The following is a 461,373-nucleotide window of genomic DNA, read 5'->3' as shown; positions in this document are numbered from 1 at the left end:
CGGCGCTCAGCTTGCGCTCCACGGGGGCATCGCTGTCGGCCAGCTTTTGCAGCAGGTCGGGGCTGATGGTGAGCAGGTCGCAGCCGGCCAGTTCGAGGATTTGCGAGGTGTTGCGGAAGCTCGCGCCCATCACCTCGGTCTTGTAGCCGAACTTGCGGTAGTAGTTGTAGATGCGCCGGACCGACTGCACGCCCGGGTCTTCCGCGCCCATGTAATCGATGCCCGTCGATTTCTTGTACCAGTCGTAGATGCGGCCGACGAAGGGCGAAATGAGCTGCGCGCCCGCTTCGGCGCAGGCGATGGCCTGCGCCAGCGAGAACAGCAGGGTCATGTTGCAGCGGATGCCTTCCTTTTCCAGGATGGCGGCGGCGCGGATGCCTTCCCAGGTGGAGGCGATCTTGATCAGCACGCGCTCACGTGGAATGCCGGCGTTCGAATACAGGGCGATCAGGTCGCGGCCCTTGGCCACCGTGCCATCCGTGTCGAACGACAGGCGCGCATCGACTTCGGTGGAGACGCGGCCGGGGATGATTTGCAGGATTTCCTCGCCAAACGCGATCAGCAGGCGGTCGATGATTTCGGCGTTGGAGGCATTCGGATGGTCGCGCACGGCCTTTTCCAGCAGCGGCTTGTATTCATCCTTCTGCACGGCCTTCAGGATCAGCGACGGATTCGTCGTCGCGTCGCGCGGCGTGTAGGCCTGGATCGATTGGAAGTCGCCGGTGTCGGCCACTACGGTAGTAAATTGCTTCAGTTGTTCGAGTTGGTTCATGGCTGCACGGGAAAGAGTGAATGGGCTTGCCGGAGTATTGTACCGAATGCGGGACGGTGGCGGCGCTTTTAACCCAAGGGCTAAAGTGCCGGGGTCGGACCCTCAGGGTCCGACCCCAGTTGTGGCTTTTGGGGTAAAGCAGGCGGTATCCGTGGCGGGAGGGAATGCTTGTCTTGAACCCCAAAATTGAGAGCCGGGGTCAGACCCGGCGGGTCTGACCCCGGATTTCTGCTACCTAGCCAATAAAAGAATCGAACTGCATGTCGAATTCCTGCAAGGCCTTCTGTGCATTCTGCATCTTCTTGCGGAATTCAGGCCCGCGCTGCAGGGCCAGGCCCACGGCCAGCACGTCGATCACCACCAGGTAGGCCAGGCGCGCGGAAATCGGGGTGTAGGGGTCGGTGTTGAAGACCAGGTCGATCGGGATCAGCACCGTCGCCAGGTCGGCCAGCGGCGTGCCCGATGGGGCCAGCACGACGACGTCGGCGCCGCCGCGGCGCGCCAGTTTTACGGAGCGCACCAGGGCGGGACTGTTGCCGCGCTGCGAGATGGCCACCAGGCAGTCGCCGCCGCGCAGCAGGGCCGCCGCGATGCTGTGGATGTTTGGATCACTGTAGGCCACCGTCGGCACGCCCGAGCGGAAGAACTTGTGCTGCGCATCGGCCGCCACGATACCGGAGGTGCCCTGGCCATAGAATTCAATCTTGCTGGCGCGCGACAGGATGTCGAGCGCGCGCTGGATCGCTTCCGGGTTCAGGTTGTTGCGCAGGTCGAGCAGGGTGTTGATCGAGCGGCTGCAAATCTTGTTGACCAGGTCGGCCGCCAGGTCGTCCTGCGCCGGCTGCTCGTTCGCGCCCGGCATGGCCAGGGCCAGGCCCTGCGCCAGTTTCAGCTTGAATTCATGCCAGCCGTCATAGCCCAGGGTGCGGCAAAAGCGCACCACGGTCGGTTCCGACACCTGCGCGCTTTTCGCCAGCGCCGTGATGTTCTGGCTGACCGTCTGGTTCGGCTGGTCAAGCACGGCCAGCGCGACCTTCTTCTCCGACTTGGAGAGCGAATCGAGCTGGGTGCGGATGGAGTCAAGCAGCATTAAATTAGTCTTCTGTTTTCGGGAAGCGGTGAAGCAGGGAATTCGCGGAGCAAAGCTCTGCGCCTGCGTAACGGCCTGCCCATGCATGGGCAGGCTCCTTGCCTTGCTAGCTTAGTCCTCTGGCAAGGCTTCTTCACGCCACTGCAAGCCATCGCGGCCGATCAGGGCGCTGGCCGCGGCCGGGCCCCAGGTGCCGGCCGTATACGGAATCGGCGCGCTGTCGTTCTGTTCCCAGTTGTCGAGAATCGGCTCGACCCATTCCCAGGCCGCTTCCAGTTCGTCGCCGCGCATGAACAGGGTCAGCTGGCCGCGCAAGACGTCAAGCAGCAGGCGCTCGTAGGCGTCCATGCGCGGCGTCTTGAACGATTCGCGGAAATCGAGTTCCAGTTCCGCCGGTTTCAAGCGCATGCCGTCGCCGGGGGTTTTCGCCATCAGGTTCATGCGCAAGCCTTCGTCCGGCTGCAAACGGATCACCAGGCAATTCGGCTGGAAGCTCGACGTGGGCTGGTTGAAGATCGAGTGCGGGATCTGCTTGAAGCGCACGACGATTTCGGCCAGGCTGTCGGCCATGCGCTTGCCTGTGCGCAGGTAGAATGGCACGCCGGCCCAGCGCCAGGTGTCGATTTCCGCTTTCAGCGCAACGAAGGTTTCGGTGCGCGAATGTTCCGGGGCGTCCGGCTCGTCGCGGTAGCTCGGCACGGTGGCGCCATCGACGTGGCCGGCGCGATACTGGCCGCGCACGATGTTTTGCGCCAGGGTGGTGGGCGTGAATTTTTTCAGAGAGCGCAACACTTGCAGCTTTTCATCGCGCACGGCGTCCGGCGCGATCGAGGTCGGCGGTTCCATGGCGACGATGCACAGCAGTTGCAGCAAGTGGTTCTGCAGCATGTCGCGCAGCGCGCCCGAGGTGTCGTAGTAACCCATGCGGTTGCCCACGCCCAGCTTTTCCGCGATGGTGATCTGCACGTCGGAAATCCATTCGCGGCGCCACAGCGGTTCGAACAGGATATTGCCGAAGCGCAGGGCCAGCAAGTTCTGCACGGTTTCCTTGCCCAGGTAATGGTCGATACGGTAGATCTGCGATTCCTGGAAGACCTTGCCTACTTCGGCATTGATCTGCTTGGCGCTGGCCAGGTCGCGGCCCAGCGGCTTTTCCAGCACCACGCGCGAATTCGGCGTGACCAGGCCATTGTCTTCCAGGTTGTCGCAGATCAAGGCAAACAAGTGCGGCGGCGTGGCCAGGTAGTACACGCGGGTCAGCTCGGCATCGCCGCGCAGCGCTTCGACCAGCGGCCCGTACGTGGCCGCATCGCTGGCGTTGAGCGACACATACACGATGCGCGCGCAGAATTTGCTCCAGGTGGCGGCATTCAGGGTGCTGGCCTTGATGTGGGGACGCGAGTTGGTCTCTACCATCTTCAGGAAGGCATCCTGGCCGCTGTCCTGGCGGCCCACACAGATGATGCGCGCCGTCGGCGGCAAATCGTTCGCGACGTCGCGCGCATACATTGCAGGCAGCAACTTGCGCATTGCTAAATCGCCGCTGCCGCCAAACAGGACCAGGTCAAAATCGGTAAGTGCCATAAGTGAGTGTCGTCGCAAAAGTAAAAGAGCCGGAGCGGGGAGGAGGCCGACCGGAAGTGCCAGTCTGTCGTTACTATATTCCGTGGTGTAAATTTACTACGTAGAACAGGCAATTGCAAGAAATTTTACTACATTCCATGCATTGGCGTCGCCATTTTGCCCGGTATGCTGGCAGGCGGCGCTGGCAGGGCCATTATATGCCGTTCGCTGGCGCAGGTGCGCCGTCACGCCTGGCGCAGGGCTTTTCAAAGCAACCATGGTTGCCAGGGAAATTTTCGGTTCTCTCCGTCATCATTTGCGCTGTAGCAACAAGCTAATCAAGAAATGCTGTCAGGATCGCCGATTGCAGCGTAAAGTAGCTTTAAGGAAAGTAAAAAAACGTATAATTCCAGCTGAAATCGATAGCAACTATTGGTTGTACTGCACTGCACCGTTAGCGCCGGCCATGCCCCGAACCCGCCATCCGACGTCTGTGCGACGTGCAGTCCGCACTGTTCGCAGCATCACGGGTAGGCAGACTTAACTTTACAAGACGGCTTAAGGGGACACAATGAATTCAATGCAGCAAGATGTCGATGAACGCACCAGCCTGACAGGCAATAACAAATTCGAACTGTTCCTGTTCAAGCTGGGCACCAGCGATCACTCGACCAGCCGCGAACTGTTCGGCATCAATGTGTTCAAGGTACGTGAAATCATGGAAATGCCGGTCATTACGGCGGTGGCCGGGTCGCACCCGCACATGCTGGGCGTGGTCAATATCCGTGGCCAGATCGTGCCCGTGATCGACTTGCCGATGGCCGTCGGTTGCAAGAGCAGCGGCTTGAAGATCCTGATGGTGACCGAATTTGCCCGCTCGACACAGGCGTTTGCCGTGGAAGAGGTCGATGAGATCGTGCGCCTGGAATGGAATCAGGTGCTGTCGGCCGAATCGAGCGTCGGTGGCGGCCTCGTCACCAGCATCGCGCGCCTCGATGGCGACACGGACAAGACGCGCCTGGCGCAAGTGCTCGACGTGGAGCAAATCCTGCGCGACGTGCTGCCGTCGGGCGACCCGGACGTGGACAAGAACAGTATCGGCCCGCAAGTGCGCTTGCCTGCCGGCGCCGTGATCCTCGCGGCCGACGATTCCTCGCTGGCCCGTTCGCTGATCGAGAAGGGCCTCGAAGCGATGGGCGTGCCCTTCATCATGACCAAGACGGGCAAGGAAGCGTGGGAACGCCTGCAGGCGATCTCCACCCAGGCGGCGACCGAAGGCAAGACGGCGAAAGACAAGGTCGCGCTGGTGCTGACCGACCTGGAAATGCCGGAAATGGATGGCTTTACCTTGACGCGCAACATCAAGAACGATGGCCGCTTCGCCAACATCCCCGTGGTGATCCACTCGTCGCTGACGGGCTCGACCAACGAAGACCACGTCAAGGGCGTGGGCGCCGATGGTTATGTGGCCAAGTTTGTGGCAGCGGAACTGGCTGACACCATTCGCAAAGTGCTGGCCCGTTAAAGCGCGCTGACACCGCCGCACGCCGCCTGGCGTGCGGCTCCTGGTGAATTTTAAGTATTCCCTCGCGGCAATGTATTGCCACAATTCACGTATAATGCGCTCCCTGGATCCGTGGGGCCGCACGCTCGTACTTTGCTGTGCCACCCTTCGTCCTCCTGCGCAGGCCGTCTTTCACGCCGCCTGGCGCACCACTGGCTTGCGGGCCGCCCCTGTCGTTGCGGCCCAGCACCTGCCGCTTGTCCTGATAAATCCTGTTCGTACCGGAATGGCGCCCGCCTGGCGCTTTTTACGCGTGGACAGATATTAATGAAGAGTTAATTATGTATCTATCTCCCTTGCGGGCCGTCGCCGTGCGCGCGGACCGCGCCATGCTGGTCGTCCTATGGCTGCTGGCCCTGGTGTCGGCTGGCATGGCGAACTGGTACGGCACCTGGCATCTCGTTGCCAAGGTGGCTTTGCCGGTCGCCTTGCTGCCGACCCTGCTTTTTCTCGCCCGGCCCGGCAGCCTGGCCACGCGCTGCGTCAATGCCGTCGCCATCATGCTGATGGCCGCCTTGCATATCGAACAAGGTGCAGGCTTGACAGAGTTGCATTTCGGCATTTTCGTCTATCTGGCGCTGCTGGTGCTGTATCGCGACTGGCGCCCCGTGATCGTGGCCGCAGCGACGATCGCCGCGCACCACTTGCTGTTTTTTTATTTGCAGCAAGCAAGTTATGGCGTGATGTGTTTTAGTACGCCTGGCCTGGGCATCGTTTTCCTGCACGCCATGTTCGTCGTGGTCGAGTCGGCGGCGTTGTGTTATGTGGCCGTGACCTTGCGCGCCAGCACACGCCAGGGGCAGGAACTGGAACAAATGGTGTTGGCCCTGGGCGCACATGTGGGGCAGATGGATTTGCGGCCACCGCAGCGGGCACCCCGTAATGCGCTGGGGCAATCGCTGGCGGCCATGCTGGCGACCATGCGCGGCACGCTTGCCGGCGTGCGCGATGGCACCGATAGCATCGCGGCAGCGAGCGCCGGGATCGCCATGCATAACGCTGCGCTGGCGCGCCGTACGGAGCGCCAGGCCAGCGATGTCGAGCGTACGGTGCGCGCGATGCAGGCGCTGACGGACGCGGTGCGGCGCGGTGCAGGCCATGTGGGACAGGCCGATGCGCTGGCGTCACGCATGTCGGCCGAGGCGGGGCAGGGCGGTGGTGCCATGCGCGAGGTGCAGGCCAGCATGGGCCGCATCGAGGCGTCGTCGAAGAAAATAGTCGATATCATCGGCGTGATCGATGCGATTGCCTTCCAGACGAATATCCTGGCCTTGAACGCGGCAGTGGAAGCTGCGCGTGCAGGCGAACAGGGGCGAGGCTTCGCCGTCGTCGCAGCCGAGGTGCGCGGGCTGGCGCAGCGCTCGGCCGGCGCTGCGCGTGAAATCAAGGCATTGATCGGCAATACGGTGGAGACGGTGGAGCTGGGCAGCGGCCTGGTGGAGCGTGCTGGCGCCACCATTTTGCAAGTGGTCGATAGCGTACAACATGTGACGGCCATCATGGGCCAGCTGCGCACGGCATCGGATGAACAGGCGCGTGACATTCACGCCATCAACGAAGTGGTGGCCGCGTTTGATGCCAGCACGCAAGAAAATGCCCAGTTGGTGCAGGAAAACGCGGCCGCGTCGGCCGCCATGCAGCGTCAGGCGCAGCAGCTTGCCGCGCTGGTGCTGGCCTTCCGATTGTAAATGCTCAAGCCTGGTACGGCGTTTCCGGCTGGCCCGCCACGTCCACGCGCACGGACAGCACGTGGCCACTCAACGGGTGGTCGGCGAGTTCGCCGGCGGAACGGTTGTGGCTGGCGCTGGTGATGTACAGGGTGCGCAGGTCGGGGCCGCCAAACGTCAGCATGGTGGGGCAGCGCACGGGCACGGTAATTTCACCGAGCAGATGGCCATCGGGGGCGAAGCGTAAAATCTTGCCGCCTTCAAACATGGCCGACCAGTAATTGCCTTCGCTGTCGACGGCCGCGCCATCCGGGCGTCCGCCGTAATCAAACGCTTTCTTGTCCGTGGAAAAACGCTGGAATGGTTGCGGCGCGGAAATGGTTCCCGTGGCCGCGTCGAAGTCGAAGCGGTCGATGCGGTGCGTGGTGGTATCTGCGTGGTACATTGTGCGCTTGTCGGGGGAAAAGCCCAGGCCGTTCGACACCGTCATGCCACCCGACCAGACCTTGCGGACATTGCCCTTTTCCAGCACGAACATTTCCGCCGCATCGGCGTTGCGCGGCTCGAAAATCGTGCCGACCCAGAAGCGGCCTGCCGGGTCGACCTTGCCATCGTTGAAGCGCGTGGTGGCCATGTCGAACGGTGCCGGGGCGATTTCCGCCAGGCTGCCCGTCTTCGTGTCGAGGTGGGCAAAGCCGCTGCGCAAGGCCACGATCAGGCCGCCGCCCGCATTGATGGCCAGCGCCGACGGTTCCGTCGGCATGCTCCATTGGTCATGCTTGCCGCTGGCCGGGTGCAAACGGTGCACGGCGCGGCCATCGATGTCGACCCAGTACAGGGCCGCTTCCTTGCCATGCCATAGCGGGCATTCGCCCACTTGCATGGGCTTGTCGCTGACTACTTTGATTTCGTAAATATTCATAAACCTCAATTAAATTAATACGCCGCTTTGGCGGCTTTCGCCAGGGCAATCAAGCCATTGGTCGAACTGTCGTGGTGGTCGGGACGGGCTTCGCCCGTCAGTTCGGCCTGGATTTTCTTCGCCAGCACCTTGCCCAGTTCCACGCCCCACTGATCAAAACTGTTGACGTTCCACAAGACGCCCTGCACGAAGGTCTTGTGTTCGTACAGCGCGATCAGGGCGCCCAGGGTGGTCGGGGTCAGCTGGTCCATCAAAATGGTGTTGCTGGGGCGGTTGCCGGGGAAGGTCTTGTGCGGTACCAGCGCTTCGATCTCGCTTTCCGGCAAGCCTTGCGCCTGCAAATCAAGGCGCACTTCCTCGCCCGTCTTGCCCGTCATGAAGGCTTCCGACTGGGCAAAGCAGTTCGCCAGCAGGGCGTCGTGGTGGCCCGGCAAATCGTGCGTGGCGCGCAGGGCGGCGATGAAGTCGATGGGAGTAATATCGCTACCCTGGTGCAGCAGCTGGAAATACGCATGCTGCGCATTCGTGCCGCAATCGCCCCAGATGACGGGGCCGGTCGGCACGTCGACGGGCGCGCCGTCCTTGGTGACGCGCTTGCCGTTGCTTTCCATGTCCAGCTGTTGCAAGTAGGCGGCAAAGCGGCTCAAGTCCTGGTGGTATGGCGCGATGGAAACGGAGCCGCAGTCGAGGAACTGGCGGTTCCAGAAGCCGACCATGGCCAGCACCACGGGCATGTTCTGTTCCAGCGGGGCCTGGCGGAAATGCTGGTCCATCGCATGCGCGCCGGCGAGGAAATCGCTGAAGTATTCAAAACCCACGGACAGGGCCACGGCCAGGCCGATCGACGACCAGACGGAATAGCGGCCGCCGACCCAGTCCCAGAATGGGAACATATTGTCCGGCGAAATGCCGAAGTCGACGATCGCTTGCGTGTTGGTCGAAACGGCCACAAAATGTTGCGCCAGGTCCTTTTCTTCGCCTTCGAGCAGGAACCAGGCGCGCGCCGTATTGGCGTTGAGCATGGTTTCGGCCGTAACAAAAGTTTTCGAGGCTACGATGAACAGCGTGGTTTCCGGATCGACCCTGGACAGGGTCGCTTCCATGTCGTGCCCATCGACGTTGGACACAAAATGCATTTCCAGGCCCGGGTTGGCATACGAGCGCAGCGCCAGGCACGCCATCTTCGGGCCCAGGTCCGAGCCGCCGATACCGATGTTGACGATGTCGCAAATCGGCTTGCCCGTGTAGCCGAGCCAGCTGCCGTTGCGTACCTTGTCCGTAAATGCCTTGACGCGTTGCAGCACATCTTGCACGTCGGCATCGATATCCTGGCCATCGACCACCAGCTTCGTGCCGCGAGGCGCGCGCAAGGCGGTATGCAGAACGGCCCGATGTTCGGTAAGATTGATTTTCTCGCCTGTAAACATGGCTTCGCGCTGCGCTTCCACGCCGCGTTCGCGTGCCAGGTCCATCAGCAGCGTCATGGCGGTGGCGTCGACACGGTTCTTCGAGTAATCGAGCAGCAAGCCGGCCGCATCGACCGTCATCGTCGAGAAACGTGCGGGGTCAAGAGCGAACAGCTGGCGCAGATGCACTTCGCGCAGGCTGGCGCTGTGCGCTTGCAGGGACTGGAAACTGGCGGTGGCGGTGATGGCAGGAGTAGGTGCTGGCTGGCGCATGGCGGTCGGCTTGGGTGCTTGTCTCGGTTGAAGGGAGCGCGGTGCGTTCGGCGTGGCGAACAGCGGATCCGGCGTTGGTATGAGAATAATACATCACAAAAACGTAATTTCACTACAGTTTGTGACGTGAAGCCGATTTTGTTGTGTTTTTTTTAGCGATTGCAGCAGCCACATATAAGGGATCTGTTGGCAGCTGCGGATACGCGATATTGGCTGGGCTGGCTTTGATGCGCCGCAATTTGTCGCTTATTTCTGTTGTTGGCCCATGCAAGAGTGCTTCTTCTTCACCATTTTGTAGTAAAATTTCACGAAATACTCATTTTTAAGGAAATCCATATGGCGCTGCATCCAGTAGTCGAATCCGTAACAGCGCGCATCATCGCGCGCAGCCGGCCATCGCGCGGCGCCTACCTGGCGCATCTGGATGCGGCCCGCATCCAGGGCGTGCAGCGCGGCGCCCTGTCGTGCACCAACCTGGCGCACGGCTTTGCCGCCTTTCCCGTCAACGACAAGCTGTCGCTGAAAGAATACAAGAAGCCGTCCGTGGCCATCGTTTCCTCGTACAACGACATGCTGTCGGCGCACCAGCCGTTTGAAGGCTTCCCGCAGATCATCAAGCAAGCCGTGCGCGAAGTGGGTGCCGTCGCCCAGTTCGCCGGCGGCGTGCCTGCCATGTGTGATGGCGTGACGCAAGGCCAGCCAGGTATGGAATTGTCGCTGTTCTCGCGCGACACCATCGCCATGTCGACGGCCGTGGCGCTGTCGCACAATATGTTCGATGCGGCCCTGTATCTGGGCGTGTGCGACAAGATCGTGCCGGGCCTGTTGATCGGCGCGCTGCACTTCGGCCACTTGCCCGCCGTCTTCGTGCCGGCCGGTCCGATGACGTCGGGCCTGTCGAACCAGGACAAAGCCAAGGTGCGCCAGCTGTATGCACAAGGCAAGGCCACGCGCGAAGACTTGCTCGAAGGCGAGTCGAAAGCCTACCATGGTGCCGGCACCTGTACCTTCTACGGTACCGCGAACAGCAACCAGATGCTGATGGAAGTGATGGGCCTGCACTTGCCGGGCGCCGCCTTCATCACGCCGAACACCCCGCTGCGCGATGCACTGACAAAAGCTGCCGCCCAGCGCGCTGCCGGCATCACGGCGCAAAGCGCCAATTACTTGCCAGTCGGCCATATCGTCGACGAGAAATGTATCGTCAACGCCGTCGTGGGCTTGCTGGCCACGGGCGGTTCGACCAACCACACCTTGCACCTGGTGGCGATCGCCAAGGCGGCCGGCATCGTCATCGACTGGAACGATTTCAATGAACTGTCGGCCATCGTGCCGATGCTCACGCGCATCTACCCGAACGGCGACGCCGACGTGAACCATTTTCACGCGGCCGGCGGCACCGGTTACCTGATCCGCGAACTGCTCGATGCGGGCTTGCTGCACGAGGACGTCAACACCATCCTGGGCCACGGCTTGCGCGCGCACTGCATGGAACCGTTCCTCGGCGAAGACGGCAAGGTCTTCTGGAAAGATGCACCGGCCGCCAGCGCTGACGAAAACGTGCTGCGCCCGGCGTCGAACCCGTTCGCGCCGGACGGCGGCATGGTCCTCGTCGCAGGCAACCTGGGCCGCGCCGTGATGAAGGTCTCGGCCGTCAAGCCGCAGCACCGCACGGTCGAAGCACCGGCCCTGGTGTTCAATTCGCAGGAAGCGTTCATGGCCGCCTACAAGGCTGGCACCCTGGACCGCGACTTCGTCGCCGTGCTGCGCTTCCAGGGCCCGCGCGCCAACGGCATGCCGGAACTGCATGCGCTGACGCCCGCGCTGGCCAACCTGCAGGATGCGGGCCGCCACGTGGCGCTGGTGACCGATGGCCGCATGTCGGGCGCGTCGGGCAAGGTGCCGGCTGCCATCCACGTCTCGCCTGAAATCCTCGCCGGCGGCCCGCTGGGCCTGGTGCGCGACGGCGACATCATCCGTCTCGACGCGTTTACCGGCGTCCTGGAGGCGCTGGTGCCGGCCGACGTCTGGCATGCGCGTGCGCTGGTCACGGCCGACCTGTCGCCGAACCACGTCGGCATGGGCCGCGAGCTGTTTTCCATGTTCCGTTCCACCGTCAGCGCGGCGGAAGAGGGTGCCACCACCTTCGGCCTGCCGTCGCCGATTCCCACCACCGTCGCCTTGCACGACGCCGACAATGTCGGTGATACCGTACCGGGTTCCGATGAAGACTTTTTGGCTAGGAAATAAGAGATGACCATGACACTACTGGAAATTATGCGTACTTCGAGCGTGATCCCCGTGATTGCGATCGACGATCCTGAACATGCCGTACCGCTGGCGCGCGCGCTGGTGGCGGGCGGCATCCGCGTGCTGGAAGTAACCCTGCGCACCAAACACGGCCTGGAAGCGATTCGCGCCATGTCGGAAGTGCCGGGCGCCATCGTCGGCGTCGGCACGCTCACCCGTCCCGAGGAATTCGCCCAGGCGCGCGATGCGGGCGCCGTGTTTGGCGTCTCGCCAGGCTTGACGTCGGCCCTGGTGGCGGCGGCGAAAAGCAGCGGCTTGCCCTTGCTGCCGGGCGTGATGACGCCAGGCGAAGTGATGGCGGCGCGTGAAAACGGCTTCCAGCAGCTGAAACTGTTCCCGGCCGTACCGGCCGGCGGCATCGGCATGCTCAACGCGATTTACGGCCCGCTGCCGGACATCACCTTCTGCCCCACGGGCGGCATCTCGCAAGAGACGGCGTCGCAGTTCCTGGCGCTGAAAAACGTCGCCTGCGTGGGCGGCTCGTGGCTGACGCCGAAAGACGCGATCGCGGCCGGCAACTGGGACCGCATCACGGAAATCGCCAAGGCGGCCAGCGGTTTACGGTCGGCGTAAGCGGTACCGGCGCGGCAGGCTTTTATGCCTGCCGCGCTTTCTTCCATACTCATTATGCGCGTCTTGCGCCGCCCCCTCACCATCGGCGAAACCGCCATGGCCCGCAGCGTCTTCCAGGGCGCCATCGACTACGCGCGCGTGCGCGTCGTGCGCGGCTCCTTTTTACCGTTCGGCTTGCAGGACCAGAACACGGCGATGACGCCGCGCGGCAGCCTGCACTTCATGCCGGCCCAGTACCGCGACGATTTTTCCCGCGAAGGCCACGGCGGCAAGCTGTTCTTCATCCATGAAATGGTGCACGTGTGGCAGTACCAGCTCGGCTACAGCGTGCTGCTGCATGGCGTGCTGCTGGCACTGTGTGGCGGCTACATCGGGCAGCGCGCCTACCGCTACGATGCGCAGGCGGGCGGTATCCTGTCCGACTTCAACATGGAGCAGCAGGGCGACCTCATCGCCCACTACTTCGGCGCGCGCCAGCTGGGCATTCCCGCCTACGTGGCGCAACTGCCGCAACTGCAGGAGATCCTGCAAAGCTTCCTGCTCGACCCTGCCGACCGCCGCCTGCTGCCGCGCTAATTTTATTTCCCCTGCTCATTTCGAGCGCACCTGATTTACCCGCATTCAGACCTTGACTTTCGTCTTGGTATTACCTAAATTAAATTATACAAAGAACAATTTATTTGACTTTATTGCAACTTCGGCGCGAGACCGAGAGCAACCTGTCCAAGCGAGTAAATCATGCAGACTAAAAACAGCTGTAGGGGAAAGTTGTGCCTGAAAAAAATGCCGCGCGGCGCGGCCTTGGTGGAGTTTGCCATGATCGCCCCTGTCCTCTTTTTTCTCATCGCCATGATCATGGAACTGGGGGTCATGTTCTGGGTCAACCTGACAATGCAATACGCGGTGCGCGAAGGGGCGCGCTATTCCATCACGGGACAAAACAACCTCGACCCCGCCACGGCGAACAAGCAGCGTTACGAAGCGGTATTGCAAAGAATCAAGGATAGTTCGCTGGGACTGTATGGCATGGTCAGTCCCGTCATCGTCGTCAATGGCGTGTCGCAAACGCCATCGGCGTACAACAACAATATGTTTGGCGCCGCCGGCGACATCGTTGTCTTGCAGGTGAACTGCACCTGGCCTGTCGTCACGCCCGCCTGGCGCTTGATGGCGCTGCTCAACCCCAGCCACCAGACCAGTGCCGGCTCGCGCAGCCAATACACATTCAGCGTGGCTGCCACCATGCGTAACGAGGCCTTCTGATGAACGCGCGCAAACTGCCAATCCGGCGCCAGAAGGGTGTGGCGGCCGTGGAATTCGCTCTCGTACTGCCACTCTTGCTGATGCTGGCCGTTCCCGTGTTCGACCTGGCGCGCATCGTGCAAGGCGACATGATCCTGACCAATCTGAGCCGCGAAGGCGCCAACCTGGCGTCGCGCTCCTCGCAAGACCCCCAGACCATCATGACGGCCCTGGCCATGACGACGCCGCCGCTGGACATGGCCACCAATGGCAGCATGTACATCAGCAAGATCATGGGCAATGGCCCTGGCAAGTCGAACGTCATACTGGAACACTACCGCTGGACGAAGGGGGCGCAGCAGCCGAGCCGGGTATGGACTTGCAACAGCTGGGCCACGGATGGCAGCGGCAAGTGCAGCAACATCCCCAGCGCCGGCTCGGCCATCAATGACGCCATGAGCAACCAGCTCGCTGATGGCGAAGTGATTTATGTCGTGGAAGGGTTGTACCGCTCGACCATTCTGTTTGCAGGCATGAACCTGGGCTTCGGCGCCAAAACGCCGCAGCTCAGCGGCAACCTGTACGCCAAAACCATCTTCTGACATGCGGACGCCATCATCCGCTACCTGGAGGGCATCATGAAAAAACGTAATACGCCTGGAAAACAGGCCAAGGGACAGGTTCTGATTGTCGTGGCATTGTCGCTTGTCGTACTGATAGGCACCGTGGGCCTGGCCATCGATTCGGGCCTGGGTTTCATTGTCCGCTCCAAGCTCAACTCTGCCGTCGATGCGGCCAGCATCGCCGCTGCCCGTTCCGTCACACAGGGCGTGGGCGAGGCTGCGCAACGGGCCAGCGCGCAGGCTGCCGCGCGCAAATTCTTTGCCGCAAATTTCCCCGCCGGCTATCTGGGTGCCACGCCCAGCTTTCCCGATCCGACCATCACGTTTGACGCGGGCAAGGTCACAGTCGACGCGTCGGCCACGGCATCGGTGCCGGTGACCCTGATGCGGGTGTTGGGCTTCAATTTTCTCAATGTCAGCGCAGCGGCGCAAACCATCCGCAAGGACCTGGACCTGGCGTTTGTGATGGATACCTCGGGTTCGATGGCGTCCGTGGGTCCGACCGTGATCAGCAGTGCGAAATTGTTCCTGACCAAATTTAACAAGGACCTCGATCGAATGGCCCTGATTCATTTTTCGTATGGCGCGGTAGTCGACAATACAATACGTACCAGCTCACGCGGCTTCGCCCTGAACGATACGGATGCGCCGACCGGCTCGGCGGACGGCAAGGGCATGAATACCCACATCGGCAAATACGTTTTTGACGGCTTGACCAATTCCGCCGAAGGCATGTGGAATGGGCGCAACCAGCTCAACAGCATTCCCCTGGCCCAGCGTTCCAGCCTGCGCGTCATCGTGTTTTTTTCCGACGGCACGCCGAATACCTTTTCTTCCGTTTTTACCTTCAAAAAACCTGCTGATTGCACCACGCCCGGCTCGCTGATCACGAACGATGCTGCCACCGGCACGCCGGCTGGCTTGTGGCTGATCAACATGCAGAGTTCGACGGCGGCGGGGAAGTGCTACCAGGGAAGCAATATCGTCAAAAACCTCGATGCTGCCGCTTTGCCAAAATGGTACAACGCGCACAATCTGGCCGACCAGGAGTTCGCCATTTATCCGGGCACCACGCTGCGGCCCGTGACCAACGATACCAGTACCAATGCCAAGACCTGGGTCAATGTCAACAATGCTTCGCGCAACCTGCTCGAAGCGATGGCCGCCAAGGCACGCTCGGAAGGCATGTATGTATTTACGCTGGGCCTGGGAACGCAGTTGACCACCGTCAATGGCCCCGTCGCTGGCGACACGGGCGAGAGTATTCTCAAGTGCATGGCCAACACGACCGATGCGCCATCGCGTTGCGCCACGCCGACGCAGCCGGTGGGCATCTATTGCCACGCCGCCAATGCCACCGCGCTCAAACCGTGCTTCGAGAAGCTCGCTTCGGCCATCTTGCGCATCAGCATGTAGGTGCTCGCCAGGCAGGCAACAGGGCCGGACACGCAGTCCGGCCTTTTTTTGGTTCATCGCACTTTGCCGGGGCCGGCAGGCGCCTTCACCGCATCAAGCACGCGCCTGCGAAGCAAGTGCGCGTAGTTGGCGCCATACGGCCAAGCCGGACATGCTGTTTGGGCTCGCCAGCGCAGCACTGGCCAGGCATGCGGTGCTGCGGCAGGGCAGGCTGCGAGAACGGGTAGGGAGGGACGCGATGCTGGCGGGGAAGGTATTGCTCCCGGCGGTGTCTGCTGCCGGGAGTCGCAGGGAATGCTCGTCTTAATTGCCGCCAGCCATGCCTGGCAGCAGGATGCGGTAGATTTGCAGGAACGCTGGCCCCATTAGTACCACCAGCAGCGAGGGGAAAATGAAGAAGATCAGGGGAAACAGCAGTTTCAGGGCGATTTTCGCGGCTTGCTCTTCGGCCAGCTGGCGCCGTTTGGTGCGCAGCTGATCGGACTGCACGCGCAGCGAGGCGGCGATGCTGGTGCCGAAGCGTTCGGCCTGGATCAGCATGGACACCAGGGCTTCGACATCCTCGACGCCCGTGCGCAGGCCCAGGTTGCGCAAGGCGCGCTCCTTGGAATTGCCAGCGCGCAGTTCGAGTGTCAGCAAATGCAGTTCCTCGGCCAGCACCACGCATTTCAGGCTGATCTCGGCCGCTACCCGCGCCAGTGCCGCATCCATGGCCAGGCCCGCCTCCACGCAGACGGTCATCAGGTCGAGTGCGTCGGGAAAGGTTTCAAAGATCTCGCGCTGGCGCAGGCGGATGCGCCGGTTCAGCCAGAGATTGGGCAGGTAGTAGCCGAGGCCGGCCGCCAACAGCAGCCACAGCAGCAAATTGATGCCGTCGTCATGTACCCCGGCCAGGCTCAGCCCGAGGAACAGCAGCACGGGCAGGGCGATGGCCAGGCCCGTTTTGGCGCCGAAGTACAGCAGGGGCGCCGACGGATGGCGCAGGCCCGCATGCATGAAGCGCAGGCGTATCCTGGACGTTTCCCAGCCGTCTTCCGGCAAGGACAGGCGGGCCAGCGGTCCGCTGAACTTGACGAAGTGCGCCAGCCATTGGCGCGCACTGCCTGGTTCGCTGGTACCCACACTGTCGAGGCGCTGGCGTAGCGGGTCGGGTATGGCCAATAGCAGCACGAACATGGCGCCGGCGAAGACGGCGATGAAGAGCAAGCCCAGAAATCCTATTTGCACGGTAGTCATGATGTTTTCTCCCTCGACACTACACCCGGATGTGGATGATCTTGCGCATGATGAGGATGCCGACCAGCATCAGCATCGCAGCACAGGCCAGCATTTTTTGTCCACCGGGATCGTCGTACAGCACGGCCAGGAAAGTCGGATTGCTCAGGTGGATCACGGCCGCCGCAGCGAATGGCAGCAGCGACAGTATCCAGGCCGACAGGCGCGCCTCGGCCGACAGCACGCGCACCTGGCCCAGCAGTTTCATGCGGTCGCGGATAATGTGGCTGATGCTCTCAAGCAGCTCTGCCAGGTTGCCGCCCGTCTCGCGCTGTATCAGTACGGCAATGACAAAATAACGCATGTCGGTGCTGGGCACGCGGGTGGCCAGGTTCATCAGGGCATCCGGCATGGCGATGCCGAAATTGACTTCGTCGAAGGCGATGCGAAATTCCTCGGCCAGCGGCGCGGTCATTTCATCGCCGACCATTTTCAGTGCCGTGGGAAAGGCATGGCCGGCGCGCAGTGCGCGGCTCATCAGGTCGAGCGCGTCGGGCAGCTGCATGCCGATGCGCAGCAAACGGCGCGCCTTGGCCCGCTCGATGTAGTACAGGGGCAGCAGGGCGCAGGCGGCCGCCACCAGCAGGCGCAGCAGCCAGTGCAGGTTGATGAAGCTGATGGCCACCAGGGCGACGAGGAAGGTCAGCAGCACCAGCATGGCCCACTGGGCCACGCTCCATTTCAGGCCCGACTGCTCCAGCAGGCGGTCCAGGGCATGCACGCGCGGCACCTCCAGCAGCAATTTCTGCAGCGCCGGCGTTTCACTGAGGAGGCGCTGCTTGATCATGGTGGTGTTTTGCTCGCCCGCGTGGGCGCCGGCCGACAGCACCCGCAGCCGATGCGCCACCCGCTCCGATTCGGGGCCGCGCGCATTGTTCCAGCTGTGATACAGGCCCGTAATGAACAGCACCACGGCGAGGAAGATCAGCGCGCCGAAGACGTAATAGCTATAGTCCATGGCCCTTCTCCTTAGTGGTATTGGCGGCTGGGATCGAACAGGCTTTCCGGCACGACGACACCGAAGGCGCGCAGGCGGTCGAGGAACTGCGGCCGCACGCCGCTGGCCTGGAAGTGTCCGCTGACGGTGCCGTCCTGGGCAATGCCGGTCTGGCGAAAGGTGAAAATTTCCTGCATGGTGATAATTTCGCCTTCCATGCCGGTGATCTCCTGGATCGACACCACCTTGCGCTTGCCATCGGTCAGGCGCGCCACCTGCACCACCACGCCGATGGCGGCGCTGATCTGCTGGCGCATGGCCTTGCCCGGTAACATCGAGGCCGCCATGCTGATCATGTTTTCCAGCCGCGTCAGCGCGTCGCGCGGGGTATTGGCGTGAATGGTGGCCATCGAGCCTTCGTGGCCCGTGTTCATCGCCTGCAGCATGTCGAGCGCTTCGGCGCCGCGCACCTCGCCAAGGATGATGCGGTCGGGCCGCATGCGCAGCGCATTGCGCACCAGCGCGCGCTGCGTCACCTCGCCCTTGCCCTCGATATTGGCCGGCCGCGTTTCCAGGCGCACCACGTGCGGTTGCTGCATCTGCAGTTCGGCCGCATCTTCGATGGTGACGATGCGCTCGCTCGTGCTGATGAAGCCGGAAATCGCGTTGAGCATGGTGGTCTTGCCGCTGCCAGTACCGCCCGAGATCAGAATATTGACCTTGGCCTTGCCCAGGCCTTGCAGTATCTGCGCCATTTCCGTCGTCAGGCTGTGCCGTTCCACCAGGTCGGCCATGCGCAGCGGCTGGGCCGAGAAGCGCCGTATCGACATCACCGGGCCATCGATGGCCAGCGGCGGGATGATGGCGTTGACGCGCGAGCCATCGGGCAGGCGCGCATCGACCATGGGGCTCGATTCGTCGATGCGCCGGCCCACGCGCGAGACGATCTTGTCGATGATTTTCAGCAGGTGGGCATCGTCGGTGAAGCGAATATGGCTCAGTTCCAACTGGCCATGCCGCTCGACATACACCTGGCGGTAGGTATTGACGAGTATGTCGGAAATTTCCGGATCGGCCAGCAGCGGTTCGAGCGGGCCGAAGCCCAGCACTTCATCCTGGATGTCGCGCACCAGCGTGCGCCGCTCGATGTCGTTGACGACGACATTGTCTTCATCGAGCAGGCGTCCGACGAGGGTTTTCAGGTCCTCGCGTATCTGCTCCTGCGACAGGCGCTGCATGCCCTCCAGGTCGATCCTGTCGAGCAGGGCCTGGTGCACATGCTGCTTGAGTTCGTGGTAGGCGGGATTGTCGGCGCTGCCAGCGCGGGTGGCGCCGAACGGCGCGTAGCCATTCGGCGCGGCGGCGCTGCCGAGGCGTTCACGCAGGCTGGGATGGCCGCCATGGATATCGGTACTCATGCTGTTTCCCCTCGAAGGTGAATGGGCCGGCTACGCTGGAACAGGCGCGAAAACAGGCCCGCCGGGGCGGGCGCGCGCCTGCCCGACAGCTTGCTGGCACACTCCTGCAGCGACTTCGACAGCGGGCTGCCCGGCGCCAGCTTCAACACCGGCACGCCCTGGTTGACCGAAGCGGCCGCTGCCGCGTAGTGATTCGCGATGGTATGGAAGATGCGCTGGCCATACGCCGCCTCCAGGTCGCGCAGGCGGATTTCATCGTCGCCTGCGTAGCGGTTCAGGATCAGGTGAATCTTGCTTGCCGGATACTCCAGTGACTGGAACGCCTGCAGCAGGCGCTTGCCATCGCGGATGTAGGGCAGCGTTGCCTGCATGACGGGACAGATCATGTCGGCATGGTCCAGCGCGCGCACGCTGATGGCATCGAGGCCGCGGCCCAGATCGAGCACGATGAAATCGTACTCGCTGCGCGCCAGGTGCAGCAGTTGGTCGATGTGTTCCGGCTTCACGTCGCTGGAATGGGCCGGATCTTCGGGCGCGGCCAGGATGCTGAAATTGGGCGTCACCTGCACCATGCTGGCTGCCAGGAAGGACGCGTCGAGGCGGTGGATTTGCTGCGCCACGTGCGACAGGGTCGCCGTCGGCTTCTGGTCAGAGACAAACAGCGCCGCATCGCCGAACTGCAGGTTCAGGTCGAACAGTGCCACGCGCTGATTGTCCAGCGAGAGGGCATAGGCCAGGTTGGCGGCGATGAAAGTGGCGCCGCTGCCGCCCTTGCACGAGGCAAAGGCGATCACCTTGCCATTGCGCTGCACGTGCCGCGCGCTCTTGTCCTCGAGACGCTGCAGCGCCGCATTCAGGGCCGCGCCGCTGTCGGCTTGTGGCAGCACTTCGCGCACGCCGGCGCGCATGGCCTTCAGCAGGAAGTCGCTGCCCTGGTGCTGGCATTGCAGGATGATGGCCATGCCTTGCTGGCGGCTGGCCAGGCGCTCGATGCGCGCCAGGTCGGCATCGTCGATGACGGGTTGCGCCAGCAGCAGCACGTCGGGCGCCGCCATTTCGGCCGTGCCGGCAAGCCGCTCCAGGCTGCCGACGGCGCTGTCGATATCGTCGCCGGCATGGCGCTCGCGCAGCAGCGCCGCCATCCCGGCCAGTTGTTGTTCGTTACTGGAGATAATGAAGATTTTCACGGCGGGCTCCGGCTGTGGATGGGATCAAAGGGCGGGGCGGCAGTGTCAGCGTTTGCTGACGCCGATCGTCAGTACGTCGGGCAGCGGTTCGGGCGCGCTGAACGACTTCTGATACAGCTTGTAGCCGCTGATGGCGCTCCTGCCATCGAGACCGAGCACGGGATTGGTATTGCTGGCCGCATCGGGATACAGGATCTGCTGTTGCTTGAGCAGGGTCACCGCCTCGCCGAAATGGCTGTCGAGTACGGGAGTGGTCGTGGCGGCACAGCCAGCCAGCGAGCCTATTGCGGCTGCGCACAACAGGCAGCGGGGCAGGGTGCGTGTGAAGGGAAAGGTTTTCATGGGGCGCTCCTATTTGAGATCATCGATGATGCTGGCCGATGGCGTGGCCGCATCGGCCTTGGGCACGGCGCGGTATTGCGGCAGGTCGTCGTTGCTCAGCGCCGGCGTGGCAACCGGCATGGCCACGGGCATGTCGGGCGGCACGGGGGCCGCCATGGCTGCCTGCGGTGGCATGGAAGCAGGCGCTGGCAGCGGCGCTGGCACGGGCATCGGCTGCGGCTGCGGTGCTGGCGCCCGGCCTTCCATTTTTCCCTGCAGGAAGACGTCGCCGCGCGTCGGCTGTATGTACTCGTCGGTGGGCAGTTTGTAGTCGGCCGGCAATGGCTTGACCAGATGCGGCGTGATGATGAAGACCAGTTCCGAGCGGTCGGTCTGGAAATCCGTGCTGCGGAACAGTGCGCCCAGTACGGGCACTTCACCCAGGCCTGGCAAGGCCTTGATATTGCTGGTGACATTGTTCTTGATCAAGCCGCCGATGGCGAAGCTCTGGCCGTCGAACAGTTGTACCGTGGTGGTGGCGCGCCGCGTGGTAAACGAGGGCAGAATGGCTGTCGTCGAGATGCCCGTAGCGGTGATGCCGATGCCTTCCTTGTTCAGGTCGGACACTTCCGGCGACACTTTCAGGTTGATGCGCCCCCCTTCGAGCACGGTGGGGGTAAATTTGACGGCCACGCCAAACTCTTTTTCTTCCAGCGTGATCGTGGGCGTGCCGCCGTTATTGGTCTGGCTGACGGGAATGAAAATCTTGCCGCCAGCCAGGAAACTGGCTTCCTGGCCGCTGATGGCCATGATGTTCGGCTCGGCCAGCACCTTGATCAGGCCATCGCGTTTTTGCGCGTCAAGATTGAAAAAGTTGTTCTTGCTGGCGCCGCTCAAGCCGCTGGGATTATTGCTCAACAGGCTGGACAGCAGCGAATACGACCAGCTGCCGATGGTCTTGTTGATGCCCAGGCTGGCGCCCAGCTGGTCGACCAGGGTTTTCGATACCTCCGCCACTTTGACTTCCAGCATCACTTGCTGCGGCGCGGCGATGGACATCAGGTTGATCACGCGCGGCGAGGGAGCTGGTCCGCCCGAGGGGTCGGCGGCGCCTCCAGCGGCGGGCGCTGGCGCTGCGCCGCCGCCCGCCGCTGCGGCCGTGCCGGTGGCAGGACGCGAACCGCGCTGGGCATAGGCGTTCGCCAGCGACATCGCCTGGTCAGCCTTGACGGTATCGCTGACCATGCCCGACAGGATCAGCGTGTCGCCAGCGACCGTCACATGCAAGTCTTTCTCGTTCGGCAGCAATGCGCTCAGGCGCGCCTGCAGCAGGCTGCTGTCGATGCTGACGGACAGGTCGATGATGCTGGCCTCGTTGCTGCGGTTCCAGATGATCAGGTTGGTGGTGCCGACGGATTTGCCCAGCAGATAGACATCGGTGGTATTGAGCAGGATCACATCGGCGATGCGCGGATCTCCCACCGAGACGCGGGCGACGGGAAACGGCAGGTGCATCAGGGTCGATTTGCCTTCGGCCAGGGCCATGTTCCGGCTGACGTCGCTGTGGCTGCCGGCCGAGTCCGGCTTGGCTTGCGGCGCAGTGGCTGTGGCAGAGGGGCCAGCCATCTGCGGCTTGGCGCCCGGCGGCGTCGGCGACAGGCCGGCCGAAGCCGCTGGTGGCGCCGGGGCGGCCACTTCGCCATAGGCGGCCGGAATCAGGGCGCCGATGGCGGCGATGGCGAGGGCCATGCGCAGGATGCGGCTCCCGTTTGCTGTGCTCAGTTTGCTCATGGTGCTCATGGCATGCTCCTCGTGGTGCGGATCGGGCAGGAATCCGCGTTGTTCAGAATTGTTGGGAACTGCGTTCCAGCCCCTTGATGACATCGACTTGTGGCCCGACCGGTCCTTGCACCACGCGGTGGCGTACGACAGGGCGTGGTGCTGGCGCCGGTACCTGGGCGGCGACCTTGGTGTCGAGCAGGCTGGTCTTGGTGGCGCCTTCAGTGTTGACGGGCTTGTCTTCGATCTGGTTGCGCAGCACCAGCGAGAGCGTGCCTACGCTGCGTGCCAGGTCGAGCTTTTCTGCCTGGTCCGGCGTCAATTCCAGGGTCACGGCATTGACCACCTTGGGCTTGGTGTCGTCGCGGCTCGATTCCTGTGCGATCGCCAGCACGAGGATGCGTTCGAGGACGATCTTCGAAATGCTGGGATCGCGTCCGCTGGCATTCTTGGCCAGCTCGTCCTGGGTGTTGACGAGAATGTCGACATAGTTGCCGGGCAGGGCAAAGCCGGCCACGCCTACCACGTCATTGACGCGCACGGTCATGGCGCGCTTGCCTTCGCCGACCACGGCCGACAGGCCGCCCTGGGTGCCGGGGGGCGCCAGCTTGCTCTCCATGATCGGTTCGCCGTGCTGGATGCTGGTGCGCGTGACGCGCGCGTCGAGCAGTTTCGGATCGTTGAAGGCGCCCGGCGGCAGCGCGTTGGCGGGCCAGTCGACCATGCGCACCATTTCAGGCGCGATGCGCGCGCCCAGGCTGATGTCGAGTAGCGCAACGGCTACCTTGTTGGTATTGCCCGAAGCCTGGGCATTGATCCAGCGCGCGGCCACGATGACCGCCACGAACGCCAGGATGACCGCAAAGGCCATCATCGTCAGAGCGCGTGCGTTTCTCATTTTGATACTCCTTTATGCAGGACCGAAGCCGATCCGTTCTGTATGCCGGCGGAGCCGTCGGCGGCGCCGAAATAGTTGTTCCAGGCCCAGTGCAGCGCATCGGCTTCCAGGCGTGCCGGACGGCCCTCGTAGCACGCCACGTCGCACAGCTGGGACAGGATGTCGCGTGGATAGCAGGCCAGCAGCGGCCGCGCATGCTGGCCATGCAGTTGCAGCAGGTAGTGGTAGCTGGCGTGGTTGAAGAGCATGCCGAATTGTTCGCAGGTGTGGCGGAATACGGTTTCGTAGTGGTAGCCGCTCAGTTCGCCGATATGGATCTTGTAGCCGATGCGGCGCAGGAAGGAGTCGTCGGCCAGCTGCTGCGGCGCCAGGTTCGAGGAAAACACCACGATGACGTCGAAGGGCACGGGAAACTTGTAGCCCGTGTGCAGCGACAGGTAATCGACGCGGCGCGACATCGGCACGATCCAGCGGTTCATCAGTTCCACGGGCGAGCAGCGCTGGCGGCCCAGGTCGTCGATGATGAAGATGCCGTTGTTGGCTTTCAGGTGCAGCGGCGCCTGGTACAGGCGGGCGCCCTGGTCGAATTGCAGGTCCAGCATGTCGAGCGTCAGTTCGCCGCCGGTCAGCACGGTGGGGCGCAGGGCACGCACCCAGCGCGGGTCGGCTGGCGGCGCGGCGTCGCTGGCCAGCGTGTGCAGCATGGGGTCGAGGAAGGGCAGCACTTCGCCATCGACCATGACCGCATGCGGCAGGGCGATGGTGCCGCTGAGCAAGCCATGCAGGCGCTCGGCCAGGTAGGTCTTGCCGCTGCCGGCGGGACCGTGCAGCAGCAGCGCCCGGCCCGAGTTCATGGCCGCGCCCAGCTGGTCGAGTACGGCAGCGCTGGCCACCACGGTGTGAAACTGCTGCAGCACGGTTTCGCGCGTGACTTGCATGCGGGCCACGCTTTGCGCCAGCACCTGCGCGCTGTAGTCGGCCAGCGTGACCGGTGCGGGGCCGCTGTAGGCATTGCGCCGCAAATAGTCGGCGGCGCGCTGGCGTCCCTGGTCGCCCAGGTGATACTGCTGGTCGGCGTCGGTGCCGCTGTAGCCGGTGCGCTGTACCTCGCACAGTTTTTCGGCGCGCATGAAAGTCAGCAGCGGTTCGAGCACGCCGGCGCCCAGCTTCACGTGCGCCGACAGGGCCGGCAAGCTGATCTGGCCGCGCAGGAACATGACTTTCACCAGCAGTTCCACCAGGAACAAAAAGGGCAGGCCGGTCTCGGCCACATTGCGCGGCGCGCGCATCGCTGCCGGCGTGATGCTGCCGTTGGCGGGTTCTTCTGGATAGGTATCGGGCATGACGGCTCCTTGTTGCGGGTCGATCTGGGCTGGCGATCAGAAAATGAAAGGCAGCAAGCGGTATTTCACCTGGCGCATGTAGGCGCGGTAGCGCACGTCGGCAGCCAGGAAGCGCTCTTCGCGCAGCAGGCGCGCCAGTAGCAGCGACAGCGTCGCGACGTAGACGAGAAGATTCGCTGTCGAGGTATTGGCCAGCACGTAGCCGCTCATGGAAATCAGGTAGCTGGCGTACAGCGGGTGGCGTATCACGCGGTAGACGCCGCGGGTCTTGATGCTGCGCTGGGCAGCCACCAGGCCGAAGCTGCGGTTCAGTGACAGCAGGCCCGTGAGCAGCAAGGCGCTGCCCGGCAGCAGCAGGTAGCGTGCGTCGGCCCAGAGCGCCATGTCGGAAGGACTGAAGAAGAAAGGCGCAAAGGTGGCGCTGATGGCCAGCAGCCAGTCGCGCATGTCGGTCGAGACGCTGTCCGGTGCCGTGCGGATCAGGAAAAACAGGGCCGAGACGGTTTCCGTCATGCAGAACAGCAAATAGCTCCAGTCACGGGTGTGAAGGTAAGCGAGCACGTGGGCATAGGCAAACACGGCCCAGATGCCCGCCATGAAGGCGTTGCCGAGCAGGCTGGCGTGCCGCGAGTGGCGCAGGGTGCTGATGGCGTTCATGATGGCGTCCCGTTCTGGTTGCGGTCATGGATATGCGCTGTTCAGCGCAAGTTCCACAGGTGGTTGTACGTCAGGAAAATTTGCAGGCCCGTGCCGCTGGCGATGGCAAAGGCGTAGGCCAGCTTGCCGGTGGCGGCGGGCGGCTCGGCCACGGTAGCTGGACCGCCTGCGAGGCTTTGCAGCAGCGTGCCGAGCAGCATGTAGTAGGCGTTTTTCAGCACCTGGCGCAAACGGCGTCCCAGCAGGGCGGCAGTGATGGCCAGCACGCCGCCAGCGAGCAAGGTCAGCAGCACCGCTTCGAGCACGGCAAGCGGCCCCAGGAAGGCGCCGCACATGGCCATCAGCTTGACGTCGCCGGCACCCAGGGCGCGCAGCAGATACATGGGCAGCAGCAGGGCCAGCCCGGCAGCGGCGCCGGCCAGCGACTGCAGCAGGCCCAGGCCGCCAAACGGTGGCTGGAACAGGCCGGCGCCGGCCGGCAGCATGCTGTTCAGGAGCACGCCGCCCACCGTGCCCCACAGCACCAGGCGATTCGGGATGCGCCGCGTGCGCAGGTCATGCCACAGGGCAGCACCCAACAGGCCGGCCAGCAAGGCCAGGCTCAGCAGCGAGGTCAGGGCGGAACTCATGACAGCAGCCCTCCCTTGCTCATGCATGGCGCCGCAGCGCCCGCTGTGCTGAGGGAGACGCTGCCGGTGCGCAGCATGCGGCCCACCGCATGCCAGACCAGTCCCGCGCCGGCCGCGCCGGCATAGCCGTCGAGCGCGTAGTGCCAGCCCAGGTGCACGGAACCGAGCATGATCAGCATGGCGAAAACGCTGAAGGCGAGGCCGGCGCTGCGGCTGACGCGCCAGCCCAGCAGGGCCATCAGCACGGCGGTGGCGACATGCATGCTGGGCATGGCCGAGATGCCCAGTTCGCTCGAAGCACCCCTGCTCTGGTAGTCTTGCCACAGCATGTCTTGCACCGACAAGGCCCAGATGGGGAAGTGATGGTTGGCTTCGTGCAGATAGGCCATCAGTGGGGCGTACGGGTCGCTGTCGTGCAAGTGGCCGTAGTAGCAGGGGCCGACGGAGGAAAACAGCATGGCCGCGATGCTGCCCAGGATGATCCAGGAGAGGACAAAACTGAGCAGGAACTGCATGCGCAGCAGCGGGCGGCGCGTGTCTTGCGCCAGCCAGTAGAGCGTGGCATAGAACAGGAAGAACCACAGGTGGTAGCTGACGTTCAGCAGGCCCGTCATCCATGGATTGCCCAGCAGCGGTTGCAGCCATGCCCATGGCGCGGTGCCGCCATGCAGGGCGATATCCCAGGCGGACAGGCGGCTGTCCCAGGTGTAGGGATGCAAGCGGGGAATGGCCGCCTTGAAGGCGGTGAAGCTGGCGGCAAAGATGGGAATGAGCAGCAACACGGGCAGCGCCTGCAGCAGGCGTTCCCTGCTCAGGTAGCGGCGCAGCACGTGATACAGGTAATGGCACAGGCGATCTGGGCGCAGCGCGAGCATCACATACAGGCTGTAGCCACATAGCGCAAACACGGCGCACAGCAGCGAAATGAGGAGAAAGCCCCAAAGTATCAGCACGCTGTCGCGCAGCATGGAGAGGCTGCCAAGGAGCAATGTGACCGCGGCGGCATAGCCAAGCACGATCAGGCATAGGAGGCGATGGCTGTGCAGGGCGTTCATGATAGCGCCAGGTTGATCTGGTCCCTGATATGGCCGTACATGAGCAGCACCTGGTCGCCGACCAGGCTGATGCTGGCCACCACGGCCACTGCCAGCAGGCTGGCCAGCAGCGCGTATTCGATCGCGGTGACGGCTGAATCTTCATGCAGGCAGGAGAACAGGCGGTTCATGGCATACCTCGGAAACGGGACAATGACCAATCGCCGGGCCGCACAGGGCCAGCCCGGCTTGTGGTCTGTTACGCGGCGGGAACCAGGGCAGTAGCGACCTTGTTGAAGATGATGTTCAGGTTCGTGCCGATGAGCTTGACGGCAACAATGATCACGACAGCGATCAAGGCGGCGATCAGGCCATATTCAATGGCGGTCACGCCATCTTCTTCGCGGATAAAGTTTTTGATGAGGTTCATGACAACTCCTGGTGGTTGAGGAACTACGGTGAGTGAAACGGCATTGCTGTCTTGCAGGGGTATTTCCGCGAAACGCTGCCTTACGGGCTTACTCCCAGTGCCAGCAGCCCGATGATGCAGATCACGGCCAGCAGTGCGGCGACCAGGGCATAGCGGTAGAAGGCGGCCTTTTCCTTGCCCTGCAAATAGGCGGATAGTGATGCAGGAAGAAACTTGGCTAGGCGCATGCCGTGCTCCGTATCGTGGTGGACCGTGGCGTGTGATATGCACTCCGGTAACACCAATATAGAAGTGGGCAGCTTGATCTACATCAGAAGAACCTCCCTTTCCGGCAGGGAGGATATGCTCGATTTTTTCGGGACAATTGTCATGGCTGGGCTTGGCACGCGCAGGCGCACGCGCAGGCCGAACGCATGCCTGGCGCTACGCTGGCAAAGCGGGCGCCCTGTGAGGGGATGCGGCTGCGGGAACGGGAATCAGCTGGCGGGCGGCAATTCGCCCAGTTGATGCTTGGTGGCGTAGGCGTACAGTTCCAGGCGGTTGTACACGCCCAGCTTGCGGTAGATCGACGTCAGGTGGTTGCGCAAGGTGTGTTCCGAGATGAACAGCTGGTCCGCCAGCAGCTTGGCTGGCGTGCCGCTGCCGTGCACCAGCGCGGCGATGATCTTTCTTTCCTTCAATGTCAGGCTGGCCACGGCGATGGCGTGCGCCGATGCGCCGCCCGGCTGCGTCAGCTGGGTCATCATGCGCCCCAGCATGGCTTGCTCCAGCCACAGTTCGCCGTGGTAGACCTTTTCGATGGCCTTGAGCACCATCTCGGCCGGCGCATCCTTGCTGATGATCCCGCGCGCGCCTTTGAGGATGGCCTGGTCCAGCGTGGCCTGGTCGTGGCTGGCCGTCAGCACCAGCACGCGCGTGCTGCCGCACTGCGCCAGCGCGGGCAGGATGGCCAGCGAACTGACGCCGCCCAGGTCCAGGTCCAGCACGATGACATCGGGTTCCAGCGCCAGCGCCTGTGCCAGCGCTGCTGCGCTGTCGGACGCCGTGGCGACCACGCGCATGCCCGAGTGTTCGCCGCCGATCAGCCGTTCCAGGCCCCACAGCATGGTCTTGTGGTCGTCGACCAGCATGACGCGGATGCTGCTGTGGGGGTGGACGTCGGGCAGGTGCAGGCGTTCATTCATGTCGGTCATATCGGGATCTCGATCTGCACGGAAGTGTGGCCCAGGCGGCTGTGGGTGACGCGGGCGCTGCCACCGAGGGCAGCGGCGCGCTCGGCCAGCGAGTCGGGCAGGAAATCGGGCACGTGCGCGGCCGCGCATTCATTGTCGATGCTGATGTGCAGCGCGCCCTGTACACAGGTCAGCTTGACGGCGCCGTGGCGCGCCGAGGTATGCTTGCGGATATTGCTCATGCCCTCGTTGACGATCTGGAACACCTCGGCCGCCAGGCGGTCGTTGATATGCAGGTCGCCCTCGATATGCAGGGTGATGTCGATGCCATAGAATTCGTGAATCTGTGCCGCCTGACGCCGTAGCGCGACCAGCAGTTCCGGCTCGCTTTGCACCTGGCCGTTCTTGAACGTGCGCGCGTAGCTGCGCAGGTCGGTGATCACCTGGCCCGACATGATGATCAGTTTTTCCAGTTCGGGCAGCAGCGGATTGCCCGGCGTGGCTTCATTGCGCAGGGCGGCCAGGCCGTGGCGCAAGCCGATATACGGCTGCACGGCCGTGTCATGCAGGTCGCGCGCGATCTTTTCGCGCTCGCGCGAGGCTGCCTGCGATGCCAGGCGGTCGAGCAGATCGATGTTTTCAATGACGGGAAACGCCTGCGCGCCGATATGGCTGAGGAAAAGGGCGTCGGTCTTGCTCATGCTGGTGGCGCAGACGATAAAGATGCGCCCCTTGCCATTGCGCAAGGGCAGCGGCGCGCTGATGAAGGCGTGCGCTTCGAGCAGTTCGGCCAGGCGGGCGGCTGCCGCGTCGTCATGCCGCAGCCAGCGCCCGCTGTGGGGATCGAGCATGCGCGCGCCGCCTGTCCACGGCAGCCAGGCGCTGACGGGCTGGTTGTACAGCGCGATCTTATCGTGCGCGAAAGCGAGCAGGGGACTGGCCGCATCGTCGCTGAGGAGCGAGCTGGTGTGCACGATGCCCGTTGCCGTATGCAGTACGCTGCGCAGCGACCAGACGCGTGTGCCCTTGTCCTGCATGACCAGCAGGCAACTGCGGCCGTTGAAATAACTGCGGGTTTTTTCCAGCACCGAGCCAATGGTCTGGTCGACGCCGAAGCGCGGATTGGACAGCTGGCTGACATCGCGCAGCAGCGCCAGGTGGCTGCGCTGCGTGATGGCCGAGCCGCCCCAGTAGGCGATCATGTAGCCGAGCGCCAGCAGGAAAGTGGCGCGCAGCAGCAGGCGCGACAGTTCCGCATCCGTTTCGCCAAACAGGGCGGTGGCGGCGAACAGGCCGGCCGAAGCGAGGGTGATGCGCGCGCCTTCTTCGAAGCCGCGCTGGAATGACGAGGTCAGGATGGCAAAGAAGAAAAACAGGAAAAACAGGTTGTTGTGGTTGCTGCTGGAGAATACGATCAGTGCATACCAGGCCACGTCCAGCCAGTAGAGCAGAATATCTTCCGGCAAACTCAGGCCCAGGACGGCCAGCACATATAGCAGCAGGCTGTGCAGGGTATACGCGGAAAAGATCAGCCAGGTGATCTTGCTCAGCCTGCCGGCGCTTTCGGGGTCGATGAACAGGGTCAGCAAGGTAGCGCTCGACAGCAGCAGGCGCATGCCATTCACCATGGTCGTATCCATGCCAGCACCCGGCAAGCCGGATTTGAAGGGAGGATCGAGATTCACAAGCGCTCCTGGCCGTGTCCCGCATGGGCTGGCCATGCGCATGGATAGATACCAAAGATAAATTTTTGTTGTTGTTGCTGCAATCAATTACGAGTCTACGCACACGCCGTAAAGATGTCTACTGGAATCCTTTGCCGGGTGTTGTATTTCCTACAATGGCTGTACCATCACACGGTTGCGCCCGGCGCCCTTGGCCAGGTACAGGGCCCGGTCGGCGGCGCCGATCAGAGCGGAGATGGCCACTTGCTGCTGCGGGTGCTGCGTGGCGATGCCGATGCTGACCGTGATGTGCTTGACCGCATTGTCCGTCTTGGCATGCGCAATGCGCAGTTCGGCCACCCGTTCGCGGATCGCCTCGGCCATGCGCAGCGCCTGCGCGGCGTCCGTGTCGGGCAAGATGGCGGCAAATTCCTCGCCGCCATAGCGTGCCAGCAGGTCGGTAGGGCGCTGCAGCATGGCGGCCAGTTCGGCTGCCACGCGGATCAGGCAATCGTCGCCCTGCTGGTGCCCGTAATGGTCGTTGTAATCCTTGAAATGGTCAATATCGATCATCAGCAGCGACAGGGGGCTGCCCGTGCGCATGGCGCGCCGCATTTCCTTCTCGATCGCCACGTCAAAGTGGCGGCGGTTGGCAATGCCCGTCAAGCCGTCGGAAAACGTTTGCGAGCGCAAGACCATGGTCTGTTCGCGCAGCAGCTTTTCGCGGCCCACGGCGATGCTGACATCATTGATCTGGATCAGGCAGTGGCGCGGCGAAGCGGGTAAATTGATCGGCGTGACGGCGATCGCTTGCTGCATGCGTTCCTGGCCTTCCGTCGTGCCAGCGGCCACGCCATGCGTGTACAGGGCAAATGGCGCCTTGTGCAGCGTTTGCGACAATAGCGACTGGAAATTGTCGCGCAGGGCCTGGGTGATGGCTGAATCGATGCGCTTGTGCCGCAGTTCCGGATAGACGGCGAAGAAGTCCTGCCCCAGCACGGCGTCGGCCCGGCACGCCGAGTGGCGCGCCATCCAGTGGTTCCACAGCACGATGCGGTGCTGCTCGTCGAGCACGATGGCGCCCAGGTTGACGGCGCCGAGTATGCTTTCGAGCAGGGCGAGTCGGTGTAAGGCATCCGGCATGATCGTCACGCCTGTCCCAGAACCTTGGCCAGATAGTGGCTGACCTGCTGTTTCAGGTCGTGCAAGGCGGACAGGTCGAGCACGAAGGCGACATAGCCGTGGATCTGGTGCTTGGACAGCACGAAGTCGATATGCAGCATCAGCACGACGGCTTCGTCATCGCGGCCGCCGAACGAGGACAGGATTTCCGCGCTGGTGCCCACGTGGTACAGGGGCAGCGAGCCATGCAGTTCGCTGTCGAACAGGTTGGCCAGGGTGCCCACGCAGGAGTTCAGGATGATGTTGCCGATTTCGCTCATCGCCTCCTGTTCCATCTCCGTCAGTTCCTGCAGCGGCATGGCATCGCCCACCATCAGGCGCACGATTTCCAGGCTCTTGTCTTCCGGGAACATCAGGATGGCTTCGGTGGCGAAGGCGCCATCGTAATGCTGGCTGACGCCGCAGATGCGTTCGCCATCCTTCTTGCTGCCCAGCAGGGCGGCCGCGTCGGCACGGTTCAGGAACGTGATCGACGGCACCGACATGGTCACTTCTTCATTGACGATCTCGCTCATCGAGGCGGCCGCATGGCCCACCCCGATGTTGAATATCTCTACCAGGGCGTCGTTTTCGAGTTCGGAGAGATTGATCATGCTCACAGTCCCAGTGATTCGATCAGCTGATGGATGCGCGTTTCCGTGATCGGTTTTTCCATGAAGCCGACGCCGAGCTCGCTGGCGCGGTTGCGGATGGCGTTTTGCACATTCGCCGTGACGAGAATGATGTGTGTTTGCGGACACAGTGTGCGCAATTGTTCCGCCGCCGCCACGCCGCCCATGCCGGGCATGTTGACATCCAGTAATATCAGCACAGGGCTGATTGTCTTGACTTTTTCCAGGGCTTCTTCACCCGTCGCCGCCTCAATCACTTGCCAGTCGGCATGTTTGCTGAGGATGAACTGATGTGACATCAAACGTGAAACCCGGCTGTCATCGACAACAAGTACCTGTTTACTGTGATTCATGTGCTATTCCTGAAACGTCATATCGGTCGATCATTCCATTTTCGCATATTTTAAAGGCCATAGAGAGTAATTGAGTGGGGAATTGCTCTATGGCAAGGTTTTCCCGTTTAGCTGTTGTATCGCGTCGCAGCGTCAGTCATCACGGCCGGCAAGCCGGGCTGGCAATCCGTTAAAATAGCGCTATTCCCCACTTTAGCCTGAATGTCATGACCCAAGACGAATTGAAGCAAGCCGTAGCCCGCGCCGCCATTGATTATGTGGTTGACGGTGAAATCATCGGTGTCGGCACCGGTTCCACCGCCAATTTTTTCATCGATGAACTGGCCAAGATCAAGCACCGCATCAAAGGCACGGTCGCGTCGTCCGAAGCGACGGCCGCGCGCCTGGCAGGCCATGGCATTGCCGTCTTCGACCTCAACGACGTCGAGTCGATCGCCGTCTACATCGACGGCGCCGATGAAATCACGGCCAGCGGCGCCATGATCAAGGGCGGCGGCGCGGCATTGACGCGTGAAAAGATCGTCGCCTCGGTCTCGAAGCAGTTTGTCTGTATCGCCGACGGCTCCAAGCTGGTCGATACCCTGGGCGCCTTCCCGTTGCCGGTGGAAGTGGTGCCGATGGCGCGCGCCGCCGTTTCGCGCCAACTGGCCGCGCTGGGCGGCACGCCCCGCTTGCGCCTGAAAGCGGGCAGCACGGAAGCCTTCATTACCGACAACGGTGGCGAAATCATCGACGTGCTGGGCTTGCAGATCGCCGATCCGGTGGCGCTGGAACAGCAGATCAACCAGATCGTCGGCGTCATCGCCGTCGGCCTGTTCGCCGTGCGCGGCGCGAATGTTTGCCTGCTGGGCATGCCGGAAGGCGTGCGTACGCTGGCCTACTAAGGTGATAGCCGGCGTTCGCCGGCGTTGGCACCTGTCTTACACGGCGGCCCCTTGCGGGCCGCTTGTCATGTGTGCCTGGCGGTACACGCTCACGGTGCGCAGCAAGCCCCCGAGGAAGATGCCGCTGAAACCACCGTAGGCGAGGCAGACGGGCACGCTGAAGCCGCTCGCATGGGCAGTCGTGGGCGCGATGGACAGGGTCACGGCGACCGCATATTTCATGCAAAAAATACTCATCATCAGGATCAACGGCAGCCAGCTGCCGGGGCGCTGCACGCTGCCCCGCTGGGGAATGGCCACTATCTTGCGCGTATCGGCCAGCGTCCAGGCCAGCGCCGCACCGGCCAAGGCGCCGGCGGCCCAGGCGAACGGCGCGCTGCCGGCCAAGCCGAAGCTGCCGTACACGCCGCTCAGCGACAGGGCCAGCATGACCAGGGGAATGATGCACAGCTTGCGCAAAGTCACTTCGCGTGCGCGGCTGGCCAGCACGCCCCGGTACACGAGAAAGCCCAGGATGGCCCAGACGTAGAGGGGGGTGTGGCTGAAGATGTGCTGCAACATGGTGTCCGCCTAGGTGTGAGGTTGTCGATGGACGTACTGTGCCTGCAAGCGGCGCGAGCGGCGAGCAGTGTGCGACGAAACGGGGAAGAGGTGCCGCGAAACGGCGGGGCAGGGCGTGAAACGCAGGTGAAACTGCCCGTGACGCGGCGGCCACGGGCGGGAATGCTTGAAACTTACTCGGTAGGGGGCACGTAACCCATGGCCGCATCGGCGCCATCGCCGAAGAAATGCTTTTCCATCTGCGTGGCCAGGTATTTGCGGGCGCGCGCGTCGGCCAGGTTCAAACGGTTTTCATTGACCAGCATGGTCTGGTGCTTGAGCCAGGCAGCCCACGCTTCTTTCGATACCGATTCGTAAATCTTCTTGCCCAGTTCGCCCGGGTACGGTGGGAAATCCAGTCCTTCGGCTTCCTTGTTGAGTTTGATGCAGTGGATCGTGCGGGCCATCTGTGCTCCTGAATCAGTGTAGAGATAAAGCGTGATTATAAGGTACTTTGCGCCTGCCCTCGCGGGGCCGTCGCGGCCCGGCCACGCGCCGTTTGCCACGCCCTTGCGCTGGATCAAATTTGATCTGCGCCGTCCTAGCTAGTAAGATGCCTTATCGCGCCAGCCGCTGGCTGCGCCTCGTCCAAGCAAGTAGTAGCAATTAACCAATATGGAATCCGTATGACCTCAGTGAAAGTCCATGGCATCGACGTCAGCAATACCGGCAGCTTCGTGCTGTTTGGCGGCATCAACGTGCTCGAATCGCGCGATCTCGCCATGCGCGCCTGCGAAGAATATGTGCGCGTGACGCAAAAACTGGGCATTCCCTATGTGTTCAAGGCCAGCTTCGACAAGGCCAACCGTTCATCGATCCATTCCTATCGCGGCCCGGGCCTGGAAGAAGGCATGCGCATCTTCCAGGATGTGAAGGCGGCGTTCGGCGTGCCCGTGATTACCGACGTGCATGAGCCATGGCAGGCGCAGCAGGTGGCCGAAGTGGTCGACGTGCTGCAGCTGCCCGCCTTCCTGGCGCGCCAGACGGACCTCGTCGTGGCCCTGGCAAAAACCGGTAAAGTCATCAACATCAAGAAGCCGCAATTTTTGAGCCCTGGCCAGATGGCCAATATCGTCGAAAAATTCAAGGAAGCGGGCAACGATCAATTGATCCTGTGCGACCGTGGCACGTGCCTCGGCTACGACAACCTGGTGGTCGACATGCTGGGTTTTGGCGTGATGAAGAAAACCTGCGACGACTTGCCGATCATCTTCGACGTCACGCACGCGCTGCAGCAGCGCGACCCCGGTGGCGCCGCGTCGGGCGGCCGCCGCCAGCAAGTGGCGGACCTGGCCCGCGCCGGCCTGGCCGTCGGCATCGCCGGCCTGTTCCTGGAAGCCCATCCTGACCCGGACAACGCCCGCTGCGACGGCCCCAGCGCCTTGCCGCTGGATCAGCTGGAACCATTCCTGGCGCAATTGAAGGCGCTCGATGACCTGGTCAAATCGTTTGCGCCGCTGAATATCAAGTAATGATGTGTAGTAAAGAAAAAGCCCGGCATGCCGGGCTTTTTCAGTTTTAGAGTGTCTTGATCAACACTTGGGATTTGCGCTGCCAGTTATACATATGCTGGCGGTCCTTCGGCAAATCGTCGACGGTGGCCGGCACGAAGCCGCGTTTCTTGAACCAGTGCGAGGTGCGCGTGGTCAGCACGAACAGCTTGTTCAGGCCGGCGGCACGGGCGCGGTTTTCCATGTGTTTCAGGATACGCTCGCCATCGCCCTGGGCTTGCACTTCCGGGTTGACCGTCAGGCATGCCATTTCCGCCATCTTCTGTGCGGGGAACGGGTACAGGGCGGCGCAGCCGAAGATCACGCCATCATGCTCGATGACGGAGAAATAATCGATCTCGCGTTCGATCAGTTCGCGGCCCCGCTTGACTAAAGTGCCGTCTGCTTCCAGCGGTTCGATCAGTTTGATGATGCCGCCCACGTCTTCGATGGTGGCCTGGCGCAGGCTTTCCAGGTTTTCATGGCTGATCATGGTGCCCACGCCATCATGGGTGAACAATTCCAGCAGGGCCGAGCCATCCATCGAGAACGGCACGATGTGCGAGCGCTCGACGCCGTTGTGGCAAGCCTTGACGCAATGTTTCAGGTAAAACGCCGTGGCGTCCGGCAAGAAACCGGCCATCAGCACGGCTTCGGCCTGGTGCGACGACAGTTCGCGGATTTCCACGCCCGTGGCGTCTTCCATCATCGGCGTTTCCGTGATGAAAATCAGTTTGTCCGCATGCAGGGCGATGGCGGCGCTGCAAGCCACGTCTTCCATGGTCAGATTGAACGCTTCGCCCGTGGGCGAGAAGCCCAGCGGCGACAGCAGCACCAGGCCGTCCGAACCGAGGATGGAATGGATGGTTTCGGCGTCGACCTTGCGCGTGATGCCCGTCAGTTCCAGGTCCACGCCATCGATCACGCCCAGCGGGCGCGCCGTGATGAAGTTGCCGGAAATGATACGGATGGCCGCATGCGACATGGGCGTGTTCGGCAAGCCCTGGCTGAACGCGGCCTCGATATCGAGGCGCAGCTCGCCGGCAGCTTCCTTCGCGCATTCCAGCGCGGCGATGTCCGTGATGCGTACGCCGTTGTGGAAGCGGCCTTCGACGTTGCGCAAGGCCAGTTGTTCCGCCACCTGCGGCCGCGAGCCGTAGACGACGGTGACATTGATGTCCAGCGCATGCAGCAGGGACAAATCATGGGCCAGCACCTGCAGCGCCCCGGCGCTGACGAGTTCACCGGGGAAGGCGACCACGAAGGTCTTGCCGCGAAAGGCGTGGATGTAGGGCGCGACGGAGCGCAGCCATTGGACGAATTGGGTAGGGTTTTCCATTAAGCGCATTATAATTCGCTGCGCGATGTGCGCGCTTAAAATACCTGTAAAAAAACAATGTCTTCAGCCAGCAATAAGTCTTCCCCTTCTTCCACCGTTGCAAATGTGCCCGCCAGCGCGGATATTGCCACGCCTGCCGCTACGCCTGCGCAGGGCCGCCAGCGCCCGCCCGTGAGCCAGCAAAGGCCGCAGCCGCCGCGCACGGACCAACAGAAACAGCAACAGCAGCAGCGCGCGCCGCGTCCGCCGCGCGAGGGGCAGGAAAGCCGCGAAAGCCGTGATGCAGCGCGCGCCGCGCGCGAGGCGGAAAAGGCTTTCCGCAATCCGCTGCCACCGATTACGTATCCGGAAGACTTGCCCGTCTCGGGCCGGCGCGCCGAAATCGCCAAGGCCCTGATGGAAAACCAGGTGATCATCGTCTCGGGCGAGACGGGTTCCGGCAAGACGACGCAGTTGCCGAAGATTTGCCTGGAACTGGGACGTGGCCAGAAGGGCATGATCGGCCACACGCAGCCGCGGCGTATCGCCGCTTCCTCGACGGCCAAGCGCATCGCGCAGGAACTCGGTACGCCGCTGGGCGAAACGGTGGGCTTCAAGGTGCGCTTTACCGACACCCTGAGCCGTGGCGCCTCCGTCAAGCTGATGACGGACGGTATCCTGCTGGCCGAGACGCAGACCGACCCGCTGTTGAAAAATTACGACACCATCATCATCGATGAAGCGCACGAACGCAGCCTGAACATCGATTTCCTGCTCGGTTATCTGAAACAGCTGCTGCCGCGCCGGCCCGATTTGAAAATCATCATCACCTCGGCCACCATCGATGCGGAACGCTTCTCGCGCCATTTCGGCACACCGGGAAAACCCGCGCCCGTGATCGAAGTGTCGGGCCGTCTGTACCAGGTGGAAGTGCGCTACCGTCCCGTGGAGCGCGAACAGGTGGCCATGCCCGGTTCGGGTGCGAACGCCGGATCGGGAGCAGACCGGCCGGGCCAGCGCACGGCCGCTGCGCGCGAAAAGCGCGACCTGATGGATGCCGTCGTCGATGGCGTGGAAGAGCTGTGCCGCATCGGCTCGGGCGACGTGCTGGTGTTCTTGCCGGGCGAGCGCGAAATTCGCGACTGCGCCGAAGCGCTGCGCAAGCACCATCCGCCGCACGTGGAAATCTTGCCGCTGTTCGCCCGTTTGTCGGCCGAGGAGCAGGAGCGGGTCTTCAAGACCAGCAATGCGCGCCGCATCGTGCTGGCCACCAACGTGGCGGAAACCTCGCTGACCGTGCCCGGCATCCGCTACGTGGTCGACGCGGGCCTGGCGCGCGTGAAACGCTACAGTTATCGCAACAAGGTGGAGCAGCTGCAGGTCGAGCCGATCGCCCAGTCGGCCGCCAACCAGCGCGCCGGGCGTTGCGGCCGCGTGGCCGATGGCGTCTGCATCCGCCTGTACGAAGAGCAGGATTATTTGCTGCGGCCCAAATTCACGGAGCCGGAAATCCTGCGCTCTTCGCTGGCGGCCGTCATCCTGCGCATGAAATCCCTGCACCTGACGGACGTGGAAACCTTCCCCTTCATCGAGCCGCCGCTGGCGCGCGCGGTGGCCGACGGTTATCAATTGCTGCAGGAACTGGGCGCCGTCGATGAAGTCAATCAACTCACGCCGCTGGGCAACAAGCTGGCCAAGCTGCCGCTCGACCCGCGCGTGGGCCGCATGATTTTGGCCGCGCTCGATAACGCGTGTCTGACGGAAGTGCTGATCGTCGCCGCGGCCCTGTCCGTGCAAGACCCGCGCGACCGGCCGATGGAGCACCAGCAGGCGGCCGACGAGGCGCACAAGAAGTTTGCCGATGAGAAGTCGGAATTTTTGAGCTACCTGAAAATCTGGCGCTGGTTCGAGTCCGCCATCGAGCACAAGAAAACCAACCGCCAGCTGCAGGACAATTGCCGCACGAATTTCCTGTCGCAGATGCGCTTGCGCGAATGGCGCGACGTGCATTCGCAGTTGCTGACCATCGTCAAGGAGCAGGGCTGGCGATTGAATGAGGCACCGGCCACCTATGACAACCTGCACATGGCTTTGCTGACCGGCTTGCTGGGCAATATCGGCTTCAAGGGCGAAGACGAGCCGGGTGCCGGGTATCTGGGCGCGCGCGGCATCAAGTTCCATATCTGGCCCGGTTCCTCGCTGCTGAAAAAGCCGGGCAAGTGGATCATGGCGGCCGAACTGGTCGACACCACGCGATTGTATGCGCGCTGCGTGGCGCAGATCCAGCCCGAGTGGCTGGAAAAAGTCGGCGAACATTTGCTGAAAAAATCGTGGGGCGAGCCGCGCTGGGAAAAACGTTCGGCGCAAGTGACGGCTTCGGAACGCGCGACCTTGTATGGCCTGGTGGTGTACAGCCAGCGCCGCATCAATTACGGCAATTTCAACTTGCCGGAAGCGCGAGAGATTTTTCATCCGCGACGCCCTCGTCGGCGGCGACTTCGACACGCGCGCGCCGTTTTTTGCGCACAACCACAAGCTGATCAAGGACATTGAAAACCTCGAACACAAATCGCGCCGCCTGGACGTGCTGGTCGACGATGAATTGATCGCCGCCTTCTATGACCAGCTGCTGCCGGCGGACGTGTGCAATGGCGCCGGTTTCGAGAAGTGGCACAAGGAAGCCACGCGCGAGAACCCGAAGCTGCTGTATCTGAACCGCGAAGAGCTGATGCGCCACGAGGCGGCCGGCGTGACCACCGACTTGTTCCCGAAAACCATGTCCGTGACGGGCCTGGAAATGGGCCTGACGTATCACTTCGAGCCGGGCAGCGTGCGCGATGGTGTAACCTTGTCCGTGCCGCTGTATGCGCTGAACCAGTTGCCGCGCGAGCGCTGCGAATGGCTGGTGCCGGGCATGCTGAAGGAAAAAGTGCATCTGCTATTGAAATCCTTGCCGCAAAAGCTGCGCCGCCACTGCGTGCCGCTGCCTGATTATGCGGCCAAGTTCTGCGAGCGCGTGCATGAAGCGGGCGTGTTTGGCCGCGGTGATCTGATCGACGCCATCATCCTCGACATCCGCACGCAAATTACCATCAACGTGCTGACGACGGACTTCAAGCCGGAAACCCTGCCTGCCCATCACTTCATGAATTTCAAGGTGATCGACGAGCATGGCCGCCAGCTGGACATGGGCCGCAACCTGGCCACCCTGCAGGCGGAATTCGGCGGCCAGGCGCGCCAGAGTTTCCAGAAGCTGGCCGAAGTGTCGGGCGTGTCGGGCACGGGCACGCCCGGTGCCAAGGTGGCGGGCGCGCAAGTGGCGTCGCGGCTGCAGGCACAGAGCGCTACAGTGGTAGCAGGCAAGGGCGCGTCCGCCGCTGCCGCGCCGGTACCGCCGAATGCCACCGTCTCGCAGCACATGGGCTTGACGGCCTGGACCTTTGGTGAATTGCCGGAGCTGCTCGAAATCGTGCAGGGCAAGCTGACCCTGATCGGCTTCCCCGCGCTGGTCGACAAGGGCACGCATTGCGATCTGGAAGTGTTTGACGACCCGACCGTGGCCGCGCGCACGCACAAGGTCGGTTTGCGCCGCCTGTTCGCGTTGCAAATGAAGGAGCAGATCAAATACGTCGAGAAAAGCATCCCTGGCCTACAACAGATGGGCATGCAGTTCATGGCCCTGGGGTCGCAGGAAGAGTTGCGCGAGCAAATCATCAACAAGGCGCTCGACATCGCTTGCCTGCAAGATCCACTGCCGCTGGACGCCGCCTCGTTCGCCAAGCGCCAGGCGGAAGGCAAGTCGCGCCTGGTCTTGCTGGTCAATGAAATCGCCCGTTTGCTGTCGCAAGTGCTGACGGAATTCCACGGTTTGCCCAAGCGCCTGCAGAATATACCCGCAGCGGCGGCCACCGATATCCAGGCGCAGCTGCAAGGACTCGTGCATAAACGCTTCCTGACGGAAAACGAGTACACGCAGCTGGCGCACTTCCCCCGTTATCTGAAAGCGATCAATGTGCGCCTGGAAAAACTGCGCGCCGACCCCGCGCGCGACACCAAGCTGATGGCCGAATGGCAATCGGCGGCCGCGCCGTATTTGCGTCAGGCCAAGGATCGCCAGGCCGGCAAGAATACGGACCCGAAACTGGTCGAGTTCCGCTGGATGCTGGAAGAGCTGCGCGTATCGCTGTTTGCGCAGGAGTTGCGGACGCCGATGCCTGTTTCTGCTAAAAGGTTACAGAAAGTATGGGAGTCCATGCAGCGGTAGGTTCACCCCCAAGCAAAGACTGGGGTCGTACCCTCAGGGTACGACCCCGGCCCTTGCCTGTCGGGTTTGTCTGCCTGGTCCCTTAACTACGCTCGTCGCGCCCATCATCGCTGAGCGATGAGCGCGAGTCGCCCTGGCTGCTGCCCGTGCCGGCGCGGCTGCCGCTCATGGAGGTGCCGGACATGCTGCCGTCGCTGCCCGATTGCAAGCTGGCGCCACCGCGCAGGTCGCTGCTGGACTGCATGCGGCCCGCTGCCATGACACCGCTGCCGTAGCGCGTGCCGCTGCCATAGAACGCGTCCATCTGCTGGTTCCACGCATCGCTGCCCATGTCGGGCCAGTTGTTCTTGTCGAAACCGGGTGCGTCTTTCAGCTGGTTTTTTTCCACGTTGAGCAAGAAGCGCTTGTTGACGGGGTCCAGGGTCAGGCGTTCCCAGGGCACGGCAAACAGCTTGTCGCCCATGCCCAGAATGCCGCCGAACGACAGCACGGCATAGGCGATCTGGCCCGTGCGCATGTCGAGCATGATTTCCTTGATGTCGCCCAGTTCCTCGTCGCTGTGATTGTAGACATCGTCGCCGAGCAGGGTGTCGGCCCCCATCAGGGCCGGCCCCGGGCCGTCTTGGTTGCGGTACATGCCCAGGATGTCGCGGTCCAGATAGCTCATGGTGTTTTCTCCTCGTGTGAAGTGCTGATCGAACATCCAGAGTAAGCATACGCACCAGGTCGCGCTTGATCTGCCTCAATGGTGCCCAGGGCACTTCTTAAGAGCGCAAGCGCACAGAGCGCGTGGCCAATTGCGGTACTCTATGCTCTCAACCGGGGAGGCCGTACATGCTGATGACGCAACGACGCAATGGGATGGGCAAGCGCCAGGCGCCACGGCAACGCGCAGGCAGGCGTCCATGGTGAAGCCCGCTACCAAGTGGTTGCGCGGCTTGCTGCGCGCCGGCAAGGTGCAGCAGCGCACGGCGACCAAACTGGCCAAGGTGCTGTTCGGGCCCGTGCCGGCCAAGCCCACGCCTAAACCTAAACCCAAACCCCGCAGCAAGAGCGTGGCCAAGCCCAGGCCGACGCCGCGCGCCAGGCCCGCCAGCGACGCCGTGCCCGCGCTGGCGCCGTTTGCCACGCCCCTGTCGCCGCCGCGCGTGCGCAAGCGAACGGCGCCTCCGCCGGGCAAGTGGCTGGCCGCCCACTATGCGCCGTTGCCGGAGCTGGGGAAGTTGCCGGGCCGGCGCCTGGCGTATTTCCTGTACCTGCCCGAGAAGGCGCCCAGCGTCGCCATGCGCAGCCGGGGCCGGCCGCTGCTGGTGATGCTGCATGGCTGCGAGCAGAGCGCCACGCAGTTTGCCGAAGGCACGCGCATGAACCGCCTGGCCGAACGCAAGGGCTATGCCGTGCTGTATCCGCAGCAATCGCTGCGTTCGCATGCGCGCCGCTGCTGGAAGTGGTACGACAAGCTGACGCAGGAGGGTGGCGGCGACGTGCGCCTGATCGTCGGCGCCATCGAGCAAGTGGCGGCCCGCTACGCGATCGACCGCGCGCGCATCTATATCTGCGGCATTTCCGCCGGCGCCGGCATGGCGCATATCGTGGCCCTGAACCATCCCCATCTGTTTGCCGCGCTGGGCCTGCATTCGGGACCCGTGTTTGGCGCCGGGCATAACCTGATCGGCGCGCTGGGCGTGATGCAGCATGGCGCTGCCGCCCGTGCCGACGTGGCCATCGATGAAGTGCTGGCGCGCCAGCCCGCGTTTCCCCGCCTGCCGACCATCCTGCTGCAAGGGCTGGCCGACAAGGTGGTGCGGCCCATTAACCAGACGCAGCTGGTACGCCAGAGCGTGCGCGTGAACCGCCTGCCAGCCGATACCTTGGTGACGGCGCAGCGCCTGCCGGGCGGCGCGGCGGGCGGGCGCAATCCGGCCCATGCGTACGCGCTGCACGATTATCAGGTGGGCCAGGAGGTGCTGCTGCGCGTGGCGCAGGTCGAGCACCTTGAACACGCGTGGAGCGGCGGCGACGCCAGCCTGCCGTTCAATGACAAGGCCAAGCCCGACGCCAGCAAGATGCTGCTCGATTTCTTCGCCAGCCACCGCCGCCGCTAAGCCAGCCTGCCGCGCGTCGCAACGGCGCGGCAGGCACTGGTACGCATCGCTACTGCCTTCCCCCATCGCCGGCCGTGCCCTCCTGGGCCCCGGCAGCGCCTGCCGTGCTGCCCTCGATTTTTCAAGTGGTATTGCTGCGGTATTTAAAATTCACAAAAAAAGGCGATAAAAATCCTAACTGGTATACAATTGGTACACGTTTTCAGTGTAATCCGTGTCCGCCGTCCCATGCCCCGACGGCCGGCATGCACTGACGGCAGCCACCCACGTTACGGAACGCACCATGTCCATCCAGTCCAGGCAGTTGCTGTGGTTTTTTGCGTTTTTCCTCGTCTTTGAACTGAATATCTATCTGTCGAACGACATGATCATGCCGGCCATGCTGGGCATCGTCGGCGAGTTCCAGGCGGAGGCAAAATTCGTCCCCTTGTCCCTGAGCCTGTATCTGCTGGGCGGCAGTTCGCTGCAGATTTTCCTCGGTCCCCTGGCCGACACCATCGGCAAGCGCAAGCTGGTGCTGACCGGCAATACCTTGTTCTTGCTGGCCACCTTGGCCGTGCCATTTGCCACTTCCATCGAGCAATTTCTCACTGCGCGCTTCATCCAGGGCATGGGTTGCTGCTTCATTTTCGTCGGCTATGCCATGATCCATGAACTGTTCGACGACATGGCTGCCGTCAAGCTCAGCAGCATTCTGTCGAGCACCACCATCCTCGCGCCCCTGGCCGGCCCCATCCTCGGCAGCGCCATCATCAGCCGGCTCGACTGGCGCTACGTGTTTTTCCTCTCCGGCCTGCTGGCGTTGCTGTCTCTGCTGGGCCTGTTCAAGAGCATGCCGCGCACGGTGCCGACCGTCACGCGCCTGGACCTGGCCGCCATCGTGCGCAGCTATGCCGCCATTTTCAGCAACGGGCGCTTCATGTTCGGCATGTTCACGGCCGGGCTGGCCACCGTGCCCCTGACGGCCTGGATCGGTTTTTCGCCCCTCTTCGTGCTGCACGAGATGGGCGCCTCCTACGCCACGTATATCGCGCTGCAATGCGTGATTTTGTCCGGTTTTGTGTTCAGCAGCATCGCCATCCAGCGCCTGCGCCAGGATTTCCCCCTCGTCCATCTGCTGCGCCTGGGCGGACTGATCGCGGCGGCCGGCATGCTGGGCGCGGGCCTGGGGCGCCATCACGTGGATGTATTTGCCGCTTGCATGTTTGTCTATTCCATCGGCTTCGGCCTGTTCAACGGCGCCCTGATCCGCAGCGCGCTCACGGCCAGCAAGGAATCGATGACATTGACGACGGCCGCCATGAGCTTGCTGTATTGCATTTATCTGTCCGCCTGGCTGCAGCTGTACAACGTGCTGTGCCAGCGCTTCGGCTATGCGCTGGAAACGTATGCGCTACTGAATATCCCCGTCATCGTGGTCATCGCCGCCTGCCTGCTGCTGTTTACGCGGGGCATGGCGGGGCGCGGGGAAGGCGCGGTGCGGCTGGCCCGGCACTGATGGCGCCACGCTGCGCATGTTCCCGCCCTTGTTTTACCTCCTGCGACGTTGATTGACACTCTCCTGTGGAAAATGGTGCGCCCATGAAAATAGATGACCTGGCTTCAAAACACGATCAAGTAAAGATTTTCAGCCTGGAATACGAGTTCCGTATCCACCGGCTGAAACTCGATTACATCACCCTGGCCGATGTCCGGCCGGCCGGCAGCGACCTGGAACAACTGGCCGCGGAGCACCAGGCGGGCATCGCCGCCCTGCGCAGCTTTGTCGCCGGAAATTTTACGTATTTCAATGCGGCAAGCTGTTCCTCGCTGAGCTGCATTCCCACGCGCGCGCTGGGCGACGACGAGCGCTACCTGCACCGCATCTGGATGGGCGGGCCCTTGCCGGCCATCGCCTGTGAAGCGATTGGGCAGTGGGGCGCGGCGCTCGACGAGGTGCGGCACAACGGCGGCGCGCCGTATGTCTCCATCCTGTGGGTCTGGGATGCGCAGCAGCTGCGCCATGACGCGCGCTTCAGCCCCACGGGCGGTGCCGGGCGCTACACGATAGGCCGCTACGCCATCGGCGGCACGACGCTACACATCAACTCGCTGCGCGCGCTGGCGCTGGACTTTGCGCCGGCCCGCTTCGATATCCTCGATACCCTGCATGCGCAGCGCTACTTCGCCACCCTGTCCGATTATTTCCGCATCCTCATCATGTGCGAATACGGCGGCATGTACATGGATGTCGACACGATTCCGCACAATCCGGCGACGATTTTCCTGATGCAGCCGGAAGTACCCGATTATTTCCAGCGCAACGCTGATGACAGCGAAGAGCGCCGGCATGTCAGCTGGATGAATCTGTTTCTCGATGAAACGGGCATGCTGATCGCCAAGAAGAACGACGCCGCGCTGCGTGTGATCCAGCGCAATGTGAACCTCGCGTATGCGGGTATCGATGGGGAAATTCCCCGTTCCTGCCCGCAATTCGAAGCGCAGCTGTTCGGCCAGTTCTATGCCGAATGGAAGAAAAACCTGGGCGTGACCCTGCTCAGCCATGCCGAGTTTTACCAGCGCTATTGCGTGCTGTATGACGGCAGCAAGGAAGCGGTGGCGGGCGGCATCCGCGGCATGCGCTTGCTGGACGATATCATTACCGAGATACACATCCCCTTGAGCGACGAGGAGCGGCGCGCGTATGCGCGCTGCGTGGCGCGGCTCGATGAACTCGACTGGCAACTCGACGATCCTTTGCGCCTGCCCGACATCGTCGATGTATTCGACATCGAGGAAGTGCCGCGCATGGCGTATGCGGCCCAGCTGCGGGCGGACATCGAGCATTTTCACTATTACTCGGTGCTGTCGAACGACCCGCAGCTGGACCGCGTGAATGTCGTCTTTTGCCGCTACCTGCTGGCCCACCGTTCACAGCATATTGCCGCCGGCGCTTTCTGGCGACCCACCGTGGGCCGCCACGGCAGCCGCATGCCGGCCATCGGCGATGCGGCCCCGCCAAGTGATGAGGCGCAGGCGGGCTTGCTGTCGCATGCGCCGCTCAAGCTGGTGGCGGGTGAACTGCTGGGCGACGAGGTGAAGAACCGCATGGCCAAATTGCTGTTTGCCACCAGCTACCTCGAATACTGTTCTTTTGGAAATAAACTCAATCTGCAGTTCGTCGAGCTGCAGCGGCGGCAAAACATCGACCCGTATCTGGCGCACATTCACGGCTTGCATGACGAGGATGGGCGCTTCATCGGCTTTTTCACGGCCGCGACGATGGATGAGTTCCAGGCCTGCGGCGCCGTTTCATATTACCGCGACGACATGAAGGCGCTCGACGATGCGTATGACGCCTTCGTGCTCGCGCATGCGCGCGCCGACGACTGTTTCGTCAGCAGCCTGGCCATCGACGAGAAATACCGGGGCCAGGGCTTGTTCAGGCAAATGTTCCATGAAATACGCGACCTGGCCAGCCGCAAGGGCTGTGCGCGCATCACGCTGACGGTGTGGGAAAAGAGCGAAGCGCTGCACGTGTATCTGCACAAGGGGTTTCGCAGCGTGGGCACGTTCGACTATGCCTACAGCCTGTTCTATGACCGGCTGCATTTTCTCGTGTACGAAGGCGATTAAAGCGGCGGCCAGGGTGGCCGCCGCATTGCGGTGACTACAACGCCAGGAAGGCCAGGGCCGCCACGGCCGTCGGCAGCAGGGCGCCGGCCAGCAGGCCGACGGCGCCGATCGATTCATCCTTGAAGCCGCGGCGCAGCAGGGATACGCCGGCCGGATTCGGCGCATTGGCGATGACGGTCAGGCCGCCACCGGCCACGGCGCCAGCCACCAGCATGTACTTTGCTTCGTCCGTCATGCCGACGATCAGCGAACCGAGGTAAGTCAGGGCCGCATTGTCGGTAATGGCCGTCAAGCCCAGGGCGCCGAAGAACAGGGCTAGCGGTTCCAGGCTGGAGACGATGGGTTGCAGCCACCATTGCTGCATGCCGCCCAGTACCACCAGGCCGCCCAGGAAGAAGCCGACCAGCAAGCCTTCCTTGAGGATCAGCGGGCTTTGATAACGCTCATACGCTTGTACGAAGCCGAGGAAGAACAGGAACAGGCCGAAGAACAGCACGGGATGGTGCGCCAGGGCCACCACGCCGGCCAGTACGATCATGTGCACGAGGCTGACGGCCAGCGGCACTTTCGGCGCTTCTACTTCGCCGGCTTTCGGCTTGATATCGGAGGTGTTGCTGTGCAGGTATTTGCGCAGCAAGATGCTCACGCCCGTGGCGTTGACCAGCACGGCGATGGCGGCTTTCCAGCCGAAATGGCTGGCCATGTAGGCGCTGTCCCAGTTCCACGTGGTGGCCACCATCAGCACGGGCGGGGCCGCGTACGAAGTCAGGGTGCCGCCGATGGAAACGTTGACGAACAGCACGCCCAGCGCGCCATATTTCAGCCATTCGGGGATGCCCGGACGGAAGATTTGCGGCGCCAGCATCAGCGCGGCCAGGGTCATGGCGGCCGGTTCCGTGATCATCGAGCCCGTCAGGGGCACGAGCGCCAGTCCCAGCCAGACGAGGGCCAGTTCCGTGCGCAGCGGCATCACGCGCGCCACGCCCTTGAGCAGGCGCTGCACGGCGTCGAGCACGGGGCGCGAGGCGGCCACCACCATGACGACAAAGACGAACAGCGGTTCCGTGTACTGGCGCGATTCGGCATACTCGATGGCCGCCTCGCCGCCCGAGACAAAGGCCATGATGATGATCAGTATGAAGGCCCAGAAGCCGAACACGACTTCCACTTCGCCCAGCAAATGCAGCAAGCCCGCATGGCGGGGGTGGCGCTGCGACAATGTTTCAAACGACTTGGCGGCGAAGGTGTGGATGAGCGCAAGGCCGAAGACGATGGCGCTGATGAGTTGGATGGTAGTCAAATGCATTTCCTTATGGACGGAGGAAGCCGACTGGTACTTTGCCAGACGGTAAGGAGAGTGCTTATGGTACAGCAATCGATGCCAGAAACGGGGTTTTTCGGACATGGCGGAGCGGCCCCGGGCACGCTATCCGACAGATAATCCTTGCCAAAAGCGGGACTGGATAGTACTGTATATGCATACAGTATTTATCTCTCTATCTAATGATGCAACATTCACAATTGATGGCCTCGCCGGAAGCCTTGCACCCGTCTTTATGGCGCGCATCGCAGCTGGGGCAGGGCGCCACGCGCTGCCTGGACACGGGCTTTGCCGCCCTGTCGGCGCAGCTGCCCGGCGGCGGCTGGCCCAGCGGCAGCCTCATCGATCTGCTGGTGCAGCAGCCGGGCAGCGGCGAATTGCGGCTGCTGGCGCCCGCGCTGGCGCAGCTGCCGGGCTTGCCCATCGTGCTGCTGCAGCCACCGCATCCGCCGCAGGCGCTGGCCCTGGCCGCGCAGGGTCTGGCGCCGTCGCAACTGCTGTGGCTCAAAAGCGCCGGCAGCAAGGATGCCTTGTGGGCAGCGGAAAACATCTTGCGCAGCGGCAGTTGCGGCGCCTTGCTGTTCTGGCAGTCGCACGTGCGCGCCGACAGCCTGCGCCGGCTGCACCTGGCCGCGCAAGGCGGCAACACCCTGTTCTGCATGCTGCGCCCCTTGCACGGCGCGCAGGATGCGTCGCCGGCGCCGCTGCGCCTGTCCGTGCGCCCGGCCGCCGGCGGCATCGAGATCGGCTTCATCAAGCGCCGGGGGCCGCAGCGCGACGCGCCCCTGTTCCTGCCCCTGCAACCTCCTTCATTATTGCGACGCCATGCGACTCTGGATCGGCCTGTGCCTGCCCCGGCTTCCGCTCGAAGTGTTTTGCCCGCGCTGGTCGGCTGACCAGCTGGGCGTGGTGCTGGAGCAGGAGCAAGTGATGGCCCTGTCGCCGCTGGCGCGGGCGGCCGGCGTCAAGCCGGGCATGCGCCGTGGCGGCGTGCTGATGCTGGCGCCGCAGGCGCGCCTGCACGAACGCTCGCCCGAACTGGAAGCGCAGGCCCTGCAAGCGGTGGCGCTGGCGCTGCTGCAATACTCGCCGCTGGTGGCGCAGGGCGAGGAAGCGACCCTGCTGGTCGACGCGGGCGCCAGCCTGCGCCTGTTCGGCGGCGTGCGCGCCCTGTGCCGGCAGATTGCGGCCAGCTTGCGCGCGCTGGGCTATACGGCCCAGCTGTCGTGTGCGCCCACGGCGCGCGGCGCCTGGCTGCTGGCGCGCGCCGGCACGCGCCGGGGCCGGACCTTGAGCATGGCCAGTCTGGTGCGCCGCCTCGACGGCCTGCCGTGCGCCTTGCTGCCGCCCGCACGCCCCTGGCTCGATTGGTTCGAGGGCATCGGCTGCCGCACCCTGGGGCAGCTGCGCCACTTGCCCCGGCCCGGCTTGCAGCGCCGTTGCGGCGCCGCCGTGCTGGAGATGCTCGACGACGCGCATGGCCACAGCACGGAACTGTTCGTCTGGCTCGAAGCGCCGCCCACGTTTCGCGCCAGCCTGGAATTGTTCGACCGCGTCGAGCACGCGGACGCGCTGCTGTTCGGCGCGCGCCGCCTGCTGCAGCAAATGACGGGCTGGCTGTGCGCGCGGCAATTTGCCGTCGAGCGCATACAGCTGCTGCTGGCGCACGAGCGGGGCAGGGTGGCGCGCGCGCCCACCGTCATCGACCTGGCGCTGGGCGAGGCCGTCTGGCGCGACGAGCACCTGGTACGTTTGCTCAAGGAGCGCCTGGCGCAGCTGGTGCTGGACGCCCCCGTGATCGGCCTGACCCTGGAAGCGCTGCAGGTGCAGCCGATGGCGCCGCCCAGCGAGAGCCTGTTTCCCGAGCCGGGCGGCACGCCGCAGGAGCGCCAGCGCTTGCTGGAATTGCTGGTGGCGCGCCTGGGCACCGAGAATGTCTTGCAGGCAGTGCCGCGCGCCGATTACCGGCCCGAAGCGGCCAACCAGTGGCTGCCGCTGCCGGCCAAGCCCGTTTCAAGAAGCGCGCTGCCGGACTTGCCGCCCGGCTTGCCCGGCATGCCCCGTCCCGGCTGGCTGCTGGCCCAGCCCATCGCCCTGTTGATGCGCGAGCACCGGCCCTTCTATGGCTCGCCCTTGAAAATGGTGTCTGTCGCCGAGCGCATCGAGGCGGGCTGGTGGGGCCAGTCGCAGGCGCGCGATTATTTTATTGCGGAAGGACGCGACCATGCCCATTACTGGGTCTACCGCGAACGCATCGCCGGCAGCGCAGAAGACGCCGCGCCGCGCTGGTTTTTGCATGGCTTGTTTGGCTGAATGTGCTGTCCTGCTGAAACGGCCATGCTTGGCTATACTTGCTTTCTTGCTTTCTTGCTTGCGCTGCGTCAACCACTTGAATAAGGATTTCCATGTCCCAACTTTCCGACTTCCCCATCACCGAAAAATGGCCTGCACTGCATCCCGAGCGCCTGCAGCTGTATTCGCTGCCCACGCCGAACGGCATCAAGGTCTCGATCCTGCTGGAAGAGCTGGGCCTGGCGTACGAGCCGCACCTGGTCAGCTTCGAGCAGAACGAGCAGCTGTCGCCCGCCTTCCTGTCGCTCAATCCGAACAACAAGATTCCCGCCATCCTCGACCCGGACGGTCCCGGCGGCCAGCCGCTGGCGCTGTTCGAGTCGGGCGCCATCCTGCTGTACTTGGCGGAAAAGACGGGCAAGTTCCTGCCGCAGGACGCGGGCCTGCGCTATGAAACAATACAATGGCTGATGTTCCAGATGGGCGGTATCGGCCCCATGTTTGGCCAGGTGGGCTTCTTCCATAAATTCGCCGGCAAGGACTACGCAGACAAGCGTCCGCTCGAGCGCTATCTCGGCGAGGCCAGGCGCCTGCTGGGCGTGCTCGAGCAGCGCCTGCAGGGCCGCGACTGGATCATGGGTAGCCAGTACACGATTGCCGACATCGCCATCTTCCCGTGGGTGCGCTGCCTGGTGGGTTTCTATGGTGCCGGCGACCTAGTCGGTTTTAGTAACTTCCCCAACGTGCAGCGTGCGCTGGACGCTTTCCTGGCCAGGCCTGCCGTCATCAAGGGCGTCGACATCCCATCGCGTGGCTAAAACAGCTGTGGCCTGACGGCGCTACAATGCGCCATCGGCCGCGCTGCGCGGCAGCTTTGATCTGAGACAATGAAATCCACCCGGCAAGATTTTCCCGGCGCGCACGGCCATGTGCTGGCGGCGCGCCTCGACGCGCCCGACGGCGCCATCCGCGCCTACGCGCTGTTCGCCCACTGTTTTACCTGCGGCAAGGACGTGCTGGCCGCGCGGCGCATCGCGCAAGGCTTGACGCAACACGGCATCGCCGTGCTGCGCTTCGACTTCACGGGACTCGGTGCCAGCGAGGGCGAGTTTGCCGCCACGAATTTCTCGTCGAACGTGGACGACCTGCTGGCTGCCGCCGATTTTCTGCGGGCAAAACATGCTGCGCCGCAATTGCTGATCGGCCACAGCCTGGGCGGCGCCGCCGTGCTGGCCGCTGCCGCGCAAGTGCCGGAAGCGACCGCCGTGGTGACCCTGGCCGCGCCCAGCACGCCCGCGTATGTCACGCGCATGTTCAGCGCGCACCTGGAGCAAATCGCCGCCGAGGGCGAGGCGCTGGTGCAGCTGGAAGGGCGGCCATTTCGCATCCGCCAGCAATTCGTCGACGACGCGGGCAGCCACAGCCTGAAGGCTCACATCGCCGGCCTGCGCCGCGCCCTGCTGGTGATGCACGCGCCGAACGACACGACGGTGAGCCTGTCGAACGCGATGGATATCTTTACGGCCGCGAAGCACCCGAAAAGTTTTGTTTCGCTCGACGATGCCGACCATTTATTGACGGGGCGCGATGACGCAGCGTATGTCGCCAATGTGATTGCCGCCTGGAGCGCGCGCTACCTCTTCTAAATTCTTACCCATGAAAAACGCCGCGGCAGCAGAAGCTGGCGCGGCGCAGATGGTGTTGATAGCTTGAAAGATCAGTCTTCGTCAAACTCGGCCGAAAGATCCTTCCAGCCTTTACTGATGGCAAAGGCGGAAAATTCCTCGGGCGCTTCCAGGACGATCAGTTTCTTGTCTTGCAAGCCCAGGTCGCCATGGCCGAAGTCGGGGCCCACGTAGCCGAGGCTGCGCAAGCGGGCCAGGATGTGGCCGACCAGGGTCTTGTCCTTGCAGGCGCCCGCTTCGAGCGGAGCGGCGAAATCGACGTAGACGTCGATGATGCCGTAGCCTTCGTCGAAGATGCGGATGGCCTTGATGTCGTGGGCACGGCCGGAGCCGTCGGTGGCCTTGAAGGGGCCGCTGAGCTGGATGTCGGTGTCATTATTCATGCCGCCAGCATACACCAAAAACGGCCTTGCGTCGTGCGGCGCTCAGGAGCCGAGCAGGATGAAACCGGCCCAGTAGAAAGGATGGCCGCGCGTCTCGCCGCTGCCGCCGGCGGAGTCGAGCGGCGTCAGGCCCCGCGTCGCCGTGACGGCGTGCCGGGCGGCGCGGATCTGCCGCAACTGCGCCTGGCGCAAGGCTTGCGGCTTACCCTTGCCTTGCGCCAGCGCCGCATAAAAATCGCCCATCAGGGTGGCCGTCGACTGGTCCGACACGCGCCACAAACTGGCCAGCACATTGCGCGCGCCGCGCTGGCGGGCCAGCCAGGCCAGCCCTTCCAGTTCGCGTCCCGTGGCATCGGTGCCGGCCGGCACGGCCGTTTCGCAGGCCGACAGGGTGAGCAGGTCCAGGCCGGCGAAGCGGTAGCCGTCCTGCGCCAGTTCCGCCAGGCTGAGTTTGCCGCCATCGCCCAGCAACAGGTAGGAGTCCGCGCCCATGCCCGAGCGCAGCACGAAATGGCTGGCGATATGGACGCTGCTGTTGGCGGGCAGCGCGCGCTGCAGCGCCGCGCCGGTGAAGTCGCCATCGAGGTAGATCTGGCTGGGGATGCGCGCAGCATGTCCGATCGCCTGCACGGCGCGCAGTTCGCGCTGCACGAAGGGCAGCGCCGGCAGTTCGCCGCTGGCGCGTGTCTGGCCGAACAGGGCAAGCGATGGCGCGCGGCGCGGCGCTGCTTGTGCGCCGGCCTGTTCATCGCCGCTGGCATGCAGCGAGACGGGCAGCCGTTCGACCAGCCAGCGGCGCCCGTCATGCAGCATGGCGAACGGCAGGTAGCGCAAGACGCCGCCCAGCGATAGCGACAGCGAGGTGGCGCCGTCCAGTTCCCGGCTGGCCGGCGCCAGCAGCAGCGTATACAGCGCCTGCGCATCGGCGCGCGCGTCCTGTCCCGGGTCTTGCGCGCTGCGGCGCAGGCGGGCGATGCGCTGCGCCAGCGCGCGCTCGTCGATGGCCACGTCGTGGATGGTGCTGCCGCTCCGTCCGCCGCGCTGCGCGACGATGCGCAGGCGCGTGTCGGTAACCAGATAAGTCAGGTGCAGCACGCCCCGCTTGAGCGGTGCGGCCCGCGCCATGCCAGCCTTGCCGGCCGGCGCGGGCGTGGCTACACTGCCGGCCGGCAGCGCCGCCAGCGCCTCGGTGGCGCCATCGAGCAGCAGCGCCATGGCGTCGTTTGCCCGCCGCCATGCGTCGTCGGCTTGCGCCACGCCCTGCGCCTGGCGTTCGCGCGCAGCGGCCAGCGCCTGGGCGCCTGCGCGCAGGGCGGCGGCGCGCGTTTCGAACTGGCGCTGCCATTCGCCCTCGGCGCCCGTGTAGCCGAGGCGCGTGGCGCGCGGATCGGGGGCGCTGCGCACCAGGCTGTGGAATTCGTCCTCGCGTACCATGGCCAGCACGGTTTCCGCTTCGTGGATGCGGCGCTGGTCGAGCAGCCGGTCCGCCAGCTGGCCGTAGGCGGCGCGTTTTTGCCGCACAAAGCCCTGCCGCAGCGGCACCGGCAGGCTGGCCGCGCCGGCGCGCGTGGCTTGCAGCGCATTGACCGCCTGTTTGCCGAGGAAAATGCCGGCCGCGTCCGGTTCCAGCGCGCCCAGCTGCGCCGCCGCCCGCGCTTCGAGCATGCTCTGTTCAGTCGCCATGCCGATGGCCAGTGCGCGTGCCGACTGCGACCGCGCCGTGGCGGCATCGCCCGCGCGCGCATTGAGTCCGGCCGCGTCCAGCAAGGCCTGTGCATGGGCGGGATGGGCCGCGCCGCGCGTGGCGGCCAGCTGCTGCGCCATGGCGCCCGCCTCGCGCGCCAGCGCCTGCAGTTCGGCCGCGCCGATGCCGGCGTGCTCCGCGCGCGCCAGCAGGTGCGCCTGGCGCACCGTGTCGAGCATGCCGGCCGTGGCGGGAGGCGTTTGCAGCAGCCGCGCCTCCAGGTCGGCCAGTGCCGTTTCCGCCTCGTCCTGGAGTCCCAGCGCGGCCTGTGCCTGCGCCGCCAGCAGCAGCGCATCGGCTTCGTCGGCCGGCAGCGCCTGGCCGCCGGACATGGCCAGCCGCGCCGCCGCCTGCGCCGCTTCCAGCGCCTGCTGGTACTGCCCCAATGCCATGCGCGCGCTGCCATGCGCGAGCTGGTGCGCGGCGCAGGTGGCGGCGGCCGCGCCATACACGGCGCGGCAATGCTCGAGCGCGGCGGCGGCGGCCACTTCCGCTCGGCCCAGCTGATTGTCCGCCAGTGCCGTCAGCGCCACGTCCTGCCAGGCGCTGACGGTGTTGGCATGGCGGTCGCCGAACAGGGTGCGGCGGATGCGCAGGCCGTCCTCGGCTTCCTGCCATGCCTTGCCGCTTTCGCCCAGGCGCAGGTGGATGCCGCTCAGGCGGTTCAGGGCCACGCTGGCCTGCATCGAGTCGGCCCCCGAGCGCTGCACCGCCATGGCCAGCGCGCGCTGGGCGAACGCCAGCGCCTGGCGGTCGTTGCCGCTCAGGGTGTACCAGTTGGCCATGTCGGTCACGCTGGTTTGCGTCTCGGTGCGGTTGTCGCCGAAGGCCGCCAGGCGTATCCGGTAGGCGCGCTCCAGGTAGCCGTAGGCTTCTTCCATGCGGCCCATGCGCAGCAGCAGCACGCCCACGTCGCGCATGCCCCACGCATGGTCGGTGCTGTCCTCGCCCGAGGTGCGGGCCCACGTTTCCATGGCTTGCCGCGCATACGGCAGGCCGCGCGCATATTCCTTGGTCTGCAGCGCCACGCCGGACAGGTTGGACAGGCTGGTGCCATACGATACCGTGTCCTTGCCGATCAGGCGGGCTTTCGCCGCCAGCGCGATGTCGCCCCATTGCCAGGCCAGATCGAAGCGGCTCCACTGGCGGTACAGGTACATCAGTTCACTCGGGTAGTACATGCTTTCGCGTCCGGGATCGCCGTCGTCCAGCGCCTGGCGGATGGCCCAGCCTTCCAGCAAGGCCTGTTCGCTCTCGGCGTAGCGGTTGAGCATGTGCAGGCTCTGGCCCACGCCCAGCAGGCCGGTGGCGATGCCGGCCCGGTCGTCCGCCGCGCGGCAGGCGGCCACGCTGCGCTGGAACAGGGGCAGCGAGACGGCCGGCTGTTCCTTCTCGTTGGCATCGTTCGCCTGCGCCAGCCATGGCGCGATGACGGCCTGGCAGGTACCGGCCGATGCCGTTTGCGGCAAGGCCGATACGGCCAGCAGCAGGCCCAGGACGAGGCGCCTCATTGGACGGAGCGCCAGGACAGCCGGGCCACCTGTGCCTGGTCGGGGTTGCCCGCTTCCGCCACGGGGACGGCAGCGTCGGCCGCGCCGCGCGTGGCTGGCAGGGCCGGCAACGCTTCGATGATGGCGAAGCGGCGCGGCAGGGTGCCATTTGCCGCCGGTGCCGCCACCAGCGCCAGCCATTCCACGCCATAGTGGGGGCCGCTGACGACGAAGCTGCGCTCGAAGCGGCTGATGCCGGCGCCGATGGCGGGCGGCATGCGGTTGCTGTCGCCGTCGAGGGCCGGATAGATGCGCGTGGCGGGGCCGTCCAGCGGCAAGTGCGCCAGGCCCAGGTCGACGGAAGCGGCGCTGCGGTTTTCCACGCTGAGGCGGATGCGCGTGCCGGCCGGCAGCACGCCGAGGTCGCCATCGGCGAAGGCCAGCTGGCGCGGCGCCTTGCCCGGCAGGGTCAGTTCGATGCGCGCGTCGAGCAGGGGCGGGCCAGGCGTGGCGGGCAGCGCCAGCAGGGCGGCGAGACGGCCCGGGCGTATCGATCCCGCAGGCAGCGGCGCGGGCGTGCGGCTGGCCCAGCCCGCTGCGGCGCCTGCACTGTCCGGTAACAGCGTCAGCCGCGTTTCTCCCCAGCCGACCGTGGCGGCGCGCCAGTGCGCGCCAGCCTGCCGGAACAGGTCGCCCTCGCGTATGCCGTCGAGCAGACCATACGGCACATGCCAGCCCTGCGCATTGCGCTGCACGGGCCACAGCGGCGCAGGGCCGCTACCGCCGCCCTGCCACAGCGGTGCATCGAGCGCCCCCGCATACACGGGCGAAGGCCAGGCCGAGCGGGGCAGCTGGTAAGCCTGCAATGCGCTCTTGTATTGCTGCGTGGCGGCGCCGGCCCACATGGCATAGGTTTGTGGCTGGTGCTGCAAGGCGGCGATGACGGCCCGGGTAAACAAGCCCGCTGCCAGACCCGGCGTGGCGGGCGTGGCGGCTTCCGGCGTGCGCTGCTGGGCTTCGGCGGCGAAAAAGGCGACATGACGGGGCCGCGCCTGCGGTTCGTCTGGTGGCGTGCCCTTGCCAGGGGCCGGGCGCCAGCCGATGTCGCTCGCCGCCAGCCCCCGCCACGCCAGGCCGTCGCCGCTGCGCGTGCCGGCCGCCGCATGGCAGGTATCGAATATAGCCACGACCTGTGTCTGCCGCACGGCAAACGCATCGATGGCGCGCCCCAGTTCGCTGCTGCCGACGCCGCCATCGAGCTGCCGCCCCTGGTGGCTGACCTGGCTGTCGCGCGTCAACAAGCGCGTGCGCCGTCCTTGCGGCGCGGCTGCCTGGCCCGGATAGACGGGCAGCAGCACGCTGTGGCCCGACCAGTACAGCAGCAGGACATCGTCCTTGCCCAGCGTCTTTTCCAGCTGCGCCAGGCGCGCCAGGATGGCCGCGCGCGTGGGCGCCTGGCTGGCGCCCGCATCATCGGCCAGGCGGTAGATATGTTCATCGGCGAAACCCTGTTGCCGCAACGCCGCGCGCATGGCGTTCACGTCGGCCGTGGGACCGGCCAGCCAGCTGCTGCGCGGCATGGCGGGCAAGGTACCCACGCCGATCAGCAGCGCGTGGCGTTCGCCGGCCAGCGCCGCGCCGCTCAGCAGGTAACTCAGCAGGTAACTCAGCAGGTAGCTCAGCAGTAGTGAGCGCCCCCAGCGCCGCCTGTTTTTCATGGCGTCCCTGGCCCGCTGGCGAGCGATGCCGCCGCCACCACGCCACTGGCCCGCAGGCTTTGCAGGGCCGCCTGCGGGTCGGCCGCATCGAGCAGATAGCCGTGGTCAGGCAGGGGACCGGCGACGATGCCTGCCTGTGCCTGCTCCAGCGCTGCAGCGACCTGGGCCATGCTGGCGGTTGGCAGGAATTGCACGCGCAGGCTGGCCGGCGGCGCCACTGCACCTGGCACGCTGCGCCAGCGCAGTTGATCCGCCGGGGCAGCTTGCTGCCACAGCAGCCACGCCTGTCCTATGCACAGGCTGGCCAGTGCCGTGATGGCCACTGGCGCCAGTGCAGGCAGCGCCAGGCGCTGGTAGCAGCGGCGCCAGAAGCCGGGGCGTTCGAGGCGGCGATGCAGTTGCGCCAGGCCGGCGGCGGGATCCATGCTGGCCGCTTCGGCCTCGATGGCGGTGCGGATCTCGCCCAGCCAGCCGGCATCGGCGGCCCAGTCCGGATCGTGTTCCAGCCTGGCGGCGATGCGGCTGGCCACGTCTGCGGGGGCATGGCCATTCAGATAGTCGGGCAGCATCTCGCGCAGCGCCTGTTCCTGAGGATCGATGGACTCAGCCATGGCGGCCGCCTTCCTGGGCAAACCAGCGCTGTATGCACTGGCGTAAGTTGATGCGGCCATGAAACAAGCGCGTCTTGACGGTGCCTTCCGGTGCTTGTTGAATATGGGCAATATCGGCCACCGACAGGTCGTCGATCGCCCACAGGGTCAGGCTTTCGCGCTGCATCGGGTTGCGCAGACGCAGCAGGCATTTCAGCACGGCATGGCGCCGTTGCAGACTTTCCCGCGCCACCTGTGGCCCCGGATCGTGTTCCGCCAGTTCCTGCTGCGCCTGCTCCTCGCTATCGCTGTCGAGCGGCACTTCGCGTGCCAGGCGCTTGCCATGGCGGCGGATCTGGTCGATGGCCTTGTTGCGGGCCAGGGTCAGCAGCCAGGTGCCGAACGCCACCCGGCCGTCGTAGCGCATGGGCGCACGCCAGATAGCGTGGAACACGTCCACCGTGACTTCGTCGGCGACCGCGTGCACATCGAGCCCCGAGCCCGATAGCTGCAGGCGCGCAAACACGCGCACGCGCGGCGACCAGGCGCGATACAGGGCGTCCAGCGCGCGCTGGTCGCCCGACGCCATGGCAGCGAGCAGTTCGGCGGGATTGACAGGCAATGCGCTCATGGTGGCGGGGCAGGGGCAGGTTGAATGGGGGCGGCAGGCAATTGCGTCGTGGCAATTATAGCATCGGGGAAATAGTGCAGTATTGGTAAGGGCGAGGCCTGCAAAGGCGTGGGCGCAGCGGCGGGCGCAATGTCATTGCAAAAAGATTGAACCGGATGGCGGCGCGCTGCGAACAAGAGCATGAAGGGCCGCATTGCAGCTGGTCCGCCAAACCGAAAAGGACAGTCCCATCATGAGAAAACGCGGCAAGACCTTGCGCGATGCCAGCAGGGGTGGGGAGCCAGCCCATGCATGAAAATATGCTCTCCGGCAACGTCGCCATGCAGCGCCTGACGCCAGCCGAGCGGCTGGTGGCGGCCATGGCCATGCGCGGCACGCCCTACAAATCCATCGCCCGCGCGCTCGACAAGTCGCCCGCCACCGTGCGCAACCAGCTGCATATGATTTACCGCAAGCTCGGCGTGAGCAACCGGACGGCGCTGTCCTGCGCCTTGCGCACTGACGACTAGCCTCAAGAATATTTTCGGCACTGGGGCAAAAATCGTCTTTTTCAAGGCCTTGAAGGCCGCTTGATCGTCCTTAGATTGGTAGCAAGCGGATGCTCATGGTGAGGTCCGCCCCTCTTATCGCTTCATTTGAAAAGGATATTTATCATGCGTACTTTTGACCTTGCTCCCCTGTATCGTTCCGCCATTGGCTTTGACCGCCTGGCACAACTGCTCAACGAACAGCGCGCCGATGCACAGCCGAGCTATCCGCCGTACAACATCGAACTGGTATCGGAAGATAAATACCGCATCGTGATGGCATTGGCCGGCTTTTCGCGCGAAGAGATCGATATCATCACCGAACGCGACTCGCTGCATGTCACGGGCCGCAAGCAGAAAGATGGCGTCGAGCGCACGTTCTTGCACCGCGGCATCGCTGCCCGCGATTTCGAACAGCGTTTCCAGCTGGCCAACCATGTGAAGGTCACGGGCGCCACGTTTGAAAACGGCATGCTGACCATCGACCTGGTGCGTGAAGTGCCGGAAGCGCTGAAACCGCGCAAGATCGAGATCGGCACCGGCGGCGATACCGTCAGCGTGCTGGAACAGCGCCAGGCAGCCTGATCTGAGCTGAGCTGACCCCGGCGCCTCTCGGGCGCCCGGGCAGCCAGGAGGGTACCCTCCGATGCAGTAAAATACTGGCCGGTTGATCCGGCCAGTGTCACGTCCAGGCCCTGTATGCCCCTCCATAGCCCGCCATGCGGCGCGCCAGATTAAGCGATGCTTAAAGGCGCCAACGCTTGTTTCCAAATGGAAAAATGTTAAGCACCGCCTAAGACTCGTGGCCCACTATTGCATACATCAAAATCTCATTGAATGAGGAGCAATTCATGGAACAGCAAACGAATACCGCATCGCTGAAAATCAAACGCACCGTAGCCGCGCTGGCCGCGATCGGTGTGCTGGGCGCCGGTGGCGCCATGGTCATGCATCAGAACAATGCCGGCGCGAATACTGCCGCCGCCGCCGCCCCCGTGGCTGCCGCCGTCACGCCTGCCGCCAGCGCGCCGCTGGTGGCCTTGCCCGACTTTAGCCAGATCGCCGCGCGCAACAGCCCGGCCGTCGTCAACATCAGCGTCACGGGCAGCACCAAGGTGGCCTACGACCCCTCGGCCCAGGCCGGCAACGACGACTTCGGCAACGACCCGTTCTTCGAATTCTTCCGCCGCTTCCAGGGGCCGCAAGGCGGCCAGCGCGGTGGCCGCGACGTGCCCACGCACGGCCTCGGTTCCGGCTTCATCGTCAGCCCGGACGGCATCATCATGACGAATGCCCACGTGGTGCGCGATGCGCGCGAAGTGACCGTCAAGTTGAACGACCGCCGCGAATTCCGCGCCAAGGTGCTGGGCACCGATCCGAAGACCGATATCGCCGTGCTGAAGATCGACGCCAATAACTTGCCCATCGTGCCGCTCGGCCATTCGAGCGACCTGAAAGTGGGCGAGTGGGTGCTGGCCATCGGTTCGCCGTATGGTTTCGACAGCACCGTGACGGCGGGCGTGGTCAGCGCCAAGGGCCGTTCCCTGCCTGACGACAGCAATGTGCCGTTCATCCAGACGGACGTGGCGGTGAACCCCGGCAACTCGGGCGGTCCGCTGTTCAATACACGGGGTGAAGTGGTCGGCATCAATTCGCAGATCTACAGCCAGACGGGCGGCTTCCAGGGCCTGTCGTTCGCCATCCCGATCGACCTGGCCGGCCGCATCAAGGACCAGATCGTCGCCACGGGCAAGGCCAGCCATGCCAAGCTGGGCGTGACGGTGCAGGAAGTCAACCAGGGCTTTGCCGACTCGTTCAAGCTGGCCACGCCGGAAGGCGCGCTGGTCGCCAACGTGGAGCGGGGCAGCCCGGCCGACAAGGCGGGCCTGAAATCGGGCGACGTGGTGCGCAAGGTGAATGGCCAGCGCATCATCGCCTCGGCCGACTTGCCGGCCCTGGTGGGTACGTCCTTGCCAGGCGACAAGATCAGCCTCGATGTCTGGCGTGACGGCAAGATCGTCAGCCTGACGGCAACCCTGGGCAATGCGGCCGACAAGGTGGCCGAAGTGGCGAAGAGCGACGGCGCGGCCGGCAAGGTACAGCTGGGCCTGGCCCTGCGTCCGTTACAATCGGATGAAAAACGCGAAGCGGGCATCAGTGCCGGCCTGCTGGTGGAAGACGCCGGCGGCGCGGCGGCGAATGCCGGTGTGCTGCCGGGCGACGTGTTATTGTCGGTGAATGGCCGTCCCGTCAACACGGTCGAGCAGGTGCGCGACGTGGTGGAAAAATCCGCCAAGTCGGTGGCCTTGCTGATACAGCGCGGCCCCGACAAGATTTTTATTCCCGTGCGTTTGGGTTAATGAAAGAAACAAACCCAAGGGCAAATACTGGGGTCGAACCCTCAGGGTTCGACCCCGGCCTTTCGCCTTTGGGGTGAAAAATTGAACAAGGAGCAACCATGCGCTTATTGCTGGTAGAAGACGACACGATGATCGGCGAGGTGGTGCTCGATTTGCTGCGCGCCGAGCATTACGCGGTGGACTGGGTCAAGGACGGCGACATGGCCGATACGGCCCTGCAGACGCAAACCTATGACCTGGTGCTGCTGGACCTGGGCTTGCCGCGCAAGGATGGCCTCGACGTGCTGCGCTCGATGCGTTTGCGCAAGCTCGATACCCCGGTGCTGGTGGCCACGGCGCGCGACGCCGTCGAGCAGCGCATCGCCGGCCTCGATGCGGGCGCCGACGATTACGTCTTGAAGCCGTATGACCTCGACGAATTGCTGGCGCGCATACGTGCCCTGCTGCGGCGCGCCTCGGGCCGTCCGGAACCGATCTTCGAGCACCAGGGCGTGTCCATCAATCCGCTGACGCGCGAAGTGATCGCCGAGGGCCATCCCGTCAACCTGTCGGCGCGCGAATGGGCCGTGCTGGAAGCCTTGATCGCGCGTCCCGGCATCGTGCTGTCGCGCGCGCAGCTGGAAGAAAAACTGTACAGCTGGAAGGATGAAGTCAACAGCAATGCCGTGGAAGTGTATATCCACGGCTTGCGCAAGAAGCTGGGCAGCGACTTGATCCAGAATGTGCGCGGCCTCGGCTACATGGTGCCCAAGGCATGAGGATGAAGGTCACGGTGACGCACTCGCTGCGCGGCCGCCTGCTGTGGTTTTTGCTGGCGGCCATCATCATGGCGGCCCTGGCGCAGGCATCGATCGCCTACCGCAGCGCACTGTATGACGCCGACCAGATCTTCGACTATCACATGCAGCAGATGGCCCTGTCGCTGCGCTCCGGCGCGCCGCTGGCCAACCATGCGCAAGCCTTGCCGGCCGACCCCGTCAACAACGACATGGTGGTGCAGGTGTGGACGCCGGACGGCGTGCAGGTGTTCCGCTCGATCACGCGCGCGGAACTGCCGCAGCGCGCCGTGCTGGGCTTTTCGAATGTGAAGGCCAACGGCACCACTTACCGCATCTTCTCCGTGCAAACCAGTTCCCAGACCGTGCAGATCGCGCAGGACATGGCCGTGCGCAAGCGCATGGCCGGCAGCCTGGCGCTGCGCACGGTGGGCCCCATTGCGCTGATGGCGCCTATCCTGATGCTGGTGGTCTGGTGGGTCGTCAGCGGTTCGCTGGCGCCCGTCTCGCGCGTACGCAAGCAGGTGGCGGCGCGCCAGGCCGATGATTTATCTCCCGTCTCGGAAGCTGGCTTGCCCGACGAAGTGCGCCCCCTGGTGCATGAATTGAATTTGCTGTTCGGGCGCGTCAAAACGGCGTTCGACGCGCAGCAGCATTTCGTCGCCGACGCCGCGCATGAATTGCGCACGCCGCTGGCGGCCCTGAAACTGCAGGTACTCAGCCTGGAGCGGGCCGAATCGGAAGAAAAACGCAGCCTGGCCATTTCCCGCGTGAGCGCCGGCATCGAGCGGGCCACACGCCTGGTCGAGCAGCTGCTGGTGCTGGCGCGCCAGGAGGCGAGCGCCGCCAGCGGCGACCAGCTGCAGGCGGTGGACTTGAACGACGTCGTCAAGCGGGCGCTGGGCGACATGGCCGGCATCGCGCAGGCGCGCAAGATCGACCTGGGCCTGCACCACATGGACCCGGCCAAGGTGGCGGGGCAGGCCGATGCGCTCAACATCATGCTGCGCAACCTGGTCGACAACGCCATCAAATACACGCCGCAGGGCGGCACGGTCGATATCGACCTGCGCGCCAGCCCCGTCGGCGTGACCTTGTCCGTGGAAGACAACGGCCCCGGCATCCCGCCCGAGGAGCGCGAACGCGTCTTCAGCCGCTTCTACCGCGTGCCCGGCACGGACGCCAACGGCAGCGGCCTGGGACTGGCCATCATCAAGGCCATCGCCGAGCGCCATGGCGCGCGCCTGGTGCTGGACAAGTCCGAGCGTCTGGGCGGCCTGTGCGTGCGCGTGGAATTCCCGCAAGCGGAGAAAAGAGCGTTTTGATCATGATCTTTGGCCTGTTGCATTGACGCGCGCGCCGTGGCCCTATATTGTCTGCGAAACAAGCAGAACCAGACCACGGAGCGCACATGCAGAGAATCGGATTTTCAGGAACCCTCGACCCCATCACCAACGGCCATATGTGGGTGATCGGCGAAGCGCGTTCGCTTGCCGACGAGGTGATCGTCTTCCTGTCGCAAAACCCCGCCAAGAAGCCGCAATTCCCGGCCGAAGACCGCAAGCGCATCATCGAGCAGAGCGCGTGCGAGTGCGGCTGGGACAATGTGCAAGTGGTCATCGTCAAGGGCGACTACACGGCGCGTGCGGCGAAAAAGCATGGCTGCGACTACCTGATCCGCGGCATCCGCACGACGGCCGATTTCGACTATGAAAACCTGATCCAGCAAACCAATGTGGACGTGCTGCAGGGCGCCAAGACGATTTTCGTCATGCCGCCGCGCGACCTCGGTTCCGTCAGCTCCAGCTTCGTCAAGGCGCTGGAAGGACCGGTGGGCTGGAACTGGACCATGAAAAAATTCGTCCCCGGCCCGGCCTACCACGCGTGGATACTCGACTGCCTGCGCAAGGAGTGGGAAGCGCTGTGGCATTACGCCACCGCTTCGGCAGCCGACGTCGCGCTGGCGGATCACTGGTTCGCGCACCTGACGGGACCGCAGGCGTATGGCGGCACGGAGCGCCACTATCACAACCTCGACCACCTGGTGCACGGCTTGTCCGAAATCCGCGTGTGGGCCGACAATACCTATGCGCCCAAACGCGACAGCGCGCTGGTCAAGAAGGCCTTCTGGTTCCATGACGCCGTCTACAGCCATGACGACGAGGCCCTGTATTCCAGCGAAGAGGCGAGCGCCCAGCTGTGGCTGGCCAGTGGCCTCGATGCGGGCGACAACCTCGATGTGGCGCAGTTGATACGCGCCACCGACCATTTCCAGGGACCGGGCATCAGCCACGCGCTGAAGGACGCCATGCTCAGCGCCGACCTGGCCATCCTGGGACAGGATGAAGAGGTATATCACGCCTACACGCAAGCCATCGGCCTGGAATATGCGCATGTGGACCCCGTGCGCTTCAAGCAGCAGCGGGGCCTGGCGCTGCAGCACCTGTGCGCCAAGGCGCAGGCTGGCCAGCTGTTTGGCGATGCGTATTTCGCCGACCAGTACAACGCGCGGGCGATTGAAAACATGCAGAAGGAGATCGCGGCGCTGACAAGCGGCTGACTCTCGTCAGCCGCTTGTCAGCAGCCCGGGCTTGCCGCCCTAGCGGGCTTGCCGCCCTAGTGGGCGGCAACCTTGGCGCGCGCCGCGTGCAGCTTCTTGAAGCTGTCGATCAGGCGCTGGTGCCGGTCCAGGCCTTCCAGTCGCATGCTGGTCGGGGTCAGGCCGAAGAAGCGCACGCTGCCGTCCACCGAGCCCAGCACCGCGTCCATGCGGGCGTCGCCAAACATGCGGCGGAAATTGACGACGTAATCGTCCAGCTCCAGCGCGTCATCGAGTTCCACTTCCAGCACCACGTTCAAGGCTTGATAGAACAGTTTGCGTTCGAGCGTGTTGTCGTTGTACTGCAAGAAGGTTTCCACCAGCTCTTTCGCTTCCTCGAACTGCTGCAGAACCAGCTGAATCAGCAGCTTCAATTCCAGGGTCGTCAGCTGGCCCCACACCGTGTTTTCGTCAAACTCGATGCCGATCAGGGTGGCGATGTCGCCGTACTCGTCAAGCTCGCTGTTTTCCAGGCGCTCGAGCAAGTCTTCCAGGCTGGCATCGTCCAGCGTATGCAGGTTCAGGATGTCGGCGCGGAACAGCAGCGCCTTGTTGGTGTTGTCCCAGATTAAATCTTCGACCGGATACACTTCCGAATAACCGGGCACGAGGATGCGGCAGGCGGTGGCGCCCAGCTGGTCGTACTCGGCCGTGTAGACTTCCTTGCCCATCCCGGCGAGGATGCCGAACAGGGTTGCCGCCTCCTCGGCATTCGAGTTCTCGCCGTGGCCGGAAAAATCCCACTCGACAAAATCGTAATCGGCTTTCGCGCTGAAGAAGCGCCACGAGACGATGCCGCTCGAATCGATAAAGTGTTCGACGAAGTTATTCGGCTCGGTGACGGCTTCGCTGGCAAACGTCGGCTGCGGCAAGTCGTTCAAGCCTTCGAAGCTGCGGCCCTGCAGCAATTCCGTCAGGCTGCGCTCGAGCGCCACTTCCAGGCTCGGGTGCGCGCCGAACGAGGCAAACACGCCGCCCGTGCGCGGGTTCATCAGGGTGACGCACATCACCGGGTACACGCCGCCCAGCGACGCATCTTTGACCAGTACGGGAAAGCCTTGCTCTTCCAGGCCCCGGATGCCTGCCAGAATACCCGGGTATTTCGCCAGCACGTCCTGCGGCACGTCGGGCAGGGCGATTTCGCCTTCGAGGATTTCGCGCTTCACGGCCCGCTCAAAAATTTCCGACAGACATTGCACCTGCGCTTCGACCAGGGTATTGCCGGCGCTCATGCCATTGCTGACGTACAGATTTTCGATCAGGTTCGATGGGAAATACACGACCTCGCCATCGGACTGGCGCACATACGGCAGCGAGCAGATGCCGCGCTCGGCATTGCCGGAGTTGGTGTCGACCAGGTGCGAGCCGCGCAGCTCGCCATCGGGGTTGTAGATATCGAGGCAATACTCGTCGAGAATCTCCTTCGGCAGCGCATCCTTGCGGCCCGGCTTGAACCAGCGCTCGTTCGGGTAATGCACAAAATCCGCGTTGGCGATGTCTTCGCCCCAGAACGATCCGGCGTAGAAATGGTTGTTGCTGAGGCGCTCGATATACTCGCCCAGGGCCGACGCCAGCGCGCTTTCCTTGGTCGCACCCTTGCCGTTGGTAAAGCACATGGGCGAATGCGCGTCGCGGATATGCAGCGACCACACGTTCGGGATGATGTTGCGCCACGAGGCGATTTCAATCTTGATGCCCAGGCCCGCCAGCAGGCCCGACATATTCGCGATGGTCTGTTCCAGCGGCAAATCCTTGCCTACGATATAGGTGCTGGCTTCGCCGGTCGGATTGAGCATCAGCAAGGATTGCGCATCGGCGTCCAGGTTCGCGACTTCTTCAATGACGAATTCTGGCCCCGCTTGCACCACTTTTTTCACCGTGCAACGGTCGATCGAGCGCAGGATGCCCTGGCGGTCCTTGGCCGAGATATCGGCCGGCAACTCGACCTGGATCTTGAAAATCTGCTGGTAACGGTTTTCCGGATCGACGATATTGTTTTGCGACAGGCGGATATTTTCAGTGGAAATATTGCGCGTATCGCAATACAACTTCACGAAGTATGCCGCGCAGAGTGCCGATGATGCCAAAAAGTAATCGAACGGGCCAGGCGCCGAACCGTCGCCCTTGTAGCGGATGGGCTGGTCGGCGATGACGGTAAAATCGTCGAACTTGGCTTCGAGACGCAGCTTGTCGAGAAAGTTGACTTTAATTTCCATGAGGTAATCCAATACTGTGCTTATGAGTTAGGCGCTATTATCCGTGCTTTCTGCCGCAGGGCAAACATTGTTCACTGCGGCTGTGCTGGCTGAGCAATCCCATTGCGAAGGTAAGCGTTATCAACCAGAGAAGGAAAGAAGGTCGTCCCCATGCAAATTTCCATGAATGATGTGATCGCTGAGCAAGAAGTGATTGATCTCTACAAGGCCAATCACTGGTCGTCCGCAGAAAAACCAAAAGAATTGATGGCCGCGCTGCGCAATTCCCACAGCCTGGTGACGGCCCGCGCAGATGGCAAATTGATTGGCATCGGCAATGCCATTTCCGATGGCTATCTGGTTGTCTATTTTCCACATATGCTGGTCGATCCACTGGCGCAAGGGCAAGGCGTGGGAAGGAGGATGATGGCGGCCATGCTGGAAAAATACGCGGGGTTTCACCAGCAAATGCTGACAGCGGACGGCAAGGCCATCGCGTTCTACGAATCCGTGGGCTTCGTGCGCGCAGGGAAAACAGAACCCATGTGGATCTATGCAGGCGATGAGCATTGAATGGTGATGCCGACATGAAAAACAGCGGCTGCCCATGCTGGCGCAGCCGCTGTTTTTATGCCAAGAGTCCGTTCAGATCAGAACTTCACCCACAAGCGGCCAAAGTAGGATGCGCCGTTCAGGCCGAACTGTACGCTGTCGTACTTGAAGCCGTTGTCCGTTTCGTCCGCGTTTTGCGTGGTGGGCTTGACGTTGAAGATGTTGTTGCCGCCAAAGGTTAGCTTGGTGTTCTTGTTGATGCTGTAGGTGAAGCTCAGGTCGGCCGAGGTCTTGGCCGCATAGCGGGCGTTGGGCACGCCCTTGGCCGTGCCGCTGAAGGTGCCCAGGGTTTGCGGGCCAAAATAGATGATGCGCAAGTCCGATTCCAGCTTGCCCGTGATGTAGTCGAAGCCCAGGGTGGCTTTCGAACGGGGGCCGCCCTGTTCGATGAACAGGCGTTCGCGCTCGGACAGCAAGACATCCTCGAAGCCCGTCAGCGAGGCGGGCGTCTTGACTTTCGTCACTTCCGTCTTGCTCAGGTTCAAGGCCAGGAAGGTGTTCAGGCGGTTGCCGGCCAGTTCACCCTTGTGCGAGGCCGTCAGGTCCAGTCCGCGCGTGCGCGTGTCGACGGAATTGACGAAAAATTGCGCTTCCGTCACGCCCAGCTGGGCCAGGCGCGCCCCCAGATCCGGGTAATTGCCGGCATTGAAGCGGCCCGACAGCACGATGCGGTCCTTGATCTTGATGTTGTACAGGTCGGCTGTGACGGAAATGGCTTGCGTCGGCGTCCAGGTGGTGCCGAACGTAAAGCTGGTGGATTTTTCCTCTTTCAACTTGGGAATGCCGGCCGCATTGGCGACGGCGCCGCCATTTGGCGCCAGCACCACGTCGGTGGCCACGCCGCCGACGAAGTCGGTGAAGGTGGACGAGAAATACACTTGCTGCAACGACGGCGCGCGGAAACCCGTGCTGGCCGAGCCGCGCAGCAGCACGTTCGGCGCCACTTTATAGCTGGCGGCCAGCTTGCCCGTCACGGTGGCACCGAAGTCGCTGAATTTTTCATAGCGCAAAGCCGCCTGGGTTTTCAGGCGCTCCGTCCAGTCCAGTTCCACGTCGCCATACGCGGCGATGCTGTGGCGTTTAGCTTTCGTCACATCGCTGGGCTGGAAGCCGGGAAAGCCCTGGCTGCGGCCATTGCCGCCTACGCCCACGCCGTCGACGTCGCTGTAGGAGCCCGGTTCGCCGGCCATGATCTTGTATTCCTCGCTGCGGTATTCGGCGCCGAAGGCCACGTTCATGCCGCGCATCACCGTGTCGTAATAGCGGCTGAAATCGGCGTTGCTGGTCAGTTGCTGGAACGAGAAGCCACCCGCGTCAAAGCTGCTGGCGCTGACGCCCTTGCCGCCGTTCATCAGGTCGAGATTGGCGATCGAGGCGTTCAGGGTATGGCTGACGTCGTAGCGCATCTTGTTGTAGCCATAGGTTTGCGAAAAGTCCGCGTGCCATTCGCCGATCTGGCTGCGGTGGCCGACGGTGGCGTACTGGTCGTCGATCTTGCCGTTAATGAAAGGCACGAAACCATCGGGGTACATGGCGGCCGAATTGCGCGCAGGGATGTCTTTGCTGCCGATGCCGTCGCGGCCAAACGCGGCGCTCGAGGCGTCGCGCGTCTGCGCGCCGGCCGTGAAGTACAGCTTGCCCGTGCCGCTGGTGGCGTAGTCGCCATTGACGTACAGGGTTTTGTTCTTGGATTTGGTGTCGCCGATGATGCGCATGCTGTCCGCATCGGCCCGGTTCGAGCGGCCCCGGTCCAGGTATTCGCCGGTAATCGCAAGGGTGCCCTTGTCGCCCAGCGCGATGCCGCAATAGGCCGAGGTCATGTAATTCTTGCCGTCGCCTGCCGAATACTGGCTGTAGCCGGCCACGGCTTCGCAACCGAGGCTTTTCTTGAGTTCGATGTCGATCACGCCGGCGATGGCGTCCGAGCCGTACTGGGCGGCGGCGCCGTCGCGCAGCACTTGCACGTTCTTGATCGCCAGCAAGGGAATCGCATTCATGTCCGTGCCCGTATTGCCGCGGTTGCGCGCGCCGAACAGGTTGACCAGGGCCGTCGTATGGCGCCGCTTGCCGTTCACCAGCACCAGCGTCTGGTCGGAGCCGAGGCCGCGCAGGGCGGCCGAATCGACCAGGTCGGCTCCGTCGGCGCCCGACTGGCGCGTGGAATTGAACGAGGGAGAAATGTATTGCAGCGACTGCGCCAGGTCAAATTGGCCGCCTTGCTCGGCGACCCTGGAAATCGGGATGATATCGACCGGCACCATGGTGTCGGTGGCGGAGCTGGCGACCCGGCGCGAGCCGACCACGCTGACCGTTTGCACGGGACCGTCCGTGGCTCCCGCTTCCGTGCTCTGGGCCATGGCGGCGGGACTGAATGCGGCCAGGGCGGCGCTGCCGTACAGGCTGATGAGGATGGCTTTACGCAAGGTGGTGAGGGTCGGCACGCAGTATCTCCAAGTGGTATTGTGACTTGATTCTAGTGCCATCATTTCAGCATTCACCAGCGATACTTTGTTTTGTTATTACAAATTGCTTGTAACTGTTGTTTCCTGGTTGATTATCTTTTGGCCACCGCCCGGCTTGCTTTATGCTGGTGCAGCATGCCCCATTCAGGTGCTGCGTTGCACCATGCCGCCCACCCAGATTGCCTGCGCGCTGTATTGCACCTCGATCAGACACGGTTGCTGCGTCACGTGGCCCTGATGCAGGCGCAGCGACTGTTGTCGGTGCGCTGCCAGCGCGCCTGCCGCCACGCCTGTGGCGCTGTCTTCCAGCGCCGGGTCGAGGTGGTTGAAGTTGCGCCCTTCAAACTCGTTTTCGCCCGTGCGGCAATACGCATAGCAGCCATTGACCTGATGCAAGGTACTCCAGTCGGCGATCAGTTCCAGGTTCGGCCGCAACGCGCGCAGGGTGGTACGGTCGGCCACTTCCAGCAGCAGCTTCGGGCTGCCGACCGAGGCGATGACGGGCGGCGACAGCAAGTGCATATGCTGGCCCATGAGTTCCGACGGGATATATTTTTCCAGCATGACGGCCGGCGCCGGCTGCGGCGCCAGGCCGATGAATAGATCGGCTGCGCGGCGCACCAACTGCAAGGCTTGTCCGCGCATGGCCGTCGTCACCGTCAAGGTTGCCGGGTCGCCGGGCACCGTCAGCAGCACATGCGCGGCCGCCAAAGTGGCATGCAGGCACAGGGGGCTGCGCGTGTGTGGATAAAAATAGTCGAGCACGATGGCGCCGTCCGCTTGCCGGTCGATGAAGACGCAGGCGCTCACTTGCCGTTCGCGGGCGAATTGCTGGCGCGCCGTTTCGCTGCCGTGGTCGTTTTCCACGACCAGCGCCGCATTGCCGCCATCAGGTGCGGCGCCGAAACATTGTAATAAGTGGACGATCATGGCGGTCGATGCGAAAGGTAAAACACCAGCATAAACGATAAGCCCGATTCCAGATAAGTATAATAGACTGTGTTTATATACAGTATTGAGGTGGATCATGTGGGGTGCAGTCTTACCCGAGTATGCTGAGTTGTACTGCCTGAGTAACTTCAGCTTCCTGCATGGAGCTTCGCATGCGGAAGAGCTGGTGGCGCGCTCTGTCCAGCTCGGTTACAAGGCGTTGGCCATCACCGACGAGTGCTCGCTGGCCGGCGTCGTGCGCGCCCATGCGGTGGCCAAGCGGGCCGGCTTTCCCCTGATTATCGGCGCGCATTTTCACTTGACGCGGGCCGACGGCGGCGCGGCTTTGTCCCTGCTGGCGCTGGTGCGCGATATCGATGGTTACGGCAACTTGTCGGAACTGATCACCATGGCGCGCACGCGGGCGGCCAAGGGGCGCTATCTGCTGACGCTTGATGATTTCAGCGCGCCATCGGCGCAGTTTGCCCATTTGCAGGGGCTGCCCGGCTGCCTGATGATCTTGCTGCCCAGCTATCCGGCCCAGCCGGAAACCGTGCGCGCGCAGGGAGAGTGGATGGCGTCCACCTTTGGCAGCGAGCGCAGCTGGATCGGCCTGAATTTGTTGCAGCGGGCGCAGGATGACGCCCACCGCAGCGGCGTGCAGGACGCCGCGCAGGCGCTGGGCTTGCCCGTGGTGGCCGTCGGCCATGTGTGCATGCATGTGCGCTCGCGCAAACCTTTGCTCGACACCCTGTGCGCGATACGCGTGGGTAAACCCGTGGGCGAGTGCGGCTATGCGCTGGCGCAAAATGCGGAGCAGCATCTGCGCGCGCGCCTGCGCCTGGCCAATGTGTATCCGCCGCAAGCGCTGGCGGAAACCGTGCGCATCGCCAAGCTGTGCACATTTTCCCTCGACAGCTTGCGTTATGACTATCCCGACGAGCTGGTGCCGCACGGCCACACGCCGGCGACCTATTTGCGCGAGGAAACCTATGCGGGCGCGCGCATGCGCTTTCCATTGGGTATTCCCGCCAACGTACAGCAGCAGATCGAGCAGGAGCTGGAACTGATCGCCGAGCTGTCGTATGAAGCGTACTTTTTGACCGTGTATGACATCGTGCGCTTTGCGCGCGCGCAAAACATCCTGTGCCAGGGGCGGGGCTCGGCCGCCAATTCGGCCGTCTGCTATTGCCTGCACATCACGGAAGTGGACCCCGCGCGCGGCAATTGTCTGGTCGGGCGTTTCATGTCGCGCGAGCGCAACGAGCCGCCCGACATCGACGTCGATTTCGAACACCAGCGGCGCGAAGAGGTCATTCAATATATCTATAGCAAATATGGCCGCGAGCGGGCCGCATTGGCAGCCGTGGTGATCAGTTACCGGCCGAAGAGCGCCTTGCGCGACAGCGGCCGGGCGCTGGGGATCGACCTGGCCATCGTGGAAAAGGTGGCCAAGGCGCATCGCTGGTTCGACGGCAAGCACGATCTGCTGGAGCGCCTGGCCGAATGCGGGCTCGACCCGGAGGCAGAACTGTCGCAGCAGTGGGCCAGCCTGGCGCAGCAGTTGCTGGGTTTCCCCCGCCACCTGTCGCAGCATCCGGGCGGCTTTGTCATCGCTCAGGGAAAATTGTCGCGCCTGGTGCCGATTGAAAACGCCAGCATGGCCGAGCGCAGCGTCATCGAGTGGGACAAGAATGACCTTGAGGAGCTGGGCTTGATGAAGGTTGACGTGCTGGCGCTGGGCATGTTGTCGGCCTTGCGCCGCGCGCTGGAACTGGTGAGTGTGCGGCGCGGCGAGGAATTTCGTTTGCAGGATATTCCCGCCGAAGACTGCGCCACCTACGACATGATGTGCCAGGCCGACACCATCGGCGTATTCCAGATCGAGTCGCGCGCGCAGATGAGCATGCTGCCGCGCCTGCGTCCGCGCCAATTCTATGACCTCGTCATCGAAGTGGCGCTGGTGCGTCCCGGCCCCATCCAGGGCGGCATGGTGCATCCCTACTTGCAGCGGCGCCAGAAAAAGGAGCCGGTCGACTATCCGAAGGGCCTGGAAAAGGCGCTGGGGCGCACCTTGGGCATCCCGATCTTCCAGGAGCAAGTGATGCAGGTGGCCATCATCGCCGCCGATTTCACGCCCGGCGAAGCGGATCAGTTGCGGCGCGCCATGGCGGCCTGGAAACGCAAGGGCGGCATGAACAATTACCATGACCGCATCGTCGATGCCATGGTCGACAATGGCTATGAGAAAGGTTTTGCCGAGGCCATCTTCAGCCAGATCGAAGGCTTTGGCGAATATGGTTTTCCCGAGTCGCACGCGGCCAGTTTCGCCCTGCTGACGTATGCCAGTTCCTGGCTGAAATGCCATGAACCGGCCGCTTTTCTGTGCGCCTTGCTCAATAGTCAGCCCATGGGCTTTTACAGCCCGTCGCAACTGGTGCAGGATGGTCGCCGGCATGGCGTGCAAGTGCTGCCCGTCGATGTGGCCGTCAGCGGCTGGGAGGCGGGACTGGAGGGTGATGCACCGGCTGTGCGCCTGGGCTTGAACAGCCTGTTCGGCATGCGCGCCGAGGCCGCCCTGCGTATCGAGGATGCGCGCGCCATCGCCGCCTTTGTCGACGTGGCCGACCTGGCGCGGCGCGGCGGCCTGGACCGCCATGATTTGCAGGTGCTCGCTGCCGGCAATGCGCTGCACGCGCTGGCGGGCCACCGGCGCGCAGCGTTGTGGCAGGCGGCCGGCGCCGTGCCCGACAAGGATTTGCTGCGCGCCACCACGCAAGAGGAAGACTTGCCCGTGCTGGCGGCACCCACGGAAGGCGAGAGCATCGTCAGCGATTACCGTTCGCAAGGCCTGACCCTGGGCCGCCACCCGCTGGCGCTGCTGCGCGCACAGTTGCTGGAGCAGCGCTTTCTGCCCGCATCCGCGCTGGACAGCTACACGCATGGCCAGCTGGCGCGCGCCTGCGGCATCGTCACCGTGCGCCAGCGGCCGGGCACGGCCAAGGGCGTGATCTTCATGACACTGGAAGACGAGACGGGCACCGTCAACGTCATCGTCTGGCCGGACCTGGTGGAAAGCCAGCGGCGCGAAGTGCTGAGCGCGCCGCTGCTGGGCGTGTACGGCGTGTGGCAAAGGGAGGGCATCGTGCGCAACCTGGTGGCCAAGCGCCTGGTCGATATGTCGCATTTGCTGGGGCGCTTGCGGACCAGCAGCCGCGATTTTTGTTGAAACCTTGATGCTCGTGGAGTGTGAATAGATACAAGCTTGCATTTTGTTAAGGCTCGCTGCAAGCCGGTGATTAAGCTGGAGTCACCCATTCATCCACTTCCAGGAGCCGTGCATGCACGCCATTTCCCGCTACTGCCACCTTGTCCTGATCTGCCTTTCTTGCAATATGGCGCTTGCCGCCGCGCCCGATTTCACCAGCGCGGCAGGCATGGCGCGCAGCTGCGCCGGCAACTTGCAGGCGCAGCCGGCCGCCACGCCACAGGCGCAGCAAGCCTGGGTACTCTGCCGCGACATTGCCACCGCTAAACGATTGCTGCGCCTGGCCGACCATTATCGGCCGCAGCAGCAAGGACAATTATCGCTGCAGCAGCTGGATCAGGAAGGCTTGCGCGTCGCCTTTGCCGCCTTGCGCGATGAAGTGCGCACGACGCGGCGCGTGCTGGAGAAAATCGTGTTGCGTAGCAAGGACGACGGCTTGCTGCTGGTGCCCGCCACCTGGGGCAGCGACTTGAATGGCGACGGTACGCTGACGCCGGAAGAGCAGTATCTGTTTGCCATTCCCAAGCGGCCGGTGGCCGGCACGCCGGACGGGGAAGACAGCGGTGCGGACAGGCGAACGCAGCAATATTACCAGCGGCATTACCAGCTGGAAGCGCGCTTTCGCGTCGACCAGAGCGATGTGCAGTGGCTGCTCGGCTATCATTATTTTCTGGAAGCCTCCGCCGAGCTGAGTGCGGCATTCGACAACGGGCCCGGCACGCTGGCGTTGCGCGTGCGCGATCCAGCCGCATTGCGGCGCGCCCATGGTTTGCTGCTGGCGGGTGTGAACAGCAGCGAAAAACTGCGCCAACTGGTGCTGGCGGAAACGGATGACGAGGAAGAGTGGATTGCCCATCCGGGCCAACGCAGCAGTGTTTTCCCCGAAACCTTGAGCGAACGGGACTTCGATGCCTGGAAAACGCTGCTCGGGCATATTCTGCCGGTGCTGGAAGGCAAACAGCTGCTGGCCGCGCCTGCCAATGCCAGCCTGTTCGAATCGCTCTTCAGCAGCATTTGCGTGGACAAGCAAGGCTTGAATGTCGCCAGCCTGTTTCGCCGTCAGCGCAACGAAGTGCTGGTGCCGGAAAGCGGGCCGGTCAGGCTGGCCGGCTGTCAGCCCATCACGGCACGCCACCCCGTGTCGCCTTTGCTGCGCTACCTTTCAGGACCAGTGCAGAGAGGCATGGAGCATGCGCCCACAGGCATGGCCATGCTGCGTAAATTGTTTTGGGTAAATTGATCTGTTGAATGGAAGCGCTGAATTGCCGGGCAATGGCGGGATATGGCAAAATTACTGGATGAATCAACCCTTGCCCACCATCACCCTGCGTCCCGCCCTGGTCGCCGACGCGCCCGCCATCGTTGCGCTGATCGACGACCTGATGCCCTTTCTGACCCTGCACCCCGATGGCGCGGGGGCGGAAAAGTTCATCGAACATTGCCGCCAGCCCGCCATCGAGCAGTATCTGTCGCTGCCCAATTACGCCTACCAGCTCGCGCATATCGATGGCGAACTGGCCGGCGTAGTGGCCATGCGCGACAATACGCATCTGTTCCACATGTTCGTGCCGCGCGCGCTGCACCGGCGCGGCATGGCGCGCCGTTTGTGGCAGGCTGCCCGCGATGCGTCGCTGGCCAGGGGCGGCGTGACGGCATTTACCGTCAACTCCTCGGCCTACGCCTTGCCCCTGTATGAAAGCCTGGGCTTTGTCGCCACGGGACCGAAGGTGGAGACGGGCGGCATCGCGTTTGTGCCGATGCGCATGGAATTGACGGCCTGATTACCAGCGCACGATCTTGCCTGGATTCATGATGTTCTTCGGGTCCAGCGCGTGTTTCACGGCGCGCATGGTGTCGATGGCGCCGACGCCATGCTCTTCCACCAGGAAAGCCATCTTGTGCATGCCCACGCCGTGTTCGCCCGTACAGGTGCCGTCCATGCCGATGGCGCGCGTGACCATGTCGCTGTTGACCTTTTCCGCGCGGGCGATGTCGGCCGGGTCATCGGGATCGACCAGCATCTGCACGTGGAAATTGCCGTCGCCCACATGGCCGATGATGGCGTAGACCAGGCCTTGCGCCTCGCAATCGGCCTTGGTGGCGAGGATGCATTCGGCCAGGCGCGAAATGGGCACGCAGCAATCGGTGGAAATGGCGCGGCTGCCGGGACGCATCTGCAGCAGGGCGAAATACGCGTTGTGGCGCGCGGCCCACAGGCGCGAGCGGTCTTCGGGGCGGCTGGCCCATTCGAAATCGCTGGCGCCGTGTTCCGCCGTGATGGCTTGCACCAGCTGCGCCTGCTCGGCCACGCTGGCCGGCGTGCCATGGAATTCAAACAGCAGCAGCGGTTTCTCTGGCAACGCCATCTTGTCGTAGGCGTTGATGGCTTTGACGCCGTTTTCATCGAGAAACTCGACCCGTGCCACAGGAATACCCATCTGGATGGTCTGGATCACGGCGCTGACGGCTTCGCCCGTGCCGGGGAATGAGCACACGGCGGCCGAGATCGCTTCCGGCAGCGGGTACAGTTTCACCGTCACTTCCGTGATGATGCCCAGGGTACCTTCGCTACCGACAAACAAGCGCGTCAGGTCGTAGCCGGCCGACGATTTTTTCGCCCTGGTTCCCGTCTTGATGATGCGGCCATCGGCCGTCACCACCGTCAGGGCCAGCACGTTTTCGCGCATGGTGCCGTAGCGCACGGCGTTCGTGCCCGAGGCGCGCGTGGCCGCCATGCCGCCCAGTGACGCATTGGCGCCCGGGTCGATGGGGAAGAACAGGCCCGTGTCGCGGATTTCCTCGTTGAGTTGCTTGCGCGTCACACCCGCCTGCACGGTGGCCGTCAAGTCGTCAGCATGCACTGCTACCATCTGGTTCATTTGCGACAGATCAATCGTCACGCCGCCATGCAGGGCCAGCACATGGCCTTCGAGCGAGGTGCCGCTGCCATAGGCGATGACGGGTACGTCGTGTGCGCTGCACAGCTTCACGGCGGCCGCCACTTCCTCGGTGGAATGGGCGAAGATGACGGCATCGGGCAGCATGGGTGGATAGCTCGACTCGTCGCGGCCATGGTGTGCGCGCATGGCTTGCGTCATGGAAAAGCGGTCGGCAAAGATCAGGGAAAGTACGGCAGCAAGAGAGTCTGGCAGCGGTTTTTTCAGTACCGCCAACTGGTCAGTTTGATTCACGCGAGTCCTCCGTTTTTTTTATTCTACTCCGCGCCCGGGGATTTCACCGTAGCAGCATATTGATTTTTTGCCAGTTGTAAAAAAATCCGCAAGGTTTGCCGTGCACTGGTTGTAAATGAGAATCATTTCTATTAAAATGCCCGCCAGTAGTTATTTTGCAATGCGTGCTCAGACCCGAAAGGCCATGCCCATGAAGTTCCCCCTGTCCCTCGCCGCCGTCCTGCCCGCCTGCGTGCTGGCGCTGAGTGCCTGCAGCAGCGTCGCACCAGCCACTGGCACGGCCGCCACCACGACCGCCGCGCCCGCTACTGCGCAAGACGTGCGCCAACTGGGCGAGATCGTCGACCTGCGCAGCGGCCAGCGCCTGAGCGCCGATCAATTGCTGGCCCAGCTGGCCGCCGCGCCGCGCGTGATCGTCGGCGAGCAGCATGACCAGCTCAGCCATCACCGGATCGAGCAATGGCTGCTGCAGCAATTGCAAGGCCAGCGTCCGCAAGGCAGCGTGCTGCTGGAAATGCTGAATCCGGACCAGCAAGCCAAGGTGGACAAGGTCAAGCCGTGGCTGCAGACGGACCCCGTCGTACGTCCCGAACACGTGGCCGAACTGCTGGCCTGGCAAGCGAGCTGGAAGTGGGCGCAATATGGCGACCTGGTCATGACCGTGATGCGCGCGCCGTATCCCGTCTGGTCGGCCAACCTGGACCGCAGCGAGATCAAGCAACTGTTCATCGACCAGCCAGCCGTGCAGGGCAAGCATTCCAACCTGGCCAACGATGGCAAGGTGCATGAAAAACTGAAAGACATCATCCGCGTCATGCATGACAACCAGATCGACGCGCCGCGCCTGGCCGCCATGCTGTCGGTGCAGCAGCAGCGCGACCGCCGCATGGCCGAGCGTCTGCTGGCCGCGCCCGCGCCGGCCGTGCTGATCGCCGGCGCCTACCATGCGCACAAGGACCTGGGCGTTCCGCTGCACGTGCAGGACTTGACGGGCGGCCCCGCGCCGCTGGTGCTGGTGCTGGCCCAGCAGGGCGCCACGGTGCTGGCGCCACAGGCGGACTTCGTGTGGTTCACGCCGGCAATGCCTGCCGTTGCCAGCGCTAAATAATTCATTGCATCTCCGCCGGGCATTCAGCCCGGCACTCTTCCCCAGCAAGCTTCTTAGCAGCAGCCAGGTAGTCCGTCCGATTTTTTTTACCTGTTGAAGCTTCCATGCGTATTTCCTGTATCAAAGCCGCTGCCGGCGGCGTGTTTCTTTTCATCTTTCAATCCGGCGCACAAGCGTCCGCCTTGCCGCACGACATGTCGCCGCTGGGCATGTTTTTTGCCGCCGACCTGGTGGTAAAAAGCGTGCTCATCGGCCTGTTGATCGCCGCGCTGGCCACCTGGGTGGTCTTGCTGGTGAAAGGCGCCAGCTTGCTGCAAGCGCGGCGCGCAGCGGCGCTGGCCGTCGCCATGCTGAAGACGGCCACGTCCTTGCCGGACGCTGCCGCAAAGAGCGGGGCGTCTGTGCTGGCGCAACAGCTGCTCGATGATGTGCAGCAGGAACTGAGCTTGTCGCACGCGTATGCACCGGCGGCGGCCCTGAAAGAGCGGGCCGGCTTTCGCCAGGAGCAGTGGATCGCCCACCAGGTGCGCGCCATGACGCAAGGCATCGGTCTGCTGGCCAGCATCGGCGCCGTGGCACCCTTCGTCGGCCTGTTCGGCACCGTGTGGGGCATCATGAACAGTTTTATCGGCATCGCCGTCAGCCAGAGCACGAATTTGGCGACAGTCGCGCCGGGCATCGCGGAAGCCTTGCTGGCGACGGCCCTGGGGCTGGTGGCGGCAATTCCCGCCGTCGTCATTTATAACGTGCTCAGTCGCGGCATCAACCAGTACAAGGCGCAGCTGCGCGCCGCTTCCGCGCAAGTGCTGCTGATGCTGAGCCGCGACCTCGACACGCGCAAGCAGGCCTGAGCCATGGCATCCCTGTTTCCGTCACCGGACGACGACACGGCCGACATGCCGGAATTGAGCGAGATCAATGTCACGCCCTTCATCGACGTGATGCTGGTGCTGTTGATCATCTTCATGGTGGTCTCGCCGCTGGCCACCGTCGACCTGAAGATCGACTTGCCGGCCGCCACGGCCAAGCCCGAGCCGCGTCCCGACAAGCCGCTGTTCGTTTCCCTGAAAGCCGATCACAGCCTGTATCTGGGGGAATCGCCCGTGGCGCGCGAGCAACTGGGCCGCCTGCTCGATGCCGAAACGGGCGGCGACCGCCAGCGCACGCTGTTTTTCCAGGCCGACAAGCAAGCCGCGTATGAAGACGTGCTGGGCGTGATGGATGCCCTGCGCCAGGCCGGCTACCTGAAAGTGGGCCTGGTAGGCCGGGAGGGGGGCGGGTGAATCCGCGTCCGATATTCAGTTGGGGCATCGCCACGTCGCTGGTGGTGACCACGGCGCTGGCCCTGCTGTTGTGGGCGGCCTGGCGGCCCGTCAGCGTCGCGCCCGCCAATCCGGCCGCCAGCGTGATGCTGGTGTTTGCCGCGCAAGCGATGTCGCCGGAGACGCAACAGGCGGCAGCAGCAGGGGCGCGCCAGTCGGCCGCCTCCAGCGCCGCCCGGCCACCGAAGAGCACGACACGGCACGAGGCGCTGCCCGTGCTGGCGCGCGCCGCCGCGCCGCAGATCGTCGCGGCGGAAAAAGAGGCGAAGGCAGAAACCGCTCCGTCGCCAGATCCCGGCAAGGATGCCGCCAAGGAAGCGTCCTTGCCCGCGCAGGCCAGCAGCAGTGCCACACCGGCGCCAAGCCCCGTACGCGGTCCGCAGGCGGCGCCGTTCGACAGCGACACGCCGCCCGCCAGCGCGGCGCCGGCCAGCTGGCAAAGCCGCGTGCTCGGCCACCTGGCGCATTTCAAGCGCTATCCCGGTGATGCGCGCCAGCGCAAGCGGGCCGGTGCCGCCTGGGTGCGCTTCCAGGTGGACGGCGACGGCAAGCTGCTGGCCAGCGAACTGGTCACCTCGTCGGGCACGGTGCTGCTCGACCGCGAAGCGCTGCAAGTGCTTGAGCGCGCGCAACCGTTGCCGGCGCCACCGGCCAGCGTATTGCGCCAGGGCACAGTGACGGTGACCTTGCCCGTGTCGTTCAAGCTCGATGCCGAGAGCGGCCACGGTGCCAGCTGAATTTTTTCAATCACATAACAAATCGAGGGTGTATGCATATCAAGACAATGACGCAGGCCGTGGGCGTTTGCCTGGCCTTGCTGGCGCAGCAGGCATGGGCGCAACAGGCACAAGACAGTGGCAAGGTGGAATTTTCGCCGCTGAATGTATCGGGCGAGGCTGTTTCGGCCGAGCAGCAGGCGCTGGAAAAACCGGGTGCCGTCAGCGCGCGCGGCGCGGACACGCGCTTGCAGCCGGTCGACCAGATCGTGCGCAGCATGCCGGGCACGTTTACCCAGATCGACCCGGCGCAGGGCGCCGTCAGCGTCAATATTCGCGGCTTGTCGGGTCTGGGGCGCGTGAACATGATGGTCGATGGCGTGAGCCAGAATTACTATGGCAGCGCGCCCTCGTCCGTGTCGCACGGCGGCGTGCCCAGCAGCCAGTTCGGCGCCCTGATCGACCCGAATTTCATCATCGGCGTGGATGTGTCGCGCGGCAATGTCGTCGGCGGTGACGGAGTCAATGCGCTGGCCGGCAGCAGCAACTTTCGCACCATCGGCGTCGATGATGTCGTCTTCGCCGGTGAAAAAACCGGGGCGCGCACGAAGATGTCGACAGGAAATAATGGCGTGGGGCGCAGCGCCATGCTGGCCGTGGCCATGAAAAACCCGGCCTTCGATGGCGGCAGCGTGGGCTTCATGGCCGCCACCAGCGCGAGTGTGATCGGCAACAACTACAAGAATGCCAAGGGCGTCAACAGCGAGGAATTCGGTTTCGGCTACAACCGCTATTACAAGCAAAAGCCCAAGTCGCAACTGCTCAAGCTGGACCTCAAATTGAGCGACTTCCACGCGCTGGAACTGTCGGCGCGCGACTACCGCAGCACCTTTACGCGCCGCGACATCCACAGCGATGACTACTACGTCAAATATCACTACACGCCGTTTTCGGAGTTAATCGACCTCAATGTGGTGGCCAGCAGCAGCCGTGGCAACCAGAAATACATGCCCGAGGCGCTGACCAATTTTATCAACACGAATGCGGCCAACCGCGCCGACGCTGTCGATATCAATAACACCAGCAGCTTCAGGCTGGCCGGTGGCGATGCGCTGGTGACCGTTGGCGGCAAGCTGATGCACAATAAGTACAGCAAGCACGTGGAAAGCCTGGTCGATGACCCGGACAACCCGGACGCGAACCAGCAATCGATTGAAAACAATACGTTCGGGCCCGAGGGCGTGCAAAAGATCAGCAGCCTGTATGCGGGCTTGCAGTACAACCGTGGCATTGTGCAGGTCAATGCAGGCCTCAACACCACGCACTTTGATTTGACCGGCTACAAGCCCGCTTGCGACGAACGGGTGAAATGTTTCCCGCAAGGGGCGAGCAATATCGCTCTCAAGGAGCATGGCATCAATCCATCGCTGCTCGTGTCCGCGCAAGTGACGCCATGGTTCCAGCCGTTTGCCAGCGCCGAGCGCACCATGCGCGGGCCGAATCCGCAGGAAGTATTCTTTTCCAACGATGGCGGTGCTTCCATGAACCCCTTCCTGAGAGGGGAGAAGGCGACGACTTACCAGTTGGGCTTCAATTCCAGCCTGCATGGCTTGCTGAGCAAGAATGACCTGCTGAACTTCAAGGCCCTGTATTTCAAGAGCAAGATCGACGGCTATATCACCAGCCAGTCCTTCCTTGTGTGCGACAGCGGCCGCAAGTGCAATATCGCGGAAGTGCTGGCCAATGACTGGCAGAATGTGGATGAATACGTGACCAACATGTATATCTACATCAACTCGGCCACGCCCGTGTATTCGCGCGGCTGGGAACTGGAAGCGCAATATCAGCTGGGGCCGGCGTATGCGCGCCTGTCGTACACGCGCGAAACGACGCGCCAGCCCACCTCGATCGCCAGCGCCTGGTTCGGCGCGGCCGACATCAGCGAGCTGCCCAGCGTGTACTACAACCTCGACGTGGGCACGCGCCTGCTGGACAATAAACTGGAAGTGGGCGCCATCCTCAAGCACACGGGCTCGAACCGCCGCCTGTCGCCCGACAATGAAGCCGATGAAGCGACGGGCGAAGTGCTCAAGGCCGACAATCCGAAGATTCCGGCCGTGATCGACCTGTATGCGAGTTACCAGGTGTCGAAAAACCTGTTCCTGCGCCTGTCGGTGCAGAACGCCATGAACAAGGATTTCTCGGAAGCGCTGAACCGGCTGAACTCGATGCCGTCGCAGTCGCAGGACAACACGCCGCTGAGCACGGCGCGGGGCAGGACGTATGTGGCGGGGCTGGAGTACCGGTTCTAGTCAAACCCAAGTGCAAATACTGGGGTCGTACCCTGAGGGTACGACCCCGGCCCTGCGCTTGGGGTGAATTAATACTCGCGTGGTGTCGTTCCGTAGTAGCTGTGGATGGACTGGGCCCACGTGGTATCGGCCATGTTCGGCCAGTTGTCCGTATCGAAGCCGGGTGCGTTTTCGATGCGTTCCTTGTCGACGTTGAGCGTGAAGCGCTTGTTGACGGTGTCGAGCAGCAGCGCTTCCCAGGGTACGGCGAACAGCTTTTCGCCGATGGTGAAGACACCGCCGTGCGACATGACGGCGTAGGCGATCTTGCCGCTACGCATGTCGATCATGATTTCCTTGATTTCGCCCAGGTGTTCATCCTTGGCGTTGTGCACATGGTCGCCGATCAGGGTGTCGGCACCCATCAGTTCAGGGCCGGGACCTTTGTGGCCGCGGTTGACATACATGCCGTAGGCGTCGCGTTCTTCGTAGCTCATGATGGACCTCCGTTGAAAAATCCCAGTCTGCCGCCAGGGCGCGGCAGGGTCTGTTCGCTCGCCCACACAAAGTATGGAATTGAAAATATATTAATTATTACTATTGAGTAATTTTGTTGTGCGTAGACCGCAGGAGCGGGGGTGATCGTCGACATTTGGCGCAAATTTCCACGTGTGGAGAGCGCCGCAGGCGGGCTTTAGTGTATAATTTCAATTTCCCGCACGTGCCGTTCGGCACCATCTGCAATGACCAAATTTGTCTTCGTCACTGGTGGCGTTGTGTCCTCCCTTGGAAAAGGGATTGCCGCCGCCTCCCTCGCCGCGATCCTCGAATCGCGCGGCCTTAAAGTCACCATGCTCAAGCTCGACCCGTATATCAACGTCGATCCTGGCACGATGAGCCCTATGCAACACGGTGAAGTATTCGTCACCGATGACGGGGCCGAAACCGACCTCGACCTCGGTCACTACGAGCGCTTCATCTCCACCCGCATGAAAAAGGTGAATAACTTCACCACTGGCCAGATCTATGAATCGGTGATCCGCAAGGAACGCCGGGGCGAATATCTGGGCAAGACCGTGCAGGTGATTCCGCATATCACCAATGAAATCCAGGATTACATCCGCCGTGGCGCCGAAGGCTACGACGTGGCCCTGTGCGAAATCGGCGGCACCGTCGGCGATATCGAATCGCTGCCCTTCCTGGAAGCGGCACGTCAGCTGAGCCTGCGCGCCGGCCGCAAGAACACGGCCTTCGTCCACCTGACCCTGGTGCCTTACATCGCCTCGGCCGGTGAACTGAAGACCAAGCCGACGCAGCACTCGGTGCAAAAACTGCGCGAAATCGGCATCATGCCGAACGCGCTGCTGTGCCGCGCCGACCGCGCCATCCCGGAAGACGAGCGCGCGAAAATCTCGCTGTTCTCGAATATCGAAGAGCATGCCGTCATTTCCGTGTGGGACGTCGACACCATCTACAAAGTGCCGCAAATGCTGCACGACCAGGGCCTCGACAAGATCATCTGCGAAGCGCTGGACCTCGATCCGGCACCGGCCGACCTGTCGATCTGGAGCAAGCTGATCTACACGATGGAGCACCCGAAGGCGGAAGTGACCGTCGGCATGGTCGGCAAGTATGTCGAGCTGACCGAGTCGTACAAGTCGCTGATCGAAGCGTTGCGCCACGCCGGCATCCACACGGAAAGCCGCGTCAACATCGAGTACATCGATTCGGAAGAAATCGAAACGACCGGTTGCGAGAACCTGGCCAAGTACGATGCCATCCTGGTACCGGGCGGCTTCGGCAAGCGCGGCGTGGAAGGCAAGATCAAGGCGGCCCAGTTCGCCCGTGAACACAAGATCCCTTACCTGGGCATCTGCCTGGGCATGCAAGTGGCCCTGATCGAATACGCGCGCAACAAGGCAGGCATGCCGAACGCGAATTCGACCGAGTTCGACCTTGATACGGATCAACCTGTCGTTGCACTGATCAATGAGTGGCAAAACCACGATGGTAAAGTCGAGTTGCGCGATGAAAACTCGGACCTGGGCGGTACCATGCGCCTGGGCGCGCAGACCTGCGCCGTCAATCCGGGCACCCTGGCTGCCGAGATCTACGGCAGCGTGGTGACCGAGCGTCACCGTCATCGCTACGAAGCCAACAATCATTACCTGGCCCGTGTCGAAGCGGCTGGCATGATCGTCTCGGCCCGCACGCCGAGCGAAGATTTGTGCGAAATCATGGAATTGCCACGCACGGGTGAAAATTCCCACCCATGGTATATGGGCGTGCAATACCATCCCGAGTTCAAGTCGACGCCACGCACTGGCCATCCGTTGTTTACCTCGTTCATCAAGGCAGCGCTGGCGCACAAAGAAGCCAACGCCGCTGCGCAATAACGCGGTCGATTGCGACAGTATTACCCGTAAGACAGCTCCCGGCCAGATGGTTCCCGCCGGGAGTTTCTTTGCCCCCTTTGTGCAATTGCGCATCAGAACGCAGTGTGCAGCCCCCTGTTACGCTTAACTTTGGAGAATGACATGAGTGCTATTGTTGATATTATCGGTCGCGAAATCCTGGACTCGCGCGGTAACCCGACCGTCGAATGCGATGTGTTGCTGGAATCGGGCGTGATGGGCCGTGCGGCCGTACCGTCGGGTGCCTCGACCGGTTCGCGCGAAGCCGTGGAATTGCGCGATGGCGACGCCAAGCGCTACTTCGGCAAGGGCGTGCTGCAAGCATGCGAAAACATCAACACCGAAATCTCCGAAGCCATCATGGGCCTGGACGCCAATGAACAGGCTTTCCTGGACCGTACCCTGATCGACCTGGACGGCACGGAAAACAAATCGCGCCTGGGCGCCAACGCCATCCTGGCCGTTTCCATGGCCGTCGCCAAGGCTGCCGCCGAAGAAGCGGGCTTGCCGCTGTACCGCTATTTCGGCGGTTCGGGCGCCATGCAGATGCCAGTGCCGATGATGAACGTCATCAACGGCGGCGCGCACGCCGACAACAACCTGGACATCCAGGAATTCATGATCATTCCCGTGGGCGCCCCGTCGTTCAAGGAAGCCGTCCGCTACGGCGCGGAAGTGTTCCACACGCTGAAAAAGATCCTGCACAAAAAGGGTCTGAACACCAACGTGGGCGACGAAGGCGGTTTCGCGCCATCGCTGGCCAACCATGAAGAAGCCATCAAGCTGATCATCCAGGCCATCGAAGAAGCGGGCTACGAGCCAGGCACGCAGATCGCCATCGGCCTCGATTGCGCCGCGTCCGAGTTCTACAAGAACGGCAAGTACGAAATGGCAGGCGAAGGCCTGAGCCTGACGGCTACCGAGTTCACCAACCTGCTGGCGACCTGGTGCGACAAGTACCCGATCATCTCGATCGAAGACGCGATGCACGAAGGCGACTGGGACGGCTGGGCGATCCTGACGGCAGAACTGGGCAAGAAAGTGCAACTGGTCGGCGACGACCTGTATGTCACCAACACCAAGATCCTGAAAGAAGGCATCCAGAAGGGCATCGCCAACTCGATCCTGATCAAGATCAACCAGATCGGCACCCTGACGGAAACCTTCGCCGCCATCGAAATGGCCAAGCGCGCCGGCTACACGGCCGTCATTTCGCACCGCTCGGGCGAAACGGAAGACTCGACCATCGCCGATATCGCCGTTGCTACCAACGCCCTGCAGATCAAGACCGGCTCGATGTCGCGTTCGGACCGCATGGCCAAGTACAACCAGCTGCTGCGTATCGAGGAAGACCTGGGCGACATCGCCAGCTACCCTGGCCGCGATGCGTTCTATAATCTGAAGTAAGCTGATGTAAAACCCACTGGCCGGCCGGAGAGATCCGGCCGGTTTGTTAACTGAATGCCCCATGCGCCTGATTACGCTCGCCCTGGCAGCCCTGCTGCTGCTGATCCAATTTCCCCTCTGGCTGGGCAAAGGCGGCTGGCTGCGTGTTGCCGACATGGAAGCCCAAGTGGCGCTGGCCAACAAGAAGAATGTGGAATTGAAGGCGAGAAACGCCAAGCTCGAATCCGAAGTGCGCGACCTGAAAGATGGTACCGGCGCCGTCGAGGAGCGTGCCCGCTATGAGCTGGGCATGGTCAAACAGAATGAGATTTTCGTGCAGATCGTGCGCAAGGAACAAACCCCGCCACTGCTGGAAACACCGGTGGACGCTGCTGCGCCACATTAAGATAGTACGACTTCCCGCTTGCCAGCCTGGACCGATTGCCAGGCTGACCTGTCACATTGCTACCCTGTATTTGCTACCCTGTACTTGCTACTCTGCACTGCTGCACACGATTGCCTTGCTGCTTGCTGCTTGCTGATCAGAAACGGGCTTTGCCGGTCGAGATCAGGTAAAAATGGATGCTGGTAACCACGATGGCCACGCTCACCAGTACGGTTTCGAGAAATATCATATAAAAATCCTTTCAGTGTTTGGTTGGCTTAAAAAACGTCCAGGGCCAGGCGCCAAGCCGAAGACAGTACGAACGTACGGCGAGGCGCAGGCAACGCCGCCCTGGGCGTTTTTTATCCGCGCGACGCCAGGAAGCGCAGTTCCGAGGCCAGATTCGGCATCAGGTGCTCGTAACGGGCCGCTTCCGAGTTCAGCAGGGCGATATCGCGCTTGCTTGGGCGCACATAGCGCTGTTCTTCGGCGCTGCTGGTGCTGGTGGCGATGACTTCCTTCTGTGCCAGTTCGCTGTACGGCTTGGAAGCGAGCAGGGCGCCCAGGAAGGCGCGCGTGGCGCGGCCCAGGTTGCTGAAGTAGTTGTCGTTGTCGTTGCTGTAGGTGTTGGTAAAAGTGGACATATGCCCTCCATGAATGGTCTGTTGTTGCATTGCACAATAATGGAGTTTGCGATATGCGTCCAATTTCAAATTCCAATTTCAGAAATTCAAGAAACGCATAATAAGGGCGTAGCTGCCGGCCACGCCTTGAAATTAAAATTGTTACGAAATGTTTATCCGGCGGCGATGCGTCCCAGGCCCGGATCGTCGCTGAAAAAACCGTCCAGTCCCGTTGCGATGTAGCGCCGCATTTCCGCCACGGATCCCGCTTCGTTGCGCGCGTTCTCACCATTGCCATCACGGAAGTCGGCCGCCAGGAAACGGTTTTCCGGGCGGAAGGTCCACGTGTGCAACAGCAAGCCCGCCTGGTGCGCATCGTCGACAATGGAGGTGGGCTTGGCCAGGCGCTGATCGGCGCCCAGCGCGATGATTGCTCGCGTGGGCGGCGCCACCACGTCCGCGTAGGCGGCGATGTCGCGCAAGCCGGCCGGTGTGGTCATTTGTCCAAACGTTAACTTTCCACCCGCCTTGACGACATCCATGGGGCGCACCTCGCCGCCCACCACCAGCTGCATCAGGCGCACGTTGGCGCGCCGTCCCAGCTTCTCGCGCAAGTACTTCAGATTGGCCACTTCGAAGGACTGGATTTCGATCGGCGCGCGGCGCGTGTATTCGTGCGCCAGCATGGTCGACAGGAAACGGTCTTCCAGCGCCAGGCCCGCATCGCGGAAATACGTCGAGCTTTTCAGCTCGGGCACGAGGCCGATGATGCGCCCGCTGGCGGCTGATTGCGCTGCAACAAAATCGATGATTTCTTCCCAGGTGGGGATCTGGAATTGGCCATCGTACAAGGTGTTGCCGGTGCGCACTTTCGGCAGCCGTTCGATGGCGCGCAGGGTTTTCAATTCCGCCAGGGTGAAGTCGTCGACGAACCAGCCTTCGTGCCATTCGCCGTCGACCAGCTTCTTGCCGCGCCGGCTGGCAAATTCAGGCCGGCGGGCCACGTCGGTGGTGTCGATCAGATTGCTTTCATGGCGCGCCACGAGGATGCCGTCGCGCGTGGCGACCAGGTCCGGCTCGACGTAATCGGCGCCGTCGGCGATGGCCTTGGCATACGACGCCAGCGTATGCTCGGGGCGCAGGGCGCTGGCGCCCCGGTGGGCGAACACCAGTGGACGCGCCGGTTTTGCTTCCAGCAGGCCGGCGGCAAAGCCGGGCGCGGCGACCAGGGCCAGGCCCCCGACGGCCGCCTGCACGAAGCTACGGCGCGAAAAGTGCCGTTGCGGGAGGATAGGCGTGCGCATCAGAAGTCCGCCGTCAGGGTCAAAAAGCCCTGGCGCGGGGCGATCGGGAAGGTGTTGTACGTCTTGTCGGCCGCGCCCACCACCACGTTCAGCGAACCTTCGCGGTTGGCCAGGTTGCTGACGTTCACGCGCCAGCGCGGGTTTTTCAGCCAGCTGGCCATGGCTGGCAGCTTGCCCGACACGCCCAGACCCATCAGGAAATAGCTGGGCACGGACAAATCGTTGGTGTACGTCGCGTAGCGCTTGCCCACATAGTCACCCGTCAGTTGCACTTCGATATCGCCAAACGTAGCCGAAGCCACGAACTTGTTCAGCCATTCCGGCGAGCCCGGCACGTTCTTGCCGGCTGTCAATACCAGCGCGGCGCCATTGTTGTAGTTGTCCGCGTATTGCGAGCGGTTGTACGACAGGGCATTGTAGAACGAGAAATTGTTGCCAAAGTGCACGGTGCCGGCGATGTCGATGCCGTCCGTGCGCACGCTGCCCACGTTGGCCAGCACGGGGTTGCCGCCAATGATGGAGGAAATCACGGGCGTGGGGCTGATCTGCAGCAAACGGTTGCTGAAATCGACGTGGTACACATTGACCTGGCCATCGATGGAAGTGATGGGGCCCAGGTTCAATGGGTGGCTGCCGCGCACGCCCACTTCATACGTGAGGGCCGTTTCCGGCTTGGCGTCGCGCTTGAACAGGTCGAACGCGGCCTGGCTCGACAAGCTCCATGGCGAGGCGCCTCCGCCGCCATAGGTGACGAACTGACGCATGTTTTTCTGGATATTGAAGTACAGCTGGTCTTGCGGCGTGAAGTCCCAGCGCGCGCCCACTTGCGGCAGGAACCATTTTTTCGTGTTGATGGTGCCGACCGGCAAGGCCGTCGAACCGCCCGAGATGGCGCCCAGGGCCGGTTGCACGGGGAATTGGCCGTCGGCAAACTGCAGGCTGGACTTGAAGCCCGCCTGCAGGGCGATATCGGGGCGGATGCGCCATTCATCCTGCAAGTGCAGCTGCACCACCTTGTTGTCGATCTCGCTGCCGTACTGCGTGATCAATGGATTGCTGGGGCGGTCGTACGGCGAGGTCGGGTTGTTGACGTCCAGCGCATACCAGCGGCGGTAGGCGGACGAGCGGTTCTGTTCCAGCCACAGGCCCGCTTCCAGCTGGTGATTGCCGATTTCCTTGCGCAGGGTGGAAAGGAAGCCGCCGCGCTTGATGTCGTATTCCGTCGTGCGCACGGCGTAGCCCGAGTTGCCGAACACCTGTTTCAAGTTCTGTTTCGGGTAGTACACGCTGAACAGGCCAGGCAAGCCGGCCACGCCGATGGGGCCGGCCACCACGCCCGCGCCGTCATCCTTGTGGTAATACACCTGGTTAGCCCACGTCATGCCTTCGGACAAGTTGGCGTCGAACTTGGCGTAGGCCAGGTAATCGGTGCGCTGCGCATCGCTGTAGTAATTGCGGTAATTGTTGCCGTCCGCAGCCGGCGTGGCGCCCGTCGGCGACAGGTAGTTCAGGGCCGCCTTGAAGTCCGGGTACAGGAAGGGGCGCGTGTACGGCGCGCTCGTCTCGCCCTTCACGTGCACGGTGCTGTCTTCGTTCGGCTCGATCTTGTCCGAGTAATTGAAGAACAGGGTCAGCTTGCCCGCCTCGCTGCGGTTGACGTATTTGGCATTGAACTGGTCGCCGCCCTGGCGCGCATCGAAGTCCCAGGCGCGCGCTTCGTGGTGCAGGATGGAAAAGTAGGCGCTGCTGCCGTCGCCGAAGGCGCCCGTGTCGTAGCGGGCAAACGTGCGCGAGGTGCGGTGGCTGCCCACTGTTTGCTGCACGCTGGCGCCTTGCGTGGCCAGCGGGTCGCTGGAATAGGTTTCGATGGTGCCGCCCAGGTTGCTGGTCGAGGCCGTCGCCAGGTCGCCCGCGCCCGACGACAGCACGACGCTGCGCACGTTTTCGCTGATCACGGCGCGCTGCGGCGACAGGCCGTTGTAGTTGCCGTACTGCTGGTCGCCGAGCGGCACGCCATCCATGGTGTAGCCGAGTTGCTGGCCGGAAAAGCCATGCACGAACAGCGACAGGTTCTGTTCGTTGTTGCCCCATGGATCGGCCGTCTGGAAGCTGACGCCAGGCAGGGTTTGCAGGGCTTTCAGGGGATTCGTGCCGGGCAGGATTTTCTGGATTTCATTCTTGCTCAGGGCGACCGAAGAACGCGTCTTGCGCGAGGAAATCTCCACGGTGGTCATCGGTGCGTTGTCATCAACGGGCGCTGCCATCTCGGTGGCGGCGGACGCCACGGCGGCGGCGACGGCCGTTTGCGCCAGCGCCGGCAGGGAGAGGCCTGCGGCGCACGCGCCCAGCAAAACATGAAAGGAATGGCGGCGCAGGGCCAGCGTCAAGTGGGTGGTCATCATCAGCCTGTGGAAAGTAGTGTGGTTAATACAAGCTGCGCAGCGTAACGGCGGCGCGTTACGGGCTGATGACGGACTGATGACGGAACGATGACAGTGGAAACAATGGCGCCGCCTGAGGGGCGGCGCGAGGAATATTACAATTAGTTAATGCTGGCGGCTGGCGGAATCAGTACTTCGGCCGGCGCATCCGTGATGAACAGCTGCGCGCAATCGACTTTGTCGAATGTATAGTGCTGGCCGCAGAAATCGCAGTTCACGCCCACTTGTCCCACTTCGTCCAGAGTGCCGTTGACTTCTTCCTCGCCCAGCATCTTGAGCATATTGCCGACTTTTTCGCGCGTGCAGCTGCAATGGAAGCTCGGGTGCAGCGGCTCGAAGACGCGGATGGTTTCTTCCCAGAACAAGCGCTGCATCAGGGTCTCGATGTCGGTGGCGAGGATTTCTTCCTCTTTCAGGGTCGACGCCAGCATCACGGCGCGGTGCCATGTGTCCAGTGCAACTTCTTCCGAGACGGGTGTCGCTTCGGCCTTGCCGCCATGGTGGGGCAGCTTTTGCAGCAGCAGGCCGCGCGAGACGCTGTCGTCCGTGGCCAGCCACAGACGCGTATCGAGCTGTTCCGAGCGCAACATGTAGTTTTCGATCACGGTCGCCATGTCGTCGCCGTCGAGCGGCACGATGCCCTGGTACGGTTGCTGGCCCGGCACCTTGTCGGCCGGGTCCAGGGTGATGATGAAGCGGCCCTTGCCCGTGGCGTTGAGCAATTGCGGTACGCTGGCGACGTCGGGGATGGTGGCGTCCGGGTCCAGCTTGGCCGTGGCGCGCAAGCGCAGGTCGGAATCGCACTCGACGACCATCAGGCGCACGGGACCGTCACCGTGGATTTGCATGATGATGGAGCCGTTGAATTTCAGGTTGGCCGACAGCAGGGCGGCGGCAGCCACCATTTCGCCCAGCACTTTTTTCACGGCCGTCGGATAGGCGTGGCGCGATACCACTTCCTGCCAGGTGTGGGAAACGTCGATGAACTGGCCGCGCACGGCAGCATTGTCGAAAATAAATTTTTGCAGGGTATCCTGGCCGCTAACGGCTGCGCTGACTGCGCCGGTGGTTTCAGTCGTCATTCTCTTATCCAATCTTCTTGAGTTGCGTATTAAATAGCTGGCCGCGTTGCACATAGTTCACGGCGTTGCCTTGTAGCTTGGTGATATCGTCTGCCGTCAAGGGCCGCACGGCTTTTGCCGGCGAGCCGATGATCAGCATATTGTCGGGAAATTCCTTGCCTTCCGTGACCAGGGCGCCCGCGCCGACCAGGCACCCTTTGCCGATCTTCGCGCCGTTCAGGATCACGGCCTGGATGCCGATCAGGGCGCCATCGCCAATCGTGCACCCATGCAACATGGCCTGGTGGCCGATGGTCACGTTCTGGCCGATGTCCAGCGGGTAGCCCGGGTCCGTGTGCAGTACGGCGCCTTCCTGCACATTGCTGTTGGCGCCCACGGTGATGCGTTCATTGTCGCCGCGAATCGTCGCGCCGAACCATACGGACGTGTTCGCTTCCAGGGTCACCTTGCCGATCACGTTGGCCGTGTCGGCAACAAAAGCGGAAGCGTCAATCTGTGGCGCATCGGCGCCCAATTGGTAGAGTGTCATCGTTAGCCTGTGGCGGTGGTGGAAGCGCCGGGCTGGGCCGGACGCTGAAGTTTTACTGTGTTGTGTACGCTATTTTACGCTGTTGCAGGACAAGTCCTGGCGCCCGGCGCTAATCCGGTATAATAATCGAACGGTCGTACTTTTATGCGCACCCTATCTACAGACACAGCATGTGGCGCCATCCGCGCCACTTTCAAGGCAGGCAATCAGATGAAACCCATGAAACTTTCCCGTTCCGAATTCATCAACATCCGCGGCGCCCGCACCCATGTGCGCCACTGGGGCCGCGAAGGCGCGCCCATCCTGTTCATGGTGCACGGCTGGATGGACGTGGCCGCCTCGTTCCAGTTCGTCGTTGACGAATTGCAAGGCGACTGGCACGTGATCGCACCCGACTGGCGCGGCTTTGGCCTGAGCGATTACACGCAATCGGACACTTACTGGTTCCCCGACTACCTGGCCGACCTGGACGCCATGCTGCTGCACTATGCGCCGGATGCCCCCGTCAATCTGCTCGGCCACAGCATGGGCGCCAACGTGGCCGGCCTGTACGCGGGCGTGCGGCCCGAGCGCATCAGCCGTTTCATCAACCTGGAAGGCTTCGGCATGATGGCGAGCAAGCCGGAGCAGGCGCCGGGCCGCTACGCCAAGTGGCTAGCTGAATTGCGCGAGCCGCCCGCGATGCGCAGCTATCCGAGCCAGCAGGCCGTGGCCGAGCGCCTGCAAAAGACCAATCCGCGCCTGCCCGACGCGCGCGCCGCCTTCCTGGCCGAGCACTGGTCGGCGCAGAACGAGGCGGGCGAGTGGGACATCCTGGGCGACCCGCAGCACAAGCGTGTCAATCCCATCCTGTACCAGGTGGAAGAAGTGATGGCGTGCTGGCGCCGCATCACGGCACCCGTGCTGTGGGTGGAAGCCGATGATACGAATATGTGGCAATGGATGGGGCCGAAGGAAGAGGCGCGCATTGAAATCGACCGGCGTTTGGCCTGCATCAAGGATGTGCGCTGCGAGATGATGGCCGACGCGGGCCACATGCTGCACCATGACCAGCCGGCGGAGCTGGCGCGCCTGGTGGAAGCCTTTTTGGCCTGATGTGTGTCGGGAACGCCGCAGCACGATTTGGCAAGCAGCGTACAATGAAAACTTCTTCCATGCTGAGCCCGTGCAGGGTATTGTTTTCACATGCTTAAAGTCGACCTGCATTGTCATTCGAATATTTCCGACGGCGTGCTCGCGCCCGCCGCCGTGGCTGCGTACGCGCGCAACGCCGGCGTCGATGTATGGGCGCTGACGGACCACGATGAAGTGTCCGGCGTCGCCGCCGCGCGCACGGCCGCGCTGGACCTGGGCATGCGTTTCGTGGCCGGCGTGGAAATTTCCATCACCTGGGCCGGCCAGACCGTGCACATCGTGGGCTTGCAAGTCGATGAAAACAATCCGGGCCTGGTGCAGGGCTTGCACCAGACACGCTCCGGGCGCGACGCGCGCGGCCGCGAAATCGCCCGCCAGCTGGACCTGGCCGGCATTCCCGACGCCTATGAAGGGGCTTTGAAATTTGTCGGCAACCCGGATCTGATGTCGCGCACGCACTTTGCCCGCTACATCGTGGAAACGGGGAAATGCGCGAACATCCCTGACGTGTTCAAGAAATACCTGTCGGAAGGCAAGCCGGGCTACGTCGAGCACCGCTGGGCCACCCTGGCCGAGGCCGTGGGCTGGATACGCGGCGCGGGCGGCGTGGCCGTCATCGCCCATCCGGGCCGCTACCGCTTCAGCGACATGGCGCAAGGCGTGCTGTTCGATGAATTCAAGCAACTCGGCGGCGTGGCCATCGAAGTCGTCACGGGCAGTCACAGTCCGGACCAGTATCCGGAATACGCGCAGCTGGCCAACGCCTACGGCTTCCTCGCCTCGCGCGGCACGGATTTCCATGCGCCAGGCGAGTCGCGCGTGGATTTTGCCAAGCTGCCGCCGCTGCCCACCAACGTCACGCCCATCTGGCACGACTGGTTTTAGCTGACAGCCAGGCAAATCTGCTGCGCGGCGCGCTTTGCGGCCGGCGATGCTCACCGTACTTCAGTACGGTTGCGCTTCTCGGCCACAAATCACTGCCGCTCGCGACGATTTTCCTGGCTGCCGATGCGCCGCCGTGTTGCCAGAGCTGCTTGAAATCTGCGTTAGCGTACATATCTTTTTGTTATTCTTGTTATACATAGTCATCTGGAGCCATCGCCCATGAAACGTATTGTCCTTTTTATTGCCACCAACCTGGCCGTGATGCTGGTGCTGTCGCTCGTCCTCAGCTTGTTGGGCGTGGGCAATCCGGCGCGGGGCAGCACCCTGAACCTGGGCAGCCTGCTGGTGTTTTCGCTGGTGGTGGGTTTTACAGGGTCGATCTTTTCCCTGTTGATCAGCAAACCGATGGCCAAGTGGAGCACGGGCGCGCGCGTCATCGACAACCCCACCTCGTCGACCGAGTTGTGGCTGGTCAATACCGTGCGCGCCTTGTCCGAGCGGGCCGGCATCGGCATGCCGGAGGTGGCCGTGTACGAAGGCGACGCGAATGCGTTTGCCACGGGCGCCTTCAAAAATTCGGCGCTGGTGGCCGTCTCGACCGGCTTGCTGCAGAGCATGAACCGCGATGAAGTCGAAGCCGTGCTGGGCCACGAGATCGCCCACGTCGCCAATGGCGACATGGTGACCTTGACCCTGATCCAGGGCGTGGTGAATACCTTTGTCGTCTTCATGGCCCGCGTGGTGGGTTTCTTTGTCGACAATGTGCTGCTGAAAAATAACAACCGCGAAGGCGGCGGACGCGGCATCGGTTACTTTGTGACCGTGATGGTGTGCGAAGTCATCTTCGGCTTGCTCGCTTCCATCATCGTGGCCTGGTTCTCGCGCCAGCGCGAATTTCGCGCCGATGCCGGTTCGGCCAAGCTGCTGGGCAGCCCCACGCCGATGATGCATGCGCTGGCCCGCCTGGGCGGCGTGCCGCCGGGCGAACTGCCCCAATCGATGCAGGCGCTGGGCATCAGCGGCGGCAATGGCGGCTGGGGCGCGCTGTTCGCCACCCATCCACCGATCGAGCAACGCATCGCTGCCCTGCGCGGCGTGCAATAATGATAACTAATGCCAATAACTAAGAATACGTAGACCATGAGTCAATTTTTCCAGATTCACCCCGAGAATCCGCAATTGCGCCTGATCAAGCAGGCGGCGCAGATCATCCAGTCCGGCGGCGTGGTGGCCTTGCCCACCGATTCCTGCTACGCGCTGGTGTGCCAGCTCGACGACAAGGGCGCCGTCGAGCGCCTGCGCCGCATCCGTGGCGTGGATGAAAAGCATCATCTGACCCTGCTGTGCCGCGACTTGAGCGAACTGGGCTTGTATGCCCGCGTGGACAACCGCCAGTTCCGCCTGCTCAAGGCGGGCACGCCGGGCGCCTATACCTTCATCCTGGAGGCGACCAAGGAAGTGCCGCGCCGCCTCAGCCATCCTTCGCGCAAGACCATCGGCCTGCGCGTGCCGCAGCACCGCATCGTGCAAAGCCTGCTGGAAGAACTGGGCCAGCCCCTGCTGGGTGCGACCCTGACCCTGCCTGGCGACGAAGACAGCCTGACGGATGCCGACACGATCCGCGAACGGCTGGAAAAGCTGGTCGACCTGATCATCGATGGCGGCGTTTGCGCACATGGCCCCAGCACCGTGATCGACCTGACGGGAGCGGAGCCGGAAGTGGTGCGCGTGGGACGCGGCGACCCGGCCGTGCTGGGTTTGTAGTCGCTGGCGCAGGGCGCGGGATTTACCTATCTTTAATGGCAACATAAGAAAGTGCCTGGGACGCCTCTGGTAGAATCGCGGTCATGAGCGATTTCAATACGATAGTCCAGACCATTGCGGTGTACCTGGTGCCGGTGCTGTTTGCCATTTCCCTGCACGAGGCGGCGCACGGCTACGCCGCCCGCTATTTCGGCGACCCCACGGCCTCGAACGAGGGCAGGCTGAGCCTCAATCCCATTCGGCATATCGATCCTTTCGGCACGATATTGCTGCCCTTGATACTGTATTTCACGATCCAGGTACCGTTTGGCTATGCCAAGCCGGTACCCGTCGATTTCAGCCGCCTGCGCAATCCGAAGAAGCAGATGGCGTGGGTGGCGTTTGCCGGTCCTGGCGCCAATTTCGTCATGGGCTTTGGCTGGATGATCGCCTTTGTCGTCCTGAGTGTCCTGCCGCCGACGGAAATGGGCATGTTTTTCCGCAAGATGGCCGGCGCCGGCGTCAGCGTGAATGCGGCCATGTTTGTCTTTAACCTGATTCCCGTGCCACCGCTCGATGGCGGGCGCATCATGACGGGTTTGTTGCCGATGCAACTGGCACGCCCTTACGCCAGCATCGAGCGCTACAGCCTGTATGTCTTCGGCGCCCTGGTGCTGCTGATGTACACGGGTATCTTGAACCGCGCCCTGCTGGCGGCGATCGAATTTGTCATTGGCATTTTTGTCACCCTGGTCACGCCCCTGACGGCTGTCTTGACTTGATGCCGCGCAAGCTGATGCACGCAATTAACTGATGGAAGTACCGATGCAAGTAACTGAACCAACAATAGAAACTGAAGCGATTTCGGGCTGGCTGCGCCGCTGGGCGCCCCTGATCCCGGGCGGCGAAGTGCTGGACCTGGCCTGTGGTGCCGGCCGCCATGCGCGCCACCTGGTCAGCCTGGGCCACCCCGTGATCGCGCTCGACCACGACCCGGAAATGCTGGAAAAGGCGGCCGGCACGGGCATCACCACCTCGCTGGTGGACCTGGAGGCGCCCGGTGCCGTATGGCCGTTCGCGCCCGGCCGCTTTGCCGGCATCGTCGTCACCAATTATCTGCACCGGCCCTTGCTCGAAGCAATGGTGGCCAGCCTGGCGCCCGATGGCGTGTTGCTGTATGAAACCTTTGCCGAGGGTAACGAGCAGTTCGGCAAGCCGTCGAATCCGAAATTCCTGCTGAAGGAAGGCGAAATGCTGACCTGGGCGGTGCAGCACGGCTTGCGTGTGGTAGCGTACGAGGATGGGCGCGTGGAACAGCCAAAAGCTGCTCTGGTGCAACGAATTTGTGCCGTCCGGCCGGATTTTCCACGGTTGGCAGCCTTGCTGCCGACGTTTTGAGCGGCCATACTATGTCAGAATGCACCACAGGCGCGGGCTATCCGCTACAATCGTTGTTTTATTTATCGGCGCTATAAACTTACTATGATCAAGGGCAGCATTGTAGCAATCGTCACCCCGATGCACGCTGACGGCAGTCTGGACTTTCCAGGTCTGCGCAAGCTGATCGACTGGCATATCGCCGAGGGTACGGACAGCATCGTCATCGTTGGCACCACGGGCGAATCGGCAACAGTGAGCGTGGAAGAACACTGCGAACTGATCAAGTTGACCGTCGAACATGCCAAGGGACGCATTCCTATCATCGCCGGTGCCGGAGGCAACTCCACGGCCGAGGCCATCAAACTGACGCGCTATGCGAAAGAAGCGGGCGCCGATGCTGTCTTGCAAGTGGTGCCGTACTACAACCGTCCTACCCAGGAAGGCATGTACCAGCACTTCAAGGCCATCGCCGAAGCCGTCGACATTCCCGTCATCCTGTACAACGTGCCTGGCCGCACCGTTGCCGACATGAGCAACGAAACCATCGTGCGCCTGTCCGCCATCCCGAATATTGTCGGTGTGAAAGATGCGACTGGCAATATCGGCCGTGGCATCGACCTGCTGCGCCTGGTGCCAGCCGACTTCGCCGTGTACTCGGGCGATGATCCGACGGCCATGGCGCTGATGTTCTGCGGCGGCCACGGCAACATCTCCGTGACGGCCAACGTGGCGCCGCGCGCCATGCACGAGCTGTGCGTCGCAGCCATGGCGGGCGAGCGTGCCACGGCCATCGCCATCAATAACAAAGTTTTCCCCCTGCACCAGAAATTGTTTGTCGAGCCCAACCCGGTGCCCGTCAAATGGGCGCTGGCCGAAATGGGCATGATGCCAGCCGGCATACGCTTGCCACTGGTGCCGCTGGCTGAAAATTGCCATGCCACCGTGCGCGATGCCTTGCGCGACGCTGGCATCCTGTCTTAAGCCGAACTTCAAGCCCGGGCTTGACCAGTCCGGACCTTCCCTGATTCCAGCTGCTACTTAGCTTCTTATCCAGTTACGACATGACTAATTGCAAGAAAACCAAACCGGCGCCTGCCACCATCGCCGTCCGCGGCATCGTCATCGGCGCCGTCGCAGCCAGCCTCGCGGGCTGCGGCATGATCAGTTCGGTAGTCGGCGGCGACAAGGTCGACTACAAGTCGGTCAAGAAAGCCAGCACCCTGGACGTGCCGCCTGACCTGACGCAATTGCAGCAGGACAACCGCTACTCCCTGCCGGATGCGAAGAATGGCGTGGCCACGGCTTCCGGCTACAACGCGCAGCGCAACGCCACGGCCGGTACGCCCGTCATCGTGGGCGCCGATGGCGTGGTGGGCGTCGTGCCTGTCACGGCAGGTGGCGTGAAGGTCGAGCGTGCGGGCAACCAGCGCTGGCTGGTCGTCAAGCAGTCGCCTGAAGTGCTGTGGCCGCAGCTCAAGCAATTCTGGGAAGATTCGGGCTTTACCGTCGCCATCGACCAGCCGACGGCTGGCATCATGGAAACCGAATGGAACGAAAACCGCGCCAAGCTGCCGCAGGACTTTATCCGCAACACCATCGGCAAGGCCTTCGATTCGATGTACTCGACGGGCGAGAAAGACAAGTTCCGCACCCGCGTGGAACGCCTGGCCGACGGTTCGACCGAGATCTACATCAGCCACCGTGGCGTGGAAGAGGTCGTTACGGGCCGCGACAAGGAAACGACTACCTGGACCGCGCGTCCCAACGATCCGGGCCTGGAAGCGCAATTCCTGGCCAAGTTGATGACGCGCCTGGGCGCGGCCAGCGACGATGCGCAGGCGAAGACGGCCGTCGACGCCGCCATTGTGCAGCCGCAGCACGCCAAGCTGGTGGGCCAAGCCGCCACGCCGGCGCGCGCCATCGAAGTCGATGAAGGTTTCGACCGCGCCTGGCGCCGTGTCGGCCTGGCCCTGGACCGCGTCGGCTTCACGGTCGAAGACCGCGACCGCACGCAAGGCACGTATTTCGTGCGTTACGTCGATCCGGATGTCGTCAAGAAAGATGGTTTCTTCTCGAAACTGTTCAGCTGGGGCTCGTCGTCCGACAAGGACAAGGAAGCGCAGCGCTACCGCGTCCTGGTCAAGGCCGGCAATGGCGCGACCAGCCTGGTCAGCATCCTCAGCAACGAAGGCCAGCCAGATACCTCGCCAGTGGCAGAGAAGATCCTGGGCCTGTTGAACGAGCAGTTGAAATAAGTGGTGTGGCAGCGGCAGGTTTGAAAACCTGCTGCGCATAAAAAAGGCTGGCCCGGTGCAAATCGGGTCAGCCTTTTTTATTGCCTGCGTCCCGCGTTATATCTTGCGGACAAAACGCCGGACGCAAAAAAGCCGGCCCGAAGGCCGGCTTTCTCTAGTGCAAGGTGCTAAATTACTTAGCAGCCGATGCAGCAGCCGAAGCAGCCGAAGCAGCGTCGGTAGCGGCCGAAGCGGCAGCCGAAGCAGCAGCAGCAGCGTCGGTAGCGGCCGAAGCAGCAGCGTCAGCAGCAGCAGCTGGAGCAGCTTCAACTACTGGTGCTGCTGCTGGGGTTTCAACTACTGGTGCTGGTGCAGGAGCTTCTTCTTTTTTGCTGCAAGCAGCCAGAGCAACAACCATCAGGGAGGCGATCAGCAGGGATTTTTTCATTTGTTTTCCTTAATTATTTCAAAAAATAAATCAATATTGTTGCGATGAATAATTACCGGTAATTATCGCTCGTTAGGTCGTCTTCGAAGGCTTTTCGTACCAGGTGGTGCCTGCCAGACAACGGAAACTTCCTAACCGAATATTATAGCGATTTTTGGTGCGTCGCAATAGGAGCAAGAGGCAAATTCGCAACTATTTTGTGATATCGCAATATTTGCCGAAGCAAATTGCAAGCAAGTGTAAGCGATTTGCGAAAGCACGACAAAACGATATAAAAATAATATGTTTCATTGCGCTGGCGCAGAGGCTGTCTTTTCACCTGCTGTCATACCACTTTGCTACGCCGCACCCATTCAAGCCAGTTCGATCCAGCCATCCTGATACCAGGTATATAAGGCATCCATCACGTCATCGGAAGCCTGGGCCACGGCAGCGCCATCGAGCGCGCGTTCGTTGGCCAGGGTTTCCAGGGCCGTTTTATCGGCCTTGCCAATGGCAAACGATTCGCCATTGATGAAGACATTCTTGCCACGATACAGCATCAGCGTCTTGCGCGACAACACGACGCCCTTTTTCTGTGCGGCGTCCGCGAAACGGCCCACCGTCAGCGGCTTGGACAGCGGCGTGAAAAACACATTGTGTTTCGGTTCCGACAGGTGTTCGCCCAGGAAAATGGTCACGTCTTCTTCCGTGAAGCGCACCTTGTTGATTTCTTCCGTGATGGTGCTGAGCATTTCACGGGGGATTTCCGCCGGCTTGCCCGACGCTTTCAAGTCGGGATCGCTGTAGATGCCCGGCAAGTCGATCGAGTCGGCCATGAATTGCAGGAAAGCTTCGCCCAGTTCCTGGAACGTGGGTGAGCGGAAGCCGATCGAATACGTCTGGCAATCGCCGATGGCCACGCCGTCGTGCGCGTAGTGGGGCGGCAGGTACAGCATGTCGCCCGGTTCCAGCGTGAATTCTTCGTTGGGCGTGAAGTTGCTGAGGATTTTCAGCGGCAAGCCGTCGATCAGGCTCAGGTCCTTCTGCGCGCCGATGCGCCAGTGGCGCTTGCCCTGGCCTTGCAGCAGGAACACGTCGTAGGAATCGAAATGCGGGCCCACGCCGCCGCCATCGGTGGCGAAGCTGACCATCAGGTCGTCCAGACGCGCGTCCGGCAGGAAACGGAACTGGCGCAGCAGGGCGTCGGCCTTGGCGCTGTGCAGATTGGCGCCCTGCACCAGCAGGGTCCATTCCTTCTGTTTCAGCGAGGGCAGGCTGGTCAACGGACCTTGCTGCATGTTCCAGTGGCCATCCACATGGCTGACCAGGCGCGATTCGACGTGGTCGAGGGTGGCCAGTTCGGCCAGGGCCTTGATATCGAACAGGGCCTTGAAGCCAGGCACGGCTTGACGGATCAACAAGGGCTTTTTATGCCAGTAGTCGCGCAGGAATTGCGCCGGCGTGATATCGCCGAGGAGAGTTAATTTTTTCATGCGCCCATTATAACAACCGGAAATGCAGGAATGCGCCTGTCGTTGGCGGCGTGAAGGTATAATTTGCCAGCTTATACAATGAAAGGAAGCATAATGAAGATTGCCAAAAATACGGTCGTGACTGTCAACTACAAACTGTCAGACGCGCAAGACAATCTGATCGAAGACGGCCGTCAGCCGATGGTCTACCTGCACGGTGATTATGAAAACACCCTGCCGAAGATCGAAGAAGAGCTCGATGGCAAGGAAGTTGGCTATTCCAACACGATCCAGATCGAACCGGATGATGCTTTCGGTGAATACGATCCAGCCCTGGTGAAGGTCGAGCCGCGCAATCGCCTGCCTGAGCCGCTGGAAGTGGGCATGCAGTTCGAAGGCATGCCGGAAAGCGATTCGCCGGACGAAGAAGCGATGATCTTCACGGTGACCGATATCGCTGACGACAAAGTCGTGCTGGACGGCAACCATCCACTGGCCGGCATCGCGCTGCGCTTCTCGCTGACCGTCGCTGACGTGCGCGAAGCCACCGACGAAGAAATCGCCCATGGCCACGTGCATGGCGCACACGGCCATGACCATGGCGATGAAGAAGAAGATGGTGACGAAGGCGATCATTTCCGCACCCACCCGATCCACTAATCTGGGGCGCCTGACCAAACCTACTGCGCGCAGCGGGGCGCGGCCGGCGATGCTCACCGTACTCTAGTACGGTTGCGCTTCTCGGCCACGCCGCGCAGCTGCTCGCTACGGTTTTGTCAGGCGCCGTGACGCTGGTGGATTGGATAGATAAAGGCTGGCTTTGCGTCGGCCTTTATCTATTGCGGCGCACGTTTATCTGCGCACAGTCGACGCCTTAACCCGCGCTTGCGCCGATGGCCGCGTGGCCCGTTGACGCACCTCAAAGAATGGCGTTTTGCTTGGCCGTACGGCGATGGCGGACCAGTCGTTGTCGATGCTGACGTGGCCCAGGTTGCCTTTCCAGCTGATTTTCGGCCCGCCAGCCCTGGCCGCGGCCTTTTTACTCTTGCCCTCCTTGCCGTCCTTGCCGTCCGCATCGCCAGCGTGCTGCGTATCGACCAATAACACCTTGCCGCTGAATTTCTTTGCCAGGGTACGGATCTGCTTGCGCGGTCCGGCAAAGCCATCCTGTTTCGAACTGAAGCTGGGCAGCAGTGAGTTGTCGTCTTCGTCCAGTACGCCCACATCGCCATCGGAAAACAGCACGATGCCGTCGAGTTTCTTGCGCTGTGCCATGGCGAACAGGCGCTGCAGCCAGGAGCGGTTAGCCACCAGGCGGTCTTCGAATTCGCTGTTGCGTCCCGCTTCTGGCAGGAAATGGTTGTTATTCGCGGGCAGGTTGACTGTCGCAAACAGCACGCCACCGTATTCCCAGTGGGCGTTTTCCGCATAGCTGCGGAACTTCGCCGTCGAGGACAGCCGCGACAGGGTCAGCTTGCGCTGGCCCAGGCTCTGGTCGTCGGAAAAATACACGTCGCGCAAGCGGTTCAGGCGCTCGATGGCGTTGACCCTGCCGCGCGAATTGCGGCAGTTGGCCCAGTCGCTGGCCGACAGCGAGACGATCAGCGGCGGCCCGCTGGCGTCCAGCACCTCCTTGCGCTGGCTGTACAGCTTGTCGCTGCAGGACTCGCTGGCGGCCTTGATGCCGGTAGCCACCACGAACGAAGCATTGAAGGCGCTGGTTTCCGCGATGGCCTTTTTTAACGGGCCATCGTCCGGCCCCGCGTTGAAGGAATGGCCCAGCACGGCAAACTCGAAGCCGGCCTGGTCGCTTGGTGCGGCCAGCGCCACTTGCCATGGCAGGCTGGCGGCCAGCAAGCCGACAGCCAGCAGGCGCAGACGTAGGCTAGCCATGCTGCGCCGGATGGTCATGCGGCGGCCAGCCGTTTCAACTGATACAACTGCTCCAGCGCGTCGCGCGGCGTGAGCGCATCGGGATCTAGGTCGGCGATGGCGTCGAGCAAGGCCTGCTGCGCCGCATTCAGCGCGGCCAGCGGCGCCGCTTCCTCTTCTTCCTCTTGCGCATACGGATCGGCGGAGGGCAGCGAGAACAGGTCGCGCTGCGGTGTGGCGTCCAGCGCCTGCGCTTCCAGGCGCGCCAGGTGCTTGCGCGCGGCCTTGATCACCGGTTGCGGCACGCCCGCCAGTTGCGCCACCTGCAAGCCATAGCTTTGCGAGGCGGGACCGGCTTGCACGGCGTGCAGGAAGACGATGCTGTCCTTGTGTTCGACGGCGGACAGATGCACGTTGGCGGCGCTCGGGTGGCTGTCCGGCAGTTGCGTCAGCTCAAAGTAGTGCGTGGCGAACAAGGTGAAGCTGCGGCTGCTGTCGATCAGATGGCGCGCGATGGCCCACGCCAGGGCCAGGCCGTCGAAGGTCGAGGTGCCGCGGCCCACTTCATCCATCAGCACCAGCGAATGCTCGGTGGCGCCGTTCAGGATGGCGGCCGATTCCGTCATTTCCACCATGAAGGTCGAGCGTCCGCCCGCCAGGTCGTCGGTGGCGCCGATGCGCGTGAAGATGCGGTCGATGGGGCCGATGGTGGCGGACGCGGCCGGCACGTAGCTGCCCACGTAAGCCAGCAGGGTGATGAGCGCCACCTGGCGCATGAAGGTCGATTTACCACCCATGTTCGGACCGGTAATCAAGAGCAGCCGGCGCTCGTTGACGAGGCGGCAATCGTTGGCGATGAAGCGTTCGATCTGATTTTCCACCACCGGGTGGCGGCCTTCGATGATGTTGATGCACGGCTCGTCGACCAGTTGCGGCGCGGCCCAGTTGTGCTGCTGCGCGTGTTCCGTCAGCGCGTTCAGGGTGTCGAGCTGGGCCAGGCCCTGCGAAATCGTCTGCAGGGTGCCGATGTGCGGCGCCAGTTCGGCCAGCAGCAGCTCGTACAGCAGCTTTTCGCGCACCAGGGCCTTGTCCTGCGCCGACAGGGCCTTGTCTTCGAATACTTTGAGTTCGGGCGTGATGTAGCGTTCGGCGTTTTTCAGGGTCTGGCGGCGGCGGTAGTCGTCCGGCACCTTGTCCGTCTGGCCGTGCGTGACTTCAATATAGAAGCCGTGCACCTTGTTGTATTCGACGCGCAGGTTGGCGATGCCCGTGCGTGCGCGTTCGCGCGTTTCCAGGTCGAGCAGGAACTGGCCCGCGTTTTCCGACAGCGCGCGCAGTTCATCGAGTTCGGCGTCAAAACCGGTGGCGAAGACGCCGCCGTCGCGCACCATGGCAGCCGGTTCCTGCGCCACGGCGCGCACCAGCAATTCCAGGCAGGCGGTTGGTGTCGCCAGGGCCGCGTGGATGGCGGCCAGCAAACCGCTTTCGCCGCCCTGGCCGCATTGTTCACCCCTATAACAACGCACAACGTCGCCGCGCAGGGCCGGCAGTTGCAGCAAGCCGTCGCGCAGGGCGGCCAGGTCGCGTGGACGCGCCGACAGCAGGGCGATGCGCGTGGTGATGCGTTCGATATCGGGCACTTGCGCCAGCGTGGCGGCCAAGGGCGCCGCCGCTTCGCTTTGCGCCAGCGCGGCGATGGCTTCATGGCGCGCGCGCGCCACGTTCTGGTCGCGCCGCGCATGGTGCAGCCAGTGGCGCAGCATGCGCGAACCCATGGCGGTGCGGCAATGATCCAGCAGGGAAAACAAGGTTGGCGATTCCTGGCCGCGGATGGTTTCCGTCAACTCCAGGTTGCGCCGCGTGGCCGCGTCCAGGCCGATGAATTCGCTTTCCGTTTCCGTCGTCAGGGAGCGCACGTGCTGCAAGCCGCGACCCTGCGTCGATTGCGCATAGCGCAGCAGGGCGCCGGCCGCGCCGAACGCGGCGCCGAGGCCATCGGCGCCAAAACCCGTCAGGGTCGCCACGCCCAGCTGGTCGAGCAGGGCCTTGTGGCCGCCGACCACGTCAAAATGCCAGTCCGGCACGCGGTTGATGTGCGTGCCCGCGTAGTCGTCGAACAGGTTGCCATTGTCGCCGCTCAAGATTTCGGCCGGCACGATGCGCTCCAGCTCCTGCTGCAAGCGCGCCGCCACGGTGCCGCTGTCGCCGGAAAACTCCATCAGTTTCAAGGCACCGCTGGCCAGCGACAGCCAGGCCAGGCCCGTGGTGACCGTCTTGCGCTGCGTGATGCTGCACATGGCCAGCAGCGGGCGCTCGGCCTTCTCTGGCAGCAAGTCCGCATCCGTCAGAGTGCCCGGCGTGACCACGCGCATGACCTTGCGTTCAACAGGCCCCTTGCTGGTGGCCGGATCGCCGATCTGTTCGCAAATGGCCACCGACTCGCCCAGCTTGACCAGCTTGGCCAGATAGCCATCGAGCGAATGAAACGGCACGCCGCACATTTTAATGGGGTTGCCGCTGGCTACGCCGCGCGCCGTCAGGGTAATGCCCAGCAGGCGCGAGGCTTTTTCCGCATCCTCGAAAAACAGCTCGTAGAAATCGCCCATGCGGTAGAAGACCAACATCGTCGGATGGTTTTCCTTGATGCCTAAATACTGCTGCATCATCGGTGTGAGCTTTTCAGCCGAATTTTTCTTTGCCGCGGCGGCGTTGATTTCTTTTGGGACGGTGGTCATGTGTTCTTTGTCGTTGGTCCGGCGGCAGGAAAACGCGTGCCTGCCGGGCTGTGGGTGGTGCTGTGTGCGTTCAAGGCTGCGCCAGGGGGCAGAGCTTGGGTTCAAGGCCGTCATTTTACCGCTTTCGGCAGGCGGGGCGGCGTATTGCGTGTGGATGGGGGGGGGGCTGCCGCGCCGACAGGCGGCACGGCGTGAATATATCTGTTTGAAGCGAAGGGCAGGAATCGCAATGTCAAACGATGACAAGGGCAGTCATTCCGTCATGGTCACAGGCATGGGCATTGATCCCCCTGTTTATAGATGACCGGAATTAATTTGGTCCGGTATCGCCACCGATGGAGCCCTCCGGTAACAGTCCGCCAGAGACTTCCTCGATTTCGTTGATGTTTAATTCTTGCATAGTTGTCACCTCATGATTAAGACTTGCGAAATTGCAAACCTAATCCATCGTAAAACAATTCTTGCTGCATGCCAAGAGTTAAGCGGCTGTCTGCGTTTCCTGCATCACATCCTGCACGATTTTTCCCTGCTGGAGCACCACCACCCTTTGCGCCATGGCGATGGTTTCCGGGCGGTGCGCGACGATCACGCGCGTGAGCTGGATTTTCCGGATCGCCGCGTTCACGGCCTGTTCGTTGTGCGTATCGAGGTGGCTGGTCGCTTCGTCGAGTACCAGCAGTTTCGGGTTTTTATACAAGGCGCGCGCCAGCAGGATGCGCTGTTTTTGCCCGCCGGACAGGCCGCTGCCGATGTCGCCCACCAGGGTGTTGAAGCCCATCGGCATGGCGGCGATTTCCCCATGCACGGCCGCCAGGTGCGCGCAGGCTTGCACCTGCTGGTAATTGGGGGAAGGGGCAAAGAAGCTGATGTTGTCGGCGATCGAGCCTGCAAACAGCGTATCTTCCTGCATGACCGTGCCCAGCAATTGCCGGTAGTTCGTCAAGCCAAGGCTGCCCAGCTTGATGCCGCCGATGAGGATTTCGCCTTCCGTCGGTTCCAGCAAGCCCAGCAGCAGCTTCATGAGGGTCGTCTTGCCGCAGCCGGACGGGCCCGTGACGGCGATGCACTGGCCAGCGGGAATGTGCAAATTGAGGCCGCTCAATACATTCGGTTCGCTGGCGGCGTAGCGGAAGGTGAGGTTGCGGATCTCGATCGATGGCGAGATATCGTCCATGTCGACCTCGACGTCGCTGCCGTCTTCTTCCGCGTCGGTCAGGACGATGTCAGCCACGCGCTCGCCATGCAGGCGCAGCATGCGCAGCTCGAACAATTTGTCGATCAGGCTGGCCATGCGCTGGCTGAACTGGTCCTTGTAGCTGATGAAGGCGAACAGCATGCCCACCGAAAATCGGTTGTCCAGCACGGCCAGCGCGGCCATCCAGATGACGATCACCCGTTCGGCGCTGAAGAGCAAAGTATTGGCCGTCTGATAGGACACCGATAGCTTGGCGATGCGCAGGTCGGCATTGAACTGGTCGGCCAGCGCGTTGGTCCAGTTGGCGCGGCGCTCCGCCGCACGATCAAAGAGACGGATGCTCTGGATGCCGCGCACGGATTCCAGGAAATGCGTCTGCTGTTTTGCCGCGTGGATGATCTGTTCGGCCGTCGCCTCGCGCATGGCCTTGAACAGGGCCCAGCGCAGCAAGACATACAGCAGCACGGCGATGCAGGCCACGCCCGCCAGCAGCGGGCTGTAGACCAGCATCATGCCCAGGGTGGCCAGCACCAGCACACCGTCGATGGCGCCTTCGACGAATTGCGTCGTCAGGCTGCGCTGCATGGTCTGGATGGAATTGAAGCGCGAGACGATGTCGCCCGTGTGGCGCTTCTCGAAATACGGCAGCGGTAGTTTCAATAAGTGAGCGAAGGCATTGCCCAGCCATTGCAAGTTCAGGTTAGTGGCCAGCACCGTGGTGATCCAGGAACGCACTGCGCCGATGGCCGTCTGCACCAGCACCAGCAGCAAAAAACCGCAGCCGAGCACGGTGATCAGGTCGCGGTCGGCGGCCAGCAGCGCCTCGTCGACCAGCCACTGCATGTAGAACGGCGCCACCAGCGCGCACACCTGCAAGGCCAGGCCCAGCACCAGCAATTGCAGCAAGCCGCGTTTCAAGCCCACCACGCGCCCCATCAGCGACAGCAGGGAAAACTGCTGCTTTTCCTCGGCCTTCTTGAACTCGGCGGTCGGCGTCAGCTCCAGCGCCACGCCCGTAAAGTGTTTCGCCACTTCCGCCAGCGGCAGGCGGCGCTCGCCCACGGCCGGGTCGTGAATCACGGCATGGTTGCCGGAGACGGACTTGAGCACGACAAAATGGTTCAAGTCCCAGTGCAGAATGGCGGGCAGCTTCAGCTCGGGCAAATGCTGCATGTCGAGTTTCAAGGGCCGCGTATGCAGGGCCAGGCCCTGTGCCATCGCCATCAGCCCTTTTAAAGTCACGCCTTTCAATGACACGGAAAAGCGCCGGCGCATGCTGGAAATATCGGTCTGATGGCCCCAGTAGCTGGCCACCATCGACAGACAGGCCAGGCCGCATTCGGCCGCTTCCGTTTGCAGCAGGACGGGCAGGCGCTTGCTGCGCCAGAAGGACATGTGGGTGAGATCAGGGAGGTGCATGAGTATTGTGGAAGATCAATATGGGGCTTACAGGCGCCCGGAAATGCTGAACAGGGGTTCGAGCACCCATTCATACAGGCGCCGCTGTTCCAGCAGCACGCTGGCGTCGACCAGCATGCCCGACTTCAGGGGCAGGGTTTCACCATACGCCTGCACGCTCTGGCGCTGCAAGGTCAAACGGATACGGTACAGGGGTTCGCCATTCGTGCCGCTGACGGCGCCCGGCACCGCCAGCTCTTCCGGCCGCAGTGAGGTGCTGGCCACTTCGCGCACCAGCGCCGGATACTGGCCGAATTTCTGGTATGGATAGGCCTGGTAGCGCAACAGCACCGTCATGCCCGGCTTAATGAAGCCGACCGAGCGCGATGGTGCATAGATTTCCGCCTCCAGCTGGGCGCCAGCCGGTAGCACGGAGGCAAGCACGCTGTTGGCGGCCACGGTCTGCCCCAGCTCGGTGGTGATGGCCGTGACCATGCCATCCTGCGCCGCGCGCACGAGGATTTCGCGGCGCGCCTCGTTTTCGGTGAGTTCCTGCTCGATCTCCGTTGCGTTGCGCTGCAAGTCTTGCGTATCGCGCTGCGCCTGCACCTGCAAGTCGCGCACATCCGCTTGCGTGGTGGCCAGGTCGCGCTGGTTGGCCGACTTGATGCGCTGCAATTCCCCCAGGCGCTGGTGCTGGTCCAGCAGCTCGGCCTGCTTGTCCTGCAGTTGGGCGGACGAGATGTAATGGGTGGCGTGCAGGTCGCTATAGCGTTTATAGGACTGCTCGGCCAGCGTGATGCGGCGCTGCTGCAGCACGATCTGGTCGCCCATGCGGGCGATCTCGGCCGCCAGGTCGCTGGCACGGCGCTGGCCGGCCGCCATGCGCTGGCGCGATTGCAGGCGCGACTGCTGCAATTCCGCGTCATAGCTGTCGCGCCGGCTTTTCAGTAAATCCGAGACGACTTGCTGGGGGGCACCCGCATTGGCGCTGCTGCGCTCGCCCGACAGCACGAACAGCACCTCGCCCGCGCGCACCGCCTGTCCCTCCTTGACGTGCACCCCGGCGATGACGCCCGCCTGGCCCGGCATGACGCGAATCACGCCGCTGGTCGGCAGCAGCACGCCCTGCGATTGCGCCTTGCGCGTGGTGCTGAAGAAGATGAAGAAAGCGACGATGGCCAGCGCAATGGCCAGGAACAGCCAGGTCAGGAACAGATGGCTGACGGGCCGCGCCAGCAATACGGTGCCGTATTGTTTATTGCCCAGATGCTCGATGGCTTGCTGGCGGAACAGGGGTTGGACGGGCGGTGCGGGGCTGGTGGCGGCAGCAGGGACGCTGGGTTGATCACGCAAGATGATGGACTTTTCAGGTAATGAGGGCTGTAATAACGTCAGCCGTGGTATTGGCAGGCTTGCAGTTCGCCAGCGCAGTTATCTGCCCGAGCATGGGACTGCAGAGCGTATGGCTTGGGCCTCAGCCTTACCAGCTGGTGTTGCCGCCAACAGAGCTTTCCGGCAGCAGGCCGCCTGCCACTGCGTCGATTTCGTTCCCGTTTAATTCTTGCATGGTCTACTCATTGGTAATATCATAAGATTTACGTTTTTAAAACAAAAACATCGTAAAGCAATTGTTGAAAAAAGCATAGATTTATTGTGGCAGGTGCCGGTGCAAGAGAGGCCTTCCAATCGCTGCTGCCGTAGATCGTCATGACTGCCAGGCGATAAAAACAGGAGCCACGCCGGTGAATGCCGGAGCGGCTCTGAATGGGGCGCAGCTTAAGGCCGCAAGGTACGGCCTTGCCGGTATTAATTTACCAGTTGATGTCCCCGCCGATCGAGCCTTCAGGCATGTTTCCGCCGGATACTACTTCGATTTCGTGTGTGTTTAATTCTTGCATGTTGTTTTCTCACTGACGAAGTTGCTTTTCATGTGGAGTGATGCGTATAACAAGTCGCTTGCATGCTGGATAATATCAGCTCCAATCCGACGATCCGCCAACTGAGGATTCTGGCATGTTTCCGCCGGAGATTACTTGGATTTCTTCAAAGTTTAATTCCTGCATATCTTCCTTTCCATTTCTTAGGTGAATTTGCGAAATTAAAACCTATATTTGTCGTAAGGCCGCATTTGTATGGGGCCAATATTAGGTAGACAGGTTTTTAGTTCGTGTCAGAGCTACCGCCCACTGAAGCTTCAGGATCAAACGAGAATACGCGTAACTCGGGCAACGCCTGCTCACCACGTAAAATGCGAACGGTCAGCACAAGTGATAATTCCCAGCGGCCTTTGGTATGGCCTACATCAAGTGTGTGTTTCCACTCTTGTCTGATGCGGCGCAGGTCTGGTAGCTCAGGGTCTTGCGGCAGCAGATGGGACTCGAAGTCCAGTTGTAGCGGATAGGTTGCACCGATTGCTTGTAGGAAAGGCGATGGTGGCGAGTAACGCGTGGGTACATCCGGACCGATTTGGGTTAGCTGAGGCAGGCTGATAAGGCAGCAATCGACGATCTGGAACGAGGTGAAGCCGCTTTTTTGGGAACCGCAGCAATTGGCTTCGAAGTAGACATGCTGACCTTGATGGAAGTGCACGCCTCCCATGTATTCGCCGTGGCGCGGGTCGGCGCTGCCGTCGCATGAGGTAAATGCATAGTCGAGCTGGTTGGTGGTTTGGTCTGCATCAAAATGTACAGATAATTTCATCCAAGGTTTTTCGTACGTCATTTTTTTTGATTTCTTTCTATATCGATAAGTAATTTTTGGTAGCGAACATCTCGCCGTAGTGCTAACAGATCGGGGGCCGATTCGACCAGATTTATAGGGTAGCCCCATTGGACCGCATGTATTAGAGCTGCCAGTGCTTCACTGCGTTTACCAATCAATTCATAAGTCAGTGCCGCCCTAAAGTGAATGTCAGGCAATTTTGGTGCCAAAGTTACGGCTTCTTTCACTTGAGTTAGCGCATCCTCTTTGGCTCCAGCATAGGCCGAGTACAAAGCCATGCGGGACTTGAGCGTTGGATCCTTCGGCGCCCGTTGTAACATGGTTTTAAGTAGGGTGATCGCACGTCGGTATGAGTCTCGCGACGATTCAGCTTGTAACGGAACCCAACGCTGGGCATCGGCGAGGTTTGCCCAAAGTAAGTAATGTCCCGGACTACCTTTATTTTCTGAAACGGCATTTTCAAATGCTTGTACAGCGCCCAGATAATTTCCCTTGTTAAACAAGGCATTACCTAAGTTGGTATAGAGTTCCCAGTCAGGATGTATTTGCAATCCCTGCTGTAATACTTGAAGTGCTTCATCTGCACGATCTAGACGTTCCAGCACAGCACTCAGCTGAGCATAGGCTCTGGCGGATTGCGGGTCCATTTGTATACTTTTTCGGAATAGCTGTTCGGCTTCCGCGTACTTGCCTTGTTTGTAATACATTGTCCCCAATAGAGAATTGAAGAGCCGATCCTTAGGATAGTGCGAAATTGCCTTTTCAATAACTTCCTTGGCTGCGTCAAATTTTTGAGCATAGACAAGCAAGCGTGCTTTGCCATATATCCCCAACGGGTTAGTGGGATCTAGGTTCAGTGCCGTCGTGACTTCTTGTAGAGCTTCAATTCGCTTGCCTTTGAATTCCAAGGCCCAAGCATGCGCCACATGAGACATCGCTAGTTGATCGTCTGCTTCTAACGCTTGTTTTGCAGTAACCTCTGCACGCTGTAGCCAAGTATCGTCACGATCTCCACTGATATAACGCAAGCTATAGGCAATAGATAAGCCCGCAGCGGCGGCCGCACTGCCGGGATTATGTGTGAGCACAGTGCTGAAATGCTCAATCGCCTGCGCCTGGCTCGTATCGCGATCAAACACCCGCAACGCCTCCATCCCCGCCGCCATGCTGGCCATTTCCGAATACGGCACAGGCGCCTTTTCGCCCGTGATGAACGATTTGACGACAGGCACCATATTCGGCAACTGCCATCCCGCCAGCACCGCCAGCAGCGCGACGCCCGCGCCCCATTTCAGGGTGCGCTTGCGTGGCAGGGGAAGGCGGATGGAAACGGCGGCGGGCGGTTCTTCTTCCGTAGTCTTGTTCTCAGCCAGGGGCGTGGCCAAGGTGAGCGGTTCGCCGCGCTGCGCCCCTAGCGCCTCGCGCACGTCACGCATGGTGCGTGGCCGTTCGGCCGGGTCGTGCGCCGTCATCGCGCGCACGAGGGCGTTGATGGTGGGCGGCACCGTTTCGGGCAGGTCCGGCCAGGCTTCCGTCGCCTGCATGTGGGCGGCGGCAAGGGCCAGGCCGTGCAGGTGGGCGAAGTGGCGCTGGCCGGCCAGCATTTCGTACAGCATGGCGCCCAGCGCGTAGACGTCGCCGCGCGTGTCGGGCAGGCGGCCCATCAGGCGCTCGGGCGCCATGTAGGCGATGGTGCCCTGCAAGTCGCACAGGGTGGTCGTTTGCGTCGCTTGCGGGTCGATGTGGCGCGCCAGACCGAAGTCGAGGATGCGCACCTTGCCATCTGCTTCCAGCATCAGGTTCGACGGTTTCAGGTCGCCATGCACGAGGTCCATCGCGTGCGCTTCGTCCATGGCGTCGGCGATCTGGTAGGCGATGTCGAGTGCCGCCTGCAGGTCAGCCTTGCCGCTGTGCATGAATTGCCCCAGCGTCTGGCCTTCGACCAGTTCCATGACGATGGACTGGCCCGTGCCCTGGCCCTCGATGGCGAAGATGCGCACGAAGGCGGCATGGCGCAGCGAGGCGGCCAGGCGCGCTTCATTGATGAGTTTTTCCGGATGCAGCACGTCGGCTTGCGGTTTCAGCCGCTTCAGAGCCACGCTTCGGCACAGCTTGGCATCCCAGGCTTCGAATACATGGCCGAAACCGCCTTCGCCCAGCAAGCGGCGCACTTCATAGTGCCCGCTGATCGTGTCGTCTTGCAGTGGGGTCTGACGCAGGGAGTCGAGCAGTTCCATATACCTTGGCTTCAGAGTGCATCAGCGTGGACGTCAAGCATCGAAAAGGGTCAATGCGATGCTTGAGTGCCCAAGATGATTGATTTTGAGTAACTCCCTGATTTAAAACGATTGTTTCGAATAAGTCAATTAATATTGGCAAAGAGTGAACGAAAATTGCTGTGCCAGCGCCGGGATGGCATTCCTTGTGATGCATGCAATCTTGTTCAAACTCAATTTTCCTATTCCATGCTTCCTCAATAATGCAGACGAGGCTGTACCGGCATGTGCCGATCAGGCGAAGGAGGCTGGCATGGATGAGTTGCTGCAGTATTACGAGCGCGAACTGGGTACCTTGCATGCGCACAATCAGGCGTTTGCCCGGCGCTATCCGGCCATCGCCAGCGCGCTGGGCATCGTGGGCAGTGACCTGGGCACCACCGACGATCCGCACCTGGCGCGCATGCTGCAGGCATTTGCCATGTTCAATGCGCGCACGGCCAAGCGGCTGGCTGATGGCTTCGGCAGCTTCAGTGAAACCTTGCTGGAAGTCAATTTCCCCCATTATTTGCGCCCGTTTCCTGCCTGCGCCATTGCCCGCATCGATAACGACCTTGCGGCAGTGAGCGAGCTGGCCGTGATCCCGCGCGGCACGCTCATGCATGCAGCGGAGCATCAGGGTGTTGCCTGCAAGTTCACCACCGCCTACGATGTCGCCGTGGCGCCGCTGCGCCTGTCCGAGGTGCGCTTCCAGTCCATCGTGGCGGCGCCGCCCGCAGTGCGCATGCCACCGGATCTGGGGGCGGCGATCAGCATCACGCTCGAAGCGACGGGTGCCACGTCCACGCTGGACGGGCTGCCGCTGCCGGCGCTGCGCCTGTTCCTCGACGGCGAGCCTTCCTTTTGCGCCACCTTGCGCGACAGCCTGTTCCTGCGTGCGCGTTGTGCCTATGTGGAAGTCGATGGCGTATGGCATGCGCTGGACGCAGTGCCCTTGCATCCGGTCGGCTTTGCTGCCGAGGATGCCTTGATGCCGGCCATGGCCGCCTCGCATCCCGCTTACCGCCTGCTGGGCGAATGGTTTGCCTTTCCGGATAAATTCAATTTCGTCGACCTGGACCTGGCTGCGCTATGCGCGCAGTTGCCGCCGGGCTGCCGGCGCTGCACCGTGCACCTGCTGCTGGCCGACGTGCAGGCCGATGCGGATATCGCGCGCATCTTGCGGCCCCTGTCCGCCAGGCATCTGGTGACGGGATGCACGCCCGTCGTCAACCTGTTTCGCCAGGCGGCCAATCCCATTCGCCTGACGCACGCGAGCGCCGAGCATGTGCTGCTGCCATCGGTGCGGCAGGCGCATTGCTACGATATTTACAGCGTCGATAGCGTGCAGGTGCTCAGTGAAACGCAGAGCGGTGGCGCACTCGATGCGTTTCACCCGTTCTATTCGATGCGCCATGGCGAAGCGGGCGGGCGCCAAGGGCGCTACTGGGTGACGCGGCGCGACGAAGACATGGCGCTGAGCAATCCCGGCTACGACATGCGCATCGCCTTTGTCGACGGCGCCATGCAGCCGCTGCACGACGCCACGCAAACGGTGTCCATCGTGCTGACCTGCAGCAACCGCGATTTGCCAAGCCGCCTGATGTTCGGCAATGCCGCGGGCGACCTGCACCATGATGGCGTGGCCAGCGCCTTGCCGGTGCGCCTGCTGCGCAAACCCGGCGCGCCGTGCCGCTTCCCTGCGGGTGCGGCGTCGCACTGGCGGTTGATCGCGCAATTGTCCCTGAACCATCAGTCGCTGAATGAACAGGGCTTGCCGCTCTTTAAGCAAATACTCGAGTTGTACAACTTGCCCGGTTCGGCCAGCGCCGCGCGCCAGATCGCGGGCTTGACGGGACTGCGCCAGCGCGCCGCCAGTACCTGGCTGCAGGACGAGGCGGGCGGCAGCCTCGTCTTCGGCATCGACGTCCTGCTGTCCGTCGACGAAGAAGCCTTTGTCGGCAGCGGCTTGCATGCCTTTGCCCAGGTGATCGAACGCTTTCTCGGGCTGTATGTGCACCTGGCCTCATTTACCCGCCTGATCGTCTTGTCGCAGAAGACTGGAAAGGAGTTGCTGTGCTGCCTGCCACGCAATGGAAACCAGACGCTGGTGTAGTCGCGCGCCTGCTGGCCGATCCGTCCGGCACGGGCTTCTTTCCGGCGGTGCGCCTGCTGTCTGCCTGGCTGATGCAGCAGGGCATTTCGCAGGAGCAGGTGTTTGAGGATTACCTGCGCCTGCATGGCAGTGCATCGCTGTCGTTTGCGCCGGGCGAAATCGAACAGCTGTGGCTGGAGCAGGGAGCAGATGGCGAGACGCAGGTGCATGTGCAGGCGGCCATGCTGGGTTTTTTAGGCGTGCATGGCAGCTTGCCGCTGCATTACACGGAAACGCTCGCCCGCCACGAGCGGCAAACGGGCGATGGTGGTCCCCGCGCCTGGCTCGACACGCTCTCTCACCGCGCGCTGATCCTGTTTTATCAGGCTTGGGCCCGCTACCGCATCGAATGCCAGCAGGATGCCGACGGCGGCGATTTCCTGCCCTTGCAACTGGCGCTGGCGGGCGCCTGGCCTGCCGAGGTGGCCAAGCTGGCGGATGGCTTGCCAGCGCATGTGCTGGCCCATTACGCGGCCTTGTTGCGGCATCGGCCCGTGGCGGCCGACGTGATGCAGGCGCTGCTGGCCGAGTATTTCGGCGTACCCGTGCGCATACAGCGTTTTGTGGGCGCCTGGTTCCGGCGCGCGCCGCAGGAGCGCACTTTGCTGGCCACCGCGCATGCCGGGCTGGGGCAAGGCGCCATGCTGGGCGAGCGCTGCCGGCGCGCCGACTTGCGCGTGCGCCTGGTGCTTGGGCCGCTGGCGCGCCATGTCTATGAGGATTTCTTGCCTGGACGCCCCGGTGCGCTGGCCCTGCGTCAGATGCTGGGCCTGTTTGGCTTGCCTGGCATGAGTTTTGAAATACGCCTGGTGCTGCGCCGGGAAGATGTGCGCACCTGCGTGCTGGGCATGGGCGCCTGCCTGGCGGAGGATGCCTTTTTGGCCGACAAGTTGCCGGCCCGTGAGCGTGACGACATGCATTACGACATTCGATTCGATGGTTCCGCCTGAGACCGCCTTATTGATGGACCCCGCTGACTGTTGGAAGGAAGAAAACCATGGAAGACTACACGCAATGGCTGGCCGTGGACAAGGCCTTGACTGCAGGCAATCGCGCCTTGCGGCTGCGCCTCGCTTACCCGGAAGGCATCAATGAGGATGTCTTGCTGCCGCAGCGCATCAGCGGCAGCGAGGCCATCTGCGGCGGGATTGAGTACCGCATCCTGTGCGTGGCCACCGAGGCGCAGCTGCCGCTGAAACAGTTCATCGCCGTGCCGGCCGAATTGCAAATAGTGACCGATCAGGGGCAGCTGCGCAGGGTCTGCGGCATCGTCGCCGAAGCGAGTGCGGGGCAAAGCGATGGTGGCCTGGCGACCTATCAACTGGTGCTGCGCGATGGTCTGGCCTTGATGGAAAAACGTATCAATACGCGGGTTTTTCGCAACAAACACGAATTGCAGATCGTGCAGCTCCTGTTTGAGGAGTGGCTGCAGGGCAATAGCGTGCTCGCCGCCAGCCTGGATCTCGCCATCGATGCGGCGCTGGCGGCGCGCAGCTTGCCCATGCGCGAATTCACGATGCAGCATAATGAATCCGATGCCGCCTTTATCCGCCGCCTGCTCAGGCGCCGCGGCATCGCCTGGTGTTTCCAGGCGGGAGCGCCCGCCAGCGCGAACGCCGCGCACGTGCCCGTGCATACTCTGCTGCTGTTCGACGACGCCAGCCGCCTGGCGCAAAACGCGGCCGGCACGGTGCGCTATCACCGCGATGACGCCACCGAAGAGCGAGACACGGTCACGGCCTGGAATGCCGTGCGTCGCTTGCAGCCCGGAAAGTCGGAGCGCTACAGCTGGGATGACGGCCACCCGCACAGCCCGCAATTCATGCGCACCCAAGCGGGCAGCAAGGCGGACCAGGGCGGTAACGGCAATCGCCTGGCGGCCAGCCTGGACGACTACATCGTGGAAATGCCGCTGGCCGGCGCCAGCAACGACGACCATCGCCAACTGGGGCAGTTGGCGATGGCGCGCCACGACCTGGAGACCAAGTGTTTTCAGGGCGAAAGCTGCGTGCGCGATTTCTGTGTGGGTCAATGGTTCAGTCTGCAAGGACATGCGGAGATCGACACGCACCCGGCGTCCGAGCGCCAGTTCGTGCTCACGGCCGTGAGCGTGTTGGCCAGCAACAACTTGCCGAAAGGTCTGGATGCGCGCATAGAGCGTTTGTTCGCGCACAGCGGCTGGCAGGCGGACGCGGGCCTGGCGCAGGTTGCTGCTGCCGAGCCCGCGTCGATCTTGCGCTATCGCAATCGTTTTACCTGCGTGCGGCGCGGCGTTGACATCGTGCCCGGCTTCGACCCGCGCAGCGACTTGCCGGTGGTGCGCCTGCAAAGCGCGCTGGTCGTCGGGCCTGCCGGCGAAGAAGTGCATTGCGATGCGCTGGGGCGCGTCAATGTGCGTTTTGTTGCGACGCGCGCGCCGGACCACGTGCATGCCAACGGTTCCGGCGCTTCCGATACGGAGCGCGACTCGGCCTGGGTGCGCGTGGCATCGAGCTGGACCGGCAATGGCCCGGGCAGCGGCAAACAATGCGGCACTTTGAGCTTGCCGCGCATCGGCGCGGAAGTGCTGATCGATTTTCTCGGCGGCGACCCGGACCGGCCCGTCATCGTCGGCCAGCTGTACAACGCCGTGGGCGTGCCGCCGGGCCTGAGCAGCCGCGGCGCCTTGCCGGGCAACCGTTATCTGTCCGGCATGCGCAGCCGCGAAGTGCGCGGTGGGCGCGGCAACCAGCTGTGCTTTGACGACACGCCGTCGCAGATCAGCGCGCAACTGGCCAGCGACCAGGCGGTCACGCAATTGAACCTCGGCTATCTGACCGAACCGCGCAGCGACGGCGCAGGGCGGCAGCGCGGCGACGGCTTTGAATTGCGCAGCGACGCCAGCGGCAGCGTGCGCACGGCCCGTTCGCTGCTGATTTCGGCCTGGAAACAGCTGGGCGCCAGCGGCAAGCAACTCGATGGCAGCGAGCATGCCGCCGTGATGAAAGAATGCCTGGAATTGTTTAGCTCCCTGGGCGAATTTGCCGCCCAGCATCAGGCGCTGGCGCTGGACGCGGCCGGCAGCAAGGCGCTGGGGGCCGCGATTGCCGCCGACCAGGCCGTCGTCAGCATCACGGCGCCCGAGGGCCTGGCGCTGAGTACCCCCCAAACCATCAGCGGCAACGCGGGCGCGAATATCGACCTGGTGGCCCAGCAGCATCTGCAACTGAGCGCGGCCCAGCGCTGCAACGTCAACGCGGGCAAGGGCATTTCCCTGTTCGCGCACCAGGACGGCATCGTGCAGGTGGCCCATTTTGGCAAGTTCTTGCTGCAAAGCCAGCACGATCTTCTGCAGGCGGACGCCGCCAAGGAAATCCGCCTGACAGCCGGCACGCGGCTGGTCGGCGTGGCGCAGGACGAAATCACCTTCATGACGGCGGGCGGCGCCTACCTGAAACTGTCGGGCGGCGCGGTGGAACTGGGCGGACCCGGCGCGCTGACGGTGAAGACCGATGGCCACCACTGGAACGGCCCGGCCAGCATGAAAGGCGAGCTGCCCACCTTCGGCGAGGGCGAACTGGGCCGCGTGCCGCGCTTGCTGCGTCCCACCGATGGCTTGCCCGTCGAAGGCGTGGAAGTGCACATCGAGCGCGAAGGCGACAGTCCCTTGACGGGCGTCAGCGGCGCCGACGGGCGCGGGCCGAAGGTGGCGACCGATCACCTGCAGCGGCTGAAGGGATTTTTCTTCCGCCGCCGTTCCTGAACCCCCGTCACTGGAGAGCACACCATGCTGTTCGACCCCCATCCACCGCTGTGCGACGACCCCACAATCGACATCCTCGGCCAGTTTTCCTGCAACGCCAATTTTCAGAGCAGCGACCGGGACACGCTGCAGCAACTGCCGCTGCCCGGCATCGTGATCTTCGTGCACGGCGTCAATTCCGATGGCGAGTGGTACGCGGCAGCCGAAGAGGGACTGTGCAAGGGCCTGAACGAGCGCCTCAAGCGCAACTGCGAGCACATCATGCATCACGGCGTGGAAGGCGGCGAACTGAAGGCTGTCAATTATGGCGCCGAGATCACGGCCGAAGGCTTTCTCAACCCGGAAATGTCGGCCGATACCTTGATCCGCGATGCGGGCACTTTTTCTCCCGTGATCCGCTTTCGCTGGGGCTACAAGGCTTCGGGCGAGGAACTGCAGAAATACGGCAAGGGCATCTACCTGAATGAAGAAGACTACTGGGGCGGCGGGCCGTTTGCCAATGGCTGCAGTGCGCTGGCCGACTTGTGGAAGGATGGGCTGAGCGAGGGTCTATTCTTGTGGAACACGATACAGCACATGAATCCCTTCCCGGAACGGCAAGTGTACAGCTGCCCGCCGCGAGCGTATTTCGTGCTGGCCGCCTACCGCCTGGCCAGGCTGGTTGAAGCCATCCGCCAGCAGCAGGCCGACGTGCCCGTCACCATCGTGTGCCATAGCCAGGGCACGATGGTGGCGATGGCGGCCGCTTTTCTCGGCGCCCGCCTGCCCAACACCGATGGCGTTCCCTGCGTGGCCGACAACTATGTGATTTGTAATTCGCCCTACAGCCTGGCGAAAAGCAATAGCGCCGAGAACTGGGTGGCCAGCAATCTGCGTGCGGCGGACGGCAGCACGGGCAGGCTGACGGTGCAGGCGCGCATCGCCACCTTGAAAAACTTCTTTGTCCTCATCAGCCAGCGCGCCAGCCTGGGCGAGGCGCAGACAGACGAGGAAATCGACCGCTGCATGGCCAACCTGCAGCACGGTTTTTCCGCCGCCAAAGATCGTGAACAATACGGGATTGCCGGCGCCGCCCGGGGCGGCAAGAAATCATCGTATGGCAGGGTGACCATCTATTGCAATCCGCACGACATGGTGGTGTCGTCCGTGGCCATCGAGGGCATCGGCTGGCGCGGCCTGTCGGGTTCGCTGGCCAAGGATAGCAAGGACGGCGGCGAACTGGCTGCCACCGAGGCCGCAGGCGTGTGCGTGCAGCACGTGTTTGCCCAGGGGTTTGAGGTGGGCAAGCAGGGCAGCTATCACTACTGGAGCGATCACTGGCGCAAACCCACGCCGGGAGGCAAGGACTTCTGGTTTCCGGCGCAGAAATATGCGTCGTATTCCATCAAGCAGGGCGTCGAGGCCAGCGAGGGCGCCTTTTCCACCATCCTGACGGTTGGGTTTGCGCCCTTGTTTATCGTGTTAACGGGCCTGGCCCGCAGCCCTTGCAATGCCTCGCCCCACAAAGACTGGAAAATCGAACTGAACGCACCCGACCTGCTGCCGCCCTTCAAGCCGCAGTCCTTGCGCTTTGGCCAGACAAGGGAGGAATTCGATGAAGGCTACGCGCCTCCCGGCGAATCGCGCCAGGCGGGCAAGCAGCGCGCTGCCGGCGACGATTACCTTGCCGATCATGAGATTCCGCCCGGCGGCCTGCAGGGGCAGGCGGCGAAAAGCGAAGCCAAACGCATGGACAGCGCCAGGGGCACGGCCGATGACGAGGCGCGCCTGCGATTCGAGCAGCGCGCGGTGATACGCGCGCAAGCCGTACGGGAAGGGAAAAGTCCCGCAGGCCAAAAAGTGCAGCAGGAAATGCCCAACGCCACGCCCGACGCCGAATACCAAGCATGGCGCAGCACGCGGATAGAGGAAATGATGTCCCTCCAGGCGGGCGCCTACGCCACCGACCATTCCACCATCCTGACCAACCCCATGCACGCAGAGCGGGCGCTCGCGTACGACGTGGCGGTGGGCGTGTGCCGCATCAAGCCGGACCAGCTGCGCAAGTTGAGGGTGGCGGCTGATTGGAGGTTGTTGAAGTGGGTGGGTGACGATAATTCTGCCATCGAATTCCTGGAATATTTTAATAAAGGAGAGCTCCATCGGAAAACTATTTCTGCTTGGGTAAAACAGTCCGGATGCGAGGCTGGCATGCCGACATTAATCATCGATCAGCGTGAAAATCCGCCACTGGACGCGAGGCCGACGTCGGGTGAAATGGCGCATGGGTAATTCCATGTCGATTGATTCCCCTTATTAAGAATGTTACTCACAATTTGTTTCCACCATGGAGAGTCTCGCATGTTGAAATCATTTTTTTTGTATGCATTGCTTGTGTTTTTGGCGCTAATTTTTCTGACGGCCTGCGCGCGTCTTCGTTCATCGCCTACTACGCCGGAAAATGCCGTTACCGCCTCACCTGACACGGTCAAGCGACCGTACATGGCACAAGTGGTCGCCGTGCAATGGCTGAACCCTTTGCAACGGCGGGATTACCCCACGCAATGGCAATTGCTGTGGACTATGGGACTGGTGCAACCAAATCCTGCCGACGATATGGTCAAGGAAAACCCTATCAAGTATTCTAGTTTGCAGGCTGTTTCACCTGTTGTCGCTGGAAATGAAGGTCAGGAAACGTTTCGTGGTTATCATCGGAAGTACATTCGTGAAGTTATGAATTTATTTCGTAGCCCGTATTTTTCAGATCCTGAGTATTTCTACAATGTCCACTCAGCAAAGGACAGGTCGCGTTGGCGTGAGTTGGCCGGCATCCATGTTGAGTATGCGATTCCTGAAGGAAAGCTGGATCTTGCGGATGCGACGGATTTTGTGCGCGAGTATATTCGTGATATCTTTGATATCGGTAATCCCAATTTCCCCACCCTCTGGACCCGCTCCACCCCACCTGACGTCCGCGTCACCATGGGCGGCCCCAACGCCGGTTTTACTTCACTTTCCGCCGCGCTCGACTACCTGCAAAGCCATCCCAAGGAAACCGTCTGGGCCATGAACTGGGATGCGCCCAGCCGTCCCCTGGATCGGCAGATCAACGAAAACCTGGTGCTGCTGGTGCTGGCCGGCCCCGACTACAAGACGGAGCGGGCGCCGCTGGCGTGGCTAGGGTATCCGAGTACCAAACAGGCGGCGGATTTTGAAGTCAAAAAGGGCGAACCGCCGCGCCTGGTGCAGGCGTGGACGGCGGCCATCGAGGACGCGGCAGCGAAGGCGAACAGGCGCGATAGCGAGATCGGCTATCTGATCCACGACGCCGGCAATACGCACCAGGATTCGTCCGCACGGCTCGGCGCGCTGGCGCAGACGCTCACCGTGCAATTGCCGGAATTCGATTTCCTCAAACAAAGCTTCAATTTGACCGCCGTGCTGGGCGAGACGGGCGCGGGTACCGCCCTGACGAACGTGGCGCTGGGCATCGCTCACGCGCACCATTTCGGTAAACCCGTGCTGGTGGCCGGCACCAGCGACCTGTCCGCCCCCGTGGCGCTGGTGGTGGCGCCGCCCGCCGTGGTGCGGCCGATCCAGCCCGGCAAGCCATGGTTCCGCGCGCGCAGCGGCAACCATGCGTATCTGCCCTGGTGGGGCTTGCGCCACGATGCGCGCGAGTATTACCAGGGGTTTTCGCAATGAGGCGTTTTACCTATTCAAGGAGAAGAGCATGCGTGGCGTGATCCGTTTGAACGACCCCACCAGCCATGGCGGCAAGGTGGTGGGGGCGGCGCCGAACAGTACGGTGCTGGGCGTGGCCGTGGCGCGCAAGGGCGACCCTTGCGTGTGTCCGATCAAGGGTCACGTGCGCTGCGTGATCGCCGAGGGCGATCCGCGGGTGCTGATCGATGGCGTGCCCGTGGCCTTTGATGGTCACAAGACCAGCTGCGGCGCCAGCCTGATGTCCACCGTGGGCAACAGCGGGCGCGGTTAGACGACGCTGGCGTCGATGGCCGTGCCCAGCTTGTCGACGAGCTCATCGACGTGGCTGGCGTCGATGATGTAGGGCGGCGCCAGCAGGATGTGGTCGCCGCGCAGGCCGTCGATGGTGCCGCCCATGGGGTAGCACATCAGCCCGCCCTGCATGGCGTGCGCCTTGATGCGCGCGTGCAGGCGGCGGGCCGGGTCGAACGGCCGCTTGCTGGCGCGCTCCTGCACCAGTTCCAGGCCCAGGAACAGGCCGCGTCCGCGGATGTCGCCCACGTGCGCATGGCCATCGAAACGTTGCTGCAGGCGCTCCTTGAGCAAGCCGCCCATGGCGCGCACATTGGCCAATAAATCGCGTTCCTCGATCTGCCGCTGCACGGCCAGGGCGGCGGCGCAGGCCGTGGCGTGGCCGACATACGTGTGGCCATGCTGGAAGAAGCCCGTGCCGGCGCGGATGGTCTCGCGGATGTCCTGGGACACCATCACGGCGCCGATGGGCTGGTAGCCGGCGCCCAGGCCCTTGGCGATGCAGATCAGGTCGGCGGTGATGGCTTCCTGCTCGCAGGCGAACAGGCTGCCCGTGCGGCCCATGCCGCACATGACTTCGTCGAGGATCAACAGGATGCCATGGCGCTGGCAGATGGCGCGCATGCGCGCAAAATAGCCGGCGACAGCGGGCAGGGCGCCAGCCGTGGCGCCGACGACGGGTTCGGCGATGAAGGCCATGACGTTGTCCGCGCCCAGTGCGGCGATATTGTCTTCCAGCTCCTGGCCCAGGCGCGCCACGTAGTCGCCATCCGTTTCATGCGCTTGCTGGTCGCGCCAGGCGTAGCAGGGCGACACATGCGTCACGCCAATCAGCAATGGCTCGAACTGCTGGCGGCGCCAGGCATTGCCGCCCGTGGCCAGGGCGCCCAGGGTGTTGCCGTGGTAGCTCTGGCGGCGCGCGATAACGTGGCGGCGCTGCGGCTGGCCCCGCTCGACGAAATACTGGCGCGCCATTTTCAACGCGCTTTCCACCGCTTCCGAGCCACCCGAGACGAAATACACGCTGTCGATGCCGGCAGGTGCCCGGGCGACGAGGAAATCGGCCAGCTGCTCCATCGGCTCGCTGGTAAAGAAGGAGCTGTGCGCATACGCCATGCTGGCAATCTGTTGCTGCACGGCGGCGATGACGGCCGCATCCGCATGGCCGAGGCACGAGACGGCTGCGCCGCCGCAGGCGTCCAGGTAGCGTTTACCGTTTGCATCGATCAGGTAAGGGCCATCGCCGCCCGTGGCGACAGGGTAAGTGGCGGTCAGGCTGCGGTGGAAGACATGGCTCATGGCATCGCTTTCTTGTCGGCAAGGGAGATGGTCGAGTATAGGATGCGCCGCCCTGTAATGCAACGTTTGATGTATTTGTTTTTAATTTACATCATATGATGTTTTTGCGTACGCGCCCAGCGCCCGTAATTGCTTTTCCGCCGCGCCGATGGCGTGCACGGCATCCGGCCCCGCGCGCGCCACCAGCAATTCCACCAGGCTTTCCACGGCCGCGACGCCGGCCACGATGGAGGGGAAGAACGAGGGGCTGTCGACGGCGATGACGATGCTGGCGTCGGCCTGCAGGGCCAGCGGCGACATGGCGCTGTCGCTGATGGCGACCACCAGGCAGCCGGCCTGGCGCGCCGCCTGCGTCACCAGCAGCGCTTCGCTCGAATACGGCGCGAAGCTGACGACGACGACGGCTTCGTTCGCCTGCAGGGCGCGCAAATCCATCTCCAGCGTGCCGCCCTGGCCGCTCAGCAACTGCACGCTGGGGCGCAGCAGCCGGTACAGGTAGTGCAGGGTGTAGGCGATCGGGTGGGCGGCGCGAAAGCCCGCCACGTGCACGCGGGGCGCCGCCTGCAGCAGGCTGGCGGCCGCGTCCAGGGCGGCGTGGTTGGCGCTTTCCGTGGCGGCCAGGTTGCGCTGCTGCACCGTGAACATTTCGGTGACCAGATTGCCTTCCTTGCCAGCCAGCGCGTTGGCTTTTTCAGCATACCCGGCCGGTCCCGCGCGCAGGCGCTCGACGAAGATGGCTTTGAGTTCCGGCCAGCCGGCAAAGCCCAGTTGCTGCGCCAGGCGCACCAGGGCGGCCGACTGCACCTGGGCGCGCGCTGCGATGCTGCGCATCGAGGACACGGCCACGTCGTCCGGATGGTCGGCCAGGTAGCGGGCGCCGGCCTGGAATTGCGGGCTCAGCTCCGCATGGCGCGCCTTGATCAGGTCCATCAGTGCCGCATAGGAATCGTGGGGTGTCGCTGCCTGCATCGCCGTGCCTCATTGGATAGGTTGCGGCGATGGTACAGGATTCGTCAGCGCGCCGGTAGCGGCAAGCCTTGCGCCAGCGCGGCCGTGCGCGGACGCAGGCGGGCAAACAGGTGCGGCCCGGCGGCTTTGCGGCGCGGACCCGTCGTCAGCACGCGCAAGGCGGTGGGCAGCGGCACGTCGTGGCAATGCAGGAACAGGGCGGCGGCGCCCGTGCCGGCCATTTCCTGCAAGGCCAGCGCATGTTCGACCAGCGCCGCCGTGCGCATGTCGAGCCGCACCGGGATGTCGGGTTGAAATAACTGTGCATCGACGTGCCGTGCATCGCGCATGCTGTCCCCGCCGGGTTCGCTAGTCAAGCTGCCAGCATAAAAGCGCCCCGGTGGCGGTACCTTGCGCCAGATCAATTCCAATGTCGGATAGATTCCTCAATGCAAAAAAAACGCCAACCGTTGCCGGCTGGCGCTGAAAACCCTCGCAAGGAAGAAAAAAAATTATGAATTTCAACGACGTTTCGACGCCTGACAAAACCATCGCGAGCGGCAGTGATTTGTGGCCGAGAAGCGCAGCGGCACTTTAGTGCCGTGAGCATCGCCGGCCGCAAAGCGCGCCGCGCAGCCGGTTTGGTCAGGTGTCCACTAGTAGCTCCAGCGGAGGGACAAGCCGACAACCTTGTCATAGCGCCGCACATCGCGCACATAGTCCGGCGTGTCGTGGTAGTCGCGGTAGGTCGAGTCGAGCAGGTTGTTGGCGTCCAGCGTCAGCGTGGTGTGCGGGTTGAGCTTGTACGACACCGACGCGTCCAGGGTCTTGGTGGGCGCCACGGTCATGTGGATGCCCTTGCCGCGGTAGTTGTAGTCGTCCACATATTTGTCGCGCCAGCTGTAGGCCAGGCGCGCCGACCATGGTCCCTGTTCGTACAGGCCGACGATGTTGGCCGACCATTTCGACATGCCCGTGAACGGATGTACGCTGCCATCGAGTTCTGCCAGTTCGCCCGTCATGTAGGTGGCGTTCGCTTGCAGGCCCAGGCCGCTCATCCAGCCGGGCAGCTTGTCGTAGAACTGCTGGTAGGCCATTTCCAGGCCTTGCAGGTGGCCCTTCGACGTGTTGCGCGGGCGCGTGATGTCGTACACGATGCCGCCATACGTTTCCTTGGCCGAGCCGGACAGGATGTAATTCTTGAAGTTGTGGCGGAACACGGTGGCCGTGACGGAGCCCGTCTGCGCGAAATACCATTCCAGCGCCACGTCGAGGTTCTTGCCTTCCACGGGTTTCAGGTCGGGATTGCCGCCGCTACCCGTCGGGCGCACCATTTCCAGGCTCTGGCCCAGGGTCACGCCCGGGTTGAAGTCGGCGAAGTTCGGGCGCTGTACGGCCTTGCCGGCCGTCAGGCGGGCGATCAGGTCCTGGCGCAGCATGGCTTTCAGGGTCAGGCTGGGCAGCACGTCCGTGTCCGACGTTTTCACGCGCACGGGCGTGATGATGCCGTTTTGCGAGGAATTGCCTTGCAAGTCCTGCTTGGTCTGCACCACGCGCACGCCCAAGGTGCCATCGACCGGCACTTGTGCCAGGTCAAAGCCGATGCGCGCCTTGCCGTACACGGCATTGGTTTTTTCCACGTCCATGTAGTGGCTCATCGGATCGTCCGGGCTGCGTTCGCTGCTACCCGTAAACAGCTGGCGCAGCACGCCCGTGTTGTTGAGCATGAAGTCGCGGCATGGCGTGAGCCAGCTTTGCAGGCCGAAGTTGCCCGTGTTCTCGTGCGAGGTGCAGGCCAGGCCGGGAATCGCGTCTGCGTACATGGTCGACGTCAGGCCGCCCTGGCCATTTTTTTCGCGGATCGACTCGGCCTTGCGCTTGGCCATGCGCACGCCGCCCGAAAATTCGCGGAAGAAGCCCGTGCTGTCCATGTCGTAGGTGACGTCGGCGCGCCAGTCGGTCGAGCTGCCTTCGTCGTGGCTGTGGTTATCGTAGAAGCCGAGCAGCGTGTAGTTCTTCGGGTCCAGCATGTTGTAGCCGGGGTAGCTGATCTGCGCGCCGCCGTTGACGTTCGTGCTGCCGATGATGCTGGTCGGATGCGCGAGGAAGTCGAGGATGGGAAATTCGCGCTCGAAGTTGCTCACCGTGCGCGCCAGCTCCGTGGTGGCGCGCAGCTGCGGCGTGATGTCCCAGCGCGCGCCGATGGCGCCTTGCGAACCGATCGAGCGGTCGCGCCGCGCCTGGGTCGAACCGAGCGTGAACGGCGACCACGGGCCGTCGATCTTGCCCACCGTGGCCGCCTGAGTGGTGCCGGGGATCAGCGTGATGTCCGGGTTCTGGCCCCACGGCAGCGAACCGACGAAGAACTGGCTGTCGAACGCATGCTTGATCAGGGTCGACATGCCTTCCGCATACACTTCCACCTGCGAGTTCGGGCGCCACTGGAAGGCGGCGTTCGCCGCATAGCGCTTGCGGTCGCCCACGGTCGGGATCATGCCGACCGAATCGGGACCGGTGATATTGCCCGCTTCGGGGCGCTTCACCGGTTCGGCGTTCCAGATCGTCTCGTCATAGTATTTGCTGCGCTGGTAGGACAGGCCGAGCAGGGCGCCGAATTCGCCGTATGGGGTTTTCCAGCGGTTCGAGACCATGCCGCTGACGTTCGGGTCCGTCGAGCCGGACTTGTCGCGGTGTTCGGCGCGCACGTTGCCAGACGCCGTAAAGCCCTTGAAGTCGAACGGGCGGTTGGTGCGCACGTCGATTACGCCGGCCGTGCCGCCTTCGACCATGTCGGCGCCCTGTGATTTATACACGTCCACGCGCTGCAGCATGGCCGTCGGAATGTCGGCCAGGTACAGGCTGCGGCCCACGGAGGTGAACATTTCGCGGCCGTTGAGCAAGGTCACCACGCCGGGCAAGCCGCGGATGACGACGGTACCGGCCTCGCCGCCTTCGCGGCGCACCTGCACGCCCGTCACGCGGCCGAGGATTTCGGCCACGTTCTTGTCGGGGAATTTGCCGATTTCATCGGCGACGATGGAGTCGACCACCTGGTCGTTGTTCTTCTTGATCGTCTGCGCGCTCTGTGCCGCCCTGCGCACGCCCGTGACGGCGACGACAGCGATGCCGCTGTCGGCTGGCGCCGCCACCGGCGCTGCTTCTGCCACTTCTGCCACTTCTACCGCCGGTGTTTCCACGGCGGGCGCCTGCTGCGCCCAGACGGAAGCGCCGCTCAGCAGGCCCGCGCCGGCCAGCGCTGCCACCGTGGCCTTCAAGGTCAACCGTGTGTTTTGCCTGGGCGTGCGGGTGCCCGTTGCCATCCATTGCTTCATCTTGTCTCCACCTGTATTGTAGTTATGTTGAGAATGCCGCGGCAGTCGCCGCCAGAGCTGGAACTTGCTCAGGAAGCATGGTAGGGGGGATGACTTTGCCCCACAAATGACTTCTTTTGCGATGTCAATACCGATTCCGGTATCCCTGCAGCATTCATGCGCCCTGGCGGCGCACTGCGCGTTGTCGAATCCGGCGCGTGCCGCAGCGGAGGTGTCAGGCGGCGCAGCGCGCGTCGCTGTGCGCCAGCCAGGCCATGAAGTGCGCCTGCGGCATGGGGCGGGCAAAGTAATACCCTTGCAATTCATCGCAGCCGGCGTGGCGCAGCACGTCGGCATCGGCTGCGCTTTCCACACCTTCGGCGGTGACCGTCAAGCCCAGGGTATGGCCCAGGCCGATGATGGTTTTCGTCACGGCCAGGTTTTGCGGCGAACCGTGGATGTCCTGCACGAAGCTCATGTCGATTTTCAGCTTGTCGAGCGGGAAGCGGCACAGGTAGTTCAGGCTCGAATAGCCGGTGCCGAAGTCGTCGATCGACAGCGCAAACCCCAGCGCCTTGATGGCGTGCAGGGTGGCGATGGTGTCGTCCACGTTGTCCATCAGGATCGATTCGGTCAGTTCGAATTCGATCTGTCCCGGCGTGACGGGAAACTCGCGCAGCACCTCGCGCAAGGTCGCCACCAGGGTGCCGCTTTTCAACTGGATGGCCGACAGGTTGATCGACACGGCGATGTCGCCCGTGCCCGCCTCACGCCAGGCCAGTTGCTGGCGGCACGCTTCGCGGATGACCCATGCGCCGATGGAGACGATCAGGCCCGATTCCTCGGCGGCGGGAATGAAGCTGTCGGGCGCGATCAAGCCGTGCTGCGGGTGCTGCCAGCGGATCAGGCTTTCCACGCCATTGACGCGGCTGCTCTGCGCATCGATGCGCGGCTGGTAGTACAGCACCAGTTCCTGCCGCTCGATGGCGTGGCGCAGGTCGCTTTCCAGGTGCAGCTGCTGCAACTGCTGCTCCTGCATCTGCGGCGTGAACATGCGCGCATGGTCGCGCCCCCCGCTCTTGGCCTGGTACATGGCCGCATCGGCGTGGCGCATCAGGGTATCCATGTCGTCGCCGTGGTCCGGATAGATGGCCACGCCCACGCTGCACGAAACATACAGCGCGCTGCCTTCCACCTGGTGCGGCTGGCGCATGGCCGGTATCAATCGCGTGTCGAGCAGCGCGCCGATGGCCTCTGCGTCACCGATGCCGTTGAGGATGATGACGAATTCATCGCCGCCCAGGCGGCTGACGGTGTCGCCTTCGCGCACCAGCTGCAGCAGGCGCTTTGAGACCGATTGCAGCAGCGCGTCGCCCACATGGTGGCCCAGCGCGTCGTTGACGTGCTTGAAGCGGTCCAGGTCGACGAACAGCACACCGACTTTTTCGCCGCTGCGGCGCGCCTGCGCGATGGCGGCCGCCAGGCGCAGTTTCGACACGTGGCGGTTCGCCAGGCCCGTCAGTGCGTCGTGATGGGCCATGTGCTCGATCTGCCGCTCGCTGGCCTTGCGTTCGCTGATGTCGAGCGAGCTGGCGATGAAATGCGTGGTGACGCCATCGAGGTCGCGCACGGCGTTCATCACCAGCCAGGCGGGATAGCTTTCCAGCGACTTGCGCTGCACCGAAATTTCCCCCTGCCAGTAGCCGCGCCGCGCCAGGGTCTGGCGCAGGCTGTCGAGCTGCTCGGGACTGTTGTCCGGCGACAGCAGGAAGGCCGGGCGCTTGCCGATCAGCTCCACCATGTCGTACAGCGAATGGCGGCGGAAGGCCTGGTTGACGGTAATGATGCGCATGTCGGCATCCATCACGATCAGGCTTTCAGCCGATGCCTCGAAGACCTTGGCCCACAGTTCCAGGCGCGACTCCATCAGCTTCATCTTGTTGATCGGCGTGAAGGTCGACAGCACGGCGCGCTGGCCCTGGTAGTCGATCAGGCGCGCGGAAATCAAGGCCCAGGTGGGCGTGCCGCCGCCGCTCCAGCACACCTCGAATTCATCGACGGCGCCCAGGTCGCTCAAGCGCTGGAAGAAGCGCGAACGGGCCTGCGGACTCATGCCGCCCACCCACGGGTCCAGCTCCAGGCTGCCCTGCCACGCGTGCGCGGCCTGGTTCGCGTGCAGCACCTGGTGATGCGGGATCGAGGTGACCATCAGCGGGATGGGAATGGCGTCGACCAGCTGGCGCTGCGCATCGGCCGCGCTGGCGCGCGCCACCAGGTCTTGCTGCGCCATGCGCTGGAAGTCGAGCTGCTGCAGCATGGTATTGAAGGCGCTGACCAGGCGCCCCGTTTCGTCTTCGCTGTCCCAGATGGCGCGCAGGCTATGGTCGCCCGTTTCGCGCACTTCCTGCGCCACGCGCGCCAGGCGGCGGATCGGCAGGGCGATCTGCCGCGCGACGAAAAACACCAGGCCCAGTATCATCAGCAGCAGTAGCACGGCCGTGCCCAGATGCAGCCACATGCGCGTGAAAAAGCCGTCCACGCGCAGCTGGATCAGGCGGTGCAATTCGTGTTCCGCCGCACGCCAGGCACGCTGCAGGGCCGCGACGGCCGCCGCATCGTGCCGCAGCAGTGCGGCGTTGCCATCGGCATGGGCCGGCGTGCCGGCCAGCGCCTGGGTGCTGGCGCGAAACTGCGCCACGGCTTGCTGCAGGGCCGCGCGCGAACCGTCCAGGTGCCGGCGCAGCAGCGGCGTGCTGGCCGCGAACGCCTCCGTGTAGTCGCTGCCGATGCCGCCCATGGTGGCGTCCATGCGCCCTTCGAGGATCAGGAACTGCGTCTGCAGGCGCTGGCGCTGCGCGCCTTCGGCTGTCGCCAGTTGCAGGGCCAGGGCGTGCGTGCTGTTGATCACTTCCAGCAGCTCGGGAAAGCGCAGGATCACCAGCGACATGGTGTAATAGCTGTCCAGGTCCGGGTCGAGGATCAGGTTCGACTGGTTGCCCACGCGTGTGAGCAGTGCGCGTCCGGCCACAAAGGCGGGCGCGGGCGCCAGGCCGTCATGCGCCGCTGGCGTGCCGCCGGCCTGGCGCAGCAGGGTGGCGAATTGCCCGCTCAATTGCGCGCTGCGCATGCCCGCGCCGAACTGGCGCTCGGCCTGCTCGATGGCGGCCGCTTGCGCGTCCGCGTGCGCCGTGCTGCGCGTCAGTGGCAGCAGCGCATCGCGGATGGCGGCGATGTAGTCGTTGCCCGCCATCTCCTTGCGCGAGAAATCGATGGCGATGTATTTTTCGTTGATGAGGATGCCGGAAATGAAGATGACGGCGGACAGGTCGAGCAAATAGATCAGCGCCAGTTTGCGCCCCACCGTCAATTTCCCGATCATGCGCGAGATTCTGCCCACCATGCGTGCCCCACCTTCTCGTCAGCTCATTTATGTTTTCTTATGAGCAATTTTCATGCCTGAATTTACAAGCTTGCAAGGGGGCTTTTGCACCATGCCGGTGCGCACAGGGAGGCGGCGCGCGCCAATAAAAAGGGCGGCCCGCAGGCCGCCCTCGTGTGCAGTGATGTGGTGCTTACGCTTCGGCGACGCGCTTGGCGATGTGCGCCAGCGCTTCTTCCACCTGGTCGATCAGGATCAGGCACAGATCGCCTTCATTCAAACGCGCCAGGGCCTTGTCGATGGCGACGAATTCGCCGTTGATTTCATCGATATGGCTGGTGCGTTTGGCGCCGTTCAAGCCCTGGCGCAGCAGCGCCACGACTTCGCCGTCGGCGCGGCCGCGCTGGCATTGATCCTGGTACAGCAGCACGTCGTCGAAGGCGGCGCCGAGGATTTCCGTCTGCTGGCGGATGTCTTCGTCGCGGCGGTCGCCGGCGCCGCTGATGACCACCGAACGGCGCTTGGCCGGCATGCTTTCCACGGCCTGCACCAGCGCCAGGATGGCGTCCGGATTGTGGCCGTAGTCGGCGATCAAGGTGGCGCCCTTGTAGTCGAACACATTGAAGCGGCCGGGCGCATTGTCGGCTTCATTGGCGAAGGTTTTCAGGCCCAGCGCGATGGTTTTCCAGTCCAGGCCCACGGCCCAGGCGGCGGCCAAGGAGGCCATGACGTTGTCGACCTGGAAACCGATGGCGCCATTGCGCGTGATCGGCACTTGCGACAGGGCGATTTCGTGGCGTTCCTTGCCCTGTGCGGCGACCAGATTGCCATCTTCCACGTACACCACGCGGTTGCCTTGCGCGCGGTGCGTGGCCATCACGGGATGCGTCTTGTCGGCGGCGAAGAAGGTCACCGTGCCGCTGCAATTCTTGGCCATGCGCGCCACGGCAGGGTCGGTGGCGTTCAGCACGGCCACGCCGCTGTCGGCCACGTTCTGCACGATCACTCTTTTGAGTACCGCGAGGTCTTCCACGGTGGTGATGTAGTTCAGGCCCAGGTGATCTCCGGCGCCGATGTTGGTCACCACGGCGACCTGGCAACGGTCGAAGGCCAGGCCTTCGCGCAGCATGCCGCCGCGTGCCGTTTCGAACACGGCCGCGTCCACGTCCGGGTGCAGCAGCACGTTGCGTGCGCTGCGCGGACCGCTGCAGTCGCCGCTGTCGATCTGGCGCCCTTCGATATACACGCCATCGGTGTTGGTCATGCCGGTGCGCAGGCCCGAGGTGGTGAGCAGGTGGGCGATCAGGCGCACGGTGGTGGTCTTGCCGTTGGTGCCGGTCACGGCGACGACGGGGATGCGGCCATCGTCGCCCTCGGCGAACATGGCGGCGATGATGGCTTCGCCCACGGGGCGCGGCTTGCCGAACGACGGCGCCAGGTGCATGCGCAGGCCCGGCGCGGCGTTCACTTCGACGATGCCGGCGTTCTGCTCTTCCAGCGGTTTCAGAATGCTTTCGGAGACCACGTCCACGCCGCAGATGTCCAGGCCCACCATGTGCGCGGCGGCGACGGCGCGCGCCGCCACTTCCGGGTGCACGTCGACGGTGACGTCGGTGGCCGAGCCGCCCGTCGACAGGTTGGCGTTATTGCGTAAAACTACGCGCTGGCCGACGGGCGGCACGGATTCGGCCACATAGCCTTGCTTGGCCAGGCTGGCCAGGGCGATGTCGTCGAAGCGGATTTTCGTCAGCGAGGTGGCGTGGCCGCTGCCGCGGCGCGGGTCCAGGTTGACCTGGTCGACCAGTTCGCGCACCGTGTGCTGGCCGTCGCCCACCACTTGCGGCGGGTCGCGGCGGGCCGCTGCCACCATCTTGTTGCCGATGACGAGCAAGCGGAAATCGTGGCCCGGCAGATAGCGTTCGACGAGGATATCGTCGCGAAATTCCTGCGCCGCGAGGAAGGCGGCCGTCAGCTGTTCGCGCGTGGTGACATTGACGGTGACGCCCTTGCCCTGGTTGCCATCCTTTGGTTTCACGACGACGGGCAGGCCGATCTCGCAGGCGGCGGCCCAGGCATCGTCCGCATCGATGGCGACACGGCCGTGCGGCACTGGCACGCCGGCCGAATCGAGCAGCTTCTTGGTCAGTTCCTTGTCTTGCGCGATGGCTTCGGCAATGGCGCTGGTGCCGTCCATTTCGGCGGCCTGGATCTTGCGTTGCTTGCTGCCCCAGCCGAACGTCACCAGGCTGCCTTCGGTCAGGCGGCGGAACGGGATGTTGCGCGCCACGGCGGCGTTGACGATGGCGCCCGTCGAAGGACCGAGGCGCACATCTTCATCGAGTTCCTGCAACTGGTGCAGGGCGCCGGCCAGGTCGAATGGCGCATCGTCGAGCGCGGCGCGGCACAGCTGCTGCGCCAGTTCCAGGGCCAGGCGGCCGACGGCTTCTTCCGAGTATTCGACGACGACCTGGAAGATGCCCGTTTCCAGGGTCGGCGTGGTGCGGCTGAAGGTGACGGGGCAGCCGGCTTGCGCCTGCAGGCCCAGCGCCGCCAGTTCCAGCACCTGCGCCATCGGCGCGGCGTTGTAATTGCCCAGCGGTTGCAGCGGGCTCAGTTGCGGAAAGCGCGCGCGCAGGCGGGCTTCGAAGCCGGGCAACTGGGCGATGTCGAGTTCCTGCGTGGTGCAGGAAACAATGGCTTCCACGGCGGTGTCGTGGCTCCAGAGATTAGGGCCCCGCAAGGCCCGTACGCGAGATACTTCCATAATTAAACCGTAATCCTGTTGTGTTCTTGTGGGCCCGGCCGTCCTGGCCGGGCTTGAGTGCTGCTTTGCCTGTTGCCGATCAATTCCCGATGCAGCCGGGTGCGGCGTCAAACGTGCGCAAACCCGCGCAGATCAGATCGACAGGCAGGTGCATGGCCCAGGCGGCGGCCGCGACGGCCAGCACGCTGTCGACGTTGCCGGCCGTGGCCGGCTTCAGCAGATCCAGGCACAGCAAGACCGTTTCGATGCCGCCTTCGGCCAGCACGATATGGTTGCCGCGCACGAACACGGCGCGCTGGCCGGCGGCCAGTTGCGCCGCGATGGCCGGCAAGCTGCCATCCTGCGCATACAGGGTCACCGTGCCATCGCACAGTTCGGCCAGCTCCAGCACGTGGGCGTTGGCGGCGTTCAGCACGGCCACGCCCGTCGGCACCACCACGTCGACCTGGCTGCGCACGGCCTTGTACAGGCCAGCATCGTCGAGCACGTCGAAATCCTTGACGCTATCGAGACTGCCCATGTCGGTGACGATGCCGATCTGGCACTTGTCATAGGCCAGGCCTTCGGCCAGGATCATGCGCGGATTGCTCTCGAACAGGGCCGTCTGCACGGTGCGGTTGAGCAGCAGGCGCTGGCCCGCGTCCCAGTTCACGCAATCGCTGCTGACGACACGACGCTGGTCCAGGTACATGCCTTCGCTGCAGACGGCGCCCGTGTGCAGGCCCGACAGATTGAGCAGTTTGCACAGCATGCGCACGATCAGGCTGGCGCCGCGCGTGCCCGTCACGCCGATCAGCGGAATGCGGCCCGTTTCCTCGGGCGCGAACAGGTGGTCGACGATGGCCGCGCCGACAGGGCGGCTCTGGCCCACGCCCGGCTTGATGTGCGCCAGCAGGCCGGGGCTGGCATTGACTTCGATGATGGCGCCGCGCTGCTCTGCCAAAGGACGCGTGATGTCGGTGGTGACCAGGTCGATGCCGGCGATATCGAGGCCGACGACGCGCGCGGCGAGCAGGGCCGCATGCACGACGGACGGATGCACGTCGTCCGTGACGTCGATGGCCACGTTGCCGTTCGGCTGGATCAGCACTTTTTGGCCCGCCTGCGGCACGGACAGGGCGGTCATGCCCTGGCGCTGCAGTTCCAGCACGATTTCGCCCGATTCGTGCGGCTTGACGGTGCCCAATGGAAAATCTTCGCCTTCGCCGCGGCGCGGGTCGGTATTGATCTGCGTGTTGACCAGTTCCAGCACGCTGGAGACGCCGTCGCCGTCGACCCACAAGGATTCGCCCTTGGCAGCCGCGATCAGCTTGTTGCCGACCACGAGCAGACGGTGTTCGTCGCCCGTGATGAAGCTTTCCACCAGCACGGCCGAGCTGTCGCCCTTGCGCGCGGCCAGCTCATAGGCGGCCTTGACGTCGCTTTCCGTCATCAGGTTCAGCGACACGCCGCGGCCATGGTTGCCGTCATACGGTTTCACCACGACAGGCACGCCGATGTCTTGCGCTTCTTCCCAGGCCGCTTCGGCGCTGCGCACCAGGCTGCCTTCAGGGACGCGCACGCCGCATGATTTGAGCAGGAATTTGGTGAGATCCTTGTCGCTGGCGATGCCTTCGGCAATCGCGCTGGTGCGGTCCGTTTCGGCCGTCCAGATGCGGCGCTGCGCGGCGCCATGGCCCAGTTGCACCAGGTTGCCGTCGTTCAGGCGCAGCGAAGGGATGCCGCGCTCGGTGGCCGCATCGACGATGCTGGCCGTGCTCGGGCCCAGGCAGCGCGCATCGACCATGTCGCGCAGGGGCGCCAGGGCCGCTTCCAGGTCGTAGGCTTCATCGTTGATGGCGGCCATCAGCAGTTCGCGCGCGGCGGCCAGGGCGGCGCGGCCCACGTGCTCTTCACGCGTGCGGAAAGCCATCTTGTAGACGCCGCGCTGGCTGGTCGAGCGCGTCTGGCCGAAGCCCGTGCGCATGCCTGCCAGGTTTTGCAATTCCAGCACCACGTGTTCGAGGATGTGCGCCGACCAGGTGCCTTCGCGCAGGCGCTCGAAAAAGCCGCCCCGTTCGCCCACGCCGCAGCGGTGTTCGATCATGCCGGGCAGCCACGCCACCAGACGCTCGTACAGGCCGGGCAGGGTATTGGATGGATAGTCTTCCAGTTCGCCGATGTCGACCCAGGCTTCAATCACTGGGCGATACGTCCAGATGTTGGGGCCGCGCAAGTGGGTGACGCGGGCAAATTCGATGTTCTTCTTCTTGATCATGTAAGTGGTTTCTTGATAACAAGCCAGGCGTCTGGGCGCCAGATACTTTATGGTGGCTCTACAGAGTCTTTTCAGGCTCGTGCTTGGTTCTTTATCCCGGGTATGCGCAGTGTGCCACTTTTAGCGGTCCCTTGTCGCGTTTGCTTCTCGTATTCTGCTGCTGTTGTCATTCTAATTGTTACTAATTGTTGCTGTACTTGTTATAAAGATACCGACTCCGGGCCAAGCTGGAGCATTTGCGCAACAGCGCGCTGTTGTATACTTGCCGCTGGTCGATGGCCGCTCATTTTTTTGCGCCGTTTTGCCATCATTCCTTACCGGCAGGCATCCATTCGATACAATACAGGAAATTGCCACTGGTGCATCTACCTCGCCATCGCGCAGTACACAAACATTGATCGGGCGTCTGCCCCATCCCCCAAATCCCGCCCTGAAGGGCTTGGCCTCGAGCCGGAGTATGCTTTACGATGACAACTGAAACGAGTGTTCCTGCAACAACTATTCCCCTCACCTCGCTGCCGGCGCCGGTAGCAGAAGCCTGGCTGGCGGAGGTGGAGAGCAACCTTTCTCCAGGGGAGAACGTTTTAAGTAGCGTTGAGGTTGACCTCGATGCGCGATTACGTTTCACAAAAGGCATAATTGTTGTCACCGAGAAGCGTTTGCTGGCCCGTTCACCGGGCGATAGCGACTGGAAAAGCTGGTCTTTTCGTCCTGGATTGCGCCTGACGCACCACGACCACGCCGGTGTCGGCCACCTGGAACTGTTCGATGACCACGGCCGCCTGGCGGCGTGGCGCTTCACTTTGGGGCAGAACCTGCATGCGATCCGCGTACTGGAACAGTTCGTCGAGCGCCTCGACAGCCACCTGACGGGCCAGCCCGTGCTGCAAGCGGAGCAGGAAGTGTGTCCGAGTTGCAAGGCGCCGCTGGAGCCGGAGCAGGAAGAGTGCCCGATCTGCGCCAAGGTGCTGTACACGCCGCCGTCCACCTGGACCCTGTTCCGCCTATGGCGCTTCGCCCACCCTTACCGTGGCCAGCTGGCGCTGGGTTTCATGCTGATGCTGCTGAGCACCGCCGCGCACATGATTCCACCCTACCTGACGGCGCCGCTGATGGACAATGTGCTGATCCCGTATCAAAACGGCAAGCACATCGACCCATGGCTGGTGGTGTACTACATGAGCGGCTTGCTCGGTTCGGCCCTGCTGGCCTGGTTGCTGGGCTGGGGCAAGACGTATGTGCTGGCCCTGGTGTCCGAACGCATGGGCGCCGATTTGCGCTCGGCCACGTATGAACACCTGATGAAACTGTCGCTGGAATTTTTCGGCGGCAAGCGCACGGGCGACCTGATGTCGCGCATCGGCAGCGGCAGCGACCGCATCTGCGTCTTCCTCTCGCTGCATTTGCTCGATTTCGCTTCCGACGTGCTGATGATCATCATGACGGGCGTCATTCTGTGGTCGATGAACCCGTGGCTGGCCATCATGACCCTGGCGCCCTTGCCGTTCATCGCCTGGATGATCCACCTGGTGCGCGACCGCCTGCGCACGGGCTTTGAAAAGATCGACCGCGTGTGGAGCGAAGTGACCAACGTGCTGGCCGATACCATCCCCGGCATTCGTGTAGTCAAAGCGTTTGCGCAGGAAAAACGCGAAGCGGCACGCTTCCGCGACGCCAACGCGCACAACCTGGCCGTCAACGACAAGTTGAACAAGGTCTGGTCGCTGTTCTCGCCCACCGTCTCGTTCCTGACGGAGATGGGTTTGCTGGTCATCTGGTGCTTCGGCATCTGGCAGCTGTCGCGCGGCGAAATCACCGTCGGCGTGCTGACCGCCTTCATCGCCTACAGCACGCGTTTCTATGGCCGCCTCGACTCGATGAGCCGCATCGTTTCCGTGACGCAGAAATCGGCATCCGCCGCCAAGCGCATCTTCGACATCCTCGACCACGTGTCGAGCGTGCCGGAACCGGCGCAACCGGTGAAGCTGGACAAAATCGAAGGACGCATCGACCTGCGCGAAGTCGGTTTCCGCTATGGCAACCGCGCCGTCAATCGGGGCATCACCCTGAACATCAAGGCCGGCGAGATGATCGGCCTGGTGGGCCACAGCGGTTCGGGCAAGAGTACGCTGGTCAACCTGATCTGCCGCTTCTATGACGTGTCGGAAGGGGCGATTTTGCTCGATGGCGTCGATATCCGCTCGTTCGCCGTGTCCGACTACCGCCGCAATATCGGCCTGGTGCTGCAGGAGCCGTTCCTGTTCTTCGGCACCATCGCGGAAAATATCGCCTACGGCAAGCCGCACGCGACGCGCCAGGAGATCATCGCCGCCGCGCGCGCCGCGCATGCCCACGAATTCATCCTGCGCCTGCCGCAAGGCTACGATTCGATGGTGGGCGAGCGTGGCCAGGGCTTGTCCGGCGGCGAACGCCAGCGCATCTCGATCGCCCGCGCCCTGCTGATCGACCCGCGCATCCTGATCATGGATGAAGCGACATCGTCGGTCGATTCGGAAACGGAAAAAGAAATTCAGAAGGCGCTCGACAACCTGGTGCAAGGCCGCACGACGATCGCCATTGCGCACAGGCTGTCGACCCTGCACCGGGCCGATCGCCTGGTGGTGCTGGATCGCGGCCAGGTCGTCGAAGTGGGCAGTCACGATGAACTGATGGCGAAAGAGGGCGCCTATTTCCGCCTCTACGAAGCACAGGCGCGCAACAACGAACTCGCCCTGGATGACAAGGAATAAGCATGGCCAGTACAACTTTTACATTAAGCCGCGACACCTTCGGCAAGCTGGTCATGACGGCCGAAGACGGCCAGGTTTTTGAAGGCGTGGCGCCCGTGCGCGCCTTCCCCATCCAGTCGCCCGACGAAGGCATTTCACTGGTGCTGGGCAATGGCAAGGAAGTGGCGTGGATCGAGCGCCTCGACACCTTGCCGGAGCCGGCGCGCAGCCTGCTGCAGGAAGAGCTGGAAGGGCGCGAATTCATGCCCGAGATCGCGCGCGTGAAAAGCGTTTCCAGCTTCGCCACGCCGTGCACCTGGCATGTCGACACGGACCGGGGCGAGACGCAATTCGTGCTGAAGGGCGAGGAAGACATCCGCCGCATCGGCGCCACGTCGCTGCTGATCGCCGACAACCACGGCATTCACTTTTTGATACGCGACATGTTTAATATCGACAAGACGACGCGCAAGATTTTGGATCGATTCCTGTAGGAATCGCCCTGAATGCGGTGCAGTGCCGCCGCTCATGCCGTTCAGCTTGCGCTGGGCGGCATTTTTTTTGACCTTGTGCTTTCCTTGTGGGTTGCCTCATTTGAGCTATACTATCGTCTTAAAGGAGATGATTATGCAACGACACATTGATGCTCCCGTTCCGGCTCAGCAAGCGAGGGCCCTGTACGAAGGCATGGCGCTGTACGGCTTTGATACTGATGCGCGCATTGCGCTGATACGGCGGGGCATTCCAGCTTCGACGATCAGTCGCTTGTCCGCGCGCATGGGCATGAGCAAGGAATTCCTGTTGTCCAGCCTGGGGTTGTCGCGCGCCACCATCAGCCGCAAGGAAAAAGACGCCAGCTTGCTGTCGAAGGATGAATCGGAGCGCGTACTGGGTGTTGAAACCCTGATCGGCATGGTGCAGGCGATGGTCGAACAATCGGGCGATCCCGCCGGCTTTGACGCTGCGCGCTGGGTCTCCGATTGGCTGAGCAAGCCGCTGCCTGCGCTGGCGGGAGCGACGCCGGCCAGCTACATGGATACCTTCGAGGGGCAAAAACTGGTGGCGGAATTGCTGTCCATGACGCAGAGCGGAGCCTATGCATGAACGTGCTCTGGCGTATTGCCGTCGAGACGCCAGCCTATCCCGCCAGTGACCTGAGCGGCACCGGCGCGAGGATCACGGGCGGCCGCTGGAACAGCAAGGGCGCGCCCGTCGTGTATTGCTCAACGAGTATCGCCCTGGCCACCCTGGAAACCGTCCATTACCTGCGGGGCGGCGGCCTGCCGTTCAACCGTTACCTGGTGCGTATCGCCATTCCCGATGGCGTGTGGAACGCGCGCCAGGAACTCGATCCCTTTCCTGGTGGCTGGGACGCCATACCGGCCGGCTTGTCGGGCAAGCGGGCTGGCGATGGCTGGATTGCAGCGGGAAAATCCGCCTTGCTGCTGGTGCCTTCCGTGATCGTGCCCGACGAATACAATGTCTTGCTCAACCCCCGCCATGCCGATGCCGCAGCGGTCACCGCCAGCACCGTCCGGCGGTGGAGCTACGATCCCCGCTTTTTCCCTTGATGCACGCTTACTGAAACGCCACTTCCGCAAAGCTGCGCAATTTGCGGCTGTGCAGCCGGTCCACGCCCTGGCGGCGCAGCAGTTCCACGGCGCGGATGCCGATGCGCAAATGCTGGTCGACCCGCTCGCGGTAGAAGTGGTTGGCCATGCCGGGCAGCTTGATTTCGCCGTGCAGCGGCTTGTCGCTGACGCACAGCAGGGTGCCGTACGGCACGCGGAAGCGGAAACCGTTGGCGGCGATCGTCGCGCTTTCCATGTCCAGCGCGATGGCGCGGCTCTGGCTGAAACGGCGCTCCGGCGTGCGCTGCGGCAGCAGTTCCCAGTTGCGGTTGTCCGTGCTGGCCACCGTCCCCGTGCGCATGATGTGTTTTAAATCATGCCCCGTCAGCTGGGTGATTTCCGCCACCGCCGTTTGCAGCGCCTGCTGGATTTCCGCCAGCGGCGGGATCGGCACCCACAGCGGCAAGTCTTCGTCGAGCACATGGTCTTCGCGCACATACGCATGCGCCAGCACGTAGTCGCCCAGGCTTTGCGTGGTGCGCAAGCCGGCGCAATGGCCGAGCATCAGCCAGGCGTGCGGGCGCAGCACGGCGATATGGTCGGTGATGGTCTTGGCATTGGCCGGTCCCACGCCGATATTGACCATGGTGATGCCGCTGCCATCGGCGCGCAGCAGGTGGTAGGCGGGCATCTGCGGCAGGCGCGGCGGCGCGGCGCCCAGCGCATCGTCGCTTTCCACGGTCTGTCCCACGCGGCGCGTGACCACGTTGCCCGGTTCGACAAAGGCGATGTAGCCGTCGTCGTCCGACGGTGCTTGCGCATCGGGCGCGCGCTCCATCATGGCGTGCCCCAGGCGGATGAATTCGTCGATGTAGAACTGGTAATTGGTAAACAGGACGAAGTTCTGGAAATGCTGCGGCGAGGTGCCGCTGTAGTGGCGCAGGCGCTGCAGCGAGTAATCGACGCGCGGCCCCGTGAACAGGGCCAGCGGCTGCGCTTCGCCATGCGCCGGTTCGTGCGTGCCGTTGGCGATGCCATCGTCCATGGCCGACAGGTCGGGCAGGTCGAACAGATCGCGCATGGCCAGGCGGCGGCCCGCATCCATATTGCCTTCGATATGGTCATGCTCGGCGAACGAAAAATGCACGGGGATGGGCTGGGCGCTCACGCCCACTTCCAGGTGGACATTCTGGCCGCTGTTATGGTTTTTCAGCAGCAGGGTGAACTGGTCGAGGTAATAGTCGCCGAACAGGTCGGGGCGCGTCAGGGTGGTTTCAAATACGCCGGGACCGGCGACAAAGCCGTAGGCCAGCGGCGAGTCGGCGCGCGCCACGGTGTCAGTCTGGATGCGCACGAAGGGGTAGCAGGCGCGTACGCGCTCGTGCATGTCTTCGCCGGCGACAAAGCGCTGCAGCGCATCGCGCAGGTGTTCGATGCTGCTGCGGTAAATGGCTTGCACTTGTTCCAACGCCAGGCGTGGATCGTCGAAGCGGGAGGAGGCGATGAAGGGGGGCGTAAGCAAGCGGATTCTCCTTGTAGCGGTTCGTGCATACCATTGTAAGGCAGCGGGGCATCTCGCGTTGAACGCGTTTCTTGCCTTTCTGGGCCGCTTGACGAATTCAAATAGAATCTGTATTCTATTTGAATGGTCAGACTCGCCAAATTCAACGAAAACAACTTCATCGACAGCGCGATTGCCGTCGCTGCCCAGTGCGGCGTGGGCGCCGTGTCGATGGCCGCCATCGCCGTCAAGGCTGGTGCGCCCATCGGTTCCGTGTATCACCGCTTCGACTCGCGCAACGCCATCCTGGCGCGCGCCTGGCTGCGCGTGAAAAGCGACTTCCGCGAGGAAGTGGCCAGCCGCTGGCTCGGTGGCGATACCTGGGCCGGCGTGCACGGCTTGCTGGACTGGTGCCGGCGCAAGCCCGTGTATGCGCGCTTCCTGCTGCAATGCGCGGACAGCCCCGATTTCAGCAGTGGCCTCAGCGAGCAATTGCTGGCCGCCGTCGAAGAAGAGCAGGCGGCGCTCGATGCCTGTTTTGTGCGCTGCGCCGAAGCCATGCCCGCCACCACGGAACTGGACCTCGATCACATGCTGCTCAAATTCGTGCTGATCGACGCACCGGTGGCCGTCGTCAAGCCTTACCTGACCCAGGAGCGACCGATACCGGCCAGTGTCGACGCCATGCTGCGCGCCTCGCACGACGCCGTGCGCGGCTGGGCCTTACATGCCACATCACATTAACCAAGAAGACATCCATGCGCTATTCCACCCAGCTTGAACACGGCAAGAAAATCCCCCTGCACGACGAAGAAGGTTTCATCGGCATGCGCGCGGCCGGCCGCATCGCCGCCGATACGCTCGACTACATCGCGCCTTTCGTCAAACCCGGCGTGTCGACGGCCAAACTCGACGCCCTGTGCGAAGAATTCATGCGCGCCGCCGGCGCCATCCCCGGCACCATCGACTACCACGGCTACAAGCACGCCAGCTGCATCTCCGTCAATCACGTGGTCACGCACGGCATCCCGTCGGAAACGAAAATCCTGAAAGTGGGCGACATCCTGAACATCGACGTGACGCCGAAGTTCCAGGGCTGGTTCGGCGACACCAGCCGCACCTTCAAGGTGGGCGCCGTCTCCATCCTGGCCAACCGCCTCGTCAACACGGCGTATGACGCCATGATGGCCGGCATCCACACGGTGCGCCCGGGCGCCACCCTGGGCGACGTGGGAGCAGCCATCGAAGCGGTGGCCAGGGCGCAGGGTTTTTCTTCCGTGCGCGACTTCTGCGGCCATGGCGTGGGCCAGGTCTTCCACGACACGCCGCAAGTGCTGCACTATGGCCGCGCCGGCACGGGCATCGTGCTCGAACCGGGCATGATTTTTACCATCGAGCCGATGCTCAATGTGGGCAGCTACCAGGTCAAGGTCTTGCCCGACAAATGGACGACGGTGACGAAAGACCGCTCGCTGTCGGCGCAGTTCGAGCATTCGCTGGCCGTGACGGAAACGGGCTTTGAAATCTTCACCCTGACCGGTTCGACCGATCCCCTGGTCTGACGATGGATAGCGCCGGCCTGACGCAGCGCCTGCTGGAGCGGCACCGGCACGACGCCGAAGACGCGCTGCAGCAGGTGGCGCTGGCCGTCTTGCAGCAGGAAGGCATCCGTAGCGACAGCGTGCTGCGCCTGGAGCGCATCGCGGCCCTGGCCCCGCCCGTCGCTGGCGTGGTGACGCTGGCCGAGTGGCTGGCCTATGTGGACTGGGAAGGCTACGACAGCGCCCTGTACGTCAATATCGACGCGGTGGCGGGGCTGATCGCCGATGACTTGCTGCTGCCCGAGGTGGCGGCTAATTTGCTGCAGGCGCGCGACGCGACTGTGTTCGAGGCGCAGCGCCCCGCGCTGGCGACAGCCGCCTTGCTGTTCATCGAGCGCCACATCGCGCTCTTTCCCGGATAGCGGCGTGGGTCTTACAATGGCGGCAAGCACTGTTGCCCCATTTTGAAGACTTCCGCATGAGCGATTTTCCCGAAGATATCTACACCGAGCCGTCTGCCGACGTGCACACCCTGAACAACCTGGGCCCCTTGACCGGCATGGCCGGCATCTGGACGGGCACGCGCGGCCTGGACGTCAAGCCGAAAGCGGACGGTCCGCGCAAGCAGGCGTTCGTCGAGCGCATCGAACTGCAGCCGATCGACCCCGTCACCAATGGCCCGCAACTGTTCTACGGCTTGCGCTACTACATCCACATCACCAAGCCGGACCAGGTCAAAACCTACCATGAACAGGTCGGTTACTGGCTGTGGGAGCCGGCCACGGGCGCCGTGATCCAGACCCTGGCCATCCCGCGCGGCCAGATCGCCATGGCGTCCGGCACGACGACGGCGGATGCCACCAGTTTCGAACTGGTGGCCAGGCGCGATTCGACGGCCTACGGCATCTGCTCGAACCCCTTCCTCGAACACGCGTTCACCACCGTCGAATACCGGATCAAGGTCGACATCCACGCCGACGGCACCTGGGGCTACGATGAAGACACGGTCATGCTCATTCGCGGCAAGGACGAGCCGTTCCACCACACGGACCGCAACCTGCTGACAAAAGTCGCCGAGCCGACGCCAAACCCGATGGCCTTGCAGGCGCTGGCGGCAGCCGCCGCCTAAGGCTGTCCCTGGGCCACGGCCTTGATGGCGCGCTCTTCGCCCATGGCGGCGGCGATCTTCCAGCGCTGCATGGCGCTGGCGCGGTCGGGGCGTTTCAAGCCAGCGCCTTCCCAATCCATCAGGCCAAGATTGTAGATATCGCCCGCGCTGCCCTTGTCGGCGGCCTGGGTGAACCATTTGCGCGCTTCCGTGTGGTTGACGGGGATCTGGTAGCCGCGCACGTGGTACAGGCCCAGCAAGTGCATGGCTTGCGCATTGCCCTTGTTGGCGGCCTGTTTCAGCAAGTCGAGTCCGCGCGCCATGTTGCGCGGCTCTTGCCAGCCTTCGGCCAGCATCACGCCCTTCGCCGTCAGCGCATAGCTGTCGTTTTTCAGCAAGCCCTTGCCGACCAGGGGCTTGGCGGCCACCTGGCGCGCTTCGCGCTGCTGCGCCGTTGGCGCGGTGGCGGGGCCGGGTTTGCCTTCGCCCATCAGCAGCATCCAGCCATATAGCCCATACGCGCCCGCGTCGCCCTTGCCGACCAGGCTTTCCAGCATGGCCAGCGCCTGCACCTTGTCGCCATTTTCGTACAGCTTGACGGCCTTGGCGCTGCTCGCGTCCGGCGGTACGACGGCCGGTGCATGCGGCGCGACGGGCGCCGAGGCCATGGCCGCCTGCTGCGGTGGCTGAGCGGGGCGCACGCGCACGGGCAAGCCATAGCTGGCGGCCAGCACGGCCAGGCTGGCCGGGGCGAGGATCAGCACGTGCGCCAGCTGGTTGCGGCGGCCCTTGCCGGCGATGCCCATGGCGCGTGCGGCTTGCTGCTCGCCGCCCAGCGCCTCGCTCAGCACGCTTTTTACCTTGCGGTTGAACAGCCAGTAGCCGGCGCCCGTGACGAGCAGGCCGGCGACGGCGGCGGCACCGCGTCCGGCAAAGAACCAGGTGGCGATGGCGGCGGCCAGCGCGGCCAGCGCGCTTTTCCACCAGAATTGCTTGGCCAAGCGCGTGTAGACCTGACGCAAGGCACCGAGCACGCAGGTGCGCACATTCTGCGCATATTCGGCGGAGACGACATCGACGTGCGCGTGGTCAGCGTCGCCGCTGAGGACAGACTCGATCACGTCCGCATTCAGTTCCGAGGCGGCCACGTCGCGCAGCGGCGTCAACAACCCTTGCACGTGGGCCGAGAACAGGCCATCGTCGGCGCTGCCGGCCAGCGCGTCGCTGAGCGCCTTGAGGTCGCCGCGCAGCAGCTTTTCCACGATGTCGTCCAGGGTCAGCCAGCGCAAGTCGGTGCCGTACGCCACCAGGTGGTGCTTTTCGGCGTTGCACGATGCATCCAGGCGCACGATGCGCAGCTTGCCCCCGTACAGGGCGTCGACTTCCTGCGGCTCGTCTTCATTGTAAATGCTCACTTTCGCCAGGGCCAGGCTGCTGGCAATGGCCGCCAGTGAGTGCACGCTCTCCTTGTCGCGGATGCGGCGCGCGTCGTCGGGCGCCTGCTTGGGCAGGCTGACGCTGTAGCCGGGTGCCACGTGCACATCGACCCAGGCCGCCTTGCCCACCTTGCCGGAGCCGTCGCACGGGTTGCAGCGCAAGTCGCCCACGCCGCTGCAGGTGCGGCAGGTGACACTGCCGCTGGCGCGGCAAGTGCCGCAATTGATGTTGCCGGAACCGTGGCAGCTGTTGCACGTGACCTTGCCGTAGCTGCAATGGTAGCAATTGCGATGCTCGGTGCGGTATTGCGTGCGCGTTTCGCTGTGGTAGCTGGTGTGCGAGCTGCCGTTGCTGTAGGTGGTCGTGGGCACCTGCACCGTGACGTAATCGGTGACTTGCTCGGCGACCGAGCCGCTGCCGCTGCAATACGAGCACGACACCTTGCCGCTGCCGTAGCAGCCATACGCGTCACAGCTGACGGTGCGCCCGCCGTGGCAGCTCCAGCAGGTTTCCGTGGTCAAGCCGTGGCAGGTGTGGCAGCTGATGCGGCCTTTGCCGGAGCAGTTGTTGCAGGTGTCCAGGTGCCAGTACTTGACGGCGTGCGGCAGGTAGACGCCCGCCTCGATGCCATTGTAGGCCTGGCCCGCCTGGCGCAAGGCATTGTCGAGCTTGCCCGCCGCGCGGCGCAGCCGCTCCTTCTCCTGCGCGTGAGCGAGCGCTCCCACCTCGTGGAGGCCACCCTGACAGCGGGTGTCATTGCCCGATGGCGCGAAGTAGCCATTGATGACGCGCTGCTCGAAGCGCGCTTCGAGCGCGTAATTGGCTTGCAGGGAAAAATCCTGCAGCACATCTTCCTCGCCCAGCGGCGTGATGTCCTGCGGCTCGAAACGCGTCTTGTCCTGCACCAGCGTGCGCAGCTTGCCCAGCACGGTGGGGATGTCTTCCTTGTCGAGGCGGATGGGCGCTGGCGCCGTCACGGCTGTCTCCGTCACCTGCGGCGCATCCTCGCTGCCTGGGGTGTCATGGGCCGTCTCGGTGCTGGGGTTCATGCGCGTCCTTTTGCTCTCTGGAAAGATGTTTGGATTTTAGCATCCTCATATGACAAAGCATGACAAAGCGGACCGGCTTTTTCAGCGCAGGCCGCGGCGGAACTGGTCCGGGGTACCGCCGCTCTGGCGGCGAAACATGGCGATGAAGGCCGAGGCCGTGCTGTAGCCCAGTTCCAGCGCGATCGCCTGCACGGTGTCGCCCTGTTCCAGCAGGGGCAGGGCCGCCAGGAAGCGCTGGCGCTGGCGCCATTCGCCGAACGGCATGCCCAGTTCGCGCTGGCAGCGGCGCGCCAGCGTGCGTTCGGTCACATGCAATTGTGCGGCCCACTCGGCCAGTGAGCGGTTACTCCCCGGCTCCGCCTGCAGGGCGGCCAGCAGCGCCGCGATGACGGGCTCGTCGCTGCCGGGCAGGTAGTTGCGGCTGCACGGCGCCAGCTGCAACTGGTCGACCAGCACTTGCGCCAGGCGCTGGTCGGCCTCGGTGGTGGGCGTGGTGACGCCCCTTTCGGCGAAGTCGCCAAGTATGGCTTTGAGCAAGGGACTCAATACCAGCGCGCACGGCTGCGCCGGCAGCCGGTCGCACAGGCTGGCATCGATGTAGGCCGAGTGAAACACGACATCCTGGCGGATATAGCCGTCGTGCAAGGTCTCGGGCGGTATCCACACGGCGTACTGGGGCGGCGACAGATAGCGCTGGCCCGCCACCATGATTTCCATCACGCCCGTGGAGCAATACGTGAGCTGGCCCCAGGGATGGCTCTGGTAATCGAATTGCTGGTGCGCGTGGTAATCGTCGAGGCGAAAGTACACGGGATAGGGCAGGGTGTCGGAAACGGCGGGGAAATGCTGGTTGCTGGCCATGGAGTCTTTGTCCTGTTCTTCGCATCGTTTGTCCGATTTTCATTATATCCATGGAATCAGACCATGCGAAAATGGCGGTCATTGAATAGTGGAGTTACTTGCATGAAAGCCAAGCATTATCTGTTTCCCGTGATTGCCGTGCTGATCTGGGCCATCAATACCATCGTCAGCAAGATGGCTGTCGGCGTGATCGACCCGGCCGCCATCTCGTTTTACCGCTGGCTGCTGGCCGGCGTGCTGCTGGCGCTCGTGTTTGCCCGCCCCGTGTGGAAGCAGCGGTCCGTGGTGAAACCGTATCTGGGGAAACTGTTTGTGCTGGGTATGCTGGGCATGGTCATGTACCAGTGCCTGGCCTACATCGCCGCGCAGACGACGACGGCCACCAACATGGGCATTCTGGCGTCGATGATGCCGCTGCTGGCCGTGGGCCTGTCCGTATTGGTGTTGAAAGAGGCGCCCACCGTGGGCGGCGTGTTCGGCGGCCTGGTGTCGCTGCTGGGACTCGGCTATCTGCTCAGCCATGGCGACCCGGCCGCGCTGCTCGCCCATGGCGCGGCCGTGGGCGATGCCCTGATGCTGCTGGCTTGTCTGTCGTATGCGGCTTACGGCGTGTTGCTCAAGCGCTGGAAGATTCCCATGAATAACTGGCATTCCTTGCTGATCCAGGTCTGGTGCGCCGTGCCCGTGCTGTTCGTGTATTACCTGAGCCAGTCTGCGCCGCCCGTCACCAGCGCCGGCTTGCCGCTGGTGCTGTTTGCCGGCATCCCCGCCTCGATCATCGCGCCGTTCTTGTGGATGCACGGCCTGGCCAAGCTGGGCCCCAGCCGCGCGACGACCTTGATGAATTTGCTGCCCGTGTTCACGGTGATCATCGCCATGCTGTTCCTCGGGGAAACCTTGCACAGCTATGATGTGATCGGTGGCGGCGTGACGCTGCTGGGCGTGCTGATGGTGCAAACCCTGAAACGTCCATTGAGGCGCGCACAAGCATAGTATTTTTGCTATGCTGGTATTTTGCAAAGGAGCCATCATGGCAAGCGCCGATACCATCGATACCCTGCTGGACGAACTGGAAGCGTTCGGTTTGGCCAATGATGCTGAACATGCCGAGCGCGCCAGCCGCATGCTCAACATCACGCGCGACACGGGCGAATTGCTGGCCGTGCTGGTGCATGCGCGCGGCGCGCGCCGGGTGCTGGAAATCGGCACCTCGAACGGCTATTCCACCCTGTGGCTGGCGCGCGCGGCGCGCTCGCTGGGCGGCAGCGTGGTGACGGTGGAAAAGGCGCAGGATAAGTTCGACATGGCGCATGCCAACTTTGCGCGCGCGCAATTGCAGGGCGTGGTCAAGCAGCTGCTGGCGGACGCGGGCGACGTGCTGCGCGATGCGGCCGATGGCGCCTACGATTTCATCTTCCTCGATTCCGCGCGCCAGCAATATGCCCTATGGTGGCCGCAGCTGGACCGCGCGCTGGCGGCCGGTGGCGTGCTGGTGGTCGACAACGCCAGTTCGCATTACGCGGACATGGCGCCGTTTCTTGACGCCATCCGCGCCGACAGCCGCTATACGGCCTGCCTGGCGACTGTCGGCAAGGGCGAATTCATCGCCGTCAAGTCCGGCAACTGATTCATTACTCTGCGACGATAGCCGCTTCGAGCACGCGCACCAGCGATTCGATGCCTTGCGCGTCGATATCATCGAAGCGGCCGACCAGGGGACTGTCGAGGTCGAACACGCCGATGATCTGGCCCTGCGCAAACACGGGCACCACCAGTTCCGAGCGGGAATTGACGTCACAGGCGATGTGGCCGGGAAACGCGTGCACATCCTGCACGACGATGGACTTGCCTTCGACCACCGTGGTGCCGCACACGCCGCGGCCCTTCTTGATGCGGATGCAGGCCGGCTTGCCCTGAAACGGTCCCAGCACCAGTTCCTCGCCTTTCAGGAAATAAAAGCCGGCCCAGTTCAAGCCCGGCATGGTGTTGAAGACCAGCGAACTGAAGTTGGCTGTATTGGCGATGAAGTCGCTCTCGCCCGACAGCAAGCCTTGCAGCTGCGAGCGCAGGTCCGCATACATGGCTTGCTTGGCTTCGGGGGTATCGGTGCCGTAGGCGGCGTCGCTGAGGGTAAACGTCATGGTCGGGGTGGTGGTCGAAATGGGGAAGGCGTTATGGTAGCGCGTCTGGCGCATCCGCGCGCGGCCTTCACTTTGTCAGATGTTCCTGCGCCAGCTGGCGCAGCAGGGGCAGGGCCGCATGGCCGTGCTCTTCGCGCCAGGCCAGGCCGATGCCGGCCGCCAGCTCCTCGCCCTCCAGCAATGGCCGGTAGGCCACGCCAGCGAGGCGCAGCGCGCGGAACGAATCGGCCAGCAGCGCCATGCCCTTGCCGGCCGCCACATCGCTGAGCAGCACATGGTGGTCCACCGCTTCGCGCAGGAAAGTTGGCGCGAAGCCATGGCGGCGAAATACCTGCTGACAATGGTCGAAAAAGGCGGGCTGGCGCGCCCGTTCGAACCAGTAAATCGGTTCTGCCGCGATGTCGCTCAGACTGAGCTTGCGCTTTTTCGCCAGCCGGTGCCCTGCGGGCAGGGTCAGCATCATGGGCTGGCGCGCCAGCGGCAGCACGGCCAGCTCGAACGTGGCGCTGGGTAGCGCCAGCAGGGCCGCGTCGAGCTGGCCCTTGCGCACGGCAGAGACCAGGCGCGGCGACGGTGCCGCCGTCAGTTCCAGGCGAACATTGCCCAGCTGCCCTTCCAGCGCCGCCAGCAGCGGGCGGAACAGGCCCGCTTCCACCGAACTGGTCAGGCCCAGGCGCAGGCGCGCGGGCGCGCTGTCTTGCCGCAGCGACGTTTGCGCGATATCAAGCAGATCGAGAATGTGCAGCGCCTGCGGCAGCAGGGTGCGGCCCGCCTGCGTCAGGGCCACGCCCTGTGTGTCGCGCTCGAACAATCGCGCGCCCAGCTTGTCTTCCAGTGTCTTGATGGCGCGCGACAGGGGCGGCTGGGTCATGTGCAATTGCTGCGCCGCCTGGCGGAAATTGAGGCAGCGGGCGACGGCGCAAAACAGGCTCAGGGCATGCGTATCGAGGGTTCTCATACCAGAAAGGTATCACGAAATCGCACATTCCCCCGCCTGCCGGCGCGGCGCAGACTGGCCGCTTTGACGTGAGGGAGATCAACATGCAACTGCAACAACGACGCATCGGCCATAGCGGCTTGAGCAGCTCGGCACTGGGCCTGGGCTGCATGGGCATGTCGGAATTTTATGGCGCCACGGACGAGGCGCAATCGCTGGCCACGCTGGAAGCGGCCCTGGCGGCGGGCGTGACCCTGTTCGACACGGCCGACGCCTACGGCTTCGGCCACAACGAGCAATTGCTGGGCCGTTTCCTGGCCAGCCATCGCGGCCAGGCCCTGGTCGCCACCAAGTGCGGCCTGGCGCGCGAGGCGGGCAGCTATGCGCGCCGCGTCGACAATTCCCCCGCGTATATCCGCCAAGCATGCGTAGCGTCGCTGGCGCGCCTGGGCGTGGAGGCCATCGACCTGTTCTATCTGCACCGGCTGAACCTCGATACGCCACTGGAAGAATCGATGGGAGCGCTGGCGCAACTGCTGCAAGAAGGAAAAATTCGCGCCGTGGGCCTGTGCGAAGTGAGCGCCGCCACCTTGCGGCGCGCGGCGGCACTCTGCCCCGTGGCCGCCGTGCAGAGTGAATACTCGCTGTGGACGCGTGAACCGGAACAGGGCGTGCTGGCCGCCTGCCGCGACGTGGGCGCCAGTTTCTTTGCCTACAGCCCGCTGGGGCGCGGTTTCCTGACGGGCGCCATCGCCGATGCGGCCAGTCTCGACGCGGGGGATTTCCGCCAGTTCAATCCCCGTTTCGCGGCCGACAACCTGGCGCGCAATCAGGCCATCGTCGCACAGGTGCGGGACCTGGCACGCGCAAAAGGCTGCACGCCGGCCCAGCTGGCGCTGGCCTGGCTGCTGGCGCAAGGCGATGACATCATCCCCATTCCCGGCACCAAGCGCATCGCGTATTTGCACGACAACCTCGGCGCGCTGGCCGTGCAGCTGGATGGGGCGGAGCTGGCGGCGATGCACGCCGCCTTTCCTTTGGGCATGGCGGCGGGCGCGCGTTATACGGACGAGGGCATGAAGGGCGTGGATGCCTGAAAAAAGTGGGCCGAGCGTACGCCAGCGTACCTAACTGGCGCTTTAGCTGCGTGATAATCGCCAGTGATCTGCTAGCATTCCGGCTGGCCCCAAGCACCCGCGAAGTGGTGCGGGGCCGGGGGATGCAGCATGGATAGAAGGGTGGATGTCAAATTGCTAGATGATGATATTTTCGATATCGAACTGAAGTTATTGCTTGAGGGAATACTGCTGCGCTATCAGCACGATTTCCGCGATTATTCCGTGGCGTCGCTGCGCCGGCGCATGCGCCAGGCCATGCAGCGCTTCGGCTGCGCCAGCCTGTCGCAGTTGCAGGACCGCATCTTGCACGAGCCGGCCATGTTCGCGCAGATGCTGCAGTTCTTTACGGTGCAAGTGAGCGAGATGTTCCGCGATCCCGCGTATTTCCGTGCCTTGCGCGAAAAAGTCGTGCCCGTCCTGCACACCTATCCCTCCATCAAGATCTGGGTGGCCGGTTGCAGCAGCGGCGAAGAGGTGTGGTCGCTGGCCATCTTGCTGGAAGAGGAAGGCTTGCTGGAACGCAGCATGATTTATGCGACCGACATCAATGTCGAGGCGCTGGCCGCCGCCGAAGCGGGCATCTATTCGGTCGAGCGCATCGCCCAGTTCAGCGAAAACTATCAGTTGGCGGGCGGCAAGCGTTCGCTGTCCGACTATTACACGGCCGCCTACAAGGGCGCCATCTTTGACCGGCGCCTGCGGCGGCAGTTCGTCTTCGCCGACCATAGCCTGGCGACGGACAGCGTGTTTTCGGAGGTGCACATGGTTTCCTGCCGTAACGTCATGATTTACTTCAATAAAGACTTGCAAGACCGCAGCCTGGGCCTGTTCCACGAAGCGCTGGTGAACCGGGGCTTCCTGGGCCTGGGCATGAAGGAAAGCCTGCATTTCAGCCGCCATTCGGCCAGCTTCAACGAGCTGAGCCCGGCTGAACGCATCTTCCAGCGGGCCTGATATGTTGCCGACCTGCGACGTGGCGCCACCGCCCGCCGGCCTGCGCCTGATCGCCATCGGCGCCTCGGCCGGCGGCGTGGAAGCGCTGGGCATCGTGCTGCGCGCCTTGCCCGCCACCTGCCGCGCCACCGTGGTGGTGGTGCTGCACCTGGCGCCGGGCCGTTCCAGCCAGTTGCCGCAGCTGTATGCGGCGCGCTGCGCGCTGCCCTTGCGCGAAGCGCAGGACAAGGAGCCGCTGCAAGGGGGCACCGTGTATTTTGCCCCGCCCGATTACCACCTGCAAATCGAACCCGATGGCTGTTTTTCCCTGTCGCAGGAAGAACCCGTGTATTTTTCGCGCCCGTCCATCGATGTCCTGCTGGAAACGGCAGCCTACGCTTACCGGCGCGCCATGCTGGCCATCATCCTGACGGGCGCTTCGGCCGACGGCGCGGCGGGACTGGCGCGCGTGCGGCAACTGGGCGGCAGCGCCTGGGTGCAAGATCCGCAACGGGCCAGTTGTAGCATCATGCCGGCCGCCGCGCTCAAGCTGGCGGGCGCCGACCGGGTGCTCGATTTGCCGCAGATGGCTGCCAGCCTGGCCTTGCTCGGTGATGGCGAACACAAGTGAATGGGAGTGGGGCAGTGCGTGTAATATATGTGAGAATTGAAACAATGTTGATGTTCATATCGAAACACGATGGCATCTTGCCGTTGCGATGCCTGAAGATGATTCCGTGACCGCTCCTATCCATATCCTCGTCGTTGACGACATCGCGCAAAACCTGGTCGCCGCCGAAGCCGTGCTGGCGCGGCCCGGTATTGTGATCCTGAAAGCAAGTTCGGGCGCGCAAGCGCTGGAACTGCTGTTGACGCATGAAGTCGCCCTCGCGCTGATCGACGTGCAAATGCCGCAGATGGACGGTTTTGAATTGGCCGAACTGATGCGCGGTAGCGAACGCACGCGCGGCATCCCCCTGATTTTCCTCACGGCCGCGTCGCGCGAGCCCAGCTACAGTTTCCGTGGCTACGAGGCGGGCGCCGTCGATTTTCTGTACAAGCCTATCGACGTGAAAGCCTTGCAAAGCAAGGTGGCGGTGCTGGTGCAGCTGTTCCAGCAAAAGCGTGAATTGTCGGCCCAGCTCGATGAACTCAAGCATGCGCTGCACCTCAATGAACTGTTCACGGCCGTGCTGGGCCACGACTTGCGCACGCCCCTGTCGGTGGTGATGAACGGCGCCATGCTGTTGCCGATGATGAGCGACCACCCGAAGGTGATCGTCACGGCGCAGCGCATCGAAAGCAGCGCCAAGCGCATGGCGCGCATGGTCGACCAACTGCTGGACCTGGCGCGCATCCGTTCCGGCACGATGGAGTTGCGCACCAGCACGCACGACTACCTGGCGCTGGCGCGCGCCATCGTCGAGGAATGCGAGACGGCCGGCCAGGCCCCGCTGGTCGAAGTCAGCAGTGTCGGCGAGCTGCACGGGCAATGCGATGCGGGTTTGCTGTCGCAAGTCATCTCGAATCTCTTGTGCAATGCCATCACGCATGGCGAGGCGGGCAAGCCGGTGCAACTGTCCCTCGACGGGCGCGCCGCCGACTGCATTGAGTTGCGCATCGCTAACCGTGGCGTGATTCCCGCTGCCTTGCTGCCGACCCTGTTCGAGCCGTTCCAGCAAGCGGGCGAGAAGCGCCGGACGGGGCAGGGCCTGGGACTGGGCCTGTACACGGTGAACATGTTCGTCAAGGCCCACGGCGGTACGGTAGAGATCAGTTCGACGGCCACGCAGGGCACGCTGGCGACGGTGCGCATCCCGCGCCAGTGCCAGGTGCGCGTGCAAGCGGGACTGGCCACATGAGCGGCGACATGCGCGCGCCAGCCTGGCCGTCCGGCGGCGGCAGCATGGGCGAACTGGTGCGCCAGCATGACTGGTGCGCCACCAGCCTGGGCGCACTCGAAGGCTGGCCCGCCCATTTGCGCACCAGCGTCGACATCATGCTCAATTCGCCGATGGCGATGGTGCTGATGTGGGGCCCGCAGCACGTCATGATTTACAACGACGACTACATTCCGATCGCCGGGGCGCGCCATCCGGCGGCGCTGGGCGGCACGGTGCCCGCCGTCTGGCCCGAAATCTGGGACTGGAACGCGCGCATCCTCGCAGCGGGATTGCGCGGCGAGACGCAGGTGCACCGCGAGCGCTGTTTGCCGCTGTTGCGTGATGGAAAACCGACGGATGTTTGCTTCGACCTGTTTTATGCGCCCGTGCATGGCGCCGATGGCCAGGTGGACGGCGTGCTGTGCACGGCGCTGGAATTGACGGCGCGCATGGAAGAGGGGCGCCAGCTGAAGCTGGCCACGGCCGAGCTTGGCCAACTCAACACCACCTTGCAGGCCGAGAGCGAGGCCGTGCGCGCGGCCAACCGCCGCCTGGGCGAAGAGCGCGCGCTGCTGCGCGCCCTGTTCCAGCAGGCACCCAGCTTCATGGCGCTGCTGCGCGGGCCGCAGCATGTGTTCGAGCTGGCGAATGAACATTATCTGCGCCTGGTGGGACGCCCCGAATTGGCGCTGCTGGGGGAAACCGTGGAATCGGCTTTGCCTGAAGTCAAGCAACAAGGCTTCATCGAACTGCTCGACCAGGTCTACCGCACGGGCGAACCTTACGAGGGGCGCCAGGTCAAAGTGGATTTGCAGACGGCGGATGGGCAGACGGGCCAGCGCCAGATCGATTTCGTCTACCAGCCCATCAAGGATGACGAGGGCGTGGTCACGGGCATCCTCGTCGAGGGCATCGATGTCACCGAGCGCATGGAAGGCGAGGAGCGCTTGCGCCTGGCCCAGCAGGCAGGCGGCATCGGCACTTTCGAATGGTTCCCCGAGACGGGCGCGATGCTGGTGTCGCCTACCTTCCGCCGCCTGTGGGGTCTTGCCGACGAGGAGGAAGTGACGGAGCGCCTGCTGGTGAGCCTGGTCGATGCGCGCGACCAGCAAAAGGTCGGACCGAGCAAGCTGGACCTGACGCCCAATCCCCTCGAATACGTGGAATACCGCATCCGCCGCCCTGCCGACGGTGCGTTGCGCTGGATTGCGCGCCAGGGCGAGGTGGTGGCCGGCCGCATGCCGGGCCAGCGCCGCTACGTGGGCGTCTCGTTCGACGTGACGGAGCGGCGCCAGATCGAGGATGAACTCAACGCGAGCCAGGAGCGCATGGCGGCCATTTTCGGCCAGGCCTCCGTGGGCTTGTCCGAGCTGGGCCTCGATGGCCGTTTCCAGAGGGTCAACGGGGCCCTGTGCCGCATGCTGGGCCGCTCGGCCGAAGAGCTGCTGAGCCTGAACATGAACGACATCATGCATCCGGCGGATGTGCCCGGCAACAGCGTACTGTTCCGGCGCCTGGTGGAAACGGGCGAGTCTTTCTCGCTTGAAAAACGCTATTTGAAGCCCGACGGCTCGCAGGTGTGGGTGTCGAGCAATGTCAGCCGTCTGGTCGATGAGCAGGGGCATACGCGTTCCCTGATCGCCGTCAAGACCGATATCACGGACCGGCGCCGCGTGGAAAAAGCGCTGCATGAATTGAACGAAACGCTGGAACACCGTGTCGAACAGGAAGTGGCTGAGCGCACCAAGGCCGAAGACGCCTTGCGCCAGGCGCAAAAGATGGAAGCCGTGGGCCAGCTGACGGGCGGCATCGCGCACGACTTCAACAACGTGCTGCAAATCATTTCCGGCAATTTGCATTTGCTGCACCACCTGACGGGCTCGGATGGCCTCATGCGCCAGCGCCTGGACACGGCGATTGCCGCCGTCGAGCGGGGCGCCAAGCTGTCGTCGCACTTGCTGGCGTTTGCGCGGCGTCAACCGTTGAAACCCGTGGTGGCCGACCTGGCCCGCGTGGTGCGCAATATGGATGCGCTGCTGCGGCGCGCCATGGGCGAAGCGATCGACATCGTGCTGGTGGGCGGCGGCGGGCTGTGGAATACCCTGGTCGACCGCAGCCAGATCGAGAACGTCATCCTGAACCTGGCCATCAATGCGCGCGACGCCATGGATGGCGCGGGCAAGCTGACCATCGAACTGGGCAATGTCGTGCTCGACGAACAGTATGTGCACAAGCTGGTTGACGTGCCGGCGGGGCAGTATGTGATGCTGTCGGTGACGGACACGGGCCGCGGCATGAGCGGCCCCGTGCTGCAGCGTGCGTTCGAGCCGTTTTTCACCACCAAGCCGGAAGGCGCGGGCACGGGCCTGGGCCTGTCGATGGCGTATGGTTTCGTCACGCAAAGCCGCGGCCATATCCGCATCTACAGTGAGCCTGGCGTGGGCACGGGAGTCAAAATCTATTTGCCCCGTTCCCTGATGGCCGAAGCGGACGAGGAGCTGGAGTTGAGCGGTGTCGTCACGGGCGGCACGGAAACCGTACTGGTGGTGGAAGACGACGTGGGCGTGCGCACCACCGTGGTCGACATGCTCGGTGCGCTCGGCTATACGGTGCTCAAGGCGGAAGATGGCGAAAGCGCGCTGGCCGTGCTGCACAGTGGCGCGCAGATCGACTTGCTGTTTACGGACGTGATCATGCCAGGTCCCGTCAGCAGCACCGAGATGGCGCGCCAGGCGCGCGAATTGCAGCCCGACATCGCCGTGTTGTTTACCTCGGGCTACGCGCAGGATGTGATCGTGCACGAGGGCAGGCTCGACGCGGGCGTGGAATTGCTCAGCAAGCCGTACCGGCGCGAAGAGCTGGCGCGCAAGCTGCGCCATGTGCTGGCCAACCGCCAGCAGCAAATGCGCGCGCGCCAGTTTGAACGCTCCGGCGCGCCGGTGGCCGGCTCTCCGGCAAGCGGCAGCACGGTGGCCAGCGTGCTGGGAAGCGGTACGCCGGGGCTGGACCTGACTGGCCATGCGCCCGAACCGCAGGGGGACATGCCGACATCGATGAAGATACTCGTGGTGGAAGACAATCTCGATTCCCAACTGATGGTGTGCGAACTGGTGGGCATGCTGGGCCACACGGTCAGCGGCGTGTCCGATGGCGAGGCGGCGTGGAAATTGCTCAACGAGCAAGACTTCGATATCCTGTTTACCGATGTCAGCCTGCCCGGCATGTCCGGCATCGCGCTGGCACGCATGGTGCTGCGCGAGAAACCGGGCATGCGCATCATCTTTTCCACCGGCTATGGCAAGGAATCGATGGATGAACTGGGCTTTTCCGCCAGTGTCTTGCGCAAGCCATATGATTTGACGGAATTACAAGCAGCACTCGACCAACCCTGACGGGCACGCGCCGGCACGGCTTGCCTATCCCATCCGCAGAGGTAAAGATGACTCCTGAACTGACCATGCTGGGCTGTACTTTGGTGCTGGCGCTGGTGCAAATCCTGCTGCCTGCGCTGTTTCGCACGCGCGAAACGGGCACGGCGTATAACGTCAGCGCGCGCGATGGCGACGGGCCGCCCGTGGGCAAGATCACGGGCCGCTTGCAGCGCGCCCAGGCGAACTTGTTTGAAACCCTGCCCCTGTTCGCCGTCGCCGTGCTGATCGCCCACGTGACGGCGCAGGAAAGCGCGCTGACCCTGTACGGCGCGGCTCTGTACCTGGCCGCCCGCGTGTTGTATCTGCCCCTGTACGCGTTCGGCGTGCCCGTCGTGCGCACGCTCGTCTGGTGCGTGTCGATTGCCGGCTTGCTGATGCTGTTCTGGGCCATCCTGTTCGCTTCCTGAGTTTTTCATGCCGTCTGCGGCGCCTGTCCCATGGCAGTGCGCCGGATGCGCGGCCGCCTCCCCTGCGTTTCACAGCACACAAGGCGCAGTGATGATTGCTTCGCTGCCCGCTGCCCGCTGCCCACTAGCTGCTGAGTGTTTGGTACTTTTGGTGGAAAACTGAAAGTAATTGTGCCACCAAGGGCGGGACTCATCCTACATGCGCTCTTGCCATCCTCCTATTTCTTGCGCCCCATGTGCGCACTAAGATGAGAGTTCCCTTGTCATGCGAGGGGCAAGAATTGCATGGTTTGCATTGTTTTTTGCATTGTGTCTGATTCCATCGATCAAGGAGATCATCATGGCCACATCGAGCGACAATAAGCAGCAAGGTAGTAAAGCCGGCAGCAGCAGTGGTAGTAGCGGCAGCGGCGGCAACAAGCAAAGCGATACCAGCAAGCGTGGCTTCGCTTCCATGGACCCTGCCCAGCAGCGCGAAATCGCCAGCGAAGGCGGACGTGCGGCGCATGAAAAGGGCACGGCGCATGAATTCACGTCGGAAGAAGCGCGCCGCGCAGGCAGCCAAAGCCACAAGAACGATGCCAGCCGGCAAAGTGCCGCCAGCTCCAGCTCCAGCGGCTCGCGTGAGAATGCCAGCATGAACCAGGAGGGCAACCGCGACAGTGGCAACAAGCAAAGCGGTGGCTCAGGTTCAGGTTCAAGTTCAGGGTCGGGCTCGTCCGGTTCACGCAACAAGTAGGCGCAAGCCGTAGCAAGGCAAGTCTGGCCGGCGGGAATCGCGCATTGCCGCCGGCCAGTCGCAAAATTTTGATGCAATGCAGCAGGCATGCACTATGATGAAATAGCGGCGCCGGCGACGGCCAAGCCGCAGTCAATCTGCAATCGACTCGCACTTACGATCAGGGGGAAGATGATGGGTAACTCCACTACGCCGCAGCCCGGCAATAGCCAGGGCGGCACGCCGTCCACGCCGGGCAACAAGCAAAGTACGGCCGAGTCGGCCGAGAACTTTGTGCTGGTCGATAGCGAGCAAGGACTCGATATTGGCGACGATCTGTTTTCCATCGGCGAAGTACGGCGCGCCGACCGCTTGCCCCATCATCAGTCCGGTTCCGCCGGCCAGAGCCGGCAGAGCGCTGACGATGCGCCCGACACCACGGGCAGTACGGGCGTCTGAACGGCCCGTCTTGCTTGCCTGAGCATCCCCGCAGGGTCAGCCGTCAAGCGTGTTCGCGCACGCTGGCTGGCCATGCCTGCCTGCGCGCGTGTCAATCAGTAAAGCTCTGTTACAGCTCGACCCGGCCATGTTCGCCCAGGTCTTTCGGTGGCTCGCCCATGATGGCCGCCTTGGCCATCGCATAGAATTGCATCATCTTGCTGGCGCTGCTATCCCAGTACTCGGCCGACTGGATCGTCACCTTGATCAGCGACAGCTTCGGATCGTCGAGTCCACCCGGGAACCAGGCTTTCAACAGCGGATTCCACAATTCCTCCGCCTTCGCGCGGTCCTTCAGCAACTGCGCATGGCCGCAGACGGACACATACAGGCTGTCGCCCGTGTCGACGAAGCTGACATTGACTTGCGGATTGTTCAGCAAGTCGCGCGTGTAGGCGGCCTCGTCCGAGACAAAGAACCAGATCTGCCCTTCGTTGTCGACCTGCTGTTGCGTCAGGGGCCGGCTGGTGAGAGTGCGCATGTCGTCGCTGGTGGTCAGCATGCCGAATTTGACGTCCTTGATCCTGGCCGCGATGCTGGCCAGTTGTTCGCTGGAATACGCTTGCATGGGGTGCTCCCTTGTTGGTTGTCCTGAACAACAGCATAGGCGGATGCGACAAACGGCTCTGTACGGCAGCTTACGTAGCAGGCCAGCTTTGTTTCAAAGCTGTTACAAAACGCTGGCCCGGCGGAGCGCTCCATGTATTGACTTAATAAATGATAATCATTATCATTTGTTTGAAAATATCAACATGCACTTTGATTGAAGGATGGGAATGAAGCACACTGACTTGTCGCGCCACCTGGCCCGCTGCTTGCCGGGAGCGAGCTATGGGTAGTGCGGGCGCCGCAGACAAGGCCAAGAACAACGCCAGCCGCGCCGTCTGGCTGAAGAACTTGCATCAATGGCACTGGATCAGCTCGGCGCTTTGCCTGCTGGGCATGTTTCTGTTCGCCATCACCGGCATCACCCTGAACCACGCTGGCCAGATCGAAGCCAAGCCGGCGATCACGCGCCAGCAGGCGACATTGCCGGCCCCGCTGGTCACGCAACTGGCCGCGTATGCCGCCAGTCACGATGGCGCCAATGCGCCCATGCCGGCCGCCGCCGAGACCTGGCTCAAGCAGCAATGGTCGCTCAATACGGGTGGCCGTCCCGCCGAATGGAGCGTCGACGAAGTTTACCTGCCGTTGCCGAAGGCGGGCGGTGACGCCTGGGTGCGCATCGGCCTGGAAGACGGGGCTGCCGAATATGAATTGACGGACCGGGGCTGGGTATCCTGGCTCAACGATGTCCACAAGGGCCGCAACACGGGCGTGGCCTGGAGCTGGTTCATCGACATTTTTGCCGGCGCCTGCATCGTGTTTTGCCTGACGGGGCTATTGATTTTGAAGTTCCACGCGGCCAACCGGCCATTTACCTGGCCGATGGTTGGCCTCGGTATCTTGATACCTTGCGCGATCGCCTTGCTGTTTATTCACTGATCGTTTTTATTTTTCCTTTTTACAGGCACACCATGAAATTACGCTACTCCCTGGCGCTTGGCCTTCCCCTGATCGGTACGTCGGCAATGGCGGCCGACCTGGCCCTCAAGATTGAGATTCCGCAACTGAACGTGGCGGAATATCACCGTCCCTACGTGGCGGCGTGGCTGGAAACGGCCGATCAAAAGGTCGTCGGCAACCTGACGGTGCTGTATGACGTGAAAAAGAAGGACAAGGCAGGCGAGAAATGGCTGAAGGACATGCGTCAATGGTGGCGCAAGAGCGGTCGCGACCTGGCCATGCCCGTCGACGGCGTCAGCGGCGCCACGCGTGCGCCGGGCGAACATACGCTGACTTTCCCCGGCGCCAAGGCCTTGCTCGACAAGCTGCCGGCCGGCGAATACCAGGTGGTGGTGGAAGCGGCGCGCGAAGCGGGTGGACGCGAACTGGTGCGCGTGCCGTTCCAGTGGCCGCTGAAGTCGGCCCAGTCCGTGCCTGCCAAAGGCAAGGAAGAACTCGGCAATGTCGTCGTCCAACTCAAACCATAAGGCGCACATCATGTTCAAGCAATTCAATAAACCCCTGATCGCCCTGGCGCTGGCCGGCCTGGCCATGAACGCCCACGCCCACCGCGGCTGGATGGTGCCATCGAGCACGATGGTGGAAAGCAAGGACGCCTGGGTGACGGTGGACGCGGCCGTCTCCGATGGCCTGTTCGAGATCGACCACCAGCCGCTGCGCCTGGACGCGCTGCAAGTGACCGGTCCGGATGGCGCGAAAGTGGCGCCGGCGAACACCGTCACGGGCCGCTTGCGCAGCGTCTTCGACGTGAAAATGGAAAAGCCGGGCACGTACAAGGCGGCCATCGTGTCGCAAAACGTGATGGCCAGCTACAAGCAAAATGGTGAGCAGAAACGTTTCCGCGGCAACGAGGAAACCTTCAAGAAAGACATGCCAGCCGATGCGCAAGACGTGAAAATCACGCGCACGGCCAGCCGCCTGGAAACCTTCTTCAGCAATGGCGAAACCAGCACGCAAGTGTTCAAGCCGACGGGCGTGGGCCTGGAATTCGTGCCCGTCACGCACCCGAACGACTTGCGCGCGGGCGAGAAAGCCACCTGGCGCTTCCTGGTCGACGGCAAGCCGGCGGCGAACCAGGCCTTCAGCCTGGTGCCAGGCGGCGTGCGCTACCGTGGCGTGCTCGGTGAAATCCGCCAGAGCACCGATGCCAAGGGCGAGATCACGTTTACGGTGCCGGCAGCCGGCATGTATTACCTGAGCAGCACGTGGCCAGCGGCCGCACCGGCCGTGGCCGGCCAGCCGCCAGCCATGCCCGAGCGCCGCATGACGTACGCGGCTACCGTGGAAGTGCTGCCGCAGTAAGCGGCGGCCTCTTCACGAGCTCGCCGATGCGCCGGGTCCTGCTGCCGCAGCATATTTCCGATCAGGTCGCGCCGCCCGGCGCCGCGATCCGGGACTTGCGCGGCTTGACGATGGGCACCAGCTGGTCGGTGCGCCTGGTCGAGTCCGCCATGCCGGGACGCGCCGGCAGCGCCGACTTGCAGCAGGGCTTGCAGCAACAGCTGGACCTGGTCGTGGCGCAAATGAGCCACTGGAGCGATGCGTCCGACCTGGGCCGTTTCAACCGAGCCGAGCCGGGCAGCTGGCACAGCCTGCCCGCCGCGTTTTGCGAGGTGCTGGGCTTTGCCATGCACGTATCGCAAGCGTCCGGTGGCGCGTACGACCCGTGCGCGGGTGCCCTCGTCAATCTGTGGGGCTTCGGTCCCAGCCATCGCTACGATGAACCGGGCTTCCTGCCGCCGAAAGACGATACGCTGGCGCTGCTGCTGTCGCAGCGCCAGCGCCGCCGCCTGGAGCTGGACTTGCCGGCCCGCCGCGCGCGCCAGCCCGGTGGCTTGCAACTCGATTTGTCGGCCGTGGCCAAGGGCTATGGCGTGGACCGCCTGGCCCGCTACCTGGATAGCCAGGGCATCGGCCATTACCTGGTCGAAGTGGGCGGCGAGCTGCGCGGCGCCGGCAGCAAGCCCGACGGCCAGCCGTGGTGGGTGATGCTGGAACAGGTCGATGGTGCGGCCGATAGTGCCGATCATGCCAAGCATCCGCCGGAAATGTTGCTGGCGCTGCATGGCTTGTCCGTAGCGACCTCGGGCGACTACCGGCGTTTTTTCCAGGACGGCACGGTGCGTTTTTCCCATACGATCGATCCGCGCAGCGGCATGCCGATCGCTAATCAACTCGCTTCCGTCACTGTCGTGCATGAGCAATGCATGGCGGCCGACGCCTGGTCGACGGCCCTGACGGTGCTGGGACCAGACGCTGGCATGGTGCTGGCCGAAGAGCAGGGCCTGGCCGCGCGCTTCCTGCGGCGCGACGGCGATGGCTACCACGAAACGCTGAGCAGCCACATGCTGGCCATGCTCGACGAATGAACAGTTATTTCCCATGATTTTTACGCACGATACGACGCGGCTGGCCTTGCTGGCCACCTTGTCCCTCAGCTACGCGGGCGTATGCCTGGCGCCCTGGCTGCGCGCACGCGCCAAGCGCCGCGCGTCCGCTGCCGCCAGGGCAGCGCTGGCCAACAATCCGGCCTGGCTGGTGGCGTATGCGAGCCAGACGGGCAATGCCGAGGAACTGGCCACGCAAACGGCGCAGAGCCTGCAACTGGCCGGCATCCCCGTGCGCCTGTGCGCGCTGGCCGAACTCACGGCCATGGATCTGCAACAAGCGGAACGGGCCTTGTTCCTGGTCAGCACGTATGGCGAAGGCGATGCGCCCGACAATGCGGCCGCCTTCATGGGCCGATTGATGACGGGCGAACTGGCGCTGCCGCAATTGCATTACGCCGTGCTGGCCCTGGGCGACCGCAGCTATGGCCAGTTTTGCGGCTTCGGCCGCGCGCTCGATGCCTGGCTGGCTACGCAGGGCGCCTCGCGCCTGTTTCAACGCATCGAGGTCGACCGCAGCGCGAGCGCCGCCATCGAACAATGGTTCCAGCACCTGAGCCACCTGGCCGGCACCAGCGACGCGCCAGACTGGAGCGCCCCCGCCTTCGGCGACTGGCGTTTGACGCAAAGGCAGCTGCTTAATCCGGGCAGCGCCGGTGGCGCCATCTATCATGTGGAACTGGCGCCCGTGTCAGGCAGCTTGCCGGATTGGCAGTCGGGCGACCTGGTGCAAGTGGCCGCGCCGGCCGACCCATCGCAACCGCGCGAATATTCGATCGCCTCGATTCCGCGCGATGGCAGCGTGCATTTGCTGGTGCGCCAGCATGCGCATCCCGACGGCAGCCTGGGCCTGGCCTCGGGCTGGCTCACGGCGCAGGCGTCTGTCGGTGACGTGGTGCAGCTGCGCCTGCGCCAGCACAAACGCTTTCGCCTGGAAGACAATGCCCAGAGGCCGTTGATTTTGATCGGCAACGGCAGCGGCATCGCCGGCTTGCGCGGGCATTTGAAAAGCCGCGTGCTGGCAGGGCAACAGCGCAACTGGCTGATCTTTGGCGAGCGCAACGCGGCCCACGATTTCCATTATCGCGAAGAAATTGAACAGTGGCACGCCAGTGGTGATTTACCGCGCCTGGACCTGGCGTTTTCGCGCGACCAGGCCGAGCGCACCTACGTGCAAGACCGCCTGCGCGGCAATGCCGATGAAATCACATTGTGGCTGCAGCAGGGCGCGGCCATCTACATTTGCGGCAGCCTGGCCGGCATGGCCGGCGGCGTCGACCAGGCCCTGCAGGAGATGCTGGGCCGGCCCGCGCTCGACGCGCTGGCAGCCGAGGGGCGCTACCGGCGCGACGTGTATTAATACAGACGGGCTGCTTACGGCTGGAGCGCGGCCAGCGGCGCCGTGTCCATCTCGCCGCTTACTTCCTGCAGACCGCGCGCCAGGCTGGAAATGCTGGGGTTGTCGATGAAGACGCAGCGCTTGCCCGTGCGCTTGCAATAATCCTTGACGCGCCAGTAGGCGCTGTGGCTGATGCAGCCCGTCTGGCAAATCACCAGGTCGGCCGCCGCCAGGCTCGAATCGAGCAGGTTGGCATTGTCTTCCAGGCCGCCGTCGTGGTGGGCGAACTGCGCGCCGACCCGCTCGATCAGGGCGCGGTAGGTGGCGACATTGCCGCTGCGCCCGCCCACGCACAAGACGCTTTGATCGACCAGGCGGATCGGCATTTTCAGCTTGCCGCCCGTCGGCACTTCAAGCTTCGGCGCCGGTGGCGGCACGGCGGCGCTTGGACGTGGCTGGGCCTGCTTCAATTCCGCGATTTGCTGGCGTAATTCTTTTTCGCGCTCATCCATTTGCGCCAGGCGTTCGACCAGGCGCGTGCGCGATTCCAGTGCCGGGATGGCGGCCTGCAATTGCGCCAGCTCACAGCGCAAGCCGTCGATGACGCTGTCCTTGCCGATCGAGTCAGCCCGCGTGCGCAGCAGCACGGCTTCCTGACGTTCCAGTTCGCCCGTCTTTTCCATCAGCATGGCCTGGCTGCGCTGTTGCAGCTTGGCCAGTTCGTGCGTCAGGCGCGCATTTTCTTCCTGCAAGGCGGAAAATTTTCCCATGTCGGCGCGCACGCAGGCGCCGGCCTGGTGCTGGATCATGTGCAAGTCGCGGCACATCTGCTCTTCCAGCTCGGCGTCGCAGCGCGGGTGTGTCAGGCCGGCCCAGAAGGCACCCGACACGTCGCCGTTGGCGACGGCCGTGCGCCACAGTTGCGCTACCTGCTCCGTGGTCTTGGCGCCGCGAAAGCGCAGGATGACGGGAGCGTAGCGGCGTTCGAGTTCCTTTTGCAGCGCTTCGGACAGGCGGTTGCGCACCCCGCATTCCGTCACGGCACCCACATGCACTTCGTAGTCGTCGGCCAGCACGCGTCCGCCCGTCATCTTGCCCACCAGCTTGCGCAGGTAGCCCAATGGCAAGCCCACGCCGACCAGCGGACAATGGCAGGTGTGCGACAGTTCCCACAGCCGGCGGCGGCGCGAAGCGAGCGCGGCCGTTTCGGCCTCGCCGCTGGAACAATTGCTGATCACGGGCAGGGACTGGTCTTTGTCACACATGGCGATATCCTGTTGGGGAGTGAGAGGTGTTGAAGAGAACTATTGCGGCAGGGGCGAGGCAGGGCGCCTGGCGCTCAGCAGGCGTAGCAGGCGCTCGAACCAGGTGGTCTTTGGCGGCGCGGGCCGGTGCAGCGCCACCAGGGCGGCCCATTGCTGCGACAGTTGCTGGCAGGTCGCTTGCAACACGGGACCCAGGCCGGGCGAACTGGACAGCACTTGCAGGTGGCGTTCGATGACGCCCGCCAGTTTCTCGCAGGGACTGCCCGCATGGTAGTGCGACATCAGGTGCAGCACGGCCGACAGCAGCAATTCAGGCTGCTGGCCTTGCGGGGAAGGAAACATCGGGGAAGGTCGGTCGTTCGCCATCAAACACTCCTGTGCGGGTGGTTTGGCTGGCTGCGCGCACGGGGCGCGACTGGCTGGCGAGTGTGGTGACTGGCTGCCGTGCTGCTTCAGGCAGTCAGGATCAGCTTGTTCAATTGGGTGACGCGCAGGCGATAGATCTTGCCGCTGTGCTCAATCTCCACTTCGCGGCCCTGCTGCAGCAGGGCTTCGCTGGTGATGCGGCGCGCCGGCTGGGCCATGCTGACGGGAGGACGGACGTGGGCAGTAGCGGCATCCTGGATCAAGGCTGGTTTTGAGCTGTGCATGTTGGGCTTTCTTTGTCTCAGTTGAGAATGATTCGTATTTGCATTATTGTTGAATGTGGCCCGAAAAGCAAGGCTTATTTGTGCCCGATGCAGGCTTTTTTTTGACTGCAGGGGAGGGGAGTGCCGTGTGCGTGGCGCGCGGTGGCGCCAGCGGGCGGGAGAAGGGGCGGACAGCAAAAAAGACCCGGCAAGGCGGTGTGCCTTGACCGGGTCAAGCCTGTGCCAAGCTTGAAGGAATCGGGATGACTTAAATAGTGGCCAGCAATTGCGCCGAGGCGGTGGTGGCGGCCGTGGTGTCGGCCTTGAGCTTGGCGGCGGCCAGCTGCTTGGCGCGCGAGCGCGAGGGCGGCAGGCGGCGCAGGGTTTTCAGGGCGTCCGGGTCCTTGATGCCGATGGTGCGCTGGTCGACCGAGATCAGGCCGATTTCATTGAAGGCGGACAGGGTGCGGCTGACCGTTTCCAGGGTCAGGCCCAGGTAGCTGCCGATTTCATGGCGCGTCATGCGCAGGTTGAACAGCTTGCTCGAGTAGCCCATCTGCGCGAAGCGGTCGGCCAGCGAGACGAGGAAGCGCGCCACGCGGGCTTCGGCGCTGAGGGCGCCGAGCATGCCGATCATGGCTTGCTCGCGCACCAGTTCGCGGCTCATCACGCCGTACATGACGTTTTCCAGTTCCAGGTGCACGCGGCCCAGCGCCGTCAGCTTCTTGAACGGCAGCAGGATCAGGTCGCAGTCGGACAGGGCCACCGCTTCCGAGGAGTAATGGCGCGAGTGGATGCCGTCGACGCCCAGCATGTCGCCCTTCATGGGAAAGCTGAGTACCTGCTCATTGCCGAATTCGTCGATGAGCACGGTTTTCAGGAAGCCCGAATTGACGATGTACAGGGTGTCGAACGGTTGGCCGATGGTGTGCACGCGCTGGCCCGTCTTGAATTGCACGTGCTGGAACAGCAGTTCATCGGCGGCGATGGTGCAGGCGCTGGAGATATGCAGCAGGTCGCACACCTCCTTCAGGTTCGACCATAGCCGCCCCTGGCGCTGACGCCCCGCTTCCATCGGAGAGGAGGGGGGCAGCGATGGCGCGGCAGCGCGGGTTTCAGGCGTTTGCGTGGACAGCATGTTCATCTCCTGGTGACAGGTAGTGCAGAGTTGAATGACAAGGTGCACAGGGCGGCGGGCAAGGATGGGGCGGCGCGCGTCCAGGCGGATAAATCTCAATGCGCTGAAGACTTGCTGTGTGATGAAATAACTTCCCAGCAACTTGATGACTGGTTTCAGTATGCCAACAACCGTATGCAATTAATATCAGCAGTGGCTGAATATGGCAGTAGGAGCTATGGCAGCTGATGTAGGATTGTTCCTACGGCGGCGCGCGCGGGCCGCTCAGGTCTTGAAGGGGGAAAGCAGGCGGTGTGCCACGGCATACTGCACCATTTCCGACAGCGAACTCATGCCCATCTTTTGCATGATGCGCGTCTTGTGCGTACTCACGGTTTTCACGCTCAGGTGCAGATTGTTGGCGATTTCCGTGATCGACTTGCCTGCCACCAGCAGGGAAAAGACTTCGAACTCGCGGTCCGACAGCTGTTTGTGCAGCAGGCTTTCATTCGGCATCATGATGTTGAGCACAAGCTGCTCTGCCACCTCGGCGCTGATGTAGGGGCGGCCCGACGCCACCTTGTGGATGGCGCCCACCAGCTGGGTTCCCGCGCTTTCCTTGGTCAGATAGCCTTGCGCGCCGGCGCGGATGGCGCGCACCGCATATTGCTCTTCCTCGTGCATGGTGAGGATCAGGATGGCCAGCTTGGGGGCCTCGCTGCGGATTTGCCGGATCAGGTCGACGCCGCTGCGGCCCGGCATCGACAGGTCGAGCAGCAACAGGTCGAAGCCGCCCTGGCGCACGTGGTTGAGTACCTCAAAGCCGTCGATGGCTTCGCCCACGATGTCGATGTCCGGCGCGCCGTCAAGGATGCGTTTCAATCCTTCCCGCATGATGGTGTGGTCGTCGGCAATCACAATACGTATCATAGGCGCGCAATCTGGAAGCGTGTAAGGTGTCCTGGCCGTTTCGTGGCGGCCGGCCAGGTGTTAAGAAACGAGAAACGTTGTCATTTTAACTGAAAAGGCCGCAGTGTTGCCTTTTACCCGCGCAGTGCGATGCGGCGGCCTGCGTGGCCATGTGACCCCTTATTTTGACGGGGGTTCCTTGATCAGCCTATGCACGAGCACTGGCAATTTAGAGTGCGACAGCACTTTGTTGGTCACGCTGCCGAGCAGCAATTGCCCCCAGCCGCTGCGGCCATGCGAGCCCATGAAGATCAGGTCGCAGTGCTGCAATTGCGCCACTTCCACGATTTTCAGGGCCGGGCTGTCGGAAAAGGCCGTCAGGCCCGTCGCTTCCAGGCCCCGCTTGGCGGCCGCGTCGAGGATGGGCTGCCAGTGGTCGGCGCCCGCCTTGCGCATGGCGATGCGGTACTCCTCTTCGCTGGGATAGCTGGGTGGAATGATTTCGATGTACACCGGGTACTGGTACTCGGGCGCCACGTACACGGCAAGGATGTCGGCTTGCATCTGTTCGGCAAAGGCAACGCCGGCACAGGCCGTCAGGTTGGAGACGGTGGAGCCGTCCGTGGCGATCAGAATTTTCTTATACATGGCAGGTCCTTTGGCGGTGACTCAGCGCGTGCAACGCCCCTTATTGTAGGCGCGGCAGCAGCATGGTATTCATGTAAAGACTTGATAATTATCAATACTATTGCACCTTCAGTATAGACAACATTGGCAGAAAGATCGTGTTTTAGCCGCAACGCCAGGCATGAACACTGTTGCGCAGCCGCCCGCGAGCAGGATTTCTTGTGCGCCGCGTGCTCTTGCACGCATGCCAATGGTAGTATTTCAAAATACAACAGCAGGAACACTTATTTCCTCACGGAAAAGCTCTTGTGGGCCAGCTTTACACCAGGAAGCGCGTTTTGAGATTTACCAACAGGGCGGCGCCCTGCTACACTCGCACCATCGCAGCGGTATTGCCTCAAATCATCTTAATCGAGAAATTGTGGGTATCAGTCTGTAAAACGCACAGTTCAGGCGGAATTTTGACAAATTATGGAGAAGCAGGGATATGACCAACGCCGCTGATGATTTCGATGCATTATTCGATGAAGTATCCGCGCAAAGCGCGGCCGCAGCCACGCCGGCGCCTGCCGCAGCGCCCGCAGCCGTGATCGCGGACGACGATTTTGACGCGCTGTTCGATTCGGTGTCGGCCAGCGCCGCCGTGCCGCCAGCGGCCGCGGAAGCGCCAGTCGCCGCCGCGCCGGAAGCGCCACCTGCGACAACGGCAGGCATGCCTGGCGAAGCGGCCGATCCTGTTGACCAGTCCGACAAGCCGATGTTCGAACGCCTGGGCGGCATCGTGCGCCTGCTGCACGATTCGCTGCGCGAACTGGGCTACGACAAGGCGTTGACGGAAGCGTCGTCGCAGATCGTCGACGCACAGGACCGCCTGGAATATGTCGCCACCCTGACGGAACAGGCTGCCAACAAGGTTCTGAATACGCTCGACGAAGGCATGCCGGCGCAAGATGTGTTGTCGAAGAAAGCCAAGGACATGGACAGCCGCTGGACGGCGCTGTTTGATGGCAAGCTGAGCCTGGAAGAGTTCAAGGCCCTGGCCGGCGATTCGCGCCAGTTCGCGCAAGCCGTTGCCGAGGCAACGGAAGCGGAAAAAGCGCGCTTGCTGGAAATCATGATGGCGCAGGACTTCCAGGACATCACGGGCCAGCTGATCAAAAAAGTGGTCAACATCACCAAGACGGTGGAAAACGAATTGGCTCAGCTGCTGCGCGACAACGCGCCGGCCGAGGTGCGCGAAAAACTGGCGCAAAAGCCGGTGCCGCTGATGCAGGGCCCATCCGTGCCGTCGGTGGCACTGGACCAGGATAATGTAGACGACCTTCTTGCGGATTTGGGATTCTAATGGACGATATGCTCAAGGATTTCGTCGTTGAGGCGATGGATCTTGCGGTTAATGTTGAAGAGCACTTATTGCGCCTCGAGCGTGATCCTGACAACAAGGAAACACTGAATGCCGTGTTTCGTTCCTTCCACACCATCAAGGGTGGCGCCGGCTTCATGGGCCTGCCTGCACTGGTGGCGGCCTGCCATCTGACGGAAAATCTGTTCGACGCCCTGCGCACGGGCGCCGCGCCGGTGACCCCGATCGCCATCGAGGCGGCGCTGCAAGCGTCCGGTTTCGTCGCCGACCAGCTGACGGAACTGGCCAACGGTGCCGCGCCGGAAGCCTTGCCGGCCATGCCGGAAGAGCTGGAACACATTCTGACGAACGCCATCGAAGGCAAGGGCATGGACGCACACGCACCGGCCGCTGCCGTGGTAGCGGAAGTCGCCGTGGTGGTTGCCGAGGTGGTCGTGGCGGCGCCAGCCGCCGCTGTTTCCACCGCCAGCGCCGATGGCCTCGACTGGGAAGGCATGTACAACGCCGTCGTGCCGGCGGGCAGCCAGATCGCTGCCGCAGCGGCCTCCGCCGTCGCCGCTGTGCCTGCCGTCGTGGCCGCCGCGCCTGCCGCTGCTGCTGCCGCCAAGCCGGCTGGCAAGGCCTGGGATGGCGCGGAACGCCGCGAAGATCGTCCGGAAGTGCGCCATGCCGCGCCCGTCAAGGAAGACAGCATCCGCGTCGACGCCGTCAAGCTCGACGCGCTGCTGGAAGTGGCCGGCGAATCCGTGCAGGCTGCCAACCAGGCTGCCGTGCTGCTTGAGCGCTTGCTGCAATTCAAATTCGAAGGCCAGGCCGCCACCCTGATGGCGACCCTGGCGGAAACCCTGGAACGCGCGTCTCGCTACTCGACGGAACTGCAGCGGGCCACCTTGGCCACGCGCATGCAGCCCGTGGGCCGATTGTTCCAGAAATTCCCGCGCCTGGTGCGCGAACTGGCGAAAGACCTGGGCAAGGATGTCGAGCTGACCATCGAGGGCGCTGAAACGGAAGTCGACCGCGTGGTGGTCGACAGCCTGTACGATCCGCTGGTGCACATGCTGCGCAATTCGCTCGACCATGGCGTCGAATCGCCGGAAGCGCGCCTGGCCGCCGGCAAGCCCGCCAAATCGTATATTTCGCTCAAGGCCTGGCAGGAAGCGAACAGTGTCATGATCGTGCTGCAGGATGATGGCAAGGGCATGGACCCGGCCTTCCTGCGCAGCAAGGCCCTGCAAAAAGGCTTGATCAGCGAAAACGCGCAATTGAGCAACGACGAATGCTTCCAGCTGGTGTTCCTGCCGGGCTTCTCGACCAAGGAAGTGGCGTCCAGCGTCTCCGGGCGCGGCGTGGGCATGGATGTGGTCAGGACGGCCGTGGAAAAGAACCGCGGCGCCATCCACATCGAGTCGACGCTGGGCAAGGGCACCAAGTTCGCCATCCGCCTGCCGATCGAGCTGTCCATCGTGCCGACCATGCTGGTGTCCACCTCGGGCGCCGCGCTGGCGCTGCCGATGGCGGTGGTGCAGCGCGTCGTCGAATTGCCGGAAACCTTCATGGAAGTGGGCGGCGCGCCCGTGCTGAAAGACCAGGGCCGTCCATTGCCCGTGCGTTCGCTGGCCGGTGCCCTGGGCTACGAAGCGTGCAGCGAACGCGTGGGCATTGTTGTCGCTGCGCCACAGCCGTACATTCTCGCCGTGGCAGCCGTCGACGGTACGGCCGACCTGGTGATCAAGCCGATGACGGCCATCACCGTGGAAGGCATTACCGGTACCGCCCGCTCGGCCGAAGGCGAGCTGGTGCTGGTCGTGGGCCTATCGTTCCTGATGGATGGTTGCAGGGGAAGTGTGCGCCTGGCCGCATGATTGCACCTGACAAAACCTATTGCGCGTCGGTATAGGCGGCCTGCGATGCTCACCGTACTAGAGTACGGTTGCGCTTCTTAGCCACCTCTCCCTTCCGCTCGCTACGGTTTTCTCAGGCGCCGTAAGTATCGCTGTATTCATTGGAAAGCCCACTATGCGTAGTGGGCTTTTTTCATTGTGTCATCAAGCGCCGCCGGGGCGTAAACTACCGCCTTCCAGCCAGCGCTGCACGCGCACGATTTCCTGCGCGCGGCCCGCCTCATCCTTTGGTGGCGGCAGGTAGATGTCGGGCATGATGCCGCCCAGGTCCACCTGCAGCTGTGGCAAACGGGCCGAGCGCGAGGTGGCGTATTCCAGCTGGCGCACGCCGGAAGGCAGGGCGTGCAGGCGCAGGTTGGAATAGTCGAGTGCGCCTTCGCTGTTGCGGCCGATCAATTTGACGTGAAAACTTTGCCGCGCCGCCAGCAGGAATTCTTCGCAGGAGCTGGCGCAATCGCGGTCCACCAGCACGGCTACGCGCGCGGGCCGGCGCGGCTCCGGCGTGCTCACGCGGGTATAGCTGATGAAATCGCCACTTTCCTGCGGCACATATTCGCCCGGCTTGACCGTACGCATCTGTGACACGGCCTCGGCCGCAAAGTCGACGCAGGCCTGGTCGCCGGGCGAGAGCAGCGCGCAGACTTTTTCCTGGCCCTCGATATTGGCCGGCGTGGACAGCCATTCGGCGCCCAGGCTGACCATCTCGTCCGAGCTGATCCATTGCAGCAGCGGCGTATACGTGCTGTCGCTGCCGCCGCTGTTGCGGCGCACGTCGAGGATCCAGTTGGGACGTGCCGCCAGTACCGCGCGGTGCGTGTCGAGCAGGGTGGCCACGGCGGCGCGGTAGCGGTCCTGGAAGCTGGGCAGGGTCAGGAGCACAGTCGAGTCTGACAAAATCTGCAGTGCCGGCTCCTTCGACGGTGCGGCCTGGCCCGCTACGCTTGGTTTGGCCGGCGCCGGTTTGGCGATGTCTTGCGCGCTGCCCGGCTTCACGTACAAATGGCTCTTGCGCCACATGCCCAGATAGTTTCCCAGGATCGCGTCGCAAGCCTTGTCTTCGGTCGCGTGGGCGGCGGCCGTGGTGGCCGTGGCCAGCGCCAGGTCGAAATACGCCTGGCCCTTTTGCGCCAGGTGGGCGCGTGCGCCCGTATCGTTTTCCAGCAGGAAGGGGGGGATCGCGCGCAAGTCCTGTACGCAGGTTTCTCCTGGCGCGGCCGCCGCCGCATGGGCCTCGGCCAGGGGCAGGGCGGCCAGGCTCAGGGCGGCCAGCGCCAACAAGTTGAGTTTCATCGAGGTCTCCAGGTGGGGTGGGGCGTGTGCGCCGTCAATATTGTCGAAATACAATACACGAAAGGTTGAGGAAAAAATATCAATTTCTGACGGCGCCGTGACTCGTTCGGCAGCTCGCCTGCGGATGGGGCCTGCATACCGCCAATGTGCCGATATCGGCAATTTCTAGCTCGCATCTAACAATGTGGCCAAACTTTGTATCGCCAATCCCACGCTTTTACCTGTTTCGGTTCTGTGTTGCGCAATATATGGCATAATCCTTGTGGATCACCGTATGACTTGGTATCACTTGATCACTTAAACAGGCTGTGGCAACGCTGCATAAATCATGATGAAGACGCTTTACGACAAACTCTGGGAATCCCACGTTGTTCGGGCCGAAGATGATGGCACGACAATTTTGTATATCGACCGGCACCTGCTGCACGAAGTCACCAGCCCGCAAGCCTTCGATGGTCTCAGCGTGGCGGGCCGCCAGCCGTGGCGCATTTCCGCCAACCTGGCCGTGGCCGACCATAACGTGCCCACCACCAGCCGCATCGACGGCATTGCCGATCCGGTCTCGCGCCTGCAGGTGGAAACGCTGGACAAGAACGCCAAGCATTACGGCTTGACCTACTTCAACATGAACGACAAGCGCCAGGGTATCGTGCACGTGATCGGCCCTGAACAGGGTGCGACTTTGCCCGGCATGACGGTCGTCTGCGGCGACTCGCACACGTCCACGCACGGCGCCTTCGGCGCGCTGGCGCACGGCATCGGCACGTCCGAAGTGGAACACGTGCTGGCCACGCAAACCTTGCTGCAAAAGAAATCCAAATCCATGCTGGTGCAAGTCGACGGCGCCTTGCCGGCCGGCGTGACGGCCAAGGATATCGTGCTGGCCATCATCGGCAAGATCGGCACGGCCGGCGGCACCGGCTACTGTATCGAGTTCGGCGGCTCGGCCATCCGCGCCCTGTCGATGGAAGGACGCATGACGGTGTGCAACATGGCCATCGAGGCGGGCGCGCGCGCCGGCATCATCGGCGTGGACGACACCACCATCAATTACGTCAAGGGCCGTCCGTTTTCGCCGGCCGGTCCGCACTGGGAACGCGCCGTTGCCTACTGGCGCACCCTGCATTCGGACCCGGGCGCCCGCTTCGACCTGGTCGTCACCCTCAACGCGCAAGACATCGTGCCGCAAGTGACCTGGGGCACATCGCCCGAGATGGTGGTCGGTGTCGATGGCCGCGTGCCCGATCCTGACCAGGAAAAAGACAGCGTCAAGCGCGATGCAATGGAAAAGGCGCTGGTCTACATGGCCCTGAAACCGAATACCGCCATCGAAGACATCCGCATCGACAAGGTCTTCATCGGTTCCTGCACCAATTCGCGCATCGAAGACTTGCGCGCGGCGGCCGCCGTGGTGCGCGGCAAGTACCGCGCTTCGAACGTCACCCTGGCGCTGGTGGTGCCCGGTTCCGGCCTCGTCAAGGACCAGGCCGAGCGCGAGGGACTCGACCGCATCTTCAAGGATGCCGGCTTCGAGTGGCGCGAGCCGGGCTGCTCCATGTGCCTGGCCATGAATGCGGACCGCCTGGAGCCGGGCGAACGCTGCGCCTCGACCTCGAACCGCAACTTCGAGGGCCGGCAAGGGCAGGGCGGACGTACCCACCTGGTGTCGCCCGCGATGGCGGCGGCGGCGGGTATCGCCGGCCACTTTGTCGACGTGCGGGCTTTGCGATGAGGGCTGGGACTGGCGCCGCTGGCGTACACTAGCGTTTCCGGTCCCTTACTTACTATCAAGAAATCATCATGAAAAAACTCTTCGCCCTCCTCATCGCCACCGTCATCTTGTCCGGCTGCAACACCGTCTCCGGCATCGGCCGCGATGTGCAGAAAGTCGGCCAGGTCGTCACTGGCGCCGGCGGAAAATAAACCGTGACGTGCCGGCGCCTGGCGCCGCCCGTCCTACCGAGTAGAAACAGCATGGATAAATTTACGATTTACGAAGGCCTGGTCGCCCCGCTGGACCGCGCCAACGTCGACACCGACGCGATTATCCCGAAGCAATTCCTGAAGTCGATCCACCGCAGCGGTTTCGGCCCCAACCTGTTCGACGAATGGCGCTATCTCGACCATGGCGAACCGGGCCAGGACAACAGCCGCCGCCCGCTGAACCCCGAGTTCGTGCTCAACGAGGCGCGCTACCAGGGCGCGTCCATCTTGCTCACGCGCAAGAACTTCGGCTGCGGCTCCTCGCGCGAACACGCGCCGTGGGCGCTCGATCAGTATGGCTTCCGCGCCATCATCGCGCCCTCGTTTGCCGACATCTTCTTCAATAACTGCTACAAGAACGGCTTGCTGCCCATCGTGCTGTCGGAAAGCCAGGTCGAGCACCTGTTCAATGAAGTCAAGGCCTTCCCCGGCTACAAGCTGGTGGTGGACCTGGAACAGCAGTGCGTGCGCACCAGCAATGGTTCCGTCTCGTATCCATTCGAGATCGACGCCTTCCGCAAGTATTGCCTGATGAATGGCCTCGACGATATCGGCCTGACCCTGCGCCATGCCGACGATATCCGCGCCTTCGAAGAGCGTCACTTAAATAGTCAGCCCTGGCTCGCCAACGTCATCTAATCGATAAAAATATGAAAATTGCAATCTTACCCGGCGACGGCATCGGTCCTGAAATCGTCGCGCAAGCCGTCAAGGTGTTGAATGTGCTGGGCGAATCGTTCGAACTGGAAACGGCGCCCGTAGGCGGCGCCGGCTATGCAGCCCATGGCCACCCCTTGCCGGAAGCCACCCTGGCGCTGGCGAAAGCGGCCGATGCCGTGCTGTTCGGCGCCGTGGGCGACTACCAGTACGATAATCTGGAGCGCCAGTTCCGTCCCGAGCAGGCGATTCTGGGCTTGCGCAAGAACCTGGGCCTGTTCGCCAATCTGCGTCCGGCCATTTTGTACCCGGAACTGGCGGGCGCCTCGACGCTGAAGCCGGAAGTGGTTTCCGGCCTGGACATTTTGATCATCCGCGAATTGACGGGCGACATCTATTTCGGCCAGCCGCGCGGCGTGCGCGAGTGCCCGGACGGTCCGTTCAAGGGCCAGCGCGAAGGTTTTGACACCATGCGCTATGCGGAAGGCGAAATCCGCCGCATCGCCCACGTGGCTTTCCAGGCGGCGCAAAAGCGCGACAAGCGTTTGACCAGCGTGGACAAGGCGAACGTGCTGGAAACCTTCCAGTTCTGGAAAGACATCGTCATCGACGTGCACAAGGAATACCCGGATGTGGCGCTCGATCATATGTATGTCGATAACGCGGCCATGCAACTGGTGCGGGCGCCGAAGAAATTCGACGTCATGGTGACCGGCAACATGTTCGGCGACATCTTGTCGGACGCGGCCGCCATGCTGACGGGCTCGATCGGCATGCTGCCGTCCGCTTCGCTGGACGCCAACAACAAGGGTTTGTACGAGCCGTCGCACGGCTCGGCGCCCGATATCGCGGGCAAGGGCATCGCCAATCCGCTGGCGACGATTTTGTCGGCCGCCATGATGCTGCGCTATTCGCTGAACCGCGAAGAGCAGGCAAACCGCATCGAGGCTGCTGTCAAGAAAGTATTGGCGCAGGGCTTGCGCACGGCCGATATCCATGAAGCGGGCACCACCTTGGTGGGTACCGAGGCGATGGGTGATGCAGTTGTAAAAGCACTGGGATAAAATAGTCTAATGACGGCAGTCGCCGTCTCATCTTGAGGAATGGTAATGAAATTAGTTGGCTTGGTAGGTTGGCGCGGTATGGTCGGTTCGGTCCTGATGCAACGCATGCAGGAAGAGGGCGATTTCGCCCATATCGAACCGGTATTTTTCACCACCTCGAACACGGGCGGCGCCGCGCCGGCCATGGCGAAGAATGAAACCATCCTCAAGGATGCCAACAACATCGCCGAACTGTCCAAGTGCGACATCATCATTTCCTGCCAGGGCGGCGACTACACCAGCGCCGTCTTCCCGCAGCTGCGCGCCAGCGGCTGGAATGGCTACTGGATCGATGCGGCTTCGACCTTGCGCATGGAAAAAGACGCCGTCATCGTGCTCGATCCCGTCAACCTGCACGTCATCAAGGATGCGCTGGGCAAGGGCGTCAAGAATTACATCGGTGGCAATTGCACCGTTTCCTGCATGATGATGGGCCTGGGCGGCCTGTTCCAGCACGACCTGATCGACTGGATGACGTCGATGACGTACCAGGCGGCATCGGGCGGCGGCGCGCAGCACATGCGCGAACTGCTGACGCAATTTGGCACCATCAACAGCTCCGTCAAGGCGCTGCTGGAAAACCCCGCTTCCGCCATCCTGGAAATCGACCGCCAGGTGCTGGCCACCCAGCACGGCTATTCGCCGGATGAAATCAAGCAATTCGGCGCGCCGCTGGCTGGCAACCTGATTCCGTGGATCGACAAGGATCTGGGCAACGGCCAGTCGAAGGAAGAGTGGAAAGCGGGCGCGGAAACGAACAAGATCCTCGGCCGCGGCATCGACTTTGGCACCAGGGAAATCCCTGTCGACGGCCTGTGCGTGCGCATCGGCGCCATGCGCTGCCATTCGCAAGCGCTGACCATCAAGCTGAAAAAAGACGTGCCGCTCGATGAAATCAACGACATCATCGCCAGCAACAATCAATGGGTCAAGCTGGTCCCGAACACGCGCGAAGCGTCTGTGCGCGACCTGTCGCCGGCAGCCGTCACGGGCAGCCTGACGATTCCTGTGGGCCGCGTGCGCAAGATGAGCATGGGCGGCGAATACCTGTCCGCCTTCACCGTGGGCGACCAATTGCTGTGGGGCGCGGCCGAGCCGCTGCGCCGCATGCTGCGCATTTTGCTGGACGCGTAAGCACCACAAATTGCTGATCAAGATCAAGCCGGGGCTGTTTCCCCGGCTTTTTTTTCGTCCTGAGCCCGTCAAGGCTCAACCATGCGGAGCTTGCATAGCTCTGGGCATGATGATATGTTGATACCTCTGGAAAAGTAACAGTTTTCCCATGTCAACTAAGATGCCGCCAACTATGCCTGTACATACTCGTCCCCGGGTCGCCTCCCTTGCCATTAAAACACTCAGCAGCGCTGTCGCCTGTGCGGTGTTATTGTCACCGGCGGTATCCGCAGCCGAGCTGGGCAAGATTACCGTGCTGTCCGCTGCCGGCCAGCCGCTGCGCGCCGAGGTCGAATTGTCGGCCGTCAAGCCAGGCGAGGCAAGCAGCCTGCTGGCCAAGCTGGCGCCGCCGGACGCGTATCGCCAGGCCAACGTGGAATTCAATCCGGCCCTGAACGCGTTGACGTTTGCCGTGGAAAACCGCAACGGCAAGTCCTTCATCCGTATCAGCTCGGCGCAAGCGGTGGCCGAACCGATGGTGGATTTGCTGCTGGAACTGAGCAGCAAGAGCGGGCGCCAGGTACGCGAATATGCGTTCGTGCTCGACACACCCGAAGCGCGCCAGACGCGCGGCGCGCAAGTGACGGCCCCGGCCGAACCGGGCCGGGCCGGGCGCAATGTGGAGCCGACGGCGGCGCAAGAGTCACGCAAGAAGCCGGCTGGCGAATACAAGGTCAAGGCGGGCGACACCCTGAGCCGCATCGCCAGCGAACTGAAACCATCGGGCGTGTCGCTCGACATGATGCTCGTCGCCCTGTATCGCGCCAATCCCGATGCCTTCAGGGGCGAGAACATGAACCGCATGCAGGCCGGGCGCATCCTGGCCGTACCGGGCGCGGACGCCGTGCGCGCCACCGACGCGGCCGAAGCGAAGGGCGTCGTGACGGCGCACGCCATCGATTTCGAAGCCTACCGCAACAAGCTGGCGGGGCAGGTATCGCAAAGCAAGCCGGCCAAGGCGGCGCAGCCGACGCAAAGCACGGCTGGCAAGATCGGCGCGACCAAGGTGCAGGAAAAACCGACGGCCGTGAGCGAATCGCAAGACAAGCTGAAACTGTCGAAGGCGGAGCCGGCGGCCAAGTCGGCCGGCAAGAGCGCCGTCGCCAGCGAGGAAGACAAGATCGCCAAGGCGAAGCAGGTCGATGAAGCGGCCGCGCGTGTCAAGGAGCTGGAAAAGAACGTCAGCGACCTGGAAAAGTTGATGGCGGTCAAGAGCAAGGCCATGGCCGACAAGAGCGCGCCGGCACCCGCCAAACCGGCCGAGGCCGCTGCCAGCGCGGCGGCCAGCGTACCTGCCAGTGCGGCGGCCAGCGCCATCGCCAGCGCACCAGCCGAAGCCCTGCCTCCCGTACCGAAGGCGAAACCGGTGCCGCTGGTGAAAAAACCATCGCCGCTGGAACCGACCATCACCGACAAGATCAATGATCACCTGGGTGCCATCGGCATCGGCCTGGCCGCATTGCTGGCCGCCGTGGCTGCGCTGGTGGTCGCGCGTCGCCGCAAGGAGGCGCCGCCTGCGCCAGAGAACGTGGCGCCCGTGTTGGAACCGGAAGCGCCGGTGACGTCGCCATCGGGCCTGGCGCCGGAAGACCAGCAGTCCGAAGCGAGCAACCACCTGTTCGGTACGGGCGCCGCTGCAGCCGGCGTGGCTGCTGCAGCGGGCGCCAGCATGCTCGATGCGAATGAGACGGACCCCGTCGCCGAAGCGGACGTGTATATTGCCTACGGCCGCGATGGCCAGGCGGAAGATATCCTCAAGGAAGCCTTGCGCATCCATCCCGAGCGCCATGCGGCCCGCTTGAAGTTGCTGGAAATCTATTCGGCCCGCAGCGATGTGCGCGCGTTTGAAGACCAGGCTAGCGAGCTGTACAGCCTGACGCGTGGCCAGGGCGAAGAGTGGCCGCAGGCGGCCGCGCTGGGCCTGGCGCTCGATCCCACCAATCCCCTGTATGGCGACACGGAAGACGACGCCGTCGTCAGCCTGAGCAAGGGTGCCGGTGACGACTTGCATGGCCAGAGCATGGACTTGCCCGACGATCTGGCTGCGCCCGCAGCGCAGGGCGAGCCGGCCAGCGTTCCCGTCCGCGATACGCGCGCCCCCCTCGATTTTGACCTCGATAGCCTCGATTTCGAGCCCGTTTCCACCAGCGACCCGATCGTCATGCCGGGGCCGGACAGCAAGCCGCAGTCCACTCCGCAAGAGGCGCAGTATGACGCCAGCATGGATTTCGGCCTCGACCTGGAGCCGCCAGCCGGCCCCGTGAATGGCCTGGGCGCCGGTTTGACGCCTTTGCCTGACCCGTTGAAAGACGTGGACCTGGCCCATTTCGACCTCGACGAGCCGGTGGCGCCTGCTGCCGCGCCGGTGGCGGCGGCCGAGCCGTCCATCGACAGCCTGTTTGACGATGCGCAAACGCCAGCGACCTTGCCGGAAGCCATACCGCCCGCGCAAGAATTCGACCTGTCCGGCATCGACCTGGACCTCAACGATGGCAAGACGGCCAGCGTGGGCGTGGATGACCCGTTGTCGGCCATCCACATGGAAATGGATACCAAGCTGGACCTGGCGATCGCTTACCAGGAAATCGGCGACAAGGAAGGCGCGCGCGAGCTGATCGATGAGGTCATCAAAGGCGGTAGCGAAGAGCAGGTTGCGAAGGCGAACACAATGAAGGCACTCCTCAGCTAGCAATGCCCGCCGGTGCGGCAGGCTGCCGCGCCGGTATAATGCTTGGATGCAAAATATTACGACAGCAACCCCATTCAAGCGTATCGTCCTCGGCCTGCAGTACGACGGCACGGCCTGGCATGGATACCAGAAACAGGAAGATGGGCAGACGGTGCAGGACCAGCTGGAAAACGCGCTGGAGCAGTTTGCCCGCGTGCGCCTGGCCACCACCTGCGCCGGCCGCACGGACACGGGCGTGCATGCGCTCGAGCAAGTGGTGCATTTCGATACGGAATTGAACCGCGACGTGCACTCGTGGGTGCGCGGCGTCAACGCCTTCCTGCCGAAATCCATCGCCGTGCGCTGGGCCAAGGAACTCGAAGGCGACCCCACCGTCAACGATTTCTTCCACGCCCGCTTCAGCGCCCGCGCGCGTACCTATCATTATGTGTTGTACAACAACGCCACCCGTTCGCCGCTGGTGGAAGGACGCGCCGGCTTCTTTTTCCGTCCGCTGGATGTGGAACTGATGCGCCAGGCCGTGCAGCCGCTGCTGGGCTGGCACGACTTCACGGCCTTCCGCGCCGCGCAATGCCAGGCCAAGTCGCCCGTCAAGCTGATGCACGACATCCGCATCGAGCGGCGCGGCGATTGCGTCATTTTTACCATCACGGCCAATGCCTTTTTACACCACATGGTGCGCAACCTGGTCGGCTCGCTCGTCTACATCGGCACGGGGCGCGAAAAGCCGGAATGGCTCGGACATTTGCTGGAAAGTAAGGATCGCCATGCGGCCGCGCCCACCTTCATGCCGGACGGCTTGTACCTGGCGCAGATCGATTACGATCCCAAGTGGGAGTTGCCGCAAGACAGTAGCAGCGCCTTGCCCTGGTTTTGATCTGCATCAATAAAGGAATAACATGCCACGCACACGCATCAAGATCTGCGGCCTGACCCGCGTTGAAGACATCCAGGCCGTCGTGGCGGCGGGCGCCGACGCCATCGGCTTCGTGTTTTATCCGAAAAGCCCCCGCTATGTGACGCCCGGGCAGGCGGCGGCCCTGATCGCCGCCATGCCGCCCTACGTGACGACGGTGGGCCTGTTCGTCAACGCCACCGTGGAAGAGGTGCGGGCCACCAGGGCCGTGGCGCCGTTATCTCTGCTGCAATTTCATGGCGACGAGACGCCGGAACACAGCGCTGCGCTGGCCGGCGCCGTCAATACGCCGTTTACACAAGTGTTCCGCGTCAAACCTGACACCTCCCGTGAAGATTTGCTAGAATACGAACAGCGCTATCGCGCCGCCAGTCCCCTGTTTGCCAGCCTTTTGCTGGATACCTATGTGGATGCGTATGGCGGTGCAGGAAAGGTATTCGATTGGTCCCTCATTCCAGAAGAACTCGCGCCTCGGGTCGTTTTAAGTGGTGGCTTGAGCGTACAAAACGCGACTGACGCAGTGGTGCGCGTGCGCCCTTACGCCGTCGACATCAGCAGTGGTGTCGAAGCGTCCAAGGGCATCAAGGACGCGTCCCGTGTCCGCGCGTTTATCGCCGCGGTGCAGGATGCCGATGCCATCATTGCCAGAGGAAACCACCATGAATGACCACACCACAGCGCCCGGCGCTGCCGCCGCATTGTTCCACGCCACCGATTACCCGTTTCCTGACCTGCGCGGCCACTTCGGCCCGTACGGCGGCGCGTTTGTTGCCGAAACCCTCACGCATGCGCTGGCCGAGCTGAAAGATGCCTACGCCCGCTATAGCGTCGATCCGGAATTCCTCGAAGAGTTCCGCTACGAGCTGAAACATTTCGTCGGCCGTCCATCGCCCATCTACCACGCCAAGCGCTGGTCCGAGATGGCCGGTGGCGCACAAATCTATTTCAAGCGCGAAGACTTGAACCACACGGGCGCGCACAAGATCAACAACGTGATCGGCCAGGCCTTGCTCGCCAAGCGCATGGGCAAGCCGCGCATCATCGCCGAGACGGGCGCGGGCCAGCACGGCGTGGCCACGGCCACCATCTGTGCCCGCTTCGGCCTCGAATGCGTGGTCTACATGGGGAGCGAAGACGTCAAGCGCCAGGCGCAGAACGTGTACCGCATGAAATTGCTGGGCGCCACCGTCGTGCCGGTCGAATCGGGCTCCAAGACCTTGAAAGATGCGCTGAACGAAGCCATGCGCGACTGGGTTACCAATATCGAAAACACTTTTTATATCATCGGCACCGTGGCCGGACCCCATCCTTACCCGATGATGGTGCGCGACTTCCAGTCCGTCATCGGCGAAGAGTGTCTGGTGCAGATGCCGGAAATGACGGGCCGCCAGCCCGACTATGTGGTGGCGTGCATCGGCGGCGGCTCGAACGCCATGGGCATCTTTTACCCGTATATCGACCAGAAGGATGTGAAACTGATCGGCGTGGAAGCGGCTGGCGAAGGATTGAATACGGGCAAGCACTCGGCTTCGCTGGCGGCCGGTTTCCCGGGCGTGCTGCATGGCAACCGCACCTATCTGCTGCAGGATGAAAACGGTCAGATCATCGAGACGCATTCCGTCTCGGCCGGCCTCGACTATCCCGGCGTGGGTCCGGAACATGCGTGGCTGAAAGACCTGGGCCGCGCGCAATACGTGTCCATCACGGATGACGAGGCGCTGCAGGCCTTCCACGACTGCTGCCATATCGAAGGCATCATCCCGGCCCTGGAATCGTCGCACGCGCTGGCCTACGCGGCCAAGCTGGCGGCCACCTTGCCGAAAGACCAGATCGTGCTGGCCAACCTGTCGGGCCGTGGCGACAAGGACATGCATACCGTGGCGGAGCGCATGGGACTCAATTTCTCCTGAGACCCCAATAACGGCTGGGGTCGGACCCTCAGGGTCCGACCCCGGTCTTTGCTCCTGGGTTGAAATTATTTCCTCTATCCATCACCACGAAAGATATCCATGTCCCGTATCGCCACCACCTTTGCCACTTTAAAATCCAACAACAAGACCGGCCTGGTCACCTTCATCACCGCCGGCGACCCCGGCCCTGACGCCACCGTGCCGCTGATGCACGCGCTCGTCGAGGGCGGCGCCGACATACTGGAACTGGGCGTGCCGTTTTCCGATCCCATGGCCGAAGGCCCCGTCATCCAGCGCGCCTGCGAACGGGCCTTGAAATTCAACGTCGGCATCCACGATGTGTTCGGCTATGTGCGCCAGTTCCGCGTAACGAACCAGACGACGCCCGTAGTACTGATGGGCTACGCCAATCCCATCGAGCGCATCGGCAGCGCCGCTTTTATTGCGGCAGCGCAAGCGGCCGGCGCCGATGGCGCCATCGTCGTCGACTATCCGCCGGAAGAGTGCGAGGAGTTTGGGGCCGCCATGCGCGAAGCGGGCCTCGACCTGATCTTCCTGCTGGCGCCCACTTCGACCGAAGAGCGCATCGCGCAAGTGGCCAAGGTTGGCGGCGGCTTCAGCTATTATGTGTCGCTCAAGGGTGTCACGGGTGCGGGTAACATTGATACGGAACAGGTGGCGGAACGTCTCGCGGCGATCCGCCAGCATGTAAAATTACCTATCGGCGTGGGCTTTGGCATCCGCGATGGCGCCACGGCCAAGGCCGTTGCCAAGGTGGCCGATGCCGTCGTGATCGGCAGCCGCATCATCCAGGAGATAGAAAATGCGCCGGAAGGCGGCGCTGTGGACGCCGTGCGCAGCTTTACGGCAGGCATCCGCGCCGCCCTGGATGCCTGAGCAAGCTTGCCGTTTACGCAAGATGCGTTGACGGCAAAGTTCGACAGCCCGGCGATAAACGGCTACACTTCGGCCACTGATTTGCCTGTTATTGTGCAATAGATAAAATTTTTGGTGGCGCCCTGCGGGGCGTCGCCGTTTACCGTCTGCCGGGGGCGTCCACCGACGCTACCCCTACAAGGGCCCAAGGAGAAAATATGAGTTGGTTGGAAAAACTGCTGCCACCGCGCATCCAGCGTTCTGATGCCGCCGCACGCAAGACCATGCCGGAAGGCCTGTGGGTCAAGTGCCCGTCGTGCGAAGCCGTGCTGTACCGTACTGACCTGGAATCGAATTTGCACGTGTGCCCGAAATGCGATCACCACATGCGCATCCGCGCGCGTGAACGCCTCGACAGCCTGCTCGACGCGGGCGGCCGCTATGAAATCGGCCAGGAAATCCTGCCTGTCGACACCCTGAAGTTCAAGGACAGCAAGAAATACCCGGACCGCCTGAAGTCCGCCATGGAAGCGACGGGCGAGACGGATGCGATGGTCGTCATGGGCGGCGCCATCATGAGCTTGCCAGTTGTCGTGGCGTGCTTCGAATTCGAATTCATGGGCGGCTCCATGGGTTCCGTCGTGGGCGAGCGCTTCGTGCGCGGCGCGCAAATCGCGCTGGAACAGAAAGTGCCGTTCATTTGCATCACCGCCACCGGTGGCGCACGCATGCAGGAAGGCTTGCTGTCGCTGATGCAGATGGCGAAAACCACGGCCATGCTGACCAAGCTGTCGGAAAAGAAATTGCCATTCATCAGCGTGCTGACCGACCCGACCATGGGCGGTGTGTCCGCCTCGTTCGCCTTCATGGGTGACGTCGTGATCGCCGAGCCGAAAGCGCTGATCGGCTTTGCCGGCCCGCGCGTGATTGAAAACACCGTGCGCGAAAAACTGCCGGAAGGTTTCCAGCGCGCCGAGTTCCTCGTCACCAAGGGCGCCGTCGACATGATCGTCGACCGCCGCAAGATGCGCGAAGAAATCGCGCGTTTGCTGGCTTTGTTGCAAAACCAGGCGGTTGAAGTGTTGGCGTAACTGTATTGAATGGAATAATGTCCATTTGCACGAACCCATGAACTGCTGGGGTCGGACCCTGAGGGTCCGACCCCAGATGTTGTTTAGGGTTATCTGTTTTTCTGCCTCGCGCATCCTTATATCTAGAAGTCTCCCATGCAAAACCTCCCTACGTCATTGCCAGACTGGCTCGCCATGCTGGAAACCCGCCATTCGGAAACCCAGATCAACATGGGCCTGGATCGCGTGCAAGCCGTCAAGGCGCGCATGCAACTGGCGTTTACTTGCCCCGTGATCATGGTGGCGGGCACGAATGGCAAGGGGTCCACCTGCGCCATGCTGGAATCCGTGCTGTTGCGTGCCGGCTACAAAGTGGGGCTGTACATCAAGCCGCACTTTCTCGATTTCAATGAGCGCGCGCGTGTGCAGGGCGAGCTGGCCAGCGACGAGCAGCTCGTTGCCAGCTTCAATGCCGTCGAAGCCGTGCGCGGCGACACGCCGCTGACGTATTTCGAATTCACCACCCTGGCCATCCTGCATCTGTTGTCGCAATCGACGCTGGACGTGGCCATCCTGGAAGTGGGCCTGGGCGGGCGCCTCGATGCCGTCAACGTGATCGACGCCGATGTGGCCATCGTCACCAGCGTCGACATCGACCACACGGATTACCTGGGCGACACGCGTGAAGCGATCGGCTTTGAAAAGGCCGGCATCTTCCGTGCGGGCAAGGCGGCCATCTGCAGCGACCCCGTGCCGCCGCAGTCGCTGATCGACCATGCGGCCGCCATCGGCGCCGACCTGTGGCTGATGGGCCGTGATTTCAACTATTCGGGCGACAAGCAGCAGTGGAACTACGGCGGGCGCGAGCAGCGCCGCAATTCGCTGGCCTACCCGAGCTTGCGCGGCGCCAACCAGATCCTGAATGCGACGGCCGTGCTGGCCGCGCTGGAAGTGCTGAGGCTGAAACTGCCCGTGGGCGCGCAGGAAGTGCGCACGGGCCTGGTGACGGTGGAATTGCCGGGCCGCTTCCAGGTCTTGCCGGGCCGCCCCAGCGTGATCCTCGACGTGGCGCACAACCCGCATGCGGCCGCGGCGTTGAACCAGAACCTGGGCAATATGGGGTTTCACCCGTACACCTATGCCGTGTTCGGTTCCATGCACGACAAGGATATCGATGGCGTGCTGGCCGCGATGAGCGAACACGTCGACCACTGGTGCCTGGCGGGCTTGCCTTCGCCGCGCGCGGCCACGGCTTCCGAGCTGGCGGCCAAGGTGCAGATCATGCTGGAAGATAAGCCCGACAGCAGCGAGCATACTGTGTCTATTTTCGATGATCCGGCACAAGCTTTTGCAAATGCAATGAGCCGGGCCGGTGAGAATGATAGAATTGTGGTCTTTGGCTCTTTCCTCACCGTCGCCGGCGTGATGAAGGCCCGAAAATCCTCACTTCACTGAAACGCACTCGACTGAAAATCACGCATGGGCTTGTTCTCGAAACTGTTTAAAAACAAGCAAGAATCCTCTGGCGAAGACAGCGGCTTTTATGTCCCTGGCGAAGCACAGTCGCCGACCCGCAAACGCGCCGCCAACACCTCCGGTGGCGGCGGGTCGCGCCGTGGCGGCAAGGACGCGCCGGACCCGGTCTTGCCTGAAAAAAAGCGCGCCCGCCGCCGCCTGGTCGGTGCCATCGCCCTTGCCCTGGGTGTGGCTGTCGGCTTGCCGATGCTGCTCGATTCCGAGCCGAAAGCGCCTTTCAACGATATCGCCATCGACATTCCATCGAAAGAAAAGGCCGCTGCGCCTGCGCCTGCGCCCGTACCGGCCGTCCCGGCCCAGGCCGCAGCGAATGGCCTGGACCAGTCCGAGGAAATCATCGACGCACCCCTGCCGCCTGCGGCCAGGCCTACGCCGGCACCAGCAGCGGTAGCGGCGCCCGTGCTGGCCGCCGTCCAGCCTGCGCCTGCCAAGCCGGCCTATGTGGAACCGAAACCTGAGCCCAAGCCGGTCAAGGTCGAGCCGAAGCCTGAGCCGAAACACGAAACCAAGCCGGAACCGAAGCATGAGGTCAAGCTGGAATCGAAGCCGGAACCCAAGCATGAGGTAAAACCGGAAGCCAAGCCTGAACCGAAGCCTGCCAAGCCGGCGCAATCGGCCGACGATGCCGCGCGCGCGCTGGCGATTCTGGAAGGCAAGCCGCAAGAGAAAGCACAAGACAAGGCACACGACGCCGGCAGCGGCAAGTTCGTGGTGCAGGTGGCGGCCCTGGCGACGCAGGACAAGGTCGATGAATTGCAGGACAAGCTGCGCGAAGCGGGCATCAAGTCCTATACGCAGAAAGTCTCCAGCCCGGCGGGCGAGCGCATCCGCGTGCGCGTGGGCCCGTTCGGCAGCCGTGAGGACGCCGAAAAGACCCGCGCCAAGCTGCAGAAGCTGGGCCTGGGCGGCAGTCTGGTACCAGCGTGATGTTGCAAGGCTGAACGGACGTGACGATCTTCGATTACCTGGTGCTGTTCGTGCTGGTGACGTCCGTGCTGATCAGCATGATGCGTGGCCTGGTCAAGGAAATACTGTCATTGGTCAGCTGGATCGTGGCGTTCGTCATCGCCAACGCGTATGGCGCCACCCTGGCGAAATTCCTGCCGGAAGCCGTGCCGGGCGAAGCCGTCCGCCTGTTGCTGGCCTTCGTGGTGCTGTTCATCGGCGTGCGCATTTTGATGGGATTGCTGTCCATGACGGTCGACGCACTGGTCAAGGTGACGGGCCTGAGCCTGGCCGACCGCACCCTGGGCAGCCTGTTCGGCGTGGCGCGCGGCCTGGTGATCGTGCTGACCACCGTCATCTTGTGCGGCATGACGTCCATACCGCAGCAGTCATTCTGGAAAAATGCGCTGCTCAGCCCGTTCGCGGAGCAGGGCGCGCGTGCCATCAAGCCTTATCTGCCTGCCGTGTACGCGCAGCATGTGAAATTTTGAATTTTTTTAAAATCAGTAGCACAGTTTAGGAGCACACCATGTGTGGCATCGTCGGCGTCGTTTCCCATCAACCTGTCAATCAATTGCTCTATGATGCATTGTTGCTCTTGCAACATCGCGGTCAGGACGCGGCAGGGATTGCGACCAATCACAGCAGTATGTTTTCCATGCACAAAGCCAATGGCCTCGTGCGTGACGTCTTCCGTACGCGCAACATGCGTTCGCTGCAAGGCACGACGGGCATCGGCCATTGCCGCTACCCGACGGCCGGTTCGTCGAGCGAAGAGGAAGCACAACCGTTTTATGTGAATGCGCCGTTCGGCATCACCCTGGCGCACAATGGCAACCTGACCAACTGGGAACAGTTGAAACAGGAAATGTTCAAAAATGACCGCCGTCACATCAATACCGATTCCGATTCGGAAGTGCTGCTCAACGTGCTGGCGCATGAAATCCAGGAAGCGACAACGGGCCTGAACCTGGACCCGGAAGCCATCTTCAAGGCCATCACCGTGCTGAACCGCCGCGTCAAGGGCGGCTACGCTGCCGTGGCGCAAATCGCCGGCGTGGGCTTGCTGGCCTTCCGCGACCCGCACGGCATCCGTCCGCTGTGCCTGGGCATCAATGAAACGGAGCAAGGCCCCGAATACCTGATCGCCTCCGAATCCGTGGCCCTGGAAGGCATGGGCTTCCGCTTCGTGCGCGACATCGGTCCCGGCGAAGCCGTCTTCATCGATGCCGACAAGAAATTGCACAGCGCTCAGTGCGCCGACAATGCCAGCCTGAATCCGTGCGTCTTCGAATTCGTCTACCTGGCCCGTCCCGACTCCGTCATCGATGGCGCCTCGGTGTACGCCACGCGCCTGAAAATGGGTGAGTACCTGGCTGAAAAGATCCGCGCCGAATTGCCGGACGTGCATATCGACGTGGTCATGCCGATTCCCGATTCCTCGCGTCCTGCCGCCATCCAGCTGGCACTGGCGCTGAACCTGGAATACCGCGAAGGCTTCATCAAGAACCGCTACATCGGCCGTACCTTCATCATGCCGGGCCAGGCGGCGCGCAAGAAATCCGTGCGCCAGAAGCTCAACGCGATCCCATCCGAATTCAAGGATAAAGTCGTGTTGCTGGTCGACGATTCCATCGTGCGCGGCACCACCAGCCGTGAAATCGTGCAGATGGCACGCGAAGCGGGCGCGACGAAGGTCATCTTCGCATCGGCCGCGCCACCGGTGATTTACCCGAACGTGTACGGCATCGACATGCCGACGCGCGATGAGCTGATCGCCTATGGCCGCACGACGGAAGAAGTGTGCCGCGAAATCACGGCCGACTACCTGGTGTACCAGGATATCGGCGCGTTGAAGCAGGCGATTGCCGACGTCAACCCGGCCCTGACGAACTTCGAGGCTTCGTGCTTCGATGGCGTGTACGTGACGGGCGACGTGTCGCAGGAATACCTGGACCGCCTGGAATATGCGCGCCACCATCCGAAGGCGGCAGCGCCGGAAGATACGCCACGTTCCCAGCTGAACCTGAACCTGGCGACGACAGAAGCATAATCACCGCCTTGCCTTTGGGGTCAGACCTGTTGGGTCTGACCCCAGCTTTTGTCTTGGGTTAATAGTCTCCAGTATCCACCATGACCACCAAAAAAACCTACGGCTTTACCACCACCATCCTGCATAACGACCGCCGCAAGGGTATCGAGCACGGCTCGCTGCACAAACCCGTGCACACCTCCGTCGCCTTCGGCTACAGCGACGCACGCCAGCTCGCTTCCGTGTTCCAGGGCAAGGAGCCCGGTTTCCGCTACGGCCGCCAGGGCAATCCGACGGTGTCCGCGCTGGAAGACAAGGTCAACAAGATGGAAGATGGCGTGGCCACCTTGTGTTTCGCCACCGGCATGGGCGCCATCGGCGCCGTGGTGCAGTCGCTGCTGCGCGCGGGCGACCATGTGGTGTCGTCGGCCTTTTTGTTTGGCAACACCAACAGCCTGTGGCAAACGGTGACGGGGCAGGGCATCGCCGTCTCCTTCGTCGACGCCACCGAGGTGGCCAACGTGGCGGCCGCCATCACGCCGCAAACGCGGATTGTTTTCGTCGAAACCATCGCCAATCCGCGCACGCAGATCGCCGACCTGGCGAAGATCGGCGCCTTGTGCAAGGAACGCGGTATTTTGTACATCGTCGACAACACCATGACGACGCCTTACCTGTTCCGCCCGAAAGCGGTGGGTGCGGGCCTGGTGGTCAATGCGCTGACGAAATCGATCGGCGGCCACGGCAATGCGCTGGGCGGCAGCTTGACGGACACGGGCGTGTTCGACTGGACGCAGTACCCGAACATTTTCGACAACTATAAAAAAGCGGCACCAGCGCAGTGGGGCATCGCGCAAATCCGCGCCAAGGCCTTGCGCGATTTCGGCGCATCGCTGGGCCCGGAAGCGGCGCACCATATCGCCGTCGGCGCGGAAACCATGGCCTTGCGCATGGACCGCACCTGTTCCAACGCCCTGGCGCTGGCCACCATGCTGGCCGCCGACCCGCGCGTGGCGGCAGTGCATTACCCGGGCCTGGCGTCGCACCCGCAGCACGCGCTGGCGACGGACTTGTTCCGCAGCTATGGCTCACTGTTCAGCTTTGAATTAAAAGACGGCATCGATTGCTTCGATTTCCTGAATCGCCTGAATCTGGCTATTCCAGCGAGCAACCTCGGTGACACGCGTACCCTGGTCATTCCCGTCGCCCACACGATCTTCTATGAGATGGGTGCCGAGCGCCGTGCCAGCATGGGCATTGCCGAGTCCTTGATCCGCGTGTCCGTGGGTATCGAGGACGAGGCCGATTTGCTCGAGGATTTCCGCCAGGCACTCGATGCATAGGCAGCCGGACAAATGAAAAGGGCCGCAACAGTCATGCTGTTGCGGCCCTTTTTGCATGCGGTGGTTTAATGCCAGCTGCGCATCAGTCCCACTGCCAAACCTTCCAGGGCGAATTCATCTTCCGGCGACACGGTGATGACCTTGAAGTCGGGGTTTTCCGGCAGCAGTTCGATGACGGAACCCGTCTTCTTGTAGCGCTTGACGGTGACTTCGTCGCCGATGCGGGCGACGACGATCTGGCCATTCTTGGCGCTGTCGACCTTCTTGACGGCCAATAAGTCGCCATCCATGATGCCGGCGTCGCGCATGGACCAGCCGCGTACCTTCAGCAGGAAGTCGGGCTTGGCCGAGAACAGGGCCGGGTCCACGTTGTAGCTCGCTTCCAGGTTTTCCTGTGCCAGGATGGGCGAGCCTGCCGCCACCCGGCCGATCAGGGGCAGCGACATCAGCAGCGCTGCCGGCACCTTCGATGGCGCTGCTTCGGCTGCCGCACCGATCAGGCGGATGCCGCGCGAGGTGCCGGGCGAAATCTCGATCGCGCCCTTGCGGGCCAGGGCTTGCAAATGCTCTTCGGCCGCATTGGCCGATTTGAAACCCAGTTCATTGGCGATTTCGGCACGGGTGGGAGGAAAACCCGTGTTTTCAATCGCGTCCTTGATCAGGTTCAGGATTTGTTCTTGTCGTGCTGTCAGCTTGATCATGAGCGGTGGGTGCATACTAAAATGCTGTCTATATGAACAGTCTGTATTTTTGTACAGTATCGTCCACTATGCAAGGGGATTTCGGTTATTTGCGCGAATTTCGTGCGAAATACGGGAATGGGCAGGAAAAAACGCCTGGCCTGCCCCGTGCGCGGGCCGCTTGTTGAAGGAATGATTGAAACGTTTGCAAAAGGCGGTTATAATCTTCGGCTGACCTTCCCACACCCGTCTTGACGCCGGGGTGGGCGATTATCAATCCGACCTGAAGGAGTTTGCATGCGTCATTATGAAATAGTCTTTATCGTCCATCCGGACCAGAGCGAGCAAGTGCCCGCGATGATCGAACGCTACAAAGCCAGCGTAACCACCCGCGGCGGTTCGGTTCACCGCGTGGAAGATTGGGGCCGCCGTCAAATGGCTTACTCGATCCAAAAGCTGCCTAAAGCACACTACATCTGCCTGAACATCGAATGCGACAACGAGACCCTGGTCGAGTTGGAAACAGCATTCAAATTCAATGATGCCGTGTTGCGTCACCTGACCGTTAAAATGAAGAAAGCTGAAACAGCTCCTTCGCCGATGATGAAATCGGTACAACGCGAAGACGCGGCCAAAAGCCACCGCACCGAAGCACCAGCAGCCGCTCCTGTCGCAGCAGCAGCTTAATTCTTGACCAGGATCGTGCGCTGAACCAGCTACAAGTAACCGCCATCATTGCCGAGCGCGAAATATTGCGCTATACCCCGGCAGGGCTGCCGATTGTGAATGCAGTATTGCAACACAGTTCGCAGCAGATGGAAGCAGGGATTGCCCGTTTGACCGAGTTTGATGTTGCCGCGCTAGCCGCTGGCGAAATTTCAGGCCGGTTCAGCCAGGCAAGCTTGGGCGGGGTGTATCAGTTCACGGGTTTCCTGGCCAGGAAGAGCCGCAACAGCAAGAGTTTGGTGTTTCACATCATTGATTTTAGTGCAGTCAATTCTGACTAGCGCATTTTAGATACAGGAGCCTGACATGGCATTCGGTAAAAAGTTCGACAAAAATAAGCTCAAGCTTAAAGAAAAACGCAAACAGCAAAACCCGTTGTTCAAACGCAAGAAGTTCTGCCGCTTCACCGCAGCTCACGTTGAGCAAGTCGACTACAAAGACGTCGACACGCTGAAAGACTTCGTCCAAGAAAACGGCAAGATCATGCCAGCACGCCTGACCGGTACCAAAGCGCACTACCAGCGCCAAGTCGACACCGCAATCAAGCGCGCTCGCTTCCTCGCGCTGCTGCCATACACCGATCTGCACCACGCTTAATCGGTCAGATATTCCTGGAGAAGAACTATGCAAATCATTCTGTTAGAAAAAGTTGTTAACGTCGGTAACCTCGGCGAAGTCGTCAAAGTCAAAGACGGTTACGCACGTAACTTCCTGATCCCGCAACGCCTGGCACGTCGTGCTACGGCAACCGCTGTGGCTGAATTCGAAGTCAAGCGCGCCGAACTGGAAAAAGCTGCTGCCGCCAAACTGGCCGCATCGCAAGCCCAGGGCGAAAAACTGAGCGGCCTGACCGTTCAAGTTGCTCAAAAAGCTGGTGTTGATGGCCGTCTGTTCGGTTCCGTCACCAACTTCGACATCGCTGAAGCGCTGACCAAGCAAGGTTTTGCTGTTGAAAAAGCACAAATCCGCATGCCTACCGGCCCGCTGAAGATCGTTGGCGAGCACAACGTTTCGGTTGCTCTGCACACCGACGTGGTCGTGGAAGTTGTTATCGCTGTCGTACCAGACGCGAACGCGTAATTGTCTGCGGGCCTGGCCCGCAAGCATTGCCGCATGATGAAAAGCCGGGTTCGCCCGGCTTTTTTGTGGCCTTTTTTTCGCTCAATTTCAGCCCTTTATTTTTGCCACCACGCCGAAGCGGGTATAATTCGCGCCATGAACGCCCCCTCTGATCCGCAACTGGATTCCCTCCGTATTCCGCCGCATTCGATCGAAGCAGAACAATCCGTTATCGGTGGTCTGTTGCGCGACAATGCAGCGTATGACCGCATCGCCGACTTCATGCATGCGGAGGATTTCTATCGCTATGACCATCGCATCATCTTCGAGCAAATCGTCAAGATGATTAACGGCTCCAGGCCGGCCGATGTCATTACTGTTTTTGAAACCCTGACCCAGCTCGGCAAGGCCGATGATGTGGGCGGACTCGCTTACCTGAACGCCATGGCGCAAAATACGCCATCGGCCGCGAACATCCGGCGTTATGCCGAGATCGTGCGCGACCGCGGCGTCCTGCGCAAACTCATCACCGTCGCCGACGATATCTCCGGTACGGCCTTCAGCCCGCAAGGCAAGGAAGTCAAGCAGATGCTTGACGAGGCCGAATCGAAGATTTTCGCCATCGCCGAAGAAGGCGCGCGCGGCGCCCAGGGCTGGACCGCCATCCAGCCCCTGCTGACGCAAGTGGTCGAACGCATCGACGAGCTGTACAGCCGCGACAACCAGAGTGAAATCACGGGCGTGCCCACCGGTTTCATCGACCTCGACCGCATGACCTCCGGTCTGCAGCCGGGCGACCTGGTGATCGTGGCGGGCCGTCCTTCGATGGGCAAGACGGCGTTTTCCGTCAACATCGGCGAAAACGTGGCCATCGACAGCGGCTTGCCCGTGGCCGTGTTTTCGATGGAGATGGGCGGCGCCCAGCTGGCCATGCGTATGCTCGGTTCCGTCGGCCAGCTCGACCAGCACCGTCTGCGCACGGGCCGCCTGAACGACGAAGACTGGCCACGCCTGACGAATGCGATTCAAAAGATGAACGACGCGCAGTTGTACATCGATGAAACGCCGGCCTTGAATTCGATCGAATTGCGCGCGCGCTCGCGCCGTTTGTCGCGTCAATGCGGCAAGCTGGGCCTGATCATCGTCGATTACTTGCAGCTGATGTCGGCCAATAGCCCGGGCGACAACCGCGCCACGGAGATTTCCGAAATTTCACGGGGCTTGAAAGGCCTGGCGAAAGAACTCGGTTGTCCCGTGATCGCGTTGTCGCAGCTGAACCGCTCGCTGGAACAGCGGCCGAACAAGCGTCCCGTGATGTCGGACTTGCGCGAATCGGGCGCTATTGAGCAGGATGCCGACGTGATCCTGTTCATTTACCGTGACGAGGTGTATAACCCCGACTCGCCAGACAAGGGAACGGCCGAAATCATCATCGGTAAGCAACGTAACGGTCCGATCGGCAGCATCCGCCTCACCTTCATGGGGCAGTACACCAAATTTGGCAATTACAGTGGTGGCCTGGCGCTTTACCAAGGCGACTAAGACTCAGCAGCACTGATATTCCATTGGCCGCCCCCTCATACGGGGCGGCTTTCTGTAGTAAATAACACGACTCAATGCTTAACGGAGAATGACATGTTTGGACGCTTGATGCCCACTGAGGGCAAGTTTTTTGAATTGTTTAACCAGCACGCGGAACTGTGCGTCAAGGGCGCTAAAGAAATGCTCGGCCTGATGACCAATTTCGATGACCTGGAAAACCGCGTGCATGCGATCGAAAGCATCGAGAAACAGGCGGACAAAGTCACTTACGCCACCGTGGAAATGCTGCACAAGACCTTCATCACGCCGATCGACCGCGACGACATCCATCAGCTGATCACGCGCCAGGACGACATCCTCGACCTGCTGGAAGATGCGGCGCAAACCGTCTCGCTGTACGACCTGAAAGCTGTCACGCCGGAAGCCAAGCGCCTGGCCGAACTGGTGCTGGCCTGTACCGAAAAAGTGCGCGACGCCGTCGCCATGCTGCACAACATGGACAACTCGCGCAAGATCGTCGCCATCTGTGAAGAGATCGACCGCCTGGAATCGGACGCCGATCACGTGATGCGCGCCGCCATGTCCAAGCTGTTCCGCGATGAGCCGGACGTGCGCAACCTGATCAAGCTTAAAGCGATCTACGAGATTCTGGAAACCGTGACCGACCGTTGCGAAGATGTGTCCAATATTATCGAAGGCATCATCGTCGAAAACGCGTAAGCGTTGGGCTGTCCTGAACCAGAATCAGAAAAGAAACTACAATGACCATACAAATCAGCATCTACGTGCTAGGCATGTTGATCGTCCTCGCGCTGCTGTTTGACTTCATGAACGGCTTCCACGATGCCGCCAACGCGATCGCCACGGTGGTCTCGACGGGCGTATTGAAACCGCAGACCGCCGTTGCCATGGCTGCCACCTTCAACTTCGTCGCCATCTTCGTGTTCCACCAACTGACCGTGGCCGCCACGGTGGGCAAGGGCACGATCGACCCGACGGTGATCGACCAGTATGTGATCTTCGGCGCGCTGATGGGCGCCATCTTCTGGAATTTGTTTACCTGGTACTACGGCATTCCATCGTCGTCCTCGCACGCCCTGATCGGCGGCCTGGTGGGCGCCGCTGTCGCCAAGTCCGGCACGGGCGCGCTGGTCGCGGCCGGCCTGTGGAAAACCGTCGCCTTCATCGTCATCGCACCCGTGCTGGGCTTTGTGTTCGGCTCGATCATGATGCTGATGGTGTCGTGGATCTTCGTGCGCTCGACGCCGCGCAAGGTCGACAAGTGGTTCCGCCGTTTGCAACTGGTATCGGCGGCCGCCTACAGCCTGGGCCACGGCGGCAATGATGCGCAAAAGACCATCGGTATCATCTGGATGCTGCTGATCGCCGCCGGTTACTCGAACGCGGCCGATGCCATGCCGCCGCTGTGGGTCATCATCTCGTGCTACACGGCCATCAGCTTCGGTACGCTGTTCGGCGGCTGGCGCATCGTCAAGACCATGGGCCAGAAGATCACCAAGTTGAAACCCGTCGGCGGCTTCTGCGCCGAAACGGGCGGTGCCATCACCCTGTTCGTCTCGACGGCGCTGGGCATTCCCGTGTCGACCACGCACACCATCACGGGCGCCATCGTCGGCGTCGGCTCGGCACAAAAAATGTCGGCCGTGCGCTGGGGTGTCGCGGGCAACATCGTCTGGGCCTGGATCTTCACGATTCCCGCGTCGGCGTTTGTCGCCGCAGTCGCCTGGTGGATTGGCCACCACATCATGTGATGAAGTACCGTCGCGATTGAAAAGGGAGCCTTCCAGGCTCCCTTTTTTTATCTGTCCGGTGGTCAGAATTACTGGCCGCGCGGACCCTTGTCGCCACCCTGGTGCGGTTTCAGGCCGTCGTTCTGGCGGATCGCGCCCTTGTCCTGCTCGGCCTGCTGGCGGCTCTTGTTCGCTTCATGCTGGGCTTGCTGATCTTCGCGCTGCTGCTGTTCGCGCGCTTTTTCGCTTTGCTGGGTCATGGCAGTCTCCTTGAATAAACAAGCAGTCATCATGCTGCGCTTGCGCCGGCGTCACCGTTCGCTACCCAACATACACAGGTCTTAGGGCCACCCCTTTAAAGGTGCGTCGTCACAGATGAGATAAAACCTGCACTCTTTGTCGCAAACATCATCTAACTGGGATAGGAGGAAACTGCCATGATGATGAATGCTGTGGTATCGCACTGCGCAAAAATCAGCCCGCTGACTGTAATGGCAAGGCTGGCGCTGCAACGTGCCCTCGACCCTGCTTGGGTCGATGCACTTTTCGAGCGTGAACGTGGCGCCCAATACCAGAGGGAGCTACTGTTCTCGACGACAGTCGAACTGATGTCCGTGGTCGCAGTTGGGCTGCGGCCATCGCTTCACGCTGCAGCGCAGGCTTACCCTGATTTGCCTGTTTCGGTGCAAGCTTTATATGACAAGGTCAAGCATACCGAGCCGAACCTGGTACGGGCTCTGGTCACCGGCAGCGTCGAGCGCCTTGGAGATGTGATCACGCCATTTTTGCAGGGGAATGCACCGCTGGTTCCGGGTTACCGCACCCGAATCGTGGACGGTAACCATTTGCCTGCAAGCGAAAAGCGGTTGAAGCCTTTACGCGCCTTTCGCGGCGCCGCATTGCCTGGCCAGTCCCTTGTGGTGTATGACCCTGATTCGGGCCTGGTCGTCGATATGGAGCCTTGCGAAGATGCACACTCGCAGGAACGCGCCGTGATGCCGCCGCTACTAGAGCGTTCGCATCCGGGCGACCTGTGGATTGCTGATCGCAACTTCAGCACGCGCATGATCCTGTCCGAATGGGATCGCCGTGGGTGTGCCTTCATCGTGCGTGAGCACGGTCGTACGCCCAATCCGGCACCGCTCGACGAGCTGACATATCGAGGGAGAATCGCGACCGGCGCCGTCTTTGAACAGTGCGTTGCCATCCCTGGAGCTACAGGACAGAAGGTAGCATTACGTCGTATTGAACTGCAACTTTACAAGCCCACTGACGATGGCGAAATGATGCTCCGATTACTGACGAATCTACCAAAAGAGCATTTCAGCGCACGTGCCATTGCTCGCCTATACAGCAAGCGCTGGCGGATCGAGACAATGTTCCAGCGGCTCGAATCGGTCTTGCACAGTGAAGTCAAGACTCTCGGACACCCGCGCGCAGCCCTGTTCGCGTTCGGCACCGCGATCCTGGCCTATAACGTGCTGACTGTCTTGCAGCGCGCGGTAAGCACCGCGCATGACTTGGTTGCCAGCGGCATTGAGCTATCGCCGTTTTATGTGGCCGTGGAGGTACGAGCGCACTATGCCGGCATGGTGATGGCTGTGCCAACCAAAGCATGGCGGCGCTACGACGCCATGTGTGCATCAGAGCTGAGCAAATTACTGCTTCAGATTGCCGCTTACGCCAAACCAAAAACGCTGCGCAAACACCCTCGCGGCCCGAAAAAAACAGCGAAAAAAGGCTACGTGGCCGGTGCTGTTGCCAGACGCCACGTATCAACGGCACGGGTATTAAAAGACGGGGCTGTCAATGTACACCTTTAAAGGGGTGGGTCTTAGGGCCTGTCCCAGTAGATGAATACATCCCCTGCTGGCGCCCCTCCGAAGCGGGGACTGGCCGTCATGCATGACTTGCCTCGTCGTCGCGTGGCTCGCCACGCGTCCTCCTCACGCCTTGTCCGCACTCCTGATGAACTGCCAGCAGAAGACGCTCCCTACTGGGATAGGCTCTTAGCCCAGCTCTACGGTCATGCCCTCGGCCGCCAGGAACACCTGCAACGCCCCCAGCCGCCCGGCAAAGCGCGCCATCACATCGGCAAAAGCCGCTTCCAATTGATCGTCGCTGCGGCCCGGTTCATGGTGGGTGCAATACAGCCGTTTGGCGCCGCAGCGCAGGGCCAGTTCAAACGCGCCGTCGAAGGTGCCGTGGCCCCAGCCGCGCTTGGCTTCGTATTCGTCGCGCGTGTACGAGCAGTCCATGATCAGCGCGTCGACGCCGGCAATGGTCTGGTCGATGGCGGCCTGGCGCTGCGCGATCATGGCCTGGCAGGCCGAATAGGCGGGCGAGCCGCTGGCATGCGGATTGTCGAACGGTTCATGGTCGCCGCTGAAAAACAGCGAGGCGCCGCCGGACTCGATGCGGTAGCCGAGGTTGATCACCGGGTGGTTCATTCTGGCATTCGTCACCACGGCGTCGGCCACGTCCGCGCGCTCGCCGACGGCCAGGGTGCGGTAGTCGATCTCGGCCGCCATGGCCGCTTCGCTGACGGGAAAATAATTGTTCTGCAGCTGCGTGGCCATCACGTGTTCGATGCCATTGCCGGCCGCGTCCGCCGCGCCATACAGGCGCACGCGGCTGCCGCGGATGAACAGCGGGGCGAACATGGGCAGGCCGTGGATATGGTCCCAGTGGCTGTGGGTGATCAGGATGTGGGCCGTGGCGGGTCCTGGCGGCAGTGCGCCGGCCAGGGCAAAGATGCCGCTGCCGCCATCGAGTACCAGCAGGGCGCCGCTGGCCGTGCGCACTTCGATACAGGTCGTGTTGCCGCCGTAGCGCACCGTGTGCGGGCCGGGCGAGGGGATCGAACCGCGCACGCCCCTGAAGGTGAATTTCATCGCTGCCTTGTTATAGTGTAACGATTGTTGATTCTATTCTAATTGTCGGGCAAGAAACGGCATTTTTAATAGTTGTTGCGCTTCGGAAATCTATTTTCAGTTGTTGCCTTTTTGTAATGTACAGCCGGCAGCTGGCAACGGTACACTTGCGGTTGTTGCCACTTCCCCAGTCCTCCATCATGCTCCAGCTGCACCCCGAGCAAATCGCCCAGCGGCTCGACCAGCTGACTGAACTGAGCGTCGAACTGGGCCGTGGCGCGGCGGCAGGCATGCTGCACGGCGGCGATATCACGCCCCTGCTCGAACGCATCGTGCTGGTCGCCAAGGACATGACGGGCGCCGACGGCGGCACCTTGTACCGTCCCAGCGCCGATGGGCACAGCCTGGAATTTCACATCAGTATCAACGATAGCCTGGGACTGCGCCAGGGCGCCAGCGCCGGCGTGGCGGTCGGCGTGCCGGGCGTGGCGCTGTGGCTGGAAGACGGCGCGCCCAACCTGGCATCGGTGGCGGCGTATGCCGCGCATCGCCGCGTGTCGGTCAATATCGACGATGTGTATCAGTCGGGCGAATTCAATTTCTCGGGCATGCGCGCCTTTGACGGCCATTATGGCTACCGTTCCACGTCCTTCCTGACGGTGCCGATGAGCGATCATGAAGGTGAGCTGATCGGCGTGCTGCAATTGATCAATGCCCAGGATCGCGCGACCGGCGCGGTGCAGGCGTTTTCCGCCACCGACCAGCGCTTTATCGAGGCGCTGGCGGCGCAGGCGGCGGTGGCGCTGACCAATCAATTGCTGCTGCGCCAGCTGGAACAATTGCTGGAGTCGTTGGTCAACCTGATCAATATCGGCATCGATGAAAAGTCGCCGTACACGGGCCGCCATTGCCAGTTCGTGCCGCAACTGACCATGATGCTGGCCGACGCCGTGCATGCGGTCGAGACGGGGCCGATGGCCGATTTCAAGCTGAGCGAGAACGAACGCAAGCAGCTGTGGCTGGCTGGCCTCTTGCACGATTGCGGCAAGATCACCACCCCGGTGCACGTGGTCGACAAGGCCACCAAGCTGGAAACCATCCATGACCGCATCCACCTGATCGACACGCGCTTCGAAGTACTGCTGCGCGACGTGGAAATTGCCGCATTAAGAGAACAACTGGCCGCTCCCGAACGCCAGCAGGAGCTCGCGCAAGCATTGCACCAGCAGCAAATGGCGCTGCGCGAAGAGCGCGACTTTTTACGCCATGCCAATATCGGCGGCGAAGGCATGTCGCCGGCCGACCAGGAACGGGTGCGCACGATCGCGGCGCGGCGCTGGACCGGCCCTGACGGTGTCGAGCGCGATTTCCTTGACGCCAATGAGCTGGAGAATCTGACGATCCGTTTCGGCACCCTGACCGATGCCGAGCGCAAGATCATCAACAACCATATTGCGGTGTCGATCCGCATGCTCGAAGCATTGCCGTGGCCCAAGCATTTGCAAAAGGTGCCGGAATACGCGGGCGGCCACCATGAACGCATGGATGGCAAGGGCTATCCGCGCGGGCTGACGCGCGAGCAGATGTCGGTGCCGGCGCGGCTGATGGCGATCGCCGATATTTTCGAGGCGCTGACGGCGCGCGACCGTCCCTATAAAAAGGGCAAGTCGCTGTCCGAGTCGCTGCGCATCCTGGGCCACTTCAGCCTGAACGGGCATATCGATCCCGACCTGTTCGATGTCTTTATTCGCAGCAAGGTGTACCTGGCGTTTGCCCGGCAGCACATGCATCCCGAACAGATCGACGCCATCGACGAGGCGGCCATTCCCGGTTACGTACCCTGATGCGCTGGCTTGCGGTATTGAAAAAGCATGGCGCGCGGCTGCTGCTGGGCGCGCTGTTGACGATGCTGGCCGCCTGCGCCAGCATCGGCCTGTTCGGCGTCGATACCCTGGGCCGGCTGGATGCCATGCTGGGCGACATGCGCATGCGTGCCGAAGTGCCGCAGCTCGACAAGCGCATCGTGATCGTCGATATCGATGAAAAAAGCCTGAACCAGATCGGCCGCTATCCGTGGGGCCGCGACGTGCAGGCGCGGCTGGTGACGCAATTGACGGGCCACTATGGCGTGGCCGCGGTCGGCTTCGATATCTCGTTTCCCGAACCCGACAGCAGTTCCGGCTATGGCGTGCTGGCCGACCTGGCCAAGGGCGAACTGGCCGGCGTGCCGGGCTTGAGCGAGCAGCTGGAACGCCTGAAACCGCAGATGGATTACGACGCCCTGTTTGCCGAGGCGATGCGCGGCCAGCCGGTGGTGCTCGGCTATAGCGTGTCGGACCGGCAAAAGAAAGGCATGCTGCCCAAGCCGGCGTTCAGCGTGCTTGATCTGAACGGGCGCACGGTGACGGCGTTTACGTCGCCCGGCTACGCAGCCAACCTGGCGCAGCTGCAACAGGCGGCGCAAGGGGCCGGCATCTTCACGGCCCTGACAGACAGGGACGGCGTGCTGCGCTCATCGACCCTGCTTGCGCGCATCGGCGACGCGTATTACCCGTCGCTGTCGCTGGCCACGGCCAGCGTGTACCTGAAGGCGCGCGCGATCGCGCCCGTGTTCGGCCAGACCGCCGACACGTTGTCCGAGGCCGAGCGCGAGCACGGCGGCCTGGACCGCATCGCCGTATTTACGCCGCGCGGACGCCTCGATATCCCGGTCGGCGAAGCCTTGACCACCACCATCGAGTTTCGCGGCAAGGGCGGCCCGGACGGTGGCGCCTTCCGCTATGTGTCGGCGGCCGACGTGCTGATGGGGACGGTGCCGACGGACGTTCTGCACGGCGCCATCGTGCTGGTGGGCACCACAGCTGCCGGCCTGAACGATATTCGCGCCACGCCCGTCAATGCAGAGTTTCCCGGTGTGGAAGTGCACGCCAACCTGATCAAATCCATCCTTGACGGCCATTTCAAGTCGCGCCCCGACTATGCGCTGGCGATCGAGTTCGGCCAGGTGGTGCTGCTGGGCTTGCTGCTCGGCGGCGCACTGGCGCTGGCCACGCCGGCGGCGGCCGTGTTGCTGGCAGGCGCGGCGCTGGCCGGCGCGCTGGGCCTGAACTGGTGCTTGTATCGCTACTTCGACGCGGCGCTCGATGTTGCCGTGTTGCTGCTGTTGATCGCGGCGCTGTTCGTCGCCAATCTGGCCTGGGGCTATTTTTTCGAAGTGCGCAAGGGCAGGGCGCTGGTGGCGCGCTTCGGCCAGTACGTGGCGCCGGAACTGGTGGCGCAGATGGCTGACAATCCCGGCCGCTACAGCATGGATGGCGAAAGCCGCGAGCTGACGGTGCTGTTTGCCGACGTGCGCGGCTTTACGGCCATTTCGGAACAGATGACGCCGCAGCAGTTGCGCGAATATATCAACCTGTACCTGACGGCCATGTCGGAAGACATCCGCGACAGCCACGGCGGCACGCTGGACAAATATATCGGCGACGCCGTGATGGCGTTCTGGGGGGCGCCGGTGGCGTTTCCCGATCATGCGGGCCGTGCCGTGGCCAGCGCCCTGCTGATGCAGCGCAGCGCCGGTCGATTGAACCAGCAATTCCAGGCGCGCGGCTGGCCGGCGCTGCAGATCGGCATCGGCCTCAACAGTGGCCTGATGCATGTGGGCGACATGGGCTCGCGCATCCGCCGCGCGTATACCGTGATGGGCGACGCCGTCAACCTGGGCGCGCGCCTGGAAGGCATGACCAAAGTGTATGGCGTGGGCATCGCAGTGAGCGAATTCACGCGTGCGCAAGCGCCGCAATTCGCCTACCGCGAACTGGACCGCGTGCGGGTCAAGGGCAAGACCGAACCGGTGGCCATTTTCGAGCCGCGCTGCCTGCTGGCCGAAGCCGATGCCGGCGAACTGGCGCTGCTGGCGCGTTGGTCGCGCGTGCTGGAACTGTTGCGTGCGCTCGACTGGGATGGCGCAGAGGCAATCTTATCGGAACTGCCAGACGATGGGCTGCGCCGGCTGTACGCCGGACGCCTGCGCCAGTATCGCGCAACGCCGCCTGGCGAAGACTGGGATGGTGTGACCAACTTCGAGACCAAGTAAGCATCGCCAGCGGAGATATTTCTGACTGGAAATCAAAATCCGTCTAAACTTTGCTTTTAATTAATTGATGGCCAGCCGCGCATGGCTGGCCATGCAACCACAAGAACTCTCTCTCATGAATTATCGTCTGGTGCGCCTGCTTGCAGGTTCCGCGCTGTTGTTCTGCGCGGCATGCGCAAACGCCCAAACCCCCGCCGCCGACAGTGCCGTCCCGTTGTTTGATATTGCCCGCTACGAGGTCAGCGGCGACACCCTGCTGGGGCCGCAACTGGTGCAATCGCTGGTGGCGCCGTTCGCCGGCCGGCAGCGCGACTTTGGCGCCATCCAGCAAGCCGTCGAGGCGCTGGAAAACGCCTACCGCGCGCGCGGCTACACGCTGGTGCAGGTGGCCTTGCCGGAACAGGAGCTGGCGCATGGCGCCGTGCGCCTGGAAGTGGTGCAGACGCAGCTTGGCAAGGTGGCCATCAGTGGCAACCAGTATGTCGATGACGCCAATGTACGGCGCGCCTTGCCGGCCCTGGTCGAAGGGCAGACGCCGAACATGGCGGCCCTGGGGCAAAGCCTGAAGCTGGCGAATGAAAATCCGGCCCGCAAGCTCGAAGTCAAGCTGGCTACCGGCGAGGCCGACGGCACGGTCGACGCCAGCATTGCGGTGGCGGACGAACGCGCCTGGAAAGCCACGCTCAACCTCGACAATACCGGCAGCAAGGACTCCGGCAAGACCCACGCCGGCGTGGTGCTGCAGCATGCCAACCTGTGGGGCCGCGATCATGTGGCCAGCCTGCAATACTCCACCTCGCTCGAGCACGCCAACCAGGTCGGCGTGTACGGCCTCGGCTACCACGTGCCGCTGTATGCGCTGGGCGACTCGCTGGATTTTTTTGCCAGTTATTCGAACGTCGATTCGGGCAACGTCGCGGCCGGTATCTTCGACCTGGCCGTCAGCGGCCGCGGCACCACCGCCGGTGCGCGCTACAACCAGAACTTCGGCAAGCGCGACAACTATGAACCCAAGCTGGTGTATGGCCTGGACTTCAAGGCCTACCGCAACAGCCTGCAGTTCTTCGGCATGGAACTGGGCACCAACGTGACGGTGCACCCCGTCAGCATCGCCTATATCGGCGCCTGGAGCTTGCCACGTGGCGAGGCCAGCGTGGGCCTGACCCTGGCGCGCAATATTCCCGGCGGCAAGAATGGCAGCCAGCAGGATTTTACGCTGGCACGTGTCGGCGCCAAGGCCGGCTACAGCACCTTGCGCCTGAGCGCCAGCCATGCCCAGGTGCTGGACAACGACTGGCAATGGCGCGCGTTGTTCAACGGCCAGTACACGCCCGATGCGCTGGTGCCGGGCGAACAGTTTGGCGTCGGCGGCGCGGCCACGGTGCGCGGCTTCCTGGAACGCGAAGTGGCGAACGATTCCGGCGCCAACCTGAATCTGGAACTGTACACACCGAACTGGTGCGGCGATGGCGGCTACCAGTGCCGCGCGCTGGCGTTTTATGACACGGGCTGGGTGCGCCGCAATCATGCCTTGCCCGGCGAAATCGACAGCATGGCGATCGGTTCAACCGGCCTGGGCCTGCGCATCCTGCTGAACCGCTACGCCAACCTGCAACTGGACTATGCGCATGTGGTCAACCCCGGCCAGACGGGGCACCGCGACGCCAACCGCCTGCATTTCAGAGTTGCGCTGTCGTACTGATGTACTGAGTTCCAAGGATAAAACACCATGACCAAACAAAAACCATTGCGCAGCGTGCCTGCTGGCGGCCCTGTCGAGCCGCCGCTGCGCCGCACCGCGCTGGCGCTCCTGATTGCCGCCTGTTTCAGCGCCGCCCACGCCAATCCGGTCTTGCCGCAAGTGGTGCATGGCCAGGCCACGTTCAACCAGCAGGGCAATCTGTTTACGATCACGAACACGCCCAATACCATCATCAACTGGCAGAGCTTTTCCGTCAATCCGGGCGAAATCACGCGCTTTCTCCAGCAAAATGCCGGTAGCAGCGTACTCAACCGCATTACGGGACAAGACCCCAGCAAGATCCTCGGCTCGCTGCAATCGAACGGCAAGGTCTTCCTGATCAATCCGAACGGCGTGCTGTTCGGCCGCGATGCGCGGGTCGACGTGGCGGGCCTGGTGGCGTCCAGCCTGGCGCTGTCGAACCAGGATTTCCTGGCCGGCAAGATGCATTTCAATGCCGGCGAGCAGGCCGGCGCCGTCATCAACCAGGGAACCATCCATGCCGGCAGCGGCGGGCAGATTCTGCTGATCGCGCCGAACGTGGAAAACAGCGGCATCATCACCGCGCCGAACGGTGACGTGCTGCTGGCCGCCGGCCACAGCGTGCAACTGGCCGACGCCGCCAACCCCGACTTGCGCGTGGTGCTGTCGGCCCCCGCGGACCAGGCCATCAATGTGGGCCAGATCGTGGCGCAGGGCGGGCGCATCGGCATGGCCGGCGCGCTGCTGAACCAGCGTGGCGTGCTCAACGCCAATAGCGCGGTGGTGGGAGAGAATGGCAAGATCGTGTTGAAAGCCAGCGGCAAGACATTGCTGGAAAACGGCAGCGTCACCAGCGCCACCAATGCGGCGGGCAAGGGCGGCGAGATTACCGTGCTGGGTGACCAGGTCGGCATGCAAGGCAACGCCAGAGTGGACGCCAGCGGCGCCACGGGCGGCGGCACGGTGCTGCTGGGCGGCGACTACCAGGGCAAGAACCCGGCGATTGCCAATGCGCGCCAGGTGGCCGTCGGCAAGGATGCCACCATCGCCGCCGACGCGATTCAAAGCGGCGACGGCGGGAAGGTCATCGTCTGGGGTAACGAGACGGCGCGCGTGTTCGGCAGCATTTCGGCGCGCGGCGGCGCGGCCTCGGGCAATGGCGGCCTGGTGGAAACGTCAGGTCATTACCTGGCGGTCGACGGCATCCGCGTCGACACCAGTGCGCGCCGTGGCAAGCGCGGCAACTGGCTGCTCGACCCTTACGATATCGAAGTGGTCGGCGGCTACCACGGCCAATTGGAAGACTTCGACCAATTTTCCGAAGAGCCGTCCGACACCACCATCGGCGCTGACACGATCTCCAGCGCCAGCAGCACTGTCACCTTGCAGGCAACGCACAGCATCACTTTCAGCAGCGCCATCAGCATGGGCTACGAAGACGCCGGATTGATCGCCATCGCCGGCGAGAGCATTTATGTGAATGCGCCGATCACCACCCAGCGCGGCGAGGTGACGCTATCGGCCAACGACGCCATCAGCAACCAGGCCAACGGCCCCAACGCCAATGTCTACCTGAACGCGGCCATCAGCACCAGCAGCGGGACCGTTGCGCTGTCGGGCGCCAGCATTATCAGCGACATTGCCGGTGGCGGCACGGTCAATGTCGGCAGCGGCAAGCTGAGCTTGAAAAGCAACCTGGCGGGCGGCAGCATTGAATTGAACGGCTTCGGCGATCAGTTGGCTGGCAGCGGCGCGTCCGGACAGACGGTGCTGCTGCAGGCGGACAATATCCATTTTTCCGGCAACCTCAATTTCCGCGGCACCAGCAACCAGGCCGCGCTCACCTTCAAGCCGCTGAGCGATGGCCGCCAGATCGAGCTTGGCAGCCAATCGGATACGGCGCTGGCCTTGACGAACGACGAGCTCAACCGCGTTGCCGCCGGCACCATCAATATCGGCGACGCCAGTTCCGGCAATATCACCATCAGCGGTCCGGTGAACCTCGACCCGAGCAGCAGCATCGCGACCCTGAACCTGAAAACCGGCGGCACCCTGACCGCATCGAGCAAGCTGGCCATGCGCCAGGCTGGCAGTGCGCTCAATGTGAAGGCCAGCAACGTCATTGTCGCCAGTGGCGGTGGCCTGTCTGCCGATGCCACGGTCAGCCTGGTGGCCGATAACATGAGCCTGGGCGGCGCGGCGCAATCGATCGCCGCCGGAACCGGGACCGGAACCGGGACCGGGACGGTCAGCCTGAAGCGCCGCAGCAACAGCGGCAGCATCGAGATCGGCAGCGCCGGGGAGGACAGCGCCGACAGCCTGGGCCTGAGCGACAGCGAACTGAAAACCATCAGCGCGCCGAGCATTGCCATCGGCGGCAGCGACTATGCGGGTACGCTGAACCTGCAGGGCGCGCTGGATCTGCGCACATCGAGCAACCTGAACCTGCTGGAACTGCGCACCGCTGGCAATATCAACCTGAACGGCGCGCTAGCTGTCGGGAAGGACCTGACGATTGGGGCCGGTACCTCCGGACCGGACTGGCTCGTCAACGCCTATGGCATCGTCAACGTCGGTGGCGCGTTCGTGCTCGACGGTGGCAACTGGGTACAGAACAATGCGAGTTTGCCCGCATTCACGGCCCACAGTTTCACTATCAATAATGGCACTTTCCTGCGCGTGAAGGGGGGCAATGGCGAGGCGGCGACGCCGTACAGGATTGCCGATGTGTACGGCCTGCAAGGCATCGGCACCCAAGGCTACAACAAGAACTACGCCCTGGTGGCCAATATCGACGCCAGCGGCACGGCCAACTGGAATCTGAGCGAAAGTCGCACCGGTTTCGCGCCGCTGTTCAGTGGCGACGAATTTGCCTATGCCGGCATTTTCGACGGCGGCAATCACAGCATCAGCGGCCTGACCATCAACGGCGGCGCCACCCCCTTGTTTTTTGGCAGCGGCCTGTTTGCCAGAACGCAGGGCGGCATCATTCGCAACCTGTCCATGCTGGGCGGCAGCGTGACTGGCGGTAATAACGTGGGCGCCGTGGTGGGTAACAATGGTGGCGCCACGATCAGCAACGTGAGCAGCAGCATGGCCGTCAGCGGCAACAACAATGTCGGTGGCCTGGTGGGCGACAACAACAGCGGCGGCACGATCACCGTGGCGCGCGCCAGTGGCACCGTCACGGCTTCCGGCGAACGGGTCGGCGGCCTGGTGGGCAATAACGATGGCACCATCTCGCAAGCGTATGCCACCGGTGCCGTGGGCGGCGGCGCCAGTGTCGGCGGCCTGGTCGGACGCAATGGCGGCGCTATCGAAGACGTCTATGCGACCGGTGCCATCGGCTTGTCCGCCGATAGCGCGGCGAGCCAGCAGAATCTGGGTGGTGTGATTGGCTGGAGCGTGGCGGGCAGCAGCGCCCGCCGCCTGTATTTCTCAGGCGCCGTATCGGGCAGCGGTTTTGCGCCGGACACGGTGGGTGCAGTGGTCGGACGCGCCGATTCGGGCGCGGTCGTGGGGCCGGCCTTTTTCGACTCGCAAAGCGCCGGCACCGTGAACGACCCCGGCGGATCTGCCGGGCGCAGTACGGCTGAAATGAAGCAGCAAAGCAGCTTCGGCGGCTTCAATTTCGGCCAGAATGCCATCTGGCGCATCTACGAGGGCCATACCACGCCGCTGTTGAAGGCTTTCCTGACACCCTTGACGGTAAGCGCCAGCGGCGCGGCCAGCCGGGTCTATGATGGCCAGGTGGCCAGCGTCGGCCAGCTCAGCTATATTGGCCTGCTCAATGGCGACCTGGCAGCCAGCGGTACGGCCAGTTACGGCAACGCGCGCAATGTCGGCAACTATGCGCTGGGCGGCCTGTGGTCGACCCAATACGATATCAGCTATGCCGGTACCTCCACCGTGGCCATCACGCCGCGCGCCCTCAGCGTTATTTTAAGCGGCAGCAAGGTGTATGACGGTCAGCTCGGCTTTGCCAACGCGACCCTCAGCCTGGGCAACACGGTCAGCGGCGATACCGTGGGCGTGACCGGCAGCGCGCAGTTCGTCGACAAGAACGCCGGCAGCGACAAGGCCGTCAATCTCAGCGAACTGACCTTGTCCGGCAGCGCGATGGGCAACTACAGCCTGGCTGCCACCGCCAGCGGCACGGCCGAGATCACGCAACGTACCTTGAACCTGGCCTTTGCCGGCGCCAATAAAGTCTACGATGGCAACACCGCCGCGTCATTGACGATTACCGACAACCGTATCGCCAACGACGTGCTGACGGCAACGGCCATCGGCGCATTCGCTGACAAGAATGCCGGCAGCAGCAAAGCCGTGACGGTGCGCAACGCCAGCCTGTCCGGTGCGGATGCCGACAACTATGTGCTGGCCTCGACCACCGGTGCCACCAGCGCCGCCATTACCCAGCGCGAACTGGCGCTGGGTTTTGCGGCCGCCGGCAAGACCTACGACGGCAACACCGCCGCGTCGTTGACGATTACCGACAACCGTATCGCCAACGACGTGCTGACGGCAACGGCCATCGGCGCATTCGCTGACAAGAATGCGGGTGCCGCCAAAGCCGTGACGGTGCGCAACGCCCGCCTGTCCGGTGCGGATGCCGACAACTATGTGCTGGCCTCGACCACCGGCGCCACCAGCGCCGCCATTACCCAGCGCGAACTGGCGCTGGTCTTTGCGGCCGCAGGCAAGACCTACGACGGCAACACTTCCGCCACGCTCGCCATCACCGACAACCGTGTTGCCAACGACGTGCTGACGGCAACGGCCAGCGGCGCATTCGCTGACAAGAATGCGGGTGCCGCCAAAGCCGTGACGGTGCGCAACGCCCGCCTGTCCGGTGCGGATGCCGACAACTATGTGCTGGCCTCGACCACCGGCGCCACCAGCGCCGCCATCACGCAACGCGAACTGGCGCTGGGCTTTGCGGCCGCAGGCAAGACCTATGACGGCAACACCGCCGCGTCATTGACGATTACCGACAACCGTATCGCCAACGACGTGCTGACGGCAACGGCCATCGGCGCATTCGCTGACAAGAATGCGGGTGCCAACAAAGGCGTGACGGTGCGCAACGCCCGCCTGTCCGGTGCGGATGCCGACAACTATGTGCTGGCCTCGACCACCGGCGCCACCAGCGCCGCCATTACCCAGCGCGAACTGGCGCTGGGTTTTGCGGCCGCAGGCAAGACCTACGACGGCAACACTTCCGCCACGCTCGCCATCACCGACAACCGTGTTGCCAACGACGTGCTGACGGCAACGGCCAGCGGCGCATTCGCTGACAAGAATGCCGGCAGCAGCAAAGCCGTGACGGTGCGCAACGCCAGCCTGTCCGGCACCGATGCCGCCAACTATGTGCTGGCCTCGACCACCGGCGCCACCAGCGCCGCCATCACGCAACGCGAACTGGCGCTGGGCTTTGCGGCCGCAGGCAAGACCTACGACGGCAACACCGCCGCCACGCTCGCCATCACCGACAACCGTGTTGCCAACGACGTGCTGACGGCAACGGCCAGCGGCGCATTCGCTGACAAGAATGCCGGCAGCAACAAAGCCGTGACGGTGCGCAACGCCCGCCTGTCCGGTGCGGATGCCGACAACTATGTGCTGGCCTCGACCACCGGCGCCACCAGCGCCGCCATTACCCAGCGCGAACTGGCGCTGGGCTTTGCGGCCGCAGGCAAGACCTACGACGGCAACACCGCCGCCACGCTCGCCATCACTGACAACCGTGTTGCCAACGACGTGCTGACGGCAACGGCCAGCGGCGCATTCGCTGACAAGAATGCCGGCAGCAACAAAGCCGTGACGGTGCGCAACGCCAGCCTGTCCGGTGCGGATGCCGACAACTATGTGCTGGCCTCGACCACCGGCGCCACCAGTGCCGCCATCACGCAACGCGAACTGGCGCTGGTCTTTGCGGCCGCAGGCAAGACCTACGACGGCAACACCGCCGCCACGCTCGCCATCACCGACAACCGTGTTGCCAACGACGTGCTGACGGCAACGGCCATCGGCGCATTCGCTGACAAGAATGCGGGTGCCGCCAAAGCCGTGACGGTGCGCAACGCCCGCCTGTCCGGCACCGATGCCGCCAACTATGTGCTGGCCTCGACCACCGGCGCCACCAGCGCCGCCATTACCCAGCGCGAACTGGCGCTGGTCTTTGCGGCCGCAGGCAAGACCTACGACGGCAACACCGCCGCCACGCTCGCCATCACTGACAACCGTGTTGCCAACGACGTGCTGACGGCAACGGCCAGCGGCGCATTCGCTGACAAGAATGCCGGCAGCAACAAAGCCGTGACGGTGCGCAACGCCAGCCTGTCCGGTGCGGATGCCGACAACTATGTGCTGGCCTCGACCACCGGTGCCACCAGCGCCGCCATTACCCAGCGCGAACTGGCGCTGGGTTTTGCGGCCGCCGGCAAGACCTATGACGGCAACACCGCCGCGTCATTGACGATTACCGATAATCGTATCGCCAACGACGTGCTGACGGCAACGGCCATCGGCGCATTCGCTGACAAGAATGCGGGTGCCGCCAAAGCCGTGACGGTGCGCAACGCCCGCCTGTCCGGTGCGGATGCCGACAACTATGTGCTGGCCTCGACCACCGGTGCCACCAGCGCCGCCATTTCCCAGCGCGAACTGGCGCTGGGCTTTGCGGCCGCAGGCAAGACCTATGACGGCAACACTTCCGCCACGCTCGCCATCACCGACAACCGTGTTGCCAACGACGTGCTGACGGCAACGGCCAGCGGCGCATTCGCTGACAAGAATGCCGGCAGCAACAAAGCCGTGACGGTGCGCAACGCCAGCCTGTCCGGTGCGGATGCCGACAACTATGTGCTGGCCTCGACCACCGGTGCCACCAGCGCCGCCATCACGCAACGCGAACTGGCGCTGGTCTTTGCGGCCGCAGGCAAGACCTACGACGGCAACACCGCCGCCACGCTCGCCATCACCGACAACCGTGTTGCCAACGACGTGCTGACGGCAACGGCCATCGGCGCATTCGCTGACAAGAATGCGGGTGCCGCCAAAGCCGTGACGGTGCGCAACGCCAGCCTGTCCGGTGCGGATGCCGACAACTATGTGCTGGCCTCGACCACCGGCGCCACCAGTGCCGCCATCACGCAACGCGAACTGGCGCTGGTCTTTGCGGCCGCAGGCAAGACCTACGACGGCAACACCGCCGCCACGCTCGCCATCACCGACAACCGTGTTGCCAACGACGTGCTGACGGCAACGGCCATCGGCGCATTCGCTGACAAGAATGCGGGTGCCGCCAAAGCCGTGACGGTGCGCAACGCCAGCCTGTCCGGTACCGATGCGGCCAACTATGTGCTCACCTCGACCACCGGCGCTGCCAGCGCCACGATTACCCAGCGCGAACTGGCGCTGGGCTTTGCGGCCGCAGGCAAGACCTACGACGGCAACACCGCCGCGTCGTTGACGATTACCGACAACCGTATCGCCAACGACGTGCTGACGGCAACGGCCATCGGCGCATTCGCCGACAAGAATGCCGGCAGCAACAAAGCCGTGACGGTGCGCAACGCCAGCCTGTCCGGTGCGGATGCCGACAACTATGTGCTGGCCTCGACCACCGGCGCTGCCAGCGCCACGATTACCCAGCGCGAACTGGCGCTGGGCTTTGCGGCAGCGGGCAAGACCTACGACGGCAACACCGCCGCCACGCTCGCCATCACCGACAACCGTGTTGCCAACGACGTACTGACGGCAACGGCCATCGGCGCATTCGCTGACAAGAATGCCGGCAGCAACAAAGCCGTGACGGTGCGCAACGCCAGCCTGTCCGGTGCGGATGCCGACAACTATGTGCTGGCCTCGACCACCGGCGCCACCAGTGCCGCCATCACGCAACGCGAACTGGCGCTGGTCTTTGCGGCCGCAGGCAAGACCTACGACGGCAACACCGCCGCCACGCTCGCCATCACCGACAACCGTGTTGCCAACGACGTGCTGACGGCAACGGCCATCGGCGCATTCGCCGACAAGAATGCCGGCAGCAACAAAGTCGTGACGGTGCGCAACGCCAGCCTGTCCGGTGCGGATGCCACCAACTATGTACTCACCTCGACCACCGGCGCTGCCAGCGCCACGATTACCCAGCGCGAACTGGCGCTGGTCTTTGCGGCCGCAGGCAAGACCTATGACGGCAACACTTCCGCCACGCTCGCCATCACCGACAACCGTGTTGCCAACGACGTGCTGACGGCAACGGCCATCGGCGCATTCGCTGACAAGAATGCGGGTGCCAACAAAGGCGTGACGGTACAAAACGCCAGTCTGTCCGGCCTTGACGCAAGCAATTACACCTTGGGCACGACCGGTGGCACGGCAATGGCCAGCATCGCGCAGCGTGCGCTGAACCTGGGCTATATGGGTGTCGACAAGGTGTATGACGGCGTGGCCGGCGCGCAGGTGGCGATCAGCGACGACCGCATCACCGGCGATGTGCTGAGCGCATCTGCCAGCGCGGCGTTTGCCGACAAGAATGCCGGTAGCGGCAAGACGATCACGGTACAGAATGCCAGCCTGTCCGGTAACGATGCTGGTAACTACCGCCTGGCCAATACGACTGGCGCGACCACGGCCACTATTGCCCGCGCGGCATTGACCCTGGCCAGCGTCAGCGCCAGCGACAAGGTGTACGACGGCACGCAAGTGGCCAATGTCAGCGGCACCGTGGCGGGCGTGATCGGCCAGGATGCCGTCAGCCTGGTGGGCGGCAGCGGCACGTTTGCCGACCGCAACTATGGCAGCGGCAAGACGGTCAATGTCAGCGGTTTTGGCTTGTCGGGCGCGGATGCCGGCAACTACGCTTTGACCGCGAGCGGCGGCGTGGCCCAGGCCAGCATTGCCCAGCGCGCCCTGTCGACCTGGATCGGCGCGGCCGGAGGCTTGTGGAGCGACGCCGCCAACTGGGAAGGCGGCGTGGCGCCAAGCGGCGCCAATGTGCTGGCGGCCGATTTCGCGGCCAGCACCGGCAACGTGGTGTACACGGCGGCGGCCGGCGACACCGTGCTTGATCGCTTGAGCTCGCGCGGTGGCCTGAACCTCACCGGCGGCAGCCTGCTGGTCAATAATGCACTGACGGTGGCCAACTATGCGCAGACCGGCGGCTTGCTGGGTGGCCTGGGTAATATGACGGTCAGCAACAGCTTCAACCAGAGCGCCGGCGCCATCCATATCGGCGGCAACCTGGCCGTGACCCAGGCCGCCGGCGACCTGCGTTTCGCGGCATTGACCGCCAATGCCATCAGCCTGAACGCTGGCGCGGGCGCCATCAGCCAGAGCGGCGCCGTGGTTGCCGGCAGCCTGGCCACGCAATCGCAAACCGGTACCGTGCTGAACGACGCCGGCAACCGTGTCAAGAACTTCAGCGCCAGCAACAGCGGCGCCGGTGGCATTGCCTTGACCAGCACCAGCGCGCCTGACGTGCTGGTGCTGGGTAGCCTGTCTACCGGTTCCGGCGATGTGCGCATCGAAAGCACGGGTGGCATCGATAGCCACGCCATCACCACTGCCGGCGGCAACGTGAGCCTGATCGCACACAGCCCCGTCAATGTGCTGGGTGTCGTCCAAGGCAACGACGTCACCGTCGACGCCAGCACGGACGTGGCCTTCGGCGATGGCGCGCGCGTCAATGCGGCGCGCACCATCGCGGTCACGGCCGGTGCCGGCGTCACCTTTGCCGGCGCAGCCACCCTCGATGTGCAGGCCACGGGCGCTATCAATGTGCTGGCGAAAAACGGCGACCTGACCGCCGCCGAAACCGTGCGCATCAACAGCCGCGGCGCGCCCGTGTCGCTGCTGGCGCCGAATGGCCGGGTCATCGTGCCGGCCTCGGTGCTGGTGGCCCAGCCGGTGACGACGCCCGTGGTGCCGCCAGGCATCATCATCCGCGCCGGCAATACCTTGCCGGCGCTCAGCGCGCAATACAACCCGCTCAACCAGATGAGTACCCCCAACAATGCGAGCAGCCCCCTGCTGGCGGGCGCCACATCCAAAGAATCGACGAAGGAAGCAACAGATGATCCTCACAATGGTATCAAGAAGACCTATTGCAACTAGGCCGATGCTGGCCGGTGCCATGCTGTGGCTGGTGCTGATGAGCATCAGCCTGCATGCGTTCGCCCAGGTGGCGGGCACGGTGACGCAGTTGAGCGGGCCGATGATGGCGAAAAAGGCCGACGGCAAGGTCAAGATATTGTCGCTCAAGTCCGAGGTGGAGGCTGGCGATACGCTGGTGACGGAGAAAAACACCTATGCCCTGGTGAAATTCATCGACAACAGCGAGATCACCCTGAAGCCTGGTACCACCTTTGTGGTCGAGCAGTTCGCTTACCAGGCCGATCAGCCCGAGGGCGACCAGGCCTCGTTCAACCTGGTCAAGGGAGGCTTGCGTTCACTGTCGGGCCTGCTTGGCAAGCGCAGCAAGGAAAAGTTTTCTCTGAAGACGCCGGTCGCCACCATCGGCATCCGCGGCACGTATTTTACTGCCGAATATATCAGCGCCGGTGGCTATGCGGCACCAGTCTCGTCGCTACCCAAAACGGCGCCGTCGGCAGGGCCGACCCTTGCGCCAGGGCTGTACACGTCGGTCACCACCGGACAAATCGTGGTCAGCAATCCAGGCGGCACGCTCGATATCGTCGCCGGCCAGTTCGGCTTTACGCCGACAGGCAACAGTCCAACGATGCTGGTGCCGAAGAGTGCCGGCCCACAATTTACGCTGCCGTCCAAGTTGGGCGCACTCGGTCAGCCAGCCACTGCGTCCGAAGAGTCGAAAGGCCCGGAGTGCATTGTCCGGTAAATTCCGCTTGACCTTCCCATCATGGTAGGGCCGATCCTGTAGACATCACCTCTTATCTACAGGATCAGCGCCATGCAGCCAGCTTCCCCTTATGTGCAATCGTTCACGGTCGAAGGCATGACCTGCGCCTCGTGCGTGGCCCGCGTTGAAAAGGCGCTGGCGGCCGTGCCGGGCGTGACCAGCGCCAGCATCAACCTAGCCACCGATACGGCCAGGGTGGCGTCCAGCCAGAACGTTGCGCTGGCCACCTTGCAGGCGGCGGTGGACAAGGCCGGCTATGCGCTGGCCAGCACGGACATCGACCTGTTGGTGGCCGGCATGACGTGCGCCTCGTGCGTGGGCCGGGTGGAAAAAGCCTTGCTGAAAGTGCCGGGCGTGCTGGCCGCCAGCGTCAACCTGGCCACGGAAAGCGCGCGCATCAAGGTGACGGGCGGTGTGGCAGCGGGCACCCTGATCGCCGCCATCGACAAGGCCGGCTATGCCGCCACGCTGCCTGCCGCCAGCCGGGCCGGCGCGCCCGCTGCCGCACCCAACCGCGATGGCATGAAAGTGGCGTTCGCGGCCGTGCTGGCCTTCCCATTGATGCTGCCCATGCTGCTGGAATGGGCCGGCATCCATCTGATGTTGCCAGGCTGGCTGCAATTCGCGCTGGCCACGCCCGTGCAGTTTTACTTTGGCGCGCGCTTTTACAAGGCGGGCTGGAAAGCGGCGCGCGCCGGCAGCGGCAATATGGACTTGCTGGTGGCGCTGGGCACGAGTGCCGCATATGGCTTGTCCGTCTATCAATGGCTGACGGCGGGCGAGATCTTGCCGCACCTGTACTTCGAAGCGTCAGCCGTCGTCATCACCCTGGTGTTGCTGGGCAAATGGCTGGAAAGCCGCGCCAAGCGCCAGACGGCCTCGGCCATCCGCGCGCTGCAAGTGCTGCGTCCGGAATCGGCCCGCGTACGGCGCGACGGCATCGAGATCGACTTGCCCGTGGAACAGGTGAAAGTGGGCGACCTGGTGGTCATCCGCCCCGGTGAACGGGTGGCTGTCGATGGCGTGGTGGTGGAAGGCGCCAGCCAAGTCAACGAGTCGCTGATCACAGGCGAAAGCTTGCCGGTCGATAAGCATCCGGGCGACAAGGTCACGGGCGGCGCCATCAATGCCGATGGTTTGTTGCTGGTACGCACGCAAGCCGTGGGCGGCGAGACGACCCTGTCGCGCATCATTCGCCTGGTGGAAGACGCGCAGGCGGCCAAGGCGCCGATCCAGCATCTGGTCGACAAGGTCAGCGCGATTTTTGTTCCCGTGGTGCTGGTGCTGGCGCTGCTGACCATGCTGGGCTGGTGGTTCGCGACCGGCGAGCTGGAAAATGCCATTATCAATGCCGTGGCCGTGCTGGTCATCGCCTGCCCGTGCGCGCTGGGCCTGGCCACGCCGACTGCCATCATGGCCGGCACGGGGGTGGCGGCCCGTTACGGCATCCTGATCAAGGATGCGGAAGCGCTGGAAGTGGCGCACGCCGTCGATACCGTCGTATTCGACAAGACGGGCACCCTGACGGTGGGCAAGCCCGCCTTGGCGGCCCTGCATGCGCATGGCATCGACGAGGCACGGCTGCTGCAACTGGCGGCCAGCATCCAGCGCGGTAGCGAGCACAGCCTTGCCACCGCCGTACTGGATGCGGCCAGTGCGCGCCACATCGACCCCTTGCCAGCCACGGGTCTGTCGGCCTTGCCGGGGCGCGGCCTGGCGGCCCAGGTCGATGGCCTGGAGTTGAAACTGGGCAGCTCGCGCCTGATGCAGGAGTTAAACGTGGACATGACGCCACTGGCGGCACAGGCTTTGTCCCTGGAAAACACGGGCAACACGATTTCCTGGCTGGCCTCGGGTACGCAATTGCTGGGGCTGTTCGCCTTCAGCGACCAGGTCAAGCCGAATGCGCAGGCGGCCATTGCCCATCTGCACAGCCTGGGCATCCGCACGGTGATGTTGACCGGGGACAACCAGGGCAGCGCCGACGCCGTCGGCAAGCTGCTGGGCATCGACACGGTGGCGGCGAAAATGCTGCCGGCCGATAAAACCGCTAAAATCAGCGCATTGAAAGGCGCGGGCGCCAGGGTGGCCATGGTGGGCGACGGCATCAACGATGCGCCTGCGCTGGCGGCCGCCGACGTGGGCATCGCCATGTCGACCGGCACGGATGTGGCCATGCATGCGGCCGGCATCACGCTGATGCGTGGCGATCCGGCCCTGGTGGCGGACGCCATCGATATCTCGCGCCGCACTTACAGCAAGATACGGCAGAATCTGTTTTGGGCATTTATCTACAATATGATCGGCATTCCGCTGGCCGCCTTCGGCCTGCTCAACCCCATGGTGGCGGGCGCGGCGATGGCCTTCAGTTCCGTCAGCGTGATCAGCAATGCCCTGTTGCTGCGCCGCTGGAAAGCCCGCAGTCATGCAGCTAGCACGCATACCAAGGAGTCACAAGGATGAATATCGGCCAGGCAGCCAGTGAAACGGGCGTATCGGCAAAAATGATACGCTACTACGAAAGCATTACCTTACTCAAACCCAGCGCGCGCAGCGACGCCGGTTACCGCATCTACACGCCGAACGACTTGCACGCCTTGCGTTTTATCAAGCGCGGGCGGGGGCTGGGGTTTTCGCTGGAACAGATCCGCGAATTGCTGTCGCTGTGGCAAAACGACCAGCGCGCCAGCGCGGACGTGAAAGGTATCGCCCTGGCGCACGTCGCCGAGCTCAACAAGCGCATCGCCGAACTGACGGAAATGCGCGATACCCTGGCTCACCTGGCGCAATCGTGCCATGGCGACGACAAGCCCGATTGTCCCATCTTGCAAAGCCTGGGGCTGGCTGGCGACACGGAAGCGAAAGCATGTTGCCACTGAGTTGAATCAACAGGAGTCGGGATGGATTGCCTTCAATCAGGAAGGCATCTTCCGGCACTACCCTGAGCTGGACGGGTAAACGGAAACAGCCGGCGCGAAGGCCGGCTGTCTTGTTGATGCCACTGCTGTTACTGCGCGCTGGTGACGGGGTAGCCCGCCTCGACGATGGCGGCGCTGATGGCACCCAGTTCGGCGGGCGATTCCACCGTGACGCGCTTGCTGGCCAGGTCGATCTGCACCTGTGCGGCAGGATCGACGCCTTGCACCGCTTTCGTGACCGAGCCGACGCAATGGCCGCAGCTCATGTTTTCAACTTGTAACTGATACATGCAAGCACTCCTTGAATGATTAAGTGTTCCCACTGTAAGCCTTCCCCCGATGGTAAGGTCAAGGGGAAAGCTGGCGTGTGGATCAATTCAGCAGAAAATCGTCAGCTTGCATGGGCGGCGGCACATTCTCATCCTGCACGGATTCGCGCAAGCTGATTTCGATGGCGCGGCACATGGCTGACAGTGGTAAATCGTTGGCATCTTCGCCGAACGGTTCCTCGATCTCGTCGCCCAGGGCATCGAGGCCAAAGAAGGTATAGGCGACGATGGCGACGACGAACGGCGTCATGAAACCCAGCGAATCGACCAGGCCGAAAGGCAGCAGGAAACAGTACAGATAAGCTGTGCGGTGCAGCAGCAGCGAATACGAGAAGGGAATCGGCGTGCTGCGGATGCGTTCGCACGAGGCGCCCGCCGCTACCATGGCCGAGACCGTGTTATCGATCTGTGCGGTGAGGATGCTGTCGATACGCCCCTGCCGGACGCAGTCGGCCAGGTCGTGGCCCATCTGCAGCATCAGGTAGTCGGACGGGTTCGAGGCCTTGCAGGCCGCTTCCCATTCAGCCGGGCGCAGCAGCGGCTGCAAGTCGTCCGGTCCGCGCGTGTCGCGCAACTGGTGGCGCAGGGCGTGGCAAAAAGCGATGGTGCGGTAGATCATGCGCACGCGGACATCGTCCAGGCCCAGCCGGGCGTGGGCGGGCGTATCGCTGCGGATCATGGTCTGGCACTGGCGCGAGAAATTACGGCTACGCAATACCAGTTCGCCCCACAGCTTGCGCGCTTCCCAGTAGCGGTCGTAGGCGGCCGTGTTGCGAAAGCCCAGGAAGATGGCCAGCGGCAAGCCGATCAGGGTAAACGGGATGGTGGTGAGGATGATCTTGTGGTCGAACAGGGTACCGTGGCACCAGGTGACCAGGGTGGCGATCAGGGTGTTGACGATGAGGGTGGTGCGGATGCGCGGCAGGACGGAGCCGCGCACCACCAGGAACAGCCGTAGCGCCGATGGACGCTCGCGCACGATCATGCTGTGCTCCCGGTGTGGGGCTGGTGATCGGCAAGGGGGAAAAGACAGAATGGCAAAGGCCGGGAACAAAAAGCCCGCTGTGTGTGCGGGCTGAGCAGGGTGTGCATGGGAAACAATGTAGGGGAGACGGCTTGAGTATAGGCCGCAGACCTGTTTCCAGCCAATTCACAGTGACGATAGCGGTTATTCATTTCATGAATGAATATTTCATTTGTAGGAACTTGTGTGAATTTCAGTTCTCCGTATCCTGCCGTTGCCTGATCTTCTTGCGGTGCGCGGCCTGCTGCTGTTTCAACGTCTTGCTTGTTGTATAGCTGTTACGAAACCAGCTTGTATGTTTGTTGCGACCCGGTCATCTTCGCCCAGGTGATGGGTTTTCGCAAGCTGGCTATGCTGCCGATGAGCGAGACGGCTTTCTTCTCGAATGACGTCGATGCGGAAGTGCGCTTCAGCAAGGATGCCGATGGCAAGACGCAACAACTGGTGCTGCGTCAGGAGGGGCAGGACATGCCGGCCAAACGCGTGAACTGACCTTCCCTGGCTGATTTTCCATCCGTGCACAGGCGCCGCAAGGTGCCTGTTGTCATTGACCGTTATGTTCGCGTGCGTACTGTCGCGCTGCCAGTCCTCCAGCATACTGCCCAGCTACCCCACGCAATCCCGGGGCGCCACGACCAAGGAAACCAGATGAGCTATCAGACCACGAATCCCTACAGCGAACAGATCGAGCAGACCTTCACTGCGCATAGCGATGCGCAAATGGACGGTATATTGGCCCAGGCCGCCACCACCTTCGAGAGCGACTGGCGCCAGCGCAGCTTTGCCGAGCGCAAGGCAGTGGTCAAGAAAGCGGCCATGCTACTGAAAGAACAACGCGATCACTTCGCCAAATTGATCACCGTGGAAATGGGCAAGCTGTTCCAGGAAGCGCAGCAGGAAGTGTCGCTGTGCGTGCAAATCCTCGACTACTACGCCGATAATGCCGAGCAATTCCTTGCGCCCAAGCAACTTGACGTCAAGCGCGGCGCGGCCAGCGTGGAAATTGCGCCGCTGGGCGTGATCTTCTGCGTCGAGCCGTGGAATTTCCCGTACTACCAGCTGGCCAGGGTCGCGGGTCCGAATTTGATGGCGGGCAATACCTTGGTCGTGAAACACGCGTCCAACGTGCCCCAGTGCGCACTCGCCTTTGAAAAACTGTTCCTCGACGCGGGTGCGCCAGCAGGCGCCTACACGAATGCATTCTTTTCCAGCGAGCAAGTGGCCACGGCCATCGCCGATCCGCGCGTGCAGGGCGTGGCGCTGACGGGCAGTGAGCGCGCCGGCGCTTCCGTGGCGGCCACGGCCGGCAAGGCCCTGAAAAAAACCACGATGGAACTGGGTGGCAGCGACGCCTTCATCGTACTGGACGACGCCGACATGGACCTGGCCGTCAAGCTGGCCGTCATCGGCCGTATCCAGAATGCGGGCCAGGTATGCGACGGCTCGAAACGCTTTATCCTGCTCGACAGCATTGCCGATACCTTCGTCGAACGCTTCCAGGCAGAACTGGCCAAGCTGCAGGCTGGCGACCCCATGGATGCCGCCACCACCCTGGCGCCGCTGTCGAGCAAATCGGCGTTGGATTTGGCCGTCAAGCAAGTCGGCCAAGCCGTGGAGGGCGGAGCGAAAGTGCTGCTGGGAGGCAAGCGCATCGAGCGCGCCGGCTACTTCATGGCGCCGACCATCCTCACCGAGGTGACGCCAAGCAATCCCGTCTACTACCAGGAATTCTTTGCCCCCGTTGCCATGATCTTCCGCGTCAAGGATGACGACGCGGCGATTACCCTGGCCAACGATTCGCCGTTTGGCCTGGGCGGCACCATCATCACGGCAGACGTTGCACGCGGAAAACGCCTTGCCAGCCGCATCGACACGGGCATGGTGTTCATCAATTCGCCGGCCATCACGGCGCCGGACCTGCCATTTGGCGGCGTGAAACATTCGGGTTATGGCCGCGAATTGTCCGATCTGGGCATCATGGAATTCGTCAACCGCAAGCTGGTGCTGGTCGGCTGACCGGGCGACCTCGGGGGCGCTGCCTCACGCCCCCAGCGCTTGCCAGCCATACCAGCCGAACGCCACTACCCACGCCAGCAAGATCGCCAGCCCCGGCAACAGCATCCATTTCGTCAGCGTTTCTTCCCACGCCACAAAAGCGCGTCCGCCGCGTGCGATGGCCAGCAGCGCCTGTCCGCCGTTCAAGCCGGCGAACGGCAGCAGGTTGAAGGCGCACAGTTTCAATGAGATCAGGGCGAATACCAGCGCAAAGCCGTGCGTACGGGCAAACGTTTCCCCTTCACCCAGCAGTTCCTGTGCCGTCGACAGCGGCGCCAGCGCGCCATGGAAGATTTGCCCGAAGGCGGCGACAAAGCGTTCCCAGCCCGAGGCGCCCATGATGCCCAGCGACAAGGCCAGCAAGACGACCACGCCGCTCAGCGGTAACACGCATTGCTTCCACAGCGGCTGGAAGTTATAGGCGTCAAGGCAGGGGTCGTCGTCATACAGGGTTTCCTCGCGCGTATCTTTCAGCACCACATTGCCGGCCAGGGGCAGCAGTTTGACGCGCACGTTTCCCCAGCTCAGCAAGGTCGGGCCCACGCCGTAGCTGATGCTGCGCACGGTGATGCCGAACAGCCTGGCGCAGGCCGCCATGACGGAAATGTGGATCAACATGAAGATGAGGAGGCAAAGCAGCAACTGGAAGGCGGGAGGCATCGGATACGGTGTCCTGGAGGAAAGAGAGCGGTATTAGACCATGTCGCAGGAAAAAGTCGCGCACACGAAAAAGCCCCGCCTGCATCGCTGCAGCCGGGGCTTTGAATGACTGGGGCAGCTTGCGCCGCCCGCTTTAAGTTACAGCACGTTACAGCACTTCGCTGGCGTGATCGGCCAGGCGCGAGCGCTCGCCGCGGGCCAGGGTGACGTGACCGCTGTGGGTCCAGCCCTTGAAGCGGTCGACCACGTAGGTCAGGCCGCTCGAGCCTTCCGTCAGGTACGGTGTGTCGATCTGCGCGATGTTGCCCAGGCACAGGATCTTCGTGCCGGGACCGGCGCGCGTGACCAGGGTCTTGACCTGTTTCGGCGTCAAGTTCTGTGCTTCATCGATGATGAGGAACTTGTTCACAAACGTGCGGCCGCGCATGAAGTTGAGCGACTTGATCTTGATGCGCGAACGGATCAGGTCTTGCGTTGCCGCACGGCCCCATTCGCCGCCATCGGAGTCGGACTTGTTCAGCACTTCCAGGTTGTCGTCGAAGGCACCCATCCATGGCGACATCTTTTCTTCTTCCGTACCTGGCAGGAAACCGATGTCTTCGCCGACGGGCACCGTCACGCGGGTAACGATGATTTCATTGTAGAGCTTGGTTTCCAGCACTTGTGCCAGGCCGGCGGCCAGGGCCAGCAAGGTCTTGCCGGTACCGGCCTGGCCCAGCAGGGTGACGAAGTCGCATTCCGGATTCATCAGCAAGTTCAGCGCGAAATTCTGTTCGCGGTTGCGCGCCGTCACGCCCCACACATTGTTCTTCGTGTGGCTGAAGTCGCGCAGGGTTTGCAGCACGGCGGTCTTGCCGTTGATCTGTTTTACCTGGCCGTAGAACGGCGTTTCGCCGTTTTTCGGTTCCAGGTAGATGAACTGGTTGACCAGCAGCGATGGAATGAACGGACCCGTCACGCGGTAGAACGTCGAGCTGTAGCCGTTCTTGCTTTCCTGCCACGATTCCATGTCCTTGCCGTGCTTGTTCCAGAAGTCGTCCGGCAATTGCACGATGCCCGAGTACAGCAAGTCCGTGTCTTCCAGCACATGGTCGTTGAAGTAATCTTCGGCCGGCAAGCCCAGGGCGCGTGCCTTGATGCGCATGTTGATGTCTTTCGACACCAGCACCACGGGGCGGCCTTCCTGTTCCGATTCCAGCGAGCGCACGACGGCCAGGATCTGGTTGTCGGCCTTGCCCACTGGCAAGCCAGCCGGCAAGTCGGCGCTTTGCAGACGCGTCTGGAAGAACAAGCGGCCCTTGGCATCCTTGTTGCCCAGCTTGGACAGCAAGATACCGTGTTCGATGGCATCGTCATCCGTGTTGCTGATCAGGGCGTCGAGCGTGCGCGAGACCTGGCGTGCGTTGCGCGCCACTTCCGTCATGCCCTTTTTGTGGTTGTCCAGCTCTTCCAGGGTCATCATCGGCAGGTACACATCGTGTTCCTCGAAGCGGAACAGCGACGATGGATCGTGCATCAGCACGTTCGTGTCAAGCACGAACAGCTTGCTGATGCCGCGCTGGTCGGCGGCGCGGCTGGCGGACGACTTGAGCTGTACTTCGACCGCCTTGTGCTTGGCCGGATGTGGCTGCTCGACCTGCTGGACGGGCTTGATCGGCGTGACCTTGCCTTTTGCCGCCGGCCTGGCTTTCGCCGCAGGCGCGGCAACGGCGACCGGCGCGGCCACAACCGGCGCAGGTGCAGCAACGGCAGGCGCCGGCTTGGCGACCATCAGGGCCGCCACTTGCTTGATCTTCGTGGCCGCATTGCGGACCGGCTTGGCAACTTCGGCGATCGCCGCTTCAATGATCGGTGCAGCCACTTTCTTGGCTGCCGGGGTTTTGGTGGCCGGGCGCGCTGCGCCTGCGGTTGGGTAATCTTGGGTGGCCAGGATGGTGGCTGGCTTGCTCGGTAATTTTGGCAGTGGCATCAGGATCTCAATCAAAAAATTTCTGGAATGAATCGCCCATGGGCAGCCAGCTTCTGGCGGCACTTCTCATGGGGTGGATGCGGGGGAACAACAATGCTACAGGACGAGGGACTGCCGGAAGGCCGGCAACATGGCTGGTCATGGACGCCATCGGCGGGCTGCAGGCCCGCCTGGCGGAGTGGGTGGAGGCGCTTCGTTGACTCAAAATGGCGATAGGTACCGTGAACTGAACTGCGGTTGAGCTAATGTCGAACCAAGCTGGCTGGAGGCTGACAACGCGCATGCGATCAGAACAGATGATCAATTCAGACGCGCCACGAATTCCAGCACTTCTTCCACGTGAGTTGCGACCTTCACGCCTCTCCATTCTTTCACCAATCGGCCCTGGGCGTCAATCACAAACGTGCTGCGTTCGACGCCACGGACCGTCTTGCCATACATCTGTTTCATCTTCATGACGTTAAACAGCAGGCAAACGGCTTCGTCCGGGTCGGAAATGAGCTCGAAGGGCAGTTCCAGCTTGGCTTTGAAGCTTTCGTGCGAGCGCAGGGAATCACGGCTGATGCCGTAGATTTCCACGCCGGCGGCAACAAATTGCGCATGCGCGTCACGGAAGGCGATGTTTTCAGTGGTGCAGCCGGGGGTGTTGTCCTTCGGATAGAAAAACAGTACCGTGGCCTTGGCCGGACGGCCCAGCAACTGAAAGGTCTTGCCGCTGGTCATGGCGGCACTAAAGTCGGGTATGCTAACGAGGGATTGGCTATCAGCCACAGGTTCTCTCCTGAACGGTGATCATCAGCGCTGGTTTTTAATCTGGCAACGCATCCAGGTGCAACAATACAGCATTCAGGCCGCTTTGCCCTGCACAATCAGGCGTCCCGAACGTCCGGGCAACTCATCCCAGGTGATCGGGCAAACGGGCAAGTCCGCATTTTTTATCTTTTCATAATAATCGCCCATCGCTGCAAACTGGTAGCCCTGGGCTTTCCAGCCAGCCAGCAGTTGTTCGAAAATGGGGGCGAGTTTCTGTCCTTCAAGTTCCGCATGCAAGGTATACACGTGGTCGCGCGGATTGTCCGCCGTCAGCGACAATATATGTGCGGCAACATTGCCTGTCGTGATCAGCTTGCCGTCGATTTCGCAGCCCAGCAATTCATCCAGGGTGGGCAGGGTGGTGGGCAGTTGCACGCATTGCAGGATGGTGTTGCCGTTGCGTACGCGGTGCGGGCCTTGCGACGGCTGCGCCATGGCACCGCGCGCGTCGAGCATGGCGCGGCCATCGGAGGCAAAGCGGTAGCCGGCCGTGTCGTGTTCGACAAAGGCGCTGACATTCATTTGCCAGCCGGCCGCGCCGTGCGTGTGCGGCTTGGTGCCAAACACCTGTTCGTAGCGGTTGGCGGCCTTGCGCATCATGTTGATGGTCCAGGCGGCGTTGCGCTTGGCCACGTTGTCTTGCCACAGGGTGTGATCCCAGGTGTGGATGCCGCACTCGAAACCGGCATCGCGCACGGCGCGCAATTGCGCCGCGCATTGCTTGCCGATATCGGGTCCCGGCAGCAAGGTGCCGTACATCAATGTTTTCAAGCCGTAGTGCTCGACCACCGAGGTGCGCGACACCTTGCTGAAAAAGCCGGGCTTCAAGGCGCGGCGCAGGGCCCAGCCCGTGTGGTCAGGGCCCAGCGAGAACAGAAAGGTGGCCTTGGCCTGGTGCGCGCTCAGCATGCGCACCAGATTGCCCATGCCTTCACGGGTGCCGCGATAGGTATCGACGTCGATTTTCAGGGTCAGGAACGGCTTGCTCAACATTAATCCATCAGGGCTTTGGCTTGGGCTACCTGGCTGCGGTAGGCGTCGAAGATATTGCGCAGGGAATCGGCCATGGTGGTGCTTGGCGCCCAGCCCAGCTCTTCGCAGGTATTCGTGATTTTCGGCACGCGGTTTTGCACGTCCTGGTAGCCGGCACCGTAGTAGGCGCCCGACGTGGTTTCCACGATGTTCACGTGTTTCGCGCCTTCGGCATATTCAGGATACTCGGCAGCCAGGGTCAGCATCATGCCGGCCAGGTCGCGGATCGAGTAATTGTTGACTGGATTGCCAATGTTGTAGATCTTGCCGCTGGCGATGCCATTCTTGTTGGCGATGATGCGCATCAGCGCATCGATGCCGTCATCGATGTAGGTGAACGCGCGTTTTTGCGCGCCACCGTCGACCAGCGAGATGTTCTCGCCGCGCACGATGTGGCCGAAGAATTGCGTCACCACGCGCGAAGAACCTTCTTTTGGCGTGTGGATCGAGTCCAGGCCGGCGCCGATCCAGTTGAAGGGGCGGAACAGGGTGAAGTTCAAGCCTTCCATGCCGTAGCCCCAGATCACGCGGTCCATCAGTTGCTTGGCGTTCGAATAGATCCAGCGCGGCTTGTTGATCGGGCCGCAGATCAGTTCCGAGTTTTCCGGATCGAATTCTTCGTCGTGGCACATGCCATACACTTCCGAGGTCGACGGGAACACCAGGTGCTTGCCGTACTTGGCAGCCGAACGGACGATAGGCAGGTTGGCTTCGAAGTCCAGTTCGAACACGCGCAGCGGCTGCTTGACGTAGGTCGACGGCGTGGCGATGGCCACCAGCGGCAGGATCACGTCGCATTTCTTGACGTGGTACTCGACCCATTCCTTGTTGATCGTGATGTCGCCTTCGAAGAAGTGCATGCGCGACTTGTAGTTGTCATCTTCCAGCAATTCCGTGATGCGGTCCGTGTTCATGTCCATGCCGTAGACATGCCAGTCGGTGGTTTCCAGGATGCGCTTGGACAGGTGGTGGCCGATGAAGCCGTTGACGCCTAAGATGAGGACTTTTTTCATGTGAGATTCTCTTGAGTGATATCAGTGTGTGCTGACGCGGGCGGTCAGACTGGCTTGCAATTGCTGAGCCGAAATCGGCTCCCCGGCAGCCCTCAGGGCGGAAATGGCCAGCATGCGGCCGTCTCCGCAGACGCCAAAGATGCAATTATCCACTACCGCCAAGCCCGCTGGCAAACTTCCTGCGGCACGCTTGCTCAAACGGGCGGTTTCGATGGTGTAAATGATATTGTTGACTTCGGTGAACGCGCCGGGATAGGGCGGGGCGACGGCCCGGTGCAGGTTGTATACCTGTTGCGCAGGTAACTTCCAGTCGATGCGGCCGTCTTCCGGCTTGCGCCCGCCAAAATAGCCGCCCTGGCGCAAATCGTTGAACTGGCGCGGCGCCGTACCGTCCAGCAAGGCCGGCAGCACACGCCACAGGGTTTGCTCCGCCGCCACCGTGACTTTGCCGAACACTTCGAAGGCCGTGTCGTCGGGCAGGATGGGCACGGCCGTTTGCGCCACGATGGCGCCGGCGTCGGGCTTGACCGTCATTTCATGCAGGGTAGCGCCCGTCTGCGTGGCGCCATGCAGCACGGCCCAGTTGACGGGCGCGCGGCCGCGGAACTGCGGCAGCAGCGAGCCATGCATATTGTAGGCGGGCGCCACCTCCAGAATGCTGGCCGGCAGCATGTGACGGTAGTAAAAGCTGAACAGCATGTCCGGCTGTGCCGCCTGCACCTGCGCCAGCAGCTCGGGCGCGCGCGCGTCCAGAGGCGTGATGTACGGGATGCCTTCGGCCTGGCACAGGCTGGCGACGGATTCGAACCACAGGTTTTCCGTGGGGCTGTCTTCGTGCGTGACGACGAGGGCGATATCGACGCCGCCAGCGAGCAGCACCTTGATGCAGCGCACGCCCACATTGTGGTAGCCGAAGACGACGGCGCGTGGGGCGCCCATCAGCGGCCCACCTGGCGCTTTTCCAGGCGCACATACGATGGCGCCTCGGCTTCCGCCTGGACCATGCCATCCTGCAAGATGGTCTGCACCACGTAGCGGGGACGGGCACGTACCTGCTGGAAGATGCGTCCCACGTATTCGCCCACCAGGCCGATGCCGAACAGGATCACGCCCATCAGGAAGAAGGCAATGGCGAACAGGGTGAACACACCCTGCGCCTCGGCGCCGAACAGGAAGCGGCGCGCCAGCAGATAGATCACCAGCACGGCCGAACTGAAGGACAGCAGCATGCCCAGCATGGAAAAGATTTGCAGGGGTATCAGCGAAAAGCCCGTGACCAGGTCGAAGTTGAGGCGGATCAGGCTGTACAGCGAGTACTTCGACTCGCCGGCCGAGCGTTCCTCGTGCTCGACGGTAATTTCCGTGGGCTTACGGGCAAACGTGTAAGCCAGGGCGGGCACGAAGGTGTTGACTTCGGCGCACTGGTTGACCAGATCGATCACGTTGCGGCCATACGCGCGCAGCATGTTGCCCTGATCGGTAATTTTGATATTCGTGATCTTTTCACGCAGACGATTCATCATCTTCGAGGCCAGGGTGCGCCAGGCGGAATCTTGCCGCTTGCGCCGGATCGAGCCCACGTAATCGTAGCCTTCGCGCATCTTCGCCACCAGGTTGCCGATTTCTTCGGGCGGGTTTTGCAGGTCGGCGTCGAGCGTGACCATGATCTGGCCGCGCGACGCTTCAAAACCGGCCAGGATGGCCATGTGCTGACCATAATTGCCGTTGAACAAGACTACGCGCGTGACGTCGGGGCGCTGGCGGAATTGTTCCGCCAGGATGGCCACCGAATTGTCGCGGCTACCGTCGTTGATAAAGATGATCTCGTAGCTCGTCTGCAGGGCATCGAGTGCCGGATACAGGCGGGCGAACAGGCTGGCCAGGCCATCCTGTTCGTTGTAGATCGGAATGATAATGGACAGTTCAGGTTTCATCGGCGCGCTGCTCACTTGATGAGAATGGATTTGACGGTGGCGACGGCGCGTTCCACGTCCTGTGTCGTCATGGCGTAAAACATCGGCAAGGTCACGGTCAGGCGGCCGACCTTTTCCGAGACGGGGAACATGCCCTCGGTAAAGCCGCGTTCGCGGTACATGGTAAACAAGTGGATCGGTGCGTAATGATAGCCCGTTCCCACGTTTTGCTGCGCCATTTGCTGCATGAACGCGGCGCGCGTGCCGGGGCCATTGTCGGGCAGGATGATCTGGAACAAATGCCAGTTGCTGTTTTTAAAATCCTGTACCGGCAGCTGGGCGCCGCTCTGCGCTTCGAAGTCGCTGCCGAATTGCTCGAAATAGTGGCGCGCCAGCGCGCGGCGGTGGGCCGTGATGGCGTCGATATTGGCGAACTGGCCCAGGCCGATGGCGGCCATGATGTCGCTCATGTTGTATTTGCCGCCCAGCACGTCGACGTCGATGCCGTCGACGCCGCTGCGCGTGACGCCCTGCAGCCGGTATTTCTCGGCCAGCTTCGCTTCTTCCAGGTTGTTCAGGACGAGGCAGCCGCCTTCGCCCGTAGTGATGTTCTTGTTGGCCTGGAAGCTGAACGAGACGAAGTCGCCAAACGCGCCGATGCGCTTGCCCTTCCAGGTGGAGCCGAACGCCTGCGCCGCGTCTTCCACGACTCTTAAATTGTACTTTTCAGCAATCGCGTACAGGCGGTCCATGTCGACAGGCAGGCCCGACAGGTAGACGGGGATGATGGCGCGGGTGCGTGGCGTGATGGCCGCTTCCAGTTTGTCGAGGTCGATATTGCGCGTGACGGGGTCGATATCGGCAAACACGGGCGTGGCGCCCACTTCGATGATGACGTTGGCCGTCGCTACCCACGACACGGGCGTCGTGATGACTTCGTCGCCGGGGCCTATGCCGGCGATGCGCAGCGCGATTTCCATGGTGCAGGTGCCCGAATTGAAGGTACGCACGGGGCGTCCGCCGAAATATTCGGACAGCTGGGCTTCGAAGGCTTGCACTTTCGGGCCGCTGGTGATCCAGCCCGAGCGCAGCACCTCGCCGACGGCGGCGATGGTCGCTTCATCGATGGTGGGTTTGGAAAAAGGCAAAAAGGGCAGGGTAGAGGTCATGGGCGCGGTTCTTGGGTCTGTATTCTGTCAGGGTATCGGCGTCGCCGAGGCTGCCAATGCGGTCAAAGGCCGCTGGCAGGCATGGCTATTTTATCTTGTCAGTATGGCGGCGCAGCCAGTTCAGCGGTGAAAAATCCTGCTGATGCGGGGGCGGGGCAGGCTGGCCGGGGGCGCGATCCGTGCTGCTTCGCGCCCCTTTAAATATTTACTTGTTGGCAATGACCATGCGGCGCGCATCTTCGGCAACGACACGCATGGGTACGCCACGTTGTTGCAATTCCTTGTAACGGTTCAGGCTGATAATGGCCATGTCGTGCACGCCGGCGTTGGCATCGTTCGTCCACTGCGTGATGAAAGGCTCGATGCTCGGAATGGACAGTTCCGGCTGCTGTTTCAGGCCAAACGTGAACTCATCCCAGTAATCGACGAGGATCACGGGCCGCTGCAGATAATACGTCAGCGACTGTTCATAGATGCCGACCGAATAGAGCTTGGTATCGGCCTTCAGCTCGGCCTGGATCTGCGGCAGCATGTCGGTGCCCGCGCGGTTCTGGCCATACAGTTCGGAGCCGGCCAGGATGCAGTGCGTGGCCAGGAAGCCGGCGCCGGCGATGGTCAGCACGGTCATGTCGCGGCGCAGCTGGCGCGCATGCAACAAGGCCAGGGCGCCGCCGGCCAGGGCGAAGAAGCCGGCCGCCATCAGCCACGGCTGGTAGCCTTTCAGCGCGATCAGCTCTGCCGGATCGCGTGCGCTGGCCTTGCCGAAGGCTATCGGTCCGCCGATCAGGATGGCGGCGCCCAGCACGCACAGCAGGCCGGCGGCCAGCATGCGCTGGCGGCGCGAGGCCGACTCCAGGAACAGCGCAATCAGCAGCGCCAGCGCGGGGAAGATGGGCACGATGTAGCCGGGCAGCTTCGAGGTCGAGTAGCTGAAGAAGAAAGTGATGAACAGGGCCCAGATCAGCACCATCAAACGGGGCTGGAAGGTGCCTTCCTGGCGCTTGAAGGCGGCAGCCAGGCTTTGCGGCAGCACGCCTAGCCATGGCAGGATGCCTGGAATGAGCAGGACCAGGAAGTAGTACCAGGCGCCTTCGCGCTTGTGACCCTTCATCAGGAAACGCTGGAAATGCTCGTGGATGAAGAAGAAATGCGGTTGCTCCGGATTGCGCAGGGCCACCAGCACGAACCATGGCGTGGCGATGGCGAAAAACACCAGCAAGCCCTTGACCAGATGCAAGCGGGTCCAGATGCGCCAGTCGCGCGCACACAGCGAATACAGCACCAGCACGGCGCCCGGCAGCACGACGCCGATCAGCCCCTTGGCCAGCACGGCCAGCGCCATGCCTGCCCAGCACAGCAGCATCCAGTTGCGCCGCTCGGTGGGGGTGGCCTCGTCGCGCTGGGCGATCAAGAGGCTCATCAGCACGATGGTCATCATGCCCGACAGGCCCATGTCCAGCGAATTGATCTGGCCGGAAGCGAGCCAGAACAGGCTCGACGCCAGCACCAGGCCGGCATACAAGCCCACGCGCGGCCCAAAGACCTTCTTGCCTGCATAGGCCGTCATGCACACGCCGATGATGCCGCACAGGCCCGTCCACAGGCGCGCCTGCCATTCGCCCAGGCCGAAGGCGGCAAAGCTGAGTGCATTCATCCACGTTTGCAGCGGTGGCTTTTCAAAGTATTTGATGCCGTTCAGGCGCGTGGTGATCCAGTCGCCCGTGACGAACATTTCGCGCGCCATCTCGGCGTAGCGGCCCTCGTCGGGCGGCACCAGGGTACGCACGCCCAGCGCATACAGGGTGACGACGATGAAGATGCCCAGCAAGGACCACATCAGCAGCCGCGAGCTGTGCAGTTCGTTGACATTGATTTTCATGTGGCGCTGCCTGCGCCGGGAGCCAGGATCAGGGCCAGGGTGACTTTGCGGCCTTCGCCCATCAGGATGTTGTAGGTGCGGCAGGCGGCCTGGCTATCCATGCACTCGACGCCGATGCGGCGCATGGTCAGCGCGGCCGTCAGCTTCGGATGCACGAAACGCTGGCGCTCGCCCGTGCCGAGGATGACCACGTCGGGCGCGTCGGCCAGGATTTGCGCGAAATGCGCCTCGGTCAATTCATCGAAACTGTCGACTTCCCACGCGCGTGGCGGCGTTTCCGGCATGACGATCAGGCTGTAGTTGTACGGCTGGGCATTGATCTCCACACCATTTTCATCGTAGCCTGTGACGGTTTGGTATTGTTGGGTGCTGCTGGCATGCAGTTTCATGGCGATGTCGGGGCTGTTCGTGTCGGTTGATCGGTGCGCGCGCTGTTCGGATGCGCGCTGCGGCCAAGGGCGTAAGCATGCCATAAATGACAGGAAAGAGCGACTGAAAAGCAACATCCTTTCCAATTTGCAATCTATGGGCAATTTTTTTGCGCAACAGTGGCAGGCAGTGCTTGCCATAGTAGTAGGCGAAGATTAAGAGAAGATGAAGAGCGTCCGCTGGGAAAAGCACGCACGTGCCGGACAGCGTGGCATAAACGGCGAGAAATGCTGCAATTTGCCATGTTTAATTTGATAAAATGGCCTGCTTTCGGCGAGAATGGTTGTTTTCGCATTGCAGTCTCACGGGTTCACAGTTCTGGCGCGGCTTTCATGCTGCAAGCGTAGGCCGGCCGCGCCGCATCACGACAGGGATTTATTTTGCGACCGATTCAGAAATCGAATAAATTGGCGGATGTCTGCTACGACATCCGCGGCCCGGTCCTGGAAAAATCCAGGCAAATGGAAGAAGAAGGCCACAAGATCACCAAGCTCAATATCGGCAATCTGGCCGTATTCGGCTTCGATCCGCCCGATGAAATCGTGCGCGACATGATGCTCAATCTGCAGAACGCGGCCGGCTATACGGATTCGAAAGGCATGTTCGCGCCGCGCAAGGCCGTCATGCATTACACGCAGGGCAAGAATATCGCCGGTGTGACCATCGATGACATTTACCTGGGCAATGGCGCTTCCGAACTGATCGTCATGTCGATGAACGCCTTGCTCAACAGCGGTGACGAAGTGCTGGTGCCGGCGCCCGACTACCCGCTGTGGACGGCCGCCGTCAGCCTGTCGGGCGGCAATCCCGTGCATTATGTGTGCGATGAGCAGAACGAGTGGTATCCCGACATCGAGGACATGCGCCGCAAGATCACGCCGCACACGAAAGCCATCGTCGTCATCAACCCGAACAATCCCACCGGCGCGCTGTATCCGGTTTCCGTGCTGCAGCAGATCGTCGACCTGGCGCGCCAGCACCAATTGATCATTTTCGCCGACGAGATTTACGACAAGGTGCTGTACGACGAAGCCGAGCACGTGTCGATCGCCTCACTGGCCGACGACGTGCTGTTCATCACCATGAACGGCCTGTCGAAGAATTACCGCTCCTGCGGCTACCGTTCCGGCTGGATGGTGGTCTCGGGCGAAAAGCGCCATGCAAAAGATTACATCGAGGGCCTCAACATGCTGGCCTCGATGCGGCTATGCGCCAATGCGCCGGGGCAGTTTGCCATCCAGACGGCGCTTGGCGGCTACCAGAGCATACAAGACCTGGTGGGGCCCGGCGGGCGCCTGTTGAAACAGCGCGACCTGGCGCACAAGCTGCTGACCGATATTCCGGGCGTCACCTGTGTCAAGCCGAAGGCCGCTCTGTACATGTTCCCGCGCCTGGACCCGGAGATCTACCCGATCGCCGACGACCAGCAGTTTGCCTATGAATTACTGGCCGAAGCGAAGGTCCTGATCGTGCAGGGCACGGGCTTCAACTGGATCGCGCCCGACCATTTCCGCGTCGTTTTCCTGCCCAACTCCGATGACCTGACCGAGGCCATGGGGCGCATCGCGCGCTTCCTCGAAGGTTACCGCAAGCGTCACGGCCGGGGCTGAATCAGCCAGCAGCAATCTCGATCAACCTGGCGCCGCCCAAAGGGGGCGCCACTTATGAGCAGTCAAACACAACTATGAAATCCATCAAGATCGGCCTGCTGGGCCTGGGCAATGTCGGTTACGGCACGTTCAGCGTCCTGAAACGCAACCAGGAAGAAATCAAGCGCCGCGCGGGCCGCGGCATTGAGGTCGTCGCCGTCGCCGTGCGCGACGTGGCGCGCGCCGAAGCGCTGGTCGCCGGCGCCTGCAAGGTCGTCAATGACCCGATGCTCATCGTCAACGATCCCGAGATCGACATCGTCGTCGAACTGATCGGCGGCTACGACCTGTCGAAAACCCTGGTGCTGCAAGCGATTGCCAACGGCAAGCACGTGGTGACGGCCAACAAGGCCCTGCTGGCCGTGCATGGCAACGAAATCTTTGCCGCCGCCCAGGACAAGGGCGTGATGGTGGCCTTCGAAGCGGCCGTCGCCGGCGGCATCCCCATCATCAAAGCGCTGCGCGAAGGCTTGACGGCCAACCGCATCGAATGGATCGCCGGCATCATCAACGGCACCACCAATTTCATCCTGTCCGAAATGCGCGACAAGGGCCTCGATTTCGCCACGGTGCTGAAACAGGCGCAGGAACTCGGCTACGCGGAAGCCGATCCCACCTTCGACATCGAAGGCGTCGACGCCGCGCACAAGGCCACCATCATGTCGGCCATCGCCTTCGGCATCCCGGTGCAGTTCGACAAGGCTTACGTGGAAGGCATCAGCAACCTCAATGCCGTCGACATCCGCTACGCAGAGCAACTGGGCTACCGCATCAAGCTGCTCGGTATCACCAAGCGCGCCACCGTGAATGGCGTGGAAGGCATCGAGCTGCGCGTGCATCCGACCCTGATCCCGGCCAAGCGCCTGATCGCCAATGTGGAAGGCGCCATGAATGCGGTGCTGGTGCACGGCGACGCCGTCGGCGCCAGCCTGTACTCGGGCCGCGGCGCGGGCGCCGAGCCGACCGCCTCGTCGGTGATCGCCGACCTGGTCGACATCACGCGCCTGGCCACGGCCGATCCGGAACACCGCGTGCCGCACCTGGCGTTCCAGCCGAACGCGATGACCGATATCGCCATCCTACCGATGTCGGAAATCACCACCAGCTACTACCTGCGCATGCACGTGGCCGACCAGCCGGGCGTGCTGGCCGACCTGACGCGCATCCTGGCCGAGCGCGGCATCTCGATCGATGCGATGCTGCAAAAAGAGCCGGCCGAGGGCGAGACGCATACGGACATCATCATGCTGACGCACCAGACGCAGGAAAAGAACGTCACGGCCGCCATCGAAAAGATGGAAGCGTTGAATAGCGTGGTGGGCACGGTCACCAAGATCCGCCTGGAAAACCTCAGCTGAGCGTTGTCAGCGAGCCACGCAAAACGGCGCCCGCGGGCGCCGTTTTGCGTTTGTGATGTAGGTCGGATTAGTGCGGCAAGGCCGCACGTAATCCGACAACATTGTTGGCGTGGCCGATGGTGCTGTCGGATTACGGTCCTTCGGACCTAATCCGACCTACGCTGCGGTACCGACCGGACCCACGTCCATGCCGTCATAGCTGGCCAACTGGTTTTCCTGGGCAAACGCCATCAATTCGCCATTGCGCGCGTGCAGGCTGTCGACGCTGTGTACTTCGGCCTTTTCCACGTGCAGCACCCACACGGGGGCGGCGGCCGGGTCGTCCAGTTCGGGCTGGTACAGTTCCACCGGGCGGTAGCCTTGCAGCGCCAGCAAGGTGGCGGCCTGCTCCAGCGGTTCGGACGTGGGGTTGGTGAAGTAATAGCCCCACAGCAGCGGCTGGGACAGGTCCCACGGCGCGTTCTCGGCGATATTGGCAAACAGTTCGGTTACGTCTTCTTTGGTCATCATGGCAGTTGGCCTTCATTAAAATCTCAGGGCGCGATCTTAGCACCCATGCCGCCCGCATGCTATTCACCCATAAAAAACCGGCTGCAATGAACTGAACCCCAAAAGTTGGACACCAACTTTTGGGGTTTTTCATGTCGAAGTACGGTGAGCAATTTAAGCTCAGCATTATCCAGCAATATTTGTCCGGTTCTGTGGGGTATAAACAGATTGCCGACAAGCACAATCTTCATCATTCAACTGTGAGATTGTGGATTAAATTGCATGCAGCGCATGGCATTGACGGTCTGGTAAAAAATTCAGCCATTACAGTGCAGAGTCCAAGCTCTCTGTGTTGCAGCATATGTGGGCCGCTGATTTGTCTTGCTGGCAGGTCGCCGCGGTATTCAATATCCGCAATCGCGGCATCATCAGTCATTGGGAGCGCTGCTATCATAGCGGTGCTCTGGAAGCCCTGATTCCACGCAAACGTGAAATGCCCTTACTACCACCTACAGAGCCGTCCGAATCCCTTCCGGATTCCGCAGAATGTACCCACGACGAATTGGTCGCTGAGGTAAACCAATTGCGCATGGAGGTAGCTTACCTAAAAAAGTTAGAAGCCTTAGCTCAAGCGCAGAAGCGGCAGAGTACGACAATGCGCAAAAAACGCAGGTAGTCACTGAGCGAAGGCAGTATTTCCCGTTGAGCGCATTGCTTGAGCTCGCTGGCATGCCACGCAGTACCTTCTACTATCAGCAGAAAGCGGCCCAGGCATGCGACAAATATGCAGGACTGAAGAAGCAGATCGCTGCCATCTATGCTCGCCACAAGGGGTGGTATGGCTACCGGCGCATCACTTTGGCCATCAGACAATTGGGCGAGAAGGTCATGGAAAGCTTCTTCGCTGTGCTCAAGACAGAGTTCTTCTATCTGAACAAGTTCGGCAGCGTCGATGAACTACAACGCGGCATCAAAAAGTACATCCACTACTATAATCACGACCGCATCAAGCTCAAGCTACCAGGGCTGAGTCCCGTGCAATACAGAACTCAGCCCTGGGCAACCTAGTCAACTAAACCGTCCAACTATCTGGGGTCAGTTCAGCAAAGCCGGTTTTCTTATCAGCCGTTAATCACGGCTTGATTATGATTCACTCGAACGTGATTTAGAACTTGTAGCGCAGGCCGATCGAGAACATGTCCGCTTTCAGTTTGCTGCCATCTTCGCTGGCGACCGTGCCGAAGTTTTCATATTCCGCAACCAGCGACAGTTTCTTATCGAAGTGGTAGGCGGCGCCGATGCCAAACAGGGCGGAGGTTTTATTGTGTGACTCGCTCTCGCTGAAATTCAATTCGCTATAGGAGACTTTGGTGCGGTTTTGCGAAACGCCAGCCTTGGCGAACAGCGAGAACTGTTCGTTCACCGGCAGGGTACCGGTGGCGGCGACGTAGAATGCATGGCTTTTGATTTCCGATCGCGCGTCTTCAAAGCTGTCCTTGATCTTGCCCAAGGCAACGTAGCCGGTTTCCGCGCCGAAGTTCTGCGTGAAGTCGTAGCCAGCATAGACTTTGTAGCCGGTGTCGCTCTTCTTGCGCGAGCCTTCTTGATCAGCAGATACTTTCAGCTCTGAACGGCCGACGTTGCCGCCAACATACACGCCTTGGGCTTGCGCGAACAATGGGAATGCCAGGGCGGCGCCGACGACTGCTGCAAGCAATTGCTTTTTCATATTGATCCTAGGTAATTAATACGGAGAGACGACCTCACCGCTTAATGGGAGCCGAATTGTATAGGGATGAATATGTTTATGTAAGGCAATTATTTAAAAATATTACAAATAAAATATTTATTGTTTTTTGGTAACACGTAATATGCAATGCATATCTGCGCCGGCTCTCATGGGGCGCCGCTGAAATACACGCCGACCTTCAATCCATGCCCATTCGCCGCCGTGGCCAGTTCCAGCCGTGCCCCATGCAGGGCAGCGATGTCGCGCACGATGGCCAGGCCCAGCCCCGCGCCGCCAGGGTTGCTCTCGAGTGCCGCACCGACCCGGTAGAACGGCGTCAGCACGCGTTCGCGTTCCGCGGGCGCGATGCCGGCGCCGCTGTCCTCCACTTCCAGTACCGCGCCGCACCCCGCTTGTGCCGCGTGCACGCGCAGGATCACGCTGCCGCCGTGCGGTGTGTAGCGCAGGGCATTGTCGACCAGGTTGGCCAGCAGTTCGTGCAGCAGCAAGGCCTGGCCATGCACGGGCGCGTCGTCGGGCGCTTCCAGCGATAAATCGATATGCTTGCCGACGGCGGCCATGGCCATTTCCAGCCCTACCTGCTGCGCCACGTCGCGCAGCGCGACGGTATCCATGGCCAGGCTGTCGCCGCCATGCTCGATGCGCGCCAGGGTCAGCAGGCGGTTAGCCAGCAGCACGGTCGAATCGGTGGTGGCGGCGATCGAGCGCACGATGTCGCGCAGGGCGGCCATGTCGGACGGCGTGCCGGCCTGGCGGTCGCATTCGCGCATGGCCAGTTCGGCCTGGGTTTTCAGCACCGTCAACGGCGTGCGCAGCTGGTGCGAGGCGTCGGCGATGAAACGGCGCTGGCTGGCGATCAGTTGCTGCAGGCGCGACATGGAGCCGTTCATGGCGCTCACCAGCGGGCGCATTTCCTTGTGCACCAGCGCGGGATCGACGTCGGACAGGTCGGACAGGGTGCGTGTCTCGACTTCCGTTTTCAGGCGCATCAGCGGCCGCAGCACCAGGCGCACGGCAAACCAGACGAGCGCGCCCATCACCAGTATCATCGCCGCCTGCCAGCTCAGGGTGTCGAACAGGATCTGGTTCGACAGGCCGCGCCGCGCGTCGAGCGTTTCCGCCACCTGGATCAGGGCGATGCCGCGCATCGAGTCGTCATACACGGGTTGCAGCAGGGCGGCGATGCGGATCGGCTTGCCGTGATAGTCGGCGTGGTAGAAGCGCACCAGGGCCGGGTAGTTCTGCGAGCGGGGCACGTTTTTCGGCACGGGCGGCAAGTCGCCATAGCCCGAGACCAGTTCGCCGTTGATGCCCGTGACCTTGTAATAGATGCGGCCCAGGGTGTCGGTCTCGAAGCTGTCGAGCGCCACGTAAGGTACTTCGGCCACCACCTTGCCGCCGACGATGGAGACTCTTTCGGCCAGCGCCCGCGTCGACGCCAGCAAGGAGCGGTCGTAGGCCATGTCGGCCGCGTCGAGTGCATTGCGGTAGACAAAAAAAGCGTCGAGCAGCACCAGCATCACCAGCGGGATGAGCAGCCAGCGCAGCAACTGGTTGCGCAGGCTGCCCAATGGCCGGCCCTGCGCCCAGCGCTGGCGCAGGCGCTCGAACAGGGGCAGGCGTGGGGCGCGCACGGTCATTTTGGCGTAGCCGGCGCCATGGCGCTGCGCGGCTGCAGCAGGTAGCCGATGCCGCGCAGGGTGGTGATGATGGCGCCGTCGGGCGAACCGGCTTCCACGCCGTTTTCAAGTTTTTTACGTACCCTGTGGATGTACAGTTCGATGGCGTCCAGGTTGACGTCGTCGGCCAGCGCGAAGACTTCGTCGAACAGCTTTTCCTTCGACACGGCGCGCCCCGAGCGCGTGATCAGCGCCTCGAGCACCGCGTGTTCGCGCGGGGTCAGGGGAAAAGGGGCGCCGGCATAGCTGAACATGCGCGTGACGGTGTCGAAACTGAGCGCGCCGCAGCTGTGCACCAGCGCCTCGTTGCCCTGGCTGCGGCGCAGCAGGGCTTTCACGCGCGCTTCCAGTTCGGCCAGCTCGAACGGCTTGGCCAGGTAGTCGTCGGCGCCCAAGTTCAGGCCTTGTACCTTGTCATCGAGGCCGCCGCGCGCCGTGAGTATCATGACGGGAGTCTTGCCGCGCGTGCCGCCGCGCGCGCGCAGGCGGCGCAGCACGTCCAGGCCGTCCATCTTCGGCAGGGTCAGGTCGAGCAGCACCAGCGAGTATTCCTGCGTGTGCAGCAGGGCGTCGGCATCGGCGCCGTTGTGGGCGGTCTCCACCGTCAGGTGCGCGTCGCGCAGGGCTTTTGCCAGCCAGTGCGACAGCTCCAGATGGTCTTCCACTAATAATATGCGCATGGTCTCCGCCATTCGTTGAAATGATGCAGTGTAAGCCTGGCGGCAGGGGCGGCGATGAATATGTTTGCGCCCCTTGTGGCTGGCCGGCGACACCTGTCATGCTGAAAGCCAATTGAAAGGCTGGCGCTCATATAGTGTGATCCTGATTCACGAAATGAATCGGGCATATCACCAATAACTATATCTAAGGGAGACACTTTACATGAAAAAAACTGCATTCTCGCTGGCCGCCATGGCGGTGCTCGCCGCTGCCGGCAGTGCCCACGCCCAGTCGAACGTCACCCTGTACGGCCGCCTGGACGCCGGCATCAGCAATACCAGCAACGCCGGTCCGAACAAAAGCTCGGTGACGCAAGTGAGCTCCGGCGGCATGAACACCTCGCGCTGGGGCATCCTGGGCAGTGAAGACCTCGGTGGTGGCCTGAAAGCCGTGTTCAATCTGGAAGGCGGGATCCTGGTCGACACGGGCGCGGCCGATGGTGCGCTGTTCAAGCGCCAGGCCAATGTGGGCCTGGAAGGCGCTTTTGGCCGCGTCGTGCTGGGACGCTCGTTTACCACAGTGTATGACTTCGTGCTGCCGTTCGATCCGATGGCCTATGCGCCGTTCTACTCGTGGGCCACCTCGGCCAACGCGACGGGCCCGAGCAAATACGGCATGACGACGGCCTTCGACAACATGGTCAAGTACTCGGGCAAGACGGGCGGCTTCAGCTACGGTGCATCGTACGGCTTCGGCGAACAGTCGACGGGCAATTCGGACAGCGCCAAGCTGTCGACGGCCCTCACCTACAAGACCGGACCTGTCAGCCTGCTGGCCACGTATGAACAGGTGAACGGCAATGCCATCGCCGGCGGCGCGCGCGACAAGACCACCGTGTATCACCTGGGCGCCATGTATGACGACGGCCCGTGGAAAGTGCAGGCGGCGGCGCGCGACTACAAGCTCGATCCGGCAGCCGCCGGCAAGGCCGACGTGCGCGGCACCCTGTACTGGGGCGGCGTCAGCTACAAGACCACGCCGGTCATCACCCTGACGGGCGTGATCTACTATCAGGACGTGAAAAACGTGGCTGCCAACCTCGATGCCGATCCGATCATGTACGTGGCGCGCGTGCGCTATGCGCTGTCCAAGCGCACCGACCTGTACGTGGCAGGCGCCTACGCCAAGGCCAAGCACAAGCAGCTGGTCAGCCTGTCGCGTGACGATGCCGGTTTCGGCGACACGCAGCGCGGCCTGATCGCCGGCATCCAGCACCGCTTCTAAGCCATGATCATGCTGCGCTCCCTGTTCCTGTTGCTGCCATGCCTGCTGCCCGTTCTTGCCGGGGCACAGGTGGCGACGCCAGCGCCGGTCGAATGCGTGGTGCCGTCCAAGCCGGGCGGCGCCATGGACCTGACGTGCAAGCTGGCGAAAAAAGGCCTGGCACAGGAGGGCGTGGCAGCTGCTGCAGGTCCCATGCGCATCAGTTACCTGCCCGGCGGCATCGGCGCGGTGGCCTGGCACTCGATGGGCTCGCAGCGCCGCCGCGCGGAAGCGAACACCCTGGTGGCCTTTTCGGGCGGCTCGTTGCTCAATCTGGCGCAGGGCAAGTTCGGCAATGCGAAGGCGGGCGACGTGCGTTGGGTGGCCGCGCTGGGCGCCGATTACGGCATGATCGCCGTGCGCAGCGACTCGCCCTACAAGAGCCTGGCCGACCTGATCGCCGCGCTGCGCCAGCATCCGGACAAGGTGCTGATCGGCGTCTCCGGCACCATCGGCAGCCAGGACTGGCTGAAGATGGCGCTGGTGGCGCGCCATGCCGGCATCGACCCGAAAGTGCTGCGCTTCGTCGCCCTCGAAGGCGGCGGCGAAGTGTTTACGGCGATGCAGGCCGACTATGTGCAGGTGGTCTCGGGCGACACGTCCGAAGCCACCCTGAACGCCGGCGCCAACCATGCGCGCGTGCTGGCCGTGCTGTCGGAAAAACGCCTGCCCGGTGTGCTGGCCGGTGTGCCGACGGCGCGCGAGCAGGGCGTCGACGTGGTCTGGCCCATCATCCGCGGCGTGTGGATGGGGCCGCAGGTGCCCGAGGCGGACTATCAGCGCTGGGTGGCCACCTTTGAGCGTGCCATGGCCACGCCGCAGTTCGCCGAATGGCGCGCGCAGGCAGGCCTGTACCCGTTCGCCCTGACGGGGCCGAAGCTGACTGCGTATGTCAGGAAGGCAGTCGATGAGTATGCGAGGCAGGCGAATGAGCTTGGCCTGATGCGCTGAACGGCATTCCATTTAAAACAATTATTTCACAGACGGAGACAACCCCATGCAAACCAAGACCCTGCTTCAAGCCGCCATTGCCACCGCGTTTGCCAGCCTGGCCGGCGCCGCTGTTGCGCAAGTGCCGCCCGGCTATCCGGCCGATTACCAGAAGATCGTCGATGCGGCCAAGAAGGAAGGCAAGGTGGTGATCTACAGCGCCACCGACAGCAAGGCCGCCGCGCCGCTGATCAAGGACTTCAGCGCCCTGTATCCGGGCATTTCGGTCGAATACAACGACATGAATTCCACCGAGGTGTACAACCGCTTCATTTCCGAAGTGGCGGCGGGCGGCAACACTGCCGACGTGATGTGGTCGTCGGCGATGGATTTGCAGATGCGCCTGGCCTCGGACGGCTACGCCCTGAAGTACAAATCCGTCGAAGCGGCGAAGATTCCTGGCTGGGCCATGTGGGATGACCAGGCTTATGGCACCACGTTCGAGCCGGCCGCCATCGTCTACAACAAGCGTTTGCTCGACCCGAAGGAAGTGCCGAAGAACCACGACGACTTCGTCAAGCTGATCGCCACGCCGAAATTCAAGGACAAGGTCACCACCTACGACATCGAAAAGTCGGGCGTGGGCTTCATGTTCATGGCGCAGGATGCCAAGGAATATCCGCAATTCCTGGCGCTGGAAAATGCGTTTGGTACCGCCAAGGTGCGCGTGCAGTCGTCGACTGGCACCATGATGGAGCGTATCTCCTCGGGTGAAAACCTGATCGGCTACAACGTACTGGGCTCGTATGCCCTGGTGCGCGCCAAGACCGACCCATCGATCGGCGTGGTGCTGCCCAAGGATTACACGCTGATCCTGTCGCGCGTGCAGTTCATCAACAAGAACGCGAAGAACGTCAACGCCAGCAAGCTGTGGCTCGATTACATCCTGTCGCACCGCGGCCAGACCATCATCGCCAACGGCGCCAAGCTGTTCGCCATCCGCGCCGACGTCACGGGCGAAACCACGTCGGCTGACCTGATCAAGCAAATCGGCGCGGCCAACGTCAAGCCGATTCCCGTGCACCCGATCATCCTGCAATTTCTGGGACCGGCCAAGCGCATGGCCTTCCTGAAACAGTGGAAAGAAACAGCCGGCAAGAAGTAGGAATAGCCAACGCCGTCTTGGCCGCCCGCGAGCCTGGCTTGCGGGCACACGCAGCACCCTTCATTCATTGGATTCATCATGCAAACTGCCATCTTGCCGCTGCCTGCACGGTCGCGCTCTCCCTTGTCGCGCCTGAACTGGTCGCGCGGTGTGGTCGTGACGATCACGCTGATCGCCATTTTCCTGCCGCTGTTCCTGATTTTTTACCAGAGCTTTTTGAACGCGCCGTTTTTCATGCCGGTGCGCGAATTCGGCTTTGACTCTTACCGTTTCATCTTCGATGATCCCGATTTCGCCATGGCCTTCAAGAATGGCCTGATGCTGGCCTTCGGCCTGACCGTCATCGCCGTGCCGCTGGGCGGCATGCTGGCCTTCCTGATGGTGCGCACCGATTTGCCGGGACGCGGCTGGGTGGCGCCGATGCTGCTGGTGCCGATCTTTGTCTCGCCGATGGTGATGGGCTTTGGCTATGTCGTCTCGATGGGTCCCGTGGGCTTTTACTCGATCTGGGCCAAGGAGCTGCTCGGCTTCGTGCCCTGGAATATCTATTCCTTCACCAGCATCGTCATTATCGCCGGCCTGACGCACGTGCCGCACGTCTACCTGTATGCCTCGTCGGCACTGAAAAGCCTCGGTTCCGATGTCGAGGAAGCGGCCCGCGTGGCCGGTGCCTCGCCGATCCAGGTGATGCTCAATGTATCGCTGCCGATGATCATGCCGGCGCTCGCGTATGCGGGCGTGCTGGTGTTCTTCCTCGGCTTCGAAGTATTCGGCCTGGTGCTGGTGCTTGGTGATCCGGAAGGCCATCTGGTGCTGCCGACCTATCTGTACAAGCTGACGAACAAGCTCGGCACGCCGTCCTACCACCTGATGGCTGCCGTCGCCGTCTGCCTGGTGATGGTGACGATGCCGCTGGTGATGATACAGCGCTGGCTGCTCAAGTCCGCCAACAAGTATGTGTCGATCAAGGGCAAGGGTGCGCGCAGCAAGGCCATGCCGCTGGGCCGCTGGAAGTGGCTGGCCTTTGCCTTGCTGGCGGGCTGGCTGATTTTCACCATCATCCTGCCGCTGACGGGCATCGTGCTGCGCTCCTTCGTGCAGTACTGGGGCGAAGGCGTGCACCTGGCCGACGTGCTGACCCTGCAGCATTTCCGCGATATTTTCGACCAGCCGTCGCTGGTGCGCGGCATCGTCAACACCATCCTGATCGGCGTCGTCGGCGGCGCGCTGGCCGTCGGCTGCTACAGCTTCATCGCGCTGGCCATGCACCGCAAGCAGGACGGCATCACGCGCCTGCTCGACTACAGCGTGCTGGTGCCACGCGCCGTGCCGGGCCTGCTGGCCGGCCTGTCCTTCCTGTGGGTATTCCTGTTCGTGCCGGCCTGGCTGGACGGCATGTTGAAAGGCATGGACAACGGCGTGGCCCTGTGGCTGAGCGGCCATGTGATCCCCGTGCTGCGCGAAGTGCGCTCGACCATCTTCGCCCTGTGGCTGGCGTATTCGGTGGTGTGGATGGCCTACGGCATGCGCCTCATTTCCACCGCGCTGCTGCAGGTGGGACCGGAACTGGAAGAGGCGGCGCGCGCCGTCGGCGCCAACCGCGGCCAGGTGACGCGCGACGTCACCCTGCCGCTGATCAAATACGGCTTGCTGGGCGCCTGGCTGATGGTGTTCCTGATCTTCGAGCGCGAATATTCGACGGGCGTGTACCTGCTCTCGCCGGGCACGGAAGTGATCGGCGCCATGCTGGTATCGCTGTGGGCCGGCGGCTCGACCGACCTGGTGGCGGCACTGTCCTTCATCAATATCACCCTGGTGGCCATCGGCCTGGGCATCGCGCTGCGCTTCGGCGTGAAGTTACATAACTAAATACAAAGACTGAGACCACATCATGAATGAACTGACCGTCAATGAATTGCACCTGGACTACGGCACCGGCGCTGCCGCCAACCAGATCCTGAAAGGTGTCTCGATGCACCTGAAAAAAGGCGAAGTGGTCGCCTTGCTGGGGCCTTCGGGCAGCGGCAAGACCACCTTGCTGCGCGCCGTCGCCGGGCTGGAAAGCCCGAAGGCGGGCACCATCGAGATCGGCGAGCGCAATGTCTACGATGGCGCGAAGCACTTCGAGATGCCGGCCGAGCATCGCAATCTGGGACTGGTGTTCCAGTCGTACGCGCTGTGGCCGCACAAGACCGTGTTCGACAACGTCGCCTATGGCCTCAAATTGCGCAAGATGGGCAGCACGGAGATCGCCGCGCGCATCAAGGAAGTGCTGACGCAGCTGGGCCTGGGGCACCTGGGCGAACGCTATCCGCATCAGCTGTCAGGCGGCCAGCAGCAGCGCGTGGCGATCGCCCGCGCACTGGTGTACAACCCGCCCGTGATCCTGCTCGACGAACCGCTGTCGAACCTGGACGCCAAGCTGCGCGAGGAAGCGCGCGCCTTCCTGCGCGAACTGATCGTGCGCCTGGGCCTGTCGGCCCTGATGGTGACGCACGACCAGGGCGAGGCGATGGCCATTTCCGACCGCATCTTGCTACTGAATAACGGCAAGATCGAGCAGCAGGGCACGCCGCAAAGCATGTATGAAACGCCCGACACCTTGTTTACGGCCGAATTCATGGGCAGTAACAACCGCCTGCCCGGCAAGGTGGTGCAGCGCGATGGCAATCAGGTGCGCTTGCTGATCGACGGCGCCTCCATGCAGGGCGTGGCGCGCGGCGCCAACGTGGGCACGGACGTGACCACCATGATCCGGGTCGAGGAGGTGAAGATCAGCGCCACGCAGGTCGACAATGCCATCGAACTGCCGCTGCTGACCTGTATGTACCTGGGCGACCGCTGGGAATGCCTGTTCGAGCGCGGCGGTGCCGAGAATATCAGCCTGCGCGCGTATTCGCGCCACAAGCTCGACGCGGGCAAGTACTGGCTGCACATGCCGGCCGATAAACTCTGGGTGTTTTAACGGTAACGAGGTGGCCACGCCGGCGCGCAGTGTATTGCTCTTGCTGCGCGGCGCTGGCCGCCTGGCCGCCACAGTTGAATTGGCCGGCTGGCACTGGCATAAAGCAAACGCTCTGTATTGTCCTTGCTGTACACCCCATTCATCCTCGCTGCCGCCATATGTGGGTAGTATGTGCATCCCCTTTTTTCAGCTTTCCCTCTTGGCGGCACACTGGCCAGTCATCCCCGATGACTGTGTTTGCCGCGCCGCTGCGCCTGCTGCGTGTGTTATCTAAAAATAATGCTCGCATGGGGTGCCTGTGCAGCTTATGGTGATCATGGATAAAAAATACTATTTCTGAGAATGCCGCTTTTCCATCGAAGATAATGGATGGAGGTGTTACAAATAGTAACTACAGCGGAGCATCTTTTTAAAAAACATTTTGTATTTACATTTAAAAAGTTGCTTCACGGCCATTTATTTTAGTTATTTTTTCTTCCATCGTTTATAATTTGAAAAGAACGCCGGCGGGGCTTTTTGCGCAGTTTTGACGTGAGTTCGCCCTTTTTTTGAACTCAGGAAAATGCATATGCGCACCGATGGTGTCCGTTTTTCAATTGTCAGACATGCCGCCTGGGCGCCAGGCCTGGAAACGCCGCAGCAATGGCACGCTTGGGCGCAAAGCGCCTTGCCCGTCGCGCCGATTGCTGCCGCTGGCGAGCCAGGCGTGCGTGCGATGGCGCCGATGCAGCGCCGCCGCGCCGGTCAGCTGGGCAAGATGGCGCTCGAAGTGGCGTACGCCTGCCTCGGCGAACAGCGCGATGTTCCGCTCGTTTTTTGTTCTCGCCATGGCGAGGTGGCGCGCGCCGTCGAACTGTTGTCGGCGCTGGCCCACGGCGAACCCTTGTCGCCGACGGCGTTCGGCATGGCCGTGCACAATGCCAGCGCAGGCTTGTTTTCCATCGCCCGCGCCGATATGGCCAATCAGCTGGCCGTCGCCGCCGGTGCGGCCAGCCTCGCGGCCGCGGTGATCGAAGCGTGCGGCTTGCTGGCCGATGGCGCGGCGCAGGTATTGCTGGTGTTGGCCGAGTGTCCCTTGCCAGTGCCATTCGAGGCCTTTGAAGACTGTCATGAGCAGCCGCATGCGTTTGCCTGGCTGCTGCAGGCCGAGGAATCCCCGGGCACCGCTTTCAGCCTGACGTGGCGCGCCCGCGGCAGCGGCGATGCGTTGGCGCCAGCCGCCGGCGCCATGCCGGGCAGTCTGGCCGTGTTGCGATTCATGCTCGGTGAGGCCTGCTCGTTCGAGCATGCGGCCAACCGCCAGACATGGTGCTGGAGCCGCCATGCATAAGCTGGAGGCTGTTCGCGCCAGCCTGTCGATAGGCTGGCGTACCATCGCGACCGCGCTCAGTTTTGTCGCCTTCGGCCTCGGTGGCTTGCTGCTGCGCGTGCTGGTGTTCCCCGTGCTGCAGGTACTGGTGTGGCGGCGCGAGACGCGCATTGCCTGCGCGCGTGCCATCATCGGCTGGAGTTTTCGCCTGTATATCGGCCTGATGCGTTTTCTCGGCGTGTTGCGCTATGACTTGCACGGCCTGGATAAGCTGAAGCGGGGCGGCTTGCTGATCCTGGCCAATCATCCGACCCTGATCGACACGATTTTCCTGATGGCGTATGTCAAACAGGCCGATTGCATCGTCAAGTCCGATTTGTGGAATAACCCGTTTACGGGCGGTCCCGTGCGCGCGGCCGGCTATATCAACAACACGGGCGGCGCCGAACTGGTGGACGCCTGCCTGGCATCGCTGGCACGCGGCAATAACCTGATCATTTTTCCGGAAGGCACGCGCACGCCATGTAGCGGCGAGGTCGTGCTGAAGCGGGGCGCGGCCAATATCGCCGTGCGCGGCCGCCGCGACGTGACGCCCGTGCTGATACGTTGCCTGCCCAGGACTCTGGGCAAGGGCGAGCCGTGGTGGCGCGTGCCGGCGCGCCGCGCGCATTTCGAGATCGCCGTGCAGGACGACCTGGCGATCGACGAGTTTACCGGCGGTGGCGCCAGCGACGTCATGGCGGCGCGCACTTTGACCACTCATCTGCAACATTATTTTAGCGGGAAACAGGAACAACATGCTTGAACAAGAAGTGAAGGAACTGATCATCGAGGCGCTGCAACTGGAAGACATGAGCGCTGCCGATATCGATACGGATGCGCCCCTGTTTGTCGAGGGACTGGGACTCGATTCGATCGATGCGCTGGAACTGGGCGTCGCCCTGCAAAAAAAATACGGCATTTCCCTGTCGGCCGATTCGGCCGATACGCGCCGCCACTTTGCCTCGGTACGGGCGCTGGCGGCCATGGTTGACACTCACAGAAAGAAGTAAGGAGCAGCAAAATGGTAGATATGAGCGCAATGAGCCGCGATGAACTGTACGCATGGGTAGTGCAGCTGCTGGCCGAAATGTTCGAGCTTGATCCAGCGGCGCTGACGCCGCAGTCGAATCTGTATGCCGAACTCGATATCGACAGCATCGACGCGGTCGACCTGGCGGTCAAGCTGAAGCAGCTGACGGGCAAGCGCCTGCAGCCGGAAGTGTTCAAGACCATCCGCACGATCGACGACGTGGTCGAGGCGCTGCGTGCGATGTCGGTGTCGGAACAGGCGGCATAACGCGTGCTGCTCAATGCCGTCGCGTTGCTGCTGACCGTACTGTATCCGTTGGCGATCTGGCTCGGTCACGGCCAGGTCGAACCGCGCTGGCTGGCGCTGTTGCTGTTGCTGGCCGTCGGCTGCCGCCTGCCAGCGCTGAAGTTGCAGCGCACCGCGCGCTGGTCGGTGGCCGCCGCGCTGCTGCTGGCCGCCATCGCCCTGTGGAGCAACCTGCTGCTGCCGCTGAAACTGTATCCGGTACTGGTCAATGTCGTCTTGCTGGCCACCTTCGGCTACAGCCTGTGGGCGCCGCCGTCGGTGGTGGAACGCCTGGCGCGCTTGCGCGAGAAGGATTTCCCACCTGCGGCCGTGCGCTATACGCGCCGCGTGACGCAGCTCTGGTGCGGCTTTTTCATCGTCAATGGCGGCATCGCGCTGGGCACGGCGCTGTGGGCCAGCGAAGCCGTCTGGTCGCTGTACACGGGCGTCATCGCCTATATCCTGATGGCCCTGTTATTTGGCGGCGAGTATCTCGTCCGCCTGCGTTTTAAGCGTTTGCACCATGCCTGAATCCTTTTTGCCGGAAGTCTCCGTACCTGCAGCACATCCGCCGATTTCCTCTCTGGCGCGCCTTGCGCTGGCCATGCATGACCGTACGCCAGCCATTCCTGTCGGCTGGCGCGATGGCGAGGTGCTCGATCACGCGTATTTTGCCGCGCGCATGGAAGCGTGGGCCGGCTTGCTGGAGCGCCAGGCAGGCCGTCATTTCGCCTTGTACCTGGATGACAGCATCGAGTTTGGCGCCGCCTTGCTGGGCGCCTGGCAGGTGGGCAAGACCATCTGGCTGACGGCCGATACGCTGCCGGCCAGTTGCGCCTCGCTGGCTGCATCCGTCGATGGTTTCCTGGGGCAGTTCCCGGCCGCGCTTGCGCCGTTGCCGCTGCCTGCCGACGGCCTGGCCGGGCGCGCATGGACCGTGCTCGCTGACGACTTTCCGGCGCTGGTGGTGCATACCTCCGGCAGCACGGGCGCGGCGCAAGCCATGCCGAAAAAACTCTCGCAGCTGTGCAGCGAAGTGGCCACGCTGGAGCTGCTGTTTGGCGGGCACGCCGATGGCGCCGCCGTCGTCGCCACCGTCACGCACCAGCATATCTACGGTTTGCTGTTCAAGGTCCTGTGGCCGCTGGCCGCCGGGCGTGCCGTGCATGCGCACAGCGTGGATTACCCGGAACAGCTGGCCGCCCTGCTGGCGCGCGGTCCGTGCGTGCTGGCCGCCAGTCCCGCGCACCTGAAGCGCCTGCCGGAACACATCGACTGGTCCGGCGCACGCGCGCAGCTGCGCGCCGTGTTTTCCTCGGGCGGGCCACTGGCCCGGGACAGTGCGCTGGCGGCGGGCAATCTGCTTGGCCGCGTGCCCTGCGAAATCTATGGCAGCTCGGAGACGGGCGGCGTGGCCTGGCGCCAGCGTGCTCCAGAGCGTCCTGACGACGAGAGCTGGCAAGGATTTCCCGGCGTGGACTGGCGCCTGCTGGACGACGGCGTGCTGGAAGTGCGTTCGGCGCACCTGGCCGACGATGGCTGGCTATGTCTGGCCGACCGCGCGCGGCAAACGGCGCCAGGACGCTTCCAGTTGCTGGGGCGTAGCGACCGCATCGTGAAGATCGAAGAAAAACGCATTTCCCTCAATGCCATCGAAGCGGCATTGCTGGCCACGCCGCTGGTGCAGGACGCGCGCGTCCTGTTGTGCGATGCGCCGGCTGGCGAGCGTCAGAAAGTGGCTGCCTTTATCGTCTGCAGCGCTGCCGGCCGCGCGCTGCTCGACGCCGAAGGCAAGCTGGCCCTGAACCGCCAGCTGCAAACGGCGCTGGGCGGCCAGGTCGACCCCGTTGCCTTGCCGCGCCGCTGGCGCTACCTGGAACAGCTGCCCATCAATGCGCAGGGCAAGACGACGCAGGCGCTGTTGCTGGCCTTGCTGGCGCAGGTGGACAAGCCGCCCCGCCTGCCGCAGGTGCAGCTGATCGAACGTTCGGCCGAAGGCGAAACGCTACGGCTGCTGTTTGAACTGTACGTCCCCGCGAATCTGTTCTATTTCGATGGCCATTTCACGGGCGCGCCCTTGCTGCCCGGCGTGGTGCAAGTGGAGTGGGCGCTGCACTTTGCGCGCCAGCACCTGGCGCTGCCCGCGCGGTTCCGCGCCATGCATGCCCTGAAATTCCAGCAGCCGGTGCTGCCGGACCGGCCCGTGCGGCTGGCGCTGGAGTATGACGCGCTCAAGGCCAGCCTGCAGTTTCGTTATCTGTCGGACGCCGGCCAGCATGCCAGCGGCCGCATCCTGTTCCACCCGAATGCCGCTGCCGTTCCCGGTAGCGGCGCCGATACACCCCTTCCAGCAACGAGCGCATGTTAGATAAAAAATTCTCACCCGAACGCCAGACCGCCTTTGCCGCCCGTTTCGAGGCGCAAAAAATCGCTTTCGGTCCCGTCGTCTTTCAATGCGTGCGCTATGCCTGGAAGCGCGGCATGCTGCAGGCGCTGGCCGACACGGGCCACAGCGGCCTGACGATTGCAGACATGTCTGCCAGCGGCCGCTGGACCGAGTATGCGCTGAAGGTGGCGCTCGAATCGTGCCTGTCGGCCGGCGTCGTTTCGCTGCGCGACGGTGCGTATGTGCTCGACAAGATAGGCTTTTGCATGCTGACGGACAGCATCACCCAGGTCAACCTGGACTTCATGCATGACGTCTGCTACCAGGGCTTGTTCGACCTGGACCGTTCGCTTGATGCCGAGCAGCCATTGGGACTGGCCGCGCTGGGCGACTGGCCCACCCTGTACCAGGGTCTGTCGGCGCTGTCGGAACCGGCCAAGGGCAGCTGGTTCGCCTTCGACCACCACTATTCGGACACCTCGTTCCCCGAGATTTTCCCGGACGTCTTTGCCACGGCGCCGCGCCGCATCATGGACATCGGCGCCAATACGGGCAAGTTCGCCAGTGCGGCGCTGGCCTACCATGCGGGCGTGGAACTGCACCTGGTCGATCTGGAGCGCCAGCTTGCCGTGGCCGATCAGACCCTGACGGATGCCGGCGTGCGCGAGCGCGCGCATTTGCACGCCTGCGACCTGCTCGACGACGCCGCGCCGCTGCCGACCGGCATGGACCTGATCTGGATGAGCCAATTTCTCAGCTGTTTCAGCGAGCCGGCCATCGCCAGCATCCTGCGCCGCGTGGCGCTGGCGCTGGGGCCGAACGGGCAGGTGCTGATCATGGATACCTTCTGGGACCGCCAGCAGTACGATATCGCCGCCTACTGCCTGATCAACACTTCGCCATACTTCACGGCCATGGCCAGCGGTAACAGCAAGATTTACCAGAGCGCCGACTATATCCGCCTGGCGCAAGCGGCCGGCCTGGAGCTGCTGACCACGCGCGACGGCATCGGCTATTGCCATTCGCTGCTGCGCTTTGGCCGCGCCGGAGCCCGCAGTGACTGAAGTGCGTTTTCACCCTTGCATCGTGATCCCCGTGTTCAATCATGAACACGCGATCGGCGCCGTGGTGCAGCGCCTGCTGCCGCATGGCGTGCCGCTGATCCTCGTCGACGACGGCAGCGCCGGCGCCGGCGCGCGCACCCTCGACGCGCTGGCCGCCGCGCATCCGTCGCGCGTGACCTTGCTGCGCCATGCGCACAACCAGGGCAAGGGCGGGGCGGTGCTGACCGGCTGCCGTCACGCGCATGCGCACGGCTACAGCCATGCGCTGCAGATCGATGCCGACGGCCAGCACGAAACGGACGATGTGCCGCGCTTCCTGGCGCAGGCGCAAGCCACGCCTGCAGCGGTGGTGATCGGCTATCCCGTGTACGACGCGTCGGTACCCAAGGCGCGCTACTATGGCCGCTATGCGACGCACGTCTGGGTATGGATCAATACCCTGTCGCTGCAGATCCGCGACTCCATGTGCGGTTTTCGCGTCTATCCGCTGGCGCCGCTGATGGCGCTGGCGCAGCGGGGCGCGCTGGGACAGCGCATGAATTTCGATACCGATGTGCTGGTGCGCCTGTACTGGGATGGCTTGTCGATGGAAAATCTGCCCACGCGCGTCGGTTACCCCAGCGACGGCGTCTCGCATTTTCAGCTGTGGCGCGACAACGTGCTCATTTCGCGCATGCACGCGCGCCTGTTTTTCGGCATGCTGTGGCGCGCACCGCGCCTGCTGGCCCGCCACTGGCGCGCGCGATGACGGCTGCGCCACAACAGCCGCGCGGACACTGGTCCGGCTTCAATGAAGTCAGCTTCGTGGCCGGCATGCGCCTGCTGTTCTGGATCTGCCGCGTCTTCGGCCGCTGGCCTTTCCGCATCGTGCTGTACCCGGTGCTGGCCTGGTACGTGCTGACCAAGCCGCGTGCGCGCCGCGTGTCGCGCAATTACCTGCGTCGCGTCGCGGCCTGCGGCGGCCCGGCAAACCTGAGCGTGCTGCGGCACTTCGCCACGTTTGCCGAAACCATCCTCGACAAGATGCTGCTGTGGGGCGGGCTGTACGACACGCGCAGCGTGAGCCTGCACGGCGTCGACGGCGACGATGGCGTCAACCGCTGCCTGGACGAGGGGCGTGGCGCCTTGCTGATCTGCGCCCACCTGGGCAACCTGGATTTGTGCCGCGTGCTGTCGCAGCGCAATGCGCGCCTGAAGCTGACGGTGCTCGTGCACACGCGCCATGCGCAGGCGTTCAACCGCATGCTCGAGCGTCTCAATCCTGACAGCCAGCTCAATCTGATGCAGGTGACGGAAATCACGCCTGCCACGGCCATGCTGCTGGCGGAAAAGGTGGCGCAAGGCGAGTTTGTGGTGATCGCCGGCGACCGCGTTCCCGTCTCGCCCCAGCCGCGCGTGGCCGTGGCGCCGTTCCTGGGCCAGCCGGCCGCCTTTCCGATCGGCCCATATGTGCTGGCCAGCGTGCTGCAATGCCCGGTGTATCTGCTGTTTTCCATGCGCCTCGGCCAGCGCTCCGAAATCCATTTCGAACTGTTCCGCGAGTCGCTGCACCTGCCGCGTAAATCGCGCGAGCCGATGCTGGCCGAACTGGCGGGCGCCTATGCGGCGCGCCTGCAGTACCACTGCCTGCGCGCGCCGCTCGAATGGTTCAATTTCTACGATTTTTGGCAACTCCCCGATACTTCAAGACTGGATACTCCCGATGCAACTCGCTGATCTGAAAAACACCCGGCGCGCCGTCCGCTTCGACCGCGAGCGCCTGCGCATCGAAGACATTACCGACATCGCGCATGGCCGGGCCAGCGCCGAACTGTCCAGTGACCCCGTCTTTCTGGCGGCAATCGCGCGCGGCGCCGATTTCCTCGACCGCCTGCTGCGCGAGGACGGCACCATCTATGGCGTGACCACGGGTTACGGCGATTCGTGCACCGTGACCGTGCCGCCTGAACTGGTGGCCGAGCTGCCGCACCACCTGTACACCTATCACGGCTGCGGCCTGGGCGAATTCTTCACGCCGGCGCAGACGCGCGCCATCATGGCCACGCGCCTGGCGTCGCTCTCCAAAGGTTTTTCCGGCGTCAGCGTGGAACTGCTGGCGCAGATCGCGCGCCTGCTCGATGCGGGCCTGCTGCCGCTGATTCCCTCGGAAGGTTCGGTCGGCGCCAGCGGCGACCTGACGCCGCTGTCCTACCTGGCGGCGGTGCTGTGCGGCGAACGCGAGGTGTGGCGCGACGGGATACAGGTACCGGCGCAACAGGCGCTGCGCGAAGCGGGCATCACGCCGCTGCGCCTGCGTCCGAAGGAAGGCCTGGCGATCATGAACGGCACGGCCGTCATGACGGCGCTGGCGTGCCTGGCGTATGAGCGCGCCGAGTATCTGATGCGCCTGACGACCCGCATCACGGCCATGGCCTCGTTTGCGCTCGATGGCAACGCGCACCACTTCGATGAAACCCTGTTCTCCGTCAAGCCCCATCCCGGCATGCAGCAAGTGGCGGCCTGGCTGCGCACCGATCTGCCCACCGATTCCTGGGAACGCAACGGCAAGCGGCTGCAGGACCGCTATTCGATCCGCTGCGCGCCGCACGTGATCGGCGTGCTGGCCGACGCCTTGCCGTGGCTGCGTTCGTCGATCGAGAATGAACTCAATAGCGCCAACGACAATCCCATCATCGACGCCGAAGGCGAGCGCGTGCTGCATGGCGGGCATTTCTACGGCGGGCATATCGCCTTCGCCATGGACAGCATGAAGAATACGGTGGCCAACCTGGCCGACTTGCTGGACCGCCAGATGGCCTTGCTGGTCGACAGCCGCTACAACCAGGGCTTGCCGGCCAATCTGTCGGGTGCCACCGGACCGCGCGCGGCCATCAACCACGGCCTGAAGGCCTTGCAGATCAGCGCCTCCGCCTGGACGGCCGAAGCGCTGAAGCTGACCATGCCCGCTTCGGTGTTTTCGCGCTCGACCGAATGCCACAACCAGGACAAGGTCAGCATGGGCACCATCGCCGCGCGCGACTGCCTGCGCGTGCTGGAACTGTGCGAGCAGGTCGCTGCGGCGCTGCTCATTACCGTGCGCCAGGGCGTCTGGCTGCGCTGCAAGGTCAATCCTGACGTGCCGCCGCAAGCGGCGCTGGCGGCGATGATGGCGGCGCTGGCCGCCGATATCGCCCCCGTGGAGGAAGACCGCCGGCTCGACCCGGAACTGCGCGTGCTGCTCGAACGCATTCGCGCCCAAGCCTGGCCACTGTACGGAGCCGGGCATGACTGAGACGCATAAAGTGCGCGGCAAGAAAGCCGCGCCCAGCCGCTGGCACGCCGAAGTGGAGATGCAGGTGCAGTTCTTCGACCTGGACCCGATGGAGATCGTCTGGCACGGCCGCTACGTGAAATACCTCGAAGTGGTGCGTTGCGCGCTGCTCGACAGCATAGGCTACAACTACGTCGACATGAAAGCGTCCGGCTATGCCTGGCCCGTGATCGACATGCACTTGCGCTACGTGGCGCCGGCCACCTTTGGCCAGCGCCTGACCCTGCGTGCCGACCTGGTGGAGTGGGAGCACCGTCTGAAGATCGAGTACCAGGTCAGCGACAGCGCGACGGGCAAGCGCCTGAACCGCGCCAGCACGACGCAGGTCGCCGTCGATATCGCCAGCGGCGAGATGTGTTTTGCCTCGCCGCCCATCTTGTTTGAAAAATTGGGATTGAAGGCCGTATGAAAAAACAATTCAAAGTCCTGCTGGCGGGCCTGTGCCTGCTGGCGATGGCGCCGCTGCACGCGGCCGCACCGGTGGCGAAGATCGAGGCCATGCTGGCCAAGCCGCAGCAGCTGTGCGGCCGCTTCGACCAGAGCAAGCAGCTGGCCGGCATGAAGAAGGCGCTGGCCTCGAATGGCCGCTTTTGCGTGGTGGCCGGCAAAGGCGTCTTGTGGCGCACCTTGCAGCCGTTTCCGAATACCCTGCGCCTGACGCGCGACGAGATCGTGCATTTCCAGGGCGAGCGCGTGGCCATGCGCCTCGACGCGAAGACGGAGCCGGTGGTCAAGATGATCAACAGCGTGCTGTTTTCGCTGCTGGCCGGCGACCTGGCGCAACTCGATACGCTGTTTGAAGTGGATGGCAGCATCGATGGCGGCACCTGGCAAGTGGCGCTGAAGGCGCGCCAGCCGGCGCTGGCCAAGGCCATCGGCAGCATCCGCCTCGATGGCGGCGCCTTCGTGAAAAACATCAGCATCAGCGAGGCGAGCGGCGACCGTACCAGCATCGTGTTCTCGGCGATTGAAACGGGACCGTCCGCCATCACGGCGCAAGAGGCGGCCCTGTTTTGACTTCCTTGACAAACCGCGGCCGCAACGCCTGGCGCCTGCTGGCCATCGCCTGGGCGCTGGTGGTGGCGCTGCTGCTGGCGCATAACGCCTATCTGTGGCTGGGCAAGCGCATCGCGCCCGAAACCGACATTCTCGCCTTGCTGCCGGTGCAGGAGCGCGACCCGGTGCTGCAGGCGTCATTTACGCACATGGTCGACGCGGCGCAGCAGCGCGTGGTGGTGCTGGTCGGCGCTGCCGAATGGAGCGATGCGAAGCGCGCGGCGGATGCCTACAGTGCCGTGCTGGCGCGCCATGCGGGCCTGTTCCAGTCCACCCCGCTCGACGAGCAGACGCAGAACGACTGGCTGGCGCTGTTCCAGCAGCATCGATTGACCTTACTGACGGCGCCGCAGGAAACGCAGTTGCGCCAGGAGACGCCACAGTTCTGGCGCGATTCGGCGCTCAGTCAGCTCTACAGCCCCTTCGGCGGACCTAAGCTGGGCGCCTGGCAGGACGATCCCTTCGGCCTGTTTGGCGGCTGGGTGCAGGAGCGCGCGCAGGAAACGCCGGTGCGTCCGCGCGACGGCCATTTGTTCGTCGCCGACGGCGAGCGCCAGTATGTGCTGCTGCCGATGACCTTGAGCCTGCCCGCCTTTTCGCTGGGCGCGCAGGAAAGCGTGATGCCCGCGCTGGCGCAAGCCGAAGCGGCGGCGCGGCAGGCCGTGCCCGGCGTGGAAATCATCAGCGCCGGCGTGATCCTGCATGCGGCGGCGGCCAGCAGCCAGGCGGCGGGCGAAATGTCGACCATCGGCCTGGGCTCCCTGGCCGGCATCATCCTGCTGACGTGGTTCACCTTCCGCTCATTCAAGCCGATCTCGCTGATCCTGCTGTCGATCGGCATCGGCTGCCTCGGTTCCCTGTCCGTGTGCTGGCTGCTGTTTGGCAAATTACACCTGATGACCTTGGTCTTTGGGGCCAGCCTGATCGGCGTGGCGCAGGATTACGGCATTTATTTTCTATGCAACCGCCTGGGCGCCGATCCGGCGCTCGATTCGCGCACCTTGCTGCGCCGTCTGCTGCCGGGCCTGTGCCTGACCTTGCTGGCCGCCGTCATCGGCTACATGGGCCTGGCGCTGACGCCATTCCCCGGCTTGCGCCATATGGCCGTATTTTCCGCCCTGGGCCTGGTGTTTGCCTGGCTGACGGTGGTGTGCTGGTTCCCCGCGCTGATTGGTGGCGGCACCTTGAAGAGCGGCGCCCTGGTCGCGCGTTACGGCGCGGCGCGCGCGCGCTGGCCGCTGTTGCGGGCCAACCGCGCCACCCTGGCTGGCGGCGTGCTGTTTGCCCTGTTTGCGCTCTTCGGCATCAGCCGCCTGGGCGTCAACGACGATATCCGCTTGCTGCAAACGCCGCCCGCGCACCTGATACGCGACCAGATCAAATTGAGCAAATTGCTCGATGGGCCCACGCCGGTGCAGTTCTACCTGGTGCGCGGCGACAGCGCGGAAAGCGTGCTGCAGCGCGAGGAAGCGTTGAAGCAGCGCCTGCTGCCGCTGATCGCGCAAAAGCACATCAGCGGCGTCCAGGCCATGTCGAACTGGGTGCCGTCGCTGCACACGCAGGCGGCGCGCCGGGTCTTGCTCGACACGGCCATCCTGCAGCCGGGCGCCGCGCTCGACTTGCTGGCGCAGTCCGTCGATGAAGGTCCCGAGTGGGCCGGCAAGGTACGCGCGCAGTTGGCGCAAGCCGGTGCGCCGCTGTCGATCGATGCCTTCCTGAAGGTGCCGGCCAGCGAGCCATGGCGCCATCTGTGGCTGGGCAAGGTGGAAGGCGGCTATGCCTCCATCGTCGCCTTGCGCGGCATGCAGTATGCGGCCATTCCCCTGCTGGCGCAGGCGGGCGACGGCATGCCAGGGGTGCAGTGGGTCGACAAGGTGAGTGAAATTTCGTCGGTGCTGGGCCGCTACCGCGTCTATATGGGCGCCGTGGTGCTGGGCGCCTACCTGGTGGTCTTCGGCTTGCTGCTGCCCCGTTACCGGCGCCGCTCCTGGCGCGTGCTGGCGCCCACGGCGCTGGCCAGCGTGGCGGCCCTGGCCTTGCTGGGCTATTTGAACCTGCCGCTGCAGCTGTTCCACGTGCTGGCGCTGATGCTGCTGCTGGGCGTGGGCGTCGATTACGGCATCTTCATGCAGGAGCACCCTGACCGCCGCAACGACACGCCATGGCTGGCCGTGGGCCTGTCGGCGGCCAATACCATTCTGTCTTTCGGCTTGCTGGCGCTGAGCAAGACGGCCGCATTGCAGGCATTCGGCCTGACCATGCTGATCGGCACGGCGCTGGTATGGCTGCTGTCGCCGTGCTTTGCCGAAGCCGACCCCGACCCCGACCCTCGTAGCGCGGCCGATGCCGCAGGAGAAATCTGATGTTTTTGCACTGTCAACGATGGGCGCCGGCACTGCTGCTGGCACTGGCCGGCTGCGCCAGCGTGCCGCCTTCGACGCCCGCGCGCCTGGGCCTGAAACTGGCGCCGCAGGCGCTGGGCGCCACGGTCAGCGTGCAGCAGCACCTGGTCGTCGAACGGGCGGGCCGCATCGACGAACTCGATGCGGCGCTGGAAGTGGAGCCATCGCATCTCGACCTGGTGGGACTGGCATTTGGCCAGCGCGTGCTGTCGCTGCACTACGACGGCAAGGAGATGACCTCCTGGCGCCACCTGATGCTGCCGGCGCAGGTGCGCGCCGAGGACGTGCTGGAAGACATGCAGCTGACCCTGTGGCCGCGCGAGGCGATCGCGCAAGCCCTGCCGGCCGGCTGGCGCATCGAGGATAGCGGCTTGCGCCGCACCCTGTTCCTGCATGACGAGGCGGTGACGGTGATCGACTACAGCGGCATGCCGCGCTGGAGCGGCACGGTGGTGCTCGATAACCTGCGCTACCGCTATCGCCTGACGATACAGAACGCCCCGGAAGGAAGCTGAATGACTGGCTTGACTGTGTACCTGAATGATTGCGGCATCGTCTGCGCGCTGGGCGCCGGCCGCGAAGCAGTGCGCGCGCGCCTGTTCGCCGCGCACAGCGGCGTGGTGCCCGTCGATACCTACACGCCGGGACGCGTGCTGCCGCTGGGCGTGGTCGACGCGGCCTTGCCATCGGTGGCGCGGCACGGCATCGCCGCGCGCAGTCGCAACAACCGGATGGCGCTGGCGGCGCTGGCGCAGATCCGCCCGGCCGTGGAGCAGGCCATCGCCCGCTACGGCGCGGACCGCGTCGCCGTGGTGATCGGCACGAGTACGTCGGGCATCGCCGAGACGGAAGGCGCGATCGGCCAGCATGTGGCGGGCGACGGCTTGCCGGAGGCTTTCCACTATGGCCAGCAGGAGATGGCGTCGCCGGCGCTGATGCTGGCCGGGGAACTGGGCATCGACGGCCCGGCCCTGGTGCATTCGAGCGCCTGTTCGTCGAGCGCGAAGGCGATGGCCAGCGCGGCGCGCCTGATCCGCATGGGCCTGTGCGACGCCGTGCTGGCGGGCGGCGTCGATACCCTGTGCGGCTTTACCGTGGCCGGTTTTTCCGCGCTGGCGTCTGTCAGCGCACGGCGCTGCAATCCGTTCGGCGCGAACCGCGACGGCATCAATATCGGCGAGGGCGCGGCCCTGTTCCTGATGACGGCGCAACCGGCCGCAGTGGCCTTGCGCGGCTGGGGTGAATCGTCTGACGGCCACCATATGTCGGCGCCCGATCCCGCAGGCGGCGGCGCGCGGCTGGCCATCGCCCAGGCACTGGCGCGCGCCGGCATCGCCGCGTCGCAAGTCGACTATGTGAACCTGCACGGCACGGCCACGCCGCAAAACGATGCGATGGAAGCGCGCGTGGTGTCCGACCTGTTCGGCGCCACGGCGATGAGCAGTTCCACCAAGCCGCTGACAGGCCATGCGCTGGGCGCGGCGGCGGCCATCGAGGCCGCGCTGTGCTGGCTGGCGATGCAGGACGATAACGCCGAAGGGCTGCTGCCGCCGCACCTGTGGGATGGCGTGCCCGATGCGTCTCTGCCGCCGCTGCGCCTGGCCTTGCCCGGCGCGCGGCTGGGGCGTCCGCTCGACTGGGCGCTGAGCAACTCGTTTGCCTTCGGTGGCTCGAACGCCGCCCTGCTGTTCGGGAGGGGAGCATGAGTTTTCCAGGTATCGGCGAGCTGGTGCCCCATTCCGGTGCCATGGTACTGCTCGACCGGGTGTTGTCGGCCGATGCGGAAAACCTGTGCGCCGAAGTGACCATCCATGCTGGCAGCGTGTTTTATGATGCGCCGTCGGCAGGTGTGGGCAGCTGGGTCGGCATCGAATACATGGCGCAGGCGATCGCCGCGCATGCGGGCTACCTGGCGCGGCTGGTCGGCGCGCCCGTGAAGATCGGTTTTTTGCTGGGGGCGCGGCGCTACGAAGCGCAGCTGCCCCTGTTTGTGGATGGCAGCGTGCTGCAGGTGCATGTGCAGCAAGCCTTGCAGGGCGAGAATGGACTGGGCGCGTTCGAGTGCCGTATCGAGATGGCCGGCGCCGTGCTGGCGCAGGCGACGATTACGGTATTCCAGCCCGAGGATGCAAAGCAATTTCTGCAGGAGAGTATGAATGGAGCACAGCATGAGTAAGAGTGTATTGGTGACGGGGTCGTCGCGCGGCATCGGCAAGGCCATCGCCTTGCGACTGGCGCGCGACGGTTTTGACGTGGTGCTGCATTGCCGCAGCGCGCGCGGCGAAGCCGACGCGGTGGCGCAGCAGGTGCGGGCGCTGGGACGCGCGGCGCGCGTGCTGCAGTTCGATATCGGCGACCGTGCCGCGGCAGCTTGCGCACTGGAAGCGGACATCGCCGAACATGGCTGCTATTACGGCGTCGTGTGCAACGCCGGCGTGGCGCGCGACAATGCGTTTCCCGCCATGTCGGGCGAGGACTGGGACATCGTCCTGCAGACCAACCTCGATGGTTTCTACAATGTGCTCAACCCGCTGGTGATGCCGATGGTGCAGCGCCGCAAGCCGGGGCGCATCGTCACCATGGCGTCCGTTTCGGGCCTGATCGGCAACCGGGGGCAAGTCAATTACAGCGCGGCCAAGGCCGGCATCATCGGCGCCACCAAGGCGCTGGCGCTGGAACTGGCCAAGCGCGCCATCACCGTGAACTGCGTGGCGCCGGGCCTGATCGAGACGGACATGATCAGCGAGGTGCCGCTCGACGAAGCGCTGAAGATGATCCCCGCGCGCCGGGTCGGCACGCCGGACGAGGTGGCCGCTGCCGTCAGTTTCCTCGTCGGCGAGGAGGCGGGCTACATCACGCGCCAGGTCATTTCCGTGAATGGAGGCATGGCATGAGCCGGCGGGTAGTCGTGACCGGCATGGCCGGCATCAGCCCGATCGGCAATGACTGGCCGGCCATCCGCCAGCGCCTGGGCGAATACCGCAACGCCATCGTGCGCATGAACGAGTGGGCCGATTACGAAGGCTTGAATACGCAGCTGGGCGCGCCGGCCGCGCCGTTCGCGCTGACGGAGCGCTACAACCGCAAGGCCGTGCGCAGCATGGGGCGCATCGCGCTGATGGCCACGCGCGCCAGCGAACTGGCGCTGGAACACGCGGGCCTGGCCGGGCACCCCGTGGTGAAAAGCGGGCAGATGGGCATTTCCTTCGGTTCGTCCGCTGGCACGCCCAGCGCCATCGGCGACTTTGGCCGCATGATGGAAGAGCGCACCACCAAGGGCATCAACGCCACCACCTACATCAAGATGATGGCGCACACGGCGCCCGTGAATATCGGCGTGTTTTTCGGCGTCACGGGAAGAGTCATCACCACATCGAGCGCCTGCACCTCGGGCAGCCAGGGCATCGGCTATGCCTACGAGGCGATCGCCGGCGGCAAGCAGCTGGCGATGATCGCCGGCGGCGCCGAGGAACTGTGCGCCACCGAGGCGGCCGTCTTCGACACCCTGTTCGCCACCAGCACGCGCAACGACGCGGGCCACACGACGCCGCGTCCTTTTGACGCCAGCCGCGATGGCCTGGTGATCGGCGAGGGCGCCGGTTGCCTGATCCTGGAAGAGTTCGACCACGCGCAGGCGCGCGGCGCCACCATCCATGCGGAGCTGGTGGGCTTCGGCACGAACAGCGATGGCTGCCACGTGACCCAGCCGAACGCCGCCACCATGCGCCAGGCGATGCTGCTGGCGCTGGCCGACGCGGGCTTGCAGCCGTCCGATATCGGCTACATCAATGCGCATGGCACCGGCACGCAGCAGGGCGATATCGCCGAATCGCAAGCCACGTTCGAGGTGTTTGGCGACAGCACCCCCATCAGTTCGCTGAAAAGCTACATGGGCCACACCCTGGGTGCCTGCGGCGCGCTGGAAGCGTGGATCAGCATCGAGATGATGCGCGAAGGCTGGTTTGCGCCCACCATCAACTTGCAGCAAGTCGACGCGCAATGCGCGCCGCTCGACTACATCACCGGCGAAGGCCGGGCCATCGAATGCGAGTACGTGATGTCGAACAATTTTGCCTTTGGCGGCATCAACACGTCGCTGATTTTCAAGCGTTACCGGCCGTGACGCACGCTTGTGCTGGCGCAAACGGCGCAGGCGCTTCTTTTTGTACCATCTCTATCTTATCGAGGAAAACAGCATGAAAAAAATGATGATCCTGGCAGCAATGAGTGCAGCGCTGACAGTCGTCTTGCCGGCACAGGCAGGCGATACCAAACACATGATGCCGATCGCCAATGCGATGTCCGCCAACGATGCCCAGGCCCGTCTTGGCGATACCGTCAAATTCTATTTTGGCGACCAGGCAACGCCCGCGATTGCCACGCGCATCAGCAGCGACAAGACCAGCCAGAAAACCAATGGTGTTGGCAAGTCGGCAGAAACCTCGTGCAACTGGGCCTTCCTGTCGGCCATGCTGGCGCTGCAAAAGCGCGCCCAATCGGTGGGCGCCGACGCTGTCGTCAATATCGTCAGCAACTACAAGAATGTCGAACATTCCAGCGCCACGGAATTCGAATGCCATGAAGGCACGATGATGACGGGCGTGGCCTTGAAGGGCGAGTTCGTGAAGTTAAAAGCAGCTAAGTAAGCAGCGGAGTAGCAGGGAAATCGTCCATATCGCTCACCGGTGCCAGCTTGCAGGAAGGCTGGCCCGTGGAAGCCATTCGAATAAAAAGAGAAAGAGAACATGCAAAAAGTATCGAAAACCGTCATCCTGGCTGGCGCAGTGCTGGCGATGTCCATGCTGCAAGGCTGCGCCACACGCGTCAAGGCTTCGTCAACCAGCAATCCGGCACCGAGCGAGGCCTTCTCGTCGTTTGGCCGCATTGAAGTCAAGCCGACGGTGTTTGCCGAGGGTTACAAGGGTAACCAGGCTGGCCTGACAAAGATAGACGAGAATATCCGCAAGGACTTGGCCGAATCGCTGACCAGCTGGAATGCCGCCCGGGCCAATGGCCGCGTGCTGATCATCGAGCCTATCGTCGAAGAGATGCAGTTCAAGAGCGGCGCCAAGCGTGTATTCCTGGGCCCATTGGCCGGCAGCTCCGGCGTGCGCATGCGCGTCAAGATCCGCGACAACAAGGGCACCCTGGTCGCGACGCCAGAGTTCTTCCAGCGCGCGGACGCGATGGCGGCCGGCTTCACGTTTGGCGTGCACGATAACCTGATGCTGACCCGCATCGCCAACCTGACCAGCGCTTACATCAAGGCCAACTATGTACGTGCCGAAGGCGGCCCGACTGGCGCCGATAGTAAAGCGGTCGAAGCAGCAATGACGAACTAGAAGGGCGCGGCGCGCAAGCGCCTGCAGACCTGCTGAGAATGGCAGCGACGGGGAACCGCGCTGCCATTTTTTTGCCGCATGCATGCTGGCAATTTGTGGCAGACTGCGCCTTTGTCTATCGATTCGCTTTCATGTCCTCAGCCCTGCCCAGCACCGGCGCCAGCATCTGGCTGCTCGATTCCCGCAGCCTTGATCTCGCGCAGCTGACTCAGTATGAAACGTGGCTCGGGCCAGCGGAAACGGCCCGCTATGCGCGCTTTGCGCGGCCGCTGCGCCGGCGCCAGTTCCTGCTGGGGCGCGCCCTGCTGCGCGTGGCCATGGGCAAAATGCTGCAAGTGGCGCCGGAATCGATCGCGCTGGAAGAGCGCGCCGGCCAGGCGCCGCTGCTGCTGTCGCCCGTCGAGGGTGCGTATTTCAGTATTTCGCACAGCGGCCACTGGGTCGCCTGCGCGCTGAGCAGTACGACGCGGCTGGGACTTGATATTGAGCTGCGCGACCCGCGGCGCGATGTGCTGGCGCTGGCGCGCCAGGCGTTTGGCGCTGCTGTGGCCGCCGAGCTGCAAGGCTTGCCGGAGGATGTGCGGCTGGCGCAGTTCTACCAGCGCTGGAGCGCAGCGGAGGCGCGCTACAAGCTGGGCATGGATGCCGCCGTTTGTGTGACGATCGCCCATGCCGAACTGTCCATCGTGCTGTGCAGCGCGGCGCCGCTGGCGCAGGCGCCCGCCTTGCGATTGTCCGGCCTGGCGCCGGACTAATTTCCTCGCACCACGATTTCCTGCGCCTTCGGTTCGCGCTGGCGCATGAAGCGCACGATGGAGTCGACGCTGACGACGTCGATCTGGCGCGTCATGCGACGCTCGAACGGGTGATCGTCGAAAGCGATATTCGCGCGGAACATGCGCGCGCCCAGGCGCGTAGCGGCGGGGATGCTCAGCGTTTGCGGCGCGTAGTTGGCGCTTCGCAGCCAGCCTTGCGCTTCGGCGCGCGTTTCGATCTTGCCAGGCTCGTTGCTGGCCGCGGCCAGGGTTTCCAGCACCCATTGGTTCGAGTTCTGATACTTGGTGGAAAACGGGTAGGCCAGCATATTGTAGTGCGGCTCATGCAGACGCTTGGGCGTGTTGCTGGTCAGCAGGCGCGCCAGTTGCTGCTGCGTATCCTGGCCGGGAATCAGGATCAGGGTTTCATACATGAACACATCGTCCATGAAGAAATTGCCCAAGCCTTCGTTGTACAGCGACGATTGCGCCGTGCCGCACTCATTGAGTTCATGCACCACCAGCCAGCGCCCTTGCGGGTGGTCGCGCCAGGCCAGCGCCATGTGCGAATAGCGCAAATTGTACTTCGACAGGTCTTGCCCGGCGCGCGCCACCAGCGCCACTTGCGCGCCCGAGGCATCGAGCGCCTGCAGGGTTTTTTGTGCCAGTTCCATCGATTTGACGAGGGTGCTCGCATCCGTTGGCTTTTCCTCGCACGAGCGCCCCGCATGGGCGACGCCGGCCAGGGCCAGGCTGATGATCATCACGGTCAGGCGTTTCATGGGTTCACGCTTTCGAATGGTGGAGGATGGCATTGCCGGCCGCGTTCGGCACATAGGCGATGGCCTTGCCCGACAGCAGCAGCATGTGGCCCGTCGAGACGGCCACCACCTTGAGCACCGTGCCGGCTGCCAGCGACAGGCCTTGCGTGGCTTTCTGGCTCAGCTTGACGGAGGCCGTGGCGGCGGAAGATGCGCCCCTGGCCGCGCTTTTCAGCACCAGGACGCTGCCGTCGGCCACGTCTTCCACCTTGTCGATGACGACTTCACCGGCGGCGGCCAGCACCGACATGGAGCCGACCAGCACGATGGCCGAGGCCATGCTGGCGTTGTCGGAGGCGTTGGTGGTGTCGGAGTTGGCGGCCTGAACATGCAGAGTGGTGGCGCACAACACGGCGATGGCGAGCAGATGTTTCATGGGAGAGTGGTTTTTCATGGCTGATTTACACTTTGGAGTGGTGCAGCAGGGCCTTGCCCAGTTCGTTCGGGATGAAGGCGATGGCCTTGCCGGAAAGAACCAGCATATGGCCGGTGGACAGCGCCACCACGTTGACCACCGTGCCGGCCGCCAGCGACAGGCCCTTGGCTGCTTGCGTGCTCATCTGGATGGAAGCGCCGCCCGCTTCGGACGCGCCTTTCAGCACGATGACGATGCCTTCGCCCACCGTTTCCACGCTGGCGACGACCACCTGGCCGGAAGCGACCAGCATCGACATGGAACCTGCGACGACGACGGCGGAGCCCTGGCTGAGGTTTTGCGAGCCTTTCGACAGGTTCTCCGAGGCGGCGGCATGGACCAGGCCGGGAGTGGCCACGGAGAACGTCAACAGCGACAGGGACAGGCAGAGGGGCAGCAAGCGTTTCATGTGTTTCTCCTTCAAGTGTGCCAAGTGGCAACGCCATCATTGTAGACTGAGGGCAATTGGTCAATGAAAACGCTACTCGTAGCGGGCAGGCATACCGCAGGTAGCGTATTGCGCTACTTTTTTACCGCTGGAACCGATGCAATTTTTATAAAGGAAGTGCATGCCGCAAACCCACGCCCTGATCGAGGCCTTGAAACGCCTGTTGAAAGCGCGCGCCGTCACCTATGCCGAGCTGGCCCAGCGTATCGGCGTGTCCGAAGCCAGCGTCAAGCGGATGTTTTCGCAAAAGCAATTTACCCTGCAGCGCCTGGACCAGATCCTGGTCGCCATCGGCAGCGATTTCCAGCAGCTGGCGCTGGCCGTGCAGACGGCGCAGGCCGCGCCCACCCTGATCACGGGGCTGACGTATGCGCAGGAAAAGGAAATCATCGATGACACCCGCTTGTTCGTGGTGGCCGTGTCCGCCCTGAACCTGTTGCCGCTGGAGCAGATCATCGCCATCTATGACATCAGCGAGGCGCAAGCCGTCAAATATTTGCTGCGCCTCGACAAGATCGGTTTCCTGGAACTGCTGCCGAATAACCGGGTCAAACTGCTGGTGGCGCGCACGTTTGCGTGGATACCGAATGGCCCGATTCATAGCTATTTCAAAAAGGAAGCGTATGGCGATTATCTCAATTCGCAATTCGATGGTGAGACAGAATTGCTGCGCCTGGTGAACGTGATGCTGTCGAAAAAATCCACGGCGGCCTTGCTGGAGCGTTTGAAGCAAGTGGCGGTGGAGTTTTCGCAGCAGCACCAGGAAGACGCGCGCCTGCCTGGCGATGAGCGTCTGGCCATCAGCTTCATGCTGGCGGCGCGGCCGTGGATGCCGCAGACGTTCAAGGCGCTGCTGCGGCAGTAGCGGTGGCGATGTCGCGGCCAGCCTAATGCTCGTGCTTGTCGGTACTGCCTTGTTCCTCTTTCATCTGCGACAGCAAGCGCCAGGCAAAAAAGCCCAGCACGGCCACTCCCAGCAGCAGTGCGGCCCACAGCGCGGTCAGGCGCCATGGCGCCCCGTCCTTTGTGACGGGGGTTGGCGCAGCCACGCCCCCGTTGGGTTTGAGCGGACCGGCGCTGGCAGTCTTGAGCGCCAGCAGCTCGTCCGCCCTGAAACCGGGCGCCACCTGCGCCAGCGGCTGCGCAACGGCGGCGGCGTTGCCGTTGCCGAATGCCAACTGATAGGGCGGCTTGCCGCTGGCCAGGAAGACGACGGTGGCGGGTGTCCAGCCCAGGCGCAAGGCGGGTGCATTGTCGGCGGAGAGCGGGTGTTCCGTGGATGTCTGCAGCACCCATTCGTTTGTTTGCGTCACGGGCATGGCCAGGTCGCCCGAGATCCGTTCCTTGCCATCGAGGCCGATGCGGTAAAACGTCGTGCTCAGCAGAGGATCGAAATAGGCGCCTTGCGCGGGACGCGCCTGCTGGCGCAGGTGCAGCCGGTGCCGGGGAACATAGCTGTTCTGGCGATACACGCCCAGGGTTACAGGCAGTACCGTATTGGTCTGCGTCAATTGCAGGGCGATGCTGTCGGCGGGCATGGCGAGAGGCGTGGCATAGCGCCATTCATTTGCCTGCTTGCCGGGCGCGCCTTGCAGCACGACGCTGGCGCGCGGCGCGGCGATGTCCGTTTCGCTGACGGCTTGCGCCGTAATCGCCACAAAGGCCAGCGGTTCCCCCGCTTGCCAGCTCAGGCGCGCGTAACGAAAAGCGCGTGGCGCAAAGGCGATGCTGTCGTTGGCCAGGGTCTGCGTATCGTTGTTGCTGAGCCAATTCAGGGTGGTGGTGCCGATGGCGTCCCATTGCTTCAGGTCATCGCTCACTTCCAGCAGCACTTGCGCACTGTAATTGTCCGTGCGGGCCGGTGGCGTGAAACGCAAGGCGGCGATGCGCTTGTCTTGTGTTTGCTTGCCCAGGTCGAGGATCAGCGCTTGCAGCGCCGCCGTGGCCGCTGCCGTGCCAGCCCGCGCGCTGACCGACAGCAGCCGGCCATCGTCGGCCGTGCGGATGTCGATGCCTTGCAAGCCGTCGCCAGTTGCCGGCGCGCCCGTCACGGGGAAAATGCGGGCGGGAATGTTCGTGCGCTGCGTGGCCGATTGCGCGGGCGGCGCGCCGATGGCATAGGCCAGGCGCTTGCCGTCGGCATCGAACAGGCGCAGGTCGGCCAGGCTGGCCGAGCTGGCGTGCAGGTAAACTTCCCTGGGCAATGTTAGCTGCACGATGCCGGCGCCGGCCGGCGACTGGATGGGCATGTTCCAGGCATAGTCCTGTGGCCGGTCCTGGCCAGGCGCGGCCAGCGCGGCGCCTGCCACCAGCAGGCTGCAGCAGATCAATGAGGCTTTCATGCGACTCCTTGTTGCGGTTCGGCTGGCGCTGGCGCGGCAGCCTTGGGGAAGGGCGCCAGGTAGCCGATCAAGACCATCAGCAAGCCGACACCGACAAACGAGATGATGCGTTCGATGCCGCCCACGTTCGACAGGTCGATCAGGAACAGTTTCAGCACGACCAGCCCCAGCAGCACGGCGCCCATGCTCCATTGCTGGCGCCGCTGCTGGCGCGCCGCGTGGCGCATCAGCAGCAGGGCCGTGACGCTCCACACCAGCGACAGCATGGCTTGCACAAACTGCGAGGCCAGCATGGCGTCAAAGGTGTACGGCACGCCCAGATAGTGCGAGACCGTGCGCAGCAGCATCAGGTTGAACCAGCCATATACGCAGCAGGCGGCCACGGCCGGCAAGCGCGCTTGCCACAGGGCGGGCAGCGGGAGCTGGCCGGCCGGGAATAAACGGTAGCTGGCGATGGCCAGCAGGATGGCAAAGCCTGTGCTCAAGTCCAGCGGATTGAGCAGTGGCAAATAGGGCAGCGGTGCCATGGCGCCATCATCGACAATATTCCACGTGACAAGCAGCAGCAGCGACCACAGCGCGCCCAGCGGTATCAGGGTGCCCTGGTACCACGCGGTAATCGGCGCCACCGGCCAGGCGCCCGCGCGGCAGCGGCGGATCAGCCAGGCCAGTGCCAGCATCATGGCCCAGGCCGGCAAGTAGCGGGCCCAGGCGGGGCTGACGCTGCCTTCGTGGCCAGCCAGCCAGGCGCTGACATGCATGGCGCCCACGGGCCACAGCATCAGCCATGGCGCGGCCGTGCGCAGCGTATGCAAGAGCCGCAGCGCCCGCACGTCGAGTTGCCAGCCCGCTTGCGGCCAGGCCAGCAGCAGGTATTCGCCGGCCGCCAGGGCACATGCCAGGGCCAGCCAGCTCAAGCCCGTCGGTAGGTAATCGCGCAGGTACAGCGCCAGCAGCAGGTTGGTGCTCCACAGGCCCAGGCCGAGCCAGGCAGCCACGCTGAACCAGCGTAACTGCGGCCACTCCAGGCGCCGCGCCAGGATGGCGAACACGGGCGCCGTGACGCATACGGCAATCAGGTACAGCGCCAGCCAGTGCTCGCCCGCATGCTGCTGCATGGCGAGGTCGCCGTCGATCAGGCGCAGCAGCCAGCTGACGAGCGGCACGAGGATGGCGGCAAACCACAGCAAGCCGCTCCAGACCAGCAGGGGCCGTGCGACCAGGGCCAGCAGTTCGTCGCCGCCGCGCGCGCGCAGCGCCAGGAAACGGGCGCTGGCAAAGGCGGCGGCGCCCAGCAGCAGGGCGCTGAGGAAGGAACCGTGGAACAGGTTGGCCGGATGCTGATCCCAGACCCAGCTGGCGCGGCTCAGCATGACCATGCCGGCCAGTACCTGCACGGCCAGCAGCAGGGCGCGCGGCGCATGCCATTGTTCGCGCCGCGCCAGCACCGCCAGCAAGGCGGCCACGCCCAGGGCGCTGACGGTGAGCAGGTTCAGTTGCGTGGCAGCATCCGTGCGCAGCAGGATTTCGCTCCACAGGCCACCCAGCAGCCAGGCCGTGGCGGCCGTCAGGAAGAGCACGGACAGGCTGCGCATGAATTCCGGATGCAGGTGGCTGGCATGCCGGCGGAAATTGTAGGCCATCACCAGCGCGGCGGCGGCCAGCAGCGCGCAGCCGAGCCAGATGTTGGCCTGCAGGGCCCTAGCCGCATCAAGTCCCTGCAGGATGAACAGGAAGGAAATCCATGCGCCCGCCTGCACCAGCAGGCCGAAGGCCCAGGCCAGCGTCTGGCGCTGGCGCAAGCCGACCCAGACGATGCCCGCGCCTTCCAGCGCCCAGGCGGCCGACGTCCAGCGGCCATCGAGGGCGAACGGGATGGCCAGGGTGCCGAAGACGATGCCCAGCGCGAGGAAGGCTTCGGCCAGCAGGCGGAAGCCAACGCGGCGCCAGAGCGCCACGGCCAGTCCCGTGTAGGTCAAACCGGCAAGCAGCGCGGAAAACGCCAGGCCAAATTCAAAGTGCCGCACCAGTCCGTATTGCAGGCCCATGGCCGCCAGCGGTGTGCCGAACACGAGAGTGCCATCCACGTAATGCTTGAGGCGCGGCGCCTGGCGTGCGCAGTAGGCAATGGCGATGCCGATATAGAACAGTACGAACAGGATCAAAAACAGCTGCGTCGACAGGTAGTGCTCGGGCGAGTAGCGCAGCAGGCCCCAGGTGGTGGCGACGACGAAGGTGAAGCCAAAGCTCAGCACATTGAGCACGCGCCAGGCGCGTTTCAGGGCGATGGCGAAGACGCCCGCGTTGAGCAGCGCGTAATAGCTGAACAGGCCGATATGGTTGCCGCTGCCCGTCGACACGAGCAGGGGCACGGCAAAACCGCCGACGATGCCGAAGACGGCCAGCCAGACGGCGTTTTGCAGCACGGCCAGCAAACACGTGAACGCCGTCAGCACGAACAGCACGGCAAACGCCAGGCCCGCCGGGATCAGTTCATACAGGCGGAAGGCGCCAAACGTCACCAGCATCAATATCGCCAGCGCCGTGCCCTGCAGCGGCAGGCTGATGCCAGGGCGTTGGAGCCGGATGCGCCAGGCCCAGGCCAGCAGCGCGATGTCGGCCAGCGCGATGCCGGCCAGACGCAGCTCGATGGGCACGGTGACCTGTGCCGACACGTATTTGAGCAGGAAGCTGACGCCGAGGAAGAGGATCAGCAAGCCCAGCTTGGCAACCAGGTTGCCGGTAAATAACCAGTTCTTCGCCTTGGCAACGAGGCCGTCCGGGTGGGCGATCCAGGATGGGGTGTTGGGGGTGGCAGGGGCGGGCTTGGAGGGAGCCGTTGGCGCTGGTTTCGGTGGCAAGGGTGCGGCAGGTGCGGGGACTGCAGCCGGCGCGACCTGCGCCAGCTCGGCCACCTTGATCGCGGCCGCTTGCGGCACGGGTGTGGGCGGCGGCAAGGGTGTCGGCACTGCCACTGGCGCCGCGCTATCGGGTACGGCGGGTGCAATGGGCACGACGGGCGTGGCCGGCGCTTCGGCCTGGCCTTCCAGTGCTCGCAGGCGCTGCCCGATGGCGTCGACTTCCTTGCGCAGGCGCGCCGTCAGCAATTCCAGATCGGCAACTTTCCTGCGGTGCTGCAGCACCAGCACGAAGGCGGTGATCAGCAAGCCAAATATGATCAGCGATATCAATCCAAACATGGGGGCAGCTTTCGGGGATGGTCAGGGCGAAGGCGCCCGATGTATGCGCACATTACCTTATTATCAAGAAACAGGCGATTTTTGTTGTGCCGGGGGAAAGTAGTAAAGTGCGAGGCCAGCATGGCGCAGTGCGGCATTTTCCGTATTGATACCAAGCAAGATGACGACATTCAGATTGTCGTGCGCAAGATAGTGCTGTATTTTAGCAATTCCTTAATTGCCAGTTCCCCATGCCATGAGTCAAAGCAGCCAGTTTTCCTTATTGTCGCAGCGCCGTTTCGGGCCCTTTTTCTGGACCCAGTTCTTTGGCGCCTTCAACGACAATCTGTTCAAGACGGCGCTGATGGTGATCCTCGCCTATGACGCGCTGAGCTGGACCACGCTCGACCCGTCCACCATCACCAACCTGATCCCCGGCCTGTTCATCCTGCCGTATGTCGTGTTCTCGGCCACGGCGGGCCAGCTGGCCGACAAGTTTGAAAAGGCGGGCCTGGCGCGTTTCGTCAAATGGATGGAACTGGCCATCATGGCCGTGGCCGCCGCCGGCTGGATGACGCATACCCTGTGGCTGCTGGTGGCCGCCGTGGTGGGCATGGGCGTGCATTCGACCCTGTTTGGCCCCGTCAAGTATGCGTATCTGCCGCAGCAGCTGAAACGCGAGGAATTGGTCGGCGGTAATGGCTTGATCGAGATGGGCACCTTTGTCGGCATTTTATTGGGCGAAATCCTCGGCGCCGTCTTGATCGTGCACAAGCCGCTGGGCGTGGAACTGGTGGCCGGCGCGACGATTGCCGTGGCCATTTTCGGGCTGATCGCCAGCTACCGCGTGCCGCGCACGCCCGCGCCCGAGCCGGACTTGAAGGTGAGTCTGAACTTTGTCGCCGAATCGTTCCGCAACCTGAATTTTTCGCGCAAGAACCGTCCCGTTTTCCTGGCCATGCTGGGCAACTCCTGGTTCTGGTTTTACGGCGCCCTGATCCTGGCGCAGTTCCCCGTGTACTCGAAGGATTTCCTGCATGGCGACCACAGCGTCTTCGTACTGTTGCTGACGGTGTTTTCCGTCGGCATCGGTACCGGCTCCTTGCTGTGCGAACGCTTGTCTGGCCACAAGATCGAGATCGGCCTGGTGCCGTTCGGCTCCATCGGCTTGTCGCTGTTCGGCATCGACCTGTATTTCGCCAGCAATGCGTATGTGAATACGCAAGTGGTCGACGCGCTGGCTTTCGTGGGCCAGGCAGGCGTGCCGCGCATTCTGCTCGACATCGTCATGATCGGCGTGTTTGGCGGCTTCTTCATCGTGCCCCTGTTCGCCCTGATCCAGACGCGCTGCGACCCGAAACACATTTCACGCACGATTGCCGGCATGAATATCTTGAATGCCCTGTTCATGGTGGCGGCGGCCGGCGTGGCCATCGTGCTGCTGGGCCAGGGTTTCACGATTCCGCAGCTGTTCCTCGTCACGGCCATCCTGAACGCGCTGGTGGCGGCCTACATCTTCTCGCTGGTGCCGGAATTTCTCATGCGCTTCCTGGCGTGGATACTCATCCAGACCGTGCACAGGGTCAAAGTCGTCGATGGCGAGCGCATCCCTACGGAAGGGGCGGCGGTGCTGGTGTGCAATCACGTCAGCTATGTGGACGCCATCGTCATCATGGCGGCCAGCCCGCGCCCGATCCGCTTCGTCATGGACCACCGCATCTTCAAGATGCCGCTGATGGGCTGGATCTTCCGCACCGCCAAGGCGATACCCATCGCGCCGGCCAAGGAAGATCCTTTCCTGATGGAAAAGGCCTTCATCGACATTGCGCAAGCGCTGCACCAGGGGGAACTGGTTTGCATCTTCCCTGAAGGCAAGCTGACGCGCACGGGCCAGATCAGCGAATTCAAGGGCGGCATCGCCAAGATCGTCGAACGCAGCAAGGTGCCCGTGATTCCGCTGGCGCTGCGCGGCTTGTGGGGCCATCTGCTGAGCCACCGCAATGGCCATTTGTTCGAGCGCGCCTTCAAGGCGGGCTTGCGCTCGCGTCTGTCGCTGGCCGTGGGCATGCCCGTGGCGCCCGAGGCCGCCACGCCGGAGTTGCTGCAGCAAAAGGTGCAGGAATTGCGCGGCAAGTGGAAATAAACCTCATTCCTCTCGCGTAGCGGCGCCCGTGCGCCGCGCCAGGTGCGCGTGCAGCAGGGCGGCGATGGCGGCGAAATCCACCGGCTTCGTCAGGTGGTGGTCGAAGCCGGCCTGCTCCGTGCGTGCGCGCGCTTCGCCCTGGCCCCAGCCCGTCAGGGCGATCAGCAGCACATCACGCCCTTGCGCGCGCCGGCGGATCTGGCGCGCCGCTGCGTAGCCATCCATGTCCGGCATGCCCAGATCCATCACGACCAGTTGCGGCCAGGCCATGTCGACCGCTGCCAGCGCCTGCGCGCCGCCATACGCGACCTTGGCGGCATAGCCCTCCAGCTGGAACAGGCTTTGCATGGTATCGGCCGCGTCGCGGTTGTCGTCCACCACCAGCACTTGCAGCGGCTGGTGCGCGCTGGCGGGCGACTCGCTGCCGGTGGCGGCCTGCGTGGCGGCCGGGATGTCGCTGGCGCTGGCCGGCAAGGTGACGATGAAGCGGCTGCCACGGCCGGGGCCGTCGCTGCAGGCGTCGATGCTGCCACCGTGCAGCTCGGCGAACTGGCGCGCCAGGCTGAGGCCAATGCCCAGGCCGCTGGTCATTTCTCCCGCCACCGTGCGTCCCTGTTCGAACATGGAAAAGATGCGTGCGATGGCGTCCGGCTCGATGCCGATGCCATTGTCTTCGATGACCACTTGCAACTGGTCTTGCGCCTGGTGTGCCGTGATGTGGATGTGGCCGCCGTCCGGCGTGAACTTCACGGCATTTGAGACGATGTTGGCAAAAATTTGTACCACCCTGGCGTAGTCGGCGTGCAAGGTCACGGCATGTGGCGGCAGATCGCGGGTGATGCGGATGTGCCGCTTGCTGGCTGCGGGCTGGCACAGCTCGCTCACATGGTCGAGCACTTGCTGTAGCTCAAAGTCCTTGCGTTGCAGCAACACCTTGCCGCGGGTGATGCGCGCCACGTCGAGCAGGTCATCCACCAGCCGCGTCAGGTGCGTCACCTGGCGCTCGATCACGTCGCTCACCTTGCCGACCTGCTCGGATGCCGGGAACAGGTGCTTGAGCAGGGCCACGGAGGATTTGATGGGCGCCAGCGGGTTGCGCAGTTCATGCCCGAGGCTGGCAAGAAATTCATCCTTGCGCCGCTGCGTCTCGCGCACCTGGTACTGGCGCTGGCGCGCGCGCAGCATGGCGTGCGCCGACGTGATCAGGGTCAATATGTGCACGGGGCGTTCCAGCAGGGTCAGATTGCCCAGGGTGGCAATGGCTTGCCGCAAGGGCAGGGAATCGAGCCCCGCGTGCGTCAGCAGGATGATGGGCAAGTCGGACCAGTCCGGCTGCTGCCGGGCATACGCGTCGAGCACGGAGTAGACGCCTGCTTGCAGCGCTTCGTCCACCGTCAGCACGCCGCCGGCGCCCAGCGCCAGCTGCTCGGCCAGTTCGCCGAGCGAGCGGCAGGCATGGCTGGCGATGGCGCTGCCCGCCAATACGCTGCCGGCCAGGGCGGCATCCTGGCCGGCAGGCGCGTAGATCAGGATGCGCTGCTCCATGGCGTTTCCTAGGGCAAGGGCGTGCCGCCGATGGTGGGCAAGCCCGACAGGATGCCGTGAAAGCCGGCCAGGGCCGGGCCGATGCGGATGCCCTGCGCGCTGATTTCGAAGCGGCGGATGCTGCGTTCGTGCGCACTGCCGCGTTTCTTGAAGACGGAAATGGCTTGCCGCACCTCGCCTTCCGTTTCGTAATAGCGCAGCATGATGACGCCGTCGGCCAGGTAGCTGGCGTCGGCCGAGGTGGTCATCGCGGTGCCCAGCATGTTTTGCTGCACGCCGACGAGCAGGGTGGCCACGCCGCGCTGGCCCAGGTAATTGAGCAGTTCATGCAGATAGGTGCTCTGGAAGCGTTCGTCGGGCACCGCATGCATGTAGCCGTTCAGGCTATCGATGACGATCACGCGGGCGCCCTGTTCCGCCGCGTCGACCACGGCCTGGGCAAATTCTCCCGGTGTCAGCTCGGCCGGATCGATCTGCTGTGCGCGCAGCAAGCCTGTGTCGAGCGCCGCCTGCAGGCGCATGCCCACGTTGTCGGCCCGGTTCAGCAGCTTGCTGCGCGCTTCTTCGAACAGGAACATGGCGCACGGTTCGCCGCGGGCCGTGGCCGCGTGCACGAATTGCGCCGCCAGAGTGGACTTGCCGCTGCCGGCGGGGCCGGAAATGAGGGTGCTCATGCCTTCTTCCAGGCCGCCGCCTGTCATGGCGTCGAGTTCGGGCACGCCGCTCGACAGGAGCCGATGGTCGCCATCGCGCCGCGTGTCGGCCGCCACCAGGCGCGGATAGACGACCAGGCCGTCACGGGCGATCTTGTAGTCGTGCGTGCCGCTGCGAAACGGCACGCCCCGGTATTTCACCACCCGCACGCGGCGCCGGTCATTGCCATACGCCTGGTTTTGCCGCTCCAGCGAGATCACGCAATGGGCCACGCTACGCACCTGCAAGCCGTCGTCGAGCGCGGAACGGTCATCGATCAGCAGGGTAGTGCAGTGTCTGCTGGCCAGGTAGCGCTTCAACGCCAGCACCTGGCGCCGGTAGCGCAGGGGGTTTTCCGCCAGTAGCTGCAGTTCGGACAGCGAATCGAGCACCAGGCGCGCCGGGCGGTGCTTGTCGATGGCGGCCTGGATGCGCTGGTTGGTCGCGGCCAGCTCGATTTCGGACGGATGGAAGATGGTGTACTGGCGCTCCGGGTCGAGCATGTCGTCGCTGGGCGCCACCTCTTCGATGGCGATGCCGGCCAGGTCCCAGCCGTGCGACAGGGCCGCGCCGCGCAGCTCGATCTCGGATTCGGCCAGGGCGAGATACAGCACAGGTACGCCATTGCGCGCCCCTTCGGCCAGAAATTGCAGCGCCAGGGTGGTCTTGCCTGTGCCGGGTTCGCCTTCGACCAGGTACAGGCGCTCGGCCAGCAAGCCGCCCGTGAGTACGGTGTCGAGGCCGGGAACGCCCGTCGACAGCAGTGGTGGCGCGTCCGGGCCGCTCGCGCCCCCGTGTTGCGCCGTTCCTTGCGCTCCTTGCACCTGCCCTTGCGCCTGTGCTGTCATCATCGCGCCCCCGCTGTGCCACGCCGTGGACAGGATAGTAGCGCGAATGCCTACGCATGTCTTTTCGATACCATTGGTAAATATTCATGGCGCTGGGCGTGGCCGTGCAGGGACGTGTTGCGCACATGATCGCCGCTTCAGCAAAAAACGCATTACCCTGCTACAGTATTCATTCAATCCACCTTTTCCGCCGTGCCGTTTTGGCCACCGCCCGCCAGGGTCCTGCTCCACTTTGCTGGTGTGCCGCCGCTGTTGCTGTCCTCATTTTATTGCCTCATTGATAATTAAATTCGTTTGATAGTTGCTTTGTTTCAATTGTAACGATGCTTGACGATTTTAGAATGATCGTTCATTCTTTGATCTGCGTTAATAAATTTAGTCATTTCTAACGACACTAGCCAGCTTCTTTTTCAGAAAGTCCAAGATGCAACCAACCTTTTCATTGACGTCGCCGCGTACGAGCGGCGCTATTGCCGTTCTGTGCGCCACTGTAATCATGGCCGGCTGCGGTAAAAAACAGGAAGCACCTCACGCGCAGCAAGCGCCACAGGTGGTCGTGTTTACTGTTAATCCGGCCGCGTTGCCGATGAGCGCCGAATTGCCCGGCCGTACGAATGCCTACCAGGTCGCCGATGTGCGCCCGCAAGTCGGCGGTTTGATCCAGAAGCGCCTGTTTGTCGAGGGTAGCGATGTGAAAGCGGGCACGGCCCTGTATCAGATCGATTCGGCCACCTACCAGGCGGCCGCCAATTCGGCCAAGGCCGCGCTGTCGAAAGCCAAGGCCAACCTGCTGACGGCCGGTCCGAAAGCCTCGCGCTACAAGGAACTGGTTGCCATCGAAGGCGTGAGCCGTCAGGAATACGATGATGCCATCGCTGCGTTCGAGCAAGCCAAGGCAGACGTCGAGTCCGCCACCGCGGCGCTGGAATCGGCCAACATCAACCTGCGCTACAGCACCGTGACGGCACCGATCAGCGGCCGCACCAGCCGCTCGTCCGTGACGGCCGGCGCGCTGGTGACGGCAGGCCAGGCCGAAGCGCTGACCTCGGTGCAGCAACTCGACCCGATGTATGTCGACGTGACCCAGTCGAGCACCGACTTGCTGCGCCTGAAACGCCAGATGGCTGACGGCTCGCTGAAGAAAGTGGGCGAAGGCCAGGCCAAGGTCGACCTGATCCTGCCGGACGGCAGCAAGTACAGCGAATCGGGCAAGTTGCAGTTCGCCGGCGTGACGGTCGATCCGACCACCGGCAACGTGATCTTGCGCGCGCTGTTCCCGAACCCGAAAGGCGAATTGCTGCCAGGCATGTACGTGCGTGCGCAACTGGAAACGGGCGTCGATGAAAAAGCCATCACCGTGCCGCAAGTGGGCGTGACGCGCAACCAGAAGGGCCAGGCGACCGCCTTGATCCTGAACAAGGAAAACAAGGTCGAGCAGCGCGTGCTGACCACCAGCGGTACCGTCGGCACCAACTGGCTGGTGACGTCCGGCCTGGCCGCAGGCGACCGCGTGATCGTGGAAGGCTTGCAAAAAGTCAAGCCAGGCGCGCCAGCCGTTGCCGTGCCGGCCAAGGCCGAAGCTGCTCCTGCTCCTGCCGCCGCCGCTTCTGCTGCCGCATCGGCTGCCAGCGCCCACTAATTCAGGAGAATATTAATGGCCCGTTTTTTCATTGATCGCCCGATTTTTGCCTGGGTGATCGCGATCGTCATCATGCTTGCCGGCGTGATTTCGATCCTCAGCCTGCCGATCGCGCAGTACCCGAGCATCGCTCCGCCGTCGATTTCGATCAGCGGCTCCTACCCTGGCGCCTCCGCCAAGACCGTGGAAGATGCTGTCACCCAGGTCATCGAACAAAAGATGAAGGGTATCGACGGCTTGCGCTACATGGCCTCGTCGAGCGATGCCACTGGCGGCATCAGCATCACGCTGACGTTTAGCAGCGGCACCAATCCCGACATCGCGCAGGTGCAGGTACAGAACAAGCTGCAGCTGGCCACGCCACTGCTGCCGACGGCTGTCACGCAGCAAGGCCTGGTCGTGTCGAAAGCGACGAAGAACTTCCTGATGGTGTTCGGCTTCATTTCCGAAAACGGCAAGATGGACCAGACCGACTTGAGCGACTATGTCGCCGCCAACGTCGTCGATCCGCTCAGCCGTGTTGCCGGTGTGGGCGATGTGACACTGTTCGGTTCGCAGTACGCCATGCGTATCTGGCTCGACCCGGCCAAGCTGCAAAGCTTCAACCTGACCCCGGCGGACGTGATCACGGCCGTGCAGGCGCAGAATGCCGAAGTGTCGGCCGGTGAACTGGGCGGCACGCCGTCCGTCAAGGGCCAGCAGCTGAACGCGACCGTGTCGGCGCAGAGCCGCTTGCAAACGGTGGAGCAGTTCGGCGCCATCTTGCTGAAAACCACGACCAACGGTGCCATGGTGTACCTGAAGGACGTGGCCAGCATGGAACTGGGCCGTGAGAACTACAACACCGTGGCCCGCTACAACGGCCATGCGGCCACCGGCGTGGCGATCAAGCTGGCGACGGGCGCGAATGCGCTCGATACGGCCAATGCGGCGAAAGCCATGTTGGGCAACCTGAGCAAGCAATTCCCTGAAGGCATGAGCTACCAGGTGGCGTTCGATACCACCCCGTTCGTGAAACTGTCGATCGAAGAAGTGGTCAAGACGCTGGTCGAAGCGGTCATCCTGGTCTTCCTGGTGATGTACCTGTTCCTGCAAAACTTCCGCGCCACCTTGATCCCGACCATGGCCGTGCCGGTCGTGCTGCTCGGTACCTTCGGCATCCTGAACGCGTTCGGCTATTCGATCAACACGCTCACCATGTTCGCCATGGTGCTGGCCATCGGCCTGCTGGTCGATGATGCCATCGTGGTGGTGGAAAACGTCGAGCGCGTGATGAGCGAAGAGGGCTTGTCGCCGCTGGAAGCGACACGCAAGTCCATGACGCAGATCACGGGCGCGCTGGTCGGTATCGCCATGGTGCTGTCGGCCGTGTTCGTGCCGATGGCCTTCTTTGGCGGTTCGACGGGCGTGATTTACCGCCAGTTCTCGATCACCATCGTCTCATCGATGGTGTTGTCGGTGGTCGTCGCGCTGGTGTTTACGCCAGCCTTGTGCGCCACCTTGCTGAAACCGGTCGAGAAGGGCCATCACGCCAGCAACAAGGGTTTCTTCGGCTGGTTCAACCGCAGCTTCGACAGCAGCAGCAACAAGTACCAGAGCCTGGTTGGCAGCATGATTCGTCACCGCGGCCGTTCGATGCTGTTGTATGTCATCTTGCTGGCCGGCCTGGTATTCGTCTTCATGCGCCTGCCGACCTCCTTCCTGCCGGAAGAAGACCAGGGCATCCTGTTTACGCAGATTCAATTGCCGACGGGCGCCACGCAAGAGCGCACCCTGAAAGTGATCGAACAGGTCGAAGACCACTTCATGAACAGCGAGAAAGACAACGTCGCTTCCGTGTTTGCCGTCGCCGGTTTCAGCTTCGGCGGTAACGGCCAGAACACGGGTATCGCCTTCGTGCGCCTGAAAGACTGGTCGCTGCGCAAGGACGTGGCGCAAAAAGCGCCGGCCGTGGCCGGTCGCGCCATGGGCAAGCTGTTGCAGATCAAGGATGCGATGGTGTTTACGTTCGCCCCGCCTGCCGTGCTGGAACTGGGTAACGCCACCGGTTTCGACATGCAGTTGCAAGATATCGGCGGTGTCGGACATGACGCCCTGATGGCGGCGCGTAACCAGTTGCTGGGCATGGCGTCGCAGAATCCGGCCATGGTGGGCGTGCGCCCGAACGGCCAGGAAGATACGCCGCAGTACAAGATCGACATCGACCAGCAGAAAGCCACCGCACTGGGCTTGCAGCTCTCGGAAATCAACCGCGTGCTGAGCGTCGGCTGGGGTAGTTCGTATGTCAACGACTTCCTCGACCGTGGTCGCGTGAAGAAAGTGTTCATGCAAGGCAATGCCGAATCGCGCATGTTGCCGGAAGACTTGAACAAGTGGTTCGTGCGCAACACGGCTGGTCAGATGGTACCGTTCTCGGCCTTCGCCACCGGCAAGTGGATTTACGCATCACCACGCCTGGAACGCTACAACGGCTTGCCGTCGGTAGAGATCCTCGGTACGCCGGCGCCGGGCCAAAGCACGGGCGCGGCCATGAACGCGATGGAAGAGATGGTCGCCAAGCTGCCGCCTGGCATCGGCATGAGCTGGACCGGCGTCTCGCTGGAAGAGCGCGAATCCGGTTCGCAGACGCCGCAGCTGTACGCGCTGTCCCTGCTGATCGTGTTCCTGTGCCTGGCCGCGCTGTATGAAAGCTGGTCGATTCCATTCTCCGTGCTGCTGGTGGTACCGCTGGGCGTGATCGGCGCCGTGCTCGGTACGTGGATGTTCGGCCTGTCGAATGACGTGTACTTCCAGGTGGGCTTGCTCACGGTGGTGGGCCTGTCGGCGAAGAACGCGATTCTGATCGTCGAGTTTGCCAAGGAAATGCAGGAATCGGGCATGTCGCTGCTGGACGCGACCTTGCATGCGGTGCGTCTGCGTCTGCGTCCGATTCTGATGACCTCGATTGCCTTCGGCCTGGGCGTGTTGCCACTGGCCATCTCCAGCGGCGCCGGTTCCGGCAGCCAGAACGCCATCGGTATCGGCGTGCTGGGCGGTATGTTGACGGCCACCTTCCTCGGTATCTTCTTCGTGCCGGTGTTCTTCGTGCTGGTGCGCGGCTTCTTCTCGAAGCCGGACGCGCCCGCCACGCCGGCGACGCCTGGCTCGCCAGCCGTCACGCTTTCCAAGGATGCACATTAATATGAAAAAATCACTACTCTCCATGGCGGCACTGGCCTTGCTGGCCGGTTGCAGCCTGGCTCCCACGTACGAGCGTCCGGCAGCGCCGGCGCCCACGGCGTGGCCGACCGGTCCTTCCTACAAGGCCGACACGGCCGCCGCCGACGCCAAGCCGGTGGCGGACGTCGCCTGGCGTGAGTTCTTTGCCGATGCGCGTCTGCGCCAGGTACTGGAACTGGCGCTGGCCAACAACCGCGACCTGCGCGTCTCGATCCTCAACATCGAGAAGGCGCGCGCCACGTATGGCATCGAACGCGCCGCGCTGATCCCGACCCTGTCGGCGTCGGGCGGCCAGACGGCCAGCCGCGTGCCGAAGAACGCCAGCGCCAACGGCGAAGCGTCCATCAATCGCCAGTACACGGCGAACCTAGGCGTCTCGGCCTACGAGCTGGACTTCTTCGGCCGCGTGCGCAGCCTGTCCGACAGCGCGCTGGAGCAATACCTGGGCACGGAAGAAGCACGTCGTGCACAGCAGATCAGCCTGGTGGCCGAAGTGGCCAGCACGTATCTGAACCTGGTGGCCGACCAGCAGCGCCTGCGCGTGGCGCAAGACACGTTGAAGAGCCAGCAGTCGTCGTATGACCTGGCCGTGCGCCGCTTCAGTGCTGGCGCGACTTCCGGCCTGGACAAGTACGATGCCCAGACCAGCGTCGAGTCGGCCCGTTCCGACGTGGCTGTCTTCACGAGCCAGGTGGCGCTGGATCAAAACGCGCTGGTCCTGCTGGTGGGCGGCCCCGTGCCGGCCGACTTGCTGCCGCCAGCCGAGTTCGGCACCGTGACGGCGCTGACGGACATCCCGTCCGGCGTGCCGTCGGACGTGCTGCAACGCCGTCCCGACGTGCTGGCGGCCGAGCGCACCTTGCGCGCGGCCAACGCCAACATCGGCGCGGCGCGCGCGGCCTTCTTCCCGCGCATTTCGCTGACGGCCACGGCCGGTTCGCTGAGCGACAACCTGTCCGGCCTGTTCAAGGCGGGCAGCGGCACGTGGAGTTTCATTCCGCAGATCAGCTTGCCGATCTTCGATGGCGGCGTGAATCGCGCCAACCTCGATATCGCCAAGGTGCAGCGTGAAATCTCCGTGGCGCAATACGAAAAGGCGATCCAGGTCGCCTTCCGTGAAGTGTCCGATGCGCTGGCCCAGCGCGGCACCATCGACGAGCGTCTGCAATCGCAGGTCTCGCTGGTCGAGGCGTCGACGAAGAGCTACACCATCCACGATGCGCGCTACAAGCAGGGCGCCGAGTCCTACCTGAACGCCCTGGTGGCCCAGCGCGCGCTGTACACGGCGCAGCAAAGCCTGATCACGGCGCGCCTGGCCAAATCGACCAACCTGGTGACCTTGTACAAGGTGCTGGGCGGCGGTTGGCAACCTGAGCAGACAGCCGTCGCGGCGGCTGGCAGCGTCCAATAATCACGGGGACGCCGACGCCGGCCTTGCCCTTGTCCGCAGGGGCAGGGCCGGCGCGCTACTGGAAAATCATGAACCAAGTTGAAAAGAAGCATCCGGATCCCGAGCGCGCCAACACGCGGCGCAAGCAGGTGCTCGATGCGGCCGAAAGCTGTTTCAGCCGCCGCGGCTTCCACGGCGCCAGCATGGCCGAGATATCCAAGGCGGCCGGCATGAGCGCGGGCCACATCTATAATTATTTTGACAGCAAGGATGCGATCATCGCCGCCTTCGTCCTGAAGAACATGGAGCGGGTCACCAACCTGATGCAGGACCTGGCGCAGCGCGAAGACCCGCTGCAGGCCGTGGTCGATAATGCTGGCGAGCATGTGCTGGAAAGCCTGGACCCGAAAACCTGGGTGATGCCGCTGGAAATTTTTGCCGAAGCGTCGCGCAATCCCGTTATTGCTGAAATGTTGCACTGTGCGGACGTGCGCTCGCGCAAGCTGTTTCTCTCCATCATCCGGGATGCGCGCATCAAGCGCGGCTTGCCGGCTGACGCAGAGATGCTGGAAGGGCGGCTCAATACCATGATCGCCATGTACCAGGGCTTGCCCGTGCGGGCGGTGCACAATCCGGACATGAAGGTCGAACCCTTGATCGCCGGTTTCCGCATCGTCCTGACGGCATTGCTGCTGGGCGAGTAGAACGCTGTGCCCCCAGGCTGAAAAAAAACTTTGCGCAGTTCGCTATGAATCATGCGCAAAGCATGGCAAAAACCTAAAAGCCTCTGCTATAATTCTCACCTCGTCGGGGCGTAGCGCAGCCTGGTAGCGTACATGCATGGGGTGCATGGGGTCGGAAGTTCGAATCTTCCCGTCCCGACCATAAGATTCAAGGAGTTACAGCGCAAGCTGTATAGAAACCCAGTACTGTATATTATACGTTTGTATAATATCGGTGCTGGGTTTTTTTGTTGGGCCGGAGTTTTCACGGAAGAGTTCGGTAACAAAAAAACCCGCACTATGACGGGGTTTTTGTTGCTTGGCGGCATTACGATTAAGCAGCAGCCCTCATTGGCGCTTCTCCCTCATGCTCTGCCAACACCTGCTGGCATGCTGCCTCCTTGGCGGTTTTTTCATTCGCAAGTTGTACTGCAATACGCTTGTATTCCGACTCTGCAAAGCGTCGCAGCGCTTCACGCATCAGCGGCTGGTAGCCCATGCCGTGCTGCTTAGCAATAAACTTAAAATCTTCAATCAGTTCTTTCTTCAGGCGAATCGAAATGGCCTGAAGCCCCTGTGCTTCATCCATTTGTTGCTCAAGTTCTTTTGGGGCTCGCTTAGCATGTGCTGGGTCGCGACCAAGTGCACCAGACTCCCAATTCTCTACACTACCTTCAATTTTGACGGGGGCGTTCATCATTTTCTCCATGTTGCTAATTTCATTTTCCTTCATTTTCATAGGTGTCGATATCTCCGGCACCTGGCTCGAAAGCTGATTTGAGGAAATATTTACCGTCACGGTAAACATAAATAATTTTGAGTAATCTACCTTTGTTTGTTTCTGCGATGAACCACAGCGAAGGTGGATCCGACTTGTGGTCTTCGCGATCATCAATTAAGTTTACGCCACATTTATTGTCGAAGCATTGATCCACCTCTTCGGGCGTTACGTCATGCTTAGCGTCTAATTTTTGATCAATGCGCGGTGTAATGACTATGATCCGCATCCTGTCCCCTTTGTATATACAAAATATAAGGCCACACAGTATAAATTGCAATGTGGTTATCAACAGAAAACGGTGACAATTTTGTGTAAACTTGTAAAAAACTGTGGATAACTAGCATTTTTCGGTATTTTTTGTACTTTCCGAATCTGTCTCACCGCAGCGCAAGACCTGAACTTGCTGCGAAAGTATGCAGCGGACTGAGATCATAGCGTATATACGCGGTCTTTGCTGATCTTGGCGTTTTAGATCCATGGTAAGGCCATCGAAATCTCGGAAACATCCGCAATCACTTCCTTGATGTAGATTCCGTGGTCTTGCCTGACGTGTGCTCCAAGCGCTTTTGAATGTCGCTGCGGTTCTCGCCGCGCCATGCCGCATCCGTGGCCGTCAAGGCCCGGATATCGCGCAATACCACGTCATCCTTCATGCCAATGCGCTCCTTTGCGCGCTCCCTCATTGAACCAAGGCCGGAGCGCCCGAGCGCTTCGATCAGACGATCCTGCCGGCCTTCCACCAGCTTGATTCCGGCGAAAAATCTATGATGTGCTGCTGGCATTAAACTCTGATCTGCGTTGGCTAAATGAAACATTTCCGGACGCACGTCTTCGTCAAAGTGATCTGCCCCGTCAACTCCACATGCTTCCGCCAGCCCAAGGATTGATTGGTATTGATGTAACGACACCGTCACATTTGAATGCCACCATGCACCTTTTCAGAATGGTGTGCCTACCTTGCCGATTCGCTCCGTCCTCCTGCCATGGCCCTTGCAGCACCGTTGCGGGCGTGTGTACAGCAGCGCGTTGAGCTGTAGCGCGATGGCGCTCTTCTGGGTACTGGGTGGGCTTATCGGATCAGCGGCAGACGCCCGTGGCGCTTCTCCCGAGTTGCCGCTTGCGGGCGTTGCACGTGGCAATCCCGTTGCTGATGCGGCTATGCCTGCGATTGCTTTCAACATCCCGGCGCAGCCGCTGAATGCGGCACTGAACCAGTATGCGGACACCACCGGACAACCGGCCTTGTTTCCCAGCGATCTCGTGCATGCCCGTACCTCCACGCCGGTACACGGCCTTCACTCGGCCGAAGGCGCATTGCGCATCCTGCTGCAAGGTACGGGGCTGATGGCGGACAAGCGCAGTTCTGGCCTGGGCCAGACATTCATTCTGAAAGAGGCCGGTGCGGCATCTGCTGTGCCGGCATCCGCATCGGCGCGCCATGGCTTGGCCGAGCTGTTCCGTGAGGATGGTTACGCCGGACTGGTCCAGATGCGTATCTGGCAAGCGCTGTGCTTGGATGCGCGTACCCGGCCGGGCAACTATACTTCCTTGCTGCAGTTTTACCTCGAGCCGGATGGCCGCATCGGCGCCGTCCGTCTTCTCGGCAGCAGCGGCGATGCCCGCCGCGATGCCGCGTTGCTGCACACGCTGCGCACCGTGCACATCGGCCGCCTGCCGCCAGCGGCGATCGCGCGGCAGCGCTTGACCATGCTGGTGGCACCGAATGCCCCGGATGTCGGGCCGCAGTGCGAGCGGCAACAGGGGGCGGGCTAGCCATGTCCGACGGCACGCAGCTCTTCTTGCTGAACTACCTGGGCAAGCACTACACATCCATCAAGCAGCGCCTGACGCGCAAGCTGGGCAATGCGGAGGATGCCGGCGATGCGCTGCACGACACCTGGCTGCGGCTGAAGGGCAGCGAGGCCCACGGGCCGATCCAGAACCCGGGAGCCTACCTGTCCCGCATGGCGATTAACATTGCGGTGGATGTCCAGCGCCGGCACAGCCGCCTGCTGTCAGGCGATAATATCGATGCATTGCTGGAGGAAATGGTGGATCCGGCGCCCGGGCCGGCCCGGACCGCCGAGATACGCTCGGACCTCGATGGCTTGTTCCAGCTTCTTGATCGGATGCCCGAGCGCCGTCGGGCCATCGCGCTGCTCGTGCATGCGGAAGGCGTGACGCAAAAAGAGGCCGCACAACGGCTGGGCGTGTCGCTGCGGACGGTCGAGTACGAATTGAAGCGCGTGCATGAACGCCTTGACGCGTATCTGGCGGCGGAGCATAAATAATGCGGGTTTTCCGGGACGCCATTCGTCATCCAGTATGAGAGAGCAAAAAATACATGTACGCAACACGCGGCAGCCTGCCGGTTTCCTGCTTTACGGCCGAGTCTGGCCGCTGGATATGACACGATGAAGACGCCGCCGCCCAAGAACAGCAGTCACGCCACTTCGCCCTCCGGGCTGGAAGCCCAGGCGTGGGACTGGTTGCGCCTGCTCACTTCAGGCGACGCGCGCGAAGTCGATGCACAGCAGTTCAGGCGCTGGGTCAAAGCGAGTCCCTTGCATCAAGCCGCATACAACGATGTGAAGCGCCGCTGGGATGCGATTGAGGCACCGGCCCGCGAGTTGCTGCGCGTCAAGCCGGAAGCGGCGACGCTGGGCGCGTGCCGTCCTCGCCTGGTGCCGGGTGGACGGCGGGCCTTCCTCGGTGCTGCCATCAGTGCGGCGGCGGTCGCTGGCGTGGCCGTGCTTCATCCGCCGCTGGATTTGTGGCCGGCGCCGGAGGAGTGGAATGCGGATGACCGCACCGCCACCGGGGAGCGGCGCACGCTGGCGCTGTCCGCCGGTGTCGATGTCATGCTGAACACGCGAACCAGTGTTCGCCGCCAGACCGATGGCGGCAAATTGGTCGGCCTGGACCTGATCACGGGCGAGGCGGCCATCGATTTGACAGGCGGCAGGGCTTTTGCGGTGGTGGCCGGCGTTGGCCGCAGCCTGCTCGAATCCGGCCGGCTCGAAGTGCGTCATCTGAATGGCAAGGTCTGTGTCACCTGTATCGAAGGCAGCGTCCGCGTGCAACATCCTGCAGGCGCGCGTCAACTCCATGCTCGTCAGCAAATGGTTTATGGCGCCAGCTCGCTGGGCGACATCGCCAGCATCGACCCGAAAACAGTGTCGGCCTGGCGTCAAGGGATGCTGGTGTTTAACCAGGCCCCTCTGGCCGAGGTGCTCGACGAAATCAATCGTTACCGCTCCGGTCGCGTGGTGCTGATGAACGATGCCGTGCGCAACAAGCCGGTCAGCGGGCGCTTTTTCACGGCGTCGCTGGATCTGGCGCTGTGGCAGTTGCAGGAATCGTTTCAGCTGCACGCCCGGCCGCTACCGGCGGGATTGTTGCTCTTGAGCTGAGCGCCTTTCTTCCTCGCTTGGCATGGCGGCTCCGTGCGACCTTGCACAGGGCATGTCGGGGGCTGCGAAAAAAGTTTCAAAAAAGTTTGCGGTATTTGCGTGGTGCTGTTCGTCACCCATACATAGGGGCTTTTTCTGTTGCAGACGCCAGGCGGCTGCGCTGCGGAAAGCCTTCATGAATGTGGCTGGCCGGCGCGAGACGGTCAGCCGAACGGCATCGACTCAATGACCAGGCGGAAACTTACATGAACACACGCGGGCGCAGTGGCAAGGAAAATCAAACGATACGCAAACAGGATCGGGTATTCAGGCTGGCACCGTTGGCGCGGGCCATCGCGCTGACACTGGTCGCAGGCGCGGTAACGCTGCCGGCCCATGCGCAGCGCACGTTCAGTCCGGCATGGTTTGCCGACAAGGGCGCGTTCCGGGACACGGCGTCGCAAACGGGCCGGCTGCCCAACGGCCTGCCCGCATCAAACCTGACGAGCCCGCTCGGACAGCAGCAGAAGGCCAATGAGCAACTGCAGCGCTCGATCAGCAATCTGAACCTGGCCGCGCGCGGCATCGCGGCGCAGCAGTCGGCCCAGGCCGCCGCCCGCCTGGCGGCCGCGAATGGGGCATCCGTCCCCGATGGCATGAGCGCGGGCGGCCTGAAAATCGACACCAACTCGCTGACGGCGGGCTGGCACAACGCGAATGCGCCGGAGCTTAGCCAGCTCGACGGTCGCAGCAACGTCGCCATTGTGCAGACCGGCGACAAGGCCATCCTGAACTGGGAGACCTTCAATGTCGGGCGCAACACGACGGTTGAGTTCAGGCAGCAGAAGGATTGGGCCGTCCTCAACCGCGTCAACGATCCGCAGGCACGCCCCTCGCAGATCCAGGGCCAGATCAAGGCCGATGGCACGGTGCTCATCGTCAACCGCAACGGCATCGTCTTCAATGGCAGCAGCCAGGTCAACACGCGCAATCTCATCGCCGCCGCCGCCGGGATCGGCGACGGCCAGTTCAAGACCAGCGGCATCTACACGGCCAACGCCAGCGAACCCAGCTTCACCAACGCCGAGGGCAGGGTAGAGATCCAGGCCGGCGCGCGGATCGCCACGCTGGCCCCGAAGACTTCCACCGAAGGCGGCGGCTATGTCCTGCTGCTCGGCAAAGAGGTGCACAACGCGGGCGACATCGCCACGCAGAAAGGCCAGACCGCGCTCGCGGCCGGCGACAGCTTCGTCATCAAGAAGGGTGTCGGCACCGACGGCAACCAGGCGTCGACCACGCGCGGCAACGAGATTACCCCACAGTTCAGCAGCGACAGCCTGTCGGGCAAGGTCAGCAACACCGGCCTGATCCAGGCTCGCGAGGGCGACGTGACGATGCTGGGGCGTGACGTCCAGCAAAACGGTGTCGTACTCGCCAGCACCAGCGTCAACACCCGCGGCAGCGTGCACCTCAATGCCATCGGCGCGGACGGCAAGGTCGCCTTTGGCCGGGGTGCTACTACCGCCGTGGTGATCGAGGACGACGGCAAGACTACTGCCTTGGACAGCCAGCGCGATGGCCTGCGGGGACCTGCCATCACGGCTGCCGAGAACATCGTGGCCATCACCGACCGCCGCGACCAGTCGCGCATCGAGATCGCCAGTGGCGGCACAGTCGACTTCCAGAGCGACTCCCTGACCCTGGCCACCGGTGGTCAGATCGACATCCATGCAGCCCAGCGCAGCCTGGTGCGTGAGCGCGCCCGGATCGACGTCTCCGGCGCCGTGGGCGTGAACCTGGCCATGGAATCGAACAACGTCAAGGTCAACATCCAGGGCAACGAACAGCGCGATGCGCCGCTCAACCGGGATGGCAAGACCCTCAGCAGCAACGACGTGTGGATCGACCGCCGCAGCCTGGTGTTCGTACCCAAGGGCACGAACGGCTACGCCACCGACCGCTGGTACACCGCCGGCGGCCTGCTCGAAGTCGGCGGGTATCTGGGTACGGCGGGGCATACTGTGGGTGAATGGATGGCGCAGGGCGGCACGCTGCGCTTCGGCGGCAACGATGTGGTCACGCAGGCCGGCTCGAACATCAATCTCTCGGGCGGCACTGTCAATGTGCAGAGCGGTTTTATCCATCAGACGTGGCTCAAGGGGACTGATGGGCGGCTGTATGACGTGAACAAGGCGCCCGGTGACCAGCGCTACACGGGCGTCTACAAAGGCTACGAGGACAAGCACGAACGCTGGGGTGAGAAGGCGACCGGCTATTACTACAACCCGCTGATCGGACAACAGCGCCGGCTGGAAAACGGTTACACGGTGGGCCGCGATGCCGGCCTGTTGGTGATCGGGACGAAGAGTGCGGTGATCGAGGGCGACATCGCGGGCGACACCTTCCAGGGAAGCGGCCAGACGCAGGCGGCGCAGGTCGGACTCGACGGGTATGACCAGTCGCAGGTGGCGGTGGCGCGCGGCGGGCAGCTGGTGGTCGGCACCTACAGCACCCTCTACGACAAGAGCACCGGCCTGATGCACCGCCGGCTCGACACCGCGGGCGTGAAGGACGTGGTGCTGAGCGACACGGCCGAACGCATCGCTGCCGGCCTCGACCTCACGGCGGCGTTGCCCGCCGCGCGCCAGGACACGTTGATCCTCGACACCACGTTGCTCAACGGCTTCTCGCTGGGCGCGGTGCGCATTGCGGCCGCGAACGCGATCACGGTGGACTCGGCGCTGACGCTGGGCAATGGCGGCGACATCGCGCTCTACGCCCCGAAGGTCGGGGTGAACGCGAACCTCACGGCGCACGGCGGCAGCATCCGCCTGGGCGACACGTTTGCGCAGGCCAGCACCAACTACCTCGATGACACCACACAGATCACCACACCCGAAGGCGTGCGCGCGGGCGTGGCGGTGGCCCAGGGCGTGGCACTGGACACGCGCGGCCTGTGGAGCAACCTGCGTATCGATCCGGTCGATACGCACGCGATGGCCTGGCGCAATGGCGGCAGCGTGTCGATCCGCAGCAGCGGCGACGTGCTGCTGGCCCAGGGTAGCGTCATCGACGTGTCCTCGGGTGCGGCCTTGCTGGCCAACGGCACCTTGCAGCGCGGCGGCAAGGGCGGCGACGTCCGGCTGCAGGCGAATGCGCAGACCGGCGGTGGCGAGGGCGTGCTGGCGATCGATGGCGCGCTGCGCGGCTGGGGCACTTCGGGTGGCGGCACGCTGAGCCTGCAGGCCGGCCAGGTACTCGTCAACGACGGATCGGTGGCTGCGGCCGATGCTGGCACGCTGGTGCTGGCCGGCAACTTCTTCGACAAGGGCTTCAGCCGCTACACACTCATCGGTGACCGCGGCGTCACGGTGGCCGACGGCACGCAGGTCGAGGTGACGATGCCGGTGCTGCGCGTAAGGCCCGAAGCCAGGAATGTCGCGACCACCTTTGACACGGGCAAAGCGTTGCAAGCCTGGACGCCGCCGCTCTACGCCGAGGATGCCGTCAAGGGCGTGCTCGCGCAGCGCGCGGGCGCGAGCCTGAGCCTGCAGGCGGGCACGTCGCAGACCCTGGCGGCCGACCTGCCGACGGTGGCTGCGGTCATCGGACAGGGTGCGCTGATCACGGTCGACCCCGGCCAAGCCATCGACATGCGCAGCGTCGGGCAACTCACGCTGCAAGGCCGGCTGCAGGCGCACGGCGGCAGCATTTCGCTGAAGAACCTCGACCTCACGCGCATGGAGCAGGAGCCCGCCGTGGACGTGGCGCACAGCCGCTCTATCTGGATCGGCGAGCAGGCGGTGATCGACGTGTCCGCCACGCCCGCGACCGCGCTCGATGCGCAGGGCCGGCGCTACGGCATCGTGCGCGACGGCGGCAGCATCGTGATTGGCGGCGAGATCAAGGAAAGCGACGGTTCGGCCACGGCTGCCAACGGCTTCATCGTCGTGCGCGAGGGTGCCTTGCTCGATGCCTCGGGCACCGCCGCCGTGCTCGACATGGGCGATGCCGGCCCGGTCGCGCTCGCGAGCCGCGGCGGGCATATCGCGCTGGCCTCGAACAACGGCCTCTACCTTGACGGCGAACTGCGGGCCCGCTCGGGCGGCGCGGGCGCGGCCGGCGGCACGCTGCAAGTCGCGCTGGAATCACCCGAAGTGCGCATGAGTTCCGGTTCGGCGGAATACACGCTGGCCGAGAACGCGGTGCGCAACTACCGCGACCTGGTGATCGGCGGGCTGCAGGGTCCATCGGACCTGCCGGCCGGACTGGCCCCCGGCGCGGCCGATGCGGCGCTGGTGTATGGCCACGGCCGGCTGGGCGGCGACACCGTCACACGGGGCGGCTTCGATAACCTCGCGCTGCTCAGCGCGGGCGGCATCAGCCTGGAAGACAACGCCAGCTTGCGGCTCGGCCAGAGCCTGTCGGCCTACGGCGCGCTGATGCTGGCCAACAACGCGCGCGATGACGCGCACATCACGCTGGAAGCGCCCTACGTGCGGCTGGCCGGCATCACGCAGAGCGTAGCGTTGGACGTGACCCGAGGTCGCTTCGGCGTCATCGGCACCGGCGACTGGCTACCCTCCGAGGCGCATCTCGAGGTGCATGCCGGCCTCATCGATGTGCGCTCGGCGGTTCGAATGTCCGGTGTCAACGGCGACATACCGCTATCGTCCGACATCGACGCGCCGGAGAACCCAGGCAGCATCAGGGTCGAGCGGCGCGGCTTTGGCCAGACCACGCTGCAAAGCGACGGCGACTTGCGCTTTCTGTCCGACGTGCCGGCCTTGACCAACGGGGTGCCGACGACCAGCCTGGCCACCCCGGGCGACCTCACGCTGCGGGCTGCGCAAATCTACCCGGCCATCGGTGTCTCGGCCTCGATCCAGGCGGGTGTGCTGCACGACGGAACTTATGCACCGGATCGCGTGCTGCGCATCGAAGGCAAGGGTCAGGCCGCACCGGCGGTGCCCTATACGGCCTTCGGCGGCCTGGCGCTCGGCGCCGCGACCATCGAGCAGGGCGGCGTGCTGCGCGTGCCGCTGGGCAGCCTGCGCATCGGTGACGCAAACACCACGCGGGTCGACTTCCTGCCTGGGAGCCTGACCTCGGTCAGTGGCAACGGCCTGCTGATGCCTTATGGCGGCACGGTCGACGGCCTGAACTACCTCTACGACGGCACGAAGGTCGAGTTGATCGGCGTGGGCGGCGCCGGCTCGTACGGCCAGACGCTGACGGTCGGCATCACGCTGGGCGGTGCGAGCGCCAATGTGCAGCCCGGCGCGGTGCTGGACCTCTCTGGCGGCGGCGAACTCACGGGCTCTGCTTTTATCGGTGGCCGCGGCGGCTCGACCGATGCACGCTACCACCCGCTGGTGCGCACTGCGGCCGATGGCAGTTTCAGCCTGCCCGGTCTCGTGGGCAACCCGGTGTATGCCGTCGTGCCCGGCGTGCAAGCCCCGGTCGCCCCGGTGGGCGGCGAACGTGGCGCGGTCGACCCGCTGATCGGCCAGCAGATCACGCTGGGCGCCGGCGTGCCGGGCTTGCCCGCGGGTACCTACACGCTGATGCCTTCCACCTATGCCCTGTTGCCCGGCGCCTTCCGCGTCGAGCTCAACGGCAGCGCCGGCCAGGGCGCGGCGCAGCCCGGTAGCGCGATGCGCAACGGCTCGTGGTCGGCCGCCGCGCGGCTCGGCATCGCCAATACCGCCATCAGCGATACGCTGTTCCGCCAGGCTATCCTCACACCGGCCGAGGTGCTGCGCAGCTACTCGCAGTACAACGAGACCTCGTTCAACCAGTTCATCGTGAACGACGCCGCGCGCATCGGCGTGCCGCGCGCGATGGCGCCGGCCGACGCGCGCACGCTGCTGCTGGCCCTCATGCCGAACACCGGCGCCGGCGTCGACGCTTTCCACTTCGGGGGCATCGGCCGCTTCGACGCGGCCAAGGGCGGCTACGGCGGCACGGTGGCCGTTTTTGCGGGATCTGGTGGGCCTCAAAGCCAGATTGAGATCGTGGGCGGCGGTGCGAACGCCACGACCGGCTTCGAGGGCGTGACGCTGAATGCTGATGCGCTCAATGCGATGGGTGCCTCGCGGCTCATGCTCGGCGGTCTGCAGTACGTGACCTACGGCCCGGGCGGCCGCATCGTGATGTTCGGCACGGGCACGAACAGCCTCACGTTGCGCCAGGGTGCGGTGCTGTCGGCACCCGAGGTGTTCCTGCTGGCCGATGCCACCAACACCGATAACCCGAGTCATCTCGTGATCGAGCAGGGTGCGGCGATCCGCACGCTGGGCAAGGGCCGCGCGGCCTACGACTCGGCCGACGGCTTCGTCTACGCGGGCTCGGCCGGCAATTTGGTGGCCGTGTCCAACGGCGTGCTCAGCATGCTGCCGGTACCACCCAGTGTCGACAGGTTGGGCAACCGCAGCCTGCAAGTCGGCGTGTGTGTCGTCTCGCCCTGCGCGGGCCAGACCGAGCTGTATTCCGAGGGCACCATCGCGCTGTCCACGCCCGACCGTTTCGTGCTCGATGACACGGTGCGCTACGGCACGCGCAACCTCACGCTGGCAGTACAGGGCATCAACGTCGGCGACAGCGCGGTGCTGGCCGATGCGGCCGCGCGCAACACGCTGCCTTCCGGCCTGGTGTTGAACCAGGGCGTGCTCAATCGCCTGCTGCGCGGTGACACGCATTACGGCGCCCCGGCGCTCGAGACGTTGCAACTCAACGCCAGCGGCGGTCTGCGATTCTTCGGCAGCGCCTCGCTCGACACCATCGACCCGGCCACCGGCAAATCCACGCTCGCGCGCCTGGTGCTGGGCACGCCCGCCATTTATGGCGCGGGCGCGGCGGGCGATGTGGCGACCATCCGCACCGGCAAACTGATCTGGAAGGGATCGACCGTGGCGCCCGGCGCCGCAGTCACGGGCGGCGCCGGCACCGGCAGCGGTACGCTGGCCATCGAGGCCGGGACCATTGAATTCGGCTATGGCCCAGGCGCGCAAGCCACGGGCACCAGCGACGATGCGCGTCTGGCGCTGGGCTTTGCCGACGTGCGACTCACCGCCAGTGAGCGCGTCACGGCCAACCAGAAGGGCAGCCTGTCGGTCTACCAGTCGCAAGGCGCGTATGAAGCCGGCAAGGGTTATGCCTACAGCGGCGGCAACCTCAGCATCGACGCGCCGTTGGTGACAGGCGCGGCGGGCTCGGTCAACCGCATCACCACGGGCGGCGACCTGCGCGTGAGCGCTTCGGTGCCGGCGACCACACCGGTCGCCGATGCCGCACTCGGCGCGGAACTGCACCTTGCGGGCCGTGACGTGATCGTCGACACCATGCTGGCGCTGCCCAGCGGCAAGCTCGTGATCAGCGCCGACAAGGACCTCACGCTGACCGGGCGCGCGCAGCTCGACCTGGCCGGCCGCAAGATCGATTTCAACGACGTGTCCAGGTACAGCTGGGGCGGCGACGTCACGCTCGAAAGCCTGGCCGGCAATGTGCGCCAGGCTGCGGGCTCGGTGATCGACCTGTCGGCGCATAACAACCGCGCCGGCACGCTCAAGGCGTTGGCGCTGGGCGACCAGGCCGGCGTGGTCGATCTGCAGGGCGCGATCCGTGGCGGCAGCACGGGGCGCTACGGCGCGGGTGGCACGCTGGTGCAGTATCTGGCAGGCGGCGTGGAAATCCGCGCACAGCATCTCGGTGATGGCGCAGCGCTCGACAGCCAGTTTGCATCCCTCAACCAGCGGCTCAACGAAGGCGGCGTGTCCGGCACGCGCACCTTCCAGCTCAAGCAGGGCGACCTTAACATCGGCGACGGCCTGAAGGCAGGCGAGGTCAACGTATCGGTCGACAACGGCAGCCTGACGGTCAACGGCACCGTCGACGCCAGCGGCGAGCGCGTAGGCCGCATCTCCCTCGCGGCGAAGAACGCCCTGACGGTGGCGGGCTCTGCCGTTCTCGATGCGCACGGCACGCTGCTGCGCGTGGATAGCTACGGCAAGATCATCGATTCGCCCAACCGCGCCATCGTCGACCTGAGCACGCAGGGCGGCGTGCTGACGCTGGCGGACGGCGCACGCATCGACCTGCGCCATGGCACGGCCGCGACCCTGGGTACGCAGCCGGGGCAGAACGACGGCCGCGCACGCGGCACGTTCGACCTCTCGGCGCCGCGCATCGGTGCCAACGGCTTGCCGGGAATCAATGGGACAAGCGATGCGCCGGTCTATGGCGACATCGCCATCGACGCGCGCGGCGCGCTCGACATCCGCGGCGCTCGCTCCATTGCAGTCAACGCCATGCAACGCTACGACGACGCCCCGCTGGTCAGCACGCCGACTGCCAGCGGACGACCCTACCAGGAGATCACCCAGGCCTGGCTGAAGGACAAGCACGACGACAACAGCGATTTCATCGATGCCGCACTGGCCCGTGCAAGTCTCATGACCGGCAAGCTCGCCGGCCTGCGCAAGCCGGCTTATGCCGACGCCTTCCATCTGCGCCCCGGCATCGAGATCGTGAGCAATGCGCTGACCAACCCGGGTGGCGACATCGTGGTGTCGGGTGACCTGGACCTGTCGGGCTACCGCTACGCCAGCGTCAACCTGCACACGCAGAAGACCGGCGTCTCTGGTTCGGGCGAAGTCGGCACCGTGCGTATCCGCGCGGCCGGCAATCTCGATATCTACGGCAGCATCAACGACGGCTTCGCGCCGCCGCCCGCCACGCAGGACGATAAAGGCTGGTTGTTGCTGTCGGGTATCAACTTCTTGGGCGCCGACACGGTGATTCCGCGTGCAGGCATCGTGCTGGCCGATGGCACGGTGTTCGAAGGCGGCAACGCGCTCAACTTCGACCTGCCGATCCAATCAAGTGATTTCGCTGCCGGCACACTGATCCCCGTGTCCAGCGCATTGACGGCGGAGATGCTGCTGCCCGCCGGCACCGTGCTCGCTGCCAACGTGCGCGATGCCTTGGGCCAGATTATTCACGCGGCCGGCAGCATCGCGGGCGAAACCGTGACGCTGCCTCAAGGCACGCGCCTGGACGCCGGCACGCGCCTGCCGGGCGCCACCACGCTGGACGCGCTGGTCTGGCCCAAGGGCATCGCGCTGCCGGCCGTGGGCGCGAAGTACCTGATGCAGGGCGACACGGCCCTGTCCGTGGGCGCGCTGCTGCCTTCTTCGACCGACATCAAGCTGCCGGGCGACGCCAAGTCCGTCGAGCTTCGCCCTGGCGGCGCGGGCCGGCTGTGGGGCGCCGCCGCGATGCTGCCGGAAGGCTCGCAGTCGTGGTCGCTGCAACTGGTGGCTGGCGCTGATCTGAGTGCGGCCGATGCGCGCACGCTGCAGCAGCACCCTGCAGCGGGTGACCTGCGCCTGGCCGATAGCCACTACGGCCTGTTCGCCAAGGCGCTGCCGTTCAAGGGCGCGTTCGCGTGGACATCGCTCGCGGCTACCGATCTGGGCTTGAAGGCAGGCGTAGAAATCACCGACGAAGTCGCCCAGCAACTCATGGGCGGCAGATACCAGACCGCTGCGGCGCTGTGCGCGGCGAACGGATCCTATTGCACGCCCGTCTATGCGTTCAATTGGTCGGCGTCCGCAGCCCGGAGATTCAAAGAACCTGCGCTTGCGGATACGCCGATTCTCGATGCCGACGTTGTGCGGTTGACCAAAGGCGGGTTCAAGACGGCCAACGCGCTGTGTGAGGGAGGTTCCAGTTATTGCGTCTCGCTGCCCGTGAACATCTACTACGAATACCTGCCTGGCAGCACCCGCTTCAGTGTGCTGCGCACCGGCGCTGCCGACCTTGACCTGCGCGCGGCCGGCAACCTGGGCATGAACTCGCTCTACGGGGTCTATACGGCCGGCGCCTCGTCGCAGGCCACGCAGGCCGGCGACCCGTACAACTTGCCGCGCGTGGTGGGTAGCAGCGGCACGGTGCTGAGCGACAAGAACAAGGGCTACGAGAAGTTCGTCAACGGCGGGGCCGAGAGCCTGGCGCGCGCCTGGTACCCGGCCGGCGGCGGCAACCTCACGCTGCAGGTCGGCGGCAACCTGACCGGCGAGGTGGTGCAGGCCATCACCTCGACCGGCGTCGGCCGCCCGAACCCGGCCGATAAGGGCGTGACGACCAACGACACCGCCAACTGGCTGTGGCGCCAGGGCAGCGGTAGCACGCTCGGGGGAGGCAACGATCAGGCTGCGGCCTGGTGGATCAACTTCGGCAGCTACGCCACGCGCGGCACGACCGACACGCTGGTGGGCTTTACCGGTTACGGTACGCTGGGCGGCGGCGACTTGCGCGTAGACGTGGGCGGCGACGCGGGCCTTGTGTCCCAGCGGGGCACGGCCGTTCGCACCGGCACGGACAACCTGCGCAGCGACGGCCTGGTGCTGGCCGTGGGCGGCACCGGCCGCGTGCTGGCCGATGGCAGCTTGGCGCTCACCGGTGGGGGCGATCTGAGCCTGCGCGTCGGCGGCGCACTCAACCCCTTGGCACGGGATCCCTTGAACGACATCCAGACCGACGCAGTGCTCAACGGCGCCGTCATCAACCTGCGCGGCGACGTGCAGATGCAAGCCGGTGCGATGGGCACCCAGTCGCTGCGCTATGCGCAGTACACCGCCCAGGTGTCCGAACGCGACACCCGGACCCTCGATCCGTTCTCGGCCGGGCGCGCGGTGTCGCAGGGCGGCATGCTGCTGGTGCCGGGCGATGCGAGCTACCAGCTGAACACGCGCGGTGACCTGGTCGTGACGGGCGCCAACGACGCGGGCCGCGCCGTGATACAGAACCGTACCCCCTTCACGGTGGACGCGGCCAAGGGCAGCGGCGACAGCTGGTTCACGCTGTGGACGCCGAACACCGCCATCCGCTTGTTCTCGGCCGGCGGCGACCTGACGCCGCAGATGGCTAACCCCGGCGCGCTCCCGACTGACATGGCCCACGTCTACCCGTCGATCCTGAGCGCGGTCGCGGCCAGCGGCAGCCTCTACTACGGCAGCATGGCCACGGACAGAACGACAGAGGCGACCGGCGCGCTGGTGCTCGCGCCATCGGCCAACAGCCTGCTGGAGTTTCTTGCCAGCGATTCGATCCATGGCGGCGGCTACAGCGTGAGCCCCTCGGGCGCGGCCGAGAGTGCCATGGCCACGCCCTTCCATCCGGCTTTCCGGGGCACGCTGGCGAACGGCACAGTTGTGAGCAATCTCGCCGAGGCCGGCAACCTCATCGAAAATGGCAGGCCATTGTTCGCGCTGGGTGCCAACACTGTTTCGGCAGGCGCCGAACATGGCAGCGAACCGGTGCGCTTCTATGCCCTGCACGGCGACCTGGTGGGCGTGGCCACGGGCCGCATCAACGTCTTTGCGTCCGACGACCCGACACGCGCTGGCCAGACTTATTACGAGGCCGGGCAGCCGGTGTGGATGGTGGCCGGGCGCGATATCGTCGGCAGCGGCACGCCCATCGGCCAGGCCTTGCGCATTGACGCGGGCGTGGGCGCGCGCTATGACAGCTCGGGCAACCTGTTCGCGCACAGCGCCCCGACCGACGTGTCGGTAGTGTCGGCCGGACGCGACATCATCCACAGCAGTTTTAACGTGGCCGGCCCCGGCACGCTGGAGATCACCGCAGGGCGCTACATCCAGATGGAAGACCGTGCGGGCGTGACCAGCCTGGGTCCGGTGGTGCCGGGCGACAGCCGGCCCGGCGCGAGCATCTCGATGCTGGCCGGCGTGGGCGCGAACGGCCCCGACTACAAGGGCTTTCTGGCGCGTTACCTCGGCGAAGGCAAACGCGCCCAGGCAGGCCTGCCGCTGGCCGACCAGCCGGGTAAGGTCGTCAAGACCTACGAGGCCGAGCTGGCCACCTGGCTGGCCGACCCGGTCCACGGCCTGGGCTTCACCGGCACGCCCGGCGAGGCGCAAGCCTTCTTCGACGCGCTGCCGGCGACGCAGCAACGCATCTTTGCGCGCCAGGTGTACTTCGCCGAACTCAAGGCTGGCGGGCGCGAGTACAACGACGCCGACGGCGCGCGCTTCGGCAGCTACCTGCGCGGGCGCAATGCCATCTCGGCGCTGTTCCCCAAGGTGGCTGCGGATGGAGCACCGATCAACTATAGCGGCGACATCACGATGTTCCGCGGCGAGCTCGGCGCCACGCCGCGCAGCGGCTTCGTACGCACGCTGTTTGGTGGCGACATCGAGCTCATGACGCCGGGCGGCCGCCAGGTCTACGGCATCGAGGGCGAGGCGCCGCCATCCGACTCGGGCGTGCTGACCCAGGGCGCGGGCGACATCGCGATCTATTCGCTGGGCAGCATCCTGCTGGGCCAGAGCCGCATCATGACCACCTTCGGCGGCGCCATCCTGGGCTGGTCGGCCGCAGGCGACATCAACGCGGGGCGGGGCTCGAAGACCACGGTGGTCTACACGCCGCCCAAGCGTGTCTACGACCAGTGGGGCAACGTCACGCTGTCGTCCAGCGTGCCGAGCACGGGCGCCGGTATCGCCACGCTGGCGCCGATTCCGGAAGTGCCGGCCGGCGACATCGACCTGATCGCGCCGCTGGGCACCATCGACGCGGGCGAAGCGGGCATCCGCGTGTCGGGCAATGTCAACCTGGCGGCGCTGCAGGTGCTCAACGCGGCCAACATCGCCGTCAAGGGTGAGGCTATGGGCATGCCGAGCATTGCGGCGGTGAATGTCGGCGCATTGAGCAATGCCAGTGCTGCGGCGTCGCAGGCAACGGCCGCTGCGCAGGACGTCCTGCAGCGCGAGCGCAGCACGGCGCGTCAGAACCTGCCGTCGATTTTCACGGTGCGCTTGATCGGCTTTGGCAACGAGCCGATGGAGGGCGAGGGTGAGGCGCCGCCGCCACCCCGGGCCGGGCTGCAGTCGTCGCGCGGCGTTCCCTACGACGCTGCCAGTCCGGTGCAGTTCGTTGGCGTCGGCCGCGACTTTGACGCCAGGCAGCTGGCACGCTTGAGTCCCGAGCAACGGCGCGAGTTGCAGCAGGAGCGTTAAATCAGTGGCATGCGGCGGTGTTATCCACCTGTTTCCTCGCCTGTTTCCTGCCCGTGCAGGGAACAGGCAGGGGAAGGCCATGCACCCGCAGTGCCTGTGATCCCGTTTCCCCCATTCTTGCAGCCGAATTCCGAGGCACACCCGTCATGAATCTGAGTACCCTGGATGGCCTGAAGGCGTCCCATATTGCCGATGAGTTCGCAGCACAGCCATTCAGCGAGCACGGCCAAGGCATCGTGCTGGGCGATTTTTTGGCGGCCAACTACGCCCGCCTGCACCGCCAATTGGTGCGCAATCTCGGTTGTCCCGACCTGGCCAGCGACTGCCTGCATGACGCCTGGCTGCGACTGGCGGGCATGAGCACCCCCGTGTTTGTGCAAAACCCGAACGCCTATGTCTACCGGGTGGCATGCAACGTCGCGATGGACCAGCTGCGCGGCAAGCGCTTTTCGCAGTACGACGATGACGCTGCAATCGAGCATCTGACTGACCCGGCCCCCGGTCCGGACCTGATTGCCTTGGCCCGCTCCGATTTGGCCGCGGTCGAGCGCGCGATGCAGCGCATGCCGTATCGGCACCGTTCTGTTCTGCTTGCCCTGAGGATCGACGAAAGGACGCGCCAGGAAGTCGCGGACGAGTATCAGGTTTCCCTGACCAGCGTCGATACGATGCTGCGCCAGGCCCTGGACCACTGTGCCCAGGAAACCGGGCAGAATGCGATCGGGGGCATCAGCCAGTCCCGGCGAGGTTTTTCGCGCCGCTGGCAGGCCAAGGTGCTCGCCGCAGAGTCCACTGCAATGGCGCGCGAACGACGCGGCATCCGGCACTGACAAGCGAGGCTGGCGGCGTTTGCCAAGTAAGCCCCTGGAAGCCCCTGGCCGCGCCTGCGTCAGTGACTTGACGGACCTGCCATCCCGCGTTTTCACCCTTCTATCCCCCGATTTCCGTCCCCTGTCGCTGTCATCAACCTGGCAACACGGCTTTCGCCTATGATTTGCTGGCACATGTATGTGTGAGGTTTCCCTTCATCCAACAACCATGAGGTGTCCATGATTCGCTATGCCCTGCCTGCCCTGTTGTTTGTCGCCGCGCTGCCGGCGCACGCCCAAGCCCCTGTCGATCACCCGCCGCTGATCGAGCGGGCGAAGATCTTTGGCAATCCCAGCAAGTCCGGCGGGCGCATCAGCCCGGATGGCAAGTGGCTGTCGTGGATCGCGCCGCGCGATGGCGTGCTCAATGTATGGGTGGCGCCGGCCAGCGACCTGGCGCAGGCGCGTCCGCTGACGCAAGAGAAGGTGCGGCCCATCCGCAGCAGCTTCTGGTCGCCCGATTCGACAACCCTGCTGTTCATCCAGGACAAGGGCGGTGATGAAAACTTCCTGCTGTATGGCGTGAATGTCGTGAGCGGCAAGCAGGTCAATTACACGCCGTTCGAGAAGACCCGCGTGCGGATCGTCCAGATCAGCAGCAAGGTCAAGGAGCGCATCCTGGTGGGCATCAATAACCGCGATGCGCGCTGGCATGACGTGTACAGCCTGGAGCTGGCCAGCGGCAAGCTGACCCTGGTGCAGCAGAATGATGGCTATGGCGGCTACCTGGCCGATGAATTGCTCAATTTGCGTATGGCCAGCAAGGCGCGCGCCGATGGCGGCATGCAGTATTTCCGCCTGACGGATAGCAAGGTCGAGAGTACGCCGCTGACCGAGGTGGGCCTGGAAGACTCGCAGACCACGGCGCCGCTGGCGTTTACGGTCGATGGCAAGACCTTGTACTGGACCGACTCGCGCGGCCGCAATACCTCGGCGCTGCTGGCGCAGGATGTCGCCAGCGGCAAGACCACGCTGGTGGCGCAGGATCCGCGCGCCGACATTTCTGATGCCCTGTACGACACGCGCACGGGCAAGGTGCAAGCCTATTCCGTCGACTATCTGCAGCAGGAATACCTGCCGCTGACGGACGACCTGAAGGCCGACCTGGCCTTCCTGAAAAAGCATGTCAAGGGCCAGTTCAACGTGACGTCGCGCACGCAAGCCGACGACAAGTGGCTGGTGGGCGTCGACCCCGTCACGGCGCCGGCATCGAGCTGGCTGTATGAGCGCAAGACCAGGAAGCTGACGCAGCTGTACGTGACGCGCCCGGAGCTGGAGGGGGCGCCGCTGGTGCCCATGTACCCACAGGAAATCAAGGCACGCGACGGCCTGACCCTGGTCTCTTACCTGACCTTGCCGCAGGCGTCGAAGGCGAGCGCCGGCGGCGTGCCATCGCAGGCGGTGCCGATGGTGCTGCTGGTGCACGGCGGGCCATGGGCGCGCGATACCTACGGCTACAACGGCTACCACCAGTGGCTGGCCAACCGCGGCTACGCGGTGCTGTCGGTGAATTACCGTGGCTCGACGGGCTTCGGCAAGCAATTCATCTCGGCCGGCGACCTGCAGTGGGGCCGCAAGATGCATGACGACTTGCTCGACGCGGTGCAATGGGCCGTGAAGCGCGGCGTGACCAGCGCCGACAAGGTGGCCATCATGGGCGGCTCGTATGGTGGCTACGCCACCCTGGCCGGCATGGCATTCACGCCCACCACGTTCGCCTGCGGCGTCGATATCGTCGGCCCGTCGAACCTGTTTACCCTGCTGCAAACGATTCCGCCGTACTGGGAAGCGGGCAAGCAGCAGTTCTACAAGCGCATGGGCGATCCGACCACGGAAGACGGCCGCGCGCTGCTGAAGGAGCGCTCGCCGCTGAACTTTGCGCAGAATATCCAGCGCCCGCTGCTGATCGGCCAGGGGGCGAATGACCCGCGCGTCAACGTGGCCGAGTCGGACCAGATCGTCGCGGCCATGGCGGCGAAGAGTATCCCCGTCACGTATGTGCTGTTCCCCGACGAAGGCCATGGTTTTGCCCGCCCCGTCAACAACATCGCCTTCAATGCGGTGACGGAAAACTTCCTGGGGCAGTGCCTGGCTGGCCGCGCCGAGCCGATCGGCGCGACCCTGAAGGCATCCACCGCGCAGGTCAAGCACGGCGCCGAGTTCGCGCCGGGTTTGCAGGAGGCGATGCGGTAAGAGCCACCCCTTTAAAGGTGCGTCGTCACAGATGAGATAAAACCTGCACTCTTTGTCGCAAACATCATCTAACTGGGATAGGAGGAAACTGCCATGATGATGAATGCTGTGGTATCGCACTGCGCAAAAATCAGCCCGCTGACTGTAATGGCAAGGCTGGCGCTGCAACGTGCCCTCGACCCTGCTTGGGTCGATGCACTTTTCGAGCGTGAACGTGGCGCCCAATACCAGAGGGAGCTACTGTTCTCGACGACAGTCGAACTGATGTCCGTGGTCGCAGTTGGGCTGCGGCCATCGCTTCACGCTGCAGCGCAGGCTTACCCTGATTTGCCTGTTTCGGTGCAAGCTTTATATGACAAGGTCAAGCATACCGAGCCGAACCTGGTACGGGCTCTGGTCACCGGCAGCGTCGAGCGCCTTGGAGATGTGATCACGCCATTTTTGCAGGGGAATGCACCGCTGGTTCCGGGTTACCGCACCCGAATCGTGGACGGTAACCATTTGCCTGCAAGCGAAAAGCGGTTGAAGCCTTTACGCGCCTTTCGCGGCGCCGCATTGCCTGGCCAGTCCCTTGTGGTGTATGACCCTGATTCGGGCCTGGTCGTCGATATGGAGCCTTGCGAAGATGCACACTCGCAGGAACGCGCCGTGATGCCGCCGCTACTAGAGCGTTCGCATCCGGGCGACCTGTGGATTGCTGATCGCAACTTCAGCACGCGCATGATCCTGTCCGAATGGGATCGCCGTGGGTGTGCCTTCATCGTGCGTGAGCACGGTCGTACGCCCAATCCGGCACCGCTCGACGAGCTGACATATCGAGGGAGAATCGCGACCGGCGCCGTCTTTGAACAGTGCGTTGCCATCCCTGGAGCTACAGGACAGAAGGTAGCATTACGTCGTATTGAACTGCAACTTTACAAGCCCACTGACGATGGCGAAATGATGCTCCGATTACTGACGAATCTACCAAAAGAGCATTTCAGCGCACGTGCCATTGCTCGCCTATACAGCAAGCGCTGGCGGATCGAGACAATGTTCCAGCGGCTCGAATCGGTCTTGCACAGTGAAGTCAAGACTCTCGGACACCCGCGCGCAGCCCTGTTCGCGTTCGGCACCGCGATCCTGGCCTATAACGTGCTGACTGTCTTGCAGCGCGCGGTAAGCACCGCGCATGACTTGGTTGCCAGCGGCATTGAGCTATCGCCGTTTTATGTGGCCGTGGAGGTACGAGCGCACTATGCCGGCATGGTGATGGCTGTGCCAACCAAAGCATGGCGGCGCTACGACGCCATGTGTGCATCAGAGCTGAGCAAATTACTGCTTCAGATTGCCGCTTACGCCAAACCAAAAACGCTGCGCAAACACCCTCGCGGCCCGAAAAAAACAGCGAAAAAAGGCTACGTGGCCGGTGCTGTTGCCAGACGCCACGTATCAACGGCACGGGTATTAAAAGACGGGGCTGTCAATGTACACCTTTAAAGGGGTGGCGGTAAGAGCCTATCCCAGTAGTGAGCGTCTTCTGCAGGCAGTTCATCAGGAGTGCGGACAAGGCGTGAGGAGGACGCGTGGCGAGCCACGCGACGACGAGCAACGCAGTCCCCGCTTCGGAGGGGCGCCAGCAGGGGATGTATTCATCTACTAGGACAGGCTCTAAGTCTGCGTCAGGTGTGGTGACGCTTCCAGCGCCGCCACCACCTGCAGCAAGGTATCGCCAAAGCCGCCGCGTGCCCTGGCATGGCGGCGGGCGCTGGTGGTGACGCGCGGCGCGGCGCTCCAGGCGATGTGCGCACCGCATTCTTGCAGCGCGGCGACCATGGCCACGTCCTCGCTGGAGGCCAATGGGGCAAAGCCGCCGGCGCGCAGGTAGGCGCTGGCGCGTACGCCGAAGTTGGCGCCATGGATGTGGCGGTGGCCGTCGGCATCGGTGTAGGTCTGGGCGAAGTGCCGGCGCAGCGCAGCGGCACTGGGCCCGTGCGGCGACCAGTCGTCCACCGCCACCGTGCCGCAGACGGCATCGGCGTCCAGGCCCAGCTGGGTGCTCAGCCAGGAGGGCGACACGCGCGTATCGGCATCCGTAAAGGCCAGCCAGCGGGCACCGCGCTGCAGCAGCTGCTGCGCGCCGGCGGCGCGCGCGCTGCCCACGTTCTGCGCATGGATGGCGAGGCAGTCGAGACGCCAGCGCAGGTCCGCCTGCATGGCATGCGCCAGCACGATGCGCTGCGATTGGTCGCTGCAGGCATCGAGCACGACGACGATGCACACCGCCTCGCCATGCAGCAAGGGGCAGGTGGCGGCAAGGCGCAACGCTTCCAGGCAGGCGCCCAGGCACGCTTCCTCGTTATGCACGGGCACCACCACGCCGATCATGCGAAGCCCTCGCGCTGCGCCACCGAGCGCGCATCGTTTGACCAGATCCCCAGCAGGAAGTCGCTTTCTTCGTGCCGCAGCACGCGGTGCAGGCCGGGCGCGTCCTGGAAGGCCGCATGTATGCGCACGGTCGAGACGATGCGCTGCGCGAACGGCGCGCGCCAGTGGCACAGGACGATGCTGCCGCCCGGCGCCAGGCTGGCGATGCTGTGTTCGACCACGCGCGCCAGCTCTTGCACCGACAGGTAATAGGCGATCTCGCTCAGGACGATCAGGTCGAACTTCTCGGCGCCCGGCAGGATGCGCGGCCAGTCCTGCGGCAGCCGGTGCTGCGCGAGGCTGACGTTGGCGCCGCACCCCGCGTCCAGCAGGCGCTGCTGCGCCAGCCCCAGCGCTTCGGCCGAGAGGTCGGCCGCCAGCACGCGCTCGCAGCGCCGCGCCAGTTCGGCCGTCAGTTCGCCATTGCCGCAGCCCGGTTCATAGGCGTGGCGGTAGCGCCGCTGCGGCAGGCTGGCCAGCAGCAGGGCGCGCTTTCTCTCCTCGTACCAGCGCTGGCGCACCCGCCACGGATCGGCATCCTGGCGATACAGTTGTTCGAAATAGCTGCCGCGCTGGTCGTCCGGCGTGGAAGATGGGTTCATAGAAAATACACCTCCCAGGCATGCAGCAGGCGCTGCAAGGCGTCGCCGGCGACGATGGCGGGGCGCCCCGTCGACGGGTCGTCTTGCATCTGGCTGGCGAAGCAGCGCAGGGCCGCGCGCTTGCGCTGCAGGATGGGGGCCGGCAAGGGCAGGCGGCGCGCGCGTTGCCACGGCACGCGCATGTCGCCCGGCGCGGCCCAATGCCAGGCCCAGACGGGCATTTCCACCAGGCTGGCACCGCTGGCCGCGCAGGCCGCAGCACAGGCCCGGCCGCATGCTTCATGGTCCGGATGGCCGTCCAGGCGCCAGGTGGTGAAGACCCTGTCGCCGGGACGCAGCTGCGCTGCCAATGTGGCGCCCAGCTGCGGCGTCATGCCGGCCACGCCGCCATCGGGCAGGTGCAGGCGCAGCCATGCGGGCGACGCCAGTCCCAGCGTGGCCAGCGCCTGCGCGGATTCTTGCGGACGCACCTGGCGCAGGCGTTCCTGCGGCCAGAGGGGCGAGTCCGGGTGGCTGGCGTCGCCATCGGTGACGGCGATCAACAGCAATTGGCTGCCCTGCGCCGCCAGCAGTTGCAGCAAGCCGCCGCAGGCGAGGATTTCATCGTCGGGATGGGGCGCGACGATGACAGCGCGCGCGCCCGGCGGCACCAGGGCATGCGCGCCGATGGCGGGCAGCTCGTTCAGCCCCGGCCAGGATAGCCACACCTGGTCCGGCGTGCCGCTGCCTTCGATGCGGCGCGCTTGCCTATCGGATTGGGCCAGCATGTCAGAGCGCCCACGGATGGTCTTCGGCGCCGGCGACGATACCGCCCAGCACGGCCTGGTCGCGTTCCGCATGGCTCTGGCGCAGGAAGACGGGCAGGTCGGCCGCCAGGCGCGCGAAGCGGGCATCGCGGCACAGGGGGCCGGCGCCCAGCGCACGCGTGGCCAGGTGCAGGACTTGGGTGGCGGCGTCTTCCACCGTCAGGCGCAGGCGCAGCGCCAGGGCCATCGCATCGCTTTGCGGATGCCGGTCGATCTCGGCGGCGCCTTCGCGCAGCAGGGCGCCGGCGGCGCGCAGCGCGCAGTCGATCTGCCCCAGTTGCGCCAGGCGCACGGGATCGGGCGCGGCGTGCTGCGCGCGTGCATGCAGGTGGCTGGCGACGGCGCAGGCCGCGCCATACCAGGCGGCCGCGATGCCGGCGCCGCCATGCCAGAAGCCGGGACGCTCCAGGTAGGCCCCCGGAGCGCCCACGGGAAAGGCCCGCGCGCCGGAAAAAGTCACGTCGACGCTGGCGCAGGCGAGCATGCCGACCGCTTGCCAGCCTTCATCCGTGACGTGCACGCCCGGTTGCGACAGCGCCACGCTGGCCAGGCAAGCCTGGCCGTCTTCATTCCAGCAGCTGATCAAGGCATGGCTGAGTCCCTTCGCCCCGGAGCACCAGGCCTTGCGGCCATTGAGCACATGGCGGCCATCGGCCGCTTGCTGCAACTGCACGCGCGCGCCCGGCATTTCCGCGCACCATACGCCCCAGCTGCTGCCGGCCGGGACGCCGGGGCCGTCGATTTCCGCCAGGATCGCCAGCGCATCGGTATGGCCTTCGTACAGCTTGAGCAGGGAAAGGTCGATGGCGGCGATGGCAGCCAGCATTTGCCAGCGCTGCAGGGTGGCGCCGTGACCGGGCAGGGGTAGTTGGTCGAGTCCCGCGTCGCGCAAACGCCGCAAGCCGTCGATCGGGTGGAAAGCGCTATCCTGTGGTTGCAGCAGGGCGGCCAGCGCAGTGTTGGACGGCAGGGGAAAGGCGTTGGGCGACATGGCAAGCTCCTGTTTTTCAACAGCATAGCTTTCTGTTTTCGCAATGTATGTTCGATTTTGCACATACACTCGCTAACGGCCTCAAGTTTATGGCGCCGCCGCGGCAAGCTGCAGGGCCGGGCGGCCCCGCAGCAGATTCAGCGCTTATTTTTTCATGTAGTGCATGTCCAGCACGTACACGCCCTTGTCCAGCATCACCGTGTACAGGTCGTTGCCGCGCAAGGACAGGCCGCCGGGGATGCTTTGTGCAGCCTGCATGCCGTCGTCCTGCATGCAGGACTCGCCCTTGTCCACGGCGACGCACCAGTTGTTCTTGCCATCCCTCAGTACATATTGCACGGTGGTACCGGTCCGCTGGAAGGTATAGGCCGGGGCCGACGAGGTGATCTTATCGACGCGCAAGCTCGTTGCGGCGGCGTTTTCCGTCAGCTTGATCAGCATGTCGGCGGAGCCATCCGGCTTGCCGGTGATTTTCGCAGTCATGCTGTCTGTCGCGACCACGGTGCCGGAGCAATCGGCCTTGAAGTAGGTTTCGCCGGTAGGCGTCAGTTCCAGCGAACCGCTGCCATCGCTCTTGAACGCGATGACCAGCGTTTGACGGTCATGATGGTCGCAGGTCGACTGCCAAGTGCCGATATATGCGGCCAGTGGCGAGGCGCTGGCGGAATCGCCGGCAAGCTGCTGCGTCGTACCTCCGCCACCGCAACCGGCCAGGAGTGCAGCGGTCGAACCGGTCAATACTGCCAATAGTTTTTTCATGCATCTTCCTTTTCATCCGGCAGCGGCGCGTGCCGTAAGCGCTGCCCGATTATAGGAGGACGGATGGGGTTCAATTCTCACCGAATCTATTGGTGACTTGATTTAAATCAAGAGCAACTCGCTGCCTGCAGGCCGGCAGGCCTGCAGGCAAGCACGCTTAAAACTCTTCCCAGTCATCGCCAGCCGGTGCCTTGGCGGCCGCGCGCGGCGTTGCCTGCGGCTTGGCGACGCTCAGGCGCTTGGCGGGCGCCGGTGTTGTTGGCGTCACGCTGCGCGGCGTGGCCACGCTTGCTGCCGGCGCCGTCTGGCGCACCTGCTCGCCCAGCTTGAACACGCTGACTACCTGGGCCAGATGGCTGGCCTGGTCTTGCAGGCTTTCGGCAGCGGCTGCCGCTTCCTCGACCAGGGCTGCGTTCTGTTGCGTCACGCCATCCATCTGCGCCAGCGCTTGGTTGACCTGGGCGATGCCGTCGCTTTGCTCGGTGGTGGCGACGCTGATGTCGGCCATGATGGCGGTGACCTTGCGCACGCTGTCGACCACCTGCTCCATGGTGGCGCCCGCTTCATCGACGAGTTTGCTGCCGGCGGCCACCTTGCCAACGGAATCGTCGATCAGCAGTTTGATTTCCTTGGCCGCCGCCGCCGAGCGTTGCGCCAGGTTGCGCACTTCCGTGGCAACGACGGCGAAGCCGCGTCCCTGTTCACCCGCGCGCGCCGCTTCCACGGCTGCGTTCAGCGCCAGGATATTCGTCTGGAAGGCGATGCCATCGATGACGCTGATGATGTCGACGATCTTGTTCGACGAGTCATTGATCGAGGTCATGGTTGCGATGACTTTGCCGACCACTTCGCCGCTCTTTTGAGCCACGCTCGATGCGGAAGCGGCCAGTTGATTCGCCTGGCGTGCATGGTCGGCGTTTTCCTTCACCGTGCCCGTCAGCTCTTCCACCGAGGCGGCCGTCTCTTCCAGCGAACTGGCTTGCTGTTCCGTGCGCGCCGACAGGTCGTTATTGCCTTGCGCAATTTCCGCGCTGGCACGGGCCACGTTGTCGGCGCTCGCTTGCACTTGCAGCAGCACGGCGTGGATCTTTTCGACGAAGGCGTTGAAGCCCTTGCCGATGACGGCCAGCTCGTCGGTGCCCTTGACTTCCAGCTTCACGCGCAGGTCGGCGTCGCCGCTGGACAGGTCCGTCATGGTGCGCCCCAGGGTGCGCAGCGGTCGCGTCAGCTGGTTGACGACGAGGATCAAAATGCCGGCCGTGGCGGCCGCGCACAGCAGGGCGACGATCAGGGTGTAGATCATCAGGTCGCGTGCCGAAGCGATGGCCACGCTTTTCGGGAAATTCAGTTCCACGCTCCAGGGCGCAATATCGGGGTGGATCTGCAGCGGTTGCAGCAAATGGATGTAGCCCTGGCCATCCTCGTATTCATACGGCTGGCCCTGGCGTACCTTTTCCAGGCCGGCAGCCGGCACGTCGTCGGCCTTCTTGCCCAGCCGCTCAGGTACTGGGTGGCTGGCGTACAGGCCACCGTTCGAAATCAGCGCCAGCTTGCCGCCCTCAATCACTTTCAGGCCGGCCAGGATTTTCGCCAGGCGCGTGAGCATGAAGTCGGCGCTGGCCGTGCCCTTGAAGCCGCCATCGATCATGATGGGCGCCACCAGGGAAGCCATCAGCACATCCTTGCCGTCGACCGGGTAGATATACGGTTCCGTAAAGTACGTCTTGCCGGTGCGCTTGGGCACGTCATACCAGTCATTGGCGCCCGGCTTCGGATCGAAGACGATGGGTTCGACTTGCAGCTTGCCGCCCGCGCCCCGCGTCCAGTAGGGCATGAAGCGGCCGCTGGCGTCGTAGTTCGGTTTCTGGTTGGCAAATTCCGCATCCTTGCCGTCGAGCGCGTTGGGTTCCCACGTCACGGCAGCTCCCAGCAAGTCTTCCGAACTGCTCAGGGTGGCCTTGGTCAGTTCATTGATCTGCTCGCGCTGCAGGGGCAGGCTGGCGCTTTTGGTGCCGCGCATGGCGCCAGCCAGGCTGGAAACGCTGGCCAGGTTGCTGGCGATGCGCGCCTGCAAGGCGCCCGACACTTCGCGTGCCGACGTGCGCGCCAGTTCCAGTGCGGCCGCCTCGGCGCTGGCGCTGCTCTTGTAGCCGATCACCGCCGCCGTGACGCCCAGGCTGAGGATGGCGAGCGCGGTGGCGGCGACGCAGATTTTGCTGTTGAGAGAAAGTTGCATGAGGCTGTTCCTTGGTAGGGAGGAAATCGGTGTCTCGGGCGTTGCGGGTAGCGCGCCTAGAACGTCTTGCTGATGGCCAGCACGAAGGTCGTCGCGGCGGGGTTCGAAGTGTCGAACTGGCCCGCCGCATTCGGGATGCCCAGCGTGTAATGATCGTAGGCGTCGGTGGCGCCCCAGGCGCGCGTCACGGCGCCACTCAGGCTCCAGCCGCCATCGAAGGCCCTGGTGACGCCGACCTTGGCGTCGCGCCAGTTCCAGATGGCATTACCCGTGCCCGCCACCCGGCCATTGCCGGCGTGCAGATTCAAGGTCCAGGCATTGCCCAGGTCGACATTCGCGCCCACGTCCAGATAGCCCGTGCCGCGCGCATGCGTGATGCCAAAGAAGTCCGGCGTGACGGTATGGTTGTACTTGGCGTACAGCATCTTGTAGCTCAGGCCCAGCGACAGTTCGCCATAGTCGTACTTGACGCCTGTGGCGCGGTAGATGGCGCCCGGATACTTGTAGTAATACGCCAGGACGCTGTAGCCCAGTTCGCCCAGCGTGCCGCTGTAGCCACCGTACAGGTCCCATTCGACGCTTGCATCCTCGATATAGCGGTCGCTGACGGTGGATGCCCAGGTTCCCAGCGACCAGCCGCTCGGGTGCGCGTAGTCGGCACCCGCTTGCAGGGCCGGCTTACCCCAGGTCTGGCGAAAGCCGCGCGAAATGTATTGCGAGGTGAGGCTGGCATTGGCGCTGAAGGTGGCGGCGGTGCTGTCCGTGGTCTGCGCCTGCACGGGCAGGGCGGCGAGCAGGAAGACACAGCCCAGCAAGGATGTTGCAGGAAAATGGCGGTTCGATGGCATGGCAGTCGGCTCCGTATTTGCTGGCAGCGGCCGTCCAGGCGCGTTGCCCTGATGGTTGCGATAAATAAATGCGGGTTGGACTTTGCGCAAGCAAGGCGACGCCGTTTGCATGCTTGCAGCAACATGCACACATTCTCACCAAACGTAACTGAAAGGATAGGGGGTAGGGCTAGTGGAAGTCAACAAAGTTGCGCTGCGGAAATCGTAAGTTGTTGTTTCCTGGCACTTTTTCATGCGCCTGTCATATTGCGGGTGCGCCGCGGCTGGCGGCCTGTTGCAAGCTGGCCAGCAAGCCGGGCAGGGCCGCATGCAGGGCAGGCAGGTCGCCATCCAGTAGCTCGGTCTGCGCTTCCACCAAGCCCGATGGCTGGCCCCAGACGACCTGTGCGCTCAGCCGGGCGCCGGCGTCGAGTCCCGTGACGCTGACCAGCAGGGCGACTTCTTCCGGGGCCTCCTCGGGCACGTCTGCGAGCAGGCAGGAAATGCCGAAATGATAATCCTCGAAAGCGCTGGCCGTACCGCTGGAAAAGGCGAATACGGAGGCGAGCACCTGCGGCGCGGCGGCCGCGAGTGGCGGCAGGGCGGCGCGGAACAGGGGCAGCAAGTCGTTTTCCAGCTGGAGTACCAGCGGATGCGTGTGGGCGAGGACGGTCATGCGAGGGAGAAGTAAGTGGCGGCGCGCGATGGTAGCAGTTTTTGCCGCCGCCGTGGGCCATCGTCAGGCGGCGTAGCGGCTGGCCATGCTGGCGATGGTGCTTTTCATCTGTTCGCGCAGGGCGGCAGGCGCCAGCACTTCCACTCCATCGCCCAGGCCCAGCAACCACCATTGCAGTTCGCGCGTGCTGGGCACGGTGGCGGTCAGGTGCAGCGAGCCATCGGCGCGCTCCTGCAATTGCTGGTCCGCGCTCAGTGGCGTCTCGTACAAGTGCTCGCCGCTGCGACGGGCAAACACGGCTTCCAGCAGCAGCGGTTCGCCCTCGCGGATGCCCATGGCGCCCGAAGCAATATAGGCATCGATGTCGAAGTCTGGCTGCACGCGCGCGGACAGATAAAGCATTTCCGCCTGCTGCACGCGGTGCAGGACCAGCGTGCGCACGTCGTGGTAGTCGGCGAACAGGCATACCAGGTAGAGCAACTGGCCGCGCTGCACGATGGCCAGCGGATGGACGGCGTCATAGCTGACGAGCTTGTCGTTGTCGCGCTTCTTGTAGCTCAGCTTGAGCTGGCGGTTCTGCATCAGCGCTTCATACACGGTGCGCTGGCAAGCTTCGTCGATGTCGGGCGCCAGCAGCCGCTGCATGGGGGCGATGACGCGTATCTTGCCCAGCCAGGCGGACGCGCTGGCACGCTCGCTGGCCGCGTTCAGGGTCTGGCGGGCCGCGCTGAAATACGGCTGCATGCTGTCCAGGGTAGACGGCGGCAGCGCATGGCGCAGGTGCTGTTCCATCAGGGCCAGGGTCAGCGCGGCAGGCGTCGACAGGCCCGGCATGTCCATGCGCGCCGCATTTTCCATCCAGCACCAGCCAAACGGCTTGCTGTCGGCTGGATTGGTCAGCGGGAAAATCGTGGCCAGGTCCAGCAAGTCGCGCTGGATCGTGCGCACGCCGATGGCAAAGTCGATGGCCTTGAGCTTGTCGTGCAATTCGGCGACGGTGATGGTGCGGGGCGCCGGCGGTATCAGGCGCAGCATTTGCCATTGACGCATGATGGTGGAAGGGCGGGGCGCGTGTTCGGGCATAGTGATTCCGTTCTGTTTCAGTGGCAGGATGTGTACTGATGAGTACATAAGTTAACGAATGGTAACATTGATTCGATGGCAATTACAGGGTGTCGAGCATGGTCGCCCTGACGCAATTGCGTCCCGCGTGCTTGGCCTGGTACAGCAGGCGGTCGGCCGCCGCGACGAGGGCGGCGCCGCCGGGCGCCTCGCTGCCGGGTGCGCACGCGAGGGAGGCGACGCCGAAGCTGGCCGTTGTCCCGATGTGCTGTACCAGGCCGTTGCGCAGACGTTCGGCCAGGCGCACGCCGCCAGCCAGGTCCGTTTCGGGCAGGATCAGCAGGAACTCCTCGCCGCCGTGGCGCACCACGCTGTCGATGCCACGGCGCGTGGCGTTGCCGAGCAGGGCGGCAAAGGTGCGCAGCACGGCATCGCCTGCGGCATGGCCGTGGGCGTCGTTGATGCGCTTGAAATGGTCGAGATCGCACAGGATGGCCGTCAGGCACAGGCCATGGCGTTGTGAACGTGCAAGTTCGGCGCCCAGCAAGTGTTCATCGAGGTAGCGGCGGTTGTAGCAGCCGGTCAGGTGGTCCCGCACGGCCTGTTCGGCGAGGATGGCGTGTTGCAGCAAGTGCTCGCGGTGCTGGCGCTGCTGGCCATGGCCGGCACAGAGGCCGGTCAGGTTGAGCAGCAGCAACGTGGCGGCGCTGCCGGCCTGGAGTTCGTCCTGCAGGCCGAGCCAGGCCAGGCTCGCCACGATGGCCAGGCTGGCGCCGCCCAGCAGGTGCCGCGTGATGCCGGCATAGGGCGCGGCGAGCAGGATGCAAAAGGCGGCCGCATGCCAGCCGGCATCGGTTTCGCGCAAGGCATAGCAGAGCAGGAATACGGCCAGGTCCAGCGCCAGCAGCGCGCTGCCGGAGGCGGTGCTGCGGCCAGGCTGTGATGCTGGTGCGCGCCAGGCCCGCAGCAGCATGGCCAGGATAGCCAGGCAGCAGGCCAGAGCCAGCGGCCAGCCGGCCGGTGGCAACAGCGCGACGGCAAAGACGGCGCTGGCGCCGGCATGCAGGGCCAGCAAGGAATGCGGCGCAGGCCCGCGGATAGCGTCAGTGGCATGGTGCAAATGCATGGAAACCTGTCGGATAGCGTATCGGGCCCCCATTCTTGCCCGCCCCTGCGACAAGCCACGACGCATTGCCCCGCCATGCTGCATATCAAATTGGTCCTACCAGTAGCCCTATTCGTCGCTGGTGACGCGCGTGCGCACGAAATCGATGTGGCTTTGCATGGCCGTGCGCGCTTCCTCGGGCTGGCTGGCGCAGATGGCCTCGCACAGGGTGCGGTGCTGCGACAGCAGTTGCAGCGACGTAGCGTCGTCCTGCTGGCGCAAGCCCGTGCCATTGAGGGTGATATGTTCGCGCAGCATGCCGATGATGCTGGTGTGCAGGTGCAGGAACATGGTGTTGTGCGACGCCTGCGCGATGACTTCGTGCAGCCGTGCATCGGCCTGCGCTTCGCCGTGCTTGTCGTCGCTGGCGCGCGCCTGTTCCAGCTCGGCCAGCAGCGCCATGATCTGCGTGCGCTCGTCCGTGCTGGCCCGTTGCGCCGCAAAATAGGCCGTCGCTCCTTCCAGGACGCGGCGAAATTCCAGGATGTCGTCGCGCAGGGCGGGGTGGTCGGCCACCAGTTGGCTCCACGGCGACGCCATGCCGGTGCGTAATTGATCCGTCACAAAGACACCGGCGCCGCGCCGGCTGCGCACCAGCCCGCGCGCCGCCAGCCGCTGCACCGCTTCGCGCACGGTACTGCGCGAGACCCCATATTGCAGCGCCAGCAGGCGCTCGGCCGGCAATTGCGCGCCCGCCGGCAAGCTGCCGTCCAGCAGGGCCGTCTCCAGCCTGCGCATCACCGTTTCGACCCTGCCCCGCGTTTGCATGCCTGTCGCCATCGCTGTTGTCTCGTTTGTTGTTTTCAAGTGGTCCGAGCAATTTGAAGTGACTCGAAGAAGCTGGAATTATGCGTGAAGCAGTCATTCTTAACAACACACAGCGGCGCCGCAGCAACACACAGAGCGCCGGGGAGACACACTCATGCAGCCACACACGCAGCCAGACCCGCGCCAGCCACGCCGCTATCCACCCGCACCGCTCCAGGTGTACCTGTTCGCCACCTGCCTGGTCGACCTGTTCGTACCGCAGGCCGGGCTCGACGCGGTGCGCCTGCTGGAGCGGGAAGGCTTGCTGGTGCATTACCCGCGCGGCCAGAGCTGCTGCGGCCAGCCTGCCTACAGCAGCGGCAACCCGGAGCAGGCGCGTGCCGTGGCGCGTGCCCAGCTCGACCTGTTTGCGCAACCGTGGCCCGTGATCGTGCCGTCCGGCTCCTGTGCCGGCATGATGCGCCACCACTGGCCGCAGCTGTTCCAGGACGACCCCGTGGCCGGTCCCAAGGCGCTGGAACTGGCCGAACGCGTGTATGAACTGAGCGAATTTCTCGTCTGCGTACTGCAACTCGACCTGGCCGGCATGGCCGCCGCCGCGCAGGCTGATGAAAGCGTGGTGCTGCATACCTCGTGCGGCGCGCGCCGCGAAATGGGCACCCGCCTGCACGGCGTGGCGCTGGTCGACGCCTTGCCCGGCGTGACGCGCATCGAGCACCAGCGCGAATCGGAATGCTGCGGTTTTGGCGGCACGTTTTCATTGAAACACCCGGACATTTCCGGTGCCATGGTCAGCGACAAGATCGCCTCGGCCTGTGCCACGGGCTGCGACCGGCTCGTCTCGGCCGACTGCGGCTGCCTGCTCAATATCGGCCACGCCGCGCAGTACCAGGGCGCGCCGCTGCCCGTCGAACACCTGGCCAGCTTTTTGTGGCGCCGCACGGGAGGTGCGGCATGAGTACGGCATTGACTGCCCGCGAACGCATGCTGGGACGCCTGCGTGCCGCCGCGCCTTCCGCGCCCGCAGCGGTGGAGGCCATCGATACGGCCATCGACAGCCATTACCAGGCGCGCCGTGCCGCCGCGCCGCAGTCGCCGCGCCAGCAGCTCGACGCCATGCAGGCGGCCCTGCGCGCTTCGCACGCGCAAGTCGATTGCGTGAGTAGCGATGCCTGGCCGGCCCTGCTGGCGCAGCGCCTCGGTGCGCACGGCGTGCGCCGCCTGCTGATCGATCGCGCCAGCGCCGAAGGGCAGGCCTTGCGCGCCGCCTTGCCCGCTGGCGTGGAAACGCTGTCTTTTGAGCGGCCGCTGGCGCAGTGGAAGGGCGAATTGTTCGACAGCGTCGATGCGGGTTTCACCGTCGCGCGTTCCGGCATCGCCGCCACGGGCACCCTGGTCATCGCGCCAGACGCGGCCACGCCGCGCACGGTGTCGCTGGCGCCACCGCTGCACGTTTGCCTTGTCTATACCAGCACGCTGTACGCGGACTTGCATGCGGCGGCGCGCGCCGAGCGCTGGGCCGACGGCATGCCAGCGAACCTGGTGCTGGTGTCGGGTCCCTCGAAAACCTCCGATATCCAGCAAACGCTGGCCTATGGCGCGCACGGCCCGCGCTGGCTGTGGGTGCTGATCATCGATGATCTGTCAGCCCATGAAGGAGGCCAGCCATGAACGCCAAGCCCTTGCAATTCGTCAAACCGGCAGACTTCCACGCGCGTGCCCGCGCCGCGCTGGACGACCCGAAGCTGCGCCAGAGCTTTCGCGGCGCCATGGATTTTTTGCAGGACAAGCGCAGCGCCCAGTTCCCCGACGGCGACGAGCTGGAACGCCTGCGCGACATCGGCGAAGCCGTGCGCCAGCACGCGCTGGCGCGCCTGCCCGACCTGCTGGTGCAGCTGGAAGACAAGCTGACGGCGGCCGGCGTGCAGGTGCACTGGGCCGAAGATGGCGAGCAGGCCAACGCCATCATTCACGCCATCGCGCAGCGCAACCAGGCGACGCGCTTCATCAAGGGCAAGTCGATGGCCAGCGAGGAGATCGAGCTCAATCACTACATGGAAGCGCGCGGCATGACCTGCCTGGAGTCGGACATGGGCGAGTACATCGTGCAGCTGGCCGGCGAGAAGCCGTCGCACATCGTCATGCCGGCGATACACAAGACCAAGGCGGACATCGCCGGCCTGTTCGCCGAGCATATTCCCGACGCGCCCTACACGGAAGATGTCGACAGCCTGATCCAGACGGGGCGGCGCGCGCTGCGCCAGGCCTTCGTCGAGGCCGACATCGGCCTGACGGGCGTGAACTTCGCGGCGGCCGACACGGGCACCCTGTGGCTGGTGGAAAACGAGGGCAATGGCCGCCTGACCACGTCCGTGCCGGAGGTGCACATCGCTATCATGGGCATGGAAAAAGTGGTGGCCAAGCTCGAACACATCGTGCCGCTGGCCAGCTTGTTGACGCGCTCGGCGACGGGGCAAGCCATCACCACCTATTTCAACCTGATTTCCGGCCCGCGCCGCGACGGTGAGAAGGACGGCCCGCGCGAAGTGCACCTGGTCTTGCTCGATAACGGCCGCAGCCAGGCCTACGCGGACGAGCAGCTGCGCGCCACCTTGCAATGCATCCGCTGCGGCGCCTGCATGAACCACTGCCCCGTCTACACGCGCATCGGTGGCCACGCCTACGGCACCACGTATCCGGGGCCGATCGGCAAGATCATTTCGCCCCATTTGCTGGGGCTGGACGCGACGGCCGACCTGGCCACCGCGTCGAGCCTGTGCGGCGCCTGCGGCGAGGTGTGCCCCGTGCGCATCCCGATTCCGCAGCTGCTGGTGCGCCTGCGCACGGAGGCCAACCGCAATCCGCATGAGGCAGTGACGCATCCGTTGCGCGGCCAGGGCGCCAAGTTCAGCCGTGGCGAAAGCCTGATCTGGCGTTTCTGGAGCGGCGCCTTTGCGCGCCCTGCCAGCTACCGCCTGTTCCGCTGGGCCGCCACGCGGCTGCGGCTGCTGACGCCGCGCGCGCAGCTGGGCTGGACGCAGCACCGCAAGCCGTTGACGCCGGCGCCGCGCAGCCTGGCCGACCTGCTCAATGCGCGCGGGCAGGAAGAATAGCGACGCTCCGCCATACCGCAAAAAACACGCTACACAAAATTACATCAAAAGCCGTTTTTTCACTTAACCCGCATCCACCGGAGGAGACCCGACATGCAAACCTGGACCCAACTTTACACCCCGCTCGGCAGCTTGTGGCTGTCGTCACTGGCGGCAGCCGTGCCCATCATCTTCTTCTTCATCGCCCTGGCGGCGCTGCGCATCAAGGGCCACGTGGCGGCCGCTGTCACCCTGGCGCTGGCGCTGGCCGTGGCGATTTTCGCCTACGGCATGCCCGTGCCGCAGGCGCTGGCGGCGGCCGGCTATGGCTTCGCCTACGGCTTGTGGCCGATCGCCTGGATCATCGTCACGGCCGTCTTCCTGTATAAAATTGTCGTCAAGACGGGGCAGATCGACATCATTCGCGCCTCCGTGCTGTCGGTTACGGACGACCAGCGTCTGCAGGTGCTGCTGATCGGCTTTGCCTTCGGCGCCTTCCTGGAAGGGGCGGCCGGTTTCGGTGCGCCCGTGGCCATCACCTCGGCGCTGCTGGTGGGCCTGGGCTTCAACCCGCTGTACGCGGCGGGTCTGTGCCTGATCGCCAACACGGCGCCCGTGGCCTTTGGCGCCATGGGCATCCCCATCATCGTGGCGGGCCAGGTGACGGGCATCGACCCGTTCCTGATCGGCGCCATGGCGGGCCGCCAGTTGCCGCTGCTGTCGCTGCTGGTGCCGTTCTGGCTGGTGTTCATGATGGATGGCTTCCGCGGCGTGCGCGAAGTGTGGCCGGCCGCGCTGGTGACGGGGTTGAGCTTTGCCGTGACCCAGTACTACACGTCCAATTACATCGGCCCGGAGCTGCCCGATATCACCTCGGCCCTCGTCAGCCTGGTGTCGCTGACCTTGTTCCTGAAAGTGTGGCAACCGAAGAATGCGAAAGTGGCCCAAGCCGTCGGCGGCGGCACGGCCGCGCTGTCCGGTTTTGGCGGCGGCGCAGGTAATGCGGATGTGCGCGGCAGCGGCAGCCGCGCCGCCTCGCCCTATACGATGGCGCAGACCATGCGCGCCTGGGCGCCGTTCGGCCTGTTGACGGCCATCGTCACCGTGTGGAGCCTGCCTGGCTTCAAGGCCCTGTTTGCCGCCGGCGGGGCGCTATCGAGCCTGGTCATCAAGATCCACGTGCCATACCTGGACCAGCTGGTGATCAAGAGCATGCCCATCGTGACCGTGCCGAAGGCGTATGATGCCGTGTTCAAGCTGGACCTGCTGTCGGCCGTGGGCACGGCGATCTTGCTGACGGCCGTGCTGTCGATGCTGATGCTGCGCATGAAGCCGCGCGATGGCATCAAGGCCTTCGTGGAAACCGTGGTGGAATTGCGCCGTCCCGTGCTGTCGATCGGCCTGGTGCTGGCGTTTGCCTTCGTTGCCAATTACTCGGGCATGTCGTCCACCCTGGCCCTGCTGCTGGCCGGCAGTGGCGTCGCCTTCCCGTTCTTCTCGCCATTCCTCGGCTGGCTGGGCGTTTTCCTGACGGGTTCCGACACCTCATCGAATGCCTTGTTCTGCTCTTTGCAAAATACCACGGCGCACCAGATCGGCGTGTCCGACACCTTGCTGGTGGCGGCCAATACGACGGGCGGCGTGACGGCGAAGATGATCTCGCCCCAATCGATCGCCGTCGCCTGCGCTGCAACGGGCCTGGTGGGCAAGGAATCGGACCTGTTCCGCTTTACCTTGAAGCACAGCCTGTTGTTTGCCGTGATCATCGGCATCATCACCATGCTGCAGGCCTACGTTTTCACCGGCATGATCCCGCACTGAGCGTTCCGTAGAAGTACGTAGTAAAACTAGATGAACTGATAGCGAAACGTGCAGAAGGTCATGAAAATGACCTGATGCACTGCAGCATATCAAGGATGGCCCGGCGCAATGCCGGGTCCGCAGCGATGCCGTCGGCATCGAGACCCGATCCCAGTAAAGGCAGGCTGATGCAGGCCTCGTCGATCAGGCGCGCCGACATGGTGCGCACCGTTTCGCGCAGGGCCGCCTGCGCGTGCGTGGCGCGCGGCGAGGCGTTCAGCAGCACCAGCGGCTTGTCGATGAATGATTCATTTCCCACCATCCAGTCCAGCGCATTCTTCATGGGGCCGCTCACGCCATGCGCGTATTCGGGGCTGGCCAGCAGCAGCACGTCGGCCGCCAGGATGGCGTCGCGCAGGCCCGTCACGGCCGGCAGGCCGTCGGCATCGAGGTCGGGATTGAACAGGGGTAGTTCACCCAGTCCCGGATAGATGTGGATGGCATAGGCCGCTGGGGCAAGCCGGGCGATGGCGTGCAGCAGGGCGGTGTTCAGGGAAGCGGCGCGCAGGCTGCCGGCGATGGCGAGGATGGTAATGGGCGTTTTCATTGCGCCTGTATAGCCCATCCTGTGCTCAAGCGCAAGGCGAGCAGGATGGCGCTATGGATATTGCAACAGCCTGTGATGGGCTGCAATGCGTGGCCGGATACGGCGCTACTCTTAACGGCTCAGGCCGCTCATCCAGCTTGGCTGCGGGTTGGCGCGGGCCAGTTCGCGCATGCGGTATTCCAGGTCGTAACGGTCGGTCGATTCGGCCAGGTAGGCTTCTTCGTAAGCACGTTCGCGGCGGTCGCTGCTGTGGTTCAGCCAGGCACCGACGCGCTTGGCGGCGTGCACCAGGGTGGCGATGATGTTGCTGTTTTGCGTGGTGTGGTAAGTAAATGCGGTAGACATGGCAGACTCCTTTGAGTGGCGTGCCGCGTTGTGCTGCACTGCAATATAAGTATAGCGGTTTCAAGTTATAAGGCTACTTTTGATTTCGAATGTCAGCTATTCAATTATCCAATAACTGATGGGAAACCTGCGCAATCCGGGGCCTTTCGGGCATAATGCGGCCGCAGCAAGGTAGTTTTACTACGCGCTCGACCTTGCGAAGATGTTGCTTTCAAACACGAGCGCTGCCGCTGTCTGGCGGTGCCCACGCAAGCGATGGGCCAGGGCAGGGCACGACAATCTTGGATAGAACAATGGAGAAAGTATGGAACACGTAAAGCAGGGCATGAGCGCATCGCGCGCACAGGCCGGCACGCAAAACAATACAGGCGCCCTGATCATTGTCACGGTGCTGTTTTTCATGTGGGGATTGCTGACCTCGCTCAATGATGTGCTGATTCCCCATCTGCGCTCGATCTACACCCTGACCTATGTCCAGGCGATGCTGGTGCAGTTCTGCTTCTTTGGCGCCTACGCCATCGTCTCGCTGCCAGCCGGCATGCTGATCAAGAAAATCGGCTACCAGCGCGGCGTCGTCGCCGGCTTGCTGATCGCGGCCGCCGGCTGCGCCATGTTCTACCCGGCATCCACCGGCAGCTATGCGCTGTTCCTCTTGTCCTTCTTCATCCTGGCGGCCGGCATCACCGTGCTGCAGGTGGCGGCCAACCCGTACGTGACGGAACTGGGCGACCCGCAGACGGCGTCGAGCCGTTTGACCCTGACGCAGGCGTTCAACGCGCTGGGCACCACCGTGGCGCCAGCCTTGGGCGGCGTGCTGATTTTGTCCGGCACCGTGCTGACGGTGCAGCAGTTCGACTTGCTGCCTGCCGCCGAGCAGCTGGCTTACCGCGCCAAGGAAGCCGCTTCCGTGCAAGGCCCGTACCTGGTGCTGGCCGCCACCCTGGTGATCCTGGCGGTGCTGTTCGCGCTGGCAAAATTGCCGAAGATTTCGCATGCCGACGATGCGGCCGCCCTGGCGCAGGATGGCCACAAGGTCTCGATCTGGTCGCACCGCCACCTGGTGCTGGGCGCGCTGGCCATCTTCCTGTATGTGGGCGGTGAAGTCAGCATCGGCAGCTTCCTGATCAACTTCCTCGGCGAGAGCCATATCGCAGGCCTGAGCCACGCCGACGCCGCCTATTTCGTCAGCTATTACTGGGGTGGCGCCATGCTGGGCCGCTTCGTCGGCTTTGCCGTGATGCGCTACGTCAGCCCGGGCAAGACGCTGGCCTTCAACGCCGCCATCGTCATCGCGCTGATCCTCGTCGCCGTATTCTCCAGTGGTCACACGGCCATGTGGGCATTGATCGCCGTCGGCCTGTTCAACTCCATCATGTTCCCGACAATCTTCAGCATGGCCCTGAACAAGCTGGGTGCGCAAACGGGACAAGGTTCGGGCATCCTGTGCATGGCCATCGTCGGCGGCGCCATCGTGCCGTTCATCCAGGGCTTCCTGGCCGACCACATCAACCTGCAGCTGTCGTTCCTCGTGCCGGCCCTGTGCTACACGTTTATTCTGTACTTCGGCTGGAAATACGCCAGTATGTACAACGACGACGCCAAGTAAGCAAGGTGGCGTGATCAAGCAAAAGGGTGGCCTCGGCCACCCTTTTTTGCGTCACTTCCTCAGTGCGCGAACTGCGTGCCCAGCACGTCCTGGCACACCTCGAGCCAGGCGCGCGCCGCGTGCGACAGATAGCGCCCGCTCCAGACATGCGCCACCTGCCACGCCACTTCCGGTTCGACGATGCGCACGGCCTCCAGCGGTTCGCCGGCCAGGCGGTGGATGAACGGCTCGGGCAGCAGGGCCACGCCCAGGCCGGCCGAGGCCATCGCCACCAGCCAGTCCCACTGGCCGCTCTGCGCCGCGATGGTCGGCGTGAAGCCCGCCTGCGCGAAATGCTGGCGCAGGCTGCGCGTGAGGGCGAAATCATCCTTCAATAACACCAGCGGCAGCTCGGCCAGCGCCTTGAAGGGCAAGGTCGTGCGGTTTTTCTGGAACGTGCCCGGTTCGGCCAGGGCCCAGATCGGGTAGCTGGCCACTTCCACGGCCACGAGATCGAGTTCCGGGTCGGCCGGCAGCACCGTCATGCCAATTTCCAGCTCGCCGGCCGCCACTTTGCGCTCGATCTGCTGGCCCGTGTCTTCCTGCAGGGTCAGGCTGATGTGCGGGTGGCGCGCGCGGAAGGCCTTCAATACGGGCGTGAACAGCACATTGATCATGGGCGGGATGCCGACCGTCAGGCTGCCGCGCTGCAAGGCCTGGGTGTCGCGCACTTCCAGGGTCAGCTGGCGCATGTTCGCCAGCATTTCCTGGCCGTGCTGGTAGACGATGCGGCCCGTGTCGGTGAGCGTCAGCTTGCGCCCGTCGCGCACCAGCAGCTGGGCGCCCACTTCCTCTTCCAGCTGGCGCACCATCTTGCTGATGGTCGACTGGGTCAGGTGCAGCGATTCTGCCGCCTGCGTAAAGCTCGACAGGCGCACGGTTTCGACAAAATAGCGCAGGGAACGGATATCCAAGAGGGGACTCGCCTTGGCGAAGCATGAAAATATCGACTGGATGTGGCGAAATTAATTCATGCCATGCATGTAAGCGGGATTTTATACTGAATCCACTTATGGGGTTGGTGTATGACAGCCATCCAGTTTGAGAATATTAAGAATATCAGGAGCATCACGATGTACGAGGACCGTATCCGCCACCCAGGCTTGCTCAGCAAAATCATGAGCGCCGATGAGGCAGCCAAATTGTTCCACAACGGCATGCGTGTCGGCATGAGCGGCTTCACCCGTGCCGGCGACGCCAAGGCCCTGCCGCGCGCGCTGGCCGAGCGCGCCCTGCAAGACCCGTTGAGCCTGACCCTGATCACGGGCGCTTCGCTGGGCAATGGCAGCGACGGCCTGATGGCCGAGGCGGGCGTGCTGGCGCGCCGCATGCCGTTCCAGGTCGACCCTGTGCTGCGCGGCAAGATCAACAAGGGCGAAGTGATGTTCATCGACCAGCATCTGTCGGAAACGGCCGAGCAGTTGCGCTCGGGTAACCTGGCCGCCGTCGATATCGCCGTCATCGAAGCGACGGCCATCACGGCGGCCGGCGCCATCATCCCGACCATGTCGGTGGGCAACTCCGCCGCTTTCGCCCAGCAGGCAACGCAAGTCATCATCGAAATCAACCTGTCCACGCCGCTGGCGCTGGAAGGCTTGCACGACATCTATGTGCCCCAGGCCTTGCCGGGGCGCCAGCCGATACCCCTCACGCGCGTGGACCAGCGCCTGGGCAGCACGGCGATTGCCATCGATCCGGCCCGCATCGCCGCCATCGTCATCACGGACAGCCCGGACAGCCCGTCGAACGCCTTGCCACCGGATGCGGAAACGCAGGCGATTGCCGGCCACGTGATCGCCTTCCTCGAAGGCGAAGTGGCGGCCGGGCGCATGGGCCCGGAATTGCTGCCCTTGCAGGCAGGCATCGGCACCATCGCCAACGCTGTGCTGCACGGCCTGATCGGTTCGCCCTTCCAGAACATGACGATGTATTCGGAAGTGCTGCAGGACAGCGCCATCGAGCTGCTCGATTCGGGTCAGCTGGCATTTGCCTCGGCCTCGTCGATCACCCTGTCGGCCGCCGTGCATCAAAAGCTGATGGACAATATCGACCATTACCGCTCGAAGATCGTGCTGCGCCCGCAAGAGATCAGCAACCACCCGGAAATCGTGCGCCGCCTCGGCATCATCGCGCTGAACACGGCACTCGAGTTCGATATCTACGGCAACGTCAATTCCACCCACGTGTGCGGCACGCACATGATGAACGGCATCGGCGGCTCGGGCGACTTTGCGCGCAATGGGCAAGTGTCGATGTTCGTGTCGAAATCGGCGGCCAAGGGCGGACGCATTTCCAGCGTCGTGCCGATGGTCTCGCATGTGGACCATACGGAACATGATGTCGACGTGCTGGTGACGGAGTGGGGCTATGCGGACTTGCGTGGCCTGGCGCCGCGCGAGCGGGCGCCGCTGATCATCGAGCGCTGCACGCACCCCGACTACCGCGCTCAATTGCGCGCGTACTTTGACGCGGCATGCCAGCGTGGCGGCCATACGCCGCACCTCCTGGAGCAGGCGCTGTCGTGGCATACGCGCTACCAGGAAACGCAGAGCATGCTTGAAGCGTAATAAATCTGGTCAGCGCAGATAAGGGCAGGACAGGGCAGGGCGGTGCATCACCGCGCCTGCCCCTTTTCGCCTGGCGCACCTTGCACCAGATCAAAGGTCAGATTGCGGGCGCAAAGCGCAGGCGGATACCTTGCGTGACGACGGCCAGCAAGTCGTCGATATGCGCATGCATTTCCGGGTGCGGCGTCCATGGGTCGCCCGCATCCATGACGATGCGCAGCGACACGAGGCCATGCAGCGCTTGCCAGAAGATTTGCGTCATCGTATGCAGCGCCGGCTCGTCCTGGCGCACCTGGCCCGCCTGTGCCAGTTCGCCGAACAGGTGCAGCGCGTAGGCATACGGGTCTTGCTCGATATTGCCGTGTTCTACGTCGACGGCGTCGATTGCCGCATGCGGGCGCAATTCCATGAAGATCAGCGAGTATTCGTCGGGATGCTGGAAACCGTACTCGATGTAGGCGCGACCGACCAGGCTGATACGTTCCCATGGGTCCATGCTGTTGGCGCAGGCGGCACGCATGGCGCGCACCAGTTCCAGCAAGTCCTTGTCCATGGCCTGGGCGATCAGGGTGGCCTTGTCGCGGAACAGGGCGTACACGACGGTGGTGGAAAAGCCGGCCGCCTCGGCCACCTTGCGGATGGAGACGGCGCGCGCACCGCCCTTCTTGATGAGATCTTTGACGACGTCGATGATGTGCTCGCGCCGCGCCTGGGCCTCGCGCAGCTTTCTTTCTTGAATATTGGTCAACTTCTTGTCCACGACTCTTTCCTGGCGACTCAATGAAAGCAAGAATTATAGGATGGCGATGGGCTGCCAATGTGTCTGGCATTGTTACAATTCAGTTTTTTGTCCGGTCGATGCGACAGAGCACCGATTTTTCGCCCTTTTGCCCGGCGCTTTGCCATCGATGCCCCGGATTGGTGCATAAATCGCCCGCCCAGGCTTTGCGAACGGGGCCAAAGGGCGGAAAATAGCGGGATAGCTTACACTGCGTTTTTAGCGCGACGGCGCCAGCCCACGAGGCGACGCCGGAACTCTTACATTTGGACGGGATCATTACATGACCATTAAAATCAGCCAGAACTTCGACTCGGGCGCCATCGAGGTGGTAAGCGCCACCAGTGCCGGCGCCATCGACCTGAATTTGCGCAAGGATAGCCACGCCGACATCCATCAGTGGTTCCACTTCCGCCTGCAGGGCGCGCGGGACCAGGCATGCACGCTGCGCATCCTGAACGCGGGCCAGGCCACGTATCCGGCCGGCTATGAAGACTACCAGGCCGTGGCCAGCTACGACAGCGAAAACTGGTTCCGCGTACCGACCGCGTTCGACGGCCAGGTGATGACGATTTCGCATACGCCGGAACTCGACAGCGTGTACTACGCGTATTTCGAACCGTATTCGTGGGAACGCCATCTGCGCCTGCTGGGCGAAGTGGCCGAGCATCCGCTGGCGCGCGTGTCCGACCTGGGCAGCACGGTCGACGGCCGCGACATGAATATGGTCACCATCGGCAACCCGCAGGCGGAAAAGAAGATCTGGGTCATCGCGCGCCAGCATCCGGGCGAATCGATGGCCGAATGGTTTGTCGAAGGCCTGATCGACTCGCTGCTCGACGATGCCAACCCGATCGCGCGCAAGCTGTTGCAGCGCGCCGTATTCCACATCGTGCCAAACATGAACCCGGACGGTTCCATCCGCGGCAACCTGCGCACGAATGCGGCCGGCGCCAACCTGAACCGCGAATGGATGACGCCTTCGCTGGCGTCCAGCCCGGAAGTGCTGTGCGTGAAAAACAAGATCCACGAAACGGGCGTCGACATGTTCTTCGACATCCACGGCGATGAAGCGTTGCCGTACAACTTCGTGGCCGGCAACGAAATGCTGGAAAACTTCACGCCGGAGCAAGCGGCGCACCAGAAAGCCTTCATCGAGCGCTACAAGCAGGCCAGCCCCGACTTCCAGGACAAGTTCGGCTACGCGGCCAGCAAGTACAAGTCGGACATGCTGACCCTGGCGTCGAAATACATCGGCCACCACTTCGGCTGCCTGGCGCTGACGCTGGAAATGCCGTTCAAGGAAAACGCCGACTTGCCTGACCCAAGCGTAGGCTGGAACGGCGCGCGCAGCGCGGCCCTGGGCGCAGCCATGCTGCAGCCTATCCTGCTGTCGCTGGATTGAACGGCGTTGATCATGGGCGTCGAGATCGAGCGTAAATTCCTGTTGCAAGGCGACACCTGGCGCGGCCTGGGCCAGGCGGTGTTGCTGCGCCAGGGTTATCTGTCGTCCGCGCGCGAGCGCGTGGTGCGCGTGCGCATCGAAGGCGAACAGGCGATGCTGACCATCAAGGGCGCAAACGTGGGCGCGACGCGCGGCGAGTGGGAGTATCCGATTCCGCTGGCCGACGCCGTCGAACTGCTCGACGGCCTGTGCGAACAGCCGCTGATCGAAAAAGTCCGCCACCGCATCGAGCACGCGGGCATGGTGTGGGAAGTCGACGAGTTCCTCGGCGCGAATGCGGGTTTGATCGTGGCCGAGATCGAACTGGCCTCGGAAGACCAGCCTTTCGAGAAACCTGACTGGATCGGCGCGGAAGTATCGGGCGATGCGCGCTACTACAACGCGAACCTGATCCGCCACCCGTTTTCACAGTGGTGATGGTGTTGTAAATGACGTTGCAATGAAAAAGGCGGAACCTCGGTTCCGCCTTTTTTGCATGCGCTGGTGGTGTTGTTGGATTACGCGCTGCGCGCTAATCCGACCTACGGCTCGTACCGGCAGCGTAGGTCGGATTAGCCGGTACGGCGTAATCCGACAACATCGCTACAGCATCAGTGGAAATGCTCTGTACCCTGCGGCGTATCCTCGGGCATTTCCGCATGCGCCAGCTCACCGACCGGGTCGGCAAACAAAGGCGCGCCGCAATCGTCGCAGTATTCGCCGACAAAACGTTCCGCGTGGCGCTTGATCTGCGTCACGCCGGCGGCGTTCAGGTGCTCGATGATTTCATCGACGGGCGTCTTTTGCTTGTCCAGCGCGGCGATGCCGACCTGGATCAGGCCTTCAATCGGCGTGCCATCCTCGTCTTCCTGGCCGTACAGGGGCCAGACGATGCCGTAGATGACGTCCGGCGCCTGGCGCAGGGTGAAGGCGATGCGGTACTCGTCCACCTGGCTATCGGCCGCTTCTTCGCCGAAGCCGGCGATGACGGCACGCAGTTCCGACGGCTCGATGGCCAGGGTGTGCGTCAGGTAGTGCACGGCGGCGCGCACGGAGACGGGGCGTATCAGCTTGTCCGCTTCGCGGCAAGCCACGTAGTACGCTTCCGGCAGCAGCAGTTCCAGGCCGCAGCCGGGCAGCAGGCGGGCGATGGTCGGCGTCGCCTGCTCGCGCCATTGTTCCAGGGCGGCGCTGCGCTCGGCGATGAAGTCGAGCTGGCTGGCCGGCGTCTGCCAGCGGAACAATGGGGCGCCGCTTGGGGCCACCACGGCCACCAGCAGGTAGCGCGTGTCGGCCAGGAAGGGCGCCGTTTCCGCCTCTTTGCTCGACGGCTTGACGGCCGTGCCTTTCAGCGCGGCCAGTGCCAGCTTCTGCGTCTTGACATACGTCTCGACGTGGCTGCGCGGCAGCTGGTCGATCGAGTACAGGGTCGGCGCCATGGCCATCTTCGTGCCATCGGCCAGCAGGTGGGCGGCGAAATGCGCGGACAATACGCCGTGCGCATCGCCGGCCATCGGGCCGGAAGCGATGGAAAAGCGCGTCCACGCGAGGATGGGCACGGCCACCAGCAGGGCGTCGTAGCGCACGTCTTCATGCGTGACGACGGTCGATTCACTGACGGCTTCAACGCAGTCCATCAGCACGTCGTAGGCGTTCAAGTCTTCCTTGAACAGGCTGCCCAGGGTGTTGTCGATGGTGTCCTGGTGGCCGGTTTTGAGTAATTTCTGGAGCTGCGTATCCAGGCTGTGTTCCCAGGACCGCTCTTCGAGACGGCTGGCTGCCTGTACGATCGCCTGGGCAAAGGTGACCAGGCGCTGGCTGTCGGCAGTCAGTTTATGGGATGAATCTTTGGAAGGACGACGCATAGCGGGATAAGAGTCTCGGAAAGTGAAAAAAATGGATCAGTCAAACAATGATAAACCCTTATAACCGTATTGTAGAGGATTCGGCCGCACGCAATACGTAAGCTGTTCCTAGATCATGCCAATAGTCGAAAATTCAAGTAAGAACGGGGCAGCAGGACGAAAAAAAAGCGCCGGTCGGAACCGGCGCTTTGATCTTGCATCACAGCTGGGCTGATTACTCGGCCAGCAGTTGACGCAATACGAATGGCAGGATACCGCCATGTTTGTAGTAATCGACTTCGATCGGCGTATCGATGCGCAGCAGGACTTTGACTTCCTGGCTGGAGCCGTCGGCGCGGTGGATCACCAGGGTAGCCAGTTGCTGTGGCTTGATTTCGCCTTCGAGGCCTTTCAGGTCGAAGGTTTCATTGCCGGTGATGCCCAGGGTTTGCACGCTGTCGTCGCCGATGAATTGCAGCGGCAGCACGCCCATGCCCACCAGGTTCGAGCGGTGAATACGCTCGAACGAACGGGTGATCACGGCTTTCACGCCCAGCAGTTGCGTACCTTTTGCTGCCCAGTCGCGCGACGAGCCCGTACCGTACTCTTCGCCGCCGAAGACCATGGTTGGCGTGCCTTCAGCAACATATTTCATCGCTGCGTCGTAGATCGACATTTCTTCGCCGGAAGGCTGGTGGATCGTGATGCCGCCTTCGACCGCCGAACCGTCCGCCTTGGCAGGGATCATGCGGTTTTTGATACGCACGTTGGCGAACGTGCCGCGCATCATGATTTCATGGTTACCGCGACGCGAGCCGTAGGAGTTGAAGTCCGCTTTCAGGACGCCGTTTTCCTTCAGCCATTTGCCTGCAGGGCCGTTTTCCTGGATCGAGCCGGCTGGCGAGATGTGGTCGGTGGTGATGGAATCGCCGAACACGCCCAGTGCGCGCGCGCCTTCGATGCCGGTGGCCACTGCCGCTGGCGTCATCGAGAAGTTGTCGAAGAACGGTGGTTCCGCGATGTAGGTCGATTTCGGCCAGTTGTAGACTTGACCGGAAACGGTCGTGACTTTTTCCCACAGCTTGCCTGGCGCGCCCTTGACGTCTGCGTAGTTGTCCTTGAACACCTTGGCGTTCATGGCGAACTTCATCATGGCCGACACTTCAGCCGAGGTCGGCCAGATGTCGCCCAGGTAGACGTCCTTGCCGCCCTTGCCCTTGCCGACAGGTTCCGTCATCAGGTCGCGCGTCATGTTGCCAGCGATGGCGTAGGCGACGACCAGCGGTGGCGAAGCGAGGAAGTTCGAGCGGATGTTCGGGTGAATACGCGCTTCGAAGTTGCGGTTGCCCGACAGCACGGCCGAGGCGACGATGTCGTGCGTGGCAATCGCTGCGTTCAGCTCAGGCGTCAGGTCGCCGGCATTGCCGATACAGGTGGTGCAGCCGTAGGCGGTCACGCCGAAGCCCAGTTTTTCCAGATACGGCAGCAGGCCGGCAGCGGTCAGGTACTCGGTGACGACGCGCGAGCCAGGGGCCAGCGAGGTCTTGATGTGCGGCGCGACTTTCAGGCCGGCTTCGACGGCTTTCTTGGCCAGCAGGCCGGCAGCCAGCATCACGCTCGGGTTCGAGGTGTTGGTGCACGAAGTGATCGCGGCGATCAGCACGTCGCCGTTCGATACCTTGACGTTGTTGGTGGTTTCGTACACGGCGTTCAGGTCGGCCGGGTTCTTGTTGAAGCCGTTTTCCGAAGTCGGCTTGGCGAACAGTTCGGCGAAGTTCGCCTTGACGTTACCGATTTCGATACGGTCTTGCGGGCGTTTCGGGCCGGCCAGCGACGGTGCGACCGTGGCCAGGTTCAGTTCCACCACGCGGGTGTAGTCGATGTCGCCGGCTTTTGGAATGCCGTACAGGTTTTGCGCCTTGAAGTAGCTTTCGAACGCGGCGATTTCAGCCTTGCTGCGGCCGGTGCCCTTGAAGTAATCGATGGTCGCGTCGTCGACCGGGAAGAAGCCCATGGTCGCGCCGTATTCCGGTGCCATGTTGGCGATCGTCGCGCGGTCCGTCAGGGTCAGCGATTCGGTGCCTTCGCCGAAGAATTCGACGAACTTGCCGACGACTTTCTCTTTGCGCAGCAATTCGGTGATGGTCAGTACCAGATCGGTGGCGGTGCAGCCTTCGCGCAGCGCGCCGGTCAGGTTCACGCCGATGACGTCAGGCGTCAGGAAGTAGACCGGTTGGCCCAGCATGCCCGCTTCCGCCTCGATACCGCCCACGCCCCAGCCGACCACGCCGATGCCGTTGATCATGGTGGTGTGCGAGTCGGTGCCGACCAGGGTGTCAGGGTAGTACACGTCGCCGGCTTTCTTGCCTGCGTGGTGCACGCCGCGTGCCAGGTATTCCAGGTTGACCTGGTGGACGATGCCGAAGCCTGGTGGCACGACGCCGAAGGTGTCGAAGGCCTGCATGCCCCATTTCATGAACTGGTAACGCTCGTTGTTACGCGAGAATTCCAGTTTCATGTTCAGGTCCAGCGCTTTCTTTTCGCGGTAGTGATCGATGGTCACCGAGTGGTCGACCACCAGGTCGACCGGTACCAGCGGTTCGATTTTCTTGGCGTCGATACCCATCTTGGCGGCCACGTTGCGCATCGCTGCCAGGTCGGCCAGCAATGGCACGCCGGTGAAGTCTTGCAGCACGACGCGCGCCACTACGAACGGGATCTCGTCGGTGCGCTCGGCGGTCGGGCCCCAGCTCGCCAATTGCTTGACGTGTTCTTCGGTGACTTTTTTGCCGTCGCAGTTGCGCAATACCGATTCGAGCACGATGCGAATCGACACTGGCAGGCGGGAGACATTGATGCCCAGGCTTTTTTCCAGTGCCGGCAGGGAATACAGCTTGCCCTTTTTGCTATCCGAAATATTAAAGTCCTTGAGCGTGTTCAGAGTGTTGCGGGACATGACCTCTCCTTGTTGGGTATCGTCTATTTATTGATGATTCAAATTACAAAACATGACTGAGCCCCCGAAGAGGCCCTTGCTACGCACATCAGCCGCCAGTGACTGGCAAGACGCCCAGCGAAGGCGCGGCTTCCAGCACTGCCGCCGGCTTGGCTTGCTCCGCATCCTTGCATTCATTGGCCAACTGGCGGCCCTGCTTGGAATCGAGCAGCATGCCTTTGGCCGGGATGCCGATCCAGACCAGGCCGTACAAGCGGTTTTCGAAGCGGTTGGCGCCGGTGGTGGTGCCAACGCGGCTCAGGCGGTGCAGGCGCTTCTTCCAGCGCAGGGCGATGTGTTTGTCGTCAGTAGCATTGGTGTAGATGGTAATTTTATTACCAAGTTCGCAATTGAAATCGGTGGAGGCCGAGCCTGCGGTGTTCGGTTCATCGGCTTCTTCCTTGTCGGCGACCGACATGGCGAGCGGATGGGCTTCCTTGACGGCCGCCTTGGCCTTGGTGGTCTTGGCCTTTGGCTTGGCCTTGACTGCCTTGACTGCCTTGGGATTTGCCTCTGCCGTGGCGGCGAAGCTGGCTGGTGCCAGCGTGAGGGTCATGGCGCCCAGCGCGACGCTGCAGGCAATGGCTAATTTGGAGAGGGACATCGTGTAATTCCTGTCAGTTTTCAGTGGTGCTGGAAGAGGGGGTGTTGAGTAATGCAGCAGCCGCCTCGGGCAGGCCGAGGCCTGCCAGTTTGGCGCGTTGCAAAACGGTCCAATAATATCGGTAGCTGGCGCGGTCATGCAAGCGGCCATTTTGCGCAATCGGTCCCCAGTTGGCGCGCAGCGCCTCATTGAGGATGTTGCTCGCTTCGTTGACTTCGGACAGGCGCGGCGTAAAGGCCTTGATGATGGGCTTGATCTGGTCCGGGTGGATGCTCCACATGCGCGTGTAGCCGAACTCGGCCGTCGCGCGCTGGGCGTCATTTGCCACCACGGCCGAATCGCGCACGTCCGTCGTCACGTTATGCGACGGCACCTTGCCGTGCGCGTGGCAGGCGGCCGCCACTTCGAGCTTGGCGCGCACCACCAGCGGGTGCGTAAACTGGCCCGGCGTACGCATGGCGGCGGCGGGAATGGCGCCGTAATGGGCCGAAACGAAATCCATGATGCCGAAGGACAGGCATTCGACCTGGGGCAGGGCGGCGATGGCGTAGGCGTCGCGCAGTGCGCCGTGCGTCTCGATCAGGATATGCACGGGCAGGTTGTCGCGGCCGGCGCGGCGCGCGTGCAGGTTGATCAGGTCGATGGCCAGCATGGCATCTTGCACGCCGCCCACCTTGGGCACGGCGATGTAGGCCAGGCGGGCCGCGGCGGCGCAGATGATTTCCACGTCGCGCGCGAAAAACGGGCTGTCGACGTCGTGCACGCGCACGCCGATGCGGTTGAACTGGTTCTCGTCGCTGGCCAGCAGGCCGGCGATCATGTGGGCGTGCGACTCTTCATTGCCGGCGCTGGCGCCGTCTTCGCAGTCGAACGTGATGTCGAACAGGGGCCCAAGCTCTTGTTGCAAAGCAATCGATTTACGCATCAGCTTTTCAGAGCCGGCGTAGTGGTCGCAAGCGGCGAGCAACAGCGGCTGGCGTTTGCCTTGGAATAAAACCTCGGAAGGGTGCATGCTTAAGGCATTTCTGCAGGTAAAAACTACTTGATAAAACAGCCGCGCCGCGAATCTCGCGGGGCGGCCTTCTTGGCGGGCGGCGCTCAGGCCGCGCCGCCAATACTGGATTTATGCCAGCAGGTGTTTCACGCCTTCGCGCTCTTCGGTCAGTTCTTTCAGGGTCAGGTTGATGCGCTCTTGCGAGAATGCATCGATTTCCAGACCTTGAACGATGGTGTACTCACCGTTGTCGGTGGTGACCGGGAAGCCGAACACGGTGCCTTCAGGGATGCCATACGAGCCATCGGAAGGTACGCCCATGGTGGTCCACTTGCCAGCCGTGCCCAGCATCCAGTCATGGATGTGGTCGATGGCGGCGTTCGCTGCCGACGCTGCCGACGACAGGCCGCGCGCTTCGATGATGGCCGCGCCGCGCTTGCCGACGGTCGGCAGGAAGGTGTTGGCATTCCATTCCTGGTCGTTGATCAGGTCTTTCACAGCCTTGCCGTTGACGGTGGCGAAACGGTAGTCGGCGTACATGGTTGGCGAGTGGTTGCCCCAGACGGTCAGCTTCTCGATATCCTTGACGGCGGTGCCGGTCTTGGCCGCGACTTGCGACAGCGCGCGGTTGTGGTCCAGGCGCAGCATGGCGGTGAAGTTTTTCGCCGGCAGCGACGGTGCCGATTTCATGGCGATGTAAGCGTTGGTGTTGGCAGGGTTGCCGACCACCAGGACTTTGACATTGCGCGAAGCGACGGCGTCGAGCGCCTTGCCTTGTACCGTGAAGATCTGCGCGTTCGCTTCCAGCAGGTCCTTGCGTTCCATGCCTGGGCCGCGTGGACGCGCGCCGACCAGTACGGCCACGTCGGCATCCTTGAATGCGGTCAGTGGATCGGAGTGGGCGGTCATTTCCGTCAGCAGCGGGAAGGCGCAGTCGTCGATTTCCATCATCACGCCCTTGAGCGCCTTCTGGGCTTTTTCGTCCGGGATTTCAAGCAGTTGCAAGATGACAGGCTGGTCTTTGCCGAGCATGTCGCCATTGGCGATGCGGAACAACAGGGCGTAGCCGATCTGGCCGGCGGCGCCGGTCACTGCAACACGCATTGGGGTTTTAGCCATGATGAATCTCCAAAGTGGGAAAGAAAACGGGCTTGAAGCTGGGCTTACGCTTATCCGGAAAAACTATAATGATACCAAAACCGGCACGCGCCACCGAATTGCTGGTGTACGCTGCCGTCACGCTCGTGCTGCACGAGGCCAGAGTGGCTGGCCGACAACATAAAACGCTGGCTCAGAAGTTTTATCGAGGGCAGTTTAGGCCTCCGATCTGTATCTGTCAATCATATCTTATGTCTTATATAAGACAGATAACTACGAGTGTTTTACTGGACGCGGGCAGTGATTTGTGTTGAAATGTCGGACTATGAATCCCGCCTCGTCCAATCTGACCAACAATGCCACTGCTGCAAGCGGGGCGGTCAGTCCGACCGCGGGCACTGCGGCCACGCCCGTCGCCGCAGCGGCCAGCACGCCCGTCACCGCGGTGGCCAGCAGCAATACCACTACGCCGGCGATGCCCGTCGCCAGCGCTGCACCCACCTTCAGTCCCCTGTACCAGCAGATCAAGGCGCTCATTACGCAGAGCCTGCAATCGGGCGAGTGGAAGCCGGGCGAGCTCATTCCCAGCGAAGTCGAGCTGGCAGGGCGCTTCAAGGTCAGCCAGGGCACGGTGCGCAAGGCCATCGATGAACTGGCCGCCGAGAACCTCGTCATGCGCCGCCAGGGCAAGGGCACCTTCGTTTCCACGCACCATGAGGCGCGCGCGCATTTCCGCTTCCTGCGCCTGGTGCCGGACGAAGGCGTGCCGCATTATCCCGAAAGTAAATTTATCGAAGTCAAGCGCGTGCGCGCGCCGGCCGACGTGGCGCGCCTGATGGACCTGAAGTCCGGCGACGCCGTCATCTTCATCAAGCGCGTTCAGTATTTCGACGGCGTGCCGACCATCGTCGAGGAGCTGTGGCTGCCCGGCCTGATCTTCAAGGGGCTGACGGCCGAGCGCCTGGTGGAATACAAGGGCCCCATGTACGGCCTGTTCGAAACGGAATTCGGCACGCGCATGATCCGTGCGTCCGAGCAGATCCGCGCCGTGTGCGCCGACGCGGGCGCCGCGCAATTGTTAAATATTGACCTCGGCACGCCCTTGCTCAGTTCCGAGCGCGTGTCGTTTACCTATGGTGACAAGCCGGTCGAACTGCGCCGCGGCTTGTATCTGACCAGTCGCCATCATTATCAGAATGAACTCAGCTGAAGCGGCGGGGCGCCTGCGGGTACCCGGACAAGCAGCAAGGCTGAAGTGCATCGCTTGCAAGATGCCTGCCGCAAGGCGGGCAGCGGAGACAACAGAAAGCGCAGCTAAAGCATGGCCCGCTCCGGCGGGCCGTGCTTTGCCGGCGATTCTGTAATTAAATTACGTGAACTACGGAAAGTAGCGCGATATTTTGTAGTAAAAAACCATTTTGGTTATATGCAACAATAGATATTGGTGTGGGTTGCGAAAATCGGCGAAAATCGCGGCTTCGCTTCAATATTTAGTTATCAAGGGGAGGTTTTTGTTATGTCTGAAGCCGTAAGAGAAGTACCAAAAAAAGAACGGCCGGAATTCCGTAACATTCATGTTACCGAATTGTCGAACTACCGCATGGCCGTCGGCGCCATCGTCTCGATCCTGCATCGCATCAGCGGTTTCATCATGTTCGCCCTGCTGCCCTGCATCCTGTACATGCTGGAACTGAGCTTGCGTTCCGAAATGTCCTACGCTTACTTCCAGGGCATCGCCTCGCACTGGTTCGTCAAGCTGATCACCCTGGCTCTGGTCTGGGCCTTCCTGCACCACTTCTGCGCCGGCATCCGCCACCTGTTCATGGATGTGCACGTTGCTATCGAAAAAGATTCGGCTCGCAAGACCGCGACGTCCGTACTGGTCGTGAGCGTGGTGTTGACGGCATTGGTCGCTTTGAAACTGTTTGGAGTATTTTAATGGCAGACAATAACATCGGACCGAAACGCCTCGTCGTCGGTGCCCATTACGGCTTGCGCGACTGGCTGGCGCAACGCGTCACCGCCATCGTCATGGTGGCTTATGTGGCCATCCTGCTGATTTCCTTTCTCACCGGCAGCAACTTCAGCTATGAAGGCTGGGCCGGTTTGTTCGCGCAGCAGTGGTTTAAATTGTTCAGCCTGGTGACTTTCGTCGCCCTGTTTTACCACGCATGGGTTGGCGTACGCGACATCTGGATGGACTACGTGAAAAGCGCTGGCCTCCGTCTGACGCTGCAAATTGCCACCATGCTGTGGTTGATCGCTTGTGCCGCTTGGACGGTGCAGATACTCTGGAGTGTGTAATCGTGGCAGCATATAAATCTGCAATTCCTACCCGCCGCTTTGATGCGGTCATCGTTGGCGCCGGCGGTTCCGGCATGCGCGCGTCGTTGCAACTGGCTGAAGCCGGTCTGAACGTCGCTGTCCTGTCGAAAGTTTTCCCGACCCGCTCGCACACCGTGGCGGCGCAGGGCGGTATCGGCGCGTCGCTCGGCAACATGGCCGAAGACAACTGGTTCTGGCACATGTTCGACACCGTCAAGGGTGGCGACTATCTGGGCGACCAGGATGCCATCGAATTCATGTGCCGCGAAGCACCGAAAGTCGTGTACGAACTGGAACACTTCGGCATGCCGTTCGACCGCAACCCTGACGGCACCATCTATCAGCGTCCATTCGGCGGCCACACGGCCCACTTCGGCGAAAAGCCGGTGCAGCGCGCTTGCGCGGCAGCTGACCGTACCGGTCACGCCCTGTTGCACACGCTGTACCAGCGCAACGTGCGTGCGCGTACGCACTTTTTCGTCGAATGGATGGCAATCGACCTGATCCGTGACGCCGAAGGCGACGTGATCGGTGTTGTGGCGCTGGAAATGGAAACCGGCGAATGCATGATCCTGGAAGCAAAGACGACGGTGATGGCAACGGGTGGCGCAGGCCGCATCTTCGCCGCCTCGACGAATGCCTTCATCAACACCGGCGACGGCATGGGCATGGCGGCACGTGCCGGCCTGCCGCTGCAAGACATGGAATTCTGGCAGTTCCACCCGACCGGCGTGGCCGGCGCGGGCGTCTTGATCACCGAAGGCGTGCGCGGCGAAGGCGGCATCCTGATCAATAGCGAAGGCGAACGCTTCATGGAGCGCTATGCGCCGACCCTGAAGGATCTGGCGCCGCGCGATTTCGTCTCGCGTTCGATGGACCAGGAAATCAAGGAAGGCCGCGGCTGCGGTCCGAACAAGGACCACGTGATGCTGGACCTGCGCCATATCGGCGCCGACACCATCGCCAAGCGCCTGCCGTCGATCCTGGAAATCGGCCACAAGTTCGCCAACGTCGACGCCACCAAGGAACCGATTCCTGTCGTGCCGACGATTCACTACCAGATGGGCGGCATTCCAACGAACATCCACGGCCAGGTCGTCACCCCGACCGGTCCGGACAATTCGGCGAAGGTCGTCAACGGCCTGTACGCGATCGGCGAATGCGCCTGCGTGTCGGTGCACGGCGCCAACCGCCTGGGCACGAACTCGCTGCTTGACCTGGTGGTCTTCGGCCGCGCGGCCGGCAATCACATCGTCAATAGCGGCCTGAAAGCCAAGGAAAACAAGCCTTTGCCAGCCGACGCTGCCGAATTTGCCATGGGCCGCCTGGCGCGCCTGGAAAACTCGACCGGCACGGAAACCGTGCAGGGCGTGGCGAACGACATCCGCGCAACGATGCAGAAGTACTGCGGCGTATTCCGTACCGACGAGATGCTGAACAAGGGCGTCGAAGAAATCATGAAGCTCGACGAGCGCCGCAAGCACGTCTCCTTCAAGGATAAATCGATGGTCTTCAACACGGCCCGCGTGGAAGCGCTGGAACTGGACAACCTGATCGAAACGGCGAAAGCGACCATCGTTTCGGCAGCGGCGCGCAAGGAATCGCGCGGCGCCCACGCCCAGGACGACTATCCACAGCGTGACGACGACAACTGGATGAAGCACACTCTGTGGTATTCGGAAGGCAACCGACTGGCATACAAGCCAGTCGTGACCAAGCCGCTGACGGTTGATACCTTCAAACCGAAACCACGTACTTTCTAAGGCTATACCATGGCACGCACTCTCAAATTCAAAATCTACCGCTACGATCCTGACCAGGATGCCAAGCCGTACATGCAAGACCTGACGGTCGAACTGAAAGACACCGACAAGATGCTGCTCGACGCACTGCAGCGCATCAAGGCGGACGTCGATGACTCGCTGGCCCTGCGCCGCTCGTGCCGCGAAGGCGTGTGCGGTTCGGACGCGATGAACATCAACGGCAAGAATGGCCTGGCATGCACCACCAACCTGAACGAACTGTCGGAGCCTATCGTGCTGCGTCCGTTGCCAGGTTTGCCGGTCATCCGCGATCTGATCGTCGACATGACGCAATTTTTCAAGCAGTACGATTCGATCAAGCCTTTCCTGATCAACGATTCGATCCCGCCTGAAAAAGAACGCCTGCAGTCGCCGGAACAGCGCGAAGAACTCGATGGTCTGTACGAGTGCATCCTGTGCGCATGCTGCTCCACGTCGTGCCCGTCGTTCTGGTGGAATCCGGACAAATTCGTCGGTCCGGCCGGCCTGCTGCAAGCCTACCGCTTCATCGCCGATTCGCGCGACGAAGCCACCGGCGCGCGTCTGGATAACCTGGAAGACCCGTACCGCCTGTTCCGCTGTCATTCGATCATGAACTGCGTCGACGTTTGCCCGAAAGGCTTGAACCCGAACAAGGCGATCGGCAAGATCAAGGAATTGATGGTCCGCCGCGCGATCTGATTCGTCTGATCGCATCCGCCGGGCGCCGTTTGCGGGAAGAGGGTATCCTCTCTTGCCTGCAGGCGGCGCCTGCAAAGCAGTACCGTGCCGCAAGGCACCCGTAAAGTGGTAAACCCAATGACAGAATCAATTTTGTCCTCGCATCAGGCCGACCCGGCCAACCGCGCCCGCCTGCGCTGGCGTTCACGCCGTGGCCTGCTGGAAAACGACATTATCCTGACCCGTTTTCTCGATGCGTATGAAACCGAATTGACCGATGAAGAAGTTGACGCGCTGACGCGTTTGCTGGATTTATCGGACAATGCGTTAATGGATCTGGTACTGGCCCGTAAAGAGCCGGAAGGCGAAGTCGATCTGCCGCATGTGCGCGCACTGCTGCAACGACTGCGCATTGCCTAGACGCCTGGGCGATATATTGCAAACGGTGCGAGTGGCGCGCTGTAGCACTGCCGAATGCGGTGCGAATTGCAGCCAGAATTTTTGATTTTTTATTTCGACTCACTCCCGAGAAGGAAGAGCCCATGAATATCTCTGACACAAAAGCTACCCTGTCGTTCTCCGATGGCAGCCCATCGCTTGAATTTCCAATCTACAAAGGCACGGTTGGCCCGGACGTCATCGACATCCGCAAACTGTACGCCGGTAGCGGCAAGTTCACCTACGACCCAGGCTTTATGTCGACGGCCGCCTGCAACTCGTCGATCACCTACATCGACGGCGACAAGGGCGAGCTGCTGTACCGTGGTTACCCGATCGAACAGTTGGCCGTCAACGCCGACTTCATGGAATCGTGCTACCTGCTGCTGAACGGCGAACTGCCGAACGCGGCGCAGAAAGCCAAGTTCGTCGACACCGTCACCAAGCACACGATGGTGCACGAACAGATGCAATTCTTCTTCCGTGGCTTCCGCCGCGACGCGCATCCGATGTCGGTCCTGGTGGGCACCGTCGGCGCGCTGGCATCGTTCTACCATGATTCGCTGGACATCAACGACCCGCATCACCGCGAAGTGTCGGCCATCCGCCTGATCGCCAAGATGCCAACCCTGGTCGCCATGACCTACAAGTACTCGGTCGGCCAGCCGTTCGTGTACCCACGCAACGACCTGTCGTACAGCGCCAACTTCATGCACATGATGTTCGCCAATCCGTGCGAAGAGTACAAGGTCAACGACGTGCTGGTGCGCGCCCTGGACCGCATCCTGATCCTGCACGCGGACCACGAGCAAAATGCATCGACTTCGACCGTCCGTCTGGCCGGTTCGTCGGGCGCCAACCCGTTCGCCTGTATCGCTGCCGGTATCGCCTGCCTGTGGGGCCCTGCCCACGGCGGCGCCAACGAAGCGGCACTCAACATGCTGAAAGAAATCGGCACCGTCGAGAACATCCCTGCCTTCATCGAGCAAGTCAAGGACAAGAACTCCGGCGTCAAGCTGATGGGCTTTGGCCATCGCGTGTACAAGAACTTCGATCCACGCGCCAAGCTGATGCGTGAAACCTGCTACGAAGTGCTGCAAGAACTGGGTCTGCAAGACGATCCGCTGTTCAAGCTGGCGATGGAGCTGGAAAAGATTGCACTGAACGACGACTACTTCGTGTCGCGCAAACTGTACCCGAACGTCGACTTCTACTCGGGCATCGTGCAATCGGCGCTGGGCATCCCTGTGTCGCTGTTCACCGGTATCTTCGCTATGGCCCGTACGATCGGCTGGATCGCCCAGTGGAACGAAATGATCGCCGACCCAGAGCAAAAAATCGGCCGTCCGCGCCAGCTGTTCGTCGGTTCGACGACACGCGAAGTACTGCCACTGGACAAGCGTTAATCCAGAGCGGTATCGAGCAATCAAAAACGGGCTTCGGCCCGTTTTTTTATGCCGGGCTGTTAGGCTCAACCCCCGGATCAACAGGAAGCACAACGCGATGAATGAAGAAACCTGCGCCCCCGGCGGCGTGGCCCTGGGCGATACGGCATTTGGCTACACCTTGTCGCTGATCGGCGGCAAATACAAGATGCTGATCCTGTATGCGCTGGCGGAAAACACGGTGCTGCGGCACAACGAACTCAAGCGCCATCTCGGCGGCATCGCCTTCAAGACCCTCAGCGTCGTGCTGAAGGAGCTGGAGGCCGATGCGCTGATCGTGCGCAAGGAGTATCCACAAGTGCCGCCCAAGGTTGAATATTCGCTGTCCAGCAAGGGCATATCGCTGATCCCCGTGCTGCATACCCTGTGCGCGTGGGGCGAGCGGCACCAGCCAGTCTGATACGGATGCGCTTGCTCAAGTGACTTTTTGCGGTCTTGCAGCTTACTTTTCTTCCTGTATGAGCAGTCAATGTGCGTACTTGTGAAAAGTACCCGGTATGGCTATGCTGTTTCTGCCTCTGCAGGCGCGCGGCCACATGCTGCGCGCCACGGGGCAGGGTACCGGCTTGCCTGCTTTCCTGAGAGTGTGGAGCCGGTGCATCCATTTCACTTCAGGAAAGCAGCATGATGAAAACCCTCGTAATCGTCTTCCATCCCTCGATCGCCACGTCGGTGGCCAACAAGCGCTGGCTGCAGGAACTGGCGCAGTATCCTGACCGTTACACCATGCATGATGTTTACCAGGCTTATCCGGACGGAAAAATCGATGTGGCGCGCGAACAGGCGCTGGTGGAGGCGCACGCCAATGTGGTCTTGCAGTTCCCCGTGTACTGGTTTAACTGTCCGCCCATGATGAAGCAGTGGCTAGATGAGGTGCTGGCGTATGGCTGGGCCTACGGCACGGGCGGCGATGCCTTCCAGGGCCGCAAGGTGGCGCTGGCCGTCACAGCGGGCATCCGACAGGCGGACTTCACGCCGCAAGGCAAGTGGAACGTCACCCTGGCGCAGCTGCTGGCGCCGTTTGATGTCACCCTGGCGTATATCGGCGCCGACAAGCGCCGCTTCTTTGCCTTTTATGGCGCGGAAGACGGGCCGAAGGAGGTGGGCTATGCTGAGCGGCTGGGGTGCAGCGCGCAAGCGTATGAGCGCTACCTGGCGGCCTTGTAAGGCGCGGCGTGTCAGTCGAATGCCGCTTCCAGCTGGCGCAACGCAATCTGCCGGCCCTCGAGTTGCAGGCTGTCGCCCTCATAGGGCTGGGGCATGACGATGCGGCGCGGCGCATTGTGCTTGAGGATGCCGCCCCAGTGGGCGACCCTGGCGCCGGCCTGGCGGCGAATCGCCTCGACCGTGGCGCCGCTGGCGAGGATGTGGGCGTGCGGAAATGCTTGCTGCAATACGCCCAGCCCGAAATAGGCTTGCGGTTCGGCCGCACTGATATAGATGGTGGTCAGGCGCTTGCCGCTGGCGGCGATGGTGTGCGCTAACTGCGTCGCATCGTTGCGCAGGAACTGGGCGTTGATCAGGATGGCGTCCGCCACGCCGCTCAACAGCAAGGAGGTGGACGGTACGCAGCCCAGCACGTCCAGTTGGAAGGTTTCCAGCGTGCGGGAGAGGCGGGCGGCGCGTGCCAGCATATTATTCTTTCTGCATTGAATGCTCTTGTCGCATATTATCCTTTCGACCAGGTGCGACAAATAGGGTAGATTGCAATACTTAGTTGCATGGATCGGATGAATCAAGGGAGTATCCGCATGGACCGCATCACCGCCGCACAAGTATTTGTCGCCATTGCCGAGCGCGGCAGCATGGTCGCTGCCAGCGAGGCGCTCGATATGTCGCGCGCCATGGTGACGCGCTACCTGGCCGAGATGGAGCAGTGGGCGGGGGCGCGTCTGCTGCATCGCACCACGCGTCGGTTGAGCCTGACGGATGCGGGCGAAGCGACCCTGGCGCGCTGCCGCCAGATGCTGGAAGTGGCTGGCGCCATGGCCGTCGCCGCGCCGGAAGGCGCCGACACGCCGCACGGCTTGCTGCGCATTACTTGCTCGCAATCGCTGGCGCAGACGGCGCTCGCTGGCGCAGTGACCGCTTACCTGCAGCGCTACCCGCGCGCCGCCGTCGACCTGCAGATGGAGAACCGCGCCGTCAACCTGGTGGAGCAGCGCATCGACCTGGCGATCCGCATCACGAACGCGCTCGAACCGAACCTGATCGCGCGCCAGTTGGCCAGTTGCGCCTCGGTGGTGTGCGCTGCACCATCGTACCTGGCGGCGCACGGCACGCCGCGCCGGGCGGAGGACCTGGCCCTGCATAACTGCCTGACCTATACGTATTTCGGCAAGAGCTTGTGGCAGTTCACGCACGACGGGGAAGCGCTCACTGTCCCCGTCAGCGGCCGCCTGTCGGCGAATGAATCGCTGGTGCTGCTGGTGGCGACGGTGGCGGGGGCGGGCATCGCCATGCAGCCGCGCTATTCGGCCGCGCCGCTGATCGCCAGCGGACAACTGGTGGAACTGTTGCCCGCGTATCAGCCGCAGGACATGGGCATCTACGGTATCTACACCTCGCGCCAGCACATGTCGCCGCTGCTGCGCACCATGCTCGACTTCCTGGTGGACTGGTTTGCCGGCGATGCCGATTGGCTGGCGGCCATCGCGGCGGCGCCGTCATCGGCCAGACCAGTCGGGCGCAAGCGGCACGCCAGCGCGAGCGTGAAAGTGCCGTAAGCACAACAGTAACAGGCTGGCAAGCCCGGGAAAATCAAGCACCCGGCTTACATTTGCTTGCCAAATAAATTCAACTAGCCGTTGTTGCGTTACAATACCGCGTGCTATTCTAAATGACGGTATGCAGAATGCTGGTGCAATAAAAAAGCCCTTCCCCACAACTTGATGTGCAATCCGCTAACCGGTCAGGCCGTGTCGCGGAAGGTTAGATTAACCCGCTAATTCCTCGCGAAACGCGAAGAAAGGTGAGCAATATATGCAGCAATTAACGACCAACTCCTACCTGTTCGGTGGGAATGCTCCGTACGTGGAAGACCTGTACGAAGCGTATCTGAACAATCCAGGCTCGGTACCCGATAACTGGCGCTCCTACTTCGACGCGATGCAGCACGTGCCTGCCGTCGATGGCAGCAACAAGCCTGACGTGGCGCATGCCTCCGTCGTCGCCTCGTTCGCCGAGCGCGCAAAAGCAGGTCCGATCCGCACAGTGACCGCTTCCTTCGATGCTGAAATGGGTCGCAAACGTGTTGCTGCAACGCAACTGATCGCCGCTTACCGCTACCTCGGTTCGCACTGGGCCAATCTGGATCCACTGCAACGCCAGGAACGTCCGATGATCCCTGAGCTCGAGCCGAGCTTCTACGGTTTCACCGACGCTGACATGGACACCGTGTTCAACATCAGCAATACCTATTTTGGCCCCGAGACCGCCACCCTGCGCGATCTGCTGAACTATCTGCGCGACACCTACACGCGTTCGATCGGTGCCGAATTCATGTACATCTCCGATCCGGCCGAAAAGCGCTGGTTGCAAGAGAAACTGGAATCGATCCGCTCCACCCCGAATTTCACCCCAGAGAAAAAAATCCACATCCTCGACCGCCTGACCGCGGCTGAAGGCCTGGAACGCTATCTGCACACCCGTTACGTGGGCCAGAAGCGCTTCTCCCTGGAAGGCGGCGAAACCTTCATCGCCTCGATGGATGAAACCATCCAGCGCGCCGGCGAAAAAGGCGTGCAGGAAATCGTTATCGGCATGGCCCACCGCGGCCGCCTGAACGTACTGGTGAACACCCTGGGCAAGGCGCCACAGGAACTGTTCGAAGAATTCGAAGGCAAGCATGGCGACGACCTGCCTGCCGGCGACGTGAAGTACCATCAAGGCTTCTCGTCGGACATCTCCACCGCAGGCGGCCCGGTCCACCTGTCGCTGGCGTTCAACCCGTCGCACCTGGAAATCGTCAACCCTGTGGTCGAAGGTTCCGTCAAGGCCCGCATGGATCGCCGCGGCGACGCGCAGGGCGCGCAAGTGCTGCCTATCCTGGTGCACGGCGATGCCGCTTTCGCCGGCCAGGGCGTGGTCATGGAAACGCTGAATCTGGCGCAAACCCGCGGCTACCATACGGGTGGCACGGTGCATATCGTGATCAACAACCAGATTGGTTTCACCACCTCGGACCCGCGCGATGCCCGCTCGACCCTGTACTGCTCGGACGTCGTCAAGATGATCGAAGCACCGGTCCTGCACATCAATGCCGATGATCCTGAAGCCGTGGTGCTGGCGACGCAAATCGCGCTCGACTACCGCATGGAATTCAAGAAGGACATCGTCCTCGACATCATCTGCTACCGCAAGTTGGGCCACAATGAGCAGGATACGCCGGCACTGACGCAGCCACTGATGTACAAGAAGATCGGCCAGCATCCAGGCACCCGCAAGCTGTACGCGGACAAGCTGGTAGCGCAAGGCGTGATCCCTGCCGATGGCGGCGACAAGATGGTGGCCGCTTTCCGCGACGCCATGGACGCCGGCAAGCATACCGTCGATCCGGTCATCTCGAACTTCAAGAACAAGTACGCCGTCGACTGGCTGCCGTTCCTGAACAAGAAATGGACCGATTCGGCCGACACCGCCGTGCCGATGACGGAACTGAAACGCCTGGCCAGCCGTATCACCAGCGTGCCGGACGACTTCAAGGTCCACTCGCTGGTTGAAAAAGTGCTGGGCGACCGTGGCACCATGGGCCGTGGCGAAATGAACCTGGACTGGGGCATGGGCGAACACCTGGCCTACGCTTCGCTGGTTTCGTCCGGCTACGCCATCCGCCTGACGGGCCAGGATGCCGGCCGCGGCACCTTCGTGCACCGCCACGCCGTCCTGCACGATCAGAACCGCGAGCGCTGGGATGCAGGTACCTACATTCCGCTGCAAAACGTCTCGGAAAACCAGGCGCCGTTCACCGTCATCGACTCGGTGCTGTCCGAAGAAGCCGTACTGGCCTTCGAATACGGCTACTCGACCGCTGAACCGAACACGCTGACGATCTGGGAAGCCCAGTTCGGCGACTTCGCCAACGGCGCGCAAGTGGTGATCGACCAATTCATCAGCTCCGGCGAAGTGAAGTGGGGCCGCGCTTCTGGCCTGGTCATGATGCTGCCGCACGGTTACGAAGGCCAGGGTCCTGAGCACTCGTCCGCGCGTCCAGAGCGTTTCCTGCAGCTGTGCGCAGACAACAACATGCAAGTGGTGCAGCCGACGACGGCTTCGCAGATCTTCCATTTGCTGCGTCGCCAGATGGTGCGCCAGTTCCGCAAGCCGCTGGTCATCCTGACGCCGAAGTCGCTGTTGCGCAACAAGGATGCCGGTTCGCCGCTGACCGACCTGTCCAAGGGTGGTTTCCAGACCGTGATCGGCGAAGTCGACGACAAAATCGATGCCAAGAAAGTCAAGCGCGTCGTCGCCTGCTCGGGCAAGGTCTACTACGACCTGGTCAACGCACGCAAGACACGCGGCCAGACCGACACGGCCATCGTGCGCCTGGAACAGCTGTATCCGTTCCCGCACAAGTCGTTCGCTGCTGAACTGAAGAAGTTCCCGAACCTGGTCGAAGTCGTATGGGCCCAGGACGAGCCGCAAAACCAGGGCGCCTGGTTCCAGATCCAGCACAACATCTTCGAAGGCCTGGAAGCGGGTCAGCGTCTGGCTTACGCCGGCCGTCCTGCTTCGGCGTCGCCGGCTGTCGGTTATTATGACAAGCACTACGCCCAGCAAAAAGATCTGCTGGAAACGGCATTCTCGAAGTTGAAGGGTTTTATCCTGACCAAGTAAGTGGCAGGATAAGAGGCGCCATGTGTATGCATGGCGCCTGCTCGCATACATCATGACGGAGCGCCGCCCTTGCTACGCAGGGGCGGCGCCGCAATAACAAAATAAACGGAGTTTTACATGGCACAAATCGAAGTCAAAGTTCCCCAGTTGTCGGAATCGGTTGCAGAAGCGACCCTGCTGGCATGGCACAAGAAAGTCGGCGAGCCAGTCGCGCGCGACGAAAACATGATCGATATCGAAACCGATAAAGTGGTGCTGGAACTGCCGGCGCCCGTCGCTGGCGTAATCGTGCAGATCATCAAGGCTGACGGCGCCACCGTCGTCGCCGGCGAAGTCATCGCCATCATCGACACCGACGGCTCGGCCAAGGTCAGCCCGATGGAAGTGTCGGCCGTGCCTGCGCCAGCCCTGGCTGCTGCAGCCCAGGATACCGCTAACGCGTCGGCACCAGCCGCTGCGACCAAAGGCGATGTCGCCATGCCTGCCGCTGCCAAGATCCTGTCCGAAAAAGGCCTGTCCGCTGGCGACGTCGCCGGTTCCGGCAAAGACGGCCGCGTGACCAAGGGCGACGCCCTGGCCGCATCCGCCAAGCCAGCTGTCGCGCCACTGGCGCCAGCCGCTGCCAAGCCAGCGCTGCAGCAAGTCGCCACGCCGACCATCGCCAGCCTGGGTGACCGTCCGGAAGAGCGCGTGCCGATGAGCCGCCTGCGCGCACGTATCGCCGAGCGCCTGCTGCAATCGCAATCGACGAACGCCATCCTGACCACGTTCAATGAAGTGAACATGCAGCCGGTCATCGACCTGCGCAACAAGTACAAGGACAAGTTCGAGAAAGAGCACGGCGTCAAGCTGGGCTTCATGTCCTTCTTCGTCAAGGCCGCCGTCGCCGCGCTGAAAAAATACCCGATCATCAACGCTTCCGTTGACGGCAACGACATCCTGTACCACGGCTACTTCGACATCGGCATCGCTGTCGGTTCGCCACGTGGCCTGGTCGTGCCTATCATCCGCAATGCGGACCAGCTGTCGATCGCCGACATCGAGAAAAAAATCGGTGAATTCGGTGCGAAAGCCAAGGAAGGCAAGCTGACCCTGGACGACCTGACGGGCGGCACGTTCTCGATCTCGAACGGCGGCACCTTCGGCTCCATGCTGTCGACCCCGATCATCAACCCGCCACAATCGGCCATCCTGGGCGTGCATGCGACCAAGGACCGCGCCGTGGTCGAAAACGGCCAGATCGTGGTACGTCCGATGAACTACCTGGCCATGTCCTACGACCACCGCATCATCGACGGCCGCGAAGCCGTCCTGGGCCTGGTGGCGATGAAAGAAGCGCTGGAAGATCCTGCACGCCTGTTGCTGGACCTGTAAGCACCGTAGTCCCCCGGCGTCGCCGCCGGGGCAATGTAGCTGATACCCCTTGCCAGAAGACGCAGCTGGCTGATCTCAATGAAAGAGGATTCCCATGAACGTCTCTGAAGAAATCAAGCGTCTGCACGAGTTGCATCTGGCAGGTGCCCTGAGTGACGCGGAATTCGCGCAAGCGAAAGCCAAGCTCCTGAGCAATATCAACCTGGACAAATCGGACAGTCCCTCCGACTCCGCTCCGTCGAACGACCTGGTGCAGGAATTCAACCGCCTGCGCCGTTCGCGCAACGACCGCTGGCTCGGTGGCGTCTGTGGCGGCCTGGGCCGCGCTTCCGGCATGGAAGCGTGGATCTGGCGCCTCGTCTTCGTCCTGTTTACATTGACCTTCGGCTTCGGCGTGGTGATTTACCTTCTATTGTGGATTTTCGTACCAGACGAAGAGATTGGAATAACAAAACATGAGTACTAAACAATTTGACGTAGTGGTCATCGGTGCGGGCCCTGGCGGCTATATCGCCGCCATCCGCGCAGCGCAGCTGGGCTTTTCCGTCGCCTGCGTCGACGAGTGGTCGAACGCCAAGGGCGGCGCCGCGCCTGGCGGTACCTGCACCAACGTCGGCTGCATCCCGTCGAAAGCGCTGCTGCAATCGTCCGAGCATTTTGAACACGCGGGCCACAGCTTCGCCGAGCACGGCATCGACGTCGCCGGCCTGAAGCTGAACCTGGGCCAGATGCTCAAGCGCAAAGACACCGTCGTCAAGCAAAACAACGACGGCATCCTGTACCTGTTCAAGAAGAACAAGATCGCCTTCTTCCACGGCCGCGCCGCTTTCGCTGCCGCCGCCGCTGGCACGTATGACATCAGCGTGACGGGCGCAGCCAACGAAACCCTGACGGCCAAGCATGTGGTCATCGCCACGGGTTCGAACGCACGCGAATTGCCGGGCGCACCATTCGACGAGAAACTGATCCTGTCGAACACGGGCGCACTGACCATCGACGCCGTTCCAGCCAAGCTGGGCGTCATCGGTGCCGGCGTGATCGGTCTGGAAATGGGCAGCGTCTGGCGCCGCCTGGGTTCCGACGTCACCGTGCTCGAAGGCCTGCCGGTCTTCCTGGGCGCCGTCGACGAGCAGATCGCCAAGGAAGCGTCGAAGCTGTTCATCAAGCAAGGCTTGAAGATCAACCTCGGTTGCAAGATCGGCGCCATCACGCCAGGCAAGAAAGACGTCACCGTCGAATTCGTGGACGCCAAGGGCGAAGCGCAAAAAGCCGTGTTCGACAAACTGATCATCTCGATCGGCCGTACGCCGAACACGAATGGTCTGGGCGCGGACAAGGTCGGCCTGCAGCTGGACGAACGCGGCTTCATCGCCGTCGACGGCGACTGCAAGACCAACTTGCCGAACGTGTGGGCAGTGGGCGACGTCGTGCGCGGCCCGATGCTGGCGCACAAGGCCGAAGAAGAAGGCGTTGCCGTGGCCGAGCGTATCGCCGGCCAGCACGGTCACACCAACTTCAACACGATTCCGTGGGTGATCTACACCTCGCCGGAAATCGCGTGGGTCGGCAAGACCGAGCAAACCCTGAAGGCCGAAGGCATCGCCTACAAGGCCGGTACCTTCCCGTTCATGGCCAACGGCCGTGCGCGCGCGCTGGGCGACACTTCGGGCATGGTGAAATTCCTGGCCGATGCGACCACCGATGAAATCCTCGGCGTGCACATCGTCGGCCCGATGGCCTCCGAACTGATTTCCGAAGCCGTCGTGGCGATGGAATTCAAGGCCTCGGCCGAAGACATCGCGCGCATCTGCCACGCACATCCATCCTTGTCGGAAGCGACCAAGGAAGCGGCACTGGCGGTTGACAAGCGCACGTTGAACTTTTAATTGTAGTTAGTCCTACAGGGGCGCTCGCGGATTTTTTCCGCCGGCGCCCTTGTGCGTTAAAGCGAATCCCATGAACGTAGAAGAGTTTTACCAGCACGCGTTGCAGAAGCGTGATTTCAAGGCCGATGCCGCCCAACGGCGCGCGGTCGACCGCCTGCAGCTGTGCTATGACGAGTGGGTGGCCTACAAGGGCCAGCGCTCGAGTACCTTCAAGCGCCTGCTGAACCGTCCTGCCGTGCCGAAAGGCGTGTACATGTGGGGCGGCGTGGGGCGCGGCAAATCGTTCCTGATGGACAGTTTTTACTCGGTCGTGCCGGTAGTGCGCAAGACGCGCTTGCACTTCCACGAATTCATGCGCGGCGTGCACCAGCAGCTCGATGAATTGAAAGGCGTGGCCGACCCGCTCGACGACGTGGCCAAGCGTATCGCCAAGAAATACCGCCTGATCTGCTTCGATGAATTCCACGTCTCGGACATCGCCGATGCGATGATCCTGTACAACCTGCTGTCGGCCCTGTTCGCCAATGGCGTGTCCTTCATCATGACCTCGAATTACGATCCCGACCTGCTGTATCCGGACGGCCTGCACCGCGACCGCATGCTGCCGACCATCGCGCTGCTGAAGGACAAGCTCGACGTGATGAACGTCGACGCCGGCGTCGATTACCGCGGCCGCGCGCTGGAACAGGTGGAAAGCTACTACACGCCGCTGGGCGCCGGCACCGACAAGGCCTTGCGCGATGCCTACACGCGCATCGCCGAGACGGCCGATGAAGATGCGCGCATCCGTATCGAGAGCCGCGAAATCCATTGCCTGCGCCGCGCCGGCGGCATCATCTGGTTCGATTTCGCCACCCTGTGCGGTGGACCCCGCTCGCAAAATGATTACCTGGAAATCGCCAGCCGCTTCCATACGGTGATATTGTCCGGCATACCGGCCATGTCGGCGGCGCAGTCGTCCGAAGCGCGCCGCTTTACCTGGCTGATCGACGTGTTTTATGATCAAAAGGTCAAGCTGGTCATGTCGGCCGAAGTGGCGCCCGAGCAGCTGTACACGAATGGCATGCTGGCCAACGAGTTTCACCGTACCGTTTCGCGTATCATCGAGATGCAATCGCGCGAATACATGGAAAAAGAACAGCGCGGCGCGGCCGACGCGATCGTTTGAGGCAGGGATAATGAACATCATGGCAAATACACTATACAAGCTGGGTGCGGCGCTGGGCCTGGCCCTGGCATTGTCCGCCTGCGCGCACCAGGGTGCCGCGGCATTGGATGAGGTTGGCGCACCGCAGGTGCCCGCGACCTTGTCGGTGGAAGAAGCGGACGCCAAGCTGAAGCAGTCAGCCAGCGAACGCGCGGCGGCCGAAAATGAGTTTGCCGCGCGCGAACTGGAGTGCTACGACAAGTTTTTTGTGAATAACTGCCTGGATCAGGCCAAGGAAAAGCGCCGCCTGATCCTCGTGCGCCTGCGCGCCGTCGACGCGGAAGCGAATTACTTCAAGCGGGCCGAATCCGTGCGCCTGCGCGATATCGATCTGGCCAGGACGCAGGAAGATGCGCGCCTGGACGCCGAGCAGCGCACTGCGGCCATGCCCAAGCCCGTGAAAGTGGTCACGCCCGAGCCGGCGCCGCCCAAGCCGGAAGGCAAGAGCCTTGCCGAGCGCGAGGCTGCGCAAGCGGCGAAGGTGGCGAAGCAGGCCGCTGCCGCAGCCGCCGAAGCGCCGCGCCGCGCAGCCCGCGAAGCAGACTATGCGCGCAAGCAGGCTGACGCCGCGGCGCGCCAGAAAAGAGTGGCGCAACGCCTGGCCGAGCGCCAGGCCGAAGCGCAGGCCAAGGCGGCCAAAGCGGCTGCCAGCACGCCGGCCGTCGCTGTGCCTGTGCCTCCTGCCAAATAAGACCTGCGTGCGCGGGGCATGCCGGAAATGGCGTGCCCTAACGCGCGTGGCAGGTTAAACTACGCACTTGCCGGTGATGCCGGCGTCAATGGCTGCCTGCGTACGTTGCGCGCGCCTGTTACCAACACTGCCTGGAACGCAACACATGAGCGATGCACAGCAAATAGAGCGGCGCCTGATTGAACTCAACGTGGAGCACCGTGACCTCGATGCCGTCATCGAGTTGCTGATACTCGATGGTCACCATGACGAGCTGCAGCTGCGCCGCCTGAAAAAGCGCAAATTGCAATTGAAGGATCACATCACCTTGCTGAAAATGCAGTTGGTGCCCGACGTTCCCGCCTGAGGGGCGCCAGCAGCGTCCAGTCCAGCCTTCACTTAAGTATATTTTGACCGATTACAATTTATTGCCTGTAAACCCAGATGGCCAGCCTGCCGATTTGCACGCCAGTCTGCCAGCCGAACCCCAGGCGGCCCCTGGCAAGCACGATGCCGACATCGAGCGCCTGTTCGGCGCGGGCGGCCCGCTCGGTCCCGCCGTGGGCAGCTACAAGCCGCGCCGTTCGCAAACGGAAATGGCCAAGGCCATCGCCCACGCCATCGACAGCCAGACCACCCTGATCGCCGAGGCGGGCACGGGCACGGGTAAAACTTTCGCCTACCTGGTGCCGGCCCTGATGTGGGGCGGCAAGACCATCGTGTCTACCGGCACGAAGAACTTGCAGGACCAATTGTTCCTGCGCGATATCCCCACCGTGCGCGCCGCGCTGCAGGCACCGGTCTCCGTGGCCCTGCTGAAGGGCCGCTCGAACTACGTCTGCCACTATCACCTGGAACGCACCCTGCAAAACGGGCGCATGACGTCGCGCGACGACGTGGGGCATTTGCGCGAAATCTCGCGCTTCATCAAGATGACCAGCTCCGGCGACAAGGCGGAACTGGCCAAGGTGCCGGAAAACGCCATGATCTGGAATTTGGTGACGTCCACGCGCGACACTTGCATGGGTGCCGAGTGCCAGTATTACCAGGATTGCTTCGTCATGAAAGCCCGCAAGGAAGCCCAGCAGGCCGACGTGGTGGTGGTCAACCACCATCTGTTCTTTGCCGATGTGGCCCTGAAGGACACGGGCGTGGCCGAATTGCTGCCTTCGGCCAATACCATCATCTTCGATGAGGCACACCAGCTGCCCGATACGGCCACTTTGTTCTTTGGCAACACGGTGTCGACCTCGCAAATCCTGGAACTGTGCCGCGACGTGCTGGCCGAGGGCCTGGCGCACGCGCGCGGCATCGACTGGGCCAAGACGGTGACGGTGGTGGAAAAGGCGGCGCGCGACCTGCGTTTGACCTTCCCGCAGGATATCGTGCGCCTGTCCCTGCCGCAAATCGCCCCGTCGAGTGATTTCTTTCCGGCGCTCGACACGCTCAAAGATGAGCTCGACGGCATGGTGGCGGTGCTGGAAACCCAGGCGGAACGCGCGGAAACGCTGGAACAGTGCCGCGTGCGCGGCGTCGAGCTGGCGCAGCAGCTGAGCGGCTGGAAGTTCGATCCGAAGGCCAAGGTCGCGGCTGGCGAAGAAGCCGTGTTCTGGGTGGAGGCGTTTTCCAGCTCCTTGCAGTTGCATAAAACACCATTGTCGATCGCACCGATCTTCAACAACCAGCGCGAAGGCACGCCGCGCAGCTGGATTTTCACGTCCGCCACCCTGGCCGTGAAGAATGATTTCAAGCATTTTTCGGAACAGATGGGCTTGACGGGCGAACCGTCGCACACCTGGCCGAGCCCCTTCGACTATGGCCAGCAGGGCTTGCTGTTCGTGCCGCAAAACCTGCCGCAGCCGAATTCGCTGGGCTACACGGACGCCGTCATCGACTGCGCCTTGCCCATCATCGAGGCGGCGGGCGGGCGCACCTTCTTCCTGTGCACCACCTTGCGCGCCGTCAAGCGGGCCGCCGAGCGCCTGGCCGACGAATTCAAGCAGCGGGGCCTGAACTACCCCCTGTTCGTGCAGGGCGACAAGGGCCGCACGGAATTGCTGGACCAGTTCCGCGCCGCCGGGAATGGCGTGCTGATCGGCAGCCAGAGCTTCTGGGAAGGCGTCGACGTGCGCGGCGATGCGCTCTCTCTGGTGATCATCGACAAGCTGCCATTTGCGCCGCCCGACGATCCCGTGCTGGCGGCGCGCATCGAAGTGATGGAAAAACAGGGCAAGAACGGCTTCATGCACCATTCGCTGCCGGAAGCCATCATCAACCTGAAGCAGGGCGCGGGCCGATTGATCCGTGACGAGGGCGACCGCGGCGTGCTGATGATCTGCGATCCGCGCCTCATTTCCAAGCCGTACGGCAAGCGCATCTGGCAAAGCCTGCCACCGTTCAAGCGCACGCGCGATGCGGCCGAAGTGGTGGAGTTCTTCCGCAATCTGCCCGTCAAGGGCGCTTAAGTCCTCGCTTGAGTCCTGCTTGCCGGCGCCAGTTGCGCGCCGGCATATTTCCCTTTGTTATCAAGCCACTAGCGCTTCCAGTGCGGCGCTTGCCTGCGCGCCTGGTATGCCAGAAATGGGCGTGATCGTGCCAGTTTCTGGCTTTTTCTGCCATGTCCAGGACGCCAGACACATCTTTGCGCCAGCGCAAACTGAGCTGTTGCCGGGCGGTCTACAGTGAGTTCATGCCTTGCAGGATGAAGGCGCGGCGTTGGCAGGGCCGCACGGGGAACAGGGGGGATGCCATGGAGATCCGCTACGGCTGTTTCTTGAGCTATGCACACGGCCAATATGCGTTCATGAACAAGTTCAAGAATGATCTCATCGAGGCGCTGGCTTGCTATCTGGAACCGCACCTCGACCGTGAAGAAGTGCTGTTCATCGACAGCGAGCAACTCGGCGGTGGCGACGATATCGACCTGCGCGTGGCGCGCGCCATGTGCCAGAGCGTCTGCATGATCGTGCTGTACACGCCCAAATATGAAGCACACGGCTATACGCGGCGTGAATTTGCTGCCATGCAACTAATCGAACAGGAGCGGCGCGCCTGGTATGCGCTGCCCAGCCACCTGATCATCCCCATCATCATGACGCGCCATCCGGACGGCTTGCCGCCGCAAATCACGGAGTCGGGGCTGTACGTCGATTTCTCCGGCTATACGCTGGCCAGCGGCGACCTGAAGTCGAATCCGCAATACCTGCCCGACATCGACCGCATCGTGCAGCGCATCGCCACGCATTACCACTTGCTCAAGCGGTCGACACCGCCCGGCCACGATTGCAGCCGTTTCGTGTTGCCCGCTATTCCGCCGGAATGGCGCGCCATTCCGCCTCCCCACTTTCCGCGTTAATCACGTAAAAGGTCCCGTCATGGAATGCCAACGCCTCTCCCTGCCGCCTTTGAGCGCCCCTGGCGAAGTCGTCACCTTCTATTCCTACAAGGGCGGTACCGGCCGCACCATGGCCCTGTCGAACATTGCCGTCCTGCTGGCGCGCCGTGAAAACGCCAGCGTGCCCGTGCTGATGCTGGACTGGGACATGGAAGCGCCGGGCCTGCACCATTATTTCGAGCAGCACGAGGAGCGGCCGGGCGTGCTCGAGTTCTTCGAGGCGTGCCGCCAGCAGCTCGAGCGCTTCAGCCTGGAAACGGCGGGCGCGCGCGGCGGCGGGCAGGCCAGGGGGCGCGAAGATGCCGGGCGCGAGGACGCGGCGCTGGCGCAGCGCGTGCTCGACGCCATCGACTGGCAGCAATACGTGGTGCGCGTCGATCAGGGCAGCCCGCTGTACCTGATGCGCGCGGGGCGTTTCGATGCCAGCTATAGCGAACGCCTGGCGCAGATGCGCTGGGATCAGCTGTTCGACACTTGCCCAGCCCTGTTCCGCTGCTTCGCCGATACCCTGGCCCAGCATTTCCGCTACGTGCTGGTCGATTCGCGCACGGGCCGCACGGACAGTGCCGGCATCTGCACCACCTTGCTGCCGAAAAAGCTGGTGGTGGTCTTCACGCCGAACCGGCAAAGCCTGGAAGGCGTCGATGCGCTCGTCACCCGGGCCATCGAATACCGCCGCAGTCATGAGGATGAACAGCGTCCGCTGCTCGTCTACCCCTTGCCCTCGCGCATAGAAATGGGCGATGGGGCGCAGCGCGCCGAGTGGCGCCGCGGCGACGCGCACAAGGGCATCGCCGGCTTCCAGCCCATGTTCGAGCGCCTGCTGCGCACTTCCTACGGCTTGTCGCAGATTGCCCTCGACAGCTATTTCGACGAAGTCCAGCTGCAGCAGACGAAAACCTTTGCCTATGGCGAGCAGCTGGCCGTGCGCATCGACCAGGGCGGCGACCGCTTTTCCCTCACGCGTACTTTCGAAGCCTTTTTGCACTGGCTGACGGGCGGCTACTTTCCCTGGCAATCGAGCCGTGAAATCGCCTTGCTGGGCGCCATCAGCGAAGCGCGCCAGGCCTTGCTGCTCGAACCGGGCCGCGCCGTGGCCCTGCCGCTGGCGCGCGACCTGGCCCGCCTGGGCGAGCTGTACCGCAAGGAGGGGCGCAGCGCGCAGGCGCTTGACGCCTTTCGCCAGAGCGTCGAGATCCGCGTACGCCTGCTGGGTGAGGAACATCCCGACAGCCTGGCGTGCAAGAGCGGCATGGCGCGCCTGCTGCGCCAGCTGGGCAAGCTCGATGAAGCGCGCTTCCTGGAAGAGGACGTGCTCGACGTGCGCGAGCGCGTGATGGGCAGCGAGCATCCCGACACCCTGGCCGCCCGGGCCTGCCTGGCGCAAACCCTGTTGCTGCAGGGGGAAATGGCGGCGGCGCTGCTGTTGCAAGATGCCGTGCTGGCAAGCTATGTGCGCCAGCTGGGCGGCGAGCATCCGCTGACCCTGGAAGCGATGGATCGCCGCGCCGCCACCTTGCTGCGCATGGGCCGGCTGGCGCAGGCGCAGCAAGTGCTGGGCACGGTGGTGGCGGCGCGCGAGCGCCTGTTTGGTGCCGAGCATGGCGATACCTTGCGCAGCAAGCTGGCCCTGGCGCAGGCCCTGGGGCGCGCAGGCGACCTGGAAGGCGCGCGGCGCCTGCTCGCTGCCGTGCTGCAGGTGCAGGAGCGGCGCCTGGGCAGCGACCATGCGGCCACCTTGGCCACGCGCGACTTGCTGGCCGATATCGTGGCCGGGCAGGGCGACTGGGCCGGTGCGCGCCAGCTGCACGAAGACCAGGTGGCGGCGCGCGAGCGCACGCACGGGCTCGACCATCCTGAAACCCTGATGAGTCAGCGCAAGCTGGCCGAGGCGCTGTTGCGGCGTGGCGAGCTTGATGCGGCGCGCAGCGTGCAGGAGCAAGTGCTGGAAGTGCATGCGCGCCTGCTGGGCGAAGACCACCTTGATACCTTGCACAGCAAGAAGCAATTGGCCGGTACCCTGCAGCAGCAGGGCGAGAGCGAGGCGGCGCGCCTGCTGGAAGACGCGGTGCTCAGCGGCAGCGACCGCTTGCTGAATGCGCCCGTCACGGGGCATGCGGACAGCGTGCTGGACGGCGCCCGGCATTTGCAGGAAACCATCCTGGCCGGCCGCGCCAGCGGGCACGACGTGGCCGAGCCGGACACCCTTGCCAGCATGATCTCGATGTTGCAAGGCATGATCGAGCGCGAACAGTATGCGCAGGCGGGCGAACTGGCCGAACATTTGAAGTCCGGTCTGCTGCGCCCTGGCGTGCCGGGCAAGCTGCGCAGGCGCGGCATGGCGCAGCTGAAAAGAATGTATAAATTGCAAGGTGATCTGAATGCCTTGCTGGCCTTGCAAGAGGATGAAGTGCAGGCGCTGGAAGGGGCGTTATCGGAAGCGGGCATCGAGCCGCGCTGACGCCGTGTGCCATGTCAGCGCGGCGGCATAAATAATGCTGCCATTCGGCGCGTGGCACGCGCAGTGTTGGCATTGCTTCAGGTAAAATCTCGTTATGAGAATTCTTATCAGTAACGACGACGGTTACCTGGCGCCAGGCCTGGCGGCCCTGGCCGACGCGCTCGCGCCCATTGCGGAAATCGTCGTGGTGGCGCCCGACAGCAATCGTTCGGGCGCGTCCAATTCGCTGTCCCTGGACCGGCCCCTGTCCGTGCACAAGGCGGCCAACGGCTTTTATTTTGTCAACGGCACGCCCACCGACTGCGTGCACGTGGCGTTGACGGGCATGCTCATCGAGCGGCCCGACCTGGTGGTCTCCGGCATCAACAACGGTCCCAACATGGGCGACGACACCCTGTATTCGGGCACCGTGGCGGCCGCCACGGAAGGCTATCTGTTCGGCATTCCCGCCATCGCCTTTTCCCAGTCGCAATTCGGTTGGGCCAACCTGGACGCGGCCGCCCGCGTGGCGCGGGAAATCGTCGAGCGCCAGTTTGACGCCCTGCAGAAACCGTATTTGCTGAATGTGAACATCCCCGCCATCCCTTACGAGCAATTGCAAGGCATGGCGGCCACGCGGCTGGGCAAGCGCCATTCGGCCGAGCCCGTGATCCGCGCCCTCGATCCCCGTGGCCGTGAAATCTTCTGGATCGGCCCTGCCGGTGCCGCCAAGGAAGGCGGGCCGGGCACGGATTTTTACGCCGTTGAACATGGACAAGTCTCGATCACGCCGTTGCAGATCGACCTGACCCATACCACCCAACTCGATGCACTGGCAAAAGGCCTGGCATGACCGCTCACTATGACTGACAAGCCGCGTACCTTCCCCCTGACCCTCGATTCGCTGGCCGGCAAGCCCGCCAGGCAGGGCGGGGGGCCGTCGCTGGCGCAGTCGCGCATTGCCACGCCGCAGACGGCGACGCAAAATGCGGCGCAAAATGCGGCCAGGGGAGGCGCGCCGTACCACGCTGCCACGCTGCCCATCGCGCCGTCACGGGCCCAGGCCATCGCCAATGAGCGGGCGCAACCGGCGGTGCCGTCGCCGCCACGGCAAAATCCGCTGGTGTCGGAGGCCGTACGCCGAGCCATGGTGGCGCGCATCGCGAAACAGGGCGTCAAGGATCAGGTGGTGCTCGACGCCATGCAAGCCGTGCCGCGCCATCTGTTCATGGACGAGGCGCTGGCGTCGCAGGCGTATATCGACGCCTCCTTGCCCATCGGCCATCACCAGACCATTTCGCAGCCGTATATCGTGGCGCGCATGATCGAAGTGATGCGCCAGGGCGGCAACTTGCAGCGCGTGCTGGAGATCGGCACGGGCTGCGGTTACCAGGCGACGGTGCTGTCGCTGGTGGCGAAAGAGGTGTATTCGATCGAGCGCATCCGGCCCCTGCACGAGCTGGCGAAGGCCAACCTGCGCCCGCTGCGCGTGTCAAATCTGCGCTTGCAGTACGGAGATGGTATGCTTGGCTTGCCGCAGGCGGCGCCCTTCGACGGGATTATCCTTGCCGCAGCCGGCCTGGAAGTCCCGCAAGCCCTGCTGGAACAGCTGGCGCCCGGCGGGCGTCTGGTTGCGCCGGTGGGGGCTAAATTGCAACACTTACAACTCATTACCCGGGTGGGGAAAATGGAATGGACCAGCCAGACCCTGGAAGACTGCCATTTCGTACCTTTGCGCCCGGGCACCATATGATCCCCGGATCAGCTAGCAAGCAGGACATACAATTACATGCGAATGATTAAGAAAAGTAACATACTTCTATGTAGCATCACCTTGGCCGCGCTGTTGAGCGGTTGTGGCACCACGGGCGTCCAGGCGCCCGTCGTGGAGCGCCATCCATCGAGCAGCAGCGCCGCCGCCAGCGATCCGCGCGACCGCGACCCGGCTTACTACACGGTCAAGCGCGGCGACACCCTGTTGCGCATCGCTCTGGAACACGGCCAGAATTACCGCGACCTGGTGGCCTGGAATGACTTGAGCAACCCGAACGACATCAAGGTCGACCAGGTATTGCGCGTGCTGCCGCCGAATGGCGACACGGGCGGCGCGCAAACATCGGCCATCGTCATGCCGCCGGTGACGGAGATCAAGCCGGCCGCGCCTGTCGTGCCGAAGAAATCGGGTCCGCGCGGCGAGAAGCGCGCGTATTCGGACGCCACCCTGGCCGAGCTGCGCGCCGATGGCGGCACCAGCGACGTCAAGCCTGCGCCGGCACCGGCAGCAACTGTCGCCGCCGCACCGGCCGCCGCGGCAGCCCCTGCGGCAGCGGCGCCTGGCGACGAGAAGATCAGCTGGATGTGGCCTTCCGAAGGCAAGGTCATCGGCACTTTCGACGAAGGCAAGAACAAGGGCGTCGACATCGCCGGCAAGGCGGGCCAGCAGGTGGTGGCGGCCGGCGCGGGAAAAGTCATGTATGCCGGGAGCGGAATCCGTGGTTATGGTAATCTTGTCATCGTGAAGCACAGTAATAGTCTGTTGTCGGCTTATGCGCATAACCGCAGCATCCTGGTGAAGGAAGGGCAGAACGTCAACAAAGGCCAGGCCATCGCCGAAATGGGCGATTCCGATGCCGACCGCGTGAAGCTGCACTTTGAAATCCGCCAGCAGGGCAAGCCTGTCGACCCTTCGAAATTCCTGCCTAACCGTTAGGTAAAGCAATGACACACGCGCCGCACGATCAGCTGGACGATGAGCCGGAACTGCCGGAAGACGGGGCAGACGAAGTCGTGACGGACGAGGCCGGCGAACTCGACGGCATGGATGCCGTCGACGCGGCCGAGGGCGGCGAGGTGGCCAGCGTCAGCGTGCTGGTCGAAAGTGTCGATGAACTGAAAAAAGTGCTGGCGGCCGAGCTGTCGACCGATACCACGCAGCACTATCTGAACCAGATCGGCACGCGGCCATTGCTGACGGCGCCGCAAGAGGTGCATTACGCCACCCTCGCCAAGCAGGGCAATTTTGAAGCCCGGCAAACCATGATCGAGCATAATCTGCGCCTGGTCGTGTCGATCGCCAAGCATTACATCAACCGCGGCGTGGTCTTGCTCGACATGATCGAGGAGGGCAATATCGGCCTGATGCGCGCCATCGACAAGTTCGAGCCTGAACGCGGGTTCCGTTTTTCCACGTATGCCACCTGGTGGATACGCCAGAGCATCGAGCGGGCCATCATGAACCAGGCGCGCACGGTGCGCCTGCCCGTGCACATGGTGCGCGAACTGAACCAGATCCTGCGCGGCAAATACCACCTGGAAGCCCAGCATCACGACGGCAAGGATGCCACTGCGGAAGACATCGCCCACCTGGTGGGCCGTCCCGTGGAAGAGGTGCAGGATATCCTGGCCCTGTCCGAGCACGCGACTTCGCTCGACGCGCCGCTCGACAACGATCCGCAATCGTCGCTGATGGACATGCTGCCGGGCGCCAGCGAAGACAGCCCCGACGCGCGCGCGGAACACCATGAAATGACGGTGCTGGTGCGCGACTGGCTGACCAAGCTGCCCGACAAGCAGCGCGTGGTCATCATGCGCCGTTTCGGTCTGGACAACGACGATCCGGCTACCCTGGAAACCCTGGCCGAAGAAATGGGCGTGACGCGCGAGCGCGTGCGCCAGATCCAGCAGGAAGCGCTGATTAAGTTGAAGCGCGCCATGGCGGCACGCGGCGTGGTGCGCGACTCGTTATTGTAAGACGCCCGGTCCCGGCATTTCCGGGGCCGCATCTGCTATCATACGCCCCGCTCGCGGCGCCTGACCTTTCCCCCATTCTTTCAAGTTCCAGCGCGGCCCTGCGTCCTGGCCCACTCTTACCTATTGATCGCTATGCAAGAAAATATCATCGAAATCAAATCGCTCGACATGGACGCCCGTGGCGTTGGCCATATTGAGAACGAAGACGGCTCGCCGGGCAAGGTCGTGTTTGTCGAAGGCGCATTGCCGGGCGAGCGCGTCAGCTTTGTGACGTACAAGAAAAAGAAAAACTGGGAAATGGCCCGCATGACGGTGCTGCACCGTGAATCGTCCATGCGCGTGACACCCAAGTGCAAGCATTTCGATAACTGCGGCGGCTGCTCGATGCAGCACCTGGAACCGTCGGCGCAGGTGGCGATCAAGCAGCGCGTGCTGGAAGACAACTTGTGGCATATCGGCAAGGTGCGTCCGCAAAGCATCATGCGCCCCATGTATGGCCCGACGTGGGGCTACCGCTACCGCGCGCGCCTGTCCGTGCGCCACGTCAAGAAGAAGGACGCCGTGCTGGTGGGCTTCCATGAAAAGAAATCGGCTTTCGTTGCCGACATGGATAGCTGCGAAATCCTGCCGCCGCATATCTCCGCCATGCTGCTGCCGCTGCGCGCGCTGATCGGCTCGCTGTCGATCTTCGACCAGATGCCGCAGATCGAGCTGGCCGTGGGCGAAGACGTCACGGCCATGGTCTTGCGCATCATGGCGCCATTGACGGCGGACGACGAAACGAAATTGAAGGCCTTTGCCGACGAATACGGCGTGCAATGGTGGCTGCAGGTGAAAGGGCCGGAAACGGCCGTGCCGTTCTATCCGCTGGACAAGCAGTTGCACTACCTGCTGCCGGAATTCGGCGTCAAGATGCCGTTCAAGCCTGTCGATTTCACGCAGGTGAACCACCATATCAATCGCGTGCTGGTATCGAAAGCCCTGCGTTTGCTGGAAGTGCAGCCGACGGACCGCGTGGCCGACCTGTTCTGCGGCCTTGGCAATTTCACCTTGCCGCTGGCCACGCAAGGCAGCGCAGTGGTGGGCATCGAAGGCAGCACCACGCTGACGGAGCGGGCGCTGGAAAACGCGCTGGCCAACGGCCTGGCGGAAAAAACCTCGTTCTCGACGCGCAACCTGTTCGAAGTGACGACGGACGACCTGATCGCGCTGGGCAAATTCGACCGCATCCTGGTCGACCCGCCGCGCGATGGCGCCATGGCCCTGTGCCAGGCATTGGTCGGCCTGTCGCAAGTGCGTCCCGACCTGCTGCCGAAACGCATCGTCTACGTCTCGTGCAGCCCGTCGACCCTGGCGCGCGACGCCGGCATCCTGGCGCTGGAAGCGGGCTATGTGCTGAGCAAGGCGGGCGTGGTGAACATGTTCCCGCACACCTCGCACGTAGAGTCGATGGCAGTGTTTGATTTGCCTCAATAAGTCTGCTTGACACGGCGGGTGGCCAGGCAGGCACCCGCCGCCGCTGTATTCAATGACGCAGCAAGCTCCCCCAATACCAGTTACATCGTGTTATAAAACTGGTCTGTCTCTTCCCCATTCAGCGTCTTTTTGCATCCTCCCTCTGCCGTTTTTTCATTGTCCAGTAGGACAACACGCCGTTTACCTGTGCCGCTGCGCTTTCTGCGCGAAGTGGTATTACCTACTCTGAGGCCACTTCAAAACCACTTGACCGCCTATTTTTTCAGCAGCATGCTGTTCTTGCAACTGCAAAAAAACAAAATCACAGGGTAGCTTTTCATTGAAGCAGAGTGGTATTTCCGCAAACCTGAACAGGAGACAGCGTGGAAAATTTAATACTCAAAAAAACAATCAGGAACATGATGGTATGTCTGGCCAGTGGTGGCGTGCTGGCGGCATGCGGCGGTGGCGGCGACGCCGGCGCGCCGGCTGGCTCGCAATTGCTGGCGGCCAGCACGGTGGTCGCCTGCGTGCCATGGCAAGAGGGCGGCACGTATAACGCCGGCACGGTGGTCACTTACCTGGGCGCCAACTACACGGCTCTGGTGACGCAGACCGATCACGTGGGCTCCGGTTGGAATCCCGTTTCCACGCCTAGCCTGTGGAGCGCGGGCGGCAGCTGCGATGGCGGCACTACGCCGACACCGACTCCGACACCGACTCCGACACCCACCCCCACCCCGACACCCACCCCGACGCCGACGCCAAATCCAACCCCGACACCCACCCCGACGCCAACGCCGACGCCAACCGGCGGCACTTGCGCGCTGGCATGGGTGGCGGGCACGGCCTACAGCGCGGGCGCCACCGTCAGCCATGCGGGCACGAATTACCGTGCCAACTACTGGACGCAGGGCGACAACCCGTCGACCAGCAGCGGCGCCGCCGGCACGGGCAAGCCATGGACCAGTCAGGAGATCTGCAGCATCACGCCGACTCCAACGCCCACTCCGACGCCAACTCCTACCCCGACCCCGACCCCGACCCCAACGCCAACGCCAACGCCAACGCCAACGGGCCGCGAAGTGGGGTCGTACTTCGCGCAGTGGGGCGTGTATGGCCGCGACTATGAAGTGGCGAACGTGCACTCCAGCGGCGTGGCCGACAAGCTGACCTTCATCAACTACGCTTTCGGCAATATCTATCCGAAAAACGGCGGCTACGAATGCGCCATGATCACCAAGACGGAACCGGGCGCGACGAATCCGAATTCGCCGGACGCGGGCACGGGCGGCGATGCCGAGGCCGACTACATCCGCACGCCGAAGCGCACCGTCGACGGCCAGGCGATTCCTTGGGACGCACCGTTGTCGGGCAACTTCCTGCAACTGAGAAAACTCAAGGCGGCGCACCCGAACCTCAAACTGTTCATCTCGCTGGGCGGCTGGAGCTGGTCGAAGAACTTCTCCGTCGGTTCGGCCACGGATGCGCTGCGCAAGCAGATGGTGCGCTCGTGCATCGATATCTACATCAAGGGCAACTTGCCGGTGCAGGGCGGTCGCGGCGGCGCGGGTGCGGCGGCGAATATTTTTGACGGCATCGACATCGACTGGGAGTATCCGGTGGGCGGCGGCCAGCCGTACAACACGGTCAGCCCGAACGACAAGCGCAACTTCACCTTGCTGATGGCGGAATTTCGCAGCCAGCTCGATGCGCTCGGTGCCGCCAACGGCAAGCGCTACCTGTTGACGGCGGCCGTCGGTGCCGGCAAGGACAAGATCGACAACACGGAACCGGCCCTGTACTCGCAGTACATGGATTGGATCAACCTGATGACCTACGACTTCCACGGCGGCTGGGAAACGAGCACCAACTTCAATGCCCAGCTGTTTGCCGACCCTGCCGATCCGTCGACGGGTATGGCGCGCGAATACGTGGGCGACAAGGCGGTGCAGTACATGATTGCCGCCGGCGTGCCGCGCGACAAGCTGCTGCTGGGTATACCGTTCTATGGCCGCGGCTGGACGGGCGTGGCGCCGGGACCGAATGGCGATGGCCTGTACCAGGCGGCCACGGGCACGGCGCCAGGCACTTACGAGTCGGGCATCGAGGACTATAAAATCCTCGTCGCCAAGACCGGTACGCGCTACTACCATCCCGTGACCAGGCAGCTGTACCTGTACACGGGGGCGGGCGGCCAGTGGTGGAGCTATGACGACCCGACTGTCATCGGCACCAAGGTGAAATATGTCAAGGACCAGGGCTTGCGCGGCGCGTTCTCGTGGGAACTCGATGGCGACGCGAATGGCGTGCTGGCGACGGAGGTGTGGAAGGTGCGGTAATGCTGATGTAGCGTAAGACGCGGCCGGACGGTGCATGCTGTCCGGCCGCTGATGCACATAAAAAGGAGACAGATAATGGCGGCCGTATCGACATTGGGAGCAAAGCAGCAGAAGCAGCAGCCGGAGCAGGGGCAGGAGCAGGAGCTGAGCCGCGAGTGGCGCAGCTGGATCGCGGAAAACCTCATGCTGGGCAGTCATCCGTCGGCGCTGATGCCGGTGCTGCAACAGGCCGGCATCGCCGAGCCCCTGGCGCGCCGCGAAATCGAGCTCGCGCTGCAGAGTCCCTACCTGGCCGGCGCCGTGCGCCTGTCGAACCGGCTGGCCAAGCACGACTGGGTGATCGACATCCAGCGCAAGCTGAACCAGTTGCGTCCACCCGAGATACCCCGCCGCGAGAAATTGACGGCGCAGGAATTCCTCGACGAGTACTACTCCACCAACCAGCCCGTGATCATCACCGGCATGCTCGATGACTGGCCGGCGCTCCGAAAATGGAGTCCGGCCTATTTTCGTGAACACTACGCGCAGCGCGAAGTGGAAGTGCAATGCGGCCGCGAAGCGGACGCCCAGTACGAAATGAACAGCGTGGCGCACAAGCGCAAGATGGCCTTTGGCGAATACGCCAGCCTGGTCGAGAGCAGCGGCACGACCAACGATTTCTATATGACGGCGAACAACAATTCGCAAAACCGGCAGGCGCTGCGCGAACTGTGGGACGATATCGGCCAGCTGCCCGAGTATCTGGAGCAGAGTGGCGGCCCGACGGGTTTTCTGTGGTTCGGCCCGGCCGGCACCGTGACGCCATTCCACCACGACCTGACGAACAACTTCATGGCACAAGTCAAAGGGCGCAAGCGGCTGCGCATCATGGCCGCCTGCGAAGTGGCGCGCGTGTACAACCAGCGCCACTGTTTTACCCCCGTCGACGGGCGCGATATCGACCTGCGGCGCTACCCGCTGATGGCCGACGTGCAGGTGCGCGAATGCGTGCTGGCGCCGGGCGAAATCCTGTTTTTGCCCGTCGGCTGCTGGCATTTTGTCGAAGCGCTCGATATTTCCCTCACCGTGGCGTTTACCAACTTCAAATGGGATAACGATTTTTATAGCAAGTACCCATCGAATCACGACTTTTGATCGTGGTGCGGACGGCGCGAACTTGCCGCGAACAGCCGCCGTACAGGCGGCTTTTTTCATGCTACGGTAGGTATCTTGTATAAGATATTTCCACAAAATAATTTATTCAAATCATTTTGCGGCAATTATTTTGATATGAATGGCCATGATGTTTCATTATCCAGATGCGGATGAGGGGTAGATAATTTTATCGCTGGTGCGCCGCCGGGCCTCCGAGTAGACGTGCGGCGCGCCAGCACCCACAACCATCTGGAGGCGGCAGGGCATGAACACGCAGCAAACGACACAAGCAGCAATGCAGTTGCAACAAGCACAGGCCGGTAGCGCCGGACTCCAGCTCGACACGCGGCTGACGCGCGAAGCGGCCGAATTGCTGGCCAGGGCCGGCATCCACCTGAACGGGCGCGCCGCCTGGGACATGCAGCTGCGCAAACCGGGCGTGCCCGAGCGGGCTTTCGCCAGCGGCAACCTGGGCCTGGGCGAAGCGTACATGGATGGCGACTGGGATGCGAGCCAGCTCGACGAATTCTTTTGCCATCTGTTGCGCGCCAGGGTGGCCGACGACGTGCGCCCGATGCGCCTGGTCTTCCACGCCCTGACTGCGCGCCTGTTCAACTTGCAGACGGAGCGCCGCGCGTGGATGGTGGGCAAGGAACACTACGACCTGGGCAACGCCTTCTATGCGGCCATGCTCGATGCGCGCATGACCTATACCTGCGGCTACTGGAAGGATGCCAGCAACCTGGCCGAGGCGCAGGAAGCCAAGCTTGATCTGATTTGCCGCAAGCTCAGGCTGGAGCCGGGCATGCGCGTGCTCGACATCGGCTGCGGCTGGGGCAGTTTCATGCGCTATGCGGCGGAAAAATACCAGGTGCAGTGCGTGGGCGTGACCATCTCGCAAGAGCAGGTCGCGTACGCGCGCGGCATGCCGGGCGGGGACAAGCTGGACTTCCGCCTGCAGGATTACCGCGACACCGATGAAAAATTCGATCGCATCGTCAGCATCGGCATGTTCGAGCACGTGGGACACAAGAACCACCGCACCTTCATGGAAGTGGCGCACCGCTGTCTGGAAGACGACGGCCTGTTCCTGCTGCACACGATCGGCAAGAACAAGCGCCAATCCGCGTGCGACCCGTGGATCGACAAATACATCTTCCCGAACGGCGACTTGCCGTCGATCGGGCAAATCGGCGACGCCATCGACGATCTGTTTGTGGCCGAAGACCTGCACAACTTCGGCGCCGACTACGACCAGACCCTGATGGCCTGGCACGCCAATTTTGAGCAGGCGTGGCCGCAGTTTTCCGCCCAGCTGGGCGAGCGCTTCCATCGCATGTGGTCCTACTATCTGCTGTCCTGCGCCGGTGCCTTCCGCGCGCGCGACTTGCAGCTGTGGCAATGGGTCTTGTCGAAGCAGGGCGTGCTGGGCGGTTACGAGCGTGTCAGTTGAGATGCGCGGCAGCTGATATCATGGCTTGATGGATATCAATCAAGCGCGTACCTTCCTGGAAGTGGCTTCATGCGGCAGTTTCATCATGGCGGCCGAGCGCATGCACGTGACGCAAACGGCCGTCAGCGCCCGCATCCGCACCCTGGAGCGGCAACTGGGACGCCAGCTGTTCGTGCGCAACAAGGCGGGTGCGCGCCTGACCTCGGCCGGCGAGCGCTTCATGCGCCATGCGGCCACCATGGTGCAGGTGTGGGAGCGGGCGCGCCACCAGGTGGCCTTGCCGCCGGGGCGCGACGATGCCGTCAGCATCGGCTGCGAACTGAGCCTGTGGCAGCCGCTGCTCGGTGACTGGCTCATACGCATGAGCCGCGACTGCCCCGAGATCGCCTTGCGCGCGGAAGTCGACAGCCCGGCGCGCCTGCTCGACGCCGTGCACGACGGCTCGCTCGACCTGGCCGTGCTGTACAACCCGCCGCAGCGCCCGGGCCTGGCCAGCGAATTGCTGGCCGAGGAAAAACTGGTGATGGTGACCACGCGCGCCGATGGGCAGATGCATGCCGATACGTATGTGTATGTGGACTGGGGGTCCAGCTTCGCGGCCAACCACCAGGCGACGTATCCGGAGCTGGGCAGCCCGCCCGTCTCGATTTCGCTGGGGCCGCTGGCCCTCGTGTACCTGCTGGAAGTGGGCGGCGCCAGTTACTTTCGCATCGGCAGCGCGCAACCTTACCTCGATGCGGGCCTCCTGCACCGCGTGCGCGACGCGCCCGAATTCTCGCATTCCGCCTACGCCGTGTATGCGGCCCAGCGCGACAACCCGACCCTGGACCGCGCCCGCGCCTGCCTGCGCGAGGTGGCGGAGAAGAGCAAGTAGGTTCGACAGACGTAAAAAAGCCGACCCGAGGGTCGGCTTTTTGCTGTTTCAAGCGCAGCGCTTAGTCGCGGCTGCCGCCTGCAAAACCTAAAAGCGACAGCAGGCTGGTGAAGATGTTGTACACGTCCAGGTAGATGCGCAGGGTGGCCGAGATGTAGTTGGTCTCGCCGCCGTTGATGATTTGCTGCACGTCATACAGGATGTAGGCCGAGAAGATGGCGATGGCGACCATGGAGATCACGATCGACAGTGCCGACAGGCCCAGGAAGATGTTCGCCACCGATGCCAGGATCAGCACGATCACGCCGGCGAACAGCCATTTGCCCATGGCCGAGAAGTCGCGCTTCGATACCGTGGCGATGGTCGCCATCACGGCCAGGATGGTGGCCGTGCCGCCGAATGCCGTCATGATCAGCATGCCGCCGTTCGAGTAGCCGAGCGTGCGCGTCAGCAGTGGCGTGAGCATCAGGCCCATGAAGAAGGTAAAGCCCAGCAGGACGGCAACGCCCAGGCCCGAGTTCTTGGTTTTTTCGATCGCGTACATGAAGCCGAATGCGACGACCATGAAGATGATGAAACCCATGCCGCCGGTCAGCATCGGCAAGTGCATTTGCACGCCGATGAAGGCGCCCAGCACGGTCGGTATCATGGACAGTGCCAGCAGCCAGTAAGTGTTGCGCAAGACCTGATGGCGGACTTGCTGCATGCCCCCCGACAGGTCAAAGGTGCGTTGCATGTTCTGATTCATAGTGCCTCCGTGTTGTCAATTCAAATTACTGCTTTACCCAAGGATAGCATGAGGGCCGGAATTTGCCAAAAAAGCAGCTTAAGATTTCATTAAACTCAAGCGGCAGGGAAGCATGCCCCCTGCCTGTCTGGGTGATATGGGGTGGAGTATGGTAAAATCAAAGGTTGATTGAGTTATCAATTTACCGTTTTAAACCTTACTTTTTATTGGAGTTTTCACACATGGCAATCGAACGCACCCTGTCGATCATCAAACCAGACGCAGTTGCAAAAAACGTTATCGGTCAAATTTACACCCGTTTTGAAAACGCTGGCCTGAAAATCGTTGCAGCACGCATGACCCAACTGTCGCGCGAACAAGCTGAAGGTTTCTACGCAGCGCACAAAGAACGCGGCTTCTTCAAAGATCTGGTCGACTTCATGGTTTCCGGTCCCGTCATGATCCAGGCCCTGGAAGGCGAAAACGCCGTTCTGGCCCACCGTGACCTGATGGGCGCGACCGATCCGAAGAAAGCAGAAAAAGGCACGATCCGCGCCGATTTCGCCGATTCGATCGACGCTAACGCCGTACACGGTTCCGACGCTGTCGAAGCTGCTCAAGTGGAAATCGCTTACTTCTTCCCAGAACTGAAGGCTTAATTGCCTTAGATAACGTTATTTCCTGGCGTTATCTGTGAAATAACTTATCACCCCCTGTTCCCGCTGCGCTGTGGAGTTTTCGCTCCTGATGCGCGCGGGGACGGATTTTTAGAATAGACAAGATCATGAATACGACGACCCTCACCAACTTGCTGGACCTCGATCCCGCGCAACTCATCGCCTACTGCGCCGAGTTGGGAGAGAAACCGTTTCGTGCGAAACAATTGCAACGTTGGATACACCAGTTCGGCGCTTCCGATTTCGACGCCATGACGGACCTGGCCAAGTCGCTGCGCGACAAGCTGGCCACGCGCGCCGAAGTGCGCGCCCCGGCCATCATCAGCGACCATACGTCGACGGACGGCACGCGCAAGTGGCTGGTCGACGTGGGCAATGGCAATGCCGTGGAAACCGTGTTCATTCCGGAAGAAAACCGCGGCACCCTGTGCATCTCGACCCAGGCCGGCTGCGCCGTGAACTGCCGTTTCTGCTCGACGGGCAAGCAAGGCTTCAACCGCAACCTCAGCGTTGGCGAAATCATCGGCCAGCTGTGGATGGCGGAATTCGAATTGCGCCGCACCAAGGGCATCGAGCCGGGCCCGAAAGGCGAGCGCCAGATCACCAACGTGGTGATGATGGGCATGGGCGAGCCGCTGCTGAACTTTGAGCCGACCGTCACGGCCCTGAAATTGATGCTCGACGACAACGCCTACGGCCTGTCGCGCCGCCGCGTGACCCTGTCGACCTCGGGCGTGGTGCCGATGATGGACAAGCTGTCGCAGGAAGTGCCGGTGGCCCTGGCCGTCTCGCTGCACGCCTCGAACGATGCCTTGCGCGATGGTTTGATTCCACTGAACAAGAAATACCCGCTGAAGGAATTGATGGCGGCCTGCAAGCGCTACCTGGAATTCGCCCCACGCGACTTCATCACGTTTGAATACTGCATGCTCGATGGCGTCAACGACAGCGACGAGCACGCGCACGAACTGCTGGCGCTGGTGCAAGACCGCGAGTTCGGCGTGAACTGCAAGTTCAACCTGATTCCATTCAACCCGTTTCCCGAGTCGGGCCTGTTCCGCTCGAAAAACCCGCGCATCAAGGCGTTTGCCCAGGTGCTGATGGATGGCGGCATCATTACCACCGTGCGCAAGACGCGCGGCGACGATATCGATGCGGCCTGCGGCCAGCTGGCCGGCGAAGTCAAGGACCGCACGCGGGTGCAGGAACGCATGGAAAAGATGACCGAGTATCAGCAAAAATTCGGCGCCAATTTCGGCAAGATCGTGGAGATCCGCTCCTGATGCGGGGAAGCATGGCTTATCCTGGCGCACTTGCCGCGGCTGTTGTCAGCCTGGGCGTGCTGCTGGCCGGCTGTGCTTCCACCGCGGACAAGCAGCAAGCCGCATCTGTCGAGCAGCGCGCCGCCTTGCGTTTGCAGCTGGCAAGCGCCTATTATATGCAAGACCAGTTTGTGGTGGCCTTGGCCGAAGCGGAGCAGGCGGTGCAGCTGGTGCCGGACAATGCCCAGGTGCGCGGCATGCGCGCTCTGATTTTTGCTGCCCTGCGCCAACCTGTGGCTGCCGAAAAAGATTTTCTTTACGCATTGCGCCTCGCGCCCCACAATCCCGAGTTGAGCAATAATTATGGCCTGTTTCTGTGCCAGACCGGGCGCGCGGCGCAGTCGTTGACGTATTTTGATGCTGCATTGCAAGATGTCGCCTATGGCACGCCTGAACTGGCGCTGCATAATGCGGCGGCGTGCAGCCTGGTCATGCAAGATTACCCGCGCGCCGCCAGCTACTGGCTCAAGGCGGAGCGCATCGCACCTGGTACGGCCATCACGTATGCCGGCCTGGTGCGCGTGTATTACCAACAGCAAGACTACCGGCAAGCGGCTCATTACCTTGAGCGGCTCGGTAAAGTAGCGACAATGGAGAGCCAGGCGGCCGATGTGCTGTGGCTCGGGATCAAGGTGCAGCATAAGCTCGGGGATGCGGGTGCGGAAGCTGGCCTGGGGGCGCATTTGCGCAACCACCATTCCGGCTCCCCCGAATATGCTGCTTATCAAAATGGGGCGTTTGATGAGTGAGACAGGGATACCAATGAATTCAGAGTGGGCAGAAACGCCTCAGCAGCAGCCCCAGGGCAATCTTGCGTTGGCAGGCGCACAGTTGAAGGCGCAGCGCGAAGCGCTGGGCTGGCCGGTGGAACAGGTGGCCGACCAGCTCAAACTGGCGCCACGCCAGGTGATCGCGCTGGAAGCGGGCGACATGGCGGCCTTGCCGAACCTGGCCGTGGTGCGCGGTTTCGTGCGCGCCTATGCCAAGGTGGTCAAGCTCGACGCGGCGCCGCTGGTGGCCATGATCGAAGTCCATCCGGCGCCGGCGCAAGACCCGGCTGTCGCGCCCGTGCGGCGTGAAATTTCCGCCACGTTTTCCGAATCGCGCTTCCCGTCGATGACGCAGCGCTCGTCGAACCAGACTCCGCTCTGGATCGCCGGCGCCGTGGCCGTCGTCGTGGCCGCCGCCTTTGGCGCTTACAAGCTCGGCTATGTACCCGCCAGCCTGGTGTCCTCGCACGCCGAGAAAGAAAGCGCGCATGCGGACGTGGGCCCCGTGGAAACGACCCTGATCAAGCCGGGCCAGGACTTGACGCCCGTGCAGACGCCATCCGTGCCCCTGATTTCCGTCCCGCCGCCGCCAGGCAACGATACGCAGACGGGCGCACCTGCCTCTGCCGTCGCTTCGGCGCCGGTCGCCGCGCCAGCAGTTGAGCCAGCGACGACGGCTGCCGTCGCGCCGGCCGCCGCTGCCGTGGGCGCGAATACGCTGGTGTTGAAGGTGGAGCAGGATTCCTGGGTGGAAATCCGCCGCCCAGGCAGCACGCCGCTGATTTCGCGCATGGTCAAGGCAGGCAGCACGGAAACGTTCGATATCGCGGGACCGGCCACCCTGGTGGTGGGCAAGCCGGGTGCCGTGCAGGCAACCTTGCGCGGTGCCAAACTGGATCTGCCGACCGTTGCCGGTGGCACGATTTCCCGTGTCAGCATCAAATAATTGCAGTAACCGTTCAAGCAAACTCAGAAGATAATATTTATGGCTACCTCGAAAACAGCGATCGGCTCCGGTCCTTCCGGCCGCCGCGACAGCCGCAAGGTGCTGATCGCGCACGGCCAGCGCCAGATCTGGGTGGGCGGCGACGCCCCCGTGGTGGTGCAGTCGATGACGAACACGGATACGGCCGACGCCATCGGCACGGCGATCCAGATCAAGGAACTGGCGCGTGCCGGTTCGGAACTGGTGCGCCTGACGGTGGACCGGCCGGAAGCGGCCGCCGCCGTGCCATACATCCGCGAGCAGCTCGACAAGATGGACATCGACGTGCCGCTGGTGGGCGATTTTCACTATAACGGCCACACCCTGCTCAACGACTACCCCGATTGCGCGCGCGCGCTGTCGAAGTACCGCATCAATCCGGGCAACGTGGGCAAGGGCGCCAAGCGTGACACGCAATTTGCACAAATGATCGAAGCGGCTTGCAAGTACGACAAGCCGGTGCGCATCGGCGTGAACTGGGGCAGCCTGGATCAAGCCTTGCTGGCGCGCATCATGGATGAAAACGCGGGCCGCGCCGACCCATGGCCGGCGCAAGCCGTCATGTATGAAGCGCTGGTGACGTCGGCGATTGAAAACGCCGTGCGCGCCGAAGAGCTGGGCCTGGGCCGCGACAAGATCATCTTGTCGTGCAAGGTTTCTGGCGTGCAAGACCTGATCGCCGTGTACCGCGAGCTGGCGCAGCGTTGCGACTATCCGCTGCATCTGGGCCTGACAGAAGCGGGCATGGGCAGCAAGGGTATCGTGGCGTCCACCGCGGCGCTGTCCGTGCTGCTGCAAGAGGGCATCGGCGACACCATCCGCATCTCGCTCACGCCTGAACCGGGCGGCGACCGCACGCGCGAAGTGATTGTCGGCCAGGAAATTTTGCAAACCATGGGCTTGCGCAAGTTCGCGCCGATGGTGATCGCCTGTCCGGGCTGTGGCCGCACCACGTCGACCACTTTCCAGGAACTGGCCGACAACATTCAGACGTATCTGCGCGAGCAGATGCCGGAATGGAAGATAGCGTATCCGGGCGTGGAAGCGATGAACGTGGCCGTCATGGGCTGCATCGTCAACGGCCCCGGCGAATCGAAGCATGCGAACATCGGCATCAGCCTGCCCGGCACGGGCGAGTCGCCGGCCGCGCCCGTGTTTGTCGATGGCGAAAAAGTCGTCACCCTGCGCGGCGAACGCATCGTCGAGGAATTCCAGGACATCGTCTTGAAGTATGTACAGAGTCACTATGGAAACACGGTTGCCGTCTGAACCTGATCCGATAATAAAGCAAAGAAGAACACTATGTCCGAAAATAAAAAGCTCGATAAAATCACCGCCGTCAAAGGCATGAATGACGTGCTGCCCGCCGACGCCCCGCTGTGGGAATTGTTTGAAAATACGGCGCAATCCGTGCTGCAAAGCTACGGCTTCCAGCAGATCCGCACGCCGATCGTGGAAGAAACGAAATTGTTCGCGCGCGCCATCGGCGCCGTGACCGATATCGTGGAAAAGGAAATGTACTCGTTCACCGATTCGATGAACGGCGACAATCTGACCCTGCGTCCTGAAGGCACGGCCGGCGTGGTGCGCGCCGTGGTCGAACACAACCTCGTCTACGAAGGTCCGAAACGCCTGTGGTACAAAGGCCAGATGTTCCGCCATGAGCGCCCGCAAAAGGGCCGCTATCGCCAGTTCCACCAGTTCGGCGCGGAAGCCATCGGCTTTACGGGTCCGGACATCGACGCCGAGCTGATCATGATGACCCGCCGCCTGTGGGATGACCTGGGCCTGGAAGGCATCCGCCTGGAACTGAACTCGATCGGCGACGCGGACGAGCGCCTGCGCCACCGCGCCGACCTGATCGCCTACCTGGAAAGCCACAGCGAGCTGCTCGACGAAGAAGCCAAGCGCCGCCTGCACAGCAATCCGCTGCGCATCCTCGACACCAAGAACCCTGCCATGCAGGACCTGGTCAATGGCGCGCCGAAGCTGCTCGAGTACCTGGGCGAAGAATCGCTGGCCCACTTCCATGGCGTGCAGAAGATCTTGAACCACAACAATATCCCGTTCACCATCAATCCACGTCTGGTGCGCGGCCTCGATTACTACAACCGCACGGTGTTCGAGTGGGTCAGCGACAAGCTGGGCGCGCAAGGCACGGTGTGCGCCGGTGGCCGCTATGACGGCATGGTGGAAATGTTCGGTGGCAAATCGACGCCAGCCGTCGGTTTCGGCATGGGCGTCGAGCGCCTGGTGCTGCTGATGAAGGATGCGGCTGAGCCGGAAGCGCCGGCCCAGTGCGACGTGTATCTGGTGCACCAGGGCGAGCAGGCCGGCTTGCAAGCTTTCGTGCTGGCCGAGCGGATTCGCGATGCGGGCCTCGACGTTGTGCTACATTGCGCAGCGAGCAACGGCGGCGGCAGCTTCAAGACGCAAATGAAAAAGGCCGATGCCAGCGGCGCGGCGTTTGCCGTGATCATGGGCGACGATGAAATCGCCAACAATGTCGCCACGGTGAAAGCAATGCGCGAAGCCGATGCCGGCGCGCAGCAAAACACGGTACCGTTCGACGATGTCGTCGATTACGTGGTGGACCAGATCATCGGCGACCACGATTGCGGCCACGACCACGGTCCTGGCGGCCACGTGCATCACCACCATTGATTTGAAGTAAGACCGTACTACCCTCGATCAACTACTCATTAAAACTGACGACCCATGGCATACGATCACGAAGAACAAGAACAACTGGCAACCCTGAAGGCCTGGTGGCAGCGCAATGGCAATCTGACCTCCTGGGTCCTGATCGTGGCGCTGGCAGGCTATAGCGGCTGGGCTGGCTGGCAGTACTACCAGCGCACGCAGGCTGCGCAAGCGGGCCAGCTGTACGACGAACTGCAAAACGCCATCGCCGCCAAGGACACGGCCAAGGTAATGCGCGCGGCCGGCGACATGCAGTCGCGTTTCGGCGGCACGGCATATGCGCAGATGAGCGCCCTGGCCGCGGCCAAGGTGGCGTTCGATGCGAATGACCTGAAAACGGCCAAGACCCAGCTGCAATGGGTAGCCGAGCATGGCACGGAAGAGTACAAGGTCATCGCCAAGCTGCGCCTGGCCGGTGTCTTGCTGGACGAAAAAGCCTACGATGAAGCGTTGAAAGTGCTGGCGACGGCTTCCGTGGCGCAATTTGCCGGCGCCGTGGCCGACCGCAAGGGCGACATCCTGGTGGCGCAAAACAAGTTGGCCGATGCCCGCACGGCCTACCTGGCCGCGATAGCCGCGACGGACAAGAACAATCCAGGCCGTCAACTGATCCAGGTCAAACTGGAAGCGATCGGCGGTACGGTACCGGAAGACAAGGCCAAGGCTGACAAGGCCGCCGCCTGACAGGAACACTGATGGTTTTGCTGCGCGGCGTACCCGCCGCCTGCCTTGCCCTTACAAGTACAAGAAAAAGGTTGGATAACACTTATGCGTGTCACTGAAAAGCTGGTAGCTGCAAGTCTGTTGGCCCTGATGGCCGGTTGCTCGTCCTGGAATCCGTTCGCCTCGAAAGACCCGAAAGTCGAACCGGCCAAGCTGGTCGAGTTAAAATCGAGCATTGCCGTGCGCGACGCCTGGAAGTATTCGATCGGCAAGGCCGGCGTGTACGCGTTTACGCCTGCGCTGGCCGGCAACAGCCTGTACGTGGTCAATGCCGATGGCGCGCTGGCGCGCCTGGATGCGGCCAGCGGCCGTGAAACCTGGCGCGTCAAGGCCGGCAGCGACATCACGTCGAGCGCCGGCAGCGATGGCAGCGTGGTGGCCGTGGGCGCCGCCAAGGGCGCCGTGCTGGCGTTTGACGCCGATGGCAAGCAGTTGTGGAAGGCACAGGCGTCCAGCGAAGTCTTGACGGCACCCGTCGTGGGGCAGGGCGTGGTCGTGGTGCGCAGCGTGGATAACCGCATCGTCGGCTTCGATGCCAGGACGGGCGAGCGCAAGTGGACGGTGCAGCGCGCCACGCCGGCACTGACTCTGCGCAATGCGCCGGGCATGGTGCTGGGCGGTGCGAATGTGTACGTGGCCCAGCCGGGCGGCAAGCTGCTGGCACTGACGGCGGCCACCGGTGTGGTACGCTGGGAGATCGTCGTCAGCGAACCGCGCGGCGCTACTGAACTGGAGCGTGTCTCCGACATCGCCGGCACGCCGGTGGTGTTCGAAGGTGAAGTGTGCGCCGTCACGTACCAGGGCAAGGCAGGCTGTTTCGATGCCGCCACGGGCGTGCCGCGCTGGACCAAGCCGTTCTCGTCCGATGTGGGCGTGGCCGTCGACCAGCGTTTCGTGTTTGCCGCCGACGGCCAGGGTGCCGTAGTGGCGTTCAGCCGCGAAGGTGGCCAGAGCGCCTGGAAGAATGAGGCGCTGGCGCGCCGCCGCCTGTCGACGCCGGCCTCTTTCGGCCGCAGCGTCGCCGTCGGTGACTATCAAGGTTATATCCACTTCCTGTCACGGGAAGATGGCGCATTAATAGGTCGTGTCAGTACCGATGGAAGCCCGATTGTTTCGGCTCCCGTTGTTGCCGGTTCGAATTTGATTTTTCAAACCCAATCAGGGACAGTGACCGCTCTCGCGGTCGAGTAATACAATGAAGCCGGTAATTGCACTAGTAGGTCGACCCAATGTTGGGAAATCGACTTTATTCAATCGTCTGACCCGCTCGCGCGATGCGCTGGTGGCGGATTTGCCTGGGTTGACGCGCGATCGTCACTATGGCGAAGGCCGTGTCGGCGAACGTCCCTTCCTGGTCATCGATACGGGTGGTTTCGAACCCGTCGCCAAGGAAGGCATCATGCACCAGATGGCACTGCAGACCAAGCAGGCCGTGGCCGAGGCCGACGTGGTGGTGTTCATCGTGGACGGCCGTCAAGGCCTGACCCCGCATGACAAGACCATCGTTGACTTCCTGCGCAAGAGCGGTCGCCCGGTCTTGCTGGTGGTGAACAAAAGCGAAGGCATGCGCTATACGGCCGTCGTGTCCGAATTCTATGAATTGGGCATGGGCGATCCGTATGCGATCTCGTCGGCGCACGGCGACGGCGTCAACGACCTCGTCGAAGTGATGCTGGACCTGGCGTTCGCGCAGCGTCCGGATGAGCCTGAAGAGCTGGAAAAGACCGACCGCGGCATTAAGATCGCCCTCGTCGGCCGTCCAAACGTGGGCAAGTCGACCTTGATTAACACGCTGCTGGGCGAAGAGCGCGTGATCGCCTTCGACATGCCGGGCACGACGCGCGACTCGATCGAGATTCCGTTCGAGCGCGATGGCCAGCAATACACGCTGATCGACACGGCCGGTATCCGCCGCCGTGGCAAGGTATTTGAAGCGATCGAGAAATTCTCGGTGGTGAAAACCCTGCAATCGATTTCCGAAGCCAACGTGGTCGTGCTGATGCTCGACGCGCAGCAGGATATTTCCGAGCAAGACGCGCATATCGCCGGCTTCATCCTGGAATCGGGCCGCGCGCTGGTGGTGGCCGTGAACAAATGGGATGGCTTGCAATCGCACGAACGCGACGAAATCAAGATCGATATCGACCGCAAGCTCGATTTCCTGTCGTTCGCGCAGATGCATTTCATTTCGGCGCTGAAGGGCACCAACATCGCTCCATTGATGAAGTCGCTCAACGCCGCGTATGCAGCCGCCATGTGCGACCTGTCGACGCCGAAGCTGACACGCGCCCTGATCGAGGCCGTGGAGAAGCAGGAGCCGCGCCGCAAGGGCTCGATCCGTCCGAAGCTGCGCTACGCCCACCAGGGCGGCATGAACCCGCCGGTGATCGTGATTCACGGCAATGCGCTCGACGCCGTCGGCGATCCGTACAAACGCTATCTGGAAAAACATTTCCGCGATACGTTTGCGCTGGTCGGCACGCCGCTGCGCATCGAACTGCGCACGGGTAAAAACCCGTTTGCACGCACGCCGAGCAAGTAATGCGTTCATCGCTGGATTAAGTGCATATTAAGGCGCCGCAGAGATAATGCGGCGCCGACAACCATTCATGGCTGTTTGCACGGAAATAATAAAGTGTTAATGCGCCATGCGCGACAGCGATCGCGAAAACAGGTTACAGTAGCTATGACGCATCTTTCTTTCTTTGAAAGGTGTGAGAGCACTTGAAATCAAGCGAGTCGCCTCCAATTCTTACACAACAACATAAACAACGGAGCTGTTATGAGCAACAAAGGGCAACTGTTACAAGACCCATTCCTCAATGCATTACGCAAAGAGCATGTTCCTGTCTCGATCTACCTGGTCAATGGCATTAAATTGCAGGGCCATATCGAATCATTCGATCAATATGTCGTATTGCTGCGCAATACGGTGACACAGATGGTGTACAAGCATGCCATCTCGACAGTGGTGCCGGCCCGTGCCGTCAATCTCAATATTGAATCTGAAGCGGAGTAAAGCGTTGAGCTTGAAGGCCCAGCGCCTTTCACCCTCCATCGCCTCCGTCCGCGCCAGCGGCGCTGATGCGTTTGCATCGGCGTCGGCGTCCGCCGCAACTTGTCTGATGCCATCATGCGCGCCGTACTAGTCGGGGTTGACTTCGGTCACAGCGACTTCGCCGCCAGCATGGAAGAACTCATGCTGTTGTCGCGTTCGGCTGGCGCGGACCCGATTTCCACCATCACGGCCAAGCGTTCGAGCCCCGATTCCGCATATTTCGTCGGCAGCGGCAAGGCCGATGAAATTGGCGACATCGTCGTCAACGATGGCCTGGAAATCGTCATCTTCAATCACGCTCTTTCGCCCGCACAGCAGCGCAATCTGGAAAAGCGCCTGAATGTGCGTGTGCTCGACCGTACCAGCCTGATCCTCGACATCTTTGCGCAGCGCGCCAAGAGCCACGAGGGCAAGCTGCAAGTCGAGCTGGCCCAGCTGCAGCATCTGGCCACGCGCCTGATCCGCGGCTGGACCCACCTTGAGCGGCAAAAGGGCGGTATCGGTTTGCGCGGTCCCGGCGAGACGCAGCTCGAGACCGACCGCCGGCTGATCGGCGACCGTGTCAAGGCCTTGCGCGCGCGCCTGGAAAAGCTGCACAAGCAGCGCGAAACGCAGCGCCGCGCGCGCGGCCGCAATCACACATTCTCGGTGTCCCTGGTCGGCTATACCAATGCCGGCAAGTCGACCCTGTTCAATGCCGTGACCAAGGCCGGCGTGTATGTCGCCGACCAGTTGTTCGCCACGCTCGATACCACCTCGCGCCGGGTTTACCTGGGCCAGGAAGTGGGCAATGTGGTGATCTCGGACACGGTCGGCTTCGTGCGCGAATTGCCGCATCAGCTGGTGGCCGCATTCCGCGCCACGCTCGAAGAAACCATTCATGCCGATTTGCTGCTGCATGTCGTCGACGCTGCGTCGCCGGTACGCATGGAGCAGATCGAGCAGGTCAACCTGGTCTTGAAAGAGATCGGCGCCGATCACATTCCGCAAATCCTCGTGTGGAACAAGATCGACGCAGCCGGGCTGGAACCTTCGGTGGAGCGCGACGAATATGCTACGATCAGTCGCGTGTTCGTGAGTGCGCAGAAGGGCAGCGGGCTCGACCTGCTGCGCGATGCAATTGTCGAGATGGCCAGGAAGGCGCCTCGTTCGGCGCACCTGTATCAGAACGACGCAGCACCGCAGGAAGATCAGTTGGACGGTCAGTACGACCAGCACGATGGCGCCGCCCCGGACCAGGACGAAGAGCCTGGCGAGGACGATACGATTTCCACCCACTCCCAAGTCGGAACACGATAGTTATGCTTGTCTCCCTACTCAAAAAAACAGGCTTGAAGTTGTCCCTGAACGATCCCCGCTGGGGCAATCGCAAGGACGACGGCAAGAAAGCCCAAGAAGGCAAAAAGCCCGGCGAAGGTCCGCCGGACCTCGATCAGTTGTGGCGCGATTTCAATCAGCGCCTGAACGCCTTTTTCGGACAGAAGAACCGTCCCGACAACGGCGGCAATAACAACGGCGGCGGCGGCCCGCGTCCCGACATGAAGGGCGCCGGCATCACCGCCGGCGTGGTCGGCGTGATCGCCGTCTTCATCTGGCTCGCCAGCGGCGCCTTCATCGTGCAAGAGGGCCAGAGCGGCGTGGTGCTGACGTTTGGCCAATACACGCGCACGGCGCCGGCCGGTCTCAACTGGCGCTGGCCGTATCCGTTCCAGACCGATGAAACCGTCAACGTGTCGCAGGTGCGCACGGTGGAAGTCGGGTATCGCACGTCGCTGCGCAACAAGCAGGCCAGCGAGTCGCTGATGCTGACGGACGATGAAAACATCATCGATATCCAGTTCGCGGTGCAGTACACCTTGAAAGATCCCGTGGAATGGCTGTTCAGCCTGCGCGACCAGGAAGACACCTTGCGCCAGGTCGCCGAGACGGCGATCCGCGAAGTGGTCGGTCGCAGCAAGATGGACTTCGTGCTGTATGAAGGCCGCGAAAAAGTGGCCTTCGACACGCAGAAATTGATGCAGCAGATTCTTGAAGATTACAAGGCTGGCGTGTTGATCAACAACGTGACGATGCAGGCCGTGCAGCCGCCGGAGCAGGTGCAAGCCGCCTTCGACGATGCCGTCAAGGCAGGCCAGGACCGTGAGCGCCAGAAGAATGAAGGCCAGGCTTACGCCAATGACGTCATTCCAAAAGCACGCGGCGCAGCATTCCGCCTGGTGCAGGAAGCCGAGGCCTACCGGGCCATGGTGACCGAGAACTCCGAAGGTAATGCGTCGCGCTTCAAGCAGGTGCTGGTCGAGTACCAGAAGGCGCCGGCCGTCACGCGCGACCGCATGTACCTGGAAACGATGCAGCAAGTGTTCAGCAGTGCCAGCAAGGTCATGGTTGATGCCAAGACGGGTAGCAATCTGCTGTATCTGCCGCTCGACAAGCTGATCGCCCAGACGGCTGCCACCGATGCCGCCGCCCGTGCTGCCGCGACACCCGCAGCCAACACCGTTTTGCCACAGGAAGCCATGCCGACAGTAGAAGTCAATCAGCGCCGTGACAGCCGCTCTTCGCGTGAACGGGAGAGCCGCTAATGAACCGTATCGTTGCCGCCCTGATCGCGGGCTTTATCGCGATCATGCTCTTGTCCTCGACCGTGTTTGTCGTCGATCAGCGTAAATACGCCATCGTCTTCGCCCTCGGTGAAGTCAAGGACGAGATCAGCAAGCCTGGCCTGTATTTCAAGCTGCCGCCGCCGTTCCAGAACGTCATCTACCTGGACAAGCGCATCCTGACGCTCGACACGCCGGAGCCGGAACGCTTCATCACGGCCGAGAAGAAGAACATTCTCGTCGACGCGTATGTGAAGTGGCGCATCGTCAATCCGAAGACCTATTTCCGCAGCTTCGGCGGCGATGAAAGCCGCGCCCGCAACCGCATGTCGCAAATCGTCAAGGCCGCCCTGAACGATGAAATCACCAAGCGCACGGTGCGCGAAGTGATCTCGGGCGAGCGTGGCAAGGTGATGCAGGCGATCAAGGCCAAGGTGGCGGCCGAGGCCGAGGCCATCGGCGTGGGCATCGTCGACGTGCGCCTGAAACGCGTCGATTACGTCGAGCAGATCAATAACTCCGTGTACGAACGCATGAAGTCCGAGCGCGTGCGCGTGGCCAACGAGCTGCGTTCGACCGGTTCGGCCGACTCCGAGAAGATCCGCGCCGACGCCGACAAGCAGCGCACGGTGATCCTGGCCGAAGCCTACCGCGAAGCCGAGAAGATCCGCGGCGAGGGTGATGCCAAGGCGTCGCAGGTGTATGCGGAAGCGTTTGGCCGGAATCCGGAGTTCTACAAGTTTTATCGTAGCCTGGAAGCCTACCGTGCCACGTTCAAGGACAAGGGCGATGTGATGGTGGTCGATCCGAGTTCGGAATTCTTCAAGTACTTCAAGGGTAACGGCACGGCCGCTCCATCCAGGAAGTAAGGCAGCATCGAGACTGCACCTGGCCGCAAGGACGGGTGGCAGCAGCAGCGGGGCCGGCGTCAATGCCGGCCCCGTTTTTTTTGGTGCGCCCAGGCTGTTGCGGGAAGGCGTAAAATGCGGTGTTTTTAGGGCTGTGTGGCAGCTATTCGGAGAACTTGTCCCTAAAGGCCCGTGTTTTCGCGTAAAATATCAGGTTCGGCCTCTTGCCTGGCGCGCTCGCCGCTGCCTCGCATGATGCATTTTTTCAACTTTCTTCCGTATCTCGCTCCCTCATGCCGAATTGGCTTTTGCCCGAAAATATTGCCGATGTTCTGCCGTCGGAAGCGCGCAAGATCGAAGAGCTGCGCCGCCTCATGCTGGATAATTTCCGTTTGTACGGATATGAACTGGTGATGCCGCCGCTGCTCGAGTATCTGGAATCGCTGATGACCGGCGCTGGCAAGGATACCGACCTGCGCACCTTTAAACTGGTCGACCAGCTGTCGGGCCGCATGCTCGGCCTGCGTGCCGACATGACGACGCAAGTGGCGCGCATCGACGCGCACCTGCTGAACCGTGCCACCGTGACCCGCCTGTGCTACGCCGGCAGCGTGCTGCATACCCGTCCGTCGGGTCTGCATGCCACCCGCGAACCGCTGCAGATCGGCGCCGAAATCTATGGCCACGCCGGCCTGGAAGCCGATGCCGAGATCCAGGAACTGGCGCTCGCTTCGCTGGCACTGGCCGGTTTCGACTCCGTCCGCCTGGATTTGTCGCACGTCGGCCTGTTGCGCGCTATCATTGCGCAAGACGCCGCTGCCGTGCGCGACGAGGCTGCGCTGTACACCTTGCTGCGCGCGAAAGATGCGCCGGGCCTGCGTGCGCTGACTGCCGCCTACGATCCCGTCACGCGCGATGCTTTGCTGGCCTTGCCGAACCTGTACGGTGACATCGACGTGCTGGCGCGTGCGCGCGAAGTGCTGCCGCCGCTGCCGGGCGTGCTCAAAGCGCTGGCCGAGCTGGCCGCGCTGGCCGGTTCCGCTTTAGGCCGCGCCGAAGTGGCGATCGACCTGGCCGACCTGCGCGGCTACCAATATGAAAGCGGCGCGATGTTTGCGCTGTATGTACCTGGCTTGCCGAACGCGGTTGCGCGCGGCGGCCGTTATGACCACGTCGGCGAAGCGTTCGGCCGGGCTCGTCCCGCGACCGGCTTCTCGCTCGATTTGCGCGAACTGGCGCGCCTGTTGCCGACCGCGGAACGGAAGCATTCGATCCGCGCGCCGTGGGGCAGCGCGCCAGAATTGAAGGAAAAAATCGCCGAGTTGCGCAAGGCGGGCGAGGTCGTGATCCAGAGTATGCCGGGTCACAGTAATGAACAAGACGAGTTCGAGTGCGATCGCGTGCTGGTACTTGCCGATAATGGTAGTAGCTGGATTCTTAAAAACTTAGGTTGAGTGATGTCAAAGAAAATTATGGCAAAGAACGTCGTTGTCATCGGCACCCAATGGGGCGATGAGGGTAAAGGCAAGATCGTCGATTGGTTGACCGATCACGCCCAAGGTGTGGTGCGCTTCCAGGGCGGCCACAATGCAGGCCACACGCTGGTCATCGGCGGTGTGAAAACTGCGCTGCAACTGATCCCGTCGGGCATCATGCGTCCAGGCGTCGCCTGCTACATCGGTAACGGCGTGGTCGTTTCCGTGCCGGACGTGCTGCGCGAAATCGACAAGCTCGAAGCTGTCGGCGTCGAAGTCGCCTCGCGCCTGAAAGTGTCGGATGCGGCGCCCGTGATCCTGCCGTACCACACCGCGATCGACCTGGCGCGCGAAGTCAAGCGTGGCGATGCGAAGATCGGTACCACCGGCAAGGGCATCGGTCCGGCCTATGAAGACAAAGTGGCGCGCCGCGCGATCCGTATCGCCGACCTGCTCAACGAGAAGCGCTTCGCTGAAAAGCTGGCCGAAAACCTCGATTACCACAACTTCGTGCTGGAAAACTACCTGAAGGCGCCGAAAGTCGACTATCAGAAGACCCTCGACGACGCGCTGGCCTATGTGCCGCGCCTGCGTCCGATGGTCACCGACGTGTCGAGCGCGCTGTACAAGGCGCACAAGGCCGGCGCGAACCTGCTGTTCGAAGGCGCGCAGGGTTCCCTGCTTGACGTCGACCACGGCACCTATCCGTTCGTCACCTCGTCGAACTGCGTGGCCGGCAATGCCGCCGCCGGTTCGGGCGTAGGCCCAGGCATGCTGCACTACATCATGGGCATCACCAAGGCTTACACGACGCGCGTCGGTTCCGGTCCGTTCCCTTCGGAACTGCCAACGGATGCAGGCGTCGGCCACCACCTGGCGCAAGTCGGCCATGAATTCGGCACCGTGACGGGCCGTGCCCGCCGCTGCGGCTGGTTCGATGCCGCCTTGCTGCGCCGCTCCGTGCAGATCAACGGCGTGACGGGCATGTGCCTGACCAAGCTGGATGTACTGGATGGTATCGAAACGCTGAAACTGTGCACCGGCTACACCATCGATGGCGTGTCGGTCGACATCTTCCCATCGGGCGCTGAAGAAGCCGCACGTTGCGTACCGGTGTACGAAGAGATGCCAGGCTGGACGGAAAGCACCGTCGGCGCGAAATCGCTGGCGGCCTTGCCGGCAACGGCGCGCGCTTACATCAAGCGCATCGAAGAACTGGTCGGCGTACCGGTGGACATGGTTTCGACCGGTCCTGATCGTGAAGAAACGATCGTGCTGCGCCACCCATTCGAGTAAGCTGCTGGACACAATCCGCCGCAAGGCGGATTTTTTTAATCACGCTAATAATAAGATTCCACTATCATGACTACCCCACAATCGAACGATCAACATCTCTGGGTCAACTGGGAAGAGTACCACCGCCTGATCGAGCGCCTGGCGCTCAAGGTCTACGAATCGGGCTGGAAATTTGACCAGGTACTGTGCCTGGCGCGCGGCGGCGTGCGTCCCGGCGACGTGTTCTCGCGCATTTTTGATTTGCCGCTGGCCATCCTGTCGACCAGTTCCTACCGTGAAGACGCGGGCACCGTGCGCGGCGACCTCGATATCGCCAAGTACATGACCATGACCAAGGGCCCGCTGGCCGGCCGCATCCTGCTGGTCGACGACCTGGCCGATTCCGGCGTCACGCTGGACAAGGTCACGCGCCACCTGAAGGAAAACTTCCCTGACGTGACCGAAGTCAAATCGGCCGTGATCTGGCTGAAAGGCTGCTCCGTCGTGCGTCCCGACTACTTCCTCGACGAACTGCCGCACAACCCGTGGATTCATCAGCCGTTCGAAGACTACGACGGCCTGCGTCCGCACCAGCTGGCGGCGTGGATCAAGAAGGGCGAAGCAGGCAAGTAATTGCGTGCGCTCTTGCAAAAAAAAGACGATCATGTATCGTCTTTTTTTTCGTCTGAAGGAATCTGGCATGACCATTCTGCACACGGCGCGGCTGCGCCTCGAACCCGTCACCGAGCAGCATTACGACGCCATGCACGCCATGAACTCGGATGCCGAAGTGATGACCTACCTGAATGCGGGCCAGCCGGAGACGGAAGAGCACACGCGCGCCGCCGTTGCCCGCATCATGGGGCGCTGGGCCGAGTGGGGCTATTCGTGGTGGGCCTTGATGCGTACCGAAGATGAGGTGCTGGTGGGGCTGGCCTGCTTGCAGCATATCGGCGGCGACAAGGCCAAGCCGCATGAAATCGGCTGGCGCCTGGCGCGCTCTGGCTGGGGCAAGGGCTATGCCAGCGAAGCGGCGCAAGCCATCGTCGCGCATGCCTTCGACGTCGTCGGCGCGCCCGAAGTGGTGGCCGTGGCGCACCCGGACAATGCCGCCTCGATCAAGGTCATGACGCGCCTGGGCATGCAATACGTGGGCATGGAACGCCATTACGACCTCGACAGCGTGGTGTACCGCTTGCCGCGTCCATGACGGCAATGCAGAAGCCCCTGAAGCTGGGTTGCAGCTACGGCGTACGGTTTTCGCCCGATGGCACGCGCCTGGCCGTGCTGGGGCGCGACCTGGTCCTGTGGGACGTGGCGGCACGAACCAAGCTGTGGCGTGGCAAATTCATCGCGCACATGTCGGGCATGGCCTTCTCGCCCGATGGCAGGCGGCTGGCCATCAAGAGCACCACGGGCCAGATGGCCGTGGTGGATGCGCAGGCGGGCCAGTTGCTGCTGAACTTACAGAACAAGAAGGATGGCGAAGGCTGCGGCCCCGTTTGGTCGCCGTGCGGGCAATATCTGGCCGACGGCGGCTGGGATGGCCGTCTGCGGCTGCGCGCGGCGCAAACTGGCGAGACGCTTTTCACGCAGGAGCATCCGGGCGAGATGCTGCGGGGGCTCTGCGCCATCGATGGCGGGCGGCGTCTGCTGCTCCAGCATGGCGTCAAATCGGTGGACGAGGGGCAGGTGCAGCCGCTTGACTACTGCAGTGTGTGGGATTGGCCCTTGCAAGACGGCGGCGGGCGCGTGGTGCTGTCGCTGCCAGGCATGATGTCGTGCGCGCCGTCGCCGGATGGACAATCTCTGGCCGTGCTGCACCACGCGGGCGGCACGCAGTATCTGTCCGTGTACGCGCTGGACGACGGCAGCTGTCTGGCCAAGGTGCCCGTGGAGGCGGGCGGCGGCACGGGCAACGCCTTGCGCTGGCTGCCCGACGGCAGCGCGCTGGGGCGCATCGGCAAGGGCAAGCTGCTGTTTTATGGCTGGCCCGGCTTAAACGTCGTGGCGCAGGAAGATTTTATCTACCCCTGCGCGCTGGACTTTTTGCCTGGCTCGCCACTGGCCGCCATCGGCTCCTGGGAAGCTGGCACGCTGATGAATCTGAATCTTCACAAGGAAACCGCATGATCACCTGTTACCTGCGTTACATCATCGACCCGTATAAACTGCGGGAATTCGAAGCCTACGGCAAGCTGTGGATACCGCTGGTCGAACGTTTCGGCGGCCAGCACCACGGCTACTTTTTGCCGTCGGAAGGCGCCAGCAACGTCGCCCTGGCCATGTTCTCTTTTCCCAGCCTGGCCCTGTACGAACAGTACCGCAGCGACTCGATGCAGGACGCCGAGTGCCAGGCCGCCTTCCGCTACGCGGAGGAGACGCGCTGCATCGTCAGCTACGAGCGCAGTTTTTTCCGCCCCGTGTTTGGCTGACACGGCGCGCTTTCGCGCGATCGACCGCCATTAAAACCGGATGGGACAAGGCGCCGCAGTCCCTTCGCCAAAACCGGCGTAGCCGGATCGCGCGCTGAGGTTGAGCGTCATGTTGCCTTTGTCCGGCAAATAGATGCAGTATTCACCGGTCGCCGTGATGACGCGGTAGATGCGTTTGGGATCGTTTGGTGCGCTCCACAGTTCGATACGCGCTGCTTCGAACCACTTCGGCTTGACCGCCGCATGCGCTTCCGAGAAGCCTTTCGCCAGGCGCGTGTGCGCCGTCTCGGGCGGCGCCACGAACTCCTGCGGATGCTCTGCGCGCAGCTGGCGGTCGATGGCGCCGGCTGCCTGCAGCGCCTGTTGCGCCAGGGGGAGGGGGGCGGCCTTGGGTGCGGCAGGCACCGGTTCTGCCGGTAGCGCATCGTCTTGCGGCGGGTCCTGCACCGGTGCCGTCGCCTCCTTCGGTGGCGACACGCTTGCCACGCTCGATGGACGGGCTGGCGGACGTGCCGGCGCCGGATCGGGTTCGGCGGGTGGAGTGAACCCTCTTGTCGGCGGCAGTGGTGGCGTCAGCTGCAGCCAGACCCGGCCATCGTGCTCGATTCTGGTGTGTACGGGCTGCGTGGCGGCCCAGAACAGCGCCAGGTGCAGCAGGATAATCGCGGCGATGTACCGGCCATGGGGACGCTGGCCGAGAGAAAAATCATGCTCCTGTCGTGCAAGGTTGATGCGCATCTGTTTCCCGTTTGGTCAGGTCGCCACGCCTCAATCCTCGGCCTGGAATTCGCTGGCCGAGACGAACAGATCCCACGAAGCGATGAACAGGGCCGCCACCACGGGGCCGATGACGAAGCCGTTCAGGCCAAACAGGGCCATGCCGCCCACGGTCGACAGCAGCACCACGTAGTCGGGCATCTTGGTATCCTTGCCGACCAGGATGGGACGCAGCACGTTGTCGACCAGGCCGATGACGAAGACGCCGAAGGCGGCCAGGCCTGCGCCTTGCCAGATGGCGCCCGTGGCCAGGAAGTAGACGGCCACGGGTGCCCAGACCAGGGCGGCGCCGACGGCCGGCAGCAGCGACAGGAAGGCCATCAGCACGGCCCACAGCAGGGGGGCTGGCACGTCGAGGAACCAGAATGCCAGCCCACCGAGGGCGCCCTGGGCGATCGCCACGAGGATGTTGCCCTTCACGGTGGCGCGGATCACCGTCGTGAAATTGGTAAACAGGCGCTGCTTGTACTTGCGGCTCAGCGGCACGGCGCCCTTGATGCGGGCCGACAGGGTGGAGCCATCGCGCATGAGAAAAAACAGCAGGTACAGCATGATGCACAGGCTGGTGAGGAATTCGAAGGTGTACAGGCCCACATTGATGGCTTTCACCGCCACCACCTGGCTCACCTGCGTGGCGCCCTCGGCCAGTTTGTCCTGCAGGCTGGCCAGGCTGCTCAGGTGGAAGCGGTCGAGCAAGTTGATCGACCATTGCGGCAGTACCGCCATGATTTTATTGAAGAACATACCAACCGTGATTTCGCCCGAACGTACCATCTCCACGACGCTGGCCGCCTGGTTCACCAGCGACACGGAAATGAGCGACAGCGGCAGGATCACGATGACGACGATGAGCAGCAAGGTCAGCAGCGACGCCAGGCCGGCGCGGCCCCTGGTTTTCCGCAGCAGCCAGCGGTACACGGGCGCGAACAGGATCGCCAGGACGACGCCCCAGAAGATGGCACCCGCATACGGCGCCAGTATCCAGCCGAAGCCGATGGTGACGATGCTCAAGAGGAGCAAGAATACTTTCTGGTGCAGCGTGAGGGTATGCATGGGCGGTAGCGCAATGATAAGGGTTGAGTTGTCTCATCATAAACGAGGCCGCGTGCCGCGTGCCATACAATTGTCGCGCTGGTCACCTTGGTCGCCTGTGCGCGGGCACGCCTGGCGCCGGCGCGCCGGCAACGCGGTGGCGGCAATTCCAGTAAGCTGTCGTTCCAGGCATTCCATCCCCGGGTGCCTTTGATTTCTTTAGCCTTCAGGAGCGCGCGTGCTTGAGCCCATTCACTTTTATGAACCTGCACAGGGCCACGGCCTGCCGCATGATCCGTTCAACGCCATCGTGGGGCCGCGGCCCATCGGCTGGATCGCCACGCGCAGCAGCGCAGGCGTGCTCAATCTGGCGCCCTACAGCTTTTTCAACGCCTTCAATTACACGCCGCCGCTGATCGGTTTTTCCAGCATCGGCCGCAAGGATACCTTGCGCAATATCGAGCAGACGGGCGAATTCGTGTGGAACCTGGCAACCCGTCCGCTGGCCGAGGCGATGAATGCCAGCTGCGCGCCGGCGCCGCCCGAGGTCGATGAATTCGCGCTGGCCGGCTTGACGCCGGCTGCCTCGCGCATCGTGAATGTGCCGCGCGTGGCCGAAAGCCCCGTGTCCTTCGAATGCCGGCGCACGCAGATCATCGAGCTGCAGGGCGTCAATGGCGCTGGTGTCGGCAGCTGGCTGGTACTGGGGGAAGTGGTGGGCGTACATATCGCGCGCCATCTGCTCGTGGACGGTGTGTACGACACGGCCGCAGCTGCTCCTGTCTTGCGTGGCGGTGGCCCGGCCGATTATTTTGAAATCGGTCCGGACAGCTTGTTTCACATGCGCCGGCCAGTCTGGCCTTAGAGACTATCTCAGTAGATGAATACATCCCCTGCTGGCGCCCCTCAGAAGCGGGGACTGCGTTGATCGTCGTTGCGTGGCTCGCCACGCGTCCTCCTCACGCCTTGTCCGCGCTCCTGATGCGCTGCCAGCAGAAGACGCTCCCTACTGGGATAGTCTCTTAGGCGCCTGCCGCCAGCTGCGAGCGGCGATAGTCGAACGGCGTGCTGCCCACCAGTTCCGCAAAACTGCGGCTGAAATGGGCCTGGTCAAAAAAGCCCAGTGCCTGCGCCAGGCTGGCCAGGTCGGGCGCGTCGGGCTGCGCCAGGCGCCAGATCGCCTCCTGCAGGCGGTAGCGCTGGATCACCCATTTCGGCGGCACGCCCACGTAGTTGGCAAACAGGCGCTGCAGCCTGCGTTCACCAATGGCCATGATTTCGCACAGCTGCGCCACGCTTGCCGGGCCATTGTGGGCCGCCGCCGCCGCGGTCAGCCTGGCGGCCAGCAGGGCGGCGGCGTCGACCTGCGGCAGCCTTGCCAGCAGCAGTGCTTGTGCCTGCGCCACCATGGCCAGATCGTCGGACTCGCCTAACACCCGCGCCTCGGCCTGCGCTCCCGGCATGCCCAGCAGCGCATCGGCCGCGATGGTCGTGTCGGTGAAGGTCGACAGTGGCTGCGTGATGAACGGGCGCAGGCCGCCCGGCGCGAAACGCACGCCCAATACTTTGCCGGCACCGGTCAACGGCCGGTCAAAGGCGCCGCGCACCACGCCATGAATGGCGGTGCGCTCAAGGTCGAAGACCAGGTGGGCGTTCGGGTAGGGCAGCACGCGCTGCGTCTCCGGCGCGCAGCCCCGCCGGTCCCATTCCACCACCCAGAAGTAGTCGACAAACGGCGCCAGCGCGGCAGCCGGTGGATAGGTTGCCAGGCGTATGCGGCGCGCCGCTGCCTGCGGGTCGACGATGCCTTTCGGCGCCTGGCCGCGCGCGGCGAGCAGATTCATCGTGCTGTCGGTTTTATCCAATATTTGTCTCCTGCGCGGCCTTAAGCTGGCCCTCTCGCATTGATCGGAAGGGAATCATGAAATTACACAGTTGGTCGGGCCTGATGTTGGCCGCATGTTGTCTATCGGTGGCGCCAGCCGGCGCCGCCTCGTCTGCATCTACAGAAGGAGATCATCGCATGCACGCGCACGCTACGGGAAGTTTTAGCATCAGCATGACGCCGGCCACGGCGCCGCAACGCGCGGGGCGCACGAGCTTGGGAAGGGTGCTGCTTGAGAAGGTGTATGCGGGCGACCTGGTCGCCACGGCCAAGGGCGAAATGCTCAATGCCGTGACCGACACCCAGGGCGCGGCCGGCTATGTCGCCATGGAAGCCATCACGGGCGTGCTGCAGGGCAGGCAGGGCAGCTTCGTGGCGCAGCATTTCGGCACCATGGCCGACGGCAAACAGCAGCTGACTATCGTCATCGTGCCGCATTCCGGCACGGGGCAGCTGACGGGCATCAGCGGCACGCTGGCCATCCGCATTGAGAATGGTCAGCATTTCTACGACATCGATTACTCGCTGCCGGAGTAGGGGAAGGGACGAGGCAGGCGCTGGATATCGCTTGACCTCCGTCGCACTTGCCTCTATATTTAGATGATTGTCTAATTAGATGTTTGTCTCAATATGAATGCCACCAACAGCGCCTTCAAGGCCATTGCCGATCCTGCGCGGCGCGAGATACTGCGGTTGCTGCGGACAGGTGAAATGACGGCCGGCGACCTGGCCGCCCGGTTCGACGTGAGCAAGCCAACCATGTCGCACCATTTTGCCGTGCTGGCCGACGCGGATCTGATCACGCGCCGGCGCGAAGGGCAGACCATCTGGTATGGCTTGAATACCACGGTGTTGCAGGACGTACTGGCCTGGATGCTGGACTTGACCGATACCGACCACAAGGAGAGCAAATGATGAAAGCGCGCTTTATCGCCCTGAGCCTGTTGATGATCGTGGCCATCAGTGCTGCCACCCTATATGCCTGGCCGCAGTTGCCCGAGGTGGTGGCCGTGCACTGGAACTGGCGCGGCGAGGCCGATGGCTATGCGCCGCGCGCCGTGCTGTGGCTGCTCGGGCCGGGCCTGATGGCGTGCATGCTGATACTGGCGCTCGTGCTGCCCTCGCTGTCGCCGCGCCGCTTCGAGGTGCAGCCGTTCGAGTCGACCTTCTACTACAGCTTTGGCGTCGTGCTGGGCCTGCTGGCGTATGTGCATGGCCTCGTACTGGCCAGTGCCGCTGGCGTGGCGGTGCCCATCGGCCGGGCGGTACCGGCGGGCCTGTGCGTGATGCTGATCCTGGCAGGCAATCCCATGGGCAAGGTGCGGCGCAATTTTTATCTGGGTATCCGCACCCCGTGGACACTGGCCAGTGAGCGCGTCTGGTATGCCACGCACCGGCTGGCCGCCAGGCTGATGGTGGGCAGCGGCTTGCTGGGACTGGCCGCGCTGGCGCGTGGTGCACCGGGCTGGCTGCTGCTGGTGCTGGTGTTCGCCTGGGCGCCGCTGGCCATCCTTTACTCGCTGGTGCAGTACAAGCGGCTGGATAAAGATCAACTGGAAATTCACTGACAGGAGGGGACAATGTCGCGATGGATGTTGGGAATGCTGGTCTTGATGGTGTGCCTGCCGGTACGCGCCGCCACCGGCGGTGAGCAAGAGGTGGCGCTGGCGGTGGCTGGCGGCGTCTTGCATGGCACGCTGTCGATGCCGGATGGGCAAGGGAAAGTGCCAGTGGTGCTGCTGCATGCGGGCTCCGGTCCGACCGATCGCAATGGCAATAGCGCCATGTTGCCGGGCCAGAATAATGCGCTGCGCATGCTGGCCGAGGCGCTGGCACGCAATAGCATCGCTACGCTGCGCTATGACAAGCGCGGGATCGGCGCCAGTGCATCGGCGGGGCGGCGCGAAGCCGACCTGCGCTTGGATGACTATATCGATGACGCCACGGCATGGTTGCGGCAGTTGCGCGCCGACCCGCGCTTTACGAATGTGCTGATGGCCGGGCATAGCGAGGGGGCGCTGATCGCGATGGTGGCTTGCCAGAAAGCGCAGCTTGATGGCTGTGTGCTGATTGCCGGCGCGGGCAAGGCGCTCGACGATATCCTGCGCGTGCAATTGAAGCCGCGTCTGCCGCCCGAGCTGTATGCGCAAAACGAGCGCATCCTGCTGGCGCTTAAGCGGGGCGAGCAGGTAAGCGACGTGCCGCCAGCCTTGCTGGCGCTGTACCGGCCTTCGGTGCAGCCGTATCTGATTTCATCGATGCAGGTCGATCCGCGCGCGGTGGTTGGCGCCTTGCGTATGCCGCTATTGATACTGCAGGGGGCGACCGATTTGCAGGTGTCGGTGGCCGATGGGCAGGCCTTGTCGGCCGCCGCACCGGCGGCCAGACTGGTGATTGTGCCGGGCATGAACCATGTATTGAAAATGGTCAGTGGCGATTTGGCGCAGCAAATGCCGTCGTATGGCGATCCCGCGCTGCCGCTGGCGCCCGCGCTGGTCGACGCGGTGACGGCGTTTGTTCAGGGACGGTGAAATGTGGGGTCGTCGCGTAGGTCGGATTTGCGCTTCGCGCGTAATCCGACACCACCACCAGCGCCAACAATGTTGTCGGATTACGGCCCGCAGGGCCTAATCCGACCTACGCATGGCGTGGTATTCATTTGCCCAGTATCGACGCCACATTGTCCGTGCCCGGTGCGCCGAACAGTTGCTGCTTGAGGATGTGCAGCTGGTCGCGCACTTGCGCCGCCTTTTCGAACTCCAGGTTCTTGGCGTGGTCGAGCATCAGTTTTTCCAGGCGCTTGATTTCCTTGCTGACCTGTTTTTCGCTCATGGCTTCGAACTTCGCCGCTTCCTGTGCTACTTGCAGGTTGTCGCGCGCTTCCTGCGGGCTGTAGACGCCGTCGATCATTTCGCGGATCGATTTTTTCACGCCGATCGGGATGATGTTGTTGGCCGTATTGAAAGCGATCTGCTTGGCGCGGCGGCGTTCCGTCTCGTCGATGGCGCGGCGCATGGAGTCCGTGATGCGGTCGCCGTACAAAATCGCCGTGCCGTTCAGGTTACGCGCGGCGCGGCCGATGGTCTGGATCAGGCTGCGCTCTGAGCGCAAGAAGCCTTCCTTGTCCGCGTCGAGGATGGCGACCAGCGACACTTCCGGCAAGTCCAGACCCTCGCGCAGCAGGTTGATCCCCACCAGCACGTCGAAGGTGCCCAGGCGCAGGTCGCGCAGGATTTCCACGCGCTCCACCGTTTCGATATCGCTGTGCAGGTAGCGCACCTTGATGCCGTGGTCGCCCAGGTATTCCGTCAATTGCTCCGACATGCGCTTGGTGAGCGTGGTGACCAGCACGCGCTCGTCCTTCTTGATGCGCTCGACGATTTCCGACATCAGGTCGTCCACCTGCGTGCTGGCGGGGCGCACGATGATCTGCGGGTCGACCAGGCCAGTGGGGCGCACCACCTGTTCGACCACCTGGTCGGAATGGTTTTTTTCGTAGTCGCCCGGCGTGGCCGAGACGAACACCGTCTGGCGCATCTTCTGTTCGAATTCCTCGAATTTCAAGGGCCGGTTGTCCAGCGCCGACGGCAGGCGGAAACCGTAATCGACCAGATTCGTCTTGCGCGAGCGGTCGCCGTTGTACATGGCGCTCAGCTGGCCCGTCAGCACGTGCGACTCGTCGAGGAACATCAGCGCGTCGGGCGGCAGATAGTCGACCAGGGTCGGCGGCGGTTCGCCCGGCAGCGCGCCGGACAGGTGGCGCGAGTAGTTCTCGATGCCCTTGGTGAAACCGATTTCGGCCATCATTTCCAGGTCGAAGCGCGTGCGCTGCTCGATCCGCTGTTCCTCGATCAATTTGTTTTCCTTGCGGAAGAACTCGAGGCGCTCGCGCAGCTCGTCCTTGATGGTTTCCACGGCGCGCAGCACGGTGGAGCGGGGCGTCACATAGTGCGAACCCGGGTACACGGTGAAGCGGGGGATTTTTTGCCGCACTCTGCCCGTCAGCGGGTCGAACAGCTGGATCGATTCGATCTCGTCGTCGAACATTTCCAGGCGCACGGCCAGTTCCGCATGCTCGGCGGGGAAGATGTCGATGGTATCGCCGCGCACGCGGAAGGTGCCGCGGCCGAAATCGACTTCGTTGCGCGTGTACTGCATCTGGATCAGGCGCGCGATGACGTCGCGCTGGCTGACTCTGTCTTTTACGCGCAACGTCAGAATCATCTGGTGGTATTCGTTGGGGTTACCGATACCGTAGATGGCCGAGACGGTGGCGACGATGATGACGTCGCGCCGTTCCATCAGCGACTTGGTGCACGACAGGCGCATCTGCTCGATATGCTCGTTGATCGACGAGTCCTTTTCGATGAACAGGTCGCGCTGCGGCACGTAGGCTTCGGGCTGGTAGTAATCGTAGTAGCTGACGAAGTATTCGACCGCATTTTGCGGGAAAAAGTCGCGGAACTCGCTGTACAGCTGCGCCGCCAGCGTCTTGTTGGGGGCGAAGACGATGGCGGGCCGGCCCATGCGCGCGATGACGTTGGCCATGGTGTAGGTCTTGCCCGAACCGGTCACGCCCAGCAGGGTCTGGAAGGCCAGTCCGTCGGCAATGCCCTCGGATAACTGGGTGATCGCCGCTGGCTGATCACCGGCCGGAGAGAAGGGCTGGTGCAGCTTGAAGGGGGAATCCGGGAAAGAGATAATTGCGCTTTCCGCCTCGCTGGCGGTAGATAATTCGGGCATGTGAATCAGACCTTTGTTAGAATAGTGCTCTGCTGGCGGCCCTGGCGTTGTATTTTGGGGCGCTGTCTACAACTCCGCTGTGAACCTGCTTCCAATCGAATCCAATCTTATCATGACGAACCCAACTGTTTCTGCCAGTCTGTTTAGCGCCATCGAGATGGCCCCACGCGACCCGATCCTGGGCATCACCGAAGCATTTAACGCGGACCAGAATCCCGCCAAAATCAATCTGGGCGTTGGCGTCTATTATGACGACAACGGTAAAGTGCCTCTGTTAGCTTGCGTACGCAAGGCGGAAGCCATCCTGATCGAACAGGCCTCGCCACGCACCTATCTGCCGATCGAAGGCCTGGCTGCCTACGACAAGGCGGTGCAAGAACTCGTATTTGGCGCCGATAGCGCCGTTATTCAAGAGCGCCGCGCCGTGACCGTGCAAGCCATCGGCGGCACCGGCGCACTGAAGATCGGCGCCGACTTCCTGCAGCGCTTCGCGCCGGGTGCGCAAGTCTACATCAGCGACCCGAGCTGGGAAAACCACCGCGCGCTGTTCGAAAGCGCCGGTTTCGTCGTGAATAACTACACGTACTACGATGCCGCCACCCATGGCGTGAACTTCGACGGCATGCTGGCCAGCCTGAACGCCATGCCAGCCGGCTCCATCGTCGTGCTGCACGCCTGCTGCCACAACCCGACCGGCGCCGACCTGAGCGTGGCCCAGTGGGATCAGATCATCAGCGTGGTCACGTCGCGCGGCCTGGTGCCGTTCCTGGACATGGCGTATCAGGGTTTCGCCAACGGCATCGCCGAAGACGGCGCCGTGGTGCGCCGCTTCGCCGACGCGGGCGGTCCGCTGCTGGTATCGAACTCGTTCTCGAAATCGTTCTCGCTGTACGGTGAGCGCGTGGGCGCCCTGAGCGTCGTCGCATCGAGCGCCGACGAAGCGGCCCGTCTGTTGTCGCAATTGAAACGCGTGGTGCGCACCAACTACTCGAACCCGCCAGTACACGGCGGCAAGGTGGTCGCCACCGTCCTGGCCACGCCGGAACTGCGCCAGCTGTGGGAAGAGGAGCTGGCCGGCATGCGCGTGCGCATCCGTGAAATGCGCAATGCCTTCGTGGAAAAACTGAAGGTCAAGGCACCGGGCCACGACTTCGAATTCGTGCGCCAGCAAATCGGCATGTTCTCGTACTCCGGTCTCACCAAGGAGCAGGTAGCGACTCTGCGCGAACAATCGATCTACGCCGTCGACACGGGCCGTATCTGTGTGGCAGCGTTGAATTCGCGCAATATCGACATCGTCATTGACGCGATCGCCAAAGTGCTTTAAGATCTTGCTTCTTCGGCGCTGCATGCAAGTGTGGCGCTGATGGCAGTGGAAAGTCGGCGAAGACCGTGTTTATCGAGATGCAGTATGGGTCTTGCAAATACGAAGCAGCCGACATATAATATTGCCTCTTTTCCCTGATAGCTCAGTTGGTAGAGCGACGGACTGTTAATCCGCAGGTCCCTGGTTCGAGTCCAGGTCGGGGAGCCAGAATTCGAAAGGCCATGTTGAAAAACATGGCCTTTTTTGTTTTTGCGGCGCCCGGGCGTAACTTGGGGCAAGATAAGATCTCCCCTATGGAAATCTGGACAGCGCCAGGTTTGGCCTATATAATACGGCCTCTTTTCCCTGATAGCTCAGTTGGTAGAGCGACGGACTGTTAATCCGCAGGTCCCTGGTTCGAGTCCAGGTCGGGGAGCCAGAATTCGGAAGGCCATGTTGAAAAACATGGCCTTTTTTGTTTTCCGGCGCCGTCAGCAGGGCTGGTCTGTGCGTGATCGCGTTTTGCGCTATCCTGAATGCATCACTTCAGGAGCCTCTTCCCATGACTTGTACCTCCGCCTTGCGCCATATCGTCCTGTGCGACTTTCTCGACGGCATCACGTCTGCCAAGCATGCCGAACTCGTCTACGAGTTCTCCCAGCTGAAACACCGCATTCCCGGCGTGCGGCAATTTGAATGGGGGCCGAACGTCAGCCCGGAAGGCCTCGATGATGGCTTTACCGATTGCTTTACGCTGACCTTCGATGATGCCGGCGCGCGCGACGTGTATCTGACCCATCCGGCCCACCTGGCCTTTGTCGAACAGCTCAAGCCATGGCTGGGTCGCGTGCTGGTATTTGACTACTATCCGCAAGAGCATCCGGGCTGACCGCCGGGCAAGGTAAGGCAGGAAAAGACATCTTTTTCCGGGGAAATCTGGACATCACAAAATTTACCCTATAAAATGCGGCCTCTTTTCCCTGATAGCTCAGTTGGTAGAGCGACGGACTGTTAATCCGCAGGTCCCTGGTTCGAGTCCAGGTCGGGGAGCCAGAATTTTTGTAAGACCTAGAGCCCAGCCCTTACCCGGTTGGGCTTTTTGCATTCGTCCTGGTTAGGTTGCAGCGGTATAGTCTTTTCTGCCGACAGCTAGCCGGTGGCCAACATCTGTATGACGCCTGCTGGGCTAAAGATATCTACGCGTGTGACGTTATAGCGGTACTCCTAGTCTGGATTTAGCGTCGAATGTTGGAAATTTGCTTCTGATATGTCAAACATGATGAGTGTTGAAAAGCAGCGCTACCAGTTCGATGGTCGGTCTGAAGTCATGGTAAGGGTCACGAAGTGGTTTCAAAATGAAGCTTGCTTATCCTCTGACGCAAGAAGTACCTTGGCAGCAAGACGTTGACCCTGAGCTCAAAAGTCCCCTGCCGGACCAGCACGGGAACAGTATTGACTCTTCTAACGCTGCTTGTGATGCCTAAATCACAGAGTTCGGAGCGCTTTGTGCGCTGATTCTATCCATTTTGAAATCACGTAATTCTGCAGTTCTCAAGATCGCCAGTTGAAAGATCTTACCAGGTGAATTTTTTAGGGATACTATGAGCATAGCGATTAAGTCTTATACGGCGCCTATTCCGGCCTACGTTCCTATACGAGATAAATTTTCCTCTGAAAATTCCGACAGCACTTCTGCGCTGGCTCCCAATTCGAACGCAGCCGTCACCTTATCAATATCCGACGCTGCACGGGCGCTTTACAGCTTAGGTAGCGAGGATGAGCCACCGGTTCAAATCCCCAATAAAGAGTTAAAAGACTCATACGTCAAGGGACAGCTTGATGTTTATAATTTTGGACAGCTTATTGCAGGCCGGAACTACAATAAAGAAGACCTACTCCCCAAGACTGACGATTCTGAGCGTTCGAAATTAGGTCAGGAATCATTAAACTACGCCATCGGCCTATCTCAAATTCCAACCAAAAATGTTCCGAATCCATTTAGCGGAATGGCACGAAACGACTTAAGCGCGATTGTTTACAGTGATAATGGTAGCTATACGGATGCCGAGCGATATGCCGCTTATGGTGAGCTGAGCAAGCAGGATGAAGCATACTTTTCTCAGTTGTATGCCAAAGTGACGAATGGAGGCGACAATCGGGATATATTCAAGGGTATTATGGACTATTTCGATGAACTACCTCCTGTGGAGAAATCTGCTTATCGTGAAGGTTTTAGAGAGAGTATCGACAGTCTTTATCAAGAGCAGACAGAACAGTGGGGGGCGCTTGCTCTCATGAAACAACCTGCTGGTGGCAACGACGCGGAGTTATCCGAAAACGCTACTAACGAGGCGCATGCACGTAATGCGACGTTACGGTCAGTTCTGGAGAGGGCGTTTGTAGTGGTCAACCCATCCCGGACACTACGTTAAGTTCTTCTTCGGTGACGGCCGGTGCCAATCCCTCATTGAACTGATGTGGCCGTATCCAGTTATACCGGTGCATCAGGTAGTGGCTGATGTCCCGTTGTGCTTCTTGTGCCATCATGCAACCTGTTGACGGCAGCCATTCCGTTTTGAAGCTGCGGAACAGCCGTTCCATCGGGGAGTTATCCCAACAATTTCCCCGGCGACGCATACTTTGTCGTATCCGATAGCGCCACAAGCGCTGACGGAGTAAACGACTGACTTTGAAACGGCCAATTGCCGTGCCCTCCTCGCGCATCATGCCCATGATGCTGCGGCTTCCCGCCGAACTGCGACTCTCGACGAACAGCTCGTGCACGCGGCTAAGACCAGCTTCATGGCGGTATCGCAAGTGCCCTGGGGCATAGCCGCCCTGACTGGCGTGGTCGAAACGCCGGCCTGGAGGCACAAGCCCAGCTGGTATCTGGTCGCGACCGGCGACAAGATGATTGCACCGGCGATGCAGCGCGAGATGGCCCGACGAGCGGGCTCGAAGGTGGTCGAAGTTGTCGGCAGCCATGCCATTTACATTTCGCAAGCCCATGCGGTGGCGTCGCTGATCCGCAAGGCCGCTGCGAGCATTGCCGACGATTAGGCTACGGGACGTTACATCAGGAATTGGCAGCCGTATCCAATGTCTGGATGATGGTTTCTTGAAATTTTGCAGGTTCATCCTGGTGTATCTGATGCCCGGAATGGTCAAAGAAAAACAGCCCCTTCCTTGGCGCCTTCAATGCCTCGAAATACGCTTGCGTGATCCTGGTCGAGGTCTGGATATCGTTTTTTCCGACGAAAAAATACACGGGGCAGTCAACGCTTTTCAAGGTCTTGGGCAGATCAATGTGCATGACCTCGTTCCAGACTGGCGACCAGGTTTTTGACCATTGAAGAAAGCCCGTCTTGAAACCCGCCGTCGTTGCAAATGCCTTGCCATCCTTGTAAAAAAGCCATTTTCTTAAATAAAACATGCTGTCGTCACTCGTCAACGGGAAACTGATGCTGTCCAGTTCCTGGCTGGCGAGGGCATTGTCCTTGAAGTGGGCTTTCAAGGCTTGCAGCAATTCTTTCTCGCTGTCCAGCTGGCTCACGACAGGATTCGATGCAAAATAAGCATGCAGCAATTCCGGATGATGCTTGACGATGTAAAAGCCCAGGACGTTGCCCCAGGAACTGCCCAGCAAGTAAATTTTTTCCTGTTTGAATTCTTTGCGCAGGAATTGGATGACTTGATACGTGTCCTGCTCCATCTGCCCGACGGATGGCTGCGTGGGGGAGGGATTCAGTTTCAAGGTTTTCCCGGCGTCGCGCTGATCCCATTGCACAATCGTAAATCGGCTTTTCAACACATTGGTAAAGGCATCCGCGCCCTTGATCATGGAGCTTCCCGGCCCGCCGGACAAGAACAGGAGCACGGGTTTGGTCGCGTCGTCAGTCTTGATTTCCAGCACTTGCTTGATGCCGCCGATGTCGGGTGTCAGGGTGGTGGTGACTTCGGCGGAAACGGGTTTCGTTTCTGCCATGGTTTGCGCCTGGCATCCGTAGAAGGGAATCAGGGCGGCAAAGAGTACTGCCAAGGTCATTTTTTTTATCATGGTTTGAGGATCAGTTTCAGGTTGCTTGCACGGACGCATTCCGCGCCGCAGTTGAACAGCTATAGATCGCATGGTCTCCATCGGGTACGTCGATATGCCTCCTTGTCAGAAACCTGGTTTCATGGAAAATGACCTTGCCCGGCATGCAGCCGTTTTATTTTCCATGCTGCCAAGTTTTCCGCGTATGCGCAATCATTTCCAGGAAGCCGCAGGCTTTCTGTCTTTATTTCGCGCCGCCATGAGGCCTGCGCGAAACGCCGGGATCCATGCGGAAATCCAGGCAACAATCAAAGAGCAATCGCCAGTTCTGATACTCCATTGGCAAACAATTTATTTATGTAGGATAATGTGGAACCGGTTCCATTTATGCGTAAATGCAATGTAACGCAATCATCCAAGTCAACAAAACAACAAGTCTTGCGGGAGTCTCATGAACCATCCAGGCAGCGAACCATCTGCAACATCCGTTTCATCCCTTCCCAGCACCAGCCGCCGCCACGCCCTGATCGGTCTGGCCGCCTTGCTGGCGCAGGCCGGTTTCTGGAGCAATCCCCTGTCCGCCGCCATGCAGGCGCCGGCCAGCGCTGCGGCGCCCGGGCTGGCGCCGGCCAGCATGCTGTTCTATACCTTGTCGCAAACCATCACGGGCCACCGCGACCTGTCCGCCGGTACGGCGGCGCGCATCGAGCAAGCCATGCGCAGCAACGTGTCCGGCTTTGCCGATCATTTGCCACGGCTGGGCGCGCTGCTCGTCACGGGCCAGGAAGCGAAGGCCCTGCTGGCGGCCGCCACCGCCGCAGACGCCGGCTTGCGCGAGCTGGCGCTGGCCATCGTGGCCGCCTGGTACACGGGCACCGTCGCCGGCAACGCGGCGCAGGGCACGAAGTCCATCGTCGTCGCGTATGCGGAAGCGTTGATGTACCGCACGGTGGCCGATGGCCAGGTCGTGCCCACCTATTGCAACTACGGCCCCCTGTGGTGGCTGAAGGCGCCGCCGGCCGTGCGCGTCTCCGCGCCCGTGGAAGCGAAACCCGTACCGGCCCCGGCCACTACCGGCACCCCTGAAACTAAAGGCAAGCAAGCAAAATGAAATCACCCCAATTCAAGAGTAATGGCGACGTCGTCGCCGATGTCGTCATCGTCGGCACGGGCGTCGTGGGCGCCATGATGGCCGACCAGCTGGCCGCCCAAGGCCATTCCGTAATCATGCTGGAAGCGGGCTTGCGCATCGAGCGGGGACAAGCCGTGGAAAACTGGCGCAACATGCCGTTCGAGAACCGCGTCGGCTCGGACTTCCAGGGCCTGTATCCGCAGGCCGAGAACGCGCCCGCGCCCCTGTATTTCCCGAAGAATAACTATGTGGAAGTGTCCGGCCCCAGCGGCAGCAGTTTCCAGCAAGGCTATCTGCGCACGGTGGGCGGCACGACCTGGCACTGGGCCGCGTCGTGCTGGCGCCATTTGCCGACCGACATGCGCATGAAAAGCGATTACGGGGTAGGGCGCGACTGGGCCATTTCCTACGCTGAGCTGGAGCCCTATTATTGCCGCGCCGAGCAGGAAATGGGCGTGGCCGGCCCCAACGATCCGGCGCAGCAGTCGCCCAGCGAGCGCAGCAAACCGTATCCGATGGACATGGTGCCCTGGGGTTATGGCGACAAGCGTTTCGCCGAAGTGGTCAACCCGCACGGCTACCGCTCCGTACCGATTCCGCAAGGGCGCTCGACGCGCCCATGGCAGGGCCGTCCCACCTGCTGCGGCAACAATAATTGCCAGCCGATCTGCCCCATCGGCGCCATGTACAACGGCATCCACCACGTGGAGCGGGCCGAGCTGAAAGGGGCGGGCGTGCTGGCCGAGGCCGTCGTCTACCGCATCGACACGGACCAGAACAACCGCGTCACCGCCGTGCATTGGTATGACGCGAAAAAACAGTCGCACATGGCGACCGGCAAGGCTTTCGTCATCGCCTGCAACGGCATCGAAACACCGCGTTTGCTGCTGCTGGCGGCGAACCAGAACAATCCGAACGGCATCGCCAACAGTTCGGACCAGGTCGGCCGCAACATGATGGATCACTCGGGCTTCCACTGTACCTTCCTCGCCAATGAACCGATCTGGACGGGCCGTGGCCCCGCGCAGAGCAGCTGCCTGGTGGGACCGCGCGACGGTGCCTTCCGCGCGCAGTATTCGGCCAACAAGATGATCCTGAACAATATCACCAGGGTGGGACCTGCCACGCAGCAATCCTTGAAGCTGGGCCTGGTGGGCAAGGACCTCGACGATGAAATCCGCCGCCGCGCTGCATTTGGCGTGGACCTGTCGATCAGCCTGGAACCGCTGCCCGAGGCGCACAACCGCTTGACCTTGAGCAAGACGCGCAAGGATCCGCTGGGCCTGGCCTGTCCCGACATTTATTACGACGTGGGCGATTACGTGCGCAATGGCGCGAAGGCCGCGCATGCGCAGCTCGAACACATCGGCAAGCTGTTCGGCGCCGTGGAATTCCATATCACCGACAGCCTGAACGCGAACAATCACATCATGGGCGGCGTCATCATGGGTTCGAACCGTCTTGACTCCGTGGTCGACGGCAATTGCCGCGCGCACGATCATGCCAACCTGTGGCTGCCGGGCGGCGGCGCCATGCCGTCGGCCAGCGTCGTCAACACCACCCTCAGCATGGCCGCGCTCGGCTTGCGCGCGGCCGACGACATCGCCCGCACCCTGGCAAGGGAGGCAGCATGATGCGCCGCCTCTTGCTGACGCTGACCCTGGCGGCCGGCTTGCCGCTGGCCGCGTACGCGGTGCCACCTGTTCCGCCCGTCACCCTGACGCCGGACCGCCCGGTCGTGCCGGCGGCCGCAGGTGTCTCGGGCACCGATGCGCGCCTGGAGCGGGGCCGCTATCTGGCCATCGCCGCCGACTGCATGGCGTGTCATACGGCAGCGGGCGGCAAGCCGTATGCGGGTGGCTACGCCATCGATTCGCCACTGGGCACGATTTATGCGACGAATATCACGCCGTCGAAAAAAGGCGGCATCGGGCATTACAGCGAAGCCGATTTTGCGCGCGCGCTGCGCGACGGCGTGCGCGCCGATGGCAGCCATCTGTATCCGGCCATGCCCTACACCAGCTATGCGATGCTGACGGATGCGGACGTAGGCGACCTGTATTACTACTTCATGCAGGCCGTCCAGCCCGTCGACGAGCCGGCGCGCCAGACGGCCCTGCCATTCCCGTTCAATGTGCGCCTGTCCATGCTGGGCTGGAACACCTTGTTCCTCGACAATAAACGCTTCGTGCCCGATCCGGCGAAGAGCGCGCAGATCAACCGGGGCGCTTATTTGGCCGAAGGCCTGGCGCACTGCAGCGCCTGCCACACGCCGCGCAACGCGCTGATGGCGGAAATCGGCAGCCAGACCCTGGCCGGCGCGTCGCTCGGTTCCTGGCATGCGCCGAACATCACGTCCGACAAGGTCAGCGGCATCGGCGCCTGGACGGATGCGGAAATCGCTGCCTACCTCAAAACAGGTCACGTGGAAGGCAAGGGGCAGGCGGCGGGCGGCATGGCCGAAGCCATCCAGAACAGCCTGCAATTTTTGCGCGACGACGACGTGGCCGCCATCGTGGCGTACTTGCGCACGGTGCCGGCCGTGCGCGCGCCGGGGCAGACCAAGGCTGCTTTCAGCCACGGCAGCGCCGCCAGCGAAGAAGCGGCGCTGCGCGGCATGGCCGGCTCCACCGAGCACCATTCCCTGAATAGCGGCGCGGTGCTGTTTTCCGGCTATTGCGCCAGTTGCCATTCGGCCAGCGGCGCCGGCAGCACGGGCCAGGCCTATCCGGCCCTGTTCCACAACACGGCGACGGGCGGCAGCACGCCGGCCAACCTGGTCTCGGCGATTTTGTTTGGCGTCGAGCGCAAGATCGAAGGGGAGGAGCACGAAGCGTTCATGCCCCGTTTCGACCAGCGCTCCTACGTGCAGCCATTGACGGACGAGCAGATCACTTCGATCGCCAACTACGTGCTGAAGCAGTACGGCAACCCGGATGTGTCCGTCACGCCCGCGTACGTGGCGCAGGCGCGCAGCGGTGGCGAGAAGCCCGTGCTGGCACGCATGCAGCCGTTCATGCTGCCGGGCGGCATCGTGGGCATCTTGCTGCTGATCGCGCTGTTCATGTGGCTGCGCCGGCGCCGCCAAGTCAAGAAATAGGCGTCGGAGCCGTGGAGTATCGGCGGCGAATATGAACGTTGGGCGCAACTTGCAGTAAAATGCAGGCTGAAAAATGGTTACGAGCAATCGTAGCCATTTTTTATTCTGGTCCGATCCTGCTTTCGTTCATTTGAAAATTGACAATGTCCCATTCCCTGCATCACCAATTTTTACGTTTCGCCGCCGTCGGCGCTTCCGGCACGGCCGTGCAATACAGCGTGCTATGGGGCGGCGTGGAATGGGCCGGCATCAGCGCCGCCTTTGCATCCGGCATCGGCTATATCCTCGGTTCCGTCGTCAACTACCTCCTCAATTACTTTTTCACGTTTAAAAGCGACAAGGGCCATGGCGAGGCGGCTTCCAAGTATTTCACCTTGCTGGGCATCGGCTGGTGCATCAATACGGGCCTGATGTGGCTGCTGGTACACCAGCTGGGCTGGTATTACTGGCTGGCGCAGGTGCTGGCGACCGGTATCGGGCTGGTCTGGAATTTTGCGGGCAGCCGCTGGTGGGCCTTCAAGCCGGCCGACGCAGCGACCAAGTAAATAGTTGCAAGAAAAATGCGCTAGGCCAAGACCTGGCGTGCGGTTTTACCAAAACAAGGGGTTAATCATGCAGTTCCTGGAACGCTATTTCAAACTGAAGGACAACGGCACCAATGTGCGCACGGAGCTGCTGGCCGGCCTGACCACGTTCCTGACGATGGCCTACATCATCTTCGTCAACCCGTCCATCCTGGGCGACGCCGGCATGCCGAAGGATTCCGTCTTTGTCGCCACCTGCCTGGCGGCCGCCATCGGCACCCTGATCATGGGCCTGTACGCCAACTACCCGATCGCGCTGGCGCCGGGCATGGGCTTGAATGCGTATTTCTCGTACACGGTGGTCAAGGGCATGGGCATGAGCTGGGAAGTGGCGCTGGGCGCCGTTTTCATTTCCGGCTGCCTGTTCATCCTGGTCAGCCTGTTCAAGGTGCGCGAGATGATCATCAACAGCATCCCGCCCGCGCTGCGCACGGCGATCACGGTCGGTATCGGCCTGTTCCTGGCCATCATCTCGCTGAAAAGCGCCGGTATCGTGGTATCGAACCCCGCCACCATCATCGCGCTGGGCGACTTGCACCAGGCGGCGCCCATCCTGGCCATCCTCGGTTTCTTCATCATCGTCGCGCTGGACCGCTTGAAAGTGCCGGGCGCCATCCTGATCGGCATCCTTACCATCACCATCGCCAGCTTCTTCTTTGGCGGCAACCAGTTCAACGGCATCGTCTCGGCGCCGCCCGCCATCGAGCCGACCCTGTTCAAGCTCGACATCATGGGCGCGCTGTCGATTGGCATCGTCAACGTGGTGCTGGTATTTTTCCTGGTGGAATTGTTCGATGCGACGGGCACCCTGATGGGCGTGGCCAACCGTGCCGGTTTGTTGAAAGACGGCAAGATGGAACGCATGAACAAGGCCTTGCTGGCCGACAGCACGGCGATTGCCGCCGGCGCCTGCCTGGGCACATCGAGCACCACGGCTTTCGTGGAAAGCGCGGCCGGCGTGCAAGCGGGTGGCCGCACGGGCTTGACGGCCGTGGCCGTCGCGCTATTGTTCCTGGGCAGCCTGTTCTTCGCCCCGCTGGCGCACACGGTGCCGCCGTACGCGACGGCACCCGCATTGCTGTACGTGGCGTGTCTGATGCTGCGCGAACTGACCTTCATCGACTGGGATGACAGCACGGAAAGCATTCCGGCCGCCATCACGGCGCTGATGATGCCGTTTACCTATTCGGTGGCCAGCGGCGTGGCGTTCGGCTTCATCACCTATGCGGTATTGAAACTGTTGACGGGCAAGGGCAAGCAAGTGTCCGTGGTGGCTTACATCATCGCCGCCATCTTCCTGTTCAAGTTTATTTACCTGGGTGAGTAGCGTGGGCGAATAGCGGGTTTGACGCCGCAATGACAAGGCCGCCCGTGCATCCGCAGGGGCGGCCTTTTTTGATGGGGCGGCTTACATCAGCAGCGCCGCCACCAGGTCTTTTTTAGTGTCGCTGGCGCTGCCGTCGAAGCGCAAGGCCGCTTCCACATGCGCCAGGTGCTCGACCATCAGGCGCGCCGCCAGGTCTGCGTCGCCGCTGCGCGCCGCCTCAAGAAAACGGCCGTGTTCGTCGTACGAGCAGGCGGCAGCATGGCCGGACTGGTACAGCATGGTGATCAGCGAGCTGCGTCCCACCAGTTCGCGCACGATATCGCGCAGCACGGCGTTGCCGGCGATGTCGGCCAGCAAGACGTGGAAGTCGCCCAGCAGTTGCGAGCGCAGCGGCGTCGCTTGTGCCAGCGCCAGGCGCTCCGCTTTCAGGTGCCGCTCCAGCATGCGGTAGTCGGCGGGTTTGGCCCGCGCGACGAATTCGCGCGCCAGGGCCGCTTCGATGATGCGCCGCGCGGCGAAGATGTCGCGCGCTTCCGCTTCGGTGGGCTGGCTGACGAAGGCGCCCTTGTCGGGCACCATGCGTATGAGTTTGTCTTTCGAGAGAATCAGCAGGGCGGCGCGGATCTTGGTGCGGCTGACGCCATACAGCCGGCACAGCGCCTCTTCGCGCAGTCGCGTACCGGGCGGCAATTGGCGCGCCACGATGGCGGCCGCCATATGCTCGGCAATTTCCGCCGAGCTGTCGCCGCTGCCGGGCTTGTCCACCAGGGATGCGCTTGATTCTGTCATGTCGAGTGAGAGCAGTCAGCCAGGGGCAAGGATGAGCCTTGCAAGCGCATGCTGGCAGCGCGGTGGTCGACGCCCCGCTGCCGGCATGCCGTTAGCGCCTTGCATGTCGGCAAGGCTTGGCTATTCTACTATCTTGCGTGGCGCCGCGCAGACGGACGCAGCCACCTGGCAAGGCTCGTTCCCTGGCGGCGTATTTTGCTGGCCATGCAGATTGAAACTGGACATGAGAAATTTTGACGTATATAATTCGGCCTCCTTTCCCTGATAGCTCAGTTGGTAGAGCGACGGACTGTTAATCCGCAGGTCCCTGGTTCGAGTCCAGGTCGGGGAGCCAGAACAAGCAGTAGCAAAGGGCCACGTGGCAACACGTGGCCCTTTTGTTTTGCGCGCACGGTTTCCCGTTCACGCTTGCCGTCCCATCAGTGTCTTGGCGACATGTGTGGTGCCGGTCTGCTGGTGGCAGGGGCACGCGCAGTGTTTCCCGGATCAGGGATCGACAAACACGTCGAAACGCACCTTGAGCGGGCTGCCCCACGAGATATCCACCCAGGCACGGAAGCCGCCGTTATATGGCGCGATGTTGTACACGGCCATGCGGGCGGCGCCGATGAAACGGTCTTGGGCATTCGCGCCAAATTCGCTGATGTTGAGCAGCACGCGCGAATTGGCCTTCACGTTGGCATTGGCGAAGTTGACCGAAGGATGCACGCCATTCGCCGTCCACGTGTAATAGGTGGTGAAGGCGGCGGCGCTCAGGTTCAAGTCCTGTGCGGCCGCGCCTTTGGCGCTTTTTCCTTCCTGCTCCATCGGTGCATCCGTTTCTTCCAGTGCCAGGTTGCTGCCGGTGCGATGTTCTACTTTCATATCCATGATGTACTCCTGATCGATAGTTTGGATGCCGCGCCTGTCGTCGTGCGGCAAGACGCCCTATCTGTTGCCGTGACGGCCAGTGTCACGTCCTGGCTGATAAGGTAGCCGCCTGCTCCATGCTGTTGGAGTAAGCCATTCTAGGCAAACGCGCGGGCAAAAAGCGCGCGAGGCCACCGGAAAAACGGTGCTAACTTGTGCTGGCGCAAACACCTTGCAGGCAAATCGCAAGATCTTTTCCCGCAGGCTATTTTTATGGCGGCGTCACGCATGCCGTGCTGGACAATGGCACAATAGGCGCAGCCGACCTGTCGATACGCAACCCGTTGCGAGCCTAGCCCATGCCGATACTGAACCTGAGTGCCGATACCGATATCTATTACGAATTGATCGAGGGTGACCCCGCCAAGCCTTGCCTGGTATTCCTGCACGAGGGGCTCGGCTGCTGTGCGATGTGGAAAGATTTTCCCGCGCAGCTATGCCAGGCGACGGGCTGCCGCGGCTTGCTGTATGACCGCCACGGCTATGGGCAGTCGTCGCCTCTGGCGGCGCGCCGTCAACTCCATTATTTGCACGACTACGCGCTGTGCGAGTTGCCGCAAGTGCTAGCCGCACTGCTACCGGGGCAAGACCATTTTCTCATCGGCCACTCCGATGGCGGCAGCATCGCCCTCATTTATGCGGCGCAGCAGCCACCGCGCTTGCGCGGCATCATCACCGAAGCGGCGCACGTGTTTGTCGAGGGTGTCACGCTCGATGGTATTCGCGTGGCGGACGCGGCGTTTGGCGCGGGCAAGTTGCGTGCGCTGGCGAAATACCATGGCGACAAGACGGAATCCATCTTCAAGGCCTGGTCGGATACCTGGCTCAGCTACGGTTTCCAGTTCTGGAACATCGAATACCTGCTGCCTTCCGTCGAATGCCCTGCGCTGGTGCTGCAGGGCAGCGAGGACCAGTACGGCAGCGCGGCCCAGGTCGACACGATCGTGGCGCAGGCCCTCAACGCCGTGCCCGCCATGGTCGAACAATGCGGGCATGCACCGCACCAGGAGCAGCCGCAGGCATTGCTGGCGCTGATGGAAGGCTTTTTGCAAGGCCGCATGGACGCGGCCACTCACCCGCGAAACACCTGAGTTTCTCAATGGCAGGCGGGATCGCTGTCCCAGCGGCCCGAGCAGATGCGCGAGCGGCACAGCATGCCTTCGATCAGGCCCAGCTGCTTGCAGCGCTGCAATAGTTCCGCCGTTTCTTCTTCCTGCCTGCGCAGCACCACGTCGCGCACGGGTTTTGCTGTACCTTCCTGCCGGTGCGCATGGGCCACCATCGCCGTCAGCAAGGCGACGTCGCTGTCGCCGGGCGCGGCAGCCGGCCTCGGCCCCTGCGGGCGCGCGGGCGGTGCTGTCTTGCGTGGCGCACTGGAGCGCGCGCTTGCCGTTGGGGCTGCGACCGCAGGCAAGGGCGGGGCCGCCGTATTGACGATGGTGGCCGCCTGCGCCGCATGCGGGGGCACACTTGGTGCGGCTGGCGCCGGCAGTGCGGGCGGAGCCACCGCCACGGCCGTGGCGGGCGCGGGCGGCATGATGCTCGTGTCATAAGCGAGCACGGCCAGCACCGCCAGGCACAGCGCGCCAGCGGCCCAATACCGCCAGTCGGGGTACCAGCGCAGGGCGGGCCTGGCCGCAGGCGCGGCGACGCCGTGTTCGAGCTGCGACAGGATGCCCTTGCCGTCGCTGTGCGCGCCAGCCGCGCCGGCCTTGCTCAGCAGGTCAGGACCGTGCGCCTGGCCATCCCCGGGTTTCAATAGAGACAAAATATCACCTCCGCAGTGGATCAAACTCGACTGACCTTGATGTAAACCGCGCTCATGCGGGCCGCGGACGCCTACGATCTAGCGATACCGCCGGGAAATTGCTGTCCGGCCCACGCCGATCCCTGTCACGGAGCGCCCCATGTTTGTCGCCCTGGTCCTGATGTATTTCCTGCTGGCCTGTTTTGCCTGCTGGCTGCTGCTGTTTCCCGGCGGTCGCGCCATCGTGCTGCACACGCTCGTCAACCTGGGCTGGCGCGTGCAGCGGCGCGCGCAGCATCTGAAGGGCGGCAGCGGTGCGCAGTGGCAGCGCATGCGGCAGCACACGGGCTCGGGCATGGCGCGCGCCTGGCAGCTGCTGTTGCGGCATCGTTGGCTGAGCCTGGCAGGCAGCGTGCTGGTCATCGTGCCGCCCCTGCTGGCGTGGTTGTCCAGCGACCGCATCGCCCTGCGCGGCTATGCCGATCGGCAACACGTCATCAACGACCAGGTCAGCGACTTGCTGAAAGGCGAGCAGCTGGTGCCGCCGCCAACCTTGCCGCCGCTGCTGTTTTCCACGGCGGAAGTGACGCAATTGCGTCCGCTGCTGGGCGGTGCCAGCCGCAACTGGCAATTGCTCGACCACGACTACGCGCAGCGCCTGTTGCTGGTCTTCAAGATCATGAAGGACGTGCATGGCTACGACATGGTCTTGCTGGAAGGCTACCGCAGCCCCGCGCGCCAGGACCAGCTGGCGGCGGCCGGCCCGAACGTGACCAACGCCAGGGCGTTTCAAAGCTATCACCAGTATGGCCTGGCGGCCGATTGCGCATTCATGCATGAAGGAAAGCTCATCATTTCTGAAAAAAATGCTTGGGCCATGCGTGGCTACCGTTTATATGGCGTGACGGCCGAATCGGTGGGCCTGCGCTGGGGCGGTCGCTGGACCATGATGGATTTTGGCCACACGGAATTGCCGCAACCGCGCGTGCTGGGCAAGTAAGCCGCGCCAGCCATTCTAGCGCCGCACCGCGCCATCATTTTCACAGCTGCAAGCTTGCTTGCGCAGCGTCAATGGCACGCCAGCGCCTGCCGTGCGCTGGCGCCTGGTACTTGTCATATGTCAACAAAGGCGCGCCGACTTGCTGTCAGCATGGGTCGAATCCGCCTTGCTTTGCGACCTCACCCTGGGCTTATCATGCTGCGACGAATCTGGTATTTCCTCACCGACAGCCGCAATCTGACCATCCTCGGCTTCGTGGCGCTGGCCGTGTTCCTGTATCTGGGGGCCGAGGTGCTGGAAGTGGCGCTGATCTGGGCGCTGGCCTTGCTGCTGCTGGCCTTTGTCACCTGGCTGGGCCTGTGGCTGTGGCGTCGGCGCCGCGCGCGGCGCAATGCCCAGGCGCTGGGGCAAGCCATCCTCAACGAGGCCGAGATCGCCGCCGCGCAAGCGGCCTCGGCCCCGACGGCCAACAGTACCCATCACGGTGAACTCGACGCCGTGCGCACGGGCATGCTGGCCGCCATCGAGACCATCAAAACGTCCAAGCTGGGCCTCAAATCGGGCGCCGCCGCCCTGTACGAATTGCCGTGGTACATGATCATCGGCAATCCGGCCGCCGGCAAGAGCAGCGCCATCCTGCATTCAGGCCTGCAATTTCCCTTCGCTGACGGCAAGGTCGTGCAAGGCGTGGGCGGCACGCGCAACTGCGACTGGTTTTTCACCACGGACGGCATCGTGCTCGACACGGCGGGACGTTATTCCGTCGTCGACGAGCATCGCGGCGAGTGGTTCGGCTTTCTCGATCTGCTGAAAAAATACCGGCGCAAGGCACCCATCAACGGCATCCTCATCGCCGTCAGCATCGCCGAACTGGGAGGCAACCCCGACGTGGGCATGCAACTGGCGCGCAGCCTGCGCAAGCGCGTGCAGGACGTCATCGAACGCCTGGAAGTATTCGCACCCCTGTACATCGTGTTTACCAAGGCGGACCTGATCGCCGGCTTCACGGAGTTTTTTGCCGATGCCGAACGCAGCGAACGCGAGCGTGTCTGGGGCGCCACCATGCCCTATCAGCGCAAGCTGCCCACGGCGGACTTGCTGGCGTTTTTCGACCAGAGTTTCGATGAATTGCACGATGGCTTGACGGAGCTGAGCCTGGCCAACATGGCGCATCGGCAACGCAAGACGATGGCGCCCGGCGTATTTACCTTTCCGCTGGAGTTTGCCGCCATCAAGCCGGCCTTGCGCGCCTTCATCGCCACCCTGTTCGAGGAAAATCCGTTCCAGTTCCAGCCCGTGTTCCGCGGCTTTTACTTTACCAGCGCGCTGCAGGAGGGTGAGCCCGTGAGTGCCTCCTCGCAGCAGGTGGCACGCCGCTTCGACCTGGCCTTCGCGCCGGCCCCGGCCGTGCTGCCTGCGGGTGTGCGCCAGCATGGTTATTTCCTGCTGGAGTTGTTCCGCAAGGTGATTTTTGCCGACAAGCACCTGGTGGCCAACTATGCCAACCGCGCCAAGCTGCGCTTCAAATATGCCGTGTTCTTTGCCGCCACCGTGTCGCTGGGCGCCTGCCTGGGCGGCTGGAGCTGGTCTTACCTGGGCAACCGGCAACTGGTGGCCAATGTCGAGGCCGATCTGAACAAAGTGGTGAAGCTGCAGGAGCGCCGGCTGGACTTGCAGTCGCGACTGGAAGCGCTGGAGATCTTGCAGGACCGCATCGAGCAGCTGGAAGCGTACCGCACGCAACGGCCGTGGTCCTTGCGCCTGGGCCTGTATCAGGGCGATTTACTTGAGCGCAAGCTGCGCGAGGAGTATTTTGCCGGCGCGCGCCAGGTCATGCTGGACCCCGTGGCGGGCGCGCTGGAAGCCTTGCTGTTCGAAATGAACGCCAGCGCCGACCAGCTGCAGCCCACGGCGCGCACACCGCAGACACCGGCCGCCGCATCCTCTGCGCCACGCAATGTTCAGTACCAGGCGGCCAGCGCGACGAATGTGGAAGATGCCTACAACGCGCTGAAAACCTATCTGATGCTGGCCGACAAGACGCATGCCGAAAGCAGCCACCTGAACGACCAGCTGACGCGCTTCTGGCGCGGCTGGCTGGAAGGCAACCGGGGCGCCATGCCGCGCGAGCAGATGATACGCAGCGCCGAACGGCTGCTGACGTTTTACCTGGCGCAGATCGGCGATCCGTCCTGGCCGCGCATCGAGCAGAAGTTGGCTCTGGTCGACCAGGCGCGCGAAAACCTGCGCCGCGTGGTGCGCGGCATGCCGGCGCGCGAGCGCGTGTATGCCGACATTCGCGCGCGCGCTTCGACGCGCTTTCCCGGCATGACGGTGGCGCGCATCGTCGGCGAACAGGATCAGGCGCTGCTGGCGGGCAGTTACGCCGTCTCCGGCGCCTTTACGCGCCAGGCGTGGGAAAAGTTCGTCGAGGGCGCCTTTCGCGACGCCGCCAACCGCGAGCTGCAAAGCGCCGACTGGGTGCTGAAAAGCGCCTCCACCGACGACCTGACCCTGGAAGGCAGCCCGGAGCAGATCGAGAAAAACCTGGTGGCCATGTACAAGGCCGACTACGCTCGCGAGTGGCAGAAATTCGTGCAGGGCGTGGCCGTCGCCGACCTGAAAGGCTTCGACGGCGCCGTGCAGGCGATGAACCGCCTGGGCGACCCGCAAGCGTCGCCGATCTCCAAACTGCTGACGACCATCTACGATGAAACCTCGTGGGACAATCCGGCGCTGCAGAATGCGCAATTGCGCAAGGCCGAGCGGGGCATCATCGCCTGGTTCAAGGAAACCGTGCTGCGCCGCGCGCCATCGCAGTTGACGGCCAATCCGGGCGTGAATGCGCAGATCGACCCGGCCCGCCTGGATAAACCCATGGGCCCCGTGGGACGCGAATTTGCCGGCGTGGGCAAGCTGGTGGCGGCCAGGGACAACAATGCCTCGCTGATGCGCGCCTACCTCGAAGCGCTGTCGAAACTGCGCAGCCGTTTGAACTTGCTGAAGAACCAGGGCGACGCGGGGCCGGGTGCGCGCCAGTTCATGCAGCAGACCCTGGAAGGCAGTGGTTCCGAGCTGGCCGACGCCCTGAAGCTGGTCGACGAGCAGGTACTCACGGGGATGAGCGACGCGCAAAAGCAGGCGATTCGACCCATCCTCGTGCGCCCGCTGATGCAGACCTTTGCCGTCATCGTCGCGCCGGCCGAACTCGATATCAACAAGACCTGGGCGGCGCAGGTGTACGAACCGTTCCAGAAATCGCTGGCCAACAAATATCCGTTCGCGCCCACGGCGCGCATCGAGGCGAGCAACCTGGAAATCGGCCAGTTCTTCGGCCCGGAAGGCCTGGTGGCGAAATTCGTCACGACGTCCATGGGACCATTGGTGGTGCGGCGCGGCGACGTGCTGGCACCGCGCACCTGGGCCGACATGGGTATCAGCCTGTCGCCGCAGGTGGTGGCGCGCTTTCCAGGCTGGATCGCGCCGCTGGGCGCGGGCGGTGTGGCGGCCACCTCGACGGCGGCGCAAACCGTGTTCCAGATCCAGCCGTCACCCGCGCCCGGTACCCTGGAATACACGGTGGAGATCGACGGCCAGCAGCTGCGCTACCGCAACACGCCGGCGCAGTGGACGAACATGGTGCATCCTGGCCCGCAAGGCGCGTCGGGCATGCAAGGGGCGCGCATCACGGCCGTCACCTTCGACGGGCGCACGGTGGAGTTGTTCAACGAACCGGGGCAATTCGGCCTGAAGCGCATGATCGATGCGGCGAGCAAAAAACGCAAGGATGGCGGCGTGTTCGAACTGCGCTGGGTGCGCGGCGAGGTGGCCGTGGCGGTCGACCTGAAAATCACCAGCAGCGCGGAAACGACGGGCGCCGGTGCGGGCGGGACTGCGGCACTGCAGGAGCAGGGTTTTCGCGGCATGCAGCTGCCCGAGACGATCGTCGGTGCTGCGGCACCCGCGCCGGCCATCGCCGCCGCGGCAGTGTCCGGGGTGTCGCCATGACGCGCGCGCAACAGCAGGTGCGCCTCGGCTACTTCGGCAAGATCCCCGCGCGCGGCGATTTCATCAAGGCTTGCGACAATCACGCGCTGGTACAGCTGCTCGACGACTGGCTGGCGCAAGTCATGAACGCGCTGACGGTGGAGCCGCGCTGGAAGCTCAATTACGACGCCTTGCCGCCGCTGCGCTTCGCCTTTGTCGGCACGCGCAGCCGGCGCGCCATCGCCGGACGCCTGGAAGCGAGCAACGACCAGTCGCTGCGGCGCTTTCCCTTCATGGCCATGGGCGCGCTGGAAGTCGATGACGCCGACGCCTTTGTCGCTTGCAGCCCGCTGGCGCTGGCGCCGCTGTGGCAGCGCGTGGAGCAGCTCTCGCAAGGCATTGTTTCCAGCGTCGAACCGGGTCCGGCCCTGCTGGCGCTGGCCGGCAACGTGGTCGAAGTCGAACCGGCCGCCCCGTGCCACGCGGCGCGGCTGGCCGCCTTTTTGCAGGCGCAGACCGTGCACGGCCTGCAAACGCTGCTCGCTTCACCCGCGTTTCCCGTGACGGTGCGCGAATTGCTGCTGGGTCTGGGCCTGTTGCTGCAGCCGGTGCGCCAGAGCGGCTTGCCGCGCCTGGAGAAAAGCCTGGTGCTGCCGCTGCCGCAGGACGCGCAGCTGCGCGAGCTGGTGGCCAGCTTCTGGCTGCATTTGATTGCGCCTTTCCTGCGCCAGGCCGATTTCGAACTGGCGCTGTTTTTTTCTCACCTCGACGAGGCGCCCGTGCTGGTGATCGGTTTTTGCGGCGCCGACCCGCACGGCTTGCACGCGCTGATCGATCCGCAGGCTGGCAGCGAACGGCTGATCGTGTTCGACCAGCTCGACTGGGTTGAGGAGCAGTTGGGAGACGATGCGGCGCTGCGCCAGTTTTCCGCCTGCCTGCAGCAGGAGCAGTTGTCGCTGCGCTCGGCCTGCGCCATGTTTGCCGACACCTTTGCCTGAAGGATTGCGATGAAATCTCACATTTTCCTGCTGCCGCTGCTGCTTTCTGCGGCCGTTCCCTGCCACGCGCAGGCGCAAGCGCCCCAGACGCCGATGCCGGGACAGATCCTCGTCACGGGCACCCTGGCCGACGAAGCGGGCAAGGCGGCCGTGCTGGCCCGCCTGCGCGAACTGTATGGCGCCGAGCGCGTGGTCGACCAGATCGCCATCGGCAACGTGGCCGTGCCGGCCAACTGGAACGCCTACGTGCAAAAACTGATCGCGCCGAACCTGAAGCTCATTTCGCGGGGGCAGATCAGCATCGCCGGCAACAACGTCAGCGTGCGCGGCGAAGTGGCCAACGAGGCGCAGCGCCAGCAGATCGCCAGCGACATTGCCACCAGCCTCAACCCCACTTACACCGTCAACAACGGCTTGCGCGTCAAGGCGGCCGAGGCCGAGCAGGGCTTGCTCGATGCGGCGCTGGATAAACGCATCGTCGAATTCGACAGCGGCAAGGCGTCCATCACGCCGGCCGGTCTGGCCATCCTCGACGAGATGGCGGCCGTCATGCTCAAGCTGCGGGGCCGCAAGGTGGAGGTGATCGGCCACACGGACGACACAGGCCTGCGCGCCAGCAATGTGGCCCTGAGCCGGGCGCGCGCCGAAGCCGTGCGTGCCTACCTGGCCGGCAAGGGCATCGTGGCCGATTCCGTGCTGGTGTCGGGCCAGGGCCCGGACCGTCCCGTGGCCAGCAACGCCACGGCCGATGGCCGGGCGCGGAACCGGCGCATTGAGTTCAGGATGGCGCAGTAGATTGGGTTGACACCTCATAAAACCGTAGCGAGCGGAAGGGAGAGGTGGTCGAGAAGCGCAACCGTGCTAGAGCACGGTGAGCATCGCAGGCCGCCTATACCGACGCGCAGTAGGTTTTGTGAGGTGTTCAGGGCAGGGTGATGGTCAGGTGCGCTGGCCGTGGAGCGAGTTTGACCAGGTCCGCATACGCGGCCAGCGTCGTTTGCGTGCCGCGCGTCAGATGCGTTTTCAGGCCCAGGTAGGCGCAGATGGCCAGCAGGGCGAAAAAGCTCGACAGCGCCCACAGCGGCACGTCGCTGCCGCGTTTGTTGACCACCTGGTCGGGGCGTTCCGCGCGCGGCGCGAAGCCACGGCTCTTGCCCTTGATGTGGGCGATCTCGTCGCCCAGGCGCGCCGTCAGGTAGCTGAGTTTTTCGCCGCCGTCGATCGCATACTTGCCCTGGAATCCCAGTAATAAACACATGTGGAAGACCTGCAGCGCCTGTACGCGCATGGCGCCCTTGCCGCGCAAGGCGTCGAGGCGGTCGAAAAAGTGTTCGCCCGCCAGCTGGTCGCCAAAGATCAGCAGCTGCAGCGGGCGCCTTTCCCACTGCTTGCGCAGGGTGAAAGGTGAGGCCAGGATGATTTCATCGACGGCCGCGCAGAATGCATACTTGGCCGCCTCGATATCGTCGCCATCGGCGCGGATCTTTTTCGCTTCGCGTTCGAAGTCGCCAAGAAAGGCCGTGATGCGCTCCATGAAGCTTTGCTCGTCGCCAGGCGCCGAACCGTGCTTCAGCATGAACAGCATGTAAAAGCCTTCGTGCATCAGGTCCAGCAGGGCGCTGCCGGCATGCCGGCTGTTGCCAGCAGGGGCGGCACCACGTGGTCCCAGCAGGGAGGGCGCCGCGCGCCGTTCGATGAGCTGGCTCATGCCGTCACCGCGATCAGTTCCAGCTGCAGGTCGCGTATGCCGGCCGGCACGTACACGGAAATCGACTGCGCCTTGAGCATCTGTTCATACAGCACGCCGCGGTTTTCAAGCGCGAAATAATAGGTGTCGGGGCGCACGGGAATGGCCGCCGGCACTTGCGGCGCATGCGACAATTTGAGGCCGGGCATGGCCGTGAGCACGCATTTTTCCACGTCGTCGGGCGCCCCCACTTTTACCCGCAGCGGCACCACATCGACCAGTTCGATGGCGGGCATGGCGGCGCGTATCGCCAGGTACAAGGTGGTGTGCTGGTCGATCTTGCCCGAATCGAGCTTGCCCAGGTAATACGACGGCTTGTCCTCCAGCAGGGCGATGGAAAAGTACTTCGACGAGATGACGGTGTCGAGCAGTTCGCGGATGATGCCATCGATGGCGTCGAAGCAGGCGCCCGGCTGCGCGTGGTCGTAGGCGGGCAGGCTGGCCAGGGTGTAGTGCTTGGAGTAGCTGAGCAAGCCACCCGCCAGGCCCAGCAGCGCCTCGTACAGGCGCTCCGGATGCAGGGCCGGATGGCGCACATAGTGCATCAGCGCGGCAGCGGCCGTGCTGACCGTGTGCAGCAGCCAGAACGAGGACACGTCGCCCGAGCGGAATTCGATCACGTTGCGGCTCGGCTCGCGGTGGTGGCCGTGCAGCGCGCTCACTTTCGCTTGCAGCGCGTCGAGCAGGTGTTCCAGCACGCCTTGCAGGCGCGGCGCGCCGGCGATCGCCAGGCTGGGTGCCATGAACGAGGGTACGGGCTCGAAGCCGCCCGACACCGTGCGCCGCAGGGCGATCAGCGGCAGGCAGTCGTAGGAGCCGCGCGCTTCGCTGTCGGGAATCAGGCGCACGGTCTTCTTCAGGTACGCCACGTCGGCCACGGCGGACTCCGTAAACAGGTCGGGCGTGGCGCGCATGGCGTGCGCAAAGCGCGTGGCTGCAGGCGTGCCTGCCGTTGACGCCTGCGCCGTGTAATTCATGCCTTCGCGGTTGAGGATGGGCAGCGCCGCGTAGTACGTCACTTCCTGCACCGCCGGCGGCAGCGCTTCCAGATCCACCGGCGGGGGCAGGGTGTCGCTGCCTGGCGCGCCGTCGCCCAGCGCCTCGAACACTTCGCCATCGCGGAAGATCGCCGACAGGGCCAGCAGGCGCAAGGTGCCCGTCTGCAGCGCCGCCAGGTCCCACTGCAGATGCGCCACGCCCCACAGGTAGGGATGCAGCGCGCTGGCCGTGTGATGCAGGCGCGCTTCGTGATACTGATCCTGGCGCTGGAAATGCTGCGGCCGCAGGAACAGGCCTTCTCCCCACAAGACTTTCGCTGCCATGCCCATCGCGTTTCTCCTTTGAATGTGTGGCGTGTGTTTGCGCTACTGGCAGCGCGGGCTTGACAGTGTGGCCATGCCGCTGACGCTCAGCGCGCAGGCATGCAGGCCGACGGTGATGCCACCGCGTTCCGCGTCGGCAGCGCCAAAGGTGGCGCGCCAGCGCTGCGCCGCTGGCGCGCGGAACAGCGCCACGACGCCGATGAAATACGCTTCCTTGCTGACTTTTTCCTGCACTTCGTAGCGCTGGCCTGGCACCAGCAGCACCTCTTTGACTTCCATCAGGTCGGCGCCCAGTGCGGCCTTTTCGCGCTGCGCGTCGAGGAAGCTGTCGTAGGGGGCCTGCTCGAAGGCTGCGCTCTGGCGCAGTTTGTAGATGCGCGCCACCAGCGCCAGCGGCCGGCCTTCGGCATCGGTGTTGAGGCGCTGCGCCGCGTGCAGGCGGATGCTGACGTTGCGCGGCGGTTTTTGCGCGTCCGGCAGTTCGGGCGGCGGCTTGGCCACGCCGGCCATTTGCAGCGCCGCGTTGGCCAGGGTGCCGATGGCGCCACCCGCGCAGCCGGCCAGCAGAAGGGCCGGCAGCAGTAGTGCGGTGGCGCGGACCAGGCGGCGGAGCAGGGCGTCAGATGGCATGGAGAGTCTTTGCAAAAATGGTGGGTGGAAATAAAGGTCTTGCAGTCATTTAAACGCATGTGCCAGCGGCCTGCTTGCGTTGGCGCAAAGTCCGCCTGCGATCAACGCAGTTCCTGCGCCAGATCAGGATTCATGGAGCTGTCCGCCGCTGTAGAGTGGAACTTCTTCTTTGCTGATTAATCTCAATCTGGCAAAAAAATTGGCGATCAATAATGGCCTCCACCAAGGCGCCGCCCATCTTTCCCAGCGGTAGCGTCCTCCACGTGAAGGAATGCCCGATGAAGCCAGCCACCATGTTGCCCCGTATTGCCTGCCTCGCCAGCGCCTTGCTGCTGGCCGCCTGCGCCACGCCAGACCAGCCGGCACCCACCAAACCTGCCGCGCCGACCCTGGCGCAAGTGATGAGCGACGCCGATGCGGCCGCGCGCGCCGGCCAGTACGAACGCGCCATGACCCTGCTCAAGGGCGGCGGCAGCAGCTACCCGGCCGACAAGGCGCCGTGGCTGCAAATGGCGCAGATGAAGTTCGACCGCGGCCAATACGGCGACGCCATCGGCCATGCGCTCGAAGCGCTGGAACGCGATCCGGACGACAAGGTCGCCAACAGCATCGTCGCCGTCAGCGGTTTGCGCCTGTCCGGCAAGGCGCTGGCCGACCTGTCGCGGCAAAACAATCTGAATGGCTCGCTGCGCTCGGAAGCGCAGGAGTTGGCCAAGCTGCTGCGCGCCAGCATCGGCGAAGACGTGCTGGTGCCGCCGGCCAGGCGTGCGCCGGCGGCCGGCAAGCGCGCTGCCAGCTCCAGTTCCAGCGTCGGCGCGCCGGCGGCGAAGGGCGCGGCAGCGCCAGGCAGCGCGGCCGACCCGTTCAGCGGCTTGAAATAGGCCAGCATCCCCACCATCCCTTTGAAAAGGAAGCGACATGCCCAAGTCCGACAGCGTGCAAAAACGCCTGCAAAAGATACGCGCACCGCGCGTGCAAATGACCTATGACGTCGAGATTGGCGACGCGATTGAAAATAAGGAGCTGCCCTTCGTGGTTGGCGTATTGGGCGACTTTGGCGGCAATCCGGACAGCGAAAAAAAACGCCTGAAGGACCGCAAGTTCGTCGCCATCGACAGCAACAACTTCGACGAAGTGCTGGCCGGCGTGGAGCCGGTGGCGCGTTTCGCCGTGCCGAACCGCATCAGCGAGGCGGGCGGCACGTTCGCCGTCGACCTGCACTTCCGCTCGATGGATGACTTCCGCCCGGAATCGGTGGTGCGCCAGGTCGATCCCTTGCGCAAGCTGCTCGAGGCGCGCACCAAGCTGGCCGACTTGCGCAACAAGCTGGCCGGCAATGACAAGCTGGAAGACTTGCTGACGGAAGTGCTGAACAACACGGACAGCCTGGCCAGCCTGAAACCGCAGTTCCCTGCACAGGAGGATTGAGATGAGCGCCCAGGCAGAAGCCCCAGAAGCCATCGCTGTATCCGTATCCGATGGCCCGGCAGCGACCGACTTGCTGGACCAGATCGTCGAGCAGAGCCGCGTCGCCAAGTCCGGCGCCGAGCATGCGCGTGCGCGCGACCTGATCTCGGAACTGGTGGCGCAGGTGCTCGACGGCACCGTGCTGATGTCGACCAGCCTGTCGGCGACCTTGGACGCGCGCGTGGCAGAAATCGACCGCCTGATCTCCGCCCAGCTCAGCGAAATCATGCACGCGGCGCCGTTCCAGCAGCTCGAACAAAGCTGGACGGGGCTGCGCTACCTGGTCGGCAATTCCGATACGGGTACGCGCCTGCAGATCCGCATGTTCAACGCCACCAAGCGCGAACTGGTGAAGGATTTCCAGGCCGCGCTGGAGTTCGACCAGAGCAGCATGTTCAAGAAGGTGTATGAAGAGGAATTCGGCACCTTCGGCGGTGCGCCGTTCGCCGCGCTGCTGGGCGACTTCGCCATCTCGCGCCAGCCGGAAGACATGTATTTCGTCGAGCAGATGTCGCACATCGCCGCCGCCGCGCATGCACCCTTCATCGCTTCGGCCGCGCCGGAACTGTTTGGCCTGGAAAGCTACGGCGACCTGGGCAAGCCGCGCGACCTGGCCAAGGTGTTCGACACCATCGAGTACGCGAAATGGAAAGCCTTCCGCGAATCCGAGGATGCGCGCTACGTGGGCCTGACCTTGCCGCGCTTCCTGGGCCGGTTGCCCTTCAATCCCGTCGACGGCACCACGGTCGAAGGTTTCAATTTTGTCGAGGAAGTCGACGGCAGCGACCATCACAAATATCTGTGGTGTAACGCCGCGTATGCGTTCGGCAGCAAGCTGACGCGCGCGTTTGCCGATTACGGCTGGTGCGCCGCCATCCGCGGCGTGGAGGGCGGCGGCCTGGTGGACGACCTGCCGACCCACACCTTCAAGACGGACGAGGGCGACGTGGCCCTGAAATGCCCGGCCGAAGTGGCGATCACCGACCGCCGCGAAAAGGAACTGTCGGACCTGGGCTTCATCTCGCTGGTGCACTGCAAGAACACGGCGTATGCGGCGTTTTTCGGCGCGCAGTCGGCGCAGAAGAGCCGCAAGTACAACAGCGACGCGGCCAACGCGAATGCGGTGCTGTCGTCGCAGTTGCAGTACATCTTTGCCGTCTCGCGCATCGCCCACTACATGAAGGCCATGATGCGCGACAAGATCGGCAGCTTTGCCGCCGCTTCCAACGTGGAAGATTTTCTGAACCGCTGGCTGATGCAGTACGTGCTGCTCGACGATAACGCCAGCCAGGAGCAGAAGGCGCAGTTCCCGCTGCGCGAGGCGTCCGTGCAGGTGCATGAAGTGCCGGGCCGGGCCGGCGTGTACCGCGCCGTATCGTTCCTGCGTCCCCATTTCCAGCTCGATGAGCTGTCCGTTTCGCTCCGACTGGTCGCGGAGTTGCCGAAGTCGACCAATTCATGATCCACCCATCTTTCAACCAGAGGAGCACACCATGGCAATCGATGTATATCTGCAGATAGACGGCATCAAGGGCGAGTCCACCGATGACAAGCACAAGGACTGGATCGAGTGCAAATCGGTCAGCTGGAGTGTCGAGCAGCCGAAGTCCGCCACCGCCTCGACGGGCGGCGGCCACACGGCCGAACGCTGCGAGCACAAGGACATCGTCATCTCCAAGCTGGCCGACCTGGCCTCGCCGGTGCTGCTGCAGACCTGCTCTGCCGGCAAGACCATTCCCAAGGCGCGCTTCGAATTCATGCGCGCCGACGGCCAGGGCGAGCGCGTCAAGTACTTTGAAATCGAAATCGAGAATGTCTTGATCGGCGCCGTCACGCCGAACGTGGAAGAAGGCGACATCCTCGGTGAACACGTCGGCTTCAAGTTCTCGAAAGTGAAGTGGAAATACACACAGCAAAAAGTGACGGGCGGCGCCGGTGGCAATACCTCGGGCGGCTGGGACCTGGCCGCGAACCGCGTGGCTTGATCCATCCTTGCGCGGCGCGCGGCGGACATCCTCCTGCGCGCGCCGCGCCGACTTTTCAGGAGAGCGCATGGACAGTTATGTACCCGGCCTGTTCGACCGCCTGATGGGCGACGGCGCTGCGGCGGGCGGCGTGGCGGCGCGCCTGTCGCTGGAACAATTGAAGGATGCGGTGGCGCGCGACCTGGAAGAGCTGCTCAACACGCGCGTGGCCCTGCCGCCTGGCGCGCTCGACGCCTATCCGGAATGCGCGGCGTCCATCGTCAACTATGGCTTGATCGATTTCGCCGGCATGTGTTTGTCCAGCAGCGAGGACCGCGCCCGCATCTGCGCCGCGCTGAAGGCCGCCATCGAACGCCACGAACCGCGCTTGCGCAATGTGCGCGCCCGCCTGGAGCGCGAAGCGGGCAGCATCAACCGCGTCGGCTTCGTCATCAGTGGCACCCTGGCCGTGATGTCCGGTGGCGAGACGGTCAATTTCGACGCCGTGCTGCAGCCGTCGTCGCTGCGCTATTCGATCAACCGCAAGGGAGCCGCCGCATGAGCAATCATTTGAAAACCCTGATCGCCAAACTGAATGACACGGCGCGCACGGCCGCCACCCGCGCCGCCAGCATCTGCGTGGGACTGGGGCAGTATGAAGTCGATATCGAACACCTGTTCCTGGCGCTGCTGGAACAGGAGCGCAGCGATTTCGTCACCATCGCGCGGCGCAGCGAAATCAGCCTGACGGCGCTGGAGGCGGATCTGCGCCGCGAGATCGGCAGCTTCCGCACGGGCAGCGCGCGCACGCCCGTCTTCTCTCCCCATTTGCCGCTGCTGTTCGAACACGCCTGGCTGGTCGCCTCGCTCGATACGGCGCAGCCGGGACCCATTCGCAGCCGCCATCTGTTATTGGCGCTGCTGACGGAGCCGGAACTGTCGCAGCTCGCGTACCGTGGCTCGAAGCTGTTCGCCCGCTTCAGCGTGGAGCAATTGAAGCACCATCCGGACAAGCTGACGGCCGGCTCCGGGGAGGAAAGCGCGGCCGTGCCGCAGCTTTCCGAGACATCCGACGATCCGCTTGCGACTTTGGCCAGCAAGACCCCGGCGCTGGACCAGTTCACCACCGACCTGACGCAGCTGGCGCGCGACGGCAAGCTCGATCCCGTGATCGGCCGCGAGGGCGAGATACGCCAGGCCGTCGACATCCTGCTGCGCCGGCGCCAGAATAATCCGATACTCACGGGTGAGGCGGGCGTGGGCAAGACGGCCGTGGTGGAAGGCCTGGCCTTGCGCATCGCCGCGGGCGACGTGCCCGAGGTGCTGCAGGGGGCGCACATCCACGCGCTCGACATGGGCTTGCTGCAGGCTGGCGCCAGCGTGAAAGGAGAATTTGAAAGCCGCTTGAAGAATGTCATCGACGAGGTGGCGAAAAGCCCGCACCCCGTCATCCTCTTCATCGACGAGGCGCACACCATGATCGGCGCCGGTGGCCAGGCGGGGCAGAACGACGCGGCCAATCTGCTGAAACCTGCGCTGGCGCGCGGCGCCCTGCGCACCATTGCCGCCACCACCTGGAGCGAGTACAAAAAATACTTTGAAAAGGATGCGGCGCTGGCGCGGCGCTTCCAGGTGGTGAAGGTGGAAGAGCCAAGCGAGGACATCGCCTGCGCCATGCTGCGCGCCATGGCGCCGCTGATGGAGCGCCATTTCGGCATCCGCGTGCGCGACGCCGCCATCGTCGAGGCGGTGCGCCTGTCGCACCGTTACATCAGTGGGCGCCAGCTGCCCGACAAGGCCATCAGCGTGCTCGATACGGCCTGCGCCAAGGTGGCGCTGGGCCAGCGCGCCACGCCGGCGCAGCTGGAAAACGCGCACCGGCGGCAGGAACGCATCGGCGCGGAAATCGCCGCCCTGACGCGGGAAGCGGCCGATGGCGAAGCGCCCGATAAAGCTGCTGCCGCGCGCCTGGTGCAGCTGCGGCGCGAGCATGACGAAGGGCAGGCGGCGATCGCGGCGCTGGCGCAGCGCTGGGAGCGCGAAAAAACGCTGGTGGCGCAGATCGGCGACCTGCGCGTGCAGTTGCGCGGCGAGCGGCCGGGCGAGATCGGCGCGGCGCGCCTGCTGGCGTTGAAGGAAGAACTGGCGGCGCTGCAGGGAGAAGCGCCGCTGTCGCCGCTGGAAGTCGATGCCCAGGTGGTGGCCGGCATCGTCGCCGCCTGGACCGGCATCCCGCTGGGGAAAATGCTGAAGGACGAGATCCGCACGGTGCTGACCCTGGATGGCGCGTTGCGCGAACGGGTGCTGGGGCAGGACCACGTCATCGCGGCGGTGGCGCAGCGCGTGCGCACGGCGCGCGCCAGCCTGGACGACCCGAACAAGCCGCAAGCCGTGTTCCTGTTCACGGGACCGTCCGGCACGGGCAAGACGGAAACGGCGCTGGCGCTGGCCGACCTGCTGTATGGCGGCGAGCGCAAGCTCATTGCCATCAACATGAGCGAATACCAGGAGGCGCACAGCGTGGCCGGCCTGAAAGGCTCGCCGCCCGGCTATGTCGGCTATGGCGAGGGTGGTGTGCTGACGGAAGCCGTGCGGCGCCAGCCCTACAGCGTGGTGCTGCTCGACGAAGCGGAAAAAGCCCATCCCGACGTGCTGGAATTGTTCTTCCAGGTCTTCGACAAGGGCGTGCTCGATGATGCGGAAGGGCGCGAAGTCGATTTTCGCAACACCGTCATCATCGCCACCTCGAACCTGGGTTCGGGCGCCATGATGGCCGCCTGCCTGAACCGGGCAGCGCAAGACTTGCCCACGCCGGCCGCGCTGGAAGAACTGGTGCGCCCGCAACTGGTGGCGCATTTCAAGCCGGCCTTGCTGGGACGCCTGAAGGTGCTGCCCTTCTATCCCCTGAGCGACGCGGTGCTGGCCGAGATCATCGCCCTGAAACTGGCGCATATCGGGGCGCGCATCGCACGCAACCACCAGGCGCAGTTCAGCCATGACGCGGGCCTGGTCGATGCCGTGCTGGCGCGCTGCACCGAGGTCGATTCGGGCGCCCGCAATGTCGATCAAATTCTCAACGGCAGCCTGCTGCCGGCGATTGCCGAAGCGGTGCTGGCGCGCATGGCAGAAGGCGAGCCGATCGCCTCGATACGCGTCAGCGCCGGCAAGCAGGGGCAGTTCAAGTATACGATCCGATAATCCACCTTGCGGAGAGTGCCATGTTCAACCTGGAGCAGTTGCTGCATCCCGTCAGCGCCGTCAGTCCCTGTGGCGAAGACATCACCTTCAGCCAGGAGCTCGACGCCATCGCGCGCGCGCGCCAGCACGATGACCCGAGCCTGGACCAGGGCGAGTGGGTGACGGCGCTGAAGGAAGCCGACTGGCCTTTCGTGGCGACGCGCTGCGAACAGCTGATCGCCGCGCGCAGCAAGGATTTGCGCGTGGCCGTGTGGCTGGCCGAGGCGCACGCGAAGACGCGCCACTTCCGTGGCCTGGGCGATGGCTACGCGCTGCTGGCCGGCCTGTGTGAGCGCTATTGGGAAGGCCTGTATCCGCCGGCGGAAGAGGGCGATCAGGAACAGCGCATTGGCAATGTCTTCTGGCTGCTGTCGCGCACGCCGCAACTGCTGCGCGAGATACCGCTGACCGAAGGCGCCGATGGTCTGTTTTCACTGCAGGATTTCGATGCGGCGCGCCAGCGCGCGGCGGCCAGCCTGGCGCAGGGCGCAGCGGAGCAGGGCTGGGGCGATACGCGCCACGACGACGCAGCGACCCTGGCGCAGATGGAGGCGGCGCGGCAAAGGAATACGCGCGCCTTTTCCGACGGCTTGCTGGCCGATGCACAGTACTGCATGCAGTCGCTGCTGGCGTTCGAACGCAGCGTCGATGCGCGTTTCGGCGCCGATGGTCCGAGTTTTCGCGCCGCGCGCGAAGCGCTGGAAAACGTCATTCATTTCATCGCGCCGCTGTCGCCTGGCGCGGACTTCGCTGCTGCGCCGGCCGCCGCCGGCCAGGGCGCCGACGGGGGCGGGGGTGTCATCGTGCAGCGCCAGCAGGCGCTGGCCCAGCTGCGCCAGGTGGCCGATTTTTTCCGCCGCACGGAGCCGCACAGCCCCGTTGCCTACCTGGCGGACAAGGCCGCCAGCTGGGGTGAGCTGCCGCTGCACCTGTGGCTGCGCGCCGTCGTGAAGGATTCAAGCACCCTGGCGCAGCTCGACGAGATGCTGGGGACGAACAGCGCGAACGGATGATCGCTTGTCGCGCTTCCATGCTAATCTGCGGGCATGCCCAGAATGTCCATGTTGCCTGCCGCGCTATGCCTGTTCATCGCTGCCAGCGCGCAGGCCGGTACGGCGACGCCGCTGGTGATCTATGGCGACGACGATTATCCGCCGTACTCCTACGTCGAGAATGGCCAGCTGAAAGGCATCTACACGCAGATCGTGCGCGAAGCCGTGCAAGCGATGCCGCAGTATGCGGTGCAGCTGCGCCCCGTGCCCTGGAAGCGGGGGCTGTTGATGCTGCAGACGGGCGAGGCGTTTGCCCTATATCCGCCATATTCGTGGCGCAGCGAACGGCCGTATGTGCGCTATTCCGTGCCGCTGCTGATGGAGCAGCTGGTGGTGCTGTGCAATCAGGACGTGCTGGCCAAGCGCGCGCTGCGGCAGTGGCCCGCCGACTATGGCGGTCTGCACATCGGCGTGAATGCGGGTTTCCTGCCCGGCGATGCGACGCTGATGGCTGCCTTGCGCGCCGAAAAAATCGTGCTCGACCCGGCCAAGGGCACGCGCACGAATCTGCTCAAGCTGATGCGCGGGCGCATCGATTGCTATGTCAGCGACCGCCTGTCGGCGCAGTGGGAATTGCAGCGCATCCGGCGCGAGAGTCCATCGGGCGCGCCGATGCAGGCAATCGAGGAAACGGCGCAGCTGGCCAGTCAGCAGGGCCACCTGGGTTTTACGGCGCGCCGGCCGGCCACCTACCCTTATCGCGATGACTTTATCGAGCAATTCAATGCCGCCATCGTGCACATGCAAAATAGTGGCGCGATCCGCCGCATCGTCGACCACGCATTGCTACCGTGATGTTGCTACCCTGATTTTAGCTATGGAGAAGACCATGAAAAAACTGTTGTTCCTGAGTGTGCTCGTGCTGGCCGGCTGTGTCGGCCGTCCCGAGAATATCGTGCCTGTCAACAATTTCGAGACGACCCGCTATCTGGGGAAGTGGTATGAGATCGCGCGCCTCGACCACTCATTCGAACGGGGCCTGAGCCGCGTGACGGCCGACTACAGCCTGCGCCAGGATGGCGGCCTGAAAGTGCTCAACCGCGGCTACAAGGAGGCGGACGCGCAGTGGAAGGAAGCGGAAGGCAAGGCGTATTTCGTCGACAAGAAAGACGTGGGCTACCTGAAAGTGTCGTTTTTCGGTCCCTTCTATGGTTCCTACATCGTGTTTGACTTGGACCAGCAAGATTACAGCTATTCCATGATCAGCGGCCCCGACAAGTCATATTTGTGGTTGCTGTCGCGCACGCCGACCATGGACCCTGCCTTGCAGCAGCGCCTGGTCGAGAAAGCCCGGGGGCTGGGTTTCGATACGTCAAAATTGATCTATGTGAAGCAAAACTGACGATGCTTGCCTGCCGCCCGTGCGTGGCGGCATAGCTCCTTGTAATTGTTGCTTTTCTGCATGTTATTTCTTGCAATACCATCCTGATTCACTCACAATCTGCTCCAAAGTGGTGCGCTGCGGCGCGCTGCCATTCTGGCGACGCTGGGTAGCGTTGCGTCGCCGCTCGTGATTGCCGCACGGCAGATGCCTGCTATATTGGTACGTAGCAGCAAGTCGGTTTCGTGGCATCTGTGCATTGTTTTTTCAGATAGGAATCACGCAATGAAAAACCTCAAAATCGGCGTACGCCTCGGTGGCGCTTTTGCCGCCGTCCTGCTGCTGTTGACGAGCCTGACCGTGGTGGGCATCGTGCAGATGCAAAGCGCCAGCAAGGAAACCGATGCGCTCGTCAACGTCAAGGTGCGCAATGAACGCCTGATCGGTGAGTGGACCAAGGTCATCGAGGTGAACGCGGCGCGCACGGCGGCCGCATGGAAAGTGAGCGATCCCGAACACCAGAAGCAGTTTGAACAGGAAATGTCGGTCTCGTCCGCACGCGCCACGGAAATCCAGAACGACATCGGGAAAAGCGAGCTGAACGCCGAAGAGCAAGCGCTGTACCAGGAAGTGCTGAGCACGCGCAAGGCTTACACGGAAGTGCGCAAGAACGTGTTCAAAGCCAAGAACGCGGGTGACCTGGAACTGGGCAAGCGCCTGTACGAAGGCGACATGGCCGTCAAGCGCGACATTTACCTGGCGTCGCTGAAAAAGCTGGCCGTGCTGGAAGCCAAATTGCTCGATGACGCGGCCGCGCAAATCCGCTCGCGCTACGAAAACGGCCGTTTGCTGCTGATCTCGCTGGGCGCGGTTGCCATCTTGCTGGGCATCGCCTGCGCCTACTGGATCACGCGCTCGATCACGCGTCCCATCACGCGCGCCGTCGAGGTGGCGGAAGCCGTTTCCGCCGGCGACCTGACCAGCCATATCGTGGTGGACAGCCGCGATGAAACGGGGCAGCTGATGCATGCGCTGAAAAACATGAACGATAAACTGGTCAGTATCGTCGGCCAGGTGCGCGTCGGCACCGAATCGATCAGCACGGCGTCGAGCGAAATTGCCGCCGGCAACCTGGACTTGTCATCGCGCACGGAAGAGCAGGCCAGCTCGCTGGAAGAGACGGCGTCTTCGATGGAAGAGCTGACCTCGACCGTGAAACGCAATGCCGACAATGCGCGCAGCGCGAATCAACTGGCCATCGACGCCTCGCAGATCGCCAGCAAGGGCGGCGTGGTGGTGTCGGAAGTGGTCAGCACCATGGGCTCGATCAACGATTCCTCGCGCAAGATTGTCGACATCATCAGCGTCATCGACGCCATCGCCTTCCAGACGAATATCCTGGCCCTGAACGCGGCAGTGGAAGCGGCCAGGGCCGGCGAGCAGGGCCGCGGTTTTGCCGTGGTAGCTTCCGAGGTGCGCAACCTGGCGCAGCGCTCCAGCGCGGCGGCCAGGGAAATCAAGGGCTTGATCGACGATTCCGTGCAAAAGGTCGAGGCCGGTTCGCAACTGGTGGACAAGGCGGGTCGCACCATGGACGAAATCGTGCAAAGCATCAGCCACGTGACGCAGATCATGAACCAGATCACCGATGCCAGCGATGAGCAGCGCGCCGGCATCGAACAAGTCAACCAGGCCATCGGCCAGATGGATCAGGTGACGCAGCAAAACGCGGCCCTGGTGGAAGAGGCCGCCGCAGCGGCCGAATCCATGCAGGAACAGGCGGCCAAGCTGGCCGAGGTCGTGGGCGTGTTCAAGCTCGATGCCACGCAGCACTCTGTTTCCACCACTGCTGCCCTGTCTGTGAAAGCGCCTGCGCCGCTCAAAACCGCCGTGCGGCCTGTCGTGCAAGCGGCGGTACGGCGCGCGCCAGCACAGCCCGCAGCCGCGCCGGGCAAGGCGGCGCCGGCGGACGCTGTGCGGGCACGCGCGCCGAAGGCACCGGTGGCGTCTGGCGCCGACGAATGGGAAGAGTTTTAAGCGCAGATTCCCCGTGGCATGGCGCGGGCGCTACAATCGCGGCTTGAAGACAGCCGCGAACGCGCTCCGCCATGACCACCCGCCGTACCTCAAGCTCTACCTCCAGCCATCCCTCCAGCCCTGCCGCTGCATCGTCCTCCGAGGCTGAACCCGCCAAACGCGCGCGCTGCCCAGCCTGCCTGCGCGCCGCATCCAGCTGCATCTGCCGCTGGATCGCCCCCGTTGCCCACGCGGTGGACGTGCTGATCCTGCAGCATCCGCTGGAAGTCCATAACGCCAAGGGCAGTGCCCGCTTGCTGCACCTGAGCCTGCCCAACAGCCGCATGCTGACGGGCGAGCAGTTTGCCCCGGACACGCTCGCCGCACTGCTGGCCGACAAGCACAACGTGCTGCTGTACCCAGATACGCCCGGCGACCGTTCGCTGGGCATCGCGCCCCCGCCCCCGCTCAACCCCGCCATCTTGCTCGATCCGGCCCGATTTTTGAGCCAATTGCGGCTGGTGGTGCTGGACGCCACCTGGCGCAAGAGCCGCAAGATGCTGTACCTGAATCCCCAGTTGCAACAGTTGCCGCGCCTGCCCCTGCGCGACACGCCCGCTTCCCATTACCTGATCCGCAAGGCGCACGCGCCAGACCAGTTATCGACCCTGGAAGCGACCTGCTATGCCCTGATGCAGTTGGAGCAGGACGCGTCCCGCTTCGTTCCTCTGATCACGGCATTTGACGGCTTTGTCGCACAGCAGTTGAGTTATGTCATACCGCATGCTGAAAAAGCGTGAAACAGCAGCACGCCAGCCCTTGATCTTGCCCGCATAGCGGCATAGTATACTGTACGTATATACAGTTGATGGGGCCGTTCATGAAAGCAATCATTCCAGAGCACGATGACAGCTTCGCCGGGCAAGCCATGTTGCCGCCGCAATCGCTGAAAGCCCACAAGGGGCGCGGCGCCGTGTCGAACCTGCAAGGGCGCTACGAGGCGCACGCGCGCGCCGGTTTCGATGACGGCTGGAGCGTGGGCGGCCTGGATGGGGCGGAGGGGGAGGCGGCGCCGGGCTGGAAAACGCAGGTCAGCGACGAGCAGGCGCGCACCATCCTCACACGCAACGCTTCGCCCGATTTGCCGTTCAACGTTTCCCTGAATCCATACCGGGGGTGTGAACACGGCTGCATTTACTGCTTTGCCCGTCCCACGCACAGCTATCTGGGCCTGTCGCCGGGCCTGGACTTCGAAAGCCGCATCTACGCCAAGGTGAACGCCCCCGAACTGTTGTGGCGCGAACTGGCCAAGCCGTCGTATGTGGCCGAGCCGATCGCCGTGGGCGTCAATACCGATGCGTATCAGCCGTGCGAACGCGAACGGCAGCTGACGCGGCGCGTGCTGGAAGTGCTGCACGAGTGTGACCACCCCGTGGCGCTGATCACGAAATCGTCGCTGATCGAGCGCGATATCGATATCCTGGCGCCGATGGCGGCCAGGCGCCTGGCCGCCGTGGCCATCACTGTCACCACGCTCGACCCCGTCATCGCGCGCACGCTGGAGCCGCGCGCGGCGGCCCCTGCGCGGCGGCTGCGCACCATCCGCACCTTGACGGAGGCGGGCATCCCCGTGGGCGTGAGCATCGCGCCCATCATTCCTTTCGTGACGGAGCCGGAAATCGAGCAGCTGCTCGAAGCCGTGCGCGACGCGGGCGCCATCCACGCCCATTACGTGGTGCTGCGCCTGCCGTGGGAAGTGAGCCCCTTGTTCCAGCAATGGCTGGAAGCGCACTTCCCGGAGCGGGCCCAGCGCGTGATGAACCGCGTGCGCGAAATGCGCGGCGGCAAGGATTACGACAGCGCGTTCGGCACGCGCATGCGGGGCGAGGGCGTGTGGGCCGACCTGATCCACCAGCGCTTTGAAAAGGCCGTGCATCGGCTGGGCTTGCACGGCAAGGGTGGCCGCTTCAAGCAGCTCGATTGCACGCAGTTCCGCCGGCCGCTGGTGGTGCCGCCGTTGTGGAACTCGGCAAAAGGGGGCAATGCCGGGCAGCTGGATTTGTTTTAAGTTGAACCAGCGTCAGCGCTGATGCTGCCGGGGTACGCTGCGGCGCTGTCTTGGGCAGGTGCCTGGAGCTGCGCCAGATGTTGCTCGATGGCAAAGACATGCGGGTCGCTCTTGCCCAGTTCGCGCAGGGCGCTGGCCAGGTGCAGCAGGTATTCGCTGTTCGGGCCGCTGGGGCCGTTTGATCGGGCGATCTGGCGCGCGATATCGAGTTCCGGGGCGGCGCCGAGGAAGGCGGCGTTTTCTTCGTTGGCGATGTACACCAGGCCTTCGACCTTGCCGCCATCGTCGAAGGTGATATCGGTGGCCAGGCGCAAATAGCCGTTCTTTTCGCGGTGGTCGAGGTGGGCGAAGACTTCGGGCGTGATCAGATAGGCCATGCCGTCGCACACGGCGCCCGCCTGGGGCACGATGGTGGCGACCCGGCCCGGCGCCATCGGCGTGCCCCGGTGATCATGCGAGCCTTGCCAGAAGCGCCGCGTCCAGCCGGCGATGCTGGCGGGGCGGCGTTCAATATAGGGAAAGTCCGCCTTGTAGATCAGCGAGCCGTAGCCGAACAGCCAGACCTGGTCGTGACCGTCGAATTTGTTCATGCGCTGGTTGATGGCGATGGTGGCGGCGTCGATGGCGGACAGGTCGTGCTGGTCGGGCTGGGTCATGGCGTGTTTGCTGAAGGGCGATGCGCCATTATAAAGCGCTGCCCGCCGCGCTGCCCGCCGGCAGCGCGGCGCGTGCGCCGTTGTTTCCGCCGACGTTCCACTCATGCGTCTCGACGAACTGGAACAGGAAGGCCATGAAGCTTTCGGCGGCCGGCGACAGCGAACGGCCCGTCTTCGTGTAGACGAAAAAGCGCCGCGTCAGTTCCGGCTGGTGCAGGGCGCGCATGTGCAATTTGTATAGTTTGACCATCGGTTCCGCGTACGGCAGGCAGACCGTGATGCCCAGGTTGGCGCTGACCATGGCCAGCGCCGTCGTCATGAAGGTCACTTCATTGTAGGGATTGAGCGACAGTTCGCGGAACGCGCCGTGCATGTCGCGCAGCAGGCGTTCCGTGAACTGGCCCTGCAGCGAGATGAACGGGTAGTCGCCCACGTCGGCCCAGGTGACGCGCTCTTTCTGCTGCAGCGGGTGCTGCTCGGGGAAGACCAGCACGAAGGGCATTTCGAACAGCACTTGCGCGGCGATTTCCGCCGTCGGGTCGCGCTCGGGGCCGATGCCGAAATCGACTTCGCCGCTGAACACGCGCGCCGACACGTTTTCCACGGGGCAATCGACCAGGCGCAGTTGCACCTCCGGGTGCGCCTGGCGGTAGGCGGCGATCACTTCCGGCAGCAGGGTGCACGCCATCATCTGCGGCGCGGCGATGCGCACCAGGCCCGTCTTCAGGGCCTTGCGCTGGGCGATGCCGGCCATGGCGCCGTCGAGGTCCTCGATCATCTTTTCAAACAGCGGATACAGCTCGCGGCCGATTTCCGACAGTTGCGTCTTGCGCGTGCTGCGCTCGACCACGCGCACGCCCAGCACGCTTTCCAGCTCCTTGATCAAGCCGCTCAAGGCCGATTGCGTCACGTGCAGATATTCGGCGGCCAGGGTAAAACTGCCGGTCTTGGCCAGCGCCACGAAGGCGCGCATTTGCCGCAGGCTGGGACTCATAAGATAATCCGATAAATCAATGGTTAAAAATTGTTTGTATGATAGCTGGAACTCGATTCTAATGGTGAAAAGCTGAAAAACAGGCCAGCCATCGCGCCTCGGGCGCATCCATTGGAGACAAACACCATGAAGATCAAGCAAATCCACCACGTCGCCTACCGCTGCATCGACGCGAAGAAAACCGTCGAGTGGTACGTCAAGCATTTGAACATGAATTTCGTCCTCGCCATCGCCGAAGACCTGGTGCCGTCGACCAAGGCGCCGGACCCGTACATGCACGTCTTCCTCGACGCGGGCCAGGGCAATGTGCTGGCCTTCTTCGAGCTGCCGACGCAGCCGCCGATGGACCGCGACCGCAATACCCCGGCCTGGGTGCAGCACCTGGCGCTGGAAGTGGGCAGCATGGAAGAACTGCTGGCGGCCAAGGAGCGCCTGGTGGCCGCCGGCATCGAGGTGCTGGGCCCCGTCAACCACGCCATCTTCCAGTCGATCTATTTCTTCGACCCGAACGGTCACCGCCTGGAACTGGCGGCCAACGTGGGCACGCCCGAGATGATGGCCAAACTGGACGCCGTCAAATGGGAAATGCTGGAAGAATGGTCGCAGACGCGCCGCGCGCCGAAGCATGCCGCCTGGATGCACGCGCCGGCCGACGCCTGAGCGCCCCGGATCGGCAACCTCTCTGAAACAATTACCGAACAAGGAACACCATGAAACTCGCAACCCTGAAAAACGGCAGCCGTGACGGCGCCCTGATCCTCGTCAGCCGCGACCTGCGCCAGTACCAGCGCGTGGCCGCCATCGCTCCCACGCTGCAGGCAGCGCTCGACAACTGGGACGCCGTCGCGCCGAAACTGGAACAGGCCTACGCCGACTTGAACGCGGGCCAGGCGCCGGACGCGCAGCCGTTCGATGCCAAGCTGTGCCACTCGCCGCTGCCGCGCGCCTACCAGTGGGCCGACGGTTCCGCCTACATCAACCATGTGGAACTGGTGCGCAAGGCGCGCAACGCGGAAGTGCCGGCCTCGTTCTACACGGACCCGCTGATGTACCAGGGCGGCTCGGACAGTTTTATCGGCCCGCGCGACCCCATCTTCGCCCTGTCGGAAGAGTGGGGCATCGACCTGGAAGCCGAAGTGGCTGTCGTCACGGGTGACGTGGCCATGGGCGCCAGCGTGGACGATGCGGCGCAAGCGATTCGCCTGGTGATGCTGGTCAACGATGTCTCGCTGCGCAACCTGATTCCGGGCGAACTGGCCAAGGGTTTTGGCTTTTTCCAGTCGAAGGCGGCCAGCGCGTTTTCGCCCGTCGCCGTCACGCCCGATGAACTTGAAGGCCACTGGGCCGACAGCAAGCTGCATTTGCCGCTGCTGGTGGACTTGAACGACAAACCGTTCGGCAAGCCGAATGCGGGCGAAGACATGACCTTCAATTTTGCCCAGCTGGTGGCACATGCGGCGAAGACGCGCGAACTGGGCGCCGGCACTATCGTCGGTTCCGGCACCGTGTCGAACAAGCAGGGCAATCTGTTCGGTTCCAGCATCGAAAATGGCGGTGTGGGTTATTGCTGCCTGGCCGAGGTGCGCATGTATGAAACCATCGAACACGGTGCGCCGAAGACGGCGTACCTGCAGTTCGGCGACACGGTGCGCATCGAGATGCGCGACGCGGCCGGTGCCAGCATCTTCGGCAGCATCGAGCAGACGGTCGCGCTGTACGCCGGCCGCGCCTGAAAGGACGCCCCGCCATGAGCATGAAGCTGTACACCTATTTCCGCAGTTCGGCCGCCTACCGCGTGCGCATTGCCTTGAATGTGAAGGGTATCGCCTACGACAGCATCCCCGTGCATCTGCTGCAGGATGGCGGCCAGCAGTTGCTGCCGGCCTACCGCGCCGTGAATCCCTCGGCGCTGGTGCCGGCGCTCGATGACGACGGCGCCATCCTGACGCAGTCGCTGGCGATGCTCGAATACCTGGACGAAACGCGACCGGCCGTGCCGCTGCTGCCGGGCGATGCGCTGGGACGCGCCCGCGTGCGCGCGCTGGCGCTGGCGATCGCCTGCGATGCGCATCCGCTGACGAATCTGCGCGTCCTGAAATACCTGAAAAATACGCTGGGCCTGTCGGACGAGGCCAAACAGGAGTGGTACCGGCACTGGATGGCCGAGGGACTGGCGGCCGTCGAAGCGCTGCTGGCGCAGGGCGACCCGGCAGGTACGGGCCTGTTCTGCCATGGCGACAGCCCGACGATGGCCGACTGCTGCCTGGTGCCGCAAGTGTTCAATGCGCAGCGTTTCGCCATCGACCTGGCGCCGTACCCGCGCGTGGCGCGCATCCACGCGCATTGTGCCGGCTTGCCGGCGTTTGCCGCCGCCCATCCGTCGCAGCAGCCTGACGCCGAATAGGGCATCAGGTCAACAAGGGGAGCTGGTTCAGTTCCACTCAACCCTGTCCCGTCCGCCATGTTTGGCGCGGTACAGGGCCTGATCGGCGCGGATCAGCAGATCGGTCATGTTGTCCGCTTCCCGCCTGCTTGCTGCGGTCGATTGCGGCGCGTTGCATGTCACGCCGATGCTGATGGTCAGGCTGACCAGTTGGCCGTCATCGCATTCCACGCGCAAGCTCGCTGCCGCCAGGCGCAGGCGCTCGGCCGCTTCCAGCGCCACTGGCAGCGGCGTCTCCGGCATCAGCAGCACGAATTCCTCGCCCCCGAAGCGCGCCGCCGTATCCATGCCCCGTGTGATGCTGCGCAGCACTTGCGCGACGGCAGCGATGGCGCGGTCGCCCGCATCGTGGCCATGGTCGTCATTGATGCGCTTGAAGTGATCGATATCGATCATCAGCAGCGACAGCGTATGGCCGAAGCGTTGGGCGCGTTCAAGCTCCTCCGTCAGCCGCAGGGTCATCATGCGGCGGTTCCCCAGGCCCGTCAGCGGGTCGGTCGTGGCTTGCTGCTCCAGCCGGGAGTTGGCCACCAGCAGTTCCAGGGTGCGCTGCAAGACCCGTTCCTCGAGCATGTCGCGCTCCGCATGCAGCGCCGCCACGCTGGCGCGGCGGCTGCGCTGGGCCAGTAGCAGGGCCGTAATCAGCGCCGCTTGCAGCGCGATCAGCGACAGTCCGGCGATGATCTGCCAGTGATATTGCGCCCATACACCCTGTGGCCGGTTCAGGATGCGCGACTCCTCGGGCAGATTGCGCAAGCCGAAACGCTGTACTGCGGCATCGTCGAAAATAGTTGCCTGCATGCCATCCGGGTTCGGCGTTTTGCCCAGCAGGATGCGTGCAATGGTGCGCCCCACTTTCTCTCCGCTGATGACATAGCCGCCCACCACGCCGGGCAGTATCAGCGATTCCACGCTGGTGAAAATGGGCACGGCGCTGCGTGAGGCCAGGTCGCGCGCCATGGCGGGCGGCGTGGTGCGCTGCCCCAGTTCGTCGCGATACACTGGCAGCAGGTAGATGGCGCTGCCCGGTCCCAGCATTCCGGTGCGGCGCCACAGCTCTTCCTGGCTCAGGTGATCCCAGAAATCGGCCTTGAGACGATCCTGGTAGGGCGCGATGGCGGCGCGGATGGCGGCGATCCATGCCTGGCCGCGTGCGCTGCCGTCGCCGACGACGGCGATATGGCGCAGACCTGGCGTCACTTGCAGCATGACGGCGATGGCCTTGCCGAAATCGTGGCGCACATCGAGATTGATGCCGTCGGCAGGCGCCCAGTCCTGCCGTCCCTGATTCACATAGTAGCGCGGCACGCCGGGAAACAGCTGCGGATGCTGGCTCAGGAACTGGGCCGCCAAGTAGTTTTCCGTGATGATGGCATCGAATTGCACCATCCTGTACTTGGTTTGCAGATAGGTTTCCAGCCCGGCGACGGCAGGCTGTTCGCCCACGCGTACGGAATCGAGCCGTTCCTCATAGATGCCGGGCGCGAGGTGCCAGTTCTCGTTGGCCAGTTCAGCGCTCATGCCCTTGTGGATCAGCGTTTGCCACTGCGAGGAGGCATCGCTGCCCAGCGAATACAGTACCAGCACTTGCCTTGGCGCAAAACGAGGTGCGCTGATCTCCGCCAGGTCTAGCGCATGGACGGGGGCGTTGCAGCATAGCCATAGCAGAAAGCTCAGGCAGGGCAGGCGTAGCGCGGCGCGTAATCGGATGAGGCAGGGACGTGGCATGGGCAGGGCAGTGTGTTGAGAACTTGCCCAGGCGCAATGAGCGTTAGTGGATCGAAGAAGCCGGCAAGCACTACATCTTGATGCGGCTCAAGTTCCAAGGAAACCAGTCTAGCATTGCCGGCCTCGATTGGCGCAGGTGGCGTGCAATTTTTGATACGGTTGTGGCGATATTGGTATTGCTGTGCAATGTGCGAATGGTGCCCATTCAACAACGCAGGCGTATCGGTGCGCTACAATTTGCGTTTGCCCCAATACTTCACGCCTCATGACCGCAACCACCGTTCCTGCCAGCATCACCGATGCCCTGTCCCTGGCGCACGCTTCCTGGCGTCCCATCCTGCTGCGCGGCTTGCACGCCGTGATGGCGGCCGATCCCGCCTACCTGCCGGCGCTGGCCGCCGATGATTATCTGCCCACGCAGGGCCGGCTGTTCGCCGCCTTTGCCCTGCCGCTGGCGCAGGTGCGCCATGTGCTGGTGGGCGAGGGGCCGTACCCGCGCGCCGACAGCGCCACGGGCGTGTGCTTCATGGATGGCGCCGTCGGCAGTTTATGGTCGGTCACGGGGCTGTCGAAACCCGTCAACCGCGCCACGTCCCTGCGCAACTTCATGAAGATGCTGCTGGTGGCCGATGGCCAGTTGCAGGGTGGCGACACGTCCGGCGCGGCCATGGCGCCCGTGGCGGCCGCCGCGCTGCAAGCCGGCAGCGGCGTGATCCAGACCCTGCCCGACTTGCAGCGCAAGATGACGGAGCAGGGTTTCTTGCTGCTCAACGCGGCGCTGGTGTTCCGTTCCCACGTGCCGCCCGTGCAAGATGCGCGCGGCTGGCTGCCCTTCCTGCAAGTGGTGCTGGAAGCGCTGGCGCAGCAGGGCGGGGCGGCCTTGCCGCAACTGGTGTTGTGGGGCAAGATTGCCGAGCTCATCAAACGCCTGCCGGTGGCGGCAATGCTGCCGCAGGTGACGGCGGAACATCCGTATAATCTGTCCTTTATCGGCAACAGCGACATGCAGGCCTTGTTTGGTCCGATGCAACTGTTGCGTGCTTGAGATTGAATTGACGCCATCTGGCGGAAGTGCGGGGAATATGCAAATCAGTAATGTGGAAGAATTGAAGGCGTGGATAGCGGCGGGCGGCGTGCCCGACTATCTGTATTTCTGGGGCCACACGCCGGCGCAGCCGCAGGTGCCCGACAAAAGTTGCTTCAGCCAGTGGTTTCCGTCGCCGTTCAGCCTCGCCGGCGTGACGTATGCGACGGCCGAGCATTACATGATGGCGCAAAAGGCGGCCCTGTTTGGCGATACCTCGGTGCAGGCGCGCATCGTGGCGGCCGGGCGGCCGTCGGAAGTGAAGAAGCTGGGGCGCGAAGTGGCCAATTTTGACGCCAAGGTATGGGAAGCGGCGCGCGCCGGCATCGTCTTCGATGGCAATTTTGCCAAATTCTCGCAAAAGGCTGCGCTGCGCAAGTTTCTGCTGGGGACGGGCGAACGCGTCATCGTCGAAGCCAGTCCCGTCGACCGTATCTGGGGCGTGGGCCTGGCGTCGGACAATTCGCGCATCCTGGACCCCGCCACCTGGGACGGTCTGAACCTGCTGGGTTTTGAACTGATGAAAGTGCGCAGCGCTTTACGTGCCTGAGCCGTACCGTTGTTTTCCTGAAGCCGCCGCGCCTGGCGCGGCCGGCTATGCCCCTGCCAGCCCTGTGGTCATCGAGGGGCGCTCTGACAAACCCCGCCGAATTTGTTATACTTGACTAAATCATTCAACTACTCAGGGTTTGAGAAGTTGAAAAGCCGCAATATTTTAAACTAGTTATTGAACAGTTGAACCGAGGATGTATGCGTCTGACTACAAAAGGCCGTTTTGCCGTGACTGCAATGATCGATCTTGCCCTGCGCCAGGGCAAGGGACCGGTCACCTTGTCCGGCATCAGCCAGCGCCAGTCGATTTCCCTGTCCTACCTGGAACAGCTGTTCGGCAAGCTGCGCCGCCATGAGATCGTCGAATCGATCCGCGGTCCCGGCGGCGGCTACAGCCTGGCGCGCCGTGCCGACAAAGTAACGGTGGCCGATATCATCATCGCCGTAGATGAGCCGCTGGACGCCACGCAGTGCGGCGGCAAGGAACATTGCCACGGCGCCGACGCGGCCACGGGTGCGCGCTGCATGACGCATGAGCTGTGGTCCACACTCAACGAAAAAATGGTCGATTATCTGGATTCTGTGTCGCTGCAGGACCTGGTCGACCAGCAGAGACAAAAGATTGCCGAGCAAAGCGTGATGGTGATGCACCGTAACCACGCCGCCCTCGGTTGATAAATACAAAATACTAAGTTGCTGATTGCATTGGAGTTATTGATGAACGCCCCTGAAAAAAACGTAGGCCAAGTGCACTTTGAAACCGCACCGCATTTTCCAATCTACATGGATTACTCGGCCACCACGCCGATCGATCCACGCGTCGCCGACAAGATGATTCCTTACCTGCGCGAGCAGTTCGGCAATCCGGCATCGCGCAGCCACATGTATGGCTGGACGGCGGAAAAAGCCGTGGAAGAGGCACGCGGCTACGTGGCGGCCCTGGTGAACGCCGATCCGCGCGAAATCATCTGGACTTCCGGCGCGACGGAAAGCAACAACCTGGCCATCAAGGGCGCGGCGCAGTTCTACAAGACCAAGGGCAAGCACATCATCACCGTCAAGACCGAGCATAAATCGGTGCTCGACACGGTGCGCGAACTGGAACGCATCGGCTTCGAAGCGACCTATCTGGAACCGCAGGACAACGGCCTGATCACCGTCGAGCAGCTGGCTGCGGCTGTGCGCCCGGACACCATCCTCGTGTCGGTGATGCTGGTGAACAACGAAATCGGCGTGATCCAGCCGATCGACGAGATCGGCGTGTTCTGCCGCTCGAAAGGCATCATCTTCCATTGCGACGCCGCGCAAGCGACGGGCAAGGTCGTCATCGACCTGCAAAAGACCAAGGTCGACCTGATGACCTTCACGGCGCACAAAACCTACGGCCCGAAAGGCGTGGGCGCCCTGTACGTCTGCCGCAAGCCGCGCGTGCGCCTGGAAGCGCAGATGCACGGTGGCGGCCATGAGCGCGGCCTGCGCTCGGGCACCCTGCCGACGCACCAGATCGTCGGCATGGGCGAGAGCTTCCGTATCGCCAAGGAAGAAATGGACAGCGAAATCGGCCGCATCAAGGCTTTGCGCGACCGCCTGGCGAAGGGCTTGCAAGAGATCGAAGAAGTCTACATCAACGGCGACATGGAGCACCGCGTGCCGCACAACCTGAATGTCAGCTTCAACTACGTCGAAGGCGAGTCGCTGATCATGGCGATCAAGGACATCGCCGTGTCGTCCGGTTCGGCCTGCACCTCGGCCAGCCTGGAACCATCGTACGTGCTGCGTGCCCTGGGCCGCAGCGACGAACTGGCGCACAGCTCGATCCGCTTCACCATCGGCCGCTTCTCGACCGAGGAAGACATCGACTTCGCCGTGAACCTGCTGAAATCGAAAGTACACAAGCTGCGCGAACTGTCGCCGCTGTGGGACATGTTCAAGGACGGCATCGACATTAATTCGATCCAATGGGCAGCCCACTAACCAACACCCTGACCTCGTGAATGGGGCCGGCAAGAATATTTAAGGAGCATCAAAATGGCTTACTCGGACAAAGTACTCGATCACTACGAAAACCCGCGCAACGTGGGCGCTTTCGACAAGGGTGATGACACCATCGGCACCGGCATGGTGGGCGCGCCTGCCTGCGGCGACGTGATGAAACTGCAGATCAAGGTCGGCGCCGATGGCCTGATCGAAGACGCGAAATTCAAGACCTATGGCTGCGGTTCGGCCATCGCGTCGAGCTCGCTGGTGACCGAATGGGTCAAGGGCAAGACCCTGGACCAGGCGCTGGCCATCAAGAATACGCAGATCGCCGAAGAACTGGCCCTGCCACCAGTGAAAATTCACTGCTCCATCCTGGCGGAAGACGCCATCAAGGCGGCAGTGCTGGATTACCAGACCCGCCATCCGGCAGCAGCTTAAACGTTGGCAGCCCGCCCCAGCCGCAAGGCCGGGGCAGTTGCGGAGAAATACATGATCACACTGACCGAAAAAGCGGCGAAACACATCAACCGTTATATCGAACGGCGCGGCAAGGGCATGGGTTTGCGCTTTGGCGTGCGCACCACGGGCTGCTCGGGCCTGGCTTACAAGCTCGAATATGTCGATGAAGTGGCGGCCGAAGACAGCGTCTTCGAATCGCACGGCGTGAAGGTCTTCGTCGACCCGAAAAGCTTGCCTTACATCGACGGCACGGAACTCGATTTCGCGCGCGAAGGCTTGAACGAAGGCTTCAAGTTCCACAATCCGAACGAAAAAGACGCCTGCGGCTGCGGCGAGTCCTTCAGGATTTAAACAGCTGGCAAGACCCCGGTCGGTGCGCTGTACCCATCGATTGCGGTACAGCGACCACCGACCATTATGCAAAATCACTTCGAATTATTCCAGTTGCCGGCGCAGTTCGGGCTCGACATGAGCGCGCTCGACTCTGCCTACCGCGACGTGCAGGGCAAGGTCCATCCGGACCGTTTCATCAACGCCAGCAGTGCTGAAAAGCGCGTGGCGATGCAATGGGCCACGCGCGCCAATGAAGCCTATCAAACCCTGAAAAGCCCGCAAAAGCGCGCGCAATACCTGTGCGAACTGAATGGCGTCGATTTGCAGACGGAATCGAACACGGCCATGCCCGTCAGCTTCCTGATGCAGCAGATGGAATGGCGCGAGGAACTCGGCGATGCGCGTGCCGGCAAGGATGCCGACGCGCTCGACGCCCTGGACCGCCAGCTGCGCGGCGAACGCAAGGCGCTGCTGGCCCAGGTGGCGGCCCAGCTTGACGCCGGCGACTATGTGAATGCCGCGCAAAGCGTGCGCGCCCTGATGTTCCTCGACAAATTCGGCGAGGAAGTCCGTTTTGCATACGAAGCCATGGAAGCCTGACTGACCAAGCGCCAGCCTGGCGCGCGTCTTATAATGCGCGACAGGCATCAGCAGCACCACGCACAAAATTAATCGAGGCACGAATACAATGGCACTTCTGCAAATTTCCGAACCAGGCATGTCGACCGCGCCGCACCAGCACCGCCTGGCCGTCGGCATCGATCTGGGCACCACCAATTCCCTGGTCGCCACCGTGCGCAACAGCATTCCCGAGGTGCTCAACGACGAAGACGGGCGCTCCCTGCTGCCCTCAGTCGTGCGCTATCTGCCGAACGGCCATGCGAACATCGGCTACAAGGCCCTGTCCGCGCAAACCACCGACCCGAAGAACACCATCGTGTCCGTCAAGCGCTTCATGGGCCGTGGCCTGGCCGACATCGCCTACGCGGAAAACCTGCCCTACGACTTCCAGGATACGCCTGGCATGGTGCAGCTGAAAACCGTGGCCGGCGTGAAAAGCCCCGTCGAAGTGTCGGCGCAAATCCTCGCCACCCTGCGCCAGCGCGCGGAAGATTCCCTGGGTGACGACCTGGTCGGCGCCGTCATCACCGTGCCCGCCTACTTTGACGACGCGCAGCGCCAGGCGACCAAAGATGCGGCGCAATTGGCCGGCATCAATGTCTTGCGCCTGTTGAGCGAGCCGACGGCGGCCGCCATCGCGTATGGCCTCGACAATGCCTCCGAAGGCGTGTACGCCGTGTATGACCTCGGCGGCGGCACCTTCGACATCTCGATCCTGAAACTGAGCAAGGGTGTCTTTGAAGTCTTGTCCACGGGCGGCGACTCGGCCCTGGGCGGCGACGATTTCGACCGCCGCCTGTTCTGCTGGATCAGCGAGCACGCCAAGCTGGCGCCGCTGTCGGACGAAGACACGGCCATCCTGATGGTGAAGGCGCGCGAAATCAAGGAAACGCTGTCGACCAAGTCGGAAACGATGATCGACGCGGCCCTGAACTCGGGCGAAGAAATCCACCTGCGCATCACGGCGACGGAATTTGCCGCCATGACGCAGCACCTGGTGGGCAAGACCATGAACGCCATCAAGAAAGCCTTGCGCGACGCGAACGTGGATGCGGACGACGTCGACGGCGTGGTGATGGTGGGTGGCGCCACGCGCATGCCGCACGTGCAGCGCGCCGTCAGCGAATTCTTCCACACGACGCCGCACGCGAATATCGACCCCGACAAGGTGGTGGCGCTGGGCGCGGCCATCCAGGCGAATTTGCTGGCTGGCAACCGCGCCGCCGGCGACGACTGGCTGCTGCTGGACGTGATCCCGCTGTCGCTCGGTATCGAAACCATGGGCGGCCTGGTGGAAAAGATCATCCCCCGCAATTCGACGATTCCGTGCGCGCGCGCGCAGGAATTCACGACATTTAAAGATGGCCAGACGGCGCTGGCCGTGCACGTGCTGCAGGGCGAGCGCGAACTGGTCAGCGATTGCCGCTCGCTGGCGCGTTTTGAATTGCGCGGCATTCCACCGATGGTGGCGGGCGCCGCGCGCATCCGCATCACGTATCAGGTCGATGCGGACGGCTTGCTGTCGGTGTCGGCACGCGAATTGCGCTCGGGCGTGGAAGCGTCGATCAGCGTCAAGCCGGCGTATGGCCTGGGCGACGACGATATCGCGCGCATGCTGCAGGATTCGTACACCTCGGCCGACGTCGACATGGTGGCGCGCGCGCTGCGCGAAGAACAGGTGGAAGCGGAACGCATCCTGCTGGCCACACAGTCGGCGCTCGATGAAGACGGCGGCTTGCTCGACGATGCCGAGCGCGCCACCGTGGATGGCTTGATGAACAAGGTGCGCGACGCCATTGCGCAATCGCAAAGCGGCGCCATCGACCACCAGGCATTAAAACTGGCGATCGAGGCGCTGGCCGACGGCACCGAGGATTTTGCCTCGCGCCGCATGGACCGCAGCGTGCGCACTGCATTGAAGGGCAAGTCCCTGGACCAGGTCGTTTAAGAATAATTGAAATGCGCGCCGTGTGCACTTGCTGCGGCAGCGCTCCGAATCATTGAAATTGTAGAGGTAATATGCCCCAAATCGTTATTCTGCCGCACGCCAAGCTTTGCCCGGACGGCGCCGTCATCGAAGCCCCGGCCGGCAAGTCCATCTGTGACATCCTGCTGGAAAACGACATCGACATCGAGCACGCCTGCGAAAAATCGTGCGCCTGCACCACCTGCCACGTGCTGGTGCGTGAAGGCATCGAATCCTTGAACGAAGCGACGGAACTGGAAGAAGACATGCTGGACAAGGCCTGGGGCCTGGAAGCCGTGTCGCGCCTGTCGTGCCAGTCCATCGTGGCCGACGCCGACCTCGTCGTCGAAATCCCGAAATACACGATCAACCAGGTCAGCGAAGGCAGCCACTAACATGAAATGGTCTGATATTCACGCGATCGCCGAGGCGCTGTACGACGCGCATCCGGACATCGATCCCCTGACCGTGCGTTTTACCGACCTGCATAACTGGGTGGTGGAACTGGACGGCTTCGACGATGACCACACGCGCGGCGGCGAAAAAGTGCTCGAAGCGATACAGATGGCGTGGATCGATGAAGCGCGCTAAGGGCGCGGCAGCCGCCGCCACCGCAGTCGCTGCGCCGAAAGACGTCATCACGGCCGCCAGCAACATGCCCGAGATCAAGGATGGCCAATCGGTCGCCTTGCTGCAGGAATTGCACATCCTGACGCGCGACGGCAAGATGAACCAGGACAGCCGCCGCAAGCTCAAGCAGGTGTACCACCTGACGCAGTTCATCGAGCCGCTGCTGCGCGAAGTGCAGCTCGACCACCCCGGCGTCTCCTTGGTCGACCACGGCGCCGGCAAGTCCTACCTGGGTTTCATTTTGTACGACCTGTTCTTCAAGAACGGCAACGACGGTTCGCACATCTACGGCATCGAGACGCGCGAAGAGCTGGTGCAGCGCTCGCAAGAGCTGGCGAAGAAATTCAAGTTCCCCGGCATGTCGTTTTTGCCGCTGTCCGTGGCCGAATCGACGGAGTCGAACCTGCTGCCGCAACAGATCGACATCGTCACGGCCTTGCATGCGTGCAACACGGCTACCGATGACGCCATTCACTTCGCCCTGAAGAAAAAGGCGAAGTTCATGGTGCTGGTGCCGTGCTGCCAGGCCGAAGTGGCTTCCGTCCTGAAGAAGAACAAGGGCAAGAGCCTGGGCAAGAGTGCCTTGACGGAATTGTGGCGCCACCCGCTGCACACGCGCGAGTTCGGCAGCCAGATCACCAACGTGCTGCGCTGTCTGCAGCTGGAAGCGCACGGCTACCAGGTCAGCGTGACGGAGCTGGTGGGCTGGGAGCATTCGATGAAGAATGAGCTGATCATCGCCAGTTACAAAAACTTGCCGCGCCAGCGTCCGACGGAGCGCCTGCAGGAAGTGCTGCAAACGCTGGGCCTGGAAGAGATGGGTCACCGCTTCTTTGCCGAGGAATTGGCCAAGGCGCAGGCCTGATTGTTGGATTACGCGTTCCGCTAATCCAACCTACCAAAGCCGCCACCGCCGCGCAGGTCGGGTGGGTCGGGTAGGTCGGATTAGCGTAGCGTAATCCGACAACCAGCAGCGTAATCCGACAACCACCGGGCAATCAGCAACAACGTCAACAAGAGGGGAGGAGCGGGTCGGTTACAATACCGGCTTTCTCCTCCTCTTGCTTTTTGCGCCTCCCCATGACCACACCACACGAAATGCCCACCGTCCGCCTGGCCAAGCGCCTGTCTGAAGACGTACCCTGTTCGCGCCGCGAGGCCGAGCTGTATATCGAGGGCGGCTGGGTTACGGTCGATGGCGTGCTGGTGGAAGAGTCGGGCGCGCGCGTGGCCGACAATCAGGCAGTGGTGCTGCTGCCGAACGCGACTCTGGAAGAAATGCCGCCCGTGACGATCTTGCTGCACAAGCCGGCCGGCATCAACGGCGGCGTAGGCAGCGAAGGCAAGCCAGCCCTGAGCTGCCTGCGTCCCGAAGAGCTATTCACACCCGAAAACGTGCTGCCCAGCGCCGTCACGCGCTTCCTCAAGCGCCACCTGATCGGCCTGACCATCACCAATCCGCTCGACACCATGGCTTCCGGCCTGCTGGTGTTTACGCAGGATTTCCGCGTCGCCCGCAAGCTGGTCGACGAAGCCAAAACGGTGGAGCAGGAATTCATCGTGGAAGTGTCGGGCGCCATCGCCGAAAACGGCCTGGCGCTGCTGAATCACGGCTTGCCCTTCAATGGCAAGCCTTTGCCGCCGATCAAGGTCAGCTGGCAGAACGAGACGCGCTTGCGCTTCGCCCTGAAAAACGTGCAGCCAGGCCAGATCGCTCACATGTGCAAGATGGTGGGACTGGATGTCGTCGCCATGAAGCGCCTGCGCATCGGGCGCATCCCGATGGGCGCCATGCCGTCAGGTCAGTGGCGCTATCTGCAGGGTTACGAGCGGTTCTAAAGCTGCGGCGCCACGATGGCGTGGCTTTCTGCAAAGCTTTTCCATAGCCGTTCGGCAATATTCAAGGCGATGGTGTCGGCCTTCTCTTGCAGGGCCGGGTTGCCCATGCTCTCGGTCGTGGCGAAGAACAGGGTCAGCCAGCGGCGGAACATGCACGGCGTCAGGTGTTCCATTTTCGCGTGCTGGGCCAGCGGCTTGCCGTGGTAGCGCATGGTGCCGCGCAGCAAACCTGACCAGAAATCGACCAATGTTGCCAGGTGGGCATCCCAATCCTTGACCTCGGCGGCAAAGATGGGACCCAGCATGGCGTCATCGCGCGCGGCCGCATAAAAGGTGTGGACGAGGTGCTTGACGTCGTCTTCGCTGCAGACTTCCTCGCGGTAGGGAGCGAAGCGTGTGTGGGGGAGGGGGGCGGTATTATTCATGGCATGCCATGATCGCAGAGCCCCCGCGGCGCTTCAATGACCCAGGTCAAGCCGCGTAAAAACTCAGGCGGCGACTTTCTTCGACTTCTTCGCGGGGGCGGGCAATTGCACGATCTGCGTACCTACCAGCTTGTCGTGCAGGAATTGTCCATTGCCCGTCAACAGGGCCGTGGCCGACCAGGCCAGGATGCCAACGCCGATGGCGCCCAGGGCTGCCCAGTGCTGCAAATCGAATGCATACGACACCAGCAGGGCCGGCAGCAGCCACATCCATGACAGGATGTAGCGGTACGCGGCCACGCGCAGCGGCACGTGGGCGTGGCCTGGCAGCACCAGTTGCAAGCGCCAGGTCTTCATGGCCAGGGTCTGCCCTTCGCGGCTCCATTGATGGATGAAGTACGCGCCCATGATGAGGAAGGCCAGGCACTGGCGCATGTGTTCAGTCAGTGGCGTATGCGCGCCTTGCACGGCCAGTTCAAACAGCAGGAAAGGCAAGAACAGCACGGCCAGGGCCAGCAGCGACTCGTACACCATGGAAATCAGGCGGCGCTTGATCGTGGGATGGGAAGTGATGCTGGCGGCAGGCGTGCTATTGGTGCTATTTGGCATAGTTCGGCAGTGGGGCAGGCGTGACAGGAGGCGTGACGGGCACGGTGGCGGGGGCTGCCGCAGGATCGGCTGGCGGCACGCTTGCCGCTGCGGGAGCGGGCGGCAGGACGGGCGTGGCGACGGCAGGCGCTGCCGGCATGGCCGGTGGCACGATCACGGGCGGTTTGCTCGTATTCGAATTGATTGCCGGCACTTTCTCCAGCGGCTTTTTCGGCACCAGTTCCGTCGCCAGCTTTTTCTTTTGATCTTCCGGCAATTGCTGGTATTGCTCCCATTGCGCGGTTTTTTGACCAGGATCAATCTTCTTTGTGCGCGTATAGTTTTCGCGCACCAGGCGGCGCTGTTCCGGCGTCAGCTTGATCCATTCGCGCATGCGTTCATGCACGCGGTTTTGTTCGTCGGGCGACATGGAAGCAAAGCGGCTGGCGATATCGAGCCATTTCTGCTTGCGCAGCGGTTCCAGCTTGTTCCATTCGCCCGCCAGCGGCTGCAGGGCTTGCTGCTGCGCGCGCGACAGCTTGTTCCAGGACGGGTTGTCGCTGGCCTTGGGCGGCGTGCCGCCTTTGCCGGCCGTGCGCGGCGAGCCGGGCTTGACGGCCGGGGCCGGCGCCACCACGGACGCTGCTGTCACGGCAGTGGTGGCGGGCGCAGGATGTTGTTGCGCGCCTACCCAGGCGGCGCCAGCCAGGGCGCAGGCGCCCAGACCGATGCCGCCAGCCAGCCAGCCTTTGCGTACGCTCAAGCGTGCCATGCTTATTGCTCGCGTTTCGTCAGGTAGGCGTTGAAGCCATGGTCCATGTAGGCCGAGAGCGGCAATTCGTCCGACAGCACGGCGGCGTCGATTTCTGCCAGTTCGGCAATATGTTGTTCTTGCTCAAACTGATAGATGCCCACCAGGCCTCCGACCAGCAGCAGCAGGGGGATGATCACGCTCATGCGGCCCAGCCACGACAGCGGTTCGACAAACAGGCTGCTGGCGACGCCGGCGAACACGTTCTGGCGCACGGCAACGGCGGCGGGCGCGTCCGCCTTCTTGCGCGACAGGGCCAGCTTGCGTGCCGCTGCCAGGCGATCGGTGGCCGATGCGGGCAGGTCGTCGAGTTTTTCGTTCAGTGCATGGCGCACTTTGTAAGCGAAATTGAGATCGTCGGTGTTCATAATTTTATTCCCTTGGCTTTCAGCGATTCGGCGAGCGTGTGGGTAGCTCTAGAGCAATGTGTTTTCACGCTACCTTCGGAGCAACCCATCGCTTCCGCTGTTTCAGCCACATCCATGTCCTGCCAGTAACGCATGAGGAAGGCTTCGCGTTGACGTGACGGCAGTTTTTGTACCTCTGCATCAATCAAATCAAGCATTTGCGCGCGTTCGACCTGATCGGCCGACGATTCGGCGGCACTCGAACCCTGTTCCGATTCATACGTGTCAAGTATATCAAAATCTTCATGCTCGTCGCCCGAGGGCTTCATGCCAGAAAACAGGCTGACCCAGGTGTTGCGAACTTTTTCTCGGCGGAAATAATCAAGGATGGTGTTCTGCAAGATGCGCTGGAACAGCATCGGCAGCTCGGCGGCCGGCTTGTCGCCGTACTTCTCGGCCAGCTTGATCATGGCATCCTGCACGATGTCGAGTGCCGATTCTTCCTTGCGGACCGCGTAGGCGGCCTGCTTGAAAGCGCGCCGCTCGACATTTTCTAGAAAGTCGGATAATTCTTTGTCTGTTGCCATGCGGTATGGGGATCTTAGCGGGCTGCGGGGCGGTGGGCGAATTGGGGCGGGTATGCTTTTTGCAACCCCGTGCATGCTAGCAAAAAATGTGCGTTTCCGCAGGGTTTTTGCACGTCGTGCGAGTAAAAATGCAGCGAGGCTGACATTTTCCTTGACCATAATGGTGCAACGCGATAACGTATGGGACGCTTTGAACACCCCAAAGCCCTATGGTCAGGTCGCGACCGGCACACAAGGCCATCCGCGGCAAGACGCGCTTTCATTTGTAGGCAGTTTGTTCTAACCCGTGCCACAAGCGCGAGCGGTTCGTACAGGCGCCACAGAAACTCCGGCCAAACGAGTTGCGTTAAGCGTTGTTTTGTAAGGTATCTATGGGTGCCCAAAGAAATTGCGTGACCGCATGAAAAGGGAAGCAGGAGCACTGTCGCGCACAGCGAACTTCGTCAGGAAAGAACATCCGATCAATCTCCAATGGACCTTGAAAGGAATGTTTCATGAATACCGAAGCAGCAGCAGGACCAATTACCGGCGCAGAAATTGTCGTGCGCTGTCTGGCTGAAGAGGGCGTCGAGCACGTCTTTGGATACCCGGGCGGAGCCGTACTCTACATCTACGACGCCATCTTCCAGCAAAACAAATTCCAGCATATCCTGGTACGCCACGAGCAGGCCGCGATCCACGCCGCCGATGCCTATTCGCGCAGCTCGAACAAAGTCGGTGTCGCCATCGTCACGTCCGGTCCGGGCGTCACGAATGCCGTCACGGGCCTGTCGACCGCGTACATGGACTCGATTCCCATGGTGGTGATCTCCGGCCAGGTGCCGAGCCACGCCATCGGCCAGGATGCGTTCCAGGAATGCGACACGGTCGGCATCACCCGCCCCGTGGTCAAGCACAACTTCCTCGTCAAGGACGTCAAGGACCTGGCAGCGACGATCAAGAAAGCCTTCTTCATCGCCCGTACCGGCCGTCCGGGACCCGTGCTGGTCGATATCCCCAAGGATATCAGCATGCACAAATGCCATTTCGACTATCC

Annotated in this window: 394 protein-coding genes, 5 tRNA genes and 3 pseudogenes (2 of these 402 only partly in view); 259 read left to right on the top strand and 143 right to left on the bottom strand. The window is 63.0% G+C overall.

Annotated features, from left to right (window positions below; all coding sequences use genetic code 11):
- The 3 genes from tal to zwf form a co-directional block, all read right to left on the bottom strand.
- Positions 1–772, bottom strand: the 5' portion of a protein-coding gene (gene tal / locus C8C92_RS22420) for a transaldolase (protein WP_116745277.1). The gene continues 164 nt to the left of window position 1, outside the view; 772 of the gene's 936 nt are visible here — the first part of the coding sequence; the start codon lies at positions 770–772; its stop codon lies off the left edge, out of view.
- A 235-nt stretch (positions 773–1,007) separates the two neighbouring features.
- Positions 1,008–1,862 carry an SIS domain-containing protein gene (locus tag C8C92_RS22415; protein ID WP_034750862.1) on the bottom strand — a complete coding sequence of 285 codons (855 nt, stop codon included), beginning with the start codon at positions 1,860–1,862 and terminating at the stop codon, positions 1,008–1,010.
- A 111-nt stretch (positions 1,863–1,973) separates the two neighbouring features.
- A complete protein-coding gene (gene zwf / locus C8C92_RS22410) occupies positions 1,974–3,446 on the bottom strand; it encodes a glucose-6-phosphate dehydrogenase (protein ID WP_099762630.1) in 1,473 nt (490 codons plus the stop codon).
- A 550-nt stretch (positions 3,447–3,996) separates the two neighbouring features.
- On the opposite strand from zwf, the gene C8C92_RS22405 reads away from it, so the two are divergent.
- Positions 3,997–4,950, top strand: a complete 954-nt coding sequence (locus C8C92_RS22405) for a chemotaxis protein (protein WP_099762633.1) — start codon at positions 3,997–3,999, stop codon at positions 4,948–4,950.
- Between the two features lie 320 nt (positions 4,951–5,270).
- On the top strand, positions 5,271–6,677 hold the full coding sequence (locus C8C92_RS22400; protein ID WP_116745276.1) for a methyl-accepting chemotaxis protein: 1,407 nt from the start codon (positions 5,271–5,273) through the stop codon (positions 6,675–6,677).
- A 4-nt stretch (positions 6,678–6,681) separates the two neighbouring features.
- On the opposite strand, the gene C8C92_RS22395 is transcribed toward C8C92_RS22400, so the two are convergent.
- Both C8C92_RS22395 and pgi read right to left on the bottom strand, forming a co-directional pair.
- Positions 6,682–7,578, bottom strand: a complete 897-nt coding sequence (locus tag C8C92_RS22395; protein WP_116745275.1) for an SMP-30/gluconolactonase/LRE family protein — start codon at positions 7,576–7,578, stop codon at positions 6,682–6,684.
- Positions 7,579–7,592: 14 nt separating this feature from the next.
- Entirely contained in the window at positions 7,593–9,257 is a 1,665-nt protein-coding gene (pgi, locus tag C8C92_RS22390) for a glucose-6-phosphate isomerase (protein WP_116745274.1), read from the bottom strand.
- A gap of 336 nt (positions 9,258–9,593) precedes the next feature.
- Here pgi and edd point away from each other — a divergent pair, with 336 nt between their 5' ends.
- The 6 genes from edd to C8C92_RS22360 all read left to right on the top strand — a co-directional run bounded on the left by edd (position 9,594) and on the right by C8C92_RS22360 (position 15,421).
- The gene (edd, locus tag C8C92_RS22385) at positions 9,594–11,507 is read left to right on the top strand and encodes a phosphogluconate dehydratase (RefSeq protein WP_099762643.1); all 1,914 of its coding nucleotides are present in this window, start codon (positions 9,594–9,596) and stop codon (positions 11,505–11,507) included.
- Between the two features lie 3 nt (positions 11,508–11,510).
- On the top strand, positions 11,511–12,140 hold the full coding sequence (locus C8C92_RS22380) for a bifunctional 4-hydroxy-2-oxoglutarate aldolase/2-dehydro-3-deoxy-phosphogluconate aldolase (protein WP_099762645.1): 630 nt from the start codon (positions 11,511–11,513) through the stop codon (positions 12,138–12,140).
- A 63-nt stretch (positions 12,141–12,203) separates the two neighbouring features.
- Positions 12,204–12,716, top strand: coding sequence for a hypothetical protein (locus C8C92_RS22375; RefSeq protein WP_133250814.1), 513 nt, complete (start codon positions 12,204–12,206; stop codon positions 12,714–12,716).
- 162 nt (positions 12,717–12,878) lie between these two features.
- Positions 12,879–13,403: a TadE family protein gene (locus C8C92_RS22370; RefSeq protein WP_099762651.1), complete on the top strand. Its 525-nt coding sequence runs from the start codon at positions 12,879–12,881 to the stop codon at positions 13,401–13,403.
- Positions 13,403–13,984 (top strand): TadE/TadG family type IV pilus assembly protein, encoded by a 582-nt coding sequence (locus C8C92_RS22365; protein ID WP_099762654.1) that lies wholly within the window; start codon positions 13,403–13,405, stop codon positions 13,982–13,984. The genes C8C92_RS22370 and C8C92_RS22365 overlap by 1 nt, the downstream gene beginning before the upstream one ends.
- 36 nt (positions 13,985–14,020) lie before the next feature.
- On the top strand, positions 14,021–15,421 hold the full coding sequence (locus C8C92_RS22360; protein WP_116745272.1) for a vWA domain-containing protein: 1,401 nt from the start codon (positions 14,021–14,023) through the stop codon (positions 15,419–15,421).
- Between the two features lie 303 nt (positions 15,422–15,724).
- Here C8C92_RS22360 and C8C92_RS22355 read toward each other — a convergent pair whose 3' ends face one another.
- From C8C92_RS22355 to C8C92_RS22270, 19 genes are all read right to left on the bottom strand, one after another.
- Complete coding sequence (locus C8C92_RS22355) at positions 15,725–16,657, bottom strand: type II secretion system F family protein (protein ID WP_099762661.1); 933 nt, start codon at positions 16,655–16,657, stop codon at positions 15,725–15,727.
- A 19-nt stretch (positions 16,658–16,676) separates the two neighbouring features.
- A complete protein-coding gene (locus C8C92_RS22350; protein WP_099762664.1) occupies positions 16,677–17,654 on the bottom strand; it encodes a type II secretion system F family protein in 978 nt (325 codons plus the stop codon).
- A gap of 11 nt (positions 17,655–17,665) precedes the next feature.
- Positions 17,666–19,051 (bottom strand): CpaF family protein, encoded by a 1,386-nt coding sequence (locus C8C92_RS22345; RefSeq protein ID WP_099762665.1) that lies wholly within the window; start codon positions 19,049–19,051, stop codon positions 17,666–17,668.
- The gene (locus C8C92_RS22340; protein WP_099762668.1) at positions 19,048–20,238 is read right to left on the bottom strand and encodes an AAA family ATPase; all 1,191 of its coding nucleotides are present in this window, start codon (positions 20,236–20,238) and stop codon (positions 19,048–19,050) included. Before C8C92_RS22340 ends, C8C92_RS22345 begins: the two co-directional genes overlap by 4 nt.
- A 45-nt stretch (positions 20,239–20,283) precedes the next feature.
- Entirely contained in the window at positions 20,284–20,580 is a 297-nt protein-coding gene (locus C8C92_RS22335) for a hypothetical protein (protein WP_099762670.1), read from the bottom strand.
- 9 nt (positions 20,581–20,589) lie between these two features.
- A complete protein-coding gene (locus tag C8C92_RS22330; RefSeq protein WP_243420327.1) occupies positions 20,590–22,359 on the bottom strand; it encodes a type II and III secretion system protein family protein in 1,770 nt (589 codons plus the stop codon).
- Positions 22,360–22,402: 43 nt separating this feature from the next.
- A complete protein-coding gene (cpaB, locus tag C8C92_RS22325) occupies positions 22,403–23,236 on the bottom strand; it encodes a Flp pilus assembly protein CpaB (protein WP_099762672.1) in 834 nt (277 codons plus the stop codon).
- The gene (locus C8C92_RS22320; protein ID WP_099762674.1) at positions 23,233–24,579 is read right to left on the bottom strand and encodes an ATP-binding protein; all 1,347 of its coding nucleotides are present in this window, start codon (positions 24,577–24,579) and stop codon (positions 23,233–23,235) included. Before C8C92_RS22320 ends, cpaB begins: the two co-directional genes overlap by 4 nt.
- A gap of 36 nt (positions 24,580–24,615) precedes the next feature.
- Complete coding sequence (locus tag C8C92_RS22315; protein WP_116745271.1) at positions 24,616–25,236, bottom strand: methyltransferase; 621 nt, start codon at positions 25,234–25,236, stop codon at positions 24,616–24,618.
- A 41-nt stretch (positions 25,237–25,277) separates the two neighbouring features.
- Complete coding sequence (locus C8C92_RS22310) at positions 25,278–25,865, bottom strand: A24 family peptidase (RefSeq protein ID WP_099762679.1); 588 nt, start codon at positions 25,863–25,865, stop codon at positions 25,278–25,280.
- On the bottom strand, positions 25,862–26,920 hold the full coding sequence (locus C8C92_RS22305) for a phosphatase PAP2 family protein (RefSeq protein ID WP_116745270.1): 1,059 nt from the start codon (positions 26,918–26,920) through the stop codon (positions 25,862–25,864). Before C8C92_RS22305 ends, C8C92_RS22310 begins: the two co-directional genes overlap by 4 nt.
- The gene (locus C8C92_RS22300; RefSeq protein ID WP_116745269.1) at positions 26,917–27,090 is read right to left on the bottom strand and encodes a Flp family type IVb pilin; all 174 of its coding nucleotides are present in this window, start codon (positions 27,088–27,090) and stop codon (positions 26,917–26,919) included. Before C8C92_RS22300 ends, C8C92_RS22305 begins: the two co-directional genes overlap by 4 nt.
- Before the next feature lie 68 nt (positions 27,091–27,158).
- The gene (locus tag C8C92_RS22295) at positions 27,159–27,329 is read right to left on the bottom strand and encodes a Flp family type IVb pilin (protein WP_096237373.1); all 171 of its coding nucleotides are present in this window, start codon (positions 27,327–27,329) and stop codon (positions 27,159–27,161) included.
- 80 nt (positions 27,330–27,409) lie between these two features.
- Positions 27,410–27,556: a hypothetical protein gene (locus C8C92_RS27590; RefSeq protein ID WP_157751248.1), complete on the bottom strand. Its 147-nt coding sequence runs from the start codon at positions 27,554–27,556 to the stop codon at positions 27,410–27,412.
- Positions 27,557–27,805: 249 nt separating this feature from the next.
- Positions 27,806–28,522, bottom strand: a complete 717-nt coding sequence (locus C8C92_RS22290) for a response regulator transcription factor (RefSeq protein ID WP_306594830.1) — start codon at positions 28,520–28,522, stop codon at positions 27,806–27,808.
- Positions 28,519–30,186: a histidine kinase gene (locus C8C92_RS22285; protein ID WP_165829523.1), complete on the bottom strand. Its 1,668-nt coding sequence runs from the start codon at positions 30,184–30,186 to the stop codon at positions 28,519–28,521. Before C8C92_RS22285 ends, C8C92_RS22290 begins: the two co-directional genes overlap by 4 nt.
- Before the next feature lie 150 nt (positions 30,187–30,336).
- Positions 30,337–31,308 (bottom strand): diguanylate cyclase, encoded by a 972-nt coding sequence (locus C8C92_RS22280; RefSeq protein ID WP_099764450.1) that lies wholly within the window; start codon positions 31,306–31,308, stop codon positions 30,337–30,339.
- Positions 31,309–31,313: 5 nt separating this feature from the next.
- Positions 31,314–31,940, bottom strand: a complete 627-nt coding sequence (locus C8C92_RS22275) for a chemotaxis protein CheC (protein ID WP_099762691.1) — start codon at positions 31,938–31,940, stop codon at positions 31,314–31,316.
- A gap of 2 nt (positions 31,941–31,942) precedes the next feature.
- A complete protein-coding gene (locus C8C92_RS22270; protein WP_099762694.1) occupies positions 31,943–32,311 on the bottom strand; it encodes a response regulator in 369 nt (122 codons plus the stop codon).
- A gap of 206 nt (positions 32,312–32,517) precedes the next feature.
- Between C8C92_RS22270 and rpiA the strand changes: the two genes are divergently transcribed.
- A complete protein-coding gene (gene rpiA / locus C8C92_RS22265) occupies positions 32,518–33,195 on the top strand; it encodes a ribose-5-phosphate isomerase RpiA (protein ID WP_099762697.1) in 678 nt (225 codons plus the stop codon).
- Positions 33,196–33,231: 36 nt separating this feature from the next.
- On the opposite strand, the gene C8C92_RS22260 is transcribed toward rpiA, so the two are convergent.
- Both C8C92_RS22260 and C8C92_RS22255 read right to left on the bottom strand, forming a co-directional pair.
- Positions 33,232–33,756: a DUF6622 family protein gene (locus C8C92_RS22260; RefSeq protein WP_116745267.1), complete on the bottom strand. Its 525-nt coding sequence runs from the start codon at positions 33,754–33,756 to the stop codon at positions 33,232–33,234.
- A 173-nt stretch (positions 33,757–33,929) separates the two neighbouring features.
- Complete coding sequence (locus C8C92_RS22255; RefSeq protein ID WP_034750797.1) at positions 33,930–34,202, bottom strand: oxidative damage protection protein; 273 nt, start codon at positions 34,200–34,202, stop codon at positions 33,930–33,932.
- Between the two features lie 219 nt (positions 34,203–34,421).
- Between C8C92_RS22255 and kdsA the strand changes: the two genes are divergently transcribed.
- Positions 34,422–35,267 (top strand): 3-deoxy-8-phosphooctulonate synthase, encoded by an 846-nt coding sequence (gene kdsA, locus C8C92_RS22250; protein ID WP_071075913.1) that lies wholly within the window; start codon positions 34,422–34,424, stop codon positions 35,265–35,267.
- 46 nt (positions 35,268–35,313) lie between these two features.
- On the opposite strand, the gene argA is transcribed toward kdsA, so the two are convergent.
- On the bottom strand, positions 35,314–36,624 hold the full coding sequence (gene argA, locus C8C92_RS22245; RefSeq protein WP_046685875.1) for an amino-acid N-acetyltransferase: 1,311 nt from the start codon (positions 36,622–36,624) through the stop codon (positions 35,314–35,316).
- 57 nt (positions 36,625–36,681) lie between these two features.
- Between argA and hrpA the strand changes: the two are divergent.
- Positions 36,682–40,867, top strand: a pseudogene (gene hrpA / locus C8C92_RS22240) (ATP-dependent RNA helicase HrpA).
- A gap of 82 nt (positions 40,868–40,949) precedes the next feature.
- On the opposite strand, the gene C8C92_RS22235 reads toward hrpA, so the two are convergent.
- Positions 40,950–41,534, bottom strand: a complete 585-nt coding sequence (locus tag C8C92_RS22235; RefSeq protein WP_116745266.1) for a PRC-barrel domain-containing protein — start codon at positions 41,532–41,534, stop codon at positions 40,950–40,952.
- Between the two features lie 238 nt (positions 41,535–41,772).
- On the opposite strand from C8C92_RS22235, the gene C8C92_RS22230 reads away from it, so the two are divergent.
- The 3 genes from C8C92_RS22230 (at position 41,773) to C8C92_RS22220 (ending at position 46,587) form a co-directional block, all read left to right on the top strand.
- Positions 41,773–42,972, top strand: coding sequence for a PHB depolymerase family esterase (locus tag C8C92_RS22230; protein WP_116745265.1), 1,200 nt, complete (start codon positions 41,773–41,775; stop codon positions 42,970–42,972).
- A 283-nt stretch (positions 42,973–43,255) separates the two neighbouring features.
- Positions 43,256–44,470 (top strand): MFS transporter, encoded by a 1,215-nt coding sequence (locus C8C92_RS22225; RefSeq protein WP_116745264.1) that lies wholly within the window; start codon positions 43,256–43,258, stop codon positions 44,468–44,470.
- Between the two features lie 83 nt (positions 44,471–44,553).
- The gene (locus tag C8C92_RS22220) at positions 44,554–46,587 is read left to right on the top strand and encodes a GNAT family N-acetyltransferase (RefSeq protein ID WP_116745263.1); all 2,034 of its coding nucleotides are present in this window, start codon (positions 44,554–44,556) and stop codon (positions 46,585–46,587) included.
- Positions 46,588–46,621: 34 nt separating this feature from the next.
- Here the strand turns inward: C8C92_RS22220 and C8C92_RS22215 are convergent, their stop codons facing one another.
- A complete protein-coding gene (locus C8C92_RS22215) occupies positions 46,622–47,887 on the bottom strand; it encodes a putative Na+/H+ antiporter (RefSeq protein WP_099764451.1) in 1,266 nt (421 codons plus the stop codon).
- A gap of 206 nt (positions 47,888–48,093) precedes the next feature.
- On the opposite strand from C8C92_RS22215, the gene imuA reads away from it, so the two are divergent.
- From imuA to C8C92_RS22195, 4 genes are all read left to right on the top strand, one after another.
- The gene (gene imuA / locus C8C92_RS22210) at positions 48,094–48,804 is read left to right on the top strand and encodes a translesion DNA synthesis-associated protein ImuA (protein WP_099764452.1); all 711 of its coding nucleotides are present in this window, start codon (positions 48,094–48,096) and stop codon (positions 48,802–48,804) included.
- Positions 48,734–50,221: a DNA polymerase Y family protein gene (locus C8C92_RS22205; RefSeq protein WP_099762718.1), complete on the top strand. Its 1,488-nt coding sequence runs from the start codon at positions 48,734–48,736 to the stop codon at positions 50,219–50,221. The genes imuA and C8C92_RS22205 overlap by 71 nt, the downstream gene beginning before the upstream one ends.
- Positions 50,222–50,313: 92 nt before the next feature.
- Positions 50,314–51,018: a glutathione S-transferase N-terminal domain-containing protein gene (locus tag C8C92_RS22200; protein WP_099762721.1), complete on the top strand. Its 705-nt coding sequence runs from the start codon at positions 50,314–50,316 to the stop codon at positions 51,016–51,018.
- 69 nt (positions 51,019–51,087) lie between these two features.
- On the top strand, positions 51,088–51,846 hold the full coding sequence (locus C8C92_RS22195; protein WP_116745262.1) for an alpha/beta hydrolase: 759 nt from the start codon (positions 51,088–51,090) through the stop codon (positions 51,844–51,846).
- 71 nt (positions 51,847–51,917) lie between these two features.
- Here the strand turns inward: C8C92_RS22195 and C8C92_RS22190 are convergent, their stop codons facing one another.
- Genes C8C92_RS22190 through C8C92_RS22170 form a run of 5 tightly spaced genes read right to left on the bottom strand, consistent with a single transcriptional unit; the run spans position 51,918 to position 58,441 of the window.
- Entirely contained in the window at positions 51,918–52,268 is a 351-nt protein-coding gene (locus C8C92_RS22190; RefSeq protein ID WP_096238637.1) for a hypothetical protein, read from the bottom strand.
- 42 nt (positions 52,269–52,310) lie between these two features.
- Positions 52,311–55,523: a CHAT domain-containing protein gene (locus C8C92_RS28005; RefSeq protein ID WP_165829522.1), complete on the bottom strand. Its 3,213-nt coding sequence runs from the start codon at positions 55,521–55,523 to the stop codon at positions 52,311–52,313.
- The gene (locus tag C8C92_RS22180; RefSeq protein ID WP_116745260.1) at positions 55,520–57,220 is read right to left on the bottom strand and encodes a caspase family protein; all 1,701 of its coding nucleotides are present in this window, start codon (positions 57,218–57,220) and stop codon (positions 55,520–55,522) included. Before C8C92_RS22180 ends, C8C92_RS28005 begins: the two co-directional genes overlap by 4 nt.
- Positions 57,217–57,831 carry a hypothetical protein gene (locus tag C8C92_RS22175; RefSeq protein WP_116745259.1) on the bottom strand — a complete coding sequence of 205 codons (615 nt, stop codon included), beginning with the start codon at positions 57,829–57,831 and terminating at the stop codon, positions 57,217–57,219. The genes C8C92_RS22180 and C8C92_RS22175 overlap by 4 nt, the downstream gene beginning before the upstream one ends.
- Entirely contained in the window at positions 57,824–58,441 is a 618-nt protein-coding gene (locus C8C92_RS22170; protein ID WP_116745258.1) for an RNA polymerase sigma factor, read from the bottom strand. Before C8C92_RS22170 ends, C8C92_RS22175 begins: the two co-directional genes overlap by 8 nt.
- A 287-nt stretch (positions 58,442–58,728) precedes the next feature.
- Here C8C92_RS22170 and C8C92_RS22165 point away from each other — a divergent pair, with 287 nt between their 5' ends.
- The 6 genes from C8C92_RS22165 (at position 58,729) to coaD (ending at position 64,664) form a co-directional block, all read left to right on the top strand.
- Entirely contained in the window at positions 58,729–58,950 is a 222-nt protein-coding gene (locus tag C8C92_RS22165; RefSeq protein WP_165829521.1) for a helix-turn-helix transcriptional regulator, read from the top strand.
- A gap of 144 nt (positions 58,951–59,094) precedes the next feature.
- Complete coding sequence (locus C8C92_RS22160) at positions 59,095–59,553, top strand: Hsp20 family protein (RefSeq protein ID WP_100874057.1); 459 nt, start codon at positions 59,095–59,097, stop codon at positions 59,551–59,553.
- 266 nt (positions 59,554–59,819) lie between these two features.
- Entirely contained in the window at positions 59,820–61,328 is a 1,509-nt protein-coding gene (locus tag C8C92_RS22155) for a Do family serine endopeptidase (RefSeq protein WP_116746089.1), read from the top strand.
- A gap of 98 nt (positions 61,329–61,426) precedes the next feature.
- Positions 61,427–62,086 (top strand): response regulator transcription factor, encoded by a 660-nt coding sequence (locus C8C92_RS22150; protein ID WP_010400558.1) that lies wholly within the window; start codon positions 61,427–61,429, stop codon positions 62,084–62,086.
- 2 nt (positions 62,087–62,088) lie between these two features.
- Entirely contained in the window at positions 62,089–63,429 is a 1,341-nt protein-coding gene (locus tag C8C92_RS22145; RefSeq protein ID WP_071075926.1) for an ATP-binding protein, read from the top strand.
- Positions 63,430–63,515: 86 nt separating this feature from the next.
- The gene (gene coaD, locus C8C92_RS22140; RefSeq protein ID WP_099762740.1) at positions 63,516–64,664 is read left to right on the top strand and encodes a pantetheine-phosphate adenylyltransferase; all 1,149 of its coding nucleotides are present in this window, start codon (positions 63,516–63,518) and stop codon (positions 64,662–64,664) included.
- A gap of 56 nt (positions 64,665–64,720) precedes the next feature.
- Here coaD and C8C92_RS22135 read toward each other — a convergent pair whose 3' ends face one another.
- On the bottom strand, positions 64,721–66,919 hold the full coding sequence (locus C8C92_RS22135) for an OsmC domain/YcaO domain-containing protein (protein WP_099762743.1): 2,199 nt from the start codon (positions 66,917–66,919) through the stop codon (positions 64,721–64,723).
- 162 nt (positions 66,920–67,081) lie between these two features.
- On the opposite strand from C8C92_RS22135, the gene C8C92_RS22130 reads away from it, so the two are divergent.
- On the top strand, positions 67,082–67,471 hold the full coding sequence (locus C8C92_RS22130) for a GNAT family N-acetyltransferase (protein ID WP_207781034.1): 390 nt from the start codon (positions 67,082–67,084) through the stop codon (positions 67,469–67,471).
- A 77-nt stretch (positions 67,472–67,548) separates the two neighbouring features.
- Here C8C92_RS22130 and C8C92_RS22125 read toward each other — a convergent pair whose 3' ends face one another.
- Both C8C92_RS22125 and C8C92_RS22120 read right to left on the bottom strand, forming a co-directional pair.
- The gene (locus C8C92_RS22125) at positions 67,549–69,951 is read right to left on the bottom strand and encodes a TonB-dependent receptor (RefSeq protein ID WP_116745257.1); all 2,403 of its coding nucleotides are present in this window, start codon (positions 69,949–69,951) and stop codon (positions 67,549–67,551) included.
- Between the two features lie 165 nt (positions 69,952–70,116).
- Positions 70,117–70,902 (bottom strand): PhzF family phenazine biosynthesis protein, encoded by a 786-nt coding sequence (locus C8C92_RS22120; RefSeq protein ID WP_116745256.1) that lies wholly within the window; start codon positions 70,900–70,902, stop codon positions 70,117–70,119.
- Between the two features lie 97 nt (positions 70,903–70,999).
- Between C8C92_RS22120 and C8C92_RS22115 the strand changes: the two genes are divergently transcribed.
- The 3 genes from C8C92_RS22115 (at position 71,000) to C8C92_RS22105 (ending at position 75,951) form a co-directional block, all read left to right on the top strand.
- Positions 71,000–74,131 carry an error-prone DNA polymerase gene (locus tag C8C92_RS22115; RefSeq protein ID WP_116745255.1) on the top strand — a complete coding sequence of 1,044 codons (3,132 nt, stop codon included), beginning with the start codon at positions 71,000–71,002 and terminating at the stop codon, positions 74,129–74,131.
- A gap of 112 nt (positions 74,132–74,243) precedes the next feature.
- Complete coding sequence (locus C8C92_RS22110; protein ID WP_133250813.1) at positions 74,244–75,410, top strand: hypothetical protein; 1,167 nt, start codon at positions 74,244–74,246, stop codon at positions 75,408–75,410.
- 58 nt (positions 75,411–75,468) lie between these two features.
- Complete coding sequence (locus C8C92_RS22105; RefSeq protein ID WP_243420326.1) at positions 75,469–75,951, top strand: GNAT family N-acetyltransferase; 483 nt, start codon at positions 75,469–75,471, stop codon at positions 75,949–75,951.
- On the opposite strand, the gene C8C92_RS22100 is transcribed toward C8C92_RS22105, so the two are convergent.
- A complete protein-coding gene (locus tag C8C92_RS22100; RefSeq protein WP_243420427.1) occupies positions 75,952–77,268 on the bottom strand; it encodes an FAD-linked oxidase C-terminal domain-containing protein in 1,317 nt (438 codons plus the stop codon). It abuts the gene before it with no gap.
- Between the two features lie 283 nt (positions 77,269–77,551).
- On the opposite strand from C8C92_RS22100, the gene C8C92_RS22095 reads away from it, so the two are divergent.
- From C8C92_RS22095 to C8C92_RS22075, 5 genes are all read left to right on the top strand, one after another.
- A complete protein-coding gene (locus C8C92_RS22095) occupies positions 77,552–78,469 on the top strand; it encodes a ChaN family lipoprotein (RefSeq protein ID WP_116745252.1) in 918 nt (305 codons plus the stop codon).
- 104 nt (positions 78,470–78,573) lie between these two features.
- The gene (gene exbB / locus C8C92_RS22090) at positions 78,574–79,320 is read left to right on the top strand and encodes a tonB-system energizer ExbB (protein WP_116745251.1); all 747 of its coding nucleotides are present in this window, start codon (positions 78,574–78,576) and stop codon (positions 79,318–79,320) included.
- A 3-nt stretch (positions 79,321–79,323) separates the two neighbouring features.
- Complete coding sequence (exbD, locus tag C8C92_RS22085; RefSeq protein WP_116745250.1) at positions 79,324–79,752, top strand: TonB system transport protein ExbD; 429 nt, start codon at positions 79,324–79,326, stop codon at positions 79,750–79,752.
- Entirely contained in the window at positions 79,749–80,528 is a 780-nt protein-coding gene (locus C8C92_RS22080; protein ID WP_116745249.1) for a TonB family protein, read from the top strand. The genes exbD and C8C92_RS22080 overlap by 4 nt, the downstream gene beginning before the upstream one ends.
- 32 nt (positions 80,529–80,560) lie before the next feature.
- Positions 80,561–82,819 (top strand): TonB-dependent receptor, encoded by a 2,259-nt coding sequence (locus tag C8C92_RS22075; RefSeq protein ID WP_116745248.1) that lies wholly within the window; start codon positions 80,561–80,563, stop codon positions 82,817–82,819.
- A gap of 68 nt (positions 82,820–82,887) precedes the next feature.
- On the opposite strand, the gene C8C92_RS22070 is transcribed toward C8C92_RS22075, so the two are convergent.
- Positions 82,888–83,295, bottom strand: coding sequence for a PRC-barrel domain-containing protein (locus C8C92_RS22070; RefSeq protein WP_071075939.1), 408 nt, complete (start codon positions 83,293–83,295; stop codon positions 82,888–82,890).
- A gap of 246 nt (positions 83,296–83,541) precedes the next feature.
- Between C8C92_RS22070 and C8C92_RS22065 the strand changes: the two genes are divergently transcribed.
- From C8C92_RS22065 to ftsB, 3 genes are all read left to right on the top strand, one after another.
- Entirely contained in the window at positions 83,542–85,194 is a 1,653-nt protein-coding gene (locus tag C8C92_RS22065) for a CTP synthase (protein WP_099762759.1), read from the top strand.
- 141 nt (positions 85,195–85,335) lie between these two features.
- On the top strand, positions 85,336–86,619 hold the full coding sequence (gene eno, locus C8C92_RS22060) for a phosphopyruvate hydratase (protein WP_096237317.1): 1,284 nt from the start codon (positions 85,336–85,338) through the stop codon (positions 86,617–86,619).
- A gap of 61 nt (positions 86,620–86,680) precedes the next feature.
- Positions 86,681–87,004: a cell division protein FtsB gene (gene ftsB / locus C8C92_RS22055; RefSeq protein ID WP_116745247.1), complete on the top strand. Its 324-nt coding sequence runs from the start codon at positions 86,681–86,683 to the stop codon at positions 87,002–87,004.
- Positions 87,005–87,345: 341 nt separating this feature from the next.
- Here ftsB and C8C92_RS22050 read toward each other — a convergent pair whose 3' ends face one another.
- From C8C92_RS22050 to C8C92_RS22030, 5 genes are all read right to left on the bottom strand, one after another.
- A complete protein-coding gene (locus tag C8C92_RS22050) occupies positions 87,346–87,627 on the bottom strand; it encodes a hypothetical protein (protein ID WP_099762761.1) in 282 nt (93 codons plus the stop codon).
- A 152-nt stretch (positions 87,628–87,779) separates the two neighbouring features.
- Positions 87,780–88,910, bottom strand: a complete 1,131-nt coding sequence (locus tag C8C92_RS22045; protein WP_116745246.1) for a glycerophosphodiester phosphodiesterase — start codon at positions 88,908–88,910, stop codon at positions 87,780–87,782.
- Complete coding sequence (locus tag C8C92_RS22040) at positions 88,910–91,309, bottom strand: TonB-dependent receptor (protein ID WP_116746087.1); 2,400 nt, start codon at positions 91,307–91,309, stop codon at positions 88,910–88,912. Before C8C92_RS22040 ends, C8C92_RS22045 begins: the two co-directional genes overlap by 1 nt.
- 143 nt (positions 91,310–91,452) lie before the next feature.
- The gene (hslO, locus tag C8C92_RS22035; RefSeq protein ID WP_116745245.1) at positions 91,453–92,433 is read right to left on the bottom strand and encodes an Hsp33 family molecular chaperone HslO; all 981 of its coding nucleotides are present in this window, start codon (positions 92,431–92,433) and stop codon (positions 91,453–91,455) included.
- A gap of 4 nt (positions 92,434–92,437) precedes the next feature.
- On the bottom strand, positions 92,438–92,962 hold the full coding sequence (locus tag C8C92_RS22030) for a gamma carbonic anhydrase family protein (protein WP_099762764.1): 525 nt from the start codon (positions 92,960–92,962) through the stop codon (positions 92,438–92,440).
- A 219-nt stretch (positions 92,963–93,181) separates the two neighbouring features.
- Here C8C92_RS22030 and C8C92_RS22025 point away from each other — a divergent pair, with 219 nt between their 5' ends.
- The 8 genes from C8C92_RS22025 (at position 93,182) to bamC (ending at position 100,359) form a co-directional block, all read left to right on the top strand.
- Entirely contained in the window at positions 93,182–94,057 is an 876-nt protein-coding gene (locus tag C8C92_RS22025) for an alpha/beta hydrolase (protein WP_099762765.1), read from the top strand.
- Positions 94,058–94,147: 90 nt separating this feature from the next.
- Positions 94,148–94,981 (top strand): 3',5'-nucleoside bisphosphate phosphatase, encoded by an 834-nt coding sequence (locus C8C92_RS22020; protein WP_116745244.1) that lies wholly within the window; start codon positions 94,148–94,150, stop codon positions 94,979–94,981.
- A 219-nt stretch (positions 94,982–95,200) separates the two neighbouring features.
- Complete coding sequence (gene htpX / locus C8C92_RS22015) at positions 95,201–96,085, top strand: protease HtpX (protein ID WP_070303511.1); 885 nt, start codon at positions 95,201–95,203, stop codon at positions 96,083–96,085.
- A gap of 36 nt (positions 96,086–96,121) precedes the next feature.
- Entirely contained in the window at positions 96,122–96,745 is a 624-nt protein-coding gene (locus C8C92_RS22010) for an L-threonylcarbamoyladenylate synthase (protein ID WP_096237305.1), read from the top strand.
- A gap of 83 nt (positions 96,746–96,828) precedes the next feature.
- Positions 96,829–97,506, top strand: coding sequence for a site-2 protease family protein (locus tag C8C92_RS22005; RefSeq protein ID WP_099762768.1), 678 nt, complete (start codon positions 96,829–96,831; stop codon positions 97,504–97,506).
- Between the two features lie 43 nt (positions 97,507–97,549).
- A complete protein-coding gene (locus C8C92_RS22000; protein WP_116745243.1) occupies positions 97,550–98,122 on the top strand; it encodes a class I SAM-dependent methyltransferase in 573 nt (190 codons plus the stop codon).
- Between the two features lie 84 nt (positions 98,123–98,206).
- Positions 98,207–99,085, top strand: coding sequence for a 4-hydroxy-tetrahydrodipicolinate synthase (gene dapA / locus C8C92_RS21995; protein ID WP_116745242.1), 879 nt, complete (start codon positions 98,207–98,209; stop codon positions 99,083–99,085).
- A gap of 80 nt (positions 99,086–99,165) precedes the next feature.
- Positions 99,166–100,359 (top strand): outer membrane protein assembly factor BamC, encoded by a 1,194-nt coding sequence (gene bamC / locus C8C92_RS21990; protein WP_116745241.1) that lies wholly within the window; start codon positions 99,166–99,168, stop codon positions 100,357–100,359.
- Between the two features lie 172 nt (positions 100,360–100,531).
- Here bamC and C8C92_RS21985 read toward each other — a convergent pair whose 3' ends face one another.
- Together C8C92_RS21985 and C8C92_RS21980 are read right to left on the bottom strand one after the other, a co-directional pair.
- Complete coding sequence (locus C8C92_RS21985) at positions 100,532–100,786, bottom strand: hypothetical protein (RefSeq protein ID WP_096237298.1); 255 nt, start codon at positions 100,784–100,786, stop codon at positions 100,532–100,534.
- A 353-nt stretch (positions 100,787–101,139) separates the two neighbouring features.
- A complete protein-coding gene (locus C8C92_RS21980) occupies positions 101,140–102,261 on the bottom strand; it encodes a cupin domain-containing protein (RefSeq protein WP_099762772.1) in 1,122 nt (373 codons plus the stop codon).
- Positions 102,262–102,354: 93 nt separating this feature from the next.
- Here C8C92_RS21980 and C8C92_RS21975 point away from each other — a divergent pair, with 93 nt between their 5' ends.
- Positions 102,355–102,900: a peptidylprolyl isomerase gene (locus tag C8C92_RS21975; protein ID WP_116745240.1), complete on the top strand. Its 546-nt coding sequence runs from the start codon at positions 102,355–102,357 to the stop codon at positions 102,898–102,900.
- Positions 102,901–103,092: 192 nt separating this feature from the next.
- Here the strand turns inward: C8C92_RS21975 and C8C92_RS21970 are convergent, their stop codons facing one another.
- The 6 genes from C8C92_RS21970 to C8C92_RS21945 all read right to left on the bottom strand — a co-directional run bounded on the left by C8C92_RS21970 (position 103,093) and on the right by C8C92_RS21945 (position 114,401).
- Entirely contained in the window at positions 103,093–104,133 is a 1,041-nt protein-coding gene (locus C8C92_RS21970; protein WP_243420325.1) for a hypothetical protein, read from the bottom strand.
- 14 nt (positions 104,134–104,147) lie between these two features.
- A complete protein-coding gene (gene mutS, locus C8C92_RS21965; protein WP_116745238.1) occupies positions 104,148–106,847 on the bottom strand; it encodes a DNA mismatch repair protein MutS in 2,700 nt (899 codons plus the stop codon).
- Between the two features lie 478 nt (positions 106,848–107,325).
- Positions 107,326–109,461, bottom strand: coding sequence for a peptidase domain-containing ABC transporter (locus tag C8C92_RS21960; RefSeq protein ID WP_116745237.1), 2,136 nt, complete (start codon positions 109,459–109,461; stop codon positions 107,326–107,328).
- A 27-nt stretch (positions 109,462–109,488) separates the two neighbouring features.
- Positions 109,489–110,796, bottom strand: a complete 1,308-nt coding sequence (locus C8C92_RS21955; RefSeq protein ID WP_116745236.1) for an HlyD family efflux transporter periplasmic adaptor subunit — start codon at positions 110,794–110,796, stop codon at positions 109,489–109,491.
- An 807-nt stretch (positions 110,797–111,603) separates the two neighbouring features.
- The gene (locus C8C92_RS21950) at positions 111,604–112,164 is read right to left on the bottom strand and encodes a hypothetical protein (RefSeq protein WP_116745235.1); all 561 of its coding nucleotides are present in this window, start codon (positions 112,162–112,164) and stop codon (positions 111,604–111,606) included.
- Positions 112,161–114,401 carry a serine/threonine-protein kinase gene (locus C8C92_RS21945; protein WP_116745234.1) on the bottom strand — a complete coding sequence of 747 codons (2,241 nt, stop codon included), beginning with the start codon at positions 114,399–114,401 and terminating at the stop codon, positions 112,161–112,163. Before C8C92_RS21945 ends, C8C92_RS21950 begins: the two co-directional genes overlap by 4 nt.
- Before the next feature lie 292 nt (positions 114,402–114,693).
- On the opposite strand from C8C92_RS21945, the gene tssF reads away from it, so the two are divergent.
- The 6 genes from tssF (at position 114,694) to C8C92_RS21915 (ending at position 124,292) form a co-directional block, all read left to right on the top strand.
- Positions 114,694–116,535, top strand: coding sequence for a type VI secretion system baseplate subunit TssF (gene tssF, locus C8C92_RS21940; protein ID WP_116745233.1), 1,842 nt, complete (start codon positions 114,694–114,696; stop codon positions 116,533–116,535).
- On the top strand, positions 116,496–117,524 hold the full coding sequence (tssG, locus tag C8C92_RS21935; protein ID WP_165829520.1) for a type VI secretion system baseplate subunit TssG: 1,029 nt from the start codon (positions 116,496–116,498) through the stop codon (positions 117,522–117,524). Before tssF ends, tssG begins: the two co-directional genes overlap by 40 nt.
- Before the next feature lie 47 nt (positions 117,525–117,571).
- Positions 117,572–120,316 (top strand): type VI secretion system Vgr family protein, encoded by a 2,745-nt coding sequence (locus C8C92_RS21930; RefSeq protein ID WP_116745231.1) that lies wholly within the window; start codon positions 117,572–117,574, stop codon positions 120,314–120,316.
- Positions 120,317–120,340: 24 nt separating this feature from the next.
- Positions 120,341–122,587 (top strand): DUF3274 domain-containing protein, encoded by a 2,247-nt coding sequence (locus C8C92_RS21925; protein ID WP_116745230.1) that lies wholly within the window; start codon positions 120,341–120,343, stop codon positions 122,585–122,587.
- A 69-nt stretch (positions 122,588–122,656) separates the two neighbouring features.
- Positions 122,657–124,000: a hypothetical protein gene (locus C8C92_RS21920; protein WP_243420324.1), complete on the top strand. Its 1,344-nt coding sequence runs from the start codon at positions 122,657–122,659 to the stop codon at positions 123,998–124,000.
- Positions 124,001–124,028: 28 nt separating this feature from the next.
- The gene (locus C8C92_RS21915) at positions 124,029–124,292 is read left to right on the top strand and encodes a PAAR domain-containing protein (RefSeq protein ID WP_116745228.1); all 264 of its coding nucleotides are present in this window, start codon (positions 124,029–124,031) and stop codon (positions 124,290–124,292) included.
- Here the strand turns inward: C8C92_RS21915 and C8C92_RS21910 are convergent.
- The 7 genes from C8C92_RS21910 to cphA (C8C92_RS21880) all read right to left on the bottom strand — a co-directional run bounded on the left by C8C92_RS21910 (position 124,289) and on the right by cphA (C8C92_RS21880) (position 138,270).
- Complete coding sequence (locus C8C92_RS21910; RefSeq protein ID WP_116745227.1) at positions 124,289–125,611, bottom strand: aspartate aminotransferase family protein; 1,323 nt, start codon at positions 125,609–125,611, stop codon at positions 124,289–124,291. The genes C8C92_RS21915 and C8C92_RS21910 overlap by 4 nt on opposite strands.
- Positions 125,612–125,692: 81 nt before the next feature.
- A complete protein-coding gene (locus C8C92_RS21905; protein ID WP_116745226.1) occupies positions 125,693–126,580 on the bottom strand; it encodes a MurR/RpiR family transcriptional regulator in 888 nt (295 codons plus the stop codon).
- Positions 126,581–126,624: 44 nt separating this feature from the next.
- Positions 126,625–126,936: a hypothetical protein gene (locus C8C92_RS21900; RefSeq protein WP_165829221.1), complete on the bottom strand. Its 312-nt coding sequence runs from the start codon at positions 126,934–126,936 to the stop codon at positions 126,625–126,627.
- 279 nt (positions 126,937–127,215) lie between these two features.
- Positions 127,216–129,891, bottom strand: a complete 2,676-nt coding sequence (locus C8C92_RS21895; protein ID WP_116745225.1) for a TonB-dependent receptor — start codon at positions 129,889–129,891, stop codon at positions 127,216–127,218.
- Positions 129,892–130,105: 214 nt separating this feature from the next.
- Complete coding sequence (locus C8C92_RS21890) at positions 130,106–133,249, bottom strand: EAL domain-containing protein (RefSeq protein ID WP_243420323.1); 3,144 nt, start codon at positions 133,247–133,249, stop codon at positions 130,106–130,108.
- 193 nt (positions 133,250–133,442) lie between these two features.
- The gene (gene cphA / locus C8C92_RS21885; RefSeq protein WP_116745223.1) at positions 133,443–136,013 is read right to left on the bottom strand and encodes a cyanophycin synthetase; all 2,571 of its coding nucleotides are present in this window, start codon (positions 136,011–136,013) and stop codon (positions 133,443–133,445) included.
- 79 nt (positions 136,014–136,092) lie between these two features.
- On the bottom strand, positions 136,093–138,270 hold the full coding sequence (gene cphA / locus C8C92_RS21880) for a cyanophycin synthetase (RefSeq protein WP_099762824.1): 2,178 nt from the start codon (positions 138,268–138,270) through the stop codon (positions 136,093–136,095).
- A gap of 467 nt (positions 138,271–138,737) precedes the next feature.
- Between cphA (C8C92_RS21880) and C8C92_RS21875 the strand changes: the two genes are divergently transcribed.
- The 4 genes from C8C92_RS21875 to C8C92_RS21860 all read left to right on the top strand — a co-directional run bounded on the left by C8C92_RS21875 (position 138,738) and on the right by C8C92_RS21860 (position 142,570).
- Positions 138,738–141,020, top strand: a complete 2,283-nt coding sequence (locus C8C92_RS21875; RefSeq protein ID WP_243420322.1) for an ABC transporter ATP-binding protein — start codon at positions 138,738–138,740, stop codon at positions 141,018–141,020.
- 2 nt (positions 141,021–141,022) lie between these two features.
- On the top strand, positions 141,023–141,493 hold the full coding sequence (locus C8C92_RS21870; protein WP_096237265.1) for a DUF1854 domain-containing protein: 471 nt from the start codon (positions 141,023–141,025) through the stop codon (positions 141,491–141,493).
- Positions 141,494–141,626: 133 nt separating this feature from the next.
- Positions 141,627–142,103, top strand: coding sequence for an antitoxin Xre-like helix-turn-helix domain-containing protein (locus C8C92_RS21865; protein ID WP_243420321.1), 477 nt, complete (start codon positions 141,627–141,629; stop codon positions 142,101–142,103).
- Positions 142,100–142,570 carry an RES family NAD+ phosphorylase gene (locus C8C92_RS21860; protein ID WP_116745222.1) on the top strand — a complete coding sequence of 157 codons (471 nt, stop codon included), beginning with the start codon at positions 142,100–142,102 and terminating at the stop codon, positions 142,568–142,570. Before C8C92_RS21865 ends, C8C92_RS21860 begins: the two co-directional genes overlap by 4 nt.
- A gap of 7 nt (positions 142,571–142,577) precedes the next feature.
- Here the strand turns inward: C8C92_RS21860 and C8C92_RS21855 are convergent, their stop codons facing one another.
- Positions 142,578–144,092 carry an AMP nucleosidase gene (locus tag C8C92_RS21855; RefSeq protein ID WP_099762827.1) on the bottom strand — a complete coding sequence of 505 codons (1,515 nt, stop codon included), beginning with the start codon at positions 144,090–144,092 and terminating at the stop codon, positions 142,578–142,580.
- 123 nt (positions 144,093–144,215) lie between these two features.
- Here C8C92_RS21855 and C8C92_RS21850 point away from each other — a divergent pair, with 123 nt between their 5' ends.
- Genes C8C92_RS21850 through C8C92_RS21835 form a run of 4 tightly spaced genes read left to right on the top strand, consistent with a single transcriptional unit; the run spans position 144,216 to position 146,741 of the window.
- Entirely contained in the window at positions 144,216–144,815 is a 600-nt protein-coding gene (locus tag C8C92_RS21850; RefSeq protein WP_116745221.1) for a TetR/AcrR family transcriptional regulator, read from the top strand.
- A 14-nt stretch (positions 144,816–144,829) separates the two neighbouring features.
- Entirely contained in the window at positions 144,830–145,633 is an 804-nt protein-coding gene (gene map, locus C8C92_RS21845) for a type I methionyl aminopeptidase (protein ID WP_116745220.1), read from the top strand.
- A 2-nt stretch (positions 145,634–145,635) separates the two neighbouring features.
- Positions 145,636–146,034: a hypothetical protein gene (locus C8C92_RS21840; RefSeq protein WP_116745219.1), complete on the top strand. Its 399-nt coding sequence runs from the start codon at positions 145,636–145,638 to the stop codon at positions 146,032–146,034.
- Positions 146,035–146,090: 56 nt separating this feature from the next.
- Positions 146,091–146,741 (top strand): heme-binding beta-barrel domain-containing protein, encoded by a 651-nt coding sequence (locus C8C92_RS21835; RefSeq protein ID WP_116745218.1) that lies wholly within the window; start codon positions 146,091–146,093, stop codon positions 146,739–146,741.
- Here the strand turns inward: C8C92_RS21835 and C8C92_RS21830 are convergent.
- Together C8C92_RS21830 and C8C92_RS21825 are read right to left on the bottom strand one after the other, a co-directional pair.
- Complete coding sequence (locus tag C8C92_RS21830; protein WP_116745217.1) at positions 146,738–149,206, bottom strand: tetratricopeptide repeat protein; 2,469 nt, start codon at positions 149,204–149,206, stop codon at positions 146,738–146,740. The two genes, C8C92_RS21835 and C8C92_RS21830, sit on opposite strands and share 4 nt — an antisense overlap.
- An 81-nt stretch (positions 149,207–149,287) precedes the next feature.
- Complete coding sequence (locus C8C92_RS21825) at positions 149,288–150,067, bottom strand: helix-turn-helix transcriptional regulator (RefSeq protein WP_116745216.1); 780 nt, start codon at positions 150,065–150,067, stop codon at positions 149,288–149,290.
- Positions 150,068–150,169: 102 nt separating this feature from the next.
- Here C8C92_RS21825 and C8C92_RS21820 point away from each other — a divergent pair, with 102 nt between their 5' ends.
- Positions 150,170–151,060, top strand: a complete 891-nt coding sequence (locus tag C8C92_RS21820) for a DMT family transporter (protein WP_116745215.1) — start codon at positions 150,170–150,172, stop codon at positions 151,058–151,060.
- 37 nt (positions 151,061–151,097) lie between these two features.
- Complete coding sequence (locus C8C92_RS21815) at positions 151,098–151,694, top strand: class I SAM-dependent methyltransferase (protein WP_116746085.1); 597 nt, start codon at positions 151,098–151,100, stop codon at positions 151,692–151,694.
- Positions 151,695–151,698: 4 nt separating this feature from the next.
- Here C8C92_RS21815 and C8C92_RS21810 read toward each other — a convergent pair whose 3' ends face one another.
- Positions 151,699–152,208 carry a GAF domain-containing protein gene (locus C8C92_RS21810; RefSeq protein WP_116746084.1) on the bottom strand — a complete coding sequence of 170 codons (510 nt, stop codon included), beginning with the start codon at positions 152,206–152,208 and terminating at the stop codon, positions 151,699–151,701.
- Between the two features lie 67 nt (positions 152,209–152,275).
- Positions 152,276–153,166, bottom strand: coding sequence for a LysR family transcriptional regulator (locus C8C92_RS21805; RefSeq protein WP_243420320.1), 891 nt, complete (start codon positions 153,164–153,166; stop codon positions 152,276–152,278).
- Positions 153,167–153,249: 83 nt separating this feature from the next.
- Here C8C92_RS21805 and C8C92_RS21800 point away from each other — a divergent pair, with 83 nt between their 5' ends.
- From C8C92_RS21800 to C8C92_RS21765, 8 genes are all read left to right on the top strand, one after another.
- Positions 153,250–154,242: an aldo/keto reductase gene (locus C8C92_RS21800; protein WP_207781033.1), complete on the top strand. Its 993-nt coding sequence runs from the start codon at positions 153,250–153,252 to the stop codon at positions 154,240–154,242.
- Positions 154,243–154,371: 129 nt separating this feature from the next.
- Positions 154,372–155,217 (top strand): CheR family methyltransferase, encoded by an 846-nt coding sequence (locus C8C92_RS21795; protein WP_207781032.1) that lies wholly within the window; start codon positions 154,372–154,374, stop codon positions 155,215–155,217.
- Position 155,218: 1 nt separating this feature from the next.
- Positions 155,219–155,827: a chemotaxis protein CheB gene (locus C8C92_RS21790; RefSeq protein ID WP_116745214.1), complete on the top strand. Its 609-nt coding sequence runs from the start codon at positions 155,219–155,221 to the stop codon at positions 155,825–155,827.
- A 106-nt stretch (positions 155,828–155,933) separates the two neighbouring features.
- A complete protein-coding gene (locus tag C8C92_RS21785; RefSeq protein WP_116746080.1) occupies positions 155,934–157,058 on the top strand; it encodes a hybrid sensor histidine kinase/response regulator in 1,125 nt (374 codons plus the stop codon).
- Positions 157,055–160,471 carry a PAS domain S-box protein gene (locus tag C8C92_RS21780; RefSeq protein ID WP_243420319.1) on the top strand — a complete coding sequence of 1,139 codons (3,417 nt, stop codon included), beginning with the start codon at positions 157,055–157,057 and terminating at the stop codon, positions 160,469–160,471. Before C8C92_RS21785 ends, C8C92_RS21780 begins: the two co-directional genes overlap by 4 nt.
- Before the next feature lie 47 nt (positions 160,472–160,518).
- Positions 160,519–160,917, top strand: a complete 399-nt coding sequence (locus C8C92_RS21775) for an MAPEG family protein (RefSeq protein ID WP_116745213.1) — start codon at positions 160,519–160,521, stop codon at positions 160,915–160,917.
- 340 nt (positions 160,918–161,257) lie between these two features.
- Complete coding sequence (locus C8C92_RS21770; protein WP_116746078.1) at positions 161,258–161,656, top strand: KGG domain-containing protein; 399 nt, start codon at positions 161,258–161,260, stop codon at positions 161,654–161,656.
- A gap of 174 nt (positions 161,657–161,830) precedes the next feature.
- The gene (locus tag C8C92_RS21765; protein WP_165829519.1) at positions 161,831–162,094 is read left to right on the top strand and encodes a hypothetical protein; all 264 of its coding nucleotides are present in this window, start codon (positions 161,831–161,833) and stop codon (positions 162,092–162,094) included.
- Positions 162,095–162,203: 109 nt separating this feature from the next.
- On the opposite strand, the gene C8C92_RS21760 is transcribed toward C8C92_RS21765, so the two are convergent.
- Positions 162,204–162,701 (bottom strand): pyridoxamine 5'-phosphate oxidase family protein, encoded by a 498-nt coding sequence (locus C8C92_RS21760; protein ID WP_116745211.1) that lies wholly within the window; start codon positions 162,699–162,701, stop codon positions 162,204–162,206.
- A gap of 263 nt (positions 162,702–162,964) precedes the next feature.
- On the opposite strand from C8C92_RS21760, the gene C8C92_RS21755 reads away from it, so the two are divergent.
- The 5 genes from C8C92_RS21755 to C8C92_RS21735 are packed head-to-tail and all read left to right on the top strand — an operon-like array spanning position 162,965 to position 167,446.
- Positions 162,965–163,618, top strand: a complete 654-nt coding sequence (locus tag C8C92_RS21755; RefSeq protein WP_116745210.1) for a PepSY-associated TM helix domain-containing protein — start codon at positions 162,965–162,967, stop codon at positions 163,616–163,618.
- Between the two features lie 32 nt (positions 163,619–163,650).
- The gene (locus C8C92_RS21750) at positions 163,651–164,166 is read left to right on the top strand and encodes a DUF2271 domain-containing protein (protein WP_034783417.1); all 516 of its coding nucleotides are present in this window, start codon (positions 163,651–163,653) and stop codon (positions 164,164–164,166) included.
- Between the two features lie 10 nt (positions 164,167–164,176).
- The gene (locus C8C92_RS21745; RefSeq protein WP_116745209.1) at positions 164,177–165,001 is read left to right on the top strand and encodes a DUF4198 domain-containing protein; all 825 of its coding nucleotides are present in this window, start codon (positions 164,177–164,179) and stop codon (positions 164,999–165,001) included.
- A 26-nt stretch (positions 165,002–165,027) separates the two neighbouring features.
- Positions 165,028–166,068: an FAD:protein FMN transferase gene (locus tag C8C92_RS21740; protein WP_116745208.1), complete on the top strand. Its 1,041-nt coding sequence runs from the start codon at positions 165,028–165,030 to the stop codon at positions 166,066–166,068.
- A gap of 13 nt (positions 166,069–166,081) precedes the next feature.
- Positions 166,082–167,446, top strand: coding sequence for a sulfite reductase subunit alpha (locus C8C92_RS21735; RefSeq protein ID WP_116745207.1), 1,365 nt, complete (start codon positions 166,082–166,084; stop codon positions 167,444–167,446).
- Positions 167,447–167,460: 14 nt separating this feature from the next.
- Here C8C92_RS21735 and C8C92_RS21730 read toward each other — a convergent pair whose 3' ends face one another.
- The 6 genes from C8C92_RS21730 to C8C92_RS21705 form a co-directional block, all read right to left on the bottom strand.
- Positions 167,461–168,690, bottom strand: coding sequence for a DUF2325 domain-containing protein (locus tag C8C92_RS21730; RefSeq protein WP_116745206.1), 1,230 nt, complete (start codon positions 168,688–168,690; stop codon positions 167,461–167,463).
- A gap of 39 nt (positions 168,691–168,729) precedes the next feature.
- Positions 168,730–169,056 (bottom strand): hypothetical protein, encoded by a 327-nt coding sequence (locus C8C92_RS21725; RefSeq protein ID WP_099762843.1) that lies wholly within the window; start codon positions 169,054–169,056, stop codon positions 168,730–168,732.
- A gap of 86 nt (positions 169,057–169,142) precedes the next feature.
- On the bottom strand, positions 169,143–169,340 hold the full coding sequence (locus C8C92_RS21720; RefSeq protein ID WP_071076091.1) for a hemin uptake protein HemP: 198 nt from the start codon (positions 169,338–169,340) through the stop codon (positions 169,143–169,145).
- 247 nt (positions 169,341–169,587) lie between these two features.
- Entirely contained in the window at positions 169,588–170,394 is an 807-nt protein-coding gene (locus C8C92_RS21715; protein ID WP_116746077.1) for a helix-turn-helix domain-containing protein, read from the bottom strand.
- A 327-nt stretch (positions 170,395–170,721) separates the two neighbouring features.
- Positions 170,722–171,366 (bottom strand): response regulator transcription factor, encoded by a 645-nt coding sequence (locus C8C92_RS21710; protein ID WP_034750556.1) that lies wholly within the window; start codon positions 171,364–171,366, stop codon positions 170,722–170,724.
- A gap of 159 nt (positions 171,367–171,525) precedes the next feature.
- Positions 171,526–171,993, bottom strand: coding sequence for a universal stress protein (locus tag C8C92_RS21705; protein ID WP_071076092.1), 468 nt, complete (start codon positions 171,991–171,993; stop codon positions 171,526–171,528).
- A gap of 466 nt (positions 171,994–172,459) precedes the next feature.
- On the opposite strand from C8C92_RS21705, the gene C8C92_RS21700 reads away from it, so the two are divergent.
- Entirely contained in the window at positions 172,460–173,317 is an 858-nt protein-coding gene (locus tag C8C92_RS21700) for a protein phosphatase CheZ (protein ID WP_116745205.1), read from the top strand.
- Positions 173,317–175,197, top strand: a complete 1,881-nt coding sequence (locus tag C8C92_RS21695; protein WP_116745204.1) for a chemotaxis protein CheA — start codon at positions 173,317–173,319, stop codon at positions 175,195–175,197. Before C8C92_RS21700 ends, C8C92_RS21695 begins: the two co-directional genes overlap by 1 nt.
- A 183-nt stretch (positions 175,198–175,380) precedes the next feature.
- Here the strand turns inward: C8C92_RS21695 and C8C92_RS21690 are convergent, their stop codons facing one another.
- Positions 175,381–176,526, bottom strand: coding sequence for a S41 family peptidase (locus tag C8C92_RS21690; protein ID WP_116745203.1), 1,146 nt, complete (start codon positions 176,524–176,526; stop codon positions 175,381–175,383).
- A 328-nt stretch (positions 176,527–176,854) separates the two neighbouring features.
- Here C8C92_RS21690 and leuC point away from each other — a divergent pair, with 328 nt between their 5' ends.
- The 16 genes from leuC (at position 176,855) to C8C92_RS21610 (ending at position 194,759) form a co-directional block, all read left to right on the top strand.
- On the top strand, positions 176,855–178,258 hold the full coding sequence (gene leuC, locus C8C92_RS21685) for a 3-isopropylmalate dehydratase large subunit (RefSeq protein ID WP_116745202.1): 1,404 nt from the start codon (positions 176,855–176,857) through the stop codon (positions 178,256–178,258).
- A gap of 68 nt (positions 178,259–178,326) precedes the next feature.
- Positions 178,327–178,449 carry an entericidin A/B family lipoprotein gene (locus tag C8C92_RS21680; protein ID WP_010400408.1) on the top strand — a complete coding sequence of 41 codons (123 nt, stop codon included), beginning with the start codon at positions 178,327–178,329 and terminating at the stop codon, positions 178,447–178,449.
- 51 nt (positions 178,450–178,500) lie between these two features.
- Positions 178,501–179,148 (top strand): 3-isopropylmalate dehydratase small subunit, encoded by a 648-nt coding sequence (leuD, locus tag C8C92_RS21675; protein WP_096237214.1) that lies wholly within the window; start codon positions 178,501–178,503, stop codon positions 179,146–179,148.
- An 11-nt stretch (positions 179,149–179,159) separates the two neighbouring features.
- Positions 179,160–180,230, top strand: a complete 1,071-nt coding sequence (gene leuB / locus C8C92_RS21670; RefSeq protein ID WP_116745201.1) for a 3-isopropylmalate dehydrogenase — start codon at positions 179,160–179,162, stop codon at positions 180,228–180,230.
- A 45-nt stretch (positions 180,231–180,275) separates the two neighbouring features.
- A complete protein-coding gene (asd, locus tag C8C92_RS21665; protein WP_096237210.1) occupies positions 180,276–181,403 on the top strand; it encodes an aspartate-semialdehyde dehydrogenase in 1,128 nt (375 codons plus the stop codon).
- 244 nt (positions 181,404–181,647) lie between these two features.
- Positions 181,648–184,131 (top strand): FimV/HubP family polar landmark protein, encoded by a 2,484-nt coding sequence (locus C8C92_RS21660; RefSeq protein WP_243420425.1) that lies wholly within the window; start codon positions 181,648–181,650, stop codon positions 184,129–184,131.
- 46 nt (positions 184,132–184,177) lie between these two features.
- Positions 184,178–185,008 (top strand): tRNA pseudouridine(38-40) synthase TruA, encoded by an 831-nt coding sequence (gene truA / locus C8C92_RS21655; protein ID WP_116745200.1) that lies wholly within the window; start codon positions 184,178–184,180, stop codon positions 185,006–185,008.
- A 22-nt stretch (positions 185,009–185,030) separates the two neighbouring features.
- Entirely contained in the window at positions 185,031–185,714 is a 684-nt protein-coding gene (locus C8C92_RS21650; RefSeq protein WP_116745199.1) for a phosphoribosylanthranilate isomerase, read from the top strand.
- Positions 185,707–186,957: a tryptophan synthase subunit beta gene (trpB, locus tag C8C92_RS21645; RefSeq protein WP_116745198.1), complete on the top strand. Its 1,251-nt coding sequence runs from the start codon at positions 185,707–185,709 to the stop codon at positions 186,955–186,957. Before C8C92_RS21650 ends, trpB begins: the two co-directional genes overlap by 8 nt.
- Before the next feature lie 99 nt (positions 186,958–187,056).
- Positions 187,057–187,854, top strand: a complete 798-nt coding sequence (gene trpA, locus C8C92_RS21640) for a tryptophan synthase subunit alpha (protein WP_099762852.1) — start codon at positions 187,057–187,059, stop codon at positions 187,852–187,854.
- Between the two features lie 197 nt (positions 187,855–188,051).
- Positions 188,052–188,924 carry an acetyl-CoA carboxylase, carboxyltransferase subunit beta gene (gene accD, locus C8C92_RS21635; protein ID WP_010400390.1) on the top strand — a complete coding sequence of 291 codons (873 nt, stop codon included), beginning with the start codon at positions 188,052–188,054 and terminating at the stop codon, positions 188,922–188,924.
- 135 nt (positions 188,925–189,059) lie between these two features.
- The gene (folC, locus tag C8C92_RS21630) at positions 189,060–190,358 is read left to right on the top strand and encodes a bifunctional tetrahydrofolate synthase/dihydrofolate synthase (RefSeq protein WP_099762853.1); all 1,299 of its coding nucleotides are present in this window, start codon (positions 189,060–189,062) and stop codon (positions 190,356–190,358) included.
- 24 nt (positions 190,359–190,382) lie between these two features.
- A complete protein-coding gene (locus tag C8C92_RS21625; protein WP_116745197.1) occupies positions 190,383–191,366 on the top strand; it encodes an SPOR domain-containing protein in 984 nt (327 codons plus the stop codon).
- Positions 191,367–191,386: 20 nt separating this feature from the next.
- Positions 191,387–191,875 (top strand): CvpA family protein, encoded by a 489-nt coding sequence (locus tag C8C92_RS21620; protein ID WP_099762855.1) that lies wholly within the window; start codon positions 191,387–191,389, stop codon positions 191,873–191,875.
- 38 nt (positions 191,876–191,913) lie between these two features.
- Positions 191,914–193,437, top strand: coding sequence for an amidophosphoribosyltransferase (gene purF, locus C8C92_RS21615; protein ID WP_071076105.1), 1,524 nt, complete (start codon positions 191,914–191,916; stop codon positions 193,435–193,437).
- Positions 193,438–193,517: 80 nt separating this feature from the next.
- A complete protein-coding gene (locus tag C8C92_RS21610; RefSeq protein ID WP_116745196.1) occupies positions 193,518–194,759 on the top strand; it encodes a cystathionine gamma-synthase family protein in 1,242 nt (413 codons plus the stop codon).
- Positions 194,760–194,824: 65 nt separating this feature from the next.
- Here C8C92_RS21610 and lexA read toward each other — a convergent pair whose 3' ends face one another.
- Positions 194,825–195,460: a transcriptional repressor LexA gene (gene lexA / locus C8C92_RS21605; RefSeq protein ID WP_035821024.1), complete on the bottom strand. Its 636-nt coding sequence runs from the start codon at positions 195,458–195,460 to the stop codon at positions 194,825–194,827.
- A 276-nt stretch (positions 195,461–195,736) separates the two neighbouring features.
- Between lexA and rpsF the strand changes: the two genes are divergently transcribed.
- From rpsF to C8C92_RS21570, 7 genes are all read left to right on the top strand, one after another.
- Positions 195,737–196,126, top strand: coding sequence for a 30S ribosomal protein S6 (gene rpsF, locus C8C92_RS21600; protein WP_116745195.1), 390 nt, complete (start codon positions 195,737–195,739; stop codon positions 196,124–196,126).
- Between the two features lie 20 nt (positions 196,127–196,146).
- The gene (gene priB, locus C8C92_RS21595) at positions 196,147–196,446 is read left to right on the top strand and encodes a primosomal replication protein N (protein WP_034783455.1); all 300 of its coding nucleotides are present in this window, start codon (positions 196,147–196,149) and stop codon (positions 196,444–196,446) included.
- A gap of 25 nt (positions 196,447–196,471) precedes the next feature.
- Entirely contained in the window at positions 196,472–196,762 is a 291-nt protein-coding gene (gene rpsR, locus C8C92_RS21590; protein ID WP_010400024.1) for a 30S ribosomal protein S18, read from the top strand.
- Positions 196,763–196,789: 27 nt separating this feature from the next.
- Positions 196,790–197,245: a 50S ribosomal protein L9 gene (rplI, locus tag C8C92_RS21585; RefSeq protein ID WP_034783456.1), complete on the top strand. Its 456-nt coding sequence runs from the start codon at positions 196,790–196,792 to the stop codon at positions 197,243–197,245.
- Between the two features lie 135 nt (positions 197,246–197,380).
- Positions 197,381–198,766 (top strand): replicative DNA helicase, encoded by a 1,386-nt coding sequence (locus C8C92_RS21580; protein WP_071076107.1) that lies wholly within the window; start codon positions 197,381–197,383, stop codon positions 198,764–198,766.
- Between the two features lie 93 nt (positions 198,767–198,859).
- Entirely contained in the window at positions 198,860–199,486 is a 627-nt protein-coding gene (locus tag C8C92_RS21575; RefSeq protein ID WP_010400015.1) for a DUF47 domain-containing protein, read from the top strand.
- 41 nt (positions 199,487–199,527) lie between these two features.
- Positions 199,528–200,538, top strand: a complete 1,011-nt coding sequence (locus C8C92_RS21570; RefSeq protein ID WP_099762858.1) for an inorganic phosphate transporter — start codon at positions 199,528–199,530, stop codon at positions 200,536–200,538.
- A gap of 68 nt (positions 200,539–200,606) precedes the next feature.
- Here C8C92_RS21570 and C8C92_RS27585 read toward each other — a convergent pair whose 3' ends face one another.
- Complete coding sequence (locus C8C92_RS27585) at positions 200,607–200,777, bottom strand: hypothetical protein (RefSeq protein WP_165829518.1); 171 nt, start codon at positions 200,775–200,777, stop codon at positions 200,607–200,609.
- Between the two features lie 231 nt (positions 200,778–201,008).
- Between C8C92_RS27585 and C8C92_RS21565 the strand changes: the two genes are divergently transcribed.
- Entirely contained in the window at positions 201,009–202,340 is a 1,332-nt protein-coding gene (locus tag C8C92_RS21565; protein ID WP_099764462.1) for an IS4 family transposase, read from the top strand.
- 186 nt (positions 202,341–202,526) lie between these two features.
- Here C8C92_RS21565 and C8C92_RS21560 read toward each other — a convergent pair whose 3' ends face one another.
- Positions 202,527–203,411 carry an MBL fold metallo-hydrolase gene (locus C8C92_RS21560; protein ID WP_116745194.1) on the bottom strand — a complete coding sequence of 295 codons (885 nt, stop codon included), beginning with the start codon at positions 203,409–203,411 and terminating at the stop codon, positions 202,527–202,529.
- Positions 203,412–203,590: 179 nt separating this feature from the next.
- Between C8C92_RS21560 and C8C92_RS21555 the strand changes: the two genes are divergently transcribed.
- The 7 genes from C8C92_RS21555 to cueR all read left to right on the top strand — a co-directional run bounded on the left by C8C92_RS21555 (position 203,591) and on the right by cueR (position 222,970).
- On the top strand, positions 203,591–205,234 hold the full coding sequence (locus C8C92_RS21555) for an HD domain-containing phosphohydrolase (protein WP_116745193.1): 1,644 nt from the start codon (positions 203,591–203,593) through the stop codon (positions 205,232–205,234).
- Positions 205,234–207,483, top strand: a complete 2,250-nt coding sequence (locus C8C92_RS21550) for an adenylate/guanylate cyclase domain-containing protein (protein ID WP_116745192.1) — start codon at positions 205,234–205,236, stop codon at positions 207,481–207,483. The genes C8C92_RS21555 and C8C92_RS21550 overlap by 1 nt, the downstream gene beginning before the upstream one ends.
- A 115-nt stretch (positions 207,484–207,598) precedes the next feature.
- Positions 207,599–209,185, top strand: a complete 1,587-nt coding sequence (locus tag C8C92_RS21545; RefSeq protein ID WP_165829517.1) for a ShlB/FhaC/HecB family hemolysin secretion/activation protein — start codon at positions 207,599–207,601, stop codon at positions 209,183–209,185.
- A gap of 27 nt (positions 209,186–209,212) precedes the next feature.
- A complete protein-coding gene (locus C8C92_RS21540; RefSeq protein WP_116745190.1) occupies positions 209,213–219,328 on the top strand; it encodes a YDG domain-containing protein in 10,116 nt (3,371 codons plus the stop codon).
- Between the two features lie 4 nt (positions 219,329–219,332).
- On the top strand, positions 219,333–220,070 hold the full coding sequence (locus tag C8C92_RS21535) for a FecR family protein (protein ID WP_116745189.1): 738 nt from the start codon (positions 219,333–219,335) through the stop codon (positions 220,068–220,070).
- A 72-nt stretch (positions 220,071–220,142) separates the two neighbouring features.
- Positions 220,143–222,554, top strand: a complete 2,412-nt coding sequence (locus C8C92_RS21530; RefSeq protein ID WP_116745188.1) for a heavy metal translocating P-type ATPase — start codon at positions 220,143–220,145, stop codon at positions 222,552–222,554.
- Positions 222,551–222,970, top strand: coding sequence for a Cu(I)-responsive transcriptional regulator (cueR, locus tag C8C92_RS21525; RefSeq protein WP_099762866.1), 420 nt, complete (start codon positions 222,551–222,553; stop codon positions 222,968–222,970). The genes C8C92_RS21530 and cueR overlap by 4 nt, the downstream gene beginning before the upstream one ends.
- 128 nt (positions 222,971–223,098) lie before the next feature.
- On the opposite strand, the gene C8C92_RS21520 is transcribed toward cueR, so the two are convergent.
- Both C8C92_RS21520 and C8C92_RS21515 read right to left on the bottom strand, forming a co-directional pair.
- Positions 223,099–223,299 (bottom strand): heavy-metal-associated domain-containing protein, encoded by a 201-nt coding sequence (locus tag C8C92_RS21520; protein WP_099762867.1) that lies wholly within the window; start codon positions 223,297–223,299, stop codon positions 223,099–223,101.
- Positions 223,300–223,381: 82 nt separating this feature from the next.
- Positions 223,382–224,323 (bottom strand): bestrophin family protein, encoded by a 942-nt coding sequence (locus C8C92_RS21515; RefSeq protein ID WP_099762868.1) that lies wholly within the window; start codon positions 224,321–224,323, stop codon positions 223,382–223,384.
- Positions 224,324–224,653: 330 nt separating this feature from the next.
- Between C8C92_RS21515 and C8C92_RS27330 the strand changes: the two genes are divergently transcribed.
- A complete protein-coding gene (locus tag C8C92_RS27330) occupies positions 224,654–224,854 on the top strand; it encodes a hypothetical protein (protein ID WP_133250811.1) in 201 nt (66 codons plus the stop codon).
- A 156-nt stretch (positions 224,855–225,010) separates the two neighbouring features.
- Positions 225,011–226,378, top strand: coding sequence for an NAD-dependent succinate-semialdehyde dehydrogenase (locus tag C8C92_RS21510; RefSeq protein ID WP_116745187.1), 1,368 nt, complete (start codon positions 225,011–225,013; stop codon positions 226,376–226,378).
- 24 nt (positions 226,379–226,402) lie between these two features.
- On the opposite strand, the gene C8C92_RS21505 is transcribed toward C8C92_RS21510, so the two are convergent.
- The 10 genes from C8C92_RS21505 to C8C92_RS21460 all read right to left on the bottom strand — a co-directional run bounded on the left by C8C92_RS21505 (position 226,403) and on the right by C8C92_RS21460 (position 237,254).
- On the bottom strand, positions 226,403–227,077 hold the full coding sequence (locus C8C92_RS21505; protein WP_116745186.1) for a site-2 protease family protein: 675 nt from the start codon (positions 227,075–227,077) through the stop codon (positions 226,403–226,405).
- Positions 227,078–227,225: 148 nt separating this feature from the next.
- On the bottom strand, positions 227,226–229,046 hold the full coding sequence (locus C8C92_RS21500) for a PhoH family protein (RefSeq protein ID WP_099762871.1): 1,821 nt from the start codon (positions 229,044–229,046) through the stop codon (positions 227,226–227,228).
- A gap of 300 nt (positions 229,047–229,346) precedes the next feature.
- The gene (locus tag C8C92_RS21495; protein ID WP_165829515.1) at positions 229,347–229,817 is read right to left on the bottom strand and encodes a peroxiredoxin; all 471 of its coding nucleotides are present in this window, start codon (positions 229,815–229,817) and stop codon (positions 229,347–229,349) included.
- Between the two features lie 75 nt (positions 229,818–229,892).
- Positions 229,893–230,852 carry a polysaccharide deacetylase family protein gene (locus tag C8C92_RS21490; RefSeq protein WP_116745185.1) on the bottom strand — a complete coding sequence of 320 codons (960 nt, stop codon included), beginning with the start codon at positions 230,850–230,852 and terminating at the stop codon, positions 229,893–229,895.
- The gene (locus C8C92_RS21485; RefSeq protein WP_099762873.1) at positions 230,852–231,904 is read right to left on the bottom strand and encodes a bifunctional UDP-4-keto-pentose/UDP-xylose synthase; all 1,053 of its coding nucleotides are present in this window, start codon (positions 231,902–231,904) and stop codon (positions 230,852–230,854) included. Before C8C92_RS21485 ends, C8C92_RS21490 begins: the two co-directional genes overlap by 1 nt.
- Before the next feature lie 21 nt (positions 231,905–231,925).
- The gene (locus C8C92_RS21480; RefSeq protein ID WP_099762874.1) at positions 231,926–232,843 is read right to left on the bottom strand and encodes a formyltransferase; all 918 of its coding nucleotides are present in this window, start codon (positions 232,841–232,843) and stop codon (positions 231,926–231,928) included.
- Positions 232,843–233,838 carry a glycosyltransferase gene (locus C8C92_RS21475; protein WP_099764475.1) on the bottom strand — a complete coding sequence of 332 codons (996 nt, stop codon included), beginning with the start codon at positions 233,836–233,838 and terminating at the stop codon, positions 232,843–232,845. The genes C8C92_RS21480 and C8C92_RS21475 overlap by 1 nt, the downstream gene beginning before the upstream one ends.
- An 11-nt stretch (positions 233,839–233,849) precedes the next feature.
- Positions 233,850–234,986 (bottom strand): DegT/DnrJ/EryC1/StrS aminotransferase family protein, encoded by a 1,137-nt coding sequence (locus tag C8C92_RS21470; RefSeq protein WP_116745184.1) that lies wholly within the window; start codon positions 234,984–234,986, stop codon positions 233,850–233,852.
- Between the two features lie 205 nt (positions 234,987–235,191).
- Positions 235,192–236,865: a glycosyltransferase family 39 protein gene (locus C8C92_RS21465; RefSeq protein WP_116745183.1), complete on the bottom strand. Its 1,674-nt coding sequence runs from the start codon at positions 236,863–236,865 to the stop codon at positions 235,192–235,194.
- A complete protein-coding gene (locus C8C92_RS21460; protein ID WP_099762877.1) occupies positions 236,862–237,254 on the bottom strand; it encodes an Mth938-like domain-containing protein in 393 nt (130 codons plus the stop codon). The genes C8C92_RS21465 and C8C92_RS21460 overlap by 4 nt, the downstream gene beginning before the upstream one ends.
- 420 nt (positions 237,255–237,674) lie before the next feature.
- On the opposite strand from C8C92_RS21460, the gene C8C92_RS21450 reads away from it, so the two are divergent.
- Complete coding sequence (locus C8C92_RS21450; protein WP_099762879.1) at positions 237,675–238,904, top strand: pyridoxal phosphate-dependent aminotransferase; 1,230 nt, start codon at positions 237,675–237,677, stop codon at positions 238,902–238,904.
- Positions 238,905–238,978: 74 nt separating this feature from the next.
- A complete protein-coding gene (locus C8C92_RS21445; RefSeq protein ID WP_099762880.1) occupies positions 238,979–240,301 on the top strand; it encodes a homoserine dehydrogenase in 1,323 nt (440 codons plus the stop codon).
- Between the two features lie 156 nt (positions 240,302–240,457).
- Here C8C92_RS21445 and C8C92_RS21440 read toward each other — a convergent pair whose 3' ends face one another.
- Positions 240,458–240,811: a ribonuclease E inhibitor RraB gene (locus tag C8C92_RS21440; protein WP_099762881.1), complete on the bottom strand. Its 354-nt coding sequence runs from the start codon at positions 240,809–240,811 to the stop codon at positions 240,458–240,460.
- 131 nt (positions 240,812–240,942) lie between these two features.
- On the opposite strand from C8C92_RS21440, the pseudogene C8C92_RS21435 reads away from it, so the two are divergent.
- A pseudogene (locus C8C92_RS21435) lies at positions 240,943–241,858 on the top strand (IS3 family transposase).
- A gap of 97 nt (positions 241,859–241,955) precedes the next feature.
- Here C8C92_RS21435 and C8C92_RS21430 read toward each other — a convergent pair.
- The 3 genes from C8C92_RS21430 to C8C92_RS21420 form a co-directional block, all read right to left on the bottom strand.
- Positions 241,956–242,519 carry an outer membrane beta-barrel protein gene (locus C8C92_RS21430; protein WP_116745182.1) on the bottom strand — a complete coding sequence of 188 codons (564 nt, stop codon included), beginning with the start codon at positions 242,517–242,519 and terminating at the stop codon, positions 241,956–241,958.
- A gap of 167 nt (positions 242,520–242,686) precedes the next feature.
- Positions 242,687–244,180, bottom strand: coding sequence for a sensor histidine kinase (locus C8C92_RS21425; RefSeq protein ID WP_243420318.1), 1,494 nt, complete (start codon positions 244,178–244,180; stop codon positions 242,687–242,689).
- The gene (locus tag C8C92_RS21420; RefSeq protein WP_116746074.1) at positions 244,177–244,899 is read right to left on the bottom strand and encodes a response regulator; all 723 of its coding nucleotides are present in this window, start codon (positions 244,897–244,899) and stop codon (positions 244,177–244,179) included. Before C8C92_RS21420 ends, C8C92_RS21425 begins: the two co-directional genes overlap by 4 nt.
- A gap of 202 nt (positions 244,900–245,101) precedes the next feature.
- Here C8C92_RS21420 and C8C92_RS21415 point away from each other — a divergent pair, with 202 nt between their 5' ends.
- The 26 genes from C8C92_RS21415 (at position 245,102) to C8C92_RS21290 (ending at position 270,243) form a co-directional block, all read left to right on the top strand.
- A complete protein-coding gene (locus tag C8C92_RS21415; RefSeq protein ID WP_116745181.1) occupies positions 245,102–246,163 on the top strand; it encodes a porin in 1,062 nt (353 codons plus the stop codon).
- A gap of 9 nt (positions 246,164–246,172) precedes the next feature.
- Positions 246,173–247,153, top strand: coding sequence for a tripartite tricarboxylate transporter substrate-binding protein (locus C8C92_RS21410; RefSeq protein WP_099764478.1), 981 nt, complete (start codon positions 246,173–246,175; stop codon positions 247,151–247,153).
- A gap of 46 nt (positions 247,154–247,199) precedes the next feature.
- A complete protein-coding gene (locus C8C92_RS21405; protein ID WP_099762883.1) occupies positions 247,200–248,297 on the top strand; it encodes an ABC transporter substrate-binding protein in 1,098 nt (365 codons plus the stop codon).
- 78 nt (positions 248,298–248,375) lie between these two features.
- A complete protein-coding gene (locus C8C92_RS21400) occupies positions 248,376–250,166 on the top strand; it encodes an iron ABC transporter permease (RefSeq protein ID WP_096237142.1) in 1,791 nt (596 codons plus the stop codon).
- Between the two features lie 22 nt (positions 250,167–250,188).
- A complete protein-coding gene (locus tag C8C92_RS21395) occupies positions 250,189–251,262 on the top strand; it encodes an ABC transporter ATP-binding protein (protein ID WP_099762884.1) in 1,074 nt (357 codons plus the stop codon).
- 568 nt (positions 251,263–251,830) lie between these two features.
- A complete protein-coding gene (locus C8C92_RS21390; protein ID WP_116745180.1) occupies positions 251,831–252,592 on the top strand; it encodes a beta-ketoacyl synthase chain length factor in 762 nt (253 codons plus the stop codon).
- The gene (locus C8C92_RS21385) at positions 252,585–253,376 is read left to right on the top strand and encodes a lysophospholipid acyltransferase family protein (RefSeq protein ID WP_116745179.1); all 792 of its coding nucleotides are present in this window, start codon (positions 252,585–252,587) and stop codon (positions 253,374–253,376) included. Before C8C92_RS21390 ends, C8C92_RS21385 begins: the two co-directional genes overlap by 8 nt.
- Complete coding sequence (locus tag C8C92_RS21380) at positions 253,369–253,623, top strand: phosphopantetheine-binding protein (RefSeq protein ID WP_071322591.1); 255 nt, start codon at positions 253,369–253,371, stop codon at positions 253,621–253,623. Before C8C92_RS21385 ends, C8C92_RS21380 begins: the two co-directional genes overlap by 8 nt.
- A gap of 29 nt (positions 253,624–253,652) precedes the next feature.
- The gene (locus C8C92_RS21375; RefSeq protein ID WP_034750398.1) at positions 253,653–253,910 is read left to right on the top strand and encodes an acyl carrier protein; all 258 of its coding nucleotides are present in this window, start codon (positions 253,653–253,655) and stop codon (positions 253,908–253,910) included.
- Between the two features lie 3 nt (positions 253,911–253,913).
- Positions 253,914–254,459: a hypothetical protein gene (locus tag C8C92_RS21370; RefSeq protein ID WP_099762887.1), complete on the top strand. Its 546-nt coding sequence runs from the start codon at positions 253,914–253,916 to the stop codon at positions 254,457–254,459.
- Positions 254,452–256,296: an AMP-binding protein gene (locus C8C92_RS21365; RefSeq protein ID WP_116745178.1), complete on the top strand. Its 1,845-nt coding sequence runs from the start codon at positions 254,452–254,454 to the stop codon at positions 256,294–256,296. Before C8C92_RS21370 ends, C8C92_RS21365 begins: the two co-directional genes overlap by 8 nt.
- Positions 256,290–257,378: a class I SAM-dependent methyltransferase gene (locus C8C92_RS21360; RefSeq protein WP_116745177.1), complete on the top strand. Its 1,089-nt coding sequence runs from the start codon at positions 256,290–256,292 to the stop codon at positions 257,376–257,378. The genes C8C92_RS21365 and C8C92_RS21360 overlap by 7 nt, the downstream gene beginning before the upstream one ends.
- On the top strand, positions 257,371–258,126 hold the full coding sequence (locus C8C92_RS21355) for a glycosyltransferase family 2 protein (protein WP_243420317.1): 756 nt from the start codon (positions 257,371–257,373) through the stop codon (positions 258,124–258,126). The genes C8C92_RS21360 and C8C92_RS21355 overlap by 8 nt, the downstream gene beginning before the upstream one ends.
- Positions 258,123–259,094 carry an acyltransferase gene (locus C8C92_RS21350; protein WP_116746073.1) on the top strand — a complete coding sequence of 324 codons (972 nt, stop codon included), beginning with the start codon at positions 258,123–258,125 and terminating at the stop codon, positions 259,092–259,094. Before C8C92_RS21355 ends, C8C92_RS21350 begins: the two co-directional genes overlap by 4 nt.
- On the top strand, positions 259,081–260,649 hold the full coding sequence (locus C8C92_RS21345) for an aromatic amino acid ammonia-lyase (RefSeq protein WP_116745176.1): 1,569 nt from the start codon (positions 259,081–259,083) through the stop codon (positions 260,647–260,649). Before C8C92_RS21350 ends, C8C92_RS21345 begins: the two co-directional genes overlap by 14 nt.
- The gene (locus tag C8C92_RS21340; protein ID WP_116745175.1) at positions 260,642–261,097 is read left to right on the top strand and encodes an acyl-CoA thioesterase; all 456 of its coding nucleotides are present in this window, start codon (positions 260,642–260,644) and stop codon (positions 261,095–261,097) included. Before C8C92_RS21345 ends, C8C92_RS21340 begins: the two co-directional genes overlap by 8 nt.
- On the top strand, positions 261,094–261,705 hold the full coding sequence (locus C8C92_RS21335; protein WP_116745174.1) for an outer membrane lipoprotein carrier protein LolA: 612 nt from the start codon (positions 261,094–261,096) through the stop codon (positions 261,703–261,705). The genes C8C92_RS21340 and C8C92_RS21335 overlap by 4 nt, the downstream gene beginning before the upstream one ends.
- Before the next feature lie 5 nt (positions 261,706–261,710).
- Positions 261,711–264,107 (top strand): MMPL family transporter, encoded by a 2,397-nt coding sequence (locus C8C92_RS21330; RefSeq protein ID WP_116745173.1) that lies wholly within the window; start codon positions 261,711–261,713, stop codon positions 264,105–264,107.
- Positions 264,107–264,661: a DUF3261 domain-containing protein gene (locus C8C92_RS21325; protein WP_099762894.1), complete on the top strand. Its 555-nt coding sequence runs from the start codon at positions 264,107–264,109 to the stop codon at positions 264,659–264,661. The genes C8C92_RS21330 and C8C92_RS21325 overlap by 1 nt, the downstream gene beginning before the upstream one ends.
- A complete protein-coding gene (locus C8C92_RS21320) occupies positions 264,662–265,852 on the top strand; it encodes a beta-ketoacyl-ACP synthase (protein WP_207781031.1) in 1,191 nt (396 codons plus the stop codon).
- The gene (locus C8C92_RS21315) at positions 265,849–266,322 is read left to right on the top strand and encodes a hotdog family protein (protein ID WP_116745172.1); all 474 of its coding nucleotides are present in this window, start codon (positions 265,849–265,851) and stop codon (positions 266,320–266,322) included. Before C8C92_RS21320 ends, C8C92_RS21315 begins: the two co-directional genes overlap by 4 nt.
- Positions 266,315–267,040 carry a 3-oxoacyl-ACP reductase FabG gene (fabG, locus tag C8C92_RS21310; RefSeq protein WP_180287884.1) on the top strand — a complete coding sequence of 242 codons (726 nt, stop codon included), beginning with the start codon at positions 266,315–266,317 and terminating at the stop codon, positions 267,038–267,040. Before C8C92_RS21315 ends, fabG begins: the two co-directional genes overlap by 8 nt.
- Positions 267,037–268,269: a beta-ketoacyl-ACP synthase gene (locus C8C92_RS21305; protein WP_116745171.1), complete on the top strand. Its 1,233-nt coding sequence runs from the start codon at positions 267,037–267,039 to the stop codon at positions 268,267–268,269. Before fabG ends, C8C92_RS21305 begins: the two co-directional genes overlap by 4 nt.
- A gap of 73 nt (positions 268,270–268,342) precedes the next feature.
- Entirely contained in the window at positions 268,343–268,792 is a 450-nt protein-coding gene (locus C8C92_RS21300) for an excinuclease ATPase subunit (RefSeq protein ID WP_099762897.1), read from the top strand.
- A gap of 99 nt (positions 268,793–268,891) precedes the next feature.
- Positions 268,892–269,488 (top strand): hypothetical protein, encoded by a 597-nt coding sequence (locus C8C92_RS21295; RefSeq protein WP_099762898.1) that lies wholly within the window; start codon positions 268,892–268,894, stop codon positions 269,486–269,488.
- A 131-nt stretch (positions 269,489–269,619) separates the two neighbouring features.
- Positions 269,620–270,243, top strand: coding sequence for a 4-phosphopantetheinyl transferase (locus tag C8C92_RS21290; RefSeq protein ID WP_116746070.1), 624 nt, complete (start codon positions 269,620–269,622; stop codon positions 270,241–270,243).
- Here C8C92_RS21290 and C8C92_RS21285 read toward each other — a convergent pair.
- From C8C92_RS21285 to C8C92_RS21275, 3 genes are read right to left on the bottom strand one after another with little or no spacing between them, the layout of a single operon-like run.
- Complete coding sequence (locus tag C8C92_RS21285) at positions 270,240–271,025, bottom strand: DUF2145 domain-containing protein (protein ID WP_207781030.1); 786 nt, start codon at positions 271,023–271,025, stop codon at positions 270,240–270,242. The two genes, C8C92_RS21290 and C8C92_RS21285, sit on opposite strands and share 4 nt — an antisense overlap.
- A gap of 4 nt (positions 271,026–271,029) precedes the next feature.
- Positions 271,030–271,440, bottom strand: coding sequence for a hypothetical protein (locus tag C8C92_RS21280; protein ID WP_116745170.1), 411 nt, complete (start codon positions 271,438–271,440; stop codon positions 271,030–271,032).
- A gap of 25 nt (positions 271,441–271,465) precedes the next feature.
- Positions 271,466–271,888, bottom strand: coding sequence for a hypothetical protein (locus C8C92_RS21275; RefSeq protein ID WP_099762902.1), 423 nt, complete (start codon positions 271,886–271,888; stop codon positions 271,466–271,468).
- Between the two features lie 160 nt (positions 271,889–272,048).
- On the opposite strand from C8C92_RS21275, the gene C8C92_RS21270 reads away from it, so the two are divergent.
- Entirely contained in the window at positions 272,049–272,792 is a 744-nt protein-coding gene (locus C8C92_RS21270) for a helix-turn-helix domain-containing protein (RefSeq protein WP_243420316.1), read from the top strand.
- 22 nt (positions 272,793–272,814) lie between these two features.
- Here the strand turns inward: C8C92_RS21270 and C8C92_RS21265 are convergent, their stop codons facing one another.
- Together C8C92_RS21265 and C8C92_RS21260 are read right to left on the bottom strand one after the other, a co-directional pair.
- Complete coding sequence (locus tag C8C92_RS21265; protein WP_116745169.1) at positions 272,815–274,269, bottom strand: DUF3999 domain-containing protein; 1,455 nt, start codon at positions 274,267–274,269, stop codon at positions 272,815–272,817.
- On the bottom strand, positions 274,266–277,469 hold the full coding sequence (locus tag C8C92_RS21260) for a DUF2339 domain-containing protein (protein WP_116745168.1): 3,204 nt from the start codon (positions 277,467–277,469) through the stop codon (positions 274,266–274,268). The genes C8C92_RS21265 and C8C92_RS21260 overlap by 4 nt, the downstream gene beginning before the upstream one ends.
- 235 nt (positions 277,470–277,704) lie before the next feature.
- Between C8C92_RS21260 and C8C92_RS21255 the strand changes: the two genes are divergently transcribed.
- On the top strand, positions 277,705–279,591 hold the full coding sequence (locus C8C92_RS21255) for an MFS transporter (protein WP_116745167.1): 1,887 nt from the start codon (positions 277,705–277,707) through the stop codon (positions 279,589–279,591).
- 3 nt (positions 279,592–279,594) lie between these two features.
- Here the strand turns inward: C8C92_RS21255 and C8C92_RS21250 are convergent, their stop codons facing one another.
- Positions 279,595–281,136: a hybrid sensor histidine kinase/response regulator gene (locus tag C8C92_RS21250; RefSeq protein WP_116745166.1), complete on the bottom strand. Its 1,542-nt coding sequence runs from the start codon at positions 281,134–281,136 to the stop codon at positions 279,595–279,597.
- 8 nt (positions 281,137–281,144) lie between these two features.
- Positions 281,145–282,680: an ATPase domain-containing protein gene (locus tag C8C92_RS21245; protein WP_243420315.1), complete on the bottom strand. Its 1,536-nt coding sequence runs from the start codon at positions 282,678–282,680 to the stop codon at positions 281,145–281,147.
- A 421-nt stretch (positions 282,681–283,101) separates the two neighbouring features.
- On the opposite strand from C8C92_RS21245, the gene C8C92_RS21240 reads away from it, so the two are divergent.
- The 5 genes from C8C92_RS21240 to C8C92_RS21220 all read left to right on the top strand — a co-directional run bounded on the left by C8C92_RS21240 (position 283,102) and on the right by C8C92_RS21220 (position 289,810).
- On the top strand, positions 283,102–284,316 hold the full coding sequence (locus tag C8C92_RS21240) for an efflux RND transporter periplasmic adaptor subunit (protein WP_116745165.1): 1,215 nt from the start codon (positions 283,102–283,104) through the stop codon (positions 284,314–284,316).
- A gap of 15 nt (positions 284,317–284,331) precedes the next feature.
- The gene (locus C8C92_RS21235; RefSeq protein ID WP_116745164.1) at positions 284,332–287,496 is read left to right on the top strand and encodes an efflux RND transporter permease subunit; all 3,165 of its coding nucleotides are present in this window, start codon (positions 284,332–284,334) and stop codon (positions 287,494–287,496) included.
- 1 nt (position 287,497) lies between these two features.
- Positions 287,498–288,946, top strand: coding sequence for an AdeC/AdeK/OprM family multidrug efflux complex outer membrane factor (adeC, locus tag C8C92_RS21230; protein ID WP_099762909.1), 1,449 nt, complete (start codon positions 287,498–287,500; stop codon positions 288,944–288,946).
- 68 nt (positions 288,947–289,014) lie between these two features.
- Positions 289,015–289,629 (top strand): TetR/AcrR family transcriptional regulator, encoded by a 615-nt coding sequence (locus C8C92_RS21225; protein WP_099762910.1) that lies wholly within the window; start codon positions 289,015–289,017, stop codon positions 289,627–289,629.
- Between the two features lie 104 nt (positions 289,630–289,733).
- A tRNA-Pro gene (locus C8C92_RS21220) sits at positions 289,734–289,810 on the top strand.
- 171 nt (positions 289,811–289,981) lie between these two features.
- Here C8C92_RS21220 and C8C92_RS21215 read toward each other — a convergent pair.
- The 3 genes from C8C92_RS21215 to C8C92_RS21205 form a co-directional block, all read right to left on the bottom strand.
- Entirely contained in the window at positions 289,982–290,386 is a 405-nt protein-coding gene (locus tag C8C92_RS21215) for a BrnA antitoxin family protein (protein ID WP_243420314.1), read from the bottom strand.
- Positions 290,367–290,654 carry an ADP-ribosyl-(dinitrogen reductase) hydrolase gene (locus tag C8C92_RS21210; protein ID WP_099764486.1) on the bottom strand — a complete coding sequence of 96 codons (288 nt, stop codon included), beginning with the start codon at positions 290,652–290,654 and terminating at the stop codon, positions 290,367–290,369. Before C8C92_RS21210 ends, C8C92_RS21215 begins: the two co-directional genes overlap by 20 nt.
- 286 nt (positions 290,655–290,940) lie before the next feature.
- On the bottom strand, positions 290,941–291,342 hold the full coding sequence (locus C8C92_RS21205; protein ID WP_133250810.1) for a hypothetical protein: 402 nt from the start codon (positions 291,340–291,342) through the stop codon (positions 290,941–290,943).
- A gap of 127 nt (positions 291,343–291,469) precedes the next feature.
- On the opposite strand from C8C92_RS21205, the gene C8C92_RS21200 reads away from it, so the two are divergent.
- The 7 genes from C8C92_RS21200 (at position 291,470) to C8C92_RS21170 (ending at position 311,404) form a co-directional block, all read left to right on the top strand.
- Positions 291,470–292,201: a TonB C-terminal domain-containing protein gene (locus C8C92_RS21200; RefSeq protein WP_116745162.1), complete on the top strand. Its 732-nt coding sequence runs from the start codon at positions 291,470–291,472 to the stop codon at positions 292,199–292,201.
- A gap of 2 nt (positions 292,202–292,203) precedes the next feature.
- Entirely contained in the window at positions 292,204–292,719 is a 516-nt protein-coding gene (locus C8C92_RS21195; RefSeq protein ID WP_116745161.1) for an RNA polymerase sigma factor, read from the top strand.
- Positions 292,720–292,842: 123 nt separating this feature from the next.
- Positions 292,843–293,841 (top strand): DUF4880 domain-containing protein, encoded by a 999-nt coding sequence (locus C8C92_RS21190; protein ID WP_116745160.1) that lies wholly within the window; start codon positions 292,843–292,845, stop codon positions 293,839–293,841.
- A 245-nt stretch (positions 293,842–294,086) separates the two neighbouring features.
- Positions 294,087–306,863: a filamentous haemagglutinin family protein gene (locus tag C8C92_RS21185; protein ID WP_116745159.1), complete on the top strand. Its 12,777-nt coding sequence runs from the start codon at positions 294,087–294,089 to the stop codon at positions 306,861–306,863.
- Positions 306,864–307,009: 146 nt separating this feature from the next.
- Positions 307,010–307,693 (top strand): RNA polymerase sigma factor, encoded by a 684-nt coding sequence (locus tag C8C92_RS21180; protein WP_116745158.1) that lies wholly within the window; start codon positions 307,010–307,012, stop codon positions 307,691–307,693.
- 219 nt (positions 307,694–307,912) lie between these two features.
- Positions 307,913–309,925 (top strand): S9 family peptidase, encoded by a 2,013-nt coding sequence (locus C8C92_RS21175; RefSeq protein ID WP_116745157.1) that lies wholly within the window; start codon positions 307,913–307,915, stop codon positions 309,923–309,925.
- A 147-nt stretch (positions 309,926–310,072) separates the two neighbouring features.
- A complete protein-coding gene (locus C8C92_RS21170; RefSeq protein WP_099764462.1) occupies positions 310,073–311,404 on the top strand; it encodes an IS4 family transposase in 1,332 nt (443 codons plus the stop codon).
- Positions 311,405–311,575: 171 nt separating this feature from the next.
- Here C8C92_RS21170 and C8C92_RS21165 read toward each other — a convergent pair whose 3' ends face one another.
- The 11 genes from C8C92_RS21165 to C8C92_RS21115 form a co-directional block, all read right to left on the bottom strand.
- Positions 311,576–312,292, bottom strand: a complete 717-nt coding sequence (locus C8C92_RS21165; RefSeq protein ID WP_099762918.1) for a glycosyltransferase family 2 protein — start codon at positions 312,290–312,292, stop codon at positions 311,576–311,578.
- Positions 312,289–312,933: a class I SAM-dependent methyltransferase gene (locus C8C92_RS21160; RefSeq protein WP_116745156.1), complete on the bottom strand. Its 645-nt coding sequence runs from the start codon at positions 312,931–312,933 to the stop codon at positions 312,289–312,291. The genes C8C92_RS21165 and C8C92_RS21160 overlap by 4 nt, the downstream gene beginning before the upstream one ends.
- The gene (locus C8C92_RS21155; protein ID WP_116745155.1) at positions 312,930–313,700 is read right to left on the bottom strand and encodes a PIG-L family deacetylase; all 771 of its coding nucleotides are present in this window, start codon (positions 313,698–313,700) and stop codon (positions 312,930–312,932) included. The genes C8C92_RS21160 and C8C92_RS21155 overlap by 4 nt, the downstream gene beginning before the upstream one ends.
- A 1-nt stretch (position 313,701) precedes the next feature.
- A complete protein-coding gene (locus C8C92_RS21150; RefSeq protein WP_116745154.1) occupies positions 313,702–314,730 on the bottom strand; it encodes an acyl-CoA dehydrogenase family protein in 1,029 nt (342 codons plus the stop codon).
- Positions 314,731–314,874: 144 nt separating this feature from the next.
- Positions 314,875–315,489, bottom strand: a complete 615-nt coding sequence (locus C8C92_RS21145; RefSeq protein WP_116745153.1) for a hypothetical protein — start codon at positions 315,487–315,489, stop codon at positions 314,875–314,877.
- 157 nt (positions 315,490–315,646) lie between these two features.
- Positions 315,647–317,725 (bottom strand): methyl-accepting chemotaxis protein, encoded by a 2,079-nt coding sequence (locus C8C92_RS21140; RefSeq protein WP_116745152.1) that lies wholly within the window; start codon positions 317,723–317,725, stop codon positions 315,647–315,649.
- Positions 317,726–317,781: 56 nt separating this feature from the next.
- The gene (locus tag C8C92_RS21135; RefSeq protein WP_243420313.1) at positions 317,782–318,573 is read right to left on the bottom strand and encodes a TorF family putative porin; all 792 of its coding nucleotides are present in this window, start codon (positions 318,571–318,573) and stop codon (positions 317,782–317,784) included.
- Between the two features lie 241 nt (positions 318,574–318,814).
- The gene (locus C8C92_RS21130) at positions 318,815–319,228 is read right to left on the bottom strand and encodes a hypothetical protein (RefSeq protein ID WP_116745151.1); all 414 of its coding nucleotides are present in this window, start codon (positions 319,226–319,228) and stop codon (positions 318,815–318,817) included.
- 63 nt (positions 319,229–319,291) lie between these two features.
- Complete coding sequence (locus C8C92_RS21125) at positions 319,292–320,311, bottom strand: WYL domain-containing protein (protein ID WP_099762925.1); 1,020 nt, start codon at positions 320,309–320,311, stop codon at positions 319,292–319,294.
- 82 nt (positions 320,312–320,393) lie between these two features.
- On the bottom strand, positions 320,394–321,416 hold the full coding sequence (locus tag C8C92_RS21120; protein WP_165829514.1) for a GGDEF domain-containing protein: 1,023 nt from the start codon (positions 321,414–321,416) through the stop codon (positions 320,394–320,396).
- A 108-nt stretch (positions 321,417–321,524) separates the two neighbouring features.
- Positions 321,525–322,223 (bottom strand): FCD domain-containing protein, encoded by a 699-nt coding sequence (locus C8C92_RS21115; RefSeq protein WP_243420312.1) that lies wholly within the window; start codon positions 322,221–322,223, stop codon positions 321,525–321,527.
- A gap of 154 nt (positions 322,224–322,377) precedes the next feature.
- Between C8C92_RS21115 and C8C92_RS21110 the strand changes: the two genes are divergently transcribed.
- The 4 genes from C8C92_RS21110 (at position 322,378) to C8C92_RS21095 (ending at position 327,136) form a co-directional block, all read left to right on the top strand.
- On the top strand, positions 322,378–323,181 hold the full coding sequence (locus C8C92_RS21110; RefSeq protein ID WP_116745148.1) for a (Fe-S)-binding protein: 804 nt from the start codon (positions 322,378–322,380) through the stop codon (positions 323,179–323,181).
- Complete coding sequence (locus tag C8C92_RS21105; RefSeq protein WP_116745147.1) at positions 323,178–323,894, top strand: LUD domain-containing protein; 717 nt, start codon at positions 323,178–323,180, stop codon at positions 323,892–323,894. Before C8C92_RS21110 ends, C8C92_RS21105 begins: the two co-directional genes overlap by 4 nt.
- A complete protein-coding gene (locus C8C92_RS21100) occupies positions 323,891–325,336 on the top strand; it encodes a LutB/LldF family L-lactate oxidation iron-sulfur protein (protein ID WP_116745146.1) in 1,446 nt (481 codons plus the stop codon). The genes C8C92_RS21105 and C8C92_RS21100 overlap by 4 nt, the downstream gene beginning before the upstream one ends.
- Positions 325,337–325,429: 93 nt before the next feature.
- Positions 325,430–327,136: a lactate permease LctP family transporter gene (locus tag C8C92_RS21095; protein WP_116745145.1), complete on the top strand. Its 1,707-nt coding sequence runs from the start codon at positions 325,430–325,432 to the stop codon at positions 327,134–327,136.
- Between the two features lie 58 nt (positions 327,137–327,194).
- On the opposite strand, the gene C8C92_RS21090 is transcribed toward C8C92_RS21095, so the two are convergent.
- Together C8C92_RS21090 and C8C92_RS27855 are read right to left on the bottom strand one after the other, a co-directional pair.
- Entirely contained in the window at positions 327,195–327,722 is a 528-nt protein-coding gene (locus tag C8C92_RS21090) for an NADPH-dependent FMN reductase (RefSeq protein ID WP_116746065.1), read from the bottom strand.
- 111 nt (positions 327,723–327,833) lie between these two features.
- Positions 327,834–327,980, bottom strand: coding sequence for a DUF3563 family protein (locus C8C92_RS27855; protein ID WP_240943704.1), 147 nt, complete (start codon positions 327,978–327,980; stop codon positions 327,834–327,836).
- A gap of 391 nt (positions 327,981–328,371) precedes the next feature.
- On the opposite strand from C8C92_RS27855, the gene fucP reads away from it, so the two are divergent.
- Positions 328,372–329,673 (top strand): L-fucose:H+ symporter permease, encoded by a 1,302-nt coding sequence (gene fucP, locus C8C92_RS21080; RefSeq protein ID WP_099762932.1) that lies wholly within the window; start codon positions 328,372–328,374, stop codon positions 329,671–329,673.
- 59 nt (positions 329,674–329,732) lie between these two features.
- On the opposite strand, the gene C8C92_RS21075 is transcribed toward fucP, so the two are convergent.
- Positions 329,733–330,626, bottom strand: a complete 894-nt coding sequence (locus tag C8C92_RS21075; protein ID WP_116745144.1) for a LysR substrate-binding domain-containing protein — start codon at positions 330,624–330,626, stop codon at positions 329,733–329,735.
- A gap of 159 nt (positions 330,627–330,785) precedes the next feature.
- On the opposite strand from C8C92_RS21075, the gene C8C92_RS21070 reads away from it, so the two are divergent.
- Entirely contained in the window at positions 330,786–332,279 is a 1,494-nt protein-coding gene (locus C8C92_RS21070) for an acetyl-CoA hydrolase/transferase family protein (RefSeq protein ID WP_116745143.1), read from the top strand.
- Between the two features lie 97 nt (positions 332,280–332,376).
- Here C8C92_RS21070 and C8C92_RS21065 read toward each other — a convergent pair whose 3' ends face one another.
- Entirely contained in the window at positions 332,377–333,039 is a 663-nt protein-coding gene (locus tag C8C92_RS21065) for a TetR/AcrR family transcriptional regulator (RefSeq protein ID WP_116745142.1), read from the bottom strand.
- 301 nt (positions 333,040–333,340) lie between these two features.
- Between C8C92_RS21065 and C8C92_RS21060 the strand changes: the two genes are divergently transcribed.
- Positions 333,341–334,462 carry a M14-type cytosolic carboxypeptidase gene (locus C8C92_RS21060; RefSeq protein WP_099762936.1) on the top strand — a complete coding sequence of 374 codons (1,122 nt, stop codon included), beginning with the start codon at positions 333,341–333,343 and terminating at the stop codon, positions 334,460–334,462.
- A gap of 12 nt (positions 334,463–334,474) precedes the next feature.
- Positions 334,475–334,939, top strand: coding sequence for a CYTH domain-containing protein (locus C8C92_RS21055; protein WP_116746064.1), 465 nt, complete (start codon positions 334,475–334,477; stop codon positions 334,937–334,939).
- A 173-nt stretch (positions 334,940–335,112) separates the two neighbouring features.
- Here C8C92_RS21055 and C8C92_RS21050 read toward each other — a convergent pair whose 3' ends face one another.
- The 5 genes from C8C92_RS21050 to C8C92_RS21030 form a co-directional block, all read right to left on the bottom strand.
- Positions 335,113–336,366 (bottom strand): DUF2863 family protein, encoded by a 1,254-nt coding sequence (locus tag C8C92_RS21050; protein ID WP_099762937.1) that lies wholly within the window; start codon positions 336,364–336,366, stop codon positions 335,113–335,115.
- Positions 336,367–336,580: 214 nt separating this feature from the next.
- Positions 336,581–339,301, bottom strand: coding sequence for an aconitate hydratase AcnA (gene acnA, locus C8C92_RS21045; protein ID WP_099762938.1), 2,721 nt, complete (start codon positions 339,299–339,301; stop codon positions 336,581–336,583).
- Positions 339,302–339,389: 88 nt separating this feature from the next.
- Positions 339,390–339,944 (bottom strand): hypothetical protein, encoded by a 555-nt coding sequence (locus tag C8C92_RS21040; protein ID WP_099762939.1) that lies wholly within the window; start codon positions 339,942–339,944, stop codon positions 339,390–339,392.
- A gap of 13 nt (positions 339,945–339,957) precedes the next feature.
- The gene (locus C8C92_RS21035; RefSeq protein ID WP_099762940.1) at positions 339,958–340,956 is read right to left on the bottom strand and encodes an aldolase/citrate lyase family protein; all 999 of its coding nucleotides are present in this window, start codon (positions 340,954–340,956) and stop codon (positions 339,958–339,960) included.
- 111 nt (positions 340,957–341,067) lie between these two features.
- Positions 341,068–342,057: a malate dehydrogenase gene (locus tag C8C92_RS21030; RefSeq protein ID WP_099762941.1), complete on the bottom strand. Its 990-nt coding sequence runs from the start codon at positions 342,055–342,057 to the stop codon at positions 341,068–341,070.
- A gap of 304 nt (positions 342,058–342,361) precedes the next feature.
- Between C8C92_RS21030 and C8C92_RS21025 the strand changes: the two genes are divergently transcribed.
- The 9 genes from C8C92_RS21025 to C8C92_RS20985 all read left to right on the top strand — a co-directional run bounded on the left by C8C92_RS21025 (position 342,362) and on the right by C8C92_RS20985 (position 349,873).
- On the top strand, positions 342,362–343,246 hold the full coding sequence (locus tag C8C92_RS21025; RefSeq protein WP_099762942.1) for a GntR family transcriptional regulator: 885 nt from the start codon (positions 342,362–342,364) through the stop codon (positions 343,244–343,246).
- A gap of 306 nt (positions 343,247–343,552) precedes the next feature.
- Positions 343,553–343,975, top strand: coding sequence for a succinate dehydrogenase, cytochrome b556 subunit (gene sdhC / locus C8C92_RS21020; RefSeq protein WP_096236932.1), 423 nt, complete (start codon positions 343,553–343,555; stop codon positions 343,973–343,975).
- The gene (gene sdhD / locus C8C92_RS21015; RefSeq protein ID WP_071076254.1) at positions 343,975–344,340 is read left to right on the top strand and encodes a succinate dehydrogenase, hydrophobic membrane anchor protein; all 366 of its coding nucleotides are present in this window, start codon (positions 343,975–343,977) and stop codon (positions 344,338–344,340) included. Before sdhC ends, sdhD begins: the two co-directional genes overlap by 1 nt.
- A 2-nt stretch (positions 344,341–344,342) precedes the next feature.
- Complete coding sequence (gene sdhA / locus C8C92_RS21010) at positions 344,343–346,124, top strand: succinate dehydrogenase flavoprotein subunit (RefSeq protein ID WP_099762943.1); 1,782 nt, start codon at positions 344,343–344,345, stop codon at positions 346,122–346,124.
- A gap of 9 nt (positions 346,125–346,133) precedes the next feature.
- Positions 346,134–346,844, top strand: a complete 711-nt coding sequence (locus C8C92_RS21005) for a succinate dehydrogenase iron-sulfur subunit (protein WP_034752075.1) — start codon at positions 346,134–346,136, stop codon at positions 346,842–346,844.
- Positions 346,845–346,961: 117 nt separating this feature from the next.
- Complete coding sequence (locus C8C92_RS21000; protein WP_034752073.1) at positions 346,962–347,243, top strand: succinate dehydrogenase assembly factor 2; 282 nt, start codon at positions 346,962–346,964, stop codon at positions 347,241–347,243.
- Between the two features lie 122 nt (positions 347,244–347,365).
- Entirely contained in the window at positions 347,366–348,667 is a 1,302-nt protein-coding gene (gltA, locus tag C8C92_RS20995) for a citrate synthase (RefSeq protein WP_071076256.1), read from the top strand.
- A gap of 97 nt (positions 348,668–348,764) precedes the next feature.
- Positions 348,765–349,106 carry a helix-turn-helix domain-containing protein gene (locus tag C8C92_RS20990; protein WP_099762944.1) on the top strand — a complete coding sequence of 114 codons (342 nt, stop codon included), beginning with the start codon at positions 348,765–348,767 and terminating at the stop codon, positions 349,104–349,106.
- A 224-nt stretch (positions 349,107–349,330) separates the two neighbouring features.
- Complete coding sequence (locus C8C92_RS20985; protein WP_116745141.1) at positions 349,331–349,873, top strand: NAD(P)H-dependent oxidoreductase; 543 nt, start codon at positions 349,331–349,333, stop codon at positions 349,871–349,873.
- Between the two features lie 11 nt (positions 349,874–349,884).
- On the opposite strand, the gene C8C92_RS20980 is transcribed toward C8C92_RS20985, so the two are convergent.
- The gene (locus C8C92_RS20980) at positions 349,885–350,340 is read right to left on the bottom strand and encodes a hypothetical protein (RefSeq protein ID WP_116745140.1); all 456 of its coding nucleotides are present in this window, start codon (positions 350,338–350,340) and stop codon (positions 349,885–349,887) included.
- A gap of 117 nt (positions 350,341–350,457) precedes the next feature.
- On the opposite strand from C8C92_RS20980, the gene C8C92_RS20975 reads away from it, so the two are divergent.
- The 20 genes from C8C92_RS20975 (at position 350,458) to C8C92_RS20880 (ending at position 376,520) form a co-directional block, all read left to right on the top strand.
- Complete coding sequence (locus C8C92_RS20975) at positions 350,458–351,432, top strand: LysR family transcriptional regulator (RefSeq protein ID WP_116745139.1); 975 nt, start codon at positions 350,458–350,460, stop codon at positions 351,430–351,432.
- Positions 351,433–351,688: 256 nt separating this feature from the next.
- Positions 351,689–354,541: a 2-oxoglutarate dehydrogenase E1 component gene (locus tag C8C92_RS20970; protein ID WP_116745138.1), complete on the top strand. Its 2,853-nt coding sequence runs from the start codon at positions 351,689–351,691 to the stop codon at positions 354,539–354,541.
- A gap of 117 nt (positions 354,542–354,658) precedes the next feature.
- Positions 354,659–355,915 (top strand): 2-oxoglutarate dehydrogenase complex dihydrolipoyllysine-residue succinyltransferase, encoded by a 1,257-nt coding sequence (odhB, locus tag C8C92_RS20965; protein WP_096236911.1) that lies wholly within the window; start codon positions 354,659–354,661, stop codon positions 355,913–355,915.
- A 94-nt stretch (positions 355,916–356,009) separates the two neighbouring features.
- The gene (locus C8C92_RS20960) at positions 356,010–356,381 is read left to right on the top strand and encodes a PspC domain-containing protein (protein WP_071076263.1); all 372 of its coding nucleotides are present in this window, start codon (positions 356,010–356,012) and stop codon (positions 356,379–356,381) included.
- Positions 356,371–357,801 carry a dihydrolipoyl dehydrogenase gene (gene lpdA, locus C8C92_RS20955; protein WP_099762949.1) on the top strand — a complete coding sequence of 477 codons (1,431 nt, stop codon included), beginning with the start codon at positions 356,371–356,373 and terminating at the stop codon, positions 357,799–357,801. Before C8C92_RS20960 ends, lpdA begins: the two co-directional genes overlap by 11 nt.
- Positions 357,802–357,871: 70 nt before the next feature.
- Entirely contained in the window at positions 357,872–358,969 is a 1,098-nt protein-coding gene (gene zapE / locus C8C92_RS20950) for a cell division protein ZapE (RefSeq protein WP_116745137.1), read from the top strand.
- Between the two features lie 19 nt (positions 358,970–358,988).
- On the top strand, positions 358,989–359,699 hold the full coding sequence (locus tag C8C92_RS20945; RefSeq protein WP_243420311.1) for a hypothetical protein: 711 nt from the start codon (positions 358,989–358,991) through the stop codon (positions 359,697–359,699).
- Positions 359,700–359,844: 145 nt separating this feature from the next.
- Positions 359,845–360,045 carry a DUF465 domain-containing protein gene (locus C8C92_RS20940; protein WP_034752051.1) on the top strand — a complete coding sequence of 67 codons (201 nt, stop codon included), beginning with the start codon at positions 359,845–359,847 and terminating at the stop codon, positions 360,043–360,045.
- Positions 360,046–360,139: 94 nt separating this feature from the next.
- Positions 360,140–362,143 carry an ATP-dependent DNA helicase gene (locus C8C92_RS20935; RefSeq protein WP_116746063.1) on the top strand — a complete coding sequence of 668 codons (2,004 nt, stop codon included), beginning with the start codon at positions 360,140–360,142 and terminating at the stop codon, positions 362,141–362,143.
- Between the two features lie 284 nt (positions 362,144–362,427).
- Complete coding sequence (locus tag C8C92_RS20930) at positions 362,428–363,033, top strand: toll/interleukin-1 receptor domain-containing protein (RefSeq protein WP_099762952.1); 606 nt, start codon at positions 362,428–362,430, stop codon at positions 363,031–363,033.
- A 19-nt stretch (positions 363,034–363,052) separates the two neighbouring features.
- Positions 363,053–365,533, top strand: coding sequence for a tetratricopeptide repeat protein (locus C8C92_RS20925; protein WP_116745135.1), 2,481 nt, complete (start codon positions 363,053–363,055; stop codon positions 365,531–365,533).
- 94 nt (positions 365,534–365,627) lie between these two features.
- A complete protein-coding gene (surE, locus tag C8C92_RS20920) occupies positions 365,628–366,365 on the top strand; it encodes a 5'/3'-nucleotidase SurE (protein ID WP_099762953.1) in 738 nt (245 codons plus the stop codon).
- Positions 366,366–366,374: 9 nt separating this feature from the next.
- A complete protein-coding gene (locus tag C8C92_RS20915; RefSeq protein WP_099762954.1) occupies positions 366,375–367,265 on the top strand; it encodes a protein-L-isoaspartate(D-aspartate) O-methyltransferase in 891 nt (296 codons plus the stop codon).
- Positions 367,266–367,307: 42 nt separating this feature from the next.
- Positions 367,308–368,222: a peptidoglycan DD-metalloendopeptidase family protein gene (locus C8C92_RS20910; protein ID WP_116745134.1), complete on the top strand. Its 915-nt coding sequence runs from the start codon at positions 367,308–367,310 to the stop codon at positions 368,220–368,222.
- An 8-nt stretch (positions 368,223–368,230) separates the two neighbouring features.
- Positions 368,231–369,262, top strand: coding sequence for an RNA polymerase sigma factor RpoS (rpoS, locus tag C8C92_RS20905; protein WP_116745133.1), 1,032 nt, complete (start codon positions 368,231–368,233; stop codon positions 369,260–369,262).
- Between the two features lie 132 nt (positions 369,263–369,394).
- Positions 369,395–370,738, top strand: a complete 1,344-nt coding sequence (rlmD, locus tag C8C92_RS20900; RefSeq protein WP_116745132.1) for a 23S rRNA (uracil(1939)-C(5))-methyltransferase RlmD — start codon at positions 369,395–369,397, stop codon at positions 370,736–370,738.
- Positions 370,739–371,136: 398 nt separating this feature from the next.
- Positions 371,137–373,059 (top strand): glycosyl hydrolase family 18 protein, encoded by a 1,923-nt coding sequence (locus tag C8C92_RS20895; protein WP_243420310.1) that lies wholly within the window; start codon positions 371,137–371,139, stop codon positions 373,057–373,059.
- 75 nt (positions 373,060–373,134) lie between these two features.
- A complete protein-coding gene (locus C8C92_RS20890) occupies positions 373,135–374,193 on the top strand; it encodes a cupin-like domain-containing protein (protein WP_116745131.1) in 1,059 nt (352 codons plus the stop codon).
- 265 nt (positions 374,194–374,458) lie between these two features.
- Positions 374,459–375,646 carry a cyclopropane fatty acyl phospholipid synthase gene (gene cfa, locus C8C92_RS20885; protein ID WP_099762959.1) on the top strand — a complete coding sequence of 396 codons (1,188 nt, stop codon included), beginning with the start codon at positions 374,459–374,461 and terminating at the stop codon, positions 375,644–375,646.
- A 28-nt stretch (positions 375,647–375,674) separates the two neighbouring features.
- Entirely contained in the window at positions 375,675–376,520 is an 846-nt protein-coding gene (locus C8C92_RS20880; protein WP_116745130.1) for a LysR family transcriptional regulator, read from the top strand.
- A gap of 61 nt (positions 376,521–376,581) precedes the next feature.
- Here C8C92_RS20880 and C8C92_RS20875 read toward each other — a convergent pair whose 3' ends face one another.
- The gene (locus C8C92_RS20875; RefSeq protein ID WP_116745129.1) at positions 376,582–377,268 is read right to left on the bottom strand and encodes a Bax inhibitor-1/YccA family protein; all 687 of its coding nucleotides are present in this window, start codon (positions 377,266–377,268) and stop codon (positions 376,582–376,584) included.
- Between the two features lie 221 nt (positions 377,269–377,489).
- On the opposite strand from C8C92_RS20875, the gene ndk reads away from it, so the two are divergent.
- The 19 genes from ndk (at position 377,490) to C8C92_RS20780 (ending at position 396,118) form a co-directional block, all read left to right on the top strand.
- Positions 377,490–377,906 carry a nucleoside-diphosphate kinase gene (gene ndk / locus C8C92_RS20870; RefSeq protein ID WP_071076275.1) on the top strand — a complete coding sequence of 139 codons (417 nt, stop codon included), beginning with the start codon at positions 377,490–377,492 and terminating at the stop codon, positions 377,904–377,906.
- Between the two features lie 125 nt (positions 377,907–378,031).
- A complete protein-coding gene (gene rlmN / locus C8C92_RS20865; RefSeq protein ID WP_071076956.1) occupies positions 378,032–379,207 on the top strand; it encodes a 23S rRNA (adenine(2503)-C(2))-methyltransferase RlmN in 1,176 nt (391 codons plus the stop codon).
- Positions 379,208–379,218: 11 nt separating this feature from the next.
- Positions 379,219–379,995, top strand: coding sequence for a type IV pilus biogenesis/stability protein PilW (gene pilW / locus C8C92_RS20860; protein WP_165829513.1), 777 nt, complete (start codon positions 379,219–379,221; stop codon positions 379,993–379,995).
- Between the two features lie 67 nt (positions 379,996–380,062).
- Positions 380,063–380,962 (top strand): helix-turn-helix domain-containing protein, encoded by a 900-nt coding sequence (locus C8C92_RS20855; protein WP_347708477.1) that lies wholly within the window; start codon positions 380,063–380,065, stop codon positions 380,960–380,962.
- 39 nt (positions 380,963–381,001) lie between these two features.
- On the top strand, positions 381,002–382,270 hold the full coding sequence (gene ispG, locus C8C92_RS20850; protein ID WP_116745127.1) for a flavodoxin-dependent (E)-4-hydroxy-3-methylbut-2-enyl-diphosphate synthase: 1,269 nt from the start codon (positions 381,002–381,004) through the stop codon (positions 382,268–382,270).
- Between the two features lie 33 nt (positions 382,271–382,303).
- Positions 382,304–383,665, top strand: a complete 1,362-nt coding sequence (gene hisS, locus C8C92_RS20845) for a histidine--tRNA ligase (protein ID WP_100873867.1) — start codon at positions 382,304–382,306, stop codon at positions 383,663–383,665.
- 54 nt (positions 383,666–383,719) lie between these two features.
- Positions 383,720–384,388, top strand: a complete 669-nt coding sequence (locus tag C8C92_RS20840) for a tetratricopeptide repeat protein (RefSeq protein ID WP_071076280.1) — start codon at positions 383,720–383,722, stop codon at positions 384,386–384,388.
- A gap of 84 nt (positions 384,389–384,472) precedes the next feature.
- Positions 384,473–385,618, top strand: a complete 1,146-nt coding sequence (bamB, locus tag C8C92_RS20835; RefSeq protein ID WP_116745126.1) for an outer membrane protein assembly factor BamB — start codon at positions 384,473–384,475, stop codon at positions 385,616–385,618.
- A 4-nt stretch (positions 385,619–385,622) separates the two neighbouring features.
- Positions 385,623–386,969: a ribosome biogenesis GTPase Der gene (gene der, locus C8C92_RS20830; RefSeq protein ID WP_010399874.1), complete on the top strand. Its 1,347-nt coding sequence runs from the start codon at positions 385,623–385,625 to the stop codon at positions 386,967–386,969.
- A 240-nt stretch (positions 386,970–387,209) separates the two neighbouring features.
- Entirely contained in the window at positions 387,210–387,446 is a 237-nt protein-coding gene (gene hfq / locus C8C92_RS20825; protein ID WP_008450615.1) for an RNA chaperone Hfq, read from the top strand.
- A gap of 114 nt (positions 387,447–387,560) precedes the next feature.
- The gene (gene hflX, locus C8C92_RS20820) at positions 387,561–388,784 is read left to right on the top strand and encodes a GTPase HflX (RefSeq protein ID WP_099764492.1); all 1,224 of its coding nucleotides are present in this window, start codon (positions 387,561–387,563) and stop codon (positions 388,782–388,784) included.
- A gap of 2 nt (positions 388,785–388,786) precedes the next feature.
- The gene (hflK, locus tag C8C92_RS20815; protein WP_116745125.1) at positions 388,787–390,067 is read left to right on the top strand and encodes an FtsH protease activity modulator HflK; all 1,281 of its coding nucleotides are present in this window, start codon (positions 388,787–388,789) and stop codon (positions 390,065–390,067) included.
- Positions 390,067–390,954, top strand: coding sequence for a protease modulator HflC (gene hflC / locus C8C92_RS20810; RefSeq protein WP_058051202.1), 888 nt, complete (start codon positions 390,067–390,069; stop codon positions 390,952–390,954). The genes hflK and hflC overlap by 1 nt, the downstream gene beginning before the upstream one ends.
- A gap of 272 nt (positions 390,955–391,226) precedes the next feature.
- A complete protein-coding gene (locus C8C92_RS20805; RefSeq protein ID WP_071076284.1) occupies positions 391,227–392,387 on the top strand; it encodes an ATP phosphoribosyltransferase regulatory subunit in 1,161 nt (386 codons plus the stop codon).
- 3 nt (positions 392,388–392,390) lie between these two features.
- The gene (locus C8C92_RS20800; RefSeq protein ID WP_071076285.1) at positions 392,391–393,704 is read left to right on the top strand and encodes an adenylosuccinate synthase; all 1,314 of its coding nucleotides are present in this window, start codon (positions 392,391–392,393) and stop codon (positions 393,702–393,704) included.
- Between the two features lie 66 nt (positions 393,705–393,770).
- Positions 393,771–394,316: a phosphoribosyltransferase family protein gene (locus tag C8C92_RS20795; protein WP_034752020.1), complete on the top strand. Its 546-nt coding sequence runs from the start codon at positions 393,771–393,773 to the stop codon at positions 394,314–394,316.
- A 67-nt stretch (positions 394,317–394,383) separates the two neighbouring features.
- Positions 394,384–394,893, top strand: a complete 510-nt coding sequence (locus tag C8C92_RS20790; RefSeq protein ID WP_099762969.1) for a GNAT family N-acetyltransferase — start codon at positions 394,384–394,386, stop codon at positions 394,891–394,893.
- Positions 394,894–394,898: 5 nt separating this feature from the next.
- Positions 394,899–395,816 carry a PD40 domain-containing protein gene (locus C8C92_RS20785; protein WP_165829512.1) on the top strand — a complete coding sequence of 306 codons (918 nt, stop codon included), beginning with the start codon at positions 394,899–394,901 and terminating at the stop codon, positions 395,814–395,816.
- On the top strand, positions 395,813–396,118 hold the full coding sequence (locus tag C8C92_RS20780) for an NIPSNAP family protein (RefSeq protein WP_034789018.1): 306 nt from the start codon (positions 395,813–395,815) through the stop codon (positions 396,116–396,118). Before C8C92_RS20785 ends, C8C92_RS20780 begins: the two co-directional genes overlap by 4 nt.
- Before the next feature lie 30 nt (positions 396,119–396,148).
- Here C8C92_RS20780 and C8C92_RS20775 read toward each other — a convergent pair whose 3' ends face one another.
- Both C8C92_RS20775 and C8C92_RS20770 read right to left on the bottom strand, forming a co-directional pair.
- A complete protein-coding gene (locus C8C92_RS20775) occupies positions 396,149–396,856 on the bottom strand; it encodes a hypothetical protein (protein WP_116745123.1) in 708 nt (235 codons plus the stop codon).
- 30 nt (positions 396,857–396,886) lie between these two features.
- Complete coding sequence (locus C8C92_RS20770; protein WP_099762973.1) at positions 396,887–397,948, bottom strand: AI-2E family transporter; 1,062 nt, start codon at positions 397,946–397,948, stop codon at positions 396,887–396,889.
- A gap of 217 nt (positions 397,949–398,165) precedes the next feature.
- Between C8C92_RS20770 and C8C92_RS20765 the strand changes: the two genes are divergently transcribed.
- Positions 398,166–398,792 (top strand): flavin reductase family protein, encoded by a 627-nt coding sequence (locus tag C8C92_RS20765; RefSeq protein ID WP_099762974.1) that lies wholly within the window; start codon positions 398,166–398,168, stop codon positions 398,790–398,792.
- Between the two features lie 157 nt (positions 398,793–398,949).
- Here C8C92_RS20765 and C8C92_RS20760 read toward each other — a convergent pair whose 3' ends face one another.
- Positions 398,950–399,792 carry a helix-turn-helix domain-containing protein gene (locus C8C92_RS20760; protein ID WP_243420309.1) on the bottom strand — a complete coding sequence of 281 codons (843 nt, stop codon included), beginning with the start codon at positions 399,790–399,792 and terminating at the stop codon, positions 398,950–398,952.
- A gap of 158 nt (positions 399,793–399,950) precedes the next feature.
- On the opposite strand from C8C92_RS20760, the gene C8C92_RS20755 reads away from it, so the two are divergent.
- The 4 genes from C8C92_RS20755 (at position 399,951) to C8C92_RS20740 (ending at position 402,343) form a co-directional block, all read left to right on the top strand.
- A complete protein-coding gene (locus C8C92_RS20755) occupies positions 399,951–400,349 on the top strand; it encodes a DUF3224 domain-containing protein (RefSeq protein WP_099762975.1) in 399 nt (132 codons plus the stop codon).
- 93 nt (positions 400,350–400,442) lie between these two features.
- The gene (locus tag C8C92_RS20750) at positions 400,443–400,727 is read left to right on the top strand and encodes an autorepressor SdpR family transcription factor (protein ID WP_099762976.1); all 285 of its coding nucleotides are present in this window, start codon (positions 400,443–400,445) and stop codon (positions 400,725–400,727) included.
- Complete coding sequence (locus C8C92_RS20745; protein WP_243420308.1) at positions 400,724–401,380, top strand: SdpI family protein; 657 nt, start codon at positions 400,724–400,726, stop codon at positions 401,378–401,380. The genes C8C92_RS20750 and C8C92_RS20745 overlap by 4 nt, the downstream gene beginning before the upstream one ends.
- Before the next feature lie 33 nt (positions 401,381–401,413).
- Complete coding sequence (locus C8C92_RS20740; RefSeq protein WP_243420307.1) at positions 401,414–402,343, top strand: alpha/beta fold hydrolase; 930 nt, start codon at positions 401,414–401,416, stop codon at positions 402,341–402,343.
- A gap of 124 nt (positions 402,344–402,467) precedes the next feature.
- Here C8C92_RS20740 and uvrB read toward each other — a convergent pair whose 3' ends face one another.
- Positions 402,468–404,555 (bottom strand): excinuclease ABC subunit UvrB, encoded by a 2,088-nt coding sequence (gene uvrB / locus C8C92_RS20735; RefSeq protein ID WP_096236805.1) that lies wholly within the window; start codon positions 404,553–404,555, stop codon positions 402,468–402,470.
- 112 nt (positions 404,556–404,667) lie between these two features.
- Between uvrB and C8C92_RS20730 the strand changes: the two genes are divergently transcribed.
- The 6 genes from C8C92_RS20730 (at position 404,668) to C8C92_RS27665 (ending at position 408,293) form a co-directional block, all read left to right on the top strand.
- Positions 404,668–405,882, top strand: coding sequence for an amino acid aminotransferase (locus tag C8C92_RS20730; protein WP_205704597.1), 1,215 nt, complete (start codon positions 404,668–404,670; stop codon positions 405,880–405,882).
- Between the two features lie 131 nt (positions 405,883–406,013).
- A tRNA-Asn gene (locus C8C92_RS20725) sits at positions 406,014–406,089 on the top strand.
- Between the two features lie 135 nt (positions 406,090–406,224).
- Positions 406,225–406,300 (top strand) — tRNA-Asn (locus C8C92_RS20720).
- A gap of 123 nt (positions 406,301–406,423) precedes the next feature.
- Positions 406,424–406,750 (top strand): Dabb family protein, encoded by a 327-nt coding sequence (locus tag C8C92_RS20715; RefSeq protein WP_116745121.1) that lies wholly within the window; start codon positions 406,424–406,426, stop codon positions 406,748–406,750.
- Positions 406,751–406,838: 88 nt separating this feature from the next.
- Positions 406,839–406,914: transfer RNA gene (locus tag C8C92_RS20710), tRNA-Asn, on the top strand.
- Between the two features lie 548 nt (positions 406,915–407,462).
- Positions 407,463–408,293: a hypothetical protein gene (locus C8C92_RS27665; protein WP_207781029.1), complete on the top strand. Its 831-nt coding sequence runs from the start codon at positions 407,463–407,465 to the stop codon at positions 408,291–408,293.
- Here the strand turns inward: C8C92_RS27665 and C8C92_RS20700 are convergent.
- Positions 408,268–408,546: pseudogene (locus C8C92_RS20700) on the bottom strand (integrase core domain-containing protein); the annotation flags it as partial. The gene C8C92_RS27665 and the pseudogene C8C92_RS20700 overlap by 26 nt on opposite strands.
- Before the next feature lie 117 nt (positions 408,547–408,663).
- Here C8C92_RS20700 and C8C92_RS20695 point away from each other — a divergent pair.
- Positions 408,664–408,921: an alpha/beta fold hydrolase gene (locus tag C8C92_RS20695; RefSeq protein WP_133250809.1), complete on the top strand. Its 258-nt coding sequence runs from the start codon at positions 408,664–408,666 to the stop codon at positions 408,919–408,921.
- A 16-nt stretch (positions 408,922–408,937) separates the two neighbouring features.
- Here C8C92_RS20695 and C8C92_RS20690 read toward each other — a convergent pair whose 3' ends face one another.
- Positions 408,938–409,990: an alpha/beta hydrolase gene (locus C8C92_RS20690; RefSeq protein WP_243420306.1), complete on the bottom strand. Its 1,053-nt coding sequence runs from the start codon at positions 409,988–409,990 to the stop codon at positions 408,938–408,940.
- Between the two features lie 358 nt (positions 409,991–410,348).
- Here C8C92_RS20690 and C8C92_RS20685 point away from each other — a divergent pair, with 358 nt between their 5' ends.
- The 5 genes from C8C92_RS20685 to C8C92_RS20665 all read left to right on the top strand — a co-directional run bounded on the left by C8C92_RS20685 (position 410,349) and on the right by C8C92_RS20665 (position 416,040).
- A complete protein-coding gene (locus tag C8C92_RS20685; RefSeq protein WP_116745120.1) occupies positions 410,349–411,008 on the top strand; it encodes a sugar dehydrogenase complex small subunit in 660 nt (219 codons plus the stop codon).
- Positions 411,005–412,663: a GMC family oxidoreductase gene (locus C8C92_RS20680; RefSeq protein WP_116745119.1), complete on the top strand. Its 1,659-nt coding sequence runs from the start codon at positions 411,005–411,007 to the stop codon at positions 412,661–412,663. The genes C8C92_RS20685 and C8C92_RS20680 overlap by 4 nt, the downstream gene beginning before the upstream one ends.
- Complete coding sequence (locus C8C92_RS20675; RefSeq protein ID WP_243420305.1) at positions 412,660–414,129, top strand: c-type cytochrome; 1,470 nt, start codon at positions 412,660–412,662, stop codon at positions 414,127–414,129. Before C8C92_RS20680 ends, C8C92_RS20675 begins: the two co-directional genes overlap by 4 nt.
- Positions 414,130–414,272: 143 nt before the next feature.
- A complete protein-coding gene (locus C8C92_RS20670) occupies positions 414,273–414,674 on the top strand; it encodes a GtrA family protein (protein WP_116745118.1) in 402 nt (133 codons plus the stop codon).
- A 67-nt stretch (positions 414,675–414,741) separates the two neighbouring features.
- Entirely contained in the window at positions 414,742–416,040 is a 1,299-nt protein-coding gene (locus tag C8C92_RS20665) for an NCS2 family permease (protein ID WP_035820652.1), read from the top strand.
- Between the two features lie 81 nt (positions 416,041–416,121).
- Here the strand turns inward: C8C92_RS20665 and C8C92_RS20660 are convergent, their stop codons facing one another.
- Positions 416,122–416,829: a GntR family transcriptional regulator gene (locus C8C92_RS20660; RefSeq protein ID WP_116745117.1), complete on the bottom strand. Its 708-nt coding sequence runs from the start codon at positions 416,827–416,829 to the stop codon at positions 416,122–416,124.
- Between the two features lie 258 nt (positions 416,830–417,087).
- Between C8C92_RS20660 and C8C92_RS20655 the strand changes: the two genes are divergently transcribed.
- A tRNA-Asn gene (locus C8C92_RS20655) sits at positions 417,088–417,163 on the top strand.
- A gap of 152 nt (positions 417,164–417,315) precedes the next feature.
- Here C8C92_RS20655 and C8C92_RS20650 read toward each other — a convergent pair.
- A complete protein-coding gene (locus C8C92_RS20650; protein WP_243136511.1) occupies positions 417,316–417,699 on the bottom strand; it encodes a hypothetical protein in 384 nt (127 codons plus the stop codon).
- A gap of 338 nt (positions 417,700–418,037) precedes the next feature.
- On the opposite strand from C8C92_RS20650, the gene C8C92_RS20645 reads away from it, so the two are divergent.
- On the top strand, positions 418,038–418,829 hold the full coding sequence (locus tag C8C92_RS20645; protein ID WP_116745116.1) for an alpha/beta hydrolase: 792 nt from the start codon (positions 418,038–418,040) through the stop codon (positions 418,827–418,829).
- 5 nt (positions 418,830–418,834) lie between these two features.
- Here the strand turns inward: C8C92_RS20645 and C8C92_RS20640 are convergent, their stop codons facing one another.
- Positions 418,835–419,506, bottom strand: coding sequence for a hypothetical protein (locus C8C92_RS20640; RefSeq protein WP_243420304.1), 672 nt, complete (start codon positions 419,504–419,506; stop codon positions 418,835–418,837).
- Between the two features lie 139 nt (positions 419,507–419,645).
- Between C8C92_RS20640 and C8C92_RS20635 the strand changes: the two genes are divergently transcribed.
- The 4 genes from C8C92_RS20635 (at position 419,646) to C8C92_RS20620 (ending at position 426,265) form a co-directional block, all read left to right on the top strand.
- Positions 419,646–420,485: a M15 family metallopeptidase gene (locus C8C92_RS20635; protein ID WP_099762985.1), complete on the top strand. Its 840-nt coding sequence runs from the start codon at positions 419,646–419,648 to the stop codon at positions 420,483–420,485.
- Between the two features lie 195 nt (positions 420,486–420,680).
- Positions 420,681–424,493 (top strand): type VI secretion system membrane subunit TssM, encoded by a 3,813-nt coding sequence (gene tssM, locus C8C92_RS20630; protein WP_116745115.1) that lies wholly within the window; start codon positions 420,681–420,683, stop codon positions 424,491–424,493.
- Complete coding sequence (gene tagF, locus C8C92_RS20625) at positions 424,490–425,470, top strand: type VI secretion system-associated protein TagF (RefSeq protein WP_116745114.1); 981 nt, start codon at positions 424,490–424,492, stop codon at positions 425,468–425,470. The genes tssM and tagF overlap by 4 nt, the downstream gene beginning before the upstream one ends.
- A 9-nt stretch (positions 425,471–425,479) precedes the next feature.
- The gene (locus C8C92_RS20620) at positions 425,480–426,265 is read left to right on the top strand and encodes an OmpA family protein (RefSeq protein ID WP_116745113.1); all 786 of its coding nucleotides are present in this window, start codon (positions 425,480–425,482) and stop codon (positions 426,263–426,265) included.
- Between the two features lie 127 nt (positions 426,266–426,392).
- Here the strand turns inward: C8C92_RS20620 and icmH are convergent, their stop codons facing one another.
- From icmH to tssJ, 3 genes are read right to left on the bottom strand one after another with little or no spacing between them, the layout of a single operon-like run.
- Positions 426,393–427,178 carry a type IVB secretion system protein IcmH/DotU gene (icmH, locus tag C8C92_RS20615; protein WP_116745112.1) on the bottom strand — a complete coding sequence of 262 codons (786 nt, stop codon included), beginning with the start codon at positions 427,176–427,178 and terminating at the stop codon, positions 426,393–426,395.
- Positions 427,175–428,545 carry a type VI secretion system baseplate subunit TssK gene (tssK, locus tag C8C92_RS20610; protein WP_116745111.1) on the bottom strand — a complete coding sequence of 457 codons (1,371 nt, stop codon included), beginning with the start codon at positions 428,543–428,545 and terminating at the stop codon, positions 427,175–427,177. The genes icmH and tssK overlap by 4 nt, the downstream gene beginning before the upstream one ends.
- A 36-nt stretch (positions 428,546–428,581) precedes the next feature.
- Positions 428,582–429,169: a type VI secretion system lipoprotein TssJ gene (gene tssJ, locus C8C92_RS20605; RefSeq protein ID WP_116745110.1), complete on the bottom strand. Its 588-nt coding sequence runs from the start codon at positions 429,167–429,169 to the stop codon at positions 428,582–428,584.
- A 278-nt stretch (positions 429,170–429,447) separates the two neighbouring features.
- On the opposite strand from tssJ, the gene C8C92_RS20600 reads away from it, so the two are divergent.
- The 12 genes from C8C92_RS20600 to C8C92_RS20545 all read left to right on the top strand — a co-directional run bounded on the left by C8C92_RS20600 (position 429,448) and on the right by C8C92_RS20545 (position 442,294).
- A complete protein-coding gene (locus C8C92_RS20600; RefSeq protein WP_243420303.1) occupies positions 429,448–430,050 on the top strand; it encodes a tetratricopeptide repeat protein in 603 nt (200 codons plus the stop codon).
- Positions 430,051–430,087: 37 nt separating this feature from the next.
- Complete coding sequence (gene tssB / locus C8C92_RS20595; protein WP_099762993.1) at positions 430,088–430,597, top strand: type VI secretion system contractile sheath small subunit; 510 nt, start codon at positions 430,088–430,090, stop codon at positions 430,595–430,597.
- A 1-nt stretch (position 430,598) separates the two neighbouring features.
- Entirely contained in the window at positions 430,599–432,098 is a 1,500-nt protein-coding gene (gene tssC, locus C8C92_RS20590; protein WP_116745108.1) for a type VI secretion system contractile sheath large subunit, read from the top strand.
- A 31-nt stretch (positions 432,099–432,129) separates the two neighbouring features.
- A complete protein-coding gene (locus C8C92_RS20585) occupies positions 432,130–432,621 on the top strand; it encodes a type VI secretion system tube protein Hcp (RefSeq protein WP_034750126.1) in 492 nt (163 codons plus the stop codon).
- Positions 432,622–432,688: 67 nt separating this feature from the next.
- Positions 432,689–433,162, top strand: a complete 474-nt coding sequence (gene tssE / locus C8C92_RS20580; protein WP_096236750.1) for a type VI secretion system baseplate subunit TssE — start codon at positions 432,689–432,691, stop codon at positions 433,160–433,162.
- Positions 433,159–435,798 carry a type VI secretion system ATPase TssH gene (tssH, locus tag C8C92_RS20575; RefSeq protein WP_116745107.1) on the top strand — a complete coding sequence of 880 codons (2,640 nt, stop codon included), beginning with the start codon at positions 433,159–433,161 and terminating at the stop codon, positions 435,796–435,798. Before tssE ends, tssH begins: the two co-directional genes overlap by 4 nt.
- A gap of 20 nt (positions 435,799–435,818) precedes the next feature.
- Positions 435,819–436,850, top strand: a complete 1,032-nt coding sequence (gene tssA / locus C8C92_RS20570; protein WP_099762996.1) for a type VI secretion system protein TssA — start codon at positions 435,819–435,821, stop codon at positions 436,848–436,850.
- 42 nt (positions 436,851–436,892) lie between these two features.
- Positions 436,893–437,684 carry a transporter substrate-binding domain-containing protein gene (locus tag C8C92_RS20565; protein WP_243420302.1) on the top strand — a complete coding sequence of 264 codons (792 nt, stop codon included), beginning with the start codon at positions 436,893–436,895 and terminating at the stop codon, positions 437,682–437,684.
- Positions 437,685–437,718: 34 nt separating this feature from the next.
- Positions 437,719–438,231 (top strand): lipocalin family protein, encoded by a 513-nt coding sequence (locus tag C8C92_RS20560; protein WP_116745106.1) that lies wholly within the window; start codon positions 437,719–437,721, stop codon positions 438,229–438,231.
- Between the two features lie 264 nt (positions 438,232–438,495).
- Entirely contained in the window at positions 438,496–440,247 is a 1,752-nt protein-coding gene (locus tag C8C92_RS20555; protein WP_116745105.1) for a methyl-accepting chemotaxis protein, read from the top strand.
- A gap of 71 nt (positions 440,248–440,318) precedes the next feature.
- Entirely contained in the window at positions 440,319–441,026 is a 708-nt protein-coding gene (locus C8C92_RS20550) for a tRNA-uridine aminocarboxypropyltransferase (protein ID WP_099763000.1), read from the top strand.
- A 128-nt stretch (positions 441,027–441,154) separates the two neighbouring features.
- A complete protein-coding gene (locus tag C8C92_RS20545) occupies positions 441,155–442,294 on the top strand; it encodes a PA0069 family radical SAM protein (protein WP_116746056.1) in 1,140 nt (379 codons plus the stop codon).
- On the opposite strand, the gene C8C92_RS20540 is transcribed toward C8C92_RS20545, so the two are convergent.
- Positions 442,291–442,917, bottom strand: a complete 627-nt coding sequence (locus C8C92_RS20540) for a gamma-glutamylcyclotransferase (protein ID WP_116746055.1) — start codon at positions 442,915–442,917, stop codon at positions 442,291–442,293. The genes C8C92_RS20545 and C8C92_RS20540 overlap by 4 nt on opposite strands.
- A gap of 61 nt (positions 442,918–442,978) precedes the next feature.
- Entirely contained in the window at positions 442,979–443,944 is a 966-nt protein-coding gene (locus tag C8C92_RS20535; protein WP_099763001.1) for a LysR family transcriptional regulator, read from the bottom strand.
- A 126-nt stretch (positions 443,945–444,070) separates the two neighbouring features.
- On the opposite strand from C8C92_RS20535, the gene C8C92_RS20530 reads away from it, so the two are divergent.
- From C8C92_RS20530 to maiA, 3 genes are read left to right on the top strand one after another with little or no spacing between them, the layout of a single operon-like run.
- On the top strand, positions 444,071–444,604 hold the full coding sequence (locus tag C8C92_RS20530; RefSeq protein WP_070311278.1) for a VOC family protein: 534 nt from the start codon (positions 444,071–444,073) through the stop codon (positions 444,602–444,604).
- Positions 444,605–444,654: 50 nt separating this feature from the next.
- Complete coding sequence (locus C8C92_RS20525; RefSeq protein WP_116745104.1) at positions 444,655–445,677, top strand: fumarylacetoacetate hydrolase family protein; 1,023 nt, start codon at positions 444,655–444,657, stop codon at positions 445,675–445,677.
- A 20-nt stretch (positions 445,678–445,697) separates the two neighbouring features.
- Positions 445,698–446,348 carry a maleylacetoacetate isomerase gene (gene maiA / locus C8C92_RS20520; protein WP_116746054.1) on the top strand — a complete coding sequence of 217 codons (651 nt, stop codon included), beginning with the start codon at positions 445,698–445,700 and terminating at the stop codon, positions 446,346–446,348.
- Positions 446,349–446,375: 27 nt separating this feature from the next.
- Here maiA and C8C92_RS20515 read toward each other — a convergent pair whose 3' ends face one another.
- Complete coding sequence (locus tag C8C92_RS20515; protein ID WP_243420301.1) at positions 446,376–447,974, bottom strand: GGDEF domain-containing protein; 1,599 nt, start codon at positions 447,972–447,974, stop codon at positions 446,376–446,378.
- A gap of 406 nt (positions 447,975–448,380) precedes the next feature.
- Between C8C92_RS20515 and C8C92_RS20510 the strand changes: the two genes are divergently transcribed.
- The 12 genes from C8C92_RS20510 to C8C92_RS20455 all read left to right on the top strand — a co-directional run bounded on the left by C8C92_RS20510 (position 448,381) and on the right by C8C92_RS20455 (position 457,579).
- Positions 448,381–449,160 carry a uracil-DNA glycosylase gene (locus C8C92_RS20510; protein ID WP_116745103.1) on the top strand — a complete coding sequence of 260 codons (780 nt, stop codon included), beginning with the start codon at positions 448,381–448,383 and terminating at the stop codon, positions 449,158–449,160.
- A 37-nt stretch (positions 449,161–449,197) separates the two neighbouring features.
- The gene (locus tag C8C92_RS20505) at positions 449,198–449,749 is read left to right on the top strand and encodes an NADAR family protein (RefSeq protein WP_096236717.1); all 552 of its coding nucleotides are present in this window, start codon (positions 449,198–449,200) and stop codon (positions 449,747–449,749) included.
- Positions 449,750–449,949: 200 nt separating this feature from the next.
- Entirely contained in the window at positions 449,950–450,426 is a 477-nt protein-coding gene (gene iscR, locus C8C92_RS20500) for a Fe-S cluster assembly transcriptional regulator IscR (protein ID WP_034779566.1), read from the top strand.
- A 72-nt stretch (positions 450,427–450,498) separates the two neighbouring features.
- Positions 450,499–451,725 carry an IscS subfamily cysteine desulfurase gene (locus C8C92_RS20495; RefSeq protein ID WP_279239664.1) on the top strand — a complete coding sequence of 409 codons (1,227 nt, stop codon included), beginning with the start codon at positions 450,499–450,501 and terminating at the stop codon, positions 451,723–451,725.
- 54 nt (positions 451,726–451,779) lie between these two features.
- The gene (gene iscU, locus C8C92_RS20490) at positions 451,780–452,169 is read left to right on the top strand and encodes a Fe-S cluster assembly scaffold IscU (protein WP_116745102.1); all 390 of its coding nucleotides are present in this window, start codon (positions 451,780–451,782) and stop codon (positions 452,167–452,169) included.
- Between the two features lie 51 nt (positions 452,170–452,220).
- A complete protein-coding gene (gene iscA, locus C8C92_RS20485; RefSeq protein WP_010399774.1) occupies positions 452,221–452,541 on the top strand; it encodes an iron-sulfur cluster assembly protein IscA in 321 nt (106 codons plus the stop codon).
- A gap of 66 nt (positions 452,542–452,607) precedes the next feature.
- Positions 452,608–453,123 carry a Fe-S protein assembly co-chaperone HscB gene (hscB, locus tag C8C92_RS20480; protein ID WP_099763006.1) on the top strand — a complete coding sequence of 172 codons (516 nt, stop codon included), beginning with the start codon at positions 452,608–452,610 and terminating at the stop codon, positions 453,121–453,123.
- An 88-nt stretch (positions 453,124–453,211) separates the two neighbouring features.
- Positions 453,212–455,092 (top strand): Fe-S protein assembly chaperone HscA, encoded by a 1,881-nt coding sequence (gene hscA / locus C8C92_RS20475; RefSeq protein WP_099763007.1) that lies wholly within the window; start codon positions 453,212–453,214, stop codon positions 455,090–455,092.
- 71 nt (positions 455,093–455,163) lie between these two features.
- Positions 455,164–455,505, top strand: coding sequence for an ISC system 2Fe-2S type ferredoxin (fdx, locus tag C8C92_RS20470; protein WP_035820570.1), 342 nt, complete (start codon positions 455,164–455,166; stop codon positions 455,503–455,505).
- Between the two features lies 1 nt (position 455,506).
- The gene (gene iscX / locus C8C92_RS20465; RefSeq protein ID WP_071076333.1) at positions 455,507–455,701 is read left to right on the top strand and encodes a Fe-S cluster assembly protein IscX; all 195 of its coding nucleotides are present in this window, start codon (positions 455,507–455,509) and stop codon (positions 455,699–455,701) included.
- A complete protein-coding gene (locus tag C8C92_RS20460; RefSeq protein ID WP_116745101.1) occupies positions 455,688–456,605 on the top strand; it encodes an SAM-dependent methyltransferase in 918 nt (305 codons plus the stop codon). The genes iscX and C8C92_RS20460 overlap by 14 nt, the downstream gene beginning before the upstream one ends.
- A 215-nt stretch (positions 456,606–456,820) precedes the next feature.
- Positions 456,821–457,579 (top strand): rRNA pseudouridine synthase, encoded by a 759-nt coding sequence (locus tag C8C92_RS20455; RefSeq protein WP_116745100.1) that lies wholly within the window; start codon positions 456,821–456,823, stop codon positions 457,577–457,579.
- Here the strand turns inward: C8C92_RS20455 and C8C92_RS20450 are convergent.
- The 5 genes from C8C92_RS20450 to C8C92_RS20430 form a co-directional block, all read right to left on the bottom strand.
- Positions 457,576–458,004, bottom strand: coding sequence for a group III truncated hemoglobin (locus C8C92_RS20450; protein WP_071076336.1), 429 nt, complete (start codon positions 458,002–458,004; stop codon positions 457,576–457,578). The two genes, C8C92_RS20455 and C8C92_RS20450, sit on opposite strands and share 4 nt — an antisense overlap.
- A 63-nt stretch (positions 458,005–458,067) precedes the next feature.
- Complete coding sequence (locus C8C92_RS20445; protein WP_116745099.1) at positions 458,068–458,613, bottom strand: RDD family protein; 546 nt, start codon at positions 458,611–458,613, stop codon at positions 458,068–458,070.
- On the bottom strand, positions 458,603–459,364 hold the full coding sequence (locus C8C92_RS20440; protein WP_116745098.1) for a DUF3106 domain-containing protein: 762 nt from the start codon (positions 459,362–459,364) through the stop codon (positions 458,603–458,605). The genes C8C92_RS20445 and C8C92_RS20440 overlap by 11 nt, the downstream gene beginning before the upstream one ends.
- A 2-nt stretch (positions 459,365–459,366) precedes the next feature.
- The gene (locus tag C8C92_RS20435; RefSeq protein ID WP_034750051.1) at positions 459,367–459,771 is read right to left on the bottom strand and encodes a DUF3619 family protein; all 405 of its coding nucleotides are present in this window, start codon (positions 459,769–459,771) and stop codon (positions 459,367–459,369) included.
- Positions 459,768–460,337 (bottom strand): RNA polymerase sigma factor, encoded by a 570-nt coding sequence (locus C8C92_RS20430; RefSeq protein ID WP_034750048.1) that lies wholly within the window; start codon positions 460,335–460,337, stop codon positions 459,768–459,770. The genes C8C92_RS20435 and C8C92_RS20430 overlap by 4 nt, the downstream gene beginning before the upstream one ends.
- A gap of 494 nt (positions 460,338–460,831) precedes the next feature.
- Here C8C92_RS20430 and C8C92_RS20425 point away from each other — a divergent pair, with 494 nt between their 5' ends.
- A protein-coding gene (locus C8C92_RS20425; protein ID WP_099763013.1) for an acetolactate synthase 3 catalytic subunit crosses the window boundary here: on the top strand, positions 460,832–461,373 show its 5' end (the start). The gene runs 1,189 nt beyond the window's last position; the window shows 542 of its 1,731 coding nt (coding positions 1–542); its start codon is at positions 460,832–460,834; its stop codon lies off the right edge, out of view.

This window comes from Janthinobacterium sp. 78 (assembly GCF_003096775.1).
GTDB classification, from domain to species: Bacteria; Pseudomonadota; Gammaproteobacteria; order Burkholderiales; family Burkholderiaceae_D; genus Janthinobacterium; species Janthinobacterium tructae.
This window is presented reverse-complemented; position numbering and strand designations above follow the sequence as displayed.

Bases quoted from the DNA above. Each gene is read 5' to 3' on its own strand.
- C8C92_RS21440 (WP_099762881.1), bottom strand. From the start codon at position 240,811: ATGATGACCAAAGAAGACGTAACCGAACTGTTTGCCAATATCGCCGAG.
- C8C92_RS21390 (WP_116745180.1), top strand. From the start codon at position 251,831: ATGCGCACCGATGGTGTCCGTTTTTCAATTGTCAGACATGCCGCCTGG.
- C8C92_RS22300 (WP_116745269.1), bottom strand. From the start codon at position 27,090: ATGAACCGCCTGTTCTCCTGCCTGCATGAAGATTCAGCCGTCACCGCG.
- htpX (WP_070303511.1), top strand. From the start codon at position 95,201: ATGAAACGTATTGTCCTTTTTATTGCCACCAACCTGGCCGTGATGCTG.
- C8C92_RS22010 (WP_096237305.1), top strand. From the start codon at position 96,122: ATGAGTCAATTTTTCCAGATTCACCCCGAGAATCCGCAATTGCGCCTG.
- C8C92_RS21200 (WP_116745162.1), top strand. From the start codon at position 291,470: ATGGCGCTCTTCTGGGTACTGGGTGGGCTTATCGGATCAGCGGCAGAC.
- C8C92_RS21800 (WP_207781033.1), top strand. From the start codon at position 153,250: ATGCAACTGCAACAACGACGCATCGGCCATAGCGGCTTGAGCAGCTCG.
- C8C92_RS21120 (WP_165829514.1), bottom strand. From the start codon at position 321,416: ATGCATTTGCACCATGCCACTGACGCTATCCGCGGGCCTGCGCCGCAT.
- C8C92_RS21745 (WP_116745209.1), top strand. From the start codon at position 164,177: ATGTTCAAGCAATTCAATAAACCCCTGATCGCCCTGGCGCTGGCCGGC.
- exbB (WP_116745251.1), top strand. From the start codon at position 78,574: ATGCGTATTTCCTGTATCAAAGCCGCTGCCGGCGGCGTGTTTCTTTTC.
- C8C92_RS21830 (WP_116745217.1), bottom strand. From the start codon at position 149,206: ATGAACCCCAGCACCGAGACGGCCCATGACACCCCAGGCAGCGAGGAT.
- C8C92_RS22255 (WP_034750797.1), bottom strand. From the start codon at position 34,202: ATGGCCCGCACGATCCACTGCATCAAACTCAACAAGGAAGCCGAAGGA.
- C8C92_RS27590 (WP_157751248.1), bottom strand. From the start codon at position 27,556: ATGCGCCTAGCCAAGTTTCTTCCTGCATCACTATCCGCCTATTTGCAG.
- C8C92_RS21775 (WP_116745213.1), top strand. From the start codon at position 160,519: ATGACTCCTGAACTGACCATGCTGGGCTGTACTTTGGTGCTGGCGCTG.
- C8C92_RS21305 (WP_116745171.1), top strand. From the start codon at position 267,037: ATGAGCCGGCGGGTAGTCGTGACCGGCATGGCCGGCATCAGCCCGATC.
- C8C92_RS22315 (WP_116745271.1), bottom strand. From the start codon at position 25,236: ATGAACGCCATCAGCACCCTGCGCCACTCGCGGCACGCCAGCCTGCTC.
- C8C92_RS21035 (WP_099762940.1), bottom strand. From the start codon at position 340,956: ATGCACCCTTCCGAGGTTTTATTCCAAGGCAAACGCCAGCCGCTGTTG.
- lexA (WP_035821024.1), bottom strand. From the start codon at position 195,460: ATGATCAAGCTGACAGCACGACAAGAACAAATCCTGAACCTGATCAAG.
- C8C92_RS21260 (WP_116745168.1), bottom strand. From the start codon at position 277,469: ATGTTTGGATTGATATCGCTGATCATATTTGGCTTGCTGATCACCGCC.
- C8C92_RS21105 (WP_116745147.1), top strand. From the start codon at position 323,178: ATGAGTACGGCATTGACTGCCCGCGAACGCATGCTGGGACGCCTGCGT.
- C8C92_RS20435 (WP_034750051.1), bottom strand. From the start codon at position 459,771: ATGAACACCGACGATCTCAATTTCGCTTACAAAGTGCGCCATGCACTG.
- C8C92_RS22105 (WP_243420326.1), top strand. From the start codon at position 75,469: ATGAATCAACCCTTGCCCACCATCACCCTGCGTCCCGCCCTGGTCGCC.
- tssJ (WP_116745110.1), bottom strand. From the start codon at position 429,169: ATGCCATCTGACGCCCTGCTCCGCCGCCTGGTCCGCGCCACCGCACTA.
- C8C92_RS21765 (WP_165829519.1), top strand. From the start codon at position 161,831: ATGGGTAACTCCACTACGCCGCAGCCCGGCAATAGCCAGGGCGGCACG.
- C8C92_RS21570 (WP_099762858.1), top strand. From the start codon at position 199,528: ATGACCATACAAATCAGCATCTACGTGCTAGGCATGTTGATCGTCCTC.
- C8C92_RS21485 (WP_099762873.1), bottom strand. From the start codon at position 231,904: ATGAAAAAAGTCCTCATCTTAGGCGTCAACGGCTTCATCGGCCACCAC.
- bamB (WP_116745126.1), top strand. From the start codon at position 384,473: ATGCGTGTCACTGAAAAGCTGGTAGCTGCAAGTCTGTTGGCCCTGATG.
- pgi (WP_116745274.1), bottom strand. From the start codon at position 9,257: ATGCGCCAGCCAGCACCTACTCCTGCCATCACCGCCACCGCCAGTTTC.
- tssE (WP_096236750.1), top strand. From the start codon at position 432,689: ATGGACAGTTATGTACCCGGCCTGTTCGACCGCCTGATGGGCGACGGC.
- rlmN (WP_071076956.1), top strand. From the start codon at position 378,032: ATGAATACGACGACCCTCACCAACTTGCTGGACCTCGATCCCGCGCAA.
- tssC (WP_116745108.1), top strand. From the start codon at position 430,599: ATGAGCGCCCAGGCAGAAGCCCCAGAAGCCATCGCTGTATCCGTATCC.
- C8C92_RS22040 (WP_116746087.1), bottom strand. From the start codon at position 91,309: ATGACCACCCACTTGACGCTGGCCCTGCGCCGCCATTCCTTTCATGTT.
- C8C92_RS21400 (WP_096237142.1), top strand. From the start codon at position 248,376: ATGCAAACTGCCATCTTGCCGCTGCCTGCACGGTCGCGCTCTCCCTTG.
- hflK (WP_116745125.1), top strand. From the start codon at position 388,787: ATGCTTGTCTCCCTACTCAAAAAAACAGGCTTGAAGTTGTCCCTGAAC.
- C8C92_RS21930 (WP_116745231.1), top strand. From the start codon at position 117,572: ATGGAAGACTACACGCAATGGCTGGCCGTGGACAAGGCCTTGACTGCA.
- C8C92_RS22220 (WP_116745263.1), top strand. From the start codon at position 44,554: ATGAAAATAGATGACCTGGCTTCAAAACACGATCAAGTAAAGATTTTC.
- C8C92_RS21360 (WP_116745177.1), top strand. From the start codon at position 256,290: ATGTTAGATAAAAAATTCTCACCCGAACGCCAGACCGCCTTTGCCGCC.
- C8C92_RS21580 (WP_071076107.1), top strand. From the start codon at position 197,381: ATGAACGCCCCCTCTGATCCGCAACTGGATTCCCTCCGTATTCCGCCG.
- C8C92_RS21445 (WP_099762880.1), top strand. From the start codon at position 238,979: ATGAAATCCATCAAGATCGGCCTGCTGGGCCTGGGCAATGTCGGTTAC.
- C8C92_RS21070 (WP_116745143.1), top strand. From the start codon at position 330,786: ATGTACGAGGACCGTATCCGCCACCCAGGCTTGCTCAGCAAAATCATG.
- C8C92_RS21625 (WP_116745197.1), top strand. From the start codon at position 190,383: ATGGGCTTGTTCTCGAAACTGTTTAAAAACAAGCAAGAATCCTCTGGC.
- ndk (WP_071076275.1), top strand. From the start codon at position 377,490: ATGGCAATCGAACGCACCCTGTCGATCATCAAACCAGACGCAGTTGCA.
- C8C92_RS21140 (WP_116745152.1), bottom strand. From the start codon at position 317,725: ATGCAACTTTCTCTCAACAGCAAAATCTGCGTCGCCGCCACCGCGCTC.
- C8C92_RS20670 (WP_116745118.1), top strand. From the start codon at position 414,273: ATGTCCCATTCCCTGCATCACCAATTTTTACGTTTCGCCGCCGTCGGC.
- C8C92_RS21850 (WP_116745221.1), top strand. From the start codon at position 144,216: ATGGTCAGACTCGCCAAATTCAACGAAAACAACTTCATCGACAGCGCG.
- C8C92_RS21115 (WP_243420312.1), bottom strand. From the start codon at position 322,223: ATGCAAACGCGGGGCAGGGTCGAAACGGTGATGCGCAGGCTGGAGACG.
- C8C92_RS22145 (WP_071075926.1), top strand. From the start codon at position 62,089: ATGAAGGTCACGGTGACGCACTCGCTGCGCGGCCGCCTGCTGTGGTTT.
- C8C92_RS21240 (WP_116745165.1), top strand. From the start codon at position 283,102: ATGCAACCAACCTTTTCATTGACGTCGCCGCGTACGAGCGGCGCTATT.
- C8C92_RS21945 (WP_116745234.1), bottom strand. From the start codon at position 114,401: ATGGAACTGCTCGACTCCCTGCGTCAGACCCCACTGCAAGACGACACG.
- C8C92_RS21040 (WP_099762939.1), bottom strand. From the start codon at position 339,944: ATGTCCCTCTCCAAATTAGCCATTGCCTGCAGCGTCGCGCTGGGCGCC.
- C8C92_RS21180 (WP_116745158.1), top strand. From the start codon at position 307,010: ATGAATCTGAGTACCCTGGATGGCCTGAAGGCGTCCCATATTGCCGAT.
- C8C92_RS21155 (WP_116745155.1), bottom strand. From the start codon at position 313,700: ATGCTGGCCCAATCCGATAGGCAAGCGCGCCGCATCGAAGGCAGCGGC.
- C8C92_RS20975 (WP_116745139.1), top strand. From the start codon at position 350,458: ATGGACCGCATCACCGCCGCACAAGTATTTGTCGCCATTGCCGAGCGC.
- C8C92_RS21395 (WP_099762884.1), top strand. From the start codon at position 250,189: ATGAATGAACTGACCGTCAATGAATTGCACCTGGACTACGGCACCGGC.
- C8C92_RS20940 (WP_034752051.1), top strand. From the start codon at position 359,845: ATGAGCGATGCACAGCAAATAGAGCGGCGCCTGATTGAACTCAACGTG.
- C8C92_RS20555 (WP_116745105.1), top strand. From the start codon at position 438,496: ATGAAAAACCTCAAAATCGGCGTACGCCTCGGTGGCGCTTTTGCCGCC.
- C8C92_RS22275 (WP_099762691.1), bottom strand. From the start codon at position 31,940: ATGATCAATCTCTCCGAACTCGAAAACGACGCCCTGGTAGAGATATTC.
- C8C92_RS21005 (WP_034752075.1), top strand. From the start codon at position 346,134: ATGGCACGCACTCTCAAATTCAAAATCTACCGCTACGATCCTGACCAG.
- C8C92_RS22320 (WP_099762674.1), bottom strand. From the start codon at position 24,579: ATGCCCGATACCTATCCAGAAGAACCCGCCAACGGCAGCATCACGCCG.
- C8C92_RS21500 (WP_099762871.1), bottom strand. From the start codon at position 229,046: ATGCCACTGCCAAAATTACCGAGCAAGCCAGCCACCATCCTGGCCACC.
- C8C92_RS20665 (WP_035820652.1), top strand. From the start codon at position 414,742: ATGCAGTTCCTGGAACGCTATTTCAAACTGAAGGACAACGGCACCAAT.
- C8C92_RS21375 (WP_034750398.1), top strand. From the start codon at position 253,653: ATGAGCCGCGATGAACTGTACGCATGGGTAGTGCAGCTGCTGGCCGAA.
- zapE (WP_116745137.1), top strand. From the start codon at position 357,872: ATGAACGTAGAAGAGTTTTACCAGCACGCGTTGCAGAAGCGTGATTTC.
- fabG (WP_180287884.1), top strand. From the start codon at position 266,315: ATGAGTAAGAGTGTATTGGTGACGGGGTCGTCGCGCGGCATCGGCAAG.
- C8C92_RS22405 (WP_099762633.1), top strand. From the start codon at position 3,997: ATGAATTCAATGCAGCAAGATGTCGATGAACGCACCAGCCTGACAGGC.
- C8C92_RS21490 (WP_116745185.1), bottom strand. From the start codon at position 230,852: ATGTTGAGCAAGCCGTTCCTGACCCTGAAAATCGACGTCGATACCTAT.
- tssM (WP_116745115.1), top strand. From the start codon at position 420,681: ATGCTGCGACGAATCTGGTATTTCCTCACCGACAGCCGCAATCTGACC.
- C8C92_RS22270 (WP_099762694.1), bottom strand. From the start codon at position 32,311: ATGAATCACAGTAAACAGGTACTTGTTGTCGATGACAGCCGGGTTTCA.
- C8C92_RS20510 (WP_116745103.1), top strand. From the start codon at position 448,381: ATGACCGCAACCACCGTTCCTGCCAGCATCACCGATGCCCTGTCCCTG.
- C8C92_RS20875 (WP_116745129.1), bottom strand. From the start codon at position 377,268: ATGAATCAGAACATGCAACGCACCTTTGACCTGTCGGGGGGCATGCAG.
- C8C92_RS21110 (WP_116745148.1), top strand. From the start codon at position 322,378: ATGCAGCCACACACGCAGCCAGACCCGCGCCAGCCACGCCGCTATCCA.
- C8C92_RS21520 (WP_099762867.1), bottom strand. From the start codon at position 223,299: ATGTATCAGTTACAAGTTGAAAACATGAGCTGCGGCCATTGCGTCGGC.
- C8C92_RS20675 (WP_243420305.1), top strand. From the start codon at position 412,660: ATGATGCGCCGCCTCTTGCTGACGCTGACCCTGGCGGCCGGCTTGCCG.
- C8C92_RS21420 (WP_116746074.1), bottom strand. From the start codon at position 244,899: ATGCGCATATTATTAGTGGAAGACCATCTGGAGCTGTCGCACTGGCTG.
- C8C92_RS22095 (WP_116745252.1), top strand. From the start codon at position 77,552: ATGAAGTTCCCCCTGTCCCTCGCCGCCGTCCTGCCCGCCTGCGTGCTG.
- C8C92_RS22005 (WP_099762768.1), top strand. From the start codon at position 96,829: ATGAGCGATTTCAATACGATAGTCCAGACCATTGCGGTGTACCTGGTG.
- C8C92_RS21770 (WP_116746078.1), top strand. From the start codon at position 161,258: ATGGCCACATCGAGCGACAATAAGCAGCAAGGTAGTAAAGCCGGCAGC.
- C8C92_RS22065 (WP_099762759.1), top strand. From the start codon at position 83,542: ATGACCAAATTTGTCTTCGTCACTGGTGGCGTTGTGTCCTCCCTTGGA.
- C8C92_RS21300 (WP_099762897.1), top strand. From the start codon at position 268,343: ATGAAAAAAATGATGATCCTGGCAGCAATGAGTGCAGCGCTGACAGTC.
- C8C92_RS20785 (WP_165829512.1), top strand. From the start codon at position 394,899: ATGCAGAAGCCCCTGAAGCTGGGTTGCAGCTACGGCGTACGGTTTTCG.
- C8C92_RS20455 (WP_116745100.1), top strand. From the start codon at position 456,821: ATGACCACACCACACGAAATGCCCACCGTCCGCCTGGCCAAGCGCCTG.
- C8C92_RS21870 (WP_096237265.1), top strand. From the start codon at position 141,023: ATGGCCAGTACAACTTTTACATTAAGCCGCGACACCTTCGGCAAGCTG.
- C8C92_RS22205 (WP_099762718.1), top strand. From the start codon at position 48,734: ATGCGACTCTGGATCGGCCTGTGCCTGCCCCGGCTTCCGCTCGAAGTG.
- C8C92_RS21575 (WP_010400015.1), top strand. From the start codon at position 198,860: ATGTTTGGACGCTTGATGCCCACTGAGGGCAAGTTTTTTGAATTGTTT.
- C8C92_RS22115 (WP_116745255.1), top strand. From the start codon at position 71,000: ATGTGGGGTGCAGTCTTACCCGAGTATGCTGAGTTGTACTGCCTGAGT.
- C8C92_RS21165 (WP_099762918.1), bottom strand. From the start codon at position 312,292: ATGATCGGCGTGGTGGTGCCCGTGCATAACGAGGAAGCGTGCCTGGGC.
- C8C92_RS22025 (WP_099762765.1), top strand. From the start codon at position 93,182: ATGAAACTTTCCCGTTCCGAATTCATCAACATCCGCGGCGCCCGCACC.
- rplI (WP_034783456.1), top strand. From the start codon at position 196,790: ATGCAAATCATTCTGTTAGAAAAAGTTGTTAACGTCGGTAACCTCGGC.
- leuC (WP_116745202.1), top strand. From the start codon at position 176,855: ATGATGAAGACGCTTTACGACAAACTCTGGGAATCCCACGTTGTTCGG.
- C8C92_RS21975 (WP_116745240.1), top strand. From the start codon at position 102,355: ATGAAGATTGCCAAAAATACGGTCGTGACTGTCAACTACAAACTGTCA.
- C8C92_RS21345 (WP_116745176.1), top strand. From the start codon at position 259,081: ATGCAACTCGCTGATCTGAAAAACACCCGGCGCGCCGTCCGCTTCGAC.
- C8C92_RS21285 (WP_207781030.1), bottom strand. From the start codon at position 271,025: ATGAAACGCCTGACCGTGATGATCATCAGCCTGGCCCTGGCCGGCGTC.
- C8C92_RS21050 (WP_099762937.1), bottom strand. From the start codon at position 336,366: ATGCGTCGTCCTTCCAAAGATTCATCCCATAAACTGACTGCCGACAGC.
- C8C92_RS21235 (WP_116745164.1), top strand. From the start codon at position 284,332: ATGGCCCGTTTTTTCATTGATCGCCCGATTTTTGCCTGGGTGATCGCG.
- C8C92_RS22130 (WP_207781034.1), top strand. From the start codon at position 67,082: ATGAATGATGTGATCGCTGAGCAAGAAGTGATTGATCTCTACAAGGCC.
- C8C92_RS21160 (WP_116745156.1), bottom strand. From the start codon at position 312,933: ATGAACCCATCTTCCACGCCGGACGACCAGCGCGGCAGCTATTTCGAA.
- edd (WP_099762643.1), top strand. From the start codon at position 9,594: ATGGCGCTGCATCCAGTAGTCGAATCCGTAACAGCGCGCATCATCGCG.
- iscX (WP_071076333.1), top strand. From the start codon at position 455,507: ATGAAATGGTCTGATATTCACGCGATCGCCGAGGCGCTGTACGACGCG.
- C8C92_RS22030 (WP_099762764.1), bottom strand. From the start codon at position 92,962: ATGACACTCTACCAATTGGGCGCCGATGCGCCACAGATTGACGCTTCC.
- tssH (WP_116745107.1), top strand. From the start codon at position 433,159: ATGAGCAATCATTTGAAAACCCTGATCGCCAAACTGAATGACACGGCG.
- C8C92_RS22355 (WP_099762661.1), bottom strand. From the start codon at position 16,657: ATGACTACCGTGCAAATAGGATTTCTGGGCTTGCTCTTCATCGCCGTC.
- C8C92_RS21380 (WP_071322591.1), top strand. From the start codon at position 253,369: ATGCTTGAACAAGAAGTGAAGGAACTGATCATCGAGGCGCTGCAACTG.
- C8C92_RS21680 (WP_010400408.1), top strand. From the start codon at position 178,327: ATGAAAAAACTCTTCGCCCTCCTCATCGCCACCGTCATCTTGTCCGGC.
- C8C92_RS22330 (WP_243420327.1), bottom strand. From the start codon at position 22,359: ATGAGCACCATGAGCAAACTGAGCACAGCAAACGGGAGCCGCATCCTG.
- C8C92_RS22075 (WP_116745248.1), top strand. From the start codon at position 80,561: ATGCATATCAAGACAATGACGCAGGCCGTGGGCGTTTGCCTGGCCTTG.
- C8C92_RS20695 (WP_133250809.1), top strand. From the start codon at position 408,664: ATGGCGGTATCGCAAGTGCCCTGGGGCATAGCCGCCCTGACTGGCGTG.
- C8C92_RS20745 (WP_243420308.1), top strand. From the start codon at position 400,724: ATGATGAAAGCGCGCTTTATCGCCCTGAGCCTGTTGATGATCGTGGCC.
- C8C92_RS22370 (WP_099762651.1), top strand. From the start codon at position 12,879: ATGCAGACTAAAAACAGCTGTAGGGGAAAGTTGTGCCTGAAAAAAATG.
- C8C92_RS22175 (WP_116745259.1), bottom strand. From the start codon at position 57,831: ATGGCTGAGTCCATCGATCCTCAGGAACAGGCGCTGCGCGAGATGCTG.
- C8C92_RS21350 (WP_116746073.1), top strand. From the start codon at position 258,123: ATGACGGCTGCGCCACAACAGCCGCGCGGACACTGGTCCGGCTTCAAT.
- C8C92_RS22050 (WP_099762761.1), bottom strand. From the start codon at position 87,627: ATGTCCACTTTTACCAACACCTACAGCAACGACAACGACAACTACTTC.
- bamC (WP_116745241.1), top strand. From the start codon at position 99,166: ATGACTAATTGCAAGAAAACCAAACCGGCGCCTGCCACCATCGCCGTC.
- C8C92_RS21335 (WP_116745174.1), top strand. From the start codon at position 261,094: ATGAAAAAACAATTCAAAGTCCTGCTGGCGGGCCTGTGCCTGCTGGCG.
- uvrB (WP_096236805.1), bottom strand. From the start codon at position 404,555: ATGCCCGAATTATCTACCGCCAGCGAGGCGGAAAGCGCAATTATCTCT.
- C8C92_RS21610 (WP_116745196.1), top strand. From the start codon at position 193,518: ATGACCACCAAAAAAACCTACGGCTTTACCACCACCATCCTGCATAAC.
- C8C92_RS21340 (WP_116745175.1), top strand. From the start codon at position 260,642: ATGACTGAGACGCATAAAGTGCGCGGCAAGAAAGCCGCGCCCAGCCGC.
- tagF (WP_116745114.1), top strand. From the start codon at position 424,490: ATGACGCGCGCGCAACAGCAGGTGCGCCTCGGCTACTTCGGCAAGATC.
- C8C92_RS21755 (WP_116745210.1), top strand. From the start codon at position 162,965: ATGGGTAGTGCGGGCGCCGCAGACAAGGCCAAGAACAACGCCAGCCGC.
- C8C92_RS22180 (WP_116745260.1), bottom strand. From the start codon at position 57,220: ATGAAAAACAGGCGGCGCTGGGGGCGCTCACTACTGCTGAGCTACCTG.
- C8C92_RS21295 (WP_099762898.1), top strand. From the start codon at position 268,892: ATGCAAAAAGTATCGAAAACCGTCATCCTGGCTGGCGCAGTGCTGGCG.
- C8C92_RS21480 (WP_099762874.1), bottom strand. From the start codon at position 232,843: ATGGGCGCCCCACGCGCCGTCGTCTTCGGCTACCACAATGTGGGCGTG.
- C8C92_RS21840 (WP_116745219.1), top strand. From the start codon at position 145,636: ATGGATAGCGCCGGCCTGACGCAGCGCCTGCTGGAGCGGCACCGGCAC.
- C8C92_RS20990 (WP_099762944.1), top strand. From the start codon at position 348,765: ATGAATGAAGAAACCTGCGCCCCCGGCGGCGTGGCCCTGGGCGATACG.
- C8C92_RS21185 (WP_116745159.1), top strand. From the start codon at position 294,087: ATGAACACACGCGGGCGCAGTGGCAAGGAAAATCAAACGATACGCAAA.
- C8C92_RS20930 (WP_099762952.1), top strand. From the start codon at position 362,428: ATGGAGATCCGCTACGGCTGTTTCTTGAGCTATGCACACGGCCAATAT.
- C8C92_RS22335 (WP_099762670.1), bottom strand. From the start codon at position 20,580: ATGAAAACCTTTCCCTTCACACGCACCCTGCCCCGCTGCCTGTTGTGC.
- C8C92_RS21985 (WP_096237298.1), bottom strand. From the start codon at position 100,786: ATGAAAAAATCCCTGCTGATCGCCTCCCTGATGGTTGTTGCTCTGGCT.
- C8C92_RS21535 (WP_116745189.1), top strand. From the start codon at position 219,333: ATGCTGGCCGGTGCCATGCTGTGGCTGGTGCTGATGAGCATCAGCCTG.
- C8C92_RS20505 (WP_096236717.1), top strand. From the start codon at position 449,198: ATGCAAATCAGTAATGTGGAAGAATTGAAGGCGTGGATAGCGGCGGGC.
- C8C92_RS22020 (WP_116745244.1), top strand. From the start codon at position 94,148: ATGCTTAAAGTCGACCTGCATTGTCATTCGAATATTTCCGACGGCGTG.
- dapA (WP_116745242.1), top strand. From the start codon at position 98,207: ATGATCAAGGGCAGCATTGTAGCAATCGTCACCCCGATGCACGCTGAC.
- C8C92_RS20585 (WP_034750126.1), top strand. From the start codon at position 432,130: ATGGCAATCGATGTATATCTGCAGATAGACGGCATCAAGGGCGAGTCC.
- C8C92_RS21320 (WP_207781031.1), top strand. From the start codon at position 264,662: ATGACTGGCTTGACTGTGTACCTGAATGATTGCGGCATCGTCTGCGCG.
- C8C92_RS21730 (WP_116745206.1), bottom strand. From the start codon at position 168,690: ATGTGTGACAAAGACCAGTCCCTGCCCGTGATCAGCAATTGTTCCAGC.
- C8C92_RS22230 (WP_116745265.1), top strand. From the start codon at position 41,773: ATGGTGAAGCCCGCTACCAAGTGGTTGCGCGGCTTGCTGCGCGCCGGC.
- C8C92_RS20650 (WP_243136511.1), bottom strand. From the start codon at position 417,699: ATGGATATGAAAGTAGAACATCGCACCGGCAGCAACCTGGCACTGGAA.
- C8C92_RS22395 (WP_116745275.1), bottom strand. From the start codon at position 7,578: ATGAATATTTACGAAATCAAAGTAGTCAGCGACAAGCCCATGCAAGTG.
- C8C92_RS20980 (WP_116745140.1), bottom strand. From the start codon at position 350,340: ATGCTGGCACGCGCCGCCCGCCTCTCCCGCACGCTGGAAACCTTCCAA.
- C8C92_RS21280 (WP_116745170.1), bottom strand. From the start codon at position 271,440: ATGAAACATCTGCTCGCCATCGCCGTGTTGTGCGCCACCACTCTGCAT.
- C8C92_RS21145 (WP_116745153.1), bottom strand. From the start codon at position 315,489: ATGAAAAAACTATTGGCAGTATTGACCGGTTCGACCGCTGCACTCCTG.
- C8C92_RS21545 (WP_165829517.1), top strand. From the start codon at position 207,599: ATGAATTATCGTCTGGTGCGCCTGCTTGCAGGTTCCGCGCTGTTGTTC.
- C8C92_RS21950 (WP_116745235.1), bottom strand. From the start codon at position 112,164: ATGACGTACGAAAAACCTTGGATGAAATTATCTGTACATTTTGATGCA.
- truA (WP_116745200.1), top strand. From the start codon at position 184,178: ATGCAAAATATTACGACAGCAACCCCATTCAAGCGTATCGTCCTCGGC.
- C8C92_RS21515 (WP_099762868.1), bottom strand. From the start codon at position 224,323: ATGATCGTGCGCGAGCGTCCATCGGCGCTACGGCTGTTCCTGGTGGTG.
- C8C92_RS22310 (WP_099762679.1), bottom strand. From the start codon at position 25,865: ATGAGTTCCGCCCTGACCTCGCTGCTGAGCCTGGCCTTGCTGGCCGGC.
- C8C92_RS21090 (WP_116746065.1), bottom strand. From the start codon at position 327,722: ATGAAAACGCCCATTACCATCCTCGCCATCGCCGGCAGCCTGCGCGCC.
- C8C92_RS21710 (WP_034750556.1), bottom strand. From the start codon at position 171,366: ATGATACGTATTGTGATTGCCGACGACCACACCATCATGCGGGAAGGA.
- imuA (WP_099764452.1), top strand. From the start codon at position 48,094: ATGCAACATTCACAATTGATGGCCTCGCCGGAAGCCTTGCACCCGTCT.
- C8C92_RS20925 (WP_116745135.1), top strand. From the start codon at position 363,053: ATGGAATGCCAACGCCTCTCCCTGCCGCCTTTGAGCGCCCCTGGCGAA.
- C8C92_RS21695 (WP_116745204.1), top strand. From the start codon at position 173,317: ATGGACGATATGCTCAAGGATTTCGTCGTTGAGGCGATGGATCTTGCG.
- rpsF (WP_116745195.1), top strand. From the start codon at position 195,737: ATGCGTCATTATGAAATAGTCTTTATCGTCCATCCGGACCAGAGCGAG.
- cueR (WP_099762866.1), top strand. From the start codon at position 222,551: ATGAATATCGGCCAGGCAGCCAGTGAAACGGGCGTATCGGCAAAAATG.
- C8C92_RS21415 (WP_116745181.1), top strand. From the start codon at position 245,102: ATGAAAAAAACTGCATTCTCGCTGGCCGCCATGGCGGTGCTCGCCGCT.
- C8C92_RS21475 (WP_099764475.1), bottom strand. From the start codon at position 233,838: ATGAAACCTGAACTGTCCATTATCATTCCGATCTACAACGAACAGGAT.
- cphA (WP_099762824.1), bottom strand. From the start codon at position 138,270: ATGATCAAGAAGAAGAACATCGAATTTGCCCGCGTCACCCACTTGCGC.
- cphA (WP_116745223.1), bottom strand. From the start codon at position 136,013: ATGGAAGTATCTCGCGTACGGGCCTTGCGGGGCCCTAATCTCTGGAGC.
- C8C92_RS22380 (WP_099762645.1), top strand. From the start codon at position 11,511: ATGACCATGACACTACTGGAAATTATGCGTACTTCGAGCGTGATCCCC.
- fdx (WP_035820570.1), top strand. From the start codon at position 455,164: ATGCCCCAAATCGTTATTCTGCCGCACGCCAAGCTTTGCCCGGACGGC.
- sdhC (WP_096236932.1), top strand. From the start codon at position 343,553: ATGTCTGAAGCCGTAAGAGAAGTACCAAAAAAAGAACGGCCGGAATTC.
- adeC (WP_099762909.1), top strand. From the start codon at position 287,498: ATGAAAAAATCACTACTCTCCATGGCGGCACTGGCCTTGCTGGCCGGT.
- ftsB (WP_116745247.1), top strand. From the start codon at position 86,681: ATGCGCCTGATTACGCTCGCCCTGGCAGCCCTGCTGCTGCTGATCCAA.
- hflX (WP_099764492.1), top strand. From the start codon at position 387,561: ATGCGCGCCGTACTAGTCGGGGTTGACTTCGGTCACAGCGACTTCGCC.
- C8C92_RS20535 (WP_099763001.1), bottom strand. From the start codon at position 443,944: ATGAGTCCCAGCCTGCGGCAAATGCGCGCCTTCGTGGCGCTGGCCAAG.
- C8C92_RS21245 (WP_243420315.1), bottom strand. From the start codon at position 282,680: ATGATGACAGCACAGGCGCAAGGGCAGGTGCAAGGAGCGCAAGGAACG.
- C8C92_RS20770 (WP_099762973.1), bottom strand. From the start codon at position 397,948: ATGCATACCCTCACGCTGCACCAGAAAGTATTCTTGCTCCTCTTGAGC.
- C8C92_RS28005 (WP_165829522.1), bottom strand. From the start codon at position 55,523: ATGAGGCGCCTCGTCCTGGGCCTGCTGCTGGCCGTATCGGCCTTGCCG.
- C8C92_RS21925 (WP_116745230.1), top strand. From the start codon at position 120,341: ATGCTGTTCGACCCCCATCCACCGCTGTGCGACGACCCCACAATCGAC.
- C8C92_RS21135 (WP_243420313.1), bottom strand. From the start codon at position 318,573: ATGCCATCGAACCGCCATTTTCCTGCAACATCCTTGCTGGGCTGTGTC.
- C8C92_RS20800 (WP_071076285.1), top strand. From the start codon at position 392,391: ATGTCAAAGAAAATTATGGCAAAGAACGTCGTTGTCATCGGCACCCAA.
- hscA (WP_099763007.1), top strand. From the start codon at position 453,212: ATGGCACTTCTGCAAATTTCCGAACCAGGCATGTCGACCGCGCCGCAC.
- C8C92_RS21410 (WP_099764478.1), top strand. From the start codon at position 246,173: ATGCTGCGCTCCCTGTTCCTGTTGCTGCCATGCCTGCTGCCCGTTCTT.
- C8C92_RS21825 (WP_116745216.1), bottom strand. From the start codon at position 150,067: ATGGCCAGCAACCAGCATTTCCCCGCCGTTTCCGACACCCTGCCCTAT.
- C8C92_RS20565 (WP_243420302.1), top strand. From the start codon at position 436,893: ATGTCCATGTTGCCTGCCGCGCTATGCCTGTTCATCGCTGCCAGCGCG.
- C8C92_RS22190 (WP_096238637.1), bottom strand. From the start codon at position 52,268: ATGAATAATGACACCGACATCCAGCTCAGCGGCCCCTTCAAGGCCACC.
- C8C92_RS21265 (WP_116745169.1), bottom strand. From the start codon at position 274,269: ATGAAAGCCTCATTGATCTGCTGCAGCCTGCTGGTGGCAGGCGCCGCG.
- C8C92_RS22360 (WP_116745272.1), top strand. From the start codon at position 14,021: ATGAAAAAACGTAATACGCCTGGAAAACAGGCCAAGGGACAGGTTCTG.
- C8C92_RS21890 (WP_243420323.1), bottom strand. From the start codon at position 133,249: ATGATCGGGAAATTGACGGTGGGGCGCAAACTGGCGCTGATCTATTTG.
- C8C92_RS20600 (WP_243420303.1), top strand. From the start codon at position 429,448: ATGAAGCCAGCCACCATGTTGCCCCGTATTGCCTGCCTCGCCAGCGCC.
- trpB (WP_116745198.1), top strand. From the start codon at position 185,707: ATGAATGACCACACCACAGCGCCCGGCGCTGCCGCCGCATTGTTCCAC.
- C8C92_RS20945 (WP_243420311.1), top strand. From the start codon at position 358,989: ATGGCAAATACACTATACAAGCTGGGTGCGGCGCTGGGCCTGGCCCTG.
- hflC (WP_058051202.1), top strand. From the start codon at position 390,067: ATGAACCGTATCGTTGCCGCCCTGATCGCGGGCTTTATCGCGATCATG.
- C8C92_RS20525 (WP_116745104.1), top strand. From the start codon at position 444,655: ATGAAACTCGCAACCCTGAAAAACGGCAGCCGTGACGGCGCCCTGATC.
- C8C92_RS21780 (WP_243420319.1), top strand. From the start codon at position 157,055: ATGAGCGGCGACATGCGCGCGCCAGCCTGGCCGTCCGGCGGCGGCAGC.
- C8C92_RS21190 (WP_116745160.1), top strand. From the start codon at position 292,843: ATGAAGACGCCGCCGCCCAAGAACAGCAGTCACGCCACTTCGCCCTCC.
- iscU (WP_116745102.1), top strand. From the start codon at position 451,780: ATGGCTTACTCGGACAAAGTACTCGATCACTACGAAAACCCGCGCAAC.
- C8C92_RS21705 (WP_071076092.1), bottom strand. From the start codon at position 171,993: ATGTATAAGAAAATTCTGATCGCCACGGACGGCTCCACCGTCTCCAAC.
- C8C92_RS22345 (WP_099762665.1), bottom strand. From the start codon at position 19,051: ATGAGTACCGATATCCATGGCGGCCATCCCAGCCTGCGTGAACGCCTC.
- C8C92_RS27665 (WP_207781029.1), top strand. From the start codon at position 407,463: ATGAGCATAGCGATTAAGTCTTATACGGCGCCTATTCCGGCCTACGTT.
- C8C92_RS20430 (WP_034750048.1), bottom strand. From the start codon at position 460,337: ATGGCAACAGACAAAGAATTATCCGACTTTCTAGAAAATGTCGAGCGG.
- gltA (WP_071076256.1), top strand. From the start codon at position 347,366: ATGAATATCTCTGACACAAAAGCTACCCTGTCGTTCTCCGATGGCAGC.
- C8C92_RS22415 (WP_034750862.1), bottom strand. From the start codon at position 1,862: ATGCTGCTTGACTCCATCCGCACCCAGCTCGATTCGCTCTCCAAGTCG.
- C8C92_RS21530 (WP_116745188.1), top strand. From the start codon at position 220,143: ATGCAGCCAGCTTCCCCTTATGTGCAATCGTTCACGGTCGAAGGCATG.
- C8C92_RS21125 (WP_099762925.1), bottom strand. From the start codon at position 320,311: ATGCCCGAACACGCGCCCCGCCCTTCCACCATCATGCGTCAATGGCAA.
- C8C92_RS21790 (WP_116745214.1), top strand. From the start codon at position 155,219: ATGTTGCCGACCTGCGACGTGGCGCCACCGCCCGCCGGCCTGCGCCTG.
- C8C92_RS21325 (WP_099762894.1), top strand. From the start codon at position 264,107: ATGTTTTTGCACTGTCAACGATGGGCGCCGGCACTGCTGCTGGCACTG.
- asd (WP_096237210.1), top strand. From the start codon at position 180,276: ATGAAATTAGTTGGCTTGGTAGGTTGGCGCGGTATGGTCGGTTCGGTC.
- C8C92_RS22305 (WP_116745270.1), bottom strand. From the start codon at position 26,920: ATGAACGCCCTGCACAGCCATCGCCTCCTATGCCTGATCGTGCTTGGC.
- hfq (WP_008450615.1), top strand. From the start codon at position 387,210: ATGAGCAACAAAGGGCAACTGTTACAAGACCCATTCCTCAATGCATTA.
- C8C92_RS20740 (WP_243420307.1), top strand. From the start codon at position 401,414: ATGCTGGTCTTGATGGTGTGCCTGCCGGTACGCGCCGCCACCGGCGGT.
- C8C92_RS21025 (WP_099762942.1), top strand. From the start codon at position 342,362: ATGAATCCCGCCTCGTCCAATCTGACCAACAATGCCACTGCTGCAAGC.
- C8C92_RS21000 (WP_034752073.1), top strand. From the start codon at position 346,962: ATGACAGAATCAATTTTGTCCTCGCATCAGGCCGACCCGGCCAACCGC.
- C8C92_RS21650 (WP_116745199.1), top strand. From the start codon at position 185,031: ATGCCACGCACACGCATCAAGATCTGCGGCCTGACCCGCGTTGAAGAC.
- C8C92_RS22200 (WP_099762721.1), top strand. From the start codon at position 50,314: ATGTCCCAACTTTCCGACTTCCCCATCACCGAAAAATGGCCTGCACTG.
- C8C92_RS20840 (WP_071076280.1), top strand. From the start codon at position 383,720: ATGGCATACGATCACGAAGAACAAGAACAACTGGCAACCCTGAAGGCC.
- C8C92_RS21225 (WP_099762910.1), top strand. From the start codon at position 289,015: ATGAACCAAGTTGAAAAGAAGCATCCGGATCCCGAGCGCGCCAACACG.
- C8C92_RS21060 (WP_099762936.1), top strand. From the start codon at position 333,341: ATGACCATTAAAATCAGCCAGAACTTCGACTCGGGCGCCATCGAGGTG.
- C8C92_RS20530 (WP_070311278.1), top strand. From the start codon at position 444,071: ATGAAGATCAAGCAAATCCACCACGTCGCCTACCGCTGCATCGACGCG.
- C8C92_RS21725 (WP_099762843.1), bottom strand. From the start codon at position 169,056: ATGGCGAACGACCGACCTTCCCCGATGTTTCCTTCCCCGCAAGGCCAG.
- C8C92_RS21150 (WP_116745154.1), bottom strand. From the start codon at position 314,730: ATGTCGCCCAACGCCTTTCCCCTGCCGTCCAACACTGCGCTGGCCGCC.
- C8C92_RS20730 (WP_205704597.1), top strand. From the start codon at position 404,668: ATGACGAACCCAACTGTTTCTGCCAGTCTGTTTAGCGCCATCGAGATG.
- hslO (WP_116745245.1), bottom strand. From the start codon at position 92,433: ATGACGACTGAAACCACCGGCGCAGTCAGCGCAGCCGTTAGCGGCCAG.
- iscA (WP_010399774.1), top strand. From the start codon at position 452,221: ATGATCACACTGACCGAAAAAGCGGCGAAACACATCAACCGTTATATC.
- map (WP_116745220.1), top strand. From the start codon at position 144,830: ATGCGCTATTCCACCCAGCTTGAACACGGCAAGAAAATCCCCCTGCAC.
- C8C92_RS21560 (WP_116745194.1), bottom strand. From the start codon at position 203,411: ATGAAATTCACCTTCAGGGGCGTGCGCGGTTCGATCCCCTCGCCCGGC.
- tssK (WP_116745111.1), bottom strand. From the start codon at position 428,545: ATGGGCATGGCAGCGAAAGTCTTGTGGGGAGAAGGCCTGTTCCTGCGG.
- der (WP_010399874.1), top strand. From the start codon at position 385,623: ATGAAGCCGGTAATTGCACTAGTAGGTCGACCCAATGTTGGGAAATCG.
- C8C92_RS21875 (WP_243420322.1), top strand. From the start codon at position 138,738: ATGACAACTGAAACGAGTGTTCCTGCAACAACTATTCCCCTCACCTCG.
- C8C92_RS21905 (WP_116745226.1), bottom strand. From the start codon at position 126,580: ATGCAGGCAGCGACACCCCACGATTCCTATGCGGCACTGATGGACCTG.
- C8C92_RS21470 (WP_116745184.1), bottom strand. From the start codon at position 234,986: ATGACCTCTACCCTGCCCTTTTTGCCTTTTTCCAAACCCACCATCGAT.
- C8C92_RS22000 (WP_116745243.1), top strand. From the start codon at position 97,550: ATGCAAGTAACTGAACCAACAATAGAAACTGAAGCGATTTCGGGCTGG.
- C8C92_RS21565 (WP_099764462.1), top strand. From the start codon at position 201,009: ATGGCAAGGCTGGCGCTGCAACGTGCCCTCGACCCTGCTTGGGTCGAT.
- C8C92_RS22280 (WP_099764450.1), bottom strand. From the start codon at position 31,308: ATGCCGGATGCCTTACACCGACTCGCCCTGCTCGAAAGCATACTCGGC.
- acnA (WP_099762938.1), bottom strand. From the start codon at position 339,301: ATGTCCCGCAACACTCTGAACACGCTCAAGGACTTTAATATTTCGGAT.
- C8C92_RS21215 (WP_243420314.1), bottom strand. From the start codon at position 290,386: ATGAAAATGAAGGAAAATGAAATTAGCAACATGGAGAAAATGATGAAC.
- hscB (WP_099763006.1), top strand. From the start codon at position 452,608: ATGCAAAATCACTTCGAATTATTCCAGTTGCCGGCGCAGTTCGGGCTC.
- C8C92_RS21835 (WP_116745218.1), top strand. From the start codon at position 146,091: ATGAGCGATTTTCCCGAAGATATCTACACCGAGCCGTCTGCCGACGTG.
- C8C92_RS22100 (WP_243420427.1), bottom strand. From the start codon at position 77,268: ATGACGCAAGCCATGCGCGCACACCATGGCCGCGACGAGTCGAGCTAT.
- C8C92_RS20890 (WP_116745131.1), top strand. From the start codon at position 373,135: ATGGCGGCCGTATCGACATTGGGAGCAAAGCAGCAGAAGCAGCAGCCG.
- C8C92_RS21465 (WP_116745183.1), bottom strand. From the start codon at position 236,865: ATGAAAATCAATGTCAACGAACTGCACAGCTCGCGGCTGCTGATGTGG.
- C8C92_RS21910 (WP_116745227.1), bottom strand. From the start codon at position 125,611: ATGAGCCATGTCTTCCACCGCAGCCTGACCGCCACTTACCCTGTCGCC.
- C8C92_RS21690 (WP_116745203.1), bottom strand. From the start codon at position 176,526: ATGAAACTCAACTTGTTGGCGCTGGCCGCCCTGAGCCTGGCCGCCCTG.
- trpA (WP_099762852.1), top strand. From the start codon at position 187,057: ATGTCCCGTATCGCCACCACCTTTGCCACTTTAAAATCCAACAACAAG.
- fucP (WP_099762932.1), top strand. From the start codon at position 328,372: ATGGAACACGTAAAGCAGGGCATGAGCGCATCGCGCGCACAGGCCGGC.
- C8C92_RS21130 (WP_116745151.1), bottom strand. From the start codon at position 319,228: ATGACCGTCCTCGCCCACACGCATCCGCTGGTACTCCAGCTGGAAAAC.
- C8C92_RS21915 (WP_116745228.1), top strand. From the start codon at position 124,029: ATGCGTGGCGTGATCCGTTTGAACGACCCCACCAGCCATGGCGGCAAG.
- surE (WP_099762953.1), top strand. From the start codon at position 365,628: ATGAGAATTCTTATCAGTAACGACGACGGTTACCTGGCGCCAGGCCTG.
- C8C92_RS22160 (WP_100874057.1), top strand. From the start codon at position 59,095: ATGCGTACTTTTGACCTTGCTCCCCTGTATCGTTCCGCCATTGGCTTT.
- C8C92_RS20915 (WP_099762954.1), top strand. From the start codon at position 366,375: ATGACTGACAAGCCGCGTACCTTCCCCCTGACCCTCGATTCGCTGGCC.
- C8C92_RS20460 (WP_116745101.1), top strand. From the start codon at position 455,688: ATGAAGCGCGCTAAGGGCGCGGCAGCCGCCGCCACCGCAGTCGCTGCG.
- C8C92_RS21460 (WP_099762877.1), bottom strand. From the start codon at position 237,254: ATGAAACTGCATGCCAGCAGCACCCAACAATACCAAACCGTCACAGGC.
- C8C92_RS21365 (WP_116745178.1), top strand. From the start codon at position 254,452: ATGCCTGAATCCTTTTTGCCGGAAGTCTCCGTACCTGCAGCACATCCG.
- C8C92_RS22155 (WP_116746089.1), top strand. From the start codon at position 59,820: ATGGAACAGCAAACGAATACCGCATCGCTGAAAATCAAACGCACCGTA.
- C8C92_RS21805 (WP_243420320.1), bottom strand. From the start codon at position 153,166: ATGAGAACCCTCGATACGCATGCCCTGAGCCTGTTTTGCGCCGTCGCC.
- C8C92_RS21095 (WP_116745145.1), top strand. From the start codon at position 325,430: ATGCAAACCTGGACCCAACTTTACACCCCGCTCGGCAGCTTGTGGCTG.
- rlmD (WP_116745132.1), top strand. From the start codon at position 369,395: ATGCAAGAAAATATCATCGAAATCAAATCGCTCGACATGGACGCCCGT.
- C8C92_RS20805 (WP_071076284.1), top strand. From the start codon at position 391,227: ATGCCGAATTGGCTTTTGCCCGAAAATATTGCCGATGTTCTGCCGTCG.
- C8C92_RS21030 (WP_099762941.1), bottom strand. From the start codon at position 342,057: ATGGCTAAAACCCCAATGCGTGTTGCAGTGACCGGCGCCGCCGGCCAG.
- C8C92_RS21960 (WP_116745237.1), bottom strand. From the start codon at position 109,461: ATGCACCTCCCTGATCTCACCCACATGTCCTTCTGGCGCAGCAAGCGC.
- C8C92_RS22400 (WP_116745276.1), top strand. From the start codon at position 5,271: ATGTATCTATCTCCCTTGCGGGCCGTCGCCGTGCGCGCGGACCGCGCC.
- C8C92_RS20985 (WP_116745141.1), top strand. From the start codon at position 349,331: ATGATGAAAACCCTCGTAATCGTCTTCCATCCCTCGATCGCCACGTCG.
- C8C92_RS22120 (WP_116745256.1), bottom strand. From the start codon at position 70,902: ATGATCGTCCACTTATTACAATGTTTCGGCGCCGCACCTGATGGCGGC.
- C8C92_RS22170 (WP_116745258.1), bottom strand. From the start codon at position 58,441: ATGAGCGCATTGCCTGTCAATCCCGCCGAACTGCTCGCTGCCATGGCG.
- C8C92_RS20550 (WP_099763000.1), top strand. From the start codon at position 440,319: ATGACCACCCGCCGTACCTCAAGCTCTACCTCCAGCCATCCCTCCAGC.
- C8C92_RS21405 (WP_099762883.1), top strand. From the start codon at position 247,200: ATGCAAACCAAGACCCTGCTTCAAGCCGCCATTGCCACCGCGTTTGCC.
- C8C92_RS20780 (WP_034789018.1), top strand. From the start codon at position 395,813: ATGATCACCTGTTACCTGCGTTACATCATCGACCCGTATAAACTGCGG.
- C8C92_RS21270 (WP_243420316.1), top strand. From the start codon at position 272,049: ATGCCGCAAACCCACGCCCTGATCGAGGCCTTGAAACGCCTGTTGAAA.
- C8C92_RS21980 (WP_099762772.1), bottom strand. From the start codon at position 102,261: ATGAAAAAATTAACTCTCCTCGGCGATATCACGCCGGCGCAATTCCTG.
- C8C92_RS21055 (WP_116746064.1), top strand. From the start codon at position 334,475: ATGGGCGTCGAGATCGAGCGTAAATTCCTGTTGCAAGGCGACACCTGG.
- C8C92_RS21195 (WP_116745161.1), top strand. From the start codon at position 292,204: ATGTCCGACGGCACGCAGCTCTTCTTGCTGAACTACCTGGGCAAGCAC.
- C8C92_RS20545 (WP_116746056.1), top strand. From the start codon at position 441,155: ATGTTGCCGCCGCAATCGCTGAAAGCCCACAAGGGGCGCGGCGCCGTG.
- C8C92_RS22150 (WP_010400558.1), top strand. From the start codon at position 61,427: ATGCGCTTATTGCTGGTAGAAGACGACACGATGATCGGCGAGGTGGTG.
- odhB (WP_096236911.1), top strand. From the start codon at position 354,659: ATGGCACAAATCGAAGTCAAAGTTCCCCAGTTGTCGGAATCGGTTGCA.
- cfa (WP_099762959.1), top strand. From the start codon at position 374,459: ATGAACACGCAGCAAACGACACAAGCAGCAATGCAGTTGCAACAAGCA.
- C8C92_RS20960 (WP_071076263.1), top strand. From the start codon at position 356,010: ATGAACGTCTCTGAAGAAATCAAGCGTCTGCACGAGTTGCATCTGGCA.
- cpaB (WP_099762672.1), bottom strand. From the start codon at position 23,236: ATGAGAAACGCACGCGCTCTGACGATGATGGCCTTTGCGGTCATCCTG.
- sdhD (WP_071076254.1), top strand. From the start codon at position 343,975: ATGGCAGACAATAACATCGGACCGAAACGCCTCGTCGTCGGTGCCCAT.
- C8C92_RS21920 (WP_243420324.1), top strand. From the start codon at position 122,657: ATGTTGAAATCATTTTTTTTGTATGCATTGCTTGTGTTTTTGGCGCTA.
- lpdA (WP_099762949.1), top strand. From the start codon at position 356,371: ATGAGTACTAAACAATTTGACGTAGTGGTCATCGGTGCGGGCCCTGGC.
- C8C92_RS21820 (WP_116745215.1), top strand. From the start codon at position 150,170: ATGAAAGCCAAGCATTATCTGTTTCCCGTGATTGCCGTGCTGATCTGG.
- C8C92_RS21810 (WP_116746084.1), bottom strand. From the start codon at position 152,208: ATGACGTTTACCCTCAGCGACGCCGCCTACGGCACCGATACCCCCGAA.
- C8C92_RS21760 (WP_116745211.1), bottom strand. From the start codon at position 162,701: ATGCAAGCGTATTCCAGCGAACAACTGGCCAGCATCGCGGCCAGGATC.
- C8C92_RS21100 (WP_116745146.1), top strand. From the start codon at position 323,891: ATGAACGCCAAGCCCTTGCAATTCGTCAAACCGGCAGACTTCCACGCG.
- leuB (WP_116745201.1), top strand. From the start codon at position 179,160: ATGAAAATTGCAATCTTACCCGGCGACGGCATCGGTCCTGAAATCGTC.
- C8C92_RS22070 (WP_071075939.1), bottom strand. From the start codon at position 83,295: ATGAGCTACGAAGAACGCGACGCCTACGGCATGTATGTCAACCGCGGC.
- C8C92_RS20685 (WP_116745120.1), top strand. From the start codon at position 410,349: ATGAACCATCCAGGCAGCGAACCATCTGCAACATCCGTTTCATCCCTT.
- C8C92_RS20880 (WP_116745130.1), top strand. From the start codon at position 375,675: ATGGATATCAATCAAGCGCGTACCTTCCTGGAAGTGGCTTCATGCGGC.
- tssA (WP_099762996.1), top strand. From the start codon at position 435,819: ATGTTCAACCTGGAGCAGTTGCTGCATCCCGTCAGCGCCGTCAGTCCC.
- tssF (WP_116745233.1), top strand. From the start codon at position 114,694: ATGGATGAGTTGCTGCAGTATTACGAGCGCGAACTGGGTACCTTGCAT.
- C8C92_RS20680 (WP_116745119.1), top strand. From the start codon at position 411,005: ATGAAATCACCCCAATTCAAGAGTAATGGCGACGTCGTCGCCGATGTC.
- C8C92_RS20970 (WP_116745138.1), top strand. From the start codon at position 351,689: ATGCAGCAATTAACGACCAACTCCTACCTGTTCGGTGGGAATGCTCCG.
- C8C92_RS21430 (WP_116745182.1), bottom strand. From the start codon at position 242,519: ATGAAAAAGCAATTGCTTGCAGCAGTCGTCGGCGCCGCCCTGGCATTC.
- C8C92_RS20715 (WP_116745121.1), top strand. From the start codon at position 406,424: ATGACTTGTACCTCCGCCTTGCGCCATATCGTCCTGTGCGACTTTCTC.
- C8C92_RS20440 (WP_116745098.1), bottom strand. From the start codon at position 459,364: ATGGCACGCTTGAGCGTACGCAAAGGCTGGCTGGCTGGCGGCATCGGT.
- C8C92_RS22295 (WP_096237373.1), bottom strand. From the start codon at position 27,329: ATGAACCTCATCAAAAACTTTATCCGCGAAGAAGATGGCGTGACCGCC.
- C8C92_RS21815 (WP_116746085.1), top strand. From the start codon at position 151,098: ATGGCAAGCGCCGATACCATCGATACCCTGCTGGACGAACTGGAAGCG.
- C8C92_RS21275 (WP_099762902.1), bottom strand. From the start codon at position 271,888: ATGAAACGCTTGCTGCCCCTCTGCCTGTCCCTGTCGCTGTTGACGTTC.
- C8C92_RS21895 (WP_116745225.1), bottom strand. From the start codon at position 129,891: ATGAAGCAATGGATGGCAACGGGCACCCGCACGCCCAGGCAAAACACA.
- rpsR (WP_010400024.1), top strand. From the start codon at position 196,472: ATGGCATTCGGTAAAAAGTTCGACAAAAATAAGCTCAAGCTTAAAGAA.
- C8C92_RS20910 (WP_116745134.1), top strand. From the start codon at position 367,308: ATGATTAAGAAAAGTAACATACTTCTATGTAGCATCACCTTGGCCGCG.
- rpoS (WP_116745133.1), top strand. From the start codon at position 368,231: ATGACACACGCGCCGCACGATCAGCTGGACGATGAGCCGGAACTGCCG.
- leuD (WP_096237214.1), top strand. From the start codon at position 178,501: ATGGATAAATTTACGATTTACGAAGGCCTGGTCGCCCCGCTGGACCGC.
- C8C92_RS21715 (WP_116746077.1), bottom strand. From the start codon at position 170,394: ATGGAAGCGGGGCGTCAGCGCCAGGGGCGGCTATGGTCGAACCTGAAG.
- C8C92_RS22045 (WP_116745246.1), bottom strand. From the start codon at position 88,910: ATGCGCACGCCTATCCTCCCGCAACGGCACTTTTCGCGCCGTAGCTTC.
- C8C92_RS20755 (WP_099762975.1), top strand. From the start codon at position 399,951: ATGCACGCGCACGCTACGGGAAGTTTTAGCATCAGCATGACGCCGGCC.
- C8C92_RS21210 (WP_099764486.1), bottom strand. From the start codon at position 290,654: ATGCGGATCATAGTCATTACACCGCGCATTGATCAAAAATTAGACGCT.
- C8C92_RS21385 (WP_116745179.1), top strand. From the start codon at position 252,585: ATGCATAAGCTGGAGGCTGTTCGCGCCAGCCTGTCGATAGGCTGGCGT.
- C8C92_RS21860 (WP_116745222.1), top strand. From the start codon at position 142,100: ATGAACGTGCTCTGGCGTATTGCCGTCGAGACGCCAGCCTATCCCGCC.
- C8C92_RS22195 (WP_116745262.1), top strand. From the start codon at position 51,088: ATGAAATCCACCCGGCAAGATTTTCCCGGCGCGCACGGCCATGTGCTG.
- C8C92_RS22260 (WP_116745267.1), bottom strand. From the start codon at position 33,756: ATGTTGCAGCACATCTTCAGCCACACCCCCCTCTACGTCTGGGCCATC.
- exbD (WP_116745250.1), top strand. From the start codon at position 79,324: ATGGCATCCCTGTTTCCGTCACCGGACGACGACACGGCCGACATGCCG.
- kdsA (WP_071075913.1), top strand. From the start codon at position 34,422: ATGACCTCAGTGAAAGTCCATGGCATCGACGTCAGCAATACCGGCAGC.
- C8C92_RS22235 (WP_116745266.1), bottom strand. From the start codon at position 41,534: ATGAGCTATCTGGACCGCGACATCCTGGGCATGTACCGCAACCAAGAC.
- C8C92_RS20645 (WP_116745116.1), top strand. From the start codon at position 418,038: ATGCCGATACTGAACCTGAGTGCCGATACCGATATCTATTACGAATTG.
- argA (WP_046685875.1), bottom strand. From the start codon at position 36,624: ATGGAAAACCCTACCCAATTCGTCCAATGGCTGCGCTCCGTCGCGCCC.
- C8C92_RS22225 (WP_116745264.1), top strand. From the start codon at position 43,256: ATGTCCATCCAGTCCAGGCAGTTGCTGTGGTTTTTTGCGTTTTTCCTC.
- C8C92_RS21290 (WP_116746070.1), top strand. From the start codon at position 269,620: ATGTCCTCAGCCCTGCCCAGCACCGGCGCCAGCATCTGGCTGCTCGAT.
- C8C92_RS21315 (WP_116745172.1), top strand. From the start codon at position 265,849: ATGAGTTTTCCAGGTATCGGCGAGCTGGTGCCCCATTCCGGTGCCATG.
- C8C92_RS21970 (WP_243420325.1), bottom strand. From the start codon at position 104,133: ATGGCTAGCCTACGTCTGCGCCTGCTGGCTGTCGGCTTGCTGGCCGCC.
- C8C92_RS21740 (WP_116745208.1), top strand. From the start codon at position 165,028: ATGCGCCGGGTCCTGCTGCCGCAGCATATTTCCGATCAGGTCGCGCCG.
- C8C92_RS22350 (WP_099762664.1), bottom strand. From the start codon at position 17,654: ATGGACTATAGCTATTACGTCTTCGGCGCGCTGATCTTCCTCGCCGTG.
- C8C92_RS21505 (WP_116745186.1), bottom strand. From the start codon at position 227,077: ATGCCTCCCGCCTTCCAGTTGCTGCTTTGCCTCCTCATCTTCATGTTG.
- C8C92_RS20750 (WP_099762976.1), top strand. From the start codon at position 400,443: ATGAATGCCACCAACAGCGCCTTCAAGGCCATTGCCGATCCTGCGCGG.
- C8C92_RS20660 (WP_116745117.1), bottom strand. From the start codon at position 416,829: ATGACAGAATCAAGCGCATCCCTGGTGGACAAGCCCGGCAGCGGCGAC.
- ispG (WP_116745127.1), top strand. From the start codon at position 381,002: ATGGCTACCTCGAAAACAGCGATCGGCTCCGGTCCTTCCGGCCGCCGC.
- C8C92_RS20620 (WP_116745113.1), top strand. From the start codon at position 425,480: ATGAAATCTCACATTTTCCTGCTGCCGCTGCTGCTTTCTGCGGCCGTT.
- C8C92_RS21750 (WP_034783417.1), top strand. From the start codon at position 163,651: ATGAAATTACGCTACTCCCTGGCGCTTGGCCTTCCCCTGATCGGTACG.
- C8C92_RS21865 (WP_243420321.1), top strand. From the start codon at position 141,627: ATGCAACGACACATTGATGCTCCCGTTCCGGCTCAGCAAGCGAGGGCC.
- C8C92_RS21555 (WP_116745193.1), top strand. From the start codon at position 203,591: ATGCTCCAGCTGCACCCCGAGCAAATCGCCCAGCGGCTCGACCAGCTG.
- C8C92_RS21720 (WP_071076091.1), bottom strand. From the start codon at position 169,340: ATGCACAGCTCAAAACCAGCCTTGATCCAGGATGCCGCTACTGCCCAC.
- maiA (WP_116746054.1), top strand. From the start codon at position 445,698: ATGAAGCTGTACACCTATTTCCGCAGTTCGGCCGCCTACCGCGTGCGC.
- C8C92_RS21175 (WP_116745157.1), top strand. From the start codon at position 307,913: ATGATTCGCTATGCCCTGCCTGCCCTGTTGTTTGTCGCCGCGCTGCCG.
- C8C92_RS20775 (WP_116745123.1), bottom strand. From the start codon at position 396,856: ATGCGCATCAACCTTGCACGACAGGAGCATGATTTTTCTCTCGGCCAG.
- C8C92_RS21170 (WP_099764462.1), top strand. From the start codon at position 310,073: ATGGCAAGGCTGGCGCTGCAACGTGCCCTCGACCCTGCTTGGGTCGAT.
- C8C92_RS21425 (WP_243420318.1), bottom strand. From the start codon at position 244,180: ATGACCGTGCGCGCCCCACGCCTGCCCCTGTTCGAGCGCCTGCGCCAG.
- icmH (WP_116745112.1), bottom strand. From the start codon at position 427,178: ATGAGCCAGCTCATCGAACGGCGCGCGGCGCCCTCCCTGCTGGGACCA.
- C8C92_RS20445 (WP_116745099.1), bottom strand. From the start codon at position 458,613: ATGCCAAATAGCACCAATAGCACGCCTGCCGCCAGCATCACTTCCCAT.
- C8C92_RS22110 (WP_133250813.1), top strand. From the start codon at position 74,244: ATGCACGCCATTTCCCGCTACTGCCACCTTGTCCTGATCTGCCTTTCT.
- tssB (WP_099762993.1), top strand. From the start codon at position 430,088: ATGCCCAAGTCCGACAGCGTGCAAAAACGCCTGCAAAAGATACGCGCA.
- C8C92_RS27585 (WP_165829518.1), bottom strand. From the start codon at position 200,777: ATGACCCAGCAAAGCGAAAAAGCGCGCGAACAGCAGCAGCGCGAAGAT.
- C8C92_RS22165 (WP_165829521.1), top strand. From the start codon at position 58,729: ATGCATGAAAATATGCTCTCCGGCAACGTCGCCATGCAGCGCCTGACG.
- zwf (WP_099762630.1), bottom strand. From the start codon at position 3,446: ATGGCACTTACCGATTTTGACCTGGTCCTGTTTGGCGGCAGCGGCGAT.
- C8C92_RS21550 (WP_116745192.1), top strand. From the start codon at position 205,234: ATGCGCTGGCTTGCGGTATTGAAAAAGCATGGCGCGCGGCTGCTGCTG.
- C8C92_RS21250 (WP_116745166.1), bottom strand. From the start codon at position 281,136: ATGGAGCAGCGCATCCTGATCTACGCGCCTGCCGGCCAGGATGCCGCC.
- C8C92_RS22135 (WP_099762743.1), bottom strand. From the start codon at position 66,919: ATGGAAATTAAAGTCAACTTTCTCGACAAGCTGCGTCTCGAAGCCAAG.
- coaD (WP_099762740.1), top strand. From the start codon at position 63,516: ATGCAGAGAATCGGATTTTCAGGAACCCTCGACCCCATCACCAACGGC.
- C8C92_RS21735 (WP_116745207.1), top strand. From the start codon at position 166,082: ATGATTTTTACGCACGATACGACGCGGCTGGCCTTGCTGGCCACCTTG.
- C8C92_RS22365 (WP_099762654.1), top strand. From the start codon at position 13,403: ATGAACGCGCGCAAACTGCCAATCCGGCGCCAGAAGGGTGTGGCGGCC.
- C8C92_RS21510 (WP_116745187.1), top strand. From the start codon at position 225,011: ATGAGCTATCAGACCACGAATCCCTACAGCGAACAGATCGAGCAGACC.
- C8C92_RS21255 (WP_116745167.1), top strand. From the start codon at position 277,705: ATGAGTCAAAGCAGCCAGTTTTCCTTATTGTCGCAGCGCCGTTTCGGG.
- mutS (WP_116745238.1), bottom strand. From the start codon at position 106,847: ATGACCACCGTCCCAAAAGAAATCAACGCCGCCGCGGCAAAGAAAAAT.
- folC (WP_099762853.1), top strand. From the start codon at position 189,060: ATGCAAAACCTCCCTACGTCATTGCCAGACTGGCTCGCCATGCTGGAA.
- C8C92_RS20635 (WP_099762985.1), top strand. From the start codon at position 419,646: ATGTTTGTCGCCCTGGTCCTGATGTATTTCCTGCTGGCCTGTTTTGCC.
- pilW (WP_165829513.1), top strand. From the start codon at position 379,219: ATGGCTTATCCTGGCGCACTTGCCGCGGCTGTTGTCAGCCTGGGCGTG.
- C8C92_RS21700 (WP_116745205.1), top strand. From the start codon at position 172,460: ATGACCAACGCCGCTGATGATTTCGATGCATTATTCGATGAAGTATCC.
- iscR (WP_034779566.1), top strand. From the start codon at position 449,950: ATGCGTCTGACTACAAAAGGCCGTTTTGCCGTGACTGCAATGATCGAT.
- eno (WP_096237317.1), top strand. From the start codon at position 85,336: ATGAGTGCTATTGTTGATATTATCGGTCGCGAAATCCTGGACTCGCGC.
- accD (WP_010400390.1), top strand. From the start codon at position 188,052: ATGAGTTGGTTGGAAAAACTGCTGCCACCGCGCATCCAGCGTTCTGAT.
- rpiA (WP_099762697.1), top strand. From the start codon at position 32,518: ATGACCCAAGACGAATTGAAGCAAGCCGTAGCCCGCGCCGCCATTGAT.
- C8C92_RS20450 (WP_071076336.1), bottom strand. From the start codon at position 458,004: ATGAATAATACCGCCCCCCTCCCCCACACACGCTTCGCTCCCTACCGC.
- purF (WP_071076105.1), top strand. From the start codon at position 191,914: ATGTGTGGCATCGTCGGCGTCGTTTCCCATCAACCTGTCAATCAATTG.
- C8C92_RS21795 (WP_207781032.1), top strand. From the start codon at position 154,372: ATGGATAGAAGGGTGGATGTCAAATTGCTAGATGATGATATTTTCGAT.
- hisS (WP_100873867.1), top strand. From the start codon at position 382,304: ATGTCCGAAAATAAAAAGCTCGATAAAATCACCGCCGTCAAAGGCATG.
- C8C92_RS21540 (WP_116745190.1), top strand. From the start codon at position 209,213: ATGACCAAACAAAAACCATTGCGCAGCGTGCCTGCTGGCGGCCCTGTC.
- C8C92_RS20560 (WP_116745106.1), top strand. From the start codon at position 437,719: ATGAAAAAACTGTTGTTCCTGAGTGTGCTCGTGCTGGCCGGCTGTGTC.
- C8C92_RS20795 (WP_034752020.1), top strand. From the start codon at position 393,771: ATGACTACCCCACAATCGAACGATCAACATCTCTGGGTCAACTGGGAA.
- C8C92_RS20895 (WP_243420310.1), top strand. From the start codon at position 371,137: ATGATGGTATGTCTGGCCAGTGGTGGCGTGCTGGCGGCATGCGGCGGT.
- C8C92_RS20690 (WP_243420306.1), bottom strand. From the start codon at position 409,990: ATGCGATCTATAGCTGTTCAACTGCGGCGCGGAATGCGTCCGTGCAAG.
- C8C92_RS20790 (WP_099762969.1), top strand. From the start codon at position 394,384: ATGACCATTCTGCACACGGCGCGGCTGCGCCTCGAACCCGTCACCGAG.
- C8C92_RS22290 (WP_306594830.1), bottom strand. From the start codon at position 28,522: ATGACCGACATGAATGAACGCCTGCACCTGCCCGACGTCCACCCCCAC.